The sequence below is a fragment of the Bartonella sp. HY328 genome (assembly GCF_025449335.1).
Classification (GTDB): Bacteria; Pseudomonadota; Alphaproteobacteria; order Rhizobiales; family Rhizobiaceae; genus HY038.
Genome location: NZ_CP104883.1, coordinates 2688672 through 3150044 on the forward strand (window position 1 = coordinate 2688672; position 461373 = coordinate 3150044).

The following is a 461373-nucleotide window of genomic DNA, read 5'->3' on the forward strand; positions in this document are numbered from 1 at the left end:
ATTGGTTTCGTTTAATTGCTTACCAGTTACTGCATCTGTTGAAGTTTCTGATAAGGTTGCATCAGCAAGATTAGTTACTTTCTTACTCGCAGCATTAATACCTGATGTGGTCACACTTGGACCATTAGCAATTGTAAGACCAGTTGCGCTAAGGGCTGTTGAGCCATCACCAACAGTGATTGCAAGGCCATTAGTGTTCAACAAAGAGTTACCAGCCTTAACACTGCTTACACTAATATTTTCTGCAAGTTCAAAGCTGATATTATTGTTATCTGTTCCTTTTGTAACCAACAAATTACCAGAATTTCCAGCACTAAAATCAACTTGGCTTCCAAGGCCAACATTACTTGCCTCACCGCCGCCAACTGATATATTCCATCCTTGAGCAGCATAAGCACGCATTTGTTTAAGCTGTGCGATGTTAACGGCATCAGTATCATTAGTACCTGCTGCAAGACCGGTAATTTGTCTTGTTATGGTTGAACCACTGCCAACACTGACTGAACCTGTGGTACTAACCCAAGTACCACCAGTCGTTGTAGATGCTGCATTGCTGAAAGGATCAAAGCCTGACACGCCAGCGTCAACCGAAGCGATAGAATTAGCTCCAAGAGCAACACCACCGACGATCGTGCTTTGAGTACCATCACCAATTGCTATAGATAAATTTTTTGATGCAGCAGATCCTCTGCCAATGGCTATTGCCGAAGTGGCAGTTGCACTTGATTCACCGGCTATGGCAATAGCATCATCTCCAGTTGCAGATGAGCCTTTCGTTGCATTACCGCCAAGTGCCACAGCACCTGCACCGCTAGCAATTACTCCAGCATCGCTACTACCATTGGCGGTAGAACCCAATGCTGTCGCACCAATTCCTGTAGCTTGTGCGTTGGAACCAATAGCAATCGCGTTTTTTACTGACGCATAAGATAGTGTACCCAAAGCGAGAGCATCAGTATCCAATGCTTGAGCCGACAAACCAAGCGCAATAGTACCGCCCGCATTTGCTATCGAGCTCTGCCCCATCGCAATACTTGCTGTACCATTCGCTTGTACATTCATACCAATAGCAGTTGAAGACACACCTAAAGCTTTGGAGTTACAACCAACTGCAAAAGAGTTAACACCATATGCAGTTGTTTTATTGTTAACTTGCGCACTATTTGCATAACCATGAAAAGTTACGTTGCCAAATGATTGCTCTGCGCTTTGATAACTAATTATACCTGAATTGGCTGCCGCGTTTGAAGGGTCTGCATAATCTCGGCTAACTGATTGAGAACCAAAACCATACATGCCGCCCAGATACGTACTCGCATCAGTACCATAAACGCCAGAATAAACAGTATCGCCTGCAAAAATAGAGCAATCGCCGTCACCCACCATAGCGATGCCTGTGTTACTTGTGCTAGCGCCGCCGCCGCCGCTAGACCCAGGTCGTGTTTGTGGAGGCGAACTCGCAGCTATACCACTATCTGATATTGCAATAGCGGCATGTGCAGTTCCAACCTGAAATGATGTGATACAAACACCGGCTGACAACAACGCAGCGGCAGTTTTCTTTATATCAAGCTGAGGAAAAAAATTATTATTAAACTTGACCGCAGAAGCATTAGATGCCAATTTTTTCAAATTAAGGTTTGTCGAATTTCTCATGATAACATCCATTTCTATGATCAACGCGGCATTAATTGTAACCGCCATAACACTCATCGTATTTTAACAACAAAGTATTAAATCAAAAGAACATGATTTTTTTTAAGTAAATACTTTATAATTTACTTAAAAATATCTTTTTTTAAATATAACATATGATTTATATAATTTAAATAAGAACTTAAAATCAGATAACTTTAGATAGAAAGCTAATTTATTTAAAACTTAAATAGAATTAACTAACTAATGTATCCACGATTATTTTTTTTGATTTAACAACAAATGAACGTCTACAAAGACATTTGGTTCCATTTTTTTTAGAAACTAATAACACTATTTTAACTAGCAATTTAAAGGACTAAATCACCAACAAAAATTGAAATATAAAAATAGAGAAAAATGATTGACCTTGAGGCTATGATAAGGGGGAAAATATTGCCTACATAACAATATTTTATGATTATTAAATAATGAAAGTAAGATTTTTATATTTTGATAGGGCGCTACGGAATAAGGGCAATATCGGTTAATTTTTCATTGGCCTATTTGAAAACCACCCAATGTTAGCAAGCATGTATTGCACTTAGCAAAAATTTCGCTGAACTCTTAAACGAAAAAAGGCTCCTTTTAAAAAAGGAGCCTTTTTGATAAATAGAAATTTTTTTAAAAAAATCTTATGTGCCTACACAAACACTGGATGTAAAACCTTGATTACCAAAAAAAGCAATCATGTTTGTAAAATTCCGGTTTATTTTTTTTCACTCAAATTAAGCGACGTAACGATGACGCAGCTCGTTTCGGATGCTGGCATGAGCATTACGCTAAAATTATTTGGCAATTTGAATACTGCTGTTGCAGTCAAATCCTTAAGACGTTCACTACCCGCTGGCAATTGTTGCGCAATTTCTCCGCATGATTGCATTTGCAAGATTGTCCGTGTCAAAACACCCGCACAGCCATTAGCTGTTGGTGCAGCAAAAACAACACCTGTTCCCCGACCATTGGTAGATGTATAAACCTGACCAATTAATGCGCCAATCGGATTTTCATCAGCACTTTGTTGACTACCCGTATATATTGCATCATAAGTCGAACCACTAATAACTGCATCCCCCAAATTAGAAAATAATGCTGCACATTTTTTTGCACCAACGTCTTGGGCTTGCTTGGCAAATTCATTATTGATCAAAGTAGTTGTATGATTTGCCTGCGGATCTACTGCTGCTGGCTGTGATTGTGTGGCGGAACCACCAAATTTATCAGCAACTAAGAATCCAGCAATAACGATCAGTATAAGCACTAAAAGGATAAGCCAAAATACCGGCTGAGCCAAAAAAGATTTCTTCTTAGGTTTGGTTTGGTAAATAGATGAAGGTGAATTATTATTTTGATCTGATGTCATTTTTTCCTGCTTTCCCCCAACAATATCCACAGCGCGGAATCCAGCCAAGGGCAAAATATGTGCAATTTTTTAAATCTTAAACAAAGTTAAAAAATAGCATCAATACAAATAGAAGAATTATTGCAATAAGCGATCAGCAATCACTCCAATTACCTTTCACTTTTATAAATTTATCTCGCAACAAATGTTATAATCTAGAAACCTTGATTCTAATTTCAATGTCTAACAACCATCGACAAAAGTATTTATCTCAATATGCTTTTACACTTATTTAACAAGTAATCCAATAACTACTTTATCGATTGCACTGCTTCTTTCAAGCCTTTTAATGGCGCATAAAACTGGAAATTACTGCCATCTTGCAATGGATAAGAAATAAACGCCATCGCTCCTGTATCAATTGCTGCGCTAAGTACTGGCCCGACTCGCGTCTGTGCTAGGCAAAGCGATTCATTACAATCAACATAGTCGATATTTACTGGCTCCTTGCGATTTTGAAAGAACATTTGTATTGGCTTAGTCTTATCAGCTGTCGGCAATGCCCGAAGCAAAAAGAACGGCTGTCCATTATCACTAGCAGCTAAAGACCAACTAAAAACCACATTACCTGCACGATCTACAATTGACTGCGTAACATTGCAAACCTGTTTTTTAGCTGGCAAGTCCTCGTCACAGATAAGCGTCCAATTATTAAATTGCATAATCGCACGGCGAATCTGACCGGGTTCACCATCTGGCACTGAAAGTTCAGGCGGATGAGGAAAGTAGTTTTGCTCTGGCTGTTGCGAAAAGCTTTCGCCTCCCCCCATTAGGGAGAAGGCGAGAGCGATTATTGTAAATTTAAGTTTTTTCAAAACCATAATTAATTCAAGGTTATGCTTACACCTGCACCAACACCCCAATCGCCGCCAGCTGTTGTTGCGGTAATATTAGACCGCACTTTACCGGTTTCAGAGGTATAACCCGCACCGAATGCCAATGCACCTTCGCTCTTCCAGAAGCCACCACCGGTAGCTACGCTGAATTTACCTGGTGTATCATCATAACGCAAGCTAGCAGCGGCAAGGCCGATTGCTGCACCACGACGGGCTTCTTTACGTGCATTTGTAATGCTGCTGTTAAGCTGGTTGAACTTCGTATCTGTATAGTAGTTAGACTGTTCTACAGAATTTTGTACGATATTGTCAACCTTTTGATCTGTGTAAGCTTTCGATTCATTAAGTGTAACTTGGGCTTGCTCTTTGGTGTAATCATAGAGCTGACCGCCATTAACTGCCTGTTTCGAACCTTTTTCAATCTTGCCATCAGCAACATTATTAATGGTTACTGGCTTACTTGCATCAGCACCCTTTAGACTAATCGAGTTGGTCTTGTTACCACTTGAATCCTTGTCATACATGACAGAATTGGTCGCAACATCGGTAACACTGGTTTGAATGCTATCGATTCTTTGGTTTGTATCCCAAAGCTGACCACCATTGACCGCATCTTTAGAGTTCTGGGCAACAGTACCATTTGCAACATTAACAATCTTGTTAGGCTGATTGTTCTTTGCACCAGCATTATAGCCACCAGCAGTCTCATCATAACGAAGAGCATTTGCATCGGGCCCAAGATTATTAATCTGATTTTGAACATCAGTAACACGTTGGTTAACATTATTAACACTGCTATTTACACCACCAAAGGCATCATTAACATTGTTATATGTACCATTGGTTTGCGTACCATTTGCACCGATCTGGCTAACAACGAAGGTTGGAGCTGTCCAAGTGCCATTGGTAAAGGCTGCACCACCACCAAAGAAGCTAGCGATTTGACTGTTGGAGGAGTATAATTGTCCACCTGTTACAGCATCGCTTGAACCCTCGGTAAGTGAACCATCAGCAATATTGGTAATCTTGCTCTTGGTTGTTACGCCATCCTTGGTATGGTTTGCACTAAATGCATTAGCTGTTTCATCCCAAACTAAAGCGTTTTTAGAAAGATCCGTTACAGTTGCCTTAACATTTTCAACCTTAGTGTTAACAGTGTTAACATTGGTGTTGAGCTGAGTAAGTGCATCGCCAACATTATCAAAGTTTGATACCAAACCATCAGCGTCGTAAGCAGTCACTCCGTCGACACTACCAGACCGGAAACTGACGCCTGAACTAATCGTTGAGATCTGATAGCTAGGTGCCTTACCGTTTGCCAAGTCTGCACCACCGCCAAGAGCAGCGGATGTAGTATTAGCAATGGTTGTGACACGAGTATTTGTAGTAAATAGCTGCGAGCCATTAATTGCATCCGTCGAAGTTGCACTTACTTCACCTGCAGCAACATTGGTGATCTTGCTTGCAACTTTAGTACCAGTGCCATTGTCATGAGCTGCACTAAATGCACCCAATGTAGCATCCCACATAAGAGCATCGTTATTGATACCAGCAATCTGACCCTTAATATCGGTAAGATTGGAGTTAACGCCGCCAAATGCTGAGCCAACATCACGATAAGCTTGGCCCTGAACATTATAGGTAGGCGCAGTGCCGCCGATAATGTCAGCCCCACCACCAAGATAGGTAGCTACACGTTCTGCATGATCATTAACAGTCGTTCTAACCGCTGCAATATTGGTGTTGGTTGTAAAGAGTTGCGAACCATTTACAGCATCAGTTGAATCTGCAGCTACACGACCTGACTTAACATTAGTGATCTTGCTTGCAACTTTCGTACCTGTACCATCGTCATGGGCAGCGCTAAATGCACTTAAGTCACTATCCCACTTCAAGGCATCGGTATTGATACTTGCAACCTGATCTTTAATATCGGTCAAGTTTGCATTAACACCGCCAAATGCTGCACTAACATTATTGTATTTAGTACCTTGAACATTGAAGCTTGGTGCAACGCCGTTTGCTACATCTGCACCACCACCAAGGTATTTATTGGTATTTTGTGCAACTGTATTAACACGGTCTGTAACACTTTCTACATTCAAATTGGTTGCATTTAGCTGTGAGCCGTTAACTGCATCAGTTGAAGACGCATTAACATTGCCTTCAGCAACACCAGTAATACGGCGCGCAACACTAGCACCAGTTGCATCAGGACGGGCAGCATTGTAAGCGCTTAATGAACTATCCCACATCAAAGCGTCTTTATTGACGTTAGCGATCTGGTTTTGAACATTAGTAAGGCTTGTGTCTACACCGTTAAATGCATCACCAACATTGCGGTAAGTGTCGCCCTGAACCTTATAGGTTGGTGCTTCACCGGTTTGAACATTGGCACCACCACCAAGATAGTTAGAGGTGTTGGTTGCAATATTGGTCAAACGCAAGCTGGTGTCATTAACATCCTGCTGAGTTTTCCAAAGCTGTGAACCTGTTACAGCATCGCTAGAGTCAGCTGACAAAGTACCGTCTTGAAGATGTGTAATCTTACTATTGGTCTTTGTGCCTGTACCCTTATCACGAGCGGCATCATATGCACCCTCGCCAACGCTCCACATCAATGCACTATTGTTAATCGTGCTGATTTGGCTGTTAACATTGTTAAAGGCTGCATCTACACCACCAAGTGCTGAACCAACATTATCGTAGGTACCGCCTTGTACTGAATAGCTAGGTGCTTGACCCGTTTTCACATCAGCACCACCACCAAGATAGCTGCTGGTATTTGCTGCAACTTGGTCAATATTGCTGTTGGTTGCGAAGAGCTGTGAGCCGTTAACTGCGTCTTTTGAAGTAGCTGACAAGGTTGCATCAGCAACATTGGTAACTTTCTTCGATGCCGCGTTAATACCTGAAGCTGTTACACTTGGACCATTGGCAATTGTAAGACCATTGGTATCGATGCTTGTATTACCAGCTTTGATGCTATCTGCAGTTACATTGGTTGCAGCTACATCTGTTGCAGTTACGCTATCAACAGTGATGTCTTTAGCAAGATCAAATGTTACATCACGACCATTAGCCGATTTGCTGACATTGATGTTGCTGCCGGACTTCAAGTCAACGCTGTCACCAGCACCCACTTTCGTGGAGTTTTGACCATCTGTTGTCAAGTTCCAACCAGAATTGCTTATAGCTGTATCCAATTGGCTCTTATTAACGGCGTCAGTTGCTTCTGTACCATTCGCAACATTGGTAATACGCTGTGCTGCACCATTACGGCTTGCACTAAATGCGTTTAGACCATCATTCCACTGCATGGCGTCGCGCTGCAAGGTTGCAATGCTTGTGCCGTGACCAGTTAAGGTTGAATCAACCGCAGTCAATGCACTACCAACATTGTTAAAGGTATTGCTACCGATATTATAGGTTGGCGCTGTATCACTAGCTAAGTCTGCACCGCCGCCAAGATAGAGGCTGGTCTTATCAGCAACATTTGCGATACGTGCCTGATTAGCAGTCACTTCCTTATTGGTTGCGAAAAGCTGTGAACCAGTTACCGCATCGCTAGATGTTGCAGACAAGGTTGCATCGCCAACATTGGTGATTTTACCCTTAGAAGTGTTGCCTGCTGCATCGGTACGCTGTGCGTTAAATGCATTTGTTGTTGCATCCCACTTCAAGGCATCAGTGCTGATGCTTGCAACATCATTCTTAATGCTGTTTAGGCTTGTATCAACACCACCAAATGCAGAGGTCGCATCACTATAAGTAGTACCCTGAACCTTGAAGCTTGGAGCAACACCTGCTGCTACATCTGTTGTGCCACCAAAATACTTATTGGTGTTACTTACAGCTGTACCAAGACGGGTATCAACATCAGCTACACGATTTTGAACATTGGTAACGTTAGTGTTGGTTGCATTGAGCTGAGCTCCATTCACCGCATCAGTTGATGTTGCTGATAAAGTACCAGCAGCTACACCAGTAATCTTCTGCGCAGCACCACCACGTGTTGCATCAAATGCATCTGTACCATTCCATTGCAATGCATTGGTCTGAAGACCTGCAATGTTAGCGGTGTTCGTTGCAATTGCTGCTTTGTTAGCTGTAACGTTAGTGTTTGTTGCATTAAGCTGAGCACCATTAACAGCATCAGTTGATGTTGTTGATAAAGTACCAGCTGCTACACCAGTGATCTTCTGCGATACACCATCACGTGTTGCATTAAATGCATCTGTACCATTCCATTGCAATGCATTGGTCTGAAGACCTGCAATGTTAGTGGTGTTCGTTGCAATTGCTGCTTTGTTAGCTGTAACGTTAGTGTTTGTTGCATTAAGCTGAGCACCATTAACAGCATCAGTTGATGTTGTTGATAAAGTACCAGCTGCTACACCAGTGATCTTCTGCGATACACCATCACGTGTTGCATTAAATGCATCTGTACCATTCCATTGCAATGCATTGGTTTTTAAGCCAGCAATGTCAGTGGTGTTGGTAGCAATTGCAGTTTTGTTAGCAGAAATTGCAGTCGTATTAGCTGCAACATTCGTATTGGTTGTTGTCAACTGACCAAAGTTTACTGCATCACTAGCAGCAGTACCTGCAGCAACATTAGTTACTTTTGTATTGCCAGCATCAATGCCGGTGCTTGTTACACTAGGACCATTCGCGATTGTTAGACCGTTATTGTTAAGTGTTGTCGAACCAGTTTTAACGCTAGTGAGGTTTAAGTCTTGTGCAACATCAAAGGCAACTGCATTGCTGTCGGCTGTTTTGGTTACAGTAAGATTACTGCTGCCTGCACGTAGATCAACTGTACCACCATTGCCGATCTTGCTACTGTTAGCACCGTTTGCTGTCAAGTTCCAACCGGTTGAACCGATCTTGTCATTCAGCTGAGCAACGTTAACTGCATCGGTGTTGTTTGTTCCAGTTGCAACATTGGTGATCTTCTGAGCTGTGCCGGTGCCATGACTTGCGTCATAAGCGCCAAGTGAAGAATTCCACTGTAGTGCATCGGTTTGAAGAGCAGTAATTGACGTTGTGTTATTGTTAATTGCTGTATTATGAGCAGTCAAAGTACTGTCAACTGCACCAAATGCGTCTGCAACAGTGTTCTTAGTTGCACCCTGAACACTAAAGCTTGGAGCAGTACCTGCTGCTACATCTGCACCACCACCAAGATATTTATTGGTATTGGAGACAGCTGTACCAAGGCGAGTATCAACAGCGGTTACACGATTAGCGACATTGGTCACATTCGTATTTGTAGTATTAAGTTGCTTACCATTTACTGCGTCGGTTGATGTAGCAGATACATCACCGTCGGCAAGACCAGTAATTTTCTGCGATACGCCATCACGTGTTGCATTAAATGAATCTGTACCGTTCCATTGTAATGCATTGGTTTGAAGACCAGCAATATTTGTTGTGTTAGCAGCAATTGCTGTCTTGTTAGCCGCCACATTTGTGTTGGTTGCGTTAAGCTGAGCACCATTAACTGCATCAGATGATGTTGTTGATAAAGTACCAGCTGCTACGCCAGTGATCTTCTGCGATACGCCATCACGTGTTGCATTAAATGCATCTGTACCATTCCATTGCAATGCATTGGTTTTTAAGCCAGCAATGTCAGTGGTGTTGGTAGCAATTGCAGCTTTATTAGCTGTAACGTTAGTGTTTGTTGCATTAAGCTGAGCACCATTAACAGCATCAGTTGATGTTGTTGATAAAGTACCAGCTGCTACACCAGTGATCTTCTGCGATACACCATCACGTGTTGCATTAAATGCATCTGCACCATTCCATTGCAATGCATTGGTTTTTAAGCCAGCAATGTCAGTAGTGTTGGTAGCAATTGCAGTTTTGTTAGCAGAAATTGCAGTCGTATTAGCTGCAACATTCGTATTGGTTGTTGTCAACTGACCAAAGTTTACTGCATCACTAGCAGCAGTACCTGCAGCAACATTAGTTACTTTTGTATTGCCAGCATCAATGCCTGTCTTGGTTACGCTTGGACCACCAGTGATTGTAAGACCATTGGTATTGAGTGTAGCGTCACCAGTTTTAACACTTGTAAGATCAAGATCTTTAGCAATATCAAAAGCTACAGTGCTACTATCGGTTGCCTTAGCAATGGTAAGATTGCTGCTGCCTGCACGAAGATCAACAGTACCACCGTTGCCGACTTTGCTTGCATTAGAACCATTAGCAGAAAGGTTCCAACCGGTTGAACTGATAGCTGTCGTTAACTGGCCAACATTTGCTGCATCGGTTGCACTTGTACCAGCCGCAACATTTGAAATGCGCTGCGGTGCATTGCTACCATGACTTGCATCATACGCACCAAGTGAAGAACTCCACTGTAGAGCGTCGGTTTGAAGAGCCGCAATTGATGTAGCCTGACCAGTAATGCTGGTGTTAACTGCACTAAATGCATCAGTCACGTTATTTGCAGTGCCGTTTTGGGTAGCAAAGCTTGGAGCAACGCCGCCAGCAACATCTGTTGTACCACCAAAATATTTATCGGTATTGCTTACAGCTGTCGTTAGACGATTTGCAACATTGGTTAGATTGGTGTTGGTCGTTGTCAACTGACCAAAGTTTACAGCATCACTTGCTGAAGTGCCTGCTGCTACACCAGTAATCTTTTGTGCAGCACCATTACGTGTTGCGTCAAATGAATCTGTACCATTCCATTGCAATGCATTGGTTTTAAGACCAGTGATATCAGTTGTATTGGCTGTAATTGCTGTTTTATTAGCAGCAATCGCAGTCGTATTAGCTGCAACATTATTATTGGTTGTTGTCAATTGGCCAAAGTTAACCGCATCAGTTGCAGCTGTACCTTGTGCAACATTGGTAATTTTTTGATTACCAGCATTAACACCAGTTGTTGTAACGCTTGCACCACCAGTAATAACAAGACCAGTATTATCAAGCTTAACATTACCAGCTTGGATACTATCAAGATCAAGATTACGAGCAATATCAAAAGTTACGTCATTGCTGCCTGTTGCTTTAGCAATAGTCAAATTGCTGCTGCCTGATTTTAGATCAACCGTAGCGTCTTTGCCAATTTTTGTAGAATTAGCATTATTTACGGAAAGATTCCAACCAGTTTGACCAATTTGCTCATTCAATTGACCAAGATTAACGGCATCATTGGTGTTGGTACCATTAGCTACATTGCTAATTTTTTGCGGTGCATTCGAACCATGGCTTGCATCATAAGCACCAAGATTTTGGTTCCATTGAAGAGCATTGGTTTGAAGCGCAGCAATTGATGTACCATGGCCTGTCAAGGCAGTATCAACTGCACCAAATGCAGAAGTTACGTTGTTGGTTGCATTGCCTTGGATGGTAAAGCTTGGTGCTGTACCTGCAGCTAAATCTGTAGAACCACCAAAATACTTATTGGCGTTAGTAACAGCTGTACCAAGACGAGTATCAACATCAGTCACACGGTTACCAACTGCAGTAACATTTGCATTGGTTGCGTTAAGCTGTGCACCATTTACAGCATCGGTTGATGTTGTAGATAAAGTACCCGCCGCAACATTGGTAATTTTTTGTGCTGAGGTTGTACCATGACTTGCATCATAAGCACCAGAAGTCGCATTCCATTGGAGTGCATCAGTCTGAAGACCTGTGATTGCAGTCTTATTTGCATTAATTGCATTTCTGTTGGTTGTAAGAGCAGTATCAACAGAAGTGAATGCATCGCCAACGCTATTTTTAGTTGCGCCTTGGATTGTAAAGCTTGGTGCAGTACCGCCAGAAACTGAAGCCCCACCGCCAAGATAACTATCAACGTTAGAAGCATAAGTTCCAACCTTGGTATCAAGAGCAGTAACGCGGTTACCAACAGCAGTTACATTGGTGTTGGTTGCATTAAGTTGCTTACCGTTAACTGCATCAGTTGATGTAGTTGATAACGCACCATCAGCAACATTGGTGATTTTTTGTGCTGTACCACTACCATGGCTTGCATCATATGCACCTGAAACTGCGTTCCATTGAAGTGCGTCTGTTTGCAGGCTAGTAATTGCAGTCTTATTTGCAGTTACATTATTATTGGTAGCGTTAAGCTGAGCACCATTTACTGCGTCAGTTGAAGTTGCGGACAATGTACCTGCTGCAACGCCAGTGATTTTCTGAGAACCGCCGTTACGAGTTGCATCGAAAGCACCTGTACCATCCCATTGCAATGCGTTGGTTTGAAGAGCGCCAATTGCATTAGTATTAGCTGTAATTGCTGTCTTATTAGCAGTTACATTGGTGTTAGTTGTATTAAGTTGAGCACCGTTTACAGCATCAGTTGATGTTGCTGACAACGTTCCTGCTGCAACGCCAGTGATTTTCTGAGCTGCACCACCGCGAGTTGCATCAAAGCTATCTGTACCATTCCATTGCAAAGCATTGGTTTGAAGATTTGCAATATTAGCATTGCTTGCAGCAATTGCAGTCTTGTTGGCAGTCACATTGGTGTTGGTTGCATTGAGCTGGGCACCATTAACAGCATCAGTTGATGTCGTTGACAATGTACCAGCAGCAACATTGGTGATTTTTTGAGCTGTACCACTACCATGACTTGCATCATAAGCACCAGAAGCAGAATTCCACTGTAGAGCATCTGTTTGCAAGTTAGTAATAGCTGTTTTGTTGGTAGCTATTGCATTTTTATTGGTAGTAAGTGCAGTATCCACGGCTGAGAAAGCATCACCAACGCTCGTTTTAGAAGCGCTTTGGATGGTATAAGTAGGTGCAACACCGGCAGCAACATCAGCGCCACCACCAAGATAAGTGCTTACATTATTAGCCTGTGTAGCTACTTTTGTATCAAGCGCAGTAACGCGATTGCCAACAGCAGTTACATTGGTATTCGTTGTATTGAGCTGCTTGCCATTCACCGCATCTGTAGATGTAGTTGATAAAGTACCATCAGCAACATTAGTGATTTTTTGCGCTGTGCCTGTACCATGACCTGCATCATAAGCACTTAGATTTGCATTCCATTGCAATGCATCACTTTGAAGAGCCGTAATTGAGTTCTTATTCGTGGTGACATTGGCGTTTGTAGCATTAAGCTGAGCACCATTTACAGCATCAGTTGAAGTTGCAGACAAGGTACCTGCAGCAATACCTGTGATCTTTTGTGACGCATTATTGCGTGTAGCGTCAAAAGCACTTGTACCATCCCACTGCAATGCATTGGTTTGAAGACCGCTAATTGCTGTCTTATTTGCTGAAACATTGGTGTTGGTTGCATTGAGCTGAGCACCATTTACAGCATCAGTTGAAGTTGCAGATAATGTACCTGCAGCAACACCTGTAATCTTTTGTGCAGCACTATTGCGTGTTGCATCAAAAGAATCTGTGCCATTCCATTGCAATGAATTGGTTTGGAGATCAGTGATAGCTGTCTTATTCGAAGCCACATTGGTATTGGTAGTATAAAGCTGAGAACCATTAACGGCATCTTTTGAAGCAGCAGATAATGTACCCGCAGCAACATTAGTAACCTTCAATGAAGCTGCATCAATACCAGTTGCTGTAACACTAGGACCATTAGCAATAGTTAAACCATTATTATTGATAGTTGAATTACCAGCTACAAGACTATTTGCTGTCACAGTACCTGTTGCAGTAACACTGGTGAGGCTCAAGTTCTTTGAGATATCAAAAGTAATATCATTGGTTCCAGCGGCACGAGCAATTGTAAGATTGCTACTACCAGCCAACAACTTAACGGTTGCGCCATTGCCAATAGCAGTGCCTGCTTCACTACCAACTGCCAAACTCCAAGCTGAAGAATTAATCGCATTGGTTAACTGGCCATAGTTAACAGCATCTGAACTAGCAGTACCATTTGCTACATTGGTGATTTTTTGAGCTGAACCACTACCATGACTTGCGTCATAAGCTAGTGAAGCACTATTCCATTGCAATGCATCAGTTTGCAATGCAGAAATATTAGTATTTTGCGTCGTCAACGTTGAGTTAACGGCACCAAAGGCAGAATTTACGTTGTTGTAGTTAGCGCCTTGAATAGCAAATGTTGGCGCAGTACCTGCAGCAATATCTGCACCACCACCAAGATAGGTGCTAGCGCGTGTTGCATAAGTACCAACCTTAGTATCAAGCGTGCTAACACGGCCATCAACGGTAGTTACGCGACCATCAACAGCAGTTACATTAGCATTGGTTGTATTAAGCTGCGAACCGTTAACTGCATCCTTAGATGTAGCAGACAGCGTACCATCAGCAACATTGGTAATTTTTTGCGCAGATGTTGTACCATGACTTGCATCATAAGCAGATGATGTTGCATTCCACTGTAGAGCGTCAGTTTTAAGACCTGTCAATGTTGTGTCAACAGCTCCTAAAGCAGCACCTACATTGCCATAAGCTGTACTTTGAATTGTAAAGCTTGGCGCAGTGCCAGCAGCAATATCTGCACCACCACCCAAATAGGTGCTAGCGCGCGTTGCATAAGTACCAACCTTTGTATCAAGCGTGGTAACGCGGCCATCAACGGTTGTTACATTAGCATTGGTTGCAAATAATTGTTTACCTGTAACTGCATCGGTTGACGTTGCAGACAATGTTGCATCAGCAAGATTAGTTGCTTTTTTACCAGCATTATCAATACCAGTTGTTGTTATGCTTGGGCCACCAGAAATGGTCAAGCCAGTTCCAGTTAAACTTGTTGTCCCAGCTGTATCACCAGATCCAACTGCAATCGCCACACCACTGGTTGAAACCTTTGTTTTACCAGCAGTTACGCTATCAATGCTAATATCTTTAGCCAAATCAAATGAAAGATTTGTGCCGCTTTTAGCAACAGTTAAATTTGTGCTTCCAGCGCTGAAATCTACAGTTGCGCCGCCGCCAACAGATGTTTTGCCGGTTGCATCGCCATTAGCGGACACATTCCAAGCAGAACCAGACTGAACGGCCTGCAACTGGCTATAATTAACCGCATCATTGGCACTGGTACCAGCAGCAACATTGGTAATTTTTTGAGCTGATTTTGTGCCACTACCAGCTGAATCATAGCTAGCATCAAATGCTTTTGTGGTTGAATTCCACTGCAAAGCATCTCTTTGCAAGTTAGAAATATTACCGGCATTGGTGGCAATATTAGTTGCGTTGGTCGCAATATTTGTTTTGTTTGTTGTAATTGCAGTATCAACAGCTGTGAAAGCATCACCAACACTGGTCTTAGATGTACCCTGAATTGAATAGCTAGGTGCTTTATTATTTGCAATATCTGCACCACCACCAAGGAACGTATTGGTACGAGTTGCATAAGTACCAACCTTAGTATCAAGAGTAGATACATTCGTATTGGTAGTATTTAACTGCGAACCGTTAACAGCATCTTTTGATGTAGCCGAAAGCTCACCATCAGCAACGTTCGTGATTTTTTGAGCAGTCTTTGTACCGCTACCATCAGAATCATAACTAGCATCAAAAGCTGACAAGCTAGAGTTCCATTGTAGCGCATCTCTTTGCAAGTTAGACACATTTGTATTGGTTGCAAAAAGCTGCTTACCTGTCACTGCATCAGTTGAAGCTGCAGATAAGGTTGCATCAGCAAGATTAGTAGCTTTTTGGCCTGCGTTATTAATACCGGTAGTTGTAATACTTGGACCATTGGCGATTGAAAGACCAGTACCAGTCAAACTTGTTGTGCCAGATCCAACCGTAATAGCAAGACCACTTGTTGTTAACTTAGAATTACCAGTTGTGACACTTGTGATATTGATATCTTTAGCAAGATCAAAAGTTACATTATTATTGTCTGCACCTTTTGATACAAGCAAATTCGTACTACCAGCACTTAAATCAATAGCACCAGCAACACCAACATTGGTTGAATTTTCACCGCCTGCTGTTAAATTCCAGCCCTGTGCTGCATAGTCACGTAATTTGCTAAGCTGTGCAACATTAACCGCATCAGTACTAGCAGTACCAGCAGCAAGGCCAGTAATTTGGCGAGTAACGGTTGAGCCATCACCAACGCTTACCGCACCATTTGTGGCAACCCATGCACCACCAGTTGTAGTTGATGCTTTATTTGTGAAAGGATCAAGACCAATGCCGCCAGCAGCTGTCGAAGCTTTGGAAGATGAGCCGATAGCAACACCACCGCTAGCTGTAACAGAGGCTGAATTACCAAGAACAAAGCCATCAGCAACATTGACGCTACCATTATTACCGATGATACGAGCGCCGGCACCAGCTGTTCCGATATTGCCATTATTACCAAAAATACCGGCATTAGCGCCAGCAATCGTATTATCATTACCTAAAGAATATGAACCATCACCAGTAATCGTGGTTGGATCACCAATTGCACCAGAATTTGCACCACTTACATTATTACCAACACCAATTGCAATTGACTGCGCACCACTAGCGGTCGAGCCATTACCAACAGAAATGGCGGAAGCACCACTTGCAGTAGAACTTAAACCAATAGCAACGGAAGAAGCGCCACTTGCAAGCGATTGCCCTGCAATAGCCACTGAATCTGCACCGGTTGCCTGCGCACCTTTTGTGGCATTACCACCAAGCGCAGTCGCACCAACACCACTTGCTAAAACACCAGCATCCGTCGAACCGTTTGCAGTAGAACCAAGAGCCGTCGCACTAATACCTGTCGCTTGCGCGTTTGAACCAATAGCAACAGTATTTCTGACAGAAGCATTAGAAAGCGAACCTAAAGCAATAGCATCATTAGCCATAGCTTTAGCTGAAATACCAATAGCTATAGTACCACCGGCATTAGCTGTGGAACGCTGCCCCATAGCGACACTACCGGTACCATTAGCTAAATTGTTAGACCCTAATGCTGTAGAATTTAAGCCAAGAGCCTTACTATTACAGCCAACGGCAAAGCTATTTTGACCAAATGCTTGAGTTTGATTTGCAGATTGAGAAGCACTACCGGCATATGTAACATTACCAAAGGTCTGAGCAGCACCCTGCCAAGTAATAACACCAGTATTCGCCCCCTTATTGCTGTTATAACCGTAATTTCTAGCCGCAGTCTCAGCACCAAATCCATACATACCACCAAGATTAGTATCACTATTGGTACCATAAACACCGCCGTAGACATCATCACCCGACCAAATAGAGCAGTCACCATCACCAACAAACGCAACAGCATTATTACTGGCAGAAGCCCCACCCCCACCGGACACACCAGCGGAAGTTGCAATACCATTTTCACTAACACGACCGCCCTGCGTAATATCAGAAATAGTAATAGCACCCTGAGCATTTTGCACAGAGGAAACAGCAATAATAGAACCAACAGATAATACCGCAGCAGCAGCAACACCAGCACTTGCAACGCCAGACAATAAGCTTTCGCGACGACGATGACGATTTTCAACCGCTAAAGAAATAGTCTTATTCTTAATAGTTTTTGTCATTTAACCCACCCAATGTAGATACACATATAAATTATAAACTACGCATTCACGCAGAAACTCATAAATAAAATTAAGTCAGTGCAACCCAAGACACTCTGCCAAGAACACACTTGAACTAGACTCACTTAAGTATGCTGAATCACAAATGCGTGATTCATTACACTTCACCACCCGCAAAACGCCGAAAACCTCGAACATAACCACGAGTACAACTTTACTTCCATAAAGTTACAGCTGTGTATATTTGATTAACATAATTTAATATTTCATGCAATAATGCAAAATAATACAAATATATAATAAATATATAATATTAAAATTTAAAAAAATATAATTTTATAATATAGATGCAAATAAATACCTAAAAATTTAACTAGATAATTAGATTATTAAATTTTAACCAATTGAAATTCAATAAATAGATAAATTAATATTTTGATATAATTTAAATTTATAAAAAATTTAGAAAATTAAATAATAATATTAGAACATTCAAATTATTTAACTTGAAAACTATTTTCTTATTATGAAACAGAGCCAATTTGGCACGAATTTTTCTTAAACGCGCAACTTCAAATTTGGTTCCAAAAAAAATTTTTTTGAAAGATTTCAACAAAAAAAAGCTCTCGTGACATAATGGCAACATAAATATCTTGATTTGCTACAATCAAAGCCAGCCACATATATTGTCTTCGCAATAGCTCGGTATTAATGCGCTGAGGCATCGCCCAAAATTGCTAATTGTAATTTAAGTGAAATTTGCTCAATGCTTCTGGCAAAAAATCTAAGGCGCATCAATCGAGATAGGCTTATTCAACCTACCAACAACCATTTTAAAGAAATGAATAAAAGAGGGAGCTAAAAACTATTTTTACGGCCATATGCAAATTTTCTAGCGTTTCTTTAGCTGTCTTTAAATCTAACAATTTAAATTCCATTATCTTGGCCAGCCACTTAAGTCATTATTACAATCTTGGTGCTTTCCCATCCCACCACTCAAAAGCCTAGCCTTTAAAACAAAAAAGCCCCTTTAAAAAAAGGGGCTTTGAAAAACTCTTTTTTGAATTTAATTTTCAACGTGCTTTATAAGTTCAACCATATCATCAATATCTAGATTTTGGTTTAAAAATTCAGGATCATCGGGCAACTTAATATCTAAACTCAATTTACGCTCAAATTCTAAATTACCATCCGCCATGACAAAATCCATTACATGACCAGCCTTTGTCCCATCATCCGAAATGAAATGAACATGGAACTGCGAAACAGAAATGGTTGAAAAATAACTTGGAGAAAAGAAGCCAATCAGTGTGCCAGAAACATTTTCCAAATCATTCACGACTTGATCTGACACAACTTCCAAAACGGATTTATAAGGTTTTTTTTGCTCTAAAGGGCGGCGAATTTTTATCCTATCAAAACTACCTTTATATTTTACCGCCAAAAATATATTATCAAATTTCGTATAAGACGATAAAACATCATGCAATTGCTCTTTGGCAACATTCTTTATAGATATGTTTTTTTCCGCATTAAAACTGGTTACTTGTGCAAAGGGTAATTTTTCTGCTGAAGACATGGTACGAACGATGCCGTCGCCACGCGCTTCTATCATTTTTCCATCAATAATAATGACTTCGCCTCCAAATGCATGAGAGCAGCCCAGTCCAAAATCGCCGCTTTCTAGGATAGTTTCAGCCGAAAATACACCATCATATAGTCCAGACATTAAAGCATTAACCGTTGAAAACTGAGAAATAGCTTTGGTCATAATTTTTCCAATTCAGAATTTGACTTATTTAATTAAATACGACTAATCACACCACTAATTAATTGTTCATAGAGCAAAGACTAGACATTCAGTTAATTAGAGCTAACACCGTCAATTGCTACAGAAATAAGTATCGCCATTTAAACGGCGTTTACCATTTTAAAAGCCTGTTATTGCTAAGGTAATTTCTTTTTGCAGCAGATTGAGGTATTTTGGTAGTCGTTTCTATTCTCATCATAGCTATATTTTTTCGACCATCAATTTAATAAATTTCAATCTTGATTTAGTGGGATTTAACCTAGAATGAAAAATATACCTCTAAATTTACTCAATATTTTCGCGATATCTGCACGTTTGCAGTCTTTCAAGCTTGCAGGTGAAGCACTGTTATTGACAACAAGTGCTGTTAGCCAATCAACTAAAAAACTAGAAGATTTGCTAGGGGTGCGCTTATTCATCCGCAACCCCAACAGTGTTGAATTAACTGCAAAAGGCCAAACTTTATTATCCTTTGTTAACGCAGGGCTACAAGAGATTGAAAAAGGCATAGATCACATCACCAACAAAGAGCACTTCATCACTCTTTTTTGTCCACCGGGCTTTGCCAATTTTTTAATGCAGCCTATAATTCTTGAACTACTAGAAAAAGGTTACGAAGATATTCGCCTCATCACCAATGAAGAAAGAGACGTCCTAGACATAAAAAATTACGATATAGCTGTTTTTCTTGATGAAAAAGCAGCCCACATTTCTCATGCTTTAGACTTGGGGCCAGATTATTATTATCCGTTCTGCCATCAAAATATCTATGATAAAATCAAAACGATTGAAGACTTTACCCAGTTTATACTTATTCGCAATGAATTTGCCCGAACAACTTGGGAAGAATGGTTAAGTTTTAACCATATACCCGTCAATATAACAAAATCCATGACGGTTAACCGTGCATCGCAATTGGTATCTGCTATTGAAAATGGAATGGGAATTGGGCTTGAATCAATTCGAATTTTATCCCCAAAACTAAAATCTGGTGAATTTAAACTATTAGAATTTGCCGGACTTAAACCTATCATAAAACATATGACATGGTTAGCCATTGCTCCCCATAATGCTCATAATAAACCAATCAACCATATCGCCCAAATGATAGTTAGCCAGTGCTCCACCGACAAAGACGGTATTTTGATAAGCTCTAGGTCGGAACACAATGGTAATTAATCGAAAATAAAAGAAATAAGTGAGTAATGTTAAGCTATGTCTATTTTGAAAAAATCGACACGAAAGCTAATCGGCAATAAAAAACCGCAGCTCTTTTATATTTTTGAAGAGCAACCACCAAGCGCTATCGATTGTATGAGCGCAGTCTATGATATTTTTTCTCACTATCCACCAGCGCGCGGTCGTGCTAATTATTGTCAAACCTGCGCGAGCGACGAATTTGTTGAAATTATCGTTAAAGCATGCAAATCCCCCCGTAAAGCACCGGTAAGCAGCTTTTGCGGGATTTATTGGGAAGGCCCCCATTGTATGGGTGGCATATCCAATTTAAAATTTTGGCTGCCGCGCACCGTTGAAACATATATATTAACGCCAGTCGATAATGGCATTTTTACCAGCATAGTTGAGCACTATCAAAGCATAGGACTGTCTCTCTGGCCTTTTGATGAGCAGGAGGTTTTGCGACTTACTTTTTGCCGCGCATTGATTAATTTTGTTGAAAGCGGCAACCCCGCACCGTTAAACGGCACATTATTGACGAAGAGCCGCGACAGATGCAAAGAATTGCAACAACATGCAGAAATTTTTACCATAATTATTGGCATGCTCATCTATTTGCGCATTGAGCCAAAAGGTATTTTGGCTTACTTAAAAGCCCACCAAAATGAAAATATTGATTTTCTCTTGTGCCGAGAGATAAGTGAGGATTTTTTAAGCATTGATGAAGAAGCCTATTATGATGCTGAAACCATTATTAACAATGACAATTTAAAGCTTGCAACCAAGCTATTAAACAGACGGGCGCGCACAGCCCTTTTTAATGCTATTTCCATTGAAGACTTATTTGGTAAATTGGATAGATATGAAAAAGCAGGTAACACAATTTTATGCCAATCTATCGAAAATGCCTTGCAAGACTATGATAGTCAAAAATCTAATAATGAAGATTTAAACGAAGATGATGATTTATTATTGCACAAACTATTAGATACTGCATTATAATAAGATATTTTGAATTAAAACTATCAAAGGCACAATAATATGCAGCAAGTCTTTTACCCATTAGATTTATCGCCGCCCTCGGCTGAAAGCTGCAAGCACGCCGTTAAGCAAGCCTTTAGCCAATATGTTCCCTATCGTGAACGCCATGATTTTTGTGACTCTTGCATAACTGATGAAGTCTTTTGTGAATTTCAAAATACAATTGATCATCCTGATACTGCAAAACCTTGGGTTTACGAACTCTTTTTTCATGAACATATTGATTGTGTCGGTACCATTAATAACTTAAAATTTTGGCTACAACGCACATTAGAAACATCAATTTTAGATTCCGATAAACACTTTACCTTTGAAGTTTTTGAAAAATACAAAAGCCAAAATATCGGCTTTTGGCCTCCTCACGAGACAAAGGCACTAAGACAAGTTTTTACGCGGTCTTTAATTGGCGTGGTTGAACACATGGATGCCGCACCCTTGGGGCCCCAGGTGCCTGATTTTGCCTCCAATGATTATGACAAAGCTTGGCCGGCCAATTTTGCCTTGCAAGCCATTATCGGCAGTCTCATTGCTTTACGCGTTAATCCGCAAGATATCTTTGCCTATATTTTGAAGCATTGCGATGAGCGGATTGATTATTTTTTAGCGCACATCATCATTGTTGAGATGGAACCGTGGTGGCTTGGTGATTTAGACAAAGGATTACCAGATAATTTAACTGATTATGATAAGGTCAGTATATTTTTAGATCAAAATGCCATGCAAGCTGTTTTAAACCATGTATCCAAGGACTATTTGGCCCAACAATTGGCTAAATACCAAACAGCTAGAAACCAACTTTTGGTACAAAACTTCGAGCTTGCAATTGGATATTATGATGAAAGAAAAAAACGCCCTCAATTAATAAGTCAACAAGACGGGGAAGAGGCTATTTTAAAATTAATTCAACAAGGTCAATTTTCTATACCAGCATAAAGGCAGCAAAACATTGGACAATAATCAAACCCTTTTTTACCCTTTGGATTTATCGCCGCCCTCGGCGGAAAGCTGCATGCACGCCGTTAAGCAAGCCTTTAGCCAATATCAACCTTGTCGCAAACGCGAGGATTATTGCGACACATGCGTTTCAGATGAAATGCTTACACAAATAATAGACAGCATTGATAATGCCGATTGCGCTAATAACTTAGCCTGCCGTCTGTTTGTTTGTGAACCTATTGACTGCGTTGGCGGAATAAATAGCTTTAAATTCTGGCTGCCCCGTATATTAGAAAAATTAATACTTGATGACCGCGCTGGTTCAACTTTTGAGTTTTATGAAAAACTCGCTGATGAAAATGTCAGTTTTTGGCGCCAATGCGAACAAGATGCCTTACGCCAATTATTTTGCCGTTGTTTGATAAATTTCATTGCCCATAATAATCCTGCGCCGCTTGGTCCTGCCATCGGCCAATTTAAAACCAATGATTATACTAAAATGAGTTCAATAGCATTTAGCTTAAAAACAATTATTGCATGCCTTATTCATTTACGTGTTGCCCCTAAGGAAATTTTTAATTATCTATTTGAACAGCGTGACGAAAGAATTGATTATTATTTTGCTGACTTTATCGATGACCCGCTGTCAGCATGGTGGTTATTAAATCCTGATGAAGATGCGATAACCCAGCGTCATGGTCTATTCGATACTCATATTGCGCTTATCTATCTACATCAGCTTGCACATAACAGTTTTTTTGAAATTGTTTCAAAGCCGTATTTAGAACAACAGCTTATAAAATATAAAGCTGATGGAAATTGCCTTTTATATAAAAAATTAGCATATGCGCTAGAAATATTTGGTGAGATAAGTAGTTCTATCCCATTGATAAGTCAAAAAGATGGAGAGGAAGCCATCTTGAAAATCTTGACGAAAAATAAACAGTAAATCTTATATGGAAAAAGGGCAGTGATTTTAAATCATCAAATCCATAAAACTAGCCTAAAACTCCTTTCTATTAAGGCACAATTTTAAGATGAAAAAACACGACCTAACAAGTCAAAATAAAGACATATTTATATGAATAATTTCTTGATATTCTAATAAAAGGGTATAGGATTTATTCGGGAGGCACCTAGTAAGAGGGCCTAATGTTTAAGTCACTTTATAATCTTTATGAGAGGTTTTCTCTCCTCGTTCCATTCCGCGTTATTCCCGGTTTTTTTTGTGTTGTGGTCTATTGGGGGCTTATTTTTACGCCCACACCAACTGGACTCACCGATGATGCTTGGCATTTTTTTGCAATATTTGTATCGGCAATATTGGGCATTATTTTAAAAGTCATGCCTATTGGCGTCATGTCAATGATTACAATAGCTGTTGTGGTTCTTTCAAAAGTTACATCTGCAACATCAAAAGATGCTGTAAGCGACGCATTATCAGCTTTTAGCAATCCGCTTATATGGCTTATCGTGGTTTCAATCATGGTATCACGCGGTTTAATCAAAACGGGGCTTGGCGCCCGCATTGGCTATTATTTCATCCGCCTTATTGGTAAGAAGACCTTAGGCATTGGATATGGACTTGCATTTTGTGAATTACTATTAGCACCCTTTACCCCAAGCAATACGGCACGTGGTGGTGGTATTATACATCCTGTCATGCGATCCATTGCTGAGGCCTTCGATTCAAGCCCTGAAAAAGCTACACAAGGTAAGGTTGGTACATATCTTGCTTTGGTAAATTATCATGCCAATCCAATCAGCTCAGCTATGTTTATTACAGCGACTGCTCCCAATCCGGCTGTGGTCGAATACATTAGCCAAGCAACAGGTGGCAGCCTAACCTTATCATGGAGCAGTTGGGCATTATGTATGCTTTTACCCGGCCTCATCGCAATGATAGCTATGCCATTTGTAATTTACCTCATATCCCCGCCTGAATTAAAGCATACACCAAATGCTGTTACCTTTGCTCATGGCGAACTTAGAAAACTTGGATCAGTCAAAAGCTCTGAAATTGTGATGCTAATAACTTTCGCAATTATGCTTTTATTATGGGCAGGCGTTCCAGCCAAAATATTTGGCGATTCTTACCTCTTTGATCCAACTGCTGTTGCTTTTGTTGGTTTAGTCATTTTATTGCTAAGCGGCACATTATCATGGGATGATGTTTTAAAAGAAAAAAGCGCGTGGGATACATTGATTTGGTTTGGTGCTCTGGTAATGCTTGCCGGTCAACTTAATAAGCTTGGCGTTGTTGGATGGTTTTCAGATGGCTTACGTACTGCGATTGAAACAAGCGGCATGAGTTGGCCAGCCGCAATGGCGATCCTTATTCTTACCTTTATGTTCTCTCACTATTTTTTTGCAAGTACAACAGCTCATATCAGCGCAATGATGCTAGCTTTCTTAACCGTTGGCATGCACCTTATCCCAACAGAATATATCAATTTATTCATGCTATTAATGGCAGCTGCATCGGCAATCATGATGTGTCTTACCCATTATGCGACTGGCACATCACCGATTATCTTTGGTTCAGGTTTTGTCACTTTAAGTCGTTGGTGGATTGTCGGCTTCATCATGGCCGTCGTAAATCTAGCCATTTTCGCAATAATCGGCGGAGTATGGTGGAAATTCTTGGGCTATTGGTAATATCTTCGCCATAAAAACGAGAGCATTTGCACCAAAAGTGTCTCCCCAAATGCTTTAAATCTCTATTTTTTAAAGGCGCTTCACTCTTTTTGTAAGCGCCTTTACCTTGCTTCTAAAAAACCAGAAAAGCTTAATTACGGTCTTCTTGCCTTGCCTTTTTTGAACGGCCATCAAGTTCCCTATAAACTTCCGTCAATTGCGATTGTGGTGCTGCACATTTTTTTGTAGCGGCCATTTGAGTTAAAACACCATTGCGGTTACGCAAAGCTGCGATTTCAACCGCTTCAGGCGATTTTGGATCCATGAAAAACAATGCCGGAAAAAATACAACGCTAGCAGCCCCAAGAGCGATATTTTTGCCACGCCCGACATTGCGCTCATGCAAAGTTGCTTTTACCTGACGTTCATTGGCTTCAAATTCGCGCGAAATGCCCGCACAATCCATAATGCTATCGGTGGGATTGGTTATAGCAATTTCCTTAACAGCACGTCCGCCACAACCAGCTAAAGTTAAGAGCGAAAAACCCACAACAACAGCTGACACTGTAATTTTTTTAAAATTCATCTTGATTCCCAATAAAATATTCAAACAACTTTGAAATTGTTTAAAACAATTTTCAACCTTTTAAAAATCATGCAATAAACACCTAAACTAATTGGCATTTTCAGTTATTGTTTAAAGAATTGAAGTAAAACCTACTTCTCATACAACAAATCAAACGCCAAAAGATCTTTAAGATCAGCATTCACTAACTATGCTTTTTAAAACCTCTCTTTGTTCACTTACTTAAAGATGAATAAAATGTAAATTATTTTATAAAAACACCACTAATAGTACACAATAATCAACCATTACAAAAACCCATAGCCCCTAGCCCTTCCGTTTATTGCTAAAAAATTGTGTCAAAAGATCTGACGCTTCTTTTTCACAAAGGCCAAGATAGATATCTGGGCGGTGATGACAGGTTGGTTGATTAAAGAAAACCGGTCCATATTCGACAGCGCCGCCCTTTGGGTCACTTGCGCCATAATAAAGCCGACGAATACGCGCAAAAGAAATCGCTGCTGCACACATTGCACAAGGCTCAAGCGTTACGTATAAATCGCATTCTGGCAAACGTTCACTTGACAGTGCTTCACAAGCCATTCTTATTGCGCGGATTTCTGCGTGTCCCGTTGGATCAAAAACATGGCGGGTCAAATTATGGGCTTTGGCTATTAATTTGCCTTGATGAAAAATAACCGCGCCAACGGGAACCTCATCCAGTTCAAAAGCAAGCCTTGCTTCTTGCAAGGCTAGCTCCATAGGTGTGCTGTTTTTTTTGCTTATAGCAACCATATTTAAGTCAATTCAGCCCGTTAAATGTCCATTTCAAACAATAGCAATAAAACATATTATAAAAGCTGTGAAGAGGTTGCTAACAAAATAGCGCACCCATAGATTAATATTTAATTAGGCCACATTTTTAACCACGCTTGCAATGCGCTTTATTTTTTCACCAGACGGCATAACAACACCAGTTGCATTATCTAACCAACCAGTAACCAATTCAAGCGCTTGAAAGCGCTGGCGCTCAAAAGGCCCCGGCATAGATAAATTAGCCGCTTTGCTAGCACAAAAACCAAAACGACAATAATAATCAGCATCACCAACAAGAAGAATAGCACCATGCCCCAAGAGCTTGGCGCGTGAAATAGCTTCAACCATTAAGCGCGAACCGATGCCCTGCCCTGCAAATTCTTGGTGAATAGCAAGGGGGCCCAATAAAAGCGCATTAATAAAACCACCATTTTTATGTGCCAAGCAGATATGCCAAAGGCGAATGCTGCCAATAAGCATTCCGCTTTCATCACGCGCAACAAGGTTTAAGCCCTGTGCCGGCAAGCGATTTTTTCGGATTTTTTCTGATGACTTGCGCTTGCGATTTTCTCCCATCACACTATCAAGTAAAGCCTCTCGCTGTGCAACCTCGCAACTGCGTTCATCATCAATAATAATCATTGCACTAGTACTATTTACAAGAAGTGCTGTATCCAAATAATCTGAAATGGCGTTTAGATTCTGTGTCAACATGTTCGATCGCCCTATAAGATGACATGTTAAAAGGATCACAAATAACCATATTGGCCACTTGTAAGACAAAATATGTATAATTTGGGAATTATTAAGCTTTATGCCCCACCCTTAAGTGAGGCGCTTAGGTTTTATGATAATGAGAAATTACTGCTCCATTACAAAGCAAAATCCCATTACAGGCTATAATAGCAATCCTAGCTGAATCTCTAAATCACATATGAGCGGATAGGCTCAAAACCATTAAATGCAATAGATGCATAAGTAGTCGTGTAAGCACCTGTGCCCAAAATCAATAATTCATCACCAATGGTCAAGCTTAAAGGCAATGGATAAGGTGTCTTTTCATACATAACATCGGCAGAGTCACAGGTTGGGCCAGCAAGCACGCAAGGCGCAGTTATATCACCATCATGAGGCGTTACAATTGGATAGCGAATAGCTTCATCCATTGTTTCAGCAAGACCGTTAAATTTACCAACATCAAGATAAACCCAACGTTGCTCATCGCTCGCTGATTTTTTAGAAATCAACACCACTTCAGTGCGGATAACACCAGCATTACCCACCATGCCACGGCCTGGCTCAATAATGGTTTCTGGGATACGATTGCCAAAATGCTTGCTTAAAGCTTCAAAAATAGCATTACCATAGGCTTGTGCGGTTGGTACATCTTTCAAATAGCGGGTTGGAAAACCACCACCCATATTGACCATTTGCAACTTAATACCTTCTTTAGCAAGCGCTTCAAAAACGCCAGCCGCATCAGCCAAAGCACTATCCCATGCATCAAGATTGGTTTGCTGCGAGCCAACATGGAATGATACGCCATAGGCAACTAGCCCAAGTCCATTAGCACGGCGCAATACATCAATTGCCATGGTAGGCACGCAACCAAATTTGCGTGATAGCGGCCACTCAGCCCCTTCACCATCGGTTAATACACGGCAAAACACTTTTGCATCTGGCGCAACACGGGCAATTTTTTCTACTTCTTCAATGCAATCAACAGCATAGAGCGAAATACCCAAAGCATAAGCACGGGCAATATCGCGCTCTTTTTTGATGGTGTTGCCGTAAGAAATCCGCTCTGGAGATGCTCCTGCATCCAAAGCCATTTCAATTTCTTCAACTGAAGCTGTATCAAAATTAGAACCCAAATCAGCTAAAAGACGCAAAATTTGTGGCTCTGGATTAGCCTTTACAGCGTAAAAAATACGAGATTGCGGAAGTGCCTTTTCAAAGCCGTGATAATTTTCGCGCACAACATCAAGATCCACGACAACGCATGGGCCTTCTGGGCGGCGGGTTTTTAGAAAATCAAGAATGCGTTGTGTAGCCATTGGAACTCTCCACTTTTGGTTTCCAAATGTAAAGCATCGCAGCCCATTGCTATCAAGGGGCTGTAAAACTTCAGAACAAAGTGCATGAAATCCTCCCATTTTAAAAATAGGATAGAGTTCAGGCGATGAAGGAACAGCGCGGTGACCGCATTGTTCAGCTTTGTCTGCCTTTTATTGGAATTGGAAAACCATTTCCGCAATGAAGGCAATGAGGGTGTGCCTCTACAGTATTTCCGGCATAGCCGTATCACTAGAAAGGCCCGCACCGTCGTTGCTTCGAGATGTCCTCGCTCTTTTGGTTGGCCAATGAGAGCGACTGGAGCGGTTAGTTCCAGGTACCTTACCGATTACCCTCACCATTCGAGGAACCGGCGGACACCCATAGGCTCGTGCGACTTTGGGCAATTGCCATATAGTGATAAAAAAATGACTTTTCAATGACAATTTTTCAAATTTTTGATTTTTTTTTAAATTTAATTTTCAGTTATTGCTAAGCATCAGAAAAACATAAATAATTTTAATTTTCAACTATATTTTAGTATTGCTAGCCTAAACCAAAGAATAAGGGCTTAATGCTTACCCAAAGGCTTTTATCCATCACTCAAAAACAACATGCTCATTAACGGATGCAACTATAAAGCACCCAAAGTAATTGGGCTTAAACCAAATCAGTTAATGCATTAAATAGCGCGCTATAAAATCAACTGCATCAGCACCAAATCAAGCCATTTACCAAACTTTATACCAACCTGCGGCATATGCCCTGTAATCTTAAAGCCAAATTTTTCATGCAAAGCAATGGAAGCTTTATTTTCGGCTTCAATTCCTGCAATTAAAACATGGACATTGTTGTTTTGTGCTTCCTCAATCAAAGCGCCAAGCAAAGCCTTGCCAATCCCCCTACCACGCGCATTTTTGTCAATATAAATCGATAATTCACTTGAATGAACATAGCCGGGGAATTGACGAAATGAGCCATAACTTGCGTAACCACAAGTTACACCATCAACCTCAGCCACCAGCACTGGAAAACCAGATTTTTGCCTATCTTGTAACCATGATTTGCGGTTAGCAATATCAACCACATGCTCGGTCCAAATAGCATCGCTATTTAAAATTGCCTCATTGAAAATATCGGTGATAACCGGTAAATCCTCGTCAGTGGCAGCACGAATAATAAGCATAAAACCTCTTCCCCTTTTATTTACACATGAAATTATACGCGAATTTAAAATCAAGCAAGAGATTTTTAGCTGATGAGCTTAAGCCCGCCAAAAGCAGCTATCCAAAATTTAAAAATTTCTCACAATAGTGGATTTAGGCCGCTACACTATCCTTTAACGATGCTCCCATTCACCCGCAAATGTAGTCTCTTCACTATCCGCATCAGAGAATTTCATTTTGTAAATCATTGATGATCTCGATGGCTAAATTGGTAAAATCATAAGATCACTTAAGGATTGAATGTTGAAATTTTTAATTTCAAGACAAAGATCACGCAATATTTTATCAACCTTAGCAACAGACTTATTTGAAAATAACGCCTCGCATATAGTTCTTTTAGAAAAATAAATTAGCAAATATTCTCATTTTTTGTCTTTGCATATTCAACTATCATGCACCTATATGTCTATAATAGGGTAAAAACAGATGACCATAAAATAAAAACCCGCCAGCCAAAATGACTGACGGGCATGAAACCGATTGGAGGTCGAAAGTTTCTTGATTTTTATAGCTGCTAATTATGGCAGCTTTATTAAATTAAATATATTTAATACAGACTATTATCGCGGTTTTGAAATGAACTCTTAGTGATGATTAATCGCTTGCGCTACATAATAACCAATGGCAGTTGCAAATAAACACAAAACAACCGATAAAAAAATATTCATAAAAGCTCGCAACGGCGCACCAGTAACAAACAGCTCAAACGTATTTAAACTAAAACTTGAAAAAGTAGTAAAGCCGCCGCAAATCCCCACCATGACAAAAAGCCTTATATGTTCAGGCATCGGAAAACGACTATTCATAAGGGTTAAAACAGCAAAAAAGGCAATAATGAATGAGCCGACAATATTAATTGTAAGAGTTCCCAAGGGAAAATTGCGGCTGATAGGTGCCATTAAAAGCCCAACCCAAAATCGCGCAACACTACCTAATGCACCACCCAGCGCAACCCACAATGTTTGCATCCATAAAATATGTGTCATTGCCTTCCCATTCCTAACAGTTTCATAAACCTTGATCGATAAGGTTTTTGTGCCTAATTAAGGTAATACCAGTTTTTGAACAACTTGCAATAATCGTTGATGGCTTTGAAAAAAGCTTACCCTTAGAGCGCTTTTCGATCTGACTGGATCAGATCGGCGCTCTAATCCTTTGTTTACACCGCGTTTTTTGTCCGAAAACCGCTTCACACTTTTCGGAAAACGCTCTAATAATTTAAGATCGTCAAATTAGCATCTTATCACGCGTAATTTTATTTTGACTTATTAACGCAAACAATACAAATTGACCTTTTCAGATTGCGGATTGCAAAGCGAATTAAATTTCAGGTTAAGTCACTGCAAACATAGATTGAGGGAGAACCACATTGAAGGTAGGACGCAAGGAACTTCAATCTTTTTTGAATGATCTTAGCATCGACGTTATGACCTACGATCATGAGGCGGTTTTTTCAGTTGGTGAGGCAGAACATCTTAAAGACACGATCAAAGGCGCCCATACAAAAAATCTATTTTTAAAAGACAAAAAAAACAACTATTTTTTAATAACAGTTGAAGACAATGCTCTTATTGACCTTAAATCCATTCATCATAAAATTGGTGCTTCAGGGCGTGTTTCTTTCGGCTCACCAGAAAAGCTTGATGAATTTTTAGGTCTATATCCGGGTGCGGTTAGTATTTTTGGCGCCATCAACGATAAAAATGGGCAAGTAAAAATTATTATAGACGAGCCTCTTTTTACTCAACCACTGATTAACGGCCACCCTATGAGCAATGACGCCACTATGACCATTAGTAATCAGGACTTAAAGCGCTTTATTGAAGCGACAGATCATACATTACACGTCATTAAAGTGAGCGAATAAGCTTTAATCTTTTTTAAAGCACCACTATCAAGCCTTGAAAACTATCTTTGAAAATACAATTTTACAATTGAAAATACTTTGATGTCTATCATAGATAGATAAGAGATTAATCGCTTAGAAACGGGAATTGGAAAAAATGAGTACAATCAATGGCATTGCAAACGGGACAGCAGACAGCCAACCAAGCCAATGGGTAAGCGATACGACAACAGCAACATTCCAAAAAGATGTGCTTGAGGTGTCTAAAAAACATGTCGTTCTCGTGGATTTTTGGGCGCCGTGGTGCGGGCCATGCAAGCAACTTGGGCCGACACTTGAAAAAGTCATCAATGAAGCAAAAGGCACTGTTCGTTTGGTTAAGATGAATATTGACGATCATCCATCAATAGCTGGCCAGCTTGGCATTTCTTCCATTCCTGCGGTTGTTGCATTTGTTAATGGGCAGCCAGTTGATGCTTTTATGGGCAATGTGCCAGAAAGCGAAATACGTGAATTTATTAGCCGTCATTCAGCGGCAGATCAAAAACCTGATATGCAAGAAGCAGTTGAAACTGCACAAGAATTTTTAAAAAATGGTGAATTTGTTCAGGCGCTGAATATTTTTTCAGCAATTTTACAGCAAGAACCGGAAAATATTCCTGCAATTGCTGGCCTTGCAACTTGTTTTCTAGAAGCCGGTGAGCTTGACCAAGCCAAAGCTATTCTTGCAACCGCACCAGAAAATAAAAAAAGTGATCCAGCCTTAAGCGCCGTTTTGGCGCGTATTGCCATTGCAGAACAAATTAAGACACTTGGCGACCCAATTGCATTGCAAAAACAAGTCGATGAGGATCCCAAAAACTTTTCGGCGCGTTTTGATCTAGCCCTTATTTTTAACGCTCAAGGTGAGCATGCAAAAGCGGCTGATATGCTGCTTGACCTAATGCGTGAAGACCGCACTTGGGAAGATGAAAAAGCCAAAAAACAGCTGTTACAGTTTTTTGAAGTTTGGGGCGCAACCAATCCTGTTACCTTATCAGCACGGCGTAAATTGTCTTCACTGCTTTTTGCTTAAGACGAGGTAGATTGAGTTTACGAAGGCCAGTAGATATCGCCGTTTACTGGCCTTTATGCTAAAAAATCTAACATGAAATATAAACAGTGGTTAACATCAAACATTGATGGCAACGACGAATTGTCTTACAATTTAATGGATTTCATAGTTTGCCTTACAAGATGATCTGATGCCCGTGTTGTTTCTGGCAACCTATAGCTTGGGGCTAGCTTTAATACCCAATCACAAGCGGTATGCAATGAAATCTTATGCCCAATAGATACAAATAGAGGCTTAACATCAGTTTGCGTCCTTAAACATGCACCAATCACCTCGCCATTATCAATTAATGGCGTTTGACATCCACGTATTCTATCTGGAACATCGTAAAGCCCAATAAGATGATTTTTGGCACAACCTATAGTTGGCTTATCAAATAGAATGCCTAAATGACAAGCTAACCCAAATCTCCGTGGATGTGCCAATCCTTGTGAATCGGTGACAATTAAATCAGCTTTTGTTTTTAAATTTTCTAAAGCTTGGCAAATAGATGGCAATTCGCGAAAAGAAAGATAGCCAGGTATATATTGATAGTCGACTTTTGTCTCAATAATGCTTTCCTCTCGTATTTCCAGTGAATTAGCATCAATAGCGACAGCGGCAGCTACAGCTTTTCCGCTTATCTCATCATAAGCAGCATCAACACCAACAACTATTTCAATTGGGTCAAAACAATCCTTGGTGATGATTTTTTGAGACAAGGATTTTTGGATTTCATCCATAGCTTTTACATCAATATCCCAATCATGATGATGATATTGCTCCATAATTAATCCTTCTAGCCATTACGCCCACTAAATTAGCAAGGCTGTTAAAACATATTTGTTTAAATATTTATACATTTGTGTTTATCGGCACAAATAATATCTACCGCAAATGATGAATTCGACAATTTCCTCCAATATAATTGATAAATTATATTATAAAATAATTTATTAAATAATAATATTAATAATAAAACTATAATTATATTTATAAATAATGATTTATTATAAGTATAAATTTTAAAATCAAAGTACTTTAATTATTTTATTTATTATTTTTAATTGCATAAAGGCATTTTTTATAGTATTAATTGATGTTATATTAATGCGATTGTATTTTTTTGACGTAACAAAAAAATGTATGGCATCATTTAATGCATAAATGAGCGTAAACATTTTATGTGCTTTTGAATATTTAAGCCATGTTTAGTGGCGTAGCAAACTTATCGCAATAAGGGCGAAAAATTGTATTGCAGTAAAATTATACTGCATAAGATATTCTGTATTCTTAATACAGAAAATTTAACAATCTTAAATAAAAACTTAGGAGTTTTTAATGAAGTTCATTATAAAGTACTTGGCTACATCTAGTATTATTGCTTTATCTATTGTTGTGTCCCACGCAGAAACTGCAACAAATAGTTTAGATGTTCAAATCACTATTAAAGATGGTTGCACAGTCCAGTTTCCACAAAATTCAGGCAAAATTGATTTTGGTGAATATGCAGCGATTACAACCACTATTTCAAAATCGCAAGCAGTTGTCGTAAATTGCAAAAATGCAACGACTACCTCAGTACCGGCTGGCACCTATACTTTGGCATTAAATAACGGTACCGGTACAGGTGCAACAACAGAAGCTCGTAAATTAACAAGTGGTAATAATACAATTAATTACACAGTTTACCAAGCCAGCAACCTTTCTTCAACTGCTTGCAGCGGTACGCTCTGGGGCTCTAGTGGTGCACAAATGTTTTCTGGTTCACTCACCTCAACGGCTACTAGCCCAATAACTGGCAATCATACCCATTATTTTACCGTTTGCATCCCTGTTCCAGCCACCCAGCCTACTAACGGCGTATATACTGATACATTAACTGCAACTCTTTCTTACTAAGATTACGCTTACTAAGATTAAAATTGTTTCAAAAATTATTCTTGGGGCAGCATAACTGCGCCAAGATTGTACAAAACTTGATAATCATAGGTGTTACATGCGTTTTTGGACGTATTTTTTTGGATTAAGTATCTTATTTTTTTCCCTTACAACAGCAAATTCACAACAATTGAAAGGTGGGGTTACGCTCACCATTATGCCCCTTGCATTAGATATTAAACCGCCGCAAGTTGGTGATAATGTCATCGTTCTTAACGGTAGCGAAATGCCTATTCGCTTACAAGTACGCATATTTCGTTGGCAGCAGCGCAATGGCAAAGATTATTATGCACCAACCAAGGAAGTTATTGTAAATCCGCCTTTTATTGAAGTGCAACCAAATGGGCGTGCAACAGCGCGGGTAACCCGTATTTCGAAAAAGCCATTAACCGGTGAAGAAAGTTATCGCGTCTTTGTTGATCAAATACCTATTTCATCTTTGCGCACCGCTAAATCTGGCATTGTAACACCTGGCGTTAACATGGTTTTGCGGCAAATTATTCCCGTTTTTTTTCGCCCTGGCATAGGCCCTGCATCTAATAATCAACAGCAGCAAGATTTAATCTTTACAGCAAAAGCTGCGCGTGGCGGCTTTAATATCACAGCTAGCAATCGTGGTGTAAATCGGATTAGAATTTCTGATGTTAGCCTTGTCGCCAATGGGTCAATTATTGGCAGCAAAGGCAATTTAGCTGGTTACGCTTTACCCGGCTCTGCAATTCAATTTTTTGTACCAACACAAGGCGGAGGCATGCCAAATGCTATTCGCTTTATCACAGATCAAGGTGCCATGGAGCTCCCATTGTAGATCAATCAACACCGTTAAATGCGGTGTTGCAATTGGCGCAATCAGGCTTTACAAAGGCATAAAGGATGGCAAACCGACCAAGTCAAAATGGGAAATTTTGTTTTAGTATCCGTCTCTTCGCGCTCATACCACTCGCAGTAGGAGTTGTCATTTCTTCGCTATCAAATATTAAAGCTCAAAATGCTTCCGATGATACACAATGGGTTTTGGTTGACGATATTGCGGAATTAAATAATTCTGCATCAACTGAGACTGTGGCTGATCCTACGCCAGAAGAAGAACCGAACTATCAGGCTACTACTCCCCAAGAAACGATATTTCGCAATTCAGATATTTATGTATATATTTCACTTAATGGCGAAAATCGGCCAGGAATGTTTGCAGTAAGGCAAGGCGATGGTGGCGTATTAATGATGCGCGATAGAGTTTTGCGTAAAATAGGACTTTTACCGCAACGATTAGCCACCAATAAAGAGGGCTGGGTGACGCTTGATAAGCTTAAAGCGGTTACATATGATTATAATACTATAAGCGAAACCCTTGAATTTGTTACCACTGATAAAAATACACTCGCTCCCTTTGTCGTTAGCCTTGATCCAGAAGCAAGCGCGGCAAGAGAGAATGATGAAAATGGAATCAAGCCCCAGTCGGATTTAGCTGCTTTATTTAATTATAGTATCTATGCTGATTCAGGTAATAACAAATTTGACAATCTTTGGAATTTTCAAGGCATTTCAGCAACGGTCGATAGCCGCATTACCGGGAAATTTGGTACATTTTATACATCAGAACTTATTCGTTATTCTTCACAGGGGTTTGACGGCGATAAAACTGAATTTATTCACTTAGATAGTTATTGGACTTTTTCCGATGAAAAACGTATGCTCACTTATCAAATCGGCGATGTGATCACCCGCAGCCTCACTTGGTCTCGCTCCACCCGTCTAGGTGGCATACAATTAAGGCGAAACTTTTCACTTAGAGATAATCTTGTTACCATGGCGCTGCCAGAACTCTCTGGTTCCGCGGCTGTGCCATCTTCAGTCGACCTTTATTTAAATACTGCACAGCGTTCTATTGAAAACGTGCCATCAGGTCCCTTTTCTCTAACTGATATGCCTGTTTTAAGTGGCCCTAATAACGCTCGCCTTGTATTGCGAGATGCATTAGGACGTGAAACCGTCCAAAATTTTTCTTTTTATGCGTCTGCCGATTTACTAGCACGTGGTTTATGGGATTTTTCACTGGAAGCTGGAACACCACGACGTAATTATGGCAGTCAGTCAGCAGACTACACAAAAGATTTCTTTGTATCGGGCACTTTCCGTTATGGTTTAACCAATCGTATAACTCTTGAAGGCCACGGTGAAATAGGATCCAGTTTTTTTAATGGCGGCATAGGCGCTATCTTTACCATAGCCGATTTTGCACAACTATCTCTTGCTGGCTCGGCAAGTAACTATCAGAAGGAAATAGGGCAACAATTAAATGCTAGTGTCCAATTTCAGCGGTGGGGCGTTGTGATAACTGGCTTAATCCAGCGCAACTTTGGCGATTTTAATGACATGGCATTGATTGTTGATAGAAAAGCAAATGAACGTTTATCAGGCAATAGCTTTAATTTGGATAATTTAAACGCTGTCTATAGTTCACAACGCTTTGGGCAATTGCCAAAGGCAATTAATCAGCTGTCTTTGGGTACTAGTTTGCGTTTTGACCCAACAAACATAACCGTCAACTTTACCGAAACCATTTATCATGATCAAAATAGCAACCGGTTCATTAGCCTTTCCGCCAATAGGTCCTTTGGCAACAAATTAAACGGCTATGCAGCTGGTTTTAAAAACCTTAATGACGATAAAAAATATAGCTTTTTTGCAGGCCTTTCTTATCGATTTGATAATGGTATTGGCGTTTCAACCGGTGTCAATAATGATTATAATAGTACAAGAATTGATACGCGTATTTATAAAAATCTTGGTAGTAATGTTGGCGACGTCGGTTGGTCGATTAAGGATTCAGAAGGTAAAGGGGGCAACCGAAGGGCGGAAGGACAATATCGCACTAGCATCGCCTTACTTTCTGCATCAGTTGACCAATATGATGATAAATGGCGCGCAACACTTTCAGCTGATGGCGGCCTCGTATTTGCCGACGGCGCACTCATTCCAGCGCAGCGCGTTAATGATGCATTTGCGGTTATCAATGCAGGCATTGGCGGCGTTGGTGTTAAGGTAGACAATCAAAACTCCGGTAAGACTTGGGGCAATGGTCGCTATGTAGCCCATAATCTTAGCTCCTTTAATACGACGAGTATCGCCCTTGATATGGAAACCATGCCAGAAGACGCCATTGTTGAGGCAACCGAAATTATGGTGCGGCCTGCGCAAATGACCGGCGTTATTGTCAATTTTGGCGGTAGCGGCAGCAATAAGTATCTTTACGTCTCCTTTAAAGAGACCAATGGAAGTTTTGTCGAGGTAGGATCGCTTGCGCAAGTCGTTGGAAGCGATATTGCATTTGACATTGGCTATGATGGCTCTGTCATTATTCCACTTTCCAAAGTGAAGCTTCCCGCAACTCTTCATATTATGAAAATTGATGGCAGTATCTGCGAAGCAGTATTGTTGAATAATATTGCAACCGGCATCAATGCTGGTTTGCAAACTATTTCATGCAAGACGATAAGGGCTGCGCAAACCAACCAATAATTTATAGCAAAATATACAAATGCGCTTTCAATAAATAATAGGCAAATTAACACCACGCAAGAAAAGATAAAACAATGAATTACAAATATTTTAATTATAAGTTTATATTTAATTATTTTTTATCTATGCTTATGCTTATTCCTATTAATAATTTACCATTTATAAATCAATCAGAAGCGTCGATTCTTGGTAATATTGCAAGCTGTGATTTGGTGGCACCATTGGGAGTCATAAATCTTGGTACTATTAATCCACTTTCAAGCTCTCAACCAATGATCAATTCTCAAAATATGAGTATTCGATGTCAAACTCTAGCATTTTGGGGCCCTATTCTTTTCGGGCCCTATACCTATTATGCCGATATGTGTGTAGGGCTTAAATCTGCTTCCATTAGTCAAACGTCACGAAAGCTTTATCTGCAAAGAGCTAATGGTACATTGGACCCAACACAATCTATTGATTTATTGGTGTATGATCGATCAACTCCGACAAGTCCAACAATATTGGGCACTGGATTGCTTGGTGGAGGAGATCCGTACCGAACCCGATTAAAAAAAAGTGGCGTTACCAGCAATAGTTTGTTAAATCCTATTGATCTTGAGGAAAATTTTAACATTGGCATGCAACTTAGCACGTCCCAGCAAGCTCAGCTGCCTGTGGGAACATATTCAAATACTTTTGTCTTTGTCAGCTGGTCTGGCCCCGCATCTAGTCTTATTTCTGCAATAGAACCAATCATCCCGAGCATCATTAATAGCTGTACTGATTTTCTTGGTAATAATTTTACGGAACAATCTTTTACGGTTACTGCTAAGGTTTTAGCAGGATGTAGCGTATCCGTCACCAATATTAACTTTGGTGACTATGTGGGCATTGTTAGTGATTTAGATAAGGATGGCGCAGTAAATCTTAAGTGTAATGTGAATGCTCCCTATGAAATACAAATTAATGGCGGTAAATCTGGCAATATTAACGCACGAAAAATGTATTTTGTGAGCAAGGATGGTATAGAAGATCGCAATAAAGCAATACCCTACCACATTTACCTGCCCAATACCCAAACTGAGTGGGGAACCACCAAGGGCAGTAACTCCCATCAAGGAACGACAACTTCCAACTCGACAACAGTCAAAGTGAAAGCGGTTATACGTGCCTCTGAAGCAAATAATCCAGTATCCGGCACTTACAAGGATAGCCTTGTGGTGACAACAATTTATTAATTTATAATTTAATTCACACAATTATAGGTCTTAATGCCAATAATATTCTTATTCTGTTTTTCTATAATCATTCCTATATAAATTACTATATTTGCGTTTTGATGTTTTTTTATCATTCAAAATAAACATGGATAAAAATCTTAGTTTGTTATAGCGTAAACCGCTTTCCAGTTTTATGAAAATGCTTTAGTTAATCGATAAAAGCTTTGTTAAAACAAAAAGCATGTATATCATAAAGGCCATATGACAAACGATCTGTTTCAACCCCAAAAAATTGTATCTGTGCTCATTCCTGTACCGACTGAGCGCCCATATAGCTATGCCGTGCCAGAGGGCATGAATGTCGAGGTTGGCTCTATTGTGCAAGTGCCGCTTGGCCCAAGGCAGGTGGCAGGTCTTGTTACTGATGATGCAACAGATAATGTGCCGATAAAAAAGTTAAAGGCAATACATCAAGTTTTTGATTGCCCACCAATAAAAGCAGAACTTTTACAATTTATCAAATTTGTTGCAAATTATACGCTGTCGCCACCTGGTATGGTGGCACGCATGGCTTTGCGTGTTCCAACCGCCTTTGAGCCAGAACCGATGATTACAGGTTTTCGTTGGAATGGGAATGAAGTTGAACGGCAAACCCCAGCGCGATTAAGAGTGATAGACCATATTCAAGATGGCTTGCCTTGGACCAAATCCGGCCTTGCTCATGCTGCGGGTGTTTCCACTAGCGTTATTGACGGGCTTATTGCGCAAAACCTCTTTGATGAAGTAAAGCTGCCACCGCCTGCCGTTGTTGCCGATCCTGATCCTGCTTATTCACCACCCAAGCTTGAAAAAGACCAGCAACATGCTGCCGATGCCTTGGAAATTGCAGTTTTTGATAATGCCTTTAGCACAACCTTGCTCGATGGTGTTACTGGGTCTGGCAAAACCGAGGTTTATTTTGAGGCGGTTGCGCGTGCGATTGAGCTTGGCCGGCAAGTTTTAATTCTTTTGCCTGAAATTGCCCTTACCCAGCAATTTCTTGACCGTTTCCATGCGCGTTTTGGTGCGCCACCTGCTGAATGGCATTCAGATATGTCGCCGCGCCAACGCGAACGGGTTTGGCGGCAAGTGGCGGAGGGAAGAGTTAAGGTGGTTGCCGGCGCGCGTTCTGCTTTGTTTTTGCCGTTTAAGCAACTTGGGCTCATTATTGTTGATGAAGAACATGATGCGGCTTTTAAGCAAGAAGACCGCGTTTTTTATAATGCGCGTGATATGGCTGTTGCGCGTGGTGCTATTGCCAAAATTCCAGTCATATTATCATCGGCAACACCATCGGTTGAAAGTCAGGTTAATGCTTTGCAAGGGCGCTACAAGCAAATTAAGCTTACCAGTCGCTTTGCTGCTGCAGCAATGCCTGACCTCCATGCAATTGATTTAAGAAAAAACGCACCAGCAAGTGGCCACTTTTTGTCACCCCGTCTCATTGAATCTATTCATAAGACCATTGAAAAGGGTGAGCAAAGCCTATTATTTCTTAATCGGCGTGGCTATGCTCCGCTAACCCTTTGCCGTGTTTGTGGACACCGTTTTTCCTGCCCCAATTGCTCAAGCTGGCTCGTAGAACACCGCTTTCGTGGTGAATTATTATGCCACCACTGCGGTTATCATGTACCAACGCCAGAAAGTTGCCCCGAATGTGGTACATTTGATCATTTGGTTGCCTGTGGCCCCGGGGTTGAACGGATTGCCGAGGAAACCGAGGCAGAATTTCCCGATGCGCGTATTTTGGTGCTTTCGACCGACCTTATTGGCGGTGTAAAACGATTACGGTTAGAACTTGAAGCAGTGACCAAGGGTGAGGTGGATATTGTCATTGGCACGCAGCTTGTCGCTAAAGGCCATCACTTCCCCAATATGACCCTTGTTGGCGTGGTGGATGCTGATATTGGCCTTGCCAATGGCGATCCACGCGCGGCTGAGCGAACTTTTCAACTTTTATCGCAGGTGACGGGACGCGCTGGGCGTTCAGGTGCGGCGGCAGAAGGACTTATTCAAACCTATCAACCCAGCCATCCGGTGATGCAGGCAATTATATCGGGTAATGCATTAGCTTTTTATGAACGCGAAATTGCAGCACGTGAGCGCGATCACTTGCCACCCTTTGGACGCTTGGCGGCCATTATTATTTCAGCTGAAAGCCGACAAGAATCTGAAAATTATGCAAGGCTTTTGCGCCAAGCCGCACCGAAAACCAATGAAATCAGTGTTCTTGGACCAGCTGAAGCTCCCCTTGCTATTATTCGTGGTCGTCACCGCTTCCGCTTGCTTATCCATGGTTCAAAACGCGCTGATATTCAAAGCTTCGTTAAAGCCATCATTGCAACCGCACCACCACCACGTGGCTCAGTAAAAATCCAAATTGATATTGATCCACAAAGCTTTTTGTAAAGTTTTTTTGATTGTTAGCTGTTTATAAAAATTTTAAGCCAACACATTTTTAAGTGAGCGATTACAAAAACCACAAATAGCCTTACAAATACCTTCCAACCGCTTTGATATAAGGTCATCTTTGTGTTATGCTATTTTTTTATAACTCAAACATACATCGAATATTTTCTCACCAGTTAAGGTATCATTTCAAATTATGCCAAGATGCTCTGCGTTTGCAGCCGTCACTTTTGCTGTAATCACTATAGCTATTAATAAAACGATCATGTTGATTTTACATTTATGATCAAAAAGAAAATCAGTTAATTATGGCAAAATTGTGTATCCGGCCATGGCGCTTTTTGATATTATGGGCTATGACATGCTCAAGCAATAATATGAAATCATTATCAGTTTGATGAAAACTGTTAACAATTACATTGATTTAAATTGCTTGCACCATATTTAGACTTTTTAGATTTTAAATCTAAACATAACAAATCCAATTGTTAACGTGGCTTTTATAGCTTTTTATGCATAAGGGCCTTTTATTATCCAATCTTAGATCATTGGTTTGGATTATAAGAAAGTATTTGCAAGATGTTAGAAAAGCTCTTTGGCTTATCGCGCAATGGCACGACAGTAAAAACCGAAATCTTGGCAGGGTTAACCACTTTTTTGACCATGTCCTATATTTTAGCAGTTAATCCCAATATTTTGGCCGATACAGGCATGGACCGCGGAGCAGTTTTTGTTGCCACCTGTATTGCAGCCATTATCGGTTCCCTTATCATGGGTTTTATTGCCAATTGGCCAATTGGTATGGCACCGGGCATGGGGCTTAATGCTTTTTTTGCCTTTGTTGTTACACAACTTGGCTTTACATGGCAGCAAGCCTTAGGTGCTGTATTTATTTCGGGTGTTATCTTTATCGTTTTAAGCGCTTCAGGCATTCGTCGCTGGTTGATTGATGGCGTTCCCCAGTCCCTCCGCAGCGCTATTGCAGCAGGCATTGGTCTTTTTCTTATTATCGTTGCTCTCAAAACTTCAGGTGTACTCTTACCTAATAAAAGCACAGACCCCAAAAACGATTTATTAATTCTACTGGGCGATTTAAAAAGCGTAAGTGTTTTACTAACTGGCCTTGGATTTTTTCTCATCATAATTCTTGATCATTTTCGCTTTCGCGGTGCTGTTTTAACCAGCATTTTGGTTATCACAATCATTTCCATGCTTATGGGTATTAGCCAGTTTAATGGTGTTGTTTCCTTGCCAAGTTCACTTGCTCCAACATTCTTGCAGCTTGATCTTATGGGCGTTTTCCAAAAAGGCTTTTTCTACATTCTTTTGGTATTTGTTTTAGTAGAAGTATTTGATGCAACCGGTACGCTTATCGGCGTTGGAACACGCGCTGGCCTCATTGTTCCTAACAAGCCAAACAATCTCGACAAAGCATTATTTGCCGATAGTACAGCCATTGTTGCAGGGTCGCTTCTTGGTACAAGTAGCACCACCGCTTATGTTGAAAGCGCTGCCGGTGCAGCAGTTGGTGGTCGTACAGGCCTAACTGCTATAACTGTTGCGTGTTTCTTTGCTGTTGCGCTTTTCTTTTCTCCGCTAGCGACATCTATTCCAGCTCATGCAACAGCTCCAGCACTGTTATTTGTTGGCTGCTTAATGGTACGCGAATTTGCCAAGGTAAATTGGAATGATTTGATTGAAGCCGTTCCCGCCATTTTAACTGCTATTATGATGCCACTTACCTATTCTATCGCTAATGGTTTAGCTTTTGGCTTTATCAGCTATGTCGTGTTAAAAACATCTACTGGTAAATGGCGTGATGTGCATCCTGCAACTTGGGTAATTGGCGCATTGTTTATTTTACGTTTTGTTATTGAATGATAAGTAAATACAATTATTTTATAAAAAAGGCGGCGATTAAAATCGCCGCCTTTTTTAAATTTACAAATTTTATTTTTCACTGGGTAAAATCATAGTATCGGGCACTTTAATTGTTTTTTTGCCCCAAAAATAAAAAAGCACACCAGTAACGATAAGGCTAACAATCCAAGAAATATCAGCTCCGCCCATTAATTTTGCTAATGGTCCTTCATAAATAGCCATATTAAAGAACGGTATTTGAACAATGACACCAATAAGATAGCTAACAAGCGCAGGAATCCCATAAGCGCCATAACGACCATTTGCATCATAAAGTGCAGGCACATCAACTTTTTCTTTAGAAATTAAATAATAGTCAACTAAATTCACCGCACTCCACGGCACAAACATTGCTAATAGTAGCAAAACAAAGTTTTTAAATTTGCTCAAAAAATCAGCGCTGCCCCACAGTGCAATCATCACGGAAATAGCAACAAAAACAATAATCAAACCTGCCCGTAAAAATGGCGATACGTGCTGATTTTTTTTAAATGTACTTACTGTGGTTAGCATCGTCATACAACCGCCATAAGCATTTAAACAAGCAGGCGTCATTTTTCCTGCTACAATGATAAAATAAGCAAAATATGCTGCCAAAGCAGGTCCTGCCAAAATACCAAGAAAAACAACCTGATTTGATCTAAATTCATTTCCTACAAGTGCCGCGAGCAAAACACCAAAAGTCATTGAAATTTGCGAACTTATAACCGTTCCTAAAAAAGTCATCCAAAATGTGCTTTTCCCAGAGGTATTTGATGGTAAATATCGCGAATAATCAGCGACATAAGGCGCGTAAGTCATTTGCCAACCAGCAGATAAAGCCATACCTAGTAGAAAGCTAGCAATAGTAAAAGGTTGTTTACCAAAAGCATCTGCCACATTGTAATCGGCAAATAATCGCCAGCCAAGGTAAATGAACCCCAAAATGCTTATAACTGATGCCACCCGTCCAATAATATGAATAAGCTTATAGCCAATAATTGCGATGAAAGCTGTTAAAATCCCAAAAATCAAAATACCAATGGCTGGATTTTGCACACCAAGGATTAGATTAATTGCCTGACCTGAAAGAATTGTACCACTAGCAGCAAACCCTAGATACATTAATACAACCAAAACAAGCGGCAATACGGCACCTTTAACACCAAACTGCGCACGGCTTGATATCATTTGTGGCAAGCCAAGATGTGGGCCTTGCGCCGAATGCAAAGCCATAACAATTCCCCCCAAAATATTGCCAATAAACAAAGCTATAATTGCTGTTAATGCCTCAGCGCCAAAGGCGACAGCCAGCGCGCCATCAACTATCGCGGTAATCTGCAAATTAGCCGCCATCCATAGCGTAAACTGATTGCTAACTTTGCCATGGCGCTCACTTTCCGGTACAACATCAATTGTACGCCGCTCAACGATTGTATTTTTAGCCATTCTGTCCCTCAATTAAGTATATACTTATTATAGATTAATAATTTTTGTCATTTAATCTCTATTAATCATCATTTAGCATCATCGTAGTAGTAATTTTTCGATTCTATTGAAATAATGCGAATAATTTCGTGGATAATTAAATATATTTAAAAATTTAAAATTCTAAAACAACAAAAAGCTTAGCCATTTCCTCGGCTTTTATCGTCATTTACACTAAATTGACATCAAAGATCGTCATAAAACTGTCATCTAACCGCAACATTACCGCAACATAGCTTCCATATTTTCCGCCCCATGATAAACTTGGAGCTTATCTTATGCGTTCTTTATTAGTTACCCTTATTGCGTCTACATTTATGATGTCGGCAGCTTCAGCTGCGAACGTCTATCCTATTGACCGTGCAACAGTTCTTGCCAACTCGCCTTTTGATTTCAAGGTTGAGTTTGACAATAAAATCAAAGCTGGCGACATTTCTATTTCAATCAATGGCAAGGATTATGATTCTGCCCTTGGTCAAAAAGGCGAATTTGTCGAAGTTGAAAAAGGCAAAGACGACAAGGAACTTGGTTCCGCCCTTATTCTTCGCAATGTAAAAATTAGCGAACCAGGCGAATATGAGGTTGTTGTAAAAGCTGGCAATGAAGAAAAAACCGTTAATTGGCATGTTTATGGTGCATCTGCAACGCCAAAAGCCAAAAACGTCATCTTCTTGCTTGGTGATGGCATGTCCGTTGCTCATCGCACTGGTGCGCGTATCATGTCAAAAGGCATGACCGAGGGCAAAGCCAATGGCCGCCTTAATATGGATGATCTTGACCGTATGGCCTTTATTGGCACATCAGCGGTTAATTCGATTGCAACCGACAGTGCCAATACTATGTCTGCTTATATGACTGGGCACAAATCATCGGTTAATGCAATTGGCGTTTATGCTGACCGCACTGCTGATAGCCTTGATGATCCTCGCATTGAAAACATCGCCGAGGCCTTACGCCGCACCACCAAGAAGTCGCTTGGTATTGTAACAACAGCCGAAGTAGAGGATGCAACACCTGCTGCTGTGGTCAGTCATACACGCAACCGTTATGACAAGCCTGAAATTGTTGGCATGTTGCTTGATGTTAAACCTGACGTCCTGCTAGGTGGTGGTTCTGCTTACTTCTTGCCAAAAACCACCAATGGCTCAAAACGTAAAGACGACATCAATTATATCCAAAAATTTGAAGATGCTGGCTATAAATTGGTAACATCTGAAAAAGAATTGCTTGCCGCGAATGACAGCGATGGCCCATTGCTTGGTCTTTTCCATACCGGCAACCTTGATACGGTTCTTGACCGTAAACAACTAAAAAAAGGTACCGTTGAAAAATTCCCAGAACAACCTGGCCTTGTAGATATGACTAAGGTTGCCCTTGAGCGCTTATCAAAAAATGAAAATGGCTTTTTCTTAATGGTTGAAGGCGCGTCAATTGATAAAATGTCTCATCCTATGGATTGGGATCGCGCTCTTTATGAAACAATCGAATTTGACCAAGCCATTGGCGTTGCCATGGAATTTGCTAAAACTCATCCAGATACCTTAATTGTGGTGACTGGCGATCATACCCATGGTATTTCTGTTGTTGGCACAGTAAATGATGAAATCGCTGGCGATGAAATGCGCGAAAAAGTTGGTGTTTATCAGCATGCTGGTTTCCCTAATTATGTTGATAGCAATGGCGATGGTTTCCCAGACCGCGTTGATGTTAGCCACCGCCTTGCGGTCTTTTCTAGCAACTTCCCTGATTACTATGAAACATTCCGCCCCAAGCTTGATGGCCCATTTGTACCCGCTGTCAAAAATGAAAAAGGCGAATATGTAGCCAATGAAGCCTATAAGGATGTTCCTGGTGCAGTCTTTAGAGCCGGTAATTTGCCACGCTCTAACGACACAGCAATCCATGCGGTTGATGATGTAGTATTGCAAGCAACAGGTCCACAATCAGAAAACTTCCGTGGCTACATGGAGCAAAGTGATGTCTATAAAGTTCTTGCTGATGCATTGGGCTTTGGTGGCAAAAGCAAATAATAGCGCGCAATAGGCAAATGCCTTTTGCTGCCAGAATCTACAATAGGCATTTGATTAATGCGCCGCGTGGCTGGGTTTTATGTCCAGCCACGTCTTTGCAGTGTCGTTTAAAGCATGCTGCACCCAATATAAATGGGTAATATGCAACATTGCTAAGGCTTCAATGACTCATTTTTTTGCATTATTCGCCATTTCATTGGCAAGGAATTACCCAAATGCTGGACCGCACTTTTTTTAGACGGGTCTTTTACCTATTTTTTAGCTGGCTTGGTTTTATTGCTTTTATAAACCCAGCAATGTCGGAAGAATTAAAATTCCGCGAACTTTATAGCAAAATAACCGTGCTTGGGCTGGAGTTTTCCCAAAAAGTTCATGACCTTAACCAAAAGAAAATTGATATGCGCGGCTTTATGGCACCGCCATTAAAAGCTGAAGCCAAGTTTTTTGTGCTGACTGAAATTCCCATGTCCATTTGCCCTTTTTGCAGCTCTGACTCAGACTGGCCTGATAATATTGTGGTTGTTTATTTGGATAAAAAGCAAACCTTTGTTCAACCCTCGCAAAATATTGTCGTCACTGGCCGCCTTGATGTCGGCTCATGGACGGATCCAGAAACTGGCTTTGTGAGCCAATTACGCCTGCTTGATGCGCAATATCGCGTTGAATAGAGCTTAAGTGACAGGTATAAAATGTTATCCCTTGATATAATAGATTTAGAAATTCAATTTTCTGGTCTTGAAGCGCCAGCCCTTGATATTGCCAATTTTACGCTTGAAAGCGGCCAGCATCTAGCCGTAACAGGACCATCTGGCTGCGGCAAAACAACCTTTATTAATGTGCTTGCCGGTTTTACTAAGCCAGATAAAGGTGCGGTTAAATGGGGAAATAGTGATATTTACACGCTATCTCAAGGTAAGCGCGATAAATGGCGCGGCAAAACTATTGGCCTTATCATGCAGGATTTTCATCTTTTTCAAGGTCTAAGTGCGGTTGATAATGTTTTACTGCCTTTGGCGCTTTCTGGCCTTGTGCGCGCGGATGATAAAAAACGTGCTATGGAACTTTTAGAGCGTACCAATTTAAAAAAACCAGAACGCGATATTAAAATGATGTCACGCGGCGAAATGCAGCGGGTTGCCGTTGCACGCGCCCTGCTTCGTAAGCCCGACATTCTGCTCGCTGATGAGCCAACCGCCAGTCTTGACGGCGATAATGGTAAAATCATCGGCGATTTAATCCAGCAATTAGGGCGCGAAGAAAATACCAGTTTGATTATCGTCACCCACGATATTGAGCTTGCAAAACGAATGGATCGGCGACTTGAATTAAATAGCGGCCGCATTGTAAAAGATGAAAGGCTGTAAAAGCGATGATACGTTTTATTAAAGCTGACCTTAGGCGCATGTGGCTTGGCGCCATGGCTATCATCATCTTGATTGGCTTTGCAGTTACCCTTGGCTTAACTGTTACCTTAATGGAGCGCGCTATTCGCCTTGGCAGCGCAAGGGCTGCAGACCAATTTGATATTGTCATTGGTGCACCGGGCAGCCCAACCCAATTGGTGCTTTCAACTGTTTTTTTGCAACCCTCTGCCCTGCCCTTAATGTCGGGAGATGTATTGCAACAATTGAAAAATGATCCAAGAGTGGAATTTGCAAGCCCAGTTGGCATGGGAGACACATTTTTAGATTATCCAATTATCGGCGTTGATGAATCCATCTTAAAAAGCATTTTTCATGATGTTGAAAGTGGTAGTCTTATGCCAAAAGATGGTGAAGCGGTTATTGGTGCTCATGTGGACATTGCCATTGGTAAGCACATTGCTCCCATGCATGGCAGCCTTAGTGAAGGCGGCCATATCCATGCCGATATTCGTTATAAGATTATTGGCAAGCTAAAGCCATCTGGCACGGCTTGGGATAAGGCAATTTTTGTACCAATTGAAACTGTTTGGAATGTCCATGGCCTTGGCAAGCAAGGCGATGATAAAAAACCAAGTGTGGAGAATAGCGCCAATAGCCAAGAAAGCCAGAATATAAAAGACACCAAAGACAATGCTGAAGCCACATATCCAAGCCTTGATTTTAAAAATTACAATAATAATCAACATGACCATCGGCTATCGGCCTCAGGCTTACCGGGTGTGCCCGCAGTTATCGTCAAACCAAAATCGATCGCCGATGCTTATAAAATTCGCCAAGCCTATCGCAATGACCAAGCCTTAGCCGTCTTTCCCGGTGAGATTTTAACCAATCTTTATGGCACACTTGGTGATGTTAGAAAGCTGTTGAGCCTTATTGCTGATGGGGCGCAATTATTGGTTGCTGCAGCGCTTATCTTTGTGGCGATTACCCATATCCATGACCGGCGCCGTCAAATTGGGGCATTGCGTGCCCTTGGCGCTTCGCGTAGTGTGATTTTAACCATGGTATGGCTTGAATTAATGGTGTTGATTATGGTTGGCATTGCTGTTGGCTATAGTGGCGGCTTTTTAGTAAGCCATGTTATTGCTAACAATTTAGGGCAAGCAAGTGGTATTCCATTGCCAATCGAGTTAAGCGATGAAGATCTTGGCAATTTACTGCGCCTTATCTTTACTGCCACCATCATTAGTCTTGTACCTGCCTTCATGGCATGGCAGCAATCCCCTATGACTGCGCTGCGCTCTTAGAGCGCATTTTGATCTGATTGGACCAGATCGGCGCTCTAATCCATTGCTTATAGCGCGTTTTTTGTCCGAAAACCGCTTCACACTTTTCGCAAAAACGCTCTAAACCAACAACGGCAATCATTTTACCACTTGCTTAAAACGACTTGGTAATGATTGCCATAAAAAACCACTTATAGAAGTAATTTTATTGCGTGACCTTTTATAAATTCAATGGTAAAACTTGTCGCCAAGTAAATTAGATCATTTCTTATGATTCATTTTGCGTGAAGCATATTTGAGCTACAATCATTATTAGTTTAAGCTAAAGTGATTGTAGCTCAATATATTTAAATGGAATTCATATTTGATAATCCAATCAATAATTGGGCACCTTTAGGCGATATAATTTTATCCTAAAGGCTTATCATTTTATTTTTAAGGACTGAAATGCAATGCCGATCAAAGCAGATCTTGATGAAACTGATTGGAAGATTTTAAAAGAGCTGCAAGATGATGGGCGTATGAGCAATGTTGAACTTGCAGCAAAAATTGGCATTTCAGCGCCGCCCTGTTTAAGACGAGTGCGCCGGCTTGAACAACTTGGCATTATTAAGGGCTATAGCGCCTTGCTTAATGGCAAAATTTTAGGGCAAGATCTCGTTGCCTTTTGTTCAGTCAGTCTGCACCACCAAGCAGAAAGCGATTTGAAAGCTTTTGCTGAACGCGCCAATGAATGGCCTTTTGTGCGCAAAGCTTGGATGGTATCAGGAGAATCTGACTTTCTGCTATATTGCATTGCCCCCGATCTTAGTAGTTTCCAAACCTTTGTTATCGAGTGCTTGACTGCTGCACCCAATGTTGATGGGGTTAGAACTGCCCTTACCATCAAGGCTGTTAAAGATGATCCACTATTGATCTTATAATCGCAAGCCATTCATTTTACTATTCTTATCGCGGCTTTTAGAGCGCATTTTGATCTCATTGGATCAAATCGACGCTCTAATCCATTGTTTACACCGCATTTTTTGTCCGAAAACCGCTTCATACTTTTCAAAAAAACGCTCTATCGCTGCAATAAGAAATTTTTTGCCATTATAGCTTAGATTTTACACTTGCTGCCATATTTTGAATAATGGTTTGATAAGCAGCTAACTCACCTTTTGGCGCAAGTGCTTGTAAATAAATAGGGTGCTGGTCACTATCAATCGCGCTATATAGGATAATATCTTGCTCAGTTCCATCTGCGCTGACACCAGTACCAACTAACAAGCGGCCATTGCGCTGCAAAAACTGCTCATCGCGCTCAATAGTAGTTTCCTGTAGCTTAAAAACATGCATAATTGAGGCTAGATAAAGATTTTGCGCTAGAATTGTATTATTTTCATCAAGCACTTGGCTATCACGCAAAATAAAGATTGTGACGTCACCAACCTTACCATTGGCATCTTTCATTTCAAAGCTAATGCCATTGCCAAGAATGGTCGCTTTCGGCTCAAAGGGTGCTTCACTCACAAAAGAAAATGGTAAATGAAGTATTTGATCCGCAAGCGTAAAATTGGCGGTAAAATCTATGGATTGAAATGCGGCATCAACCTCTTCTTCACTTAACGGATTATCTTGCGGCGCCTGTATCGTCACCATATAGAGGCCACCATGGGCAATTAGCGTTGCCCATTTATCATATTTTTTATCCTTATCAGTTTGAATGCCTTTATAAACCATAAGCGGCACATCGGAATTAATGCGCTGTAATTCGCTTACGCCTTGCACTTCAAAGCCAAGAGCTGCCATTTTCTTGGTAAACTGTTCTCTATCCGTAAATAAGCTACCAATTTGAGTTGCAACATCATCAGGAAATACCGCAACCACAATGCTAGCATTGGTATCTTGGTTTAAAAATCCCGTAAACTCAACCGATGGTTTAAATCCTTGTGGTGGTTGCATGGTGACAGGAGTCCCCAAAACGGCAAGTCTTGAATTATTTTCTTTATCTTGCGCCTTACTAAACGACACAACCAGCAAAATAATGCACAAGGCAAGCATGGCCGCATAGGCGATAAACATAATAATCTTATTGAGTTTTTTTAGCATTTTAAACTTTATTCCAGAGGACTAGGTCAACAGATTAAAACAATTTAGCTATAAAGTAAAACCACACCTTAGCATTCAACCAAAATGTGAATAGTAATCATAAAAAAAGCCTTGGAGGAAATCTATTCCCTCCAAGGCTTGAATTTTATAATTATCAAAGCGCATCATGCAAATAACTGCTTGATTTTAGCTTTGGTTTAGCGCGGCGCAATAACCATCATCATTTGACGGCCTTCAAGCTTAGGCTCTGCTTCAACCTTTGCAATTTCAGCAGTATCCTCTTTCATGCGCTCAAGCAATCTCATGCCTAATTCTTGGTGGGCCATTTCGCGACCACGGAAGCGCAATGTCACTTTAACCTTATCGCCTTCATCAAGGAAACGTGCAACAGCTTTCATTTTTACCTCATAATCATGGGTATCAATGTTAGGACGCATCTTGATTTCTTTAATCTCAACCGTCTTTTGCTTTTTGCGCGCTTCTGCTGCTTTTTTCTGATTTTGATATTTTAACTTACCCAAATCAATGATTTTACAGACAGGCGGTTCAGCATTAGGCACGATTTCTACAAGATCAAGCCCTGCCTCTTGTGCCATAGCAAGTGCGTCACTTGTTGCAATATTTCCATGATTTTGCCCTTCCGCATCAATCAATTGGATGCGTGGAACACGGATATCTTGATTAGAACGTGGCCCGTCTTTTTGAACGGGGGTTGCTTTAAACGGTCGGCGAATGGTCTTATTCTCCTAAAATTATTAACATTACCAGATCAGTTAGGCTCTAAATCTCTCTAATTTAAAGGGCTTAACCGTCTCTATATATAAATGTAGGAACCCCACATTTCAAGTTTGAGCAAATTGCACATTTTTGACTATAAATGCAAGAACTTTACAATTGAATAGCCAATAAATTGTAGTTTATCAGTTTATTCAAGTGCTGACAATTAACCAAGCTTCACCAAAGACGGCAATTTTCAGTTATTATTGAGGTTTTTAATGACAAATTGACCCGTTTTTTTTCAAATTTGATATAAAGCAAACACTTAAAAGCTAAGCTTTTATCTAAAAAAACTCGAACTGACGAAATGCAATGATTCTATTCTGTTTTAACGCAAAGGCAATAAAGCTAAACTTAGATTTTTAAATTGATATCGAACAGCCCTAATAAGTACAAATTTTATAAATAACATTATCGTCTGCTTTACAAATAATAACACTTATTTTAGCCATTCTTTTCCAATTTACTACAATAAAGGCTACATACAAAAGAAACAAACCGTAAGTCAATTTTCACCTTGTTTATTTTATCTATTTAAATAAACAAGGTATCATCCAAGATAAATAGACTTTTCTTCTATTTGCCGTCCGACTGAGTGGCATTTTCCGGTACTTCTGCAGGAATATGACTTAAATCACCGTTAAAATCAGTCACTTGCTCCTTGCCGGGCTTTGCCGTATCAACATGCACCATAACCGACATACCGGGCGCTAAACGGTCAATACCTTTTTGGTCTGGATCAATTTCGATGCGCACGGGAATCCGCTGTGCAACTTTGGTGAAATTACCCGTTGCATTATCTGGCTTTAAGACAGAAAACTCTGAACCTGCTGCTGGTGAAAAGCGTGTGACAATCCCCTTCATTTCCATATTATTTAACGCATCAACGGTAAAAGTTGCAGGTTGACCAATTTTCATATTAGCAAGTTGCGTTTCCTTATAATTGGCAACCACCCAAACATCATCGGGCACAACAGCCAATAATTGCGTACCAATTGCAACATATTGACCAAGCTTTGCTCCAACCTCACCAACCCGGCCATCTCGTGGCGAATAAATATTGGTGTGGTCAAGGTCAATCTGCGCTAGAGCCACCGCTGCTTCAGCGCCATTAACATCAGCTTCAAGACCTTTTCGAGCAACAATGATAGTTTGCAAATCTTGTTTTGCAACGTCAAGCCCTGCGTCTGCTTGTTCCTTGGCGGCAGTTGCTTGGTCAAGTGCTGCGCGCGCGCTATCGGCATCACTTTGGGTGGAAACACCACGCTGCGTTAATGGCTCAATCCGTTGCCAATTTAATTCGGCCTTATGAAGACCAGCCTTAGCACTTGCAATTTGCGCTTCAGCCGACAAAATTTTAGCATTAGCCGATTTTTCCTGCTGGAAAGAATTGGCAAGTGCTGCCTTTTTGGATGCCAAACTTGCCTCTGCCTGCTCTAATTTTTGTTTATAAATGCGGTCATCAATACGGATAAGTAATTGCCCTTGAGCGACCTTTTCATAATCCTTAACTGCAACTTCTGCAATATTGCCTGTCACTTGCGGACTTAAAACGGTTACGAAACCACGCACATAAGCATTATCCGTGGTTTGTACCGCAGACGCAAAAGGCGGCAATTGCCAAGCATAAAGAATCCCGAGGCCGCCTGCGACACCGGCAACAATTGCAACGATCGATGCTTTTGATCTAAGAAAGGTAATCATATTTCAATCTCTAATTTTGCCTATCGTCTTTCGATATTTGATAAATTAAGCCTTTATTCTGCACAGATTAAAAGCCTTTTGTTAATTTGCAGGAACTTGAAGTTCTCCAGTTTTTTCAATATTTTGGAGTTCTCGTTTTTCAGTCAACCGTCGTGAAACATCATTCCAGACGATCCGGCAAAGTAAAAATGCCAATAGAGCCAGTGCAATGCATGAATAAATACGAAAGACATCATTATAGGCCAAAATATTAGCCTCTAAGGTTGCCTGTTTGGCAAGCGTTGCTAAGCCTTCTGCATTTAACAATGTTGGGTCGGTTAAAACTTGCGCATAAGGCGCAGATAATTGTTGTATTCGCCCAGCCACCATTGGATTACTCATAATAATTTGCTGGTTAATCATATTGGAATGATATTTTTCAAACATGATTTGCAAACTACCAAAGAACGCCGAACTCATTAAACCGCCGGTGCTTTGCGTGAATAAAAATACCGCAATAAAACTTAAAATATATTTGGGGCCACGGGCTAGAGCCGATGCCAAGCCCTTATACATTGATGGCGGCAAGAATAAGCCAGCCCCCATGCCTATCATGGCTTGGCTCCAATACATTTCTTCTGGACGCGTTAGGTTAGTTGCATGGCTATCAAGCCATGAGCCATAGGCCAAAAGAATGAGCGCTGCTATATGAAAAACATCTTCTCGCCCCGGCTTGAGAAAAAATGCGCATAGCAAGCCGCCAGCAATAGTACCAGCGATGACATGCAAATAAAGCGGTACAAGCTCTCTATTTAAAAGTCCAAACAGATTAAAGAAATTGGCTGCTATAGTTGATTGCTCGGAAAGCAAGACACGAAAAATCAATAAAATAATCGCCAGATGCAACATATCGCGAGAAAATAACCAGCGCAGATCAATAAGTGGGTTTTTACGGTTAAGTTCGATAATTGCGCCAATAACGATGAATATGCCTGCAAAAAACAAACACCACCCCATCCATGGTGCTTCACGCCACCAATAAAGCCGACCAACTGGCATAATTGCTGCATTAATACCAAGCCCTAAGGCGAAAAAAGAATAGCTAACAACATCCAGCTTTTCTAAAACTTTGGCGCGTGGCATTGGCGTTAAGGGTAAGTAAAAGATAAGACCAACACCAATAAGTGCAAGGCTTATTTCCAGCATATAAAGCCCATGTAAACCGCCATTATCCATCAAAAATGGCGAAACAATACGCGATAACGGCATATTAAGCGATACATTCAACAAATTAAGGCTTAGACCTATAGTTTGCTTTTTAGCTGGCGCAAAGGCTTCAATCATATACATGAAAGCAATAGACGACATGGGAGCTGCAGCAACCCCGCCAAAAAAGCGAACAATCAAAGCGCTATTAAAGTCTGATACAAATAATTGCATCACCGACACGAGAACTAAGCATATAATTGATAATTCGGCAAAATTGCGCAAACCATATTGGGTGCGGATTTTAATCAATAATATCGCAAAGCTAACATTAGGTGCCATATAGGCGCCCATAAGCCAAGCGGTTTCAATGGGTGTTGTATGAAAATAGCCTTGTAATTGTGGGATATTGGCCTGAATAACATTCATGCCAAAGCCTTGCGCCCATGAAAGAATGGTTGCGGCAAAAATATAAAGCAGCGAGCGCGGCCAAGCAAAAGCAAATATCTTGCCAACCTTATAAGGGGGCATTGGCTGATCTTGGGGAACCGAAGGGACACTCCCAGCTTTTGCTTCAATATTTGCTGTTGCAGCCTCACCACTCATGGCATACACCGCTTTTCACCAATATGGGCTGCCATATGTTTTAAAATTTCAATTCCCTCATCCAATTTGTCGGGCATGATGCCAAACAACAATTCATTGCGTAAAGCTGCACTATGGCTTTCCAACTCCTCAACAATGGCCTTACCACCTACAGTTAAATGAATAGTATTTGCACGCCGATTACCTTGCGCAACCGCTCTTGCGACCAGTCCTTGTTCTTCTAACGCATCGATTAATCGCACCATACTAGCATTTTCAATATCCAGTTTTTCAGCAAGCTCCTTTTGATAAACACCATCGCTACGACTCAACGCAAGCAAAGTGCGGGCACGCGCAAGGGTTAAACCACGAGTACGGGCATAACTATCGAAAAGAACAGGAATCTTGCGGCTGACTTTCAAAAGTAAATCAATAAATTCAGCCTGTTTTTCAGGTGTAGTTGTCATATTACTATATCATGTAGGAAGCTAACTATTATCGTGCTTATATATTTATCCTTTGCTATTTTCAATAATCAAACATGCTTCTCACATAAGAGTGACCTTATCATAATTTAGTGATTACTTAATTTTATATTCCTTAGCGCCTTACGACATCTGCAAATCTGCTTGGCTGCATTTATTGGCCATCTGTAATTTAATTGTATTTTAGTAAACCACCACTCTATGACAATTATGTTATTTGGAAACGGTTTTAATGGACAATAGGTGACAATTTTGCTTAAAACAATTTTGCAATAATGCATGTTTCTCAGGGCGGGGTGTAATTCCCCACCGGCGGTATGGCGCAAGGCCGAGCCCGCGAGCGCTTTCGTTTTCAAAACGAAAGGTCAGCAGATCTGGTGAGATGCCAGAGCCGACGGTATAGTCCGGATGCAAGAGAATCGCAGTGGCCGCAGTAGTGGCTGCTGCTGTTTGCCCTGTTTCAATTGGAGTTATCCTATGAATCAGAGTAATGAAGCACCAAAAGCTTTTAAAATCGCTTTTATAGCGGCTCGTTGGCACGCCAATATCGTTGATGAAGCCTATAAGGGTTTTACAAGCCGCATAGCTGAAAAAGCACCAGAATTAAACCAGATTGAAAAATTTAACGTACCCGGTGCATTTGAAATTCCGCTGCTTGCCCAAAAGCTTGCTCGCACAGGGCAATATCATGCCATTGTGGCATCTGGTTTTGTGGTTGATGGTGGTATTTACCGCCACGATTTTGTAGCAAGTGCGGTTATTGATGGCTTAATGCGTGTCCAGCTTGACGAAAATATTCCCGTTTTTAGTGTTGTTTTAACACCTCATCATTTTCATGAAACTGCTTTTCATGAAAAAATCTTCTTTGACCATTTCACCCAAAAGGGGCAAGAAGCAGCCGATGCTTTGATTATGTTATATGAAATCAATAAGAAGCTTTTTGCGTAAAGGTGAAAAACGGCAGTGATATGGCATAGCGAGATCCAACCGAGCTATGCCATATCATTGTGGGCTAGATTTAAAGTAAAGCCCCTAATCTTTATTTTTAAGAATTTTAAATGGAAGAAAAGTGTAAATTCCAGTGCATTACAATAAGGTCAAATGCTAACAAGTAATTGATCAACTCTAGCATTTCTTTGTTTTATCTGCGTGCTATTATGTCTATCGTGAGCAATCAACTTAACGCATATCTAAGATATTATTACTATAGGTGTATTTGTTGGAAGGAAGTAGCATGCTTAAGGGAAAAACCGCCGTTATTACTGGATCTACAAGTGGAATAGGTCTTGGTTATGCAAAAGCATTTGCCAAACAAGGTGTTAACATTGTCATTAACGGCTTTGGCGACGCCGATAAAATTGAGCAAGAACGAGCAAGCTTGGAAAAAGATTTTGGTATTGAAGCTCAGTATAGCAATGCAGATATGACTAAGCCCAGTGAAATTGAAGCCATGATAAAAAATGCCGAACAGCATTTTGGCGCTATTGACATATTGATCAATAATGCTGGTATCCAGCATGTCGCCCCCATAGAAGATTTTCCCGTCGAGAAATGGGATTTTATGATCGCACTCTTGCTAACATCGGCTTTTCACACGATGCGCTGCGTTATTCCTGGCATGAAAAAGCGTAAATTTGGACGTATTATTAATACCTCATCAGCACATGGTCTTGTTGCCTCGCCTTTTAAGTCAGCTTATGTAACCGCAAAACACGGTATCTTAGGATTAACCAAAACAGCAGCCTTAGAAACTGCACGCGATGGTATTACCGTTAATGCTATTTGCCCAGGCTATGTGCTAACACCATTGGTCGAAAGCCAAATTCCTGACACCATGGCGGTGCGCCATATGACTAAGGAACAGGTGGTGAATGATATTTTACTGGCCAGCCAACCTACGAAGGAATTTGTTACGATTGAACAAGTAGCGGATATGGCAGTCTTCTTGGCACAAGAATCATCGTCTTCCATAACTGGCGCGCATTTTTCCATCGACGGTGGTTGGACTGCCGCTTAAGTTTTTGAAGATTAAAGCCGCAGCCCTGTCAATTAACAAGGCTGCGGCTTTTTGCTTATATATTTAAGACAATACCTATAGTTTCTAACTTATTTGACTAGCGCTTCATCAATCGCCCTTGCACGCTTATAAGCTGGACGCTCGCTAAGGCGTAAACAATAGTCCTTTAATACGTCATTTTGTAAACCGCCTTTAAAAATAGCAAAAGCACAAAAAGCACCAACGAGACAATCTGCAGCGGTAAACTTATCACCTGCAACAAATTCGCGATTTTTAAGGTGGTTAGCAAGCACTGTTATCATATCGTCAACTGAACTATAACCTAGCATTATTTTGTGCTCTGGCGATGTTTCAAGGTTGCGCATTTTATCCATAAATGCAGATTCAAACGGGCCTGCAATAAAAAAGCTCCAGCGAAAATAATCAGCGCGATCACTCAACGCCGGCGCTAAGCCCTTGTCAAAAAAGGCATCAGCAAGATAAAGACAAATTGCCGATGCTTCGGTTACAACTTTACCATTATGGACAATAGCTGGAACTTTCCCCATTGGATTAATATCAAGATAAGATTGTTCTTTCATGGTGGTGCCATAATCAAGAATATGAGCATCATAGGCGACGCCCAGCTCTTCCAGCATCCAACGTACAGTACAACCGCGTGACTGTGGATGGGTATAAAATTGGATATTTGTCATTTTCACTTTCCTCTTTATGAAGTTTGAATGATGCGTTTATATCCGTCACTTGTGTCAATTTTTGTCAGCAGTGTGCGGCTGATATTTAAAATCATGGTTATAAATTACCTATGAACAAAAGAAGGAGGATCATACTCGCATTATCTAAGCGAAGAAAAAACCGAGATTTTTTTGTCTTAACCACTGTAAAAACAAATCAGCTGCTATAGTTAAACTGCTATGGGTGTTTTGTAAGCCATTACACTATTAGAGCGCATTTCGATCTAATTGGACCAAATCGGCGCTATAATCTATTGTTTACACGGCGTTTTTTGTTCGAAAACCACTTCACACTTTTCGCAAATCGCTCTAAACATTGGAAAAGAAAATGCATTTCGAGACGGTACCTGCTGCATCTTCCCCGGCAGGTACCACATTTTTAGTAGTTTTGTTTGAATTATTTGATTATTAAAACTGCAAGCATTAGCTAGATGAAACAAAGTAGCTATTGCAATTGCTCTTTAATAATCGCACTTGCGGCGGAAAAATCCATCTGCCCCATATATTGCTCTTTTAATTGCGCCATCACCTTACCCATATCACGCAAACTTTCAGCGCCTGTTGCAGCAATAGCTGTTTTAATTGCAGCTTGCATCTCCGCACTATCTAGCTGACGGGGTAAAAACTCACGAATAATCGCAATTTCATTACGCTCGATCTCTGCAAGCTCTGGACGGCTACCTTGATCGTAAAGCTTTGCCGATTCGTCACGCTGTTTGATCATTTTAGCAAGCAAGGCCTGTACATCACTCTCTTCAGCAGCAGGTTTTCCATCGCCGCGTCTTGCAATATCAAGATCTTGTATGGCAGCATTTACCAAGCGCAAGGTTGATAGACGCAATTTGTCCTTTTCGATCATTGCTTTTTTAAGTGCAACCGCAATATCATCACGCAACATTAGCCTAATCTCCGCTCTAAATTGAATATAGAGACTTCTATAACAGTTTCGTTGCAAGTTTGAAGCCAAATTATAAACACATATCATATTTGATGCTAAATTTAAGCAATTCAAGGGAAAACCATTGATTATCCGCAACGACCGCATATCATTGCAATCCCAACCAATTAGATCTTTAAAAAGTGGGTAAAGGTTAAAAGAATGGGCAAAAGGCGCAATCTTCACTTTATTTTTTCAAATTAACCGATATAATACCAATCTTAGCCAGACATGATGTTATAGTTTGAGGTGGATGAACGCGTCCGCCCTTTTGACATGCGCAAATGTAAATAGTTTAGCATCTTAAATGGCACTATTTTAGTATCCTTGCCATTCGTATCATTGCCCACGGAATATAGAAAGAGACCGATAATGACCCAAGATATCAGCACTTTAGCAGCCACTCCATGGGAAAAATCAATACCAACAGCCATTTTGGTACTTGCTGATGGCACAGTGATTGAGGGTAAAGGCCTTGGCGCAACTGGCGCAATTGAAGCTGAAATATGCTTTAATACTGCCCTTACGGGTTATGAAGAAATATTAACCGACCCTTCCTATACCGGACAGATCGTTACATTTACCTTCCCCCATATTGGCAATGTTGGTACTAACCAAGAAGATATTGAAGACTTAACTCCTGCCAATCATTTTGGTGCAGTTGGTGCTGTTTTAAAAGCCGATATCACTGATCCATCTAATTATCGTGCTGCCCAAGGTCTAGACCAATGGTTAAAAGCACGCGGCGTGATTGCTCTTTGCGGTATTGATACGCGCGCCCTAACCGCATTGATCCGTGAAAAAGGTGCTCCCAACGGTGTTATTGCCCATAGCATTGATGGTAAATTTGACATTGCCGCCTTAAAACAACGCGCAGCAAGCTGGTCTGGGCTTGAAGGGCTTGATCTTGCAAAAGATGTCACTATCGGCCAATCAATGCCGTGGAGTGAAACGCCTTGGGTTTGGAATGAAGGCTATAGCGAAGAAACCGAACCTAAATATCATATTGTTGCTATTGATTATGGCATTAAAAGAAATATCCTGCGTTTACTTGCAGGACGTGACGCTAAAGTAACAATTGTACCAGCCACAGCAAGCGCAGAAGATGTTGTTGCCATGCAGCCTGATGGTATCTTTCTTTCAAACGGCCCTGGTGATCCTGCTGCAACCGCGGCTTATGCCGTACCGGTTATTCGCGCTTTAGTTGATAGTGGTATTCCAATTTTTGGTATCTGCCTTGGCCACCAAATGCTCGCCCTTGCCATGGGCGGCAAAACAATAAAAATGCATCAAGGCCACCATGGTGCCAACCATCCAGTTAAGGATTTTACCACCGATAAGGTTGAAATTGTTTCAATGAACCACGGCTTTGCCGTAGATTCTAAAAGCCTACCTGAAGGTGTTACAGAAACCCACATTTCCCTTTTTGATGGCACGAATTGTGGCATTAGCGTTGTGGGTAAGCCAGTCTTTTCAGTGCAACACCATCCTGAAGCATCCCCTGGCCCACAAGATAGCCATTATCTATTTGATCGCTTTATTGACCTTGTCAAAAAGCATAAGGGCTAAAATTTAACTTAGAGCGTTTTTGTGAAAAGCGTGAAGCGGTTTTCGGACAAAAAACGCATCAACTTTTGATTAAATTGCTTTATTCTTAAAAAACCATCGCCACTTCATTGTGGCGATGGTTTTTTTATTGCTGAAATGAAAAATGGTATTCTTAAGCTCTGTTAAAAAAAAACATCCATAGCTTCGCTGTTTTATTTTTATTGAAAATTACATAACGCATTTGCCATGCATATTTATTTGCATAAGTAATAAAGCCAATTTACCAAAAGCTATTCTACTTTGATGAAATTTTAATGCTTGGCAACATTGGCGTTTAAACTCGATAATTCGCTCGCGCCAAGTCATGTACATTTGTATAAAAACTTTAGTGTAGAGCCCCTTCCCCATAAACCCGTTATATAGATAAAGCATACCAACAACGCTTTAGGATCAAGCCTAGCATAGGTCTCAAAGTGACATGAAATAACGCAACTGATATTCAGGCAAAAGATAAGCTCAAAGCGTTTTAAGTGAAACGCTCTACATTATAAGCAATACTAGAGGTTGCTAAATTGACCTATAGTCAATGACACTTAATTATCCCAATAATTTCTACCCGCCAAAGCGAGCCAATATTTATAAAGTTTTTATTGAAATTAAAATGGCTCCCCGGGCCGGATTCGAACCAGCGACCAACCGGTTAACAGCCGGTTGCTCTACCACTGAGCTACCGGGGAACAGTGCTCAATTATTTGGTGTTGCATGCCTATACAAAAGAAGAACTGATTTGCCAAGAGCAAAAATGAAAAAAAGCAAAAATAATTCTAAAAAAATTGAAAAATGGACTATTACCATTCGTTTAACTTTGCTCAGTGCTTAGATAAACAATAGCCCACGTGGAATTCTCTCTCTTTAAACGCGCAAAGAAAAAAAGATTCTACGTTGCAGTCTATAGAAAATAACATAACTTATAAGGAAAAGTGGCTCCCCGGGCCGGATTCGAACCAGCGACCAACCGGTTAACAGCCGGTTGCTCTACCACTGAGCTACCGGGGAACAGTGCTCAATTATTAAGTGATGCACGCCGTATAGCAAAAGAAAAAGCAGTTTGCCAAGAGGTAAAACCACATTTTCATCAAAAATTTCAAATAATATGCATTTTATAGAGATTCTTGATGAATTTTTCCTTGAAACGTGGATAAAAATCACCAAATTTTGCTATTTATAAACTGAACGGAAGTGACAGATTTGGAAAATACACCGAAAAGACATGAGATTCGCATCTTTAATAAGAAATTTCCTATTCCCCAATCCCGTCTTATGCGTCAAATAATGGGATATGGTTTAATCGGTGGTGGAATGTTGGGATTTCTGCCAGTATTAGGTTACTGGATGATTCCTGTGGGGCTTTTTGTATTATCCCATGATTCACCAAGGATTAGACGTTGGCGCCGCAAGCAGGAAGTAAGTGTTATGCGGTGGTGGCATTCAACTCGTTTTTCCAAAACACCGGAAAAAGGTAAAAATTACAAAAAATATTCAAAAAAAATGTCAAAGCCGCTTAGAATTACTTGACGGAATGACTTCTATCACTTAATGAGCTGCTACTGCATAAATTCACTTGGCTCTATATCAGTGAATCAGACGTAGTATTTTAAGAATATTCCTTAACGATATTCTTTGTGAGGCCTCGTGGCGGAATGGTTACGCAGAGGACTGCAAATCCTTGTATCCCGGTTCGATTCCGGGCGAGGCCTCCAAAAGCTTCAAATCTTACTTCTCAACAATTTTTGTTATAGTTGCAAATCTTCTATTTGGTTGCAGCCAAAATGAGTATCGCAATATCACATTATCACTTTGAGTTTAAGCTAGATTGTAAAGACGCAAGGTTAAACCTTTATGTTTGAGTAAATAACTCATCATAAACGTCTGCGATGGCATCGGCCTCACGGCTCAAAGGAAAGGCTTCACGCACATGCTCCAAGGCAAGAACTCCAGCCGCCTTTGTATGCGCAATATCTGCAAGCCATGGCGCAATTGCTTTGGTTAAAGCCCTGCCATCACCCGCAGCGACAACACTACCTGTTTGCGGGGTAATCAATTCTGCATAAGCACCTGCATCACTGGCAACCACAGCTGTTTGCGATGCCATTGCCTCCAATGGCGTCAAACCAAACCCTTCATTACGCGATGGCGCCACATAAAGACTGACACGACGATACCAAACCCTAACATCGGGCACTTCTCCTAGAATGAAGATGCGATCTTCTAATCCAGCACCTGCAATTTTTTTGCGCAGCTCTGCTTCAAAATCTGCATGTTCTGACGTAGTACGCCCAGTGATAACAGCAGTCCAACCTGGATTATTAGGCAAAAGTTCTATCATGGCATCTACAAAAAGGTCGGTTCCCTTTTGATGGCGCACACGTCCAAAACAGCCAATTGCATATTTTCCTGGCAATCCACTAGCGCTAAAATCATCCTCATCATCACGTGGAGGATGAAAGCGTTCCAAATCGACACCATGCATAATCACCTTATGCGGCACTTGCAAATAGGAGCCAGAGCGTGCACTGGTTGCAATAACCCGATCCATACGTCGAATGAGAAATTTGGTGAAAGACTTGTGATCGCGTTGGGCAGCAGATGTAAAAATAAGCTTTATCTTCATGCGCAAAATATCGCGCATCAATATGCCAGCAATCATTTCAACATTGCGGCGTGCATGCCATATGCGAAACCTTTTCGATTTAGGCTTTTTCCAAAGCCCAAAAAGCGAAAAATAAGATAAGGATGGCAAATTATTTGGCAAACCTGGCCCAAGAGTTGAAATGCGTACACCACTTTGCCGTTGCAACGGAATAAGCTGGACAATGGTTGACGTTACCCCCGATAAGCGTTTTTTAAAATTCGGGGCGATAACTTCTGTTTCACTTAACGATATACGCATTGCTTTATCAAATAAATTTTACATCAATAATTTCATAGGACCGTGCGCCACCAGGTGCATTTACCTCAATTGTGTCGCCGATAGATTTACTAATGAGAGCGCGCGCAATAGGTGAAGAAATAGAAATACGCCCTTTTTTCACATCAGCTTCTTGATCGCCCACAATCTGATAGGAACGTTCTTCTTCTGTTTCCTCATCGATAAGTGTGACAGTTGCACCAAAAACGATTTTGTCGCCAGAAAGCTTTGCAATGTCAATAACATTAGCACGCGCGATCAAATCTTCAAGCTCGTGAATGCGCCCTTCGTTTAGACTTTGTGCTTCTTTAGCGGCATGATATTCAGCATTTTCAGAAAGGTCGCCATGAGCACGTGCCTCAGCAATTGCCTCAATAATCCTTGGCCTGCCATCTTGTTGGCGTTCACGCAATTCTTCTTTAAGCTGTTGAAAGCCAGCTTTGGTCATTGGGACGTTATCCATGTCCTGTCCTTTCTTACACTTGCAAACACAAAGTATGCAAAAAAGAAACGGCCTCCAGAATCCCTCCTAGAGCCCGTCACATTTATTAATTTAGTTACTATAGCACAATTAATTTGTTTTTAAAACAATATATATGTGATCGTGGTTTTAGTTTAATACTTTAAAGCATTTACAATAAAAATGCTATATTCACACAATCAATACCTAGCAAGCCACCGAAAATCTGCTAAATTTAATTAGCTAAATAATAAAGCCGGCAATTTAAAAGCTTTTCTTAAAGCTAAAAATTACCGGCTCGACATAGTATCAATATTGATTAAAAGTTCATAAAGTACTTTTAATCATTTTTCACTAATTTTCTTCAAATATTCGTTGCTCTTAAAGGCTACGATTGTTAACTCAACCCACATACGTAAAAGGAAAGTATAAATTAACGTTCCAACAAAAGCGCTAATTAGGAATGCGAACGCGTTCGCAATATTTCCCGTAAAAAGAGCTGCCAAGGTACTCAAAAGGCAGCCTACGAAAAATAGAGCTAAAAGGATTAAACCTATTATATAAAATACATAGATGATTTTTGGTGTCATAAAGCTATCAAGAGTTAAAAGCTTTTTAATAAAACCCTTGGCTTCCTGCTGATTTACATTAAAATTGTTTTGCATAAAATTTTCCCATACATTAAATGATCATCAATATAAAATGTAATTAATGTAATAAATTTTATAAATCAACAAAAAAAATGCCAATTTAAGAATAAAGCTTATAGATAAAACTATAAGCTTTATTTATTCTAAATATAATATTAGGTATTACTAATTAAATGATTTTTTATTATTGTGGAGGATTAAGGCCAATCCACTTTTTTTGTACAGCATCGTAATGTTTCATTGGATCATATTTATCAACTGCAAGTCCAAGATAATCGGCGGTCATACGCCCTAAGGCTGACTGTACATTATAACTTGCAATCACCGTATCACGCTCTGATTGCGCTAAAGCAATTTGCGCATTGATGAGCACCGAGCGCGATTCCAAAACATCAAGGGTTGTTGCCTGACCAACCTGATATTCTTCGCTACGACCGTTTAGTGCAATTCGTGCGGCTTTAACGCTATCATTATAGGCCGTCACAGCTGAACGAGCCCCTTCAAGCTGGGACCAAGCAGAGGTTAAAGCACTACGTACTGTGTCGCGTGACACTTCCACCTCAACAGTTGCTTGACTAACTTGCTCTTTTGATTGACGAACTTGTGCCGATAGCCGGCCACCTTGATAGACAGGAACATTTACTGTAACCCCTGCGCTATTTGCGCGCCCTTCACCAATTGGGAGACCTTTATAAATATGATTATAAGAACTACTTGCAGAAAGCCCAGCTTGTGGCAGCAAGGCCCCTTCCTTAGATTTAACATTAAACTGCTGTGCATCAAGCGCGTATTTTGAAGCAACAATAGCCGGATGCTCAGCATCAGCAATTGTATAACCAGCATTCAAATTAGCGGCAATTGCTTTTGCAAGGGCTGGCCGCTCTAAATGACCTGGTTCAACGCCCACAACTTGACGATAATAAGCCTGCGCAGATTTAACTGCTGCTTCAGCTTGCGCCAATTCTGATAAAGCTTGCGAGCGAGCAGCGCGAGATTGTGCTAAATTGGTTTGAGTACCCTCACCAACATCAAGGCGAGATTGATCAACACGTACCTGCTCGTCCAAAGAAGCGAGATTTTGGCGACGCAAACCCAAAATTTGCTGTTTTGCATATAAATCAGCATAAGCCGAAACCGCATTGGTTAACTGGTTTTGCTCTTCATTTCGTAATGCTTCGCGCTGCGCAGCCGCTTGCGCTTGAGCTGCGCGCACATTATTAGCCGTTTGAAAGCCGTCAAATAACGACTGACTAAGCTGTATCGCTAAAGACCCGCTATTGGTATAAAGCCCTGTTTGAGCTGCGCGAGAACGGGCCAAACTTCCCGTTCCTTGAATGATCGGGCGCATACCTGAACGCGCAATAGCAACATCTTCATCGGTAATACGAGCATTAGCTCGCGCCGAATTTAGCGTTGGGTTATTTTTATATGTTTGTGCCCATGCATCTTTTAAACTATCTGCTGATGCCGGTGTCATAGCAAAGGCAACAGATGCACCCAAGGCAAACAAGCAGGAAAGTAAAGTTTTCTTTTGCATCTATTTTCCCTAATTTAATCCAACGTAAATTAACCAATAAATTTGGCTTTCAATCTTTTAATCTGCCATTATCTTTAATATAAATGCACGATAAGGTCAAATCCACATTTGTATAATGTGCCCTACCATTTCAAAGCGCAATCATTACGACAAACAAAAAACTATCTGCTTATCGTGTCCGTGCCATACCATCGCGGGCAGCTTGATATTTAGGATCAAGAAGCGAAGCGCGCTGATAAGACTGGAAGGCTTGAGGCTTATTACCTTGACGTTCTAAAACTGTTGCCTGATTATACCAGCTTTCGGCATTTTGCTTGTCCAGCCTTACCGCCGCCGTAAAATCATCCTGAGCATTTTCTAGATCATTTAGCGCAACATAGGAAACACCACGACCGTTATATGGTGCTGGCTGGCTTGGTTGCCGGGATATTGCGGCACCAAAATCGGCAATCGCTTGACTATGCTGTCCGCGCGCTTGTTCAACCAAACCACGACCATACCAAGCACGCCCATCAGTTGTACCCAAAGCTATCGCCTGCGAAAAATCATTATAGGCAAGATCAAGTTGATTATTTTCGCGATAAAGATTGCCGCGCCCGACTAGGGCAGGCGTATAGCCTGGATCCATCTCCAAGGCGCGCGAATAATCAGCTACCGCTGCCTGATCATTTTTCATATAACGATTAATCAAAGCACGGTTGGAGTAAGCTGCCGCAAATTGTGGATTAAGCCTTAAGGCTGTATTAAAGTCATTTATCGCTTCTTTGTATTTTCCAGCACGGCCATAGGCTGAACCACGTACATTATAAGCGGTAGCATCATTAGGATTATTGCGAATAACCGCGCTAAGCGAAGAAATATTTTCACTGGACCCCTGCGCAAGATCCTCGGCAGTACCAACAAAATTTGTTGTAGTGCAACCTGCAAGCAGCAAAACAGCGCATAGGCTCAAACGAAATTTACCCATATTAAATCCTAAGAATTAAAGAAGCCCAACCACAGCAAAATGCATATCAAAAATTTTTCGATTATGAAAGAATGTGCAAAAGATTGTCGCATTTTTCAAGTAATTAAAGGCTAAAAACAAAGTTACAATTTGTGCCACCCCTTATTTCAATTGCCGTTAATGATTATTATGGCAAGAACAAGGCAGAATCACTACATACAATTATGAATGGCATAATTGATTGCAAATATAGTCATAAATTATTTAAATATGATTTACTGTGTCGCCAAAGCATCAATTATATATGCCTCAGTTACGCTTTACAAATCGCAGATACAATCTATTTTGCGTCAAACCACATGCGATTATAGCTCTGTTGCCATTTAATAAAATGTCGACATTTTTCACGACAACATGGCACCTCAATCAAAACCATATTGAAACCAACATCTATATAAACCGTAAGCAAAAGCCTAATAAAAATTGATTCTACAGATAAGTGTGGCTAAAAATAAATTGGGCAGACGTAAACGCCTGCCCTCAATAATTTTATTTTAGAATCTAGCAGCGCAGACCTTAGCGAGCAGCGCGACCTGAAACCAAACCTTCACGCTGTGCGCGCTTGCGAGCGAGCTTACGAGCGCGACGAACAGCTTCAGCCTTTTCACGGGCGCGCTTTTCAGAAGGCTTTTCATAATGGCCACGCATTTTCATTTCGCGGAAGATACCTTCACGCTGCATTTTTTTCTTAAGCGCGCGCAGCGCTTGGTCAACATTGTTATCGCGAACGAGTACCTGCACTTGTAATCCTGCTTTTCTCCATAAAAGATGCACTGACATGCGATCTTTATATTGGTTAAACTTTCACACGATTGCTATCAATTAAGCAGCGCATAAGCACTACAATAGAACCGGTGATCTTATTAAAATAAAGTCAAAACTTCTACTCTTGATTATCTATCAAGAAGAATGTGAAGAGCCGATAGCACAAAAACCTAGCATTTGTCTATAAGCTTATGACATTTTGTAGCATTTTATCGTGCAAACCATAGGTAAAAGTTAAAATTAACAAGCCATTACCGGTAATAATGGCAGGCAGGCTTTTAAATCATCGCTCAGCAAACAAAACAAGACAATTGGAATCAATAGGCGACAATCCAAAATGTTTGCTAATTGCAATTAAAGCCAAATATTCCACCAACATCTAAAACTTAATCAAGCTACACAATGCGATTGGCGCTATTAATCTTGAGGTTTCAACAAAAATAAAAATTTAATTTCATACCTAATTTATTGCAATTCAATTTTAAAAATCAATTTGGAAAACACTTTGATGACCGAGCATTCTTGATAAACTTCCCCCTTAAATTAAAGTTTAGATAACATTTATTTGTGCCTTTCAATGTTAATTTTGCTATATACTTGTTTTACAGCCTTTAACTTAGGGAGAGTTTTTATGCTACCATCATGCCTAATTCTTGATAACAGCTTGCCAGCAAAAACAATCGCAGGCATAGAAGCCGTTACAACACCAATATTTGCCAAAGATAATCCTAGCGATGATATTCTAAAAAATGTTCAATATGCTGTTGTTTCGCCAATGACTGGATTTGATGAGAGTTGGTTTGATCGGCTAGCCAATTTAAAGCTCATAGCGGTTTTTGGTGTCGGCTTTGACAAAATTAACATTAAAGAGGCGCGTCGCCGAAATATTGATGTCACCACCACCCTTGGCATTTTGACCGAAGATGTCACCGACATGGCCTTAGCGCTTTTATTGGCACTTACCCGTAAAATTGTTAAGGGCGATGAATTCATTCGTGCCGGCACTTGGGCAAAAGGTGAAAAATTTCCGCTAGGCACGTCTATTCGTGGTAAAAAAGTCGGAATTGTTGGGCTTGGTGCCATTGGTTTGGATATTGCTGAGCGAACGCAAGCTTTTGGCATGCTGCCACGCTATTATAATCGCAGCCCAAAGGCAAATATTACTTGGCCACATTATCCCAACGTTGTAGAACTTGCTAAGGACAGCGATGCATTAATTGTTGCAATTTCGGCTAATGGCGAAACGGAAAAAATTATTAATAAGGATGTGTTAGAGGCGCTTGGATCATCAGGAGTGCTCATTAATATTGCTCGCGGCTCGGTCATTGATGAAGATGCGTTAATCACGGCTTTACAAAACAAAATTATTGCGGGCGCAGGTCTTGATGTGTTTTTAAATGAACCTAAAATTAACCCTGCTTTTTTAACCCTTGATAATGTGGTGCTGGCACCCCACCAAGGCAGCGCTACCAATGAAACCCGTGAAGCTATGGGCCAATGCGTCATTGATAATATAAAAGCAATTATTGACGGCAAGCCTGCCCTTACCCTTATTAATTAATCTATCAAATAAAAGGGGCAACAAAGCCCCTTTTTTAAAGTCAGTTTTTTATAAAATGCAGTTTTAATAAAACTGCAAATTCAATAAAAGCCTATCGGAAAATAACGCAAATATAGCTCTTGCAACTTACCACTTTGCTCCAATCGGCTAAGTGAATAATCAAAGGCTTTAGCAAGATTTTCGTCCTGCTCACGCACAGCAATTTGCATACCACCGCCAAGCAATGCTTTATTTAAATAAGGCCCACCGACAAATTGTGCTTTGCCGCCATTATCAGGATGCGAAAGCCAAAGCGAAAAGCGCATACCATCTCCAAAACCCAGCATAACATCACCGGTTAATACTGCACTATAAAGCGTGTCATAATCCTTAAAGCCAACAACTTCAGCTTTTGGAAAATAGCTTCGCGCCATAATTTCATGGCTCGTCTTTGCGACAACACCAATTTTTATACCCTTGAGCTTATCGCTAAGCGGTTCCAACATAATATTGCTGTCAAGACCGATAAAACGTGCAGGAAATGCAATATAGGCGTGAGAAAACCTTAAATATTGGCGGTTATCCATGGTTGGGATTAGGCCGGCAATAATCGCTTCGCCACCCTTGTCCAAAAGCCGTTTTTGCAATTCGTCAAACGGCAAAGCTTCAATCTGACAACGCGCGACAATATCAAGGTCTTCGCAAATAGCCCTAATAAGATCGATATTATAGCCCGACAAAACGCCGTCATTATTAAGATAATCAAAGGGTGGAAAATCAACTATAGTTAAAAACCGTACCCTTTCATATTGGCTCAAATCAGGCTTTGCTGGTTTTATTTTACTATGAAAAAAATGCGGTAAGTCACGCTGCTGAGCGTGACTTGACCATGGTACAAACAAAGCCAAAATCGTAATAAGGCTTAAAAGCAGTCTGAGACTACGGAAGGTATAAATCGGACATAATCTCATATTAAAGCTTTAAATCTCACGCTGGTTAGGATTTATCATCAGAGGTAAAATTCTTTTCAAATCCATCCCCTTCGCGTAGGAACGATGGACCATGACCAATAATATTACCATCTTCCACACCAATGGCATTAATATCGCGATCTGTATAGGGAATTGATAATAAAATTCGCTGAATAACCGCCAAACGAGCCCGCCGTTTATCATTTGAGCGCACAATAGTCCAAGGCGCCATGGCACTATGTGAAACAGTTACCATCCGCTCTGTTGCTTTGGAATAGTCATCCCACTTAGAAATACCAGCCTCATCCATTGTCGAGAATTTCCAATGTTTAAGGTCGCTATGGCGACGTTCATGGAAACGCTTCAACTGCATTTCTTGGCCAATATCAAGCCAGAACTTAAAGAAACGAATACCATCAGAAACAATTAAGCGTTCAAATGAAGGAACTTCTGACAAGAATAGATCAACTTGCGCTGGACTTGCAAACCCCATAACCGATTCAACTCCCGCGCGATTATACCAAGAGCGGTCAAAGGTTACAAATTCTCCACGAGTTGGAAAATGCTGCACATAACGCTGGAAATACCATTGCCCATTCTCAGTTTCATCGGGCTTGGGTAGCGCCACATTTCGGGCAGAACGCGGATTTAAATATTGACGTAATACGTCGATGGTGCCACCCTTTCCAGCTGCATCACGCCCTTCAAACAAGATAACAACCCTGCCACCTTGATCTTGTAGCCAGCCCTGCAATTTTACCAGCTCGATCTGTAAAGCCAAAAGCATTTTTTCATATTCATCACGGTTCATCTTTTGCGTATAAGGATAACCGCCTGATGTCATTGCCTGCTTTTCAATCCAATCAGGCAATTTGGGATCACTAATATTGAACACCCGCTTTTTGCCATTTAGAGTAAGCTCGATCCCGTCAACTTTAGGCTTTTTACCATTTTTTTTTGGCTTTTCACTCACAATTGGCTCCTTTTTGCTATTTTCGATATTGTATCTGTATAAAATCACAATTTAAATAGTTTTTAAGTCAAATAGATTTCAGCTATCACTAATAAGTTCTAAGCAATTACAATGACCAGCCCTAGTCCAATTTAGCGCAATTTTTACGGTTTTTAAACTTAAACTATTCCTAGTCACAATTTATAAAATCTAAAAAAGCTAAGTTGTAAAATTGGCCTTATTTTGTTGTCCATTCTATTTAACTACCCCCGATATAGATATTAAATATTCTAGCAAATTTTAACCTATATTCGAATCAATCTTAAAAAAATGCGTTTCAAATTTCAGGTATTTTTCGGCTACCAAATAGGCCACAATTTTAGATATTTTCCATACAATATTATTAACTGCGGCAATATGCCCTGCCCACTCAACATTAATGCATATGAATGCAATGCTCTTATCTTTAAATAATAAAATCGCGTAATATAAATGGGGATTATCAACCAGTGTAATATATTACTTGTCATACAAAGATATTATTGATTCCATTTTTAATTGGCTTTTTAGGGGCTAAATGACACAAGAGTAGAAAATATTAGCAAATCTGATATTGCTTATAAAATAAATTCAGGAACATGAGATTTTTAATAGGGCATTTTGCAAATAAAGTAATTTGATTTTAAGTAAATTTATAAAGCAAATAAATATATGACTTAAGCGGCTTAACTTACCAAATCAATGCCCTATGTGACTTTTAGTTGGAGTAAAATGAATAATGAAAAGCCTTGGAATAATTGCTACACTTATTGGGCTTAGCCTTTTACCAGCCATCTGGTTTTTGCCAAGCCATTTAGCTTTTATGTGGTGTATCATTGTTTTGAGTTTTGAAATATTTTATTTCCGCCGTTTAATTTTACTAATCAAACGTTTAATTCGTTTATCTGAACGCATAAGCTTTGAAAAACGACCCGCAAATATCATGCAATTTGATGCCGAAAAGCTGGCCAATGCGCTTAATGATCCCTTGGTATTTTTTGACAATTCAGGCAATATCAGTTTTATCAATCATGCCGCCTATCAAACATTTTCGGGACTTAGCCGCGACCAAAGCCTATTTGCTCGTTTTCGTGCGCCCGAATTGTCTAATCTTTTTCGCAATGTTGCTGCAAGCGGCGTTGCACGCAGCATTGAATATGATGAAAAAGGGCCCGAGAAACGCTGGTTTAATCTTGCAATCATTCCAATCACCAAGGATCTATTTGTTTGCCATTTTCGCGACCATTCGGAAATGCATCGCTTGGCTCGTATGCGTACCGATTTTGTTGCAAATGCCAGCCATGAATTGCGCACGCCATTGACATCGCTACGTGGTTTTATTGAAACGCTACGTGGGCCTGCACAAAATGATAGCGAAGCTAGGTCACGTTTTTTGATAATCATGCAAGAACAGGCCGAGCGCATGTCGCGCTTAATTGACGACTTACTATCGCTTTCACGCCTTGAAACTCAAACGGGGCCCGGTATGGTTGAACCGCTTGATACGGTCAAATTATTACGTCACGTCACAGACACATTGACACCGCTTGCTCGCAAAAATGATGTCGACATTGAACTTGATCTTGCAGAAAATATACCAGCCCTTGCTGCCAATCGTGACAGTTTGATTCAGCTATTCCAAAACCTTGTAGAAAATGGCTTAAAATATGCCGCAACCGGCAAGAAAATTGTTGTCTCGGCTAAACCGGTTGGTAGTCACATCCATATTGCCATTCGTGATTACGGCATGGGTATTGAGGCCGAACATTTACCGCGTCTTACTGAACGCTTTTATCGTGTGAGTGTCGATATAAGCCGCGCGCACAAAGGCACAGGTCTTGGCCTAGCCATTGTTAAGCACATCATTACCCAACATCGCGGCAAGCTAGAAATAACCTCAAAACTTGGCGAAGGTTCAACCTTCACGGTTATACTGCCAGCCACCAATAATAAGGAAGCTAATTTGGCTGATATTACGGCCGAAACCCAACAAACAATGTCCCCGTAAACAATATATTGTTTTACCGACAATAGCAGTCAGTAAATCAATATTTAAAAGATGGTATAAGCTTTTTAAGCAAATGATTAGGAAACTATTCACTTCATTGCATTATAACCAAGCAAACTAGTCCATATGCATTTTTCAAAAGCGGAGTTACCATGCCCCTCGCCATTACCTTATCAGCCCAAGATCTTGCTGCGCTGCTTGCAAGCCGCATTTGCCATGATCTCATTTCTCCAATTGGCGCTATCAATAATGCAATGGAATTATATGATGAAGGCGGCGCTGAAGAAGATGCGCTGGAACTCATTCGGATGTCGGCAACCAATGCATCGGCTCGCTTGCAATTTGCTCGTATTGCCTATGGTGCCGCGGGTTCTGCCGGTATGGAAATTGACACGGGCGACGCTGAATCAGTTGCGCAAAAATATATGGCTAATGAAAAAGCGCAATTATCATGGCAAGGCACACGCATGCTTTTGCCAAAAAATGAAGTAAAATTGCTGCTTAATCTTATACTTATTGCCAATGGTTCCATTCCGCGCGGTGGCGAAATCAAAGTCAATCTTAGCCGCGACAATGATAAAACCATGTTCACCATTGCAGTTAGTGGCAAAATGTTGCGTATTCCGCCGCGCTTTGTTGAATTATTTAATGGCGACTTACCGGGTGAACCAGTGGATGGTCATGCCGTGCAGTCCTATTATACCTTATTGCTTGCAGAACTTGCGCATATGAAAATAGACATTCGTGTTTTACCGACTGAAATTATTTTTTCCGCAAGCTAAAATATTCTTAGTACAATTCACCACAAAGCGGTTAAAGCAAAATTGTGCTTTAGCCGCTTTATTTTTTAAAATGTGTTTTAAACTGTTATAAAATGTCATCGTCTCTTATAAATGAAGTGTTTTAATGTTGATTTTGTGGTGAGAAAAATAGATAGTCACGCTAACTTAATCAAGCATTGCACTATAGGCTTGGCAAGCTATAGTGACGCAATGATAAATAAGAGGGAATAGACTATGGCACGTAAAGCCTCGCTAAGCCGTAAAACCAATGAAACTGATATTAGCGTTAAAATTGACCTTGATGGCACAGGGCAGTTTAATATCAATACCGGCATCGGCTTTTTCGATCATATGCTTGAACAATTATCGCGCCATTCATTGATTGATATGGAAATTACTGCCAATGGTGATTTACATATTGATGACCACCATACTGTTGAAGATTGCGGCATTACCCTTGGTCAAGCCATTGATAAGGCTTTGGGTACGCGCAAGGGCATTATTCGTTATGCATCACTTGATCTTTGCATGGATGAAACCGAAACCCGCGCAGCCATTGATGTTTCTGGCCGCCCATTTCTTGTGTGGAATGTTAACTTTAATGCTGCAAAAATCGGCAGCTTTGACACGGAATTGGTGCGAGAGTTCTTTCAAGCCTTAAGTCAACATGCGGGCATTACCCTTCATGTAACCAATCACTATGGTGTCAACAATCACCATATTTCCGAAACCTGTTTTAAAGCCGTTGCCCGTGTCCTTCGTACAGCCATGGAAAGCGATCCGCGCCAACCCGATGCTATCCCCTCAACCAAGGGTTCACTGCAAGGTTGATAAAACTGTTTCTTAGCTCTTTAAAAGCTTGGAATAAGGCACTCATAAAAGGCAACAAGGAAAATTAAATGCGTGTTGCAATTATAGATTATGGTTCTGGTAATTTACGCTCGGTTCAGCAAGCATTTGAGCGCGCTGCCCATGATCACGCAATCAAGGCTGAAATAATATTAACCGATAAGGCCGAAGACTTAGCGCAAGCTGATCGCATTGTTTTGCCTGGCGTTGGCGCTTTTGGCGACTGTAAACAAGGCCTTCAAGATTTATCCGGCATGATTACCGCCCTTAATGAAGAAGTGATTGCTGGCGGCAAACCATTTCTTGGTATTTGCGTTGGTATGCAACTTTTGGCGCGGCGCGGTTTAGAAAAAGGCGAAACCGCTGGTCTTGATTGGATTGGCGGCAATGTTGTGCCTATCAAACCAAAATCAAGCGATTATAAAATTCCGCAAATTGGCTGGAATACTTTGAGCGTTCATAACAATCACCCATTATTATCACAAATTCCAACTGGCAGTGATGGGCTCCATGCCTATTTTGTTCACTCTTATCATTTTGAATGTGAAAAGCCGCAAGAACTAATAGCCACAACCGATTATGGTAGCCCTATCACTGCAATGATTGGTCGCGATAATATTGTTGGTACGCAGTTTCATCCTGAAAAAAGCCAACGCCTCGGTTTACAATTAATTGCCAATTTTCTGGAGTGGATGCCTTGATACTTTATCCTGCAATCGATTTAAAACAAGGTCAATGCGTGCGTCTTGTCAAAGGTGATATGAATGCAGCTACCCTTTATAATGAAGACCCTGCCGCGCAAGCTTTGAGCTTTGAACAACAAGGCTTTGAATGGTTGCACGTCGTGGATCTAGATGGCGCTTTTGCTGGTAAATCCATGAATGGCGATGCAGTTGACGCTATTTTAAAAGCTACTAAAAATCCCGTGCAACTTGGCGGCGGTATCCGCACAATAGAGCATATTGAAAATTGGCTCAGTAAGGGGCTTTCCCGTGTTATCCTTGGCACTGTTGCCGTGCGTGATCCAGCCCTTGTGCGTGAAGCGTGCCGATTATTTCCAGGCCACATAGCTGTTGGTATTGATGCACGCAAGGGCAAGGTTGCGGTTGAAGGCTGGGCGGAAGAATCAGAACTTGACGTGATTGACCTTGCCAAACAATTTGAGGGCGCCGGTGTTGCCGCTATCATTTACACAGATATTGATCGTGATGGCATTTTAAGCGGCATTAATTTTGATGAAACCTTGCGACTTGCCAATGCGGTTACCATTCCCGTCATTGCGTCGGGTGGGCTTGCTTCCATTGATGATGTTAAACGCCTAACTAGAAGCGATGCGGCGATTTTAAACGGTGCTATTTCTGGTCGCGCTTTATATGACGGACGTATCAATCCACATGAAGCATTACAATTGCTTAAAAATAGCAATGCGACAAGCAACACTTGAAAGGGCATAAAATGAGCTTGAAAGCACGGGTTATTCCTTGTCTTGATGTAAAAGATGGCCGCGTTGTCAAAGGTGTCAATTTTGTTGACTTAATTGACGCTGGTGATCCTGTTGAAGCTGCCCGCGCTTATGATGCGGCTGGCGCTGATGAATTATGTTTTCTTGATATTACCGCATCGTCCGATAATCGCGAAACTATATTTGATGTTGTCGCCCGCACCGCAGAACATTGCTTTATGCCTGTAACCGTTGGTGGCGGCGTGAGACGGGTTGAAGATATGCGCAATCTATTATTGGCAGGTGCCGATAAGGTCGCGATTAACACCGCTGCGGTACAAAATCCTGATCTTGTCTCACAAGGTGCGGATAAATTTGGCAATCAATGTATTGTTGTGGCGATTGATGCCAAATGCGTAAATCCGCAAGACGAAAACCCACGCTGGGAAATTTTTACCCATGGTGGACGTACAGCAACTGGCATTGATGCCATTGCTTTTGCACAAGACATGGTAAAGCGCGGTGCTGGCGAAATCTTGCTAACCTCCATGGATCGTGATGGTACCAAATCAGGCTATGATATTGCACTTACCCGGACGATCGCCGATGCGGTATCGGTACCGGTAATTGCATCTGGCGGCGTTGGCACATTAGAGCATATGGTTGAAGGTATTCGTGATGGCCACGCAACAGCGGTACTTGCAGCTTCGATCTTCCATTTTGGCACCTATTCAATTAGTGAAGCCAAGCATTATATGGCAAAGGCAGGGTTGCCTATGCGACTTGACCCCATTGGCGAGCAATAATTGAGACAATGATATGAGTGAATTTACCTTAAAGACTTTAACCAATATTGTTGGTACGCGCGCTAAAGTTACCGATGGCAGCTCCTATACCGCAAGTCTTGTTGAAAATGGCATGACCAAAGCTACTAAAAAGCTTGGTGAAGAAGCGGTTGAAACGGTTATTGCTGCTTTGGCCGAAGATAAGCAACATTTAATTGGTGAAAGCGCCGACCTTCTTTATCATCTTGCTGTTGTTTGGGAAATTGCTGGCATTAATGTTGATGACGTTATGGCCGAATTAGACAAAAGAACGGCGCAAACTGGCTTGCAAGAAAAGGCGGCACGTCAGCCATGAATAATAATGCCCATGCAATCGAAATACCTGATTTAAGCTATGATGTATTAAACGGTCAATATTCTCCTTATAGTCTTTTTTCGGCAGAAGAATGGGCAAAATTTCGCGCTGATACTCCATTAACTCTTACATTTGATGAAGTTAAGCGGTTACGCTCTATAGGCGATCCGATTGACCTTGATGAAGTACAACGTATTTATTTATCACTATCGCGCTTGCTTTATGCCCATGTAGAATCTTCGCAGCAGCTTTTTAGGCAACGCAGCGATTTTTTGCGCATGCAAAATATTCCTAAAACGCCTTTTATTATTGGCATTGCAGGATCGGTTGCGGTTGGCAAATCAACCACTGCACGTATTTTGCAAGAACTGCTTAAGCGCTGGCCCACGAGCCCTAAGGTTGACCTTGTTACCACAGATGGATTTCTATATCCTAATGACGTGCTACGCGCTGAAAACCGCATGGATCGCAAAGGCTTTCCAGATAGCTATGATACCGGTAAAATCTTACGCTTTTTAAATGATATTAAGGCTGGCCGCCACTTGGTACCTGCACCGCTTTATTCGCATTTAAGCTATGACGTTTTGGAAGGCGAATATATCACCATTGACCAACCGGATATTCTTATTTTTGAAGGTATCAATGTTTTGCAAGTGCGGGATTTGCCGAGCGGTGGGCGCGCTATTCCCTTTGTTTCGGATTTTTTTGATTTTTCCATTTATATTGATGCTGATACAGCTATGATAAACAAATGGTATTTGGAGCGCTTTAAGCGCCTACGCGAAACCGCCTTTCAAAACCCACAATCGTTTTTTCATCGCTATGCAAGCCTAAGCGATGATGCGGCAAGTGCCATGGCGCAAGGTCTATGGGATAATATCAACCTTAAGAATTTGGAAGAAAATATTTTGCCTACAAGACCGCGGGCCAGCCTCATTTTGCGCAAAGGCCAAAATCATTTGGTTGAGAAAGTCGCCCTTAGAAAGCTTTAACAGCTTAGCTTTTAAGATATAACTGATTTCAAAACCCCTCTTTTATAAGAAAAATTTTATTATCATTCCTAAAACTGTAATGATTTCCTATAGTAAAACACTTTTTAAAAAATAGTTTATTGCCGAAATTATTTTAAATAAATTGAAAATTTATCTATATTTCTTGATGAAGATAATCAATAAAATTTTATAAAATACGATTTTTTTTCAATCACTGTTTGCTTAATTTTGGTATTTTAAGAAATACTCTAAATAACTAAAAACACTTAAAATAAAAAATATTTTCTATTTTAAAATATTGATGCACTAATATTTATATTTTATCATTTAATCGTAGTATTAATTATGTCCTCATCAGAAATAATATAAATTTATTCAAAACTCAACAATGATATTAAAAGGGAATCCGACATGAATAAAATGAAAAAAATACTTTTATCCACGCTCATTCCACTAATAACTGGTGTTTCGGCCAATGCCGCTGAACTAAATCCCAAAAACCCTGATGATTACAAGCATTTCCGCATGGATTATGCAGAAATGGTGGAAATTGCTAATCCAACACGGTTGCGCCACCGAGTGTTTTATACCAAGCCATCTGAGGGTCCTGATGCCAAATGGTTTGATGCTGTGAAACAAGGCGATATTGAAACCATTAAAACAATGGTAGATAATGGCCAAAATATTGAAGTTAAGGACGAAGCAAGCCTTGGCCAAACGGCACTGGGTTGGGCCGCCTTTATCGGCTATGAAGATATTGTTGACTATCTTGTTTCAAAAAATGCTAACCTCATGGCAACCGACCGCGCCGATGTTACCAATGCGTTAAAATCAGCAGGTCTTGGCAAAAATGTCGCTGTATTTAAAAAGCTACGCGAATTGCTAAAAGATAAGGTTGATTTAGACAATCAAAGCAATGATATTCAAGGCGAGACGATCCTTATTGTTGCATCAAGCAATGACCGTCAAGAAATCGTAAAATATTTGCTTGAGGAAGGCGCGAAGACTGATCTGGTCACAACCGAAAAAGACACCAGCCACCCAGCCTATGACCAAGATGCATTAACCTTTGCCTGCCGCAACGGTAATGCAGGCACGATTAAAATATTGATGGAACATGGTGCAATTAATCACCGTATTAACAAGCCATATTGCGATTACTAAAATATAATTATTTTAAATACTGCAGCCACAAAGGCTTTTGGTCTTTGTGGTTTGTTACTTTTTGCACCGCCAAAAAATTGCATAAAATTTTTGAATAATTTTATCGCTGCAAAAACAAGACGCATTTTTACTAAAATAGTATCTGGGCGAGTACCTTTTATAATGATTCAATAAAATTTTTGTCACTGATGCAATAGTGTCCATCACCATTAATATAATACTCCGCCTTTATGCGTTTAACGAGTGCTAAAACGACGAAGCCAATCATGCCATTATCAGCAACAAAAACAGCTATTGTAGCGGGTAAAATAACCAATACAATTCAATAGGTTTACATTGCGATTACCAGTATAAGGCATTTTTGACATGCCGCAATGAAATGAAAATGGCAGCTGCACCAATATTAAATATTAGTGAAGCTGCCATAAACCGAATTTGAACTACAAAATCATTACTTCCTGTTCATATAGGCTTTCAAATTTTAATGGTCGGATGCTTTGGAGGCACCAAAACCCGTTTCAGAACGAATTTCTTGAGCTCTAAAACCTGCCTTATCAATTTTAGCACGCGCACTCTTATCAATCACTGAGAAGAACCAAACACTAAGGAATGCCACCGGAATAGAAATAATAGCGGGCGAGGCAAAGGGGAACAGCACAGATTCTTTTGAAAAATGCAATGTACTAACCCAAACGGCCGGCGAAACGATTGTTAGACCAACGGAAAGAGCAAGGCCAATGAAGCCGCCAATTACCGCACCGCGCGTTGTACAACCCTTCCACAGGATGGAGAGTAGTAAGACCGGAAAATTTGCCGATGCCGCAATAGCAAAAGCAAGCCCCACCATGAAAGCAACATTTTGCTGCTCAAAAGCAATACCAAGTAGTACTGCAACAATACCGATGCAAATTGTAGCAATACGTGATACGCGCAATTCTTCATCATTTGTTGCCATACCTTTTCTCGAGATCATATTGAAAATGTCATGAGAAATAGCGGTGGCACCAGATAGGGTAAGACCTGCAACCACAGCCAAAATAGTTGCGAAGGCAACGGCAGAAATAAAGCCATAAAACAAATTGCCACCTACAGCCTTACCAACCATTACAGCCGCCATGTTGGATGCACCTGGACCAGAAGTTAACGGTGCTGCAAGTTCAGGATTGGATAGCACAAGAGCAATAGCACCAAAACCAATAATGAAGATAACGATATAGAAATAGCCACTCCAAACAGTTGCCCATAATACTGATTTACGTGCTTCACGTGCATTTGGCACGGTAAAAAAACGCATTAAAACATGCGGCAAACCGGCAGTACCAAACATAAGCGCCATACCAAGCGAAATGGCTGAGATTGCATCATAGCCACCGGGAGCCATAATTTTTAAACCTGCTGCTGCGGCCTCCTCAGCTGTTTTGCCATCGGCAAGTGCCATTTGAGTTTTAACGTCAACTGCGGCTTGGAAGAAACTATTAAAATTGAAATTAAAATGCAGCAAGACCATAAATGCCATAAAGGTAACACCAAACAGCAAAAGGCATGCTTTAATAATTTGCACCCATGTTGTCGCTTTCATACCACCAAACAACACATAAGTAATCATCAATACGCCAACGATAAGCACCGCCCAAATATAATTGATACCAAAAAGCAACTTAATGAGCTGCCCTGCTCCAACCATTTGCGCAATGAGATAAAATGCAACCACAATTAGCGTACCACAGGCCGAAAAAATGCGGATAGGTTTAGTATCAAAGCGAAAACCTGACACATCGGCGAAATTGAAACGTCCAAGGTTACGCATGCGCTCGGCAAGAAGGAACATTACAATCGGCCAGCCGACAAGAAAACCAACGGCATAGATAAGCCCATCATAGCCTTGGTTCATCACCATAGCTGAAATACCAAGAAATGAAGCCGCAGACATGTAGTCGCCAGCAATAGCAAGTCCGTTTTTAAAACCTGAAATACCGCCACCCGCTGTATAAAAATCGGCGCGTGATTTGGTACGCATGGCAGCCCATGCGGTAATGCCTAAGGTGAACAGCACAAAAAGTGCAAACATGCCAATAGCAGTTAGATTTAATGGCTGCTTTTGCATTTCACCACCAATTGCATCGGCAAAAGCATGGGACTGAGAGATAAAAGCCAAACTTGCAGCTAAAAACAGCAATTTTAAATTTTTGATCATCGTCATTTGTCCACCTCTTTTTGAAGCCGACTAATCAGATCATCATAAATCCTGTTTGCACGCACTACATAAAATGCAGTTAACGCAACCATTAACACAATGACACCAATACCTATTGGAATTGCAATTGTGGTGACACCTGCGCCGATTTTTGTGGCCAAAAATTGGGGGTTAAATGCAATAATAAAAATCCAGCCATAATAGACAATTAAAACAACTAAAGTAAGCGACCAGCCAAGAATATTGCGCTTCTTCTTTAATTCGATGTAATCGGGATTTGCCTCAATGCGGGCTACCATCTGTTCATCCATAACGGGTTCCTCCTTCCCTGTGGACTTAAGATTAAATGCAAAATGACGAGAGAACCTTCTCAGATTTCAACTACAGAACAATTAATGCCCACAGGCGTAAAGTCATTGATTATCTGATAAAATATTTGTCATTTTAAAAAAGCTAAGATTCCTCCAAATCCAAGCAATTTTTTGGTTAGCTATTAATTCATACAAATTAGCTCTCCACAGCTATCCATCTGTATTAACTAATAAATTCATTTAAAACCAACAGCTATTGCGCTGCAAGTATCACAAATAGAATTTTTATAAACCTAAAAAATATAATTCCTCCAATATCCATTGGGGGTAAGAATGCTAAAAAATGCCAATCACATTTTTGTGAAAACGTAAACCGCTTATTAAATAACAATATAAATATTTGTATTCATTACAAAAAATTATTTAATTTTCTTAAAATTCTTCTAACATTTATATAATTTATATTTTACTCCTTTTGATACAGCCATGATTATAAAAAACTGTGGTAAAACAAAATAGGGATTTATTAATAATTTTATCCCATTCATTGGAGTACGGGTAGCTAATGGGCTTTTTTTCAGCAGTTTCACATTGTTTACGTCATGGCTATTTTGATTTTGATAGCCGCGCATCTAAATCTGAATTTTTTTGGTTTTTTTTATTTTATATAATGGGGCTAATTCTTAGTTTTCTTGCAGGCCTTATACTTGAATTAGCGCGTTATAAAATTTTTGGTTATGTCTCGTGGGAAGCCGCGATTATTTGGGGGCCATTTATGTTATTCTGCCTTGCAACTATTTTCCCCTGTTTTACAGTTATGGTAAGGCGAGCCCATGATCAAAATTTATCTGGTATTTGGATATTGGCAATTTGGCTTTTAGCCTTTATCCCTTATGTCAACATGTTATCGCCTTTCATAGTTTTAGGTCTCATGCTGTTAGATGGTACGCAAGGTGAAAACAAATTTGGCCCCGCTCCCATGCAAAACAGTGATGAATAAATTGATATTTTAGCAAGACGTCATGATTTTTTTGGCATAAAAGATATTTAATCTTTTTTAAAAATATCCTTATGCCTTTTTATTTTCGCCATTTTGTGTATTTATGACAAACATTAATATCGCCATTATGGTGCGTAAAAGATCTTATAATAAGTTGATAAGAATTTATTGATCATTTTACAATAAGTTGCGCAAAAATTGAAGTTGCGCAAAAATGATCTGGAAGGAAAGCCCAAAGAGATGAACTGGATTACAAATTTTGTTAGACCCAAAATCAATTCAATGTTGGGTCGGCGTGAAATGCCTGAAAACCTATGGATTAAAGATCCAATCAGTGGTGAAATGGTATTTCATAAGGATTTGGTTGAAAACCAATATGTGATTCCCGCATCTGGCCATCATATGCGTATTCCTGTCAAAGATCGTTTAAAGCATTTTATGGATGATGGTCTTTACGAAACCTTGGAAAACCCTAAGGTCGTGACAGATCCGTTAAAATTTCGCGATGAAAAGCGCTATATTGATCGTCTAAAAGATTACCGCTCGCGCACTGGTATGGATGATGCCATCGTTAATGCACGTGGCACTATTGAAGGTTTACCTATCATTGCAACCGTTCAGGACTTCTCCTTTATGGGGGGATCTTTAGGCATGGGAGCTGGCGAAGCAATTGTAAAGGCTTTTGAAACCGCGATGGCTGAACATCGCCCCTTAGTGCTTTTCACCGCTTCTGGCGGTGCTCGTATGCAAGAAGGCATATTGTCCTTAATGCAAATGCCACGCACAACTGTTGCTATTGAACGGATGAAAGAAGCAAAACTGCCCTATATTGTTGTGCTCACCAACCCAACAACCGGCGGCGTTTCTGCATCATATGCTATGCTCGGCGATATTCATATTGCTGAACCAGGGGCAACTATTGGCTTTGCTGGCGCACGCGTTATTCAGCAAACAATCCGCGAAACATTACCAGAAGGCTTCCAAAGCGCCGAATATCTTAAAGATCACGGCATGGTGGATATGGTTGTTTCACGCCTTGAATTGAAAGAAACCATCGCCCGTCTCTTGCGCTTGATGATGAAACTGCCTGCACCACAACAGGTCGAATCAATTATTGATGAACCTGTAGACGAAAGCGCTGCATAATTACCTAATATCCCCCAGTGATAATTGGGGGATAATTTGACCAAAGCACTTCAATCATTTTAAAATGAATTGTGGTGCTTTTTTATTTTTTGATTATTTCTTCAGGATATACGCCCCAAAGTTCCGTTTGCTTTAGCCAACCGCGATAACCTTGGATATCAACTTCACACCATGTACCATTGCAAGATCGCACAGTGCCAGTAACTTTTGATTGTACTTCAGCAACCAATACGCCGTTATCGTCAGGAGTTTTTCTCATCGCAAATAAATAATCATCTTTTACCCAAGGTACAGTGATGATCGTGCGCTTGTTATCAAGCTGATTTTTAAGAACCCAGCCTGTTTCACCATTAACATCACGAATACGTCGCCATTGATCATAATCGTCGGTAACCTCAACAGGTAAACCCTTTTTCTGATAAATCCATGCTATTTTGTATTTATTGGAATCTGGCCCAACACGGACATAAATTTTATCAAATTTTAAACTGACAAAGCGTGGAACTTTCGGTTTATCTTGCTGTGACTCATTGGTTGCCGCCGCTTCAGCATTACCATTCGTTACGGCATTTTCTTGGCTTGCCGCCTCCTGCGCAATTGCTATTTGTATTCCTGCAAAAATGCTGACAATAACCCAAAAAGTCGTTTTCAAAAGAGCGGAAAACTGCACAATTAACCTCATTTTTATTCCATTTAAATTTTTATTGCATTTAAACTGGCAAATGCTAAACATTTGAATAGAATATGCAGCAAGACATATCCCATTATCCGCATAGCTATAAGCCAAGCTGGTTAATGAGCAGTCAATAGAATACAAAATACACAATCTTTGTTAATGTTATTTTTTAACAGGCGCTTCTAAAATATATAAATACGCCCTTTACCTTAATTATGTTATATAATGCCCAATAGGCTATTATAACATTTAAGATATGTAGTGGTTGGCTATGAAATGATTGGGACAGGGAATGATTGATCAAAAAAAACCGCTTGTTGTATTAACCCGTAAATTACCTGACCCAATTGAAACGCGAATGGGGGAACTTTTTGACGTCCGCCTTGCACCCGACTTAGCAATGACCAAAGGCCAATTGCTTGAAGCGGTAAAACTTGCCGAAATATTGGTTCCAACTATTCATGACCGCATCGACGCTGAATTAATTGCGCATGCAGGTCAACAACTCAAGCTGATAGCAAGTTTTGGCAATGGAACCGATCATATTGATGTTGCTGCGGCCACTGCTCATGGTATTATCGTTACCAATACGCCCAATGTTTTAACCGAAGATACTGCCGATATGACTATGGCTCTCATTCTTTCTGTGCCACGTCGTTTGGTTGAAGGTGCAAATGTCTTAAACAGCACTGAGGGAAATTTTTGGCAAGGCTGGTCGCCAAACTGGATGCTTGGCCGACGCATCTGGGGTAAAAAACTTGGCATAATTGGCATGGGGCGTATAGGTACTGCTGTTGCAAGGCGCGCACGAGCCTTTGGGCTTTCCATTCATTATCACAATCGCCGCCGTGCAAGCACTGCTATCGAAGATTCATTGGGCGCAACCTATTGGGACAATCTTGATGAGATGCTTAAAAACATGGATATTGTATCTATTAACTGTCCATCAACCCCCGCCACATTTCATTTACTTTCAGCTGAACGTCTCGCGCAAATGCAAAAAAGTGCCTATATCGTCAATACAGCACGGGGCGAAGTTATTGATGAAGAAGCACTTGCGATAGCCATTGAAAATGCTGCCTTAGCAGGGGCTGGTCTTGATGTTTTTGAAAATGAGCCAGCGATTAATCCACGCCTACTTGATCTTGCCAAGAAAGGCCAAGTTGTTTTACTACCCCATATGGGTTCAGCAACCATAGAAAGCCGAATTGATATGGGCGAAAAAGTTATCATTAATATCCGCGCATTTGTCGATCATCATCGCCCACCAGACCGCATTATTCCAGCCCGATCATAAGCTAATTATATAAGTTGATTTTACGCCTTAGAACCAGAGCGTATTGAGCAAAAATGGGCTGTAATTGCGAGATACAATAGGCAAAAAAAGCATGCCACAACTTACAAAAACTAGGCATGCTATTGTTGAGTAATTCTTATCTTTTTTCCAGTAAAGCGGACCATTCAAAAGAATGGTCCGCTTATTTTTTAAAATTTCGCTGTTAATGATACAAAATAACTTCTACCGTTTTCAGCATAGTTTGATTCAGCTTTTGGCTGGTTATCAAAAATATTATTAATGCCTGCTCTTACCGTGAAGTTTTTGGTTGGATCATATTTTACCGAGAAATTGGTAATATTATAAGCGGAGACATTTTGCGCTGATAAAGTTTCTGCAATAGTATAATCAACCTGCTTGCCATAAAAGTCCATTGAAGCGGTCATAGCAAGGTTTTCTAAGGCTTGCCATGTTAACTCCGTATGGATTGAATATTCTGGATCCGCTGAAAGCGGCTGACCTGTCTCAAGGTTTTTTGACTCGATAAGATAGGTTGCTGTATTATTCCATGTCCAGTTGGGATGGAAATAAAGGGTGAAATTACCTTCAAGACCTTGCGTTCTTGCTCTATCGACATTGACCTGCTGCACATATTTCGTGCCATTAGGCATGATAAGAGTTGCCACGCGAGCTGATGTAATCTTATCATCAATCTCATTATAGAAATAGGTTAGCCCGGCATCAAACATGGAATGCATGTAATAGCCGCCGACTTCAAAACTATTGCTTGTTTCAGGCTTCAAATTTGGGTTACCAACCATTTCGCATGGGCCGCCCACAGCTCCGCAGCCGCGACCGCGTGATGTTTGTACCCAATGGGGATTAAGTTGGCGAAGATTTGGCGCTTTAAACGCCTGCGCCCAACCTGCCTTCAACGTTAAAGCGTCATTAACATTATAGTTGAAATAGACGCGTGGGCTGGTATGGGTACCAAATTTTTCATGGCGATCAACACGTAAGCCAAGAGTCATTTTCAATGCATCAGTTAAATGAACCTGATCTTCAGCAAAAACAGCAGCCGTCCACATTGTTGTTTCTGGTGAGCCTTTTGTACCAAGCCACGTATTTAACTTGCCGGTGTTTTCATCATCGACCATTTTTTCGTGACGATAATCGCCACCAATAGTCAAATCTTGCTTGAAGCCCATCATAGTAAGCGGCATTGAAAGCTTACCGTCAAGAGTTGCGGTAGTCACGGAAATAGCGGTTGAACCAGTGACTGCACCGGCGCGATTTGTGGTATTATGAAGATTTTTGGCTTCTTCAATTTGTCCAGTAACAGTAGATGTACCAAAGCCCCAATCGCCAATGTGACGAATAGAACCATGAACACGGCGAATTTCAGTTTCGCTATTATCGACTTCATTAGGTTCAAGCCAAGGCTTGTATTTCTGCCTTGCTCCGCCACCTTCAAATTCAAAACGATGATCTTTATTTGGTGTCCAAGTGAAACGACCATTAAGATCGTAATCATCAACACCGCGTGGTACTTGTAGGCCATCATGGTCATTAGGATTTGCTGGCTTTTGACGGCCAATGCTACCAAAGCCCATAAAGTCCAACTGGCCGGGAACAATTGCACCACCGATAAAGCCCTTTGCTTTACGGGTTGTACCCGTGCCGCTGCTTGCTGGCGCAATATATTCGGTTGTTAATGAACCAGTCCATTTACCTTCTGGACGTTTGGTGATGATATTGACAACACCGCCCAAGGCATCCGAACCATAAAGGGTTGACATCGGCCCACGTACGACTTCAATGCGATCAATTGCATCAATTGGCACCCAATCAAGATCACCATTATAATGGCGCATTGTGGTAAGACCAGCATTTACGCGCTTTCCATCAATTAAAATAAGCGTATATCCTGATCCCATACCGCGCATACTAATGCCGCGGGTACCGTCACTGCCAAAGCCGACATTAACGCCTGGTACCGTACGCAAAATTTCAGTAATATCAGGTACGGCGCGCTGCTGTAACTGCTCTTGCCCAACAACGGAAACACTGGCAGGCGCATCAATTAAATTGGTTGCAACCGATGTCCCAGTAACAACAACCGTATCTAAAAGCGCATTATTGCCGCTGCGGCTTTGCGCTTCTTCTTCAGTGCTATCTGTTTGGGATGTAGTATTTTGCGCAAAAGATTGCGGTACTAACGATAACAGGCTTACCCCTACAATAAGCGCTCCTATCGTTGCAGATAGTTTCGTTTTCATTCCACTCTCCAAATATGATGATTAATGTCATATTAAAAGACTGATGAAATTAATTTTTTTTAATGTCAACAATAGGAATGCGATAACCTACACTTATTTTAGAAACTTTAGATTTATTATAAAAAGTGAGAAGAAATATGGTTAATTTTTTATAACTATCTTGTTTCAAATAGGTTTTATTAAAGAATTTCAACTTTTCGCCCAGCATGTAAAAATCAAACAAAAATGTAAATTTTTTCGATTCGTTTTCATTTACCGCATTCTCGGCGTAAATTGCATTAGCCCGTTGCTGGTCGTCACGAAATAATTGTTAAGCACATTAGCTTTTTTACAAAAAATCAACCTATTCGCTTAAAATTTGAATATTTAAAAAGCCAATTCAAATAGTCGGCTTAACTAGGAGTTTAAGATGCAATGAATTCATTTAAACTTACAAATAAAAAGAAGCTATACACACGAAAGATCTTTGTCTTTAGCGTGTATAGCTTTTCAAACTAATCAATATCAGCTTAATTTTGGATGTTGATCAATCAAATTTTGTCGCTTTTCTTCTAATTCAGTAATTTTTTCATCAATTGCGCTAATGCTTTCTTCAACCTTGTCAAAGTGCTCTTGCTTTTTATCTTCAAGGCCAGAAATTTTCTCATCTATCGCATTAATGTTTTCTTCCGCCTTTTCAAAATGCTCCTGCTTTTTATCTTCGAGGCCAGAAATTTTATCCTCGATTGCATTAACATTTTCTTCGATACGATCAAAATGCTCTGCCAAAACTTGTTTTGCTTCAAAGCGCGATGAAGCAACAGGTATTGCGTCCATCAAGGGTTGATTAGCTGTTTCATGCACTTTCATGCCAACAATTAATCCAATCAGCGCGACAACCATTAGATAAAATGCTGGCATATAAAGATTGCCTGTTTGAGCAACAAGATAAGCTGCCAAAGGCGGTGTAATACCAGCAACCATAACTGAAATATTAAACGATATAGCTAACGTCCTAAATCGTACTTCGGTTGGAAATAGTGCAGGCAAAACAGATGCCATGACACCAATAAAACAACAAAGAATAAGCGCGAGAATAGTAAAGCCCAAAGCGATAAACAATACATTATGATGCTGGATTAGCCAAAAGCTTGGGACAGCTAGTATGAGCAACGCTAAAGCACCACCAACGAGAAAAGGCTTACGTCCAATTTTATCGCTTAAGAAACCAACTAATGGCTGAATAAACAACATAAAAGCCATTACAATTATAATGATCAACATACTGTGATCGTAATTATAATGCAAACTTACCTCGAGATAATTGGGCATATAGGTAAGCAACATATAATAAGTAGTATTAGTAACAATCACAATGCCACAGCTCAAAACGATGTTAAGCCAATTATCCGTAAAAATCTTTTTGACTGATGTTGCATTATCGCGGTCAGATTCTTCTAAATTTTGGAATGTTGGGCTTTCATCAAGAGATTTACGCAAATAAAGGCCGATAAAACCTAATGGCAAAGATAAAAGAAACGGAATACGCCATCCCCAGCTTTCCAAGTTTTCAGTGCCAAGTACTGCAGACAAGAGCGAAACGGTACCAGCACCAGCCAAGAAGCCAACAATTGAACCAAAATCCAACCAGCTTGCCAAAAACCCGCGCTTTTTATCGGGAGAATATTCAGAAACGAACACCACTGCACCTGAATATTCACCGCCAACCGAAAGCCCTTGAATAATCTTTGCAAGCAGCAATAAAAACGGCGCGAAAAGACCAATTTTTTCATAAGGTGGTATGATACCAATACAAAAAGTACTTGCCGACATCATAATAATGGTAAAAGAAAGAATGGATTTGCGGCCAATCTTATCGCCTAAAATACCAAAAATTGCGCCCCCCAATGGGCGAAACAAGAAAGGCACAGAAAAGAGCATTAAAGTAAAAATTAGCTGCATGGTGGGCGATGCATCGGCAAAGAACACCTTGCCAATAATAACGGTTAAAAACCCATAAACACTAAAATCAAACCACTCAACTGCATTGCCAAGTCCTGTCGCCGAAATAACCTTTTTCAATTCACTATTACTCACAATAGGAATATCATCAACCTTTAACGGTTGTTGCTCTGCTTGAGACATATCTTACTCTCTATTTTAAATTACATTAAAGTGGAGTTAAAGGGAGACGCAAAAATGCAAAGTATAAGAAAATAAATTCTTAAAATGTCTACAAAATAACAAGTATTGTCGAATAGACAAATTCCCTAAGTTTCACAAATAAGCCATCTTTATAACACATTGCTTTCAAAATTTCAAGTTTTTTTTAAAATTTTAATAAAATCATGCGAAAACAAGGCTACAATTCATCTTCAAACTTTAATTTTATTATAATTATTAAAACTTTAGCTACTTTTTAATCCGCTATATATTTACGCTTTTATTAAGGGAAAAACGCCAGATATTGCATTTTCAAAGATATTTATTTTTCCAATTAGCGTGAAATTTTCAATTAGTTTGATAATTTCAGTTAGTTTTATGTTTTCACTTAGTGTGACAAATGCAAAAGTCTAGGGAAACTGCGAATAAAAATAATAATGCCATACTAACATTTTCAATAAATTTAAAAATGCCGAAACAATATCAAATTAAAATATAATAAATTAATATAATTCTAATTTTATTACGTTTACTTTGACTTCAATAATGCGTGCTAATTTTATTATATTAATAAAAATATTTTTTATTTAATCATTCGTAACTGCACTATTAAATGACTTATGCAACTGCGGATATAAATAGTTTTATTTATTCACGTGTAACTTTGATATAAAGTTTAGAAAATATTTCTGACTATTAAGGCTTCAAAATTAAGCATAAAAGCAGCGGCCTCAACCCTAATTAATAATTAAAAAAAACACAAAAGTAATGAAAAATTCCATTTACCTTTGTGTTTTACTTGGATCTTATAAATTAATCTTCGTTGTTTGGTTGTACGCCGTGATTATTGTGCATCATGGTAATCATATCAAAGGCGATTTTCTGTAATTCTGTGTCAGACAAGGAAATTTGCGACCGAAGGTCCAATAGCTGGTCTTTTTCGTCTGATGACGCGGTTAGCAAGCTAGAAAAATAAGCTTTTGTGTAATAGGAGTTTGCTTTTGCTTCATCAATTACCGCATCAAGATTGATAGGGCTTTCTAAATGATCTATCAGTGATTTTTTGTAATAATCACCAAGATCCGAATTATAGATCAAATCTACAATTTCTTCTTTTTGTTCACCGCTTATGTGATGAGAGCTTTTCGCTTCATGAATTTTTGAACGCAACAGAGGAATTATAAAAAAAGCGGAGTCAAAGTTATAAGTGTCTATATCTTTTGCGTAATCGATAAGACCATTATTCGCATCACTCACGCTAACACCGTCTGATGACGCAATGTGTTGCTCCCAAAAATCCTTGCTTTGCTGCGAAGTTATATTTTTGAAAATCGATATACCCATGATGTGTATCCACCCTATTAGCTAAACAGCAATAAATAATTTGCAAAATGCTAAATTAGAACGATCGACACTGATTTGAGTTCCATAAATATTTTTTTTATTTTATTTAATATATCCGTATCAAAAAATAAAAATTCGGTATCGCGATTTACCGGACATCTTTTGTAAAATATGATTGAGCAGCATAAGAACTAAAATGGGCGTCACCGACAGGTAACGCCCATTTTTAAAATTCTCAATGATATAGGTTTTTAAACCCATAAATAAAAAAAATTGAAGATTAGCGGTAAAAATTTAACTCTTCAAAAAATCTGCGGGATCAAAATCATAATGGGTAGAGCAAAACTCGCAGGTAACAGATATTTTACCATCTTCTGTGCTATCGGCGATTTCTTCCGCACTCAAAGTACTCAACACATCATAAATCTTCTGGCGTGAGCATGAGCAATCGTCAATAATAGTTGTTGCTTCAAATACGCGCACCCCTTGTTCATGAAACAAGCGATACAGCAAACGCTCTGAAGGAACATCAGGATCGGTCAATTCATCACTTTCAACCGTATTGACCAAAGCTTCCACTTCTTCCCAATGGGCTTCTTGATGCTTCTTTTGTTCTTCTGCATCTTCCCCCATCTGCAAAGTAGATTGCGGCAAAAACTGCACCAATAAACCACCAGCGCGCAATGACACACGTGCTTTACCATCGCTGTCACGGTCATGCAACTCGGCAACGGCAAGGCGCACTTGCGTTGGAATTTGCTCCGACTGCCTAAAATAATTCACCGCAATTTCTTGTAAATTGGAACCATCAAGCGCAACAATACCTTGATAAAGCTGCATATTTGCACCTTGATCAACGGTTAAAGCCATGGTGCCCTGCCCCAACAACTCTTCAGGCGAAGTTTTATTGGCAGCAATTGCGTCATTTAGCGCATCTTCATCAAAGCGGGCATAAGCTCGCAAATTAGCTGGCGTTGTATAATCGCAGACCAAAAGGTTAACAGGCCCGTTAGAGCTTGTCTGGACAATTAACTTGCCTTGAAACTTTAACGAGCTGCCAAGCAAAATAGTAAGTACCATAACTTCGCCCAATAGTTTTGAAACTACTGATGGATAATTATGACGATCAAGAATGGAATTAAGCGAGGCGCCCAGTTGCACAGCCCGACCGCGTGCATCAAGGCGTTCAACCTCAAAAGGCACAACTGCATCATCGCCGGCAAAAACATAATCGCCTATTCTTACTTCTTCATCTCTAAATTCTGACTTTTGTGTCAACTTATGACTCCATACACCATTTTATAATGGCCTTTTGTGCGTGCAAACGGTTTTCTGCCTCGTCAAAAACAACAGAATGAGGGCCGTCAATCACGCCATCAACAACTTCTTCGCCACGATGGGCTGGCAAACAATGCATAAATAATGCATCAGGTTTGGCAAGAGCCATCAAAGCTTCATTGACTTGATAAGGCATGAAGATTTCATTTTCACGAGCACGAAACTCTTGCCCCATTGAAACCCAAGTATCGGTTACGATGCAATCTGCATCAGTTGCCGCTTTTTTTGCATCCCTTGTCAACTCAATGTCACAGCCGCGCTTTAAGGCCCAATCCACAAATTTTTGCTGTGGTTCACTTCCCTCTGGCGTTGCAATGCGCAGCTTGAATTTAAGAAGTGTTGCTGCTTCAATCAAGGAGTGTAGAACATTATTACCATCGCCCATCCAAGCAAAGGTCTTGCCTTCAACTGGACCACGATGTTCTTCAAAGGTCATGATATCAGCCAAAATTTGGCAAGGATGGGTATCATCAGTCAAACCATTAATTACCGGCACGCCAGCATATTGCGCCATTTCCAACATACGATCATGTGTCGTTGTACGGATCATGATGATATCAACAAAACGTGAAATAACTTGCGCTGTATCTGCAATGGTTTCACTATGGCCTAACTGCATTTCAGAGCCGGTTAGCATCAAAGTCTCACCGCCCAATTGCCGCATACCCACATCAAAAGAAATGCGTGTACGCGTTGATGGCTTCTCAAAAATCATTGCCAAAACTTTTTCTGCTAAAGGTTTTGTACGACGGCCTGCCTTTAATTCGGCCTTCATAAATTTGGCATCATCTAAAATAGCGCGTAAACCTTCCCCAGAAAAAGTGGAAAGATCGGTAAAGCTACGAATATTATCAACCATTTTTATTATTTTCCCTAAATTTTTGCTTATTTTAGATGATTAAGAGCTGCTTCAACCCGCTGTAATGCATCGCGTATTTCTTCAGCCGTAACATTTAGTGGTGGTAAAAAACGTACAATATTTCCACCAGCACCAACAGTTAATAATTTTTCTTGGCGCAATGCAGCAATCAGATCTGTATTAGGGATAACGCAATGCAGACCGGTCAATAGACCTTTACCACGCACATCATCAACAATGTGAGGATAGGTATCAATCATGGCAACAAGCCCCTGCTTTAATTCATTGGCCATAAGATTAACATGATCAAGAAACCCCGGACTCAATACAATATCAAGCACAGCATTACCAGCCGCCATAGCAAGTGGATTACCACCAAAAGTTGAACCATGACTACCAGCCGTCATCCCTTTAGCAGCCTCGCTAGTTGCAAGACAAGCCCCAACCGGAAAACCACCACCAATACCTTTGGCAATTGCCATAATATCTGGTGTCACACCTGTCCACTCATAGGCAAATAATTTGCCCGTTCGACCAATGCCACATTGCACTTCATCAAAAATAAGCATTAAACCATGTTCATCACATAATGCCCGCAGCATCTGCATTGTTTCATTGGGCACGGGACGCACACCGCCCTCACCCTGCACAGGCTCAATTAAAATAGCGGCTGTTTCATGATTGATAGCTGTTTTGAGTGCGTCATTATCGCCAAATGGTACTTGATCAAAACCCTGCGCTTTTGGCCCAAAACCTTCAAGATATTTTTCTTGCCCTCCAGCCGCTAAGGTTGCCAAGGTGCGGCCATGAAAAGCCCCTTCAAAAGTGATGATGCGATAACGCTCTGGATTACCGTTAACATAATGATAGCGCCGCGCAGTTTTAATCGCACATTCAATTGCTTCAGCACCAGAATTTGCAAAAAACACCTTTTCAGCAAAGCTTGCATCGCAAAGCCGCTGTGCCAGCTTTTCTTGCAACGGATTTTCAAACAAATTGGAAAGATGCCAAACCTTTTCAATCTGCTGTTTCATAGCTTCAACCAAATGGGGATGATTATGACCAAGGACATTAACCGCCACACCAGAGGTGAAGTCCAAATATCGATCACCTTCTTGCGTAAAGAGCCATGGCCCTTCTCCTCGCTCAAAGCGCAAATTGATACGAGCAAATGTATCATAGAGCGGTGAGGCATCAGGCGTTTTCATAATTTTTAGTCTCCAAAGGTTTAAAATTAATTATAATAGCAGGCTTGATCTTGACATGTAAAAAAAGTGACACATGTTGATTGATAGACTGGGCAACCAATACACATAAAATCAACGGATAAAAGCACTATTGTGTCCGATAGATAAAATGTCAATCAGCCATTAAAAAAAGGGGGAAAGAAGTTAGAACTTTTTTTATTTTTCCATAAAATATGGTCAGCATCCAAGTTAAAGATCAAAGCTGTTGCTATAAACCTCTGACTAAAAGCTAAATTATGAGGTAAAATATAATGGCTATTTTTCTTGAGTATTGCATTTTTTTGGAACATATCAAAGGCTGGGCAGTTATTGAAAGTTAGCACGGCAATAATATTATCTAATATTGTAATTTAATATATTATTGTTGTTTCTAAGTGATGCCAATTTTCAAAAGCCACTCCTTACAATTTTATTGAGAATTTATGCCGCAAAGCTAATTTAAATCTTGTAAATGCAAATTGGCGATTGCAAAATAAGGAATGAACCCCTATTTAAAGTTCACACAATAAACAAAAAGCACTTCATCAGCTTCAAAAGCGAATAGTAAAGCTTGAGATTTGGAGAGCTATTGATTATTTCAAGATGTTTTTAAACAACAAATTTTGGGTAAATATGCAAATGTATAATCAAATTGTTACGTTTTGCGCTATGGACATGCATCAGCATGTCAATTATCTATGGCAAGATTTATCGATATTGACCAAAAACGGTCAAAAGTTGTGAGATAAGAACAAGACATCTTGCCTTGAAGGCCTACAATATGTAGCTTAAGATTAATATAACCACATATAGTGGTGCATTTGGATTAAATACATACATATGGTTAGCATAGCAAATCAAATTTGGAACAAGGCCAAATTTGGGATGTTATTTTGTTTAACATATAATATGCGAATGAATTTGATTGAAAATGCACAAAAGAGATAATGGAGTCCTGGTATGAACTGGACAGATGAGCGTGTAGAGCTTTTAACCAAGCTTTGGGCCGAAGGTTTAAGCGCAAGCCAAATTGCTGCGCAACTTGGTGGCGTAAGCCGTAATGCTGTTATTGGTAAGGTACATCGCCTGAAATTGTCAGGCAGAGGCAAAACTACCAAAGCGCAACCACGGGCGGCTAAATCTGCAACACAAACCAGTGCACCAGTTGTTGAAGAAACGGCAAAGCAAACAGCATCAAGTGCTGCACCGCGCGCTACTCGCCCTGCGGCTGAAAAGCCAGCGCCACGTGTGGAACCAATTGCGAGTGAAGCTCGTCCACGCAAAACTGAAGCGACCTCAACTATGCGCGCGGCCCCTCAAACTGAGCGTGAGCCTCGTCCACAAACCACATTTTCATCAAGTAGCGTCAAGGTGGACTTTTCAGCAAATGCCGCCGCAGATTTTGATGCATCCTTAGCTGATAGCAATATTGTGCCAATGAAGCGCAATTTGACGCTTTTACAATTAACCGAAAGCACCTGCAAATGGCCTATTGGCGATCCGCTTAATGAAGATTTCCATTTTTGTGGCGCAGATTCTGGTGAATCCAGTCCTTATTGCAGTTTTCATTCTAAAATTGCTTTCCAGCCGATTTCAGACCGTCGCCGCGTTAGAGCCTAGGCTCAGGGCATAGTAATTTATAAGATTAAACAATAGACTAAATTAAAGTGAAGGGTTGCAATATGCCTTTCGCTTTTTACTTTATCATCTATAACCATAATTTATATGTTATTTTATTGCCAATAGGCCAAATTATAAGAGGTTTGATAGTTAAATCCTGCTGGGATTATGATAAGGGTTATTTTCGAGATCATAGTACTAAATAGGATTGCACAATAATGATGGTGAATAAGACATGTCAGAAATAAAGGCTTTCATCATACATTTAGAACGCGCCAAAGATCGTCAAGCGCAGGTTGAAGCATTAAGCGCTTCACTGCCTTTTAGCTGCGAAATTACTGCAGCAATTGACGCCAATATTCTTGACCAAAACGTGATTGATAATCATTACAAGCCAAAAAGCCAAAAACCATTTTACCCTTTCGCTTTATCGCGCACGGAAATTGCTTGCTTTTTATCACATCGCAAGGCTTGGCAGCAAATCATTGATCAAGGTCTTGTCGGCGCTTTCATTTTTGAAGACGATGTGACTTTAACGGCGGATTTTGAATTAAGCCTCGCAACCGCTTTACCTTTTATGAATGAAGATACTTATATCCGCTTTCCTTTTCGTGAACGCGAAAGCGGAAAAATCCTTGCACAAAAGCAAAATCACCGTTTGATTGAACCGTGTCCAGTTGGACTTGGGCAAGTGGCGCAATATATCGGCCGCAATTGCGCGCAAAAACTTTTAGATGCCACAATGCAATTTGATCGGCCGGTTGATACCACTCTACAAATGTTTTGGCTAACAAATGTTAGACCATTATCGGTTTTGCCAGGTGGCGTTAGCGAAATATCCGCCGCGCTTGGTGGCTCAACAGTACAAAAGAAAACTCGGTTTTGGGATAAGTTACGCCGTGAAATTTTGCGTCCTCTTTACCGAAAGCGTATAGCCAGCTTATCGCAACAAAGGAGTTTATGAAATGGCTATTCCTATTTTATTATATCATCACATAGATGAGCCACCGCCATCAGGCACACCATCACGCAGCAATTATGTTAGCCCAAAAAACTTTGCCAAACAAATGGCTTGGCTTAATCGTCTTGGCATCAAGGGGCTATCGCTCAAAGATGCAATGCCCTATATTCTTGAACAAAAGCAAGGACGCATCGCGGTCATAACCTTTGATGATGGTTTTCTTTCAGTGTTTGAAAATGCTATGCCCATCCTCAATCAACATGGCTTTACCGCAACGAATTATTTTGTTGCAAATGAAATAGCTGGCCAGAATAATTGGGACAATCCCAAGGCTAAACGCGCAGCTTGTATGGATATTACCAAAATAAAACAATGGCTAAGCTATGGCCATGAAGTCGGCAGTCACACTTTAAGCCATCCTCATTTAAGCCAATTATCAAGCAATGAAGCCTTTATTGAGATTAATCAATCAAAACAAAAGCTGGAAACAGCCTTGAATATTCATGTATCAAGTTTCGCCTATCCTTATGGTGATGAAAATGACAGTGTTCGCAATATTGTAGAGCAAGCTGGCTATAGCAATGCCGTTACAACACGGCGCGGACGAGTACAAAAAAATGATAAGGCTTTTGAATTACCCCGTCATAGTGTGCGGCGTAATGATAGCGCTTTGCATTTTTTATTGAAGTGCCTTGTCCGGTAAAAATGCGCCAAAAAGTTTTGAGTAATGCTCATATTTTTTCTAGCCGTAGAGCCAAAAATAATATAGCCCTAATGGAAGTTTTATCCGCCCCCAATTTTATACCTCAATGATTTTAAAGAGGCACGTTATGAACCTTGAAAACCCTGTTGATATTTTGCAAAAGCTAATCCAATGCCCATCTGTTACACCTGATGAGGGTGGCGCTTTAACACTTTTGCAGCATATTGGCGAGGATCTTGGTTTTAAAGTAGAGCGCCCAATTTTTACTGCTGACAATACGCCAGACATTGAAAATCTTTATGCCCGCTTTGGATCAGGTGGCAGACATTTAATGTTTGCAGGCCATACAGATGTAGTCCCAACGGGTGATGAAGCCGCGTGGAGCCACCCACCTTTTGCCGCCAATATTACCGATAATATTTTATATGGGCGCGGAGCCGTCGATATGAAAGGTGGTATAGCCTGTTTCATAGCAGCTTTTGCACGTTTTATAAATAAGCAACCAAAAGATAAGCCATTTAAAGAAAGCGTTTCTTTATTAATTACGGGCGATGAAGAAGGGTCAGCAATTAATGGCACGGTAAAACTGTTAGAATGGGCAAAAAACAAGGGTGAAACTTGGGATAGCGCGCTTGTAGGGGAGCCAACAAACCCAAATTTTCTTGGTGAGATGATTAAAAATGGCCGCCGAGGTTCGTTGTCTGCTATTGTCACAATTAGTGGGCAACAGGGACATGTCGCCTATCCCCATCTTGCTAACAATCCTTTGCCTTTTCTTTTGCAGTTGGCACAAAGTCTAATTGCAACACCTTTAGATAAAGGCACGGAGCAATTTCAACCAAGCAATTTAGAATTAACTACTATCGACACCGATAATAATGCAACCAATATCATTGCTGGAAAAGCTAGTTTTCGCTTTAATATTCGCTTTAATGATTGTTGGACTGTGGATAGCCTAAAGGCGGAAATTTTAAGCCGCTTGGAAAAAGCAGCCAACAAATTTGCAAATAATGATGAACAAAAGATATGTAACTATAACATTACGTGGCTTGCTAATCCTGCAGATGTTTTTATCACCCATGATGAAATTTTGATTAATTCTTTAAACAGTGCCATTAAAAAAGTAACCGGCAATGAAGCAAAGCTTTCAACCTCAGGCGGCACATCAGACGCGCGCTTTATCAAAAACTATTGTCCAGTGGTTGAATTTGGGCTCGTTGGGCAAACCATGCATAAAATTGACGAATGTGTAAATCTCATTGATGTTGAACATCTGACGCAAATTTATGAGAAATTTTTGGATGCTTTTTTCGCATAATAGTCCATGACAATGACATAGCTTTGGTGGCAATAGAAATATTTACCGTTTAAAGCATAAGGAAAGCTGATAAAATGCTTGATATTGAAACCATAAAAAGTCGCCTTACGAGCATTTTTAAAGTTGGCATTGGCCAATATGATAAACTCAACGAGCTAGACCTCACATCACGAGGATTTTGGCTTTCCTTTCAAGCAATTATTCTTGCTGCTCCCTTGCTGCTAATTGACATAGCTTTAAGCACCCAGGCCATTGATACCAGCCGCAGCCTCGTTGAAATGATTTTTACCAAAAGCTTCATCTTGATAAGCTCGTGGTTTTTGCCGCTATTATTGATTTTTGTCCTTGCCAATATTTTAAATCTAAAAAGCAAAATCATTATATTTACTATTGCCTATAATTGGCTTCAGGGATTTATTAATCTTTGTTCCCTGCCGGCTTCACTTCTGCTTTCACTTATTCCTCAAAGCGCAGGAATTTTATTATTTCCTATATTTTTCTTAACGATTACATTGATTTATATTAGCTTTCGTGTTTTTGATGCCGTTTTGCAAGAAAGCTTTGGCTTTACCATTGGTTTGTTTTTGCTTTATTTTCTCACATCACTTCTTGCTGAAGTGATGATTCTTCAAATGTTTGGTTGGAATTTTTAAAATTATAGATATCTCATCAATATAATATTGAATGAAAGCAGAACCGGAACACAGCTTTTTTAAACTTTGGCAAGTGTTTTACGTTTTTAAGTATATTTCAACACCGACTTATTGTTAGCAACTGATGATTCTAGGATCTACCTAATACCATTATTATCCAGATAGCCTGAACATTAGCGACAATACTTATTTAAAGAGCTGAATAATGGTCATTACATCAAAATACCCAATGCGTTAAATTGGCAGTAAGACTAAAAACGGCTTAAAGTGATAAAATCAAGGGCCTGCTGAATTTCTTTGCAACCAAGTACCGTAAACAATTGGATTTATTGCTTCTAAATTCATGATGCCTCGACTATTGATAGAAATTGGTATTTTGAAATGAACAAAAAAAGATGGGGCTGTTACTGTGCCATACGGCTCACCATGAAAACAATTTGAAGATCAATTTTTAAAAATTATCCAAAACGGACTATGTTAAATTTCGCAAATATGACGTAAATTTCATTGATTTTTATATGTATTTAGTCTTTACCCTTGACTTTGTTAGAATAACTCCAATAAAATCGGGTATAAGGACATATGCGACAAAAAAACACCTATTTTATTGCTGTCAGTGATGTCAAAGCACTATAACAATAAGCAATTTGCATATGCAATTCATAATACATAATTACAACTCTATCATTGACGACCAAATTGTAGAAGATTTTCTCGCCGATTGCCGGGAGCTTTAAAAGATGGACTATAATAAGTTTTTCCAAGACTCAATTGACCAACTACATCAGGAAAAACGCTACCGTGTGTTTGCCGATATTGAACGGATTGTTGGTGCTTTTCCACGCGCGCTTTGGCGCAATGGCGGGCAAAAGCGTGAAATTACCATTTGGTGTTCCAATGATTATCTTGGTATGGGGCAGCACCCTAAAGTTATTGAAGCCTTATGTGCGACAGCCAGTAATACAGGCGCAGGCGCAGGCGGAACTCGTAATATTTCTGGTAATAATCACCCCTTAGTTGAACTTGAAAATGAACTTGCCGACCTTCACAATAAAGAAGCAGGCCTTGTATTTACTTCGGGTTTTGTATCCAATGAAGCTGCTATTTCGACAATAGGTCGATTGCTCCCCAATTGTCTTATCCTTTCAGACGAGCTTAACCACGCCTCGATGATTGAAGGTGTGCGCAGGTCTGGTGCTGAGAAAAAGATTTTCCGCCATAATGATATTGAGCACTTGGAGAGCCTGTTAAAAGCTGCTGGTAATGAACGCGCAAAACTTATTGCTTTTGAGTCGGTTTACTCAATGGATGGAGATATTGCACCGATTGAGGCAATTGCCGATCTTGCAGATAAATATAATGCTATGACCTATATTGACGAGGTTCATGCTGTTGGAATGTATGGTAAGCGCGGCGGTGGTATTACTGATCGTGATCATCTTTGTGACCGTATTGATATTATTGAAGGCACTTTGGCAAAGGCCTTTGGTGCATTAGGTGGCTATATCACTGGTAATAAAGCTATTATTGATGCGGTACGCTCTTATGCGCCTGGCTTTATTTTCACCACCGCTTTACCGCCTGCAATTGCAGCTGCAGCAACTGCTGCTATTCAGCATTTAAAAACATCACAAGTTGAGCGGGATATGCAGCAACGTCAAGCGCAGCAAGCCAAGGATGTTTTGAGCAAGGCTGGTTTTCCGGTCATGCCATCACAAACCCATATTGTTCCGATTTTGGTTGGCAATCCAGACCTTTGTAAACAGGCAACAGACCGGCTACTTGAAAAGCATAATATCTATATTCAACCAATTAATTATCCAACAGTACCACGCGGTACAGAGCGTTTACGTATTACCCCAACCCCCTATCATAGCGATGAATTAATTGAAGAACTGAAAGACGCTTTAATTGAGACTTGGACTGCACTTGGGATTGCGTTTAAGCCTGCATCTACGTCGCAAAACAGCGATGGAAGTTCTAAAAATGCGCGCATTATTCCACTAACACTATCGCAAGCAGGCGGCTAAAACTTAACTTTTATCTTTAATGTCTAAAGCACGTTTGGTTTATCTTAAATCAAACGTGCTTTATTTTTAACCACATTATTAACGATAGGCCTAAATGAATAATAGCCATTGGTGAATGGTAAAAAACATACAACTAAGTTTAATAGCAGCCATTCATAATTTACACATATCTTTTCAATACTACTGAAGGGATAAGGTGGTTTAATTTTTCTTCTAAGATAATTGAACAAGGTGCAAGCTTTGCAAATGCTAGCAATAAGAGTCACTCATTATTGAACTTCATATCAAAATATTCATTTTATTCGCATCCACTCCAGAATACTGGTAAAACTATTTTTTGGAACGCAATCGATTTTGGCAAGATAAATCACTAATGCACAAATTTTGTGCATTATTTTATGACGCATCGAAAGAATCCACCAATTTGATCGACTTTTGATGGTTATTTAGCCGCGCCTTGCCCTTATTCGTGCAAATTGCCTAAAATATATTAGATATGCAAAAAATGCATAGCAGCTGTGTGATAGTGTTAATTGTCTTTTGATTAAAAAAAGGGCATCATTAATTTGTCTCAAGAATTTGTCTCCTCCCATTGCATTTTCTTGAGTGTTCCCCTCTGAAGGTTTTGCCCTTATGTGGCACCTTCATAACTTGCCGGACATTTGTCCGGCTTTTTTTTTGCGACATTTAATGCAATGCCATTCATGCATGTTGGATCGATAGTGCAGCATAGTTTACCAAAATGCTTATAAAGCATTTACTGCGCAAGATAAAATTACAGGAAGTATCGATATAAATATCTAATCAATGACGTCATAATAAAGCATGATTGGCCATTTTTAAAAATGATATTTGTCTTAACCTTGTCCAAATGAAGTTTTGGCTGCAAACCTTAATTAGAATTCAAAATCAAGCTTAAAAGCAACCAATCACATCAAATTTGTTTCAGGTCCGCAGTTAGGGTCATGACCCTAGAGCATTTCCAAGCGTGTTTTTGACGTTGGTGCAGAAAATACGCGATCAAGCAATGCTAAATCGTCCTCTGTCAACTGAATGCTTAGCGCTTCTAGGTTCTCATCTATATGAATTGGATCAGATGCTTTGGGTATAGCAATAATATTTTGCTTGCGCAAAACAAAGGCAAGCGCTATCGCCGCGGGTGTCGCTCTATATATTTTCGCTAATTGTTGAAGCTGAGGATATTTTAAAATACGCGCTTGCTCAATAGGCGAATAGGCCATGATTGGAATAGCATTGCTCTCGCACCAAGGCATAAGATCATATTCAATACCACGTCGCAAAAGATTATAAAGCACTTGATCGGTGATAATAGAATTTGAAGGCGCGATTTTTTGCAACTCTTCCATATCGGCAATATCAAAGTTACTAACACCCCAATGTTTAATCTTACCTTGAGACTTCAAATCTTCAAAAGTCTCAACTACCTCTTCCAACGTAAAAGCGCCGCGCCAATGCAAAAGATATAAATCTATATAATCTGTATCAAGATTGCGTAAGCTGCGCTCACAGGCCTGTTGCATGCGCTGTCGACAACCATTGGAGGGCAATACCTTATCAACTAAAAATATGTCATCGCGAAAGCCTTGCATGGCTTCGCCAACAACGCGTTCTGCCCCACCGTCACCATACATTTCTGCGGTATCAATAAGTGTCAAACCTCTTTGTATACCGTGGCGCAAAGCGTCCGCTTCTTCACCTGCTGATTGACGCCCTTCTCCCATGCCCCACGTTCCTTGGCCAAGAGCTGGCACACAAATACCATTAGGAAGCGTTGCTGTTTTCATAAAAACCTCGAATTATATTCATTTAGCAAATAGCAAAAGCCAAGACTATTAGCCGTCTTATATTGCCGCCAATCCAGCAATTTCTAGGGGCACTCTGTCTTGTTTTAATATATTTGAAAATATGAATATATTATTTAAAAGCGAAGAGAATATTACACTTCGCTTAATAAAATCGTGTTTTCAGGGAAACAACGCCATTTGAAAGGAACGATAACGCCTATCGACCAATCTTATATCAATCATTAAATTGATAAAAACAGCAGCTTAGATTTTGACTTAGTAAGGTTTTTATAAATATTCACCTTACTATTTGTCATTTTTTTAAAACTTAATGTTACTTAGCCTTTAAAGTCGCGAGCAAGCAAATAAAGCTCCACCGACTCAGCACGTGATGCTGGTGGTTTAACATGGTGGACTGATTTAAAGTTTTTCTTCAACATGGTAAGCAACTCATTTTCAGTGCCTCCTTGGAAGGTCTTGGTCAGAAAGTGGCCGCCTGGCCTAAGCACTGAAATAGCAAAATCAGCTGCAACTTCACATAAATGAGTAGTCCGCAAATGATCGGTGCGGCGATGCCCAGTGGTTGGCGCTGCCATATCCGATATAACCAAGTCAGGCTTGCTGCCAAGCGCATCAAGCAGTTTTTGCGGTGCATCGTCATCAAGAAAATCCATTTCCAGCAAAATAACCCCGCTTAATGGATCAACATGCAAATAATCGATACCAACAACACTCGGCGCTTCTTCTGTAGAGCCAACAAGATCGGCTGCAACTTGACACCAACCACCCGGTGCGGCACCAAGATCAATAACTTTTTGGCCTTTTTTTAGCAATTTATAACGGTCATTAATCTCGATCAGCTTATATGCTGCACGCGAGCGATATCCGTCAATTTTGGATTGATGCACGTAAGGATCATTAAGATGGCGTTCAAGCCAACGGCGTGATGATTCCTTGATCGTACCGGCTTTCTTTTTAACGCGATTAAATAATTGCCGACTACCAGCACCACCTCTACCACCAGTTGTTGTTGGTTTGCTCTTTTTCATTTGTTATGTACCTTATCATAATGGTTTTGTCGGCGCGCAAATCGGCTTTTGCGCCATGCGCCGCTATGCGACATAAGTTCGGTTAAAATACCCTCGCGCAAACCGCGATCGGCAACGCGTAATCGACCACTTGGCCAAATATCACGAATGGCTTCAAGAATGGCGCAGCCTGCCAAAACAAGATCAGCGCGATCTGCGCCAATACAAGGATTGGCAACCCGTTCACTCATATTCCATGATAGAAGCTTTTCAGTCATTCTATCAACCTCATTGCTTTGCATCCACATACCGTCAATACGGCGGCGATCGTAACGCTCAAGTTTAAGATGTATGCCAGCAAGCGTGGTAACAGTGCCAGAGGTACCGAGCAAATGGAACCCTTGACTATTAACCAATGCACCAAGCTTTTCGCGCTCATTGAAATTGGCAAGCAAATCAGTAACATGCTTTTTCATGGCATTAAAATCATCTGGTGTTACCGTTTCACCGCCAAAAAGCTCGGCAAGGGTAACAACACCAACTGGTAGTGATGTCCAAGCAATAATATGATCGGCAAGACGTGGTGAGCGCCGATGTGAGACATCAATCAGCGCAATTTCAGACGAGCCGCCACCAATGTCAAAAAGCACTATGGCTTCTGTTTCAGGTTCCACCAAGGTGCCACAGCCGGAAACTGCAAGCCTCGCTTCAGTTTCACGGTTGACAATTTCAAGCGCAAGTCCTGTCTCGTTTTTAACACGCTGAATAAATTCTTCACCATTTTGTGCCGAGCGACAGGCTTCCGTTGCAATAAGACGTTGATGGCTAATATTGCATTGTGATAATTTACTGGCACAAACTTTTAAAGCCTCAATGGCACGTGTCATTGCCATTTCACTCAAATTATTATGGCGGCTTAAACCTTCACCAAGGCGTACAATGCGCGAAAATGCATCAATAACTCGAAAATAGCCAGGCCGCGTGGGCGAGGCAATCAGCAGACGGCAATTATTAGTTCCAAGATCAAGCGCCGCATAAAGTCCATTATGACGCGTTGGCTTGTCATAATGAGTGTGGCTGTGTAAATCATCTTTTAGATTATCAACACCAGCAAGCCCAACTTGTTTTTCAAAACCACGGCTGTTTTTTGTACTATGGCTCTGCTTGCCACCGTGACGCTTTAAATGAAATTTCCGGTAGCGGCGCTCAGAGGTTGGATCTTTTCCATTATTCTCAACAGTTTTAGCGCTAAGGGGTAAAACCGCACCTTCATTCTTATTCTTGGTCTTGGCGCAAACCTTGTCACTTTGCCCGAACTGACTATCGGCAGGCATGACTGGCGATTGTAGAGACTGATTGGGCCGAGCAATAGTCGAACGTCTACGCCGGCGCTTTTTATTGGGCGTAACGCTAAGCTGACCATCTTGCACCATTTTGGCCGCAAAGGGTTGATTAGCACCATCGGTCACAGAGCTATTGACATCTGTTACTTTACTGCTGACAGCCGTTGCACCATCACCTTGCAGGTTTTGGCCATTTAAGTTGGCATTACGCGACTTCTGTCGCCTTCTTGCCCGCTTTTTTGTCTTAAAAGGGCGTACACCATCATGAGATGACTGCTGCGTAGTTACACGCCCGCTATCATCATTTAAAGTATTGACGATAGCCTTTTTATCAGCTTTCATATCGCCACCAGCCCCCCGTACCGGCTTTTTTGAGCCTTTATGTAGCGGAGTCATCATCTATTCCTTGTGAGCGCTACACAATCTTTTAAGCATTTAAATTCAGCTAAAGTAAAGCCTTGAATAACAATTGCTTAATATGAGGCAAAATTTTAAATAAATAAAATTGAGCCTGAGAGGAGCACTTAATATTTTACGTTGTTACCAATGTAACAGTGCTTTGACGATTTACCAATAGGTAAATGACATAATCTTGATTTTTTTGACGCTAAACTGTGCGTTTTTCAATTTTGGCGCAATAATCGCCGCCCAAACAGCAAATTTCATCAAAATCACCAAAGAAAAATAAGATAATTATTAGATTACCGCTTGATTTAGTTTGATAGCGAAATTGTGAAGGGTGCGTGGCTTTTGTTTACGCGGTTTTATTATTATATATACAATATAAATAGAATTGTGGGAGCAATATTTGTTTTTAGCTAAGAAGAATATTCAATAGCTTATTTGACGAAAAAAGAAATTTTAAAATACTTGTAATGATTATTTATCATTACATTCTAAAGAGAAGGAAAATTCCATGTCTTCATTTAATTCAAGAAATAGCATGCCTCCCCTTCCTAATATTGGTATTAAATGGGGTTGGTTCTTAGCGCTTGGTATTGCGCTTTTAGTAATTGGTTTTATTGCTGGCATTTATACGTTGGCGGCGTCTGTTGTTGCAGCCTTTTATATTGGTGCTTTAATGATATTTGGCGGCGTTGCCCAAATTTTCCAATCATTTAGTGTTAAAGGCTGGGGTCAATTTTTATTATGGATGATCGCTGGTATCATCTATGTTCTAGCCGGATTCGTTTGTTTTTATAATCCACTCGAAGCTGTGGTTATTCTAACCTTTGTACTTGGTTTCTTCCTTATTTTGTCAGGCGCCTTGCGTATTGCAATTGGCTTCCAAAATAATGGCATCACTGGATCTGGTTGGATTATTGCTGCTGGGATACTTTCTGCACTCTTAGGACTTTTGATTCTTATTGGCTGGCCTGCAAATTCATTTTATATTATTGGTATTTTCATTGCCATTGATCTTATTTTCCAAGGTTGGGGCTGTATTGCATTTGCGCTTGGTTTAAAAGCTATTCAGCAATAAAAGCTTTTTTAAAAGATAGGTTTAAAGCAGAGCTTGAAGCAGGATTTTAAATCCATTCAGCTCTGCTTTTTTATTTTAATCATCTTCACATTATAGCCAAACTGCATTACCTTAGAACTACAATAAATATAGGTAAATGCAATAAATATGGGGAAGGCTTTTATGAAAATTACGATTGAACTTGATGATGTGAGTGTAAATGGCTTAAGAACATTTAATGATAAGGAATATAAGGGTTGCTCAATCGAAATGGCAGCAAGCCAACTCCTAACGAAAACTTTAAAAGAACTGGGCTATGTTACTGATATTGCTCAAACAGGAACATTGCCGGAGAATTTGAATTCATCGAATGACGATTGATCATAAAAACCTAAAAAGCACTGAACAGCAAAATTTGGAAAATGCTGGCCAAAGCCATAAAGATATCGGGCAACTGCCAATCAAGCAGGTAAAAAGACGCTTTTTTTTACTGCTTACATTGGCATTGGTTCTTATCGCCGTTTTGGTGTGGTTAACGCTTGCTGTGTTAGAGGCTAATAATATTGAACCATTCGGTGAATTAGCAATATTGCTAAATTCACCATTAGTTGCTTGATACTTAATTTTATTTTTTATTTTGTAGGCGCAACTAAGTTTATTAAAATCTTCTGCCAGCTATCATAATGCTCGACTGGCAATCCTTTAAAAGGTGAACAGCGGTTTAAAGCGGCTTTCGCAGTTGTTGCCATAATTTTTTGTTGTTTTTCATCGCCGCCAATTGGCGTTATTTTCAGTTCGCCGATAATGGCACCATCGCGATCAAGCTCCATTTCTACTTGAACTTTTAAACGCTCAAGACCATCACTGCCAAAGCCTACTGGTAAGCTCCATACATTGGACATGCAGCCTTGAATAACTGATCCAACGGTTTGAGCAAGACTGGCTTTGTTATTGCTACTAATTTGCTCACCAAAGCCTTGTTTCTTCCCATCTGGCGTTGTGTTTGGGGGTTCTGGATAAATTGGACGCTTTGAAATATTGTCTTTTAAAGGCAAAGAGTCTGCAACTAGATATGACGGGGTTGATGCTAATTTTTCAGCATATACAGCAGGTTGAAAAATTATGAGCGTAAAAAGCACATAGGGAAAATGTTTCTTAAAAACCAAAATTTCAACCTCCAATCTTTATCATATTTTCTTCAAACATCACAAAACAAATGGTACTTGAATTTTTTTGTTTTAGAAAGCCATCAAATTTGTCGCTGTGGAAGCCCCAAATTCATTATTATAGATTTCCAATCTTGATAAGATTCAGGAGGCAGACCTTTAAAGGGCGAGCAACGCATTAAAGCTGACGTTGCTGTTGTTTCCATGGTGCGCTTCATTGCAGGATCACCACCCGTTACAACTAATATTGGCGTTCCAATAATATCCCCATTGGGACTTAGTTCAAATCGAGCTTCTACTTTTACCTGCGAACCATAGGCATCAAAACCTGTTGGAAGTGACCACTGTGCTTGAACACAGCCTTGGATGATAGAACCAAGTGTCTGTGCGAGCGCTTTTTGATCACCAATATTTTGCGAGCCACCAAAGCTAGCCTCATCCTCACTGCGTTTAGCACCGCCACCTTGGGTTCGCGTTCTGTCAATCATTGCAGTTTGTGGGTTATTATTGATAATATCTGCAACATCTTCACCAGCGGCGGAGCTCGCTGAAGGCTTTGGTGTCTCCGTTGGCGCACGTTCGGTGGTTTTGGCTGTTGCTTGCGGGCGTGCACCAGGGATCGGTGCATTTGTGGTTGGCAATTGCGGTACCGGTTCGACTTGCGTTGTTTCTTGTGGTTTTACAGCTTCTACTGGCTTTGAAACTGTTGGTTGTGGCTCAACAGGCTTTGGCTCCATAGGTTTTGGTTGAAGATCCTCTTGCGTTGCGGCTTGTGTTGGAATCTCTTGTGGCTCTGGTTTTGGCTGTTCTGGCTTTACAGGCTCTGGTTTTGGTTCAACCGGCTTAGGTTCTATAGGCTTTGGCTCTACTGGCTTTACGGGCTCTGGCTTGACGATATTTGGCTTGTTTTTGTTTTCAACTATTTGTGGTGTTGGTGGCTCAGCCTTTGGCGTTACCTGTGTTGCATCCATTGCACCACTATCTGGTTTAGCTTCAATTGGTTTATCCTGCGGTGATACAATATCAGGTTTAGCATCAGGCTTACCTGCGGTTGGCTGGTTTGCATTGACATCGCGCGGTTTTTCTTTGGGTTTTAACGGTGTAGCAACATCAACCTCGCCATCACCAGTGTTTTTTGCTTCTGGCTTAACTGGAGGCTTTTTTGTTGGTTTAGGGGCTGGGCTGTCTGCTAACGCCGAATTTTTGTCGCCTTCGCGTATTGAAGCTTTATCGCTAATTGGCACCAACGTAATCGGCAATGCTTCCGTCAATGTATTTTCAAGCGGCTTTGGTACCGCATTAAAACTAATAAATGCGATAGCAAGTGCGAGTGCGTGTAACCCAACCGATGATAAAAAACCTGACTTCATATTTTTCTACTTATGACTTTTGGCTACAATTAGTAATTCTTGGTTAAAACCAGCTTGGTCATTATCGACCACTATTTGAAGGTGAGCTAGCAAGGGCAATATTGCTAAAGCCAGCTTTTTGAATAAGATCAATGAGATCAAGTACGGTTTCATAATTGGCATTGCGTTCACCTTGTACAACAATTCGCTGTCCAAGTCCTTCAGAACTAACCCCACCAATAGCTTTAAGACGCTGAGTAATCTGATCACGCGGATAAAATTCTTTTTTTATCGCATAACGCCCATCGGCGGTAACTGACACCGTTATGGGTTCCTTTTGCGCCGAAATAGGTCCAGCTCCCGATTTTGGCAAATCCATAGGTACGCCATTAATTAAAAGCGGTGCAGAAACCATAAAAATAATTAGAAGAACCAGCATGACATCCACCATCGGCGTTACGTTAATCTCACTCATTAAAGCACGTTTACCGCCTCTACGCCGTCCGCGCCGTCCATGGCCGCTTCCTGATCCACCAACCGACATCGCCATGATTAAAACATGCCTCCGTCATTGTTACGTCGATCAAAGGAGCCGCGATCTTGGCTCGCACGATCAAAAGAATCACGGTTAGGCGATAGTGGATCGGCTGCAAGACGCTCACTATTGCTGCGTTCTTCTACGGGATTGGAACGCGGAGCTGCTGCTTGCTGTTGGGTAAATTGATTGCTTTGCTGTGCAGGACGTTGTGGGTTAGACCTTTCGTCAATCTGCCGTGAAAGAATGCCAGAAAACTCATCAGCAAAACCTTCAAGTTGTCCACCAATGCGCGCAGCATCAGCACTTAATTTATTGTAGGCGATAACGGCTGGAATAGCGGCAAGCAAACCAATAGCGGTTGCAAGCAGCGCTTCAGCAATACCGGGCGCCACAATAGCAAGGCTGGTATTTTGTGATTGAGCAATGGCCTGAAACGACGTCATAATACCAATAACAGTACCAAAAAGACCAATAAAGGGCGAAGCAGAACCAATGGTTGCCAAAAGCCCAAGACGAGATTCCAAACGGTCTGTTTCACGTGCAAGAGCCACATCCATTGCTTTATCGATACGCATTTGTAAACCAAAAGGTGATCGAGCGCCTTTTTCAAAAGATTTTTTCCATTCCCGCATGGCAGCCATAAAGACTGTTCCCATGCCGCTCACACGACGCTCATCAAGGTTGCGATAAAGATCTTCCAAAGATTGGCCAGACCAAAACACTTGTTCAAAGCGTTTTATGGCGCGGCGCGCATTGGCAAAAGCAATCATTTTATCAAAAATAACTGCCCAACTCCAAATTGAAGCGATAATTAAGCCGAGCATAACCAGCTTAACAATCCAATTGGCCTGCATGAAAAGGCCTAAAAGTGTAACATCCGCAACAGGAGCTATCGCGTCCATGATTATTTTTCCTTAAAATATACACCCTTATTTATAAGGGCTTCCTTCGTTTTTGCTCATACTTCTGATATGCTATCTTGCTTGTTAATATCGTCAAAACATAAACAAATGTCGTTCAACTTTTGCCGATTATCATCTGCATCACATAAGCTATAGGCGTATCAATTTTGCTAAATCATAGATTGATGTATAAGCTTGAAAGATTTACGCATATTTAATTGCAAGCAATCTTTTTTGATCTTTTGTTTTTCGCTTTAAATTTTGGTGAAACAAAGGCTAAAACCTGCCATCAATTAGGTATTTTAGCGATTTTATTAAGCCAGCTTTGCCATTTGATGAGGGATTTTCTAAATACCAATATTGTATTTACCTAACACCTTTATTGCGCGATAAATATTATAATTCTGAGCGCTTATGTTGCGAGGCAAGTTCACTTTCAACTGCGTGATGAATATTTTGTTGCCTTGTGCTACCTAAAATTTTGCTTAAAAACACGTTCTTTTTAAACATAAATTCTTGATGTTATAGTGATCTGTTCCATATAAATATTTAGTCAAAGTGTAAAACTCAATATAAATATTAGTATTTTGGTGGATAATGCTGCTTTGATTTGTATTTTAATTATTTTTAATTTAATGATCATTGATACATACATAGGGGTGTATATCTTGTAAACTATCCATATGAGTAACGCCCAAAAATAAAGAGCAAAAACTTAAATTTTAAGCAGATAGAAATCGACTAAAAATCGAGGAAAAATACAGATGATAAACCTCAGAAACGCCAAGCGTATCGCAATTATTGGCAGCACAATTGAAGCTTGGTTTGCAGCCCTTACCTTTCGGCGGATATCAAGCACAGAGGTAGAGGTTATTGTTTATGATGACGAACAAAAAATCAGTCAGGGCTTAGGCGCAGGTAGCCTTCCTGTTTTAAGTGCGGCTTTACAAGCAAATCAAATCAATATTGATGAATTTGCTTTTGCCAGTGATTTGACCATTAAACTTGGTTCATCGTTTGAAAATTGGCGCCATAGCGGTGACAATGATGTTTTTTTTCATCTGTTTCATGGATTTAATCAAGGCGTAGAAGAGCTTGATGTTATTGCTAATCGCACCTATCCATTTTTGGCAGGCCGCATTGCAAAAAATATCGATTTAGTGGGGTTTTATCCCGGCTTTTCCATGTTCACTCAAAATATTCCACAAGTCCAAGCCAATCTAATTTTAGGCGCGCGCAAAAGCGGTTTAATACCTTCCTATCATTTTGATGTGCAAAAATGCGTTAACTACTTAAAAAATATTGCTATTGGTCGCGGTGTTAAACATCAGATTATGAAAGTACATAAACTTGTCTTGGATGATGAGGGCAATACAACCGCTCTTAATACTGATCTTGGCGATATCAATGTCGATTTTGTTGTAGATGCAGCAGATACAAAGCGTTTAAGTCTTGGTGAAGCTTATAAAAGCAAATGGCATTCACTTAAAGAGCAGTTCCCTATTAATCGTGTTTTACAATTTAATGTCGAACCAGCCATGGTGAATCCACGACTTTACACTCGCGCCATTGCCATGAAATGTGGTTGGTTACAATTAGTACCATTAAAAAACCATATCAGTGCTAGCTACTTCCTTACTTCAAAATATACTAGTGATGAAGCGGCATTAAAAGAAGCAGCTGATTTACTTGAACAAAAAATTACTTTTGCAAATCCTGTCGATCTTGATCAGGGTTATTTTGAAAGCAATTGGCATAAAAATACCCTCGCCGTGGGACCAGCGGTTGGTTTCATTGAGCCTTTAGTATCAGCAAGCCTTGCGCAGTTTTTCTCGCTTATTTATAAGGTTGAGCAAGCGGTGATTGAAGGGCACGGCATTATAGGCGAAACGACCATTGCTGCCATTAACAAGGATCACGCAAAAACCTTTAACGAAATTGCCGACTTTACACGATTGCATTACGAAACGCAGCGCAAGGATAGTTCTTTCTGGCGTGACGTTAAAAAACTTCCGCGTTCCAAGACCTATCAGGAATTGCGCAAGGTATTTGCTGAGCGCTTTCCACGGGCAGCAGATTTGGAAAATTATAGTGGCTTTGGTTGGCCGCCGTTATTTGTGCCATTAGACTGGATCACTGTTGCAAGTGCTATGGGGATTGTTACACCTCAAACGGCGCTCAGTGAATTAGACGTTATGCCCGCGGAAATCTTTGAACAGGTCAATCGATATCTACAAGGTTAATGCCGTTTTTTCAATACAACGCAATTACATCGCGCATATGCGCACTGACTTAGTGTTAAGGGTCAATCATGATTAATCTTAGAAATGCCAAACGTATTGTTGTTATCGGCGGTGGAATCGCAGGTTGGTTTTCAGCGCTGACTTTTCGCCGCATCGCGGCTCCCGAAGTCGAAATACTATTATTAGAAGATGGTGCAGATGACGGTAAAAATGCTATTAAGGGCGGTTTTTCAAATCTGGTTTTAGGACTTCAGAAAAATAGCATTAATATTGAAGAATTTATAAATGCGACCAAGGCTACCGTAAAATTTGGTTCCTCCTTCGAGGGTTGGCGTAATGGTAGCGCTAATGATATCTATTTTCATTTATTCCATAATCTTAACGGTGGCAGTGAAGAATTAGAAGGAACAACCAATCGGACCTATCCACTGCTTGCTGGTCGTATGGCCGCTGGCCTTGATATGTTTAGCTATTTTGCTGGATTCCAGTTGATTAAGAATAATGCAACCCAAGCTCAAGCTCATATTGCGCTCGCTTCTAATAAAACGGGTTTAGGGCCATCTTTCCATTTTGATGGAAAGAAAGCGGCAGAATTTTTGAAAACCATTGCCAAGACAAGGAATATTACGCACAAACACTTGAAAGTTGAAAAACTTATTCTGGATAAGGATGGGAAAACAACTGCTCTGCAAACACCCGAAGGTAATTTGGATGTTGACTTTGTAATCGATGCTTCAGGTTTGCGCCGTATTGGTATTGGTGAAACCTATAAGCAAAAATGGCGATCCTTCAGCAAAGAGCTAATTTTGGATCGTATCCTGCCTTTTACCATTAAGCAGCCTAATGCTAATCCTACACTTTATACACGCTCCATTGCTATGCAAGCTGGTTGGATGTGGCAAATTCCACTCGCCGATAAAATCGGTTCGGGCTACGCCTTCTCTAGCAAACATAGTGATGAAAATTCCGCACTTAAAGAAGTGGAAGCCTATCTTGGCCATTCGATTGAACCGCAAACAGTGATACAATTTGATCCAGGTCATTTTGAAAATGTTTGGTGCAAAAACGTTTTAGCGGTTGGCTTGTCATCAGGATTTATTGAGCCCTTGGAAGCGACCTCTATCGGCCATATGCTGCGCGTACTTGATAGATTTGAGAATATTGTATTTGATGGCCATGGGATTATTGGTGAAAATACCATTGAAACCTTTAATCAAGACAATAAAATAGGCTGGAGCGAAATGAAAGATTTCCTTCGCTTACATTACGATACTAACCGCGAAGATACGTTATTTTGGCAGGATGCAAAAAATGCACAGCGTTCAACAGAATATCAAGATCTTTGTGAAGTCTTGAAAACACGCTTACCACGATTTGTAGATTTTGAAGGATATGGCGATTTTGCTTGGCAGCCAATGTTTAATACTACCAGCTGGATTATGGTTGGAGCTGCACTTGGGGTAATCCCGCAAAAAGCTGCCTATGATGAACTTGCAACCTTGCCAAAACCCATTTTTGATGAAGTTCAGCAATATCTCATGCGGCAGAAGCAATTGCTCTCACAATAAAACGATAAAACTCTATTTAATGATAAGGCTGTGATGGGGAATTTAACCCATCACAGCCTTAGTTTTTATCAATGCTGTTTTTGAGTTTTTCTTATTGGAAAGCATTATGATAGAAGAAATATTGGCTCGAATAGCTTGATTTTTTTAATTATAAATGCCTAAAATTTAATCCCACTGCATCAAACATTGGATATTAAAGCATTTTAATGGTGCCTCAGGCTTAAGAGCCAATAATTGTAAAAGCAATGTGATCTGATCGGTAATGGTAATCAAACTTTAAATGATATTTGCAGCAAAGGTCTTTAAGGTCTTGTTCTGCCAATGGATCATCACTCAAAATTGTTAGCCTATCACCCGATGCCATATCTTTTAACCGCCGTGCAGTTTTTAAGACAGGCAACGGGCATTTAAGACCACGCAGATCATAGATTATCGGCGTAAGAAACCCAGCCATTGTTTTTTCTTATTTTCTTGCATAGGCACTAAGGCAGCTGTTTGCTGATCTGGAGTGCTGAGCAAAGCACTACTTTGTTGCATTTGTTCAGTTGCTGGCTTTACAGCGGGCATACTTGCATTCGTTGAGGATGTCGTATTTTTTGACGCTGAATTTGTTGATGCTGGTGCAATATCTGGTGCACCACTACGCTCAGCAGATGCAGAACTCAAAGATGGCGGAGTACGACTTACCTTTTCACCCCTTGCGCGCCGTGCGCTCCACTCAGCAACAAGACGTGCTTCCTCAAGACCGGCAATAGAAGGTGAAATTGGCTTTTTTGACTTTTTATTCAATGCCTCTGAAAAAGCCGAATTATATTCAGCTTGATAGGCAGCATAGGCAACCGGCAAACTTTGTGTGGGGGCTGGACATGCACCAGCTGGCGACAAAGGCTGTCCGCTTGTATTTATACGATTAAAGACATAACGCTTTTCACACACATCAACCTGCGGTGGCTTTTTGGTTGCTTCAAAAATGTCATACCCTTCTTTCAACATGCGCCAGAAGGGATAATTAGCATCATTGCGATAACGCGCCATATTCGCGGCGGTCATGCGAAATGGAAATGCCTGAACCTGAAATTCACGCTGACCACCTTTAAACGAATCACGACCAAAAGCATAAATTTCGGCAATGCTTTCATCGGTCATTGAATAGCAACCAGATGAGGAACAAGCGCCATGCACCATCAAATGACGGCCTGTACGACCATTGACTGTGTCATAGGCATTAGGAAAACCAATATTAAAGGCAAGATAATAATTAGAGTTCGGGTTCATTTGCGTTGGGCGAACTGTGTAAAAGCCTTCAGGCGCTTGACGGTCACCTTCAATAAATTTAGGACCCAACTTACCTGACCATTGGCAAATTTCATAAGTTGCGACAAGGCCATATTGACCATTGGTTTTCTGTTTCCAAACTTCCAAAGCGCTTTCTTCTTTAAAAACGCGAATGATAATGGGTGATGTTTTAGGCATGCTCATAGCTGCCATTTTTTTCTGGATTTTGGCTGGCAATTCGCGCTCTGCACGACCTGACATAGCAAGACTACCGCCGCTGCTACCACCACCTTGTTGACAGCCGACAAGTGCCATGCTTGAAACCATAAGCGCCGCAAAAATAGCAGTTTTTATTTTCATGGATAACTCCTGCATCCGTCAAAGCGTATCATATACGCTGCAATTAGGTGAAAGCTTTATAACTCACCTTGGTTAAACAAAATCCAATATTCAATAGCTTTTTAAACTATCATTTTTTAAACGCCATTTTGATAAAGCCTTTGGTATTTTACCAAGAATAGCTATAAGCATATTATTGCGGTTTTGTTTATTTTAGCCAAATTACGCTTTATTTTCTAGCATAATAGTAAGTTAAGATAAATGCTTGGTTAATAATTAACCGCAATAGTTTTTAAAACAACTATAAATTCTTCACTTGTGCACAGACCGTTCTCGCTGCATTTTTATTTTCTGACGATGTTACAACATAATCCTTGCCACAGGTAACAGTCCGCGCTGGAATATACTCGTTTTGAAAAATGTCATAGGCTGGTTTTAATTGTTGCCAAAAGGACATTTCATCATGGCCATCAAATTGCGTTAAATTTTCATCATTCATTTTAAACGGAAAAATATGCATTGGTATGGATTTAGCTCCGCCGTTAAATGCTTCACGTACCAAAGCGTAAATTTCTTCAATCCTATCGTCACCCATTGCTAGGCAGCCAACCGATAAGCAGTTGCCATGCACCATAATAAGGCTACCAGTATATTTATTATTGCGATCGCGCAAATTTGGGTAACCAACATTAAAAGCTAGATGATAATTAGACTGTGGGTGGAGCTGTTCTTTGGTTAAATTATAAAAGCCTTCGGGTACTTGATAATCACCCTCTTGGCGTTTTTGGCCAAGTTTTCCCGATTGTTTACAAATCGTATAAAAAGCAAGAGGCTTATAGGTACCTTCAGCACTTTGCTTCCAAACTTCTAAGGTATTTTCCTGTTTGAAAACCCGAATATAGATTGGACTATCAATTTTCAAGCCAAGGCTCGCCATGCGCGCGGACAAATAGTCAGGTAAAGGCTTACTTTCCTTGGCTATTGGACTTGCATTTACTGCTTGATAAGCAAATACTATATTAAATGGGATTAAAAGAATGGCAACAGCAATTATTGATGCCAAATTATGGCACAAATGAATTGCGGCAAGTTTATAGCGCCAATCAATCATTGCATTTTCCTTTCTTTTAATGGCTTTATGATGATCAAGTTACAAGATGTGTTATATTGCTTTGATTAAAGACCAATTTGAGATGAAACGGCGTTTTTATAATGGCAAGTTACAATTTTTTGGATTGGTGGTAAATAATTGGTTAATTTTTGCCAGGCCAATTGATAGTAAAATTGCAGTTTTTTTGGGGGATCTTATGAGCAAGCAAAATCAAAGCGTGTTGAGACTGGTATTTCCTCAGTGGCAGGGTGGTAATTATTCAGCCTATCAGATGGGAAGTGCTTTGCTAAATTTTTTAGCGCCGCAGCCAAGTTTTGCGGTGGAGCAAGTTAATGTCATTAGTGATAATGAACAATCGCCATTGCTGGTTGAAAATGGAATTATCGGGCGCGAAGTTTTATTAAAACAAGCCGATGAAGCGCGCCAAAAAATAGACAAGCATCAACCGAAAAAAATAGTCATTCTTGGTGGAGATTGTTTGGTTGATCTGGTTCCTTTTGCTTATTTAAACGAAATTTATAATGGTGATCTTGCGGTACTTTGGCTTGATGCCCACCCTGATGTTATGACGCCAGAGGTTTTTCACAATGCCCATGCTATGGTTCTTGGCAATCTTTTGGGTAAGGGTGATGAAGATTTTGTCAAACGTGTCAAGCAACCATTAAAGCCAGAAAATGTCATGTTTGCAGGTCTTGGTAAAACCTTGCCATTTGAAACGGATTTTATCCATCTGCATAATTTAAAAATTGCTAGCGCCAGTGCTTTAAAAGCATCAAGTGACAGCGTGATTGATTGGCTAGGCTCAATTAACGCTAAATATTTGGCCGTGCATTTTAATCTTGATGTTTTGGATGTCAAAAAGTTCCATTCAATTTATTTTGGCAATCCAGATGCTGCGAGCGGTGATTTTGATGACATTACGCAAGGTGAAATGTATTTGCCAGATATAGTACGATTGTTGCGTGATGTTTCTGCACATGTAGATATTGTTGGACTTGGTATTACTGAATATTTGCCATGGGATGCTATCGCCCTTAAAGATGTTTTGGCAAAACTACCAATTTTGCGTGATGGCGGCTAGCGGGGTAATCTTTCAAAAAAAACGATATTAAAAATAATTTTGAACGATGTTCACTTTTTTCTTGCTTAACAAAATAACCCAAGCTATAGTGAGCTAAGTTCATTTTAAGACGGGAGTTTAACATGACGAGCGTAAGCGACAAAGAAGGCTTAGGTGCCGCAGGTGGCGAACAGGGTAGCTCGCAAAAGGGCACGGCTGAAACAACACTACAAGTAGAAAGTGTTGAGGCGGTCATGGTGCAGGGCCAAGCGGAAGGCAATCAAAATGGCGATACCCACAAGGTTGCTCGTCAATCCTTTAGTCAAATAGAAGGTGAATTTTCCGATAATCCACCAATTGCCAATTTGTTAACATCCCGCCGGTTTGGGCCTTTATTTGGGGCGCAATTCTTCTCAGCCTTTAATGATAATTTTTTAAAAGTTAGCCTAGGCTTGTTCATTACTGTAACGCTTGCCAGTGAATCAAGTGAGTCGCTCAACACGTTAGGGACAGCTATCTTCATGCTGCCTTTTTTATTATTTTCAGCAACGGGCGGCGAATTAGCTGATCGCTTTGATAAAGCACGTCTTGCACGGTTTTATAAATTAATCGAAATATTTGTTGCCGCTGGCGCAGCATTGGGACTCATCTTAGGCTCAGTACCCATTTTAATGGTTGCTTTATTTATGTTTGGTGTTGGGTCTGCTTTATTTGGTCCGATTAAATATGCAGTTTTACCAGAGCAAATTGCCCGTACCGATTTACCCAAAGCAAATGGTTGGGTGGAAGCTGCAACCTTTATTGCAATCCTTGCAGGCTCCGTACTTGCCGATTTTAGTTCTTCTGGTGGTCACGGTTCATCCTATCTCACTGCAACTTTGATGATTGTTTTCGCGCTATTAGGTTGGATATGCTGCTGTTTTATGCCTTACCATGGCGCTGCTAAAGCAGATCTAAAAATAGATAAGAACTTTGTGCGCACTACAGGTCGCCTGCTGCGCGAACTTAGCCGTGAACGTAAATTATTCACCGTATCTTTGATGATTTCTTGGTTCTGGTTGATTGGTGCTGTTTTAGTACCCATGACCCTAGTTTTTGGTAAGCAGCTTGGTCAATTTGCCCATAGCAGCTCCTTCTTTCTTGCGGTTTTTGCCATATCCATTGCTATTGGCTCAGCTATGGCTGTTTGGGCGTCAGCTGGTCGTATTGTTCTTTTGCAATCGGTGTTTGGCAGTATTGTCTGTGCCTTTGCTCTTCTTGATGCTAGTTTTACCGTTAACGGCATGGGAACCGATCAAAAAATCCTCACTTATAGTGAATTTTTTATGGTTCCTGGTACAATCCGTTTGGCCTTTGATCTTGCTTTTACCGCTATCGGTGGCGCATTCCTTGTCGTGCCGGGTTTTGCGGCTCTTCAAGCATGGAGCGCACCACAAAGTCGTGCCCGTGTTATTGCGGCTAACAATGTGCTGAACTCTGGCATCATGGTTATTGGTGCGCTGATCATTGCTTTTGTGCAAAGCGGCAAGGTATTTTCAGTGCAATTATTTACCGGTGCATCCGAGCATAGCGTATTGATAGGCTTATCAATTGCCTCATTCATCGCGTCATTTTTTATGTTGCGTTTTTTGCCAACAAATCCATTTCGCGACTTTATCACTATTTTATTCCGTGCTTTTTTCCGTCTTGAAGTTAAAGGACTTGAAAACCTCAAAAATGCTGGTGAGACACCTATTCTTGCCCTTAATCACGTATCATTTTTAGATGGCTTATTGGCGCTTGCTATTACCGATAATACTATGCGTGCGCCAGCTTTCGCTATTAATTCAGTTATCGCACGCCGTTGGTGGATCCGCCCATTCTTAAAATATATGAACGCATTTCCAATGGATCCAACTCGCCCCTTGGCAGCCCGTAGCCTCATTCGTGCAGTTAAAAATGGCTCCCCACTGGTTATTTTCCCTGAAGGCCGGATTACTGTTACTGGTAGTTTGATGAAGGTTTATGATGGCGCGGCAATGGTTGCAGACCGCACCAATGCTAAGGTTGTACCGATTAAAATTGATGGATTGGAACGCACTTTCTTCTCACGCCTTTCTGGCATTGCTGTACGCCGCCAATTTTTCCCTAAAGTGCGCGTAACAATTACAGCACCGGTTGAATTGGAACTTGATCCTAAGCTAAAATCTCGCGCTCGCCGTCATGCTGCCGGCAATGAATTATACCGCATCATGTCCGATCTTGTTTTTGCAACCTCAGGCCATGATGGCACCGTGTTGGATGCTTTGGTAAAAGCTGGTAAAGATTATGGTATGGGCCATGATGCGATTGAAGATCCAATGCGTGGTTTGATGAGTTATGGCCGCATGCTTACCGCTATCCGCGCCCTTGCCAAGCCCCTTGCCAAGCATTTGGCAAAAGACAGCAATGTTGGTTTAATGATGCCAAACTCCAATGCTGCGGCAATTGCTTTCTTTGCCTTGCAATCTGCCGGTAAAGTGCCTGCTATGATGAATTTTTCAGCCGGTCTTTCAACTTTAACCTATGCAACAACAGCCGCTGAAATTAAAACAATCATCACATCGCGGGTATTCCTTCGCCAAGCACGCTTAGAGGAACTTGCTGAAAGCTTAAAAGCCGTCAATATCCGCTTTGTGTTTTTGGAAGATATGGCGAAAGAAATCAATTATTTGGCAAAAATAACCGCTATGGTGATGAAAACACGTCCTTTGGTTAAAAACCGCCAGCATCATGACCCTGCAGCTATCCTTTATACATCGGGTTCAGAGGGTACACCAAAAGGTGTGGTATTATCTCATGGCAATATGTTATCGAATGTTGCACAAGCCGCAGCACGGGTCGATTTTAACAGTGCTGATCGTCTTTTCAATGTTTTGCCAATGTTCCATTCTTTTGGTTTGACTGCGGGTACTGTTTTGCCATTAACATCGGGGGTTCCTGTTTACTTTTACCCATCACCCTTGCATTATCGCATCATTCCAGAAGCGATTTATTCATCAAATGCAACAATTATCTTTGGTACCGATACATTCTTGAATGGTTATGGTCGCAATGCCCATCCTTATGATTTTCGCTCAATCCGTTATTGTTTTGCAGGTGCAGAGCCAGTAAAATCGACAACCCGCGAAATGATGATGAATAAATTTGGCATTCGCGTGCTTGAAGGTTATGGCGTAACTGAAACGTCACCTGTTTTAGCACTTAACACCCCTATGTATAATAAGCCAGGAACGGTTGGTAAATTATTGCCTGCAATCACTCCGCGCCTTGAAGCGGTTGAAGGTGTTGATAATGGCGGCCGCTTATTTGTTTACGGCCCAAATGTCATGGCTGGCTATTTACGGGTTGAAAAGCCCGGCATTATTGAGCCACCTGTTGATGGTTGGCATGATACAGGCGATATCGTCAATATTGATGATGAAGGTTTTGTTACCATTCTTGGCCGCGCGAAACGCTTTGCAAAGGTAGGCGGTGAAATGGTTTCCCTATCGGCGGTTGAAGCAATGGCTTCGCGTGCTTTCCCTGGCGTTATGTTGGGTGTTGTGACCTTAAGCGATCCTAAAAAAGGCGAGCGTATCGTGCTCGTTAGTGAAGAAGAACAAGTCACGCGCCCTGATTTATTAAAGCTTGCACGTGCGGAAGGCATCCCTGAACTCTTTGTGCCATCGCGGATCATCTATGCAAAGTTACCCTTGCTTGGCACTGGTAAAATCGACTATCCAGCCTTGAAAAAAATGGTCGAACAAGCGTAAACTAAACCGTTTTATTCATTAAATTTAAAAATAAAATGGCCGGAACCTTAAAGGTACCGGCCATTTTTAATTACCTTAAATCTATTAGTTTAAAAAACTAATAAAATTTACTTCGCCATGTCGATTATTTCTTTGGCGGTCTTGCCATTTAGCTTTTCTTTCAAAGCTTCAAGAGTTTTTTCTTGATCGCCAGCATTTGCCATAGCAAGATTTATGCTAATTGCAACAACAGCATTTTTCAATTTTGTAGCATCTTCTGGAGAAAGTTTCTTTGACATTTCATCAAGTGACTGTTCCATTTTTTCATTTGTACTCATATCTGCTTTTGGCTCACCGCTACCGCAAGCAGCAAGAGAAACAGTTAAAAGCAACATACATAATAGTTTTTTCATTTTTTACCCTAACAATTTAATGGACCTATATTACCATCAATACATAAAAAACATTTTTAAATTTAAAGCAAGTTTATTGAACAATAATAACAAATTTTATCACTATTTTTTAATTGGATCACAGCCAGCATCACTTTTAAAAGCATAATACTATAATAGATCTAAAATTACTTATAATATTATTAATTACTAATATTAAATAGGAAACCAAACGACCTCATTTTTAAGACAAACAAGTTTGAATGAAATTAAGTAATGCTTCCTGTAGTTTAATCTAAAAAATCATCATGTGCGGCATATTTTATCGCTATCACTAAATAAATTTAGATAATTGCTTTTTGCAAAAGCAATTATGGAATCATCAAGTTATTAAAATACAGAAAATAAACACATGCTTATAAAAAAATCCGTTAGCCTTTTTAAGGTAACGGATTTAATTAAATCAAGAACTACAGAAATTCTTATTACTACTCACAATATAAAAAACATACGAATAGCTAAACATTAAAGTATTTAAATATTTGATAGCTGATTTAGCGGCGTGTCCAAAAAAATGCTCCAGCCAAAAAGCCTATAGCGGCAACAACGACCAAAGTTGTTTTTGGATTTTCTTTCACCTTGTCGCGCATTACTAGGGCTTGATCTGCAACTTCATGAGCTGCTCTACGGCCATGTTGGCGCAAACGCTCGCCAAATTCATGGGCATTATCAAGAAGATGCATGTCTTTGCTTTTTTGGGTAAGCACATTTAGCTCTTCGCGCAAACTGGAAATGTGTTTTTTTAATTTTTCAACTTCGGATTGTTCACGTTCAAAGATACTCATTGCAATCTCCTAAATAAATAATGGTATCTTAACAATGTGGGGTGGAACAAGGCAGTTGGCAAGGGCGAGTAAGTCGTCCTTTAATAACAAATTGTTTACAAACTGGTCGACTCATATAAAGTTACCCAAAGGACATATTTTTCGTAATTTTCTCTCAAAATGAGACATAATTTTAACTGTTTTGCAAAAAACGCCACCAAACTTCACATATTTTTGTTTTTTTTAACATGAAAATGGTGCAAACTCATTGATTGAAACTACGTATCTGTTATGAACAGCCCCCAATATATGCACGCAAACAGTAAATTAAATTTACTTTAACGCTTAAATGATGCGCCTTTAATAAGCGCTGAAAATAGATTTCATCATTTAAGCAATTAGGAAAATGATATTATGGATTATGATCTCTTCTTTCAGGTTTTAATAAACGGCCTTGCCCTCGGTGCCATTTATGGCTTGATTGCTATTGGTTATACCATGGTTTACGGCATTTTAGGCATGATCAATTTTTCCCATGGCGATGTCTTTATGGTAAGTGCCTTTATCGCGCTTATCGCTTTTATGCTTTTTGCATTATTGCCAACCGCAGTTCCCATCTTGCTGGCGCTTATTCTTATTATGATTATCGGGGTTATCTTTACCTCGGCTTGGAGTTGGACGATTGAGCGGGTTGCTTACCGGCCGTTGCGCGGCTCATTTCGCCTTGCGCCACTTATTACTGCAATTGGTATGTCGATTGTTTTAAAGAATTTCGTACCAGTCTTTCAAGGTCAGCGTCCAAAATCACTCCAAGATGTCATTTCAGGCGGAATACTTATCCCCGGTACTAACGTAACTTTGCAGTTTAAACAAATAATGGTATTTGCTACCACCATCATTTTATTGGCTGTTTTTACTTATATCGTCACCAAAACATCGATTGGTCGCGCACAGCGCGCTTGTGCACAAGATGCAAAAATGGCCTCGCTTTTAGGTATTAATGTTGACCGTACCATTTCTATGACCTTTATTATGGGCGGAGCATTGGCGGCAGTAGCTGGCGCTATCTTCTTATCCTATTATAATTATGTTTCCGCTGCTGATGGCTTTATTCCCGGCATTAAAGCCTTTACAGCTGCTGTTCTAGGCGGCATTGGCTCGCTCAATGGTGCGGTTTTAGGCGGCATTCTTATTGCCCTTGTTGAAGTATTTTGGGCCGCCTATGTCAATCCTGCCTATAAGGATGTTGCAGCTTTTAGCGTGCTTATTATTGTTTTAATTTTCATGCCAACTGGTTTACTTGGCCGCGCAGATGTGGAGAAAGTATAGCATGTCCACAACAACGCTTTCCAATAGTAATCAAGGTCTTGTCACATCAAATGATACTCCAAGCCGTTTACCAACTGCTATCAAACAAGGCTTTGTTACAGGTGCAATAACTCTTGCTCTTTTCTTGTTTATTATTGGCTTTAGGGCAGATTATAATCTTTCCAACGAAATGATATTAACACCACAATTGGGCTATTTGTTCAATTATGTTTTAATTGCCGCATTTGGTCGCTTTGCCTTTGTTCTTTTTGGCGGCGGTTTACGTGGCTTTACTGCCGCCATTATTCCAACCGTTGCTCTTTTTGTTGGCTATCGCTCATGGCTTTGGTATATGGAAGCCAGCGAAAAAGGCACCTATGTCTTAAGCGATCAAGCAAGCCATTTACTCACCACTGCCATAGTAACACTTATTATTGTTGCGCTATTAACCCTCTTTGACTATTTTTCAAAATCTCGCAATTTGGCAGTAAGTATTGGTAATGCAATTCCCAAAAGCTTTATTCGTGCCCTACCGATTGTCTTCTTTGCTTTTTTAATTGTCTATCCCGTCATTGTTATTTTGGGCGTTGATAACCTTAAAATGTCACAAAAGTGGCTTGATAATTATGGTTATTATATTTTGATCTATATCATTCTCGCATGGGGCCTTAACATTGTTGTCGGTTTTGCTGGCCTCCTTGATCTCGGCTATGTCGCGTTTTACGCAGTAGGTGCCTATACGGTAGCCCTTCTTGGCAATCATTTTGGTTTTTCTTTTTGGCTTTGTCTACCACTTGCTGGTATTTTGGCGGCTTTATGGGGCATGATGCTTGGTTTTCCAGTCTTGCGGCTAAAAGGCGATTACCTTGCCATCGTCACCCTTGCTTTTGGTGAAATTATCCGCATTGTCCTACAAAATTGGGAGACCGTCACCGGCGGCGCACAAGGCCTTAACGTATCGGCTCAAATAACATTTTTCGGTATATCCTTTAAAAGTGGCAAAGGCAATTTTGCTGATATATTCGGCCTTGCCCATAGCCCAGCTTACTTAAAAATTTTCCTATATTATATTGTGCTTGCAGTTGTTATTGCTATGGCAGTTTTTATAACGCGCTTGCGCAAAATGCCAATAGGACGCGCATGGGAAGCGTTGCGCGAGGATGAAATCGCGTGCCGCTCACTAGGTATCAATCTTGTCACCACAAAATTATCCGCCTTTGCATCCGGTGCGTTTTTTGGTGGACTTGCTGGTGTATTTTTTGCGCAACGCCAAGGCTCTGTAGATTACACAAGTTTCACCTTTGATGAATCAGCTATGATTTTGGCAGTTGTCGTTCTTGGTGGCATGGGGTCACTACGCGGTATCGCCATTGCTGCTATCATCATGATTGGCGGCGCGGAAGCTTTACGCGAAATCCCCTCCTTGCAAATGATTTTTGGCCCCGGTTTTGAGCCTGTTCATTATCGCATGTTGTGGTTTGGCCTTGCCATGGTCTTTATTATGATTTGGCGGCCGCGCGGCTTTGTTAGCGGACGCGAACCAAGTGCCTATTTAAAAGAAAAGAAAAATATTTCTGGCAACTTTACCAGCGAGGGAAATGGTTGATGAAAAATCTAGCAAAATCCCCACAGCAGGCACTGCACAAACAAGATGACATCATCCTTGATGTCAAGCATTTACGCATGGTTTTTGGCGGTATTGTAGCTATTAACGATTTGAGCTTTAGTGCAAAACGCGGCCAAATCACTGCGGTGATTGGACCAAATGGCGCGGGTAAAACCACGGTTTTTAACTGTATTACGGGTTTTTATCGTCCAACTGGCGGCATGGTATCAATGAGCCGCAAAAACGGAAAAACTTTGAAGCTAGAACGCCTTGCAGATTTTGAAATTACCAAAAAGGCAAAAGTTGCCCGAACATTTCAAAATATCCGGCTTTTTTCCGGCCTGACCGTTCTTGAAAACTTGCTTGTTGCCCAACATAATAGTTTGATGCGTGCATCTGGCTTTACAATTGCAGGACTATTAGGCTTTAAATCCTATAAAAAAGCTGCCCAAGAAGCTATTGATAAAGCCGCCATTTGGCTTGAAAAAATCGATCTTCTTGACCGTGCTGATGATCCAGCAGGAGACTTGCCCTATGGCGACCAAAGGCGATTAGAAATTGCTCGCGCCATGTGCACCGAACCTGAGCTTTTATGCCTTGATGAACCCGCAGCTGGCTTAAACCCACGTGAGTCGCTTGAGCTTAATAAGCTGCTGCTTTCCATCAAAGCCGACTATAATACCAGTATTTTGCTTATTGAACATGACATGTCAGTGGTTATGGAAATTTCTGACCATGTTATTGTGCTGGAATATGGCTCAAAAATCTCTGATGGCCTACCAATAGATGTGCAAAATGATCCAAAAGTCATTGCTGCGTATCTTGGTGTTGATGATGAAGAAATTGACGATCTTTTGGTTGATGGTGAAAATGACGACACAGATGCGCTTGTCCACAAATTGATTGAAGAAAGTGATGAGACCACGAAAGATGCAGCAAGATGAGCGATAATCCAGTAACAAGTGATAAAAAAGTGCTGCTCAAAGTTAATAATATCCAAACTTTTTACGGCTCTATCCAAGCCTTAAAAAATGTCGATATTGAAGTACGACAAGGTGAAATTGTTACCCTTATTGGTGCCAATGGTGCTGGTAAATCCACCTTGATGATGACTATTTTTGGTGCGCCACAAGCGCGTAGCGGTAGTATTATTTTTGATGGCCAAGATATTACCAAATTACCATCCCATGAAATAGCCCGCCTACGTATTGCTCAATCACCAGAGGGGCGACGAATTTTTCCACGCATGAGCGTGTTGGAAAACCTACAAATGGGTGCAAGCCTTGATAATATGGCTTATTTTGATGAAGACGTTGAAAAAATGTTTTTACTTTTTCCACGTCTTAAAGAGCGTTTGCACCAACGCGGCGGCACACTTTCAGGTGGCGAGCAGCAAATGCTGGCAATTGCCCGTGCACTGATGGCAAGGCCGCGCTTGCTTCTGCTTGACGAACCTTCGCTTGGTCTTGCCCCGCTCATTGCTAAACAAATTTTTGCGGCAATTAAAGATTTAAACAAAACGACAGGGCTTACAGTATTTTTGGTTGAGCAAAATGCCTTTAGTGCGCTGCGCCTTGCTGATCGAGCTTATGTTATGGTCAATGGTGCCATTACCATGAGCGGCAGCGGACGCGAATTATTGGAAAATCCACAAGTTCGGGCAGCCTATTTAGAAGGCGGCCGTCATTAAGTTTTTCAGTTTTACAATTAAAATAAATATATAATAAGCATTTGCATAAAGGAGAAAACAAATGAGAGGCATTTTATTCGAGCAATCCTCGATAGTTTATTTTCTCATCATCACAGTTATATTGGGTGGCGGTGCGGCTTGGATGACGGGTCGTGCCTGCGCCCAAACTTGGCGTAATTTTAAAATAGCACTTGGCTATATGGTGTTATTGGCAGTTGCCATTCGTTTCTTGCATTATGTTATTCCTTATTATCAAGCAGATACCGGCAATATGGCGTATCATGCAACATTTTTATCGCTGCATTATTATTTGGTTGATCTTGCCGTTTTGCTTATTTTCTGCGCACTTGGCTATCGTAATACACGGGTAAACCAAATGGTGCGTCAATATGGTTGGCTTTATAAAAAGACATCGCCCCTTACTTATAGCGCAAAGCCTGAAATCAATAATTAAACAGTTTTATGAGCAATGGGCTGAGTCTTAATTGATGGGGATTTTTAGCATTAATTAGCGTAAAAGTGTTTTTTTGCCTTACATTAGAAAAAAACTATCGATAATTAAGGTAAATTGTAAAATCTTATTGCAAAATAGCAGATTTTTCGTTTTTTCTTTCTTGGATTTTTGCTATAGCCGCACAATTATGCAGATAAATCCGGCAATGATGTCCGGCCATTACAAAGGAGCATTTCCATGGCATTCTTTACTGCACTTAAACGCCGTACACTTTTAGCAATCATGTTATCTTTTGGTATGGTTGGTACAACCATGTCCGGACTTCATGCTGAGGATAAAACAACCATTAAGCTTGGAGTGATGGATGGCCAAGAAGCTGATGTTTGGAAAGCAGCCGCAGAAGTTGCCAAAAAAGATGGGCTCAATATCGAACTCGTTTTATTTAACGAATATGCTATACCAAATGAAGCGCTTAATGCAGGTGACCTTGATGCGAATGCGTTTCAGCATACACCTTACCTTGAATCACAAATTGCGCAACGTGGTTATAAGCTAAGCATAGCTGGTGACACTGCATTATTCCCAATGGGCGTCTATTCTCGCAAGATTAAGAGCCTTGATGAATTAAAAGAAGGCGATAGTGTTGGCATTCCTGATGATCCATCAAATGAAGGCCGTGCATTGTTGGTTCTTGCCCAATATGGCATCATCACACTTAAAGACCCTAAAAATATTTTGGCAACACCAATTGACATCAAAGACAATCCAAAAAAATTGAAATTCGTTGAAATGAATGCCGGCATGCTTGGGCGCGTAATATCAGATGTCGACATTGCCGTCGTTAATACCAATTGGGCACTTGTCACTGGTCTTGATAGCGAAAAGGATGGTATTGCAAAAGAAAAGCCAGAAAATAATCCCTACACCAATATTATTGTTGTACGTACCGAAGACAAAGATAAGCCTTGGGTTAAAAAGCTTGTTTCTGCCTATCATAGTGAACCAGCCAGAGCAGAGCTTAAACGTATCTTTGGCAATAATTACGCAACGACGTGGTAATGACATTAAAAACAAACCCAGTTTTAGAACTGAAGCACATCCGTCGCCATTTTGCACAAACGGCGGCGGTTGATGATATTTCATTAACCGTTAATAAGGGCGAAATCCTTGGTATAATTGGCCGCAGCGGCGCGGGGAAATCTACCCTTATCCGTTGTTTTAACGGCCTTGAAACCATTGATGAAGGACAGATTTATTTTGAAGGCCAGGATATTTCAAAACTCAAGGACGATCAATGGCGTAAAATACGCCACAAAATTGGTATGATTTTCCAGCATTTCAATCTCTTATCTTCTAAAACAGTCATTGAAAATATTGCACTTCCCCTTAAACTTGTAGGTGTTGAGCGACAAAAAAGGCTTGAGCGCGCGCTTGAATTATTAGATCTTGTTGGACTTGCAGATAAAGCTGATATGTATCCAGTGCAATTATCAGGCGGCCAAAAGCAGCGAGTTGGCATTGCCAGAGCTCTTGCTGGCAATCCAAGCATTTTACTATCAGATGAAGCAACCTCGGCGCTTGACCCTGAAACAACCCAATCAATCCTTGAGCTTTTGCGAGAAATTAATCGCAAAATGCAACTCACCATTATTCTCATTACCCATGAGATGGAAGTTGTCCGCTCGATTGCTGATCGCTTAATCGTTCTTGACCAAGGAAAAATTGTTGAACAAGGCTTGGTTAAAGAGATTTTTGCCCGCCCACAAAATGCCACCACGAAATCGCTTTTACAGGTTATCACACCGCAATTGCCCAGTATGATCGCCGATAAAATGCATGAGTCTTATGGAAAAGATGCAATTATTGAATTGCATATTTCGGGTGAAGAAGCGCGTAAGCCATTTTTTTATAATCTTGCCGATGAAACCGGCATGGTCACTCGTATTTTACAAGGCGGTATTGATACAATACAAGATGAGCCTATCGGCTTATTTTTTATTGCAGCAGATGCAACAGATAAGAAACAACTTGAGCACGCCATTAAATGGTTAAAACAACGGGCAAACCACTGCGAGGTCTTGGGTTATGTTTGATGCCGCTAGTCTTAATGCCATTCAAGAAAAAGTGCCTCAGGCTATTATAGATACATTTGTTATGACCGGTGTTTCCGGACTTTTTGTACTTTTTTTAGGATTTCCGCTTGGCTTACTTCTTTATGTTACCGAAAAAGGTGGCCTTTTTGAAAACGCTTGGCTTAATCGGCCGATCAGTGCCATTGTTGACGCCGTAAGAGCAATTCCATGGATTATCTTAATTATTACCCTTCAAATACCGATGAGAGCTCTTTGGGGGCGTGGAATTGGCAATGAAGCCGTTATTTTTGTTTTGATTGTCTCGGCCGTTCCTTTTTATGCACGAATGTCGGAATTGTCATTTCGCAATGTCGATAAAAATTTGATTGATGCTGTACGATCAATGGGTGCCAGTCGTTGGCAGCTTATTCGCGAAGTTATTATTCCAGAAGCTTTTTCAAGTATCATCCTTGGCTTTACTGTAACAATTATTTCAATTATCGGTGCCAGTGCTATGGCTGGCTTCATTGGTGGCGGCGGCCTTGGTCAAATTGCAATTAGCTACGGTTTTAATCGCGGCATGACTGATGTGATGATTATTGTCGTTGCAATCCTTATTGCACTTAATGTTGCAGTTCAATGGTTTGGTAACTATCTTTCACACTCGTTTGACCATACCAAACGCTAAAAACCCAATAAAAGTGTGGAGGGATTTCACACTTTTATTAAAACTTGATTAGCGTAAGAAACGAATAATCCACTTAATAGCATTCTATAGGTGATCTATTCAGTAAATTGATCATCTCTTACCAAAACAAACCAATCAACATCATCCAGCTTGAAGCGGCCAGCCTCGGTAAAGCCAATTTTTTCGTGCGCCTTGAGCGATATGATATTATCACTATTAATAAAAGCAATGGCTTTACCGCTATTTAACGAGCAAATTTTATCGCATAATTTAGCAAGTAAGCCCTGCCCGCGAAAATCCTCACCAATACAGACGGGGCCATAAAACCAGTCATCACGGGTTAAGTTAGGATAAAGTTCGACAATCTTCTTGGCAACTGGAGGCAGGCCATCAGAATCAACCGAAAAGCTAAAAACAACTCCGGCAATCTGTTCGCCAACTTGCGCAATCACTGTTGTGAGGCTTGTTCTAAACATGCCTTCAACTTTTTTTAGCGGATATTCGCCAAAAAGACCACCATGATTAGATTGAGAATTCTTTTGCAATAACGGCGCTACATGCTGACAATCAGCAAGGATCATTTTACGTGTCGTAACATTCATTATTCTACCCCCATTCATTCTCGTTATGTTAAGAAAAATATATGAGTCGTACAAAACACAATTACATTACTAGATTTATCAATACCAATATTGCCTGCATATTACTGGTAAAGCGACATCCCCAGTTCATCGACCGCCATCAAAATTTTATAAGTTTTCTCATAAATTACCCTATCACACAATAATTAACGATCCAAAGCTCTATAAGTTCAACAGTCAATTTGGCAACAGTAACTGGCGTTATAATAAATAGATCACTCAAAAATGCCGCTTTTGTGTTATAAATAGCAATTATAGACCGTTGTCATTAAGATAGTCTCAAGTTTTTTTTGTTAAAAGCTGACGAAAATTGTTGGTCAAAAAACCAGCTTTTGGCTAAGCATGAGATCATAAAATTCACCGGTTTGATGGTGCTATTGATAATCGAGAATGGAGTTATAAATATAGAATAGAAGATTCAAGCCGATGAATCGCTATTTGAATTATTCTAAATTAATAGTTTCTTATTAAAGAGATTATAGGGATTATATAAGAATATATAAATTTATATGTAAGAGGACCGCGTGAACGATCGCCAGAATAACAGCAACAGTATTTTCGCAGTAGATGCTAAAAAAGACAGTGTTTTTTTGGCGGCGATGAAGCATTCTGGCCGAGTGAAATTTATCAAAATTTTATTGCCGATCATTGCTGTGGTCATTGCTGGAATTTTTGCATGGTTTACATTTTTTTCTGCCCCTTCAACAGCAGATATTGTTGCGCTTAATACTGAGGGCAATGACAAACTTGTCATGACTAGCCCAAAAATAGAGGGTTATTCAAAAAGCCAAAAGCCTTATTCATTTAATGCTAGTCGCGCAGTGCAAGATCCGCTAAGGCCGGGTCTGATTGAGCTTGAAGACATTACCGCTAAAATGCCACTTGGTGAAAGAGCTATGGCCGACGTTAATGCCATAAGCGGAATTTATGACAATATTAACGGACGTATGGTGCTTGAAAAACCATTTAGCGTTACCACCAGCGATGGGGTTAAGGCAAGTTTTCAATCTGCTGATATTAATATTGAAACAAGCCGTTTAACGACAAAAGAACCAGTAGAAATTATTCGAGACAGAGAACATTTGACGGCTGATAGTTTAAGTATTAAAGAAAATGGACAGGTCTTTGTCTTCAAAGGAAAAGTACAACTTATTATTGCGCCGCAAGATGCAGGTAACAAAGCACAATAATGAAAAATATGGGTAGTTCGAGCCCAGTGAAGGAGCGCCAAACAATGCTAAATATTTGCACTCGTCATCACATGGGCCGCTTGGCTTTAATTGTGGGATGCTTATTTACACTTGCGCCTGCTGCGATAGCGCAGCAGGCCAATTTTGGTCTCAATCTTTCTGGCGGTAAAGAGCCTATAAAGATTGATGCTGACAACCTTGAAATGCGCGATAAGGAAGGCGTTGCCGTATTTTCTGGCAATGTTACGGTTATCCAAGGTGACCGTTTGCTTAAAGCTGGTAAAATGATTGTCTATTATGCAAAGCCCGATGGTACAAAACCACAAGCAGCCGCAAGCGGTGGCCTTGGCTCAAGCGGCATTGAAAAAATGGAAGTTTCAAACAATGTCTATATAAAGCAAGGAACCCAGATTGCGACCGGTGAGCAAGGGGCGTTTAATGGCAAAACCAATGTTATGATTTTAACGGGTAGCAATGTTGTTTTAACCGATGGTGACAGTGTTGCGACTGGTTGTAAACTCACCGCCCATATGGATAGTGGCAAAGCTTTTCTTGAAAGTTGCTCAAACCCTCAAAAAAAGGGCCGCGTTTCTGTTATCATGAACAAATCAGAATAAAGATAGAGTAATGCAACAAATTGTTGAAGAAACAATCGAAATTGAGCGCGATAACCAACCAAATGGCCAAGCCGACGAAAATGCCGTTAATCGCTACAAAGGTACTCTTATTGCTCGGAATTTGAGCAAGGCCTATCGCGGACGCGACGTGGTCAGCGATGTTTCTTTTGGGGTGCGTGCTGGTGAAGCTGTTGGCATTTTAGGACCCAATGGTGCTGGTAAAACGACCTGTTTTTATATGGTAACCGGTCTTGTTCCAGCTGATGGTGGTTCAATAGAGATTGATGGCTTTGATGTCACCACCATGCCCATGTATCGTCGCGCTCGCCTAGGTATTGGATATTTGCCACAAGAAGCCTCCATTTTTCGCGGTTTAAGTGTTGAAAACAACATTAAAGCCGTTTTGGAAGTTGTCGAAAAAGACAAAAAAAAGCGGGCGCTGCAATTAGACGAATTACTTGAAGAATTTAAAATTTCGCATTTGCGTAAATCCCAAGCAATTTCTCTATCTGGTGGTGAAAGACGACGTCTTGAGATTGCGCGCGCTTTGGCCTCAAAGCCAAATTTTATGTTACTTGATGAACCGTTTGCTGGTATTGATCCGATTGCTATTGCTGATATCCAACAATTGGTTCGACACTTAACTCGTCGTGGAATTGGCGTTTTGATCACAGACCACAATGTGAGAGAAACATTGGGGCTAGTCGATCGCGCTTATATTATCCATTCAGGTCAGGTATTAACTCATGGCTCACCTGATGAAATTGTTGCCAATGCTGATGTGCGCCGCCTTTATCTTGGCAATACATTTTCTTTATAAAAGCAACGCAAAATTTTGTTCAACCAAAATGGTTTAAGCAACTGGCGCCATCTATGCCAGTTGTTTGATTTTCATAAAAATTAAATTGTTGTAAGTGCGGTATCCAAAAGAATAATGCATAAAATGTCTATTTTTCAATAAAAACCATGAAAAATTCCTAATTTTTAATAAAAAAGTTGACGGATAAAGACCTTGGCTTCATAAGTCACTTTAAAACTTATTCTGGTTTTGCATACCAGAATGACAAATAAATTTATGTAATTGGATCGTCTAAAACTAATTCACCATTATTACAGCCTAAATTGCTGTAAAGCTGTTACTTTTTATAGATTTTTGTTCAGGTACTTCACAGTGCTTGCAAATTGTTTTAAAAGAAGTAGGTAGAGCTATAATTGCCAAATTGCTGATTCACGTTAACGTGATAATTGTTGAGTTAATATTTGGTCATGATAGTACTGGATTTTAAATTAGACAGTTGCAATGGCATTTTACCAAAGCATTTTATGCTAATATATAAAATAAATTTTATAATTCGCTGAAACGGAGATCAATTGTGATAAAATCGGAACTCGTGCAAATCATTGCCAGCCGTAACCCGCATCTTTTCCAGCGCGATGTTGAAAACATTGTCAGTACAGTTTTTAACGAAATTTCCGATGCATTGGCTGAAGGAAACCGCGTTGAACTAAGAGGTTTTGGTGCTTTTTCCGTTAAGAACCGCCCGTCTCGCGTCGGCCGCAATCCACGCACTGGCGATGCCGTAGAAGTTGAAGAGAAATGGGTACCATTTTTTAAAACTGGTAAAGAATTACGTGACCGTTTGAATAGCGAAGACGAATGACTTTAAAACGTATCATAGCAGCAATCATCTTAATTCCATTGGCCATTATTGTTGTGGCCTTTATGGTTGCTAATCGCGCTGCGGCCACATTGGCACTTAATCCATTTGATAGCACCACGTGGCATTTTACTTTGCCGTTTTTTATCTGGCTATTTTTGTTTTTAATTATAGGTATGGTTATTGGTGGGGTTGCAGTGTGGTTTGAGCAACATAAATACCGCAAAGCCTTGCATGATTGCCAAAGTGAATTAGCAGCAGAAAAAGCAAAAAATCGCAACCATGATCTTGATATTGCTGCCAAATCATAAAATATGGCTATAAATAAACAGCATGATAAATTTTTTGCTATTATTAGCATTTAAAATCACTGTTTTTAATATCGTCATAATCTTGCTCTTATCCAAGATAAACTATTATGCGGGCCTATGCCCGCATCATTCATTTTAAACAAGTTTTTTAACCATCTAATTACAGGCAATATTCTGGTGAAATCTAAAAAAGCCCGTCCATCAATGGCAAAGCAAAAAGTGGCAAAAGATAAGCCAAAAGACAAATCTTGGGACAAGCAACGCTCTTCGCAGGCCAATTCATCTGCGAAAGCAAGGTCTTTTCAAGATGGCCAACAAAAGCCGCGCGATAGACGCGATCAAGCCAGTTTTAGCGCAGATAATAAAAACCAATCACATAGCGCCAAGTTGAGACGCACAGAAAATCCAGTAGAGAGTAGCGATAATGGAGCTACTTCTGCGCTGCCTTTTGATAAGGCAACAATATTTAATGCCTTATCGAGCATAGAGATCGCCAAGGTGGAAGGCGAGCGTCCATTGGGAAGTGCACCGCTTATTCTTGAAACCCTTGCCGACAATGATTATGCATTGCTAGATAGTGGCAATGGTTTAAAGCTTGAGCGTTATGGTCCTTATAAGATTATCCGTCCCGAAGGCCAAGCCCTTTGGCAGCCAAGCCTTGATATCAAAGAATGGGAACAAGCTGACGCTATTTTTACTGGCAATACCGATGAAGAAGGTTTGGGGCGGTGGAATTTTCCCAAAACCCCACTTGGTGAAACATGGCCAATGGCTTGGAATGGCATGCCATTTTTAGGCCGCTTCACGTCATTTCGCCATGTTGGTGTTTTTCCTGAACAAGATGCTCATTGGCGCTTTATGGAACAGCAGATTATTGATGCTAAACGTCCAGTAAAAGTGCTTAATCTTTTTGGCTATACGGGTGTCGCCTCATTAATTGCGGCACGCGCCGGTGCCGAGGTCACCCATGTTGATGCGTCGAAAAAAGCCATTGGTTGGGCACGCGAAAATCAAGAAATTGCCGGTCTTAATGACAAGCCAATCCGTTGGATTTGTGAAGATGCGATGAAATTCGTCGAGCGTGAAGCAAGGCGCGGCAAGACCTATGATATTATATTGCTCGATCCACCAGCCTATGGACGTGGCCCGCATGGCGAGGTTTGGCAATTATTCGACCATTTACCGCAAATGGTTGCTGGTTGTCGCGATATTTTATCGGATAAGCCTTTGGCTGTCGTACTTACTGCCTATTCCATCCGCGCTTCGTTTTATGCGATTCATGAATTAATGCGTGACCGCTTTCGCGGCCTAAAAGGCGAAGTTCAATCAGGCGAGCTTATTTTACGCGAAGAACAAGCAAAACGCGCCCTATCAACCTCATTATTTAGCCGTTGGATTGCATGATGAATAATTCAAGACCAAGAACCGGACAAGTAAAAGAAATCACCAGCCTTGCAAATCCAATTATCAAGGATTTAAAAGCACTTTCTTTGAAAAAATTCCGCGACCGCGAAGGTATTTTCATAGCGGAAGGCTTGAAACTGGTTATTGATGCACTTGAACAAGGCTGGCAAATCCGCACATTGGTATTTGCAAAATCGGGCCTTGGTAATGCAGCAATAGAAAAAGTGGCGGCACGTACCGTTGCAAGCGGCGGTCTTGTTATTGAAGCAAATGACAAGGTTATAACATCAATTACGCGACGCGAAAATCCGCAAACGGTTATTGGTGTTTTTGAACAAAAATGGCAGCCATTAGATCAGTTGAAAGCTGGTCGTGATGATCTTTATATCGCTCTTGACCGTGTCCGCGATCCTGGCAATCTTGGTACTATTATTCGTACTGCCGATGCGGTGGGCGCACGCGGTATTGTCTTAATTGGTGATACAACCGATGCTTATTCTTTGGAAACCGTACGTGCAACTATGGGATCAATTTTCTCCGTACCGCTTTATCGCGCCAAAGAAGCAGAATTTCTTAATTGGCGCAAAAGCTTTAATGGCGACATTATCGGCACCCATTTAAAAGGCTCGGTGGATTATCGCACTATTTCCTATAAAAAGGGGCCAATCATGTTAATGATGGGCAATGAACAACAGGGATTGCCCGACAGCCTCGCCCAAAGCTGCGATAAGCTTGCACGTATCCCACAAGCAGGGAGAGCAGATTCGTTAAATCTTGCGGTGGCAACAGCGGTGATGCTTTATGAAATGCGCCGTAATGTTTTGGTATTGGATGAGCGTGTAGCATGAAAAAATCAGCATTATGGGGTGGGATAATTTTTGTCGCCATTTTAGTCGCGCTTGATCAAGTGATAAAACATCTTGTCATCACCCATATGGAGCTTTATCAAGCTATTGATGTTTTGCCGTTTTTAAAGCTTTTTTACACGCAAAATACCGGTATTGCATTTTCAATGCTGGCATCTTTCCATGATTGGGGGCTTATTGCCTTAACGATCGTGGTTATTATTTTCGTTATGATGCTATGGCTCAAGGGCGATAAGAATAAACAGCTTGCCAATATTGGTTATTTAATGGTCCTCGGCGGTGCCTTTGGCAATCTAATCGACCGTGTGCGTTTTCATTATGTGGTAGATTATATTCTTGTTTATGCCTATGGCTGGTCTTTTGCAGTTTTTAACGCTGCAGATGCTTTTATCACCATTGGTGCTGTGCTGATTATTATCAATGAATTATTTGGTTCAAAACTGGCTAAAAAGGCTTAATTTTTTAAAGTAAAGTTTATACAGCTTGTTATTTTGCCCCTAATTGCTATTTTGAAAAGGATTGGCTTTTAGGGGGGTATTTATGCGTAGAATTTCAACTGCGATAATTCTTTCAATTTCCTTTTTTACTTTTAGTTCTATTGCACCCTTTGCAAAAAGCCGTGAATGCAGTGACAAAGAGCGCTTAGCGTTTTATGACGATGTCATGCTGAGCCGTTGGCTTTTAAAAGGGCAGATTATTGCTGAAAATAGTGAATCTACAAATACGGACATCTATCTGGAAGAAAATGAAAAACAGCGCCTAAAATTTAGCTATGCTGGGTGTGCATCACATTATTGCATAAATGTAACAGGCGTGAAGGGTGACAAAACATCTATCATTGTCTTTGTAAACTATTTTATCCCTCTAGGTATTATTGACGAAAAATCAAAGGAATATACTTATGAGGGCAGCAGCACTATTTTTATCACAGACAATGATTTTTGTACCTTTCAAAATACTATTGATGAGGAAAATGGCCAATCAGTTCATTTGATGAACTTGAATAAAATAGTTCAAATGGCAAGAGAAGGTGTTGAAGACGATTATAAAAAATACAAAAGCGGCGATTATAAAAAATTTGAAGATTTTACTGAGTGAAGTTTACGAAGAAAAAGTCAATCATAAATAAAACTGCCATCATAATCGCGGCGCCAATTTTTTGAAAGTGCGAGATAAAAACTTATGCCCCAAAGCCAAAAAAATATAATGAAAGTTAATAATAAATAATGAAAAGAAAGTTTTTCATCAATCACCACTAACATTGCTTCAAACGCCGCAACATTACTCCCTGAAACATCAAGACCATTATTGCTCATAAAATCGACTAATCCTGTTAGTTCGAATTGCATCTGATACGTATCCAACGGTGATGATGCTGAATAACTTTGCTGATAAACACTTAAAAATTGATCAAAAGACAATGGTTTGCCAATTTTATCAGCAATTGGCTGCGCCACCAGTTGATTGTCAATTTTATGATAAGTGGGTAAAAATAAGAAAATATAAAAGCCAATATAAAGAACAATGCATGGCAAACTTACAACAAGCATTATGTCGCGGATGAACTCTCTTGTTATGCGTGGTTTAAGTTTTAAACACCGCGCTTCCAAATAAATCAGCAAGGCAAAGCATGCCATTAAAGCGCAAAAGATTAAAATAAAGAGGCGAGACCACGGCTGATCGGGAAAGGGATTTAAAACATACGGCAGTAATAGGCCAAGTGTCAAAATTGCAAAGACTAACCAGCCGATAATCAATACAAACCGTTTATAAAAAGGCACAGGCAATTGGTTGGTGCGTTTAAAGCCGATGAATAGCCAGAACACTAATATCAGTATTAGATAAGCCAATATTTCCGCCTCCGACCTAGCTGTCCTTTCAAAGATCATACGAAGAAACACTGTTTGTCCACATTATTTGTGGCAAATAAGTGGCAAAACAATAGGTAAAATTTGATTTCAATCAATAAGTTGCTATGCGACTTTTGATCAAATTGCTTTTTTCTTGAATTTGATTGATAAAAATGTCAATTGAGGAAAATTTTGCATTTCAGTTGGATGAGGAGATTTATATGGCAATTGAAATTGAACATCTAGTTTCAACAAAAGGACGCCAAAAATTTTATAAACATCAGTATGTTCAAGTCTTGGTCGCTATAGCAGCTGGCATCGCTCTTGGCCTTATTTGGCCAAAAGTTGGTTTGAAACTCGAACCACTTGGCACAACATTTATCGCTTTGATTAAAATGATTATTGCACCGGTTATATTTTTGACTATCGTGGTTGGCATAGCTGGTATGAGTAATATTTCCAGCGTTGGTCGCGTCGCCGGCAAGGCATTTATCTATTTTTTTACATTTTCAACCCTTGCTTTAATCATTGGCTTGATTGTTGCCAATGTTTTTCAACCAGGCCATGGTTTTCCAACTGTTGTTGATGCTGCAGATAAAATAAAGGCGTTAGAAGCAGCCGCAAAAGTTAAAGATATTTCATTTGTAAAATTTTTAACGGACATGGTTCCCACAACTCTTGTATCCGCCTTTACCCAAGGTAATCTTTTGCAAGTATTATTGGTGGCTATTCTTTTCGGCATTTCTTTGACTGCAATTGGTGAAAAAGGCAAACCGATTTTACACTTTTGCCAAAATCTCATTCCACCAGTATTCAAACTTGTTTCAATTATTATGTATGCGGCACCGATAGGTGCTTTTGGCGCGATTGGATTTGCAGCAGCAAAATATGGTGTTGAAGCAGTCATCCGCTTAGGCGGATTGGTACTCCTATTTTATGGTACATCTTTGATATTCATCATCGTTATTCTAGGTGCTGTTTGCAAATATAATGGTTTTTCAATTTTTAAATTAATCCGATATATTAAAGATGAGCTTCTGCTCATTCTTGGTACGTCTTCATCAGAATCTGCACTTCCATCTTTAATGGATAAGATGGAAAAGGCCGGCGCTAAAAAATCGGTGGTTGGACTAGTTGTTCCTACAGGCTATTCATTTAACCTTGACGGCACCAATATCTATATGACGCTGTCTGCGTTATTCATCATCCAAGCTTACGGTGTACCTGTTGATATTTGGCATCAACTAGCCCTTTTGGGGGTTGCTATGGTGTCATCAAAAGGTGCGGCTGGTGTATCTGGCGCAGGATTTGTAACCCTTGCAGCAACCCTTGCAATGTTTCCCGAGATACCGCTTGAAGGCTTGGGTTTGATATTAGGCGTTGACCGCTTCATGTCAGAATGCCGTGCACTTACCAATTTCACTGGCAATGCCGTTGCTTGTGTTGTTGTTGCCAAATGGGAAAACGCTTTGGATGAAGAACAGCTTCACGCAACTCTTGATGGCAAAACGGTCCCTGATGCAGTTGCATCATAAGCAATTTAATTTTTAAATGAAAATAACTAACAAAAACCGGCAGCCTTAAACCAAGGCTGCCGTTTTTTTAGGTAAAATCAAATATCAACTGCCACGATAACGAATATGGTCGATAAAAAGATTAAAAGCCTGCATATGCTGACGCTTACTAGGATAATAAAGATAATAGCCCTCAAATGGCTCACACCAATCATCTAATACCCGAATAAGCCGCTTTTGCTGAATAAATTCTAATACCAGATCTTCTGGAATATAAACAAGGCCTACACCATCAAGCGCAGCATTTACCCGCAATTGCAATTGACTTAAAGTGAGTTGCCCATCAATATGAACATTTAAAGCACGGCCATTTTTTTCAAATTCCCATTGGAAAAAACCACCCGTAGTTGCTGAGCGCATATTAATGCAATTATGGTGGACAAGCTCGCGTGGGGTAGCGGGCTTGCCATAGGTTTCAAAATATTGCTTTGTTGCAACAATCGCCATGCGTTGTTTTGGGCCAATTTTAACCGCAACCATATCTTGATCAATCGCTTCACCAAAACGCACACCAGCATCAAAGCGATCTCGAACGATATCAATAAAGCTATTGTCGACAACCAACTCCATTTTAACATCAGAATATTTCTTTAAAAATGCTGTTATAGCCGGCTGCAAGATTGTCATTGCTGGATGCTCACCAGCTGAAATTCGAATTGTACCACTTGGCTTATCACGCATTTGCTTTAAATTATTAAGCTCTTGTTCAATATCATCAAAGCGCGGCACTAAAGTTGCCAATAATTTTTGTCCTGCTTCACTTGGCGATACGCTGCGCGTGGTGCGCATAAGCAGCCTAATGCCTAATCGCTCTTCAAGATTGCGGATTGTTTGGCTAAGCGCAGATTGCGATACACCTAACTTTGCAGCGGCCTTAGTGAAGCTATTTTCATTCGCAACAGCAATAAAGGCCACAAGGTCATTTAAGTTTTCCATATTAATAAGTCTGCCTTATAGGCCCTATCCGATTATACCATATTATAAATAAACATATCATTTATTATATCTTAGTCCATAGCGCAGTTTAAAATAAAACTGCATCAGATTGATTGGAGAAAATCATGCAAAAACGCTATTTAGGAAAAAATCGCTTAGAAGTTTCCACCCTTGGCCTTGGTTGCATGGGGTTAAGCTTTGGCTATGGCCCAGCAATTGATAGAACTGAAGCGGTCCAACTCATCCGCGCAGCTTATGACAAAGGCGTCCGCTTTTTTGACACTGCTGAAATTTATGGCCCATTTTTAAATGAAGATGTTGTTGGTGAAGCTTTACAACCCTTTCGTGAAGATGTGGTAATTGCCACAAAATTTGGCTTTGACACTGAAAATGCTAATGCTTTGCAAAATATGGATAGCCGGCCAGAACATATAAAACGCGTGATTGAACAATCATTAAAGCGTTTAAGAACCGATTATATTGATCTTTATTACCAACATCGCGTTGACCCTAATGTGCCAATTGAAGATGTTGCTGGCGCAGTAAAAGACTTGATTAAAGAAGGCAAGGTACGCCACTTTGGTCTTTCCGAAGCGGGATGTGAAACAATACGGCGCGCCCACAAGGTGCAAGAAGTAACCGCATTACAAAGCGAATATTCGATGTGGTGGCGTGAACCTGAAAATGAGATTATTCCACTATTGGAAGAGCTAGAAATTGGCTTTGTACCTTTTAGCCCATTAGGTAAAGGCTTTTTAACCGGCAAGCTCAATTCACCAAATGATCTTAAAGAAAATGATTTCCGCCTATCGGTACCGCGTTTTGCCAAGGAAGCTATGGCAGCCAATCAAGGATTACTCAATGCTATTCAAAAAATTGCACAAGATCATAATGCAACACCCGCGCAAATTGCGCTTGCATGGTTACTAGCCCAAAAGCCTTGGATTGTGCCTATCCCCGGTACAACCAAAATATCGCGGCTTGAAGAAAATATAAAGGCGGTTAATGTTGTACTATCCCCTGAGGCCTTAAGCGATATTAAAACCGCCCTTGATGCGATTGAGGTTGTTGGCGCTCGCTATCCTGCTCATCTACAAGCACGTGTTGGTAAATAAGATTTTTGACGGTTTAATAAACAAAAAAGCCTTTGGGGTTCCCCAAAGGCTCTATCAACAAATAAATCTCATCAATATTCAACCATATCAATGTAATATTTTAATAAAATTATAAATTTTTTCAGCGTGGATTTTTGCTTTGCCTTCAATATCCATTTTGGTATTGCCGGTTAATGTTGCAATATCATATAAAGGAAATGTCCCAACATAATCCATTTGACAATATTGTGCCAATTTTTCAAAAATAGAAGATAATGATTGCGTTGCCGTCTTAACATCATTTTCCCTTTGGCCAATTGTTATACTATCTAAAAGTTTTTTGCCTTTTAATTTATTCCCCTCAGATCCATAAGCGAACTGATAGGTTAGTACTTGATCTATCCATGATTTTAAAATTGCTGGCAGGTTAAACCAATACATGGGATGTTGAAAAATCACTATATCATGCCTAATAAGTGCAGCTTGTTCTTCAATAATATTTATCCGATGGTCAGCATATAATTTTCCAATATCTCTGATTTCCATCTCTAAACCCATTGCGGCCAATGTTTGGATGACTGTATGATTGGCAATTGATATATTTGATGACGGATGCCCTAATATAACTAACACCATATATTTTACCTCTTAAAAATGTTAAACTATAATTTTGATAGTTTAACAATTAAACATCATAGAGCAATAACTATCAAAAATGATAGTAAGGATAATTTATGAAAATTATTAAGAGTGAATGTTCTGTTGTTTTCAATAATAAGAAATATCCATGTCCAATTAGCATGGGAATGGACGTAATTGGAGGCCGCTGGAAAGGTGTTATATTATATTATTTAATGGAAAAAGATAAAAGATATAGCGAACTTAAAAGAGATATGCCATCAATAACCGAAATGACACTGAGCCTACAATTAAAAAAGCTTGAAAAAGATGGCCTAATCACAAGACATGTTGAGGGGGTAAAACCTCCTTTAAATGTTACATATTCCCTCACATCACTTGGAAAATCGCTGGAGACTATTTTCCAATCAATTGCGGACTGGTCTAAAAAAATTGCAGAGAACAACACGCAATAAACGACTAATCTAATCTATATATATACTCCGCTAATTCAACATTTCGCGGAGTATATATAATGGGTTAAATTTTATTCACCCTTGGTGATTAATTTCAAAGGCACAGGGATATGAGTTTCAATGGTTTCACCTTTAATCAGCTTACTTGCTGCTTCTACACCTAATTTACCAATTTCATCTGGTTGTTGAGCAATTGTTGCAAAAAGCACGCCTTTTCTCACTGCGGCGATACCTTCATCAGTACCATCAAAACCAATAATTTTAATGTCGCGGCCAGATGCTTGCACAGCGCGTGCCGCACCTAGTGCCATTTCGTCATTTTGCGCAAAAATAGCATTAGCATTTTTATTGGCCTGCAAAAGATTTTCTGCAACATTAAGCCCTTGGGTCCGGTCAAAATTAGCTGGCTGTTTTGCCACAATTTTAAGGCCTAGTTCTGGAGCAGCATCATCAAAACCCTTTCCACGTTCACGCGCGGCCGATGTACCTGCAACGCCTTCAAGCTCAATCACTTCGCCCTTGCCATCAAGTTCTTTAGCAAGAGTTTCAGCTGCTAACTTACCGCCTGCAACATTGTCAGAAGCAATATGGGAGGCAACATCGCCACCATTTGCAGAGCGATCTAGCGTAATGACCGGAATTTTCGCCTTATTGGCAGCCTTAACAGAGCTTGCAACAGCATCGGAATCGGTTGGATTGATCAATAATACTTTGATATTGCGGCCAAGAATATCTTCACTATTCGCCAATTCACGGGCAGGATTATTCTGGCTATCAAGAACAACCAATTCAAGACCAAGCTCTTTAGCTTTGCTTTCTGCGCCTTCCTTCATGGTGACGAAGAATGGATTATTAAGTGTTGAAACAACAAGCCCAATACGATCTGCTGCATTTGCAGCTAAAACTGAACCGGATAAAAGCAAACTAGCTGCAAAAGCAGTGAATAAGCGACGAGATAATTTCATGGCAAAGACCTCCTTGGTTAACTTTAAACGTGAAGCATATAAAATGCACCGCTTTAAGCAAAATAACAATTTTTAAACTATCGATATATTACGCTTTACTTCTACGATCAGCGAGAACCGCCAGCAAGATAACTCCGCCTTTAGCAATTTGCTGATAGTAAGATGACACTTCAAGAGTATTAAGAGCATTATTCAATACGCCAATGATTAAAGCACCAATTAAGGTACCAAAAAGTGTACCACGACCACCAGAAAGGCTGGTGCCGCCAACAACAACAGCTGCAATGGCATCAAGCTCGTAGCTAGTTCCCGCTGTTGGTTGCGCACTACCAAGGCGCGATGTTTCAATAATAGCGGCAAGTGCAGCGGTAAAACCGCATAGGGCATAAACCGCAATTTTAACCCGATTGACATTTACACCAGCAAGACGGGCTACGGTTTCATTACCACCAATAGCGTAAACATAACGGCCGAAACGAGTGCAGGTTAAAATAATTCCACCGATGATAAAAAAGGCAAGCGTCAATATAACTGGAAAAGGTACAACGCCGATATATCCTGTGCCGATAAAGGAAAAAATATCGGCATTATCACCAAAACCAAGATTAATCGGCTGACCATTGGTATAAACAAGGGTGGCACCACGTAAAATAGACATGGTCACCAAAGTGGCTACAAAGGGCTGCACACGACCATAAGTGATAATAGCCCCGCTTACACTGCCTAAAACAACCCCAACCATTAAGGCTGCCCCCATAGCAAGAAATGCATCATAGCCTAAACCAATTAAGGAAGCTGCAATTGCACCACTTATGGCAAGGACAGAACCTACTGACAAATCAATACCACCGGTTAAAATAACACAGGTCATTCCCAGTGCAATTAAAGCATTGGGGGATGCTTGTCGCAAAAGATTAAGGATATTACGTTGTTCCAAAAATTCAGGCTGCCTAATTGCAACCGCTACAACAAGGATAATCAATCCCCATAAGGCAGGGTTGGTTAATATTTTTAAAAACCCTTCTGAAACTGGCGAAGCCGCTTGACGTGTCATTTTATTCCTTTCCTGCCAAAGCCAATGCCATGACAGCTTCTTGAGTGGCCAAATCTTTTGACAATTCACCGGTAATACGGCCATTTGCCATAACCATTACCCGATCAGACATGCCTAAAAGCTCTGGCATATCCGATGATAAAAGTATGATCGCCATACCTTTTTCTTTAAGGGAATTCATCATCATGTAAATTTCACGCCGCGCACCAACGTCAACGCCGCGGGTTGGCTCATCAAATATGATTAATTGTGGCTCGCTCATTAATGATTTGGCAATGGAAACCTTTTGCTGATTACCACCACTCATGGTTGATACAGATGCGCCTAACGATGCCGCTTTGATTGAAAAAGCTTCGACATAATTTTGTGTTGCCGCACGCTCTTTTGAAAAATTTAAGAATTGACCAAGATGTAAAAAACTATGTAACGCACTTAGCGTCATATTACGACCAATACCTTGGGATTGGATTAGCCCTTCCGCCTTACGGTCTTCTGAAACATAGGAAATACCAGCCTTTACCGCATCTTTTGGGGAATGAATGGTGATCTCTTTATTATCAAGCAATATGGTGCCTTTGACCATTTTGTTTGCACCATATATTGCTTTGGCAAGCTCTGTGCGCCCTGCCCCCATTAAACCGCCAAACCCTAAGATTTCACCAGCAGCAACACCAAACGAAACATCATCTACACCAAGTGCAGATAAATTCTTGACCTCAAATTTAATCGCCGATGGCTTTGCTTTATCATATGGATATTGATCTTTAATTTCACGCCCGACCATATGGGCAATCAGCAAATCTTCATTCAGTTTTTTTACTTCGCCAGTAAACACCATTTCGCCATCGCGCAAGACAGAAACATCGTCACATAATTCAAAAATTTCGCCAAGACGATGGGATATATAGACAATAGCTTTGCCCTTGCTGGCAAGATCGCGAATAACGGCAAAAAGTACTTCGGTTTCTGCTTCGGCAAGCGAATCCGTTGGCTCGTCCATGATAATGACATCGGCATCAAATAAAACAGCTCGGGCAATCTCTACCATTTGCTGTTTGCCAATGCTTAAATTGCCAACTTCGGTTGACGGCGAAAAATCTTGGCGCAAGCGCTTAAGAGCCTGCGCTACAAGCTTACGCTGTTCCCCGCTCTTAATTAGCCCTATTTTATTGACCTTCTCGCGGCCTAAAAATAAATTTTCTGTAACCGTTAAATCTGGTAAAAGATTTAACTCTTGATGGATAATAGCAACACCGGCCTCAATTGCCGATTTCGGTGATTGGGGCTGATAGGGCTTACCATTTAAAAGCATTTCGCTGCCATTATCAGGCTCATAAATGCCACTAATAATCCGCATCAAAGTCGATTTACCAGCACCATTTTCACCAACCAATGCATGGATCCGACCAGGTTTAAGGGTAAGATTAACCGACTTTAATACCGAAACGCCGTTAAAACTTTTTGATATATTTTTTAAGCTTAAAATACTCGTCACAAATTTTACCTATGATCCTCATCAGATCGTTTGACTGTTAAATGATACCAACAAAATTTAAAACGCGACCCCAGCATGCATAACCATATTGGCATAGGGTGAAAACTCACCAGTGCGAATAATCAGCCGCGCTTTTTGGCTCAAAACCTTAAAATCCTCATGCGACAGGCTCGATACTTTAATTTCCTTTGATTGGCTTTTGCTCCAATTTAAGATATCATCGTTCAACTGTGAGAGTAGCTCGCTATTCATACTGGCCATTTCATTGGCAATAGTAATTGCTTCAACTGGCATTTCTGCAGCAATTAAATTAGATACCTCTAAAAAAGACGGCAAATTAGCACGAATAGCAAGGTCAATTTTAGGCACACCCGCCGGTATTGGTAACCCTGCATCAGCAATAACGATCATATCAGTATGACCAAGTGACGCCAGCGCACCAATTAATTCAGCATGTAGTAAACCTGAAAAACGCATTTCAACCTCTTAAATTTTACAAAAACAGCCCAATGCTGCCCTCGTGCACTTTTAATAAAAGATGAAATACCTTTTACATGAAAGGTGCGACAAATAGAAATATAGAGTGATTTACGCACAATTAATCACTCTTAAAGTTTGTGGTCTTTAAGCAAAACAGCAATACATAAGCAAATGCTTTTAGACAAATTTGCAAATTAAATCGATTAAATTTGAACTTGTTAGCTAAATGCTTGATTATTTCATCTATATTAACAGCTCTAAAACAGCAAAATACAATCACGATTCGCTATTACTTTAAAAAGGGTCTTGCCTAGTGGAGTGATAATTAATTATCGTAAAGCTATGATAAGACATGAAAAATAAGTATTATATCCGCAGTAAAATTTCTGAACAGAAAATTCGTGACATTGCTTGCTGTTTTGTGGATGATTTAACTGCGCTTCAAACCTCACAATTAACTGGGCTAAACCGTAATACCTATTTATTAGGGGCTGCGTGAACGCATCTATTTAGCTTGCACAGCTTAAGCGCCCTATGTTTAGTATTGTTGAAGTTGATGAAAGTCTATTCGATCCTCGTTGGTAATGGGCAAAGGTGGGCGCGGTGCATTTGGCAAGACAACAGTTTTCGGTATATTTGAACGAGAGGGGCAAGTTTAGAATGAAATTGTGACAAACTGCTCAAAAGCGACGTTCCATTTACACCTAAAGACAAGTGAATGGTGATTTAAAAACCAGTCTTCCAATAATGTAAAAATCTTGCTAAAATATCTAAGATTAAACCCGCTTAATTAGGCAAAACCCATTTATTATATAGTTTGAGTGGTGGTAGTAAGGATTCTGTTGCATTGCAAATCCATAATTTAGACTTTGTTGGCCGCACCATTGGTGGAAATCCTGCAACCATGCGTCAAGTGCCACCTAACTCGAACCCGCTAAAAGAATGGGCTTTTATGTTTGTTCTAGGGGGCGCGAAATATTCCGTTCATAGCTGTTATGGTTTACAACAAAATGGTTGTTACGAAGATTATGGGCGGCCAATAACCACTAACATCAAGGCAAATAACAAATAAGGGGTAATCATAATACGTAAATATATTATACTTATATGTATTGCATTGGGGCTAATTGGTTGTTCACGAGCCTATTTCCAACCGCCTCCATCAGATGCTGAATATTATAAAAAACCGGGTTACGATGTAGCACAAACGCGTGCTGAATTGGAAAAATGCGGCCAGAATAGGAAGCTATTAGCTCATCCTACACCACTTGCCATAATAGCTAACGAATCGACTAGAGTACGGTTTTGTATGGAAGACAAAGGTTTTGTTGGCGAAGATGGCTTTACTGCAGCCAAGGCTTGTTGGCGTTATTATCAGGAAACATTAAAAATAAAATTGCCCGTTTGTATTGCTCGTGGTGTCTTTAAATAGATTTGAGTGATTAAAGCTGTAAGGATACAATGCCTCTAAACAGTTAGGTAAATATGCTGTTTGGGGGCATTATATGCCAATATTAGAAAATGAATTCTGATAATTGGTTTATTTTAACTTATTTAAATATCCCCACATGCAATCTAAACCAGGTAAGTTCCACTATATACTGAGCATCCAAAATATCGCATGGTTTATACGTCAAAGGGCGTCCAACAGTACAGTTTTTTGAAGAAACGGTTCGATAATTGACCATTCATCATCTAAACTATCGCTTGCATAACGCCTAAAATTGCGTTCACAGTCGTTTGCAATTAATTTTGGTCAACGTCATTTAAGCCGCTGTTTTGTGGTAACAACAGAAAATCAACTACAACTGAAATCACGAAAACTTAATTTTTGGTCAAGTTCTTAAATCTATACATCAAAATGGCACTGTTGATATGGGCTTGCTATTTATAGCCACATATCTCCAGTGCCAATTATTTACAAATAATAAAAGTTAAACTTAACTATTATTCTTAACCAGCATATTGGTTAAGTGCGCGCTGCAGTGAATTTACCTCTTGTTCAAGACGTAAAAGATCTGCAGCTGGTGTTGCGCGATTATTTCGCGCTGCACGAAGACGAGCTTGCGCCTGATTATATTGCTGGCGCAATTGGCTTGCCTTGGCTTGGCGGTTTACAGCAGTTTGCCGTAATTGTGCAGTTTGCTGGCTATAGGTTCCATTTGAAATATTGGAACGGGCACAATAATAGCCGTCAAAACGTGCGTCACCTGTGCAAGAACTTTGGCAGCCGCTAAGAGCCGTTACAGAGCCCAACATGCCAATGACAACCAATTGAAAAAACTTTTTGGTTAAACCAGTCATATCTTAACTAATCCTTTAATAAAAAGCTGCCGATATGGGTGACATTATCACCAAATCAGCAGCGGCTATATCATTAGCTATCAGCGCGGCTAACGGCTGTTTGCATACGTGCCAACTGGCTCTTAAGCTGGTTGCGCTGTGTGGTTAGCTGGGCAACACGTTGCTTAGCAGCTGCGCTGTTGCTGTTAGCGGTAGCGCGCTTCAAATCATTAAGATCCTGATCGGCCTGCTCAACATATTGGCTAACAACCTTAACATTACCACGTGCGCTTTCCACCTGTTTGCGATATGCATCTTTTGACATCGCACCACTTGCAAGGTTCTTCTTACTATTTGCAAGACGTGTGGTTTCTTCGCTGATTAGACGATTGGTCAAACCATTGATTTTACTATAATGGGCAATGCTCTTATCGGCACTTGCGATAATCTGACGTAAACTATCCTGTTCAGCTGCAATACCGCGAGTTTGTTGGTTGACGCGGTTTGCATCTGCGCCACCAATAACACCGCCGCCAACGCCGCCGATAATTGCACCACGTGTGATTGAGCGGCTATCGCCACCAGCAATTGCGCCAATTGCTGCACCTGCAAGCGCACCAATGACAGCACCAGTTGCAACACCTTGTACAATACGGGTACGTTCTGTTTGCTGTTGACGTAAGGCAATTTCCGTTGGGGTCATCGTTGAGGGGTCAATCGCAGTCGTTGTATTGGTGCAACCACTTGCCAAAACTGAAACAGCTAAAAGACCTGCAACAATCCGCTTGGAAATAAAGGACATTATTTTCTCCTGTAATGACGATCTATGTTATAACTTACCTTGCTTCATACCATTGCAGGAGCTGCATATATTGTTGCTAAACTCAAAAATTATAGCTTAAGCCCATGAAAGCTTAGATCATTCCCTCTTGGGAAATAATGATTAAACCATAACACTTAGGCATATTACAAATTACATGAAATAATCTGTTGCCCAAATTTCCAAATTTAGCCTATCCCTCTCACCACATTTGGCTTTTCAATTGCAATTAAAAAACTGCTGTCAAATCCCCTGCCAGCCAATTTATGCAAAATTTGCCACATTTCTAATCAAGGCATCTTATCAACAACAAAATCCCAATAAAAGACAAGCCTTATTTTTACCAATTATTAACTTTACACAGTAAAACATCAAAACCCAATTTAATCATTACGGTAGAAGGCTTTTTCTTAACCATAATGCTAAGCAATTCACTATTAAGATTTCAAAATATATTAAAATAAGAAATTTTAAGGCTTGCTAAGTATAAGAAAATACTAATTTAAAAAGAAATCTTTACATTTTTTAACATACAGCAATGCTAATGTATCCTATATTAGCATATTTAATTTTTGCTTATTATTGCATCGACTTATATTCATTAAAAAAAGGGGCGTAAAAGCTCCTTTTTCAATGATGAATGTTTAAGGTTCTGTCCCAGATCGATTAATTAAACCATGGATGGGCGCCGATAAGCCTATCGACAATGGCACGGGTTTGAGTAACATTGCCAGCATGATAATCGGCTATTTGTTGCATGGCCTCATCGACATAGCGCACCAATGCTTGACGCTTTTGCTCGGTCAATTCACGCTTAACGATATCACCTTGCACTGCAACCTTATTGCCCTGATCTGTTGCAATTTGTACGATAGAATCGGTATATATCGTCACAAACATATCAAAATTTTCACGCTCGCGTTTAAAGCGCGTTCTTGTGCTTTCTTTCAAATCGGCTGGAAAATCAGGATCATTTAAATTCGCATAAAAATTATCAAGGGCGCGTGAAGCCAAATGTAATTCACGTGCCGACATGCCGGCATTAAAAATCGCACGGCGTAAACTGCGATTTTCAACGTCATTTCGGCGTGTAAACTCTGTTTCCAACCGAGTACGCAAGCCAGCAATTTCTGTTTTCAAAGGCCCTTCAATCCGCGCTTCAATTTCTTGCAATTGCATACTAGGTTGATTGGCAGCATCTCCCTCAACTTGCTTACTTAATTCCTTAAACGCCGCTTCCAAACGCTCAACAGAAGCAAGGTCACCAATGGATGGGGTGCTGATGACTAATCTAAAACCAGCAGTACGGCGCCGCATTTCACCTTTTGAATCTTGCGAGAAAAATGGATATTCATCACGACGCGACGAAGTTAAAGTTTCTGGATTATCTAAGAACGAACCACCGCGCACAACAAAACCACCAACTGCGCCATGCAAGCGATCAAGTCTGGTTAAGCGAAACGGATCGAGCATAATTTCTTCGGCATTGCCATAAAGATCATAAAGACCAAGGGGATTAGGATTTTTTTGACCAATTGGTTTTGCTTTGCCGCTTGCTGATTGTGCGCCATTATACCAAGCATAATCATCAATAGAGCCATTGGTGAAAAAGCGGCTGTTGCTGCGTTCGGCTGCGCTAACCGATAGACCACCACGGGTGGCAAATTCCCACTCAACTTCAGTTGGGAGGCGAACATAACCATTTTGCGCGCCAATTGCAGTGAGCTGGGCTAGATCATCCTTGTAAAGCCAAGCATTTAAACGGCGGGTAAATTCCACCGCATCATACCAGCTAATACCCGTTTCAGGTAATGCATCTGGTGGCCCCATACGGGTGGGACATTTTTCGGGACTATCTGCCATCACCGCTTGATATTGCGCATGGCTAATTTCATATTTTCCCATTAAAAAGAAATTGCCGCGCTCATTGGTTAATGCACCACTAATATGCTCTTCACGGCGATATTCCATATAAGCACGCTCACCCTCAGTCGCGCCAAGGCTTACTGGGCTATCGCTTAAGGGTGCGCTTGTTGAATTTTCGTCCATAACCACAGTTTGCACGGCACGAAAAACGATTTTGCCATCACAGGGTAAATCAATAACCACATCACCATCTGCAGGCTTTGGGTTCCAAACCCGCATTGTCCACTCAGCAGAAAGTGCGCTACCACTAAATGTGACCCATGATAAAGCAGCAATACTGATGGCAGAAGCACATTTACGCCACGGTTTAAATGATGATAAAATTGGATTAAATTTATTCAGCACGAAGAGCCCCTCCCGGTGCAACAGTCACAAAACGCCATGCCGATAGCGCGGTGACAATAAGAATAAGGAACATAGTTGCCAAACCTGCAGCGACAAGCTGCATTGGCTCCAAATAGCAATTGGCCGCACCACTGGCAAGACCAAGGGAAAATCGACTATTGATAAAATCTGCAAGGCCTAAATAAAGTCCAATTGCGGTTAAAAGCCCAATGAGGCCCGTCGTTAAACCAAAACCAGCAACAAACCAAAAGATAGTCGCTTTTGATCCGCCCATAAGGCGTAAAAGTGCAATATCACGGCGATGCTTGTCAAACACACCTAAAATACTGGCGCTTGCTGCACCAAAATATGAAATGATCAATAAGCTTGCCACCACTGCAATAATGCCATTTAAAGCCTTTTCAATAGAAACCAGCTTTTCAACATCTGCCGCCCGCGAACTTACCGGATAGCCAAGATCCTCAATCGATTGTGCTAATTTGGGCACAAATTCAATTTGCTTGGCATAAAGACGCAGATTAGCGTGGCGTAAGTGCCGCTCAGATATGGGACGCCCAGCAAGCTCTAAGCGATCAATCGCAAAACCATCAAGAAAAGACTCAACTTCTTCAACCAATGTTGCATTGACAATCGCCTGACTGCCTGATGCCTGAGCTGCATCAATGAGGGCAGTTATTTTTAATGGTTGCGCTAATGTTAGCCTATCGCTTTCACGTTGCGTTCGTAAAATGACTTCATCGCCAATTACCACTTTTAAACTATCGGCAACACGTTTTGAAATAACCGTCTCACCAACATTAGGTGGAGCAATATTTTGCGGTAAAAGGGGATCACCATCGCCGCCCGGCAAAAGCGAAACAGCCTCACGCCCACCATGATTTTTTGGAGATAGCCAAGCGCGCGCTGCTAAACCACGGGTTGTTGGTTGAAAAAATCCAACACCTTCAAGCCCTTTAATCTTAGCAAGTTCAGCAACGCCCAAAGGATGATCGCCGATGAGACGTATTTCAAGATTACGTGGGTCATTACGCAATTCATTAACCAGAGCAGTTAATGTACCGCTTTTCAAACCCCAAAGCACTAAAATGGGGGCAAGCATGGCGGCAAGCACTAAAAGCGATAAAAAAGCTCCGCGTGGGTGTCCAAGAATTGTACGAAGCCCAAGATAAAAGCCAAGCCTCATACCGAAACCTCGCTTATTGTATCATATAAAATAGCCTGCGAAAAACCAGGTTTGATGTTTTCCCGCTCCACCTTTACCAAGCTAAAACCATGACGTGTTGCCAAGCCAACATCATGGGTAATCATAACAATTGCAGTACCTGTATACTCTGCAACACTGGTGATCATCTCCATGCAAATATTTGCAGTTTCATCATCCAATGCACCCGTTGGCTCATCACACATCAAAAAAGCTGGACGATGAGCAAGCGCACGGGCAATAGCGGTTCTTTGTCGCTGCCCAATTGATAGATCTTTTGGATGGGCATCACCATCATTGCCAAGGCCAACTGCCTGCAAAAGTGCCATGATATAATCATCATCGCGTCGCCCTGCCAATTTTTGCTGTACGGCAACATTTTCCTTAACTGTCAAAAATGAAAAAAGCGGGCTTGTTTGTACCACATAGCCAAAAAGATGAGCGCGCAATTGGGCAAGGCGTCCATTTTCGCGACGAATAGCTTTGGCACTAACATCAATTGTGCCAAACTCATCGCCAATAAGCTCGAAATAATCAGATGTTTGTGGGCGACTGGCAAGCGCTAATAAATCCATCGCTGTTGTTTTGCCTGAACCCGTTGCCCCAACAATTGCTTTTTTATCCCCCTCTTGCAACGAAAATGAAGGAATATTTAAGCAAAAGGAACGCTCACGGTCGGTGAGCGTTTTTGTCATGTTTTCAACAAAAATACGAGCCAAAATAATGTCCCTAATTTGTTATCCCTAAAGGCAAAAGATCACGGTAAGCGATCAAGTGAAATAGTCGTTACAAACTCACCTGCCGCTGCATCAGATTGCAGTTGCAACCAAGCATTTGGGTCATTATGCACCCGCTCATAAAAGGCAAGTTTCGATTTTAGATCCAAAATGCGGTCACGTTGCTGCGAGGCTGGCATTTGTACCCAATCCTCGGGTGTTAGGTTAAGAATTTGACTGGTATAGGGTAACCCTTCCAAATATTCGCCAAAAGCATCACCTAGCGGTGCATCTGCAGCTAATTGCCGTGGGTCATTTGAAGCACGCGCTGCCAAATCACGAATATCACGGAAAAACTCCATAGGATCTCCGCTCATTACCTCACTACGATTAACAATGGTGCGCAAAGTTTCCGACAAGGTAGAAAGCTGGTTTTTGGTGAGCATAATACGAATATCAAGAGCGGGCTTAATGGCTGGCTGATCAAAGTCACGATCTATCGTCCATGCTTCATAAAAAGCTGGCGCGGCAGTATTTTCTCGCCGCCCTAAATATTCAAGCTGCATAGCGCGGCTAGCACGGGCAATTTGCGCCGGTGCTGAATTGTCGTCTTCAGCTGGAGCTTCAGTTAAACGACCAGCGGCAATATTATTTAAATCAGTTACAATTTGGGTTGCGGCTGGGCGAATTTGATCAATAAAACCCGAAACATCGGTAGTCGTAATTGGTGTATAAAGTGTTCCGCCAGCAATACGCGACAAGCGGCGATAGGCGTCTTCTGCATATTGATGGTCACGTGCACCTTCAGGGGTACGCACATGCAAGGTGGTGATGCGGATACCCTTTTTACGGGCTAGCTCGTTGATTTCGTCAACAAACAAGGAACCTGCAAAATTGTCGCCATGTTCTGGCTTTCTTGGGCCCGCATCGGTAATCAAAATCATATATTTTAAATCAAACGCATCCCAATCACCGGCCTCAAGACCCGCAAAAACACCACCTAGCGCATCTTCATTTATGCCTTGGGTTGAGCGAGTTGCCGTTTTCATCTTGCTAATTTCAGTTACAAAATCATCGGCGGTGGCAGTTGGCGTCAACCGTTGGAACACTTTGACATGATAGCCAATGCCGCGATTGGTTGTCTCATTTTGACGAAAGCCGATAAGACCAAAATTAATTGGTTTTCCAGAATCTTCAATATCGCCCTTCAATGTTAAAACAGCATCACGCGTTGCATCAATATAGGGCTGCATCGAAATGGTGGTATCAATGACAAACATCACACCAGTTTTGGGTTCATTATGAGCAGCTTGTTGACCATTAGCATCATTAGCCGGTTGGTTAGGCGAATTAGGATTTTGCCCCGCTTGATTTTGTGCTGTGGCTGGTGTTTGTGGATTTTGACCAGCTTGCTCATTTTGCGTGATTGATCCTACCCCTAAAAAGGTACCTTCGGCATCATCATGCAACCAGCCTTTTTCAAAGTCTAAAATTGGCAGGAGATAGAAATTCTCGTCAATTGACGGGATATTTTCTGGCTCTAAAGCAATAACTGGACTGCCTGCTTGTCCTGGGGTTTGACGAAGGGCAGCAATTTTTTCCTTAACGTCACTTGCGCCAATAACATTAACAAGCTTGTTTTTATCAGCAAAGAAAAGTTGGCGTTCGCGGCCGACTTCAACGCGATTGTTAAAAGCTGCAACAATGGAATGTTTCCAATCAACCGCAAATTCTTGCTTTATCCAGCCCTGCGTCGCACCACGGCTATTACCTGCCACTTCCAACACACCATTTTGACGAGCAAACACATAATAAATTTCAAAGGCAGGTAAAGGCTTACCTGCGCTATCGGGTGAATTGCTTTGCGGTAACAAAATTGCGCCGGGTTTAGTGACAATACGCTGATAAAGGGTTTGCCGTCCTTCTTGCTTTAAAGCTTCACGATCTGCATTTTGCGCATGAACTTGCGTTAATGACAGTAATGCAATGAGCAGGCTTACAAGCGCAAGACCTATGACGCGGCCAAAATAGTGAACGTAATTTGGCGCTAAAGAGCGAAAAGTATGGTTCATTGGCAGTAATCCTGAAAGGTTGTGCGTTCATCCGCTGTACCAGAATAGCGTTTTTCACGTAAATTATTGCAAAGGCGGGTTATATTTTCACGCATGGAAGCATCTTGCTCGGCCAATTTGGTCCAGCTTTCAAAAGCACGACGAATATTGGGAGGCGTTATACGATCATTGCCAGTGGCGTTTGATGTTGGATCATTAGCCTTGGCATACCATTCAAGCGCTGCGCGATTGCCTCTTTCACCAGCACGGTAAATTGCTTCAAAACCAATATCGGTATTGCCACCCTCATCATTGCGCAAACTCCGACCAAGATCAAAAAGCCGCTGCGGATCAGTATCGGGTGCTGTTATAAGACCACTCCAACCATCTGGACCAAGAGCAAAATCACGCTGTAGCTGCGTTTGTTCAACAACTGGCTCTGGTGGCGTTGGTTCAACTGGATTAGGTTCAGCTGGTGTAGGTTCAGATGGTGTGGGCTGCTGTGGCTCATTTGATGCTCCCGGCGTTGCCGGTTCACCGCCTGCAACCTGTTCTGTAGGTTGATTAAAAAATGAACTATAAATAAAATAGCCGCCCACAAGAATGGCAACCCAAGCAATGAGCCCAATGATCACAAAAGGCATAACCATAGATTTTTTCTTTGGCACATTGCTACCAAAATTATTTTGTCCAGCAAGCGCTGCATTTACTGCATTTTTTATATTTTCATTATGCGAAAATTCAGCTGTGCGCGGCGGTTCAACAGCTGGCGCTGTATCTTGAACTGCCTTAATCTCAGGAGCAGGTTCTAGCTTTGGCTCTGGCTCCACAGGCTCGGCCGCAAAAACTGGTTCAATCTTTTCTTTTGCTTTTCCGCCATCAATCACACTATTGCGGCTCTTTTTAGGAGCTGGCGTTACAGGTGGCCAAAAAGCAAAAAAAGCAACTTTACCAGCATTCACTGTTACAGCTTCACCATCAAGCACATAATCAACCACATCAGGTCCCAGCAAAACGCGTGCGCCACTTGCCATAGTATCAATTTGTATTGGATCAATGCCAAAGGATTGTGCCTGCCAACCATTGGGCCCTAGATTACCTGCGCTATCAGAGTCACGCGTGATATGAATGACTGCATCATCAGCAATAGGTTCATCAAAAATCAACCAAACATGACCGGGGCCAAATTCCAGAGCGGCAATGATCTCAGCCATTTTTTCCTCTTCCACATCAATCTTAAAGATAACAAATCTTAAAATAAGTTTGCCTATTACAAATACAAGTTAGCCAAACTGTAAAGACCTTTCCATTTGAAAATGAAAAATAGTTTTTTACGCACAGTAATTTAACTTATATCCAGATCATTTCAAAATTTAATTTTGAACAATATCAATATTTTCTAATTATTCATCTTTTGTATTTGTTTTTAAGCAAATCAAATACAAGCACCATATTTAAAACCTAAGCAACACTCGCTAGTCGGCTGGATGTAATGCATCAATAATTCTCCCCAAAGCGGCATTTTGTTCAATATCTATGGTTAAACCCTCTTCGCTTTTTGCATTATCGCTAGCAAGTGCCATAAAGGCAATCGCCCAATCTTCTAGCGTTGTGAGATAGGCTGTTGCTGGCTCAAGGCCGATACCCTTTGCATTAAACGGTGATGGTCCATGATCAAAGACAATGCGTGGCGGCTCGGCATAGTCATTTTTGGGTCGCTCATTCTTTTCCATAAGTGAAACACCAAGATCGGCGATAAAGCGATTAAGGAAACGCTCGCTCACTAACGCTGCTTTAGAAATTTGCTCATCACGGCGATCAACAAAGGCAACTCGCTTAATGGTTTCCGCCATGGCATCAGGCATTTTTAGACGTTTGGCAGCAAAAACAATATCATCAACCATTTCGCGTAAGTGGCTAGGATCCATTTTAGTTTCCGTCAAGAAATGCGGATTATCGACTTGGCGATAAAGGTGACTTATCCAAGTTGCCATGGCAGCACTTACAAATTTTCCCTCGCGACGATTATTGATACTAGACGCGGCTTGCACCGTGTCACCATTATCATCGCTTGTATTTTCCTTTTTTTCCCAAGGACGCAAGCGACGCGGTGCGCTTGGCGTTGCCACTGCATCTTGGCTAATAGGATGGCGATCCATTTCGATCAATGCTTCGTAAAGTTGATCGGTAATACTAGCATTATCAAGCATTAAACCGCTTAGCAATGTACCAAAACGGTGATAGTTTTCCTCTGCAGTGTAAAGAGCGTCCACCACATTGCGTGCGATTTCTTCACGCTCTGCCAAGCGTTTGCCAAGATCTGTTGTGGTATAAAACGGCTTTAATATTGCTAATAAATCTGTATTTAGCTTGTTAAGACGAAAGGCAATTTGTTGATATTTTATTTCAGGACGACAAACTGGGGCAAGGCTTTTAGCAATATAGCTTGCACCGCCATCATTAACCCGCATCATTTCATCAAATGCCGTTTGTGGGTCGTTAAAATGCTCTTGCACATAATCGGTTTCTAAAAAGCCATCACGCAACTCTTTGACCCAATCCTTACGGTCTTCGCGTATATCCACCTCACGCCCACTATCAAAGGTAAACATATCGGCATTCATAACATTGGGGTTGCGCATTAAAAACATATTGCGAAATGGCTGTTGCGGTGTCCACTGTTTGACCCATGAATCAGGGCTTGAACCAAATGGCTTAATCAATGATGCCATCATCCGCCCTTCAAACCGCGTTTTTAACCCCATGGACGAGTCATTAGCCTTTTTTTCAAAATGCATATCAAAACGGGTTAATACAAAGTATAATAGTGGCGGTTTACCAATACGTTCATTTGGTCGCCCACCATGGGTTGTGGCAATCCAATTGGCTGCAACATCGGCAAGCTGATTAACGTCTAAATTGCTTTCTTTAACGCAAAACAGCATGGCAGTAATATCTTGCTCATTGCAGTAACGTTGGAAAAGATATTCAACTTTACCACGCAAAATAAGCGAAGCCATGGTTTCGCGCGGCGCCTCGGTTAAGAAACGTGCTAAACCTTTTGCGCCGCTCTCCTCTTCTTCACCGCTGCCTTGCGGCAAACCACGGGTGCGATAGCCAGGAAAATCGAGCAAATCCGTATGCTCGAAAAAAGGCCAAGGATTATCAGCAAGATTAATCAATAGTTCCGCTGTAAGTGCAGTAATGATCGGCTTATTAAGCGCAACAATTTTGCCATTTGGCGTTGCTACATCAAGCTTAACCGCGTCTTCTTCAATAATATCGCTTAAGGTTTCAACATCAAGGATAGATTGCTGATCCTCGGCTGAAATATCAATAGCACTAAACGGCACAAATACTTCTTCAGCAAAATTTAAGCTTTGCAAGCTTTTGGCAAGATTAAGATAAACATCGCTGATTACCTGATGGCGCCCCCATAAAAGCGATAAAAATTCTGCGAGTTTTGGCAAACTAAGACGCGGTGCAATATCGGCTGCCACTACCCAAAACGAGCCAAGACGTTTGGTTAATTCAAACTCGGCAAGGGTTTTATTAAAATATTCTTCCAAGCCCCAAATATCTTCAATGGTAAGACCATTAGGCTCGCCACTATCGCCACCACTTTGCGCCGCGCCATTGCGAAAAGGCGCAAGAAATGCCTTAATCTCATCTTCTGTTGGCCAAGTCTCATATCGCCCTGGTTGACCATCAAAAAAATAGGCATTGGCAAAAATTTTGATAAGATCGGCATGGCTTAATAGCCGCAAATGAACGGGAAAACCATCAGGGGCAGCTTTTGGGTCACGAATGGTAAAGCGGGTTACAAGGCCGGTTGCTTCTTTACCGCGATCTGGATTAATCGTTGTGATATAATTAACTGGCTTTTCCATGCCTTGGAAACGCGCCATTAAAGCGTCGCCCTTACGGGCTAGCACTGAAATCAAGTGAGACTTTCCTACTTGGCTTGCACCAAATACCGCAACCGCCATTGGTCGGCGCGCAGCTTTTGATAGCTGACCAGCATTAACAATACCAAGGCGCAAGGCGCGCTCAATACGGGCTGCTTGATCGCCAACCAATGCGCGATTATTAGCCTTTTGCAACCAATCAAGCGCCGCACGTGCAGTCTCTTTGGTGGTATCGGCTGCCAAGCCCAAATTTTCATTCGCCTTCATGCTACTTACCTATTGCAAGTGGTTTTAACCAAAGCCGATTAAAACCACGATAAAACAAATATAATCTTTTATGACGAAATATTGCTCTTATTTAAACAGCAATATTTCGATATTTATAGAACCGTTAATGTGCCAGAATCCAGCCAATATTCACTCGATTTATCATCAAGCTGCAAAGTACAAAATGTCAAATTAATGGAACGGCGCACATCAGCACCATTCGCATCCCATGCTTCTCTAATGGTAAGCTCTTCTTTGGATGCCTCTTGTTCTAAAACCGATGCACTATCGCCGCTTTCGTCCTCTTGCACCTCGCGAGCAATGGTGATTTCAATCGGACGGGGAACATTGCCAGCCCCTTCATCAATGGATAATTGATAAAGCGGATTGGTAATCCACCGTTGTAATGGCAATTGTCGAAATCCTAACCGCGCACGTGTGTAAATTTTTAGCTTATGCTCGGCTTCAACCGCACCATTTTGCTGCAATTCTTCAGCCGTAAACAACACCCGTGATTGTTCAAGAACGCCATCACTGCCAAGCTCGCCAATATAGGCAGCAGTGGAACGCATTTGCAATTTATGGGTTTGCAGGCTGAAATTAACTATCGAACCTTCGGCTAAAGCACAAAGCATTGCACCAACAACAGCGGTGGTTTTGGGATCACCAATCGTCACATCACTGCGCGAGCGGAATGGATACCAAATATCAACCCGATAACGATGTAATGGTTGTATCTTATCAGGAGTAACGGCAAGGCTATTTTCCAAATATTCGTGAATAGCAGGCAAGCGCGATGGCCTACCTGAAAGCAATACTTTATCGCAATCAAAATGGCTAATGGCTTCACTTAAACAATCTAGCGCGATTTGCAACGTTTCATTGATCGCTGAGCGTAAACGCTGGAAATCAAGATCAATTGGTGTATCGCCAATATTAAAATCAACCGCGCCGCCGGCACGTGCTGCTTCATGAACATAAGTAAGGTCAAGATAATTATCTTTAAGTAAAGCTGGCACTAATTCATCAAGTCGCTTGGTATGAATTATTTCATAGCGATCCTGCCCGGATTCCTCATAGGCTGACATAAGCCCGAGTGCTGCTGGCATTAGAACTTTAATCACCGTTTCGCGGCGCTGATCCTTGACCTGTTCAGCCATGTTAGAGCGGTCACCACCAAAAAGCTCGTTTAAAATGGCGCGTGGATTACCTGCCCCACATGCGCTTAATTGACGTGAAATTGCCGGTAAAATTAACCGCTCAATCACCGATTTTGTAATATCATCACCAGCAATGCCAATGCCTTCACGGAAGGTTTGCACAGGAACCAAAGCGCGATCATCATTTTGATAATAGGTGGTAATCATCAAATCCGAAGTACCGCCGCCAATATCAATACTAGCAATACGTAATGATGGTTCTAGCGGCGTATCTGGTTTTGGCTCTTGCCCCGCTTCAAAACGCTGGCGCGGCTTACCAAACAGATCAAAATATTCAACAATACGCCCACCAAAACGACGACTTATTTCGCTATAGAGCCAAACAAATTGAACACAGGTTGCTTCATCCCATGATACTTGTACTGTTGGGCGAGCAAGACTTGGGCTGGACGACTGATGCCAATCCATCAACTCCCATAAAAGATTAACTGCCCCTTCAACCCGTGAGCGCATGAGCCGTTGTTCAAGTGTTGGCAAGGCTGACGGCAAGGTCATAATCACGCGGCGCAAGCGGCGCGGTGCGTTGCTTTGCTTACGCTCGGCACGCACTTGCGGATTATTAATCATAGCAATGGCTTGAAAGAGAATTTCAGCAATCATTAATGAATAAAGCGATGAGCGCGAATAGGATAAAGCCGGACTTGGCTGCATTAATTCGCTATCACTTCTTTTGCCATAAAGGCGCTTATATAAAGCGCGATCTTTGCGTATTTGCGAAATCACATCACCATTACGGTTTAAAAACCGCCGCACGATACGGCTAATTGGCGGCGCAGCACCATCAGCTAAATATTGCGAAGCTGGAAAACGCCAAGACTGGTTAACTTCTTGCACATCCCATAAATAGCGTTTGGGGCTAGATATACCACCAACAGCGGCAGTACCGCCCTTGATTGCACGTAGGCGCGAAGCTTCTGGCCCAACCCGCACTACACCTGGCCATAAAAACGCCCTTTGTCGCCCCGATAGACGCGACAATGTATCATCACCAAAGGTGGCTTGTGAAAACTCAATATTACTATCAAAAGGTTCACTATATTGTAATTCTGGACGTTCTAAATCACGCAAAGACAAAATCATCGAGTTATTAAGATCGACATTATCCTCATTTGGATAATTCTCAATCAGCAAGCCGCAAGTACGACTATTACCAATATCAAGAACAAGATCAACATCAACGGGGCGTACATGGGATTGCCCAGAAATCGTGTCCATAAAGCGCACTTTTGGAATCGTGCAGCCAATGCCCAATAATTCAATAAAAGCAAACCAACGCGCCGCATGCTCAAGCGCAAAACGCCGATCACTTTCACGTAGTTTACGGCCTAATTCTGTTTCTCGATGGGCAACAAAAAGATTTTCAATCCAGCTTAAAGCCCAGCTTTGAAAATCCATTTCCTCACCACTAATTGGGTGCTTACGTGGATCGCCCAAAAACCAACCATTGCGGCTAATCATGCTTACAAGCGAAAATTCTTGCGGATTAAGAATATCATTGGCAATGGGCGCCGTATAAGGCCATGGTCGTGATTGCGGATCGCCGCTACCACTGCCATGCTGTTCCACCGCTGTATCAAAGGCAAAAACAGCCATATGCGATGGTGCGTCTGCATCATCGCTATGCGGCGCTTTAATAACCCGTACCCGCGACCAATTGGTTGGGCCAGTGTCATAATTTTCTAAACCATTAGCATCACGTCCTGGCAATGCCCGTAAAAACGGCAATGGTACCCATTGATTTAAAAATGGCTCCAAGGCTTTATTTTTATTGACCGAATATTCCTCATCACCCTCTTCGCTAAAATAAGGCGCATCCGCCTGCGGATCAACCTCATTCCAACCCGGAAAAAGCCGAAAAACCGGTTTTCCGTCACTGCGCACTTCCATGCGCTTTTCAATAAAAGGCCGATCAAAACGGCTAATTTTATCAAAAGCAAAAGGCAGCGTTACAAATTGAATACCGCTGTTTGGAACAAGAACAATATCTTTTGGCTCGATCATTAGGTGTGCTTCATTCTGTTTTAATTGTTAAATCCGAATGGTGATACGGAATAAAATAATATTCTTATACTTTGTTCTTTTCAAAACCTAAAAATCTGCAAAGTATATATCCTTTTTATCATTGTTCGCTTTTTCCACTTGATTTTCAACCTTAACCAAAAGCGCTTTTGATAAAAATTATACTCCGTTCATTTAAACGAAATTCACGGAGTATAAATGTTCAATTATGGATTGGTGATGACATAAATCTGCCTTGGGCTGCGACGACGCGAGCCATTGGCAACACCATCAATGATCTTATCCTCAATTTTAGACTCGCCGGTTTGCGGATCCACAATCGTTTTACGAATACGCAAACGGAACGGCGTATTAGGACGCGGATCACCATGATTGTCATAATAATCTACATAAACCGGAATCTTTGGTGGAATCCTTGATGGATCACTCCAATAGATATTTTCAACCGGTTCACGCGATAGCATATCAGGGCGTTGGTTGGCATCACGATCAAGCGTTGCACCACAGCTTGAACGGCGTTTAAAATAAACGCGCGTGCCATTTGGACAGCGGATCGATAAGTCAAGATCAGATTTGCCTTTCCAGATAAGGGTAATTTGCAACGCACCCGTTCTTACCCCTGCCCGATTAATCACATCGTCAAGTTCACGCTGACGCTCAGTTTGCTGTGGTTGTTCGGGTGACTGCTCAGGCTCTGCGGGCTGTTCAGGTTCAGCAGGTTGTTCTGGCGGCGTTGGCTGAGGAAGTGTTGGTTGTCTAGGTGTTTCTGGTACTGGCACAGGAACGATTTCTACACGCTGCTCCGGCGCATTACCACCATTTTGTGGCATAATAATTGTAATATTGGGTTGCCCATTATTGGGCCCCGAACCATTATTGCCACCATCATTACCGCCATTACCGCGATCCGCACGTTGTTCTGGCTGGTCATTTTCAAATGGATTTCTACCATCATCTGACCTTGGATTGCGATTGCCCCTATTATTTGAAGGTGGCTCATTGGCAGCTTGTTGCTCAATGCAGTCTTGCTGTTTTTTGCGTGCTTGATCTTCAAGGCTGGTGATTTCCTTGTTTAAATCAGCAATTTTTTGCAAGCTAGGATCATTTTCGCCACCAATTTCAACTTTTGGCCCATTAACCACTGTACTCCATCGGTTAAGTGCCGACGAGCTCAATAAAAGCCAGATGAAAATAAGGGCAAGCACAGCACAAAGCAGCCAGAAAATAAAGGCAAGCCAATTAAAAGGGCGTTTTGCAACAACGCTATTATGATGATAGGTGGTTGTATGCACCACATGCTCAACATTGTGGGTGTTGTGCGTTTGGCTGGTTTGTTGTGATTGGGTTGATTGCTGCGCATTTTTTGGCGTTGATTGCCCTATATTTGCCTGTTCACCCGTTGGTTGTTGTGGCGCTGGTTGTTGGATTACGGATTGCGCAGCGCTTGATTGTTCGGCGGTTTGACTATTACGCGCATGAGTGGCAGTACTTGTTGCACCAATAGCTGTTGGCCCCATGCCTCTTTGTTCATTTTGCGCTGAGACATAACCCCAACCAACTAATACGGGCTTGCCATCAACATCATAAAGCCAACCGCTATCAGGGGTAATCATAGCATTACGCAAGGCCTTGGCTATTTCCTTATCACCGCGTGATCCCTGCTCAAGACGGTTCGCCAAGGTAATAACCGACATTTTACGGCTTTCAGCTGCACTTAGCAATGCCGATTTACTTTGTGGGTCAAGCTCTTCCATTGGTTGTGGGCGACTATTGGCATTAATATACCAATCAACTTGCGCACCGTTGCCCGAAGGAATAGGTTCAGCCAAAAAATTAGCGTAATCATTACCAAGTTCGCTCACCAAGCGGTCTGTCAATAAAGCGTGATCGCGTTCACTAACTGGGCCAACAGGGCGCAAATTATTAAGCAGAGTTATTGCAAGACGAATATTGTTCATTGTGCATTCCCCTGTTGGCTAGAAGATTGATTGCCCGAATTTGTTGATGGCCGAGTTGACTGATCGCTTGATGGCTGGCTTGATGGCTGGCTTGAAGATTGGCTACCATTGGCTGCTCCACTGCTTGTAGGCGGCGTTGCAGTGCTGTTACCACTGGTTGATGGCGTAGAAGGCGCGGTTCTCGTTGAAGGAGTTTGCGTCGCACCATTGGCACCACCGCCAGTTGAAGGCGTTGGACTTGCAGGCGAATTAGCCGCACCATTATTGCTCCCACCGGTTACAGGAGAAGCATTACCATTAGTGCTTGGCGCTGTTGAGGGTTGAGATGCTTCTGGTGTTGCATTATTTGGCTGCGTATTAGGAGCCGCTGGGCTGCTTGGCGCTGCCTCGCCATTGGTTGCTGGTGCGCCATTGGTTGCCCCCTCACCATTGGTTGCCCCCTCACCAGTAGTTGCCCCCTCACCAGTAGTTGTAGGTGCGCCTTGCGCTACAGCTGGTTGCTGCGCTTGCGGATTGCACTGGGTATCATCAAATTTAAAAGCCACATTGGAGCGCTTTAAAAAGCTGGTCAAGGTACTGGTGCGCTGTGCAAAACTTAATGGTGAATTTTCTGAACCACCAGAGCGTAAAAATGTATTCACCCCAACAGCACGGCCACAATAATCAATAAGTGGCCCACCACTATTGCCACCGGAAATTGCTGCAGTGTGCAGCATTAATTCCAAACCTTCAATACCTTGCTGAAAAGTGGTTACCATACCTTGCGTTACCGCCATTTCAGGAGCGGCGGTTGCATCACCACGCAACAAGCGATGAAATACTGTGTCGGTTTCCATAATAATACCAGGGAAACCAGCTGCAATAACACTTTCGCCCTTAGCGGTTTTGCCAGCAATAGCAAGTACGGCTGGGGCACGGGCGCCGCTTACTCTTAAAACCGCAAAATCAGGAGCGCCGATTTGCGCCTCCCCACGAGAACGAGCAACAACTTTGGCGTCAAATGTCTTACCAAGCTCTTTATTAATAATTTTAACATTTTGGGCTTCACCGACTACATGGAGATTGGTCAAAATATCGGTTTCATTGATAAAAAAGCCCGACCCCATACTGCCGCCTTCATCGCTATCATCTTCCACCATGATAAGAACGGTTGCTTTTTCCGCATGAGCAATCGGTCCGCTGGTTGGAACAACCAGCGCGCCAGAAATATCAGGTAATGGCAAATTAGGATCAATCGCACTTATTACGCCATCACCACTATTGCCTGATCCACCACCTTGGGTACGTCCTGCCGATTGCGGGCCAGCTTCAGCTATTGGGCAGCTAAAATTGCTCAAACCATTTTTCAATTCATCACGGCGTGTTTCCAGCAAAGCAATAGCTTCATCTTTTTCAGTTGACGAAACCTTAATTCCAAGATTGCCCGCTGGTAGAAAATAAACCAGCATCAATAGCGCAATGAGAAAAAGAAAAACCCCTGAAAAAATAAGCGGCAATAAAAAACCACCTCTTGATGGCGGTACTGTCACATATTGATGCGTCTCATGCACTCTTGTTGCATCTGGATTCTGGTTATGGGCATTTTGGCTTAATTGCGAGCCTTGATGCTGATTGCCATCATTTGCAGCCACAGTCTGGCCTCCTATCAAAGGGGTGGAAAGATCGCTATCAGTATCATAAAAAGGCAAAGCAGCCTTAACACCAATTACATGACCCAATCCATTATTAAAATGATTTATGCGTGTCGTCTCATCTTTGCTGATTACTTTTGGTAAAAGCCCCCAATTAGTCAATATCGGGCGATTTGCTACCAATAATAAATCTTGACTAATATCAGCAATGTTAAACCAGCGCTCTACAATTGGCAAAAGAGAACTTGCAGCAAAGATTGTCAAAATATTTTGCCATTCTTTTTGCAGTTCTTGAGCCACCCTTGCCTTGGTGCCCACGTCAAGATCCTGCCAAGCAATGGCGCTGCCATGCTCGTTGCAATACCAAGAAACAACATCCCCACTATTATCGCGCGTTTCACTGATAAAGGGCTTGGCAAAAATAAAATGGCTATTCACACCGCTATGGCGAGAAAAATAGGCCTCCACCTCATCAAAGGAATGAACAACGGCTTTACCTTCAAAACAAGCATAGTCAAACTCTTGCAAATTATTACTTTTTAAAAAGCAGTTGAAATTATCCATTTCATCCCCTTTTTAATTGCTAACGGCAATAAAAATAATAAATGCTGCAAAAATAATAAATTCTGTTGTTTTGTTTGCAAATGCCCCGCCCCAATCCCACCATTGATAAATACCAATAGGTTTTATAAAATAGTCAAGAAAAAGTGAAAGCAGATTAGCTGAAAAAAATCAAGAAACAAGTTCAACTATCCATAATTGTTTATATTAGAAAAACTATAATATGTTATTCCTTTTACAAAAATATCTTAAAAATTAGAAATTGTTAATATAAAACACAGTTTATTACTTCATTCTATTTTTGTAAAAATCCAGCATATATTCATGCCCATTGCATATGATGATAGCCTTGCCAAATAGCGGGGCGAAACAACAACTATAAAGACTTACATATTTCCTTGCGCATTTTTAAAGCAAGGTCAGGCTGATCGGTTGTGACATATTTAACCGGTTGCTTGAGCCAATGGGCAAGCCTTGCAGGGCCATTAATAGTCCACACACCCAATTGAAAACCTTCGTCAATGGCAGCTTTCGCAAATTCAACCGAAGTTGCACTGCCATTAAAGCTTAAGTCACGATAGCCCTTATTACGACAAGCGGCAAAATAGGCAGAAAAATCTTCTGGCATGCGCTCAACACAAGGGCCTGATGGAATACCTGCCTCAATAAATGGCTTTAAACAATCACCATCAAAACTAATTGCCGATGAGCGATTGGCCATTTTATGGGCTTCAATCAAAGCCAATGATTTTTGCGCTAAAACTAGTTCTTCCGCCTTATTGCCACGGGTCTTTATTTCAATATGCAAACCAAGATTGCTTGGAGCGAAAGCCTCAAGCACATCTTCAAGCAAAGGCGGCGCTTCATGACCGCCGCTTACGCGCAAAGCTTTGCGTTCATCATTGTTGAGCTCGGATATATCACCACTTCTGCCTGCTAGTTGCTCAAGATGAAAATCATGAAAAACCACAACCTCACCGCTTTTTAGCAAATGGACATCACATTCCACTTCATCCGCACCAAGTACGACGGCATTCATAAAAGCCGAAAGGCTGTTTTCTGGCGCAAGTGCCGCGCCGCCACGATGCGCTGTAATTTTAGGCTTATGCATAGCAACCTCTCATTATACAAAAATAGTTAACCGCTTAAAACACTGATAAAAAAATTTGCCCCTAACCCTCTATCCGTAAACCACTTTGCTTATTAAAGGGGTGAAGATCTTTTAGCGGCACTGAAAACTGTAAATTTCCTTCATCATTTTGGTGTAAACGATCCGGCAATTCGATGGTTAATTGTTGCCCTTGCCACTCAACCAAAATTTGGCAACCTGCACCGATTAATTCCACCAACAAAATTTTAGCATTAAAGTTGAGGCAATCCTGACGCGGCTCACCCAACAACACAGCACCAGGTCTAAAGCCAATATAATCAGCCTCTTTACCAAACACCATGCCATCGCCACCAATTGCACTTAACACTGACCGATCTACAAAATTCATCTGCGGCGAGCCGATAAAACTTGCAACGAATAAAGTATTCGGTTTATCATAAATATCAACTGGCAAGCCTATTTGCTCAATTTTACCCTTATTCATCACCACCAATTTATCCGCCAAAGTCATAGCTTCCAACTGGTCATGGGTTACATAAAGGCTGGTGGTTTTTAAACGCCTTTGTAATGTTTTAATTTCTACCCGCATTTGACCGCGCAATTTAGCATCAAGGTTGGATAATGGCTCATCGAAAAGAAATAATTTAGGTTTACGCACGATAGCGCGTCCCATCGCCACTCTTTGGCGCTGCCCGCCCGATAATTGCCGTGGCTTACGATCTAAAAACGGTTCGATTTCAAGCATCTTGGCCGCCTCCATGATGCGTTTATCACGCTCATCTTTTGGAGTTTTGCGATTTTTTAAACCATATTCAAGATTACCGCGCACACTCATGTGAGGATAAAGTGCGTAATTTTGAAAAACCATTGCAATATCACGCTCGGCTGGCTCGATATTATTGACCAGTTTGTCACCAATATATAATTCACCGCCAGATATTTGCTCAAGACCTGCCACCATGCGTAATAAGGTGGATTTACCGCAGCCAGACGGCCCAACCAAAACCACCAACTCGCCATCATTAACCGATAGATTAAGTCCTTCAATCACGGTTATGCCATTATCATATTGTTTTTTAATATTAGAAAGCTTTATCGAAGCCATCTCATTTCTCCGTTTCAATAAGGCCTTTAACAAATAAGCGTTGCATCGACACAATCACAATAACGGGCGGCAACATGGCAAGGACTGCAACTGCCATTAAAATATTCCATTTTGGGTCAGCTTGTAAAGATTCCACAAAAAGCTGGCGCATCACGACCAAAATTGTTTGATATTTAGCATCCGTAGTGACAATAAGTGGCCATAAATATTGTACCCAACCATAGACAAATTGAATAATGAATAAAGCGGCCAAATTAATCTTGCTTAGCGGTAATAAAATATCTTTAAAGAATTTAAATGGCCCTGCCCCATCAATTCGTGCCGCCTCCAACAATTCATCTGGCACAGTTAAAAAGAATTGCCGAAACAAAAATGTAGCCGTTGCAGATGCGATCAGCGGAATAATCATACCAGCATAGGAGTTCAACAAACCTAGATCGACAACCACTTGAAAGGTAGGCATAATGCGTACCTCTACCGGTAGCATCAGCGTCACAAAAATTAATGCAAAAGCAGTTTTACGAAATGGAAAACGCATATAGACGATAGCATAGGCAGAGATAATCGAAATCGCAATTTTACCAATTGAAATTCCCATTGCCATGATAAATGAATTGGTTAATAGCGGCCACATCGCTGGCAATCCGCTTTCTGTCTTACTAATGCCAAGCACCGAGCTATAGTTTTCGATGGCATGACCACCGGGTAGAAGTGGTAAAGAGCCCGTGGAAAATGCATCCGAACCATGAGTTGATGCGATGATGGCAATATAAACGGGAAAACAGGTAAGAACGATACCTAAAACAAGAGTGAAATAAGTAAGGAACACCAAAAAGGGTCTATTTTCTACCATGATCAAGCTCCTTAATACTGTACGCGCCGCTCGACAAAGCGGAACTGGAAAACAGTAAGCGCGATAACTAAAATCATTAAAATGGTTGATTGTGCTGCAGAAATGCCAATCATATGATTTCTAAACCCGTCATCAAAAACCTTATAGACAAGAGTATTGGTTGCCTGTGCAGGTCCACCTTCAGTTGTTCCGGCAATAATCGCAAAAGTATCAAACATCACATAATTTATATTGATAATTAAAAGGAAAAAAGTCGTTGGCGATAATTGCGGAAAGACAATGGTCCAAAAACGCTTTATTGGCCCGGCCCCATCAATTGCTGCAGCTTCAATTTGCGATTTGGGTACGGATTGCAGCCCAGCAAGAAAAAACAAAAAATTATAAGAAATCTGTTTCCAACTTGCAGCAATAGTGATGAGTATCATTGCCTGTGTACCATTAACAAGATGATTCCACTTAATATTCATCAGACTTAGTAAATGCGGTATTGTACCGATAGTGGGATTAAAAAGAAAAAGCCATAAAACACCAGCAATTAAAGGCGCAACCGCATAAGGCCATAGGAGCATTGTCGTATAAAATGATTTTGCCTTGATAACTCGATCAGCGCAGACGGCAAGTAATAGTGAAACGCCCATTGAAAGCACTGTGACCGATACGGCAAAAATGACGGTCACATATATAGAATGAAAATAAGCCGGACTTGAAAAAATACGAATATAATTATCAAAACCAACAAAAACAGTTTTAAAGCCAAACGGATCTTCTCGTTGAAAAGATGAAATAATACCCTGTGCAGCAGGCCATAAAAAAAAGAAAAACGTAACCGCTAATTGCGGTGCTAAAAGCCAATAAGGCAAAATATGGTTTTTAAAATAGACCCGCTTTTCTTGCATAGTGCTCTTTTCCAAATTTCAATTTATGGCCTAACAACCCAAAATACTAAAAAGGAAATGGCCAAAACTAGCCATTTCCTCAATTTATAATGTATTTTCAACTTACTGATTGGCAGTTTCAAACTCTCGCAATATTTGATTGCCCCGTGCAGCAGCTTCATCAAGTGCTGCCTTTGGTTGTTTTGAACCGTTAAGAACAGCTTCCAATTCCTGATCAAGGATAGTACGAATTTGCGGCATATTACCAAAACGCACACCTTTTGAGTTTTCTGTCGGAGGATTTAAATTAATTTGCTTGATAGCTATTTCTGTGCCGGGATTTTTTTCATAAAAACCTTGGCTTTTGCTCAGTTCATAAGCTGCTTTGGTAATTGGCAAATAACCGGTATTTTGGTGCCAACGAGCCTGATTTTCTGGCAAGGACAAGAAGTTCAAAAACTTGGCTGCGCCCTTATATTGCTCGTCCTTATGGCCTTGCAATACCCAAAGCGATGCACCACCAATGATAGAATTTTGCGGCGCGCCTTTTACATCAGCGTAATAAGGCAACATACCAAAGCCCACATCAAACTTAGCTTGCTTTACAATGCCGCCACGCGAACCCGACGACTGCATGAACATGGCACAATTTTGTGAAACAAACATAGGGGTGGCATTAAGTCCACCAGCGGCGCCGCCATAACGGAAAACACCATTATCCGACCATTTCTTTAGGTCTTTCCACAGGCGCTCTTGCAAATCACCATTAAAAGTTAAAGTAGCATCAAGTCCACCAAAGCCGTTTTCCTTGGTACCATAGGGAACATTATGCAAAGCAGAAAAATTCTCAAGGCCAATCCAATGGGCAGCATAGGTCATGGTAAAGCCACAACTTGCAGCCTTAGAATCAAGAATTTTTTTCGAAAAAGATTCAATATCTTCCCAAGTTTTTGGTGCTTTTTCCGGATCAAGACCTGCCTTTTTAAAAACATCCTTATTGTAATAAAGAATAGGTGTTGAAGAATTAAATGGCATGGATAGCATTTTACCATCCGTATCAGTATAATAGCCACTAACCACTGGTAGATAAGCAGATGGATCAAAAGTTTCTTTGGTTTCTTCCATCAATTTATATACGGGATATACGGCGCCCTTTGCTGCCATCATCGTGCCAGTGCCTACTTCATAAACCTGCACAAGGACTGGCTGCTGCTTAGCGCGAAATGCAGCAATCGTTGCAATCATGCTTTCTTCATATTCGCCGCGAAAAGATGGCACAACCTTATATTCTGTTTGGCTTTTATTAAAATCATTGGCAAGACTTTCAACTTCTTGCCCAAGCTGACCACTCATTGAATGCCAAAAAGTAATTTCTGTTTGCGCAAAAGCAGTGCTCATTGAAAGCACGGATACAATTGCGGCAATACCAAATTTAACCGAAAAACCCATAACCTACTCCAAAGTTAGATCCAAATTCCTTATAAAACATATGACCAGTCATATGTTTTGGCTCATTCAATCTCTTGGAGTTACCGTTTGCCTATTGCAAATTTATTACATTTTGTTGAATTTAAAAAATGGTTCCTCCAAGCTGCAAGACTTCCACACACTACAGCTTTTATTCAACGCCTATTTTGTAACAATATTTTTATAGAAGTACAATTCTTCAACAATGAAAATATCAAAAAGGGTTAACGCAGCGGCAACGGCCTTAAAGACCAATAATATCACTGCCAACAACCAAAGATAAAATAGAAACACGACAAAAAGGCTTATTGCACTTTAAATCATATATTTTATAATTATATTAATGTCTGCACTGCTGGTACTTTAGGCGGATATTGGCTTTTATTTTATAATGTGATTGTAAAATCTGAGCTAAGTTGAGATATGGTGAGATTAAAAGCGTTTTTGCTAATGATTAAAAGGCATTATGAATGAAGCTGCGTTTATTTGGATTTGTATTTTTTGCAGCTTTTTTTATTGAAGTTGCAAGCATAATAGTTGTTGGAAGACAGGTAGGCGTTTTATGGACCTTGTTGCTATTATTCTTAGGAATGGTAATTGGTGGATCATTGATCGCAAAATCTGGCCGCGATATGATAACGCAAGTTCAAGTTGAGCTTGCAGCTGGAAGAAATCCCGACCAACAGATGGTTAAAGGCTTAATCACCTTTTTTGCAGGTGTTTTACTTTTCATTCCCGGTTTTGTCACCGATACTTTGGCGATTATTTTACTCATTCCCTTTGTGCAAACGCAATTGTTAAAATTTATGAAAAACTACACGAAACTTAGCACCAAATATTATGCAGATTACCGAACCACTAATCCTAACAATTATTCATCATCAAAGGATGACGAAATTATAATTGATCTTGATAGCGATGAATACCACAGTGAAAATGAGAAAAAGCGTGACATGAAATACATAAGTAACACTAAAAACGATGATAACTTGCGATAATCCTAAAAAAAACGCAAAACTATTTCCAGCTTTTCTTGCCATAATTGTACTTACGTGATAGCGAATAATATATTCCAACGCTGGCGGGCCGTTGTTCGCCTTTAAAAGAAGGTAGTGTTTATGTCTGAGACAGATGCAAACAATAATGGTGCAGCTGCACCTAGTCTTAATATTTTAACGCAATATATCCGCGATTTTTCTTTTGAAAGTCCAAATGCGCCTAATTCATTGCGCTTGCGTGATAATGCTCCGCCAATCAATATCGCTGTAAATGTTAACGCCAATGAAATGGGCGATGACATGTATGACGTTGTTCTTTCATTAAATGCACGTGCAGGCGATGAAAAAGACGTAATGTTCAATATTGAACTCGTTTATGGCGGCGTGTTCCGCGTGCAAAACTTCCCGCAAGAACATGTAATGCCGGTTGTTTTCATTGAATGCCCACGCTTGCTTTTCCCATTTGCTCGCGAAATCATTGCCGGTATTACACGCAGTGGCGGCTTCCCACCATTGATGATTGACCCAATTGACTTTGCAGCAATTTTCCAACAGCGCATGGCTGAAGAAAACGCACGTCAACAAGTGCAATCAAACTAATCTTTAAAAATGCAAAATGCCTCAAATGAAAATTTGAGGCATTTTTTTTAAATACTTTAAATTTGACTAGCGCCCTAGAGCGTTTTCCGAAAAGTGTGAAGCGGTTTTCGGACAAAAAACGCGGTGCAAACAATGGATTAGAGCGCCGATCTGATCCAATCAGATCGAAATGCGCCCTAATGATGTCCAGTTGAGCCAAAACCTTTTTCGCCTCGCTCGGTTTGCGAAATTTCTTGGCGTTCTTCACACTGTAACTGCACAACAGGAGCAATTACTGCTTGCGCAATGCGCATAGCGCGGGTGATTCTAAATTCTTCTTCACCCAAATTAATCAAAAGAACCTGAATTTCACCACGATAATCACTATCAATAGTACCAGGCGTATTAAGGCAGGTTATGCCATGCTTTAAGGCAAGACCCGAACGTGGCCTGATTTGCACCTCATAACCCAATGGAATTTCAAAAATTAAACCGGTTGGCACTAAAATACGCCGACCTGGATTTAAAATAATTTGGCGATCTTTGGGGAGCGCTGCACGCAGATCCATACCAGCCGCACCTGCAGTCTCATAGGCTGGTAGATCCAAACCAATACCATGTTCAAGGCGGATAATACCAAGTTTAGGGAGGTGAGCAGACATCATCAATCCTTCAAGAAAATAATCAATATTTGAGTAAATTTCACAAGCTCATAAATGAAAAATATTGCCCTTTGGTAAATAAAAGGCAATAGCTTCCTTTATACTTAGCCCATAAAAAGCGAGCAATTTCATGCAATAATTTGAGCAACTTTTTTAAAATTAAAAAAAATCAAACACTTAATCAGTCTTCATCACATGGCGTCCTATCCAAACCTTCATCGTTTTTAACAACTGGCGGCGGAAATTCTTGCGCTGATTGGAGTACTTTTTCTGTTATTGGTGCAGCAATTGATATCGCTAATATGCTAGCCAAAAAACCAACGGCAAATATGATTGAAAGTATTTTTTCATCATTATCCCTTTGGTAATTTTAACATCTTGAAAAAGAATAAATGTTAATTATCTCTCATAAAAAAATTTAAGCCCCAAATCAATAGTCTCTATATTTTATGACCGTTTATTTTAATTAAAAATGCAATAAAAGCGAAATCAAAACCTATAAAAAAGGCGACAAGATTAAATTGAATAATCTTATCGCCGTTAAATATTTGCTTTAAGAAGCCTTAAGACTAGTCAGCATCAAGCGATTTAACAATTGCTTCAACCATCTTCTTGGCATCACCAAACAACATCATTGTGTTGTCACGGAAGAAAAGTTCATTTTCAACGCCAGCATAGCCAGAACCCATACCACGTTTCAAGAATAGCACTGTTCCTGCCTTATCAACATCAAGAATAGGCATACCGTAAATTGGTGAGGTTGGATCAGTTTTGGCTGCCGGATTGGTAACATCATTTGCACCAATAACAAAGGCCACATCAGCGGTTGGAAATTCTGAATTAATATCCTCAAGCTCGAAGACTTCATCATATGGCACATTGGCTTCAGCTAAAAGCACATTCATATGGCCGGGCATTCGGCCAGCAACAGGGTGAATGGCATATTTAACTTCAACGCCTTCTGCCTTTAACTTATCCGCCATTTCACGCAAGGCATGCTGTGCTTGCGCAACAGCCATACCATAGCCTGGAACGATAATAACTTTAGCAGCATTCTTCATCACAAAGGCAGCATCATCAGCAGAACCCTGTTTAACCGGGCGTTGTTCAGTAGAACCACCACTAGCAGCAGCGGCTGTTTCACCACCAAAGCCACCCAAAATTACTGAAATAAACGAGCGATTCATGCCTTTACACATGATATAGCTCAAAATTGCGCCAGATGAACCAACCAGCGCACCCGTAATAATAAGCGCCATATTTTGCAAGGTAAAACCAATACCAGCCGCAGCCCAACCGGAATAGGAATTAAGCATTGACACAACCACAGGCATATCAGCCCCACCAATTGGCACAATCATGGTAACACCGATAACCAATGCCAACACAACAATAAGCCAGAAAACAAAATGACTTTCGCTCGCCACCAAAACAATGATGAGAACAAGAATAGCAACGCCAAGGGCAATATTGATAAGATGACGGGCTGGCAATAAAATTGGCTTACCAGACATGCGGCCATCAAGCTTCAAGAATGCAATTATAGAACCAGTAAATGTTACTGCACCAATAGCAACACCAATCGCCATTTCAACCAACGCGCGGCCGTGAATTGAGCCAACATCGCCAATATTAAATGAACTTGGCGAATAAAGTGCGGCAGCAGCCACCATAACCGCTGCAAGACCGACCAAGGAGTGGAAAGCCGCGACCAATTGTGGCATTGAGGTCATGGCAATGCGATCTGCAATTCTAGCACCGATCACGCCGCCAATACCAAGACCTGCAATAATAAGAGTTATGCCTAAAAATCCGGGAGTGGTTAATAATAGGGTTGTTACAATGGCAATGCCCATACCAACCATGCCGTAAATATTACCTTTACGGCTAGTTGTTGGATGCGATAGACCGCGCAAGGCCATGATGAATAGAATGCCTGACACCAAATAAAGGAAGGCAGCAAATTGAACACTCATAATTTAAGCCTCACTTTTCTTTTTTCTTATACATGGCAAGCATGCGCTGTGTTACTAAAAATCCGCCAACAATATTGATGCTGGCAAGGATGAGAGCAATAAAACCAAAGGCAGTCGCCATGCCAGAAGCAGACCAACCCACCGCTAAAAGGGCCCCAACCACAATAACGGACGAAATAGCATTGGTAACCGCCATAAGCGGCGTATGAAGTGCCGGTGTAACCGACCAGACAACATAATAACCAACAAAAATAGCCAAAAAGAAAACAGCCAATTGATAGACAAAATCCATCGAGCCACCCGTTGTTGTTTGGGTGATAGTGATAATGGTTTCGCTCTGATTTGCAGCAATCTGCTCTAAACTGTTTTTAGCTTGATCAAGGCTTTGAATTATATTTTCAATAGCAGTGGTCTCCATCATTCAGCCCCTTTCTTGGCGGCCTTTTTGGCAGCTGGTTTTTCTTCAATTTCTACATGGGCGAAAGCTTGATGAAGTATTGCCCCATCATGGGTAAGCAAAGTTGCCTTTACCAATTCATCATCTAAATTGATCTTCAATTCTTTGGCTTCCTTATTTGTCATGCTTTCAAGGAAAGCAAAAAGATTGCGCGCATAAAGCTGAGACGCTGTTGCAGCAATACGGCCTGGCATATTGGTGTAACCCACCACTTTAACACCTTCAACCTCCACAACTTGATTGGCAACTGCGCCTTCAACATTGCCGCCGCGTTCAACCGCAAGATCAACAACAACCGAGCCAGGACGCATGGTTTTAAGCATGTCTTTGGTAATTAATCGCGGTGCAGGACGCCCTGGAATAAGTGCGGTAGTAATAACGATATCTTGTTTGGCAATGTGATCTTGGGTAAGAGCTGCTTGTTTTGCCTGATATTCGCTCGACATTTCCTTGGCATAGCCACCTGATGTTTCGGCAGCGCGAAACTCATCATCTTCAACAGCGATAAACTTTGCGCCAAGTGATGCCACTTGCTCTTTGGCGGCGGGGCGCACATCATTAGCGGTTACCACTGCACCAAGACGGCGTGCGGTAGCGATAGCTTGCAAGCCGGCAACGCCTGCGCCCATGACAAATAATTTAGCAGCTGGCACAGTACCCGCGGCGGTCATCATCATTGGCATGGCACGATCATAGGTGCTAGCTGCATCAATCACCGCTTGATAGCCGGCAAGATTAGCCTGCGAAGAAAGTACGTCCATCACCTGAGCACGGGTAATGCGCGGCATAAATTCCATTGTAAACGCACTAATACCAGCTTTGGCAAGAGCGGCAACATCACCTTCATGACCATAAGGATCAAGCATGGCAATAAGCACTGCTCCTTTTTTATAGGTTGACAATTCTTTTTCACTAGGCCGGCGAACCTTTAAAATAATATCAGCATTTTTTGCCTGACTTGCGGTTCCAAGGGTTGCACCTGCTGATTCATATTCGCTATCTGGAATGCGTGACAAATCGCCAGCCGATTTTTCGACAATTACGCTGTAACCAAGACCAATATATTTTTTTACTGTTTCAGGAGACGCAGCAACACGCGGCTCCCCCTCTGCCGTTTCTTTGGCAACGAAGATTATCTCGCCCAAGTCATCTCTCCTTTTAACTAGAACCAACCAAAGCATTAAAAATGCTTCACCTAAGTAAGGTGATATAATGTATTTTTTTTACACATTTTTGCTGCCATATAACAGCACCATTATCGACGCGAATGCAATGTTATTTTAAGGTTTTGCGGCAAAAAAAATTAATTACAGAATATAATTATTTTTTATGTTTGGAAATTTCTGTCTAATCTCCAATTTTTTCAATCTTTAAAATTTTTGCAAACTATATTGAAATCTGCACAAAATATTAGAACTAATAAAAATTTAGCCCAAAAGGTCGTAAAATATTTTATAAATCTTGTTGATTTTTTAATTAACTATTTACTCTTTGCAAAATTGCTCTAACTCTTATATTGAAATAGAAGGTCACCTAAGCTCAGCAATTTACACGGCTTGTGTTGTAATATTTTAATGGGCAAAGAACTGATTAATTGGTTTCGACAGAATGTCATAATATAAGATTTCAAAATTTAATTCTATTTGTATTAGAATTTTTATTTAAGAAAATTAGAAATTATGAGAAAACAAGCTTTAGATTTAAATATAAAGCCACAATCTATGACTATGAAACAGGAAGAAATATGATGAAAAAACTGTTGATCGCAGCTGTATTGAGCATCGCTGGACTTGGGGTTGCTTCTGCACAAGATGCAGCTCCTGCCGCAAATTCAGTTAGTTTCTCCGGCGGTGCAAGCACCGTACAAGAAACATTCCAAGATTGGACTGTATCTTGCGGTGTGCAAAATTCTAAAAAAATCTGTAGTGTATCACAACAGCAAATGCAAAATAATGGTCAGCGCGTCATGGCTATTGAGGTTATTCCAAGTGCAACCGACAGCAAAATCAACCTTGTTTTGCCTTTTGGTCTTCGCTTAGCTGAAGGCATGACCTATCGCATTGATAATGGCACACCAGCAACCACAGCTTTCAATACTTGCTATCCAGGTGGTTGCGTTGCAAATCTTCCACTTACCAACCAATTGGTTTCTGGTCTAAAAAGTGGACAAAACCTCATTCTCGTTGGCAAGGCTTTTGATGGTGGCCAAGATGTAACGCTCACCGTTTCACTAAAAGGCTTTAGCGCAGGTCTTGACCGTGCCGTTGCCTTACAGCAATAAGCTTTAAATCTTTTTAAATTTTAAAGCACCTGTGTGAAAACACAGGTGCTTTTTACTATTTATGAAACTTCCATATAAAGATCACCATTTTGCTTATATTTTTGTGCCATTGTCGCCATACCTTCTTTTTTTTGCTTTTCCTTTTCCATTTCGTCTTTAATTTCGTGCGAAATTTTCATAGAGCAAAATTTGGGGCCACACATTGAACAAAAATGTGCAAGCTTATGAGCTTCTTTTGGCAAGGTCTGATCATGAAAAGAACGGGCAGTTTCAGGATCCAATGACAAATTAAACTGGTCCTCCCAGCGAAATTCAAACCGTGCGCGCGACAACGCATCATCACGTAATTGAGCAGCTGGTAATCCTTTGGCAAGATCGGCGGCATGAGCTGCAATTTTATAAGTGATAACTCCGGTTTTAACATCTTGTCGATCTGGCAAGCCAAGATGCTCTTTTGGTGTGACATAACACAGCATAGCAGTGCCATACCAAGCAATTTGCGCCGCACCTATTGCCGATGTTATATGGTCATAGCCAGGAGCAATATCGGTAGTAAGCGGCCCCAAAGTATAAAAAGGTGCTTCACCACAATAGGCTAATTGCTTATCCATATTATCTTTAATCTTATGCATGGGCACATGACCTGGTCCTTCAATCATCACTTGACAATCTTTTGCCCAAGCAATTTTTGTAAGCTCTCCCAAGGTTTCAAGTTCGGCAAATTGCGCCGCATCATTGGCATCAGCAATCGAACCTGGACGCAAACCATCCCCCAATGAAAAGGCAATGTCATAAGCACGGGCTATATCGCATATTTCATCAAAATGCTCGTAAAGGAAACTTTCCCTATGATGATATAAGCACCATTTCGCCATGATGGAGCCACCGCGCGAGACAATGCCGGTAACACGATCAACGGTTAAGGGAATATAGGAAAGACGTACGCCAGCATGAATGGTAAAATAGTCAACCCCCTGCTCAGCTTGCTCAATCAAAGTGTCACGAAAAATCTCCCAGTTTAGATCTTCGGCAATGCCATTAACTTTTTCTAAGGCTTGATAAATTGGCACGGTGCCGATAGGCACAGGAGAATTTCGAATAATCCATTCGCGAATATTATGAATATTACGACCAGTTGAAAGATCCATCACTGTATCCGCTCCCCAGCGAATGGCCCATACCATTTTTTCGACTTCTTCCTCCATTGAAGACGTCACGGCTGAATTACCAATATTTGCGTTAATTTTCACACTGAAATTACGACCAATAATCATTGGTTCACTTTCAGGGTGATTAATATTATTGGGAATAATCGCTCGACCGCGGGCAATTTCATCGCGGACAAATTCGGGCGTTACAAATGGTGGAATAGCTCCACCAAAGCTTTCACCAGTGGTGCGTATTTTATGCTCTAAGTTTTCACGCCCCAAATTTTCTCGTATTGCAACAAATTCCATTTCTGGCGTAATAATACCAGCGCGTGCATAAGCCATTTGCGTGACGGCTGCATTATTTTTGGCGCGAAGTGGTTGGCGGCATTGCAAAAATTCTGGAGTTTTTTTTGCCTTTGATACAAAGCCATTATCTGCAGCCTTAACGGTTCGCCCTTCATAGGTCTCGACATCACAGCGCGCCAATATCCAAGATTCACGAATAGGCGCAAGCCCCTTATCAATCGTAATATCCGTATTTTCATCGCTATAAGCGCCAGACGAATCATAGACTGGCAAATCTGGTTCATTACTAGAGGGGTGCAATTTTATATAGCGAATAGGCACCTTTATTTGCGGATAAATAGTGCCTGATTTATAGTTTTTTTTAGAAGAAGGAAGTGCGCCAGTTGTTACTTTAAAACAATTTTCTGACATGGTGAATTCTCCTTGCTTTATTTAAAGGAAAATCCCTCTCGCCAAAGGTAAAGGAGAAAAATGCCTATTTGCGATAAGTCTAACTATAAAGACATGATGCAGCAGACATAAGACCATCCCTCCACCAGTATGAGCTGGATCAGGTTCAACGGGTCATTGCGCTGCTTAAAAGCCAGCAATATCTCAGCCTCTTGTCGAGACACCCCAGGTACAAGCCGATCATTAGCTAAATATAATGAATTGTCAATGAGGAATAAAATCATTCTAAAATAAGCAAAAGGCCATTAAATGAATAATGACCTTTTTTTCAAAACTTAAATTTCCGAAGTGAAGCATTTATGGATAAAGCCGCACGGTTTGCCAGTCTTCATCATCAACATTATCTCGCTTAAAGACCAAACGGTCATGAAGGCGAAATGGCCTATCGTGCCAAAATTCAATATAAGTTGGACGAATGCGAAAGCCAGACCAATAAGGCGGGCGCGGAATGGAACCAACAGCATAGCGCAAGCCATATTCAGCGACTGCCTTTTCAAGCGCAAAGCGGCTTTCAAGCGGCCGTGATTGTTTAGATGCCCAAGCACCAATACGGCTGCCTCGTGCGCGGCTATTATAATAGGCGTCAGCTTCTTCATCACTAACGATTTCCACAATACCACGAACACGCACTTGTCGACGTAACGATTTCCAATGGAAACATAGTGCCGCTTTCATACTATTTAAGATTTCCACACCTTTTTGACTTTCAAAATTGGTGTAAAAAACAAAACCATCATCGTCAAAACCTTTAAGCAAAACCATACGCACATCGGGTAGGCCTTGGCTATCCACTGTGGCTAAAGCCATAGCATTGGGGTCATTTATTTCGCTAGCGCCTGCGTCATCTAACCATTTTGTAAAAAGATCAAAAGGAGATTCCTCCTTGGTAAAGTCATCTTCTGTTAATGTATCATTTGTCATAATATATCCTAGCGCTTGTGAAATTCTCAGATAGAAGTTAAGCTCAAGTCGTCCGGCTTAATATGAGCCTATTAGTATTGCGTAAAGAGTTCAAGCATTGGTTACATCAAAACCTTTGTTTATAAAGTACCGGAAAGCTTTTGATGATTAAATTTAAAAACGCATTTTCTTGTTATTTTCGCCCATTAGTGCTTTGTTCTAGCCTATTGGTATCAGGGCTGTGCCTACAAGCTTGCGTTGTTGTGCAGCCTAAGACACCGCAAATCATGCCTGATAACAGCATTATTACTGGATCAATCGGTGGGAATAGCGCAAATTTACCCAAGATTGACTTAGGCGGCGATGAAAAAGTCATGCGTGAAAAAATAGCAGCGCAGCCTGATTCCTCAATTGTTAACTGGAAAAATGACGCAACAGGTAGCCGAGGAACCATGTCTATCCTTAACAGTTTTGTTGAAAATGGTAGCCAATGTCGCTCATTTAAAACCACGCGCGAATCCTTTAACGGCATTATGATTTACCAAGGCAAAGCCTGCCAGCAAAATGATACTTCGTGGAATGTATCGCAAATAAAAGCGCTTTAATTCCATTAAAAATAAATTCAGCTCAAAATTTTACATAAGTTTTGAGCGAAAGTCTGCATTGGGGAAATGGCGTATTATCATGTGTAATACTGCGTTGTAAGCGTTGCAATTTTTGATCATTGACGCAATATGCAGTTTATCAAAGTGCCATTGCTTATGGTGACATGATGATAATTACCAATTTTAAAATCACCGCTTAAAAACGACTGGAACACAAGCCTTGCAACCAAGCGCCACTGACAATAAGCCCGTAACGCCTGTAGTTGATCGCCCAACGCCAATGATGGAACAATATATCGAAATCAAGGCGGCCCATAGCGATTATATGTTGTTTTATCGTATGGGTGATTTTTACGAATTGTTTTTTGACGATGCGGTTGATGCTTCGCGTGCGCTTGGCATAACGCTCACAAAACGCGGCAAGCATCTTGGTGAAGACATTCCAATGTGCGGTGTGCCTGTTCACACTGCAGATGATTATTTGCAACGCCTGATTACCGCAGGCTACCGCGTAGCTGTATGCGAGCAGATTGAAAATCCAGCAGAAGCTAAAAAACGCGGCGCAAAATCAGTGGTCAAGCGCGACGTTGTTCGCCTTGTAACACCTGGAACACTCACCGAAGAAAAACTGCTTGATCCATCATCAGCCAATTATCTTATGGCTTTAGGGCGGGTTAAAGGGCAAGGCGAGCATGGCTTTGCTTTGGCATGGATTGATATTTCAACCGGTGTTTTCAAAGTCATTGAAAGCAGTCTTGAGCGACTTTTGGGCGATATTATGCGCATTGACCCTAAGGAAATTTTGGTCAGTGATGAGCTATTCCACGACCAATCCTTACGGCCCGTTTTTGATATTTTAGGGCGCAGTGTTACAACACAACCACAAAGCCTATTTGATAGTGCAACTGCCGAAGCTCGAATTTGCAATTATTTTAAAGTGGCAACCTTAAGTGGTTTTGCCAATTTTACTAAGCCCGAATTAATTGCTATTTGCGGTGCAATTGCTTATATTGAAAAAACCCAAATTAGCGAGCGTCCACCCTTGATGCGGCCGGAGCGTGAGTTTGAAGGCTGCAGCCTTTTTATTGACCCAGCAACGCGTCTAAACCTTGAATTAAACCGTACTTTATCGGGCGATCGCAATGGCAGCTTATTAAAAGCCATTGACCGCACGGTAACCAATGGCGGAGCAAGGTTGTTAGCTGAACGTTTAATGACCCCTCTTACCAATCCCAATGTCATTAATCAAAGATTAGATGCAGTGGCTTTTTTCCTTGGTAATGCGCAAATTTGTGATGGCATAAGAGCAATTTTAAAAGGCATAGCTGATATGCCGCGCGCCGTGTCGCGCCTTGGGGTTGAGCGCGGGGGCCCTCGCGACTTTGCCGCCATTTTAAATGCAATGTCTGCCGCCTTTTCGCTAACGGAAATGCTAGGAAATACTTTATTACCTATTGAATTGGCGCAAGCTTTAGAAGCCTTAAAAACCTTACCCCTTCCACTTTATGCGCATTTAGAACGCGCCTTAGCAGATGAATTGCCCTTGTTAAAACGCGATGGCGGTTTTGTACGCACCAGCTATCATCAAGAGCTTGATGAAATGCGCGCCTTGCGTGATGAGTCGCGCCGAGTTATTGCCGCCTTACAAGCGCGCTATATGGATGAAACAGGCATTAAGACCTTAAAAATCAAGCACAATAATATTTTGGGTTATTTTATCGAGGTAACCGTCAACCAGTCCGGCGCAATGACCGAAGGTGCTGAAGCTAAAGCACGCTTTATCCACCGCCAAACCATGGCCAATGCCATGCGCTTTACCACAACCGAACTTGCAGACCTTGAAAGCCGCATTGCCAATGCGGCCGATAAAGCTTTGACAATAGAACTTAATATTTTTAATCAGCTCGAAAGCGAAGTTATTGCCGTTGCCGACCTTTTACGCAATGGTGCCAATGCCCTAAGCTTATTTGATGTTACCAGCAGCCTTGCTATTTTGGCTGATGAACAAGGTTATTGCCGCCCACAAATTGATGACAGTCTTGCTTTTAATATTATTGCTGGCCGCCATCCCGTTGTTGAGCAAGCTTTGCGTAAACAAGTAGGTGATCCCTTTGTTGCCAATGATTGCAATCTATCTCCAAATAAAAATGCGCAATTTGGTGAAATCTGGTTGCTCACTGGCCCCAATATGGGTGGTAAGTCTACCTTTTTGCGGCAAAATGCTCTTATTGCGATTATGGCGCAAATGGGTTCTTTTGTGCCCGCAGGTTCCGCCCATATTGGCACGGTTGACCGCTTGTTTAGCCGTGTTGGTGCGTCTGATGATCTTGCCCGTGGCCGCTCAACCTTTATGGTGGAAATGGTAGAAACAGCTGCTATTTTAAATCAGGCTGGTGAACGCGCTTTAGTCATCCTTGATGAAATTGGCCGAGGCACTTCAACCTTTGATGGCCTTTCTATTGCTTGGGCAAGTGTTGAATATTTGCATGAAGTTAATCATTGCCGCGCGCTTTTTGCCACCCATTTTCATGAAATGACCGCTTTAACTGAAAAACTGCCACGTTTGCGCAACCACACGATGAAAGTGCGCGAATGGAAAGGCGATGTTATTTTCTTGCATGAAGTAGGCGAAGGTGCGGCCGACCGCTCTTACGGGGTACAAGTTGCCAAGCTTGCTGGCCTACCTAAACAAGTAGTAAACCGCGCGCGTGACGTTTTGAAGCAATTGGAAGACGGTGAAATTTCCGGCAAAGCCAATAAGCTTATTGATGATTTGCCGCTGTTTTCTGTTGCTTTAAAGCATGAAGAAAAATCAAGCATTCCTTCTGCTTTTGACGAAGCGTTAAAAGACCTCAATCCTGATAATTTATCGCCGCGTGAAGCTTTAGAGGAGTTATATCAATTAAAAGCCCTATGGAAACAACAACAAGCAGATCATCATTAAGTCTTAAAGCGGCAAGGATTACCTGTTCTTACCGCTTTTTAAAAACCAATACTTATGCTCACCGTTTTCTTAATCCTTACGTAAGATGAAGCGCCCAGCAAAGCCAGTGAAAATTGCTATAAAGACTGCCAACAAACCATAAAGCCAAGCATGAGCATGAGCCAAATGATAAATAGAATAGGCAAAATGCGCTTTCATAATATCCAAACGGGTTTCAGCATGGCTAACATAGGCGCCATCACGAAATAAATACGCTTTGATCTGATAATTACCAACTGGCAAATTGGCTGGTAATTCAAAACGCGCTTTAAACAAGGAAGATGGATCCAGCATGACTGTTCCCGGATTTTCCGTATAAAGATGTTGTTTTTTCTTTAAAGCAATGAGCTGTTCACGAAATTGATGAACTTTTTCCTGATCCAAACTATCCGACTGCAAGGGCATATAATCAATAGACAAACCAAGATCACGATAGGTTTGCGGCGCGGTAATATCACGCAGCTCACTTGTTGCACCAACATTATAATAAAGCGGTACAGACTTGAAAGTAAGTGAGTCAGCATTCACCCAAACACCTAAACGGCGTTTTTTTTGGCGCATAGTCATTTCCCGTGAAGGACCTTCAAGGGTCACAATAATATTATAACGATTTTGGCGCGCAACCAATGGGTCGGCATGCTGCACAACGCCAGCAATATAAAGATCGGTACCGGTAAAGTTTGTGCCAATAGTGATTGTATCAGTAGTGACAATAATTTGCACCTGCTCAGGTATTTGCGCAGGATCTGGGGTAATGGATGCGGCATCTTGCGCTTGGGCACTGGCAGCCATTGCCATTATTAGCAAAGCCAAATTAGCCATTTTATTTAAAAGATAGGCAAACAGATTTTTCATCACCTACCCCGTCACAATAGTTAAGCTAAAGAGCTCACTTGGGCGAATAAATAGCTGGAATGCCAACCAAAGCGCCATAATCAATACTAATAAAGCTAATAAAAGACGCAACTGCTCGGCTTTTAACTTGCGGCCAGCCTTGGTGCCATATTGCGCACCAACAACACCGCCAAGCATTAGCAAAAAGGCCAAAATTACATCAACCGATTGGTTGGTGATTGACTGTAAAACCGTGGTAAAGGCGGTGACAAAAGTAATTTGAAAAAGTGATGTTCCAACAACGACATTGGTTGGCACCCGTAAAAGATAAATCAAAGCTGGCACCATGATAAAACCACCGCCGACACCCATCACGGATGACAAAATACCAATAACAAAGCCAATACCCAAAACAGGAATAACACTGACATAGATTTTTGACGCTTTAAAACGCATTTTAAAAGGCAAGCGGTGGATCCAGCCTTGATGTCCAGGCCGGCGAGCTGTCGGCGACATGCCACCACGCGCACGGCGCATGGAGCGCACGCTTTCAATGGTCATTAATATGCCGATGCCACCAAGCAAAATCACATAGAGCAATGAGATAATGAGATCAAGTTGCCCAATGCGCCGCAAGAGTGAAAACAGCTCAATACCAATTGCCGATCCAACTAAACCACCAATAACCAAAAATGTACCCATCTTTATATCAAGGGTACGGCGTTTAAAGTGCGATAACGCGCCCGTGACTGATGAAGCAATTACCTGATTGGCTCCTGTCCCAACGGCAATTGCTGGGGGGATATTATAAAAAATTAACAGCGGTGTTATCAAAAAGCCACCACCCACACCAAAAAGGCCTGACAAAAAACCGACAACGGCCCCCATGCCAATTAAAACCAGCATATTTAAAGACATTTCAGCAATGGGCAGGTAAATACTCATCTCTTAAATCCGAAACAGGCTTTTTAACATTTATCGGTCGTCGATTTTAATCCAGCTACAGGGCGATTTAGTTAACCATATTAATGAAGCTAATTTATCTTACACTCATGTCCCACACATATAATATAGGATGTAAAGAACAGCACCATCTATAGGTTTTACAAAATTTAGTCCCATAATAGAACAATGATTTAGGCGCTTTTATGCGGCAATGATAAAAATCGTATAAAACACCCCATTCAATCCATATATTTTGTTAAATTTAAAGATTAAAGCCACAAAATAAATGAAATCATATCATGCAAGTTTTATTTGAAGTTTATAATAAATTAAAAGCACCCATTATCAATACAATCAATAAAATTAGAAATGGTTAATTTTTTAAGTGATTGATTGGAAAATGCCGCATTTAATCCCCAATTAAACAATAATATAGGCCTGAATAGAACCACAACTAGGGTCATTTAAAATTAGTTTTAAATTATAGGACGACAGGATTGGACAAAAAACAACTGGATAACATTTTAGCGGCAGGCAGTGAAAACCAGCAGCAATCTCGTGCAACACGTGTTAAAAAACTGTTTTGGGCTACGTTCAAAAAAGCGGCACAATATATTCCATTTACCCGCGAACTTGTTGCTGCATATTATTGTGCATTTGATCCTGCCACTCCAAAACATGTTAAGGCAACGCTATTTGCAGCTCTTGCTTATTTTGTTATGCCTATTGATATCATCCCCGACTTTTTAGCAATTGTTGGCTTTAGTGATGATATAACGGTACTAGCTGCGGCCCTTGCCACCATTAAACCTTATATCAATGAGCAGCATTTTGACCTAGCTGATGAGGCATTAGAAGCAAAAAACGTGAAAAAAAGTGCATATTAAGCAGAAAAATATACACTTATTCACTTTTTAGTAACCCTATTTAAGCCATTATTGATTTGTTTTATAAAACTTGCCATTAAATTGGTATTTGCTAATTTTGGCTTAAACAATTAAAAGACAAAAATTATTTGAGTAATAGTCGTTTTGGCACTTTATGATATGGCTTTTGATAAGCTAAAACCAAACGACTAAAGATAAACAAAAATGAAACAAAAAGTGAGCTGGTATAATGATGTTTGGAAAAACTTTTGTTGCAGCGTCAATCATGACCATTGGATTGACCCTTGGTTTGGCAACTGCCGCCATGGCACAGAGCCCAACACGGTTAAATCAGTTTGATTACTGGGGCGCTTATTCCTATAAGGCTGGAAATAGCACTGTTTGCTATATTTTGTCGGCACCAACGAAACAAGAGCCATCAAGCGTCAATCATGGTGATAATTTCTTCCTTATTTCCAAGCGTCCTGATGGATCAGCAAGTTTTGAACCGCAATTTATGGCTGGCTACAATTTGCGCAACAATGTAACAGTTACAATTGATGGCAAAGGTAGCTTCTCACTTTTCACTAAAGAAAAGTCAGCTTGGATTGAAACATCACAAAATGAATCAAAGTTGGTAGCAGCAATGCGTGGCGGCACAACAATGGTGGTTAAAGCTGTATCAGCACGCGGTACCAATACAACATACACATATTCGCTTAAGGGCATTACCGCTGCATTAAACTCCATGAAAAATTGCAAATAATTTGCTTTAATCCACAACTGGCAAAATTTGCAAAATATGGACAGGTATGGGCTAGCTGAGTTAAAGTTGTTATTTTAAATGCTTTAAATAAATTCAAAAACTTATTTAACTTAATAAACCCATGTGTTTTCACATGGGTTTTTCATTTTATAGCTTTAGTCATTTTACTAGCTTGATAGTCATCATCTTAGCTATAAGTATCCTATTGGGTGTTAATAAAAGCTCGCTGTTTATCACTATTTTAAAAAAACGTGACCTTTTAGAATTTTCATGATATAAGCCGACTTTAACAAAATATACATTTTCATCTATGGAATAGAGATATTTGCACCTATTTGCATTAACTTGACTGATGAAGCTTAAAATAAGCAATCGCAAGGGTAGCCTATTAGGGATGATAAGGATTAAACATTTCGATTTACAAATTGAAATTTCCTTGCGTCTTCGTGCAATGAATAAGTGCCATAATGAAACCAACCATAAAGCCTTTAGATAATCGAGCCTATTAATGAGCATTTCTTATGATTTAGCCCCTGTTGGTGCATGTCACAAAGCCCCCCCACTTGTTGGCATGAGTGAAGCTCTGCCTGCCCTTATTGGCATGAGCCGCGAAGAAATGGCGCAAGCGCTAGAAAAAATTGGCGTTCCGGCGCGCCAAACACGTATGCGTGTTGGGCAATTATGGCACTGGCTTTATGTACGGGGCGTTTCGTCTTTTGATGATATGTTTAATATTTCTAAAGAATTGCGACAAAAACTTGCACAAAGCTTTACTATAGCCCGCCCAGAAATTGTAACCGAGCAAATTTCAAGCGATGGTACACGCAAGTGGTTATTGCGTTTCCCACCGCGCGGTGCGGGGCGCCCAGTCGAGATTGAAACCGTTTATATACCTGAAGAAGGGCGCGGTACGCTTTGTATTTCAAGTCAAGTTGGCTGCACCCTTACTTGCTCATTTTGCCATACTGGCACACAGCGCATGGTACGCAATTTAACCTCGGAAGAAATTTTGGCGCAATTATTGGTTGCCCGTGACAAACTTGGTGATTTTCCAGATAAGGATACGCCTGATGGCGCGATTGTACCTGAAGAAGGGCGCAAAATTTCCAACATCGTTATGATGGGTATGGGTGAACCGCTTTATAATTTTGAAAGCGTTAAAAAGGCCCTATTAATTGCCTCTGATGGCGAAGGTATTTCACTATCTAAGCGCCGCATAACTCTATCAACCTCGGGTGTTGTACCAGAAATCTACCGCACGGGCGATGAAATAGGCGTTATGCTTGCCATATCGCTCCATGCGGTGCGTGATGATTTGCGCGACTTGCTTGTGCCAATCAATAAAAAATACCCGTTAGAGCAATTAATGGAAGCCTGTCGCAATTATCCCGGCCTTTCCAATGCACGGCGTATTACCTTTGAATATGTGATGCTCAAAGATGTTAATGACGGCGTTGAAGATGCAAAGCGTTTGGTTAAGTTATTACAAGGCATTCCGGCAAAGATTAATCTCATTCCATTTAATCCATGGCCGGGCACCAATTATCAATGTTCAGATTGGGAGCAGATTGAACTTTTCGCCGATATTATCAATCGTGCGGGCTATGCATCGCCCATCCGCACGCCTCGTGGCCGTGATATTCTTGCTGCCTGCGGTCAATTGAAATCTGCCTCAGAACGCATGCGCAAAGCTGACCGCGAAAAGCTTGCTGCAGCTAATGCATAAAGAAAAATTCTAACAACTTATTAAAACGAAAGCCCTGAACATTTTTCGGGGCTTTTTTATTTTCATTCGCTACAAAACACCTTGTTAAAGGCCAAAAAATAGACAACAAATCAAGAAAAGAATAAAAAGTGCTTTATGAAAACGTATTTTTAGGTTTTAAAAGACTAAGATTATTAAAACTCTGATAAATTATTGCAGCAAAGGGAGGGTGTAAATGGCTTTATCAGCAGAATTACATTTGCGGCACTCTCAACAGCTGGTAATGACATCGCAATTGGTGCAGTCAATTAAATTATTGGCTATGACCGGTATTGAGCTTGAGCGCTTCATTAATGAAGAGGTAGAGCGCAACCCATTGCTTGATCTTGCAAGTAAAAATGATAGTGATATTAAAGATACTCGCCCCAGCAATGATGAAACACCAAGCCTCACCATTGAAGAGTTGCAAAAATCAGCCTTTAGTCAAAATGAAAACATCGCCGCCGATAGTGCGATGATTAACGATAATATCTATGATAGCGCTCCAAGAATCGATGATGCTAAACAGCCCGATATAAGGGCGGATTTTCGTCTAAAAGCGACTACAAATAGCGACATTGACGATATTGCACAATTTATCAGTGCACCGATTAGCCTTCGTGCTCATATTGACGAACAAATTCTTTATAGTTTTCATGGATCGGTTGATCGTTTTATAGCTCGTGACCTTGCGGATCAAATTGACGAATCAGGTTATTTTGTCGGCGACACAGAAGAAACTGCTTTGCGGCTTAATCAACCAATTGCAAAAGTAGAAAACATTTTAAAACGCCTGCAAGGATTTGATCCTATAGGTATTTTTGCCAAGGATTTGGCTGGCTGTCTTGCCCTGCAACTTAAAGAAAAAAATCGCTACGATCCAGCGATGGCAAAGCTGCTTACCCATTTAGAAGATCTTGCAAAACGAGATTTTGTTAAATTAAAGCGGATTTGCGGAGTTGATGAAGAAGACTTAATCGACATGCTTGGCGAAATTCGCGCGCTTGATCCAAAACCAGGGCTTGCCTTTAGCTCAAGCCCAACCGATATTATCGCGCCTGATGTCTTTATTACGCATAGCGGCAATGATTTTAGAGTTGAACTTAATCCACATTTATTGCCCAAAATCTTAATTAATGAAAATTACAGCAATATTGTTTGCAAAGACAAAACTGATCAAGAATTTTTAAGCAATGCATTACAAAATGCCAATTGGTTATTAAAAGCATTAGACCAGCGTGCAAATACGCTCTTGCTGGTGGTAAGTGAGATAGTGCGCCAACAACAGGGCTTCTTGCGCCACGGCATTAGTCATTTAAAACCATTAAGCATGACTGCATTAGCTGACAAAATTGGACTTCATGAATCAACCATCAGCCGAGTTACAACCAATAAATATGTCGCAACGCCACGTGGTACGCTTGATCTGCGCTTTTTTTTCACCACCGCCATTGCGGCAGCCGATGGCAGCGAAGCGCATTCATCAGAATCTGTGCGTCATCGTATCAAGCAATTGATCCATGATGAACCAGCCAATGCCATATTATCCGATGATAATTTGGTTGATTTGCTAAAAAAAGAGGGCATGGATATTGCTCGGCGAACCGTTGCCAAATACCGCGAAGCGATGAATATTCCATCCTCTGTTGCACGGCGGCGTGAGAAAAAAGCGCGAATTTTGTCCACAAAAGCCTAATTTCCATGATTGACATTTGCTTAATTTACGAATAGAACCCCGCAAAACTGGTGCTCAAATCAACTTGTTTGTGGAAGATGCGGATAGTATTTGCGCTATTCATCGGTTAGGGCTACATTGGTCTTGTAACAAATAATAAACGAGGTTCACAATGTCGCTACGCATCTCAGGACAGCATATGGATATCGGTGATGCTTTCCGCACCCGAATTGAAGAGCGCATCAATGATGCAATCTCTAAATATTTTGCTGATGGCACTACAGGGCATATAACTGTAACAAAGTCAGGGGCAAAATATTCTGCCGATTGCGTATTACATTTAAGCACTGGTGCGGTATTGCAAACCACCGGTGAAGCAATGGATCCGCAAGGCGCATTTGACGCCGCTGCTGAACGCATTGAAAAACGCCTACGCCGTTATAAGCGCCGCATCAAGTCTCATAAGAACGAGTCTACCAGTCAAGCTTTTGCTGATGTTGCTTATCGGGTTATGGAACCTGTCCCTGATGAAGAGGACGATTTTCCAGAAGATTATGCACCAACAATTGTTGCAGAAACATCCATGGCGCTGCGCCTATTATCGGTTGCAGATGCCGTCATTGAACTTGATTTGATGGATAATCCTGTCCTTGTTTTCCGCAATGCGGGAAGTGAAAAAGTTAATATTGTTTATCGCCGTGCCGATGGCAATATTGGTTGGATTGATCCATCAAATGTAAAACATACTGGAAGTAACTAAGTTTAGCCCTATATGGTGCAAATTAAACTTTACCAGTAACTATGCTGACTGAAGGGAAGCAAATATGATGGGTTTAAGTGATCTGATCGCGCCGGAAGCTATTATTCCGGCGTTAAAAGCGAGTTCGAAAAAACAGCTTTTACAGATTATGGCCGAAAGAGCTGCAGAATTGACCGGATTACCGGAGCGCGATATATTCGACACAATTTTGCAACGTGAAAAACTTGGTTCAACAGCTGTGGGCAATGGCATTGCTATTCCACATGGTAAATTGCCAGACATTGATAAAATTGTTGGTGTTTTTGCACGATTGCAAAATCCTGTCGATTTTGAAGCGCTTGACGATCAACCCGTTGATCTTGTTTTTCTTCTTCTTGCTCCAGAAGGTTCTGGCGCAGATCACTTGAAAGCATTGTCACGAATTGCACGCTTATTACGCGATAGTGATATGGTCAATAAATTACGCAATAGCCACGATTCGCAGGCCCTTTATTCACTGTTAACTGATCACGCTGTGACAGCCGCATAGTGTTTTTTAAAAAAATAGCAAAGCCCGCTTCATGCGGGCTTTTTTATTAAAATTATCTTATTCTTAAATACCGATAATAAATCTCGGGCCAAAACCCAAACTTAATTATAATTGTCAAAATGTAAAATTGCCCATATGGAAGCACAAAACCGGTAATTTTTGTTGAACGCTATTATAATGGATGGGACATTGAAAAAATGTTTTGGCAAATAAAAGCAGACGAGCTTAACCAAATTTACCCAGTAGCAAAGTTGCCAGATTTAGCTTTTGCGCTTGAAAAGCAAATAATCACCAGCGATGAAGCGCAAAATTTTATTATTGCAAGCCTTAATGATCAATCGGAGCCGCATTTTTTTGATCTTGCTATTGAAACTGACCAATTTACATTTATCAATAATATTATCAGCTATTTAGATGAAGAGAATGAAAATTATCAAAAAAAGCTATGGGTTTATATTTTCCTAAGTTGGCTTAAACTTTACGCGGATTATCATCAAAATCGGTTTAAATTGCTTGATCATATTTACATTGTGCTTGAAAGGCCAATTTTTTTAACACCGCTTGAAGAATATTATCAGTTTTTAGATGATGAAATTGTTATTGCCAATTACCGTGATCAACAGCGACAGATCATATTAAAAAAATTAGCGGTGGAGTTAGAATTGCCTTTTAGCAAAAAACCACAGTAAAAGTTAATATTTGCCAATTAAAATTCATCTACAAATACTTTATCATGAACTTTTTAATAATTTAGCAAAGTTAACCTTAGCGGCAAAAGCTATGGAACTATGTTTTTTAACTTGTATCAACACTTATAAATCATTTAATGATGAGCTCTTTTCCCATTAAGCAACACCAATTGATAGGACAGGCCTTGGCCGAAGCTCTTCAAATTAACAAAAGTTTAAAATAGCGATTCAAGTTCCTTGGCCTTGGTATTTACAAACCAGCCATAATAATTTTCTTCAGGATATTTAATTGGTTTATTCTCTGATTTAAGCTGCTTATTCAAGCTTGCCAAGGCTCGCGCACGCTCATCAGCTCCGCCAGTATTATAAAGGGTTGATGTGAGGCCTGGATTTTTAGAAATATCCATGTCTGCAATCTGACGATAGGAGTCTATCGACTGGCGAATTGTGGCGGCGATATAAGGCAAGGTCAAATCAGGATCCATAATAGCGCGATACACTGCATCACCATTATTAGCATCAAGTTTTGGTAGGCCGGATATTTGATGCACGCGATCAGAAACTTTTAAGGCGGTAAGTGGGTTGACCTGCCCTAGGCCAAATGTTTGACCTGCGTAAAAGGGTTGAAAAAACACCGCACTAAAGCGATTATTTGGAAAAGACTTGCCATCAACGGTTTTACCACGGAATTTTTCGTTCCAAACCTTTTCACGACATGACCACAAGCGATAACTATCGGTAAATTGGTTGCATGTTTCAAATTGTGGCCTTGCAATAAAAGCACCAATCTTCTCGCCTTGATAAGAAAAACTTACCCCTTGTTTAGCCCAAGACATGCCCTTAACATAATAGGTTTGGATACGATCATAAACATCAACATTATAGGTATGTTCACCAATAATTGCACCAGCAATATGAACGGGCGAAATGCCATAGGCTTTGGCGGTTGCCTCAATACGTTTACGCAGACGCGCATCATTTTTAATGAAGTTAAAAACCTTATTGAATTTTGCATCATAGGTTGTTGCAAGCTCCTGGGTGCGGCGCGCTGATGCGCCAGGAATAGCAGGCTGCACCTCATTGCGATTGCCCGCAGGCACTAATGTTGCCGCACTCAAATTCTGCATGGTGACCATCATCACAAGGCTAGTCGTAAAAACCATTTTTCCTAAATTTTTGAAAAAGCGGCTTTTTGATTGGATTGCATTAAGCATGGGCAACTCGTCAAACGAAATGGGGCAAAGGCAAGAACATAAATATAAGTTTAATCTTACCACAGGAAGTTATGTAATAATTAACCATAAGTCATAAGTCGAGCGCAATTTTTAATTTAGATGATGATCACAGGATATTGTTGCAAATCTGCACTTAAAGACGCAAGTTTAGCGCAAATGCGAAGATTTGGCTTAAAAGGCAAGAAAAAAACCGCTTTGTAAAACAAAGCGGTTTTTTTAAAAACTAATAATAGTTTTATTTTGGTAAATCCTTGTCAGGATTTGGTGGGAAAGCAGGGTTTTTATCTTCACCGCGCAATAATTTTAATGCTTCGCCAAGCTGTACGTCATCTTTTGGCTCTTTTGGAACATAGGCCGCCGAGCCTGAACCTTTTTCATCCTCATTATTGCCTTTAATGTGGTTTTGAAGTTCAGATTCCGAAATGCTTACATTTTTACCCTTGAGCTCATCAGGCAATGGCTGCTCTACCTTGATATCTGGGGTGATACCTGTGCCCTGAATTGAACGACCAGCTGGTGTATAATAAAGCGCAGTTGTTAAGCGCAATGCACCATTTTCACCTAGCGGAATAATGGTTTGTACAGAACCCTTACCAAAGGATTGCGTGCCAAGAATTGTTGCACGGTGATGATCTTGCAAAGCACCAGCTACAATTTCAGACGCACTTGCCGAGCCGCCATTAATTAAAACAATAATTGGCTTACCCTTAACCAAATCACCGGGGCGTGCATCAAAACGCATCATATTTTGCTCGTTGCGGCCACGGGTTGAAACAATCTCACCCTTATCAAGGAAAGCATCAGAAACGCTTACCGCCTGATCCAATAGACCACCTGGATTAAGACGCAAGTCGAGCACATAGCCTTTAAGCTTATCTGCCGGAATTTTGCTTTCAATATCGTCAATGGCTTTTTTGAGATCAGTGCTGGTTTGCTCGGTAAATTGAATAATGCGGATGTAACCGACATCATTTTCAACACGATAGCGTACAGCCTTAACCTTAATGATGGCGCGTTTAATCGTTATATCAATCGGCTTATCAGCGCCTTGGCGCACAATTGTAAGGACAATATCCGTACCAACTTCACCGCGCATCGTATCAACTGCGTCATTTAAAGATTTGCCGCGCACTTCATTGCCATCGATTTTAACAATCAAGTCGCCAGCAAGAACGCCCGCGCGTGATGCAGGCGTTTCATCAATTGGTGCAATGACCTTAACCGCATCGTTTTCCATGGTGACTTCTATACCAAGGCCACCAAATTCGCCCTTGGTTGAAACGCGCATATCATTAGCAGCTTCAGGATCAAGGTAAGACGAATGCGGATCAAGCGATGAAAGCATGCCATTAATCGCGCTTTCAACCAATTTCTTGTCATCGGGCGGCGTTACATATTGCGTGCGCACCCTTTCAAAAATATCACCAAAGACAGCAAGCTGACGATAAACATCGGTATTTGCTTTATCAGCATTTGGCGCTGCAATAGACTGCACCATAATCATGGAGGTTGCGCCCAAAAGTGCCCCTGCCAGTGCGATAGTTATTTTACGAATCATCCTTGTCCCTTTCCGGCTTGACCTCGTACCCACCAAGATTCGGGGTCAACGGGCTTTCCTTCTCTTCTAATCTCAATGTAAAGCATTGGCGCGCTTTTGCCTATATCCAATTCAGATGCGCTCGCAATAAGTTGTCTAGCCATTGAACCTACAGGTTCTCCTTGTAGAACAACTTGTCCGGGCGCCACATCCAATTTTTCTAGTCCGGCAATTATAATATGATAATTTTGCCCAACATCAATAATTAACATTTGTCCATAAGAGCGAAAACTGCCCGCATAACGCACAATTCCTTCAGCTGGACTTAAAACAACTGCTCCCGCATCACTTTCATAAGTCTCACCTTGCGAGCTTTTGCTAAACGATGAAACCTTTTTTCCTAAAACAGGTAAAGCCAAACGACCTTTCAACTTGGAAAAATCACTTCGTACCTCCAACATCGGCGTTTGCCCATATTGTTCATTGGTTCCTGCACCCAATTGAAACTTGCTTTGACGCTCCAACTCAGCGACCAAATCTTGCACGGATTGAGCCTTTTGTGCAAGCTCTGTCATATGCAAATGTTCACTGGTTAAATCATCTTCTGATTTTCTTTGTAGTTTTGCCTTTTCTGCCAATAAAAGCTCCAAGCGCTTTTTTTCCTGACTTTGGGCATACACCGATTTTTCAAGCTCTAGCGTTTCTTGCTTTACTGAATTTTCAACCACTTCCAGCTGACGCAAGGTAACATTTAAAGCTTTCATACGCTCACGCATATCAGGAACAACAGCGCCAAGAAGTGCCGCGCTACGCACGGCCTTCAATGCATCATCTGGATGAACGAGAATTGCCGGAGGTGGCTTAAGACCGAGGCGTTCTATGGCAGCTAAAACTTCAGAAAATTCTGCGCGTCTCTTAGCAAGATTTTTTTCAACCAACTGTTTTTCATCGAGCAAACCAGCAAGGCGCGTTTCACTTTTTTGAATAGCTTCTGCCAAACTGCGCTCTACAGTTGCACTTTCTACTAAGGCTTGGGTTAAAGTATTTTGATCTTTTTTCAGCCCATCGACCTCTTTGGAGAGTTCTTCTGCACGCTCCTTAGAAAGCGTCATATTACGCTCTATGTCTTCTAAAGCCTTATTGGCTAAGGCACGCCCATCATTTGGATTATCAGCTTGCGCAAAACTAATTGATAATGACAATAAAATAAAAATAAAGCCTATAACCGCGCGCAAGCCTGCCGCCAATAAAGGCAGCCGGTATAAATGCAAATCTATATCAAGGCGCAGTAGAAATTTGATCATGGCACTTTTTATAAGGTGATATTGGCAAAAATCAGATTAACAAATATTTTTATACTTTTCCTATCCAATTATAGTCTATTATTGCAAATAATTAATATAAGACTAAACCAATATGCTATTTTACCACATTACATATTTTAAAATCATTAAACTAATCAAGGATTATCAACCACCTGCTCAGATGAAAAGCCGGTAAATATGCCATTTTATAGAGAAAAAAGAAAAAGGCTGCGCGGGAGGAGATGCGCAGCCTTTCAATCTCGAATATGGCTTGGGAGGAGGAAGATGCCATATTCAGCACGGGCTCTTGGGAGGAGGAGTAGAGCCCAGTAGCTATATGTATAATTAAAACGATTTAATTTAACAACAAACAATAATGCATAGCTGGCATGCATTATTAGCAAATAAGAATTTAAATCGCTTCGCCCTTCAATAAGCGCGGTGAATCATTGCTAAGGCCTGAGGCCTCTTTAATAAAATAATTTTTTAAGGCTGGTAAGCGATCAACCACCCCAAGACCAAAGTCACGCAACACCCGCAATGGTGTAAAATCATTGGAAAACATACGGTTTAACACATCTGTGGTAATGCCCATTCGCACGGTTTCATAACGGCGCCAACGCTCATAACGCTCCAATGCTGACATCGCCCCAATATCAAGTCCAAGACGGGTGGTTTCAACAATAACTTCAGCAAGTGCTGCAACATCACGAAAGCCTAAGTTAAGCCCTTGCCCAGAAATCGGGTGAATGCCATGGGCGGCATCGCCAGCCAATGCAAAACGCGGACGAACAAAATCACGCGCTAAAGTGAGACCAAAAGGAAAGCCGCGCTTTTCGCCTTCAAGGCGAATAGCCCCCAAATGGTGACCAAAACGCATTTCAAGCTCAGATTCAAAAACTATATCATCACTTGCCAGTAATTTCTTAGCATTTTCTTCCGATTCATTCCAAACTAATGACGACCTATTGCCTTTAAGTGGCAAGATAGCAAAAGGCCCTGCTGGCAAGAAGTGCTCCTCAGCGCGGCCATTATGGGGGCGTTCATGTGATACAGTACAAACAATACCAACCTGTCCATAAGGCCAGTAAAGGGTTTTAATGCCAGCCTTATCACGCATTTTAGAGCGCACGCCGTCAGCACCAACCAAAAGTTTCGATTGATAAACCTCGCCATTATCAAGATAGATACGCACATGATTGTCAAAGGTTTCAAAATTTTCAACTTTGACACCTTCATGAACAATCACGCCAAGCTCACTTGCTTTGCTGTGTAAAGATGCATTTAAATGGCGGTTTTCTACCATGTAAGCAAAAGGTTCACCAGGATTAACATCACCTTCAAAGGTTAGAAAAACCGGGCGCACTGGATCCGACAAACGCGAATCTGTTATAACCATGTCAGTGATAGGCTGTGAAAGTGGCAATACTTCTTGCCAGCAATTTAAATGGTCAAGCATACGCACTGCAGCAGCGGCAATTGCTGAAGCACGCGGATCATGTTTCCATGCCCCCGGTTTGCCTGCATCAATAATAACCACATTAAGCTGCGGCGCAGCTGTTTTTACCGCTACAGCAAGAGAAAGGCCAACATAGGCGCCACCTGCAATAACAAGATCGACATTTTTGCCATCAATAGATTGAGCCTTAGTCATGGTGGTTTTACTCCCGATCGGATCGTTTTGTCTGTTTATTTGATTTTTTCAAAAAATCAAATGCCGCACCATATTACTGTTCTTGACCAAGAATACAAGAAGAAGTGTATATCCAATGATTGACTTCAACTTTAATAGCAGCTTAAAAATATTATAAATTCAACTGATATAATTATGGCTGATAAGCAGAATAAATCTAGCCAATTTTCAAAGACAAAAATGGGAGTGTAGTATCATGATCAAACAGGTTGACGCGCTTTTAAATATTCTCGATCTTGAAATGATTGATGTTGATCTTTTTCGCGGTCAAAGCGGTACATCGCTTTGGCAACGAGTTTTTGGCGGCCATGTAATTTCGCAGTCCTTAGTTGCCGCACAAAACACGGTAGAAAGCACACGTTTTATCCATTCCCTACATGCTTATTTTATGCGACCTGGTGACCCCAAACACCCGATTATTTATCATGTAAACCGCTTGCGTGATGGCCGCAGTTTTTCAACGCGCCATGTTATTGCCAGCCAAAATGGCAAACCCATCTTTACCATGACTGCATCTTTCCAAGTGGAAGAACAAGGCCTTGAACATTATATGGCAATGCCCGACAATGTACCAATGCCAGAAGATATCAAGGACGACCCAAGTGCCAATCAAAAACTTCTGGAAAAAATGCCTGAGGATATGCAACGTTATTGGCGTTGGGATCGGCCATTTGCTTTGCGCCCCGTATCACTGGAGCATTATATTAGCGATGAAAAATTGCCGCCACGTCATGGCGTTTGGGTAAAGCTATTTGATAAAATTCCGCAAAACCCACAATTAAACGCTGCGTTGTTGGCTTATGTATCTGATACCACCATTCTTGATACTGCCCTTTTTGCCCACGGTCTTTCAATTACTGATCCTTCGATCCAAGCCGCTAGCCTTGACCATGCGATGTGGTTTCACCGTTCATTTTCTTTTGATGACTGGTTGTTCTATTATCAAGATAGCCCAAGTTCAAGTGGTGCGCGTGGGTTTAGCCGTGGTCTTATTTATAACCGCCAAGGTGTTTTGGTGGCATCTGTGGCACAAGAAGGACTTATTCGCAAAATCTAATTATTATGTGCTCTAAACTTTAGAAAGTGCAATTATGGATAATGTTGTTTTTGCGACATATTACCCATAAAAACCCAAAAAACCCAAAAAACCCGAAAAACCCAAAAAACCCGAAAAACCCGAAAAATAATGCGCGTTAAATTGATTTAAAATTAACATTAAAAGCCATTAATTCAATTTTTCATCGGAAAAACTAAGATTCTTTGAAAAACCCTAAAGTATTTAATGATGTGAATCTTTTTAAATTTACACCGCCATTTTAATTTAAAAATTTCCTGATTGTTTTTTTGCATCACAAAAGACAGATAAAGCCTAAACCACTACTTCTATTTGTTTTAAATCAATGTCTTTTTTAGCGGTCGGTATAGAATTAATATGATACCAACTTCAAAGGATGCATCACTATGGTTAGGCTAAACAATATAAACCGACGCAATCTTTTAACTGGAGCAGCTGCCATTGGAGTCGTTGCGCCAATTATTATCGATAGTGCCTTTGGACAAAATAATGCCAATAAAGCAGATGTCAAAAAAGAAGAAGACATTGCACATTTACCACGAAAAAAAATTGAACTGGTTGCGCCTCCATTTGTCCATGCTCATGAACAAGCGACAAATGACGGCCCTTCTATCATTGAAGTTACCATGACCTGTGAGGAAAAACTGATAACCTTAGATGATCAAGGCACGAAGACTTGGGCAATGACATTTAATGGCTCCGTTCCAGGTCCCTTGCTTGTTGTTCATGAGGGCGATTATGTTGAACTTACCCTTATAAATCCAGCAACCAACCTTTTAACCCATAATATTGATTTTCATGCTTCTACCGGTGCTATGGGCGGCGGGTCACTCACCCAAATTGCACCAGGAGAAAAGACAATTCTTCGTTTTAAGACTGATCGTGCAGGCACATTTGTTTATCATTGTGCAGCACCGGGCATGGCTCCTTGGCATGTCACAAGCGGTATGAATGGTGCGATTATGGTACTACCTCGCCAAGGCTTGAATGACGGCAATGGTAATAAGCTTCACTACGATAAAGTTTATTATATCGGCGAACAAGATTTTTATATCCCCAAAGATAAAAATGGTAAGTATAAAGAATATGATAATATTACCGACAGTTATGAAGACACATTAGAGGTCATGAGGGGACTTATTCCTTCTCATTTGGTTTTTAATGGTTCCGTTGGTGCATTAACCGGCAAAAATGCATTAACAGCAAATGTGGGGGAAACTGTTTTATTTGTACATTCTCAAGCCAATAGAGATACACGTCCACATTTAATTGGTGGACATGGTGACTTTGTTTGGAATACCGGTAAATTTGCCAATACACCCGAACGAAACATGGAGACATGGTTTATTCCAGGTGGTGCCGCCGGGGCAGCTCTCTATACATTTAAACAACCCGGCACCTATGTCTACCTTAACCACAACCTTATTGAGGCGTTTGAACTTGGAGCTTTAGCACAAGTAAAGGTTACAGGTGAATGGAATGATGAGTTAATGAAGCAAGTACTGCCAGCGACCGCCATTTAACCAATTTTAGTATTTTTCATTTTAATGCAATATAATCAGATTGGCGCGATTTGAATTAAAGTCGCGCCAATCTGATTTTTTGTTTTTAAAACTGCATTATAAGTGGCAATTTTTCGTTATTGATATTGGTAAATTTTGCAAACATCTGCTGGATAAAGTGAAATAAAACTCGTAAAATACCAATATTTAATACTATAAGTTTTCTAATATCAGTATGGCTATAATGGTAAAAACTAGCATAATTTTTAATTTTGCCTTTTTAACATCCATTAACCCTTTTAAAGCTTATTTAATTGCAAATTTTAAAAGCCTCTTGCAAATAAAAATACTTTAATTAATGATTGCATAAAAATTTTTAATAAAACATCTATTAATATAATTTTAGAGGAAATGAAGTTTTATGAACTTCCCTGATCGCCCCAAAAAATCATGCTGCCGCCCAACCAAAAAGCGTTTCTGGCGCATTACTGGAAGCGTGGTTTTAGTGGTATTTGTTCTTTATAGCATTGCTTGGTATTTTTTATCAGCTCATGTACAGGAAATAATTGAAGAACGCCTCGACGCTTCTACTGATCGCGGCATGATTATTTATTGTGAAAATCTACATAAAACCGGTTTCCCCCTGCGTATTGGCAGCGCGTGTGACAGTATAAACTATCAATGGCCAACGGCAGGTATTGCTATTTCAACCAGTGGCTTTGTTGCAAGTGCCCCTATTTTTGCGCCGCGTTGGCGCTTATTACAAGCAAGCTCACCTGCCAATTTTGAAATACCCGGCCTAAAGCCGATTGGCGCAAATTGGCAGACCTTGCAAATTGATTCAGAGTTAGAACACGGCCATGTCAGCGAGTTAAACTTACGCATTGATCAACTTGCAATGCATAATTTTGATGACAATCGACAAGAGTTAAGTCTTTTAAAAGCAGATTTTATCCGCCTCTTATCAAAGATGGATAGCGAAGTTATGCATATTGATCTCACTTATGATCAATTAGTCTTGCCACTCTTTATTGATGGCAACATTATAGCTTCGCCAGCTGTCAAAGGTAACGTAATAATAAATCTTAACGAGCCACAACAATTGCTTCAGCCATCAATCGGCCCATGGAGTAATCGCCTACACTCAATGCAAGGCAATATTGAAAATGCGAGCTTAGAATTTGAAGGTGGCGGCGCATTTAGCCTTTCAGGCACTTTCAATTTTTCTCAAGATGGCTATCTTAATGGCAATTTTCAGATTGTTTTTATAAACACAATCGACCTTAGCCAAAAAATGCGTGCTATAATCCCTTCACAATCATCGAATATTAGCAGCTTTTTCTTTGCTCTAAATTCGCTTCCCAAAGATAAAAACGGCAATCCAATTGTTAATTTGCGTGTAAAGAATGGCGAAGTTAGCGCATTGTTTTTAAAATTGGGGCACATTCCACCCGTATAACCGCATATAACATGCTAGGGAAAAAATATAGGGCATTTAACTCTTAAGAGTTAAATGCCCTAAACGCTTGTAAACAACTTTTTATTTAGGCTAGATGATTGAGTGCTCACAAAGATGCTTGCGCGCGTTTTTGTTGTTTTTTGCGACGCCATGGCGCATCAATCAAACAATCTCCTGCCATGATAGAGCCATAAGGAATAACTTCATCCACAATATCGGCAAGGCCGTAATCCTTTATCTGCTGCTTTACCGCAGCCGCATTTTTATAGGCAGATGGCAATTCTGACACATCAGGATGACCTGAGAAAAAGCGTACATCAAGCCCTTTTGTTTCGCGAGCGATAATCTCTTTGAAGTGCTGCTCGCCAAGACTATCTTTATCGACATTAAACTCAGCACAAAGATTACGCACATGACCAGAGCGCGAAAAATTGCGCCCAGCCCCATGAGGTGAAAATCCTAAACCATGATCGGCATTGCTTCCACGCACGATCAAGATTGGTTCTGCCATATTAAGCGGAATAATGGTCAAATCTGTAGCATCATGCGACCACCCCGAAAAAGCAGGTGTTGCGCCTTTGGCGTGATAAAATAAACCATCACTCTTGCGGAAAACAAAATTATGCTCATTCCAAAAACGATCATTGACCTTAACACCGAGTATATCAGCTGCAAGATCGTGAATTGCAAAATGATTTTCTTTGGTCCATTGCCGTATAATCTGCAAGGCAGACCAATATGTATCCCCCTCAACACTATTGGCAGGAATCCACGCATTGACGCTTTGGGTTTGCGGTGAGAGTTCTTTGCGAAAACGATCAGCCACCTTCATACCGGTTTTGTAAAGGCGAGCACCAGGCGCGCGCGAACCATGATGGGTTACTAAAACGGTCTCTCCTGTGGACTTTAACTGACCAACATAGGCAAAATGATTACCATCGCCCTGCGTTGCAAAATGTTCAATCGCAACACTTTGCTGCTTTTCAAGATAAATATTATTAGCAAAATCTTGCATGACCTTATTGCTTGGGCGAATTTGATTGCCCCGCTCACGTCCACCTGGCCCAAAATGGGTTACCTTATGCACTGCATTTAACAAATCTGCTGGTGCAACTCCTTTAAACACCGAAATTGCAAGCGAACAACAAATATCAGCAGAATGCATACCGGGGTGGATCGCTTCAGACGCAACAATGCCACCAACGGGAATTTCACCAGCTGATCCGGTGGGACAAGCATCTGGCATGATAGCTGCTGCTTTCACCACGGGTGTCTCGATCAAGGATTGCATAGAGGCAATAACCTTGTCGATATTTTCTTGTTCAAATTCATTTTCAGCCCGAATATTAATATGAAGCGACACATCACTTACATCTTGCAAGCCAATAGTTGGAGGAGGCGCAAAAGCAAGAGCAGCAGCCAAGGCTTGTTCACGTGTGGCGCCTTGTTGTAAAATGGCGTTTCCTGCTTCAAGAGCTTTTGCAAACCATTTCCCGCTTTGCTGCCCAGCTGCAATTAAATCTTTTCCATCCAAAATATCAGTCATTTTAAAATCCTTCCAATGGCTTCACACGAGAATTATATTTTCGTAAAGATGAGAGACAAAAACATAACTCTATGCCGGTTAATAATTGTATATTTACAAGAACCGTGCCAAGTTGCATAAAACGAATAAAAAATTACAAATATATTTTTTAAATATTTGATTTTTAATAATATTTTTACATAAAGTTGAGAAATAAAAATTATAACGCATTATACAAATTTGCCAATAAAATATCTGAAATTCTAAGAATATAGAAATTTTTATAAATATTAATTAAGACTAAAAGTCTTTACCGATAAAAAATAAGGACTGTATTTATTTAGCGCAAAATGCCGCAAGCAAGTGAATTTTGATTTAAAAACTTGCCATTCAGCTTTGAGCATTTTATGAACTAATATATCAAGATTTTATAAGGTCTCTAAGATATAAGGATCTGCCATGTCCCATTATGAAAAAGACAATGACCCACGTTTTCACAAAGGCAGCCCCGTTGCACCCTTTATTTTTATGGTCCTATTCATCCTATTTATTTATTCACCCTTGCTTATAGGGCTGCTTTTAGTTGCTCGCTGGATTATTGATGCCAACAATCTCACTTTCTTTCTTAATCTTGGCACCTTAGGTGATCTATTAATGCTATTCATCGTTATGGCAAGTTGGATTTTGATTGTTCTTAGCCTTTCGATCATACCTTATTTGGTCTTACGATCAAAAGGGCGGTTTATTTTAGCTGAAAAAGTTGCGGTGGTTATTAGACTATTGCTGTTCCATATCTTTGCATTTCCCTTTATTTGTTGGCGGATGGTGCGCAATAACTCACCAAAATTGCGAAGCCGCTATCGGCAAAAATTAAAAGCCATGGTCAAAGGAAAAAAAATGCAAGAGCGTAAAATAGAACGCCTTGCACGCATGCAAGACAAATTACGCTCGGTCTAACGCCTAGCACCATCTCCACAATTAAATTAAATTTTGAACATGATAAGGATAATCGAGGTAGATTATGGCAAGTTCAGCAGAGCAGATCCGCAAATGGCAGGGCCCGGCGATATTAAGCTATGGTTATCGACCGTTTTTCCTATTTTCAGCTATTTTGGCTCTTTTCGCCCTTATTGCATGGATTTTTATTTATGCTGGCGTGATGCAGCTCCCTATAGCCTTAGATCCTATATCATGGCACGCGCATAGTTTCATATTTGGTTATTTATGGGCAGTGGTTGCTGGTTTTTTATTAACTGCAGTACCCAATTGGACAGGCCGGCTACCAATTGTCGGTTGGCGACTTATGGGACTATTTTCACTCTGGCTTATTGGCCGCATCGCTATTTTCACCTCACTTTATCTTCCCTATTGGGCAACAATCGTCCTTGACCTCGTCTTTCCTCTTGCACTTGCCTATGCAATTGGTCGCGAGATTATTGCTGGCAAAAACTGGCGCAATTTAAAAATACTTATTCTTGTTGGCCTTTTAATTATTGCCAATTTGATTTTTGATTATCAAGCCCTTTATGAAGGCTATGGTGCTGGCGGTATTGGCGCACGTCTTGGTGTTGGCGTTGCTATCATGATGATTGCTGTCATTGGTGGCCGCGTTGTACCAAGTTTCACACGCAATTGGTTAATGAAACAGGGACAAACCAACCTGCCTGCACCTCATGATAAAATTGACACAATTATCATTGTATTAACTGCATTAACTCTTATCACTTGGATCATTGTACCTAGTAGTATCTTCACTGCAATCTTTTGTATCATTGCGGCTGTTGCCAATTTTTATCGGCTGTATCGGTGGCGTGGCTGGCTAACTTTGGGAGAATCTTTGGTTTGGGTGCTACACCTAGCCTTCTTTTTTATTCCTTGCGGTTTTTTGGCCATTGGTCTTGAAATATTTGGTTTTTTGCCTGGCGGCATTGCTCCTGTCCAGCATTTATGGATGGCAGGCGCTATAGGCCTTATGACACTTGCCATCATGTCAAGGGCAAGTCTTGGTCATTCTGGCCGCACACTTCATGCAACTAAATTTGTCACCAGCCTTTATATCGCGCTGTTCATTTCTGTTTTTCTACGGATGCTATCTGGTTTAATGGAAAATAATGTTTCCCTATTACACCTTTCGGCAACTTTATGGATTTTTGCTTTTGGTGGCTTTATCATCGCCTATTGGAACATTTTAACCAAGCCAAGATTGCAATAAATTTAAATTTTTACCGCTTAACACAGGTAACACGACCAACAGAGGCTTTTCTTTTAAGCCTCTTTTTTATTTTTTGAATAAGTGAATCACAGCTAAACGCTGCAAACATTGATAATAGACAATAGGGCAAACAAAAAACACAAGCTAAAAAAAATGCATATTCTGCATGATACTTAAAATGAGCACCCCCCAACACAAGAAGAAAACAACCGACAAGCATGATTAAAAAGCGCGTCACTTCATTTAATTTACCGGTATTCATGGAATAAAATTTCAAGCAAACAGCTAAAAATGCAACCGGTCCACCAATTATATAGCCAACACATAATGCACTAATCATTGTGATAAAAAACAGCGCAATCCCCTCAAGACTGAAACTTAAAAGTGGCACCACTGAAAAAAATACAATAAATGGTAATGTTCCAATCAATGGCCCAATCACTATATAAATAAAAAACACCAAAAGATATTCTTTAAAAACTTTCATGCTTTCCTCAAGAAGAAATGATCTATTAATTTATCATAAGCAATAATCTAGAGCGTTTTCCGAAAAGTGTGAAGCGGTTTTCGGACAAAAAACGCGGTGTAAACAATGGATTAGAGCGCCGATCTGATCCGATCAGATCGAAATACGCTCTAGTTCATAAATATTGATTAGCAAAGCGAATAGTATTCTAACTGCGCGCATTATCCTATATAGTTTTTTTCAACTATTTGAATGATAAACAATCCTAAACTTAAAGGGACAGTTCATGAAGCAATTGAGTGATATTGAAATAGCACGCAGTGCTAATAAAAAAGCAATTGGTGACATTGCTGCTAAAATTGGACTGACCGCACAAGATATATTGCCCTTTGGTCACGATAAGGCAAAACTTACAAAAAAAACGATCGAGAATTTGCCACAGCGTGATAATTCTCATCTTATTTTAGTGACCGCTATCAATCCCACCCCCGCTGGTGAAGGTAAAACCACCACTTCGATCGGCATTGCCGATGGCCTTAATGCCATAGGCAAAAAAACAATGCTAGCCTTGCGTGAACCTTCCCTTGGCCCTTGCTTTGGCACGAAAGGCGGCGCCGCTGGCGGTGGCCATGCGCAACTTATTCCAATGGAAGATATTAATCTCCATTTCACTGGCGATTTTCATGCAATTACATCGGCGCATAATCTTCTTGCCGCATTAATCGATAATCATATCTATTGGGGCAATAATTTACAAATTGACAGCCGCCGCATCATGTGGCGCCGCGTTATGGATATAAATGAGCGGGCTTTACGTGATATTGTTGTTGGCCTTGGCGGTGTAAGCAACGGCTTTAGCCATCAAAGTGGTTTTGATATTACGGTAGCTTCAGAAATCATGGCAATATTTTGCCTTGCTGAAAGCCTCGATGATCTGATGATTAGGCTTGGCAATATTGTGGTAGCTTACAATTTTAAAAAGGAACCTATTTACGCCCGCGATCTTGATGCCCAAGGTGCAATGGGGGTTTTGCTTAAAGATGCATTTTTGCCAAATCTTGTGCAAACGCTCGAAAATAACCCTGCGCTTGTCCATGGTGGGCCTTTTGCCAATATCGCCCATGGCTGCAACTCAGTTATTGCTACTAAAACTGCATTGAAACTTGCCGATTATGTGGTGACAGAAGCTGGTTTTGGCGCGGATCTAGGTGCGGAGAAATTTCTCGATATTAAATGTCGTTTAGCCAAATTGCAGCCATCAGCCATTGTAATTGTAGCAACGATCCGCGCCCTTAAAATGAATGGTGGCATTGCCAAAGCTGATCTTAACCTTAAAAATATTGAAGCTGTCCGCCTTGGCGCAGGAAATCTTATTCGCCATATCAACAATATGCAAAGCTATGGAGTTCCGGTTATTGTTGCCATTAACCATTTTTATCAAGATAGCGATGAAGAAATTGACACTTTGCGCGGCATTGTTGAAAAATTGGGTGTCGAAGCTATACCATGCCGCCATTTTGAACTTGGATCGAAGGGCACTGTTGAAATTGCAGAAAAGCTAGTAGCATTAATTGATACTCAACCTTCAAACTTCCACGTTCTTTATGAAGATAACATACCGCTTATTGATAAGATTAACAAAATTGTCACCGATATTTATGGTGGTGAAAAAGCAATTATCAGCGATAAAATTAAACAACAACTTTTAGAATATGAACAAGCAGGCTATGGTCATTTTCCTGTTTGCATGGCTAAAACCCAATATTCTTTTTCCTCCGATCCCAATTTGCGTGGTGCGCCTAGCGGATTTGATATCCCTGTGCGCGAAATACGCTTAGCAGCTGGGGCGGGCTTTATTGTTGTTATATGCGGTGAGATTATGACTATGCCGGGGCTTCCATCAAAGCCAGCAGCGGAGCATATTTATCTAGATAATCAAGGTGAGATTTGCGGTCTTTCTTAAGCTCCGCATTTTTCCATTTTAAGTTTTAGAAAACAAGTTTTAACAAATAGATTGCTAAGACCTTACAAAATATAGATATGGAGTAACACTATATTATTTGTCTAGAAGGCGTGCCTCTGATGCCAGCATGATTGGCACGCCATCACGAATAATATAAGCAAGGCGAGCTTTTTGGGAAATAAGCTCTTGCCTTGTTTCATCATATTCTAGCGTTGCACCCGTTAATGGGCAAACAAGAAGCTCTAACATTTTCCTGTCGGTATGAGAGGTCATGAAAAGCTCCTTTACTGCAACACGCTATGCCTATTTGTATGATTATTGGAATTATGTCCCAAAATTGAACGTTCAGCAATGGCGATTAATGTTTCCGAACGTGTCTTCAAATCTGGCGCTTCCAACAAAGCTTGCTTTTCCTCCCCACGAAAAGGGGCAAGGGTCGACATGGCATTGATCAATGTTTCATTGCTGGCTTCAAGAATAGTATCCCAATCAGCATCAATCTGGTTAAATTCCAAATAATCTTGAAATACCGATAAAAATGCTTCGCGATTAATGTCACCTTCTTGTTGACCAGCTATAAGATCATCAAAAAATGGTGCTACCTTGCAGCGAAGATAAGGTGAGTCTGTAACAACCCGATTAACAACGCGAAAGCGACAAACACCATGCAATGAAATAAGAATATTACCATCACCAACTTCACTATAGCTTGTGATACGTGCGATACAACCAACATCGCAAAGCCGTGTTCCATTATCAAGAACGGAAATTTGCGATACATTATCCATTGCAGGTTGTACAAGACCAACAAGACGATTTGTCCTCATAGCTTCATCTGCAAGACGAATATTTTGTGCCTCATCAATCTGGACGGCTATAAAACCACCAGGAAGCAAAACAACCGATGCCAATGACAATATTGGCATATTAGTCGGAATATCTTGTGCTGTACGATAGAATGCGTTACCAGCCTGCATAATTTGCCCTTTCATTCCTTTTAATAATTAAGCAAGGCCCCCAAAGAGACCTTAATATTGAAAAAGATCAAATTACAATCACTTTATGTAATAATATGCTTCGTAAATTCAACCATTTAGCTGGTTGATCTTCTTCATTCTAACAACGCATGGAGCTGGATATAAGTTCCAGAAAATATCCTTAATATTTTTGCTGTTATATAACAATATGATATTATTTATTATAATATATGTAATTAATAATATTATTAATGTAATAAAATAATCTAATAACTAATCACACCATAAAAAAAATAATAAAAATATCACCTCATAGTCGTAAAGATTCCCAATTTGAAGCAAATATCATTAAAAAAATCTCGATTTTAAATCGATTAATAAAGCGAATCACATTTTCGAGATCTTGCCTGTTTTCAAAACCATTCATATTATCAATAGCTTATATAGTATTGGTTAATTTAATAAATATTTTTGCCGGGTCTATTCCAATGGTGATACCTTTATCGGCGGCTGGTTACACTTTCAAAAATAAAATGCCATGCTGTGACTTTTTGGCTTGGTCAAGTTTTAAAGTTTAGTCTTCTTTTTAAAATGACTAGCTTGACCGCTTTGCAACTTGAAAATCTAATAAATTGTTATAATCTCCAAAATTAACCCTTTTAGTAAACGCTGCTTGCAAGTTTGCATCAAGCGATGTGAAAGACCAACAACTAAACTCTTTTTGGGTCAAAAATAAAATGACACTATTAGGGTGATGACCGATTAGAGCGTTTTTCGAAAAGTGTGAAGCGGTTTTCGGACAAAAAACGCTGTGTAAACAATGAATTAGAGCGTGGATCTGATCCAATCAGATCGAAATGGGCTCTAATGAGCCAACAAATATTGAGGTGAAAATTGCGCCTATCTCATATAAGTGCGGGCTTCATTGCTGCAATTGTCGGTTTTGGTGGCACTTTGGCCATTTTAATCCATGCTGCAACAATCGTCGGCGCAACACCAAGCCAAATCGTTAGCTGGGTTAGTGCGCTCTGTCTTGCGATTGCTTTGTCATCGTTTTTTTTATCTTGGCGTTACCGCATGCCAATCATCACCGCTTGGTCAACTCCAGGCCTTGCTTTAATTGGCGCAACATCAGGTTATGATATGGCGCAGGCGACTGGTGCCTTTATATGTTGCGCCCTTGCTATAACGCTCACAGCCTTCATAAAACCCTTATCGCTTGCTCTTAATCATATTCCTGCTGGTATTTCTTCAGGCATGCTTGCAGGCGTTTTGCTTAGCTTTATTATAAAAGCCATGGCCTTAATGGGTAGTGATACCGCTTTTGTATTACCGCTTATTATTCTCTTTTTTACGGTTCGACGCTTTCAGCCATCTTTTGCGGTGCTCATTGTTTTAATTGCAGGCCTTATCTATGCCAGCATCAGCGGTAACATTAATACCATACCACCATTGCAACTATCTTCACTTGATTTTAGCATACCGAGCTTCCAATGGAATGCGCTTATCGGCCTTGCGCTCCCGCTTTATCTCGTCACCATGGCATCGCAAAATCTTCCAGGCTTTGCTGTGTTACGTGCTAGTGGATTTGAGCCGCCTATCAAATCTTGTCTTAGTGTAACCGGTATTTTTTCGCTGATTTCGGCATTTTTATGTGCCTCATCCACCAATCTTGCCGCTATTTCAGCAGCAATTTGCACAGGTTGGGATGCAGGAAAAGATCCTAAAACAAGATGGTACTCCGGCATTGCCTATGCTGGCTTTTATTTGATTTTTGCCATTTTTAGTGCATCACTCGTTGCGGTTTTTGCGTCCCTGCCTGCAGCCCTCATTGTCCTTATATCTGGCCTTGCCCTTTTGGGTGCCTTTAGCGGTGCGTTAACCCAAGCACTCATTATTGATCGCCAACGCATTGCTGCTATTATAACCTTTGCAATAACCGCATCCAATATCTCGATATTTAGCATTGGTGCGCCGTTTTGGGCCTTAATGGCTGGTCTTATCATCTATATTATTGGCGAGCCAAAGCATTAATTGCTCACCTATCGCTCACTTAATCAAAAAGCGTAGCAATCTGGCGTTTTGCTTCTTCCTTATAGGGTATGACGCGCTCGAAGATTTTTTTTGCACTCATAAAATCAAGGACATAAATACCAGCAACTGGCGGCACAAGAACAAGATCGGGTTTTACGGCTAAAAACCGCGTATTCATTAACGAGCGCTGTGAAATCATATTAGCCGCAAACAAGGTTTCAAGGGTTGATGGCTTTTTATCCATATGAAGGTTTTCTTCAAAACCTATAATATCAATGGCAATTATCTTATCAACATCATCGCCAATACAATCGACTGGAACAGGATTGCAAACCGCGCCATCAACCAGCAAATAACCATCACGGCGCACCGGTGCAAATATACCCGGCAATGCAGCTGACGCTGAAATAGCGGAGCGTAAATCACCATCATTCATCACCACCATTTCGCCTGATAAAATATCGGCTGCGACAACCGATAAAGGGATTTGTAATTGCGCAAAATCAAAAGGCACACAATCGGGCAAAAAGCCCCGCAATATCTCCTCAAGACTAAATTGGGATAATCTTAAACCACGCCGCCGTAATTCCTGAAAACTCATTGGGCGAATTGACCATAAAGTTGCAGCAACATCGCCAATTTTACAAAAGGTTTTCAAAAAATAATCTTGTAAATCACCGCCGCTCATACCACTAGCAAGCGCTGCCCCAACCAAGCCACCAATAGATGTTCCAGCAATGCGCGAAGGCGTTAAACCAAGTTCTTCCATCGCCATGATGATAGGAATATGACCCATCCCTCTTGCACCACCACCGCCTAGTGCTAGCCCAATTCTTTCACTGCCCGACATATAAACCCCGTTAAATAGTAAATATAAGTAATAAAAAACCCGCTTTTAAAAGCGGGTTCATCATTAATTTTTCATTGGTCCAACAACAAGTAAGGCTGGTTCATCTTTAAAAATCTTTTTTGCAACCTCGTGAACATCATCCAAAGTTACCCCATTGATCAAGTCTGCACGTTTTTCAATGTAGTCAATTGGCAAGTTTTCTTGCTGAAGACCGACCAACACCGATGCAATAGACGATGAAGAAGAGAGATTATTCACCGCATAAGACCCAACCACAAAACTCTTGGCATTTTTTAGTTCATCTGCGGTAATATTATTTTCCACCAGATTTTTAATCTCGTTGCGGATCGTTTTTAACGATTCTTCTGCCTTTTCTGCCCGTGTTGCGGTTGAAATCGTCAGCGCGGCCGCATGATCGTAATTGACAAGATTACTTGATACACCATAGGCAAGGCCGCGCTTATCACGTACCTCGGCAAATAGCCGCGACGTTAAACCAGAGCCACCAAGAATATCATTCATAAGATATGCTGCAAAAAAATCCTTATCTGAACGCTTGATGCCTGGATAAACCAAAGCCAGTGTTGTTTGCGGCAAGTCATAATTAACATTGGTCATACCACCAAGCTGCAATTGTGCATCAGGAATTTCAATCAAAGTAGCCTTTTCTGGTAAATCCCCGAATAATTTATCTACCAATTCACCAGCTTGTTGCTCATTAATCGGGCCAACAAGCCCAATTTTTAGATTATCGCGTGCCAAAATATTTTTATGAGCCGCGATAATATCATCACGATTAATCTTGGCTAAACTATCAATCGTTCCTTCACCTCGGCGGCTATAGGGATGTTTGCCATAGAGCATTGCATTAAATTTATTTTGGCCGATGGTCATTGGATCGCGCTCAGAGCCTTTAATAGACGTAACAATTTGCTCACGAATACGATCAATTGCATCTTGGTCAAAACGTGGTTTATCGAGCGCTAACTTCAAAAAATTAATCGCTTCATCGCGATTTTGCTCCAAAACCCGTAAAGAGCCACTTATTTTATCTCTATTTGCATCAAAAGCGATATCTGCGCCAATATCATCAAGTTTTGCCTGATATTCAAGTGATTTAAGATCTCCTGCTCCCTCTTCAAACAGACCACTCATCAAATTGACCAGTCCTTCTTTGCCCTCAGGATCTTGTGTTGTACCACCAACCCAAGAAAATTGTAAGGCAACAAGCGGCACGCTTTGATCTTCCACCAGCCATAATTTGATACCTTTTGGCGAGGTAACTTCCTTAATTTCAATAGCATGGGCAGCAAACGCTGAAAATACAACCAAGCAACAGCCAATTATGACAGATAGATAATTCAAAAAACTATTTTTTAATTTATTTTTCATCGGAATATCCCTTATTGCCAAAAGCTATTGCTGTTCGCTCTCATCAGTACCCATCGCAGGAGCAGCTGGTGTTGCATCTTCACTCGGTTTTTCACCTTTTGGTGGCAATAAGTAACTGACAACACCCTTATCTTCATCAAGATAGGCTTTGGCTGCTTCTTTAATTGCCTCGGGAGTTACTTTTTTAAGTCGCTCTGGCCATTCATGGATTGTTTCCAATGTTTGCCCTGTTGATAAGGCTGCTCCATAAATTTTCGCTAACCCTGATGGACTATCTTGCGAATAGATAATGGCTCGGATAAACCGCTCACGAGCTTGATTAAGCTCAGCCTCGCTTACGCCGTTCTTGGCAATATCAGCAATGACATCATTAATCTCGCGCTGTAACTCTTCAAGAGTGGTATTGTTGCGCGGCATAGCATAAACATAGAATATGCCATCATCAACACTTACACCACTATAGCCACTACCAACTGATGCTGCCTTGCCTTCTTGCACCACAAATTTAGTATAAAGGCGCGAGCGTTGTGATCCACCCAAAATCTCACCAAGAAGATCCAAGGCTTCAGCCTGTCCAGCTTCGGCATTATTATAGGACGGCACAACCCATAAATGTTGGAAACTTTCATTGCTAACGCGCGGATCGCGCATCGTCACAACACGCTGGGTACGGCTAACTGGTTCTTGTGGGCGAATACGCTTTTGGGGTGGGCTTGAGCGTTTTTCTAACTTGCCAAAAGTTGCAAGGCTCAATTCACGCGCTTTTTCGGGCGTGATATCGCCCGCTAAAATAAGCGTTGCATTATTAGGGGTATAAAATTTATGATAGAAGTTAATCGCATCTTCGCGACTTAAAGTCTCCATTTCCTGCTTCCAGCCAATAACTGGGTTATGATAGGGACTATTTAAAAATAATGTCGCATTGCTTTCTTCTGATAACATAGCAGCAGGACTACTATCGGTACGCATGCGCCGTTCCTCAATGATAACCTGACGCTCCGATTTAATATCATCTTCACTTAGAACAAGGTTCAACATGCGATCAGCTTCACGCTTCATCATTTCTTCAATATATTGCGATGCAACACTTTGAAAATAGGCAGTATAATCATAAGAGGTAAAAGCATTTTGCTGGCCACCAAGACGCGAAACAGTCTGGTTAAACTCATCGCCTGGATAGGTCTTCGTGCCCTTAAACATTAAGTGTTCAAGGAAATGGGCAATGCCTGTCGTACCCGGATTTTCATCGGCTGATCCAGCGCGATACCAAACCATTTGGGTGATGACGGGTGCGCGATGATTAGGTAAAACAATAACCTGCAAACCATTTTCTAGGGTAAAACGATAAGCATCACCGATTTTTTCAATATCTGGTAAAACCTGTTGAGATTGATCAGATTGACTTGGTTTAGTTTGTTGATTGGTTTCAACTGCATTTGGCGCGTTCTCAACCAAAGGTGCGGTGCTAGATGGTGCACCCGTTGCCGGTTCGTTTACCTGACTTATTCTATCACTTTGCTGCCCCAAAATAGGATTATTAACGGCATTTGCAGCAATGGTTAATGGTGCATTAATATTGCTTGCTAGAGCTGTTGAGGCACCAAGAGATAGTGCCATAAACGCAGTTAGAGCAAGTTTGGTAAATTTTCCCGACACGCTTTACCTCTTTTTAAAACTAACTAATTTGCATAAATTCATAAAGTCGAATGACTGTATTGCCATAGCCACGTTCATCAACCAACCTAAAATTGGCTGGCAAACTTACAATTGCTTCCTTTGTTTCTTCAAGCACAATAATGGCATCATTATGAAGCCAGCCACCTTCCATTGCACTAACAAAGGCCTTTTCTCCTAAACCTTTGCCATAAGGTGGATCGGCAAAAACCAGATGAAAAGGCTGCATCGTACCAATTTCGCCAAGCTGTGTTGCATCTCGGCGCAAAATACGTGCTGAACCTGTCAAAGCAAATTCTTCTATATTTTTTTGGATAAGGCCGCGCCCTTCCACCGATTGCTCGACAAAAACACCCGCTTTTGCTCCGCGTGACAGCGCTTCAAAACCCAAAGCGCCTGTGCCTGCAAATAAATCAAGCACGCGCTTTCCTTCAAAAGTGAAGGAAAGCCCATGATTTAAAATATTAAAAAGACTTTCGCGTGTACGATCAGTAGTTGGGCGAATATCATGCCCCTTAGGAGTGGCAAGAGACCTGCCACTCAAACGACCTGCGACGATACGCATTATTTATTATCTCCACCACGCGGCCTTGAACGAGGTCCATCACTTTTATAGGGACGACCACCGCTTGGGCGCGATGATTTATCAAAAGACTTATTACCGCCAAATGGTTTACCACCATTTGATGAACGGCGATCTCCGCCACTATGGTTTTCGCCGCTGCGATTACCACCATCACGGTTATAGCTTGGGCGACGATCTCCGCCACCACGGTTTTCGCCGCTGCGATTACCACCATCACGGTTATAGCTTGGGCGACGATCTCCGCCACCACGGTTTTCGCTGCTGCGATTACCACCATCGCGGTTATAGCTTGGGCGACGATCTCTGCCACTACGGTTTTCGCCGCTGCGATTATCGCCATCGCGGTTATAGCTTGGGCGACGATCTCCGCTACCACGGTTTTCGCCGCTGCGATTACCACCATCACGGTTATAGCTTGGGCGACGATCTCCGCCACTACGGTTTTCGCCGCTGCGATTATCACCATCACGGTTATAGCTTGGACGACGATCTCCGCCACCACGGTTTTCGCTGCTGCGATTATCACCATCTCGATTAAAACGTGGACGACGATCTCCGCCACCACGGTTTTCGCCGCTGCGATTACCACCATCACGGTTATAGCTTGGGCGACGATCTCCGCTACCACGGTTTTCGCCGCTGCGATTATCACCATCACGGTTAAAGCTCGGGCGACGATCTCCGCCACCACGGTTTTCGCCGCTGCGATTATCACCATCACGGTTATAGCTTGGGCGACGATCATCACCACTGCGACCGTCTCTTGCACGATTTTCGCCATCACGCGGATAGGTTTTTTCAATACGTGTCTTTGTAGGGCGGGCACCTGGCGCCATCCAAACATTAACGGAGCGATTTTTACGTTTTTCGTTTACGTCAGGCTTTTCACCTTCTGCACCCTTTGCGCCAAATCCTTTATCTTTAAAATCTTTGCCTTTAAAGCCTTTATCCTTGAAGCCCTTATCACCAAAAGAACGCTTTTCGCGTGGCTCTGAAAATTTGCTATCGCCACGATCACGGGAAAAACCACGATCCCCTCGCTCGCCCCTGTCACCACGGTCATCTTTGCCAAAACGGCCTTTAAAACCACCTCTGCGAGGCGCTGGTGCATCGGATGAAGCAATCCAACCATCATCATCACTATTTGCAGATGAATTACTTGCGCCGGACACAGGCTTGTTAGAAAACGGATTTAAAACAGGGCCATCAAAGTCGGCATTGGCTTCTTCAATCAAACGATCGCCTAATTGATCGCGCAATGTGCGCCCTTTCACTTCAAGAACCATTCCAGTGTCTAATTCACCAAGCTGGAATGGGCCAAAAGAAATGCGGATAAGACGCGTAACACTCAAACCGAGTGAGCCAAGAATATTCTTAACTTCACGGTTTTTACCTTCACGCAGCGACACAGCAAGCCAAAGATTACTTCCCTGCTCGCGCTCAATCGTTGCTTCAACTGCGCCGTAGAATACGCCATCAACGGCCACACCGTTTTTAAGTCCATCAAGCTGTGCTTGGGTTACACTACCGTGAACGCGCACGCGATAGCGGCGCACCCATCCGGTTGCTGGCAATTCAAGAACGCGCGCAAGACCACCATCATTGGTGAGCAAAAGCAAACCTTCAGTATTAATGTCCAAACGGCCAACGGATAATACACGCGGCATTTCTTCAGGTAAATTATCAAATACTGTTGAACGACCCTCTGGATCACGGTTGGTTGTCACCAAACCAGCAGGCTTATGATAAAGCCAAAGGCGAGTGCGTTCTGCCTGTTGCAAAGGACGGCCATCAACCTTGATAACATCGGTTTTTGTAACATTAACTGCCGGACTATCAAGCACCTTGCCGTTAACCGATACGCGACCCGCAGCAATCATGCTTTCAGCTTCACGACGAGAAGCAATGCCAGCGCGCGCTAGTCTTTTAGCTATGCGTGAACCGCCATCATCTTCTTCGGCTACATGCACAGCGCTCTTCTTGTCAAAATCACGCTTGCCAAAACCACCAGCATCGCGGCTCCGCCCTGCACCAAAGCTGCCCGAACGCTCATTATCTTTTCCAAAACGACTTCCACCTGGCTTTTTAAAACCACGGTCCTCAGACTTATTAAAAGAAGGCTTGCCTTCATCACGACCTTTTCCACGTGAAAAAGGTGGCTTACGCCCCTCATGACCATTGTCATTCATATATATAATACCTCAAATACAGCACGTAATCACTACGTCAAGTTAGTTCTATTCTTGTCTTCGAACGGGGATGGAACAAACGAATTTGCAAGTTTTACAAATCCAGTCAGTCAATTGGAATTGTACGCAGCCCAAATTATTACAAATTACCAACTAAACCTATTTTCTGACAAAGATTAGCTTTTTAAGCGTTTTCTTAAAAAAACTATCCTCAATAGCAGATATAGGTAGCTCCAATTAGTTTTTATTAGATCTGCTTTCACTCTAAAGCCAGCATCCTATGGAACAAAATGCCATAACCCTTTGCTCTTACCAGCGAAAGTAACACAATTTAAAAAAATCGCCAATAGCACGAGTTATAATCAATTAAGTTTTCTTGAAAATTTATGTGATTTTATCAATCTATGATAATCCAACTTCAATAATATCTTCCACCAATCACCAAATGCAAATAAAATCGCTTAATCGCCACATTCGAATTGGTCGATTCCAGTCAATCTATTTGCTTAGATCTATTTCAACCTTACTCCATCGCATTATTATCGACCTGCTCTATTTTAGTAATTATAGGCACAGCAATAGAAATATAAAGATCTTTACCTTGAAACCCTAGGCAAACATATCAATGTAAATATAATAATAAAAAAATTATTTTATTATAAATATTCCCTTGAAAAATAAAAATTCATAAAGTAAAAAAATTACGCGGGAAATAATTTTTATTAAACTTACTATCTATACATAAACCAATTAGAATAAACTAATAATATATTTTAAAAATCAAAAATATTTAAAAAAATTTTTCTCCCTCATGAAACCAATACTGCGTGGCTTATCATATGAGGAATGGATAATGAAACATTGGTTAATTGCTTTATGTGCTTTCATTGTGATAGCTTTAGGCTCATCAACAGCCTTTTTTATAATGCACTCCAACCAACCACAAGCCCTAACTTTGTACGGCAATGTTGATATTCGTGAGGTTGCACTTGCTTTGCGCATATCGGGCCAACTTTCAATTGTACATTCCGAGGAGGGAGACCGTGTTGAAAAAGGTGAAGAAATTGCCGTTCTTGATGACACCCCCTACCGCGAAAAGCTTGCATCAGCAACGGCAGAAGTAGATAGCTACACCGCTAGCCTTGAAAAACTGGTCGCCGGCGCAAGACAATCAGAAATTGATCAAGCGATTGCTATTACCAAAGCACGCCAAGCTGATTTACTTAACGCTGACCAAGTCCTTGCACGCACATTAACATTACATGAAGAAAAAACGGCATCTCGTGCAATTCTTGAACAAGCAATTGCCCAACGCGATATGGCAAAGGCCAACCTTGAAGCCGCAGAAGCTGCCCTTCGTATATTGACGGAAGGGTCACGCCCAGAAGACATTAATGCAGCCAAAGCACAACTTGCAGCAGCCAAAGCCAATCAACAATCAGCACTCACTGCGGTTAAGGATGCAAAACTGATTGCACCAGCAAGTGGCATTATTCGCTCGCGCGTCAAAGAACCTGGTGCAATAATTGCAACTGGCGAGCCGATTTATATCCTATCGCTTACTACTCCTTTACGAGTACGTGGCTATATTGGTGAACCAGATCTTGGTAAAATCCAACTTGGTCAAACTGTTTATATTCAAAATGACAGTTTCCCCGACAAACAATATAAGGGTACCATTGGTTTTATTTCTTCAACCGCAGAATTTACGCCTAAAACTGTTGAAACACCACAATTGCGAAGCAACTTAGTTTATCGTTTTTGGGTAACCGTTGCAGCAGATGAAACGGGGCTGCAACAAGGTATGCCCGTTACGATTACATCACCTATTGCAGGGCAAAACCTTGCTGATATGCAATAGGCAGATTATGGCAAAACCTATTATTGTTATTGATGGAATTTCCAAAAAGTTTGTCAATAATCTCGCGCTGGATGGTATAAGTGCTGCGATAAAACCAGGATTTATTACCGGCATTCTTGGGCCTGACGGCTCTGGAAAAACCACCTTATTGCGCCATGTAGCTGGATTAATGAGCCCTAATGCGGGCAAAATTTTTATTTTTGGGCAAAATATTGATAAAAACAGCCACTTATTAGGTGATAAAATTGGTTACATGCCGCAACAATTTGGTCTTTACGAAGACTTATCCGTGCTTGAAAACTTGAAATTATATGCCAATTTAAAAGGCCTTCCTGCAGCGCAGCAACCCGCTATATTTGCACATCTATTACAACTAACCATGCTTAACCAATTTCAAGATCGATTGGTTGGGCATTTATCGGGTGGCATGAAGCAAAAATTAGCACTTGCTTGCGCTTTAATTACACGACCGCCAATTCTATTACTTGACGAACCCGGCGTTGGTGTTGATCCAATTGCACGGCGCGACCTGTGGGCACTTGCCCAACAGCTTGCTCAAGCTGGAACAACTATATTATGGGCAACAGCCTATCTGGATGAAGCAGCCCAATGCGATGAAATACTTATATTAGACAAGGGAAGGTTAATCTATTCAGGCGCTCCTCAAAGCCTTATTCACCGCGTAAAAAATCGTGTTTTCCAGATTTCAGGCACTATGCCAAAACGGCAATTATTGCAAAAATTATCAAGTTTTGATGCCATTGAAGATATAAATATCCAAGGCCATCTCATTCGGATTTTATTAAAAAATGCGAACGCGCTACAAGGTATTATTCATGCTTTTTTTGGCACGATTATAGCTACAGTGACATCCGCTCATTTTGGTGATGCCTATATTGATTTGCTTGGTGGCATTAAAAACCGTATTTCTCCCATTGCAGGTGCTCTTAATGAAGCTGCCGCCTATGATGGCCCTATTATTGAAGCTGAGCAATTATCCAAAAATTTTGGTTCATTTAAAGCTGCACAAAATATTTCTTTTACAATTAAGCGGGGCGAAATTTTTGGACTTCTTGGCCCTAATGGCGCAGGAAAATCTACCACATTCAAAATGCTATGTGGCCTATTAAAACCAAGTGCTGGAAAAGGCTTTGTCGTTGGCTATGATTTGCGCAAACATGGCTCAAAAGCTCGAAATCACATTGGCTATATGGCACAAAAATTTTCCCTGTATAAAGATCTTGATGTTGAACAAAATTTAAATTTTTATGCTGGAATTTATGGGCTTGATAAAAAGGCGGCGCGTAAGCAACGAGAATTAATGCTTGATGTATTTTCTCTTAGCGACTATCGCAAACAAATTGCAGGCAGCTTACCTCCCGGTTTAAGGCAGCGGCTATCACTTGCTGCTTGTCTTATGCATCAACCGCAAGCGCTTTTTCTTGATGAGCCAACCTCTGGTGTTGATCCGCTAACGCGGCGCGAATTTTGGAACCATATAAACGGCATTGCCGAAAAAGGTATTAGCGTACTAGTTACCACCCACTTCATGGAAGAAGCGGAGTATTGCGACCGTATCGCGTTAATTTATGAAGGACGCACCATTGCACTTGGCGCACCTCACGAATTAAAACGCCAAATCGCGACGAAAACCCTACCCAATCCTAGTATGGAAGATACATTTATTGCGCTTATTCTTGCTTCTAGCGATCAAAAAGGTTTGCGCAATGATTAAATTACGACGATTTCTATCATTAATTTACAAGGAAATCTTACAGATCATACGTGATCCAAGTAGCATCATGATTGCATTCATTTTTCCAATTCTATTGCTATTAATCTTTGGCTACGGCTTTTCCCTTGACCCCAATCGTATGAAAATTGGTATTGTTGATGAAAACCCATCTGCATTAACCAAAGGTTTGGTTGCCAGTTTTAACGCATCGCAATTTTTTGACATTGCAACCGGTTTTGACCGGCGCCAATTGGATGATCTCTTAACTATTGGTCATATTAAAGGCATCATCATTATACCAGCGAGCTTTCAAAATGCCTTGGCGCAGGGAAGACTTAGTGACATTCAGATTATTATTGATGGTTCTGATCCCAATACAGCAAATTTTCTTAAAAATTATTCTGAAGGGCTAATTGCCACTTGGAGCGCCCAACAAGGCGGACTTAACCCATCAATCATTATCGAGCCAAGATTTCGTTTCAACCCTGATGTGACCAGTCGATTTTTTCTAATTCCAGGCTCTATTGCAATCATTATGGCGCTTGTTGGTACTTTACTCACCTCGCTTGTAGTATCACGCGAATGGGAACGCGGCACGATGGAGGCAATTATGGCAACCCCTGTTAGCATGGCCGAATTTTTGGCCGGAAAGCTTATTCCTTATTTTTTCCTCGGTCTTTTATCGGTTAGTCTTTGCCTCTTGTTTGCAACTCAGCTTTTCCATGTGCCCTTTCGCGGCTCTTTAACTGCTTTTTATCTTATTTCATCAGCCTTTCTTATTCCTGCCCTTGGTCAAGGCTTACTGATTTCAGCAATTTCAAAAAATCAGTTTGTTGCTTCACAAATTGCCATTTTAACCGGATTTTTACCCGCCATGCTTTTATCAGGTTTTATTTTTGATATTGGCTCTATGCCAGATTGGGTTCAATGGATCACGGCAATTGTACCAGCGCGTTATCTCATTCCATCGCTACAGACCATATTTTTAGCTGGCAATATTTGGCACATTTTTATTATGGATATCTTAAGTCTGCTGCTATTGGGGGCAGTTTTCTTTTTTCTTGCCAATAAGACCACAAGAAAGCAAATAGGATGAGAGCATGGTTAAGAATAAAAGCCCTCATCATTAAAGAGCTTTTAGCAATTTTACATGACCGAAAAAGCCGATTTGTACTTTTAGGGCCACCACTTTTTCAATTATTTATTTTTTCAACTGCTGCAACGTTAGATGTCCGCAACGTTGATCTTGCAGTATTGAATTACGATAGTGGGTATCATTCAGCGGAAGTAATAGAGCGGATACGCGCGGCTAAGCCTACAATTCGCCAAATTCAACCGGTCAATAGTTTTGCGGAAATTGATCGATTAATTGATGAGCAGAAAATAGCTGGTGCAGTTATTTTTAACAATGATTTTTCAAGACGTATAGACCAACGGTTACCTGGACAGGTACAACTTATTCTTGATGGAAGAAAATCCAATACAACTCAGATAGTCTATGGCTATTTAAATGAAATAATCAATGGTATTAACCAAGAAATTGCAATTGAACGGCGAATACTACAAAAACTTCCAGAAACCAAACCACTTTACTGGTTTAATCAAAACCTAGTCTTTCAATGGTTTCTCGTACCCAATCTCGTTGCTAGTATTGCGCTCTTGATTGGTGTTAGTGTCACCGCCTTATCTATTGCCCGCGAGCGCGAAAATGGCACTTTTGACCAATTGCTAGTCTCGCCCCTCAAAGCGCATGAAATACTCATTGGTAAAACCATTCCACCGATGATTATTGGTTTTTTTCAACTTTGCCTATTTGTTGCGGTTGCCTTAATTGTCTTCCACGTGCCCATGCGCGGTTCACTTATAGCCTTACTTATAACTGGTATTATATTTTTGTTAGCCGTTGCGGGGATCGGCTTGTTCATATCAGCCATGGCACGTACCCAACAACAAGCAATTTTAGGGGCTTTTATGTTTTTGGTGCCAGCAATGCTATTATCGGGCTTTGCAACGCCGCTCGAAAATATGCCCGAATGGCTACAAAATATTACCTATATTAATCCGCTACGTTATTATCTTATCATTGTTCGCGGAATATTTTTAAAAGATATACCAATTATCGAAATAATTTGGCAAACTTGGCCGATGCTGGTTATTGCGGCAATTACCCTTAGTTCAGCTTCCATTCTTTTCCGCAGGCGGTTAGAATAACAAACGTAAAAATAGACAATAAAAAAACCCGCTTGATCTCTCAAGCGGGTTTTTTATAAAATAATATAAATTATTCAGCTGTTGCAGCAGCTTCTGCGGCAGCAGCAGCTTTTGCTGCTGCGTCTTCTTCAGCTTGTTTCGCCATTGCAATACGCTCAACAGCTTTTTTACCTGGCTCACCTTTTTTAGGATTGCTACGGGCATCACGCTTTGCAAGACCAGCATCGTTCAAGAAACGAAGAACGCGATCTGTTGGCTGTGCGCCTTGTGAAATCCAATGTTGAATGCGCTCTGTTACCAATTGAACGCGCTCGCCATCCTTAGGAAGCATAGGATTCCATGCACCAACTTTTTCAATGAAACGGCCATCGCGTGGGCTACGAACATCAGCTACTACGATATGGTAGTAAGGACGCTTTTTTGAACCTGCACGGGCCAAACGAATTTTTAAAGACATTATATTCTCCTGTTATAGATCGCCGGTTGGCCGGCAGCTCGTAATATTTTTCGACATAATCGAAAGTGTTGTTTAGCCGCCAATACGGGCAGCGGTATCTTCATGATGACGAATTACTTCACGCACGATGAAATTTAAAAACTTTTCCGCAAAATCAGGATCAAGGTGTGATTCTTCAGCTAATTTACGCAAACGTTCAATCTGTCTTTTTTCGCGGTTCGGGTCAGCGGCAGGTAAATTGCGCTCTGCCTTTAAAACCCCAACTGCTTTAGTGCACCGAAAACGCTCGGCAAGAATATGAATAAGCGCGGCATCAAAATTATCAATTGATGCTCTAAGACTTGCGAGTTCTGCAGGAATTTCATTCTCACTCATGGTCTTTGCCTTTCATTTTCTTGTATTAAAACTTCGCGTTAAAGTGGCTTATTTCTTTTTAGGCAAACCACCGCCAAGCCCTGGAAGACCACCTGGCTTTGGCAAACCGCCAAGGCCGGGCAAACCACCGGCTTTACCACCCAAATTAGGTAAACCGCTATTTTTACCAAGACCTGCAGCTTCTGCCTGCTTTTGCAATGCTTCCAACTGCTTAGGGTCAAGAGAACCAAGATCGGGCATACCACCGCCAAGGCCAAGCTTGCTACCAAGCCCACCCATAAGGCGTTTCATCATGCCACCACCACCTTTGCCGCCCATGGCTTTCATCATATCAGCCATACCACGATGCATTTTTAACAACTTGTTGATATCAGCAGCAGATGTTCCTGAACCCTTGGCGATACGCTGTTTACGGCTATGCTTCAAAATATCAGGATTAGCGCGTTCTTGCTTGGTCATTGAAGAAATGATCGCCAATTGCCGATTAAAAATATTTTCATCAAAACCAGCGGCAGCCATTTGGTCCTTCATTTTGCCCATCCCAGGCATCATACCCATAATGCCGCCCATGCCGCCCATTTTTTTCATTTGGCCAATTTGCTCGGCAAGATCATTAAGATCAAACTTGCCAGCCTGCATTTTTTTGGCCATGGCAGCCGCACGCTCAGCATCAATATGCTCGGCAGCTTTTTCAACCAGCGATACAATATCGCCCATGCCCAAAATGCGGTCAGCAATACGCTTTGGATGAAACTCTTCCAAAGCATCCATTTTTTCGCCAGTGGCAATGGCTTTAATTGGTTTACCAGTCACAGCACGCATCGAAAGCGCCGCACCACCGCGACCATCACCATCCATACGGGTAAGGACGATACCAGTAATACCAACACGCTCATCAAATGAGCGCGCAAGATTAACTGCATCTTGACCAGTTAAACTATCGGCAACCAGCAAAATTTCATGGGGCGCAGACTTGGCCTTGATCTCGGCCATTTCCACCATTAATGGCTCATCAATATGGGTACGACCAGCAGTATCAAGAATCACCACATCATGTCCGCCAAGACGGGCTGCTTGGACTGCACGCGATGCAATATCAACTGGTGATTGACCGTTAATAATAGGCAAGGTCGCAACGCCTGTTTGCTCGCCCAATTGACGCAATTGTTCTTGCGCGGCTGGACGACGTGTATCAAGCGAAGCCATCAACACTTTTTTGCCCTGCTTATCGGTAAGGCGTTTTGCAATTTTTGCTGATGTGGTGGTTTTACCAGAACCTTGCAAACCAACCATCATAATAACAACTGGTGAAGGCGCATTTAAATCAATACCAACGCCTTCAGAACCAAGCATATCCACGAGCTCGTCATGAACAATCTTGACCACCATCTGGCCAGGCTTGATTGATTTTAAAACCTCTGCGCCAACGGCTTTATTGCGAACACGATCGGTAAAGGAGCGCACAACATCAAGGGCAACGTCAGCTTCAATCAAGGCACGGCGCACTTCGCGCAATGCGCTTGTCACATCTTGTTCTGAAAGAGCGCCACGCCCTGTCAGATTATCAAAAATGGAACTTAAACGCTCCTGCAATGATTCAAACATTAAATACCCTTTCTGGTTGGCCGCTTTATGCTTTATCTGCTTAGCATGATAAAAGCTCTTTTTATAAAACTGGCTCCAGCGCTTCTTAACTATCCACAACCAGATGTTATATTTGAGAAACACCCAATCCAAACCCACATGCCAATATTGTTAAACAACATTTCAAAGCAAATGGCACCCGAGGGCGCATCGCGCTGTCGGGTGTGGACCTCTGGCATCAATTTTTATAAATTGCACCAGTCGGTGGCTCCAAGTCATAACTTGTTGCAGATTTTGTTTGTTTGAATACGATATTTAGTCATTTGTCAAGGTTTTGCTGTCATTTTATTAGATTATGAACGGATTGACATGAGATTTTATGGATTTTTAGCAAAAGTAAGCAATATAAGCCAAAAGAATCGGCATTACTTACACAATCCATAAGCTTTGTTTGATAGCTTTTAAAGTAAGGATTTATGAAGGAATGAGAAAATTGTTGCGCAACCGCTTTAGTCTGGCCAGCATTGCTGCCCTTGGTTTAACCCTTATGATCGGCACCACCGCTGCAATGGCGTCACCAAAATGCGGCAATACATCCGCTGGCTTTGCCAATTGGCTAAGTGAAACAACTAAAGACGTCAAAGCCAAAGGTTACGGCAGCAAGGCACTTAATGCTCTTGCCAATGTACGCTATGCACAAGCCACCATTAATGCTGACCGCAACCAACATTCTTTTAAATTAAGCCTTGAGCAATTTATGCAAAAACGCGGATCTAGCACCATTGTTGCCCGCGGAAAAACTTTAAAGAAGCAAAATGCGGCATTGTTTGATCGAATTGAAAAGAAATATGGCGTGCCAGCAGGTCCATTATTAGCAATTTGGGGTATGGAAACGAGTTTTGGCAATTACATGGGCAAACAGCACACGCTTTCTGCGGTTTCAACCCTTGCTTATGATTGCCGCCGCTCGGATTTCTTTACTGATCAGCTTTACGCAGCCTTAACCCTTGTCGATCGTGGTGATTTTGATCCAAAATCCGTCGGCGCTATGCATGGCGAAATTGGCCAAACACAGTTTCTACCAGTTAATGTCTTGAAATATGGCGTGGATGGTGATGGCAATGGCCATATTGATATGATCCGATCACGTGCAGATGCCTTGGCATCAACCGCCAATTTCCTTAAAGGCCATGGTTGGAAAGCTGGCCTTGGCTACCAACAGGGCGAGCCAAATTTTAAGGCCATTGAAGGCTGGAATAAAGCATCGGTTTACCAGCGCGCTATCGCCATTATGGGCAAACAAATTGACGGCCAATAATTAATACAATATTTTACCAAATAGAGGCTTGCATAGTGATGTGCGAGCCTTTTATTTTTGCATTTAAATCCTATCGCATAAAAAAGTATCTTTTTTCTTGAATAATTGGCAATAATCAGTATTAAATAGCTTCATCCGTTGGACCTGTTTTTCAGGTGGCTATTCCGGGCGCCTATCCCCCGGCAACATTTTGTTAGAGCATTTGTAAATTATTTTAAAACAATAAGATGCTCTCATTTTGGGTTTAAAGCATAATTTATCAAAGCGCATTTTGCCGCTTTATGTAGCGCGTTTTATATGTGCAATTAAGCCAATAGAAAGATTCATAACTTGAAAACTCGTGGTTTTGCTACCATTCGTCATGAATGGCTGGGCAATATTCGCGGCGATGTGCTTTCCGGCACGGTTGTCGCTCTTGCCCTTATTCCTGAAGCGATTGGTTTTGCCCTTATTGCTGGCGTTGACCCAAAGGTCGGTCTTTATGCCGCTTTTTCAATTTGTTTTTTAACCTCTATTTTTGGTGGCCGCCCCGGCATGATTTCCGGCGCGACTGCGGCTGTCGCGGTGCTTTTTGTCGTTCTCGTCAAGGATCACGGCGTCCAATATCTTTTTGCCGCAACAATTCTTGCGGGCCTTTTGCAAATGCTATTTGGGCTCCTAAAAATTAGCGCATTAATGCGCTTTATTTCCCAACCAGTGATGAATGGATTTGTCAATGCCTTGGCAATTTTGATTTTCATGGCGCAATTGCCAGAATTACTGGGGCAAAATGCCAAGCCCCTAACTTTCATCATGGTTGGCGTTGGCTTGCTTATTCTCTACCTCTTTCCGCGCCTCACTAAGGCAATCCCTGCCCCATTGGTTTGCATTATCGTGTTGACTGCCGCCGCCTATTATCTCAATCTTGACGTAAGGACGGTTGGGCAAATGGGAGATATTCCTGAAAGCTTGCCCGTTTTTGCCATTCCAAGTGTTCCCTTTACCTTTGAAACACTCATTATTATTTTTCCCTATGCTTTGGCGGCTGCTCTTGTTGGCTTGCTTGAATCCTTGATGACCACCAATATTGTTGATGAATTAACCGATACTTATGGTAATAAAACCCGTGAATGTATTGGCCAAGGCATTGCTAATTCGGTGACTGGTTTTTTTGGCGGCATGGCAGGCTGCGCCATGATTGGTCAATCAATGATCAACGTGAAAAGTGGTGGACGCGGTCGCCTTTCATCATGCTTTGCCGGCCTATTCTTATTATTTCTCATATTAATTTTGAATGATCTGGTGGCGATAATCCCAACAACTGCCCTTGTCGCCGTGATGGTCATGGTATCTATCGGTACATTTTCATGGTCTTCGGTTAAAAACATTCCTCGCAATCCTGTAACGTCTTCATTGGTTATGCTTGTGGTGGTTGCAGCTGTCGTTTACACCCATAACCTTGCCATTGGGGTTATTGCTGGCGTTATTTTGTCAGCACTATTTTTTGCTTGGAAAATTGCCCGCTTGATGACCATTACTTCAAACCTTAGCAATGATGGCCGTAGCCGTACCTATCATATTGACGGGCAATTATTCTTTGTATCCGTATCAGGATTTGCCCGAGCGTTTGATTTTGGAGAAGTATTGGATAAGGTGATCATTGATGTGTCACGCGCTCATATCTGGGATCTTTCCGCTGTCACGGCCATTGACCAAGTTGTGCTAAAATTTAGACGCGAAGGGGCAGAAGTGGAGCTGATTGGTATGAATACGGCAAGCGAACTTATCATCAAAAAACATGCCGTTCATGATAAGGAAAATGGTAAACTACCGGCTGGACACTAGGGAATTCACCCATTAAACTAGCTACATTGAATAAAGCATTTTTACTTCTATATTAAGTATAAATGCTTTATGTTTTGAATTTATTAGCGCGTCGCAATGAAATTTTTAAAAAGGGCACATCATGACCCATATTCTTTCACTCATTGACAGCTCCATCTACGGTCCCAGCGTTTGTGACTTGTCCAGTTGGATAGCTACGCGCCTTGATGCAACCGTCGAGCTTGTTCATGTTATCGATAAAAGCGAAACGCACGAACAATTAACTGATTTAAGTGGCTCCATCGGTCTTGGCGCACGCAGTGCCTTGCTCAACAAACTATCTGACCTTGACGCGGAACGCGCACAGCTTGCTAATAAGCATGGCCGTGTCCTTCTTGATGAAGCAAAAGAGCGACTTGAAAAAAGTGGCGTTCAAAATATAACCACGAATTTGCGTCATGGCACTTTACTTGATGTCATGGAGGATTTAGGCAAAAAAGCCGATTACATTATTCTTGGCAAGCGCGGTGAAGGCGCTGATTTTATCAAGCTGCGGCTTGGCTCTAATGTTGAAGATGTGGTACGTAGTAACCAGAACCCTACTCTGCTGGCGGCGCGACAATTTAAACCAATCAGCAGTTTTTTAGTGTCTTATGATGCAAGTGCTGCGATTGAACGCGCCATTGACTATCTATGTCAAACGCCGCTGCTTAAATCTCTTAGTTGCCACCTTATTATGGCAGGAAGTGAAAACGATAAGGATTTTGACAAGTTAAATGCAGCAGCGGTCAAACTGGTTTCAGCTGGCTTTGATGTTAAAGCCGACATTATTAATGGTGCTGCAGGTCCAGTTATTAAAAACCGCGTTGAAAAAGATAATATTGATCTTCTCATTATGGGCGCTTATAGCCACTCGCGTTTAAAGCAATTTTTTGTTGGCTCAACCACCACGGAACTTATTCGTGGTTGCCTTATCCCGGTTATGCTTTTTAGCTAAAAAAGCCTCCAGAAAAAAATTCCGAAGGCTTTTTAAGTCTATATTAAGCAATGATTGTCTTGAAATGGTTAAGGATTGCATCCCCCATTTCGCTGGTGGAAACTTTACGCATACCATCAGAATAAATATCGCTGGTGCGAAGACCATCATCCAATGTACGTGAAATTGCTTTTTCAAGCTTAGCAGCTTCTGCATTAAGCGAGAAAGAATAACGAAGACACATAGCAAGAGATGCAATCATCGCAATTGGATTGGCAATACCTTTACCAGCAATATCAGGGGCTGAACCATGCACTGGTTCATACATAGCCTTGCGAGCACCAGTATTTTCATCCGGCGCACCAAGCGAAGCTGATGGCAGCATGCCAAGAGAACCGGTGAGCATAGCTGCAACATCAGATAAAAGATCACCAAAAAGATTATCGGTTACAATCACATCAAATTGCTTAGGTGCACGCACAAGCTGCATGCCGCCAGCATCAGCCAACATATGTTCAAGCACCACATCGCTAAAACGATCTTTATGAGTAGCATTGACCACTTGATGCCATAAAACGCCTGACTTCATGACATTGCGTTTTTCCATTGAAGTAACGCGGTTGCCGCGTGTGCGGGCAAGGTCAAATGCTACTGCTGCAATTCGCTCAATTTCATATGTATCATAAACTTGTGTATCAATCGCGCGTTGTTCGCCATTGCCAAGGTCAATAATTTCCTTTGGCTCACCAAAATAAACACCACCAGTTAATTCGCGCACGATTAAAATATCAAGGCCTTCTACCAATTCGGGCTTTAATGAAGATGCATTAGCAAGGGCTGGATAACAAATAGCAGGACGCAAATTGGCAAAAAGGCCAAGATCTTTGCGAAGACGTAGGAGACCAGCTTCAGGGCGTTTGTCGTAAGGAACGTTATCCCATTTTGGGCCACCGACTGCACCAAATAAAACCGCATCAGCATTTAATGCGCGCACCATATCATCATCAGAAATTGCAACACCATGGGCGTCATAGGCTGATCCGCCAACAAGCCCCTCTTCGCAAACGAAATCCAGATCAAGCTCATTGGTCATGTAGGTGATAATTTTACGCACCTCGGCCATAGTTTCAATACCAATACCGTCACCTGGTAAGAGAAATAATTTTCTTGCAGCCATTCTGACACCCTCAATTGCTAATGTTAAACAAAATACTGATCATCTGCTTTATTTTAAGCAAATACATATGGCGCAACAATAGAACTGCATTTCACCAATTACAATATGCCTCTTAAAATTTTGATCACGCACGTATCGATTTAACCCTGCACCAATTATTAAGATATAAAATACAATTAGATCCGTACAAATAATAATTTTATGAAAAAGCTAAATTAGAAATTTAGCTATATACTTTGAAATAATTCTAATTTTTCATTTAAAAAAATTATAAATTATTGCAATTATTAACTAGGATTGCTTAAAATTATCTGATATTCATTTTAGCCTATGTCATTCTAAACGGGTTTTTTAATTTTAAATTTTTATATTAAAATATATAAATTTAATATTTTGAATAATAATATTTTTACATATCAAAATCGATATTGATAATATTTCCAATGAATTAGACTTTAAATTTATTCAAAATACACAGAGAGCTGAAATGGAAATTGATAATATATTATCTAAGCTATATGCAGATCATAATGGAAAAATATCCGACAAATGGTCTATATATATAAAGACTTATCACAACCAACTCAGTTCCTATCAAGACAAAGATATCAATATGCTTGAAGTGGGGATTCAAAATGGTGGTTCCCTAGAAATATGGGCCAAATATTTTAAAAATGCCGGCGTTATTCTTGGCTGTGATATTGATCCCAAATGTGCAAATTTGAAGTTTGATGATACTAGAATCAATGTGCTGGTTGGTGACATAAGTAAACCTTCAACGAAAGAACGTATTTCCGCAACTTGCACAGAATTCGATATTATCATTGATGATGGCTCTCACAAATCGTCTGACATAATTGCTACATTTTGTAGTTATTTTCCCGATCTTAAAGATGGTGGTCTATTTATTATTGAAGATCTGCATTGCAGTTATTGGAAAAATTATGAAGGAGGTCTATTAGATCGCCACTCGGCAATTGAGTTCTTAAAACTATTAATAGATGTGGTAAACTTTGAACATTGGGGCCTTCCATTAAATAGAACTGCTCCCATAGCACATTTTTTAAAAGATTTAAATTTAAGTATCAGCGAAGAAACCTTATCACATATTCATTCTATACAGTTTATTAACTCCCTATGTATTATCAAAAAAGCAATTCCCACGGATAATGAACTTGGAAAACGCGTTGTTGCAGGACTAGAAGCATTGGTGGATTCAGAAGTGTTAGAGCATAATAACACGAAGTTAAAAGCACCTAATGAAGAGGTGGGCGTTTCACGGCTCAAATTTTTCAAAAAAAATAGACCAATATTGCCTTTTTGATAAGTGAAAGACAAAAATTAAAACCAATGATTAAATGAGCTTAAAGAAAGCGCTCTAAAATATATAATTCAATGATTATTCCATATGGAACATTTGAACAAGTGGCTGCTCGACTGGTGAGCCGTCGGCATTTGTTGCCATAATATCAGCCATATAGGCCCACCAACGCTTCATAATCGGATGGTTTGATAGATTATCTACTTTATTTGGATCTTGTCGCTCCATAATTGCAAAAAGGCAATAGGTTTGCGGATCCAAATAAATGGAATAATCGGCAATACCAGCCTCATGAAGCAAATCTACCAAATCTGGCCATATTAGGTCATGACGACGCTTATATTCTTCCATCATACCTTGATGTAATTGCATACGAAAAACATATTTCATAAAGGCTTCCGTTTGCGGATAAGATTAAGAAGTGTTGGCAATCCTATCGTCAGAATAAGTAGAAAGCCGATAAAGATCGACATGACTATACCTGGTACGTTAAGAAGACCCAAACCAAAAGTCACCAGCCCCATGACGAAAGCCGCAATGGTTACTCCAATTATAGTTCCAGAACCGCCCAGAATAGAAACACCGCCCAGAACCACAATAGTAATAACCTCGAGCTCCCATCCTTGGGCAATTGATGGCCGTGTCGATCCAAGCCGTGAAGTTAAACAAATTGCAGCAATAGCACTCATAAGGCCGGTAAGAAGAAACAAAGAAAATTTTATATGCCCGACACGAACACCCGAAAATCTTGCCACCATTTCACTATTACCAATAGTATAAATACGGCGCCCATAGCTCGTCGCATGCAAAATCAAAGCAAAGGCTATAACGCAAATCATAAATAGACAAAATTCAAAAGAAATAACCCAAAAAACATATCCCTGTCCAAAATAAGAAAATGATTGAGGATAGCCGCCAAATGCTTTGTCACCTAAAACAATATAAGAAATTCCACGAAACAAGCTCATAGTACCAATTGTTACAACAATTGAAGGTAACTTTAACCCCGCAACAAGAAAGCCGTTAACAGCACCACACAAAATTCCAGTCGCAAGACCAACTATAATTAGAACAGGTGTATCGGCACCCAATTGCAAGGCAAGACCCATCATTGTTGAAACAAGTGCAATAATGGCGGCAACGGAAAGGTCGATTTCACCGGAGATAATCAATAAGGTCATAGCAAAGGCTATCATGGCCTTTTCGGTAAAATTAAAAGTTGCATCCGATAAATTCCACGCATCAAGAAAGTAAGGAGACGCGAATGAATTGGCAATAAAGATTAAAATCGCCACAATAAATAATAGCATTTCCCAGCTATTAAAAACGCGCCAAAAGCGATTATCAAGCCGGTCTGGAATAGTTTTACGCGCTAAAGCGCTGGGGTTTGACGTTGTTTCCTGCTTCATCCTATTCTCTCCTCATAGGTCTTGGCCGCTTGGTCTCGCAAAATAATGCGTCCACGACGTTTTTCTTGCCGCGCATTAAAAATGACAGCAAGAATAATAACAAAGCCCGATATTGCCATTTGCCAAAAAGGAGAGATATTTATAACTGGTAAGGCGTTTTTGATAATACCCAAAAACAACGCTCCCAACACTGTACCAATGACGGTGCCAACACCACCAAGAATAGACAGGCCACCAATGACACAAGCAGCAACCGTGTCCAATTCAAAGCCAGCAGCAATATCCACATAGGCAACAGCATAACGTGATACCCACAAATAGCCGCATAGCCCGGAAAGAGAACCTGAAAGCATGAAGGCAAAAAATTGCGTTTTACCAATATTGATACCTGCATAAACGGCTGCAACGGGATTGCCACCTGTTGCATAAAGTGCACGCCCAAAAAAAGTTCGGGTCATGACAATGTACATGATCATAATTGCAATGATTGCAAGCCAGCCAAGCAAGGGTAGCCCCCAAAAGACATGGCGTGGTGCGCGAAGAAAGGCTTCTGTCATTTGATGGGCATTAACCCACTCTCCGCGAGAAAGTACAAAAGCCATGCCACGATAAATTGTCAAAGTACCAAGAGTTGCAACAATTGCCGGTATTTTAAAAAGCCACACCAACAAGCCATTTATGGCGCCAAGACATGCCCCCATAAAACACGCAAAAAAGACAAGTAAAAAAAGCGGTAATTCTGGATAATGGGCATTTAGCATGGCTACTGCCATACCCGTAAAAGCAAGATTAGCGGCTACCGACAAATCGATTGACCGGGTTAAAATAACTGCCATCTGCCCCATTGCCATGATGATAAGAATAGAGGTATCATTAAAAATATGAGCAAGGTTAGTCGGTTGCGCAAAGCCCTTAGAGCGCATTGAGAATATTGCTATCAAAGCACTTATAATCAGGAAAAGAATAAATTCACGGCTTTTAAAAAAACGTTTCATTTTTTATCCATTTCCTGTTGCAGCTAAAACCAACGTTTCCGCGCTAAGCTGTTCGCGGTCGAAAATACCAATTTGCAATCCTTCACGCATGACAAGCACGCGATCAGACATACCCATAATTTCCGGCAACTCAGATGAAATCATAATAATGCTTAATCCTTGCAAAGCGAGCTCACTTATAAATTCATGGACTGCTGCTTTTGCACCAATATCAATACCTTTTGTTGGCTCATCAAGGATAAGAACACGGGGCAAAATAGCCAACCATTTAGCAATAACGACCTTTTGCTGATTACCTCCTGAAAGCGTTCCAACGGGAACGGATAGGGCAGCGGCGCGTAAATCAAGGCGTTCATAATATTCACGGGCAAGGGCAAATTCCTTGGCGATGCGTAAAAAGCCATTTTTTGAAGTTTTAGCAAGGGATGGCAAGGAAATATTTTGAAAAATCGGCATTTTTAATGCAACACCCTGACGCCCCCTATCTTCAGGAACATAGCCAATACCGTAGCTAATAGCCTTGGAAATATTATCAATGGCGCATTCCTTACCATTAATCGTCAATCGCCCAGCCGATGGATTTGTAGCCCCAAACAATGCTTGAGCAAATTCTGAACGCCCTGCTCCGACAAGACCATAGATACCCAAAATTTCTCCTTGTCTAAGCTCAAAACTAATCCCCCTAAATTCGGTTGGGTGGCAATAATTATCGACTTTAACAACAACATTATCGCGCACAATATTATTTTTAGGAAAAGTCCGCTCAACAGAGCGGCCCACCATCATCCGGATAATTTCGCCCTGTGATGTCTTTGACAACTCTCCAGAACCAACAGAATGGCCATCGCGAAAAACTGTATAATTTTGCGCAATTTCATAAACCTCATCAAATTTATGGCTAATAAATAAAATAGCCTTGCCGCTTTGACGCAAACGCTCAATTATCGCAAATAGATCATCCACTTCCTTGCGTGATAAAGCAGCTGACGGCTCATCTAGAATAACAATCCGTGAATTGATGGATAAAGCCCGAGCAATAGCAACCAAATGACGCTGAGCAATAGAAAGGGATTTTAAAGGCTGGCGCACATCCACCGTGGTTTCTAGCGAATATAAAAGAGCCGTTGCCCGTGCATAGATGGCTTGCCAATCAACAAAGCCAAAGCGAGTTTTAGGTGTGTGGCCAAGATAAATATTTTCAGCAACGGATAAATCATCAAAAAGGACTGTTTCCTGATGAATAGCGGTAATGCCATAATCTCCGGCAATATGGGGCGTGCCTAGCTCCACCTTTTTGCCATCTATCAATATCTCGCCCTCATCAGGTTGATAGATACCAGTTAAAATTTTCACCAGACTGGATTTACCGGCACCATTTTCTCCAATAAGTGCTGTAACAACGCCTGGATAAAGTACAATATTCACATCATCTAATGCCTTAACACCTGGAAATGACTTGCTAATATGGCGCATTTCAAGGATTGGCAAATCACTGGAGCTAAGGTCTTCTTGCTCGATAAAAATTGATTGATTATTTTTCATGCACTTATCCATTTATTGGCTTTTCATGCTTCTCAAAAAAAATTTGGATTTAAGGCCCTGACCATAGTCAGTGAAGGTGAGTTTTATAGATAAGCTATCCAATTGCTTTTTTACCGTCCCACTTCAGCGATATTTTTAGTGAAATCAAATAAACAAAAGTAATTTGAAAACACATGCAGTGGCATTGCAAACTGCCTTGATTTTAGAGCTCATCTCTTTATTGCTGAAGTGGTAAAGTGCTTTAATTTGTCTTTTGCCCCATGGTAGGCACGCAAAAGCTCATTCAAATTTTGTTAAAAATGCTTTATATTTAAATAGCAAAGCGTTTTTAAACTATAATGAGCTTTTAAAGAGCACGCCCCTTTTTATAAAAATAGCAACGTGCCGCCAATTTTAAGTTTGATATATTATAAATGCAAAACACCATATAAATGCAAAAACCTAGAGAATTTGGCCTCAAATGCTAATGCCAATTAATGGCACCAAATTTAATAAAAACACTCTTAGTTTCAAAAACAGCATTAAAAGACTTTAGAAAACTCATCAATATTTGACTTATCATAAATGAACGGTGGCGCCATAATGACTTCCCCCTCATCACCGACAGTCAGCTCTCCCATGCGCCCCGCATCAATTTTACTTCCCTTATCGCTATTGGCATCGCCATCAACCAAACGCTTGGCAATATAAGTAACTGAATAGCCAAGATCGACTGGATTCCATATGGCAAACTCGTTTGTTACACCAGCCTTAACCGCACCAGCCATCTCAGATGGAAGACCAAAACCGGTGACAAAAACATCGCCGACTTTCTTGGCATCCGTGACCGCCTGCGCCGATGACAAAATACCGACAGTGCTTGGTGACATGATCACTTTAACATTTGGGTAGGATGACAAGATGCCTTGCGCTTCACGATAACTCTTATCGGCAAGGTCATCACCATAAACTACGGTTACAAGATTGAGCTCAGGATATTCAGACATGTGTTTCTTCATTTCTGCTATCCAAATATTCTGATTGGTTGATGTGGTTGTAGCAGAAACAATTGCAAAATCACCTTTACCATCAGGTAAATGATCTTTAATGAGCTTCAAGCCGGTTTCACCAATCAGCTCGGTCGATGATGGGTTAAGATGAATCATCCGCCCCTGCGGTGCAACGCCGGAATCCCACGATATTACCTTTATACCGCGTTGCATTGCCCGTTTCAAAATAGGCACAACCGCATCGGGATCATTTGCCGAAATAGCAATCACATCAACCCCTTGTGCTATCAACGAGTTAATAACCTCGATTTGCCCTTCCGCCGTGGTGGTGGTTGGGCCCGTATAAATGATATTTACATCACCAATTTCTTTTGCGGCTTCTTGTGCGCCACGATTTGCTGCCTCAAAAAAGCCATTGCCTAAAACTTTAGCCACAAGCCCAATTTTTAAAGTCTCGGCCTTAGCCACGCTCACAGGCGCAATGAACGCCAAACATAATGCAAATAGAACCTTGCTAATCCGCATGGTGATTACCTCCCTAAATATTTTATGCCTTCCCACGGCATAAAATCCTCTTCCTTCAACCATTCTATATAAAATATGATCATATTCAATCAAAAAATTAATATATTTGCAAATTAATGATTGATTTTGGTTGACAATGATTGAAATAGATCCTTTCTATTAACTATCCAGATGGATGTCATAGAGTAATATGAATCCATATTTGTCGATATTTGAAAGGGAGATCAAATGAAACGGCAACCGATCCCACAAGAATTTATAGATGCGCATAACGAGAATTATCTTGCTGACCATAAGCGAGATTATGCCATTTTAGGCGAGAAATTGGCACGGCGGCATATTAATATTGAAAACATAACAAGCAAAGTAGGCCAATTTTTTGTTGCGATACCATCATGGGGGACAGCGACTGGCGGCACGCGATTTGGTCGGTTTCCTGGCCCTGGTGAACCGCGCGATATTTTTGATAAATTAGATGATTGCGCCGTTATCGAGGCGCTTTCGCAAGCAACGCCAAATGTATCCCTTCACATTCCTTGGGATCAAGTAGACACAAAGCAGCTAAAAACTTATGCCGAAGCTTTAGGGCTTGGCTTTGATGCGATAAACTCTAATACGTTTTCTGATAGTGCTGGCCAAATCTATTCTTATAAATATGGTTCATTAAGCCACACTGATGCTAAGGTAAGACGCCAAGCGATTGAGCATAATATTGAATGCATAAGGATTGGCAATGAACTTGGTTCAAAGGCATTAACAGTGTGGATTGGGGATGGAAGTAACTTTCCCGGGCAATCGCATTTCATCCGCTCTTTTGAACGCTATTTGGATTCCATGGCAGAAATTTATAAAGCACTGCCCGATGATTGGCGGTTATTTAGCGAGCATAAAATATATGAGCCTGCCTTCTATTCAACTGTTGTGCAAGATTGGGGCACAAATTTCTTAATCGCGCAAACTCTTGGAGAAAAAGCTTATAGTCTTGTTGATCTTGGTCATCATGCCCCCAATGTCAATATCGAAATGATTGTTGCCCGCCTCATGCAATTTGGCAAACTTGGCGGCTTTCATTTTAATGATAGCAAATATGGCGATGATGATCTTGATGCCGGAACTATCGAGCCTTATCGGCTGTTTTTAGTCTTTAATGAATTGGTTGATGCGCAATATAACCAATTACCCAATCTCGAGCCGTCTTATATGATTGATCAATCGCATAATGTCACAGACCCGATTGAAAGTCTTATTTCATCAGCCAATGAAATTCGCCGCGCCTACGCCCAAGCCTTACTTGTTGACCGTCTTTCATTGGCTGGCTACCAAGATGAAAATGATGCGTTAATGGCATCGGAAACCTTAAAAGCCGCTTTTCGCAGCGATGTCAGCCCGATTCTAGCCGAAGCAAGACTTCGCAGTGGCGGGGCAATTGCGCCCTTAGCAGCTTACCGCGCCAGCAATTATCGCAAAAAAGTTGCGAATGAGCGCCCCGCCTTAACAGGCAATAGTGGCGCTTTTAATTAGCGTTTACACCTTTAATAATTGCAATATGCAAAAACATTTGCTGCGGTAAAAACCACCTATCGCAGCAAAGGGCATGCGATACGCATTACTTTAATTAAAATTTTGTGGTTTTAGCCTATTTTATAGTCTTATTGATGAGATCACGATTAAGGTTGACGGCCAATGAGGCAAGTGCTGGCTATCAATCCTTTAAACAGTCAAAAGAACAAACATTCGCAACAGCTTAAGGCTTCAAAAATAGTAAATATATTTAAAATTATGATAGGATCAATTACTTAAAGCTTTAATTTCAGCCCATGGAATTTCGCCACCAAATATTCTTTTAGTAAATTGATCATCTTGATATTTTGGATAGCGTTTTAATATTCTCATCGCAGAAATACGTTTATCATTACTTTCTTTATCGCCGCGCTGAGTATATCCAGAAAGGAATTGAATAGTCTTGATGATATCACTCATTTCCGCATGGTCTAGAAGTCCATAATCAATAAGGTTATTTAATTCTTGGTTACCACTTGATGATAGTGCTAATGATTGAACTAAATTAAGACCGGTTTCTCTTGGTAACCAAATATCTGCGCCAGCTTTTACAAGAATATCAACGCCTTTATAATTTTGTGCAATAGCAACATCTAAAACCAGTGGGGTATTATTACTGTTTATTTGTATATAATTGGGATCGCCACCAGTTTTAAGATAAATTTTTATAAGTTTATTGATGAATATTAAATCCTCAGCCTCATCATTGCCACCACCCGGCATTCCTAAATAATTCATAAAATTCATGGGAAGACGCTTTGATGGTCTATCGACCATAGTCACATCAGCGCCATTACTAATCAACGTATCAATTGCTTGCACGTTGCGTTGCGACAAGGCATGGAAAAGCAAGGTTATTTCTTGGCCATAGCGTTGATTTATCGCTCCCTGCGGAAGTTTTGCAAAATCGTTTTCATTTAAATCTTGATGTCTTTCAATTTTTTGCGCCAAATGATAGGCATTGCGATCAAAATCACTAAATAAAAGATCCGATTGTGGTGTCAGTAACGAGGTTATATCATTATAAGCTTGATATCCCATAATAAGCAATAAAATGATTGCAGCACTTGATAGGATTGTTTTTATTACCGCACGCTTATTTTTCATTTAACAAGACTCAACTTACAAATTTAAAAAAGCAGGCATTATCCATGCCTGCTCATATTATATTTTATCAGTAAGATTTTGATAGGGCAAATTAACCACCGCTTATGCAATAGGCTAAGACGCTCATAGGCCTTATAACCAATGCCAGCTTGCACTATACTACATATCAAAATTTGACGGCAATATTACGATATCGCGGATGGTTACATTGCGCGGACGGGTCAGCATGAACATCACGCTATCGGCAACCTCGACCGGCTCAATCAAACTACCACTTTCTTTCGCTTTACGCAGATTTTCCTCTGGCCAATCGGCTAAAAGAGCACTAATAACTGGCCCCGGTGAAACCGATCCAACACGAATACCATGTTCTTTTAACTGCCGCCTTGTTGTTTGCACAAAACAATGCATTGCCCATTTGGATGCAGAATAAACTGGTTCCCAAGGAACAGGGAATTGACCTGCAATTGAACTAGTAACAATAATATCGCCAGTCTTACGCTCAATCATATGGGGTGCGATGGCACGGACATTTTTAATAACCGCATTAATATTAAGATTGAGCATGCGGTCGATCTGGTCATAATCGGCATCTATAAGATCACCGCCAATGTAACTACCTGCATTGGCGTAAAAAATATCTATATGATCAACAACCGCAAGAATTTTTTCCAGTAATTGTTTGCATTGGGCAGGATCTAATAGATCAAATACGAGAGGAATAGCGCCATCCCCTAATTTATTGCAAATAGCCTCTAAAGCTTTAACATCGCGATCAATTAAAACAACTTTTGCGCCAGCTTCGATCATGGCTTCCACGCCCGCTAAACCAATACCTGATGCTGCACCAGTGATTGCGGCAATTTTACCGCTCAATTTTTTAGTCATGCTTTTACTACTCCCTTTTGCAAAACAAAACTGTATTATGAGATAAGTGACGTTGCGGCGCCCAAAGCTTACAGCGTAACTTAGGGTTAAATATCTTTAAGGGCATGATAAATTGCCCTAAATTTTTCGCGCCTTGGCAAAAAGCTATTATATTTTTCACCATTGCTTTTATGTTGGGCAATAAGTGGCGGCTGCGGACAAAACTGCTCCACGCTACCATTAGGATTTAGTGCAATTTGCGCTAAAATTGCCGCACCCAAGGCAGGCCCAACAGTGCCGCCTTGGTGATAATCCAAATCAATCCCTGAAATATCCGCCAATAATTGCCGCCAGAATGCACTACGCGCACCTCCACCAATAATTGTGGCCGATTGCGGCCTGATACCCGTTTCATGCAAAGCATCCATGGCATCCGCTAGGGCAAAACTTACTCCTTCAATAATTGCCCACGCCATATTCGCGTTTCTATGCCCAGCACTAAGACCATAAAATACACCACAAGCATATGGATCATTAAGTGGTGTGCGCTCGCCAGCAAGATAGGGCAGAAAAATAGGATTATGGACTTCAGTCTCTGCCTGTTGCGCTACATCAATGAAAGTTGCAACATCGGCAAGGCCAAGCATTTTTGCGCCCCAGTCAAGACAACCTGCAGCATTTAAGATCACCGACATAAGATGCCAACGGTCTGGCAATGCGTGGCAAAAACTATGAACTGCTTTTTGAGGGTTGCGCAAAAATCCATCACTTGCGACAAAATAAACCCCTGATGTTCCTAGCGACAACATTGCCTGATCAGGATGGATAATACCGCAACCAATAGCACCGGCAGCATTGTCACCAGCGCCTGCAACCAAAGGCACACATTCCATTCCCCATAATTGCGCCAGTTGCGGTGTTAGCGTTGCTGTTGGTTGACACCCTTCAAATAGATCGGGCATTTGACCTTCATTTAAATGGCAAGCGGCTAACATTTCCTTGCTCCAGCAACGCTTTGCAATATCAAGCCATAATGTACCAGATGCATCAGACATATCAGTTGCAAAAACACCGCTCATACGCCAACGCAAATAGTCTTTTGGCAGCAAAATTTTGTCAATTTTCGCGAAAATCTGCGGTTCATATTTTTCAACCCACAGTAATTTTCCTGCTGTAAAGCCAGGCATTGCCAGATTACCGGTAATCTTAACCGACAAATCATTTATCTGCTTGCACTCTTCAGCGCAACGACCATCATTCCACAAAATGGCTGGCCGCAAAACTTCACCCTTATCATCAAGCAAAACAGCCCCATGCATCTGTCCACTAAAACCAATGCCTTTAATGTTTTTGCCTAAATTATGTTGGACAAGTTCTGCAAAGCCTTTTTCAAGAGCTATCCACCAATCTTGTGGATTTTGCTCAGACCACAAGGGGTGAGGATGGCTAATGGTTAAAGGTTCATCATGGGTGAAGCACATGTTATGGTCATCATCAATCAGAACAAATTTTATGCTTGACGTGCCAAGATCAATACCAAGATACATTTAACCACCCTATAAATTGTTGTAATATTCTCGACAAGCCTATTAAAATCCCAAACATCAAAGGCGATTAAAGGCAAATTACCTACTTAGATTTCATCCATAACGATTTGCAGCTTTACATCTGTTGGATGCCCTTCTGCCGCGCGATCAAAAGCGGCAATACTGTCTTTAAAAGCGAATGTATCACTAATAAGCGGCGCCACATCGACTTTTCCTGAAGCAAGCAATTCAATCGCTCGATCATAAACATTGGCATAACGGAAAATTGTTTCTATTCTTATTTCCTTGGCTTGCGCCGCAACAAGATCAAAACTTATCGGCTCAATTGGCATTCCAACCGCCACCACCTTACCTGCTGGACAAAGAGGTTCAAAAATTGTTTTCCAAACCGCCGATGCACCACTACATTCAAACAAAATATTGGCGCCCCACCCTTGTGTTTCTTGCTTGATAAATTGGTTAAGATTGACCTTGCTAATATCAACCGGCACAATCCCCTTATAATCACCGGCTATTTTTAATTTTTCTGCAACAATATCCGAAACATAGACCTTTGCACAGCCGCCAGCCAAAGCGCAAAGCGCCGTTACAATGCCGATAGGCCCAGCACCAGTGACAATAGCAATATCCCCAGGGGTTATACCTGATTTGACAGCGGCCTGCATGCCCACAGCCAAAGGCTCAACCATTGCACCAGCGGCAAAAGATACCTCATCGGGTAGCTTATAGGTCAAGGATGCAGGATGCACAATTTGAGGCGTTAAACAACCATGGATGGGCGGAGTTGCCCAAAAGGTCAATGATGGATCAAGATTATAAATCCCAAGCAAGGTCGCCCGAGATTTAAAATTAGGTATTCCAGGTTCCATACAGACCCGATCACCAACTTTGAGCTGATCAACATTGGCTCCCGTTTCAATAATGATACCCGAAGCCTCATGCCCCAAGACCATTGGAGCATTAACAATAAAGTCACCTATGCGCCCATGAGTATAATAATGCACATCACTGCCGCAAATGCCAACCGTGTGAATCTTAATGCGAACGTCATCTGGACCGAGCTCTCGATCAAGATCTATATCTCGAAGCGAAAGCCGATGTTTTTCCTCCAAAACCAACGCTTTAACCATGTTACTCCCCCTCTTATATAAAAAGATTTAATCAAGCAGTGAAATGATACCAGCTTAAAAATCGTTAAAAATAAATCAGATTTTAAAAGATACTGGTTTGGCTAAATAAAACAAAAATGAAGCTATTTACTTGAAAGATTTTAAGGCTCATCTTCCCCCGAGCGAACCATCCGTCAGGTTTCCTCCATTAAGCCTGACGAATAGATTTTACATGAAATTAACGCGTAAAGGTAGCTGCATTTCCAGCATCAACATTAATAATATTGCCAGTTGATTTTGATGACACATCCATGCCAAAAAAGGCAATGGCCTCCGCCACATCTTCAGGAAGAACTGAGCGTTTTAACAAAGACCTTTGACGATAATAATCTTCCAATTCGCTATCTTCAAGATGATTTGCTTGGGCGCGTTGCTGGCGCCATTCACCATTCCATATGCGTGAACCACGAATAACCGCATCAGGATTAACTACATTGCATCTTATACCAAAAGGCGCCCCTTCAAGTGCAATGCATCGCGCAAGGTGAATTTCCGTTGCCTTGGCGGCGCAATAGGCTGATGCACCTGCCGATGCTGCCAGGCCATTTTTAGAGCCAACAAAGACAATTGAACCACCAGAATTTTGTTTTTTCAACATAGAAAAACCTTCTCTCGCGACAAGGAAATAGCCGGTTGCAAGAATGGACATATTGCGATTCCAAACAGCAAGACTTGTTTCATCAAATGGTGCTGCTGAAGAAATACCAGCATTGGAGATAACAATATCAACCCCACCAAAGGCAAGCACTGTAGTGATAAAAGATTGCTTCACCGATGCTTCATCAACAACATCAAGCCCCGCGCCAAAAATTCTATCTTCGCCGTAAACTGCTGACAATTCTGCTATCGCTTCATGACGCGCATTTGCGTCAATATCTGCAACAACAATACAAGCACCCTCACGGGCTAAATGATGGGCAGATGCCTTGCCAATACCGCCTGCCCCACCAGTAATATAAGCAATCCTCCCTTCAAGAGCCTTTGGTTTTGGCATGCGTTGTAATTTTGCTTCCTCTAAAAGCCAATACTCAATATTAAAGGCTTCCTGCTCTGGTAACCCACGATAGGTAGATAGGGTTTCAGCGCCGCGCATGACATTAATCGCATTAATATAAAATTCAGCAGCATGACGAGCCATGGTCTTATTAACGGCAAAAGATATAAGACCAACTCCTGGAACAAGATAAATGACGGGATTAGGATCACGCATCGTAGGACTATTTGAATGCTTGCAACGCTCATAATAATGGCGATAATGATCACGATAAGCTTTAAGTGATAACCCAAGATTGCTTACAACCTCGTCAATATTGTTTTTTTGAGGATCAAAATCGATCACAAGTGGGCATATCTTGGTTCTTAAAAAATGATCAGGACAAGAAGTGCCTAATGGTGCAAGCTTTGAAAGGTCTTTTGAATTAACAAATTCTAAAACAATATCGCGATTATCAAAATGACCAACTTTAAACCCGTCTTTATTGATATGCGAGCGAATAGCAAGCATAAGCTCGGCAGCGATATTTTGTGCTTGATCGAAGGGAAGCGATTGTTTGTCAGCACCACCAAAAACAGCATGCGCTTTTGCCTGTTTTTCAATATAAGATGTTGCGGTATTAATGGTTTCTATCGTACGTTCATAACATAATTTTGCATCATCAGCCCAAGTAAATAGGCCATGACTTTCTAAAATAACACCAATTGCCTCTGGATGATTGATGACAAAATCTTCGAGCCAAAGGCCAAGCTCAAAACCAGGACGGCGCCATGGCAGCCAGCCAATTTTATCGCCAAAGATAGCTAAGGTAATTTCTTGCGAATTTTGCGCTGCCGCAATAGCAATCACCGAATCGGGATGGACATGATCAACATGTTTATAGGGAACAAAAGCATGAAGTGGAGTATCAATGGACGCCGGACGTGGATTTAAATTAAATGTCGCATGGGGCAACAAACCTACCATTTCATCTTCATGGTCTGCCCCCTTATAAAGCCCTTTCATCGCCTTTAACTTATCAAGATATAAAGTTGCAAACCCATCAAGCTGGATACTACCAATATCGCCGCCTGAACCCTTGACCCAAAGCACATCCACCTGCTCACCAGTTAAAGGATCATTCATTGCAATCTTTACAGAAGTATTACCGCCGCCATAGTTCGTAACACGCTTGTCAGACCCCAAGAGATTAGAACGATAAAGCAATTTTTGCACTTCATCCATTTGTGATGCCTTGGCATCATCCCACTTATCAACAATTGCCGAAGATGTATTTGTCATAGCGATTCCCGATTATTTGTTTTTAATCTTTAATGCCCAAATGGCTTGATATTTTTATAAGCAAGACTTTAGATCGCAGTTCAAACCTAGTCAATCATTTTTATTCAAAATCGATCAAAATCAATCAAAAGACAAGAAATAACCAATTTTATTTTGAAAATAACTTTATTATGATTGATACTGATTGATATTGACACTAACTTTCATTAAAGTAACATAAAATTAAAATGTCAATTATTACTTTTAAAAATCATTTAATGCGGCAAAATGGTAATTTTGAAAAATAAGAACTAAAATGGCTTTTTTTATTGTAATTTATACTAAATGAAATTGTAGCAAGGCTAAAACCGGAGATAATCAATGCATGAACTTGAGCGGCACCGCCTTATATTAGCCCTCGTACAAGATAAACCAATTGTCACCGTACAAGAGCTTATGGATCTAACCGATGCATCCTCTGCGACAATTAGGCGAGACATTGCAACACTACATTTAAAAAAGCAGTTGCATCGCGTAAGAGGTGGTGCTGAAGCAATTGCCCGCATTAACTCCAATACCCTTGCTGGTCGTCATTATTATCAAGATGAATTTAAAAATATTCCAGCAAAAAAGGCTATTGGCAAAACCGCTGCTGAGTTTTGTCAAGATGGCGATAGTATTATCATTTGCCCTGGAACAACCACCTATCAGTTAGTCCCCCATCTTCTAAAGAAGAAAATGAATATTTTGACCAATTCCTTTCCAGTCGCAATGGAATTGTATAAAAATTCAAAGAATAACATCTCAATTGTCGGCGGCGCCCTTTATCGCGATCAAAACTTGCTAGTTAATCCGCATAGATGCACGTATAGTGAGCATTTTTATGCTAAAAGAATTTTCCTTGGTGCCCAAGGCATTAATAAGCATGGACTTTTAGAATGGGATAATCTGGTACTGCGCGGTGAGCAATTACTTATGCAGCAAGCTGACGAAGTCATTGTATTGGTGGATTCTTCCAAATTTAAAAATCGCCCCACCTATATTATCACGGCATTAAACAATATTAATACCCTCATTACCGATGATAAAATTTCTGATAATGACGCAAAAATGATTGAACAAGAAGGCGTTACACTGATGATTGCCAGCGGCCATCAGGAGTAAATGGGAGACACGATAATGACTGCCCAAATTCCAGCATTACCTACCCATCATTATGCTGCAGTCATTGACATCGGCAAAACAAATTGTAAGCTTGCCATTGTTGACATGCACGAGCTAAATGAAGTTGCCTTTTTAAAAATGGCAAATACTCCGATAGGATCAGGAGATTACCGCCATTTTGATCTTGATGGAATTTGGGATTTTTTGGTAAATAGCTTAGCTGATCTTTACAAGCAATTTCCTTTTGGTGCAATTAGCATTACGACCCATGCTGCTTCCATGGTATTGCTCGGCGACAATGACATTGCAATGCCAATGCTCGACTATGAAGATCATGGGCCAGATATTTTATCCAAACAATATGACTTAATAAGACCGGATTTTTCGGAAACTTTTTCAGCGCGTCTCCCCCAAGGGCTTAACCTTGGTGCCCAGATTTTTTGGCTAAAAAGCCAATTTCCTAAACAATTTGCCAAGACAAAAACAATAGTGACCTATCCGCAATATTGGGTATGGAAATTGACCGGAAAACGCGTCATTGAAATGACATCTCTTGGGTCTCATACAGATTTGTGGAACCCAATGGAAAGGAAATTATCCTCGCTTGTGGATAGCATGGACATAAGGCAGCTATTTCCACCCTTGCACTCTGCTTTCGATATGATTGCGCCGATATCCACTCCATTGGCCAATAAACTTGGCATTGATAAAAACATAAAAGTCTATTGTGGAATTCATGATTCAAATGCGTCCATATTGCCTCATCTCCTGCATCAAGAAAGCCCTTTTACCTTATTATCGACAGGTACTTGGGTGGTGGGCTTTGCCGTAGGTGCCTTGCTGGATAATCTTGACAGCGCACGCGATAGCTATGCTAATATTGATGCTTTTGGTAATCCCTTAGCAACCGCGCGCTATATGGGCGGGCGTGAATTTGATATAATTTGTGGGCCTGTTAATGAAACATTGCCGGACTTTAATATTATTTCAGATAATATCATGGCATGGCCCAGCTTCTCAGGACGCTTTGGCCCTTATCCGGATATGGCCGCCACAACAACATCTCCTTTAGAGCAACTCTCATCACGGCAACGCTATACATTAGCATCTCTTTATAGTGCTTTAATGAGCGCGCAATGCCTAACGATGGTAAAATCAAATGCTCCTATCATCATTGAAGGCCCTTTTGCTCATAATGATATATTTAGCCAAGCTCTTGCGCGTATTACACGCCAACCCGTCTATTGCTCGCAAGCGCAGACAGGTACAGCCATTGGTGCATCGCTCTTAACTGGCTATGATAAAGCAGTATTATCTAAACTTTTAAAGGGCTACAAAATAGTGGCACCTATGCAAGAGTTAAGCCAGAGCTATATTAAAAAATGGCAGTCCAATCTTAAAACTGCCACCTGATAAAATAACAACCATTTCACATAAAATAACATTATATGGGCGAAGCGATTTTGTAGCCAAGCCAATTTTTACAAAATTTCGGCAAGATGCTACACTGTTCAATTTAAGATATTAATAAATTTCGCTGCCTATATCCCATTTAGATTGCGCGCTATTGTTTGCAACTGCTTAAAGGCATCATAACGCTTATCATGAAGCTGCGTTATTTCTGACGAGTAAGGTTGATATTCGCCGCCAACTGATGACATTGCATGCATGGCATCTTCTACCGTTGCAGCAAGCCCACTAGCAACTGCCGCCAATATAGCAGAACCTAATAATACAGGTTCTTCTGCATTTGTCGCAATGACTTTTCGATTACATGCATCGGCTAAAATTTGCCTTACAAGTTCATGCTGTCCAGCGCCGCCACTAATCACGATATTTTCTACATCCACACCGGATTGCGCTTGCGCGTCAATAATTTGGCGCAAACCATAAGCAATTCCACATAGGCCAGCAACATAAAGCGCAATTAAACTATCAAGATCTGCTTCCATACCAAGCCCAGCAATAACCGCACGCGTGTGAGGATTAGCAAATGGCGCACGATTGCCAAGAAACTCTGGAACAATATGGTAGCCTTTAGCCAGTAAGACAGCTTTACTAGCTGATCCTGCCTTTTCAATAGCTTTATTGGCCAAAAATACTGGCAAAGATAAGTTCTGTTGCTTTGCCGTTAAACTTGCCTGTGGTGAGAAAGGATGCCACGATAATAGCTGATCTATTGCAGCGCCAGCCGCACTTTGCCCACCTTCATTCAACCACAAATTGGGAACCATTGCTGAAAAATATGGCCCCCAAACACCAGCGACAAAAACTGGCTCAATGGTGCTTGTCATGGTGCATGAAGAGGTGCCAAAAACATAAGCCATATTATGTGTGGCACCAGCTCCAACGCCAACGCTGCCAATACCACCTGCATGTGCATCTATCATGCCAATTGCGACAGCTGTGCCCTTTATTAGCCCCATATCTTTGGCCGCTAATTCTGTTAACCCATTACCGCTAGCTTGACCGGGATTAGCGACATCAGCTCCAATACGGGTAAAGCCCTCGTCAACCAATTCACCAAGGCCTATTTTATAAAAATAGTCACTATCCCAGCGCTTTTCATGGGCTAGATATGTCCATTTACACGTTAATGTACAGGTAGAGCGTGTCATATCACCCGTAGCTCGCCATGTTAAATAATCAGCAAGATCAAAGAAACTACTCGCTTGATCAAATATGTGACGCCGATTTTCCTTTAACCATAATAGTTTTGGCGTTTCCATTTCTGGTGATATTTGTCCGCCGACATAGCGCAGCACAAAATGATGCCCAGCATTAATACGCTCTGCCTGCTCCATAGCTCGGTGATCCATCCAAACGATAATATTTCGTTCAGGATCATTGGATGGCCCAACTGCAAGCGGTTGTCCATTTTCTCCCAATACAACAAGAGAACACGTTGCATCAAAACCAATGCCGACAATATTCTCGGGCTGAATACCAGATACCTCAACTGCTTCTCTTATGGAAGCGCAAACAGCAGACCAGATGTCATTACTTGACTGCTCAACAATATGCCCCTCTTCATAAAAAATTTGTATTGGTCGTTTTGCTGATGCAAGTAGACTGCCTTGACAATCAAAAATGCCAGCTCGGGCGCTTCCAGTACCAACATCTATGCCAATTACAAATTTTGTGTTTTCATGCATATTATCTGCCCTCTAAATCATTTTTAGTAAAAGCTGACTTTTCTTTTACAATAAAAATGCGACAAAATAAAAAATCGCACAGGATTGACCCAATTTAAACGCCCGCCATTAAAGGCAATTTTCGCTCATCGCATTTTAATAAAAAATATTTTCAATACCGATACAACAGCCACGTGCGGTATTTTTTCCAATTTAAAATTAGCATGGACCAAACGAAATAAAAATTCAACGCGTTAAAAAACCGCCATCAATAAATAAACTTGTGCCATTAATACCGCTTGCTCGATTACCCAACAAAAAGCAAATGGCTTCAGCAACTTCATTTGGCTCAATAAAGCGATTTATTGGTATGCGATTAAGTATCGGCGCCGCCTTTTTAGGATCACTCCAAGCTTTAACAGCCATCGGGGTAAGCGTCACAATGGGATTAACAGTATTTACCCTTATATCATGGCTGCCAAGCTCATTCCCCATGACTTTTGTCATCGCGTCCAATGCTCCTTTTGAGGCACAATAAGCCGTATGTTCGGCAAAACCAATCTTTGAGGATATAGAGGAAACATTAACAATAGCACCCGCTTTACCTTGACTGATGCGATCACGAGCATAGGCTTGCGACATAATAAGTGCCGAGCGCGTATTCACAGCCATGATATGGTCAAACGTATCAGCCGAAAGATCGATAAATTTATCAAGAGCAGTTGTACCGGCACAATTTACAAGATAATCAGCTGGCACAGCTTGTTGTGCTGCCCATTGGGTTTCTTGCAAATTGCCAAGATCAGCCGCAATGATCCGTGCACCGATTTCCTTTTCTAGTGATATTAAATCTTCCTGCGTTCGGCTTACTGCTATGATAGATGCGCCGCGTGAAGCAAGCATCAAAGCAACAGCGCGCCCAATACCTTTACCAGCCCCTGTTACAATGACAGTTTGATTTAAAAAATCGTTATTTTGTTCCATGTCAGCCTCCTTTCCATAAATAATAGCTAAATTAGATGCGCTCTTTACTAATATAAATTGCAAGAAGGATAATAACGCCCTTGATCACGTTTTGGACATAGGGATCAATTCCCATGAGATTAAGACCATTATTAAGAATTCCCAATAATACCGCGCCAATCAGTGTGCCAATAATAGACCCACGGCCACCGGCAATTGCCGTGCCTCCAAGAACAACCGCAGCAATTGCATCAAGTTCAAAACCCACCCCAGTATTGGGTTGCCCACTCATTAAACGACCGGTGAGAATGATTGCCGCTATAGAAGAAGTTAGCCCCGAAATGCCATAAACTGCAAGTTTCACACGGTTAACGCGAACCCCGGAAAGGCGGGTAGCCTGTTCATTACCACCAATGGCATAAACATGGCGGCCAAAGCCGGTACGCTCAAGAATGACCCAAGCAATGAAATATACAACAAACATGATAATGACAGGTACTGGCACTGGCCCAAGCCAAGCCGTACCAAACCATGACATCCAACTTGGCAGTCCGGAAATGGGGTATCCACCAGAATACATCAAGCCCAAGCCACGTGCGATACCCATAGTTGCCAAGGTAACAATAATCGCCGGCATTTTTCCCCAAGCAATAAGAACACCATTGATAAGGCCGAAAGCCAAACCAACCCCGACCCCACCCATTAAAGCTATTGGTGGGGCTATGCCACTTATCATCAAGCCAGCAGTTATAGTTCCAGCCAATGCCATAACCGCACCAACTGAAAGATCAATACCGCCGGTTAAAATAACAAAAGTCATGCCTACTGCCAGAATTGCAACCACCGCTACCTGACGTAAAACACTCATAATATTTGAAAATTGGAAAAAGCTGTCAGACGCAATCCCCATTAATATGCAAACAACAATGAGGCCTATAAGGGGAAAGATAATATTAGACCCACCCATTATACTCCAAAGCCTATAATGGAAAGACAGCTTTTCCTGTTTTTGATCAATGGATGACATGACTTCCCCCCGTTGTTGCATGTTTCATGACTTCTTGTGGTGTAATCGATGCACCTGCGAGCGTTTTTACAATTTGCCCTGATTGGAAAACGCATACGCGATCGCACATGCCAATAATCTCAGGCAGCTCGGAGGAAATCATGATGATTGAACAACCTTGTTCGGTTAGAGTTCTAATAAGGTGATAGATTTCAGCTTTTGCGCCAACGTCAATACCACGCGTCGGCTCATCAAATATCAAAATCTTCGTTTGATGGTTGATCCAGCGTGCAATCACAACCTTTTGTTGATTGCCACCAGAAAGATTGCCGACACGCATAGTTGGACCAGAAGCTTTCACCGATATTTTTTGCATTGCCGCCAAGGTTGCAATGGTTTCTTTGCGTAAATTTAAAAGCCCCATTGCCCCACGATATTTGCCATAATTATTAATTGAAATATTTTCTTTGATGCTGAAATCTAGAATGAGACCTTCTGTCTTGCGACTTTCAGGTAGTAAGCCGATACCATGATCAAGTGCATCAGCTGCACCGCGAAAAACCAAAGGCTTTCCGTGCATTTTAACCTGACAGCTTAGGGTCTTTTTTTCACCAATCATGCCAAGGACACTTTCAGTGCGACCCGACCCAACCAGCCCAGCAAAACCTAGTATTTCCCCCTCGTGCAATTGAAACGATATGGGAGACTTATTGCGATTAAAGCAAATTTCAGCTTCTAAAACGATGGGTGCGTTAAGATTTTTTGTAGGCTTTGGCGGAAAAGCAGTCTCGATTCGACGGCCAACCATCATTTGTACCAATAAATCAACATTAGTATCGCTGACCTTAGTTGTGGCAATGAATTTACCGTCACGTAAAACAGTGATCCGATCACAGATTTCAAATATCTCATCAAGATGATGCGAGATGAACACCATAGCGACGCCCTGCTGTTTTAATTGACGCATAACCACAAAAAGATGCTCAACTTCGGCCGGCGTTAAGGTGGCGGTAGGCTCATCAAGCACTAAAACACGCGCATCAAGAATAAGTGCCTTCGCTATCTCGATGAATTGCTGTTCAGCAACACTAAGCTGATCGATACGAATGTTTAAAGGTATGTCGATGCCTAATCGTTTAAATACCTCATCCGCCCTACGACGCATTTCCTTGCGCTTCATCAAGCCAAAGCGATTTTTTATCTCGCGTCCAAGAAATACATTTTCAACTGCATTTAAATATGGAACGAGACTAAATTCCTGAAAAACAATACCAATTCCAGCATTAACCGCATCGTCATAATCAGAAAAATGTTGCTCTTTACCTTCGAAGACAAGCCTTCCAGTGTCTGGACGATAAATTCCACCAAGAATTTTCATAAGCGTTGATTTTCCAGCGCCATTTTCACCTAAAAGCGCATGGACTTCACCTGGCTTTAACTCCAGCGCAACATCAAAAAGCACTTGTATATTGGCAAAGCTTTTATTGACGCCCTCTAATAATAAAACAGGCTGGATAGAATTTTCAATTGACATATTACCCTTTCAAAGATGAAACAGCTTTTCACCAAAAAATGTATAGAATTGAAAAATAGAAATAGTTTACTGCCTTAGCGCCAAACAAAGCTGCGCAACGGTTTCGCCCCGAAGGCGTATTCACTTAAACTTTGATGAAGTGGATCGCAGTTTTATTTTAAGCATTTTAACTCAAAGCTGCTGCATAATTGCGCAAAAGAGCTCTAGAGCAGTTTTGACTGCAAGTTGCCTTTTAAAATGCCTAGGGTCCTAACCCTAGATTTTTGCGCAGAGTTTGACGTGAAAGAAAATATCGCTCACGCCAAATGCTAGGATAGTATTACCAGCTAAATGTATCGGCGTTTTTGCTATCTACAACCATAACCTCAACAGGTATCTCGGCTGGTATAGCGTTTGAACCCCAATATTTGGCCATTGCAATACCCAAAGCAATGCGTATTTGGTCACGTGGGAATTGTGCGGTTGTTTCAATAAATGGGCCACCTTGCTTAATCGCCTCAATAGCTTCAGGGAAACCATCAACAGATGTTAATTTTATATCTTTACCACTACCTTGAATGGCCGAAAGAGCACCCATGGCCCCGCCATCATTAACCGAAAAAATACCAACAAGATTAGGGTTTGACTGAATCATATTTTCGGTAACACCCAATGCAACGGATCTATCCTGTTGTCCATTTTGTACAGTTGCAAGTTTTATATCAGGTTGCTTGGCAAGCGCTGCTTTACACCCTTCAACCCGTTGTAATATTGGCACAACTGGAATGCCATCAAGAATAGCAACCTCTCCCTTTCCACCAACTGCATTTGCTAAATACTCACATGATTTAAAGCCTGCGTCGTAATTTTTAGAGCCAACAAAAGCATCAATAGGACCAGCTGCTTGCGCATCCACCGCAACAACAATAACGCCAGCATCATGAGCGGCGCGCACAGCACTTTCAACACCAGCGGTATCGGTTGGATTTATAATTAAAATATCTATTTTCTGCTGAATCATATCTTCAATATCAGCAATTTGCTTAGCAACATTATGTGCAGCATCAGTGGTGATTACTTCCGAGCCCATAGTACCAGCTGCATCACGCAGTGCCTTGTTCATGACAACGAAAAACGGATTATTTAGCTCTTGAAATGAAATACCAATTTTAGGTGAAGGCTTAGCATTTTCTTGGGATAGTGCTGGCACTGCCAATATGGAACATGTCGCTAATGCCATTAATCCAATTTTAAAAATATTTTTCATAATACTTCCTCTCCCTTATTATGAACTTTTCGCGATATTTCAATGAATCTCCGCTGCAACTCTTGTTGGTTACAATATGATCACGCAATTACCTCCGCATTGCCCGCTAAATATTGAACCGAAGTTTTATGGATAGGGTAACTCATCATTGCGAAACATATTGCTAAGAATGATCGTTTTTTATTCATTGTCAATCAAAATTAATCAAAAATGATCAAGAATCAAGCATTTTTCTGTCATTTCAACTCAAAACCAAGGCATATCAAAATCGTGAACAAAAGATATCAAGTCACTAAATTGGTCGAAATTGAATAAAAATGATTGTTCATAGGACAGTATAGGCTGATCATGAAGTATCGATCATAGCTTTAAAAACAGGCTAATAGTCAGTTTTAAATAAAAACAAATTGAATTTTGATCAATACGCACCCATATTTTAAGGATAGTAGCCCCTTGGCCATTGATTTTAGGTAACCGATTCGCAATTGCAAAAGTGTAGTTTTGGCCATTGACTGCTCACTTATTGAATCAGCAACTATTATCTATTTGCTGGCATCCCTAGGACTTTGCTTATTTTACGCCGCTTATTACAAGTAGAAGATAAAATTTTTGGTTAGCTATATAAAAATAAAAAAATCCCCGACCATAGTTTACCTATGATCGGGGATAATGAACTTTAACAATATTGACTATATGATATCAATAATGATTAGACTGAAATAACATTAACGCCAGCCTGCACAAAAACATCTTCATTATAAGAATTATGATAGACGTTATAAGCAATACCAGTATCTTGATCGATTACATTAGCTTCTGACAAGCTCCAAAGATGATCAAAAGCAACGGTATCATTTGTGTCACCATTGATATGCAATGTTGTATTGTCATAGCCGTTAGATGCAAGTGAACTATGAATAGCAAGCGTATTGGCATTTTTCCCGGTTAGGCTGATAAAATCAATAGCGCTTTCATTAGCTGATGTGAAGATATCACTTAATCGACCTGCAGCACCCCAAGTATCAAGATTTATACCCATATGGATTTGATCGCTAGAATTATCAGAATTGTAGTCGCTGATAATTTTCGTCAACCAATCAATCTGGTTAAGACCATGAGCGCGATCAATACCAACATTAATCTGTTCAAGACCTGTCAAACCCAAACCGTTGTTTTGTGCAACGCCTGTCATCCAACTCTTATAACGAGCATTAAATTCGCAATAATTATTAGCATGCAAGTTTAAAACGTCATAACCAGCACCAGCATCAATAGTTAATGCATATTTGCCAACGCTTGCATCAATAGAAATAGTGTCATTGCCATCGCCAGTATGAAGATAGCTAGTGTTGCGTGCTCCAGATGATACATTGCCATTAATGAAGATTTGATCAGCACCATCACCAGTTGTAATACGATTATCACCACTTGCAGCTCTTAGCGCCTTATCAATAATGACGGTGTCGTTACCTGCACCGGTATCAATAATATTATCACCAGAAATAGCCTTTAAGCCACCTTTGATCCAAATCTTATCATCGCCTTCACCGGTCAAAATTTCATTGGTGCGGTAACTTACAACGTCATTGTTTACGGTAAGGTTAGTTGTGCCACTGGTTTTGATTGAATTGTAACCAGTGCCAGCAGCATAGATATTACCAATAGTAATATCGTGATTGCCGAAACCAAGATGGATGTTATTTGTGCCATCGCTATACATAGCATTTTTAATGTTAAGTACAGTGTCGCCACTAACTGTTGTAATATCACTTTGACCTAAATAATAAGCACCCAATTGTGTACCGATTGTAATGCTGTGCGAACCAACGCCAAGATTGATTGAGTTTGCACCACCGCCATAAGCGTTAACATCATAACGGAATGTAAGATTCTTTTCGCCATCACCGAGGTCTATCGAGTTGATACCACGGTTATGCGCTCTCATTGCATGCGTAAATGCAAGGCTATCAAGGCCTTCTTGTGTTACGATCTTATTTTGACCGCCATTAGCTGAAGTTACATAACCAAAAGTCAAATTGTGACGATCACCTGATTGACCACCAAGATCGATTAAATTTTCTGCACCGCAATTCGCATCTAAGCCTTCATTCACAGCAATGTTTTTATTGCCATTACCGCCAACAATAGTATTTTTACCATAACCGTTCATACGGCGGCCAATCCAAAGACTATCATTACCGTCATTCAATTGAATTTCAGTAGTTGAAAAACGTGCTGAATTCATATCATATTTTACATTGATATAATCATCATTATTGGTACCAAAAAGATAAGCTGAACCACCGTTACTTTTCAACCAATTGGTAACTAAACTGACACCCCGAGCCATTTAATAATCCTCTCTAATTTGCAAAATTGCATTTTTAAATTTTTATGCAACACTATAGCATTTATAAGTAGTAAATAAAAAAATCAATATTTAATTTTTAAATACAAAAGTATTTTTTATTGTGTTGCATAATTTTATAAGTCTAATTTTTTATATAAGAAATTAATACTTTACAAATATATTCTATTTATCATTAAAATATTATAATATTATATATTACTTATATTTAATATTTATTTTAATTAAAAAATGATAATTTAAAATAATAATACCACTCAAATATTATCTCTTATTGCGAATAATCTATTTTAAAGGCGATATTCGTTGCACCCCTAAAGCACCCGCGCTTTAGGCTTGCAGTTTATTTAAAACGAGTGAAATTTATCTACCGTTCCTAACCATCATCGGAGGTGCGGCCACCACACGAAGCCTAAGGACATAGGTTATAGCAAGGTGATCTCAGGAGCTTTGACAAAAATAGATTGCAAGATATTATAGTATTAAAAGTTTCGTAAAAACATATTGCAAATCGAAAAACAAAAAAAGCGCTGCTTAATTAAGCAACGCTTTTTTTAAATTTTTAATATTACTATTTTCTAGTAATCCTTTTCGTAAAACACACCGACGCTTGAATTAGCATCAGAGCCAACAGCACCTTTGGCTTTCAAGTTTTTAGTAATATCTAGATTAATTGTACCTTTGGTATCGCCGCCAGAACCTGCTTCTACACCAAGATAGATATTATCCTTAATATAACGCCCAGCCCGTACTCCAGTATTGCCCTTAGCATCAGTCACAACATCAAGGTCATCAAGACCGGTAGCAGAGCGTAAACTACCCATCAAAGAGTTGTTTGTAAGACCAGCAAGCTCGGCTGCTGCTGCTGCAAGCTGTGCAATCTGGAAAGGTGATAATTCACTAATAGAGCGATTGAAGATTAGTCGTGCCAAGACTTCATCTTGTGGTAACTCAGGCTGTGAGGTAAAGCTAATGTCAAGATCGCTAGGCGTACCCTTAACCGTAACTGTAACAGTCGTATCATCGCTTTGGGTATTAGCCACAAAGTTGATGTCGGGATTAAAATTACCACTCATCGTTACTTGCCCCTCTTCAAAGGTCAAACGCTGAGTTAGAATTTCCAAGCGGCCACGGATCATATTAAAACCACCAACTGGACGAATATCGCTCACCGGCCCTACAAGGCGCAAAGTACCACCTAGCTCTGTATCAAGACCACGACCGCGCACAAAAATTTGGTTGGGGGCGCGGATCAAAAGATTAAGCTTTGGCCCATTAACGCGAGTACTTGCAGCTTTTTCGGCTTTTGTTTGCGGTTTGGTTTCAATGCCAGCACGCTCTAAAGTGGTTTCAATCGCCTTTGTAGTATGCTTATGTTTGACATCAATTTGGGCAGCGCCACCAAAGCTATCAGGCACACGAATTTCAGCCTTTTCAATCAACACATCGCCGCCAATTTCCACATCACTCATCAATGGACCTTTGGCTGTTACATTACCATTAACCGTCACCACCACCATGTTATTATCATTATAGCGTAAATGGTTAAGATTAATTGTAATATTAGCTGGCATGCCTTGTGCAACATTGATAGAAATTGTACCTCCACCGCTCATACCGCCACCACTTGCTGAGCGAGCCGAAATATTAGATATGGTTACGGTCTCACCACTTAAATTACCAGAAAGTGCAATTTGTGTGAAACGAGCATTTGTTTCAGGATCTAAAAATTGACCATTTGCAACTTCAAAGCCGCCGCCAAGCACTGGCTTGGTAAAACTACCAGCAACGGTTGCATGAACATTTAACGCACCTGAAAGCTGAGCACCACGCTTGGCAAGAAATCTGTTGGCAAGTGCTAAGGGTGCATTACCATTGATTTTTAAATCAAGGCCATTACCCGATACAGGAACAGTGCCGTTTGCGTTAATTTTTAAATTTGAAGGGCCATTAACTTCTAAAGCACCGATGGTTGCAATATTATTGTCAAAACTGCCCTGCAACTTTACTGCAATGGGTGCAAGACCATTATCTTTTAAAACTGTGGTTGATATGCCTGTTGCTTGTGCGTTAAAGCTGGCTTGCGGGCTTTTAAATGTGCCACCAATATGGGCATTGCCCACCACCTGTCCTGCAAGATTTTGTCCTTTGACAATGCTATTTGCAAGGGCGATTGGTAATTGTGTGAGTGTTACATCAACATCAAGCCCCTGTTTAACAATATCAATATTACCTTTTGCACCAACATCCAAACCACCACCAATAATACGTGTTGCTATGCTAAGCACATCACCATTCGTATTGCCATCAGCGGTTAATGTTAAGGCTGGTAAGCCGTATTTAATTGCTGGCTCTGCCGTTAAACCATCACCTTTTAAACTAAAGACGACGTTGGGCTTGGTTTTTGGCCCACTAATTTGCGCTTTGCCATTAATAACACCGCGGGCGGCAAGCTCTGGCATAACCATATTGGCAACTGATAAAGGCAGCGCATTAATATCAACCGCCATATTAATGGTGTCGTGGACTGTGCCGCTAACTGCAATTTTACCACCAGCAACAGCCAATAATAATTGGTCAATTGTAATAGCGCCAGTTCCAGCCAATGAAATAGTGGCAGGTTGCAACAATTTAACGTCCATTGCATTTTGCTTTACTTGCGCTTGGCCAAGGGTCAATTGCCAACCATCATTATCAAGCGGCTTTAATGCGCCGCCCACATCAATATTGGTATTGTTTTCAAGTTTGGCTGTTGTTGAAAAATGCGATGCACCATTTTCAACCGTACTAACAAAATTAACCTCATTAATTTTGACAGAACCTGCAATAATCTTCGTGCCGTTCAAACTACCTTCCGCTTGTGGCACACCAAAAAGATCAATGATATTAACCTTGGCATCAAGATTACCAAGCTTATTGCCTGCAACGTCAATATTTTTTGCATTGGCAATTAACGAAGCATTTTGTTTGCCGTTTTCGCCATTAAGACTAATATCAGCTAAGGCCTGCCCTTTACCGTTCATTAGGCCAAGGGCCACCAATGGACCAATATCAGGGCTATCCAAATGGAACTTTCCATCAATGAGGCCATTAAGATTATGGATCAACGAACCGCTAAGACTTGTTTTACCAAGAGTTACATTTAAACTATCTAGTGCAAAACCTTGCGGCGCTTGTTGAAAAGCTGCGTCTAACGCAAGAGGTTGATTGTCAAAACGGCCATTAGCAAAGGAAAAACCTGAAAAATTGCTCTTTAACTGGCTTGTGCTATCTAAAATACCATTAAAAGCAAGATTGAAATTTTCAAGTTTTCGCCCTTGCAATACAGCATTTTTGATAGAAGTCGTAGCACCAATGGTTAAAAAAGAATTATGACCGCGTAAAGCTGCTCGGACATCAACCCCGCCTTTAATTTGCGGATTGATAAGTTGAAGATTACTCAAACTTACACCAAAATCCATCAATGCAGAAGAGCTTCCCAAATCACCATTTGCGGTAATAATAACATCCTTATTAGCAATTTTTAATTCACGAGCATGAAGACCAAAACTATCACGGCCAATGCCGCCAGATAGGATAACTTCACTTGCCAAAATGCGATCAGCAATTTCAACACCGGTTTTAATGCCGCTTGCTTTACCGTTTAAAATAATATTGGCAGCACCGGTTGCAAGTTCAATATTACCGCTCATGGTAAGATCGCTGGAACCTGCAAGGCTCCTGCCTGCTAAGCCTGAAAAAGGCGCAAGACTTTGTGCTTTTAAGCCAATGTCACCGCGGAAAACCAAACGATCAATTTCACCTTTTAAAAAGAGCAAAAAGCCATTTGCACTCACATCAAACTTATTAACAATAATTGGACTTTGCGCTTTAATATCAATGTTGACATCAAGAGCAATTTCATCACCCAAAGCATTGCTAGCCTCACTTGAAGCAAGATCTATATGATGAAGGCCACCTTGGGCTAAAACCGTAACATGACGGCTTGCTGGCGTATCAAGATTTTGCGCAAGTCCACCTAAATTAATGGTTACATCACCAGCATTAAAACCCGTTGTTGCCAATTTGTTGATAATGAGCTTACCGCTCCAATTATCATTATTTGGGCTACCGTAATCAATATTAAATGCCATATTTTGTATGGTTGTTTCGCCGCCAGAAACTGGTAAAACCAAAGCACCACCATTTTCGGCGGCTAATTGGGCATTAACATTGAGATAACGCAAAAAACCATCGCTTTCCGTTTGCGCCTTAGCTGAAACTTTAATCGCCTTGCCATCAATTGTCATTGAATGGAGAATAAATCCACCTGCATCAAGGGTTGATGCATCAACGGCTAAAGCTGTTTCGCTACCAAAAAATGGACGATATTGTTGCGGCATTAGAATCGCAATCGGGCCATTCAACTTGACACCAATATTACGGCCCTTTTCATCTTTTTTAAGGCTTACATCACCACCAACGACTGATTGCCCTGCTGCATCCATAGAAATTTTAACATCAAGATCATCAATGGTGCCATCACCCTTAATGCTCATAATTAATGCGGGACGGTTTTCAATCTTTAATAAATTAGCTGCGATACCATTTTGCGGCTCGTTTAAATCGAGATCTATTTTTACGCCGCCAGTTTTATTGGAATAATCCGCTATCAGTGTAAAGCCGCCTTGCCCATCAAGACGTTTAATCGCGAATTTAGAGGTTAATTCACCGCCAGCAAGATTAACACTACCGTCAAGAGAAACCGTTGCTTGCAAGCCAAAAAGATCTTCACCTAGCATTAATTCATTAGCAGTTAATGCGCCAACTTCGATTGATACTGGTAGTTCTGGCAGTGAAAAACCTTTGGCTTCGGGATCTGGTATGGCTGGCGTTGTATCGGGTAAGGGCTTGCGATAAACATCAATTTTTTGGGCTTTAAGACTATTAACAGAAATGCGTCCGCGCAAAAGCGCTAAGCGATTCCAGTCGAGTTCGGCTTGTGAAATTTTAAGCCAAACGCCCTGACGGTCAGCAATCGTAATTGAGCCAATCGACGCGGTTGAAGACAAAGCACCACTAATATCTGAAATAACAATTTTGCGGTTTGGAGTGGATAATTGCTGCTCAACAAAGGTCAAAAACCAAGATTTATCTTCTTCTGCCTTTTGACTATCTATTGTATTTTGACCATTTAGCGCGTTTTGGGCAAAGACGTTGCCTAAGCTCGACATGCTAATCACAAAAATACTCATGACAAAAATAGCAATCATTTTAGCTAATTTTAAATATGTATAATTTGCCTGTTTCATCACTTGAGCATATCCATTTATTTTAAAGCTTTACTCTCAAACAGTAAAAATAATGACCACCTTTACGTTTGAAAATGTTTTGCCTCGTTAAAAGCCTTATTAAACGCTTAAATTTGAGTGTCTTTGCAGTTTAAATGCCGCATGAACTTTGTGTTATTAAATTTAATAGCTATATTAACACACTTATATTAAGAAACTTTTATTAAAAAGCTTGTCCAATACCAATATAAAAACCAAGTTTAGGGTCACCGCTTTCGCGTTTTGTCGGCATAGCAACATCAAAACGCAAAGGACCAAGTCCCGTCTTATATCTTACGCCAACACCTGCACCAATTTTGGTATTTTCATCAAAATCTGGATAGGAATTTTCACCAACAACACCAGCATCAACAAAGCCAACAAGCCCAAGACTTTCGGTAATCATGCCGCGTGCTTCAAGCGAACCTTCCACCAATGAGCGACCGCCGACAATATCACCGGTTTCTTTTTTAACACCAATATTGCGATATCCATAACCACGCACCGAGCCGCCACCGCCAGCAAAAAACAACATATTAGAAGGAATTTGCGAAGCGTCAGGACCAATAATCGATCCAACCTTGACGCGCCCAGCCAAAACATAACGATTACGTTTATCAAGCGCATAATAAGTGCGCCCTTCGACCGTGCCTTTGCCTATGAAATTGCCATATTCAGCTTCATAAACTGGCTCTAATACCAGTTCGCTATAAAAACCACTGCTTGGATCGGTTTTGTCATTGCGGTTATCATAAAGCAAACCACCCAATAGACCCATTGTCGTGAAATTACGCGCACCATAATAATCATCTTTTGACCGAATGCGTGCAGCATTTGCGTAAATACGGCCAGATAATTCATCATTAAACATATGGGTGAAGCCCGTTTGTAGGTAAACACCAGTGGCCGTATAATTATCAACCACCTCACGTTCACCTTTAAGGCTGGTTATAAAATCTGTATCTGGGGTAAAGACACCCGGTTTTGTAAAGGTTGTGCCTAACAAATAGCTATAATTTTGTGGATTATAAGAATCGCTTTGGCTACCACCAATACCGCTAATCTTGGCATCAAAACGCAAGCGCTCAGCACGGCCGAACAAGTTACGATGCATCCAATAAGCCTCAAAACCAGCACCATCAAGGGTGGAATAATTGGCACCAACACCATAACGGCGTGGCGGACGCTCATCAAGCACTAGATTTAACGGCAAACTTCCATCGGCTTCAATTTCATCAGCTTCACGCACATTAGCAGCGCGGAAAACTTCTAAGCGTGCTAAACGCTTATTCGCTTTTTTAATATCATCGGGGTCATATTCTTGCCCCTCTTTTAAACCTGTCATCCAAGCCACAAAGGCCGAATCCATGCGCGCGCGTTTGGAAATATTACTAACCGTCAACGGCCCAAAATGCGCAAGTCGCCCTTGGTCAATATCAATGACAGCATCAATGGTATTATTAGCATGATCGGCAACAATTTCCTGATTGGTAACCTTTGCCTTAGCATAACCTTGCTGACGCCAGCCTTCTACCGCTAAAGCTTCCGCTTTAAAAACAGTACCTGATTTTGCAACATCACCAACGCCATAACCTTGATCTTTTGGCAACGGAACCTTGTCTTTTGGATCATTAGTGGGCGGCGCTAACTCGCGCACTGCAGCGCGTGAAAACTTGTATTCTGGCCCACTATCAACAGTAATAACAATTTTAGTATGGTCTGGAAATTCCGCATCGATTGGAAAATCCGATGCTTCTTTACCATCAATGGTAATTGAAATAACGCCGCCATAACGGCCTTCTGCATAAAGTGCTGCAAGAATTTTATTGTAATCACCCTTTGCTCTCGCCAAAAGACCAGCAGAGCCTGAAGCGGCCTTATCTTCTTCGGCAACCAAGGATGAGGCATCTTTGGCAGTTGATTCTCCCTCTTCAGGGGCGCCAGGAGCTGATTTTACTTCAACTTCATAATATTTTGGCGTACCAATCATATCAGGGTCAACTTTGACTTCTTTTTTACCCCATAAATGGATACCAAAAAGATCAAAGGCTTGCGCCTCAACTGGCACTATGCAAGCAAATGAAAGCCCCATCAGCAATGTTAGTGCTGAAGCGGTAATACGCAGTTTATGATGCGTTTTTAGTAATTGCATTGCTTGTTTTTTAACCTAATTTCTTAATAAAACACCAAAATATATATAACCATAGTTCAACTTTTTTCATAGCATGTTGCTGCCCAAGACAAAAGCTGACTTTCTATAATGTCCAACATCTTTGTCAAAGAATGGTTAAACATGGCACATGTGCAACATTTTTATACAAAAAAATTGCTACAACGGGTTAAATCGCGTTACAATTAGGCTGTTTAATGACTAGCGGCGGCAAAACCTTGCCTTAATCCTTGAATTATTCAACGCCATCCACATTTTTCTAAGACTAATTTAAGTAATTATCTTGAAATTAGCTATCAAAACTTATTTGTTCTCTTATTGTTCTTGATTTTTAAGACTTTATATGATTTGCTGGCTAAGGATTAGGTTTGTTGTAACTGTACAAGTTAAATGCCCTCCAAACGTAAACGGGGGGAATAATTCTATGCTGCCAATAACAGTTGCGCAGAATTAACGGTTGGGCCAATATTGGCAATATCATATCGCGTCCTTTGGTTTTTAATTATATGAGGTTTTTAAATGGCTGTTTACCAAATTAAGATTTTGGGTGGTGATTTTGAAAAAGGTAAATACGGTGACTTTTCATCCAATGAACTGCACTTAGCCCCTGCTGGCTCAAAAATAAGAAAAACAATTAAGCTAGAAGATATTGAAAGCATCGCTCCTATGACTGAAAATTCAACGGGGCTTGGAACTGCTGTCATGACTGGTTTTGTTGGTGTCGCCGTAAAAGGATTGACCGTAGGCTTAAAAGATACAACATTTACTTGTGTTATGAAAGACGGGCGCAAACTGGTTGCAACAATGCCAAGCAAAGGTTATTGGGAAATACACGCCGCGCTAATGTAAAACAAAGGGGCTATTGCGCCCCCTTATGCAATTCCGGCATTGCTGTTTCTTTTGCCTCTGCCATTGCTATTTAGACATATTATCGGGGGATAATTATGGTTGCACGGATTACCACCGTTGCCTTTCGCGGCATTGATGCTTTGCCCGTTGATGTACAGGTTATGATAGCCCCTGGTAAAATGGGTATGTCTATTGTTGGGCTTGCTGATAAGGCGGTAGCAGAAAGCCGCGAGCGTATCCAAGCGGCCCTTCATGCTAGCGGCCTTTCCATGCCTGTAAAGCGTGTAACGGTTAATCTTGCTCCTGCAGACTTGCCAAAAGAAGGCTCCCATTATGATTTACCAATCGCCATTGGCTTGATGATAAGCATGGGAGTTTTACCAAAAGATATTAGCGAACGCTATATTGCCCTTGGCGAACTATCCCTTGATGGTAGCATTGCACCTGTTAGTGGTGCTTTACCCGCAGCCATGTTTGCGGTAGCAATGGGCCGTGGGTTAATCTGCCCCCATGATTGCGGCGCAGAAGCGGCTTGGGCATCTGATGAGCTTGATATTTTAAGTCCTAAACATCTTTTACAACTCGCTAATCATTTTAAAGGCGCGCAAATATTGGTGCGCCCACAAATTCAAGCGATAACCCGACAAAATGCAATGCCCGACCTTGCCGATATTAAAGGACAAGAAGTTGCAAAACGCGCTTTGGAGGTTGCGGCAGCAGGACGGCATAATCTTTTATTCATTGGTCCTCCAGGATCGGGAAAATCAATGCTTGCAGCGCGTATGCCTTCAATTTTGCCAGCACTTGATGCAAGGGAATTTTTGGATGTATCGATGATAGCATCAATATCAGGAAGCACGCAAATACAAGGCGATAATACCGCCAATTCTTTATCCATGCAGCGCCCTTTTCGCGCGCCGCACCATTCAGCGTCCATGGCCGCCATGATCGGCGGCGGCCTAAAAGCAAAGCCTGGCGAGGTTTCACTTGCTCATAATGGGGTGCTATTCTTGGATGAATTTCCTGAATTTTCACCACAAGTACTTGATTCATTACGCCAACCTTTGGAGAGCGGTGAAAGTGTTATAGCGCGCGCTAATCATCATATTAGTTATCCAGCAAATTTTCAGTTAATTGCTGCAATGAACCCATGTCGTTGCGGCATGGCAGGAGAACCGGGGCATGTTTGCGCACGTGGCCCCCGTTGCGAAACCGATTATCAAGCCCGCATTTCTGGGCCACTTCTTGATCGCATCGATCTTCGTATTGAAGTTCCCGCACTCTCTGCTCGTGATTTAATGAAACCAGCGACACCTGAACCAAGCGAAAAGGTTGCCGCACGGGTGGCTCACGCTAGATTGCTACAGGTGAGACGTTTTCAAGCATTGGGATTACATGATATTCGTACAAATGGTGATTGTCCCGCGGCAATTATAGAAAAAATTGCTTTACTGGATAGTGGTGGCCAAGCCTTACTGCATGATATGGCGGAAAAAAAACGCCTTTCAGCACGGGCCTATCATCGCGTTTTAAAAGTTGCACGAACCATTGCTGATCTTGACAATAGTGAAAAATTAAGCCGTAAACATTTGGCCGAAGCCTTGTCTTACCGCATTGGTAATGAAAGGTTTTCTAAAGCTGCGTAAAATATGCATATAGTTTTAACGCAATTTTTGAATAAAAAATGACAAATTATTCCAACATTATGCCAGTATAGCTTATTTTTGTGACTGGAAGACATTGTAAGAATTTTTTGCAAAGACTGCACCAATCCCCCTACCCTGTCATTATTGTCAATAAAGTTTTACATAAAATCGCTTGAAAAATTTTAAGGCGACAGTGGTAGATTAAATACACCTGCCGCTTTGATATATATAAAAACTATTCTGCTGCGCTATCTGTTGGTTTTATAGCATTATGGCGACCAAAATCTGGTGCATCGATTTCTTGCCCTGCTTCAATAATACCGCGTCTTACAGCACGTGTACGAGTAAATAAATCAAAAAGAGCATCTCCATCACCCCAACGAATTGCCCGTTGCAATGACGCCAAATCTTCTGAAAAACGCCCCAACATTTCCAATATCGCATCACGATTATGCAAACAAACATCTCGCCACATAGTTGGATCAGAAGATGCAAGGCGTGTGAAATCGCGAAAACCAGAAGCCGAATAAGCTATAACTTCAGAGTTCGTAACTTTTTCCAAATCACTCGCCGTACCAACAATATTGTAAGCAATAATATGCGGCAAATGTGAAACGATGGCAAGAACCAAATCATGATGGGCTGGATCCATGCGGTCCACTTTAGAACCGCAAGCCTGCCAAAAATCACTTAGCTTTTTAATTGCGTCTTCATTGCTATGAGCAAGTGGGGTTAAAATACACCAACGATTAATAAATAGATCCGCAAAACCTGCATCAGGGCCAGAAAACTCAGTCCCAGCAATAGGATGACCAGGAATAAAATCAATATTATCAGGTAATTCTGGTTGCATTTGTGCGATAACAGATGCCTTGGTTGAGCCAACATCTGTGACTATCGCACCGGCTTTTAAATATGGCGCGATATCACGGGCAACGGCGCCCGATGCACCGACTGGCACACTGACAATGATGAGATCCGCATCTTTGACGACATCACTATTTTGCGTTGAATAGCTATCGCCAAGCTGCAATTCTTCAGCCCTTTTAAGCGTGTCGGGGCTACGTGTTGCAATCGCAATATGGTTTGCTAAACTGTTTTGCTTAATCACTCGCGCAAGCGACGAGCCGATCAAGCCGATACCGATCAGGGCAATTTTTTCAAATTTAATTTTAGGCATTGTACTACTTCAAAAATTCTTTAAGAGCGGCGACTACGCCACGATTTGCTTCCTCGGATCCAATGGAAAGGCGCAACGCGTTGGGAAATCCGTACCCCGTGACGCGGCGCAAAATATAACCATTGGCTTTAAGATAGTCATCAGCAAATGCCGCTGATTTTTCTCGGTCAGCAGGAAAATGGATCAAAAGAAAATTTGTGACGGACGGCGTTACTTTTAAACCAAGCGCCGTTAATTCATTGGTAAGCCATTCGCGCCATTGGCTGTTGAATGCAACTGATTTATGAATAAATTTACGGTCACGAATAGCCGCTGCACCTGCCTTTTGCGCAGGTGTATTAACATTAAAAGGTCCACGAACACGATCTATTGCATCAATAATATGAGCTGGCGCATACATCCAACCAATGCGCAGTGCAGCAAGTCCATAAATTTTGGAAAATGTTCTCGTCATGACAACATTATCATTATTAGCAACTAGTTCGATCCCTGCTTCATAATTTTCTTGTGTGACATATTCAGCATAAGCACCATCAAGCACTAAAAGAACATGTTTTGGAAGGCTTGCATGTAGTTCACGAATTTCAATCGCATTTAGATAAGTTCCGGTCGGATTACCAGGATTAGCGATAAACACAATTTTAGTCTTATCACTGACACAATTAATAATTGCATCAACATCAATCTTGCAATCTTTTTCAGCCGCAACAACAACCTTTGCACCTGCGGCGCGCATCTGGATATCATATACGCTAAAACCGTGTTCTGTCATGATACCTTCGTCGCCAGCACCAAGATAGGTTTGTGCTAAAAGCGTCAATAATTCATCAGAACCATTGCCAGTCATAATATTGCTGGGGTTTAAGCCATAAATTTCAGCAATGGCATCCCTTAAAATCAAGGCTTGTCCATCAGGATAAAGCTCAAGATGCCCTGCAGATTGGCGATATGCATCCAACGCACTTGGCGGCGCCCCCAAAGGTGTTTCATTGGAAGATAATTTATAAATTTTATCGGGCGCTTTAGCGCTATTTCCCTTTGAGCTACCAGGAACATAGGCAGCAATGTCCATAATACCTTTTCTAGGTTGTGGACGGTTGGCTATCGCATCAGATGTCATGGCTAAATACCCGCTCAAAGAATGATAAAATATAATCCAGCCTGTCTTTTATAACAGCTGGGAAAAAATAGCAAAGAAAATGGCATTGGAAATTATCAATAAAATTCAATATTGCGTTAGATTTTAATAATGCCAATATTGAACCGCTCAACGATTTATCAATCAATATAGGGATAGGCTAGTTTCAAGCCTTAACAAACAAGCATTAGACCCACCATCATTCTTTTAAACTTAATATATAAGCTTAAAATTGTGGTTTATAACGCAACAAAACTATACTGGTCACAAATGCGTTAGTTCATCATGATACTTGCCGATTTCCATTTATCTAATAGAATTTTTAGAATAAAGCTAATTTTTATATGTGGTTTAATCCATCCTGTTGAAATGAGGCCATAATTGTCAAACTTAGAAAATAAGTCTTTTGCTTTAAAAGCGCTTGATGGAGTAAACTTCTTTCTAGCCGATGTGCGGGACGGGCTAGGCCCTTATCTTTCAGTTTATCTCTTAACCGTAAAAGGCCCCTCGCAAGGATGGAATGAGGCTACAATTGGTCTTCTCATGACAATTGCTGGACTATGCGGGCTCTTAACATTATCACCGATCGGCTATATTATTGATAAAGTAAATGCGAAACGTACTTTACTTATCATAGCGGCTTTAATCGTCACAACTGGATGTTTGTTTCTGCCGTTCGTTTCCTCGTTTTTTATCATAACGCTTACACAATCATTCACAACAATGGCAGCAGGTGCTTTTGCTCCAGCAATTGCGGGTATATCGCTTGGCATTGTTGGGCCAAGATATTTTACCCGAAGAATAGGCCGAAACGAAGCTTTTAATCATGCCGGCAATTTCTTTTCTGCCGCATTGACTGCTATTGGCGCTCCTCTTCTTGGACCTGAGGTTGTTTTTTGGCTTATGGCTATTTTAACAATATTATCCATTATTTCAATTTTATTTCTTCCAGCCTCTTCAATTGACAAAAAGGCTCTACAAGGCATTGATGAAAGTGCGGGACCGCCACTAGAATTTAAAAAAATATTACTTGTACCATCCTTATTAATTTTTGCCTTTTTAATGGCGATATTTCATTTGGCGAATGCTGCAATGCTACCAACTTTGGGGCAATATTTAAGTAAACTTGTTGGCGCAGAACATGCAACCTCTTTGGTTGCATTATGCGCCATGGCCGCACAAATTGTCATGATACCAATCGCTTTGCTTGTCGCTGCCAAAGCAGATCTATGGGGAAGAAAAAAATTTATAATTATGGCTTTTTTCTTTTTAACCCTAAGAGGATTTTTGTATCCATTATGGGAAAATGTCTATTGGCTATTTTTTGTACAACTTTTAGATGGCGTAGGCGCTGGAATTTTGGGGGCGATACTTCCAGTGGTTATCGCCGATATTATGTGGGGTAAAGGCAATTATAATTCAGCTCAAGGTGTTGTTGCTTTTATACAAGGCGTTGGTGCAGCTTTAAGTACAAGTTTGGCTGGCGGTATTATTGTAAAATTTGGCTATGTAGAAGCTTTTTTAACGCTTGGCTCAATTGCCTTGATAGGTCTCATTATCGCATATGTTTTTATGCCAGAAACAAAGAAAAACAATGGAATAGAATGAGATCAACCATTGCTGCCATATTTTAAATGATTGTCACCTAAAAGTCTTGCTAGTAAACTCACTTGCTCATTTCCAACATGCAAGTTAATTCAAAAAATAAAGGCGCTTTACCTTATGATAAAGCGCCTTTAAATATTATGCTATGAAAAGAAGGTTAAAGGTCAAGAACCAAACGTTCTGGATCTTCTAGGCTTTCTTTAATGCGTACGAGGAATGTCACAGCTTCTGCACCATCAACAATACGGTGATCATAAGAAACAGCCAAATACATCATTGGACGAATAACCACTTGGCCATTAACCGCAATTGGACGCTCTTTAATAGCATGCATACCAAGAATTGCTGATTGTGGTGCATTGATGATTGGCGTTGACATGAGTGAGCCGTAAATACCACCATTGGTGATGGTAAATGTGCCACCGCGCATATCAGCAATACCTAGCTTGCTATCGCGTGCCAAACGGCCAAGACGACCAATTTCTTTTTCAATTTGTGCAATTGACATTTGGTCGGCATCGCGTACCACAGGCACAACAAGACCCTTATCAGTACCTACTGCAATACCGACATGGGCATAGTTTTTGTAGATAATATCTGTGCCATCAATTTCGGCATTGATTGCTGGAACTTCCTTAAGGGCGTGACAAACGGCCTTGGTGAAGAAGCCCATAAAGCCAAGCTTAACGCCATGTTTTTTCTCAAATACATCGCGGTAACGCTTACGCAATTCCATAACAGCGCTCATATCCACTTCGTTGAAAGTGGTAAGCATTGCCGCAGTATTTTGTACTTCCTTCAAACGCTTAGCAATTGTTTGGCGCAATTTGGTCATGCGTACACGTTCTTCACGTGATTCATCATCTGGCGCAGATGCTGCGCGTGGTGCGGCAACAACTGGTGCACTAGCAGCAGCGCTAGGCTTTGACAATGCATCTAGAACATCACCCTTAAGCACTTGACCGCGCTTGCCTGAACCATCAACTTGGCTTGCTGACAAGTTATTTTCAGCCATAAGCTTAGCTGCCGATGGTGCGGGTGGAGTAGATGAAGAAGCTGGCGTAACTGTTGGAGCAGCTGGGGCGGCTGGTGCAGGAGCTGCAGCTTCAACCTTAGGAGCAGCAGGTGCGCTACCTTCTGCGCCTTCAATCAAAGTACCAAGCAAAGCACCAACTTCAACAGTGTCGCCTTCTTTTGCCAAAATATCACCAAGCTTGCCGCTTGCAGGAGCTGGTACGTCAACGGTTACCTTATCAGTTTCAAGCTCAACAAGTGGCTCATCAGCGCTAACTGATTCACCAGGTTGCTTATACCATTTGCCGATTGTTGCTTCGGTAACAGATTCACCCAATGTGGGAACACGAATTTCAGTTGCCATAATTACATTCCATTAGACTTAAGTTTCGGGAAGTCTATCTTGGCAAAAGCTAAGATAGACTTGAAATTAATATTTAAACAAGCGCATCCTCAAGGAAGGCTGCAAGTTGTTCAAGGTGTTTCGACATTAAGCCCGTTGCTGGTGAAGCAGAGGCAGAACGGCCGGCATAACGAGCACGCGGATATTTTGCATCAATATGAGCAAGTACCCATTCAATATAAGGCTCAACAAATGACCAAGCCCCCATATTTTTAGGTTCTTCTTGGCACCAAACAATCTCAGCGTTGCGGAAGCGTGATAAGACATTTACCAAGGCTTTTGCAGGGAACGGATAGATCTGTTCGACGCGAAGCAAGTAAACATCGTTAAGGCCGCGCTTTTCGCGTTCTTCATAAAGGTCATAATAAACCTTACCTGAACAAATCACCACGCGGCGGATATTAGCATCCTTTTGCAATTCGATTGGTTGATCTTTCAAATATTGCGCATCATCAAGCAATAAGCGGTGGAAGCTAGTATCTGGACCAAGTTCGCTTAGGCTTGAAACAGCACGCTTATGGCGCAACAATGATTTAGGTGTCATAAGCACTAATGGCTTGCGGAAATCACGCTTCATTTGGCGGCGTAAAATGTGGAAGTAATTGGCAGGTGTTGTACAATTGGCAACCTGCATATTATCTTCAGCACAAAGTTGCAAATAACGCTCAAGACGGGCAGATGAATGCTCAGGGCCTTGGCCTTCATAGCCATGGGGGAGCAAGCAAACAAGACCAGACATTCTTAACCATTTACTCTCACCAGAAGAAATAAATTGGTCGAACACAACCTGCGCGCCATTAGCAAAATCGCCAAATTGACCTTCCCAAAGGGTTAAGCCACGTGGCTCAGCAAGCGAGTAGCCATATTCAAAGCCCAAAACTGCTTCTTCCGATAACATGGAGTTAATCGGCTCATAAATAGCTTGGCCTCTTTGCAAATGATTAAGCGGGATGTAGCGATTTTCAGTATTTTGGTCATATAAAACCGAATGACGCTGGGAGAATGTGCCACGTTCAACATCTTCACCCGAAAGACGGATTGGATTACCTTCGGTTACCAAAGTACCAAATGCCAAAGCTTCAGCAGTTGCCCAATCAATACCTTCGCCTGTTTCAATCATCTTAGTGCGATTATCAAGGAAGCGTTGAATGGTGCGGTGAACTTGAAAACCTTCTGGAATTTCAACAAGCTTGCTGCCGATTTCTTTCAAGGTTTTTACCGCAACGCCGGTTGCACCGCGACGCTGTTCATCAGCATTATCAGCAGCACGTAGTCCTGTCCAAGCACCATCAAGCCAATCGGCTTTATTAGGCTTATAGGTAGAACCTGCTTCAAATTCGATTTCAAGCTTATCACGCCATTTTTGACGTTGGGCTTCAAATTCTTCAGCTGTCAACAAACCTTCGCCGATTAGGCGGTCGGCATAAAGCTGAGTTGTGGTTTTATGGCCGCGAATTGCCTTATACATTAATGGCTGTGTGAATGATGGTTCATCACCTTCATTATGGCCGTAACGGCGATAGCAGAACAAATCTAAGACGACAGGCTTATGGAAAATCTGTCTAAATTCAGTAACCACTTTAGCCGCAAAAACCACAGCTTCTGGATCGTCACCATTAACGTGTAGAATTGGCGCCTCGATCATCTTTGCAACATCTGATGGATATGGCGAAGAACGTGAGTAACGAGGATTAGTGGTAAAGCCAATCTGGTTATTAATGATAACGTGGATTGAACCAGCAACACGATAACCTTTCAAACCTGAAAGGCCGAATGTTTCTTGGATAACACCTTGACCAGCAAAAGCTGCATCACCATGAATGAGAAGAGGCATAACTTTTGCTCTCTCACTCAATGGAATTAGATCGGTACGGGTTGGGCCTACTAATTGATCTTGCTTGGCGCGGGTTTTACCAATAACGACAGGATCAACAATTTCCAAATGAGATGGATTAGGCAAAAGTGACAAATGCACTTTATTGCCATCAAATTCGCGGTCTGATGAGGTACCAAGGTGATATTTCACATCGCCTGAGCCTGCAACATCATCTGGCTTATAAGAACCGCCCTTAAATTCGTGGAAAATAGCGCGATGTGGCTTTGACAAGGTTTGGGTCAAAACATTCAAACGACCACGATGCGCCATACCAAAGGTGATTTCTTGAACGCCCATAGCGCCGCCGCGCTTGATGATTTGTTCAAGAGCTGGGATAAGAGCTTCACCGCCATCAAGGCCGAAGCGCTTAGTCCCTTTATATTTCACATCAAGGAATTGCTCAAAGCCTTCAGCTTCGATGAGCTTGTTTAAGATTGCCTTTTTACCTTCAGGCGTAAAGGCGATTTCCTTGTGAGGGCCTTCAAGGCGTTCTTGAATCCATGCTTTTTGAGCAGGATCAGAAATATGCATGAACTCTACACCAATGGTCGAGCAATAGGTGCGATTCAAAATTTCCAACATTTGTGGAATGGTTGCATATTCAAGACCTAAAACATTATCGATAAAAATCTTGCGATTAAAATCGTCTTTGGTGAAACCATAAGTTTCAGGTGCAAGTTCATTATAATCTTCAACCGGCTCGGCAAGTTGCAATGGATCAAGCTTGGCATGGAGATGGCCACGCATGCGATAAGCACGGATCATCATGATAGCACGCACGCTGTCACGCGCGGCATTGACTAATTGTTCTTGCGTTAAAGCTGCAACGGCTTCGCCTTTTTCATTTTTGGCGCTACCTGCGGCAGATTTACTCTTGAGCTTATCGCTCATATGTTGCTCAACACTGGCCCAATTACCGTCAAGTGCTGAAACAAGCTCGCCTGTCGCTTTAAGCGGCCAGTTCGTCCGCTGCCATGAAGCGCCTGCTGCATTTTTCTCGACATCATTTTTATCATCATGAAGAGTGCTAAAAAATTCTTGCCATTGAGGATCAACTGAACCCGGGTCTTTTTCATATTGTGCATAAAGCTGATCAATGTAATCAGCATTACCACCATCTAGAAAAGAGGTAAGGGCCAAAAGATCATTTGCCTGTTCTTGCCTTGCCATTTATTTTACGGAAAAAAATTCCGTCTCCTTGAAAGGGCTGGCTATAATTGTCATTATAGACCAGAGCTTATAAAACTTAATCAGTTCAATACTATTTTTTGTAAATTTGCCTTGACTTCTTATATAGGCTCTAAAAAAACAAAAAATAGCCGTTAAACTCGTTTTCTCTTTATTATATTTTGGGTAGCATGATACGGCTTTTATAAGTATTGGCTTTTACCATCATACAAATTCAACCTGTATTTCGCCGCCCAATCCATCGCCTATTATGCCCACCTTCTCCAAATAATTTTTCATTTCATTAGGAAATAAAATCGTTAGGAAATCTCCCGAACATAAAATGCGAAATGTGTTTTAGCACATTTAAAATTAGTGAGGCTAAGTTCATTATTTTATGCAGTTATACTGCCAAGCCAAGCTCCAAACCTTGACCATGTCATTTGCATTTATGTTTATATAAATGCTATTTTACATAAAGCTCGGTTTTATGGTGCATTGACAATAATAATTTAGCTTTTATGGAGTGGCGAAACGCCACCCCAAATCGTAAAGTTAAAATGCCCAGAAAAATATCTAGACACTTTAGAAAGTTTAGCCCTTAAGCAAATCTGCCAAGGTTTTACCAATGCGTGCTGGTGAATCTGTAATTTTAATACCTGCAGATTCCATTGCAGCAATCTTGTCTTCAGCGCCGCCTTTACCGCCAGAAATAACCGCACCGGCATGACCCATGGTGCGTCCTGGAGGTGCTGTGCGTCCTGCAATAAAGCCGACCATAGGCTTTTTACGGCCTTTTTTAGCTTCATCCTTAAGGAATTGTGCGGCATCTTCTTCAGCGCTACCACCAATTTCACCAATCATCACGATTGACTTGGTTTCATCATCAGCTAGGAACATTTCAAGCATATCGATGAATTCGGTGCCCTTAACTGGATCACCACCAATACCAACAGCAGTTGTTTGGCCAAGGCCTTCTTGCGAAGTTTGGAAAACAGCTTCATAGGTAAGGGTACCTGAGCGCGAAACAACGCCAACGGAACCTTTTTGGAAGATTGAACCAGGCATAATGCCGATCTTGCACTGATCAGGAGTTAAAACGCCTGGGCAGTTAGGTCCAAGAAGGCGTGATTTTGACTTATCAAGACGGGCTTTAACCCGTACCATGTCAAGAACAGGAATGCCTTCAGTAATACAGACGATCAAGCCAATTTCAGCTTCAATCGCTTCGATAATTGCATCAGCAGCACCTGCTGGTGGCACATAGATTACTGATGCATCAGCACCAGTTTTTTCTTTACCTTCAGCAACACTGGTGAAGATTGGCAATTCTTGACCGCTCGTTGCAGTCCAAACTTCACCACCCTTTTTAGGGTGAATACCGCCAACCATCTGGGTGCCATGATAAGCAAGGGCTTGTTCGGTGTGGAATGTACCAGTTTTACCGGTGAGACCTTGAACGAGAACTTTGGTGTCTCTTGTAACAAGAATGGACATAGCTTAGGCTCCCTTCACCGCAGCAACAATTTTTTGAGCTGCGTCATCAAGATCATCGGCAGAAATAACGTTCAAGCCACTTTCATTGATAATTTTCTTGCCGGCTTCAACATTGGTACCTTCAAGGCGCACAACGAGTGGCACTTGCAAACCAACTTCTTTCACTGCAGCGCAAACGCCTTCTGCAATAATATCACAGCGCATAATCCCGCCGAAAATATTAACCAAAATACCTTTTACATTTGGATCAGTTGTAATGATCTTAAAGGCTGCTGTTACTTTTTCTTTTGAAGCGCCGCCGCCAACATCTAAGAAGTTTGCAGGTTCTGCACCATAAAGCTTGATAATATCCATGGTTGCCATAGCAAGGCCGGCACCATTGACCATGCAGCCAATATTGCCATCAAGAGCAACATAAGCAAGGTCATATTTCGATGCTTCAATTTCCTTTGGATCTTCTTCAGTTGTATCACGCAAGGCTAGAATATCAGCATGACGGAACAAAGCATTATTATCAAAGGAAACCTTGGCATCAAGCACACGTACATGACCATCGGTCATAACGATAAGTGGATTGATTTCCAAAAGACTCATGTCTTTTTCAGTGAAGGCTTTATAAAGAATTGGGAAAAGTTTAATCCCATCTTCACGTGCATCACCTTCAAGCTTCAACGCATCAGCAAGCTTGTTAGCATCATCTGCTGTTACGCCTGTATCTGGATTAATCGCAACAGTGACAATCTTTTCAGGTGTTTCTTCAGCAACGGCTTCAATATCCATGCCACCTTCAGTTGAAACAACAAAGGCCACTTGGCCAACGGTACGATCAACCAAAATAGACAAATAAAGTTCGCGTGAAATGTCAGCGCCGTCTTCGATGTAAAGGCGGTTTACCTGCTTACCAGCAGGACCTGTCTGCTTGGTAACAAGCGTATTGCCAAGCATTTCCTTGACATTGCTAACCACTTCTTCAATGGAATGGGCAAGGCGTACGCCACCCTTGGCATCAGGCCCTAATTCCTTGAATTTACCTTTACCGCGGCCACCAGCATGGATCTGGCTTTTTACAACGTAAAGCGGCCCAGGCAATTTCTTTGCCCATTCTTCAGCCTGCTCAGCAGAATAAACAGCAACACCATTGGCAATAGGCGCACCATATTCATGAAGAAGCCGTTTGGCCTGATATTCATGGATATCCATATCTAATCCTTCTTTGGTTGAAAGCGTGTAGATCCGAGCTAATAAAAGCCCGGATCAATTTCTTATTTTAAGCTAGGTGCAATGGTTGCACAGGCTTCACAAAGCCCCTTAACCGCGTTAACAGACTTGTCAAATGCTTGCTTGTCTTCGCTGTTAAGCTCAATTTCAATGACGCGTTCAACGCCGCCAGCACCTAGAACTACTGGTACGCCAACATAAACATCATCAAGCCCATATTGGCCAGAAAGATGTGCAGCAACTGGAAGAACGCGTTTTTTGTCTTTAAGATATGATTCAGCCATAGCAATTGCTGATGCAGCTGGAGCATAAAAGGCTGAGCCAGTCTTTAAAAGCGCAACGATTTCGGCGCCACCATCACGGGTGCGCTGAATGATCTGATCAAGTTTTTCTTGAGTTGTCCAACCCATTTTAACAAGATCAGGCAAAGGAATACCGGCAACGGTTGAATAGCGCGCAAGCGGCACCATAGAATCACCATGACCGCCAAGAACGAATGCAGTTACATCTTCGACCGACACGTTAAATTCTTCTGCCAAGAAATAACGGAAGCGCGAAGAATCAAGAACACCCGCCATACCAACAACCTTATTAGCTGGAAGGCCAGAGAATTTTTGCAATGCCCAAACCATCGCATCTAGCGGATTTGTAATACAAATAACAAATGCATTTGGTGCATATTGCTTAATGCCGGCACCGACTTGTTCCATAACTTTAAGATTGATACCAAGAAGGTCATCGCGGCTCATACCAGGCTTACGAGGAACGCCAGCGGTTACGATAACAACATCGGCACCCTCAATAGCAGCATAATCATTTGCGCCCTTGAAATGTGCGTCAAAACCATCAACCGGTGAGGATTCTGCGATATCAAGTCCTTTTCCCTGCGGAACACCTTCTGCAATATCAAAAAGAACAACGTCACCAAGTTCCTTTAGGCCGATCATATGGGCAAGTGTGCCACCAATCATACCTGATCCGATTAATGCGATTTTATTGCGTGCCATTTTGGTTTCTTCCTCAAACTTTGTATGAGCTAAATGCTCAATGCTATTAACCAAAGGTTTCCTCAAATCCCGAATACTGTCAAATTGCTAAACTAAAAAGCCTATAGACTCGACGTTTATTCACCTGTCAGCTTCTCACGAATGATGAACCCAGAATTATGGTATCATCATGAAGTTTTCATGATATATCCAAATTCATCTTTAATGCTTAATATGACCAGGGCATAATCGCACCTATTATTTTTAAAAAGTCATAATAAAAGCATCATAATAATCGTGAAAAAGACCGACATAAAATTCTATAGGTTATATTTGGATAAAACACAACTATTTATTAGGATTACAATAAAAACAATATGTTACATGCTTTGCAGTTTACGTAAACGTAATATTTTTACCTTATTTGGAACCATATATTTTTTTTATTGATTCAGGTATTTTTGGTTTATAATCACTTTTAAGTGTTTATTATTTTAAGAGCCAATTATTTTGTCGCAATGAATATTGTTTTTTAATTTTTGCAGCCTTACCATCAAAAACAATTTTACAAAAAGAATAAATTTTGAAAATTGCATAACATAAGTTGCTAAATTTAATTCAATTTCTATATATTTAATTTAAAAATGTTATATCTATATCCGGTCTTTTTAACCATTGGGGCACATCTTACAAGGCTGACTAGTAAAGATAGCTCGGTTGTGATAAAAATGGCTCAAGCACTTGTCCGCAAATTGGGATAATATATCACATTTATTTATGATATGAATTGATAATACTGAAAATACTTAGGAGACTATCATGGCAGAGGCTGCCCGTACAACTATTGACGAAACGGAAGTTGAGCGTTTTTCGCGTATTGCGGCCGAGTGGTGGAACCCTGAAGGCAAGTTTCGCCCTTTACATAAATTCAACCCGACACGTCTTGCCTATATAAAGGAAAAGCTTTGCTTAGCATTTGATCGTGATCCTTTGGCGGCCCTACCATTAGAGGGGTTGCGCATTTTAGATATTGGTTGCGGTGGAGGACTGTTATGCGAGCCTTTAGCACGTCTTGGTGCTTATGTTGTCGGGGCGGATGCTTCTGCAACAAATATTGAGGTCGCTAAAATTCATGCCGAGCAAAGTGGTGTCAAGGTTGATTATAGAGCGACAACAGCAGAGGATTTAGCCGCAGCCGGTGAAAAATTTGACTGTGTTTTGAATATGGAAGTAGTCGAACATGTAGCCGATGTAACTTTGTTCATGGAAGCCTGCTCTACCATGGTAAAGCCGCAGGGGCTGATGTTTGTTGCAACGATAAATCGCACCCTAAAAGCTTGGGCTCTGGTTATTATTGGTGCAGAATATGTATTACGCTGGCTACCAAAAGGCACGCATAGCTATGATAAGTTTTTGCGCCCCGAAGAGCTTAAAAAGCATCTTGGCTGCAACGGACTATCGGTTATTGACGAGCTAGGAATTTCTTATAATCCAATAAAAGATAGCTGGAATCGTTCACGAGATATGGACGCCAATTATATGCTTTTAGCGCGGCGTTTAAAGTAGTAACTTATTCAGGATTTGGCGTTTAAGCCGCAATATGTGTTGTATTTTAGCTATGGCGTTAGATATATAATTAAAATTAAATAGCTTGAGCATATTGGCTAAAGCCTATGCTTAAAAGTCGTGTAAAGGGGTCTTCTTTGCCTAATATCGAGCAAGTTATACGCCATGCGTTAGAAAAAATTGATACACAGAATAGTGAGTTACGCGAACAAGTTTATCGCGCTGTGTGGGAAAGTCATGAAAGAACGATTGTTGAAGATTCTCAGTTAAGCGACGAGGATCGAAACGCATTGCGAAATATGCTTATTTCACTCATCCAGACAATCGAAGAAGAGTATAATCAAGCTTCTGCATCAACTTCTACCAAGCAAGCCATTGATGCAGCCTTTGATGCTGAAGTTTTTGAAGATACAAGACCGCAAGCCGATAATAGGCTTGATGACGCAAATCGCATGGTTGATGATATTGAAAATGGTATTTTACAAGAAGTAGATGAAAAAGCCAATCAAGATAAATTAAGCAGTATAGGCCCTGAAGAATTAGGATTTGCACCATCTGGTGGTCACGCATCACGACCGCAAAAGCACCACAGCTGGTGGCGCTCTAACCTTGTTTTGATGATATTATTAGTATTATTGGTTTTAGTGGCATGGTCGTTTTATAAAAGTCTTACTGCGATTAATCGACCTGACGGTGCTAGCCCCGAAACATCCATTCCACCTGCAACCATTGGCGATCAAAATCAAATGGCCCAGAGCGAGGGTTGGATCACTGTTTTTGATCCAACTCGAATTAGTGATTTCTCAGTTCAAGGAAGCGCTGAAGCACAAATTAAAGGCGAAGGAAATAATCGGGCTTTACGCTTTAAAAGCAATAGCCTTGATGATAAAGTGGTCATTAATATTAGTAGCGGCGTAATTGAGCAATTACGTGGTAAACTTGTTACTTTTAATGTGATTGCACGCAGTGCTAATGATACAACCGCGCAACTTGCAATCACTTGTCAGTTTGGTTCGGATGATGGTTGCGGTAAGCTCATTTTTAATTTACCTCAAACACGAGATGATTTTCTGTTCTCTGCCGAAATCCCGCAAAATTTCAATCAAGATGGTCAACTCTTTTTACAAAGTGCGTTACTAGGCCCTGAATATGAAATTGATATATTTGCTGTTCGAGTTCACATTGAAAAATAAGCAGCTATAATTCCAATACAAAAACCCAAATGTATTTTTAATTACGATAAAGTTTACTCGTATAATGAAAGGAAATAGGAATGACGCAGACCAGTGCAGTTGATGAAGCATTGATTGAAACCGTTGTGCGAAATTTCTACGATCGGGTGCGGGCAGATGAATTATTAGGGCCTATTTTTGAAGAAAAAATCAAAAATTGGGAACCGCATTTACAGCAAATGTTTGCTTTCTGGTCGGCGGTTATGCTGCATAGTGGCCGCTATGAAGGACGGCCAATGCCTAAACATGTAGTTCTTGATATTGATGCCCAGCATTTTGACCATTGGCTTGATATTTTTAGGCAAACGGTCGATGATCTATGCCTACCTAATGATGCTGAAATCTTCAAACAAAAAGCAGGTCACATAGCTAAAAGCCTTGAAATGGGAGTTGCCCATTTCAATGGCGCTTCCACCATGAATGGTGAACGCTATTACCGCAATAAAAACTAATATAATTTTTGTTATGTGGTGTTTGGGCAATAGTTATAAATGTAAGATTGACGACGTTTTTTAAACTAAATCAATCTTTAGTTTATGATATTCGCATCCATGTAATATTTCCATAAATGGCATAAAACCGATTAGCTAACCAAGATATTCAACCTTGTTTTTGTTGATAAAAATGGCAAAAGGCGCAGCATGTCACGCTCGCTCAGAGCGATGCAACCTTGGGTTCCAGAATAATTTGGTTTTGCCAAATGAAAAAATATCGCACTGCCACAATTTTGGCGGCGTGGTCGCAAATTGTAGTCCAGAATGAAACCAACATTATAAAGACAGTCTTGGCGCAGCATGGTTTCACAACTTGCAGGATAGGGCAATTTAACCGGGCGGTTATAATTACGGTCATTAACCGCATCGCACCAGCCATCATTTTTTCGAACTTTTTTAATAGGCACAAGACATATTGGCAATATACGCCTTGTTGGTTTTTGATAGCCTTTAATAATGCGCATTTTTGCAATGGGTGTTTTTCCATCACTCTCGCGCTTTAAGGCTGTCATGCCATTTTTACCGATAGCGCATTGAAAACTAAATCTACCGGCACGTAAAATTGCTCTATTTTTACCCATTGGGCTTGGACGCACGTCAACATTGTGCAAAAAACGGTGTTTTAAATTGCATTTTCGTCGTTTCATCACGTTTTTCATCACTTCAACACTTGCAAGGACCTGTAATTATGTGAAGAATACATCATAAAATAATAAGGTAACAATGGCTATAATTGCCTTGATAAGGATTAGCATATGAGTGGTCGTACAATTTTAGTTATTGATGATGATGATGACCTACGCGGAATTTTGGTTGAACAATTGCAAATGCATGAAGAATTCACCGTTTTTCAAGAAGATAAAGCGCTTCCAGCCATAGAACGCGCTAAAAAAGACGACCTTGATTTAGTCATTATGGATGTTGGCTTGCCTGATCTTGATGGTCGTGAAGCGGTAAAACAAATGCGCCAAAACGGTTTTCGTGCTCCCATCATCATGCTAACTGGCCATGACACTGATTCTGACACGATTCTTGGCCTTGAAGCTGGTGCTAATGATTATGTCACCAAGCCATTCCGTTTTGCAGTATTGCTTGCTCGTATTCGCGCACAATTGCGCCAACATGAGCAGAGCGAAGATGCAACTTTTCAGGTTGGCCCTTATATTTTTAAACCTGGGCAAAAATTGCTTATTGATGAAAAAGGCGTCAAAATCCGCTTAACCGAAAAAGAAGCAGCGATCATTAAATATCTTTATCGCGCTGGCGAAAAAATCATTAGCCGCGATACACTGCTTGAGGAAGTCTGGGGCTATAATTCAGGTGTTACCACCCATACGCTGGAAACCCATGTTTATCGCTTGCGCCAAAAGATTGAGAAAGACCCCTCCAACGCGCAGCTTTTGGTAACTGATAGCGGTGGTTATCGCCTTGTTCCTTAAGTTTATATAAAGCTATTTGCGCGGCCCCTATTGCCGTGCAATAAATGTCGCGCAAATAGCAATAGGCTTAAAACAAATAAGGGGTAGATTTATCCGCTCACTTGGCAAGAAATGCCTTATAGATTAACCTTAAGCAAAAATATCTAACATAAGCTCTGACAAAATGCCGTTTAAGATATAAAATGCAATGACGTTAAAGCTATTATTAGCTATTAGAGATTAAATATTAGCAATTAATGGTTGAATATTATTCTATAGCCAATAGGGTAAAATCTACCATGGATGTGGATGCAGGCTTAATCGCTTTTGCAAATTATGTTGGAGAGGAACTCTTTTGAATTTGGTAAGTGGCCATGTCGGTTGAAGAAGAATTGCTAATTTTAAAGCAACTTGGTTTTTTTCAATGCTTTACGGATGAGCAATTGCGTCTTGTTGCCTTTGGAGCCGAGCGAGTTCAGTTTCGCACGGGCCGCGAATTGTTTCGCGAGAATCAGCCAGCAGACAGCGCATTCATTCTGATATCAGGACAAATTGACCTTTACCAAATGGGAAATGAGGGGCCAATCCTCGTTCATAATGTTATGCCCGGCTCAATGATTGGCGAACTTAGCCTTATTTGTAAAATGAAGCGTTCGGTGAGCGCAGTTGCTGCAGAAGATGGCACCGCCTTACGGGTTAGCCGCGGTATTTTTAGACGTATTCTGGACGAATATCCGCAGGCTGCCAAATTGCTTTTTGAACACTTAAGTAATGATTTCCATCACATGGTTGAAAAACTGAGCAATACGCAAATAACCAAAGATTAGTGGTTTGCTTTGACCATTGCGCAGGTTGTTATAGTTTTAATCTAACACTAATCAGCAATCTATAAGGTTAAAAATTCATGGATTCATTTTGGGTATTTGGCTATGGCTCTCTCATGTGGAATCCGGGATTTACCTTTGAAGAAGCCAAGTTATGCCGCCTTTATGGCTATCATCGCAGCTTTTGTATCTATTCTACTCATTACCGCGGCACCGTTGAGCAACCCGGTCTCGTCCTCGGCCTAAAAAAAGGTGGGTCTTGTCTTGGCCTTGGATTTAAAATTGCCAAAGAACATGCCAAAGAAACCTATGATTATCTCATTGAACGTGAGCAGGTAACGAGTGTTTATAAGGAAAAGCATTTAAATTTACATTTTAACGATCACAGCCTTGGTCATGGCCTTGCATTTATTGCCGATCCTTCACACAAACAATATGCTGAAAACTTAGATTTAAATGCAATGGTTGACGTCATTAGTAAGGCAACAGGTATTGCTGGCAAAAATACCGATTATGCTCTTAATACAGTCGAGCATTTGCAAAAAATCGGTATTCATGACCGCCAACTTTTAAAAATTGCGGCGCAATTGACCCAAACATAACTTGAACCACGTCTATTTCTCGTTAGACGCAACCCATATTTCAACAAAAAACCTCTCCATCAACTGGGATGGAAAGGTTGTAAATAAAATCATAAACACATAATTTATTTAAAAGCCGCAGCAAGCGCGCACATAGGACAGCATGTTATTAATCGGCATGAATAGTCTTATGATTATTCGCGCTCGATTCATTTTGTAAGACTGCTGCAGCCTTTACCGCTTCTTGAACCTTTTCAAAAGCACGCACTTCAATTTGTCGTACACGCTCGCGGCTAATATTAAACTCTGCTGACAATTCTTCCAAAGTCATCGGATCTTCAGCCAAACGGCGCGCACTAAAGATACGCTTTTCACGATCATTAAGACCAGCCATAGCACTTTCAAGCATTGCACGGCGATTCTCAAGCTCGTCTTGTTCTATCAAGGTTTGTTCTTGCGATGTTGAATCATCAACGAGCCAATCCTGCCATTCGCCGCCCTCTCCTTCGCTTGCCCGAATCGGCGCATTTAAAGAAGCGTCACCCGAAAGACGCTGATTCATAGATACAACTTCTTCTTCAGAAACATTAAGCCGCGTAGCAATTTCCTTAACCTGATCTGGCTTCAAATCACCGTCATCAAGCGCTTGGATTTTACTTTTCATTTTGCGTAAATTGAAGAATAACCGCTTTTGATTAGCCGTTGTTCCCATCTTAACAAGGCTCCATGAGCGCAAGACATATTCTTGAATGGAGGCTTTTACCCACCACATAGCATAAGTGGCTAGACGAAAACCGCGCTCCGGTTCAAAGCGCTTTACCGCTTGCATGAGCCCGACATTGCCTTCAGATATGACTTCACCAATGGGCAATCCATAACCGCGATAGCCCATAGCGATTTTGGCCACCAAGCGCAAATGACTGGTTACCAATTGATGCGCAGCCTTTGGATCTCCATGCTCGGCATAGCGCTTGGCCAGCATATATTCTTCCTTAGGCTCAAGCATAGGAAAGCGACGAATTTCTTGCAGATAACGGCTAAGACCACCGTCACCGGCGGTAATAGATGGTAGTGAATGGGTTGACTGGGCCAAAATTGCACCCTCCGCTGTTATGGCTCCCAATATGGCAAGCCTTTGGCATGATCTTTCTATTAACGACCAATGTAGTTTCAGTTAAACGACCAATTTAGGCGAAAAAACGAACAAAGATAAAATTTTTTGGCTAAATGACTTGCCACACATATAAACATGATAGGCACTTTTAAAATTACATCATGTATCTCTTAGCAATCGATATAATCACCAATTAAGAACGGTTTATTACAGAGCATCATTTTCAACATAAAGATACTAACATGGTTTTGATTAAAAGAAGGGGCGATTTCTACTAATCACAAAGATATGAACACAAGGTAGCCCATAGATATAATAGTGATCTCATCATTTTCAATAGAAGCTAATTATTAAAAAATTTTAATAATATATTTTAATATATAGATTTTCAGATTAGCTACCAATTCAAATAATTTTGAAAAACGTCTAACATAAAAATGAATTTGCTTATTACTGGTTTTCCCCTACTATAACAGAAAAAGAGGGAATTATGTTACCACGCGGATCAGCTCTTGCACCATTTAAAACCATTGCATTTCGCAATTTGTGGTCGGCCACACTCGTCTCCAATCTTGGTGGCTTGGTGCAAACTGTTGGTGCTGGTTGGCTTATGGTATCAATTACCAATTCGCATTCTATGGTTGGGCTTGTTCAAAGTGCGACGACCCTACCCATCATGATTTTTTCGCTGATGGCTGGTGCTTTAGCCGATAATTTCAATCGTCGCCAAATCATGATAACTGCGCAGAGCTTAATGATGCTAGTGTCCATTTTACTAGCATTTTTAACCTTTATGGATTGGATTACTCCATGGATGTTGATTGGCTTTACCTTTCTAATTGGTTGTGGCGGTGCACTTTACAATCCGCCATGGCAGGCAACGGTTGGTGATATTGTGCCGCGCAATGATATACCAGCAGCCGTTACGTTAAACAGTGTTGGCTTTAACCTTATGCGCTCGGTTGGGCCTGCAATTGGTGGTTTAATTGTTGCGGCATGGGGTGGTGCTGCAGCGTTTATATTCAACGCATTTAGCTATATTCCGCTCATTGGTGCGCTATTTTTTTGGAAACCGGTTTATCAAAAGCCAGCTCTACCGCGTGAGCGTTTGGTCGGTGCAATGTCTGATGGCTTACGTTATGTTTTAATGTCGCCCCACCTCATTAACATTATGATACGCTCTTTCATGTTTGGCATTGGAGCGATTTCCATTTTAGCACTTTTGCCAATTATAGCCAAAAACATGCTGAACGGTAATGCGCTTTCCTATGGTAGCATGCTTGGCTTCTTTGGTATTGGTGCAATTATCGCTGGCATATTCAATTCGCGCATCAGGGCGCATTTTCGTAGCGAAAGCATTGTAAAAATTGCCTTTATTGGTTTTGCATTTTCCTGCATTTGCTTGAGTTTAAGCACCTCACTCATCATTAGCCACATAGTTCTTTTGCCAGCTGGCATGTGCTGGGTTCTTGCGCTTTCGCTTTTCAATATATCTGTGCAACTTTCAACTCCACGTTGGGTAGTTGCGCGCGCATTAGCGCTTTATCAAACTGCTTCTTTTGGCGGTATGGCGGTTGGTAGCTGGTTATGGGGCAATATTGCCGATCATTATGGCACGATGATTGCTCTCATCATTTGTGGTCTATTTCTTTTGCTTGGTGCAATCGCTGGCGTTAGGTTTGCCATTCATGAAATTGGCGATATTGACCTTGCCCCGTCTAACCTATTTCGCGAGCCTGAATTACGCCTTGATTTAAAAGCCCGTAGCGGGCCGATCATGATTATGATTGATTACAATATCAGCGAAGAAAATGAAGAAGCATTTTTGATTGCAATGGAAGAGCGAAGACGCATTCGCCTGCGCGATGGCGCTCGGCACTGGACATTAATGCGCGATCTAGAAAACCCCGAATTATGGACAGAATCCTATCATATGCCCACATGGGTTGACTATTTGCGCCATAATCAACGCCGCATTAAATCCGATGTTGAAATAATTGAAGTGTTAAGCAAACTTAATAAAAATGGTGAACGACCAAAAGTGCATCGCATGATAGAGCGACAAGCCGTACCACCAGCGCACGAGCTTCACATCAAGCCACCCCATGACTTATAGTGAGCATAGTTAAATTTTTGTCGATATTTTTAAAACCGCGGGTTTGAGAGCTTGCAATTTGAAGATTATACGAGTTCATTTAGTCGACCAAACCAGCTAAAGACCTAACGCGCCAGACATAGCGTCAAAAATATATTTTAGCGTGAAAGACTAAAGCCATTAACAGCACTTAAAAATGCGTCAATGGCTTTATCTTGAAAAACATGTTTAAGCAGCTGCACGCTCGGCAGAAATAGCGTCGATAATCATATCAACCACCTGCTCAACGAGACCAAGATTATCACCTTCCGCCATAACCCTTATAAGCGGCTCTGTCCCTGATGGGCGAATAACGAGGCGACCATTTTTCCCGAGTTTTTCATTACCATCACGGATCGCTGCTTGCACATTTTCGCTTTCAAGCGGCTTGCCACCACTAATGCGAATATTTTTAAGCAATTGCGGTACTGGCTCAAATTTATGGCAAAGCTTGCTCATTGGCTTATTGGAACCTTGTAAGCAGCCAAGCACTTGTAATGCGCTAACAAGACCATCGCCCGTAGTACCATAATCAGATAAAACAATATGGCCTGATTGCTCGCCGCCAACATTAAATCCATGATTGCGCATATGTTCAACCACATAGCGGTCGCCAACCTTGGTACGAGCAAGGGTTAAGCCTTTACCACCCAAAAACCGTTCCAAACCAAGATTAGACATTACAGTTGCGACAACACCGCCACCGCGCAAATCGCCATTATTATACCAGCTTTCGGCAATAACGGCCATAAGCTGATCACCATCAATAACCTGACCGTTTTCATCTACCATCAATACCCGATCACCATCACCATCAAGCGCAATACCAGCGTCGGCGCGCACTTCATGCACTTTTTTGATTAAGGAAATAGGATGGGTTGAGCCGCAGTCTTCATTAATATTAAAACCATCGGGTTCATCATGAATAGTAACAACCTCAGCGCCAAGCTCCCAAAGAGCAAGCGGTGCGGCTTTATAAGCAGCACCATTAGCGCAATCAACAACAATACGTAAACCTTCAAGGCGCACATCACGCGGCATTGTGCGTTTTGCATATTCAATATAGCGATAAATATCACCTTCAACACGTTTAGCGCGGCCAATTTCACGAGAGCCAGCTAAAAATGATGTCATATCACTTTCAATAAGATCCTCAATCTTCTCTTCCCACGCATCGGAAAGTTTAAAACCATCACGCGTAAAAAGCTTAATGCCATTATCGGCATAATGATTATGGGAGGCGGAAATCATCACACCAATATCGGCCCGCATAGAGCGACAAAGCATGGCGACAGCAGGGGTTGGAATTGGTCCTAATAAAAAGACATCGACACCAGCAGCAGTAAAACCAGCCACTAAGGCATTTTCAAGCATATAGCCGGAAAGCCTTGTATCCTTGCCAATAACAACACGATTTTTATAACCAGAACGGCGAAATAAAATACCGACTGCCATACCGATTTTCATCGCAATTTCAGGTGTCATCGGGAAGCTATTGGCCTTGCCACGCATTCCGTCTGTGCCAAAATATTTTCTAGCCATGCTGTCACTTTCATCACAAGGCGTGTAATTAATGCAATTTACACTTTTATTTCGCAATTTGCATACATGATTAGAAACTATCCTGCAAATGCTGAAAGCAATAATATAATAGCCAAGTTAATTTTTTGAAAATAGCATATAAGTTTAATCTTACATCATATAAAGTCTTGCTCGAAGTTAATCGCTCCTTAAGCAAATAACATAGGCTGTTGATAATTCCTCTGTATCAGCATTGAAAAATAGTTCAATATCATGAATAACTCACTTTAATAAAATTGCCATTTTAGCACAATCCTTATAAAAGTTTCGTTGTATGTTCCATTCAGATAATCGCGATGACAATATTATGTTGTTAATCTAAAGAGATTAGGTCTACCTTGCAGCGCTACTACTTATTGTCAAGCGGGTAACCTGCTCTAACTTGGTGTAATGCCCAAACACAAAACTTGATTCAAATTTTGCTAAAAATGCTTTAAATTATGACTCGTCAAGATTGATTTTTTCAACTCTACTCTTAACCAATTCTATAGGTAAATTAATGCTCAATTTTAGCTCTGATTATCTAGAAGGCGCTCATCCGCTTATTTTAGAAAACCTTATGAAAACCAATATGGAAAAAACTAACGGCTATGGCCTTGATCCTTACTGTGAAAAAGCCAAGCAAAAAATAAGGGATATTTGTCAATGCCCCGATGCAGAAGTTCATTTTCTTGTTGGCGGCACGCAAACCAATGCAACAGTGATCAAGGGTATTTTACATTATTATGAAGGGGTTATTGCAGCTGAAACGGGCCATATTGCCACCCACGAAGCCGGCGCCATTGAGGCTGGCGGTCATAAAATTCTAACTTTACCCCATGAAAACGGCAAAATTAGTGCAAAATCTGTCAGTGATTTTATGGATGTCTTCAATAAGGATGGCAATAATGCCCATATGGTAAGGCCAGGAATGGTTTATATTTCCCACCCTACTGAATATGGCGGTCTTTATAGCGCTAAAGAATTGCAAGATCTGCATAATATCTGCCAACAGCATAATATCCCGCTTTTTCTTGATGGCGCTCGTTTGGGCTATGGACTAGCTGCGAGACATACCGATGTCACTTTGGAAGTGATTGCGCAATATTGTGATGTTTTTTATATTGGTGGTACTAAGGTTGGTGCATTATTTGGTGAAGCTATCGTTATTCCGAAAAAGGGCTTGGTTAAGCACTTCTTTACCTTCATTAAGCAGCAAGGCGCTTTACTTGCCAAAGGGCGCGTTCTTGGTATCCAGTTTGATACTTTATTCAGTGATAATCTTTATTTAAACCTTGGCAAACATGCAATCGATATGGCCGAAAAGCTCAAAAAAGGCTTTACTGATAAAAATTATCGCTTTTTTTATCAATCGCCAACCAATCAGCAATTCATCATTCTTGAAAATGATAAAATGGCCGAATTGGCTAAAAAAGTAATCTTCAGCTTTTGGGAAACCTATGACGATAGTCATACAGTGGTACGCTTTGCCACCAGTTGGGCAACCAACGAAGCCGACATTGATCAATTACTCGCTATTATATAGGGTTAGGACTATTAATTTTCCTTAAAAAGCGGAGGCTGCAATCTTATACAGCATCCGCTTTGGGTATATTCATTCAAGCTATTAGTGCTACATCGCCAATTTTTGATATTTAAACTCCAAAGACAGCCTTCAGAAAAATGGCCTTATGCAAAGAGTAATTTTTGGGCAATTACCCTCATAATTTACAAAATCTATCCATTTTATTCCTTTAATCACTATCTCGTTATTTTTTAAAATCTTTAAATGGTAGCTATAAGCAGTTTTAACTTTACTGGTTCAATAAAATTTGACAGCAATTTTAAAGGGTAAACGGCAATAAGATCCTTTTTTCCTTTTCCCAAAAATCGAAATAGCTTAATAAATATTACCTAAAATTAATTTTCATAGAGGGTAATAATATGATTGATTCAGTTGTTTATGCTTTTTCTGCTGATAATAAGCCCGTTCATCATGCGGCGTTGGGAAGCGAACTAATATTTAAAACCAAGGATTGTTTTTCAAATAAAATCAAAACTGAAAATGATTTTATAACTGGCTTTGATTATAATGAGGCAAACCCAGCATCTGGTCCTGTTTTCATCGAAGGTGTCGATGCTGGTGATATACTCGTTGTCGATATTCTCGATATAAAGGTTGGCGACCAAGGCGTCATAACAACCTTGCCCGGTTGTGGACCATTACACGAAACCCAAGAAACGCGGACAAAAGTTGTTCATATCAAAAATGATAAAGCACTTTTTAATGATATCGAAATTCCAATTAGTCCCATGATCGGGGTTATTGGTGTCGCTCCAAAGGATAAACCTGTTGCTTGTGGTTTTCCAGGGCGTCACGGTGGTAATATGGATTGCCGCTTTATCCAAAAAGGTGTTCGACTTTACTTTCCAGTCAATGTTGCAGGAGCCTTATTTGCTCTTGGTGATTTGCATGCCATTATGGGCGATGGAGAACTTTGCGGCACCGGTTTGGAAATTGCTGGCGAAGTAAAAGTACGAGTGAATGTCATCAAAAATACCCCACTTGAATGGCCCGTTCTTGAAACAAAAGACACTTGGTACACAATTGCAAGTGACCATGAATATCCAGTTGCCTTAAAATATGCGTCAACTCAAATTCAGCAACTTATCTCTAAGGCTTATGGCTGGGATTTAACCGACTGCTACCTTTATCTTACCATTCAGGGCAATGTTGAAATCTGTCAAGCTTGCAAACCCTGTGCGATTGAACTTGTCGTTCGTATCGGCGTACCAAAGCGGGCTGGCAAGCCTTTGCTTCCTAGTTTTTAGAGAGTGCAATCAATGAGCGATTCAATTGAGAAATTTGGTTATGAACAAAGTCTGAACCGCGTTCTTACCTATAAAGACTTGGTAATTTATGGCATGCTTTTCATGGTGATTATCGCGCCTATGAGCATATTTGGTTATATTAGTAAAGATAGCCATGGCATGACGCCACTCGTTTATCTTGTTGGCATAATCTGCATGTTTTTTACCGCACTAAGTTACATGAAAATGAGTAGCCGGTTTCCTATCGCAGGCTCGGTATATGCATATGTACAACGCGGTATTAATCCTCATGTTGGCTTTGTGGCTGGTTGGCTCATTCTGCTCGATTATATCTTTGTACCAAGCTTACTATATTTAATGACCGCTACTTGGTGCGTTGAATTAATGCCTGGAACACCAATGTGGATGTGGATTGTTATTTTTATAATTGCAAATACGCTAATTAATATTCGCGGTATTGAATATACAGCAATCATGGACATTCTGATTTTTTTACTAGAAATCGTGGTGCTTGCCATATTTATAGTAATCGGCTTGATGTATGTATTAAATGGCGGCGGCGCAGGTAAATTATCCATCGAGCCCTTTTATCAAGTTGGTAAAATTGATATCCAATTTATAGCGGCGGCGGTCACAATTGCTGCTCTTTCGTTTTTAGGTTTTGATGGTATTAGCACCTTGGCTGAGGAAACCAAAAACCCCGAAAAAACTGTTGGGAGAGCAATCATAACTGCTCTATTTCTCATTGGCTTTGTTTTCATTTTACAAACCTATGTTGCAACGTTAATTCAACCCGATTATACCAAGATGAATTCTGAAACAGCCTTTTTTGATGCTGCCTATATTGCAGGTGGTGGCTGGTTAAAAATTCTTCTTTTGGTCATGAATATTATTGCCGTAGGCATTGCCAACACCATGGCAGCTCAGGCAGCCTCGTCACGGATTATTTTTGGTATGGCTAGGGATCACTTCCTTCCACCCTTATTAGCAAAAGTTCACCCCAAATTTAAAACACCTTACATTAGCACATTATTTATTGCAGGCTTGTCGTTAGTTTGCGCGACAACTCTCAATATAGAGCTTTTGGTAAAGCTGGTTAATTTTGGCGCTTTATCTTCCTTTGTAATGCTCAACTTTGCGGTATTTTGGTTTTTCTATATAAAAGAGAAAAATCGCAAAGGCTTAAAAAACATTATCAATTATGTAATTTTGCCTTTTATAGGTGCTAGCATTTTAGGATATGTCTGGTTAAACTTTGATAAGACCACCCAAATAATCGGTTTTACGTGGCTCTTCATTGGTTTGGTTATCGGCTTTATTATTAGTAAAGGCTATAAAACATTACCAGGCCCGATTGGAAAAATGTAAATTATTGCCAAATCTCAACTATTTTGAACTTTCTACGATAGCAAGAGCACTTTACCCATGTAAAAGCGGTAAAGTGCTCTTACTTTTTTAAATCTATTTTATTTAAAATTTACGTTCATCTAAAACCCAAATTATGCATATTAAAAAACCGCTCGATATTAATTTTGTAAACCAAATCAATAATAAAACCATGCCAATAAGAGCAAAAATTTATCCATCACAAAAAAATATTTGACTCAAGAACAAAAAGGGAACATAAATAATACAAATAATGAATATGGAGAATCGAATGTCAGACCTTATTTATGATATGATTTCATTTGTATCTATTATGCTTTTTGTCGCCACCATTGGCATATGGATGGTTGCTTTGTAAATTAAACATATTTTGCTTTTCAAGTGGGTGGGGAAGGCCATATGCATTTGCATATGGCCTTGTCAGAACGGTGGTTTTAGCAAATAATCAATAGACTAAGTATAATTGGTATTTTGCATCAATGTGATTTATGCGGGGAAAAAAAACATGATTGCATTTTGGGGGTTACTTTTCATGTCTAATTGGCATATAAAACACACTTAGCCTTATATGTTAGAAATTTATCAACCCGACGGTATCAAAGCCGCTCGGGCGTTTGCCACAGGAAAAAGCGCCATGCCAAAACGTTCTGATATCAAATCCATTCTTATTATTGGTGCGGGTCCCATCATTATTGGACAGGCTTGTGAGTTTGACTATTCCGGTACGCAAGCATGTAAGGCTTTGAAGGAAGAAGGTTACCGCGTAATTTTGGTAAATTCCAATCCTGCAACAATCATGACCGATCCAGACCTTGCTGATGCAACTTATATTGAGCCAATCACGCCAGAAGTGGTTGCTAAAATTATTGCTAAAGAGCGGCCAGACGCACTTTTACCAACCATGGGTGGGCAGACTGCATTAAATACCGCACTTTCCCTTAAGCGCATGGGGGTTCTTGATCGCTATAATGTTGAAATGATTGGTGCTAATGCTGAAGCCATTGATAAGGCCGAAGATCGCGCACTGTTTCGTGAAGCGATGAAAAAAATAGGGCTTGAAACACCGCGCTCTATGCTTGCTAATGCAACAGAAATCAAAGAAGAAGACCGCGCAAGCCATGAAGCAGAACGCGCTCGTTTGCGCAATGAATTATCGGGTGATGCACTCAACAAGGCTTTAGACGAACTTGAAACCAAATGGCAACTAGGCTCAGCAGCGCGTAAACAACGCTATATTGCCCATGGTATGGGTAAGGCTGGTCAAGCTTTGGATCATGTGGGTCTGCCAGCAATTATTCGCCCATCATTTACTCTTGGCGGCACAGGCGGTGGTATTGCCTATAACCGTACTCAGTTTTATGAAATTGTTGAAGGTGGGCTTGATGCCTCGCCAACCACGGAAGTTTTGATTGAAGAAAGCGTTCTTGGTTGGAAAGAATATGAAATGGAAGTGGTGCGTGACCGCAAGGATAATTGCATCATCATCTGCTCAATTGAAAATATTGATCCGATGGGCGTTCATACTGGCGACTCAATCACTGTTGCGCCAGCCTTAACGCTTACCGACAAAGAATATCAAATCATGCGTAATGCCTCTATCGCCGTCTTGCGCGAAATTGGTGTTGAAACCGGCGGTTCTAATGTGCAATTTGCTGTTGATCCAGCAACTGGCCGCTTGATTGTTATTGAAATGAATCCGCGCGTATCGCGCTCGTCTGCGCTTGCTTCCAAGGCAACTGGCTTTCCTATTGCGAAAATTGCCGCAAAACTTGCCATTGGCTACACTTTGGACGAGCTTGAAAATGATATTACTGGCGGTGCAACGCCAGCATCATTTGAGCCATCAATTGATTATGTGGTTACGAAAATTCCGCGTTTTGCTTTTGAAAAATTCCATGGTGCTTCTAATATTCTAACCACAGCTATGAAGTCGGTGGGTGAAGTTATGGCGATTGGTCGTACTTTTAATGAATCATTGCAAAAAGCTTTACGCGGTTTAGAAACAGGTCTAACTGGGCTTGATGAAATTTTGGTGCCAGAGCATGAAGAAGGCGACGAAAAAAATGCCATTCGGGCAGCTATTGGTACGCCAACGCCCGATCGTTTGCGTTATGTCGCTCAAGCCATGCGCATGGGTTTAACTCTAGCAGAAATTCATCAAATTAGCCGTATTGATCCATGGTTCTTGGAGCAAATTTACGCCATTATCCAAATGGAAGAGCGTGTTCGCGTTAATGGATTACCAGAAGATCAAGAAAACTTACGTATGCTTAAATCCATGGGCTTTTCGGATGCGCGCCTTGGTACACTAGTTGGCAAAAATGCAGATTTTGTTGCTAATTTGCGTCAGAGCCTCGATGTTAAGCCAGTATTTAAGCGTATTGATACCTGTGCGGCAGAGTTTGCTTCGCCAACGGCCTATATGTATTCAACTTATGAATTGCCATTTGCTGGTAGCACACGTTCAGAAGCGCAAGTATCAAGCCGTAAAAAGGTGGTTATTCTTGGTGGTGGGCCAAACCGTATTGGTCAGGGTATCGAGTTCGATTATTGCTGCTGCCATGCTGCCTTTGCACTGCGTGATGCTGGCTATGAAGCAATTATGATTAATTGTAATCCTGAAACCGTTTCAACCGATTATGACACATCAGACCGCCTATATTTTGAACCATTAACTGCCGAAGATGTGCTATCCATTCTTGAAGCAGAAAAGGAAAAAGGCGAGCTTGTCGGTGTTATCGTTCAGTTTGGTGGTCAAACGCCATTGAAATTGGCTGCAGCACTTGAAAAGGCTGGTATTCCAATCCTTGGCACATCACCCGATGCAATTGACTTAGCCGAAGATCGTGATCGCTTCCAAAAGCTTTTGGTAAAGCTTGATTTAACCCAACCGAAAAATGGTATTGCCTATTCAGTCGAGCAAGCGCGACTGATTGCAACAGAACTTGGTTTCCCATTGGTTGTGCGCCCTTCATACGTCTTGGGCGGCCGCGCTATGCAAATTATTAATGATGAACGTAATTTGCAAAACTATCTTCTTGATACAGTTCCAGAATTGGTACCAGAAGATATTAAAGCGCGCTATCCAAATGATAAGACAGGGCAAATCAATACTTTGCTTGGCAAAAACCCATTGCTTTTCGACACCTATTTGACCAATGCTATTGAGGTTGATGTTGATTGCCTTTGCGATGGCACTAATACGACAGTTGTTGGTATTATGGAGCACATTGAAGAAGCCGGTATCCACTCAGGTGACTCGGCCTGTTCGCTTCCAGTCCATACTTTGTCTGCTGAAATTGTTGCAGAATTAGAACGCCAAACAGCAGCACTTGCTAAGGCATTGCATGTTGGTGGTTTGATGAATGTGCAATATGCGATTAAAGATGGTGTTATCTATGTGCTTGAGGTTAATCCTCGTGCATCACGCACTGTGCCATTCGTTGCAAAAGCCATTGGCCGCCCTGTTGCAAAAATTGCTGCCCGCATTATGGCTGGCGAACAATTGGATGGCGCATATAATCAATATGGTGGCAAGCCAATCGAACCAAAGCGCCAACATATTGCGGTTAAGGAAGCAGTATTTCCGTTTGCTCGTTTCCCTGGAGTTGATACCTTGCTTGGGCCGGAAATGCGCTCAACTGGTGAGGTTATGGGTCTCGATTATGATTTTGCTATGGCATTTGCCAAAGCACAGCTCGGTGCTGGTGTAGATCTTCCTCGCTCTGGTACTTTATTTGTTTCTGTGCGTGACAGTGATAAAGCGCGGGTACTAAAACCAGTCAAGCAATTGGCAGCCCTTGGTTTTTCTATTCTTGCTTCAAGCGGCACGCAAAAATTCTTGAGCGAAAATGGCGTTGAAGCTACCAAAATCAATAAGGTTTTAGAAGGCCATCCACATATTGAAGATGCCATTCGCAACCGTCAGGTGCATATTATCTTTAATACCACCGATAGCCCAAGTGCGGTATCAGATTCAAAATCACTTCGCCTTGCTGCCTTATTACAAAAAGTACCTTATTACACCACCATATCTGGTGCTGAATCAGTAGCAGAAGCAATTGAAGCCTTAAATGCTGGCTCGCTGGAAGTGCGCGCATTGCAAGAATATTTCATTGCATAAATTTACATTGTAATTTTTAGCAGGAAAAAGACTATTAAAACTAAAAAAATCAAGTATTAGCGTGAAAGCGATACTTGATTTTTTATTTATAGATTATTGGCAATCATTCATAGCTCTATCGAGAAACTATCATTTTTCAAAAATTAAGATCTTGCCCTTAGATAACTGAACTTAAAAGCACAGGCTTTAAAGTAGTTTTCACGCAAGAATTTAGCAGCATTTTAACAAGATAGTTAGCCTTTATGACGCGTAACCTTAACACAGATTTTAATAATATCTAAAGAGATACCCAAACGCCGCCAATAATAAGGCCAGCAAAAATCAAAAACCCTAAAAATGAATTGGATAAAAACAATTTTAAGCATTGCTCATGATCATCTATATTAAGAACTTTTATCTGGTAAATCATATGGATAAAAGCAAGCAACAAGCCAACAAAGGCGATTGAAGGTATATGAGCAAGAAGAAACGCGGCAAAAGTAAAAATAAGCATGCCGCTATAAAGCAAGGTTAAAGCAAGTTTGGTCTTATCACCAAAAAGCCGAGCTGTAGAACGCACACCAACCAGCGCATCATCTTCCTTATCTTGGTGGGCATAAATAGTATCATAGCCAATTGTCCACATGACAGAACCGATATAAAGCAAAATTGGTGGCCAATCGAGCGAACCTTTAACAGCCGCCCAGCCCATTAAGGCTCCCCAATTAAATGCAAGCCCAAGAACGAATTGTGGCCAATCGGTTATTCTTTTCATAAATGGATAAATAGCGACAATGATAATCGACCCAAGCCCTAAATAAATAGTGAAGGCATTGAATTGTAAAAGTACCAACAATCCAATGACGCATTGCAACAATAAGAATAATTTGGCTTGAATCCGGCTAACTTGCCGCGATGGTAGCGGGCGTGAACGGGTGCGCTCTACCGCACTATCAATATTATGGTCAACCAAATCATTATAAGTGCAGCCTGCGCCGCGCATGGCAACCGCCCCAATAAAGAACAAAAACAAATGCCAAAGCGATGGCATAACATTCATGAATTGCGCGCCATGATGACTACCAGCAACACTGACCAGCGCCGCTGACCACCAACAAGGCCACATTAAAAGCTTCCAACCAATTGGCCTATCCCAGCGCGCCAATTGTGCATAGGGCCAAAATCCACGTGGCAACAAGCGGTAAACCCAATGACTGGACGGCGCATCTCTTACACGCCCTTGCTGTGTATCCGATTGAATATCCGATGTATTTTGCTTGCCTTGCATGGTGCAAGTTATCCTTTTATAACATTATTTTGACGCCAACATGCCAGAATATAATGGGAATTGCACGTTAAAAATATGTCAGTGATTAGCTGTTTTTGACAAGTTAACACCTTATGTTTAAAACTGCGGAGTGATGCACTTTTAAGGCAATAAAATATAAGCAACCCATTATAATGTAAGGTTTTCAACTTTAAAAAAATAAGTAGGGGTAAAATAAATATGTTTAATAAAATTAGAAATCTTTTTAGCAATAAATTAGACAAAAAAATTAGCGAGCGGCAGTTTCCAACGGGTGAAGATGCTATTTTACCCACCATAAATGATGATTTACCTATAATTGCAAATCCGGGGTTAATTGCAGCCATCAACGCCTTAAAAGATGAAGAAACCGCTGAAAACCGCATAAGATTTCAAAACCTTATGAAAGAATCGCGTTTTATCCTTGTCACAACCCAGCTAAGTGCAATGGAGAAGAGTGATGAGGTGATATATGACCATCCTGAAGATGAACAAAGCAATAACAAAGATTTTGGCATAGCCCTTACGAGAAGAAATGATAAGTTATATTATCTCATATTTACCGATATGGATCACTTCAATGCTTGGCAACATCCAAATGATAATAACGCAAACCTTAGTGAACCAAAATCGCAACCAAATTTAATTGCCTTTGCAAATTTATGCGCCCTAATCATGGAAACACCAAACGAGCCCTATGGTATCCTTATCAACCCAAAAAGTGAGGATTTTTTAGTTAAACACGAATTTTTTAAAATGGCTATTGTTGAAGCTCGCTTACACGACGAAAGCAGTAAAGGAACAAACGCCACACTGCAACCGCTTGAAATCACTGATCTATCGGGCGACCTAGTCAATCAATTGACAGTTTTTTTCAAAAATACCGTAGAAATTCACGCCGTCTGGGCAGCTATTATGGTCATGGAACAGCAGCAATATTTTACATTAATTGCCGATTCATCTGGCCATCCTGGTGATATTATTCCAAAAATCTTAGATATTTGCGCGCCATATATTGGTGAAACTGAAAAGGCGGTCGTCGTACCAGCTGAGCAAGAGCCATTTAAGTCCCTTGTTGAACAATTTGCGCCAATTTTCATACGCGCTAACTAGAATATTTTGCTATTGTGAAGCGTTGATAAAGGACTGTCTTAATGCAAAAACTTATAGAGGAACTTAAAAAAGACAAAAGCCTAGCCAATCAAAAGGCATTTTTGCATGCTCTATCAAAACAGATCATTTATCTTGCTGAGACTCCTCATAACAGGCGAAAATCTGCTAATACTCAAAAATTCCTTATTCAACAAGACGCAAATGGTGCTAAATACCTACTCGGCTTTAATAATCCTCAATATTTTCAAAACTGGCAACAATATCATCCATCGCAAAATGATGATATTACTATAAAGCCGTTTAGCTTTAAAGAATTATCCCAAGTGATGAAGGCTTTTCAGGACGATGAAACGGCACTAATCCTTAACCCTGCCAGCGATAATCTCATACTTGCCAATGAGCTGTTTCATCAAGTTGAAATGGGCACCGACAAAATACGCGATACAGTAAGCGACACACAAACTTATGTCGCGATGACACCACTTGAGCAAGGTGATTTTTCACTTGAGCTTTTACAAGGACTGCTCAACGAATTTAACAAAACAAGCTGGATAAGCAGTGTTTGGGCCGCAACCATAGACATGGAAGGCATAGAAAGCTTTTTACTCATTATTGCTGCTAATGACACGCTAGATAACATGGGCAATAACGCACGCGATCAAAATCTAAATCAGCACTTATTGGCGCTTTGCAAACCATTCCTTGGAAAAGCCAGCTTAAAGATTTTAAGCAGCACAACACACCCATTTAATTTAGCAATATTAAACTATGATCCTATCTTTGCCAGAAAGCCGGGATAAACAGAATAAAAATAGTTACAATTTCAAGTCGGCCAGCCAACATTAAAAACGACAAGATCCATAAACTATTATCTTCAATTGTAGAAAAATTTCCAACTGGGCCAATTTTATCACCAAAACCTGGGCCAACATTTGATAAAGCCGTAAGTGCACCGCTGATTGCAGAAACAAAATCTAAGCCAGTAATGACCAATAGCATAGCGCCAAGAATAAGCGTTGTCATATAAAGACATAAAAACAGCAAAACCGTCTGAGCAATATCGCCCGACACTTCTGAGCCACCATAGCGCACTTTAACCACAACATTTGGCGATAATAAACGTGCTAAATTAGCAGCGGTTAAACGCCATAAAATAATAATACGGTTGATTTTAATACCGCCAGAGGTAGAGCCAGAACAACCGCCAATCAAAGATGCAAGGAAAAATATACCAAGCGCTAATGGCCCCCAATTGGCATAATCTTCAGTTGCATAACCGGTAGTGGTTATGACTGACACAAAATGGAAAAGAGCGGTTAAAAAAGCTTCCCCAAAAGCTTCATCACGGGTGACGCTTAATGATAAAGCTAATACAAAACTGGCAATTGCGACGATGGATAAAAACAGCTTAACCTGCGGATCATAAAAGCGTTGTTTGCTATGACCGATGACCATTTTAACATAAAACACAAACGGCATAGCCGATGCCAGCATAAAAATTGTAGCAATAACAATAATCATCGGTTGATCGGCATAAAACCCTAGTGAATCATCATGGGTTGAAAAACCTGCAGTTGCAACGGTTGTCATCGAATGATTAAGCGCATCAAACATATTCATGCCAGCGGCAAAATAGCAAAGTGTGCATAAAACAGTTAGCGACAAATAGGCAATGATAATCGCATTGGCGATTTGATTAACGCGTGGCAGAATCTTCTCTGATCGATCAGATGATTCCATATGAAAAAGCTGGACGCCGCCAACGCGCAGTGAGGGAAGCAGCAAAAGCGCAAGACCGATAAAACCGATACCACCAATCCAGCATAAGAGTGAGCGCCAAAGCAAAATTCCTGCTGGCTTAACGTCAAGATCAGCAAGTACAGTTGCACCTGTTGTTGTTACCCCTGACACGGATTCAAAAATTGCTTGGGCAAAACTTATCGGCAAATGGGAAAAGAAAATTGGCAATGCCCCCAAAAAGCAGGCGGTCACCCAAAGGCTTGCGGTTAATAAAAAGCCAAGCCGTGTTGAAAACCGTGCAGTTGCCCCATGGGTTGATACTAAAACCAAAGTGGCGACCATAAAGGTTAAAAGGCTGGCATAAATAAAAACCTGCCAATCATCATTGCCTTGCCTAATGTCGGCAAGAGCCGGTAACAGCATTGCAGCAGCCATAATCAGCGAAAAGCGGGCGCAAATATTGGCAATGAATCGAAAAATGATGAAACCTCAATTTTGGTCTGTAAATAATATTGATGGCGTGGGGCGGTATTAAACTAAAAACTATATCTTGGCCAATTATTAATTGAGCTAAATTACCCGATATTTTACATATTTATAGCTCTTTTATCATTAGTCCAATTTTTTTCCAACACCTTCATATAAAAACAACTGGGTTTAAAGCCACCAGCATAAGCATATGTTCTTAGACATAATAGTGAAAATGTATTCGGCTAAAGGGCAAACTGACTATTCTATTAAAGCGTTTTCCGAAAAGTGTGAAGCGGTTTTCGGACAAAAAACGCGGTGTAAACAAAGTATTAGAGCGCCGATCTGATTCAGTCAGATCGAAAAGCGCTCTAGCAAAGAAGAACCGAGACAGCGTGATTAAAAACTGAAGTTATTAATTCAATGATAAGGCGGGTTATAAAGCCATGCCACAATACAATATCTATAAGCCAAAATATCGCTATAGATAGATAGGCGTAATAAGCAAACCCAACAAAATCATTAAAAATAATGCTATGCATCCAGTCCTGCTGAAATAAATAAAAATAGCCAACCAATAAGGCAGAGCCAAGCAAAATAATAATCGGCAAAACAAGATGGATATTGGCCTTAGGTCGCCACCACGTAATGAGGCCAAGAGCTAAAAATACCAATAAATTAGCACTACTAAAAATACGCGCTTCTTTAATTAATCCAGAGGTCACTTCCGCATATTTGACTTCAATGACATTGGTAAGCTTTTCATTGATGTTTTGTAAATTAAAACGCTCGGTAATAAGGCTCTTTGTTTTAAGTCTATTAAAAATAGCGCGGCATGTGCAACTAGGATCGCGCATGCGGGCCGAAATTTCTTGAACCTTAGTGGGCAGTGTCGTTTTTAATAGCTTATCAATGGCTGCAATGCGTGCTTCATTTAAATTGGTTCTACGGGCAACATAATTGTTAACTTTGCTATCAAAAGCACGCTTGACGCTTGTTTCAACACGTGACTGTACTTCAGCAACAATAAGTCCCTTTCCCCAGCTCTCAATCAAAAAGGGCATAGTAAAAGAAGCTAAAAAGACAATGAGAAAAACTAATGAGCCAGATATACTCATAACATAGGATATTTTTCTCATCTAACAGCCCACTATATATTTTTCAATTTCAGTATAAATTAAAAACCTATTTATACTTTATTAATAAATATTATAACTAAAAAAGGCAAGTTTTAAGTTATAATCCAAACTATTTGTATTTTCATCTATTAAAAATTTCGATAAAAATCGGATATGCCTTTTTATGTAAATCACACAATTTTATTGTGGGCATATTGCCACATTTGAGATTTTTATAATCTTTGTAATTGGCAAGCATTAAAAAGCTATTATAAATTACCAATGAATAGACATCGACAGCTAAGCAATGATTGGAACTTGCCTTATGAGCAAAAAGGAAAAAAAGGACCTTACCCTAAATGCTAAGGATCTACCCTACCGCCCTTGTGTTGGCATTGTTGTTTTCAATAGGCTTGGCAAGGTTTGGGCAGGCAGACGCTTACCGATTGAAGGTAGCGAATTAAGTGGAGCCCATAATTTTTGGCAATTTCCGCAAGGCGGCATTGATAAAGGCGAAGATCCTTATGAAGCAGCTTTGCGCGAATTATGGGAAGAAACCGGCATTAAAAAAGTTAGCCTTTTAAAAGAGGCTGATGATTGGCTTAACTATGATTTGCCTGAACATCTTATTGGTATTACTTGGAAGGGTAAATATCGCGGCCAAAAGCAAAAATGGTTTGCCTTTGCTTTTGAAGGGACAGATAGCGATGTTGCAATTAACCCACCGCCAGCTGGCAATACGGCAGAATTTGATAGTTGGCAATGGGTTGATCTTGCAGAAATGCTTGATCTTGTTGTACCGTTTAAAAAATCCGTCTATGAGGGTATTGTGCGACAATTTGCACCCATAGAAGAGCAAATAAAACAGGCAAATAAGTGATAAAAATTGCAAATATACTGTTTAAATTAATATTCATTTTTATTGTATTTTTTGCAAAAAGCCAAATAAGATTATTGTATTTTTAAAAGGCTACAAGGGTTTTTAAAACCTTGTCTAGCCATATAGGAGGCAAAAATGACCGTCCAGACCGATATGGGTTCCAATGTCGACATTTCTCTCTTGCACCTTAAAGATGCGCATGTACTTGCGCCTTTGCTTGCAAGCTATGCGCAAGCTTTAAAGCGAGGCGCACCGCGCCGCCCCGATGATTTTTATGCAGAGCAACTTTTGCAAGACCGTTCAGCTGAAGTGGTGGGCGCATGGATAGGAACAGAGCTTATTGGTTTTACCATTTTTTATGATTTGCCAGAACCGGTATCGGGCTTAAGAGCTGGCCAAGTTGACCATATCCATGTCCATCATGCCCATCAAGGCAAAGGCGTTGCCAAAGCCATGATTGATGTTTTGTGTGAAAAAGCCGATGATCGCAGCTGGGCAAAACTGGTACTCAATGCCCCCCGCCTTCCTGAAGATGGCAAAAAGCTTTATGAACAAATTGCCTCTCGCGGCGACTGGACAAGCTACGTCATTCGCTTTGATTAATTGTGCAACCCAGTATTTATAAATTATGGAGCGTTTTATAAAAGCGCTCCATTTTTTTATAAAAATGGTTTTGTATATAGACAAAGCATTTAATCTCTCCGTAAAAATTATCAGATGATCCAAACAAACGATAACATGTAATTAGGGTCAGTACTTAAAGGCTTTGCTTTTTAAAGTCTTAGAATGTCTGCTATATAGATAAAAAGTGATATCCCCTCCCCTTGCCGTTTACGCTGCAAAGACGCATAAAACAATTGGGAGCTGATTATGACCACTATGTTAATGTTTTTGAGTTTTATTATTCTAGCAACCTATGTACAAACGGTTACTGGTTTTGCCTTTGGCCTTGTTTTAATGGGGTTGATTGGTCTTTCACACCTTCTTCCCCTTGCCGATACGGCTATTATTGTTAGTATTTTAACGCTAACCAATGCGGCGGTTATTTTATTAAAAGCTTGGCGTATGGTGGATATAAAGCATTTATCCTTAACTTTGGCAGGTGCATTTCCTTTTGTTATTATTGGTGTTTTTTTGCTTGATTGGTTAGCATCAACCTCCTTAACTCTTTTGCAGCTTATTCTTGGCCTCGTTATTGCTTTATCAAGCTTTCAACTTTTACAAAGACCTAAAACTGGCAGCCAAATTGCACCCAATTATAGCTTTGTCATTTCTGGCGCATTAGGCGGTTTATTAAGCGGCTTATTTTCAGCGGCGGCACCACCCATTGTTCACCATTTTTACCGCCAGCCGATAGATTACAAAATTATTCGCGATACCCTGCTCGCACTTTTTGCCTGCACCGGCATTTTACGCCTTACCACCGTAGTCATCAGTGGATCATGGCATAGCACTATTATTTGGTGGACATTAATCGCCCTGCCCTTTGTTATTATTACCAGCTATCTAGCACGCCGCTTCCCTCCACCTCTAGGGCCAGAGGCAATAAGGCGACTTGTTTTTTTACTGTTATTTGCATCGGGGGCTATGCTGGCTGTGCCGGCAGGATTAACTTTTTTATAAAGCTTTAACTAACCCCTTTGAGCCGAATTTTGAATAGTTTTAAACAATAGATATTAGGTAAATACAATAAAAAACTTGCTGTTTCTCATTTTCGTTATATAGTATTGCATCATAACGAGGATAGACATGCCGATTCAAGCCGATCTTGCTTTTTCAAGTAAAAATATTTCACCCATTGGACAAACACGTATTGCATTATTAGAGGCGGTTGGCCGTGAGGGCTCTATTTCAGCCGCCGCCCGTGCGGTCAATTTAAGCTATAAAGCTGCTTGGGATGCCCTTGATACCATGCAAAACTTGGTTGAAAAACCACTACTTGAAAAGACTAGTGGTGGCAAGGGTGGCGGTGGCACCAAATTAACGCCAGCTGGTATTGCTTTGATCGAGACCTTTTATCGCCTACAATCGGGCCTTGCAAAAATGCTTGAGGATTCTGCTAAAGACCTTGATGCTATTGGACTAACGTCAAGTAGCTTTATTCAAGGCTTTATGATGCGCACCTCGGCGCGAAATATTTTTGCTGGCATTCTTGAAACTGTTAACTTGCGCTCAGTCTTTGCCAATATTGGAGTGCGTGTTTCACCTGATATTTTTATTACCGCCCAAATAACCCGTAAAAGTGTTGAAACCTTGGGGTTGGTGACCGGCCGTCATGTAGCAGCTTTGGTTAAAGCCCCATTTGTAATAATTAACCCTGCCAAAGATGATGTGGCTCATTTAAATTCAATGCAAGGCGTCATTCGTGAAATGTTAACCGAGGGTGATGCCGTTGAAATTACCATCAATCTTGGCGCTGATAAAACGATTGTCGCTACGAAAAGCACGGCTGAAGTAAGAGCGCTTAATCTTCATGATGATATGAATGTGACGGTCGGTTTTGACCCTTGCCATGTGATTATTGCAACCCATTAAACGAATTCAATCTTTCCTAACTCCTAAAAGGACTTTCTAATATGCGTTTTAAACTAGCTCTCATTGCAGCTCTCCTTCTTGGTTCAACCGCCCTTGCCAATGCTGAAAAGACATCGGTGGCAGTTGCTGCCAATTTCACTGACCCCGCAACTGAAATTTCGGCTTTGTTTAAAGAAAAAACAGGCCATGAAGCAGAGCTTGCTTTTGGTGCTACCGGCAATTTTTATAACCAAATTACCCAAGGCGCGCCTTTTGACGTTTTTCTTGCTGCTGATGACAGCCGCCCAGCGCTTGCTGTCAAAGAAGGCTATGGCGTTGAAAATAGCGTTTTCACCTATGCCATTGGCACATTAGTGCTATGGAGCAGCAAGCCTGACCTTATCAAAGATGACGATAGCTTAAAAGATGCCTCTATCAACCATATTGCTTTTGCCAATGCTAAGGCCGCCCCTTACGGAAAAGCAGCTATTGAAGCCATGGAAAAGCTTGGCGTTTATGACAGCTTAAAGCCAAAATTGGTGGAAGGACAAAATATTTCACAAACTTTCCAATTTGCCAAAACTGGTAATGCGGAAGCTGGCTTTGTTGCTCTTTCACAAGTTATTAATGAAAAGGGCGGCTCGCAATGGATTGTACCACAAGAATATTATAACCCAATTCGCCAAGATGCAGTTTTATTAAAAAATGGCGAAAAAAACGAAGCGGCGAAAGCCTTTATTGAATTTTTAAAAACTCCTGAAGCCCATGAAATCATCAAAAAATATGGCTATCAACTCGACTAGTTACCCCAATTGGTAATCATGGTGCGGACGTTCCTATATTTTAAAAGGAACGTCCGCTCTTTCATATTCATGAAAACAGAAATTAATCTTTTCTAGTAATAAGCAAATAGTTTGCTATGGGCTTAAAACATTGGGTGATGGATGGAGCTTCTCTCCGCACAAACATTAACCGCGATCGGTCTTACCTTACGCCTTGCCATTATAACCACTCTTATATTACTCATATTAGGCATACCCTTGGCATGGTGGTTAGCGCGTTCGAAAAGCCTTTGGACAGAAGTTATTGCCACCATTGTCTCAGTGCCGTTGGTATTACCCCCAACAGTGTTAGGATTTTATCTATTGGTGGCACTTGGTCCCAATGGCCCAATTGGATGGTTTGCGCCGCTTTTTGGTTTACGCACATTTGCTTTTAGTTTTACTGGCCTTGTCATCGGTTCAGTTGTCTATTCACTACCCTTTGTTGTTCAGCCAGTGCGCAATGCTTTTGCTGCCATTGGCGATAGGCCTATGGAAGTTGCCGCAACTTTACGCCGTTCGCCATGGGCTGCATTTTGGGGCGTTGCTCTACCCCTTGCAAGACCGGGAATTTTAACCGGTGCGGTATTAGGTTTTGCCCATACGGTCGGAGAATATGGCGTTGTGTCGATGATTGGCGGCAATACCCAGCAAACACGAGTAATTTCCACCACCATCGTACATTTAAATGAAAACCAACAATTTGATGAAGCTTATATTTTGGCTGGCCTTATGGTTGCCTTTGCCTTTTTGGTTATTTTAACCATTATGCTTATTGAAAAGAAAAAAGCGAGCCAATGAAGACAGAGCAAAAAACCATAGAAGTTTGCGTTCATGGCAAGCTTGGCACATTTGATCTTGATGTCGCCTTTAAGGCCCCGATCACCGGTATAACTGCACTTTTTGGACCATCTGGCTGCGGAAAAACCAGCGTTCTTCGCGCCATTGCCGGGCTTAACCATTTAAACGGCAAAATAAGCATTGGCGATGATATATGGCAAGATGACAAGCAATTTGTACCAATTTATAAGCGAAAAATTGGCTATGTCTTTCAAGAAGCCAGCCTATTTCCTCATTTAAATGTACGCAAAAATCTATGCTACGCCTTTGATAAGTCGCTAACTGGTGCAAAGCAATATTTTGATGAAGTGGTCGATATGCTTAATATTGGGCATTTAATTGACCGTTCACCCAAAAATCTTTCTGGCGGCGAACGTCAACGCGTTGCAATAGGCCGCGCACTCCTATCATCGCCGCAAGTATTACTGATGGATGAACCGCTATCCGCCCTTGATATGGCAACACGCACAGAGATTATGCCGTTTATTGAGCGATTGCGCGACCAATTAAAATTACCAATATTCTATATCACCCATGACATTAATGAAGTGGAGCGCCTTGCTGATACACTTATTTTGATGGAGCAAGGCAAGTTATTAGGTGCAGGCAAATTACAAGATCTACAAGCCGATATGAGCCTTCCCCTTGCCCAGCAACGCAATGCTGCGGTTAATCTCAACGCCCACATTGATCATTGGGACGAAGATAGCGGTTTATGTGCATTTTCGGTGAAGGGCGCGCGCTTTTTTGCCCCACTAGAAAAAACACCGCAAAGCACAGAAATGCGCATCCGTATTGCTGCAAATGACGTTAGTATTAGCCTTCAAAACCCACAAAAAACATCAATTCTTAATGTTATTAATGCGGTTATTTTGTCAAAAACGTCAATTAATAGTCATGAAATTTTGGTTTCGCTTAGTCTTGGTGATGATAATCAAGGCGCGCATATCCTTTGCCGTCTATCACGCTATTCTTGGCAAAATTTGAATTTAAAAATTGGTATGAAAATTTTTGCGCAAGTTAAAGGCATTGCCTTGCTTGGAATGAACTAGCAACTCGCCATATGCACCATAGAAAGACTATGATGTTTTTCGATTATACTAAAATTCTTGTTAAATTCCATATTTGAGCCACTACCAAAGTCAGCGCTTTTAAAAATGAATGCAAAACATTTTTACCCGCATTTAGAGCGCATTTCGATCTGATTGGATCAGATCTGCGCTCAAATGGGCGGTGCAGAAATTAGCTGCAGAGTAGATTAAATGGTGCAATAGGAGATTGTTTAAAATGATAGAGAAAAGAATTAAATATCAACTATCAGAAATTATCGAGTATTTCATAAAACGCGGTGTTTCAGATCAAGATATTGATGATATTGGCCTAACTAAGAATTTATATAGTGCCAATACAGATGACCCACTTAAACCTGATACCATATGTTATATTGATGACAGAACATATTTTGATGAGGAAGCAGATGATGATCTAGAGCATTATCCTGACTTTGTTGTTAAAAATCATTTGGAATTTTGTTATGATGGTCAACAATTTCTTGATGTTTTAACCAGTGTTTTTATGCAATTGCAAAAACCTACAATACAAAATTGCGTTGATGCACTTAATTATTATAATGAACGTGATGATTTTTTAGATTTTGGAGATGAAAATTAATTTTGCTTGCAAATATTATTTCTAGGTTGAGCTATTGTAATTATACGCGTTTTAATGTGTATAACTCATGAAAAAGGTTTTAAACATAGAGCATGGTATTTAAAATTATAGGTTTTAATGATCAAAATATTTTTTATGAATGAAAAGAAGATTACTTGCAATATTTTGCTGCTAAGTGCTATTTATTGTTATTTTTAAAATATTTTATAGAGAATGTATTATGGATGAAATTATAAAAAACGACACTGATGACGAAATTAAACTCGAAGAAGAGATTGATGAAGTACCTCTTGTTGAATTTGATATTTCTGTAATTCCTGCTGACCCCAGTTTAGAATTATTAGTTTCTAAATTGGAACGCGATGATATTATTATTCCATTCTATCAAAGGCGATTTGTTTGGAAAATTGAGCAAGCATCTCGCTTAATAGAATCCTTTCTTATGGGGCTTCCGGTACCGCAAGTATTTTTTTATATAAATGATGAAAATCAATACGAAGTTATAGACGGACAACAAAGACTTTTATCCGTTAAGTATTTTTTTGAAGGATATTTTGGAGAACCTGACAACCAAAATAAACACCAAGTTTTTAAATTAAAAGGATTGTCTGATCTTTCGGCATATAATGGTAAAACATTTTCAGATTTAGCGCCAAAAGATCAGAGAAAACTTAGGAATGCAACCCTTCGTACCATTAGTATAAGGCAATTAAGCCCAAGCTCACAGAATGACAGTGTTTTTCATATTTTTGAGCGATTGAATACTGGTGGTACGCAATTAAGACCGCAAGAAATAAGAAATGCTGTCTATAGAGGAAATATTGTAAACGAATTAAAGACACTAAATTCAGATTCTAATTGGCAAAGTATTTTAGGACTAAATAAGCCAGATAAAAACCAAAAAGATATTGAGCTTTTACTTCGTTTGTTTGCTTTATTTCAAAATTGGCAAAACTACGAAAGCCCAATGGTTAAATTCTTAAATATACAAATGGCAGAGAATAGAGATTTTTCTTCAAAACGAGCCATTTTATTTAAAGAAAGGTTTCCTTTAGTTGCTAAATTAGTTAAACAAAATATAGAAAACCCATTTAGACCAAGGCGTGTATTAAATATAGCTATTTTGGAAACTATAATGGTATCTCTTTTGGAGATTAATGATGTATTAGATGTTAACGTTAATCAATATTATGATAATTTAATTAAAAAAACAGAATTTCTTGATCTTATAAAGAGTGATGGCACCACAAAAACTTTTGGTTTACGTAATCGTATAGAATATGCAAAAAAACAATTAATTAAATAGTTAGTGTATTATGTTTAGGTTAGACTTAAATCAACATTTTATAAAACCTTTTGAATTGGCTCGCCATATTAATGATTTTGTTCCTTATGATTTAAATCCAAAACATTATAGTAGTGTTAAAAAATTTAGGGCGGCATCATTTAAAGCAGAAATACTTAGGTCGGAATTAGCGGGACTTTTACTTATATCAGTTTGTGCGTCATATGAAAATTGTATAAAAATGATAATGCATGATTATGCTGATAAAGTTGGTACAACATTTTCACGATACATAGAGCGAAGGTATGAAAATTTGAGTAGCCGAATTCGACTTCATCAACTCAATGAATTATGTCAAAGTTTTGGAGATGAAATAGTCTATACTTTTAAGGATGAAATCAAGAAAAAGAAACAAAAATATATACTTAAAGGGATTGCCCTCGAAGGTCAGTATCATGAACTTTTAAATTTGCGAAACAACTATGCTCATACGGCTACCCATAAATTTAAGTTAACCATAGAAGATATTATGAAAAAACATAGAATAGGAATTCAAGTTATTGTAGCGTTTAATAAATCTTTTCATTGCCATAAATTAAGATTATAGATCATTGTCGCAAATTCTAAATTAGACGCATTTATGTCTTGAATGATTGAAAGCCAGCACTTTGTACCAATTGCTTTTAATCTTCTTTATAAAATCTATATGTTCCTAAAACGAAACGCTTTTGAGAAAAAATTGCCCAAATTTGCTATTTTTATGTCTTCTTGAAAAATTGGTTTAATGTTCAAACTTGTTTTGCAAATTATCAAGCTGGCGGCGATCGCGCTTGGTTGGGCGCGGCCCTGTTTGGGTTTGCGCTTCCAATGCTTGGCGGGCTAACTTTTCTTCCATAGTTTCAACTGGCGTTAAATCTTGATATAATTTTTGCGCTTCTACAGCCGGACCTCGACGCTCGCCAAGAGCAGTAATTTTAATTGTTTTTATTCTTTGATTATAGCTAATCGTCAAGACATCATCAGCTTTAACCAAATATGATGCCTTGTCGATTTTCTGTTTGTTTACTCGGATTTTACCGCTATTAGCAAGCTCCGCTGCCAGACTACGCGATTTTAATAAACGGCTGAAAAACAGCCATTTATCAATTCTCAACCTACCTGGCAGCTGCTCACTCATTTTTTTAACTGGTCACGCAATGCTGCTAATTTTGCAAAAGGTGAATCTGGATCCATGGCTTTTGCTGGCTCATTATTGCGAGCTTTGTTGAAATCTTTTGGCTTATTATTAGCGCGGCGTTCATTATTGTTGCGACGATCATGATTGCGACCGTCTTTATTAAACTCACGCTTTTCGCCAGATCTATCTTGATTTGATTTATCTTGGCGATTTCTATCATAACGTGGCTTATCAGAACGAGCCTGTTGCTCACCACTTGCTTCACCTGTAGCGGCTTGCGGCTTGCGGTCAAATTTCTTTTTACCATCATTGCGGTTATTGTTATCGCGCGGCTTGTGCGGACGATTTTCCTGACGGCCCTGATAGCGCCAAAGCAACATCATCTTGACATTTTCAACCGGCTTTTCTGCTTCGGTCTCTGCAACTTCAGCAGTTGTTTCAGCAACAACTGGTTGGCTTTCAAGATTTGCCCACATTGGGCCAACTGGTTCAGCATCTAATGCTAGCGCAGCGGCTACTGGCTCTGCACCTTCATTAAGCTTGGCTTCAACTTCTGCCACACTAATGGAGTGAGAACGATAGCCAAGATTTTTAAGTACATCTTCCATATCAGCATGGCTTGCACCCAAAATCGACATCATCGCAGGTGTTACAATGAATTGGCGGCCATCAAATGCGCCTTCTGGTCTTGGACCTGTGTCCTCACGCCAAGCTAAAGCAGGACGAATAAGATCAGCCAAACGCTCAAGGATATCAACGCGCACTGCACGCTTACCAAGAATACGATATCCAGCAAGACGATAAAACTCTGGGTTAAATTCGCCATTAACTTCAATAGAAGTACGACCAGCAGCCATGGTCTGGATAATATCGCCATAACCTGGTTGATCTTTAGCATCATTTTGCAAAGCCCAAAGCATCGTTATTGCTTGTGCTGGTGCTGGCTTTAAAAGCGCAGGAATAAAAATGTGATAGGCACCAAAACGCACACCAAGACGGCGAAGTGCAGCACGCGAATCTTGATCCAAGCTTTTTACATCATTAGCAATGTCGCGCCGTGGCAATACGCCAAGCTGCTCAACCAACTGGAAAGCAATACCGCGAGTGATACCAATTAAGGCATCAGCATTGATAAGATCGAAAAGTGGCTTTAATGCTGTTTCAAAATGGAAAGCAACAAAACGGGAAACGCGGTCATTGACCTTGTCACGCTGTGCACCCTGCAATTGCTCATCAGCCAGCAAAACAATGCGTGGCTTTAAAAATTCATCACCACTCACCAGAGTTGCAATCGGTTGACCAACCCAACGGACGATGCCGTCCGATGCCAGCGTCAAATCACCATTAGCACATGCACTAAGCCTTTCAGCCCGCGCATCATATTCAGGTGCTAATGCTTTTTGCGCTGCCGCTCTCACCGCTTTGGCATCACTGCCTTCGGCAGCTTTGTCCATGGTGAAACGGAAGCCTTCCAAATGTCCAACATGGTGACCTTCTACTAGAACATCACCGGTTTGCGAAATTTCGGCATCTATCATTGTATTCTCTCTCAGCCGTTTCATCAGAACGCTTGTTCTGCGGTCTACAAATCGTTTCGTCAACCTCTCATGCAGCGCATCAGACAATTTATCTTCAATTTCCCGCGTTTTTTCTTGCCAATGTTGCGGATCTGCCAACCATTTAGGTCGATGAGAGACATAAGTCCAGGTCCGAATCTGCGCAATGCGGTGTGATAAAGTATCAATATCGCCATCTGTACGATTAGCAAGTGCTACCTGAGATGCAACATAATTTTCATCAACTACACCAAATTCTACCACATCACGGAACAATGTGGCAATAATGTCGGCATGTTGGGCGGGGGCAATCTTTCGATAGTCGGGAAGCGCGCAGATATCCCATAGCAATTTGACTTCATCACTACCCTTTATACGACGGATAATCGATTCGTCTTGGGCCAAATAGCTAAGCGCACGAGCATCAACGGCTGGCATTGCCTTAACCAGACCGTCAATTGGGGATGGAGTATCAAGGGAGCGAATTAAATTTCCAATTGAGCTAAAATCCATATTGGCAGTACGCCATTGCATGACTTTAACAGGATCAAAATAGCTACCTTCAATTTTTTCAATGAGTTCTGCTTCAAGCGGAGCAACTCGTCCAGTAACGCCAAAAGTGCCATCCCGTAAATGACGACCTGCACGCCCTGCAATTTGCGCAAGTTCGCTTGGATTTAAATCACGATATTGAAAACCGTCAAATTTTCGAGTTTGAGCAAAAGCCACATGATCGACATCAAGATTAAGCCCCATGCCAATCGCATCAGTTGCAACCAAATAATCTACATCGCCAGATTGGTAAAGCTCTACCTGTGCATTGCGCGTGCGCGGCGACAAAGCACCCATAACAACCGCAGCTCCGCCTCTTTGCCGGCGAATAAATTCTGCAATAGCATAGACTTCATCGGCAGTAAAAGCCACGATGGCAGAACGTCTTGGCAGCCGTGCAATTTTTTTTGAGCCACTATAGGTTAGTTGCGACAGCCTTGGCCGCGATGCCACGCTAAGCCCGCGCAAAAGCTTTTCCAAAACACCACGCATGGTTAAGGCGCCAAGAAGCAAAGTTTCTTGGCGTCCACGTAAGTGCAAAATTCTATCGGTAAAAATATGGCCGCGCTCTAAATCATTGGCAAGCTGCACTTCATCAATTGCAACGAACGCAGCATTGGTCTCGCGCGGCATTGCTTCCACCGTGCATACAGAATAGCGGGCTTTAGGTGGTTGGATTTTTTCTTCACCAGTTACCAGTGAAACCTTGTCTGCACCAATTTTCTCGCAAATGCGCGTATAGACCTCACGCGCCAACAATCGTAACGGCAAACCAATAATGCCGCTATCATGCGCCAACATCCGCTCTATCGCAAGATGCGTCTTTCCTGTATTGGTTGGCCCCAACACTGCCATGACATTACGGCCAGAAAAAACAAGGGGGGTATTCCCCATTGGCAACTCCAATTTTTGAAAAGGCCGTTAAGTCAATGACTTGCGGCCTTATCGCGCTTTTTAAAACTATATTTGCATTTTATCAACACAAGGGTTTTTCAGCACTATCCTAATTATAATTATTAGACATTTTAATGTTTCATTTATGTTAAAACATTTAAAATTCAATATCTTTTAAATCAAATACTTAACTGAAACATGAAACAATAAAAAAACCGACTTATCGTCGGTTTTTTTTTAATTCTATCAGTCAACTCAAAATGAACCTGCTTACTTAGCTTAAATCTAAACTGTAAAGAGAATCAATTCTAATGAAAACCCAATAAAGAATTAAGCCTTAGGTGTAAGAACTTGACGACCGCGATACATACCAGTCTTAAGATCGATATGATGTGGACGACGTAATTCACCTGAAGTCTTATCTTCAATATAAGTAGGTGTCTTGAGGGCATCAGCTGAACGGCGCATACCGCGCTTTGAAGGTGATGTTTTTCTTTTAGGTACTGCCATGGATCTATGCTCCGAATTCGTTCAAACACATTGAAGCGTGGCCATGAAAGCCTGACTCGCCCAATATAATTCACAAAGTTTGGGACGCTATACACTGATTAAAGCAATTTGACCAGCCAAAAGGTGTATTTTTTTAAAAAACTCCCAATAAAACACCTATTTTTTTGTAAAATAGCGATTATATTTTAATTTACACAAGCAATATAAGCACCAGAATTGCGCGCACGCGATTCAAAAACCCGTGCCAATTGGCTCATACCCGGACCTGGCTTTGCAGGATTGCGTGTATGGGGATTGGGTAATGCCGCCGCCAGCAAAGCTCCTTGCCTTGGCGTTAAATTGCTAGATGAACGATTAAAATAATGGCGTGATGCAGCCTCTGCGCCATAAATTCCAGGCCCCCATTCAGCAATATTTAAATAAATTTCCATAGTACGCTGTTTTGTCAGTAAAATATTAGCGCCAAGGGCAATGGGGATCTCAATCGCTTTGCGCAAATAGGAACGATCTTGCCAAAGAAAAAGGTTTTTTACCATTTGCATAGTAATGGTGGAAGCACCACGATTTGGCCCACCATCATTATCCAAAACATCGCCCAAAGCATCCCAATCAACGCCGTTATGACTGCAAAATTTTCCATCTTCAGCCATCATTACCGCATTTACCAAATTAGGTGAAATAGCTGAGATTGGAACCCATTGGCGATCATAGCCACGCAATAAAACAACATCACGTAGCATTAAAGTAGAAATTGGCTTGATAAAGGGTAAATTATAAAAGAGAAGCAAGACAAAAGGCAAGAGCAGTAAGAGAATCAGGCCAAGGACAATCTTTTTAAAAAAAGTTTTCTTAGATTTCCCCATGCTCCTTATCTCATCCTTATCAAGCAACAATGAAAAATTCCTTTTATTTGCAATGATCTTGGCAATACTGCTTGATTTTAAGGGGTTTATCTGGCGGCTGCAAGGCCATGACCGCTTTGGCTTACTAGGCCCCATGCTTGTTCAAACACGATAGATTCACCTTTTATCAATTACTCATTCGCTTATGTTCTTTTACCTAAATGACCACCTACTGCAAAGATATTTTTTAATCTTAACAGCTATCAAAAGGAAATGGCGATTTGCAAATTTAACTGCGAACTTATTTATAGTATTTTTTAAATTTTCTAGTATTAATAAATTGGCCTTTATACCACCTTTTCAAATATAATGTGAGACAATGGATAGTAAAAACAATTTTGAAGCTCTCTTGCTCGGTCATGCAAAGCGTGTTGAAACTCTCATAGGCCAGCTTTTAGCACCCTATCCACAAATGGGCGAAATTGATCGCCCACAAAAATTGCTGGATGCAATGCGTCATGGTGTTTTGAATGGCGGCAAGCGTTTGCGTCCGTTCTTGATTCTTGAAACGGCTTCATTATTCAATGTTAAAACCGATGCGCCATTACGTGTTGCAGCAAGCCTTGAAGCAATTCATAGCTACTCGCTTATCCATGATGATTTACCCTCTATGGATAATGACGATCTAAGACGCGGCAAACCAACCGTTCATAAAGCTTTTGATGAAGCAACGGCAATTTTAGCTGGTGATGCTTTATTGACCCTTGCATTTGATATTATTGCGGCTGAAGAAACCGAATTAAAGGCAGAAGCACGCTTGTCGCTCATTCGACATTTATCAAGAGCTGCTGGCTTGGGCGGTATGGTTGGCGGCCAAATTCTTGATATTGAAGCAGAAACCAAAAAACCAGATGAAGCTGGTATTATCATGCTGCAAGCCATGAAAACCGGGGCGCTTATTCGCTATGCTTGTGAAGCTGGAGCAATTATTGGCAATGCAACAAGCGATGATCGCGCCAGACTTGCCGAGTTTGGTTCGGCTATCGGCCTTGCTTTCCAGCTTGCTGATGACTTGCTTGACGTAACAGCTGATACCAAAACACTTGGAAAAACTGCTGGCAAAGATAGCCATGTCGGCAAAGGCACATTGGTGGCATTGCATGGCATTGACTGGGCAAAGCAACAACTTGACGGCTTAATTAGCCAAGCTGAAGAACTGCTTGCACCTTTTGGTAACAAAGCTGATAATTTACGCAATTGCGCTTATTTTATTGCTCATCGCGATCATTAAGCAAGGTCAAAAAGCTATAAAACGTGGTGTAATACCTTTCTCGCGGGGAGAAAATGATGGATATAGCAATTGCTGGCATGGGTATGGGCGGGCTTTGTCTTGCATCTTTTTTACGCCAAGAAGGGCATAATGTCACCCTATTTGATCAGATGCAAAAAGCAGGGCCAGTTGGCTCTGGCTTTGTGCTACAACCAACGGGTCTTATTGTTCTTGATAAATTAGGGCTGCGCCAACGGGCGGAGGCACGCGGCCAACGCATTGACCGCATGCTTGGTAAACTGAGCAAGGATGATAAGGTTGTTTTAGACGTTGGCTATAACAAGGATGATTACGGCGTTGCCATTATTCGCTGGTCGCTTTTTGACCTTCTTTATGAGCATGCGGTTGAACTTGGTGCGCAAGTTGAGGTGCAACATCGGATAATTGGCGTCGATAACGGCCCAAAGCCGCAATTTATTTTTGAAAATGGTACGAAAAGTGCAAATTTTGACTTGCTCATTGATGCAATGGGGGCCCGCTCACCGCTGCGCGCGACAAAGGGTAAAGAGCTTGATTATGGTGCCGTTTGGGTGAACTTGCCTTGGCATGATAATATTGGTTTTGAACCAACCACCTTAGAGCAGCGCTATCACAAAGCCTCAACAATGATTGGCGTCTTGCCGCTTGGCAAGGGTAATCTAAAAGCGCAAGCGATGACGACATTTTTCTGGTCGCTACGCCATCAAGACCATGCAAAGTGGCAAGCGGATGGCATTGACGCATGGGTTGAGAAAATAGCGCGCTTTTGGCCGCAAACCATGCCGTTAATTGAAAATATGGCTGATTACCGCGATCAGATTGTTTATGCCAATTATCGTCACCATACCCATATATCGCCAGCAGAAGGTAACCTTGTTCGCCTAGGAGATGCTTGGCACGCCACCAGCCCACAACTTGGCCAAGGAGCGAATATGGCATTTTTAGATGCGCTTGCTTTTATTGAGGCCGCAAAACAAAACAAGGAACGCGCGGACATCATTGCCGATTATGCTAAAAGACGGCGTATCCATATTTTATTTTATCAATTTTTAAGTTGTTGTTTAACGCCGTTTTATCAATCAGATAATGCTATTTTACCTTTTTTGCGAGATTACCTCATTGCGCCAACGCTGCGCCGTCGAGGGCTCGTTCACGCCATGGTCGCTTCAATGGTCACTGGGCAATTCTTTAATCCTATAAAACGCGCTACAAAATCAAAGTCTATCTTGTCATAAAATGCATTTAGCTAAGTATTTTATTAGAGCATGTCTCGTTCAAATAACATATTTCCATGCTCTAATATTTATTTTAACAATGAGATGCGATGAGACTTATAAACCTCGATCGCGCATCATCGCATCGGGCGTTGGCATACGACCGCGAAATTCTTTATAAAGAGTTTCAGGATCTTTGCTACCGCCTGCCGAATAGATATATTTCTTTAAACGGGCAGCAAGCTCACTGTTAAACGCATCGCCTGTTTCTTCAAAAGCTTCAAAGGCATCAGCATCCAAAACTTCTGACCACATATAGGAATAATAGCCAGCACTATAGCCATCACCTGCAAAAATATGCGCAAAATGAGGTGGACGATGGCGCAGCCCAATAGCTTTTGGTTGCCCCGTGGCAATAAGTTGCTCTTGCTCAAATGCGGATGGGTCATTAACCTCGCCGCCCTTATGGAAAGCCATATCAATCAAGGCTGATGAAGTGTATTCCACGGTTTCAAAACCTGCATTGAAGGTGCGTGAAGCAAGCACTTTTTGCAATAATGCATCGGGGATGATTTCACCACTTTTATAATGGCGCGCAAATTTTTCTAGAACTTGCGGCACCGTCAACCAATGCTCATAAAGTTGTGAGGGCAACTCAACGAAATCACGCGATACTGATGTGCCAGAAACCGATGGCCAAGTAACATCTGACAAAAGCCCATGCAGCGCGTGACCAAATTCATGGAAAAGTGTGCGGGCATCATCTAAAGATAAAAGAGCTGTTTCACCTTCTGGTGGGCGAGCAAAGTTCATCACATTATAGATAATTGGCTTTTCACCACCAGCTAGCTTATGCTGGGATTGTAAGGCGCTCATCCATGCGCCAGAACGCTTGCTGGGGCGCGCAAAATAATCACCAATGAAAAGACCTTTATCCATACCATTTTCATCGCGAACGATAAACAGCCTTGCGTCCTTATGCCAAAGCGGCACGCCTTTCTTTTCTTCAAATTGCAAACCAAAGAGGCGATTAGCTGTATAAAATGCAGCATTGATGATTTCATCAAGTTGCAAATAAGGTTTAAGTTCAGCCTCGTCAAAGGCAAATTTTTGTGCCTTTAACTGTTCAGCATAATAGCGCCAATCAGAAGCTTTGATTTCACCATTATCACCTTGCGATGCGGCTAAATCTTGCAACTCATCATATTCTTCTTCAGCCTTAGCTTTGGCTTTTTGCCAAACGGGCAATAAAAGATCCATGACATGTTGCGGCGTTTTTGCCATGGTATTATCCAGCTTATAATCAGCAAAGGATTGATAGCCTAGTAGTTTTGCCTTTACATCGCGTAGCTTTACCGTTTCGCAAATATTGGTGCGATTATCATGATCACCATTATTTTCACCGCGTTTTATCCAAGCGTCATGGGCTTTTTCGCGTAAATGACTAACTTTTGAAAAGGTTAAAAATGGATCGATAATAGCGCGGGATAAGGTAAGAGCATAGGCATTATCTTTACCGCGTTCTTTGGCAGCCTCGCGCATTGCAGCGCGTAAATCATCTGGTAGTCCAGCAAGATCTTTGTCACTTTCAAGGAAAAGCACCCATTCAGCTTCATCATGCAAAATGTTTTGGCCAAATTGTGCGCCAAGCATAGCAAGACGCTCGTTAATTTTAGCAAGATGTTTTTTGTCTTCACTGCCAAGGCGGGCGCCATTGCGTGTAAAGCCTTTCCAAGACTCTTCAATAACCCGTTTGGTTTCTTCGTCAAGGCCTAGATTTTCACGATTTTGATACAGATGGTCAATTTTTTTAAAAATGCGCTCATCCATTAAAATATGCGATGAAAAGCGCGATAATCTTGGAGCAAAGTCTTGCTCTAATGCACGGGTGACTTCATTAGAATGCGCGCCGGAACGCATCCAAAAAATAGAGGAAACGCGGTCAAGCATATCGCCAGATAGTTGAAAAGGAATGAGAAAATTTTCAACGGTTGCACCTTCGCTATTTTGGGCTAACGCCTCAATTTCCGCTTCAGCCGTTGTTAGGGCAAGGTCAAAAGCAGGTTTAAAATCATCATCACTAAAGCTTGAAAAATCAGGGAGGCCCTGAAAACCCTGCCATTGGCTAAGCGCTTTCACACCATGATCATTTAAATCTTTTGTCATTGTAATCGCTTTTCTATATTAATTATTTTGTGTTGGTTAATTTTATCAAAGATATGATTTTTATATCAAGTCCTATCGAATATAAGAAAAAAAACTATGATTAAAAGCATATATATCGACAAAACCCAAATTGTTGAAATCTTGCCGTCATTTTTTAGTGGGATTTTGATAAATACGGCTGTTTTCACCAAAGCTTTTATTGACTTGTAAAAAAAACACAGACAAACCATCAGATAAGCTATTCGATGAATTTGACGTTAATATATTGAAAAAGCGTGGAAAATATAAAAGACATTTAGTGATAATATTCATGCAGATTAAATGAGAGGTATATTTAAGTGACAGAGCCTACCGATAAAACCGATTCCATTGCCTCTCTCGCGCCTTGGGTTATTGCAACTGAGCTTGTACGGCTGCGTTATGCTGATGCAATTGATGTTATCAATAGTTTGGAAATAGATGAAGCGGTTGAGGTATTTATTCACTTACCGCTTGATTACGCTGTTGACCTTTTTGACATGCATGAATTGCAGCGCGCCAGTGAAATTATGGAAGCTCTGCCAACCAATTTAGCGGTTGATATTTTAGATGGCATGTCTGCTGATGAGGCGACTGACGTTTTCCAAGACATGGATGAAGAAGTCCGCAAACGGCTATTTTCCATGTTGGAGCCGGTCACGCGTCATGAGTTGAAAACGCTGACCCTATATCCAGAAAATACTGCTGGTGCTTTAATGACCACGGAATTTATTTCCGTTCCTGCCACTTGGACAGTAGAACGCAGTCTTAATTTTATCCGTGAAGTTGAACGCACCCGTGAAACAGTTTACACAACTTATGTTATCGATCCTGAAAGTGGTATTTTATTGCGCGATGTATCACTGCGTGATCTTGTTTTGGCACACCCATCAGAGTTAATCCTTGAGGCAGGCCGCCATCAGGAACCAGTTACCATTTCGCCATTAACCGAGCGCGATGATGTGGCAAGGCTTTTCCGCCGCTATGATTTATTGTCAGTACCGGTAGTTGACGATGAAAAACATGTTATTGGCATTGTCACCGTCGACGACGTTCTTGACGTAATGGTTGATGATATGAGCGAAGACGCCCAAAAATTTGGTGGTATGGAGGCAATTGATGAGCCTTACATGCAAACCAGCATTTGGGAAATGTTTAAAAAGCGTGGCGGTTGGTTAGCTATTTTGCTTATTGGTGAAATGTTTACGACGACCGCTTTGCAATTTTTCGACGATGAGTTTAAAAAAGCGTCTGTTCTTGTGTTTTTTATACCTTTGATTATCAGTTCTGGTGGTAATTCAGGTTCACAAGCAACCTCGCTTATTATTCGTGCCTTGGCTTTGCGTGAAGTCACCTTACGCGATTGGTGGAAAATTTTCTTTCGAGAACTGCCAACGGGCCTTATTTTGGGGGCGCTTTTGGGTGTTATTGGCTTGGTAAGAATTATTGTCTGGCAGTTTTCTGGTTTTTATGACTATGGTCCTCATTGGTTCTTGATTGCCGTAACTATCTTCTTTACGCTTATTGCTGTTGTTACTTTTGGTTCGCTTACCGGCTCGTTATTGCCGTTCTTGTTAAAGCGGGTTGGATTTGATCCGGCAAGTGCTTCTGCGCCACTCGTTGCCACCCTCGTCGATGTTTCTGGTATTGTAATTTATTTTTCCATTGCCGCGCTTATTTTAACAGGCACTTTATTGTAACTTTATCTTAAGAGAATAAAAACCGCTTCAATCAAAAGAGATTTCGACAATAGTTGCTTTGAAGCGGTTTATATTTTGCTTTTATTGGCTAATCATCATAATAAATTATACTTGTTTTTTAACAATAACAAGTATATAGACCTTATATTAACTCCGTATTGCTGCGGCTGCTGAACCTGCACAATCCATGGAGTTACATCATGTTATATGATAAACGCCCCTTAGACACGGGCGAACATATTTTTTCATCTATCCCCTACCAAGCAATTATTGCCCAAAATGAACCGCAAGGACATTATATGCGGGCGCTTAATGATTTACAGGGCGTTTTAGATAGCCAGCAATTAACAGACCGCAATAATGCTATTGCCAATATTGTGACGACACCAGATTTTCACGCTGGCAAGCCAGTGCCAGTTGGTGTTGTTATTGATACGCAACATGTCTTAATGCCGCATTTAATTGGCAATGATATTGGCTGCGGCATGCGCATGGTGGTCATTGATAATGTTTCACCCGACGAATTATCGCCGGAACTTGACGTGCATTTAAGACATATATTATTTCAAGGTGGTCGCAATATTGCTCTTAGTGGGCGCAATCGACAGGCTATTTTAAGACACAGTATTTTAGGGCTTTTGGATAGCTTTAAAGCCGGTCGGCAAGGCTTGCTGGCTGACATAAATATTGCTGCTGCTTGGCACGATGCCAATCATCAAGGTGATTATGGTCATTTTTCTGCGAATGCAATTATTGATGACTTTGCAGATTATGGCAAAGGCTTTGACGAGTTTCGCCATGATGCCATCTTAGGTACAATTGGTGGCGGCAATCATTTTGTCGAATTTGGGTTTGTGAGCAATATTGTTGATCGGCAATTTGCTCATGCTGCAGGCTTAAAGTCCAATAGTCTCGTGATTATTATTCATAGCGGCTCATTGGATTTTGGCCAAAGAGTTGGCAGCATCTTGCGCGATAAAATGCATAAAAACACCGTTCATAATAATGGCTTTAATGTTGAAGATAATAGCTCTTTGGTGCAATTTTGTATCAATGGTTATGCCAATGCCATCAATATTGCTTTTGCAAATCGCTTCTTGATTGGCCTATCAGCTATAAAAGCGCTGCAACGCGTTATAAAACGCGAGGTTGAGCATCATTTAGTTTATGATGTGGCCCATAATGGCATTTGGTATGAGGATGGTGTTTATCGCCATAGAAAAGGTGCCTGCCCTGCCCGTGGCGGTGATATTATGGCTGGTAGTGCTTATCATTGGCTGGGTGAACCAGTTATTTTACCCGGCTCAATGGGAGATGGTAGTTGGCTATTAAAAGGGCTAGGCAATAGGCAATGGTCACAATCATCAGCTCATGGTGCAGGCAGGCATTTATCGCGCAGTGAAGCAAGAAAAACTGCACCTTTAAATACAAAACTACGCGTTGTAACGCCGGTCGCTTATGCTACCACACATTTATGTGGGCGTATGGATATACAAAAGGAGCTACAAGACCGCTTGCGTGAAGAAGCACCTGCCGCTTACCGCCCAATTGAAGACGTTGTCGAGCCAATGGTGAAAGCAAAAATGGTAGAAAAAGTTGCCAAGATTAAGCCTATTTTGACTGTAAAGGGATAGGTTGGACTTGCTACAAATAGTGGCCAATTGGGTCCATTTTACCATAAAATGTTAAATGCCATTTGAATATCGAGACAAAAGTCCATATAATTTGATCAAATTATATGGACTTTTTATCAAATTATGCCATTTTACTATTTGTGAAAAGTTAAGTGATTCATTAAAATATAAGTGAGCATCTTGAAAGCATTGCTCAGACACTTTAGCTTTAACAAATGGCATCGGCTAGAAAATTGAAAGCTAATTGGTAAAAAGACTTGAAACAATGGACTTGCGCATTTCTTGTCATAAGTTTTAATGGAAATATTACGCTGTCAAATTTCGCCATCGAGTAACAATGATTATAAATCGGGAGTTGAAAAATTTTGCAATAAATTCTTCACCGATCGGCTTACAAACCAAAATGGGCAGTCGCATAATAGCTTTAAATCGTGCAATTTTTGCGTGTTAGAAAAATGGTAATTTGAGGGTTTCCCCCTTATTCCAATATTAATAGCAACACCTCAATCAACAAATTATGGGAGACAGAAATGATTGAAAAGCGCCAATTTTATATTGATGGCAAATGGGTTAATCCAATTCAAAATAATGACTTAAGCGTTATTGATCCAGCAACCGAAGAAGCCTATGCGGTTATTTCCATTGGCGGCATTGAGGATACCAATAATGCTGTAGCCGCCGCAAAGCGTGCATTTACATCTTGGTCGCAAACCACGCCTGAAGAGCGCCTTGCTTATGTGGAACGTATTTTGGCTGTTTACAATCGCCGCATAAAAGAAATGGCCGAAGCTATTAGCTTTGAAATGGGTGCGCCAAGCGATATGGCTTTATCACAACAAGCAGAAGCAGGAAAAAGTCATATTGAAGATTTCATTGCTGCTTTTAAAAAATTCAAATTTGTGCGCCCGCTTAATGAAGAAGGCGAAGGCGCGCTTGTTTATGATGCCATTGGTGTTGTTGGCTTGATTACGCCGTGGAACTGGCCAATGAACCAAGTCACCTTGAAAGTTATCCCTGCCCTTCTTGCTGGTTGTACCATGGTGCTAAAGCCATCAGAAATTGCACCAATGTCGTCATTGCTAATGGCGGAATTTATTGACGAAGCTGGCGTTCCTGCAGGTGTTTTCAATCTTGTCAATGGTGATGGTGCCGGTGTTGGCACTTGCCTTTCTGGTCACCCTGATGTGGAAATGATTAGCTTTACTGGTTCAACACGCGCAGGCAAGGCAATTTCTGAAAATGCCGCCAAATCTTTAAAGCGGGTTGCACTTGAGCTTGGTGGTAAAGGTGCTAATATCATCTTTGCTGATGCTGATGAAGATGCGGTTAAGCGCGGTATTTTACATTGCTTTAATAATAGCGGTCAAAGCTGCAATGCACCAACCCGTATGATGGTTGAACGCCCACTTTATGCAAAGGCCGTCGAATTTGCTAAAACCTTTGGTGCAAGCGTTAAAGTTGGCAATCCTAAAGAAGCTGGTAATCATATTGGCCCTGTTGTTTCTAAAGCACAATTTGATAAGATTGAAGACCTTATTCAAGTTGGCATAGATGAAGGAGCAACTTTGCTCTGCGGTGGTGTTGGTCGCCCTGATCATTTATCAAAAGGCTATTATGTACGCCCAACTATTTTTGCTGATGTACGTGATGATATGCGCATTTATCGCGAAGAGATTTTTGGTCCTGTTTTATCAATCATGCCTTTTGATAGTGAAGAAGAAGCAATACAACTTGCCAATGATACTGAATATGGTTTGACCAATTATATCCAATCACAAGACGCAGAAAAATGCCGCCGCGTTGCGCGCGTTTTACGCTCTGGCATGGTGGCAGTTAATGGTAAAGGTTTGCCACGCCAATGCTTCTTTGGCGGGGTTAAAAGTTCTGGTCGCGCAAGAGAAGGTGGAATTTGGGGGATTGAAGAATTCCTTGATAGCAAAGCCGTCTCACAGTGGTAATTTTATACATTGGTAGTTTTATAAAGCAAAAAGGCAGCGTCACCGCTGCCTTTTTTATGGGTTGTCGATTAAAAACCTTATTGCGGCAAAAGATTTTCGTCGCCTGCAATATTAGGGTCAAGCCGCTAATGCAAGCAAAGGCGGATCGGCTTTAAAATCGCCATAGGCTCTTATTTTTTAGCACCGAATTTTAAAAATATGTTTCTAGCAGGCTGGCTAAGTTTAAATTTGCCGGTCCAACAATCCATCATTTTTTTAAATCATCCAATTTTTGAGTTATCTTTCCTTTTAATCTATAGGAGACTGCTTTTCAGAAAACGCTTATTGGATCAATATTCGTAAAACTAAAAAGAGAATGGCATTTTTATAATTAACCTGCGATCGAACTATGCGATTTTAATAGAGTATATCCTCTATTTTTTAAATGACGTTACATAAAAATCCATTTAACTATATGAGGTTATACCATTTAGTAATTTTAAAGAGGCAATTTATACATATTTTTAATTGAAATACATGGCATGGAATGATAGTTAGCAATTTATAATTTAATTCTGAGGGATATTTTTATGGCTTTAGGTTTGCAATTTAAACGGTCAGTATCGGTTGTCGCATTAGCAACGGCGCTTGGAGCAACTGGGCTAATTTTACAATTAGTTTTAGCGCCAGCTATGGCAGCAGACATAGACTATGGTGGTGCTAATGATATCAGTTTATTGCAAATTGACCCAATGGGAAATGGGAATACTTACCAAAGCCTTTATCCAAATGCCAATGCAACACAATCTGCCAATAAAATAACAGTTACGGGAAACACATCAAGCGTAAATGCAGTGAATGGCAAAGATGTTTGGAATACAGATGCTACCGAGGGCAAAATTGTTGTAGCACCCTATGTGGTTTATGGCGGCATTAATATCGGTGCTAATGGTACAAGCGGTGATAATGCAAATGGAGCCGTAGGAGCCAATATTGCTGGCAGTGCTGTCATTGTGAAAAATGTTCAATATGACTGGACAGGGCATGTTGCACCCGATGGTATCAAAGGTAATAATAAATTTGGCGGTGGTATGGGGGCCTTTGGTGGCGGTAGCATATTGGGTGGTTTAAGTGTAGGTGGTCTTGGTGGGGAAGGTGGAACTGCTGGTAGTGGTGGAGCAGTTACAGATAACCAAGTTTCATTAACCAATGTATATATAAAAGGCTCCGATGCAGGAAATGGAGCTGGCGGTGGCGCTGGTGGGAACGGTGGCATTGGCGGTGGTTCTGTGTTTGGTGGCATAAGTATTTCTGGAGCTTCAGGTATTTCATTTCCTTTTTATAACCCAAACCCTCCAATAGCCGGCGGTGAGGTTATAGGCAATCAAATAAATTTGTCTAATGTTGTCTTAATTGGCGGTGCCGCTGGTAGCGCTGGAACAGTTGGTATCGGATCTGCGGGTGGCGCATTGGGTGGTATCGGTGGTGGCTCTGTGTTTGGTGGGCTTAGTTTTGCCGGGCTATCTGGAAAGGGGGGAGCGGTACAAGCTAATACTGTAGTGCTTAGTGATACACAAATGACGGGAGCAGTAGGTGGTGTTGGTGGCTATGGATTTGGCGGCGGTGGTCATGGTGGTATTGGCGGGGGGTCTGCTTTTGGTGGTGTAAGTATTGGTGGAGCAGGCACTAATTCCGGATATGGGGCTGGTGCTGGCGGTGACGTTGATGGAAATCTGATACGTCTTACCAGTGTTTCTTTGAATGGGGCTTTAGGTGGAGCTGGAAATTATGCTTCAGGTGGCGGCGGCGGTCATGGCGGCGCTGGTGGTGGCCTTGTTGTTGGTGGTGCAAGCTTTGGAGGCTCGGGTATTGGCGACGATATAGGCGGAGGTAAGGGGGGTGCGGTTACTGCAAACCAAATTGTATTGACTAATGTTACGCTGATTGGAGCCGCTGGTGGTGCTGGCTCTGATGCTACCGGCGGCGGTGGCCATGGTGGCATTGGTGGTGGCTCTGTCATTGGTGGATTAAGTGTTGGTGGTTCAGGTGGTTATAGTCCAGGTTTGGATGAAAATGGTACCGGCATAGGTGGCTTTGGCGGGCTTGTTAGCCAGAACGAGGTTATTGCAAAAGATGTAACCTTGATAGGGGCTAAAGGTGGTCTAGGTGGTGAAGGTGAAGGCGGCGGTCATGGTAGCCAAGGCCTTGAGGGTGGCTCAATCCTTGGTGGATTGAGTATTGGTGGTACCGGTGGGTATGGCAATGGTGGTAATGGCGGCGATGTTACCGGCAATAAGATTAATATTTCTGGCAAATCACTCATTTGGGGGAATGTCTATGGCGGTTATAGCATGGGAGGGGCAGCCGGCCAGATAGAAGACGGCGGTATTGGCGGTGCGACAATCAATAATATTGTTACCCTTGAAGGAACCGACATAAAGATCGGCAATCGTGATGAGAATAATAATCTTACATCTTACGGTGCAATTTATGGTGGTTATAGTCTCAATGGTGATGGCAGCGTTAATAGCGCTTTTGATAAGGTTGCCGCTGGGAATACGTTAAATCTTAATGGTTATCGCGGCACACTATCAGGTATTTATAATTTTGAGAATTATAATTGGTTATTGCCGAGCAATGTCTTTAACGGCGACACAATGGTTACTATTGCAGAAAATGGTACACCAGTTGACCTTACAAATACAAAACATAGTATCGCCATGTATAATGATGGTTCGCGTTTAAATGTTGGTGATCGGGTAAATTTGATTGATAAAACCCAAGGATCATGGACAGCTTCTGGTCTCTATACAATTCAGCAAGGCAGCTTTATCATTTATGAAGCAAGCTTAGCCCAACAAGCTGATGATAATCATGCACTTGTGCTGACCATTAATGATAAAGCAGATTCAGCTTCTGGCAATTCTGGTGGCAGTAGTTCTAACGCTAATAATAACGCTTGGGGAGGAACTACAAGCACAGGTCAGTCAGCTGCACGGCTTAATCCGCAGTCAAAATCCTATGCCGAAGGTCGCGCAGCTGCATTGGCATTTGCTAATCAAGGTAATGATCTAATAGGTTCAAGTATCAATATTATCCGCACACAGGCTTTTGCACAAGGATCAGAAACGAAAAATGCATTCGTACCTTTCATACTTATGAATGGTTCATCGCAGCGCTATGAAACTGGAAGCCATGTTGATATGAAGGGCTTTAATATGGCTCTTGGTTTAGCACTTGGCTTTGATTTTAATTGCGGCCATAAAGGAACAGTTGGTGCTTTCTTCGAATATGGTCGTGGCACCTATGATACTTATAATAACTTTACCAATTATACTTCTGTCTATGGCGATGGTAACACTAATTATAAGGGTGGCGGCATTTTCGGTCGTATTGATTTTGTTGGTACTGGTCTTAACAAAGTCAATAATATTGCGGCAGATCAAGCCGATGGGCTTTATGCTGAGGTATCATTGCGTGCTGGTCGCGCAACGAATAAGTTTGACGTGGGGCAAACCTTTGGCGGTCTTTCTTTCTTAAATGATAATTATAGCGGTTCTTATGAGAGCAACTCAACCTATTACGGCGGACACTTAGCTGGCGGTTATGTGTTTAATTTTGATGAAAAACAATCGCTTGATGTATATGGTCGCTATTTATGGACACATATGGATAGCGATACAGTGACAATTGGCTATGAGCGTTTGCATTTTGATAGCTCAACAAGTTCACGCCTGCAAATCGGTGGTCGCTATGGCTATAACTATAATGACCAGTTAAAACCTTATATTGGTGCAACTTATGAGCATGAATTTGAAGGCGATATATCTGCAAAAGCCTATGAGTTTAACCTTGAGAAACCTTCATTAAAGGGCGACAGCGGTATTTTTGAAGCAGGTTTCAATGTGCAGCCATTATCCACCAATAAATCATTGAGCATTGATGTTAATGGTCAGGGTTATGTCGGTGAGCGCCAAGGCGGCGGCGGCGGCGTAAAAGTAAAATATCAGTTCTAATTCTGTGCATATCTAACTTATCGTAAGAGCAAAATGTAATTTTGCTTCACTATTAAAAAGCCAGTACCAGCTTGTCTGAACTGGCTTTTTAAATGCGTAGAATAACGCCCTATCAAACGAGCCGCATGCACCGCGCCATATGCACCTAGCAATATTATAAAAGATAAACTAACACCCTTTTGCGCCAATACATGGTTGCAGCCGTTATTTTCTGCCTAAAATCATTTGCTCAACCAAAAGAGTTGACCCCGTCAAGTCCCCCCATGCTAATTAACAAATATTGCTTTTACATTTTTTGAAAAAAACAAGTAAAAAGCAATAACGCATACAAACATGAGATGCATTAATGCTTTAAAAAATTGCGGCGACAATGAACCACCATATATATCCAGACGTCCTAATGTCATCAATAAATAGAAAAATAAAAATATTATTTTCAATAGTAATAGGCAATTGAATATGTATGGAAAATAATATTTCTTTTTGAAAAACCCCAAAATGAGAACAGGTAATAAAATAATGACAAAAAGTGTATCTCTTGAAAAAGAATGGGCAATTGCCCTCGCACTTATTTCGTCACTTAAAAAGAAAAAAATTATTATAAAATGAATAATTAATGCAATGGCTTGATAGAATAAATAAGCAGCAATTAAATAAAGCATGGCGCCCATTTTAGGTGATGAAATGGATGGGCTGTTAGTTTTTATTTTATTGTTTTCATTCATAATTTTACCAACAGGTTAGAACAAAAATTTGCAATTTTTAAAAATATCTTACAAGAATACTATATTTAAAATATTAATACATTTATTTCACAAAAACACTTTTAATATTTTTTGAAAAAATAACATATATTAACATCAATACGTTTAAAACTATATATATTGTATTTAGTGGAATATTATTATTAATAAAAAATTCGATAAATGTGTTTGTAATCATTGCATTTAGGGGATTACAAATGTCGTATACTAATATTACTATTAAAAGATAAGGAAAATATCTTTTACGCCTAAAGAAAGCTATTACTGCAATGATCATAATTATTGTTGCAAATAAAAAATGCGTTAAAAACATCTCAACAGTGTCGGATATAGATTGAAAAATTGCGTAGAATTCTTTTAAAGTAATAACATCATCTATGATATAATATGTCATAAAAGCGCCAATTATATAAAGAGATATAGAGTTTTTGTGTGCATCAATAGTCACGTTATCTTCTGTCATACTTTATCGTCTTTCAGTATTCGACATGTATCACTTAGCGGTTTAAAGCAAAACCTAAAAATTCAACAATGTTGCTTGTTAAGTTGCACTGTCTTTTAGAGTAGTAGTCCTGTGCTTTTTGTCTTGTCTACTTGTCATTGATCTATAGGTAAGTTCTTAGGTTCCTATAGATCATTTTATAAAACGATATTTTTTTAATAAAGCAAATAAATATCATGCAGGCACTTCAATAATAACCCGTAAGCCGCCTTTTGTACTTTTATGTAAGGTGACATCACCGCCATGACTACGAGCAATGTCACGGGCAATGGAAAGACCAAGCCCTGTACCACTTGCATCTTGATTGCGTGCTTCATCAAGGCGGAAGAACGGCTTAAATACTTCCTCACGCATATTTTCAGGAATTCCTGGGCCATCATCATCGACACAAAGGGTTAATTTATGGTCGTCATGATGTATTACAACATCGACATTGCGTGCATAGCGAAAGCCGTTTGACACAAGATTAGCAATTAGTCGGGTAAAACCATTGGGGCGAACTTGAACTTCAGGGCTCCCATGAATTTCAAAGGTAAAACCACGTTCGCGTAATAGTGCTTCCTCGTTGAGCTTAGTCATGACATTTTCAAGATTGAGTGTGCCAACTTCTTCGCTGCCTTCGCCGCGTGCAAAAGCAAGATAGCCTTCAAGCATGTTTTGCATGTCATTCACATCATGCTCTAGCGGTTCAGTATCAATACCACCACCTGCTATGGCAAGTTGCAGTTTAAATCTTGTTAAAATGGTACGTAAATCATGGCTGACACCAGATAGCATGGTCGTACGCTGCTCAATTTGCCGCTCTATACGCTCCCTCATGCGCAAAAAGGCAACACCCGCACGCATCACTTCTTCAGCGCCGCGTGGCGAAAATCCTTCTGGCAAGGGGCGCCCCTTACCAAAACTATCTGCAGCTTCAGCCAATTGCTGGATTGGTTTAATTTGGCTGCGTAAGAAATAAATTGCAATAATTAACAAAACAAGCGCTGTCACCACCATCCAACTTAGGAAAATACCGGTATTGGATGCATAGGTTTGGCTGCGGGTTGCAAATACCCGTAATACTTTATCATCAAGACGAATACGAATTTCCACAAGATCTGAATCGCCAACTGTATCAATCCAGAATTGCCGATTAATCTGCTTGGTGATTTCCTCACTCAAAAAATAATCCAAAATTGCAAAAAATGGCTTTGGACCGGGCGACGGCAGTGGATCGGGCGGCAAAATAGAAATATTTAAGCCCATTCTTTTCTGGGCTATGCGGATGATATTATCATAATCAGCATCCTGCGGATAGGTCTCAATGAGATCAATAATGGCAGCAATATCATGAACAACTGCCATGGACAAACGCTCAGTTACCATTTGCCAATGCCGTTCCATAAAGACATAGGCTATCACTGATTGCAACAAAACCATTGGTGCAATAATAATGATAAGGGAACGCGCATAAAGCCGTTTTGGCATGCTTTTAGCAATGAAACGGCTTAATTTAGTCCATGGTGCTTCCATTATATGCGCCTATTATTCAACCGCTAATTTATAGCCAATACCACGCACTGTTTGCAGCCAAACAGGATTTGCAGGATCATTTTCTACCTTACGGCGTAAACGATTGATCTGCACATCAATGGTGCGTTCACCCACTTCGCCTTCGCCGGCAGCCAATTCTTGGCGTGGAATGGTTTCACCAACGCGAGAGGCAAAAATTACCATAATTTCTTGCTCGCGGTCGGTAAGATGGATAATCTCCCCCGCTTTTTTCAACTCACGCCGCGGAATCGAAAATGTATAGGGGCCAAAAACAATTTGCTCTATGGTTGGTTGGCTTGTTGGATTGCCTCGGCGTAAAATAGCATTGATACGCAATAATAATTCACGCGGATCAAAGGGCTTAGGCAAATAATCATCAGCCCCTGCTTCAAGACCATCAATACGTGCATCCGTTTCTGCTAATGCAGTCAACATCAAAATTGGAACATCCTTAGTTTCACGCAAAGAACGCGTAAGCGAAATTCCAGTTTCTCCAGGCATCATCACGTCAACAATTAACAGATCAAAATCCAACCCTGCCAATTTTCGCCGTGCTTCATCTGCCAATGCAGCCATAGAAACACGAAAACCATTTTTCTGTAAAAACTGCGATAATAGACTGCGTATGCGTGTATCATCATCAACAACCAAAATATGGGGAGCATTATCGGCAATGCTGTAATCTTGCTTATCTGTCATCAACACATCCTACTTATGTGAATTTTAAAACATAATTATTATAAAGCCCTTTTGGCGTAATCTGCATAAATATCAGTTAAACCATCTAGCAGACTCGCACCTATTATAGGACAATAAGCTTAAGCAAAGTAAAACACTTCATTCACTTTTCATATCAATTGCAAAATCTTGTTGAAGAAAAATAGGACAAAGAATGTTGCATCTTAAAATCGCTATATGACTAGGCAAAAGTTGCTTTTAACAATTATTCTTTTTCCCGAGCCAGATTTTCAATATAAGTTGGCTCACGCCGATCATTATCAAGCATGCCAGCTAAAAATTTGCGCACAATGCTTGAATCTTCAAGGCCAGCTTGCCTTAACGCACGTTCAATACGCTGCGATTGCGGTTCTGACAGGCGCAATGATAAATCCCGCCCTTTTTGCGTTGGATACAATTCCCTTTGCCGGCGATCTTTAACGCCTGCTTCTTGCAAAATATACTCATCGTCAATTAATTGCTTTAATACGCGCCCTAGCGATTGCTTGGTGATGCCTAATACATCCAATAATTCAGCAACGGTAAGCCCCGGGCGACGACTAACAAAATATAAAACGCGGTGATGCGCACGCCCAAAACCCAACTCTAACAATAAACGGTCAGGATCTGCCGTAAAATCCTGATAGGCATAAAAGAGCAATTCTATAACCGCAATATGATCCGTTTCAGAAGCTTCGATGGCTTTTTTTACCGGCGATAAAGGCATGCAAAATCCATTTTGAATAAAACACAAAAATTTGCCATATCATAATGTATAAGAATATGGAATGATAGAATTATAGCATATAAAATAGACTAAAATAGGAATAAACGTCATGGGCATGCTAAAGGCACATATTATACCAGTTACAATAGCACAGCAAAATTGTACCATATTATTTGATGAAGATAGTAAAAAGGGTATTTTGCTCGATCCAGGCGGTGACCTTCCTTATATTATGCAAGCTATTGAGCAAGAGGGTATCAAAATTGAGGCAATCTGGCTAACTCATGGTCATTTTGATCATGTTGGTGCGGCAATGGATGCAAAAGAAGCGCTTGGCGTTGAAATTATTGGGCCACACAAAGATGATAAATTTTTACTTGGCATGGTTGAAGAAACGGCCAAGGCCTACAACATCACCGATAAAATGCGCAATTGTACCACCGATCGTTGGCTTGAAGAGGGAGATGAGCTTGATTGTGCCGGTCATAAATTTAAAGTGTATCATACACCTGGCCATGCCCCTGGTCATGTCATTTTCTTTAACGAAGAATTGCGCTTTGCTTTGATGGGCGATGTTTTGTTTCATGACTCAATCGGGCGTACTGATTTACCACGCGGGAACCACCAGCAATTACTGGACACAATCAAAAACAAAGTCTTGCCCTTGGGCGATGATGTTGGATTTTTATGTGGTCATGGTCCAGGCAGCACTATTGGCAATGAAAAACGCAGCAACCCATTTGTTGCACCAATTGCATAAAATCGTTCTTACATTAGAAGTTTTTTAATGTTCTACATTGAAAAAACAGGCTTTGAAAACAAAGCCTGTTTTATATATAAATCTAAAAACTTAAATCATAAACTTATTTTGGTTCTTGCACATGGGCTTCAAGGAACCACAAGTTTTTATCTAACGTACGTGAAGCAGCGGTGAAAATATCAGCAGTATCATCTTCACCTGCATCCGCTGCATCTTTAATGGCTTTACGCACAAAATTTGCAGCTTCACCATAGCGTTCAATTAAAGCTTCAAGATGATCTTCAACTTTGTAAATATCGGTAGGATAAGGCTTTAATAATGAATCCTTGTTGACACTTTGAGTTGTACCAAATGCGGTACCACCAAGCTGAGCAACGCGCTCTGCAATAATATCAACATGTTCATCAAGATCATCACGGAATTGATCTAACATTTCATGAACCATAATAAACCGTGGACCTTTAATATTCCAGTGGGCTTGCTTGGTCAACAAGCCAAGATCAATGAGTGCTGCCAAAGATTTATTTAAAAGCTCAATCGCGGTTTGTTTGGTGTTTGAAGGAACATTATTTACAGTTTTATGCATCTTAACCATTTTTTTACCTCATTATAAACACGTCTTTCATCCAGTGGCGGATGAATTAAAATCTAAAAGATTGATCAACTCACATTTCAAATTGTGCAGCGTTCCTGATCTAGATCAAATATAGTAAAGCTTGATGACATTTTAAATAGCTATACATTTTAGTGATCGGAAAAAAGTAAACTAATTGGCTAATGATAGAATAGCTATAAGTTTACAATTAAATCATAGATTTCAATTTCTTTATTTTTTGTCTTTTTTTTGAAATTTTATTTTGCAAATATAATATTTTAAGTAATTTTTGACAAGTTTTTTAAAAGTCATCACGAATTAGTGAGTTCGCTGCCCCAATATGAGAAGAGTTGGCTTCTAAAATATGCCATTTGTGCAAACAGACAGCAACCATTTTGAAGCATTGCGCCATTTGATTTTCAATTTCAAAAAAATTTATAGCAAAACTGCTTAAGGGGCTTTTTTTATGGGCTAAAAAAACATAAAAGCATTCCATGAGACCAGAAAATTATACAATGTTTTGTTCTGAGTCATTATTCTGGAAGTAATTAAGGTTTTTTATTTTTGCAAAAGGATGAATTGCTTTAATAGGCACATAACAATATTCTATAGGAAACAATTTCATATGGAATGCGGCAAGATGCAAAGACCAAGGTATATCGCTCTTAATAAACCGATGGAATGACCTTATTTTTATGATGACTGCATTTTACAAATGAAATTGTTTCGCATATTGTTAAAGTGTTTTAGTAGATAGAATGATAGAATTTTATCTGTTTTGTTAAACAAACTGCATTAATCGCAACAAGCGAGACTAATGGCAGTAAACCATAAGCAGGAGTGCCATGGCTGGCCATTCACAGTTTAAAAATATCATGCATCGCAAAGGTCGTCAGGACGCGATGCGCTCAAAAATGTTCTCAAAATTGGCGCGCGAAATTACCGTTGCTGCCAAGCAAGGCTTGCCTGACCCGGCAATGAATGCACGTTTGCGTCTTGCAATTCAGAACGCTAAAGCGCAGTCAATGCCGAAAGATAATATCGACCGCGCCGTTAAAAAGGCATCAGGTGGCGATTCTGAAAATTATGATGAAGTACGCTATGAAGGTTATGGCCCAGGCGGCGTTGCAGTTATTGTTGAAGCCTTGACCGATAATCGTAATCGTACCGCGTCTAATGTTCGCTCTGCTTTTACAAAGGCAGGTGGCGCATTGGGCGAAACTGGCTCGGTTGGCTTTATGTTTAACCGCGTTGGCGAAATTGTCTATAAGCCAACAGCTGGTAGCGCTGATGCGATTATGGATGCTGCCATTGAAGCTGGCGCCGAAGATGTGACATCTGATGAAGATGGCCATACCATCATTTGCGCCTTTGAAGATATTGGCGAGGTCTCAAAAAACCTTGAAGCTGCCCTTGGTGAAGCTGAGTCTATCAAAACCATCTGGAAGCCACTTACCATGGCACCAGTTGATGAAGATAAGGCGCACTCTATTTTAAGACTTATCGATGTACTTGAAGATGATGATGACGTACAAAACGTCTATGCCAATTTTGAAGTCAGCGATGAAGTGATGGCAAAGCTATCCAATTAATATTTATGCATATATATGCGAGCTAAATTAAAAAACCTGAAGCTTTTTAACGCTTCAGGTTTTTAGTATTCTAAAAGCATAGCTAAATAATTCCATCATTTTAATCACGTTTGAACAATATTCTACTCCTAAAGCTGCGCTCTGCTCGTGCTATAATGTTAAAAAAAATTGTATAGCCTAAAATTTAGGGGCTTTTGCTCATACCTTTAGAGTAAACAGAAATTACCTTTGTTTGTTTGCCTAATCACATTAACAGGCGCAAACAAAAATTTAAGCGCTGGCATAGGTAGCTTAAAAAAAGCGGGGCTGTACAAGACAAGCTGCCCATAAATTGTTTAACCTATTGTTTAAGTTGTTTTAATTGCGCTTGAGGCGATGGGTTGTTAAAACGCCACTCACATTCTTTTAAAAATAGTCCAAAATTCTTTCTTGGTATAACATTGAATTTGCGCATATGCGCTTGGATCAGGTTAAAAATTCACATTGCCATTGATGTGATTACTCTTGTCTGCAAACAGTTTTGAATGATTGATGCAATAATGTTTAAATTCTGATACATCCAAACCATTATATCCACGCCAACAGTTGCTATAGACAATACTTTTCCGCACAACTTTGCGTTTAATGATGGGCAATAAACCGGCACTTGATGCATCTGGAATAATCTTCATATATACACGCTCACCACGATTGAGAAGGCCAAACACTAGAAATTTGTAACTTGCACCACGTCCACGATTACCCTTGCGGTGACCGCCAAAGTAACTCTCATCGACCTCAATCTCACCATCAAAAATCTCACTTGCTACTTGCTCTGTTTGATAAGCAATCAGCTCGCGAAGTATTTTATAATAATAGGCAGGGGTCTTGAAATTAACGCCAACTAAATCAGCGGCACATCGAGCAGTTGTACCGCTCACAAAATGCTCGATTAATCGATCTTGTTTAATTTTTGATAATCTGCGCTTTCTCAGGCTTATATCAGTAAACTTTCTAAGTTATATGGTACAGCCCCTAGAATTATTGCTAAATGCAGATTAAATTTTATTGGTAAAATTTTCTCAAAAACACCCATATAGCGTAAACACGGCCATACTTGAAATTATCTAAACTATCATGATATTATCAAGAATATTATTTAATTTTTATAGCTAAACGCGGTTTCAACTTTAGTTAACAAGGCTAGCTAATGTTTTTGAGCATTTTTGAAATATTTAAGATTGGCATTGGTCCATCATCATCCCATACGATGGGGCCAATGAGTGCAGCCTCACTTTTTTTAAGCACATTAAGAAACTACCGCACAAACAAAAACATATATTCTATCAGCGCAACGCTTTATGGATCGCTTGCATTTACTGGAAAAGGTCACGCCAGTGACCGTGCAATTGCATTGGGTCTTTTAGGATTTTTGCCGGCGACGCTTAATGCTGATGAAGCGGAAGCTAGCCTTTTAGCCCTTGAACAACAAAGGCAGATAAAGCCTTTTGGCTTACCAAAAATAAAATTTGATCCGCAACAGGATATTATCTTTGATTATGGCCCGCCTTTAGCTGGCCATGCAAATGGCATGATATTTCGCTGTTTTGACGAACATAAAACCGAGCTTTTGCAGGAAACCTATTACTCGATTGGTGGGGGGTTTGTTCTAACAGCTGCTCAATTAGAAAACCAGAAGCATAATATTGAACCCAATAGCGATGCAACCGTATTTCCCTACCCCTTCAAAAATGCTGTTGAAATGCTAAGAATGGCTCGCGAAAGTGGCCTATCTATCGCCCAGATGAAGCGCGAAAACGAGCTTTGTCGTCGTTCGTTAAAAGATTTTGATGATGGCATTGAACAATTATGGGCAGTTATGAATAATTGCATTGATAATGGCCTTGAGCATGATGGTGAATTACCAGGTGGCTTACACGTTAAGCGTAGAGCCAAAAAGATCTACCAACAATTAGTTACTGAAAAGCAACGCAATTTAATGCAGCCCCATGCTGCTACCGATTGGTTGATTGTTTATGCTATGGCAGTTAATGAAGAAAATGCCGCTGGCGGCCGCGTAGTGACAGCACCAACTAATGGTGCAGCTGGTGTTGTGCCTGCTGTTTTACGCTATTATCTTGACCATTGCCATGGCGCAACAAAAGAAAAAATCGCCGATTTTTTACTTACTGCAGCAGCAATCGGCGGATTAATTAAGCATAATGCCTCTATCTCTGGGGCAGAGGCTGGCTGTCAAGGTGAAGTAGGATCAGCATCTTCTATGGCTGCGGCTGGCCTTTGCGCGGCATTAGGTGGTACACCAATGCAGATAGAAAACGCTGCTGAAATTGCACTTGAGCATCATTTAGGCATGACTTGCGATCCAGTGGCGGGTCTTGTGCAAGTACCTTGCATTGAGCGCAACGGCCTTGGCGCAACTAAGGCTGTTGCCGCAGCCTCGCTTGCGCTACGCGGTGATGGCACACATTTTATGCCGCTGGATAATTGTATCGAAGCCATGCGGCAAACTGGTGAAGACATGAATTTAAAGTTTAAAGAAACCAGTCAAGGTGGCCTTGCTGTTAATGTACCAGAATGCTAACGCTCTAATAAAAAATCATTTCGTAGATTAAAAAACATTCTAAACCAATCAATTTGTAACGACACTTAGCAACATAATCTATATTATAAACATATGATGAAATATTGTAAAACTTCTCGTCACATTTTATCATTTAACATATCGAATCTTTACTACTATAAAAACTATTTTTATAAAAAACATTTGATGGATAATCATTAATAGTTACAAATTAATCATTATAATATGATGTTTTATTATTAATAATATATTTACTATCATTATAGATTGGATTACTAGGTTTAATGACATCTGCTCGTGTTAATTTTTCTAAAGTATTATCAAAGATAAGTGCATAATGATTTTTAGGTGAGCATGACATTACATAAACATCAAAATTTTCATTATTTTTATTATCAAATATGCAAGTGTACAATATATCGACTGATGAAATTAAAGACTCTTGAATTTAGATAGAGCGTAAAAACAATGTTTATTTTGATGCATTACTAAGAAAGAGGATTACCTTCATCATCGTAGTCCTCTGGAAAAAGCAATCTAAAATAGTCTTTTCGTGGGTCATAGTGAGTAGCTGCCACAACTCCATTACCAACGTATTTTTCTATATCATCCATATTTATAAGTAATGGCGTTTGGTTAAGAGGCGATGTTTCACCAAAATCTTTTGTTTCTGGAAAACAAATAGATTTTAACCCAGTCAAAATATTATCGCAATTTATAATTCCAGTTAAGCTTGCTTGTATTGGAACTTGGGTTAAACCGCCAGCCCTTAATAACATATTGGAATATAAAAAATTTCTTAATTTTGGGGAATCGACAGTGATAAAGTAATCACTCTGTTTTATAATATCATCATTATTATTATAATAATCTAGGTCAAATAGCTTTAATTTATAATCAAAATCTAATAATTGACCAAATATATTTAACTCACAATTAAATTGTTTGTTTTTAAACCATTCTGCGACAGTTATCATTTTATTATAATTCCTGTAAATTCCTGTTATGCTTTAAGATAACCTGCGACTATTCCCATATTTCCACCTATGCGCCTCTAAACCTATAACACCATTTTTCAAAATATAATATTGCATAATGATATTCTATATTGATGGGCTATTCCAATAATCATTATGATGCCTAGACCAATTACTTAAAGAAACAAGCACAAAAAGTAGCAAAAATATGCAATTTTGATATAAGAAGTAAAAGAGCGAAAAGTGGGTGCTATACCTTAGTTAAAATTTTCGACGCTGTAGATTAAAGCAGTTTTGCGTCCTTTCAGGACATACGCAAATTTCACGCCTCAACCTGCTACACAGGAAGCATATCCGAATTGTAGATATACAAGTATAAAAGCTTATTATTGGGCTTAATAAAAACGCTAGCGCTTGAACAATCCCTTTTACGACCTCAATCGTCTAAGGCAATTTTATTCTCAGCTACAAACTGATAACAGGTAATTGCTAATGGTTGGATTTTCTTGCTTAGCCAAAGCAGCAATAATCTCTTTTGCTTTAAATACCAATAAGCCCTAACCATTTTCTGACTAGGGCTTAAATATCACTTATAAGCTATCTATAATTATCGCGATAATATTAGCTTGCCATATCAAGCACAACGCGCCCCGATATTTTGCCCTTAATCATATCATCAAAAATATTATTAATATTGGCAAGCTTATCAATTGTATTATGCGAATGCACTTTACCACGAGCAGCGTAATCAAGCGATTCTTGCAAATCTAAGCGTGTACCAACGATGGAGCCGCGCAGCGTAATACCATTAAGCACCATATTAAATACTGATACCGGAAACTCGCCAGCAGGCAAGCCATTCATTGATAGCGTACCACCACGGCGCACCATGCCAAGCGCTGAGGCAAAAGCACCCTCAGATGGTGCTGTAACAAGCATGCCATTAACACCGCCGCCAGTAAGCTTTTTAAGCTCTCCTTGTGGGTCATTGCTACTCTTGGTGTTAATGACAATATCCGCGCCAAGTTCTTTAGCAAGGCGCAATTTATCATCATCAATATCAATAGCGGCAACATTCATGCCCATGGCTTTAGCATATTGCACAGCCAAGTGGCCAAGACCACCAATACCGGAAATCCCCATCCATTCACCCGGCTTTGCGTCAGTTACTTTTAAGCCTTTATAGACCGTGACACCAGCACATAGAATTGGGGCAATATCAGTAAAGGCTATATTATCTGGCAAATGGCCAACATAATTAGGATCTGCCACCACATAATCAGCAAAGCCACCATTAATCGAATAGCCAGTATTTAATTGCTCTTCACAAAGGGTTTCCCAGCCACCAAGACAATGAACACAATGGCCGCAAGCAGTATAAAGCCATGGAATACCGACACGGTCGCCTTCCTTAACATGCTTAACACCGCGCCCAACTGCAGAAACAAAGCCAACACCCTCATGACCAGGAATGAACGGTGGATTGGGCTTAACTGGCCAATCACCATGAGCTGCATGAAGGTCAGTATGACAAACACCACAAGCTTCGATCTTAACTTGTATCATACCCTCTTTTGGCTCTGGTATCGGCACCTCATCAATGGTTAGGGGTTTACCAAATTCACGCACAACTGCTGCTTGCATTGTATGAGCCATATTAGCCTCCATGACCATATGCATTTCAACAAGCCTGATTAGCAATAAGAGGCCGTTTAGATGCCTTGCTTTAAATGAGAATTTCTCATAAATATTATGGCATATATTGAGATGTTCACCAAGCGGATAATCACAAAGATATGCCATAATTGATTGAAATCAAACCCTATTTTAGATAGGCTCTAAAGCGGCGCAATGAAAACATGAACAGAACAATACCGATGATAAACAAGGCCAAGAAGTTACCCCAAACAACGGAAAAACCTGCACCGCGATAAAGAATGGATTGGCCAAGCATAATGAAATGGGTATTGGGTGCGGCAAGCATAATATCTTGAATGAATTGCGGCATGCTTTCACGCGGTGTCATACCGCCAGATAAAATTTGCAACGGCAATAAAACCAGCATCAATAAGAGGCCAAATTGCGGCATAGAATTTGCCATTGTTGCAAGCGCAATGCCCATGCAAGTTGTAGCAAAAAGATGCAAAATCGCCCCACATAAAAATAGTGGTATCGAGCCTTGAATTGGCACTTGCAACAGACCTTGCACGATAAAAATAAGCGAAAAGGCCGAACAAACAAAAACAATCAAACCCATTGACCAAATTTTGGATACCATAATTTCGGTTGCAGTTACTGGCATTACCAAAAGATGCTCAATCGTGCCATGTTCGCGTTCGCGGATAAGCGCCGTGCCCGTCAAGATAATAGAAAGCATGGTGATATTATTAATAACATTAATGAGTGAGCCAAACCATGACTTATTAAGTTCAGGGTTAAAGCGCGCTCGTAAAGCAAGATCAACTTGTGATGAAGTATTAGCGCGATAACCGCTTTGAAATTCGCTCACCTCTGAATTAATGATTTGCTGGATATAACCAGCGCCCGTTAAGGCTTGGCTCATACGGGTAGCATCGACATTGAGCTGTATTTGTGGAGACCGTCCTGCCTTTAAATCGCGCTGAAAATTTGGTGGTATATCAAGAGCAAAAGTATCTAGCCCTTGGTCAAGACGCGAGTCCATTTCATGGATATCAATCAAGGATGGCCTTGTAAAATAAGGCATCAAAAACGCTGTGGTTATACGCGCTGAAAGCGGGGAATTATCTTCATCAACAATTGATATTGGGGTTAGATTCAAGGTTTCAGGCGCAGCTTTTGATGCAACATAAATGGAACCAGTGAAAGCATAAACAATCAGGATCAACAGCATTGGATCGCGTAAAATACCGCGTATTTCTTTAATACCAAGGGTGAAGATGTGTTTTAAATCCATAATCGTCACCGTGCCTGTTTTTTAGTTAAAAGTGTTGCAATGCCAATTAATATTGGAAAAGCTAAGGCGAGCGGCAAGAACATTGAAGCAAGATCTCCAAAGTCCAACCCCTTGGCAAAAGTGCCACGCGATATAATAATGAAATAGGTGGTAGGATAAATTTTGCCGATAAATGCTCCCATGCCTTCAAGCGATGACACCGGATCCGTTAAACCTGAAAACTGCACGGCCGGCAAAATAGTTAAAATCGATGTACCAAAAATCGCCGCAATCTGGCTATTCATAAAGGTGGAGATTAAAAGCCCAAAGGCAGTGGCAAAACTTACGTAAAATAGCGATGCTAACATAAATGACGGTAAGCTACCGGTAAAATCGACGCGGAAAACCAACACTGCCAATAGCCATAGTAAAACCGCATTGAGCATACCAAGCATAATGTAAGGCAATTGCTTGCCTAGCAAAAACTCAAATGAAGTAACCGGCGTTACATAAAGATTGATAATCGAACCCATTTCCTTTTCGCGTACCACGCTTAAAGCTGCCAACATTGCTGGAATAATCAGCAATAATATTGGAATAACCGCCGGAACCATGGCTGGCAGGCTTTCAAGTGAAGCATTATAACGGAAACGTACTTGAATTTGGAAATCACCATTCGCGGCCTCTTTTCCATATTGAACACGCGCTTGGTTTTGCAACCATAACATATGCATACCTTGCACATAACCGCGAACGGTTTCAGCTCTAGCTGGCATGGCACCATCAATCCACGCGCCCACCTCTACCGGCCGTCCATGTTTAATATTTTCAGCAAAATTTGGCGGTATTTCAATCGCCAAGCTAATTTCACCTGATCGCATACGCTTATCAAGATCATCATAATCTTTAATGTCATCATGCTGGATAAAATAACGCGATCCCGAAATTTGTTGAATATAATCGCGGCTTGTTTCGGTTTGGTTGCGGTCAAGAACGGCAAAACTTAAATTTTCAACATCCATATTAATGCCATAACCAATAACTAGCATCAAAATCACACTACCGACCAAGGCAAGTGTTGCGCGGATTGGATCGCGTTTTAACTCCAGCATTTCACGATTAGCATAGCTTAACAACCGCATAATATCAAAAAAGGCATGAGCGTTTTTATCTTTGCTTTTTGCAGCAGCCAAATTTGAATTGTCGCTTGTCTTAGTCGCTTCGTCTTCTGTCGCAGATGAGGGAACGTCCTGTTTTTCACCAATGGCTTCTTCTAAATAGCTGATAAAGGCTTCTTCAAGATTTTGCGCATGCTTATTCGTGATAATTTTTTCTGGGGTATCAGAAATTAAAACGCGCCCCGCATGCATTAAAGATATGCGATCGCACCGCGCCGCCTCATTCATAAAATGGGTGGTAATAAAAATCGTTACATTTTCGTTGCGTGATAATTGTCCTAATGTTTCCCATAAGTCATCACGGGCAATGGGATCAAGACCCGATGTCGGTTCATCAAGAATAAGAATTTCTGGCTTATGCAGCAGAGCAACGGCCAAAGACATACGCTGGCGCACGCCAAGGGGCAATGCGTCAGGCATGGATGACAAAACATCAGCCAAATCAAAACGTTTGACCATTTCATCTATACGGGCGGCTCTACCATCTTTTGGTAATTCAAAAATCTCGGCATGAAGTTCTAAATTTTCTTGCACAGTTAATTCTGAATAAAGCGAAAAAGCCTGACTCATATAGCCAACATGCTGGCGCGTTGTCATATCATCAGCATCAATTTGCTTGCCAAATAATTTCGCCGTACCTGAGGTTACCGGTAAAAGACCAGTTAGCATTTTCATGGTTGTACTTTTACCGCAACCATTAGAGCCTAAAAATCCGAAAATCTCACCCTTATGAATACTAAAACTAACATGATCTACCGCAGTAAAATCACCAAATTTTTTAGTAAGATCAATTGCTTCAATCGCAACTTCATTATTTTGCTCATTTGCAACACGCGGCGGAATAACCACTTTGGTATAATTGGTTTTTTCCTCCTCTGGCATCAAAGCTATAAAGGCATCATCAAGATTATCTTTACCGGTTTTTGCCAATAATTCCTGCGGAGTGCCAGTTGCAAGAATTTTGCCACCATCCATAGCAATTAGCCAATCAAACCGGGCAGCCTCCTCCATATAGGCGGTGGCAACCACCACGCTCATATCCTTGGCATCTTTACGAATATCGTCAATGAGGTTCCAAAATTGTCGGCGCGACAACGGATCAACACCGGTTGTCGGTTCATCAAGCACCAGCAGTTTAGGATCATGAATGAGCGAACAAACAAGCCCTAGTTTTTGCTTCATACCACCTGATAATTTACCAGCGGAACGATCTTCAAACCCATTAAGACCAGTGCGATAAAGCAGATTTTTAATCCGCGCCGCACGTTCCTTTTTCTCCTGCCCAAAAAGCTTGGCAAAAAAATTAGCGTTTTCCTCAACCGATAATGTGGGATAAAGGTTTTTACCAAGGCCCTGAGGCATATAAGCAATATCTGGACAAACACGCTCGCGATGACGCTTTTCACGCATATCGCCCTCTAACACTTCCACATCACCATCTTGTATAGCGCGCGCGCCGGTAATTAAGGACAAAAGGCTCGATTTACCAACGCCATCAGGACCGATAAAGCCAATCATTTTACCAGCTGGCAATTCTAAGGTAATATTATCAAGGGCAAGGGTCTTGCCATAGCGCAAAGTTACATTTTTTAACGAGACAACATTCTTTCCCATGTTGGAAACAGAATTTGCCTCAACATTGGCTGCTATATTTTGCTTAGGATTACCATCATTGGCCATTACTATCAAAACTCCATCGCCATTTTCGGGAAAGTAGCTCTTTGTTAAAGTGCTACTTTATTGGGCCTTTACAGGGTATGAAACTCGCCTCAAACTCCCTGATTTTGCTTTTATTAAATGGCCTAATCCTTTAAAAAAACCGCCATTAATAAAAGTAGCCTATTGTGGCTTTGCACCCTCTTTTGGCGGTAAATTTTCAATCTTAATTGATGATTGCAGATTATCTGGCCATGGTTTGCTATCATCAAGCTTTACATAAATAACCCCCGGCAAACCAGTTTTAACGTCCTTGATATATTGCTCGAGCAAGGCACTTGGAATACGCGCACGCACGCGGAACATTAATTTTGCACGTTCTTCTGAAGTCTCCACCGTTTTAGGTGTAAACTGCGCAACATCGGACACAAAAGAAATATTAGTTGGTATGACATATTGCGGCAAAGCATCTAAAACCAGATGAGCTTCTTGACCAAGAGATAATTTACCAATTTGATCGGTTGGCAAGAAGAACGTCATATAGACATCGCTTAAATCAACAAGATTAAGCACGCGTCCGCCAGCAGCCACAACTTCTCCTGGTTGAGCAATGCGATATTGGATACGGCCAGAGCGCGGCGCTTTCAATGCGCTATCATCAATGTCGGATTGAATACGCTCAATGGTGGCTTTTGCAGCATCAACAGCTGCCTCGGCGCTCACCACATTAGCTTTAGCGGTTGAAACACCAGCCTTGGCTGAAGCCAATTGTGCATTGGCGGCGGCAAGGGCTGAAAGTGCCCCCTCATAGGTTGCCTGATCATCATCCTTGGTTTGTTCAGAAACAGTGCCGCGCTCTTGCAAAGTATTAGAACGATTAAACCGCCTTTGCGCATTATCACGCTGAACCGTTGCTTGCGATACACGCGCCACATTGGCTTCTTCTTCTGCTGTAGCTTGTTCTACCTGCAATTTTGCAGTTTCAACATTAATTTGGGCTTGCTTCAACTGGGCTTGTGCTTGGCGCAATTGCGCATCAAGCGTTAAAGTATCCATTTGTGCGACAACTTCACCCTCATGAACAAAATCACCTTCACGCTTTTTAATGTCACTAATACGTCCTGATGATTTCGCCGCAATATCAACTTCTGTTGCTTCAATCCGACCATTAGCGACAGCTACATAATCGGGAAGAGTATTGGATGATGGCAATAAATAACGCCAAGCAATAAAACCAACAACAATGACTAAGACAACCACCCAGCCCCATTTGCCCGCTTTTTGTAAAGCCATAATCCATCACTCCAATATTGACAAACACTAAATTTATAGTTGCAAATACCCAAATATTATTATCTAGATTTTCACAACTACACCATACCAAAGATAATTCTAATTAAGTAAATACTTAAATAGTTATTGTTTTAAACAATTGATCATGCAGCAAAATAAAAGAATCATACCAATTAAGCCGCTTCTTTACTATGCGCGTAAAAAAAAATTAATACAAATATTTTGAATTAAAAGATTTTAAAAAATTTAAATAAATCATTTTTAAAAACATCTAGAAGCTAGGCTTTATTAAGTTTAAGGAAATATTATTATATTTTTAAAGAAACAACTTTCTTCTCATTTTAAAACGAACATGCACTAAAAAACATTGATAAATTAATTTTAAAAATTTTTAAATGCGTCCTCAAATGACATTGGGGCGCATTTTTAACCTTTAATAGCAGTCAATTGCGCCCTTATTCTTCGGCGTCTTCAATATCCCAATCACGGACGCGCTGAACCGCTTTTTTCCAACCCTTATAACGTTTTTGCTGTTTTGCCACATCATCCGACGGACTAAATAATTTTTCAACACGCGATACTTGCCGCACTTCATCGAGGCTTTTCCAAAAGCCAACCGCAAGTCCAGCAAGATAGGCAGCACCAAAGGCGGTCACTTCACGAATAACTGGGCGTTCTACTGGTTTTTGCAAAATATCGGCTTGGAATTGCATTAAGAAATTATTAGCCACAGCACCACCATCAACCCTAAGAGCTTTCATGTCAGTACCTGCATCATCAAGCATTGCGTCAAGCACATCCTTGGTTTGATAGGCAATAGCTTCCAATGTTGCACGAGTAATATGATTGCGATTGACACCCCGTGTAATACCCATAATGGCACCACGAGCAAAAGGATCCCAATAGGGTGCGCCTAGACCTGTAAAGGCAGGCACCACATAAACACCATTGGCAGTACCAACTTTTTCAGCAAAATATTCAGAATCTTCCGCATCGGTAAAGAACTTTAATTCATCACGCAGCCATTGGATCGCCGCACCCGCCACAAAAATAGAACCTTCAAGCGCATAAGCAGGGCCGCCATTTTCATCACATGCAATGGTCGTAATCAGTCCCTTATGAGATGTGACGGCTTTTTTACCGGTGTTCATCAGCATGAAGCAACCAGTACCATAAGTATTTTTGGCTTCCCCCTCATTAACACAGATATGGCCAAAAAGTGCAGCCTGTTGGTCGCCCGCCGCACCGGCGATAGGGATACGTGTACCGCCACGACCACCAATATTGGTTTGCCCATAAATTTGCGATGAACGCTTAACTTCCGGCAGCATAGAACGGGGGATATTAAGTGCCTTTAGCATCTCTTCATCCCAATCTAGCGTGTGGATATTAAAGATCATGGTGCGCGATGCATTTGTATATTCAGTTACATGCACGCGACCTTGTGTCATATTCCAAATAAGCCAAGTATCGACAGTTCCAAAAAGCAGCTCACCACGGTCTGCTTTTTCACGTGCGCCTTCAACATTTTCCAAGATCCAAGCAATTTTGGTACCAGAAAAATACGGGTCAATCACAAGGCCGGTATTATTGCGCACATGATCTTCAAGGCCAGCCTTTTTAAGACGTGCACAAATTTCGGTTGTACGGCGACATTGCCAGACAATAGCATTATAAACTGGCTTTCCAGTTGCTTTTTCCCAAACAATCGTTGTTTCACGCTGATTGGTAATACCGATACCAGCAATTTCGTCTGAGGTGATACCAGCTTTTGCCAATGCCTCCGTCAAGGTTGAACTTTGGGTTGCCCAAATTTCACGCGGGTCGTGCTCAACCCAGCCTGGATGAGGATAAATTTGCGTAAATTCACGCTGAGCAACGCTGACAACTTCAGCCTGTTTATTCAAAACCAATGTTCTAGAACTGGTTGTGCCCTGATCCAAAGCAACGATATATTTTTTCTCCGCCATAATATGCTCCCGTTAATTGCTGTTGCCAGCTTTCATTTGTTTCAATGCTTTGCCAATAAAACGTGTGTAAATAAATGAACCCGCAAGCCCGCCTAAAATCGGGGCAGTAAGGGGAATGAGAAAATAAGGGATTGAGCGTCCACCGGTCATAATATCTGGCCCCCAACCAGCGAAAAACGCAAATAATCTTGGACCAAAGTCACGCGCAGCATTCATAGAAAAGCCGGTTAATGGGCCAAAAGAGCCACCAATAATGGCGACAACAATACCAATTAACAACGGCGCCATCGCACCGCGTGGCGCGCCATTATTATCATCTGTTAACGCCCAAATAGCCATTAACAATAGCGCGGTTATAAAAAATTCGGTCATAAAAGCTTGCAAAATAGATATTTTTGCGTTTGGAAAGGTGGTGAATACGCCAGCATTACTCATATCTTTAACGGCAAACAAATTATGATAGAGCAAATACACAACCGCCGCCCCCAAAAAAGCACCTAAAAACTGCGAAATTATAAAAGGGATAATTTTAGATTTGGGAAAATTACCAAAAACGGCCATAGCAATAGTGACTGATGGACTAAGATGAGCGCCCGATACCCCACCCGTTACGTAAACCGCAATCGCAACTCCAAGCCCCCACAATATGCTAATCTCCCACTGTCCATAGCTCGCTCCAGCCAGTATCAGCCCTGCAACAGTCCCTACACCAATGGAAATAAATATGAATGTCCCAATAAGTTCGGCAATGCATTCATTGAATAGTTGCGAATATTTCATGATCTTCTCCTCTATTCCCCGCAAAAAATTTCACAACTTACCGGCTTTTCTTTTAAACCAGTCTTGCTGCAAAATTTTAATATTATCAGAAAAGCTTAGTTAAGAGCGGCAATGCTCCTTTATTCTAGGTTCCTTTGTTCTAGATAAATTTTTAAGGGTTCAATTTCGCTATCCTTAAACCAAAGTCCAAGCTTTGAACGCCGCCATAAAATATCTTGCCAATCAATTGCCCATTCTTCTTTGATTAGCCAATCAACTTCCGCCGCATAAAGCCCATGACCAAAATGCTGCCCCAATGGCTTTTTACCTTGTTCAAAAATCACAAGCGCGTCAGTGCCGTAGCTTCGTGCCAAACGACGAATGGTAAAATCATCTAAATCTGGCAGGGCCTTTTTGATGCCATCTTGAATGAGATCCAAGCGCCCATGAGGAAAATCTCCCCCAGGCAATGGCACTGAACCTGTCCAAGCTGCCTTTCGCTTTCCAAGATATTTTTCGACATATTCCATCACATCTTCAGATAGTTTTCGGTAAGTAGTTATTTTACCGCCATAAGAGGACAAGAGCTGTGCATCGGCGTTTTCATCAGCAAGTTTTAAAACAAAATCACGGGTGGTTTTTTGTGCACTAGCAGCGCCATTATCATAGAGTGAACGCACTCCCGAATAACTCCACACAATCATATCGCGCGTAATTTTTTGCGCAAAATACTCACTCGATGCGTTACATAAATAATCAATTTCCTCATCAGATATTTTCACATCTTTAGGATCATCATGATAATCGCGATCCGTTGTGCCAATTAAAGTGAAATCCTCTTGATAGGGAATTGCAAAAATAATACGCCCATCAGGATTTTGGAAAATATAGGCGCGATCGTGATTGTATAATTTAGGCACAACAATATGCGAGCCCTGCACAAGCCTTATTTGCGGGTGGCCACTTATTTCGGCAACATCTTTCAATATATGGTCAATCCAAGGGCCTGCCATATTGGCTAAAAATGAAGCGGTGACCGTTTTTTCTTCGCCCGTCAAAGTATTTTTTAATTCAATATGCCACTTCTTATCAATAATTTGCGCAGATAAAACCTTTGTACGGACCATAATATCCGCGCCAAGCTCTTTAGCGTGGCGGGCATTTAATAGTACAAGGCGGGCATCATCCACTTGCTCGTCAGAATATTCAAAACCCTGCTTATACCCAGCTTTTAATGGATCTTCTTTTTCTTTTGCAAAATCAACTACAGTCGTTTTTTTGAGTTCTTTGCTACCACCCAGATGGTCATAGATGAAAAGGCCAAAGCGCAGCATCCATTTTGGCCGCAACCCCTTATGATAAGGCAAAATAAAACGTAAGGGCCGCACAATATGCGGCGCAATGTGCCAGATAACCTCACGCTCCATCAAAGCTTCACGTACAAGGCGAAAAGCATATTGCTCAAGATAACGCAGCCCACCATGAATAAGCTTGGTTGATGCCGATGATGTGCCCGATGCAATATCATTCATCTCGGCAAGGCCCACTTTAAAGCCACGACCTGCAGCATCACGGGCAACACCACAGCCATTTACGCCGCCGCCAATGACAAAAACATCATAATGCATAATTCGACACTCCTGATAGGCTTAATTATCTTAAGTTTTATAATACATAATAAAAAATACTTATCATCAAATAAATTAATATTTATCACAAAATTTATTTAAATTAGATTGGTTACAAATAGTAACCGTCTTTTTTACATTTCTAAAATCATTTTATAATCACTTTTACTTGAAAAGTGCTAATTCAATTAAAAAATTACTTTCTATGAGCGTCATCATCTGCCCCGCTTTTAAAATAAATGTCATGAAACCGTCATCAAAGTGTAAGCAACTTGTCAAGAAAATCGGGCATTTTAGACCTTATAAAAGTGAATAAAAATTGAAAGCAAGCAATTTGGATTTGGCTGTGTTTTACCAAAAGACTAGGGGCAATTTGCATAATGGTCAGTTATTTCCGCAAAATTTTCGTTTAAATCATTTTCAATCGTCATGAAATTGGTTGTAAAAGTGCCAACGTGACAAAATAAGGCAGTAACATGAAACTTGCACTGGTTACAGATGCGTGGTTGCCACAAGTAAATGGCGTTGTCCGCACCCTTGAAAATGTCATCTCCGGCCTTGCTAAAAGAGGCATTGCGACAGAGATTATTGCCCCTTCTGACTATTATTCCATGTCATGCCCAACCTATTCGGAAATTCGTTTAGCATTACCCTCACCTATTGGCCTCTCGCGCCGCTTAAAAGCTATGTCAGCCGATGCCATCCATATCGCGACCGAAGGGCCATTGGGTTTGCTTGCTCGTTTCATTTGCCTTTGGAACGGTTGGAAATTTACCACGAGTTTTCATACCCGCTTTCCTGAATATGTCGCTGAAAGATTTCCAGTCCCCTTGTCACTCACTTATGCTATGATGCGGCGCTTCCATAACAAGGCGGCTCTAACACTGGTACCCACCCGTTCCATTTATGATATTTTGGCTGAGCGCGGTTTTAGTAATCTTAAAATATGGTCTCGCGGTGTTGATCGCGCGCTATATCATCCGATGCCGGAAGTTGACCTTGGCTTGCCAAAGCCAATCTTTTTAAATGTTGGCAGAGTTTCGATTGAAAAAAATTTGGAGGCTTTTTTGTCGCTTGATCTGCCTGGCACCAAATTAATCGTTGGTGATGGCCCAGCGCTTGCAAACCTTAAGGCTAAATATCAGGATACGGTCTTTGTTGGCAAGAAACATGGCAAAGATCTTGCTCGTTATTATGCTGGCTCTGATGTTTTTGTTTTTCCATCGCGCACGGATACATTTGGTCTAGTATTGCTGGAAGCCATTGCAAGCGGCTTACCCGTTGCCGCCTTTCCAGTTTCTGGCGCCCTTGACGTGGTAAAAGGCACAAAAGCTGGCGTATTATCTGAAAATTTGCAACAAGCTGCTTTGCAAGCACTTAATATGGGTAAAATGGATCCTGAACGCGCTTTAGGTAACTTCACTTGGGAACATTGCGTTGATATTTTTGCTGAAAGCCTTGTACCTTGCTTTCAAACAAATAATTTTATCCCCCAACAATGAAGTGCTATTTCATTCACATTGAAATACCATCAAAAACTTACACGAATATATATCATTGCTTGTAACAGTAGCATGAAAAAATCTATTCGATAGTACGTGGCTATGTGCGCAATCATTAAACGCTATTTTTTAAGCTTATCAGCCGATAGTACACAAAATTACAAAGCAAACGGTTACAATGCTATTGATTATTTCTCCCCCAAAATTCTATAATTTTGCAGATAGTTTAAAAGGCTTTTTAACCAACGCTTCAATATAATAACCAAAGATTTATTGATGTAAAATTTTTGACATTGTATAAGAATAGCATCAACACAAAACAACATGCATTTTGTTTTTGCATGATACCAAAAACATTCAAGATTATAAGGTAATTTTATGAAAATTGTTATGATAGGCACAGGTTATGTCGGACTTGTTTCTGGTGTTTGTTTTGCCGAGTTTGGTTTTAATGTTACCTGCATTGATAAAAATGAAGCTATTATAGCGCGACTTAAAAAGGGTGAAATTCCAATTTTTGAACCCGGCCTTAAAGAAATCTTGGAACGTAATGTCAGTGCTAGTCGCTTAACCTTCTCAACTGATTTAGCCCATCATGTAAAAGATGCCGATGTTGTTTTTATTGCAGTTGGCACACCGTCACGGCGTGGCGATGGTGAAGCTGATTTGCAATATATTGAAGCAGCATCGGACGAAGTCGCCCAATGCATCAAAAAAGGCGCTGTTATCGTTATCAAGTCAACTGTTGTTGTTGGTACCAATCGCATTATTTATGAACGCATGAAAAAGCAGCGTCCTGACATTGATTTTTCAATGGTATCTAATCCTGAATTTTTACGCGAAGGCTCTGCTATTGAGGATTTTTTACACCCAGACCGAGTTGTGGTTGGTGTTCTTGATGAAAATGGTCGTGAAGCGATGCGCCGTATTTACCGCCCATTATCTTTACGTGAAACACCTGTAGTATTCACATCGCTTGAAAATGCCGAGCTTATAAAATATGCAGCCAATGCGTTTTTAGCGATGAAAGTAACCTTTGCCAACCAACTTGCCGATCTTTGTGAAAAGACAGGTGGCAATATCCAAGATGTGGCTAGCGCCATGGGTATGGATAAACGCATCGGTTCCAAATTCCTACATGCAGGCCCAGGCTTTGGCGGCTCATGTTTTCCTAAAGATACTCGGGCATTTGCCGCAACAGGTAAACGTTATGATGCACCGCAAAAACTTATTGAAACGGTCATTGACATTAATGAACAACGAAAAGCCAAAATGGCTGAGCGTATCATTGACATCGCCCGAAAAAACAACGTAACTAAAATTGCTATTTTGGGTGTGGCCTTTAAACCGAACACTGATGATATACGTGAAGCCCCTGCCCTTGATATTATTCCGCTATTACAAAAGGCCGGACTTATGGTTAAGGCCCACGACCCTGAAGCCATGGATCAGGCTAAAGATAAGCTTGCCAATGTCGAGTGGTGTCACTCGCCCTATGAAGCGGCGAAAGATTGCGGCATTGCCGTTATATTAACTGAATGGAATGAATATCGCGCTTTAGACCTTAAGCAAATATTACAGCTAATGACGGGCAATGTTTTAATTGATATGCGCAATATTTATAAAAGCGAAGATATTCAAGATATCGATATTGAATATGTGTCTATCGGCAGGCCCCTTATTCATTAAATTAAGACCCCTTGCAAGTGGGTAAAATTCACCCACTTGCAAGGGATTTAATATTTATAGACGCGAAAAAGCCGATGCACCAAGATGAGCATGGCGATTAACATCCTTATAAAGCAAATAGCGAAATGGCTGTGGGCCGCCTGCATAGCAAGCTTGCGGGCAAAAAGCACGTAGCCACATATAATCACCAGCTTCCACCTCCACCCAATCTTCATTTAATCTATAAACACCTTTACCCTGCAACACATAAAGCCCGTGTTCCATAATATGGGTTTCTAAGAAGGGTATGACTGCACCAGGCTGTAAGGTTACAATGGTAATATGCATATCGTGGCGTATATCATCCACATCAACAAAACGAGTTGTTGCCCAAGCGCCATTAGTATCTGGCATAGCAGCCGGGGTGATATCTTGCTCATTCATCGTTAAAAATGGTGGTTTTTCCATCCCCTCAACTTCGATATAAAATTTACGTATCCAGTTAAAACGAGCCGCTGTGTCGTTCCCATTTTTTAACTGCCACTTTGTACCCGCCGGAATATAAGCAAAGCTACCTTCACGCATAGGGTAATCCTTTCCCAACACAGTAATGGTAAAAGCTCCCTCAAGACAAAATAGCGCCCCTTCTGCATGACTATCTAGCTCTGGCTGCGCGCTACCACCATTAGGGCCAACTTCCATAATATAATGCGAAAAAGTTTCGGAAAAGCCACTCATTGGCCGCGAAATTATCCAGCTGCGGGTATTCTCCCAAAAGGGCAACGGGCTGGTAACAATATCGCTCATCACGCCTTTTGGTATAAATGCATAGGCGGTTTTAAATACGGCGCGACCGGTTAATAATTGGCTTTGCGGTGCAAGACCGCCATGAGGTGCTGCATAGGTTACTTTTGTCATAATCAATTATCCTCCCAAATTGTATAATTTTAATATTTTAATCGGCAAAAGGGTCTTTGTGATCATAAGAATGAATATAGATTTTATCACTGATAAGATAATTATAAATATCATCAACAATGTCTATACCCTCGCGATCAGTGCGCGCTTGCTCTATATCAGCAATTTCACCAGGATACATAACTTGCTTAAACCCTTCTGCAGGGCGAATAGCATCGAGTTGCTGCATCACCAATTGAATATTTTTAATAAATAACTTTTCATCACCAAAAAACTTAGGATTAATGACAATATGTAATTGACCAAGATCTCGCCCTTTACTTAAATCTGCATACATCGAACTTACATCGCGGCCAAAAGGCAAGCCCATCAATACACCTGACAGCACATCCACCATCATCATCAATCCATAACCCTTGGGACCAGAAATGGGGAGCAACCCTTTAACTTTATGTGGATCAGTGGTAGCCTTACCATCCTTATCCACCGCCCAAGTGTCAGGAATTGGTTGATTTCGTGAGCGCATATCTAAAATTTTACCCCAAGCTTGCACGGATGTAGCCATATCAAAATTCATGGTCTTATCGCCTGCCGGCACCGAAAATGATATGGGATTGGTGCCGTAATAAATGTCAGCGCCACCATAGGGAACAACCATGGGGTCAGATTGGCACACGGCAAGTGCAACTAAACCAGCTTCCGCAGCCATTTTAGTATAATAAGAAATCGCACCGCTATGGCTCATTTTACGCACGCCAACAACTGCAATGCCAGATTCCTTGGCTATTGTAATTGCCTCCTCCATCGCGCGCTTGCATAACACCATACCCGGCCCATTATCACCATGCAAAATAGCACTACAAGGGCCTGTGCGCTCAAAATTTATTTTGGGTTCAATGGTAATGCCGCCCTTGGATATTCTTTCACTATAATATTCCACCCTAACACTACCATGGGAATGGATACCGCGTTGCTCGGCAAACACCAACACATCACCCATAATATCAGCATCTTCGCGCTTTAAGCCCGCGGCATGAAGCTTATTAGAAATTAATGTCTTTAAGTCATGTTTATCAACATTCATAATTATATCCTCCTTATTCTAAATACATTCATAACGCGTTTAAACATTGCTAGAGCGAATTTTTGTCATGACAACCGCAACGGTAAAGCCCACGGCACCCAAAACCAAAATAATACAAGCAAGATAAAAAGCCGAAGCGATAGTGGCCATTTGATCAGCAATACGGCCTGCCAAAAATGGCGCGATAAACGAAGCAGACATGCCGAAACAATTATAAATACTTAATGATGTTGCAAGCTTATACTTATTAGATATTTCTGAAAGGGATGAAATAAGCAAAGGGTCAAGCGCTAGCTTACCAAAAAAACCATATGCAACAAGACAAATGACGATGACTGTAATATTACTAACAAAAACCGCAAGGAACAATGCGAGTGCGGCAATAAGCAATAAAAACACCATAATAATAAAGCGCCGATGATTAAACCTATCGGCAATCGCTGCAAAGAACAAAGCACCGGGCAGTGATGCTATAGCCACCATTGATGAAATAAGGCCTGCTCCACCCCCCACAAAACCGCGTTCATTTTGTAAGAAATTTGGCAGCCAAGAAATCACCATAAAATAAGCATAGGCACTGCAAAACAATGCAAAATAAATTGCAACCTTCATCAAGGTAAAATAATTGCCACTTGCCTTTTGCTCACTCAACTGCGCAGTGGAAACATTGGTTTGCTTGCTAACTTGGTTATGATCGCGAATTTTAATTAGAAAAATAATAGCGGTGATAAAAACAATGACGGCTACTATAGCTAACATATTTTGCCAATTAAAACCATTTACAATAACGACGTAGCTTGCACCATTAAGACCAATAACGATGCCAATTGCAGTGCCACTATTGATAATAGCATTGGCTATATTGCGCTTTTGTTTTGGAATTTCATTATTAGAAAGTGCAAAGGCCGCACCATAATAAAAGGCCCCAGCAATGCCAGCGATTGCACTAGCAAGATAAAAAAGTGATGCACCTTGCGTTCGTGACATGAAAAATATAGCTACGGCAAAAATAAGAAAGCCAAAACCCAAAACATATCTTTTATCTAGTCGATCAGAAATGATACCAGCAGGCACTTGAAATAAGACATAAGTAAAAAAATAAGCGCTATAAATAAGGCTAATTTCTTGATTGCTGTGCAAATCAAGTGTTGCCATGACCTGCGGATATATTGGTGTCAAAATAGAGCGATAAATCCATATCATCACCCATCCTAAACACAAAAGAACCACTAATGTACGCCAGTAATTTGATTTACCAACCTCGCTCATAAATCCTCCATTAGACAAAAATCAACCATTGGCAAAATTTTCATTCTGCCACCTCCAAGGTTCAATTTTATCTTTGTTTTATTGATCTATAAATATTGGTTTATTCTATTGCTTGATTTTATAATTGATATCAAGCTACATGCTATTGTTAATTTAAGTGTATTAAGCTTAATAGTTAATGCTATATGTTGATATAACGTTAGAAACTATATCTGGTTATTTTAATTGACTTGCAATATGCACATATTCTTATATTTTGATCTCAATCGATCTGCATTGTCACCATAATCATGATAATATAATTATCATTTTTCTAGTATTATTGAAGGCTATGATAAAATATCATAAAAACCAAAACACATTTCAGTGAATTATTAATTCATTGTTTTAAATGAATATTTTATAATTTAAGCTAAATAATATATAAATTAAAGGGTCATTTCATTAAAAAACAACCCTTTAAAAAAAACACTATAACAATAGAAATTGTAAAATTAGCAGCCAACTAACTTAGAGGCATTGCGTTAAATATTTAAAAAATCAGGCACGCTATCAGCCGCTAGCAATTCCTCATAAGTAGGACGAGGGCGAATAACCGCAAATTCATTGTCGCTTACCAAAACTTCTGGCACCAAGAGTCTTGTATTATAGGTGCTAGACATCGCGGCACCATAGGCGCCAGCACTGGCAACAGCCAAAAGATCATTAGGGCCTAATTTGGGTACAATACGATCAAGCCCCAAATAATCACCGGTTTCACAAACAGGACCTACAATATCGGCACGAATAAATTCGTCACTTGGCGCTGGTTGATTAACCGGCAAAATCATATGCCATGCATCATAAAGCGTTGGACGAATAAGGTCATTCATTGCGCCATCAACAATAAGAAAATTGCGGCCATCGCCTTTTTTTAAATAAATGACTGAAGTTACCAAAATGCCAGCATTGCCAGCAATATGGCGGCCGGGTTCACAAATAATTTTAACACCAAGTGGATCAATGTGCTTTTTTACAATTGCCGCATAATCATCAGTTGAGGGTGGTGGATCATTATCAAAACGATACGAAATACCAAGACCACCACCAACATCAACATGATGTAAATCATGACCATCATTTTTTAGCTGGCGAACAAGATCAGCCGTAATAGCAAAGGCACTATCAAAAGGTTCAAGATCACAAATCTGGCTACCAATATGCACATCAACACCGCGAATGGCTAAACCTTGCAGGCTTGATGCCAAATTATAAGTTTCACGCGCATTTTTTAGCGGAATGCCAAATTTGTTTTCTGATTTTCCAGTTGAAATTTTCTTATGGGTTTTTGCATCAACATCGGGATTGATACGAATTGAAATAGGCGCCACCTTCCCCATGGCTGTCGCGCGCTGCGATAGCTGTATAAGCTCAGGTTCTGACTCCACATTAAAACAATAAATGCCTTGCGATAGCGCATAGTCCATTTCTTCAATGGTTTTACCAACGCCAGAATAAACAATTTTTTGCGGGATAATACCAGCTGCCAATGCACGGCGTAACTCGCCTTGCGAAACAACATCAGCCCCTGCCCCTTCATTGGCAAGCAATTTTAAAATTGCCTGATTGGAGTTGGCTTTTAAGGCATAGGCTATTAACGCATTACAGCCAGCAAAACTCTTTGCATAATCGCGGTATTTCTTACGCAGACTATTAGCCGAATAGCAATAAAATGGCGTACCAACCTTGGCAGCAATTGTTTCGAGTGGCAAATCTTCAGCATGAAGCTTGCCGTCTTTATATTTGAAATAATCCACGCTTAAAATCCGACTACTTAATCAAACCATCAAGAATAAAAGGCTTATCTTCTCTTGGTTTTTGTACTTTTTCACCATTAGCATTTTCAATTATTGAAGATGGTGGTGGCTCAAGTGGCCCTTTACGACCACAACCTGCTAAAGCCAACCCACAAAAGGCGGTTACGAGTGATAAGGTGAGAAGGCGTTTCGTCATCCCAAAAATTCCAATCAAATAAGCAATTATTGATAAATATTACCAACCAAAGGAATAACTATCTTTATTAAAATAAGACAGTATTTATCCATGAAAAAATTCTTATCCTGCACATTTAGCTTTTAGCGCATTGTTTTGCAAGACGATGCGCAATTTACCAGCGTAATCTTTGCGATAAAATGCAAAAGGTTTTTAAAAACCTTAACCGATATAAACTTGTCTTGATATTCGAGCATTAAATCCAGTCAAGTTTACCATCTTCAAAGCGTAAAATATGGTCTTGCGGCACAGAATCATTAGAGGCTTCTTTTTCACTCAAACCGCCATAAATGTTAAAAAGCGAACGAATACAGCCACCATGGGTTACCACAACGCTTTTATCACGCACATTGGACATAAATTGTTCAATACGATTGCGCAGCATAGCATAGCTTTCTGCGTGTTGACCGGGGGGTAAAAAATTCCATTTATCTTTAGCGCGGGCTGCTAAAAGTTCTGAATGTTCAACCCCAATTTCGCTTTCCGTAAAGCCCTGCCAGTCACCAAAATTAAGTTCCATCAATAAATCATCAAGGCGATAGGCTTGAGGATCAAGCCCCATGGCGCCGCGGATTAGCTCCATAGTTTCACGCGTGCGACCAAGTGGACTTGCAACAAAATCAAATCCTTCACCATCACCAATAAGATTATGGAGTTTTATGCCATTGCCCTTGGCTTGTGCGCGACCTATATCATTGATCGGCTGATCTACTTGTCCCTGAATACGACCAGACACATTCCAATCCGTTTGTCCGTGTCGCGAAAAATAGATAAGCATGGCTAGAAATCTCCTCTTTATAGCTCTGCATGCGACTTTATAGACTAAGACGCATGCAGTATAGAGGAATTTTTATTTTTAGTCCTTGATAACTGAAATATCTGGCGCATCAACGGCTTTCATACCAATGACATGATAGCCAGAATCCGCGTGGTGAACTTCACCGGTTACCGAACGCGACAGATCAGAAATGAAATAGACACCAACATCGCCCACTTCTTCAATAGTAACAGTACGGCGCAATGGTGAATTATATTCGTTCCATTTCAAAATATAACGGAAATCACCAATACCTGATGCCGCAAGAGTTTTGATAGGACCTGCAGAAATCGCATTTACGCGAATATTCTTTGGACCAAGATCAACAGCCAAATATTTTACACTTGCTTCAAGTGCAGCTTTTGCAACGCCCATAACATTATAATTAGGCATAACTTTTTCAGCACCATAATAAGTGAGTGTGATGATTGAACCACCGTCATTCATCAATTTTTCGGCACGCTGGGCAATCGCCGTCAGCGAGTAAACCGAAATATTCATGGTCATGGCAAAATTTGCTTCGCTAGTATCGACATAACGGCCGGTAAGCTCGTCCTTGTCAGAAAAGCCAATAGCATGGATGACAAAATCAATTTTGCCCCATTTTTCAGCAATCACGTCAAAGACAGCATCAATGGTTGCAGCATCGGAAACATCGCAATGACCGCACACTAGGCCACCTAATTCTTGAGCAAGCGGCTCGACCCGTTTTTTCATGGCATCACCTTGATAGGTGAAAGCAAGTTCAGCACCAGCATCGTGGGCTGCTTTGGCAATACCCCAAGCAATCGAGCGATTATTTGCAAGACCAAATACTATACCGCGCTTTCCACTCAACAAGCCTTTAGTCTTATTTTGATTTTCTGTTGTCGTCACGTTCTTGTTTGCCCCAACTCTATCATTTGTCACAAGACCATTGATGGTCATTGACAAGTTCCTGTATTTAAACCCTGTATTTTAAACAATGCAATATTGTCTTGAGCCTATGCCATAGCTTTAACTTTTCTTCAAGCAAATGGCAAAAATTTTATTAGAAAATAACCCATCCATAACAAAATTATGATAACCTTTGTCAATTCCCACAGGTTTAAACTTAAATTTTCAGAGCTTTTAATTGAGATATTTTTTTTGCAACTCTATTAATTCAACAGCAAAACCAAAAAATTTAAGCTGTTGAATATGTTTATTTTTATATCATTTAATTATAATAAATTTAATTACATAGTAACACTTGATTAAGTAATTACACTGGGCTTATCGCGACCAAGCTTGGTATGCAAATCGGTTAACTCATTAGCGATAGAGACGAGCTTAGCCAAGGCAACTTGCGTATCAAGATTATGGTTTTGTGCATCACGCTCATAATGTTCCATATAAAGACGTAAAGTCGCGCCCTGTGTACCCGTACCCGATAAACGAAACACAATACGTGCACCGCCATCAAAGAAAATACGAATACCTTGATGGGCACTCACCGAACCATCAATAGTATCATGATAGGAAAAATCATCAGCCTTGCTGATGGTTAAACCTTGAAACTCTTTGCCAACAAGGGCTGTAAGACTATTACGTAATGTCTCCATAAGGTCTTGAGCAGCTTTTGTATCAACTTCCTCATAGTCATGGCGCGAATAATAATTGCGGCCAAAACGCGCCCAATGCGCACCAATAATCTCCTTGACGCTTTTTTGACTTGCTGCAAGGATATTAAGCCAAAATAGCACAGCCCAAAGACCATCCTTTTCACGCACATGGTTAGAACCTGTACCAAAACTTTCTTCACCGCAAAAAGTAACCTTGTCAGCATCTAACAAATTGCCAAAAAATTTCCATCCTGTTGGCGTTTCAAACATATTGATTTTAAGATCTTCCGCAACACGGTCTGCCGCTTCACTGGTTGGCATCGAGCGTGCAATACCGCTCACCTTATCTTTATAAGCCTTTACAAGGTTGGCATTGGCAGCAATAACGGCCAAAGAATCAGACGGCGTTACAAATATATCGCGGCCAATAATAAGATTGCGGTCGCCATCGCCATCAGATGCTGCGCCAAGATCTGGCGCTTTTGGCGACAACATTAATTCATAAAGATCATGGGCATGCACAAGATTGGGATCTGGATGATGGCCGCCAAAATCAGGCAATGGCACGGCATTAACCACACTGCCTTTGGCAAAGCCTAAGCGGTTTTCAAAAATTTCAAGACCATAGGGACCGGTAACTGCATGCATAGCATCAAAGCGTATGGTAAGCCCTTCGCCAACCTTGGCTTTAATTAAATTAAAGTCAAAGAGCTCTTCCATGAGATCCGCATAATCTTTAACCGGATCAATAATTTCTACCACCATATCACCGATAAGGTAATGTCCAGTAACATCAAGATCGATATCTTCACTATCTTCAATTAAATATTCATCAATAACTTTGGATCGCGCAAATATGGCATTGGTGACTTTTTCAGGTGCCGGACCACCATTGGCAATATTATATTTAATGCCAAAATCGCCATTTGGTCCACCCATATTATGGCTGGCCGACAGAATAATTCCACCAAGTGCTTTAAACTTTCGAATAAGATGAGAAGCTGCTGGCGTAGACAAAATGCCGCCACGACCAATCATTAATTTTTCAAAACCATTGGCAGCGGCCATTTTAATCAGTTTTTGGATAACTTCACGATTATAATAACGCCCATCTCCACCAACAATGAGCAAGGCTCCGGCTTTTTCTCCCACACAGTCAAAAATTGACTGAATAAAATTTTCGGCATAATTCTTGGTCTGGAACACGCTTACTTTTTTACGAAGCCCAGAAGTTCCAGGATTCTGATCAGAAAATGGCTCTGTTTTAATACGCTGTAACATAAAATTATCCAGTTTTTAAATTCAACTTAAATAGCATAATAGCTTAAGCGTAACAAAATACCAATATGATATTAAGCCACAGTTATTGCACCTTTTAGTAATGCACTTTATTAATATTGATTACTGCTGGCTTTTTTGCCGTTATCTTCTTTAAGGTTGGCTTTTTATCGGTGGAGGTTGCCGGATTTTTTGAATAATGATCATAAAAATTACCGAAACAGGCAAATAGAAAATCCTCGATAAGACAACGACTATATTTTTAAATTATAACGACCATAAGCCCAGATTATCGGTCTTCACTCGGCTAAGATTACATTTTTTATTTATTCTAAATATACTAAAATCCTTTGACTATAATCAAAAATTTAGTTAATAATGCAGCTATTAGACTAACCATTTTCCAATAGCCTTATTGCGTTGATGAACCTTTCTGTTTTGCAGGTAAGGCTATTTTTTATTATAATCTTTAGGAGTAATTTATTATGATGATCGGTAGAAAAGTTCCTGATGTTACATTTCGCACTCGTATTCGCGATGAATCAATCGGGGGCTCTAATCCTTACCGTTGGCAAGATGTGACATCAGCTGATTATTTTGCAAATAAGCGTGTTATTCTTTTTTCTCTACCAGGGGCTTTTACCCCAACCTGCTCAACCTTCCAATTGCCTGATTTTGAAAAACTATATCCTGATTTTCAAGCGCTTGGCATTGATGCTATTTATTGCCTTTCAGTCAATGATGCGTTTGTCATGAATGCATGGGGCAAGCAGCAAGGCGTGCAAAACATTAAACTTATTCCAGATGGTTCTGGCGAATTTACCCGCAGAATGGGCATGCTAGTGCGCAAAGATAATGTTGGTTTTGGCTTGCGTTCATGGCGTTATGCTGCGGTTATCAATAATGGTACTATTGAACAATGGTTTGAAGAAGAAGGCTTGAGCGATAATTGCGATAGCGATCCTTATGGTGCATCATCACCACAAAATATTTTGGAAGTTTTAAAAGCAGAAGCTGCAGCAGCTTAATAGGTCACACCGACAGCCTAAAGTCAAACCTTACAATTATTTCTTAAGATAAAAGGCGTCTGCATTGCGACAATGCAGACGCCTTAATTTTATGAAATTTAATCAAATATCTTTTTCCAGTCATCAATTTTTTTAGCTGCATCAGATCCAAATTGACCTGGCAACGCTTTATGCAGCACTTTTAAAATACCAAAAACAATCGCGACTTTAACAAGATCTATGGGTATAAAAGCTAGATTGGCTAAAATTATTTGCCACAAAGTTGTGTTAATTGCCATAATGCGCGACCAAAAGTATAGCCAAACGATACCAAAGAAATAAACCGTGAAAATACCGCCAAGTATAAGTGCAATAATTTCCTTAACAGGTGTAATATTATTGCGAAAGAGATTAAATAAAAAACCTATAACCGCAGCGCCAAAAGCCCAGCCAACGAAATAACCTGCGGTAGCGCCCATAAAAACGCCAAGACCACCACGGCCTCCCGACAAAATCGGCAAACCCACGGCAACCAAAATCCAGATGATTAAAATGGCGCAAACTCCGCGCTTTACTCCCAATAAAGCACCGGCAAGCATAACCCCAAGACTTTGCGTGGTAATTGGCACTGGAATGAAGGGAATAGTAAAAGCCGGTATAAAACCAAGTACAATGATAAAGGCCGCCATTAATGCGATAAGCACTACATCTTTTATAGTCACGCCAATTTCCTTTTTGTTACAGATTTTAGTAATATACCAGCTTTCCAAATTCAATTGAAGCACTTAGTGTTAACTAAGATTATGAAAAGCCTCAACACGATCATTTTGAGAAGTTTAGAAAATCAATCTTTACGAAGATTGCATCTCTTCAATTTCGTGCAGAAGTGTCAAAAGTTGCTGAAATTTTTCCTTCCCAAACCGCTCGACAAATGCACCATAAATTGCCTCTCCAACTGGGGTAATCTTATCTATCATCTCTATTCCCTCCCTCGAAAGTGCAAGCAAGGATCGCCGGCTATCAGATGGGTCTTTTTCGCGAATGATAAAATCGCGCTTTTCAAGGGTCCGCAATATGCGCGTAAGACTTGGTGAAAGAATACAAGATCGATTAGCAAGCTCCGTCGCTTCAAGAGGCGACTCTTCTCGCAAAACGCGTAAAACGCGCCATTGCTGCTCAGTCATATCAAATTCTGCAAGCATGCTTCGCAAATCACGAGTGATAATTTCACGCGCACGTAAAAGACTGACAGCCAAGCAATTTTTAATAAAACTTATTTGCTCCATATTTTTCATTCTATTATTATCCCTCAAATCGGACGAAACCAGAAAACCCAAAAAACGGAAGCACATATTGCAAATGCAAGCCCCTCAGACTTGCATTCGCGGCAGACAAGTTTTAGCAATTCTCAAGTTGCCAATATTGCGCAACTATTGGCGTTCATTCTTCTAATATATGTGAAAGTAGTTTTTATGATGCTACCTGTTCTAACAGGGCTTATTTTTTTGGTGTCAAAAGGCTAAATCCATATTTTAGTTTTAGTCCCCACATCGGGACATAAAGACAAATACATAGCGCTGTCAAAACATTTTTTTTAACTTTAGTTTATAATCACATAATGTTGAACAAATTCACAATCAATTTTGATTTACGAGGCATACATTTTATGACGCCCATTAAAAAGACAGCAATTAACCACAATACACCCTTACCACAACACGCATTGATACATTTCCACTTGATTTCGTTAATTGCCAATTCCACTTCGCAAATATTTGATTTAAAGTAGATCAATAGCCAATCAATCGATCAGGGATTTTTCAAGATGAAATTATTTTATGCAGTCCTTTTATTGAGTATTGGATTTTTTAATATTAATGCACCTGCAAATTCAACACCCCTTACCAGTATTAACACTGCAAACGGCGAAGATTTAAGCACACTTTCCATACGTTGGTGGCAATGGGTTACCAATGCTCCTGATGATTTAGATCCGCTTGCGGATGATACTGGCGCGCATTGCAATTATGCTCAGTCAGGCGATGTCTTTTTTCTTGCTCCTAGCTATAGCTTCGACAAGGTAACACGCAACTGTATTATCCCTAAGGATAAATATATTTTTTTTCCAGTCATCAGCATCATGCGTTGGGATACTGGCGACGGCTTATCTTGCGATGACTTAAAAAAAGAAGTCAATGCTGCCATTAATAGCGCGAGAGAAATGCTCAGCGAAGTTGATGGTCAAAAACTTGATGGAACTCGTGCGGCCACCACAAGCTGTTTTACAATCCCCGGCGATGAAGACCATTACGCGTCCGATGGTTATTGGATATTGCTGAACCCGCTAAGCGAAGGGCAACACCATTTACATTTTAAGGGCCTTATTGGTAATGAGGCAGCCATGGAAGATGAATATATGCAAGACATAGAATATAAAATCAATATAAAATAAAGCTGTAAATGTTAGTGAATTAAACTATTTAATAATCATTCTTGTAACAGCGTTAAAATACGCTATCTTATTAAAAATTAAAATCAAATATTATAAATTATCTTTTACATTATCCTTGGTTTTTACTCTCTTTTTTCAAGAGTTTGAGTATTAAGCAAATATTGAAACGGAACTAAGTTAGGAAAATTTATGAAGATCAAGCCAATTGATGATGGTGTTTATGTATGCGGTCAAATTGAACCAACAGATATGGCTGCTTTAAAGGAATTTGGCATCGCGACGATTATTTGCAATCGCCCTGATGACGAGGAAGCTAATCAACCATCCTTTGCCGACATCAAAAAAGCTGCTGATGCTGCAGGCATAGCCACCTATTATATTCCAGTTGTGCCTATGGGTATTGCTGAGGAAGATCTTGACGCCATGCGTAATGCCATTGCTGAGGCTGAAAAGCCGCTGCTTGCGTTTTGTCGTTCTGGTGGTCGATCAAGCACCATCTATGGCCTTGTTACAGATAACTAATCTTAAAGTTACAAACGCTTAATAAAAAGACCTATCTGATCGATCATGAAATCAGATAGGCCAAGTGGTTAGCTTGATTATAGCTAACGGGGATTGGTGAAATTCTTAACGCAAATGTTGTGGTGCAATTTTAGCCACATTGATGCGATTGTGATTAGCAGCTTTTGCTTCTGATTGTTCAGGCACAATAGTGATTGAAATGTTTAAGCCAGCAGAAGCAGTGCGGCCACCTGTTGCGCCAGCACTACCAGTTGCACCACCAGCACTCATTGAGCGAGCTTGGCTATTTGCTGCAGCCAATTGGCCTGAAAGCTTGTTGGTTTCAACCCAACCTTTTTGGTTGCCAGCAGTTACATAGCACCAAGCTGAATTACAAACACCAACATTAACTTGTGTCCCCTTAGCAATATTGCTTGTTACAGCTGCACTTGATGCAGGTGCATTATGCAATGATAAAGCAGGGGCTGAAATTGTGGTTGCTTGTGCGCAAAGTGCGCCGCTAATAACTGCGATTGCTAGAGTTGAAGCAGCGATGATTGATTTTGCAAAACGGTTCATGATCTTTATCCTTAAATTTTTATGGAAGAACCGCTCAAACCCATGAATTTAAACAAAGCTTCTCTATTCGCGAAAACTCGTTTCGCGCTTAAATGCTTCAAATTTTGACAAGGTTAGATTGTTAACGGGAAAGGCTTTTGGCTTCCTGTTATTAAATTCTTCCAGGGTTGTTTGGTTAATTGTTTAAGCTGCCTTTTAGTAAAGGTTGGCTTTTTTTGCCATTTGTCAGCGTTCTTGCAATCATAACGGCTTAGCCGGCAAAAGGTTCCAGATTTTTTAAATATAAACTTATATAATTTAAATACTAAAAACCTATCTTAAAAGAGATAAACCAAATAGGCTTTGGTTTGTATCAAAGTGAAATTTTGCTTAGATTACCTTTAATGGCACAATACCGTAAAGGTAAGCATTTTATTTTGAAACAGGAATAATTGTAATACTTATCTGCAAACTTGACACAGCAGTTGAATTACGAATAATCGACTGTTTATTTTTACCAATTTTTTGAACATAGCCATCTACCGTTTTTTTGTGATAATTATTGACAGCCACTTCCTTCGATATTTTCTTTTTCTCAACCCACCCCTTAATGGTTTTGGTTGTGATATGGCACCATTTAGCATTGCATGCTTTAATATCAAAATTGGTTCCTTTAGGAATTTTTGATATAATAGGATAAGCTGTTGATGGTCCCGAAAAAATAGATATGGATGGTGAGGATAAATTCAGAGCCGGAGCAAATTGAGGATTACCCATAAACATTATAACAAAGAAAAAAGTTGCAATACCATATTTTACAAAGCATTTCATGATTGTCCCTCGCATATTTATTGATGAGAAAACTAACAGAAATTTCCGCGCTTACTTTTCGCTTGTTACACTCCCTAAACAAAACATTTCTTATATTATACAAATAGAGGTTAGCTCACACTACGTTGCCACATATTAGCTTGAGGAGTTAGCGCTGTAACTTTAACATTTGATAATATATATATCAGCTAATCGTTTATTTTATCGCTAATTAAATTAGCTAAAACATAATTATATCAATATTATATTATAAATTAAAATATTTGTAAATACATATATAATAAATACTTAAAATCAAAAAACATAAAAAAAGCGGCCCAATGAGCCGCTTTTTATCAATCATAAAAGTTTATAGATTATTGCCACTCACGCACATCAACAAAATGGCCAGCAATTGCTGCAGCGGCAGCCATAGCAGGTGACACAAGATGAGTGCGCCCCTTATATCCTTGGCGACCTTCAAAATTACGGTTAGAGGTTGATGCACAACGCTCACCCGGTTTTAAACGGTCATCATTCATGGCAAGACACATAGAGCAACCAGGTTCACGCCACTCGAAACCAGCTTCGATAAAGATTTTATCCAAGCCTTCTTGTTCTGCCTGCTCTTTTACCAAGCCAGATCCAGGCACCACCATTGCTGATACAGTTGGCGCAACATGACGGCCCTTAGCGATAGAAGCGGCAGCGCGCAAATCTTCAATACGACCATTAGTACATGAACCAATAAACACGCGATCAATAGCAACATCAGTCATATGAATACCGGGTTTTAAATCCATATATTCAAGAGCGCGTTTTTTGGAGGCGCGCTTGTTTTCATCTGCAATATCATCAGGATTTGGCACAACACCGTTAATTGGCATGACATCTTCAGGTGATGACCCCCAAGTAACCGTTGGTGTTAAATTCGCTGCATCAATCGTGATTACTGTATCGTAAACTGCACCTTCATCACTTTTTAAAGTTTGCCAATAGGCAATGGCATCTTCAAGCATCTTACCTTCTGGTGAACGTGGGCGGCCTTTAATATATTCAAAAGTAATTTCATCCGGCGCGATAAGACCAGCGCGCGCACCACCCTCAATCGACATATTACAAATGGTCATACGTCCTTCCATCGAAAGCGCTTCGATGGCTTCGCCAGCATATTCAATCACATGGCCGGTACCACCTGCGGTACCAATTTCGCCAATAATGGCAAGGACAAGATCTTTTGCCGATACACCATCAGGCAATTTATTATTGACCTGCACAAGCATATTCTTAGCTTTTTTCTGGATAAGGGTTTGGGTTGCCAAAACATGTTCAACTTCCGATGTACCAATACCATGAGCCAAAGCACCAAAAGCGCCATGGGTTGAAGTATGGCTATCGCCACAAACAATAGTCATGCCTGGCAAGGTAAAGCCCTGCTCTGGTCCTACAATATGCACAACCCCTTGGCGAACATCACGTTCTGAATAATATTCAACGCCAAATTCAGCCGTATTGGCAGCAAGCGCCTCAACCTGAATGCGGCTTTCTTCGTTTTTAATGCCATTGACACGGTCGGGCGAAGTTGGAATATTATGATCAACCACCGCCAAGGTTTTTTCTGGATGGCGCACTTTGCGTTTTGCCATGCGCAACCCTTCAAATGCTTGCGGGCTAGTGACTTCATGCACGAGATGGCGGTCAATGTAAAGAAGGCAGGTGCCATCTTCTTGACGATCGACAATATGGCTATCAAAAATTTTGTCGTAGAGCGTACGCGGTGCACTCATTTTCATGTCCATTCTTTTCGCCTCTAGGGCTCTATTTGGCCATTAAGGCTCATTTTTTAAATAGGAAAATTGAATTTATCAAAAAGCCAAAGGTCAAGATTATAGCCTTTTGTAAAACTTGACTGAACAAGTAAAAAAGCTAGACCATAAGTCGGCTTAATGATGAGCCTGAAAAATACACAACAAAGCGACCTGGTAGCAGTTTATGATCCTGCACGTCCAAGCGCGTAATGGCTAATTGCCTAATAAGTGTATTTTTCAATAAAAACCTATTGTAACTCATAATTCTCTTTTAACATCTTTGATCTTGCTATGCAATCAGCTAGATTAGACCTTTTCCAAAAATATATGTTTTACATTAAATAGTACTATATTATTGCCTTTTAAATGGTCAATCAGATTTATTTATGAAAAATAATAACCCGTAATCCACCCAAAGGGCTGTCCTCTAAACGCATGGCAAAACCATAAGGTGCAAGAACATCACCGGCTATTGCAAGACCAAGACCCGTAGATTGCGCCCTTTCATCAAAGCGCACGCCGCGTTGCAATGCTAACTTGCGCCTTTCTTCATCCATACCTTCGCCATCATCATCGATAATAATTTGCTCAGCATTTGGTTGAAAAATAATAATTTTTTGTTTGGCATGACGAGCGGCATTTTCAAGGATTGTTCCTAACGCCTCGGCAAGATCTGCAACATCGATAGGCATAATTGCATTGTCATCAATATTATTTTGCCATTCTAAAGCTTCACCATAGGAAGTTGCCGACAAAACACGTACCAATTGCCGCGATAATTCGCCAAGATTACTGGATAATTTACCTTTATGAGCAGAAATTTCGGCGCGAGCGCGATGAAGCTCGCGGTCAATTTGGCGTTGCAAACCCCGCGATAAATCACGCAAAAGCACTGCAGCCTCCTTATTATTTTGTTCATCAAGGCGGCTACTTAAATTGCGCAAAGCAGCTAAAGGAGATTTTAAACCATGGGCCAAATCACCCGCCCGCTTTTGCGCCTCATCAATGCTTTGCGCTCTATTGTCTAATAAGCGATTTATCGTTTCAGTCAATGGGCGCAATTCCTTATAATAATTCGGTGTCATACGCTCATTCGTATTGCTGGTTATCTTTTCAACATTTTTACGCAAAACAGCTAAAGGTCTCAAGCCAAAGACAATTTGCACCCCAAACAAAACCGATAAAACTAAACCAAGTATAATAAGATAAATAGAAAGATCTGCAGCAAATTCATTGCGCGCTTTAATAATTTGCTGTTCATCAATTGCTATTTCAATTTGCAAAGGATGCCCTTGAAATACAACTTTACGAACCACCATCAAATAGCCACCAGAACGACCATTTTTTTCAGCTAGTGGTAAATTTAAATCCCATAGTGAACGCGATCTTATAATATCATCATTGCTTTTATCAATCACTTGCCAATAAAGACCACTATAGGGCTTTTCAAAATCTGGGATCACAAAGGGCAGATTAACGGCAATCTTGTTTTCATTGTTTAACGATATACCAGCAGCGATAGTCTCGGTCCAATTATTAAGCTGTACCGAAAACCGCCGCTCGACATGGCGCTCAAAAAGCAAGGAAAAACCAAGAAATGAAATAGCCAATGCGATAATAATAGCAATACAACCGGCTATAAATTGCCGCAATCGCAATGAAGCTTTCATAGCTATTGTCCAGTTAGGCGGTAACCAAGTCCGCGTCTTGTTTCAATAGCACTTGCACCAATTTTACGGCGCAACCTTGTTAATAATGCTTCCAATGCATTGGGATCGCGCGCATCAACATCACCATAAATATGTTCGGCGAGCTCACTTGGCGTCACCACCCGATCCTTGTGTAAACCCAAAAACTGCACAACACGATATTCAAGCGCCGATAAATCAACATTACGCCCATCAACGGTAATCCGCATCAAACGTGTATCAACAGCGATATTGCCAATCTGTAATATTGGATCTGCTTGCCCAACTGAACGACGAATAAGCGCACGCAAACGCGCAACCAATTCTAACATTTCAAAAGGCTTGGCAAGATAATCATCTGCTCCTGCGTCAATGCCTTCCACCCGCTCAATCCAACTGCCACGCGCACTTAAAATAATAACCGGCACCACTACACCAGCACGCCGCCATAACTTTAAAACGGTTAAGCCATCTTTAACAGGTAAGCCAAGATCAAGAACAATACCGTCATAATTTTCAGTTTCACCCTTAAACCAAGCATCATCACCATTATCGGTACTATCAACCGCAAAGCCAGCCTGTTCTAACGCGAGACACACATCATTGCGCAAAATAGCATCATCTTCAACAACAAGAACTTTCAATCGTCTATCTCGACTTTTAATATTTGGCCAGTTTTGGCATCCATTTCTATTTCACGTATTATGCCTGATGAATCAATAATTTTAAATTCATAAATATAGAGATGATCTTCTTCATCAAATTCAAGTTTTATAACGCTTGAATTTGGAAATGCTGCTTCAACAAAACCAAGCATTTGCGTCAACGGCATAATTTCACCGCGCGCCAAGGCTTGCCGCGCCGCCTCTTGATCATTACCTGAATAGGCTGGATAAATCACTCCTATAAGAGCAATAAAAACTGTGATATAAAATAATCTAACCATTTTTGTATCATGCACTTTTTAAACTGACAGAATGCTGACGACAGAAGTTAGGGCAGCGTCAGCACGACTCATTTAAAACATCAATCATCAAACCAAAGGAGATCAAAAATGGCGACTACACATAAAAAACTAACAGCTCTTACTCTTATCGCTGCAATGACCGTTTCTAGCTTAAGCCTGCCAGCTATGGCACAAAATGCTCCTGTTGGCGTACAACAACAAGCTCCTATCGGTATGCAGCAAGCCCCAATGGCAGCGCAAACCATGAACCGTATTTCTTGGTCACAAATGGTCAAGAGCCTTGAAGACCAAGGCTTTATCATTCGTGAAATTGAAACTGAACATGATGGTTGGAAAGCTGAAGTTTTCGACAAGAATGGTGCCCATTACAAACTTTATCTAAACGGCCAAGGCGCAATTGTTCATCAAAAATACGACTAATGAAGAATTGTAACCGATAATCTAATAAAAGCGTTTTATCTATTTGATAAAACGCTTTTTTGTATTTTAAGCTTTCAGACGCAAGCCCTTGCTTTACCTAGCTAACGCTTACCTGTTATTTTACGTTTTAAAATCATAATGCTTAAAATTATCAGCAGCATTGGTAATTTTTCCAAACAAATCAAATCTCTTACCAATTTCGGCGGCTCCATAGCGTATAAAATGGGTCTTATCGATATAAATTGGATATCCATTATAAAGCACAGGCAAAAACAGGCTTACAAAAAAGTTGCTGCCAACAATTAGCAATATGACATTGCGAACAATTTTATAAAAACACAGTAACAAATTAGAAAAAATAAGGTAAAATTGCTCTTCAACCGCTCAGGACCCAATATGCAAAGGTCGCCAAAACTTTGCATCGGCTGGAAAATACCCGTTTTACAAATTATGAAATAAAAATTGGCGTACAATAACATGCTTTATTAACGTTTTCCCACTGGTCTTGAAGTTAAAATAATTGCTTTACGCATTAGAAACCAGTTCAAAAAGGCGCATAGTTTTTGTGGCTCTTAGAAAAAGAGTCTATATAAGTATAAAGCCAACATGTTTCTTAACATCAAAATGAAAGAACGCAGCGTTAAAAGCCATGCCATTTACCCTTGCCCAACCAACCGAAATTGTAGAAGACATTAAAAAAAGTCGATTTTTAACCCGAGCTTTTCCTATTGCTTCGCTGGATGAATTTGATACAATGCTGACACAATTAAAGGCCAGTGAAGAGGCAACCCATCATTGTTGGGCATGGAAATTTGGCAATGCCTATCGCTTTAGCGATGATGGAGAACCAACTGGCACTGCTGGTAAGCCAATTTTAAATGCTATTGAAGGGCGTGATTGCGATAAGGTTGCCATTATTATCACCCGCTGGTATGGCGGCATACAGCTTGGCACTGGCGGCTTGGCGCGTGCTTATGGCGGTGGTGCAGCTCGCTGCTTGCAACAAGGCGAACTTGTGGAAATAATTGCAATGGCAAAATGCCAAATCCAATTGCAATTTTCCGAATGGCCAATTGTTGAAAACCGACTAGCAAATTATAAGGCAATGGTTTTAACTCAAGATTTTGGTGCTAATGGCGTTGACTTAGAGCTTGAAATGCCAGCCAGCAACTACCTAGCATTTATGGATTATCTCAAAGACTTGACACGCGGTAGAATTATGCTCGATTGTGATGAAAAATGAGGAAGGGGCGTTAAACGGCCATTTCCTCATTAAATCTTGGAACAAAATTGTGTCGCGCAACTATTGTGAAATCACTGTATAACGCTGTTTAATATGATTGCCTTGTTCTGATTCATCAATCATTGCAATGGCATAATCGGCATAGCTAATTTCACTTTTACCGTTGCTATCAACGATAAACTCTTCGCCGCCTTCTTGATATTTTCCAGTGCGTACACCATCAGCAACAAAGACAGCTGCTGGGCTTAAAAATGTCCAGTTGACATCATGGCGTTTTTTAAGTGCGTCCAGCGCGGTGGCCATAGAAAGTGCTAAAGGCTTATATTCTTCTGGAAAATCCGGACTATCAACCAAACGCGTCGTATGGCTTTCATCCAAATAAAGGCTCCCTGCCCCACCGACAATCAGCAAACGATTAGGATGGCCAGCTAATATATCAGCAAGATGCGCAAGCGAGGTTTGATATTGGTCTAATGTATCGGGGGTAAAGACTCCAAAAGCATTAATAATAACATCAAAATCGGCTAAATCTTGATAGGTCAAATCAAACAAATCTTTTATATAAGTTTTTGCACGTGGATCAGAGGCGACGCCTTTGCGGATAATCGCGGTGACATCATGACCACGATCCAAAGCTTCTTTTGTTAATAATTGCCCTGCACGGCCATTGGCAGCGATAATTGCTATTTTCATGATGAATACTCCTTTTTGGGTAAACCATAACATGATAGGATCTATTGTAAAGTAGGCACCTTTTTGTTATATAGGTTACTAAAAGATACTATCGATAAAAGCCTTCATATAATTAAGGGTATAAAATGCTTCCGCTACCGCCATGTCCTGTTGAAATTACCTTGCTTATTATCGGCAATCGCTGGAAACCGTTGATTATCCGAGACTTGCTTGATGGCACTAAGCGATTTGGACAGTTACGCAAAAGCATTGGCGATATTTCGCAAAAAGTACTGACTGCCAATTTACGTGAGCTGGAGGAACAAGGCATTGTGTCGCGCCAAATCTTTGCGCAAGTTCCGCCACGGGTCGACTATAGCCTCACAAAACGCGGTAAAACGCTTGAACCCATATTGAACGCAATGGCACATTGGGGCGAAAGTCACCGACAAGCATTAGCAATGACAAGATTACAGGACTAAAATTACCGATAAACTAGGCCTTACGTTTAAAAAGCCAGTTTATTATTGCGTATCAGCGCTTAAGCTTTTCCACTTAGCTAAGATATTAACGGCAAGGTTATGACAATGTCTATCAGGTGCCATTAAAGCGAGATCTAGCCATTTTTCGCCCCGTCTTGGGAATTGATGAAGTTTTTCTAGCACAGCCTTTAATAAATCACACAAAAAAGGTGACCATTGGGGGCTTTCAATCACGTTTTCTTGGTTAAGCCATGGTAGTAAAATCTGATTTTCAGCCAATAAAACCGCCGCATCAAAAAATTGATCATTATCGGTATCAAATAGGATAGACCAATAATTCATTTGCGGTAAGGCGCGTTGGCGTTCAAAATAATACGGCCAAGCATCAATATGCATAAAAGGCGCAGCATCGCTAGCACTTGCAAATTCTGCATCATCACCAAATTGTAATTTACGTAAAATTTGGGCTTTCCATCCCTGCCGTCGTGCCATAAGATTAATAGCAGCAACGGTTTTTTGCCGAAACTCCAAAGACCAACCAAGTCGCTCAAGATTTTGCCATTTTTCTTGATTATTTTCTTCAAGCAATGATTTAATGCAAAGAAGATTTTTAAATAATGAAACATCCTTAATAGCTGCTTCTTCAGCACTATCCACCAATAAAGATAATGCCTTAGTGCCTTGAATGAAAAAGGCAATGAGATAATCGCCATCCTCATCAGGCTGCATAAGAACGGCTAAAATTCCAGCCGCTGCCATCAATAATTTATCATCAGGCTCAAAAGCTTCCAGCGCGTGAACCAAACCACATTTGGTCGCGCATTTTAAGGCACAGATCGGCTGTGAACATGCCGTTTTATAGCCCTCACATAATAACCAATGACGGATTTCATTATTATTAGTGCCAACAAGGCGGTCCATTATAAATAATCGCCCCTTGCCATGGGTTTTCCGTGCTAACTCCCATGCAATATAATCATGCTGCTCATTGGGATGGATTTCCATCAACACAATAAAGGCAAATAGGGTAAAAGCTTCATGGCTGCCAAGCAGCATTAGAAATGCTTTATCTGATGATCTTGGTGACGCAAGGCCAAGTAATAATAGACCCGCACAAACGCCAAGCCGATCAGGACTGGCTTTAATTAACCAAAGGCTCAAACTGCGCAATTCATCTATACCAATTGAATCATCTTCATTGACGAGATCGACCAGTAAAAACAGCATATCGTGACTGTGAACATCAATTGTCAGTCGGTTATAAAATTCGTTAAGACTATTAGCATCAGGATGCTGGGCGGCTCGCCGCATGAAAGGCAAAATGCCCATAGCTTCCCGTTGTAAATAGTCTTCTAAGCTTTGCTTATCAATAATTGCGCCATCCTGATAAGTGCCAGCATCAAAGATAAAGGAATCAGGAAGTTCTACCCCTTCAAAACTTGCCCCTTGCGGTTGGGATTTTAAAAATTCATAAATTGAAGGGCGTTGAAAGCGAGCAATTTCAAGCAGCGCCGTTGCCTCTAATGGTGTTTGCGGCTTTTCATAGTAATCAAAAAAATTAATGACAACGCCCATTTAAGCTCCATGTGGGGCATATCGTTCAAATTAACGCACTATGCTCTCATAAATTTTACCGCATTTTGCGTCAAAACCGCTGGGGAATAATGAAGCCAAGCCTATCAACTTTTACAAAAGCTGTTTTTGGCAAACAAGACGATGCAGCATAAAACTAGACTATTATAGTTAAGTTTTATAATACAAGCTATTTTTTTTAACAAGCCAAAATACCAGCTAAAATCAATTTAATTCACTAATGCACTATTTTGAGATAAAATTACGCCTCGTTAAACTCGATATGCCATCGGAGCTAACCTTAGATCTACGCATTTTGAACGCGAAATTACTATACCCATTTTCCAAAAATGCCCAAACATACAAAAATGGCCCGCATAAGCGAGCCATTTTAAAATCATTCTTTTATTGCTTTAGCACTAACATGTCTTGGCTCATTAATTTAGCAGATTGTCGAGACTGCATGAATTGCGCTTTAAAACTTGGCCTATCAGCCATCACCCTTTAAAAAATCAATCAGCGCTTCATCTTTTTCTTGAGGCAGCATGATGCGTATATGAACATAAAAATCGGCACGCCCACCAATTTTTAGTGGTAAGCCCTTACCTTTTAACCGCAAGACGCGATCAGAACTTGACCAAGCAGGAACCGAAACAGCAACCCGACCATCTAAAGTTTCAACTTCTTCCTTAGCACCAAGAACGGCATTTTTTAAGGCAACCGGTAAATCAAAATGGATCTCACGCCCTTCAAGCCTGAATTTTGGGTGCTTTTTAAAATGAATTGTAATCAAGGCATCACCATCAGTACCACCTGGCATGGTCTCACCTTGGCCTTTTAAGCGAATGACTTGACCGTCCTCAACAAATTCGGGCAATTTAATCTTGAGATTTTTGCCATTTGGAAATATGGCTTCAACCTTATCCGCCCCTACCGCTTGTTCAAGACTGATTGAAATTGATGCAGTTATATCTGCGCCTTTGCGTTTTTGCTGGGCGCGATGTGCACCGCCGCCAAAGGGTGATGAAGCGCCACGACCAAAAATTTCGCTAAAAAACGAATCATCGGTGTCAAAGCCGCTCGTGCTAAAGCCGGATGTACGTCTTCCACCGCCAAAATCTCCAAATGGGCTCCCGCCACCTGTCCCTTGGAAACCTTGATAGGTTGGCTTACCTTCACTATCAATCTCGCCGCGGTCAAACTGGCCCCGTTTTTCTTTATCACCTAAAATTTCATAGGCTTGACTGATTTCGGAAAACCGTGCTTGAGCATTTTTATCATCCTTATTATGGTCAGGATGGTATTTTTTGGCTAATTTACGAAAAGCCGATTTAATCTCTTCCGGTTTTGCCGAACGTGCAACGCCTAAAACCGTATAGGGATCACGCATATTGTCCTCTTTCTCGTGGCGACATCAAGCAGGCCACATCATTAAATTCTAAAACCTGCCAATACTCATAAAAAAACTTTAGAGCAACCAATTGACAATTGCAATTTAACAATCGCAATTTCGAATGTCCCCTTGTCTAACATAGTTTTGTCTAACATAGTTTTGTCTAACATAGCTTTTATAGTCTTTCTAGAGCAAGCAGCTTGCAGGCTAGGCCGTTATTCAAACTAATCTTTTGTTTTTAAGAGCTTTACGCTAAAAATATATTCTATATTTCACTAAAGATACTCCAAAACAATAGAAAAACCAATTTTTCACGCCCCACCTAAATAGTACACACCCATCAAATTTCAGTCCTTAAATCTTTCTTAAATTTGAAAGTAAGGTTTTGCCTTATATATATGAAATCATATTAATCTTTGCGAGTGGCTGATAATATAATTTATCAAAATTTTCGGTTATAACCGCTATAAATAAATGTGATTTTCTATTTTTATTGAAAAATGCTTTAGATAATATTCATGATAGGCTTATTGCTGGAGCCAATGATTTTACAGTTGGGCCTATTAGATAAAAACGATTAGTCATTATTTTATTGGAGGGTGGCATGGAACGGCCAAGAATATTGGTTTTAGGTGCTGGAGGAATTGGTGGCTATTATGGAGGACGCCTTGCCGAAATTGGCGGCGATGTCACTTTTCTCGTTCGGGAAAAACGGCAAGTCAATATTGAACAAAACGGCCTTATCATTGCAAGTCCTGCAGGCAACGCGATTATAAAGGCAAAAACTATACTCGCTAGCGAGTTGCAGCCAAATTATGATTTCATATTTTTAACCTGTAAAGCCTATGATCTTGAGGACGCTATCGCCGCGATTGCTCCAGCTATGAGTGAAGGGGCTTCAGTTATTCCATTTTTAAATGGCATGGCCCATATGGATAGATTGAATGAGATTTTTGGTAAAGCCAATGTTCTTGGCGGTTCGGTAATTATTCAGGCAACGCTTGGACAAGACGGTATTATCCACCACCTTAATAATACAGCTGCATTGGTCTTTGGTGAGCAAGATGGCGGATTGAGTGAGCGAACCGCAATACTGGACAGTGCATTTAATGGTGCTAAAGGATTACAAGTTTCAGCCGTTCCCGATATTTTGCAACGAATGTGGAATAAATGGGTGCAGTTATCGGCGTTTGCTGGCATGACCTGCCTGATGCGTGCAAGCCTTGGCGATATTAACCGTGCCCATGGTGGGCGTGAAGCCATGTCGCGCTATATCATTACCAATGCAGAAATTGCCGCCCATTATGGATTTGCGGTTAATGCAGACGCATTTGATGCTATAAAACATTTATTGTTGGATGATCAATCGGTTGGCACATCTTCAATGTTACGTGATATTGAACATGGCAATCGTGTCGAAGGCGATCATATTTTAGGTGACCTTTTACAACGCGCCGAGGCTGCAAATATTAAGCATCCAATTCTTGAGCTTGCCTATAGCCATGTCAAAGCATATGAAGAGCGTAAAAAACGTGAAACTAGTCCACTTTAATATTTAGTCTTTATAGTTTTGTTTTGCCTGCTAATAAATTTTGGTTTTACCGGCCTATTCAAGGTAAAACCAGAATAAAGTGATGCCTTTAAAACATACGTCCACCAAGTGGTACCGTTTTATCGGGAGTTAGCAACACAACATCGCCTTTTTCATCGGGAAGTCCAAGCGTCAGCACTTCAGACATGAAAGGGCCAATTTGGCGTGGCGGAAAATTGACCACCGCTAAAACCAGCTTTCCAACAAGATCATCAAGCTGATAATGACTGGTGATTTGTGCTGATGATTTTTTAATTCCAATGTCAGCCCCAAAATCAATCAGCAATTTATAAGCAGGCTTGCGGGCTTGCGGAAAAGTCTCAGCCGCAATGATCTTGCCAACACGGATATCAACTTTTTCGAAATCTGCAAAATCGATCACTTTTATCTCCTCTGTCAAAATGATATTGGGCGTAATAGCTCCACTTGCGAGACAAAACCATCAAAGATTACCGCGATTGGTTGCTACCCATGCGCCAAGTTGACGAATAGTTTGTGTTGCAATTGCGTCATATCCGTCTTTGGTGATACTTGCCCAAAAGCCGTCGCGCGCCGGTACCAATACACGATTTAGCACATATTTTCCTTCAATGCGGTGTAGTCGTGATCCATCCTTATCGACAATATCAAAGACATAAAGAACCATATTTTCATCAGGGCTTTCATCAACTATAACCGAGAAGTAGCCCTTTATATAATATTGCGCTTTATCAGGCATGCCGCGGTAAATTTTGATTTTTTGCTCATCACCTTCATCAATAAAAGCATCGCTAAGTTGTTTGGCCGCAGCAACGGTTGCATTATCAAGTGAAATAATACCAAAAGCAGGAGTTGAAGCAGTTTTGCTACCAAAACCTAAATGTTGACAGCCTGTCAAAATTAAAAAAGTAAATATAGAAAAAAAAGTAAAAATTTTGTTTTTCATCAAATTTTCAACATTTCGAGAAATCATGGAATTATTTTAAACGCAATTTACAATAAAAAAAGCGATATTTTTGCTTTATGCATGAATTTTTTGCAATAAATATTAATTACAAAATTATCTGCCTATATGTGAGCTTGGAAATACTCAATATATGCAAATGTGACGCAACCTATTTTATTTTGATATTTTATAAACCAGCTATAATTTTTCCAGCAATACACTAGCAATAATAATCAATGTTTTTATTTACCTTTTAACGCAAAATTGGATTTAACGTATGGCGAGACAATGGCTTTGCGCCTTCTTCATCAATAAGATAAGAAGCACCTAGGGTCATTGCCGTACCACTATCTGAATCAAAAAGCATGGCATGGGCGAAAAGTGTCATATCGGGCACAATTTCAAATGGGCTTTCTGCTTCAAAATGTTCCATTTCCATCCATGTCGGTGCAAAGCGGGCACCAATGGAGTAGCCGCAAGAACTCAAACGATGGCGTGTTAAGTCATGCTTTTCCATAACGGCAGTAAACGTATCAAAAATACCAGAAAATATTGCCCCCGGTTTCATTGCCGTTTGAATAGCTAAAATGGCTTCAAATGCTGCATCGTAAAGCTGGTGATGGCGCGGCGTTGGAGTGCCGATCAATATCGTGCGCAGCATCGGAGCATGATAATGGCGATAGGCTCCGGCCCATTCAAGGGTTAATTGGTCATTGTCATCAAGTTTGCGCCGACCGGTTTTAGAACGACATAAAAGCGCATCCTTACCTGAACCAATAATATAATCATTGGCTGGAAAATCACCGCCACCAATAAAATTAGCGCCAATCATAGCAGCTAAAATTTCACCTTCATCGCTGCCTGCTTGAATTTTGGGTAAAGCCGCATCAAGCACATCATCGGATAATTGCGCAGCTTTTTTAATGTAGGCAATCTCTTCTTGGCTTTTTATTAAACGCAAATGGTCAATCACACCAGAAATATCGACAATTTTGGCAAAGCTAGCCAATTGCTCGTCAACAAGACGACAACTTGCACCATCAAGACCATAAGAGCGATATTCCAAACCAATACGACAACCCAAAAGCTCCATATCGCTTAAAAGATTGCGTAAATCAAAAGCTGGGTTAGCATTTTCACGGTCACGCCAAATAACAATATTTTTGATTGTTGATGTTTCTTGCGCTTGGCGCAAATCTGGCAAACGCGTTAATAATACTTTTTCACCATCTGCTTTAACAATAAGACATTGAAAGAAGCAAAAGCCAAATGTATCAAAGCCCGTTAACCAGTAAAGACTTTCTTGCGAAAAAAGTACCACAGCATCCAGTTTATCAATCGTCATTTTTTCGATTAGGCGGGCTTCACGCTTTTTAAATTCTTCGGTAGAAAAATATAAACCCATTCTTATTCCCCTAGCATAATCGCTGAAATTTGCCGACCATAATCCATCTCATTTTGATGGGTTTTACGACGATATGAAAAAAACCGTGCCTGATCAGCATAGGTGCACAAGTTAAGTGCATAATCCTTCACTTTATTACGGCGCAAACGGACAGTCAAAAATGCCCACAAATTGAAAAAATAGTGGTCCGCGCGGTTCGATGGCCGAAAGTAAACCATATTATTAGCATCAAGGTCAAGAAAGCTATGCAAAAACTCCTCACCAACTTCATAATTATTGGGGCCAATACAGGGGCCAACCGCAACCGCTATGTCTTCACGTTTACTACCAAGGGTCTCCATGGCGGCTATGGTATTATCAATAATACCATATAGAGCACCGCGCCAACCAGCATGGGCTGCACCAATAATTCCACTTTTACTATCAGCAAATAATAAAGGTCCGCAATCGGCAGTTAAGATGCCAAGCGCAAGCCCCGGCACATTGGTTACCATGGCATCAGCCTTTGGACGCTCACTGGAAAAAGGCGCTGTCACGGTTACGACATCGCATGAATGCACCTGATAGCAAGTCAAAAGCTTGTCGCTGGTTATATGAAAACTGGCGGCCACGCGATTGCGATTCTCAAGCACCAAATTGGGCTCGTCATCAGAGCCTTGCCCAAGGTTAAGGCTCTCATAAATGCCACTTGATACGCCGCCTTGACGGGTAAAAAAGCCATGTTGTATCTGCGAGCCGCAATGATCGTTAAAGGCGGTATTTATAATTGGCATAGGCTTATTATTCATGCTATTTTCCGCCTTTTAATTGTTTTAGGATTGCTGATCAAAGGGTATTATATGGGTATTTTTATCACTTACACATAATACTTTAAAGAGCCCGCCCATTTTCCCACCTATTTTCCCACTAATTTTATCATCACCAGCAAGCCGCTCGACATCATTGCGGATTTTTTCTTGAAATAGGCTATCACGGCCTTGCCCAAGTGTTTGCGCTCGCTCAATTAGCCCTAATGACAATAAAAATTCGCCTTGAGTGGTCATATAGGTTTGGCAGTGCATTAGCTGCGCGCGTTGGTTAAGGGCAGCAAAATCCACATGTGATGTTAAATCATCTTTTCCAGGACTTGCAAGAGGATCACTAAATTGATGTTTTGACATGGCTTGCAATGTATCAGCGGGTTTTGGCTCAATAGCACCATAATCAATAATCAAGGCGGCACCGCGATATTGTGCTATATGGCCGGCTATTTCATCCATCAGGCTCTCACGCGCTGGCGACACCTCAATAATATCACCTTCTTTGATAAATGATGGAGCATAGGGTAAACTTGGTGGAAAAATGATAGAGCCCAAACCGAAAACAAGATCCAGTTCGCCACTTAAATCAGGCGAAACACCAACCATTGTTTCTCGCCAATTTTGACCATCAAAAACATATTGATAGATCGGCAAACAGTCAAATAATTCATTGGCAAGCAAAATAACCGGCATCGGTGGAAGTAGGCTAAAATGATCAATCCATGTAATATTGCTATTATGGCTGGCAAGGCGTTGCTTTTGCTTTTCTCGCAATTTCGGGCTAGTTTCAACAAGAAAAATATTAGCCGCTTTAAAGCAATCCAAATCTAGCTTTTTAATGGTGCGCAAAACATCGTCCATCAAGGTACCGCGTCCGGGCCCCATTTCACATAAGCTAAAATCAGCAGGCTTGTCCATTGCACGCCACGATAAAACAACCCAAACACCGAGCATTTCACCAAACATCTGGCTTACTTCAGGTGCAGTGATAAAATCACCATCACGGCCAAAGGGATCAGCAGTAATATAATAGCCATATTGTGGATCAGCCAAACAAAATGTCATAAATTGGCTAATGCTTAAAGGACCATGCTCTTGGATGGTTACAATAAGCTTTTCTTTTAAACTATTAATGCTAGGTGTTGCCATCATCATTATCAAACTTGTTGTGCGGTTGCTTTATTGCTGATCAAAGCATAGATAATCATGCACAAACCAACGCCAACCATTGGTAGTGATAATAGCATGCCCATGGTAAGCCAGTCGCCATTGGCATCGGCATTTAATAAATGAATCGCTGTATCGCGATTAGGCCAACCAAGGGCGAAAAAACTGCCGCTCGGCTCGCGGAAAAACTCAACAAAAATGCGGGCAAGTCCATAGCCCATGACAAATGTACCGCTAACAAGACCGGGCTTTTTCAAGGCTTTGAATGCAAAAATAATGATTGCTAGCACAATGAATAGTAAAAGTCCTTCAGTCAGTGCTTCATAAATTTGGCTTGGATGACGCGGAATGCCGCCTGCTTCTCCAGGAAATAATACAGCCCAAGGAATAGTAAAGGCTTCGCGCCCCCATAATTCATTATTGATGAAGTTACAAACGCGCACAACACCAAGGCCAATCGGCACACCAGCTGCAATGGTATCGAACATTGAAAATGTGTTAATTTTGTTTTTAAGTGCAAAAAATACCATGGCAAGTGCCATACCGATAAAACCACCATGAAATGACATGCCACCATCCCAAACAGCGATAATTTTACCGGGATTAGCGAAATAAAAGTCAGGGCGGTAAAATAATACTTCACCTAAGCGACCACCAACAACGACACCTAATACCGCCCAAATGACAAAATCATCAAGCTTATTTGGTTCCATTGGCGGCTGGTTGTTTTTCCAAAATTGTGGTCGGCGCAACAATAATTTTCCATACCACCAAGCAAAAAGAATGCCAACAACATAGCCAAGGCCATACCAGCGCGGCTCGAAAGGACCAATATGAACAATAACAGGATCAATATTGGGAAATGCCAAAGCGCTAAAAGAAAGAATACTACCCATTTAATTACCCTGTATATGCATGGTGGCTTGACGTCACCAATATGAAAAACATTTGGCTAGAAAATAAACTTTTCATCACCACTGTCAATTTTTTAAATTTAACGACAGATACACGAAATTTCAGTTTTTATGATAAAGTGCTTTTATTTTTTTTCGCCTGTATTAAATTAAACCTATCAACTTAACATTTCACTCTATATGAGAGGGTGAGCTGCACAATTTTAAGGTGTTATCCTTATATTGTTTAAAATATGTCAATGAAAAGAGGAATGAATAATATGAGCAACGGATCTAACCGTATTTTTGATGATTTGGCGAAGCTCGCAACCGATGCGGCTGGTGCTGCGCAAGGTGTGCGCCAAGAAGTAGAAAGCGCATTTCGCGCCCAAGCTGAGCGCGCTGTTAATAAGCTTGATCTTGTCAGCAAGGAAGAGTTTGAAGTAGTAAAGGCGCTAGCTGTTAAAGCACTTGATGCGAATGAAGCATTGCAAAAACGGGTAAAAATTCTGGAAGAAAAACTAGATTTGGCTAACAAAGCTTAAAAAGCCATTAATAAAACGTAAAGTTAAAAAATAATCCCCATTTTTTTAACACCTGTTGAAAAGTCAAAAAGTTATATTATCAGAATCTCTTAGCTTGGCCGGAAATATTTTTTCCGGCCTTTGTTTTTTTTAACCACAGCTTTTTTGAATCGGGGGACTAGCACTTACAACGCCAATCAATACACTGAAAACACTTGTTGATTCGTATAAGGGTCATTCAAGGGTATGAATATATGGCGGTTTGTTTGTCGTTTGCCTAATTTCATAGTCTTTGTGTTTTTGCGTTAAAAAATAATTGCTTTTGTCGTGCGCAGGCTTCGTCTTGGCGCGAAGGGTTATTATTCTGCTTTTTAATAGTTTTGCGCGTGGTTTTGAACGCCAGCATTGCTCTTTTAAAAAGCAAAAGAGTTTAAATATCGATCTTGCATTTAAAATGCTGATTTTTGGAATGATAGGAAAAGAAATGAGACTTGTTCATGACGCCAAAGAGCGTGAAGCACATCCAGTTGATGTGATTGAACAGATTGCATATGGGCATGACTGGTCTTTCGAGCGCACAGCCGAAGATGAAATTGCTGTTTGCATCACTGGCAGCAAAGCCGAATATTATGTTTCATTTTCGTGGATGGAAGACTTTGAAGCCTTGCATCTTGCTTGCTCTTTTACCTTAAATGTTGACGCATCACGTCGCAGCGAAATGATTGATCTTTTATCGATTATCAATGAAAAAATGCTGGTTGGCCATTTTGATTATTGGACCGAAGATCGTGCTGTTATGTTTCGGCAAACGCTATTGCTAAGTGGCGGCTTACATCCAAATGATGCACAGGTGAAGATGTTATTAATGACGGCGCTTGATGCATGTGAAGAACATTTTGTCGCTTGTGAGAGTGTTGCTCGCGATGGGATGGATGCACAAGTTGCGCTGCGCCATGCAATGTTTGAAACAATTGGTAATGCTTAAAGGCCGGACTTAAAGGTTGGGCTTAAAGGAATAGCTTAAAAGCAGGCTCCATCTGCATTATCCAGCCAAAGTTTTAAGATAATATCACGATTTATAGCTACCTCTTTTTGATTGATTTTTAAGGGGTAGCTCCGCTTAAAGTATGAGTGATATGCTGGCAAATAGGCAGCCAGTCAAATATCCACTTTTTAAGCCAGCCTAAACAATCGTTATAAAATATTATTTACGATTTATGAATTTCATTCAATTGTGCCTTGATGGATAAAAAAGCTTTATTTGAGCAGCCCATCAGAATTTATCACCGAAGCAAAATCCACTTTGCTTGCGTCAAAATACCCTGTAACGTCGCTTTTAAGCAGTTTGGCACAATTTCAGTGTAAACTTGCCCTTTCGTTCAAATATATCGAAAACTGTTGTCTTGCCAAAGTCACCATGGCCAAGGTTGCCTATTTCGCAACGCGTATCGAAAGAGACTTTCATCAATCTCAACAATACCCAATACAGAAGCTAAAGCTTTATAAGTTAAATAAATGCATTCGCCCGAGCTCTGATAAATAAGGATAACTTGTCGCTATTAAAATAATTTTTTGTAACACAAATTTTGGCAAGATGTGTTTTTAACTCCCGAACCTTATGACTACAATATTTTGGGAAAATATGAAAGAATTTTGCTTTTAAAACGACACAAAAACAAGTATCCCTTGCACTTATTTAGATATTAAGGCAACTTCACCTATAATATATTTTTCATATCGCACATAATTTTTAAGCACGGCACAAGCATGGTCGTTCTGCATCGGGTAGGATAAAAATGGTTCTCATTCTTCGTCAAAAAAGCAATGATTTTGAAGCAAGTTTCAAAGAATTTCTTGGCTCTAAACGAGAAGTTTCTCAAGATGTTGATGATATTGTGCGTGCGGTTATCCATCAAGTGCGCGACCACGGCGATGAAGCGTTAATTAAGTATTCGCAACAATTTGACAATATTGATCTTCGCGAAACAGGCATCGCCATAAGTCAAGCAGACATTGAAACCGCCGCCGCAGGTATTGATAGTGAAACTATGGCGGCTCTCCAGCTCGCCCATGACCGCATTAAAGCTTATCATCAACACCAATTACCGCAAGATAAAAAATTCAGCGATGATTTGGGCGTAGAACTAGGTTGGCGTTGGACGGCTGTCGAATCGGTTGGGCTTTACGTACCTGGCGGTACAGCAAGCTATCCAAGCTCGGTATTAATGAATGCAGTTCCGGCAAAAGTAGCTGGCGTTGAACGCCTTGTTATGGTGGTACCAACTCCTAATGGTCAAATTAACCCATTGGTGTTAGCGGCAGCAAAGCTTGCTGGTGTTGATGAAGTCTATCGCGTTGGCGGCGCGCAAGCCATTGCTGCCCTTGCTTATGGTACAAAAACCATAGCACCCGTTGCCAAGATTGTAGGCCCGGGCAATGCCTATGTTGCAGCGGCAAAACGTCAGGTATTTGGGCTTGTTGGCATTGATATGATTGCTGGCCCTTCCGAAGTTCTCGTGCTAGCCGACAAAAACAATAATGCCGATTGGATTGCTGCCGACCTTTTGGCACAAGCTGAACATGATGTTGCCGCCCAATCAGTGCTTATCACCGATGATGAAGATTTTGCAAAAGAAGTTGAAAAGGCCGTTGAAGCCCAGCTTAAAACACGCAAGCGCGTGAACATTGCCGCGCAAAGCTGGCGCGACTTTGGTGGGATTATTCTGGTCGATAATTTTCATGATGCAATGCCGCTGGTTAATCGCTTTGCTGCTGAACATCTTGAACTTGCTGTACAAGACCCAGAAGCTTTATTGCCAATGGTACGCAATGCTGGCGCCATTTTTCTTGGCTGTTACACGCCTGAAGTTATTGGCGATTATGTTGGCGGTTCCAACCATGTTTTACCAACGGCGCGTTCTGCTCGGTTTTCGTCCCCCCTTTCGGTGTTTGATTTTATGAAGCGCAGCTCAGTGATGAAATTAAATGCCGAACAATTACGCATTCTTGGCCCTGCCGCAATCCGCATCGCTGAAGAAGAAGGGCTTGATGGCCACGCTTATTCGGTTTCTGTACGTTTAAATCTTTAACATTGTTGCAAGGCATTATCTGCAGTGATGCAAAAGGCGTTAGGGTTATAACTCGATGAGTGAATTTAATGAGAATAGTCGATTAATTGGCATTGAATTTGACGAGACTATCGGACGCTCTACCCCAGAGGTTGAACATGAGCGCGAAGTAGCTGTTTTCGACCTTATTGAGGAAAACCAATTTTTTCCTTCCGGTGACGACATTGGCGGGCCCTATAATCTCAAACTGTCCTTAATAGAAAAACGCCTTGTCTTTGACATTTCACGCAGTGACGGAACATGGGTCACCACCCATATTCTGTCATTGACGCCATTTAGGCGCATCGTAAAAGACTATTTTTTGATTTGTGAATCCTATTATGAAGCCATACGCCTTGCAGCACCTAGCAAGATTGAAGCCATCGATATGGGGCGGCGCGGCTTGCATAATGAGGGGTCACAAACCCTGCTTGACCGTTTAAGCGGCAAAATTGACATGGATTTTAAAACCGCGCGACGGCTTTTTACACTTTTATGCGTTTTACATTGGCGGGGCTGATATGGATCATTTTTTGCCCAAAATATCACAACCAAGCTCCGTACTTTTTGTTTGCGGCATGAATTCAATCCGCTCACCTATCGCTGAAGCATTGATGCATCATCTTTTTCCTAAAATCTATGTCGCATCAGCCGGGGTTAATCGCGGTGAACGCGATCCTTTTGCTTCAGCCATTATAGCCGAAGAAGGTTTATCTCTTGATAGCCATAACCCACGCGGATTAGAAGATTTATCCGATGGTTTCTTTGACCTTATCATTACGCTAACGCCGCAGGCTCACCATGCAGTATTAGAAGAAATGCGCTCTTTTTCAGTCGATGTTGAATATTGGCCAATGCCCGATCCTGCTTTAGCAACGGGTTCACGCGAGCAAATCTTAGATGCCTATCGCAGCGTGCGTGAAGTCTTAAAAAAACGCATTTTAGAACGTTTTAGCTCTATGAGCGAATGAAATAATAAAAAGCATATATTTAAGCCTATCTTACCGACATAATGTAAATCAATATAAAGCATATGTTTATTTTCATAATGAAAATTTGTGAGGAAAAAATGGTTCAGCGTTTAGTATGTTTTGTTTTATTATTTGTAACAACATTAGTTCCTGCAAAGGCGTTAGATCATTTTATCTATGCTGCAGATATCAATGAAAATGTTGTTTTGCTAGAACTTTACCGCTTTTCTGACAATTCTTTCATTGGCCGCATGAAAACGGATGGTGACATTTGGGCATTAGAAGGTAACAACGACAAGGCAAATCAATCAGCAATTTCAGATATAGGCCTTGGCAGTGGTTATGCTACATGGCAATTTAGCGAGCTTCCAGACGGTAATATAGACGCAAAACGCAAATATTTTTATAAAGAGGAAATTACCAATATTGTATTTAGGCTAGTTGCAAAAGAAGCAATAGCGGACATTAATCGCAAAGATTTCATTAAACTGCTAAAGCAAAAAGGATTTAATTATTTCGACGAATTATCAGATAAATACCAGGTGATTTTAGCGAAATTTAATTATGATGAACGGGTTATTTATAAAGGAACTATCGGTTACTCTCCTATTATTATGGAGTTGTCATTTAGACCTGATAAAGTTGTGAAAGGACGCTATTTTTATGAAAAATCAGGCATTGATATTCCATTACAGGGAGACATAAATAGTATTGCCGAACCCTATCCGTTAAAAGACCACCCATATCAACAATATGTTGAGTCTTCTACTAATGGTCCCGTTTTCACATACCCGAACGCGCATTTTTCAGGAATATTTGTTGAAAAAAATTATGATGGTTTATGGGAATTATATGCCAAGAAAATGGCTATGAAATTTTCACTCAAGGAAGTAGATCGCTATTCGGGAGAACATTCTTATTCGCAATCTAATGGCGAATTCTCACCTTATGATACGCTCAAGCTTCAAGGGCACGCTAAAGAAACTGGAAAAATACGCCAACAAAATGGAACAAGTTGGCAATATGTCAAAGATCCGCGAAACAATATTACATTTTTCAAATTGGTAGATTTTCCTAATAAAGCCATTAAAAATACTGTCAATCAACAACTGCAAACCCAATTTTGGCAACTATCACAAAGTGCATTTGAATGTCTTTCAACCCAATATATTACAACTCAAGTGGGAACTGGATGGACTGGCTTTGCAGAGCAAAGTGTCAGCGTCCTATATACATCAAAGAATCTGTTGGTATATGAACAATCAATCGATGCTTATTGCGGCGGTGCACATCCGTCTATTTACACACAACAAACAGCTATTGATATGACGACTGCAAAAGAATTAGATTGGCAAAAAATCTTTAATTTTGCGAAAATCTATGGCGACAAGACAGATAACTCATACAATTTGCCAACTAGGGTCAGGACCTATTAATTTTATGGATTCCCAATTTAGTTGATTTATGATTCATTGGTGTTACGGAGTTAGCCAATGAGTAATTTGTTTTTATTGAGTGAAGATCAGATGGCGAGGATATCACCTTATTTTCCATTGTCCCATGGGGTAGCACGTGTTGATGATCGGCGCGTTATCAGTGGGATTGTTTATGTTATTAAGCATGGCTTGCAATGGAAAGATGTGCCAGTGGGTTACGGCCCACATAAAACACTTTATAACCGCTTTATTCGCTGGAGCCGATTGGGTGTATTTGATCGCGTCTTTGCAGCGCTCGCGGGGGAAGGTTCAAAACCTCAGCGTATCATGATTGATGCAACCCATCTTAAGGCGCACCGCACAGCAGCCAGCCTGCTTAAAAAGGGGATGTTCCCCGCCGTATTGGGCGCACCAAAGGGGGACTGAATTCAAAACTTCACACAGTCTGCGATCAAGATGGAAAGCCTATATGCCTATTATTGTCAGAAAGTGAGATGAGTGATTACAAAGGTGCGGCTCTTTTGTTACCAGTTTTGCCTGATGTTCAAGAACTCATTGCTGATAAAGGGTACGATGCTGACTGGTTCAGACAAGCCTTGGTTGATAGAAACATCAAGCCCTGTATTCCTCCTAGAGCGGGTAGAACGGCAACTATATTCTTTGACAAGACCACCTATAAATTACGTCATAAAATTGAGAATCTGTTTGCAAAACTTAAAGATTGGCGACGTATCGCTACAAGATACGACAGATGCGCCCATACTTTCTTTTCAGCAATATGCATTGCTGCAGCCGTTATCTTTTATCTTAATTAATGAGTCCTGAGCCTAGAGAGAATTTTTTAAAATTTCTTAAAAGCCAACATAATAAAAATCGAAAACAAAAAGATTGGGTGGAATGGGATGAATGCGCAGATTTTATGGCGGATTATCTTACATTTTTTTACGCGGATAACCACTCTATTGCCTTTGGTAACAAGTATATTTCCTATGCAGACCATGCTTGCAACGGGCCAATTATGCGTGTGGAGATCGATGAGCTAACACCTTATCTACAAAAAGGCGCAAAAGAATTTTTAACCAAACACGAATAAAAACCTTAGGGTCAGGACCTATTAATTTGAACGAAATGGTATGAGAAAATTTTTGTGAGACCCCAAACATTAAAGGTGAGAAGATCCGCCGAGAAATATGAATATTTTCAAGGATGTTCGACAAAGTTATCGCGAAAATTTACTTGTATCCTGAAAGGACACAAAAACAGCTGTAATCTACTGCGTCGTAAAGCTCAAATGGGTATACCACCCACTTTTCGCTGTCCTCCCCTTTATATCAAAAATGTATATTTGTGCTGTTTATTGTGCTTGTTTCTTTAAATTAATACGCCTGACCCTAAACACGATATCGGACGTTACTGACTTTGGGATGTCATAACAAACTTTTATTGTTAAATAATTTCACCCAAAGCACCAAATAATTATATAATTTTAAAGACAGCATTGTCACGGTTTCAGTTAAAAATTTAGCTGATAATTGCAAATATTAGGGGCGAGTTTTACGCCACATTTATTTCTTGCAAAAGTGGCAATCGCCGACTTTCGGTCTTTATTTCATGCCTTGTCGACAAGCTAAAATGCGTTAATTTTGTTAGAATTTATTTTAAAACCAGTAAAACAGTTTGAAATAAAACAAAAAAGCCGTGCACCCCATATTGGATTACACGGCTTTGTCTTTTAATCGCTTACTGATTACGCAGCTTCAACTTCTTCACTGTCATCAATCTGATCATCAGCTTTTGCATTACGCTTAGGATTTTTTACCAAATTGGCCTCAATAAGACGCACAGCTTCAGTTTCAGAAACAGCATTAACCGCAGCAACTTCGCGCGCCATCCGGCTTAGAGCACCTTCATAAAGCTGGCGCTCAGAATAAGACTGATCTGGCTGATTATCAGCTCTAAAGAGATCACGCACCACTTCAGCAATCGCGATAAGGTCACCAGAATTGATTTTAGCATCATATTCTTGGGCGCGGCGCGACCACATTGTACGCTTTACGCGTGCACGACCTTGAAGCACTTTCAAAGCGCGATCAACAAAATCATTTTCTGAAAGTTTGCGCATACCAATAGAAAGTGCTTTAGCAACCGGCACCTTGACATGCATTTTGTCTTTTTCAAAATGGATGACAAAAAGCTCTAACTTGTGTCCTGCAACTTCTTGCACTTCAATGGCAACAATCTCACCCACACCATGGGCGGGATAAACAATAGATTCACCGGCGTTAAAACCATGGTGGGCTGAGGTCTTTTTCTGCTGGGATGACATAGGTTAACTTTCTCCCTTTGTGTCCGGCACAAAATTGCCGAAAACACATGTTGAACCCTTAGGGCTGATCGGTATAATTTTTGCTAGTCGATATGCGTGAGGGTGAAGTAAGCCAGAAGTAGAGATCAGATGATATTGCCTAAATGTTGAAAAACCAACATATTCAGAATCTTTCATGCGCTGACAAATTTACAAGCGCAAAAATTGGCCGGTATTATTGGATAAAATCCATAATTCCATTAGCCATAATTAACAACATCAAACATGATAAACACTGGTAAGGTCACGATTTTGCTCTCGACAGAATATGACTACCATATCACTTTTTTTAATAAGAATCAACTTATTATCAAAATTTTAACAAAAGAGAGCAATTTAAGCATATGCCTAGTGCTTTTCCACTTAAGAAACAAGTAAAACCAAAATATGTCGAGTGATTCTCCTATATGGAGAGCACAGGCCGCCTTTCAAGGCGGCCTTAAATATTTTAATCGCCACTACCGGCATTGGGCGAAAAGTATTTTTCCAACTTGCCAGTTACACCATCCATTTCTTCAGCTTCGGGCAATTGGTCTTTTTTTATGGTCAGGTTAGGCCATTTTTCGGCATATTCCGCGTTCAGCACCATCCAGTCATCAAGACCAGGCTCAGTATCCGGCTTAATTGCTTCAGCTGGGCATTCAGGCTCACAAACGCCGCAATCGATACACTCGTCAGGATTGATGACAAGCATATTTTCGCCTTCATAAAAACAATCGACAGGACAAACCTCAACACAATCAGTATATTTGCAGCGAATACAATTGTCGGTCACGACATAAGTCATTATCTTAACTCCGGATCACAAGCGGGTGTCCACCGCTTCTATCATGCATCTTTAACAGCCTTGTAAAATGCGCAATGTGCTATTTTCTTTAAGTTCAAATATGCCAAATCAAACCACAGGCTTAATTGGGACTTTAAATAATATATAAAACGTCATTACCATCAGATGAGACAGGTTTAAGGTTATTACAGCCTTGCTTTCCTTACGGTTGTCAAAACTGTAATGAACAGATCTATGAGCCTACCCATAAACCAAAAGAGCCAATGACCAAATAAGCTTGAAAAGTGCAAACCAAATTGCGCATAATTTTTCATAACCAATAATCATTGAAAACCGAAAAAAGCCTGTCACACTTCAAAGGGCCAACTCTATATATGTAGTAGTTACTCCTTTTAAGGGAGGGTTTCAAGTCTCCAGCTTATAAAGATTATCGCAACTTTGGTAATTTTTGCTATATTTAAAGCTTATCATAAAAATTGCAACCTTGGAATCGTTCTAAATACCTTTTTAACAATTGGCTTTCAAATTGCTGCTTTATGGCTGATGATTGCGCAATCAAAACTATCTCATTTGAAAAGTCATACTCTATAAAGCCACACGGCATAAATATTTCATTTTGCTCTTAAATATGATGTATCCACTATTTTTCTATAGCAAATAGCATAAAAAAAGCAGGCACTTTATGCGCCTGCTTATTTAAAATAAACTGAATTATTTACTTCACCTAAATGCTGATAAGCAACAGGAAATCAAATAATTAGCTTGCTTAACTTAGTCATTGTTACGGCGTGGACGGCGCTTGCGCTCTGGGCGGTCGCCACCATCATTATTGTCACCAGCATCTTCACTTGCATTATCTTGAACGAGTTCTTTACCAGTTTCCTGATCAACAACCTTCATGGAAAGACGTACTTTACCACGTTCATCAAAGCCCATGAGCTTAACCCAAACCTTATCGCCCTCTTTTACCACATCGGTGGTTTTTTGAACGCGTTCAGGTGCAAGCTGTGAAATATGCACAAGACCATCGCGAGGGCCAAAGAAATTAACAAAGGCGCCGAATTCTGCAGTCTTTACAACCGTACCATTATAAATCGCACCGACTTCAGGCTCATCAACGATCGAATGGATCCAACGTTTTGCAGCCTCAATGGTTTTACCATCAGAGGAAGCAATCTTAATTGTACCATCATCTTCAATATTAATTTTCGCGCCAGTTTGCTCAACAATTTCACGAATGACCTTACCGCCTGAACCAATAACATCACGGATTTTATCAACCGGAATATTCATGATTTCGATGCGAGGTGCAAATTCACCAAGCTCAGCACGTGATGAGGTAATGGTTTTTGCCATTTCGCCAAGAATATGTTCACGGCCACCCTTAGCTTGTTCAAGCGCTACTTTCATGATTTCTTCGGTAATGCCGTGGATTTTAATATCCATCTGCAAAGAAGTAATACCCTGATCGGTACCAGCCACTTTGAAATCCATGTCGCCAAGATGATCTTCATCACCAAGAATATCAGAAAGAACCGCAAAGCGATCGCCTTCCTTGATAAGACCCATTGCAATACCAGCAACGGGACGAGCGAGAGGAACACCAGCATCCATCAAAGCAAGCGAGGTGCCGCAAACGGTTGCCATTGATGATGAACCATTTGATTCAGTGATTTCTGAAACAACACGCATAGTATAAGGGAAGTTTGCTTTTTCTGGCAACATTGGGTGAAGCGCACGCCAAGCAAGCTTACCATGACCAATTTCGCGGCGGCCCGGCGATCCAATGCGCCCTGTTTCACCAACCGAGAATGGCGGGAAATTATAATGAAGCATGAAGGATTCTTTGATAAGGCCGGAAAGCGTATCGACATATTGCTCATCTTCGCCAGTGCCAAGAGTTGCAACAACAATTGCTTGGGTTTCGCCGCGTGTAAAGACGGCTGAACCATGGGTGCGAGGTAAAACACCAACTTCAGCAACAATTGGGCGAACGGTAACAAGATCACGGCCATCAATACGTGTGCCGGTATCTAAAATGTTCCAACGCACAATTTTCGCCTGCAAATGCTTAAATACTGCCGCGATTTGTTCTGGTGCATATTCAGCTTCTTCACCTTCTGGCAAGAACTTTTCTAGCACTTTTGCCTTAACAGCATCAACAGCTGCATAACGCTCTTGTTTAACGGTATTTTGATAGGCTTTGCGCAAATCTTTTTCAGCAAATTTGAGCATTTTCTTTTCAATCTCAGAAAAGTCTTCTGGCTCAAACTCGCGTGGTTCTTTAGCGGCAACTTCAGCAAGCTTGATAATTGCATCAATAACTGGTTGGAAGCCTTGTTGACCAAATACTACCGCACCAAGCATAATTTCTTCATTAAGCTCTTGTGCTTCTGATTCGACCATAAGAACAGCATCACTTGTACCGGCAACGACCAAATCAAGCTTTGATTCAGGCATTTCGTCGATATTTGGATTTAAAATATATTTACCATTGATATAACCAACGCGTGCACCACCAATTGGGCCCATAAAAGGCACACCAGAAATGGTAAGCGCTGCCGACGCAGCAACCATTGATAAAATATCAGGATTATTTTCAAGATCGTGCTGAAGAACAGTTACAATGACTTGCGTGTCATTTTTATAACCTTCAGGAAAAAGCGGGCGGATCGGACGGTCAATCAGGCGTGAAACTAGGGTTTCATTTTCTGATGGACGGCCTTCGCGCTTGAAATAACCACCTGGAATACGCCCAGCTGCATAGGCTTTTTCTTGATAATTAACCGTGAGAGGGAAGAAATCCTGTCCGGCCTTTGCTTCCTTAGCGGAAACCACTGTTGCCATAACCATGGTTTCACCATAGGTTGCAATTACTGCGCCATCAGCTTGGCGGGCAATCTTGCCGGTTTCAAGGGTAAGCGGGCGGCCTGCCCATTCGATTTCTACTTTATGTGTATTAAACATACTTCGTCTTTCATTCATTTAACATACAAAACATATTTTATTGTCGATCATCCATTGATCATTTATATTACAAAATATGTTCACTTTTTAGACGGGCCACGGGCAAGACAACAAGCAGCTTTTTATTGTAAGCAGATTAACATAAGTAAATCATCTTAAGCGGCTGGCAATCCTGCCCCATGACAAGTCCCGAATTTACATGCATTTTTTGAAACCTATCATGATGTTGAATGAAAAACATTTTCCACTGCAATTAATAATAGGTATCAAAACGATCATTTAAAATATCAGTGATATCATCAAAATAATCGTATTTTGTTTTTGAACTTAAACTCAACATTCTAAGGGAACAACCGATAAAACATAAGCTTAAACTTCAAAAATTTTACCCTGCCCCACATTATAATGGGACAGGGCAATTTGGCTTAACGACGCAAACCGAGCTTTGAAATCAAAGTCTGGTAACGAGCAAGGTCGATTTTCTTAAGGTAATCCAAAAGGCTACGACGTTGTGAAACCAACTTCAAAAGACCACGGCGGGAATGGTTATCCTTTTTGTGGGTTTTAAAATGCTCGGTAAGGTTAGCAATACGCTCTGACAAAACAGCAACTTGAACTTCAGGTGAACCAGTGTCACCAGCTTTTGTTGCATATTCCTTAATAAGAGCTTGTTTACGTTCAGCAGTGATCGACATCATATATCCTTTCAAAGATTAAAGAAAAAACGCCCTAGCCGGGATGTCGTCCAGACAAGGGTTAAAAAATGTACGGATAGTCAAATCCCAAATACATGGTGCACTTATAGCTTAATTGCGGCAATATTACCACCGCTATTATGGCTTTAGAAAAATTATCTTATAAATACGCGCCTTACATCAAAACATCGCCGTCGATAAGTTGATAATCAGCATAAGAGGCAGATACTTGTCACCAGCAACGAATGCCAATTTGGCTTACAAGGTTATGTGCTTAAACAAGGAGAGGAATCACCTTATCGCTGCATACTTGTTGATGGAGGAAAAACAAAAGCATTATTTGGCAAAACAAGTTTTTTAAATTAGAAGTCCTCAATATCCGATAAAAATAATGGCAAAAACGTGGAAAAATGCAAAGAAGCGCCTAAAAGCCTATATGCTTGGTGTTGCGTGCCTTGAATGTCTATGCTAGATGCTCATCAACTTTCAGTGTTGCCATTTTTGAAAAAATGCCTATTGTGCTGAAATTAATTGAAACCGAAAGGTCGAATCTTTTTTTTAAAGGTTGGCCTATGCTTGGGGAAAGAGACAAGTAATCGTGACAGAAACGTCTTCGCTTATTTCATCAGTTGCCCAGCGGTATGCTGGGTCCCTATTTGACCTTGCATCTGAAACCAACTGTGTTGAAGCTGTGGAAAAAGAACTTTCTTCTTTTGCGCAAGCAATTGCAAAAAGTGAAGACCTACAGCGTTTGATTAAGAGTCCGGTATTTTCAGCAGAGCAACAGCTTGCCGCTATTGATAGTATCGCCAATAAGGCTGGTCTTAATGGTGCTGGTCCAAATGGACTTACTGGAAATTTTCTCCGTGTTATCGCCGAACATCGGCGTTTAAATAAATTGCCTGAAATTATTAAGGGCTTTCATATTCTTGCCGCGCGTGCGCGTGGTGAGGTTTCTGCCGAGGTTACTTCGGCCCTTGCGTTAACAAGCGCACAGGAAAAAGAGTTGAAAGCAGTGCTTGGCCAAGTGGTTGGAAAAGATGTTGCATTAAATGTAACAGTTGATCCAGCTATTCTTGGCGGTCTTGTTGTGCGTGTAGGCTCACGACAGATCGATACATCACTGCGCACAAAATTGTCTTCGCTCAAGCTTGCACTGAAAGAGGTCGGCTGATGGATATTAAACCGTCGGAAATATCGCAAATCCTGAAAGAGCAAATTAAGAATTTCGGCCAAGAGGCTGAAGTTTCTGAAGTTGGTCAGGTATTGTCTGTGGGTGATGGTATTGCCCGTATTTATGGTCTTGATAATGTTCAGGCCGGTGAAATGGTTGAGTTCCCCGGTGGTATCCGTGGTATGGCACTCAATCTTGAAGCTGATAATGTCGGTGCCGTTATTTTTGGTCCTGACCGTAACATCAGTGAAGGTGACACAGTTCGCCGTACCAAGTCGATTGTGGATGTGCCAGTTGGCCCAGAATTGCTTGGTCGCGTAGTTGACGCACTTGGTAATCCAATTGATGGCAAGGGTCCAATCAATGCAAAGGAACGCCGCCGCGTTGACGTGAAGGCACCTGGTATTATTCCACGTAAGTCGGTTCATGAACCAATGTCAACTGGTCTTAAAGCGATTGATGCGCTTATCCCTGTTGGTCGCGGTCAGCGCGAATTGGTTATTGGCGATCGTCAAACCGGTAAAACTGCAATCATTCTTGACACTTTCCTTAATCAAAAGTCAGTGCATGATGCAGGTCCTGAAAAAGACAAGCTTTATTGCATCTATGTTGCTGTTGGTCAAAAACGTTCAACCGTTGCACAATTTGTGAAAGTGTTGGAAGAACGCGGCGCGCTTGAATATTCAATCGTTGTTGCAGCTACCGCTTCCGAGCCTGCTCCAATGCAATATTTGGCTCCATTTGCTGCTTGTGCAATGGGCGAATATTTCCGTGATAATGGCAAACACGCTCTTATCGCTTATGATGATTTATCTAAGCAAGCTGTTGCTTATCGTCAAATGTCCTTGCTACTTCGTCGTCCACCAGGCCGTGAAGCTTATCCTGGTGACGTTTTCTATTTGCATTCACGTCTTCTAGAGCGCGCTGCAAAGCTTAATGATGATAATGGCGCAGGTTCATTGACCGCATTGCCAGTTATTGAAACTCAAGCAAATGACGTTTCTGCTTATATTCCAACCAATGTGATCTCGATTACCGATGGTCAGATTTTCTTGGAAACCAATTTATTCTATCAAGGTATTCGTCCAGCTGTTAACGTTGGTCTTTCCGTGTCACGTGTTGGTTCATCGGCGCAGATCAAGGCAATGAAACAAGTTGCTGGTTCTATTAAGGGTGAACTTGCTCAGTATCGTGAAATGGCTGCCTTTGCGCAGTTTGGTTCTGATCTTGATGCAGCAACGCAGCGTTTGCTTAACCGTGGTGCCCGTTTGACTGAGCTTTTGAAACAACCACAATTCTCACCACTTAAAACCGAAGAGCAAGTTTGTGTGATCTTCGCTGGTGTGAATGGCTATCTTGATAAGCTTGCGGTTAATCAGGTTGGTAAATTTGAACAAGGCCTATTAGCCTTGCTTCGTACCGAGCACAAGGATATCCTTGAAGGTATTCGTGATCAAAAGCAGGTAACTGACGAGCTTAAAGGCAAGCTTGTTGAATTGCTTGGCAATTATGCAAAGAATTTTGCTTAACACTGACGGGACGGTTTAATGGCTTCGCTAAAAGATCTCAGAGACCGTATCGCCTCAGTTAAGGCGACGCAAAAAATTACCAAGGCGATGCAAATGGTCGCCGCGGCAAAATTGCGTCGCGCCCAAGAGGCAGCTGAGGCTGCGCGTCCATATTCTCAGCGTATGGCATCAGTTCTTGCCAATATCGCTGCCAATGTAAGCCCAGAAGATGCACCGCGTTTAATGGCAGGCACAGGCAATGATCAAGTTCATCTTGTCGTTGTTTGTACAGCAGAACGCGGTCTTTGCGGCGGCTTTAATTCGCAAATTGCGCGTCATGCTCGCGAATATATTCGCGCTCTTTTACAAGATGGTAAGCAGGTAAAACTAATTACTGTCGGTAAAAAAGGTGCAGATATTTTAAAGCGTGACTTTAGCAAGCTTATTATTGATCATGTTGATTTACGTGATGCCAAACAAGTTGGTTTTGTTCATGCACAGCGTATTTCAAACAAGATTACCAACTTGTTCAATGATGGCGGATTTGATGTTTGTTCATTGTTTTATTCCGAATTTAAGTCGGTTATAAATCAAGAGCCAACCCGTTTACAACTTATTCCAGCCAGTGCCGGTGAAGTTGTTGCGGATAATGCAGATGTCAATGGCGCGCTTTATGAATATGAACCTGATGCTGCATCTATTTTAGATGAACTCATCCCACGTAATTTAACTGTTCAGGTATTTCGGGCATTGCTTGAAAATGCTGCCGGCGAAATGGGTGCCAAGATGAGCGCTATGGATAATGCAACACGCAATGCTGGCGATATGATCAACAGATTGTCGATCACTTATAACCGCCAACGTCAGGCGCAGATTACAACAGAATTGATTGAAATTATCGCGGGTGCTGAAGCGCTATAATAAGCGTTTTATTTCCTGCTATCATTTACAATAATGAAACAAAAGGGGCAAATCCTTGAAGCATTTTAAATAATGCCGCATAATTGCCCCAATACTATTTAACCCATGCAGCGGCAGAAACTGCAACAGCTGCGTCAATAACAGGTAAAGGATCCTTTAGGATGGATACATCAAAAGGTCATGTCGGTCGCGTCAAGCAGATTATCGGTGCTGTCGTTGACGTTCAGTTCGATGAGCATCTACCGCTCATTCTTAACGCCATTGAAACAACAAATCTCGGTAACCGTCTTGTTCTCGAAGTTGCACAGCATCTTGGTGAAAATACTGTTCGTTGTATTGCTATGGACTCGACTGAAGGTCTTGTTCGCGGTCAAGAAGTAACAGATACTGGTGCCCCGATTTCAGTTCCAGTTGGTGAAGGTACGCTAGGTCGTATCATGAACGTTATCGGTGAGCCTGTTGATGAAGTCGGTCCGATTGTTGCCTCTGCAACACGCGCTATTCACCAGCCAGCTCCAGAATATGTTGAGCAATCAACAGAATCCGAAATTCTTGTCACCGGTATTAAGGTTGTTGATCTTCTCGCACCTTATGCAAAGGGTGGTAAGATTGGTCTTTTTGGTGGTGCGGGCGTTGGTAAAACCGTTCTCATCATGGAACTTATCAACAATATCGCTAAAGCCCATGGTGGTTATTCGGTATTTGCCGGTGTAGGTGAACGTACCCGTGAGGGTAACGATCTTTACTACGAAATGATCGACAGTAAGGTGAATGTTGACCCTAAGGAACATGATGGTTCTGCAGAGGGTTCAAAATGCGCCCTCGTTTACGGTCAGATGAACGAGCCTCCTGGGGCCCGTGCACGTGTTGCCTTGTCTGGTCTAACCGTTGCTGAATATTTCCGTGATGCTGGGCAGGACGTTCTTTTCTTCGTGGATAATATTTTCCGCTTTACGCAAGCAGGTTCTGAAGTGTCAGCGCTTCTTGGCCGTATTCCATCAGCTGTTGGTTATCAGCCAACCCTTGCTAATGAAATGGGTGCTTTGCAAGAGCGTATTACAACCACCAATAAGGGTTCGATTACTTCTGTGCAGGCCATTTACGTTCCTGCCGATGACTTGACCGATCCTGCACCTGCAACATCATTTGCTCACTTGGACGCAACTACCGTTCTTTCACGTAGTATTGCTGAAAAGGGTATTTATCCTGCTGTGGATCCACTGGATTCATCAAGCCGTATGCTTGACCCACTTGTAGTTGGTGAAGAGCATTACGAAATTGCCCGTCAAGTGCAGACTATTTTGCAGCGTTATAAGTCATTGCAAGATATTATCGCAATTCTTGGTATGGATGAGCTTTCAGAAGAAGATAAACTTACCGTTGCTCGTGCACGTAAGATTGAACGCTTCTTGTCACAGCCATTCCACGTAGCTGAAGTATTTACTGGTTCACCTGGTAAGTTGGTTGCTCTTGAAGACACGATTAAAGGCTTTAAGGGTCTTTGCGCCGGCGATTACGATCACCTTCCAGAGCAAGCCTTCTACATGGTTGGTTCTATTGAAGAAGCAATCGAAAAAGCTCAGCGTCTTGCTGCTGAAGCTGCTTAATAAATATTGGCGCTGTTATAAACATTGTTTTTAACAGCGCTTCATTTACATTTTTGGGTAACTATTGAGTGAATAGCTGATATTCTAATATATATTATCCAAGATTTTTTCAGTTCAAGCTGAATGTAAGATTTTATAACTCTTTGTTTTGTTGCATAGTTATTAAGCTCAGTTTTGAAGCTATTCTATGCTCTAATGATTGAAAGCAAATGAACATGGCCGATACCTTTCAATTTGAACTTGTTGCACCCGAAAAGCTTCTTCTTTCAGAACAAGCGCTTGAAGTTCAGCTTCCTGGCAGTGAAGGTTATTTGACAGTAATGGCCAATCATGCGCCAACAATGACCCGTCTTATGCCTGGCGTTGTACGTGTAAAAATTGCTGGCAAGGACGAAAAGGCTTTTGTGGTATTTGGCGGTTTTGCCGATATCACTCCGCAATCTTGCGCAATTTTAGCGGAAGCAGCTCACCCATTGGAAGCCTTTGATCCAGCTGAGCTTGAAGAGCGTATCGCAGCTGCCAAGGCCGAGCTTGATGGTGCTACAAATGATGATCACCGTAACCGTGCCGAAGATTTCCTTAATGAATTAACCACTGTTCGCGGTGTGCTTACCATGGCATAATTGAAATGCTACAACTTGGCTAATTTGAGCCTTGTAGTTTTCAAAGTTTAGATTTAAGAAAAGCAACGAGAGATCATCTTTCGTTGCTTTTTTGTTATCGAGTTATAGCGGTTAGGTTTTTCAAACCTCATATTAGCAGCATTTCTAGCAACATCGCATTCCCTTTTGCCAACCAACAATACCCCATGCGCAAGAAATACCAGCCACGTTTATTTAAACGCCAAAAATCTATGCTTTAATTCGTTATGTCTTGAAGCAAAACTACACTTAAAAGCAATCGCAAAAATTCCTTAAATAGGTTTAGAACCTGTTAATCCAATTGCAAGTGCTACTTACCCAACACGTGGTTAGACACTTTAAATTACTTTTATTTTAAACTTGCCCAAATATGGTTTTATGAGATTACCAACGGACTGGCTATAGTGACAGCAAGATGCTTTTTTTGAACGGCAAACCTTCTTAAGCAATTAACATTTATCAAAAGTGATAAAATAGCTTAACGCGTTGTCGACTGCAGACAATAACGGATAATAACAAATAGCTGAGAAAACATCACACTTCATCAATTGTAAGCTTTTCATATTTCTATTTTGCTTTTATATCTGCTATGCAGCATAATTGGCGCTACTTAATATGAATTAACAATGAGCATTGAAAAGGTTTAATTATTCCATGGTACAAAACAGCAATTTATTACCATTTTTGCCTTTTGAAAATGCTGCTCTCACTTTTAATAAAAATGGGGCCTATGTTAGTTTTGGATTTACCCAAAGCCCACCAATTGAATGGCAAAATCAATTAGATAATATTCAAACGTGGCGGCCTAGTTTTTTAAGGTTACAGCATAGTGGTTTTAATTGCCAGATTGGTTTAACGGATGGAAAGCTTTATGATGGCGGATTTTTAATGCTGTCGAAGCATAAGCTGTATAATCAACAGCTATTTTTGCAATTGCTAAAAGTTGTAAAACCGCAAGGAACGATCATTATTTGTGGTGATAAAAACCTTGGTGTGCAATCGATGCGTAAATGGGTTAGCCAATTTTTTGACATTGATGGTAATTTAGCAAAATATCATGGACAGTGTTTCTGGTTTACCCGTCCAGATACCATATCTTATCAGCAAATCGAACCAACTCAATCCAACGCCTTAACCTTTGATAATCAATTTACCACAGAGCCCGGCATGTTCTCGCATGGTAAGATTGACCCTGGTTCGCAATTATTGATAGATGTAATACCTAGCGACATAAGAGGCCAAGTTGCTGATTTTGGCGCGGGATGGGGATTTATTGCTGCCCGCTTGCTTCAAAAATTTGCCAAAATTTCACAACTGGATTTGTTTGAAGCCGACTATCACGCCTTGGAAGCTGCCAAAAATAATCTTGCTGCAATCGCTGCGTCCCGTAATGTAACCTATAATTGGTATGATCTACTCACAGAAAAACCTGAAAATTCATACGATTGGATTATCAGTAATCCGCCATTTCATGAAGGTCGCTCGAGTGATAGCAGTATTGGGCAAAATTTCATTGCCAAAGCCTTTGATGCTTTAAAACCAAAAGGGCAATTAATGCTGGTTGCAAATCGACAACTACCTTATGAAAGATTACTTAGTGAAAAATTTCACACGGTAGAAAAGCGTGTTGAACAACAAGGTTTTAAAGTAATTTATGCCCGCAAATAATCTATCGCACTTTTAAATATAGAATTAAAAATTAAAAAAATCTTGTAGTGATTTTTGATATTTGGAGCGGGTGAAGGGAATCGAACCCTCGTATTCAGCTTGGGAAGCTGCTGCTCTACCATTGAGCTACACCCGCATATTGCGCAATTATCACGGATATATGGAATTGCAGATCCATGAGATCTGCTCTCTATCATCTTTTTTGCTGCATTTCCAGCAAATATTTAAACAAGACTGATGTTTGCATGCGGTGCTAAAACAAGTAACTAGAAGACGTAGTGCTTCAGCAAAATATAGGCACAATTTCAATCAGTAAAACTTTGCAAGCATATCCATTGCCAATATTTTTCAATCGGTTTCGTTAACCTAAAAAATAATTTATAAATATAAAAATAAGCCGAAAATTATTTCGGCTTATTGTCTCTTTTATCGGATTTATTTTTATAAAACCATAATGCAGCAAGCCCAATAAGCGGTAGCGCAATCATTGCTACCTTCTTATCGCCAGCAATAGCTGCTGGTATAGCCGCTAGTGCAGAACTTAATAATAGAGCACTACGCTCTTCCTCTGCCTGCTTTTCCAATGCTAATTTTTGCTTTTTGGCAATGGCTTGCCCAATAAAAAAAACCAGCAAAGCAATAATAAGAAAAGAAGCAAATAAAATGCCAGCAGCCCATAGCGGCGCTACAAAAAAAGTCAAACCCAAATAGATAAAAACGCAAAGAAAAACCAAAGCTAAAATGGCGAAAACACCAGTTAAACTTAAGATCATCACTTGCGTTTTTGTGCGCTTGACGGCTTGATTAATACCACCAGAGGTAAGACCGCCAAGCAAGGAAGTCAAAAGGCCAAACATTAGCCCTTAGCGCCTTAAAATCTGACCAAGCACAAAACCAATACCAGCTGCAATAGCTAGGCTTGCCATGGGCTTTTCACGCACGCAGGCACACATAGAATCTTGAGTTTGTGATAATTTATCACGCGCTTCATGCAAAGCCTCATCGCCTTGAGCGCGAGCATTTTCATACATGGTTTGAGCGCGATCTTTAGCTTCGTTTAATTTCTTTGAGCCAAGGTCGGACAGCGTTGACGCAATAGCTGCAATATCTTTGCGCAAATCAGCAACCTGCTTTTCAAGATCAGCTTGCTCAGCAGTGTTTTCGTTTTCTTTAGCCATTGGGCTCTCTCCTTGGATATAACTTTAACTTGGACATAACTTTAATTGGTTATCAACACTTAATGATATTAACTGCTTTTGAAAGATGCTAATATTACCAATTTAATTAACCTTACATCAATCCGCCAAAAACAAAAGTCTTTAATAGAATATTATTATAACAGTTTCGTTATCGATAATAATTCTATCAAGTGATAGATTATAATTTTGACAAATCAATAAATATTGTTACTAAAAAAGCAACAACAGAGTTATAAACACATAAAGAGGTAAATTGTCTCAGAGAAAAACAACATACCTTACTTTAATCATTGCCATATCATAATAATAAATACTTTAATTAATATGATATAATCTATTTTATATATATGGTGCTGAAAACGATAAAAGCCAATAGCGAAACTTATTTTTTTAGTGATAGTTGGGATATTTTTAAAATGCCCATCCTTTTTATTGATTTTTGTCTTATTGCATAAATTCTCTGTTTGAGTAATTATAACAAATGCAAGTGCCTTACCAACTATATAGTATTTTATAAGATGAGGTGATACGCATGCCAACAAATATCAAAATCTCAAAAGCCAGTAAAATTGCCGGTGGCCTTATTGGTCTTTTGGTTGGTGATGCCCTAGGCGTTCCCTATGAATTTCACCATAAGGACACGCTACCTAAATTTGACAATATAGATTTTGTTCCGCCTAGAAATTTTAATCGCTCCCATAATAGTGTGGCGCCCGGCACTTGGTCTGACGATGGGGCGCAAGCTCTTTGTCTATTGGCATCGCTTTTACATTGCAATAAGCTAGATATGCAGGATTTTGCCACGCGCATGCTTAATTGGTATGAACAAGGCTATATGGCAGTTGATTATCATGTCTTTGATGTTGGCAATGCCACCGCACGTGGGCTCAATGCCTTTAAGGATGGCACATCGCCACTTTTATCAGGGGGCCTTGATGAAGATAGTCACGGCAATGGCGCATTAATGCGCGTGCTGCCCCTTGCCTTATGGCATAGGGGGAGTGATCTTGCCTTAATTGAAGATGCGGGACGGCAAGCTTGTGTTACCCACGCCCAGCCACGTTCACAATTATGCTGCGCTCTTTATTGCCTCACAGCCCGTGCCTTATTGCATGATAATAGCGACCCATGGGGTTATGCAGTTGAAAAAGTTTATAACTACGCCAAAAATGACGAGCGTCTATTGGCGGAACTTGAATGCTCAATTAGACCAATGGAAAATATTGAACCTGAAGGTTCGGGCTATGTCGTTGATTCATTGCGTGCCGCGCGCAAAGCCTTATCTTTTGATGACTACCAAAGCGCCGTGCGTTATGGGGTAAGTTTAGGAGATGACACCGATACAACAGCAGCAATTATGGGCGGCATTAGCGGCATAAAACTTGGCCTTAGTGACATACCTGTTCATTGGTTTGAAGATTTGCGGGGCAAATCGATTTATCACCCGCTATTAGAGCAACTATTGCTGCACGTCGCTTGATCAAAATTTTTGTTGCTTTAAACTTGTTATTTAGCCACTATCGTTTTAACAATTTTTACATTGAGCAAATCAATATAATCGTTAAATATTGCAATCAAAGCAGGCAGGAAAGCTATGTCCGAGCATAAAAAAACCATCCAAAAACATATTGAATCCTTTCTTGGAGAAATGATTAATATTCGGCATGACCTGCATATGTATCCAGAATTGGGCTTTAATGAACACCGCACATCAAGCAAGGTGGCAGAACTTTTAGAGCAATGGGGCTTTGATGTTACCCGTAATATTGGGCAAACCGGTGTCGTTGCCAGCATGAAAAATGGCACAAGTAACAAGTCTATTGGTATTCGCGCTGATATGGACGCCTTGCCAATTGAAGAGCAAAGCAATGTTGATTATGCCAGCAAAAATAATGGCCTTATGCATGCTTGTGGCCATGATGGCCATACAACCATTTTGCTCACTGCCGCACGCTATTTAAGTGAAACACGCAATTTTGATGGTACAATCCATCTTATTTTCCAACCAGCAGAAGAAGGTTATGCTGGCGCGCAAGCCATGATAGACGATGGCCTTTTTGAAAAATTCCCTTGTGATGCAGTCTTTGGCTTGCATAATTGGCCAGGCTCCCCTGTTGGTCATATGACCTTTTTAAAAGGCCCGATGATGGCTTCCGTAGATACCGCCTATATTACCATTGAAGGGCGTGGAGGCCATGGCGCAATCCCAGAAAAAACCATCGATCCGATCGTAGCGGCTTCCTCCATCGTTATGGCTTTGCAAACAATTGTTTCACGCAATATTTCGCCGCTTAATTCCACCATCATTACGGTTGGTAAATTTGTCGGCGGCCATGTATCTAACGTTATTCCAGACAGTGTCGAGCTTGAATTGACGATACGTGCTTTTTCAGCAGAAGACCGCGCCTTACTCGCCGAGCGGATCTGCGCTTTGGTTGAAGCTCAGGCAAGCTCTTTTGGCGCACGTGCCAACATCAATTATGAATATGGTTACCCTGTTTTGATTAATGATGATCAACAAACCGAATTTGCCACCACTGTTGCTCAAAATCTTTGGGGTGATGATAAGGTAATAGCCAAGGGCAATCCCGTTACCCCTAGTGAAGATTTTGCTTTCATGCTGGAAAAACGCCCTGGAACTTATATTTTCCTTGGTAATGGCGACAGTGCTGGCCTTCATAATCCCCATTATGTCTTTAATGACCGCCTATTAGAAATTGGCGCAACTTATTGGGGCGAATTGGTGGAAACCTATTTGAAAAAAGCCTAGATTTTAGAGCTTAAATCGACAAAAGGCATGGCTTCTCCCCATGCCTTTTATAAATTGTATTAAAAGAATATGCGCTCTTTTTCAATCAGCCTTTTAACATCAGCAATCGTATTAAGCGCTAAGACATCTGGATTTTGCCCTAAATAAGCATCAAGATGTGGATCTTCTTGATAGCGGATTTGCGTATCAACAATTTCAAACTTATCACCGATCTGGTCAATGATCATTAGCAACAATTCATCAACTTTTGAATTAAACTCATCGCATAGGCTTTGCCGCCATGGGCTTGGATCAGGTTGATATTTTTGATTAAGATAGTAATAATTTATCGTATCTAGCTCATCAATCAGCAAAAGTGTTGCTTTTGATAGTGAGATAAAAGGCAATTCACGCATATTGCCATCAAGATCAAATTCAGCGCGTTCAAGTGTCCCACCGTCAAAAAGCTCATAAGATGTTTTATCACCATTCCACAAACAACCGCCTGCGCCAAAATCAAAAAAGAAGTGCAGCACAGCTATTTTATTGGGGTCCTGTTTTACTATTGGAACAATGGCATCAACAATATCAACTTTTGCCTATTCTTGCTAAAACCCATTTTAGCTAAAAATTGCCCAATGCGCTTCATTGCTTAATTTTCCTACTCACTTTCAACGGAAAATCAAGCCACTTTAAAATGCTTGGATAGCTTTAAGCCTTGGGCTTGATAGTTGGATTTTAAATCACTGCCATAAAGGGCTTGTGGACGCTCCAACATATGCTCATAAACAAGGCGACCAATAATTTGGCCATGCTCTAATATAAAAGGCACTTCATGGCTGCGTACTTCAAGCACCGCGCGGCTACCCGTACCGCCTGCAGCACTATGTCCAAAACCGGGATCAAAAAAGCCGGCATAATGCACACGAAATTCACCAACCAGTGGATCAAAAGGTGTCATTTCAGCAGCATATAGCGGTGGCACATGAACAGCTTCGCGCGAAACCAAAATATAAAATTCATTGGGATCAAGCACAAGATCGCGGCTACCACGGTCATAAATAGGCTCCCAAAAATCAAGCACATTATGGGCATTTTTCTTATCAACATCAACAACGCCGGTATGGCGTTTGCCGCGATAGCCAATAAGATGATTGGCGTCACCACTCAAATCAATCGATAATGCAACGCCGCCACCGCTAATATTGGGTATTTTATCTGAGATAAGCACTTCGCTATCATGCAAATCTTGCAATTCTTTTTCGCTTAATAAAGGATGCCCTTTGCGGAAACGAATTTGCGACAAGCGCGAGCCAGTGCGCACCAAAATAGGAAAAGTGCGTGGGCTAATTTCTAAATAAAGAGGGCCTTGATAACCTGCAGGAACTTTGTCAAATTCTTGCGCATTGTCGGTAATAATGCGAGTAAAAATATCAAGACGACCTGTCGAGCTCTTAGGATTGGTTGAAGCTGAAATATCAGCAGATAGCGCAAGGCTTTCAAGCAAAGGCACAATATAAACACAGCCCGTTTCAAGTACGGCACCATCGCTTAAGTCAAACTCATGCAAGGTGAACTTATCAAGCTTGTCTTTGACCTTGGTATTAGGCCCCGGCATAAATGAAGCGCGAACCCGAAAAGCACGTTTGCCAAGACGCAAATCTAAGCTTGCCGGTTGGATCTGATCATCATCAAGAGGCTTGGCTGTTAATAGGCCGCCATTGGCTAAAAGTGCTGCAAGGTCTTTATCAGCAAGAATTCCTGTCGCGCGCTGCATTCTTTTCCTATTTTATCCTCTTAATTAGCTTTCAAGCTTTGTAACTCAAAGCCAATTTTTATTTCCGTTCGTCTTATCCATCTGATTTAAAAATCAGATGCGCTCGCTTTTTTATTCTCGTTCGTCTTATTCATCTGATTTAAAAATCAGATGCGCTCACTATACAACAAAATATCATCTTTGAAACCTTTGCAGCAATTGACGTATCCTTGCAAGCGTTTTAAAGTCTTTTCCATTCCGTGGTGATTTGGCCGGCCGGCTTGCAGCCACGTTTCTTAAATGCTAAAAGGCCGTAGCTTTTAAAGCACTTTTGCGGTTTTTTGGTTGGTATTAATTTACAAAGCCATAAAAGTCTAGTCTTTCATAAGCTGTTGTCTTTATTATTAGGTTTATTGACAGCTTATTATAAACTAGAAAATGCAAAACGAAAATTTTATTCATTCTGTTTTGCAGCAAACTTTCCTCTGGCTTTGTTGACTGAATTGACAGACTGGAAGCATTGATGACACTTGATCCCACACGCAAATATCGCGCTGCAACTGAAATGGTTCATGGTGGCGTAACACGCACTCAATTTGGCGAAGTTTCTGAGGCCATTTTTCTGACCCAAGGTTTCACCTATGAAAGTGCTGAACTTGCCGAAAACCGCTTTAACGGTGAAGATCCAGGTTTTGTCTATTCACGCTATGCCAATCCAACCAATGATATTTTTGAAAAGAAAATGTGCATCATGGAAGGCGCTGAAGAAGCGCGCGCAGTTGCCTCGGGCATGGCCGCCGTTGCTAATGCCATCCTTTGCTATGTAAAAGCTGGCGATCATGTAGTGGCGAGCCGCGCTATGTTTGGTTCATGCCATTATATTATTGATACAGTTTTGCGCCGTTTTGGTGTTGATGTCACCATTATTGATGGTGCAAAAATTGAAAATTGGGAAAAGGCGATTACGCCAAAGACCAGTCTAATCTTTTTTGAAACGCCGGCTAACCCAACCTTGGAAATTGTCGATATTGAGGCTGTTTGTAAAATTGCCCATAATGTTGGCGCAGTTGTGGTGGTTGACAATGTTTTTGCAACGCCGCTTTATCAAAAGCCATTAGCGCTTGGTGCTGATGTTGTTGTTTACTCCACGACCAAGCATATTGACGGCCAAGGGCGTTGCTTAGGCGGCGCTATCCTATCCAGCAAGGAATGGATTGCCGATAATTTACACAATTATTTCCGCCATACAGGCCCAGGAATGAGCCCATTTACTGCATGGGTCATGCTAAAAGGCTTGGAAACCATGCCGCTGCGGGTCAATCAAATGACAAAATCGGCAGGCGCAATTGCTGATCTTATTGCCGAGCATCCAGCCGTATCAAAATGTTTTTATCCAGGACGCAAAGACCACCCACAAGCGGACATTATCGCCCGTCAAATGACTGGCGGCTCAACCATGATTGCTTTTGAATTAAAGGGCGGTAAAAAATCAGCTTTTGAGTTCTGCAATGCACTTACTATTCCGCTTATTTCTAATAATCTTGGCGATGTTAGAAGTATTATTACCCATCCTGCAACAACCACCCACCAAAGCATTGGTGCAGAGGCACGCGCAGAACTTGGTGTGAGCGATGGTCTATTGCGCTTTTCTATTGGCCTTGAAGATAGCGATGACTTATTGGAAGACGTCGCGTCAGCTCTCAATAAAGCAAAATAAAAACTAAAAATTGCTTTAGATGACCTAGCATTCTGCTTATATAGTCATCTAAAGCAATTTTAATATGGAAGGCAGCTTTGCTGCTTTTAAAAATATTTATGGAAATTATCTTTTAACAAAAGCAGGTTTTTATTTTTTAGATTGTTTAAATGTGTAATTTTATTATTTGTTGGTTATTCATTTCAATTGCTTTAACATAATTTAATTTCTTATTTCCTGTGAGTTAAACCCCATGCCTATCCGCCGCCTTAGTGAAACCATGATCAATCAGATTGCCGCTGGCGAAGTTGTCGAGCGTCCAGCAAGTGTGGTCAAGGAACTGGTTGAAAATGCTATTGATGCAGGGGCAACACGCATTGATATAGCAACGGCAGGCGGTGGTAAAAACCTTATTCGCATCACCGATAATGGTTGTGGCATCATGCCTGACCAACTTTTGCTTGCGGTTTCGCGCCATTGCACGTCCAAAATGGGCGATGATATTCATGATATTCGCGCCCTTGGCTTTCGTGGTGAAGCGCTACCTTCAATTGCGTCAGTTTCACGATTACGGCTTTTATCGCGTCATATTGACCTTGATGAGGGCGCTGAAATTATTGTCACCGCCGGAAAGATTGAAGGACCACGTCCTGCGGCAGTGACTAAAGGCACCGTTGTTGAAGTAAAAGACTTGTTTTTTGCAACACCAGCACGGCTTAAATTCTTAAAAACCGAACGCGCCGAAAGCACCGCCATTAGCGATGTGGTAAAACGCATTGCCATTGCTTTTCCTCATATTCGTTTTACCCTATCGGGGCCTGATCGCAGTTTAAGCGAATTTGCCGGATCGACCAAAGATTTAGATGGTTTAAGCGTTAGGCTTGGGCAAATATTGGGCAAAGAATTTTCACAAAATATGATCGAGCTTAACGCCGAGCGTGAGGGAGTAAAGTTAAGCGGTTTTGTTGGCGTTCCATCCTTTAATCGTGGCAATGCGCTTCATCAATTTGTTTATGTTAATGGCCGCCCCATCAAGGATAAGACTCTATCGGGCGCAATTCGCGGTGCTTATAGTGACGCTATTGCCCCTGATCGTCATGGTGTTGTTGCACTTTTCATTACTATTGATCCACAAGATGTCGATGTTAATGTGCACCCAGCCAAAGCGGATGTGCGCTTTCGTGACCCAGGCCTTGTGCGCGGGCTTATTGTTGGTGGCATAAGGTCTGCCTTGCAGCAATCTGGCATACAGCCAGCCACTACGGGTGCAAGTGCAATGCTAAACGCATTTCGCACCGAGCAATCTGCCAGCGCACCAATGGCGAACCATAATAGCGGCTTTTATTCCCATTCTTCCCATCCAAACAGCTATTATCAAGGGCAAAATAAAGACGCAACCTATCGGCCGCAAAGTCAAGCTTGGACACCGCAAAATGGTCAAGCCTTTCATCGACCGCTTGATGATAATCACGTTTCCATGCCAGCTGGAACTGATATTTTACTGCAAGAGCAATTGGGTGCATTTTTGGAGCCAAGTGCGGATTTGCGCCCTAATCTTATTGAGCCAGCACAAGAGCAATTAAACGCGCCGCTTGGTGCGCCGCGTGCACAAATCCATAAAAATTATATTGTTTCACAAACACAAGACAGCCTTATCATCGTTGACCAGCATGCAGCCCATGAGCGCCTCGTATATGAAGCATTAAAAGAAGCGCTTTATAATAAGCCATTACCATCACAAATGCTTTTAATTCCCGAAATTGTTGATCTACCGCAAGATGATATTGACCGCTTAATGAATCATGCCGACACATTGAAAAAATTTGGTCTTGGCATTGAAGCCTTTGGTGAAGGTGCTCTTGCGGTGCAGGAAACTCCCGCCATGCTTGGTGAAATTGATGCACAAGCACTTATCCGCGATTTGGCCGATGAAGTAGCCGAGCATGATACAGCAGATGGCTTAAAATCCATGCTTGATTATGTTGCCGCAACCATGGCATGCCATGGTTCAGTCCGTTCTGGACGTATTTTAAAGGCCGAGGAAATGAACGCTTTACTACGCCAAATGGAGGCGACACCTGGATCAGGTACCTGCAATCATGGGCGGCCCACTTATATTGAACTAAAACTTCATGACATTGAACGCCTATTTGGACGGCGGTAATTATGCTTACTTAAAATTGCAATGTTGAACTTTTATCAAATCGGTTAACAGATCAAAGATTTAGGGGCAGGTTCTAAGTCAATTTGAGAAAAACTTAACAAATGTGATTATCGTCACGCAAAATGCAGCCATTTTAATGGATTCATTCAATAAGTAATCATACGAGATATTGGCATATCATAAAGATAGGATCATAATGAAAGCAATATTAACTGGAGCCGCAGGCTTTATCGGGTTTCATGTCGCAAAGCGGCTCCTTGATGAGGGTTGGCAGGTTATTGGTATTGATAATTTAAACAGCTATTATGATCCAACCCTCAAAGAAACGCGTTTGCAAGGGGTATTAGGCCATAATAATTTTCGCTTTGTGAAGGCCGATATTGCTGTTCCAGAACAATTATCACATGCCATAGGTGATGATGTTGATGCAGACATCATCATTCATCTTGCGGCACAGGCTGGTGTTCGCTACTCGATTGAAAACCCTTTTAGTTACACCCACTCCAATGTCACCGGACAAGTTGCAATTTTTGAGCAAGCACTAAAAATGGCACGCAAAATTCCGGTTGTTTATGCAAGTTCGTCATCGGTCTATGGTGGTAATAAAAATGTACCATTTAAGGAAACTGACCGTGTGGATCAACCGGTTTCTGTTTATGCAAGTACCAAACGCATGGGAGAGCTTCTTGCCCACTCCTATCAACATATCCATGGGTTACGCTGTACTGGCCTGCGTTTTTTTACCGTTTATGGCCCTTGGGGGCGGCCTGACATGGCACCTTGGCTTTTTAGCAATGCAATTTTACATAAAAAACCAATCAAACTATTTAATTATGGTAATATGATGCGGGATTTCACCTATATTGACGACATTGTTGACGGCATTTTAGGAGCCTGCCAACGCATTCTTAATATTGAGCGTCCAATTGAACCTTTTTATAATCTCGGCAATAATCAGCCTGAAAAACTAGAAGACTTTGTTGGTATTATCGAACAATGTACAGGCATTGAAGCAATCAGGCAATTAAAGCGTATGCCTGCCGCAGATGTTCCGATGACTTTTGCAGATATTACACTTGCGCAGCGCGATTTAGGCTTTGCTCCTAAAACAACCTTAGCAACTGGGCTTGCCCAATTCATTTCATGGTTTAAAGAGTATCATAAAATCCAAGACGATAATTGAACACTTTATTCGCGCAACCTACATAAAGGTAACTTCATCTATATAGAAAGATTTTGAATGCCAGAACTTCCAGAGGTTGAAACGGTGCGTAGCGGTCTTGCGCCAGATCTTGAAGGCGCGCATATTGATTATATTAAAACCAGCGATAAAAAATTACGCAATCCTTATACCGAGAATATGGCAGGGCTTATTAACGGGCGAAAAATCCGTTCACTAACACGGCGCTCCAAATATCTTATTATCAATCTTGATGGTGGTTTTTTTATTGTTAGTCATTTGGGCATGTCTGGCTCATGGCGGCTGCATCAAAGCGGTGATGATGCACCAAAAGACAAGATTGTCGCCCATGACCATGTCATTTTAGGGCTAAATAAAGACGGCAAAAATTTTGAAGCAATTTATAATGATCCGCGCCGTTTTGGCTTTTTCACCCTAGAGCGAGACATTAATTATGCTGATTATCCAGCATTTAAAAAATTAGGCATTGAGCCGCTCGGCAATGCATTATCAGGCGATTATTTGCGCCATGCCTTTAAAAATAAAAAAGCCCCCCTTAAAGCCTTATTATTGGATCAAAGCATCATTGCTGGCCTTGGTAATATTTATGTATGTGAATCTCTTTGGCGTGCAGGTCTATCGCCGCAGTTAAGCGGCGAAAAATTGGCAGATGGCAGCGATTTTGCCGTTAAAAAAAGCGAAGCCTTGGCCATTGCCATCAGGGACGTTATTGTTGAAGCAATTAAAGCAGGTGGCTCAACATTACGGGACTATCGCCATGCAGACGGTTCACTTGGCTATTTCCAGCATAATTTTGCTGTTTATGGTCGTGAAAATCAACCATGCACTGCTTGCGGCAGTCTTATTTCACGACTTGTACAATCTGGCCGCTCAACCTTTTATTGTGCATCCTGTCAAGATAATGGTTAGGCATTATTTTATCACAAAAACGATAGGCCTAGCTTATTTTTAAATGCGCACTTGCTTGAAGTGATGTTTTTGGCTTTAATACTGTTTTACTCTTTAGCAATTTTTGGAAAGTGGATTTATGATGCTGGAAAATGTTCTTAATCGCCTTGATGGTAACCTTGATCAAAGCCTTGAGCGGTTATTTGACCTGTTAAGAATTAAATCAATTTCCACAGATCCTGCCTTTAAGGAAGATTGTAAAAAGGCCGCAGACTGGCTGGTAGAAGACTTAAAATCAATTGGCTTTGAAGCATCACGCCGCGATACAACGGGCCATCCAATGGTGGTTGCCCATCATGCTGGCCCCAAGGAAAATTCACCCCATGTGCTTTTTTATGGCCATTATGACGTACAACCAGTTGATCCACTTGCCCTTTGGGAAGATGATCCATTTGATCCAAAAGTAAAAGAGCGCGACGGCCAAAAGATCATTACCGGTCGTGGCTCATCAGATGACAAGGGTCAGCTTATGACCTTTATCGAGGCCTTACGCGCTTTTAAGGCAGAAACGGGGCAATTGCCTGTTGCAGTTACGATTTTATTTGAAGGGGAGGAAGAATCGGGTTCGCCTTCCTTAAAGCCATTTTTAGAAAGCCATCGCAATGAATTGCGCGCTGATTTTGCCCTTGTTTGCGACACATCAATGTGGAATGAGACAACGCCTTCGATCTCTGTTGGTTTGCGCGGTCTCGTTGGTGAAGAAATTATTGTAAAAGCAGCTAATCGTGATCTTCATTCAGGCTATTATGGCGGAGCTGCCGCCAACCCTATCCGTATTTTGAGCAAAATTCTTGCTGATGTGCATGATGAAAATGGCGCCGTGACGATTGCTGGCTTTTATGATGGTGTTGAAGAAACGCCTACCCAAATTTTAGCACAATGGGATAATCTTGGTCTTGGACCAAAAGAATTTTTAAATCCAGTTGGCCTGTCTTTCCCAAGCGGTGAAAATAATCGCAGTCTGCTTGAACTTATTTGGGCGCGTCCTACCGCCGAATTTAATGGGATTAGCGGCGGCTATGAAGGGGAAGGCTTTAAAACGGTTATTCCTGCGCAAGCATCGGCTAAAATCTCTTTCCGCCTCGTGCATAAACAAGACCCGATCCAAATTCGCAACGCTTTCCGCAAATTTGTTAAAGAACGCATCCCTGCTGATTGCTCGGTTGAATTTATCGAGCATGGTGCATCACCTGCTATTCAACTGCCTTATGACTCATCAATTGTTTCCAAGGCTAAAATTGCTCTATCGCAAGAATGGGGCAAGCAAGCAGAATTGGTCGCTATGGGTGGTTCCATTCCAATTGTTGGTGATTTTCAAGATTATTTAAAAATGGAATCCTTGCTTGTAGGTTTTGCGCTTGATAGTGATCGCATCCATTCACCCAATGAGAAATATAATTTGACCTCTTTTCATAAGGGGCAACGCTCTTGGGCACGCATTTTAGCAGCGCTTGCATAATATTTTCAAGCCGTGCAAAATAGCTATTTGCACGGCAAATTTAATAACTATCTTTTAGGAAAAAATTTGATGACTGATATTCGTGTTCATCGGGGTGATTTGCCAAATCTCGACCATTATAAAAATGTTAAGGCAGTTGCTATTGATACCGAAACTTTAGGGTTACAACCTCATCGTGACCGCTTATGTGTTGTACAAATTTCCCCTGGAGATGGTACTGCTGACGTTATCCAAATTGCCAAAGGGCAGAAGACAGCACCTAATTTGGTAAGCCTTTTAAAAGATCAAGAAATTGAAAAAATCTTCCATTTTGGCCGCTTTGATATTGCCGTTTTAAGCCTTGCTTTTGACACGGAAGTAAAGCCGGTATTTTGCACAAAAATTGCGTCAAAACTCACCCGCACCTATACCGACCGTCATGGCTTGCGCGATATTTGCAATGAATTATTAGATGTTACTATTTCTAAGCAGCAGCAATCATCCGATTGGGCAGCCTTTGAATTAACGCCAGCACAAATCGAATATGCAGCATCTGATGTGCTGTATTTGCACCGCTTGCGCGCAATTTTGATTGAACGCCTTGCCCGTGAAGGCCGGACAAATGTTGCAAAAGCCTGTTTTGAGTTTTTGCCATCAAGAGCAGAGCTCGACCTTATGGGCTGGTCTGAAAGCGATATTTTTTCCCATAGCGCGTAAGAATTTATCTATTTGCGCTTAATATATCTTCAATCGTTGTGGCATTTTTTTGTTGCAACGATTTTTTTAAGCTCAACTATAAATAAACTCATCCTGATAGCTGCAGTCCAATAAAAATCCATCAAAATAAAGCCTTTTTTAAAATAGCAATCCAAAGTGGTAATAGCTAAAAAGTAAAACCAAATTTTTCTAGCATTACACTCAATCCTGACATTATTACTTTTGCTTCCTTTAAAATTTCATCATTAATATTTAAGTATTTTAGCAGGCCGATCAGGGTTTTCACAATTTTTAATGATGATATATCCATGTTAAGGATAGAAGTTTGCTGTTAAATGCAATTTTTATTTTAGTAGAATAAATTCTCATATGTTTTTTGTACACAATGTGGTAAAAGGTTCAAGGCGTTGCCAAGCCTCCCCCCTCCAAATGGGAAAGCACCTTTCGTGTCGGCTTCATTATTTTAATAACAACTAATATCGCTCGATGATATAAGGAGGGATTGTCATAAATTTTGCGATTAAAGGTTGTTAATTTTATGAACGACATTCAAAAAACTCCGCTTCATCAACTAAAACGCCAAGCCAAACAATTGGTGCGCTTGGATAAAATAACGCATGTGAAAGCCTTAGACTTTATTGCTAGGGAAAATGGGTATAAAAGCTGGTCCCTACTGCTGCGTGACCGCGAAAATAATAGGTTGAGTGGCTTATTTAACAAGTTTAAAACAGGCGATCTCATTTTATTAGGCGCTCGACCAGGACAAGGCAAAACACTTTTAAGCTTAAAAATAGCTAAAGAGGCGATTACATTTGGCCATAAAGGTGTATTTTTTACCCTTGAGTATAACAAAATCGACGTTCAAAAACGCTTGCAAAAAATTGGCATTGCGCCAAGTCACTCAAAGAATTGGCATTGGCCAAGTCAATGGCAAGAGAAATTTTTAATCGATACATCGGAAGATATTTCAGCCAGTTATATTATAAATATCATGAAAATAATGCCATCGGGATCTTTTGCGATTATTGATTATTTACAATTATTAGATCAAAGGCATGATAAGCCACCTTTAACGAAACAAATAGAATTGTTAAAAACCTTTGCAAAAAACAAAAAAATTATTCTTATCTTCATTACTCAAATTGATCGCAAATTTGAAGTAAGTGGAAGAGATTTTCCTGATGTAAAAGATATACGGTTGCCAAATCCAATTGATCTATCAATATTTAATGCGGCCTGCCTTTTGCACAATAAAAATGTTAAGCTCATTAATTTATCATCATAATAAAAAAGGCCTCCCAATGGTAATCGGGAGGCCTTTTAATTTTTATAAAAGAGTTAAATTTTTATAAAAGAGTTAAACTTTTTTAAAAGTTAAACAACAATTTGACCATTAGCAAGTAGAGTTGCAAGATCGACATTTACGTCATTAATGGTCAATAATGGTGTTGATTCATAAGAGCCACCGCTTCCGTCGCGATCAACGTAAAGCACGGTATTGCCACCTTCTTGCTCTACTTTGAGGTAATCTCCAATCTTATCACCAACATCGATTTTAGCAACGCCATTTGAGTCAAAATGTGCAGGACCGTCAGCATCGCGAACATAACCAATCAAAATATCAGATAGGTCAATTCGGTCTGCATTCGCATTGGTTGCATAATTGCCAAGGGTAAACTGATCTACCGTATCATGACCATTGCCACCCGTTGCATCGTCAGCAATTGCCTCATAAAGCAAGGTTGTTTGACCTGTCCCACTCAAGATAAAGTTGTCATCGCCGCCACGACCATTGAGGATGTTTTCACCATTACCATCGGTAATAGTATCATTACCACTGGTACCATAAATGGCCTCTATATTGGTTAACTTAATGGTATAGCCGGTTGCAACATTTTGGAAAGCATCGGTAATGGCAAGACTTACGTTAATGCCAGCAGAACCAACAGCTGCAAAATCAGCAATATCCAAACCACTATCCGCATCCCAAGTGCGTTCACCATCGCCAACAACCCAGCCGCCGCCGCCATTATAGTAACGGGTACCAGCACCAATGAAGAAAGTATCATTGTAACCAGTACCAACAATACCAACGTCAGCGCTGTAACTATTCGTATTGGCGGTGGCACCATCAGCTTCAGCTGTTAGAACATAACCATTATAGGGTTCTGTTGCTTTAAGGTTAGTCCAGCTTGAATTTACATTTTCAACTGGATTGGTGCTGCTGGCAAAAGCTTGACCACCAAAGTCTTGTGAAACACCATTTTGGTTAAAGCGTAATACTGCAGTATAGGTTTCATTTGGATCAAGACCATAGAAATGGACGATTGCCGAGCTATCATTCCAACCCGTACCATATTGCGGGTTGATAATCTGGCTTGCAACACGCACACCAGCTGAATTATAAATTTCAACCGTATTACCATAAAACGTATTGGAACCATCGGGACGTACAATACGCAAATGCATGGCAGTGCCATAATCTGGCGTATTTGGATTAGTGATAACAATCGATGCTTCAGTGGTATTAGCACGTGATATGATCAAATCTTGATCACCATCCCAATCATAATCCATTGCAGCAGCACTTGCACCATTAACCGCAGCATCAAGTGCTGTTGACGTCATGATGGAACCACCAGCCGTTGCAACACCCATATCCTTGATATTTTTAATATCCCAGACAACTTGGCCACTATCATCAAGCGTACCAGTATTATGGTAATAAAGCGATGTACCGATAGAATATTTGGCTTCAGGAACCTCAACAAGGTCCATTTTACCATCACCATCCCAGTCAATTGCAAGGGTTGATTTACCCATAATACCGTCAGCAATGCGTTGCGGATCTTTAAGATTACCGGCACCATCATTATAGAAAATCATACTATCGGTACCAGTTGTATTAGCAACTGCGCCAACACCTGCATCTTTTGATTGGCCAATGAATAGATCCATATAACCATCGCCATTAAAGTCGCCCCAAGTTAGGGAAATAGTTCGTTCAAAACTATCCGACTGTAAGGCTGTACCAGCAAGACCACTTGTGTTGAACACATTGGTAAAGGACTGACCCAAACTCCAATTTTGCCCTGTTGACGAACCAGTACCATTATTTTTGAGCGTCACCATATTATAGGTGCTTTGCCCAGCATAATTGCCATGGAAAACCAGATCAACAGTACCGTCATTATCAAGATCGATTGCAGATAATTCATGATCTGTTGTGAGGCTTCTAAGATCAGATGGCATGGATGAAGCAGTAACAGCACCATAACCATAGACATCAAAACGGCCAGCAGCAAAATCTGCAGTACCACTATCTCCCTTATTGTGGAAGAAGGTCGAGCTATCATTACCAGAGTCGCCGATAAAGGCATCTAGCCAACCGTCACCATCCATATCGAAAGTAATAGTACTACCAAAATGGGTCGCCGTTCCACTATTTACCAATGTTGCAACATAGCTGCCATCGGCTTGACCAATAAACATCGTCGCATTGCTGCCGCCACCATAAGTTCTATCAGTCAAGAACATATCCATATAACCATCGCGGTTGTAATCGCCATAGGTATATGAACTAAATAATTTTTCCCACGTATATTGATCAGAAACTGCAGCGTTACCGACATTAGCCCAAGTGAGCAATTTAGGCGAACCAAAGTTGCGGAAATCATTACCATCAGCTGAATATTCAGCCATATCGGTCATCATTGTCCAGCCGCCATTATTCCCAAGTCGTAAGGACATGGAATAGGTCGCATAAGCACCACCGGTACCAACATTTGGCGCCATATTACTGTCAGTTGTGTCAATAGCAATTTCAAAACCTGAAGAAAGGCTACCATTTACACCGGACAAACTTTGTACTGCGGCATAATAGGTATAAAAAGTCCCATCTTTAAGTTCAGTTGGTTCGGTGAAGCTCCAGCTTGTACCGCTAACTGTGGCATAGCCGACAAAAACACTACCACGATAAACAGCAACTGTTGCACCTGCTTCAAGTTCTTCACTTAAAGTGCCGTGTAAAGTTGGTGTCGTATCATCGGTATAGCTACCAGATGGCAAGCTGTCATAAAGCTGCGTGCCGTAATCATCACTAAAATGCGTAATGCTTACAGTTGTGCTTGGTACACCATTATTAATGGTCACCTCTTTACTGCTTTCAGTACCTAAATTACCAGCAGCATCAATAACACGTGTTTTAAAGGTATAAGTACCATCGGCAAGCTCTGTATCGCTATTATCCAAACTCCAGCTATCACTGCTAGCAGCATAGGTTGCATCTTGCCAAGTTTGACCATTATCCAATGAAATTTGAACGCGTTCATTAGCTGCAAGAGTTCCGGTAACCTTTGCAGTAATAATTAAGGTTCCATCACGGGTAATAAAGTCATCACCAACATTACCAGTGTCTTCGGTAATTGAAACTATGTCTGAAGTTGCAGTTGGTGCCGCAGTATCGACATTAATATCAAATACACTGGACTTTGTTCCTTCATTACCAGCCGTATCAGTGACAACTGCTTCAAAGCTAAATTTACCATCGCTAAAGGCTTGTGCACTCGTCACCTGATATTCCCATGTACCACCAGAAATAGTAGCAACGCCCAAAACAGTTGTTATACCATTTTCATCGGTAACTTTGATAACAACTCTTTCACCATCGCCAACGCCAGCAATTGTACCTTTAAGAAGGGGTTTAGTATCATCAGTATAGCTGTTGCTGGTCGTTACATCACCGGTATTCAAGCCGATATCATCATAAAAACCAGTAATAGAAACACTTGCACTTGTTGGTGCTGTCGTATCAATAACGACTGTTTGTGATCCGCCATTGGTAACATTACCAGCAGCATCAATAACGCGGGTCGCAATTGAGTGGCTGCCTTCAGATAAAGCATTCCCAGTGTTATCATAGCTCCAGCTATTATCGGCAGAATTATAAACAGCATCTACCCAATCACCACCATCGATCGAGATTTGAACTTTTTCATCTGATGCTAAGGTCTGTGAGACACTACCATGGATGGTCAAGGTCGTATCACTGGTGATAAAATCACTGTCGCTAAAGCCTGTATCGGTTGTGATACCAGTAATACTGGCGGCAGAAGTTGGTGCTGTAAGATCAAGATTGATATCAAAGACGGTGGAAGTTTTACCTTCATTACCAGCTTTATCGGTAACAACGGCTTCAAATCTATATTGTCCATCGGTTGCAAAAGCTTGAGCATCACTAACCTGATAGGTCCAAGTGTTACCGGTAACAGTTGCATAGCCAAGTAAGATTTTCTGTCCATCTGGCCCAGTAACTTTGACCGCAATACGATCTCCATCCTGCATGCCAGTAACCGTCCCTTTAAGAAGCGGTGTTGTGTCATCGCTCGATGTACCAGAAACGGTCATTTCACCTTGGATCAAACCAACATTATCGGTAAATCCGCTAATGGCAATTTCATATCCATCAATTGGCGCGGTTTTATCAATAGTAACATTCTGAGTGCTACCAACTGTCACATTACCGGCAGCATCAATAACACGGCTAGTAATCGTGTGAGTGCCTTCCGATAAAACACTACCAGTATTATCATATGTCCATGTATTGGTATCAGCATCATAGACAGCATCAACCCATGTGCCATTATCGATCTGAATCTGTACTTTCTCACCTGTTGCCAAGGTTTCAGAAACAGTTCCATTTATAATAAGCGTATCATCATTGGTGATGAAGTCAGTTGCGCTTGTACCGGTATCATCACTAATGCTGGTTATAGATGAAGAAGCAGACGGCCCAGTTAAGTTAAGATTGATATCAAAGCTAGCTGATTTCGAGCCTTCATTGCCTGCATTATCAGTAACAACGGCTTCAAAGCTATAATCACCTTCTGCAAGTGCTTGCGCATCTGTCACCTGATACTGCCAAGTACCATCGGTCACGGTTGCATAACCAAGCACAGTCTTTACACCATCAGCGCCAGTTACCTTAATAACAATGCGATCACCATCTTCGAGACCTGTTACAGTACCCTTCAACAATGGTGTTGTATCATCGGTTGATGTACCAGATGTGGTCATATCACCTTGGATCAAACCAACATCATCAGCAAAACCAGTGATAGATATCGTTGCAGATGTTGGGCCTTGTGTATCAATCGTTATATCATGGGAGGTTGAAGTTGATGGATTACCAGCAGCATCACGAACGATAGTTTCAATAATATAACGACCATCGCTTAACGCATGAGAAGCATCATTATGATTAACACTATAAGTGCCATCATCATTGCGTGTTGCTTGTATCCAATCGCCAGCCGAGCCACTTGCAGGTTTAATGCGCAACCAAACGGTGTCACCGGCTTCCAAACTGCCATTGATAGCAATGGTATAGATCAAACTATTGTCGCTGGTGATAAAATCACCTGTGTCAAAACCAGTATCATCGCTAATTGATTGCAAGGTAGCAGTTGTAGTTGGGCCTTGAGTATCAATGGTTACATCAAAACCTGTACCTGTGCTTTCATTGCCTGCCGCATCGGTTGCAGTTACAGTAAGACTATGATCACCTTCAGTCAAAGGATCTGTGGTAACAGACCACTTGCCATCACTGCCAACTGTTGTTGTTCCAACTACATTCCCATCGCTATCTTTGATCGTGATGGTTGCACCAACTTCGCCAGAGCCACTAAAGGTTGGTGTTGTATCATCGGTTGATGAACCAGATGTGATCGCGCCTTGGATAAAGCCAACATCATCGCGCACTTCATCAATCACTGGCGCTGCTGGCGCTGTGCCATCAATTTCAATGCCGAATATGACACTACCCTTGGTGCCTGCTGCATTTTCAGCATTAGCAGTAAAGCTATAAACACCATCAGCAAAATCTGTTGTTGGTGTTAATGTCCACACACCATTGCTATCAGCTGTGGTAACACCAACAACCACCGTTTGCCCATCACTATTTACATAGCTTACGGTTACAGTTGCATTAGCACTTGTGCTACCAACCATTTGCGGACGGCGGTCATCAGAAACACCATTATTGCCAACATTACCTTGGATTGAACCAAAATCATCAACGAAATGGTCAAAACCAACAATGACGTTGCTGCTATCAACTGTAAAGTCAAAGCTAGGACTTGCAGCGCTTGTATTACCTGCAGGATCGGTCACAGTGATGCTGATTGAATGATCACCATCAGCTAAGGCTGAAGGAGAATAACTCCAAGAGCCATCAGCATTAATTGTTGTTGTACCAAGAACCGTATCGCCATCCTTAATGGTAACAATACCGCCAGCTTCACCAACACCCGCATTACCAGAAAGCACAGGTTGCTTGTCATCAGTTGTATCATTTGGTGACAAGGCACCTGTTACATCACCAACATTATCGGTGATGGTTGGCATTGATGGTGTTGATGGCGCAGTAGTATCAAGCACAATTGGATAGCCGCCCGTCATATTGCTGAGCTGACCTGCCGCATCATTTGCCTGCGCTTTAATCGTATAAGTACCATCGCCTTTGGCAAAAGCTGGGCTGATTTCCAAGGTCCAATTACCATTGCAACAATAGTTGTACCACCAATAAAGCTTGTGCCATCTGGAGCGGTAACATGAATGGTGATGGTTGAACCAGCTGTACCGGTACCGCCAACAACAGGCGTTGTATCATCGGTCACGCCATTTTGCTGCAAGCCACCTGTAACTGCACCCTCATTATCGCTAACGCTGGTGATAGCTGGATCAGATGGTGCTGCACCCACAACGGTGAAGTTCCAATCAGTCGTTGCTGGACCAATATTACCTGCCTTATCAACTGGACGAGCTGATAAGATATAATCGCCAGGAATTAATTGTGGGCTTGGGTCAAAGCTCCAAGATCCATCAGCATTAACTGTTGTTGTACCGATAAGCGTTACATTGCCTTCAGCGTCCTTATTATAAATATTGATGGTTGAAGCATCATCTGGATCAACCGAGCCTGCCGCACCATCATAAGTTGGTGTACGATCATCGGTTGGATCACCACGATTGATTGTACCTTGGATCGTACCAAAATCATCAACAAGATCTAACTTACTTTCATCAATCGCATTTGGTGCCGTGGTATCAATATTAAGATCAAAACTAGCCGATTTCGAGCCTTCATTGCCTGCATTATCAGTAACAACGGCTTCAAAGCTATAATTACCTTCTGCAAGTGCTTGCGCATCTGTCACCTGATACTCCCAAGTACCATTAGTTACAGTTGCAACGCCAAGTACTTTAGTAATACCATCGGCACCAGTGACCTTGATAATAACTCTATCACCATCTTCAAGGCCTGATATGGTTCCTTTGAGAAGTGGTTTTGTATCATCGGTTGAAGTTGAGGTTTGAGAAATTTCACCCGTAATTGAACCAACATCATCATAATAGCCACTAATGGTAACAACGGCCGATGTTGGGCCTTGTGTATCAATAGTGATATTTTGTGTTGATGAGGTTGATGGATTACCAGCAGCATCACGAACAATGGTTTCAATAATATAATTGCCATCGCTTAACGCATGAGAAGCATCATTATGATTAACACTATAAGTGCCATCATCATTGCGTGTTGCTTCAATCCATTGACCTACGGTTCCACCTTCTGGTTTAATTCTTATCCAAACCGTATCACCAGCTTGCAAAGTGCCATTGATAGCAATGGTATAAATTAAGCTTGGATCATTTGTAATAAAATCTGAAGCACTTGTGCCGGTATCATCGCTAATTGATTGCAAGGTAGCAGTTGTAGTTGGGCCTTGAGTATCAATTGTTACATCAAAACCAGTACCTGTGCTTTCATTGCCTGCCGCATCGGTTGCAGTTACAGTAAGACTATGATCGCCTTCAGTCAAAGGATCTGTGGTAACAGACCACTTGCCATCACTGCCAACTGTTGTTGTTCCAACTACATTCCCATCGCTATCCTTGATCGTGATGGTTGCACCAACTTCGCCAGAGCCACTAAAGGTTGGTGTTGTATCATCGGTTGATGAACCAGATGTGATCGCGCCTTGGATAAAGCCAACATCATCGCGCACTTCATCAATCACTGGCGCTGCTGGCGCTGTGCCATCAATTTCAATGCCGAATATGACACTACCCTTGGTGCCTGCTGCATTTTCAGCATTAGCAGTAAAGCTATAAACACCATCAGCAAAATCTGTTGTTGGTGTTAATGTCCACACACCATTGCTATCAGCTGTGGTAACACCAACAACCACCGTTTGCCCATCACTATTTACATAGCTTACGGTTACAGTTGCATTAGCACTTGTGCTACCAACCATTTGCGGACGGCGGTCATCAGAAACACCATTATTGCCAACATTACCTTGGATTGAACCAAAATCATCAACGAAATGGTCAAAACCAACAATGACGTTGCTGCTATCAACTGTAAAGTCAAAGCTAGGACTTGCAGCGCTTGTATTACCTGCAGGATCGGTCACAGTGATGCTGATTGAATGATCACCATCAGCTAAGGCTGAAGGAGAATAACTCCAAGAGCCATCAGCATTAATTGTTGTTGTACCAAGAACCGTATCGCCATCCTTAATGGTAACAATACCGCCAGCTTCACCAACACCCGCATTACCAGAAAGCACAGGTTGCTTGTCATCAGTTGTATCATTTGGTGACAAGGCACCTGTTACATCACCAACATTATCGGTGATGGTTGGCATTGATGGTGTTGATGGCGCAGTAGTATCAAGCACAATTGGATAGCCGCCCGTCATATTGCTGAGCTGACCTGCCGCATCATTTGCCTGCGCTTTAATCGTATAAGTACCATCGCCTTTGGCAAAAGCTGGGCTGATTTCCAAGGTCCAATTACCATTGCTATCAACAATAGTTGTACCACCAATAAAGCTTGTGCCATCTGGAGCGGTAACATGAATGGTGATGGTTGAACCAGCTGTACCGGTACCGCCAACAACAGGCGTTGTATCATCGGTCACGCCATTTTGCTGCAAGCCACCTGTAACTGCACCCTCATTATCGCTAACGCTGGTGATAGCTGGATCAGATGGTGCTGCACCCACAACGGTGAAGTTCCAATCAGTCGTTGCTGGACCAATATTACCTGCCTTATCAACTGGACGAGCTGATAAGATATAATCGCCAGGAATTAATTGTGGGCTTGGGTCAAAGCTCCAAGATCCATCAGCATTAACTGTTGTTGTACCGATAAGCGTTACATTGCCTTCAGCGTCCTTATTATAAATATTGATGGTTGAAGCATCATCTGGATCAACCGAGCCTGCCGCACCATCATAAGTTGGTGTACGATCATCGGTTGGATCACCACGATTGATTGTACCTTGGATCGTACCAAAATCATCAACAAGATCTAACTTACTTTCATCAATCGCGTTTGGTGCCGTGGTATCAATATTGAAATCCAACGAGGCACTTGAATCACTTGCATTACCCGCAGCATCTGTTGCTGTCACAGTAATCGAGTGATCGCCTTCGCTAAGTGGGGTATTTGGCGTTAACGACCAGTTACCATCACTATCAACAGTTGTTTCACCAATAATTGTGTCGCCATCTTTGATCGTAATAATCGAGCCCACTTCGCCCGTGCCAGAAAATTCGGGCTGGGTCTCGTTGGTGCTGCTACCAGCGGTTATTACACCGGTATTAGGCTCAGTATTATCAGTTGCGGTGGGGACAGCAGGAGTTGCAGGCGCAGTCGTATCAACGGTAAAGTCAAGCGCCGCACTTTCTTCACTGGCATTGCCAGCCTTATCGGTTTCAGTAACAGTGATAGAATGATTACCCTCGCTTAACGCGGTTGAAGGGGTTAATGACCAATTACCATCACTATCAACTGTTGTTGTACCAATAACGGTATCGCCATCCTTAATTGTAATTGTTGAACCTACTTCACCTGTGCCAGTAAATACAGGTTTTGTTTCATTTGTACTACTTCCAGCAGTAATGACACCTGTCTTAGGCTCGGTATTATCATTAGCCGTTGGAACAGCTGGTGTTGCAGGTGCCGTAGTATCAACATTAAAATCAAGCGATGGGCTTGGATTACTCGCATTACCAGCGGTGTCTGTTTCTGTTACCGTTATCGAATGACTGCCCTCACTTAGCGGTGTATCAGGCATGAACGACCAATTTCCCTCACTATCAACGGTTGTTGTGCCAAGAACTGTATCGCCATCTTTAATGGTTATAGTTGAGCCGACCTCACCTGTGCCTGAAAATTGTGGACGTTTATCATTGGTATCGCTACCAGATGTAATCACACCAATATTTGGCTCAGCATTATCAGTTGCTACTGGTAAAGCTGGTGTTTGTGGTGCTGTTGCGTCAACCTCAAGCGTAAAGGTGGTTGTAATAGTATTACCAGCTGCATTTTTAGCTTCAGCAGTAAAACTATAAGACCCATCTGCAAGATTTTCAGTCGGTGTTAGTGTCCACGTGCCATCACTATTAGCGGTTGTTGTGCCAACAATCACTGTTTGCCCATCACTATTTACATAGCTTACGGTTACGGTTGCATTAGGCGTTGCATTACCATTAAATACTGGCTTTTGATCATCGGTTATACCACCTGTTGCGACGTTACCGGTGATTGAGCCAACGCTATCAACAAAATGATCAAAGCTTACAACAACTTCGGTCGTGTCAACAATGAGATCAAAACTTTCACTTGCATTACTGGTATTACCAGCACTATCGGTAATTGTTACAGATATAGAATGGCTGCCTTCGCTCAGCGCAGGTGGTGTATAACTCCAAGAACCATCGGCATTTATTGTGGTTGTACCAAGAACCGTATCGCCATCCTTAATGGTAACAACACCGCCTGCTTCGCCAACACCCGCATTACCTGAAATAACCGGCCGCTTATCATCAGTTGTATCATTTGGTGCAAGCACACCTGTTGTTTCACCAACATTATCGGTAATGGTTGGTATTGATGGCGTTGATGGTGCAGTAGTGTCAAGCTCAATAGGATAACCAGTTGTCATTCCACTTAATTGGCCTGCTGCATCACTTGCTTGTGCAGCAATAGTATAAGTACCATCACCTTTGGCAAATGCTGGATTAATTTCTAATGTCCAACTGCCATCTGCTGCAACAACCGTTGTTCCACCAATAAAGGTTGAACCATCGGGTGCAGTTACATGGATAGTAATGGTTGAACCAACGCTACCAGTACCATGAAGAGTTGGTGTTGTATCATCGGTAACTTCATTACGTTGTAAATCACCGGTGACATCACCAACATTATCAACTATGCGCGAAATCACAGGAATGGAAGGCGCTGCGCCAACAACTGTAAAGTTCCAATCTGGTGTGGCATCACCTTCATTACCCGCTTTATCAACTGGGCGAGCAACAAAAATATAGTCTCCAGCGGTAAGAGCAGTCTGAGGATCAAAACTCCACGAACCATCAGCATTGACTGTTGTTGAGCCAATGAGGGTTAACGTACCATCAGAGCCCTTGTTATAAATATTAATTTTTGATGCATCAGCTGGATCAACGGAACCCGCAGCACCCTTATAGGTTGGGGTGTGGTCATCAGTTGAATCGCCGCGATTAATTGTACCCTGAACTGGTCCAAAATCATCGACAAGATCCAGTTTTGTTGTATCAATAGCTGATGGTGCCACTGTATCAATATTGAGTTTAAAACTATTTGATTTTGAACCTTCATTGCCAGCATTATCTGTGACAACCGCTTCAAATGTATAATCACCATCCAAAAATGCTTGCGCGTCACTTACCTGATATTGCCATGTTCCGGCGCTGACTGTCGCTTCGCCCAATATTTTGGTAATACCATCCGATCCTGTCACTTTAATAATGACACGATCTCCCGTTTCAAGACCAGCAATGGTGCCCTTGAGTAACGGAGTTTTATCATCTGACGAGCTGCCAGATTGTGTAATATTACCGGTAATTGCGCCAACATTGTCAAAATAGCCACTAATTGTTACAGTTGCATCATTAGGTGCAGTTGTATCAATAATAATAATTTGGCTTGAAATTGCAGAACTATTACCTGCTGCATCACGTACAATGGTTTCAATAACATAATTGCCATCAGCTAAAGAATGTGCTGCATCATTATGGTCTATGCTATAGGTACCATCACCATTATCAACGGCCTTTATCCATTCGCCAACACTACCATCTTCAGACCTAATCCGCATCCAAACAGTATCGCCTGTTTCCAAAGTGCCATTAATGCTTATGGTATAGATAAGCGTAGGATCATTGGTTACAAAATCGGCGTTATTAAAACCAGAATCATCGCTGATTGATTGCAAAATTGCTGTCGATGTTGGTGCAGTTGTATCAATTGTTACATCAAAGCCAACACCACTACTTTCATTGCCTGCTTGATCAGTGGCAGTAACTGTAAGGCTATGATTACCTTCTGCAAGTGGGTTGGTTGTGATAGACCATGTCCCATCACCGGCAACAGTTGTTTGACCAACGACATTGCCATCTTCATCCTTGATTGTAATGGTTGCGCCAACTTCACCGCTACCTGTAAAGGTTGGTGTTGTATCATCGGTCGATGAGCCAGATGTAATAGCACCTTGAATGAAGCCAACGTCGTCAAGCACATCGTTAATAACCGGAGCTGCAGGCGCCGTTCCATCAATATTAATGGTGAAATAAGCGTTGCCTTTAGTACCAGCAGCATTTACCGCTTCAGCCATAAACCCATAATTTCCATCAATAAGATCTGTTGATGGTGTAAGGCTCCATGCACCAGTGCTGTCAGCGCTTGTTGTGCCAACAATAATTTTTGTACCATTACTATCAACATAGCTTACCGTCACAACGGCATTAGCAGTTGCTTTACCCACCATTTGTGGTGTGCGGTCATTACTGATACCACCATTGTCAATATTACCTGTAATTGGATCAACATTGTCAACAAAATGATCAAAACTTACAACAACATTACTGGTATCGACATGAATATCAAAACCATCACTAGGGTTACTTTCATTACCGGCTTGGTCGGTCACTGTAATTGTGATGGTATGATCGCCTTCGCTAAGCGCAGGCGGTGTGAAGCTCCATGAACCATCTGGGTTAATTGTCGTTGTGCCAAGCACAGTATCACCATCTTTAATAGTGATTGTACCACCAGCTTCGCTAGCATCTTCTTGACCCGAAATAACCGGACGGCTATCGTCTGTTGTGCCATCAGGAGCAAGCGCACCTATTACATCTCCAACATTATCTGTAATTGTTGGCAAAGACGGCGTTGCTGGAGCTGATGTATCAAGAACAATCGGATATCCGCCGGTTATATTGCTAAGCTGACCAGCTATATCACTTGCTTGCGCTTGAATGACATATTGTCCATCCCCCTTATCGAAAGCTGGGTTGATTTCCAATGTCCAAACGCCATTACTTCCAACAATAGTTGTACCACCAGTAAAGCTTTCGCCATTAGGGCCAGTAACATAAATAGTGATAGTCGAACCAGCAGTACCCGTACCGCGCACAACCGGTGTTGTATCATCAGTCACGCCATTTTGCTGCAAATTACCGGTGACGGGTGCTTGATTATCGCCAACACTGGTAATAGCCGGATCAGCAGGGGCCGCACCAACAACAGTAAAATTCCACTCCGTTGTTGCCGGGCCTTCATTACCCGCTTTATCAACTGGACGCGCGGTAAAAATATAATCACCTGGTGTTAAAGGTGGATTTGGGTCAAAAGTCCATGAGCCGTCCGCATTTACTGTTGTTAAGCCAATAAGATGAATATCACCAAAGGCATCCTCATTGTAGATATTGATTGTTGCAACATCATCAGCGTCCACAGACCCCGCAGCTCCACTATAGGTGGGTGTGCGATCATCAGTTGAATCACCAGATTGAATTGAACCTTGAAGCGGCCCAAAATCATCAATGAGATCAAGACTATCATTGTTGATAGCACTTGGTGGCGTAACATCAATTGTTATAGCAAAACTATTAGATGTTGACCCCTCATTACCAGCATTATCAGTCACAACTGCTTCAAAATGATAATCACCTTCTGCAAATGCTTGGCTATCAGTTACCTGATATTCCCAAACACCATTATTAACGGTTGCTTCACCAAGAATTGTGGTTACACCAGCAGCGTCAGTAACCTTGATGATGATACGGTCGCCATCTTGCAAACCAGAAATAGTACCTTTTAACAAGGGCGTTGTATCGTCGCTTGATGTACCTGATTGGCTAATTGTGCCTGTGATAGCGCCAACATCATCAAAATAGCCGCTAATGGCAACAATTGCTCCAGTTGGACCTTGCGTGTCAATTGTAATCGCCTGCGAAGAAATTTCCGATGGATTACCAGCCGCATCACGAATAATAGTCTCAATTGTGTAGCGGCCATCAGCTAGAGAATGTGCAGCATCATTATGATTAACACTGTAAGTGCCATCATCATTGCGTGTCGCTTGTATCCACTCACCACTTGCACCACCATCGGGCTTAATACGCATCCAAACAGTATCACCTGCCTCGATGTCGCCATTTATGCGAATCGTATAAATGAGCGTTGTATCATTTGTAACAAAATCGGTTGAATCAAAACCGCTATCGTCACTAATCGAGCCGAGCTCAGCTGTTGCCGTTGGCCCTTGTGTATCAATTGTTACATCAAAACCAGTGCCGGTGCTTTCATTACCAGCAGTATCGGTTGCTGTGATGCTAAGATTATGGGAACCTTCAGCTAAAGGATCAGTAGTTAGCGACCAATTGCCTTCATCATCAACAGTTGTTTGACCAACAATAGTACCATCACTATCCTTGATTGTAATTGTCGTGCCAGCTTCTGCGGTACCGCTAAAGCTTGGCGTTGTATCATCGGTTGAAGAACCAGAACTAATCGGACCTTGAATGAAGCCTACATCGTCTAGAACTTCATTAATAATTGGGGCGGTTGGTGCTGTAGCATCAATTTCAATATTAAAATATGCATCATCTTTAGTACCAGCAGCATTAACAGCTTCTGCTGTAAAGCCATAAGTGCCATCAGAAAATTCGGTTGTTGGTGTCAAAGTCCAAGCGCCATTGCTATCAGCAGTGGTCACGCCAACAATAATTTTTTCACCATCACCATTTATATAGCTTATCGTAATCGTTGTATTGGCTGTAGCATTGCCTACCATGACGGGAGTGCGATCATCGCTCACCCCATTAATATCAACATTACCCTGAATAGAGCCAACATTATCCACAAAATGGCTAAAACTTACTTCAACATTACTGGTGTCAACCGTAAGGTCAAAACTTGGGCTTGGTTTACTTTCGTTACCTGCGAGGTCAGTGACAGTGACAGTGATTGAATGGTTACCTTCAGACAAAGCTGGAGGGGTAAAACTCCAAGATCCATCCGGCTCAACCGTGGTTGTGCCAATAACAGTATCACCATCCTTGATGGTAATTGTGCCGCCTGCTTCTTCACTGCCTACATTACCTGAAAGCACTGGCTGCTTGTCATCGGTTGTATCATTTGGCGACAAAGCTCCCGTTACATCGCCGACATTATCGGTTAAAATCGGTTGCTGCGGTGCGTTTGGTGCAAGCGTATCAAGAATAACCGGATAACCGCCGGTCATGGCACTAAGCTGTCCAGCCGCATCATGGGCTTGCGCCGAAATAGTATAAGTGCCATCGCCCTGTGCAAAAGCTGGACTAATTTCAAGACTCCAAACACCATCGGCATTTACAACAGTTGTGCCGCCAATAAAGCTTGTACCATCAGGATTTTGCACATAAATTGTAATAACTGAACCAGTTTCGCCTGTTCCAGTTACGACTGGCGTGGTATCATCCGTCACGCCATCTTTTTGTAACTCACCAACGACAGCACCTTCATTATCGGTTACGTTTGTAATGGCTGGGTTTTGCGGTGCATCACCAAAAACTGTAAAGTTCCAACCACTTGTTTCGGGGCCAATATTGCCAACCTTATCCACAGGACGAGCGGTAAAAATATAATCACCCGCACCCAAAGATGGGTTAGGGTCAAAGCTCCAAGAACCATCAGCATTAACTGTCGTGGTACCAATAAGCGTTACATTACCATCAACGTCTTTATTATAAATATTAATTGAAGATGCATCATTAGGATCAATTGAACCTACCCCACCGCTATAGGTGGGAATATGATCGTCTGTTGGTCCGCCATGGGCAATAGTGCCTTGATAGAGGCCAAAATCATCAACAAGATCCATCAATGTTTCATCAATGGCAGCAGGCGGCGTTGTATCAACTTCAAACTCAATCGGTGTGCTTGAATCGCTTTGATTGCCAGCCTTATCTGTTTCGGTCACAGTAATCGAATGACTACCATCACCAAGCGGTGTTTCTGGCTTAAATGTCCAATTACCATCGCTATCAACGGTTGTTTCACCAATGATAGTATCACCATCCTTAATAGTAACCGTTGCGCCAGCTTCACCCTTCCCTGAAAATTCAGGTTGATTATCATTGGTGCTACCGCCACTTTCAATTGTACCAATAAATGGTTGGGCATTGTCGGCCGCATTTGGAGTTGATGGAGTTGATGGCTTAATTGTATCAACTTCAAACTCAATCGGCGCACTTGAATCGCTTTGATTACCAGCCTTGTCAGTCTCGGTCACAGTAATCGAGTGGCTACCCTCACCAAGCGGTGTTTGTGGCTTAAATGTCCAGTTACCATCGCTATCAACGGTTGTTTCACCAATGATCGTATCGCCATCTTTGACAGTAATCGTTGAACCTGGTTCACCTTTTCCAGAAAATTCTGGCTGATTATCATTGGTGCTACCACCACTTTCAATTGTGCCAATAAAAGGTTCTGCATTATCAGTTGCATTTGGAGCTGATGGCGCATTTGGCGCTTGGGTATCTACGGTAAATTCAAATGGATTGCTATGAGCGCTTTCATTGCCAGCACTGTCTGAAGCAGTATAGGTAATAGAATGAGCACCATCAACCAAATCTGTATCAGGCTGCCAGCTCCAATTTCCATTACTATCAGCAACGGTAGAGCCAATAAACTGGCCATTATCATAAAACTTTATTGTCGAACCTGCAGCAGCGGTACCGGAAAATGTTGGACGTGCATCATTGGTGCTATCGCCATTTGCAATATCACCTATAATGGCTTCAACGCTATCATAAACACTACTAAGGCTAGGAACAGCAGGTGGAGTATTATCAACAACTGGTGGCGGCGATTGATCAGAATCGGAGCCTGAGGAGCCTGAAACCCCAGCAGCAAGCGCACCAGCGCCAAGCAATCCAAGCAATACTGCCGTTGCATCAATACCATCATTTAATTCGTGATAGATGACATCAGGATCTTCAATACCATCTTGACCTGATAATGCCTTGGTAAAGTCCACCAACAACAATACTTCACCACCACTTAGCAATAAGTTATTGAATTCTAATCCATAGGTAAAGAAATTCTTAATAACAAGCTTTTCACCATCTTTAAACTCAATGACCAGATCGCCACCTTCGCGGGCGTAATTTGCAATATCCCCCTTGGCTGCATCAATGTAAAAATTGCCAGCTTCGTTAGACGCATTAACAACGCCCGACTTACTGGTGATTTTTGTATCAACATGGTTATTCAAAACGGATTTACTAGTCATTATCTTTACCCCACTTAACGCTCTGCGCGCATAAATGATTTACTCATGCCGATAGCCTCTCAAATTAAAAATAATTTGAGATAACACCAACAAATCAAATAATATTATTATATAGTCAAATATAATAACGAAGCTCAAACCTATAAAATAGTATAAATTAACATTGAAAACAAAATCTACAATATAACATGCAGAATACTAGTTAAGTCAAAAATATAATCAAAAATATAACTATAATTAATTGACTTATATTATAAGTATTAAAAAATAAAAGCTTATAACTATGATTTTAATAATTTGTATTTCAAAAAGATTTCTCATCCAAGCTACTCCTATTCAAACGAATAAAAGGTATATTGGTTCCACTGGACTCAAAATATTGATTTTTTGGTCAAAAATTGTAGTAGAGCAGATTTAAAAAATCAGGACTGCTTCTTAAGGTTTATTTTAGCTTTTGATAAACTACTGAAATTACAATGTCAAAGGATATTAGCCATATTACTAATATTTAATATACTTGTTAACAATGAGGCTGCTTGTAAATATGACTCTTGCCATGTTATAACATTGAAAATGCAAGTAAACTGCTGCTCATCACAATGAAGCACAGCCAAAGACAACGATATCAAATTTTGATTGAGAGCCTTATGACTGAACTAATTCTCCATTATTGGCCCCATATTCTTGCAATTTTATCAGTTGTCATGGGTTTAACAGCTGCAATTCACGCAACAATGACCAAGCAAGAAGTGCGCACCGCTATCGGCTGGGTTGGCGTTATCATCCTCTCGCCCATCTTGGGAGCGGTTATTTATGCGATTATTGGCGTTAATCGTATTAGACGCAAAAGCGTTGACATCCAGCGCCGTAAAGTCAATGAAATTGAGCATTTTCACTTCAACGATTATGCAGTTGATAAGTCACTTATCGAACAAGATTATCAATATTTCGGCGCAGCCATGAGCCGTCTTGGCGATAAGGTCAGCCGCTGCAATCAAACAAGCGGCAATTATATTGAAGCATTAAACGATGGCGATCTTGCTTATGAAGCTATGCTTGATGCTATAGCTAATGCCAAACGCAGCATATTGTTAGAAAGCTATATTTTTGACCGCGATCCTATTGGAATAAAATTTGTAAAAGCATTGGCTGATGCGGTAAAACGCGGCATTGCGGTACGGGTATTAATTGATGCAGTGGGCGCGCGTTATTCCTTTCCAAGTGTCGTGCATTTGTTAAAACAACATAATGTTCCGGTTAATGTTTTTAACGGCAATATTATTATCGGCCTACGTCTGCCTTACGCCAATTTACGCACCCACCGCAAGATAATGATTGTTGACGGTGCAATTGCTTTTACTGGCGGCATGAATATCCGAGTGGGTTTTTCCCATTTATTATCGGGTGACCAAGCCTATAATGACACCCATTTTCGAGTTGAAGGGCCAGCTGTTGCAGATCTTTTGCATGTTGCAACCGAAGATTGGATTTTTACCACCAGTGAAAAGCTTAATGGGGCTGAATGGGCTATTCCTCGCCCTGCTCTTTCCCCAGGACAAGGAAAAATTATCCGTATAGTTCCATCTGGCCCTGATCGCTGCATTGAAACCAATCATAAAATGCTCATTGGTGCCTTTTCGTTAGCACAAACTCATATCCGGATTAAAACACCATATCTTTTGCCAGATCGGGAATTAATAAGTGCTCTTGTAACAGCGGCACGACGCGGCGTTAGGGTTGATATAGTTATACCAGGTGAAAACAACCTAAAGCAGGTTGACCGTGCCATGCGCGCGCAATTTGATCAATTATTGCAAGACAACTGCAATATTTGGCGTGCTGGTGGTACATTTAACCATTCTAAGCTTATGGTGATTGATGACAAATGGGCTTATGTCGGCACATCCAATATGGATGCGCGTTCATTGCGATTGAATTTTGAAGTTGATATGGAAGTTATGGATTATCAATTTGCGCAAGAAATTGCCAAAAAAATTGATAGCTCTATGCAAGGTGCCCAACAAGTTTTGTTGCAAAACCTTTTAGATCGCCCATTTACTGCCCGCCTCCTCGATCGAGTTATCTGGCTTTTTTCCCCTTATTTGTAATCTTAGAGCAAGACACAAGTTTTTGGCAATATTAGTTTCTGGCAATATTAATTGACCTTCGCGCTAACCGTCATCGTGCTTAACGCACCAACAAGGTCTATATGGGCTTTAATCGGTAAGTGGTCAGAGGCAACTTTCGCCAAAGCACTTTTATGCACTTCTACAGAACTTACCAAGTTTTTAGGATATGCAAAAACTCGATCTAACGCCAAAATAGGAAAGCGAGCAGGGAAGCTAGGAAGCGTACCCATAGCAAGATCAAACAGTGGTGAAAGACTAATTAGTGACGAACCTTTACCAATACGCCACTCATTAAGATCACCTATCAATAAGGTTGGCATATCGGGGCGTGTTTCAAGATAAGCCAAGATGGTTTTTGCCTGCTGGATACGCGAGCGATGCAACAAGCCAAAATGTGCGCCAATAACCCTTAAAGGCCCATAGGCCAAATCAAACTCAACAATCACAGCACCACGTGGCTCTAAACCGGGCAAGCTTATCTGATGGACATCCTTGATGTCGCCATTGCGAAAAAACAGCCCATTTCCATGCCAGCCATGCCCCATTGACGACATGGCTTGTATAGGAACTGGCTTTAATCCTGTCCGCTCTTTCAAATAATCTAGATCTAAAAGACCAATGCGCTCACCAAACCGCTTGTCAATTTCCTGTAAACCAACAATATCTGCATTAAGTTCTGAAATCACATTAACGATACGTTCAGGATTAAATATTTTATCAAGGCCCACACATTTATGAACATTATAGGATGCAATGACCGTATCACCACCTTCTCTATCTGCTGATATCGGGCGATGACCGCGACGATTTCTAATCGCTGAATCGACATTTTTGCGCAACGTCGTACTATTAAGCCGAGGAATAGAAAACCGTTTTTTCTTTTTTTCCATTTTTATTTCCTCGCAGGCAATTCGCCCCATAAGTCTATTACCAGCTTGTTAAGGTCAAGACCTAAGCCCTTGAATAAAGATAAACAAGCATAAAGATAAACAAGAATAAACAAAATCACAAAGAATAATTGCTCAATTATAATTGATAATATTTTAAGTTTCGTTATTCGCCCTATTTAACCTCTCAATAGCAACCAAATTGCCATAACGAGATTACGAATATATGAAAATAGGGACGCAGAAATAATAATTTCTTATCAGCATTCACAACGAGACCACCATCTAAAAATTGTTCTGACTGAGTCTAAAAGATTGCTGCTAAAATTTTTGGCACAAACTGCAAAAATATTTCTTAAACCACACTTTAATTCATATATTTAAAACTTTATTCCAATTTATATTAAATATACAAAATATTTTACTATTAACGCAACTATTTTAGGTGAGGCACGTTCTTGATTTAAAAGCTGTATTTCAATAGCGTTAGGTAAACTATTCTAATTATGGTTGCATGTCTGCTTAACCGGTCTGCTTTACTGGCAGCAAGCCCCACCAAAATGGAGAGTCTCATGACACATAAAAATCGTCGGCATTTTATTTTTGCGACATTATTGGGTTTAGCAAGTTTGTTAGCCTCGACCTTCGCGCATGCTGATATTGCAAGCGGCGTACCTGAAAGCATTGCTAAAAAGGGTGAATTAGCAATTGGAGTGGAGGGTACTTATCCGCCGTTCAATTATCAGGACGAGAATGGTGATCTTGTTGGTTTTGAAATTGATTTCACCACTGAAGTTGCAAAACGTTTGGGCCTTAAGGCTAAATTTTATCCAACCAAATGGGATGGCATTTTGGCATCTCTTGGCTCTGGCCGAATTGACGTTATAGCCAATCAAGTAACAATCACACCTGAGCGAGAAAAAGCCTTCGATTTTTCAATACCCTACACCATTTCCGGCATCCAAATCATCACGCGACCCGAGTTAAAAGATGAATTAACATCACCAGAAAAGCTGGCTGGTCATGCGGTAGGGGTTGGGCTTGGCACCCATTATGAACAATGGCTGAATGAACATGTACCTGGCGTTGACGTTCGTACCTATGATGATGAGGCAACAAAATATAATGACCTTAAAGCAAAACGCACCGATGCTGTACTCAATGATCGTCTGGTTGCTGCTGACTATGTGAAAAAAACAGGTAATATTTTTGTTCCAGCTGGCGAACCTTTTGCCAAACAAGAACAAGGCCTAGCTTTTCGCAAAGACCCCGCCTTTCAAGCTGCAATCAACAAGGCAATCACCGAGATGAAAGCTGATGGCACTTTAAAATCTATCTCTGAAAAATGGTTCGGTGTCGACGTTTCCGAATAAAGACGCATTTGAAAGAAATCCTAATGCAAGAAAGTCTTAGTCTCATCATCCAATCCGTCCCGTTTTTACTACGGGGCGCTTTGTATACCATTGGCCTCAGTGTCGTTTCTATGCCACTTGGATTAATTCTTGGTTTTTTTCTAGCTCTTGCAAGATTATCGCGTTCGCGCTGGCTGAACTGGCCAGCAAGAACTTATATATCTTTTATTCGCGGCACCCCCCTTATTGTGCAGCTTTTTCTTATCTTTTATGGCCTACCGCAAGTTGGTATTACTTTCTCTCCCATTACGGCAGCATTAATTGGCCTCACCTTAAGCGTTGCTGCTTACAATGCTGAAATTATACGCAGTGCTATTTCGTCGATAGACCGCGGACAGTGGGAAGCTGCCGCGACCATTGGAATGACGCGTTTTCAAACAATGCGGCGGGTAATTTTACCGCAAGCAGGCCGTATTGCGTTACCTGGCATTTCCAACAGTTTTATTTCACTTGTAAAAGATACTTCACTTGCAGCAACCATTCAAGTTCCTGAGCTATTTCGTGAAGCGCAATTAATTACTGCCCGCACTTTTCAAATATTTGCAATGTATTTGAGTGCAGCAATGATTTATTGGCTATTGTCAACTATGCTTGCATCCTTGCAAAAATCGCTTGAAACGCGCTTTAATCGCCATATAGAACAAAGATCGGATGTTTAAAATGCCGCAAAAACCAATGATCGAAGTTCGTGGCCTTAAAAAGAAATTTGGTAAAACCGAGGTTCTAAAAGGCATAGATCTTAATGTTGCGACTGGCGAAGTGGTTGCAATTATTGGCCGCTCAGGTTCCGGCAAAACTACAATGCTACGTTGTCTTGATGGACTTGAAGAAGGAAATGCTGGCACAATCCGCATCGGTGAGCAAACGCTAAATTGTGCAATCCCACTTGCTAAACAAAAAAAGCGCTTACATCAATTACGTCTTCATACGGGTTTTGTTTTTCAAAACTTTAATCTTTTTCCTCATCGCACGGCATTGGAAAATGTTATTGAGGGATTGATTATCGTAAAAAAAATGCCAAAAGTTGAAGCTGAAACACGCGGCATGGCACTCCTTGAACGGGTCGGCTTAGCGCAAAGAGCACACGCCTACCCTGCTCAACTCTCTGGTGGCCAACAGCAGCGCGCCGCTATTGCCCGCGCTTTGGCCATGGAACCTGATGTTATTCTGTTCGATGAACCAACATCCGCCCTTGACCCTGAATTGGTCGGTGAAGTACTTGACGTGATCCGATCATTAGCTGAAGAACACCGTACAATGATCATTGTAACCCATGAAATGAATTTTGCGCGCGATGTAGCCGATAGAACCATATTCATGGATGACGGCATCGTTGTTGAGCAAGGCCCATCAAAAGCTTTATTTAATGAGCCAACACAAAGTGCAACCCGCCATTTTTTAAGAAGATTACATGATTAATATTTTTTATTTAGAAAATTAATGGCTTTGCTTTTTTTTAAATGCTTGAGCACTTTAGAGCGTTTTTCCAAAAAGTGTGAAGCGGTTTTCGCAAAAAAACGCGGTGTAAGCAATGGATTAGAGCGCCGATCTGATCCAATCAGATCAAAATGCGCTCTAGCCATAATGCCTTAGGGCCCAGACCTCTTATCCCATAAATATTCTTCAAATCTTTATTAAAAATAAAATGCCTTATAAAATAATATAAATTATGGAATATTGTGTTTTATATTTAAGACATAAGTCAATCTTATTTTGATAAACTCTTGCATCACCGACAAGAATAGCATTTAAATATTTCCATTATTTAAAAGTTATTATCGATCTTGATGCTGACGAGCGTTGTCGCAACATTGCCGTATGTGATAAAGAACAATAGTCTTATTGTGCAAGGAAAATTTATGAAGCCAATGCATATTATTTTTAAAATTTTAGCACTGGCTATCAGCCTTTTTTCCTTTGCAACGATAGCAACCGCCAATGATAGTGGCGCAAAATTGGTTGGTGGTGGTCTTGTGCTGCAAAAGCTTGAAAATATCGCCATGGTATCAGAAAATCTTTATATTTCTGAAGACAAAATCATCGTCGATTATGTTTTTGAAAATACATCAAACCACGACATTACTACGATTGTTGCCTTTCCCTTGCCGCCCCATCCTGTCGAACCCTATAGCGATACTGGTGCAGGTGTAACGGCAGCACCAGATGCAATTGCTGATAATTTTGTCAATTTTAAAACTTTTGTCGACGGCAAGCGAGTTAAAACTCAATATAAAAAAGAACAAAAAATTGGCTTTGCTGAAGTTGAAGATCAAGAAATTTTCCAAATAACCTATTATTGGCAGCAGAATTTTCCTAAGGGTAAAAAAATCAAAATCCGCCACGAATACAGACCAATGACAGGTAGTGGTATACCGCGAACACCCAATGAATTTGAAGAAATGGTAACAAATGAATATTGCCCTGATAATGGTTTTCGCGCGGCTATTGCAAAAATGAGAAAACAAAATGAGTGGGCTGGCTGGCGCGACATCGGTTATATTTTAAAAACTGGCGGCAATTGGGCTGGCGGTACCATTGGCGATTTTCGCCTCGTGGTAGACAAAGGTGCACCAGATGCACTGGTCACATTTTGCGGTAAAAATGTCAAAAAAATCAGCCCTACCCAATTTGAAATGAAAGCTAAAAACTATAAGCCTAAAAATGACCTTTATATTTTCATCATAAAAGATAGAGAAAAAAGCCCGTTTTAACTTAACAAATTTGGGGTGGTTGAACGGCATAAATTTGCAGTTTTCCAACAGAATTAAGCAACATAAACAATAGCTCCTCCTTTTCTCACATCATATATTGGAAGTTCTAAAGGCTCAAACATCATTTAAAGGATTTAAAATCAATGACCGAAACACGCTCCAATGATTTTAAAATTGCTATGTTAAATAGTTTAGCCAGCATTTTTTTGTTTTGCTTTTTAGCATCAATTTTAGAGGGGCAATTTTGGCAGCTTTTCCGGTATACTTGGAGCGTAAATTCCTCTATGCCATTACTTTTCTATTATACAACTGATATATTGCCTATTTATCCCGTATTGGGAGGCTTAATTTTTGGCTTTTTGGCAGATCGGTTCAATCAAAAATTGATACTAGCTTTTACTGCTCTCTTTTTGATGATAGCAAGCCTTTGTTCACTTACTGAAGCTCTCGCGTTTTTCAATGAAAATATAATGATTTTTGTCATATTTTACGCCTTTATCGGCACAATTATTATGATGGGCGCCGAAATTGCAGTTTCTACTGCCTTAATTTTTAATTATTCTCCCGCTACTAAACGAGGTTTTTATACGAGCTTGGTACCACTCATAATAGTGGCTGTTGTCTTGGCTATAATGATTATGAACATTTCAATGATATTCATTACGTCTCAGTATTGGGATACGTGGATCTTCGTCTTTTTTATTTCTATTTTGTCTTTTATTATATTTATTCGTCGCTCATTGTTATTACGGTTAAATTTTGACATAAGCAATAAATGTAGCAAAGGCAATAAGCGCGGATTGACCAAATTTATACATGTTATTTTATTCAGTCAAATCACTGTCATTTTTATTTTACATTGGCAATATCTAAACAAAATAACGCGCTTTTTAAGTGGGCGGGATCTGACGAATGGCGCTTTATATTTGTTTGCGTTAAAAGTAGTTGGAATATTAATCTTTGTAATCATGCTAGCAATATGGGGGAAAATAATCGATAAAACAAGCACTTATAAAGTCTTCACCATAGGTCTACTCGGCTCATTACTGCTTATTGGGCCAAGCTATTGGTGCCTTTCAAATATCGATCATAGTGCAAAACTTATCATCCCCATTTTATGGTTTGGAATTTTCGCTTCCGCACTCATTGCGCCGCTTGCAAATTTAATTCTTGAATTGGTATCTTCTAAAACGCGGTCAATGGCAACCTCACTCCTTACCATTGGCGTTTTGTTTTTACCCTATTTTCAATATAGCTCTGGTCTGGCCATGTTAAGTCGTTTTATCTACTTCACAAGTGATTTTACTATCATCGCTATTTCGATGATGAGTTTAGTCTTAGCTTTTATCGCAATGTTGCTATCAAAAAAGTTAGATGCATCTAAGCACAAGGCTATTAATCATGAAATTTTTGAATAAATAGCCTTTAATTAAAGCATCTTAAAACAAAACTGGGTTAACAACAGCAATTGACTGGGTAAAATCATAATCCAAACCAATAACCGATTTTGACCCAAAATCAGGAAAAATAAAACTCGATTTTTTAAATGTCCTCTAAACATTATGCGCGGCGATTGAGTCGTTTTTAATAAAAAACTAAAAAACCTTCAAATTTTAATCAAGTTTTTCAAACGATTAAAACAATATTTTTGCACAATTTTTTGCGTTTTCTCAATCTTTTGATCGAAAAAATGCTTTCTTGCTTTGACGTGGATCAAAATCCGCATTAGAAGCAAAGCAAGCTGAGCGGCGTTTTGCGCCGTTGCCAAGCCGTACGCCCGTGAACGTGACCTTTAATCCGATTCATTAGGCAGTCGGTCGAATGTGTGAGGAGTTCTCCTTGCACGGCAGAAAAAGCTGTTTTGGTTCTTTAAGAATGAAAACGGATTCATTATTTTGCCGATATTGTTTTTTGCAATATCACGATCACATGTCAGGTCAGGAACGCTCATGACAGATACGACACCTTCTGGACGGCCACTTTCACCCCACGTTCAGATTTACCGTTGGCCGATTACGATGGCAATGTCTATTGCCCATCGCGCGACAGGTGGCGCGCTTTATTTCGGTACATTTTTATTTGCTGCTTGGATTATTTCTGCAGCATCGGGTGAAGATGCTTTTGAAAAAGTTAACTGGCTTTTTGGCTCGTTTTTAGGGCGCACCATATTATTCCTTTATACTTTAGCGCTTGTTCACCATCTCGTTGGTGGTGTTCGCCATTTATTCTGGGATACCAATCCTGCGCTTTTAGAAAAAAAATTGGCGACTAAAACTGCTTGGTCTACCATTGTGATTTCTGTTGTTTTGACACTCCTTATCTGGATTGTCGGCTATATTGTGCGCTAGGAGGGTGTAATGAAAGATTTTAGAACACCGCTTAATAAAAGCATAGGTCTTGGCTCAGCGAAACATGGAACTGACCATTTTTGGCGCCAACGCTTGACTGCCTTAGCCAATGTGCCACTTTTTATTTTCTTTATCATTCTTCTCATCATGCTGGTTGGTAAAGATTATGCAACGGTTGTAAGTTATTTAGCCAATCCAATCATTTCAGTCGTTATGGCAGTTATGGTTGTTGCAAGCATATATCATATGAAATTAGGTATGCAGGTCATTATTGAGGATTATTTCCCAAATCATGGTTTGCGTACCATTTTGCTTGCGCTTAATATTTTCTTTTGTTTCATCATGGGTGCTGCTTGTCTTTTAGCACTCGTAAAAATCGCTTTGGGAGGTTAAATTCCATGGCAAGCAATAATTCAAATGCTTCGGCAGCGCAGGATAAAAAATCCTATCAATATGTCGACCACGAGTTCGATGTCATTGTAGTTGGCGCTGGTGGCTCTGGTTTGCGTGCAACCTTGGGCATGGCCGAGCAAGGTTTCAAAACCGCTTGTATTACCAAGGTTTTCCCAACCCGCTCGCATACAGTAGCGGCGCAGGGTGGCATTGCCGCATCCCTATCTAATATGGGGCCTGACAGCTGGCAGTGGCACATGTATGACACCATCAAGGGTTCTGACTGGCTTGGTGACATGGATGCGATGGAATATCTAACCCGTCAAGCACCTGCTGCGGTTTATGAGCTTGAGCATTATGGTGTGCCATTCTCGCGTACCGAAGAAGGCAAGATTTATCAACGCCCCTTTGGTGGCCACACCACTGAATTTGGTGAAGGCCCACCCGTGCAGCGCACATGCGCGGCCGCTGACCGTACAGGCCACGCTATTTTGCATACGCTTTATGGCCAAAGCCTAAAACATAATGCGCAATTCTTTATTGAATATTTCGCACTTGATCTCATCATGACTGACGGTGTTTGCACCGGTGTTGTTGCTTGGAACCTTGATGACGGTACAATTCACCGTTTTTCTGCCAAGATGGTAGTGTTGGCAACTGGTGGTTATGGTCGCGCTTACTTCTCAGCAACGTCTGCCCACACCTGCACTGGTGATGGCGGCGGCATGATTGCGCGTGCAGGTCTTCCTTTGCAGGATATGGAATTTGTGCAATTCCACCCAACTGGTATTTACGGCTCTGGCTGTTTGATTACTGAAGGCGCACGCGGTGAAGGTGGCTACCTCATCAACTCTGAGGGCGAGCGCTTTATGGAGCGTTATGCGCCATCTTTCAAAGATCTAGCATCGCGTGACGTTGTTTCACGCTGCATGACCATTGAAATTCGTGAAGGACGCGGCGTTGGTCCAAAGAAAGACCATATTTTCCTTGTTCTTAGCCATATTGATCCAGCTATTCTTCATGAACGCCTACCCGGTATTTCGGAATCAGCCCGTATTTTTGCCGGCGTAGATCTTACCAAAGACCCAATTCCGGTATTGCCAACCGTTCACTATAATATGGGCGGCATCCCAACCAATTATTGGGGCGAAGTGCTAAATCCAACTGAGGAAGATAATGATCGCGTTCAGCCAGGCTTAATGGCTGTGGGTGAAGCAAGTTGCGCTTCCGTTCACGGTGCTAATCGTCTTGGCTCCAACTCACTTATCGATTTGGTGGTGTTTGGCCGTGCGGCCGCTTTACGTGCAGCAAAGGTAATTGACCGTGACGCTCCAATTCCTGAGCTTAATATTGAAGCATGTGACAAAATCATGGAACGCTTCGACCGTATTCGTTTTGCGAATGGCTCAAAGCCAACAGCGGAGCTGCGTGATAAGATGCAACGCGCCATGCAGGAAGATGCGGCTGTTTTCCGTCAGGAAGATTCGTTAGTAAGTGGTTGCGAACGTATTTCAGCTATTTGGGATGAATTGCCAGATGTGAAAGTAACCGACCGCTCAATGATCTGGAATTCAGATTTAATGGAAACATTGGAACTTGATAATCTGATGGCAAATGCAATTTGTACCGT

The 461373-nt window shown here is 41.0% G+C and carries 359 protein-coding genes, 4 tRNA genes, 5 pseudogenes, 3 riboswitches and 1 other annotated feature (2 of these 372 running past the window's edge); of the genes and pseudogenes, 179 read left to right on the forward strand and 189 right to left on the reverse strand.

Features of this window, described 5'->3' with window-relative positions; all coding sequences use genetic code 11:
• From N5852_RS11520 to budA, 5 genes are all read right to left on the reverse strand, one after another.
• On the reverse strand, positions 1-1656 hold the 5' end (the start) of the coding sequence (locus N5852_RS11520; protein WP_262097927.1) for a YadA-like family protein. Its footprint begins 5088 nt before the window's first position; the window shows 1656 of its 6744 coding nt (coding positions 1-1656); it begins with the start codon at positions 1654-1656; its stop codon lies off the left edge, out of view.
• A gap of 748 nt (positions 1657-2404) precedes the next feature.
• Positions 2405-3058: a hypothetical protein gene (locus N5852_RS11525; RefSeq protein ID WP_262097928.1), complete on the reverse strand. Its 654-nt coding sequence runs from the start codon at positions 3056-3058 to the stop codon at positions 2405-2407.
• Positions 3059-3348: 290 nt separating this feature from the next.
• A complete protein-coding gene (locus N5852_RS11530) occupies positions 3349-3918 on the reverse strand; it encodes an invasion associated locus B family protein (RefSeq protein ID WP_262097929.1) in 570 nt (189 codons plus the stop codon).
• 2 nt (positions 3919-3920) lie between these two features.
• Positions 3921-17390 (reverse strand): YadA-like family protein, encoded by a 13470-nt coding sequence (locus tag N5852_RS11535; protein WP_262097930.1) that lies wholly within the window; start codon positions 17388-17390, stop codon positions 3921-3923.
• A gap of 1066 nt (positions 17391-18456) precedes the next feature.
• Entirely contained in the window at positions 18457-19161 is a 705-nt protein-coding gene (gene budA, locus N5852_RS11540; protein ID WP_262097931.1) for an acetolactate decarboxylase, read from the reverse strand.
• Between the two features lie 303 nt (positions 19162-19464).
• On the opposite strand from budA, the gene N5852_RS11545 reads away from it, so the two are divergent.
• The 5 genes from N5852_RS11545 (at position 19465) to N5852_RS11565 (ending at position 25014) form a co-directional block, all read left to right on the forward strand.
• Positions 19465-20379: a LysR family transcriptional regulator gene (locus N5852_RS11545; protein WP_262097932.1), complete on the forward strand. Its 915-nt coding sequence runs from the start codon at positions 19465-19467 to the stop codon at positions 20377-20379.
• Between the two features lie 36 nt (positions 20380-20415).
• On the forward strand, positions 20416-21381 hold the full coding sequence (locus tag N5852_RS11550) for a hypothetical protein (RefSeq protein WP_262097933.1): 966 nt from the start codon (positions 20416-20418) through the stop codon (positions 21379-21381).
• 39 nt (positions 21382-21420) lie between these two features.
• Positions 21421-22353 carry a hypothetical protein gene (locus tag N5852_RS11555; protein ID WP_262097934.1) on the forward strand — a complete coding sequence of 311 codons (933 nt, stop codon included), beginning with the start codon at positions 21421-21423 and terminating at the stop codon, positions 22351-22353.
• A gap of 76 nt (positions 22354-22429) precedes the next feature.
• Positions 22430-23305, forward strand: a complete 876-nt coding sequence (locus tag N5852_RS11560) for a hypothetical protein (RefSeq protein ID WP_262097935.1) — start codon at positions 22430-22432, stop codon at positions 23303-23305.
• A 203-nt stretch (positions 23306-23508) separates the two neighbouring features.
• Positions 23509-25014 (forward strand): DASS family sodium-coupled anion symporter, encoded by a 1506-nt coding sequence (locus N5852_RS11565; protein WP_262097936.1) that lies wholly within the window; start codon positions 23509-23511, stop codon positions 25012-25014.
• A gap of 130 nt (positions 25015-25144) precedes the next feature.
• Here N5852_RS11565 and N5852_RS11570 read toward each other — a convergent pair whose 3' ends face one another.
• From N5852_RS11570 to crcB, 6 genes are all read right to left on the reverse strand, one after another.
• A complete protein-coding gene (locus N5852_RS11570; RefSeq protein ID WP_262097937.1) occupies positions 25145-25579 on the reverse strand; it encodes a hypothetical protein in 435 nt (144 codons plus the stop codon).
• Between the two features lie 306 nt (positions 25580-25885).
• Positions 25886-26353 (reverse strand): nucleoside deaminase, encoded by a 468-nt coding sequence (locus N5852_RS11575; RefSeq protein ID WP_262097938.1) that lies wholly within the window; start codon positions 26351-26353, stop codon positions 25886-25888.
• 114 nt (positions 26354-26467) lie between these two features.
• The gene (locus N5852_RS11580; protein WP_262099754.1) at positions 26468-27016 is read right to left on the reverse strand and encodes a GNAT family N-acetyltransferase; all 549 of its coding nucleotides are present in this window, start codon (positions 27014-27016) and stop codon (positions 26468-26470) included.
• Between the two features lie 281 nt (positions 27017-27297).
• A complete protein-coding gene (locus tag N5852_RS11585) occupies positions 27298-28431 on the reverse strand; it encodes a type III PLP-dependent enzyme (protein ID WP_262097939.1) in 1134 nt (377 codons plus the stop codon).
• 692 nt (positions 28432-29123) lie between these two features.
• Complete coding sequence (locus N5852_RS11590) at positions 29124-29615, reverse strand: GNAT family N-acetyltransferase (RefSeq protein WP_262097940.1); 492 nt, start codon at positions 29613-29615, stop codon at positions 29124-29126.
• Positions 29616-30239: 624 nt separating this feature from the next.
• Positions 30240-30632 carry a fluoride efflux transporter CrcB gene (crcB, locus tag N5852_RS11595; RefSeq protein ID WP_410004265.1) on the reverse strand — a complete coding sequence of 131 codons (393 nt, stop codon included), beginning with the start codon at positions 30630-30632 and terminating at the stop codon, positions 30240-30242.
• A gap of 449 nt (positions 30633-31081) precedes the next feature.
• Between crcB and N5852_RS11600 the strand changes: the two genes are divergently transcribed.
• Complete coding sequence (locus N5852_RS11600; RefSeq protein WP_262099755.1) at positions 31082-31522, forward strand: prolyl-tRNA synthetase associated domain-containing protein; 441 nt, start codon at positions 31082-31084, stop codon at positions 31520-31522.
• Between the two features lie 136 nt (positions 31523-31658).
• A complete protein-coding gene (gene trxA / locus N5852_RS11605) occupies positions 31659-32576 on the forward strand; it encodes a thioredoxin (protein WP_262097942.1) in 918 nt (305 codons plus the stop codon).
• Positions 32577-32701: 125 nt separating this feature from the next.
• On the opposite strand, the gene nfi is transcribed toward trxA, so the two are convergent.
• The gene (gene nfi / locus N5852_RS11610; RefSeq protein WP_262097943.1) at positions 32702-33382 is read right to left on the reverse strand and encodes a deoxyribonuclease V; all 681 of its coding nucleotides are present in this window, start codon (positions 33380-33382) and stop codon (positions 32702-32704) included.
• A gap of 553 nt (positions 33383-33935) precedes the next feature.
• Here nfi and N5852_RS11615 point away from each other — a divergent pair.
• The 6 genes from N5852_RS11615 (at position 33936) to N5852_RS11640 (ending at position 43585) form a co-directional block, all read left to right on the forward strand.
• On the forward strand, positions 33936-34496 hold the full coding sequence (locus N5852_RS11615) for a spore coat protein U domain-containing protein (protein WP_262097944.1): 561 nt from the start codon (positions 33936-33938) through the stop codon (positions 34494-34496).
• Positions 34497-34593: 97 nt separating this feature from the next.
• Complete coding sequence (locus N5852_RS11620) at positions 34594-35343, forward strand: fimbrial biogenesis chaperone (protein WP_262097945.1); 750 nt, start codon at positions 34594-34596, stop codon at positions 35341-35343.
• Positions 35344-35408: 65 nt separating this feature from the next.
• Complete coding sequence (locus N5852_RS11625; protein ID WP_262097946.1) at positions 35409-38054, forward strand: fimbria/pilus outer membrane usher protein; 2646 nt, start codon at positions 35409-35411, stop codon at positions 38052-38054.
• A 221-nt stretch (positions 38055-38275) separates the two neighbouring features.
• On the forward strand, positions 38276-39274 hold the full coding sequence (locus N5852_RS11630) for a Csu type fimbrial protein (protein ID WP_262097947.1): 999 nt from the start codon (positions 38276-38278) through the stop codon (positions 39272-39274).
• 243 nt (positions 39275-39517) lie between these two features.
• Positions 39518-41704 carry a primosomal protein N' gene (locus N5852_RS11635; RefSeq protein ID WP_262097948.1) on the forward strand — a complete coding sequence of 729 codons (2187 nt, stop codon included), beginning with the start codon at positions 39518-39520 and terminating at the stop codon, positions 41702-41704.
• A 579-nt stretch (positions 41705-42283) separates the two neighbouring features.
• Positions 42284-43585 (forward strand): NCS2 family permease, encoded by a 1302-nt coding sequence (locus N5852_RS11640; RefSeq protein WP_262097949.1) that lies wholly within the window; start codon positions 42284-42286, stop codon positions 43583-43585.
• 69 nt (positions 43586-43654) lie between these two features.
• Here the strand turns inward: N5852_RS11640 and N5852_RS11645 are convergent, their stop codons facing one another.
• A complete protein-coding gene (locus tag N5852_RS11645) occupies positions 43655-45052 on the reverse strand; it encodes a purine-cytosine permease family protein (protein ID WP_262097950.1) in 1398 nt (465 codons plus the stop codon).
• A gap of 317 nt (positions 45053-45369) precedes the next feature.
• On the opposite strand from N5852_RS11645, the gene N5852_RS11650 reads away from it, so the two are divergent.
• The 5 genes from N5852_RS11650 to N5852_RS11670 all read left to right on the forward strand — a co-directional run bounded on the left by N5852_RS11650 (position 45370) and on the right by N5852_RS11670 (position 50694).
• On the forward strand, positions 45370-47121 hold the full coding sequence (locus N5852_RS11650) for an alkaline phosphatase (protein ID WP_262097951.1): 1752 nt from the start codon (positions 45370-45372) through the stop codon (positions 47119-47121).
• 296 nt (positions 47122-47417) lie between these two features.
• Positions 47418-47789 (forward strand): hypothetical protein, encoded by a 372-nt coding sequence (locus N5852_RS11655; RefSeq protein WP_262080547.1) that lies wholly within the window; start codon positions 47418-47420, stop codon positions 47787-47789.
• A gap of 21 nt (positions 47790-47810) precedes the next feature.
• Positions 47811-48485, forward strand: a complete 675-nt coding sequence (locus N5852_RS11660) for an ABC transporter ATP-binding protein (protein ID WP_262097952.1) — start codon at positions 47811-47813, stop codon at positions 48483-48485.
• A 5-nt stretch (positions 48486-48490) separates the two neighbouring features.
• Positions 48491-49792 carry an ABC transporter permease gene (locus N5852_RS11665; protein WP_262097953.1) on the forward strand — a complete coding sequence of 434 codons (1302 nt, stop codon included), beginning with the start codon at positions 48491-48493 and terminating at the stop codon, positions 49790-49792.
• A 431-nt stretch (positions 49793-50223) separates the two neighbouring features.
• Positions 50224-50694: an Lrp/AsnC family transcriptional regulator gene (locus N5852_RS11670; RefSeq protein ID WP_262097954.1), complete on the forward strand. Its 471-nt coding sequence runs from the start codon at positions 50224-50226 to the stop codon at positions 50692-50694.
• A gap of 169 nt (positions 50695-50863) precedes the next feature.
• Here N5852_RS11670 and N5852_RS11675 read toward each other — a convergent pair whose 3' ends face one another.
• The 5 genes from N5852_RS11675 to N5852_RS11695 all read right to left on the reverse strand — a co-directional run bounded on the left by N5852_RS11675 (position 50864) and on the right by N5852_RS11695 (position 56580).
• On the reverse strand, positions 50864-51862 hold the full coding sequence (locus N5852_RS11675; RefSeq protein WP_262097955.1) for a hypothetical protein: 999 nt from the start codon (positions 51860-51862) through the stop codon (positions 50864-50866).
• A 197-nt stretch (positions 51863-52059) separates the two neighbouring features.
• Entirely contained in the window at positions 52060-52596 is a 537-nt protein-coding gene (gene infC, locus N5852_RS11680) for a translation initiation factor IF-3 (RefSeq protein ID WP_182419605.1), read from the reverse strand.
• A 619-nt stretch (positions 52597-53215) separates the two neighbouring features.
• Positions 53216-54343 carry an HlyD family secretion protein gene (locus N5852_RS11685; RefSeq protein ID WP_262097956.1) on the reverse strand — a complete coding sequence of 376 codons (1128 nt, stop codon included), beginning with the start codon at positions 54341-54343 and terminating at the stop codon, positions 53216-53218.
• 81 nt (positions 54344-54424) lie between these two features.
• Positions 54425-56134 carry an MFS transporter gene (locus N5852_RS11690; protein WP_262097957.1) on the reverse strand — a complete coding sequence of 570 codons (1710 nt, stop codon included), beginning with the start codon at positions 56132-56134 and terminating at the stop codon, positions 54425-54427.
• The gene (locus tag N5852_RS11695; RefSeq protein WP_262078388.1) at positions 56131-56580 is read right to left on the reverse strand and encodes a MarR family winged helix-turn-helix transcriptional regulator; all 450 of its coding nucleotides are present in this window, start codon (positions 56578-56580) and stop codon (positions 56131-56133) included. The genes N5852_RS11690 and N5852_RS11695 overlap by 4 nt, the downstream gene beginning before the upstream one ends.
• 296 nt (positions 56581-56876) lie before the next feature.
• Positions 56877-57022, forward strand: a riboswitch (FMN riboswitch).
• Between the two features lie 53 nt (positions 57023-57075).
• On the opposite strand from N5852_RS11695, the gene N5852_RS11700 reads away from it, so the two are divergent.
• Both N5852_RS11700 and N5852_RS11705 read left to right on the forward strand, forming a co-directional pair.
• On the forward strand, positions 57076-57546 hold the full coding sequence (locus N5852_RS11700) for a 6,7-dimethyl-8-ribityllumazine synthase (protein ID WP_262097958.1): 471 nt from the start codon (positions 57076-57078) through the stop codon (positions 57544-57546).
• A gap of 286 nt (positions 57547-57832) precedes the next feature.
• Positions 57833-58615 (forward strand): 3-hydroxybutyrate dehydrogenase, encoded by a 783-nt coding sequence (locus N5852_RS11705; RefSeq protein ID WP_262097959.1) that lies wholly within the window; start codon positions 57833-57835, stop codon positions 58613-58615.
• A gap of 89 nt (positions 58616-58704) precedes the next feature.
• On the opposite strand, the gene N5852_RS11710 is transcribed toward N5852_RS11705, so the two are convergent.
• Both N5852_RS11710 and N5852_RS11715 read right to left on the reverse strand, forming a co-directional pair.
• Positions 58705-59310, reverse strand: a complete 606-nt coding sequence (locus N5852_RS11710) for a glutathione S-transferase family protein (protein WP_262097960.1) — start codon at positions 59308-59310, stop codon at positions 58705-58707.
• Positions 59311-59794: 484 nt separating this feature from the next.
• Positions 59795-60247, reverse strand: a complete 453-nt coding sequence (locus N5852_RS11715; protein WP_262097961.1) for a GatB/YqeY domain-containing protein — start codon at positions 60245-60247, stop codon at positions 59795-59797.
• 411 nt (positions 60248-60658) lie between these two features.
• Between N5852_RS11715 and carA the strand changes: the two genes are divergently transcribed.
• The gene (carA, locus tag N5852_RS11720) at positions 60659-61855 is read left to right on the forward strand and encodes a glutamine-hydrolyzing carbamoyl-phosphate synthase small subunit (protein ID WP_262097962.1); all 1197 of its coding nucleotides are present in this window, start codon (positions 60659-60661) and stop codon (positions 61853-61855) included.
• Between the two features lie 641 nt (positions 61856-62496).
• On the opposite strand, the gene N5852_RS11725 is transcribed toward carA, so the two are convergent.
• A tRNA-Asn gene (locus N5852_RS11725) sits at positions 62497-62571 on the reverse strand.
• A gap of 244 nt (positions 62572-62815) precedes the next feature.
• A tRNA-Asn gene (locus N5852_RS11730) sits at positions 62816-62890 on the reverse strand.
• 264 nt (positions 62891-63154) lie between these two features.
• Here N5852_RS11730 and N5852_RS11735 point away from each other — a divergent pair.
• Positions 63155-63409, forward strand: a complete 255-nt coding sequence (locus N5852_RS11735; RefSeq protein ID WP_315973247.1) for a hypothetical protein — start codon at positions 63155-63157, stop codon at positions 63407-63409.
• A gap of 111 nt (positions 63410-63520) precedes the next feature.
• Positions 63521-63594: transfer RNA gene (locus tag N5852_RS11740), tRNA-Cys, on the forward strand.
• Positions 63595-63731: 137 nt separating this feature from the next.
• Here N5852_RS11740 and N5852_RS11745 read toward each other — a convergent pair.
• The 6 genes from N5852_RS11745 to rpsU form a co-directional block, all read right to left on the reverse strand.
• The gene (locus tag N5852_RS11745) at positions 63732-64784 is read right to left on the reverse strand and encodes a glycosyltransferase family 4 protein (RefSeq protein WP_262097964.1); all 1053 of its coding nucleotides are present in this window, start codon (positions 64782-64784) and stop codon (positions 63732-63734) included.
• A 7-nt stretch (positions 64785-64791) separates the two neighbouring features.
• Positions 64792-65265, reverse strand: coding sequence for a transcription elongation factor GreA (gene greA, locus N5852_RS11750; RefSeq protein WP_262097965.1), 474 nt, complete (start codon positions 65263-65265; stop codon positions 64792-64794).
• A 341-nt stretch (positions 65266-65606) separates the two neighbouring features.
• Positions 65607-65927, reverse strand: a complete 321-nt coding sequence (locus N5852_RS11755) for a DUF4282 domain-containing protein (RefSeq protein WP_262097966.1) — start codon at positions 65925-65927, stop codon at positions 65607-65609.
• A 169-nt stretch (positions 65928-66096) separates the two neighbouring features.
• Positions 66097-67449: a TolC family outer membrane protein gene (locus N5852_RS11760; protein WP_262097967.1), complete on the reverse strand. Its 1353-nt coding sequence runs from the start codon at positions 67447-67449 to the stop codon at positions 66097-66099.
• Between the two features lie 169 nt (positions 67450-67618).
• Positions 67619-68416 (reverse strand): tetratricopeptide repeat protein, encoded by a 798-nt coding sequence (locus N5852_RS11765; RefSeq protein WP_262097968.1) that lies wholly within the window; start codon positions 68414-68416, stop codon positions 67619-67621.
• A 555-nt stretch (positions 68417-68971) separates the two neighbouring features.
• On the reverse strand, positions 68972-69196 hold the full coding sequence (gene rpsU / locus N5852_RS11770; RefSeq protein ID WP_182418867.1) for a 30S ribosomal protein S21: 225 nt from the start codon (positions 69194-69196) through the stop codon (positions 68972-68974).
• Between the two features lie 655 nt (positions 69197-69851).
• Here rpsU and N5852_RS11775 point away from each other — a divergent pair.
• Positions 69852-70781, forward strand: a complete 930-nt coding sequence (locus N5852_RS11775; RefSeq protein WP_262097969.1) for a 2-hydroxyacid dehydrogenase — start codon at positions 69852-69854, stop codon at positions 70779-70781.
• Positions 70782-70861: 80 nt separating this feature from the next.
• Here the strand turns inward: N5852_RS11775 and N5852_RS11780 are convergent, their stop codons facing one another.
• Together N5852_RS11780 and ppk2 are read right to left on the reverse strand one after the other, a co-directional pair.
• Positions 70862-71731: a transporter substrate-binding domain-containing protein gene (locus N5852_RS11780; RefSeq protein ID WP_262097970.1), complete on the reverse strand. Its 870-nt coding sequence runs from the start codon at positions 71729-71731 to the stop codon at positions 70862-70864.
• A gap of 25 nt (positions 71732-71756) precedes the next feature.
• Positions 71757-72704, reverse strand: a complete 948-nt coding sequence (ppk2, locus tag N5852_RS11785) for a polyphosphate kinase 2 (RefSeq protein WP_246708124.1) — start codon at positions 72702-72704, stop codon at positions 71757-71759.
• Positions 72705-73461: 757 nt separating this feature from the next.
• On the opposite strand from ppk2, the gene N5852_RS11790 reads away from it, so the two are divergent.
• From N5852_RS11790 to N5852_RS11830, 9 genes are all read left to right on the forward strand, one after another.
• Entirely contained in the window at positions 73462-74730 is a 1269-nt protein-coding gene (locus tag N5852_RS11790; protein ID WP_262097971.1) for an ATP-binding protein, read from the forward strand.
• 152 nt (positions 74731-74882) lie between these two features.
• On the forward strand, positions 74883-75512 hold the full coding sequence (gene chpT, locus N5852_RS11795) for a histidine phosphotransferase ChpT (protein WP_262097972.1): 630 nt from the start codon (positions 74883-74885) through the stop codon (positions 75510-75512).
• 234 nt (positions 75513-75746) lie between these two features.
• A complete protein-coding gene (gene hisB, locus N5852_RS11800) occupies positions 75747-76343 on the forward strand; it encodes an imidazoleglycerol-phosphate dehydratase HisB (RefSeq protein ID WP_262097973.1) in 597 nt (198 codons plus the stop codon).
• Positions 76344-76411: 68 nt separating this feature from the next.
• Positions 76412-77062 carry an imidazole glycerol phosphate synthase subunit HisH gene (gene hisH, locus N5852_RS11805; RefSeq protein WP_262097974.1) on the forward strand — a complete coding sequence of 217 codons (651 nt, stop codon included), beginning with the start codon at positions 76412-76414 and terminating at the stop codon, positions 77060-77062.
• On the forward strand, positions 77059-77805 hold the full coding sequence (gene hisA / locus N5852_RS11810; RefSeq protein WP_262097975.1) for a 1-(5-phosphoribosyl)-5-[(5-phosphoribosylamino)methylideneamino]imidazole-4-carboxamide isomerase: 747 nt from the start codon (positions 77059-77061) through the stop codon (positions 77803-77805). Before hisH ends, hisA begins: the two co-directional genes overlap by 4 nt.
• 11 nt (positions 77806-77816) lie before the next feature.
• On the forward strand, positions 77817-78608 hold the full coding sequence (hisF, locus tag N5852_RS11815; protein ID WP_262097976.1) for an imidazole glycerol phosphate synthase subunit HisF: 792 nt from the start codon (positions 77817-77819) through the stop codon (positions 78606-78608).
• A 13-nt stretch (positions 78609-78621) separates the two neighbouring features.
• Positions 78622-78942 (forward strand): phosphoribosyl-ATP diphosphatase, encoded by a 321-nt coding sequence (locus N5852_RS11820; protein WP_262097977.1) that lies wholly within the window; start codon positions 78622-78624, stop codon positions 78940-78942.
• Positions 78939-79934 carry a type I pantothenate kinase gene (coaA, locus tag N5852_RS11825; protein ID WP_262097978.1) on the forward strand — a complete coding sequence of 332 codons (996 nt, stop codon included), beginning with the start codon at positions 78939-78941 and terminating at the stop codon, positions 79932-79934. The genes N5852_RS11820 and coaA overlap by 4 nt, the downstream gene beginning before the upstream one ends.
• A 411-nt stretch (positions 79935-80345) precedes the next feature.
• Positions 80346-81098: an ankyrin repeat domain-containing protein gene (locus N5852_RS11830; RefSeq protein WP_262097979.1), complete on the forward strand. Its 753-nt coding sequence runs from the start codon at positions 80346-80348 to the stop codon at positions 81096-81098.
• Positions 81099-81579: 481 nt separating this feature from the next.
• Here N5852_RS11830 and N5852_RS11835 read toward each other — a convergent pair whose 3' ends face one another.
• Together N5852_RS11835 and N5852_RS11840 are read right to left on the reverse strand one after the other, a co-directional pair.
• Positions 81580-83292 (reverse strand): cation acetate symporter, encoded by a 1713-nt coding sequence (locus N5852_RS11835; RefSeq protein WP_262099756.1) that lies wholly within the window; start codon positions 83290-83292, stop codon positions 81580-81582.
• Positions 83293-83294: 2 nt separating this feature from the next.
• Positions 83295-83603 carry a DUF485 domain-containing protein gene (locus N5852_RS11840; RefSeq protein WP_262097980.1) on the reverse strand — a complete coding sequence of 103 codons (309 nt, stop codon included), beginning with the start codon at positions 83601-83603 and terminating at the stop codon, positions 83295-83297.
• A gap of 565 nt (positions 83604-84168) precedes the next feature.
• Here N5852_RS11840 and N5852_RS11845 point away from each other — a divergent pair.
• Together N5852_RS11845 and accD are read left to right on the forward strand one after the other, a co-directional pair.
• The gene (locus tag N5852_RS11845; RefSeq protein WP_262097981.1) at positions 84169-84603 is read left to right on the forward strand and encodes a DUF805 domain-containing protein; all 435 of its coding nucleotides are present in this window, start codon (positions 84169-84171) and stop codon (positions 84601-84603) included.
• A 240-nt stretch (positions 84604-84843) separates the two neighbouring features.
• Positions 84844-85749, forward strand: coding sequence for an acetyl-CoA carboxylase, carboxyltransferase subunit beta (gene accD, locus N5852_RS11850; RefSeq protein WP_262097982.1), 906 nt, complete (start codon positions 84844-84846; stop codon positions 85747-85749).
• A gap of 82 nt (positions 85750-85831) precedes the next feature.
• Here the strand turns inward: accD and N5852_RS11855 are convergent, their stop codons facing one another.
• Positions 85832-86431 (reverse strand): SH3 domain-containing protein, encoded by a 600-nt coding sequence (locus tag N5852_RS11855; protein ID WP_262097983.1) that lies wholly within the window; start codon positions 86429-86431, stop codon positions 85832-85834.
• A gap of 286 nt (positions 86432-86717) precedes the next feature.
• Between N5852_RS11855 and N5852_RS11860 the strand changes: the two genes are divergently transcribed.
• On the forward strand, positions 86718-87722 hold the full coding sequence (locus N5852_RS11860; protein ID WP_262097984.1) for a 2-hydroxyacid dehydrogenase: 1005 nt from the start codon (positions 86718-86720) through the stop codon (positions 87720-87722).
• Between the two features lie 188 nt (positions 87723-87910).
• On the opposite strand, the gene N5852_RS11865 is transcribed toward N5852_RS11860, so the two are convergent.
• The 6 genes from N5852_RS11865 to N5852_RS11890 form a co-directional block, all read right to left on the reverse strand.
• Positions 87911-89980, reverse strand: coding sequence for a TonB-dependent receptor domain-containing protein (locus N5852_RS11865; RefSeq protein WP_262097985.1), 2070 nt, complete (start codon positions 89978-89980; stop codon positions 87911-87913).
• Between the two features lie 504 nt (positions 89981-90484).
• Positions 90485-92104 (reverse strand): glycine betaine/L-proline transporter ProP, encoded by a 1620-nt coding sequence (gene proP, locus N5852_RS11870; protein ID WP_262097986.1) that lies wholly within the window; start codon positions 92102-92104, stop codon positions 90485-90487.
• An 831-nt stretch (positions 92105-92935) separates the two neighbouring features.
• Positions 92936-93466 (reverse strand): tellurite resistance TerB family protein, encoded by a 531-nt coding sequence (locus N5852_RS11875; RefSeq protein ID WP_262097987.1) that lies wholly within the window; start codon positions 93464-93466, stop codon positions 92936-92938.
• Positions 93467-93760: 294 nt separating this feature from the next.
• Positions 93761-94744 (reverse strand): Hsp33 family molecular chaperone, encoded by a 984-nt coding sequence (locus tag N5852_RS11880; RefSeq protein WP_262097988.1) that lies wholly within the window; start codon positions 94742-94744, stop codon positions 93761-93763.
• Position 94745: 1 nt separating this feature from the next.
• Positions 94746-95663 (reverse strand): ornithine carbamoyltransferase, encoded by a 918-nt coding sequence (gene argF, locus N5852_RS11885; RefSeq protein WP_262097989.1) that lies wholly within the window; start codon positions 95661-95663, stop codon positions 94746-94748.
• Between the two features lie 26 nt (positions 95664-95689).
• Complete coding sequence (locus N5852_RS11890; protein WP_262097990.1) at positions 95690-96871, reverse strand: aspartate aminotransferase family protein; 1182 nt, start codon at positions 96869-96871, stop codon at positions 95690-95692.
• A 978-nt stretch (positions 96872-97849) separates the two neighbouring features.
• Between N5852_RS11890 and N5852_RS11895 the strand changes: the two genes are divergently transcribed.
• The 6 genes from N5852_RS11895 to hemA all read left to right on the forward strand — a co-directional run bounded on the left by N5852_RS11895 (position 97850) and on the right by hemA (position 104174).
• Positions 97850-98509 carry a GcrA family cell cycle regulator gene (locus tag N5852_RS11895; protein ID WP_262097991.1) on the forward strand — a complete coding sequence of 220 codons (660 nt, stop codon included), beginning with the start codon at positions 97850-97852 and terminating at the stop codon, positions 98507-98509.
• A 235-nt stretch (positions 98510-98744) separates the two neighbouring features.
• A complete protein-coding gene (locus N5852_RS11900; RefSeq protein WP_262097992.1) occupies positions 98745-99473 on the forward strand; it encodes a glycosyltransferase family 25 protein in 729 nt (242 codons plus the stop codon).
• Position 99474: 1 nt separating this feature from the next.
• Positions 99475-100173, forward strand: coding sequence for a polysaccharide deacetylase family protein (locus tag N5852_RS11905; protein ID WP_262097993.1), 699 nt, complete (start codon positions 99475-99477; stop codon positions 100171-100173).
• 127 nt (positions 100174-100300) lie between these two features.
• Positions 100301-101491, forward strand: coding sequence for a succinyl-diaminopimelate desuccinylase (gene dapE / locus N5852_RS11910; RefSeq protein WP_262097994.1), 1191 nt, complete (start codon positions 100301-100303; stop codon positions 101489-101491).
• A gap of 74 nt (positions 101492-101565) precedes the next feature.
• Positions 101566-102144: a hypothetical protein gene (locus N5852_RS11915; RefSeq protein ID WP_262097995.1), complete on the forward strand. Its 579-nt coding sequence runs from the start codon at positions 101566-101568 to the stop codon at positions 102142-102144.
• Between the two features lie 740 nt (positions 102145-102884).
• Entirely contained in the window at positions 102885-104174 is a 1290-nt protein-coding gene (gene hemA / locus N5852_RS11920) for a 5-aminolevulinate synthase (protein WP_262097996.1), read from the forward strand.
• 971 nt (positions 104175-105145) lie between these two features.
• Here hemA and N5852_RS11925 read toward each other — a convergent pair.
• From N5852_RS11925 to N5852_RS11935, 3 genes are all read right to left on the reverse strand, one after another.
• Entirely contained in the window at positions 105146-105979 is an 834-nt protein-coding gene (locus tag N5852_RS11925; protein WP_262097997.1) for an aldo/keto reductase, read from the reverse strand.
• A 338-nt stretch (positions 105980-106317) separates the two neighbouring features.
• The gene (locus N5852_RS11930; protein ID WP_182418583.1) at positions 106318-107028 is read right to left on the reverse strand and encodes an RlmE family RNA methyltransferase; all 711 of its coding nucleotides are present in this window, start codon (positions 107026-107028) and stop codon (positions 106318-106320) included.
• The gene (locus N5852_RS11935) at positions 107025-108746 is read right to left on the reverse strand and encodes a Ppx/GppA phosphatase family protein (RefSeq protein WP_262097998.1); all 1722 of its coding nucleotides are present in this window, start codon (positions 108744-108746) and stop codon (positions 107025-107027) included. The genes N5852_RS11930 and N5852_RS11935 overlap by 4 nt, the downstream gene beginning before the upstream one ends.
• A 520-nt stretch (positions 108747-109266) precedes the next feature.
• On the opposite strand from N5852_RS11935, the gene N5852_RS11940 reads away from it, so the two are divergent.
• The 3 genes from N5852_RS11940 to N5852_RS11950 all read left to right on the forward strand — a co-directional run bounded on the left by N5852_RS11940 (position 109267) and on the right by N5852_RS11950 (position 110428).
• Positions 109267-109833 (forward strand): HdeD family acid-resistance protein, encoded by a 567-nt coding sequence (locus N5852_RS11940; RefSeq protein ID WP_262097999.1) that lies wholly within the window; start codon positions 109267-109269, stop codon positions 109831-109833.
• Positions 109834-109995: 162 nt separating this feature from the next.
• Positions 109996-110193: a hypothetical protein gene (locus N5852_RS11945; protein WP_262098000.1), complete on the forward strand. Its 198-nt coding sequence runs from the start codon at positions 109996-109998 to the stop codon at positions 110191-110193.
• Positions 110183-110428, forward strand: a complete 246-nt coding sequence (locus N5852_RS11950) for a hypothetical protein (protein ID WP_262098001.1) — start codon at positions 110183-110185, stop codon at positions 110426-110428. Before N5852_RS11945 ends, N5852_RS11950 begins: the two co-directional genes overlap by 11 nt.
• A 16-nt stretch (positions 110429-110444) precedes the next feature.
• On the opposite strand, the gene N5852_RS11955 is transcribed toward N5852_RS11950, so the two are convergent.
• The 4 genes and pseudogenes from N5852_RS11955 to tolQ form a co-directional block, all read right to left on the reverse strand.
• Positions 110445-110978, reverse strand: coding sequence for a cell envelope integrity protein TolA (locus tag N5852_RS11955; RefSeq protein ID WP_262098002.1), 534 nt, complete (start codon positions 110976-110978; stop codon positions 110445-110447).
• A gap of 83 nt (positions 110979-111061) precedes the next feature.
• Entirely contained in the window at positions 111062-112348 is a 1287-nt protein-coding gene (locus tag N5852_RS11960) for a cell envelope integrity protein TolA (RefSeq protein WP_262098003.1), read from the reverse strand.
• A gap of 61 nt (positions 112349-112409) precedes the next feature.
• Positions 112410-112877: an ExbD/TolR family protein gene (locus N5852_RS11965; protein ID WP_262098004.1), complete on the reverse strand. Its 468-nt coding sequence runs from the start codon at positions 112875-112877 to the stop codon at positions 112410-112412.
• A gap of 194 nt (positions 112878-113071) precedes the next feature.
• A pseudogene (gene tolQ, locus N5852_RS11970) lies at positions 113072-113767 on the reverse strand (protein TolQ); the annotation flags it as partial.
• 764 nt (positions 113768-114531) lie between these two features.
• On the opposite strand from tolQ, the gene N5852_RS11975 reads away from it, so the two are divergent.
• Together N5852_RS11975 and N5852_RS11980 are read left to right on the forward strand one after the other, a co-directional pair.
• Positions 114532-116010, forward strand: coding sequence for a tryptophan 7-halogenase (locus N5852_RS11975; RefSeq protein WP_262098005.1), 1479 nt, complete (start codon positions 114532-114534; stop codon positions 116008-116010).
• 68 nt (positions 116011-116078) lie between these two features.
• The gene (locus N5852_RS11980) at positions 116079-117578 is read left to right on the forward strand and encodes a tryptophan 7-halogenase (RefSeq protein ID WP_262098006.1); all 1500 of its coding nucleotides are present in this window, start codon (positions 116079-116081) and stop codon (positions 117576-117578) included.
• Between the two features lie 220 nt (positions 117579-117798).
• On the opposite strand, the gene N5852_RS11985 is transcribed toward N5852_RS11980, so the two are convergent.
• The 3 genes from N5852_RS11985 to N5852_RS11995 all read right to left on the reverse strand — a co-directional run bounded on the left by N5852_RS11985 (position 117799) and on the right by N5852_RS11995 (position 120303).
• Positions 117799-118032: a sulfurtransferase TusA family protein gene (locus tag N5852_RS11985; protein WP_262098007.1), complete on the reverse strand. Its 234-nt coding sequence runs from the start codon at positions 118030-118032 to the stop codon at positions 117799-117801.
• Positions 118008-119213 (reverse strand): L,D-transpeptidase family protein, encoded by a 1206-nt coding sequence (locus N5852_RS11990; RefSeq protein ID WP_262098008.1) that lies wholly within the window; start codon positions 119211-119213, stop codon positions 118008-118010. The genes N5852_RS11985 and N5852_RS11990 overlap by 25 nt, the downstream gene beginning before the upstream one ends.
• Before the next feature lie 280 nt (positions 119214-119493).
• Positions 119494-120303, reverse strand: a complete 810-nt coding sequence (locus N5852_RS11995) for a L,D-transpeptidase family protein (protein WP_262098009.1) — start codon at positions 120301-120303, stop codon at positions 119494-119496.
• A 196-nt stretch (positions 120304-120499) separates the two neighbouring features.
• Here N5852_RS11995 and N5852_RS12000 point away from each other — a divergent pair, with 196 nt between their 5' ends.
• Positions 120500-121384 (forward strand): arginase family protein, encoded by an 885-nt coding sequence (locus tag N5852_RS12000; RefSeq protein ID WP_262098010.1) that lies wholly within the window; start codon positions 120500-120502, stop codon positions 121382-121384.
• 122 nt (positions 121385-121506) lie between these two features.
• Complete coding sequence (locus tag N5852_RS12005; RefSeq protein ID WP_262098011.1) at positions 121507-125136, forward strand: acyl-[ACP]--phospholipid O-acyltransferase; 3630 nt, start codon at positions 121507-121509, stop codon at positions 125134-125136.
• Positions 125137-125243: 107 nt separating this feature from the next.
• Here the strand turns inward: N5852_RS12005 and N5852_RS12010 are convergent, their stop codons facing one another.
• Both N5852_RS12010 and N5852_RS12015 read right to left on the reverse strand, forming a co-directional pair.
• Positions 125244-125528, reverse strand: coding sequence for a DUF6694 family lipoprotein (locus N5852_RS12010; protein WP_262098012.1), 285 nt, complete (start codon positions 125526-125528; stop codon positions 125244-125246).
• Between the two features lie 533 nt (positions 125529-126061).
• On the reverse strand, positions 126062-126352 hold the full coding sequence (locus tag N5852_RS12015) for a hypothetical protein (RefSeq protein WP_262098013.1): 291 nt from the start codon (positions 126350-126352) through the stop codon (positions 126062-126064).
• Between the two features lie 393 nt (positions 126353-126745).
• Here N5852_RS12015 and N5852_RS12020 point away from each other — a divergent pair, with 393 nt between their 5' ends.
• The 8 genes and pseudogenes from N5852_RS12020 (at position 126746) to N5852_RS12055 (ending at position 134149) form a co-directional block, all read left to right on the forward strand.
• Entirely contained in the window at positions 126746-127660 is a 915-nt protein-coding gene (locus tag N5852_RS12020; protein WP_262098014.1) for a branched-chain amino acid ABC transporter permease, read from the forward strand.
• Between the two features lies 1 nt (position 127661).
• Positions 127662-129245 carry a high-affinity branched-chain amino acid ABC transporter permease LivM gene (gene livM / locus N5852_RS12025; RefSeq protein ID WP_262098015.1) on the forward strand — a complete coding sequence of 528 codons (1584 nt, stop codon included), beginning with the start codon at positions 127662-127664 and terminating at the stop codon, positions 129243-129245.
• Positions 129245-130159: pseudogene (locus N5852_RS12030) on the forward strand (ABC transporter ATP-binding protein); the annotation flags it as partial. The gene livM and the pseudogene N5852_RS12030, both read left to right, overlap by 1 nt.
• Before the next feature lie 26 nt (positions 130160-130185).
• Positions 130186-130935, forward strand: coding sequence for an ABC transporter ATP-binding protein (locus N5852_RS12035; protein WP_262098016.1), 750 nt, complete (start codon positions 130186-130188; stop codon positions 130933-130935).
• A gap of 61 nt (positions 130936-130996) precedes the next feature.
• Positions 130997-131389, forward strand: a complete 393-nt coding sequence (locus N5852_RS12040; protein WP_262098017.1) for a DUF6867 family protein — start codon at positions 130997-130999, stop codon at positions 131387-131389.
• 237 nt (positions 131390-131626) lie between these two features.
• Positions 131627-132448 carry a MetQ/NlpA family ABC transporter substrate-binding protein gene (locus tag N5852_RS12045; RefSeq protein WP_410004212.1) on the forward strand — a complete coding sequence of 274 codons (822 nt, stop codon included), beginning with the start codon at positions 131627-131629 and terminating at the stop codon, positions 132446-132448.
• A complete protein-coding gene (locus N5852_RS12050) occupies positions 132448-133482 on the forward strand; it encodes a methionine ABC transporter ATP-binding protein (protein WP_262098018.1) in 1035 nt (344 codons plus the stop codon). Before N5852_RS12045 ends, N5852_RS12050 begins: the two co-directional genes overlap by 1 nt.
• A complete protein-coding gene (locus N5852_RS12055) occupies positions 133475-134149 on the forward strand; it encodes a methionine ABC transporter permease (protein WP_262098019.1) in 675 nt (224 codons plus the stop codon). Before N5852_RS12050 ends, N5852_RS12055 begins: the two co-directional genes overlap by 8 nt.
• A 95-nt stretch (positions 134150-134244) precedes the next feature.
• Here N5852_RS12055 and N5852_RS12060 read toward each other — a convergent pair whose 3' ends face one another.
• The gene (locus N5852_RS12060; RefSeq protein ID WP_262098020.1) at positions 134245-134751 is read right to left on the reverse strand and encodes a GNAT family N-acetyltransferase; all 507 of its coding nucleotides are present in this window, start codon (positions 134749-134751) and stop codon (positions 134245-134247) included.
• A 563-nt stretch (positions 134752-135314) separates the two neighbouring features.
• Here N5852_RS12060 and lptC point away from each other — a divergent pair.
• From lptC to N5852_RS12105, 9 genes are all read left to right on the forward strand, one after another.
• Entirely contained in the window at positions 135315-135980 is a 666-nt protein-coding gene (lptC, locus tag N5852_RS12065; protein WP_262098021.1) for an LPS export ABC transporter periplasmic protein LptC, read from the forward strand.
• 44 nt (positions 135981-136024) lie between these two features.
• Positions 136025-136597 (forward strand): LptA/OstA family protein, encoded by a 573-nt coding sequence (locus tag N5852_RS12070; protein ID WP_262098022.1) that lies wholly within the window; start codon positions 136025-136027, stop codon positions 136595-136597.
• A 10-nt stretch (positions 136598-136607) separates the two neighbouring features.
• Positions 136608-137417, forward strand: a complete 810-nt coding sequence (lptB, locus tag N5852_RS12075) for an LPS export ABC transporter ATP-binding protein (RefSeq protein ID WP_262098023.1) — start codon at positions 136608-136610, stop codon at positions 137415-137417.
• Between the two features lie 535 nt (positions 137418-137952).
• The gene (locus N5852_RS12080) at positions 137953-138258 is read left to right on the forward strand and encodes an integration host factor subunit beta (protein ID WP_315973249.1); all 306 of its coding nucleotides are present in this window, start codon (positions 137953-137955) and stop codon (positions 138256-138258) included.
• Positions 138255-138566, forward strand: a complete 312-nt coding sequence (locus N5852_RS12085; RefSeq protein ID WP_262098024.1) for a LapA family protein — start codon at positions 138255-138257, stop codon at positions 138564-138566. Before N5852_RS12080 ends, N5852_RS12085 begins: the two co-directional genes overlap by 4 nt.
• 204 nt (positions 138567-138770) lie before the next feature.
• Positions 138771-139970, forward strand: a complete 1200-nt coding sequence (locus tag N5852_RS12090) for an RsmD family RNA methyltransferase (protein ID WP_410004266.1) — start codon at positions 138771-138773, stop codon at positions 139968-139970.
• Positions 139967-140818, forward strand: coding sequence for a TrmH family RNA methyltransferase (locus N5852_RS12095; protein ID WP_262098025.1), 852 nt, complete (start codon positions 139967-139969; stop codon positions 140816-140818). Before N5852_RS12090 ends, N5852_RS12095 begins: the two co-directional genes overlap by 4 nt.
• Positions 140815-141294: a signal peptidase II gene (gene lspA / locus N5852_RS12100; protein ID WP_262098026.1), complete on the forward strand. Its 480-nt coding sequence runs from the start codon at positions 140815-140817 to the stop codon at positions 141292-141294. The genes N5852_RS12095 and lspA overlap by 4 nt, the downstream gene beginning before the upstream one ends.
• Positions 141295-141376: 82 nt before the next feature.
• Complete coding sequence (locus tag N5852_RS12105) at positions 141377-141934, forward strand: hypothetical protein (RefSeq protein ID WP_262098027.1); 558 nt, start codon at positions 141377-141379, stop codon at positions 141932-141934.
• Positions 141935-141951: 17 nt separating this feature from the next.
• Here N5852_RS12105 and N5852_RS12110 read toward each other — a convergent pair whose 3' ends face one another.
• The gene (locus tag N5852_RS12110) at positions 141952-142686 is read right to left on the reverse strand and encodes a hypothetical protein (RefSeq protein ID WP_262098028.1); all 735 of its coding nucleotides are present in this window, start codon (positions 142684-142686) and stop codon (positions 141952-141954) included.
• A gap of 221 nt (positions 142687-142907) precedes the next feature.
• On the opposite strand from N5852_RS12110, the gene dctA reads away from it, so the two are divergent.
• Positions 142908-144221 carry a C4-dicarboxylate transporter DctA gene (gene dctA / locus N5852_RS12115; RefSeq protein WP_262098029.1) on the forward strand — a complete coding sequence of 438 codons (1314 nt, stop codon included), beginning with the start codon at positions 142908-142910 and terminating at the stop codon, positions 144219-144221.
• A gap of 84 nt (positions 144222-144305) precedes the next feature.
• Here dctA and N5852_RS12120 read toward each other — a convergent pair whose 3' ends face one another.
• Positions 144306-145202 (reverse strand): LysR family transcriptional regulator, encoded by an 897-nt coding sequence (locus tag N5852_RS12120; RefSeq protein ID WP_262099760.1) that lies wholly within the window; start codon positions 145200-145202, stop codon positions 144306-144308.
• Between the two features lie 119 nt (positions 145203-145321).
• Here N5852_RS12120 and N5852_RS12125 point away from each other — a divergent pair, with 119 nt between their 5' ends.
• On the forward strand, positions 145322-146311 hold the full coding sequence (locus N5852_RS12125) for an aldo/keto reductase (RefSeq protein WP_262098030.1): 990 nt from the start codon (positions 145322-145324) through the stop codon (positions 146309-146311).
• 87 nt (positions 146312-146398) lie between these two features.
• Here N5852_RS12125 and N5852_RS12130 read toward each other — a convergent pair whose 3' ends face one another.
• Positions 146399-146926 (reverse strand): NAD(P)H-dependent oxidoreductase, encoded by a 528-nt coding sequence (locus N5852_RS12130; RefSeq protein ID WP_262098031.1) that lies wholly within the window; start codon positions 146924-146926, stop codon positions 146399-146401.
• Positions 146927-147024: 98 nt separating this feature from the next.
• Between N5852_RS12130 and N5852_RS12135 the strand changes: the two genes are divergently transcribed.
• Positions 147025-147384 carry a winged helix-turn-helix transcriptional regulator gene (locus tag N5852_RS12135; protein WP_262098032.1) on the forward strand — a complete coding sequence of 120 codons (360 nt, stop codon included), beginning with the start codon at positions 147025-147027 and terminating at the stop codon, positions 147382-147384.
• Positions 147385-147455: 71 nt separating this feature from the next.
• Here the strand turns inward: N5852_RS12135 and rbsB are convergent, their stop codons facing one another.
• The 4 genes from rbsB to rbsD all read right to left on the reverse strand — a co-directional run bounded on the left by rbsB (position 147456) and on the right by rbsD (position 151375).
• Positions 147456-148349 carry a ribose ABC transporter substrate-binding protein RbsB gene (rbsB, locus tag N5852_RS12140; RefSeq protein WP_262098033.1) on the reverse strand — a complete coding sequence of 298 codons (894 nt, stop codon included), beginning with the start codon at positions 148347-148349 and terminating at the stop codon, positions 147456-147458.
• A gap of 88 nt (positions 148350-148437) precedes the next feature.
• A complete protein-coding gene (gene rbsC, locus N5852_RS12145; protein ID WP_262098034.1) occupies positions 148438-149403 on the reverse strand; it encodes a ribose ABC transporter permease in 966 nt (321 codons plus the stop codon).
• 1 nt (position 149404) lies between these two features.
• Positions 149405-150898 (reverse strand): sugar ABC transporter ATP-binding protein, encoded by a 1494-nt coding sequence (locus N5852_RS12150; RefSeq protein ID WP_262098035.1) that lies wholly within the window; start codon positions 150896-150898, stop codon positions 149405-149407.
• A gap of 57 nt (positions 150899-150955) precedes the next feature.
• A complete protein-coding gene (rbsD, locus tag N5852_RS12155) occupies positions 150956-151375 on the reverse strand; it encodes a D-ribose pyranase (RefSeq protein WP_262098036.1) in 420 nt (139 codons plus the stop codon).
• Between the two features lie 355 nt (positions 151376-151730).
• Here rbsD and N5852_RS14755 point away from each other — a divergent pair, with 355 nt between their 5' ends.
• The 3 genes from N5852_RS14755 (at position 151731) to N5852_RS12170 (ending at position 152810) form a co-directional block, all read left to right on the forward strand.
• Complete coding sequence (locus N5852_RS14755; protein WP_410004213.1) at positions 151731-151877, forward strand: hypothetical protein; 147 nt, start codon at positions 151731-151733, stop codon at positions 151875-151877.
• A 348-nt stretch (positions 151878-152225) separates the two neighbouring features.
• Positions 152226-152450, forward strand: a complete 225-nt coding sequence (locus N5852_RS12165; RefSeq protein ID WP_262098037.1) for a hypothetical protein — start codon at positions 152226-152228, stop codon at positions 152448-152450.
• 237 nt (positions 152451-152687) lie between these two features.
• Positions 152688-152810 (forward strand): hypothetical protein, encoded by a 123-nt coding sequence (locus N5852_RS12170; RefSeq protein WP_262098038.1) that lies wholly within the window; start codon positions 152688-152690, stop codon positions 152808-152810.
• Positions 152811-153331: 521 nt separating this feature from the next.
• On the opposite strand, the gene N5852_RS12175 is transcribed toward N5852_RS12170, so the two are convergent.
• The 16 genes from N5852_RS12175 to ugpB all read right to left on the reverse strand — a co-directional run bounded on the left by N5852_RS12175 (position 153332) and on the right by ugpB (position 177677).
• Complete coding sequence (locus tag N5852_RS12175; RefSeq protein ID WP_262098039.1) at positions 153332-153682, reverse strand: hypothetical protein; 351 nt, start codon at positions 153680-153682, stop codon at positions 153332-153334.
• A gap of 73 nt (positions 153683-153755) precedes the next feature.
• On the reverse strand, positions 153756-154463 hold the full coding sequence (locus N5852_RS12180; RefSeq protein WP_262098040.1) for a YMGG-like glycine zipper-containing protein: 708 nt from the start codon (positions 154461-154463) through the stop codon (positions 153756-153758).
• A gap of 684 nt (positions 154464-155147) precedes the next feature.
• Positions 155148-156752 carry a formylglycine-generating enzyme family protein gene (locus N5852_RS12185; RefSeq protein ID WP_262098041.1) on the reverse strand — a complete coding sequence of 535 codons (1605 nt, stop codon included), beginning with the start codon at positions 156750-156752 and terminating at the stop codon, positions 155148-155150.
• A complete protein-coding gene (locus N5852_RS12190) occupies positions 156742-157935 on the reverse strand; it encodes an ABC transporter permease (RefSeq protein WP_262098042.1) in 1194 nt (397 codons plus the stop codon). Before N5852_RS12190 ends, N5852_RS12185 begins: the two co-directional genes overlap by 11 nt.
• Complete coding sequence (locus tag N5852_RS12195) at positions 157932-158672, reverse strand: ABC transporter ATP-binding protein (protein ID WP_262098043.1); 741 nt, start codon at positions 158670-158672, stop codon at positions 157932-157934. The genes N5852_RS12190 and N5852_RS12195 overlap by 4 nt, the downstream gene beginning before the upstream one ends.
• Before the next feature lie 38 nt (positions 158673-158710).
• Positions 158711-160741 (reverse strand): vWA domain-containing protein, encoded by a 2031-nt coding sequence (locus N5852_RS12200; protein WP_262098044.1) that lies wholly within the window; start codon positions 160739-160741, stop codon positions 158711-158713.
• Entirely contained in the window at positions 160738-161934 is a 1197-nt protein-coding gene (locus N5852_RS12205) for a hypothetical protein (RefSeq protein WP_262098045.1), read from the reverse strand. The genes N5852_RS12200 and N5852_RS12205 overlap by 4 nt, the downstream gene beginning before the upstream one ends.
• Before the next feature lie 261 nt (positions 161935-162195).
• Positions 162196-164895 (reverse strand): virulence factor SrfC family protein, encoded by a 2700-nt coding sequence (locus N5852_RS12210; protein ID WP_262098046.1) that lies wholly within the window; start codon positions 164893-164895, stop codon positions 162196-162198.
• Between the two features lie 113 nt (positions 164896-165008).
• Positions 165009-168116: a virulence factor SrfB gene (locus N5852_RS12215; RefSeq protein ID WP_262098047.1), complete on the reverse strand. Its 3108-nt coding sequence runs from the start codon at positions 168114-168116 to the stop codon at positions 165009-165011.
• Positions 168117-168340: 224 nt separating this feature from the next.
• The gene (locus tag N5852_RS12220; RefSeq protein ID WP_262098048.1) at positions 168341-170092 is read right to left on the reverse strand and encodes a hypothetical protein; all 1752 of its coding nucleotides are present in this window, start codon (positions 170090-170092) and stop codon (positions 168341-168343) included.
• Positions 170089-172287, reverse strand: coding sequence for a trypsin-like peptidase domain-containing protein (locus N5852_RS12225; RefSeq protein WP_262098049.1), 2199 nt, complete (start codon positions 172285-172287; stop codon positions 170089-170091). Before N5852_RS12225 ends, N5852_RS12220 begins: the two co-directional genes overlap by 4 nt.
• 373 nt (positions 172288-172660) lie before the next feature.
• Positions 172661-173395, reverse strand: coding sequence for a glycerophosphodiester phosphodiesterase (locus N5852_RS12230; protein ID WP_262098050.1), 735 nt, complete (start codon positions 173393-173395; stop codon positions 172661-172663).
• 61 nt (positions 173396-173456) lie between these two features.
• Positions 173457-174500: a sn-glycerol-3-phosphate ABC transporter ATP-binding protein UgpC gene (ugpC, locus tag N5852_RS12235; protein WP_262098051.1), complete on the reverse strand. Its 1044-nt coding sequence runs from the start codon at positions 174498-174500 to the stop codon at positions 173457-173459.
• Position 174501: 1 nt separating this feature from the next.
• The gene (gene ugpE / locus N5852_RS12240) at positions 174502-175353 is read right to left on the reverse strand and encodes a sn-glycerol-3-phosphate ABC transporter permease UgpE (RefSeq protein ID WP_262098052.1); all 852 of its coding nucleotides are present in this window, start codon (positions 175351-175353) and stop codon (positions 174502-174504) included.
• Between the two features lie 11 nt (positions 175354-175364).
• Entirely contained in the window at positions 175365-176249 is an 885-nt protein-coding gene (gene ugpA / locus N5852_RS12245; protein ID WP_262098053.1) for a sn-glycerol-3-phosphate ABC transporter permease UgpA, read from the reverse strand.
• Positions 176250-176351: 102 nt separating this feature from the next.
• Complete coding sequence (gene ugpB, locus N5852_RS12250; protein ID WP_262098054.1) at positions 176352-177677, reverse strand: sn-glycerol-3-phosphate ABC transporter substrate-binding protein UgpB; 1326 nt, start codon at positions 177675-177677, stop codon at positions 176352-176354.
• A gap of 488 nt (positions 177678-178165) precedes the next feature.
• On the opposite strand from ugpB, the gene N5852_RS12255 reads away from it, so the two are divergent.
• Together N5852_RS12255 and secB are read left to right on the forward strand one after the other, a co-directional pair.
• Positions 178166-178693: an FxsA family protein gene (locus N5852_RS12255; protein ID WP_262098055.1), complete on the forward strand. Its 528-nt coding sequence runs from the start codon at positions 178166-178168 to the stop codon at positions 178691-178693.
• Positions 178694-178813: 120 nt separating this feature from the next.
• Complete coding sequence (gene secB, locus N5852_RS12260) at positions 178814-179293, forward strand: protein-export chaperone SecB (protein WP_262098056.1); 480 nt, start codon at positions 178814-178816, stop codon at positions 179291-179293.
• A gap of 176 nt (positions 179294-179469) precedes the next feature.
• Here secB and dut read toward each other — a convergent pair whose 3' ends face one another.
• Complete coding sequence (gene dut / locus N5852_RS12265; protein WP_410004214.1) at positions 179470-179937, reverse strand: dUTP diphosphatase; 468 nt, start codon at positions 179935-179937, stop codon at positions 179470-179472.
• Between the two features lie 137 nt (positions 179938-180074).
• On the opposite strand from dut, the gene N5852_RS12270 reads away from it, so the two are divergent.
• Positions 180075-180302 carry a hypothetical protein gene (locus N5852_RS12270; RefSeq protein WP_262098057.1) on the forward strand — a complete coding sequence of 76 codons (228 nt, stop codon included), beginning with the start codon at positions 180075-180077 and terminating at the stop codon, positions 180300-180302.
• A gap of 201 nt (positions 180303-180503) precedes the next feature.
• Here the strand turns inward: N5852_RS12270 and N5852_RS12275 are convergent, their stop codons facing one another.
• The 3 genes and pseudogenes from N5852_RS12275 to N5852_RS12285 form a co-directional block, all read right to left on the reverse strand.
• Positions 180504-181910, reverse strand: a complete 1407-nt coding sequence (locus N5852_RS12275; RefSeq protein ID WP_262098058.1) for an NAD(P)(+) transhydrogenase (Re/Si-specific) subunit beta — start codon at positions 181908-181910, stop codon at positions 180504-180506.
• Between the two features lie 10 nt (positions 181911-181920).
• Positions 181921-182217: pseudogene (locus N5852_RS12280) on the reverse strand (proton-translocating transhydrogenase family protein); the annotation flags it as partial.
• 110 nt (positions 182218-182327) lie between these two features.
• On the reverse strand, positions 182328-183512 hold the full coding sequence (locus N5852_RS12285; RefSeq protein WP_262098059.1) for a Re/Si-specific NAD(P)(+) transhydrogenase subunit alpha: 1185 nt from the start codon (positions 183510-183512) through the stop codon (positions 182328-182330).
• Between the two features lie 599 nt (positions 183513-184111).
• Between N5852_RS12285 and N5852_RS12290 the strand changes: the two genes are divergently transcribed.
• Positions 184112-184648 (forward strand): invasion associated locus B family protein, encoded by a 537-nt coding sequence (locus N5852_RS12290; RefSeq protein ID WP_262098060.1) that lies wholly within the window; start codon positions 184112-184114, stop codon positions 184646-184648.
• Between the two features lie 59 nt (positions 184649-184707).
• Here the strand turns inward: N5852_RS12290 and thiC are convergent, their stop codons facing one another.
• Together thiC and pdxH are read right to left on the reverse strand one after the other, a co-directional pair.
• Positions 184708-186516, reverse strand: a complete 1809-nt coding sequence (gene thiC, locus N5852_RS12295; RefSeq protein ID WP_262098061.1) for a phosphomethylpyrimidine synthase ThiC — start codon at positions 186514-186516, stop codon at positions 184708-184710.
• A 99-nt stretch (positions 186517-186615) separates the two neighbouring features.
• Positions 186616-186733: riboswitch (TPP riboswitch) on the reverse strand.
• 119 nt (positions 186734-186852) lie between these two features.
• Complete coding sequence (gene pdxH / locus N5852_RS12300; RefSeq protein WP_262098062.1) at positions 186853-187476, reverse strand: pyridoxamine 5'-phosphate oxidase; 624 nt, start codon at positions 187474-187476, stop codon at positions 186853-186855.
• Positions 187477-187619: 143 nt separating this feature from the next.
• Here pdxH and N5852_RS12305 point away from each other — a divergent pair, with 143 nt between their 5' ends.
• Together N5852_RS12305 and mutS are read left to right on the forward strand one after the other, a co-directional pair.
• Complete coding sequence (locus tag N5852_RS12305) at positions 187620-188060, forward strand: RT0821/Lpp0805 family surface protein (RefSeq protein ID WP_262098063.1); 441 nt, start codon at positions 187620-187622, stop codon at positions 188058-188060.
• Between the two features lie 325 nt (positions 188061-188385).
• Positions 188386-191004, forward strand: a complete 2619-nt coding sequence (gene mutS / locus N5852_RS12310) for a DNA mismatch repair protein MutS (RefSeq protein WP_410004267.1) — start codon at positions 188386-188388, stop codon at positions 191002-191004.
• 69 nt (positions 191005-191073) lie between these two features.
• On the opposite strand, the gene N5852_RS12315 is transcribed toward mutS, so the two are convergent.
• On the reverse strand, positions 191074-191898 hold the full coding sequence (locus tag N5852_RS12315) for a TIGR02186 family protein (RefSeq protein ID WP_262098064.1): 825 nt from the start codon (positions 191896-191898) through the stop codon (positions 191074-191076).
• 3 nt (positions 191899-191901) lie between these two features.
• Complete coding sequence (locus N5852_RS12320; RefSeq protein ID WP_410004215.1) at positions 191902-192822, reverse strand: sulfite exporter TauE/SafE family protein; 921 nt, start codon at positions 192820-192822, stop codon at positions 191902-191904.
• 497 nt (positions 192823-193319) lie between these two features.
• On the opposite strand from N5852_RS12320, the gene N5852_RS12325 reads away from it, so the two are divergent.
• The 7 genes from N5852_RS12325 to N5852_RS12355 all read left to right on the forward strand — a co-directional run bounded on the left by N5852_RS12325 (position 193320) and on the right by N5852_RS12355 (position 199851).
• Positions 193320-193709, forward strand: coding sequence for a YkvA family protein (locus N5852_RS12325; protein ID WP_262098065.1), 390 nt, complete (start codon positions 193320-193322; stop codon positions 193707-193709).
• A gap of 232 nt (positions 193710-193941) precedes the next feature.
• On the forward strand, positions 193942-194454 hold the full coding sequence (locus N5852_RS12330; RefSeq protein WP_262099766.1) for an invasion associated locus B family protein: 513 nt from the start codon (positions 193942-193944) through the stop codon (positions 194452-194454).
• A 508-nt stretch (positions 194455-194962) separates the two neighbouring features.
• On the forward strand, positions 194963-196180 hold the full coding sequence (rlmN, locus tag N5852_RS12335) for a dual-specificity RNA methyltransferase RlmN (RefSeq protein WP_410004216.1): 1218 nt from the start codon (positions 194963-194965) through the stop codon (positions 196178-196180).
• Positions 196181-196394: 214 nt separating this feature from the next.
• The gene (gene rpoN / locus N5852_RS12340; RefSeq protein ID WP_262098066.1) at positions 196395-197894 is read left to right on the forward strand and encodes an RNA polymerase factor sigma-54; all 1500 of its coding nucleotides are present in this window, start codon (positions 196395-196397) and stop codon (positions 197892-197894) included.
• 151 nt (positions 197895-198045) lie between these two features.
• Complete coding sequence (hpf, locus tag N5852_RS12345) at positions 198046-198633, forward strand: ribosome hibernation-promoting factor, HPF/YfiA family (RefSeq protein ID WP_262098067.1); 588 nt, start codon at positions 198046-198048, stop codon at positions 198631-198633.
• Positions 198634-198700: 67 nt separating this feature from the next.
• Positions 198701-199162, forward strand: coding sequence for a PTS IIA-like nitrogen regulatory protein PtsN (gene ptsN / locus N5852_RS12350; RefSeq protein ID WP_262099768.1), 462 nt, complete (start codon positions 198701-198703; stop codon positions 199160-199162).
• A gap of 197 nt (positions 199163-199359) precedes the next feature.
• Entirely contained in the window at positions 199360-199851 is a 492-nt protein-coding gene (locus N5852_RS12355) for a DUF2247 family protein (RefSeq protein ID WP_262098068.1), read from the forward strand.
• 215 nt (positions 199852-200066) lie between these two features.
• Here the strand turns inward: N5852_RS12355 and N5852_RS12360 are convergent, their stop codons facing one another.
• From N5852_RS12360 to N5852_RS12375, 4 genes are all read right to left on the reverse strand, one after another.
• On the reverse strand, positions 200067-201014 hold the full coding sequence (locus tag N5852_RS12360) for a DUF1402 family protein (RefSeq protein ID WP_262098069.1): 948 nt from the start codon (positions 201012-201014) through the stop codon (positions 200067-200069).
• 307 nt (positions 201015-201321) lie between these two features.
• Positions 201322-202644 carry a S41 family peptidase gene (locus N5852_RS12365; RefSeq protein ID WP_262098070.1) on the reverse strand — a complete coding sequence of 441 codons (1323 nt, stop codon included), beginning with the start codon at positions 202642-202644 and terminating at the stop codon, positions 201322-201324.
• Positions 202641-203927, reverse strand: coding sequence for a murein hydrolase activator EnvC family protein (locus tag N5852_RS12370; protein ID WP_262098071.1), 1287 nt, complete (start codon positions 203925-203927; stop codon positions 202641-202643). Before N5852_RS12370 ends, N5852_RS12365 begins: the two co-directional genes overlap by 4 nt.
• 412 nt (positions 203928-204339) lie before the next feature.
• The gene (locus tag N5852_RS12375; protein ID WP_262098072.1) at positions 204340-205581 is read right to left on the reverse strand and encodes a ubiquinone biosynthesis hydroxylase; all 1242 of its coding nucleotides are present in this window, start codon (positions 205579-205581) and stop codon (positions 204340-204342) included.
• 235 nt (positions 205582-205816) lie between these two features.
• Here N5852_RS12375 and tesB point away from each other — a divergent pair, with 235 nt between their 5' ends.
• The 3 genes from tesB (at position 205817) to N5852_RS12390 (ending at position 209656) form a co-directional block, all read left to right on the forward strand.
• A complete protein-coding gene (tesB, locus tag N5852_RS12380; RefSeq protein WP_262098073.1) occupies positions 205817-206677 on the forward strand; it encodes an acyl-CoA thioesterase II in 861 nt (286 codons plus the stop codon).
• Positions 206678-207081: 404 nt separating this feature from the next.
• On the forward strand, positions 207082-208218 hold the full coding sequence (nirK, locus tag N5852_RS12385) for a copper-containing nitrite reductase (RefSeq protein WP_262098074.1): 1137 nt from the start codon (positions 207082-207084) through the stop codon (positions 208216-208218).
• Positions 208219-208618: 400 nt separating this feature from the next.
• Positions 208619-209656 (forward strand): DUF2125 domain-containing protein, encoded by a 1038-nt coding sequence (locus tag N5852_RS12390; RefSeq protein WP_262098075.1) that lies wholly within the window; start codon positions 208619-208621, stop codon positions 209654-209656.
• A gap of 106 nt (positions 209657-209762) precedes the next feature.
• Here the strand turns inward: N5852_RS12390 and N5852_RS12395 are convergent, their stop codons facing one another.
• On the reverse strand, positions 209763-211202 hold the full coding sequence (locus N5852_RS12395; protein ID WP_262098076.1) for an RtcB family protein: 1440 nt from the start codon (positions 211200-211202) through the stop codon (positions 209763-209765).
• A 438-nt stretch (positions 211203-211640) separates the two neighbouring features.
• On the opposite strand from N5852_RS12395, the gene N5852_RS12400 reads away from it, so the two are divergent.
• Both N5852_RS12400 and N5852_RS12405 read left to right on the forward strand, forming a co-directional pair.
• Positions 211641-212138, forward strand: a complete 498-nt coding sequence (locus N5852_RS12400) for a hypothetical protein (protein WP_262098077.1) — start codon at positions 211641-211643, stop codon at positions 212136-212138.
• 64 nt (positions 212139-212202) lie between these two features.
• Positions 212203-213393, forward strand: a complete 1191-nt coding sequence (locus N5852_RS12405; RefSeq protein ID WP_262098078.1) for an NnrS family protein — start codon at positions 212203-212205, stop codon at positions 213391-213393.
• Positions 213394-213403: 10 nt separating this feature from the next.
• Here the strand turns inward: N5852_RS12405 and N5852_RS12410 are convergent, their stop codons facing one another.
• Entirely contained in the window at positions 213404-213880 is a 477-nt protein-coding gene (locus tag N5852_RS12410) for a hypothetical protein (RefSeq protein WP_262098079.1), read from the reverse strand.
• 265 nt (positions 213881-214145) lie between these two features.
• On the opposite strand from N5852_RS12410, the gene N5852_RS12415 reads away from it, so the two are divergent.
• The gene (locus tag N5852_RS12415; protein WP_262098080.1) at positions 214146-215822 is read left to right on the forward strand and encodes a formate--tetrahydrofolate ligase; all 1677 of its coding nucleotides are present in this window, start codon (positions 214146-214148) and stop codon (positions 215820-215822) included.
• Between the two features lie 93 nt (positions 215823-215915).
• On the opposite strand, the gene N5852_RS12420 is transcribed toward N5852_RS12415, so the two are convergent.
• Together N5852_RS12420 and N5852_RS12425 are read right to left on the reverse strand one after the other, a co-directional pair.
• Positions 215916-216095: a Trm112 family protein gene (locus N5852_RS12420; protein WP_182417899.1), complete on the reverse strand. Its 180-nt coding sequence runs from the start codon at positions 216093-216095 to the stop codon at positions 215916-215918.
• 11 nt (positions 216096-216106) lie between these two features.
• On the reverse strand, positions 216107-216799 hold the full coding sequence (locus N5852_RS12425; RefSeq protein WP_262098081.1) for an LON peptidase substrate-binding domain-containing protein: 693 nt from the start codon (positions 216797-216799) through the stop codon (positions 216107-216109).
• A gap of 894 nt (positions 216800-217693) precedes the next feature.
• Here N5852_RS12425 and N5852_RS12430 point away from each other — a divergent pair.
• On the forward strand, positions 217694-218833 hold the full coding sequence (locus N5852_RS12430; protein ID WP_262098082.1) for a benzoate/H(+) symporter BenE family transporter: 1140 nt from the start codon (positions 217694-217696) through the stop codon (positions 218831-218833).
• A gap of 19 nt (positions 218834-218852) precedes the next feature.
• Here N5852_RS12430 and N5852_RS12435 read toward each other — a convergent pair whose 3' ends face one another.
• The 5 genes from N5852_RS12435 to N5852_RS12455 all read right to left on the reverse strand — a co-directional run bounded on the left by N5852_RS12435 (position 218853) and on the right by N5852_RS12455 (position 225524).
• The gene (locus N5852_RS12435) at positions 218853-219683 is read right to left on the reverse strand and encodes a patatin-like phospholipase family protein (RefSeq protein WP_262098083.1); all 831 of its coding nucleotides are present in this window, start codon (positions 219681-219683) and stop codon (positions 218853-218855) included.
• A gap of 63 nt (positions 219684-219746) precedes the next feature.
• Positions 219747-221075 carry a M16 family metallopeptidase gene (locus N5852_RS12440; RefSeq protein WP_262098084.1) on the reverse strand — a complete coding sequence of 443 codons (1329 nt, stop codon included), beginning with the start codon at positions 221073-221075 and terminating at the stop codon, positions 219747-219749.
• A 24-nt stretch (positions 221076-221099) separates the two neighbouring features.
• The gene (locus N5852_RS12445) at positions 221100-222731 is read right to left on the reverse strand and encodes a M16 family metallopeptidase (protein ID WP_262098085.1); all 1632 of its coding nucleotides are present in this window, start codon (positions 222729-222731) and stop codon (positions 221100-221102) included.
• 19 nt (positions 222732-222750) lie between these two features.
• On the reverse strand, positions 222751-223314 hold the full coding sequence (gene rsmD / locus N5852_RS12450; protein ID WP_262098086.1) for a 16S rRNA (guanine(966)-N(2))-methyltransferase RsmD: 564 nt from the start codon (positions 223312-223314) through the stop codon (positions 222751-222753).
• Positions 223314-225524, reverse strand: coding sequence for a pseudouridine synthase (locus N5852_RS12455; protein ID WP_262098087.1), 2211 nt, complete (start codon positions 225522-225524; stop codon positions 223314-223316). Before N5852_RS12455 ends, rsmD begins: the two co-directional genes overlap by 1 nt.
• A gap of 853 nt (positions 225525-226377) precedes the next feature.
• Here N5852_RS12455 and N5852_RS12460 point away from each other — a divergent pair.
• From N5852_RS12460 to N5852_RS12475, 4 genes are read left to right on the forward strand one after another with little or no spacing between them, the layout of a single operon-like run.
• On the forward strand, positions 226378-227385 hold the full coding sequence (locus tag N5852_RS12460; RefSeq protein ID WP_262098088.1) for an HlyD family secretion protein: 1008 nt from the start codon (positions 226378-226380) through the stop codon (positions 227383-227385).
• Positions 227386-227392: 7 nt separating this feature from the next.
• On the forward strand, positions 227393-229120 hold the full coding sequence (locus N5852_RS12465) for an ATP-binding cassette domain-containing protein (RefSeq protein WP_262098089.1): 1728 nt from the start codon (positions 227393-227395) through the stop codon (positions 229118-229120).
• Positions 229113-230216 carry an ABC transporter permease gene (locus N5852_RS12470; RefSeq protein WP_262098090.1) on the forward strand — a complete coding sequence of 368 codons (1104 nt, stop codon included), beginning with the start codon at positions 229113-229115 and terminating at the stop codon, positions 230214-230216. The genes N5852_RS12465 and N5852_RS12470 overlap by 8 nt, the downstream gene beginning before the upstream one ends.
• Entirely contained in the window at positions 230213-231331 is a 1119-nt protein-coding gene (locus N5852_RS12475) for an ABC transporter permease (RefSeq protein WP_262098091.1), read from the forward strand. The genes N5852_RS12470 and N5852_RS12475 overlap by 4 nt, the downstream gene beginning before the upstream one ends.
• 70 nt (positions 231332-231401) lie before the next feature.
• Here N5852_RS12475 and rpsP read toward each other — a convergent pair whose 3' ends face one another.
• The 3 genes from rpsP to ffh all read right to left on the reverse strand — a co-directional run bounded on the left by rpsP (position 231402) and on the right by ffh (position 233768).
• Positions 231402-231788: a 30S ribosomal protein S16 gene (rpsP, locus tag N5852_RS12480; protein WP_262098092.1), complete on the reverse strand. Its 387-nt coding sequence runs from the start codon at positions 231786-231788 to the stop codon at positions 231402-231404.
• 72 nt (positions 231789-231860) lie between these two features.
• Entirely contained in the window at positions 231861-232163 is a 303-nt protein-coding gene (locus tag N5852_RS12485; RefSeq protein WP_262098093.1) for a chorismate mutase, read from the reverse strand.
• 48 nt (positions 232164-232211) lie between these two features.
• Positions 232212-233768 (reverse strand): signal recognition particle protein, encoded by a 1557-nt coding sequence (gene ffh / locus N5852_RS12490; protein WP_182417907.1) that lies wholly within the window; start codon positions 233766-233768, stop codon positions 232212-232214.
• A 463-nt stretch (positions 233769-234231) separates the two neighbouring features.
• Here ffh and N5852_RS12495 point away from each other — a divergent pair, with 463 nt between their 5' ends.
• The 3 genes from N5852_RS12495 to N5852_RS12505 all read left to right on the forward strand — a co-directional run bounded on the left by N5852_RS12495 (position 234232) and on the right by N5852_RS12505 (position 237865).
• Positions 234232-235065: a lytic murein transglycosylase gene (locus tag N5852_RS12495; protein WP_262098094.1), complete on the forward strand. Its 834-nt coding sequence runs from the start codon at positions 234232-234234 to the stop codon at positions 235063-235065.
• A gap of 137 nt (positions 235066-235202) precedes the next feature.
• Positions 235203-235254: a sequence feature (sul1 is cis-regulatory element that is thought to sense ions involved in sulfur or methionine metabolism; They are found in Alphaproteobacteria), on the forward strand.
• Between the two features lie 141 nt (positions 235255-235395).
• Positions 235396-236889, forward strand: a complete 1494-nt coding sequence (locus N5852_RS12500; RefSeq protein ID WP_262098095.1) for a SulP family inorganic anion transporter — start codon at positions 235396-235398, stop codon at positions 236887-236889.
• Positions 236890-237010: 121 nt separating this feature from the next.
• Positions 237011-237865, forward strand: a complete 855-nt coding sequence (locus N5852_RS12505) for a universal stress protein (protein WP_262098096.1) — start codon at positions 237011-237013, stop codon at positions 237863-237865.
• A gap of 43 nt (positions 237866-237908) precedes the next feature.
• On the opposite strand, the gene leuB is transcribed toward N5852_RS12505, so the two are convergent.
• A complete protein-coding gene (leuB, locus tag N5852_RS12510) occupies positions 237909-239021 on the reverse strand; it encodes a 3-isopropylmalate dehydrogenase (RefSeq protein WP_262098097.1) in 1113 nt (370 codons plus the stop codon).
• Positions 239022-239508: 487 nt separating this feature from the next.
• Between leuB and N5852_RS12515 the strand changes: the two genes are divergently transcribed.
• The gene (locus N5852_RS12515; protein ID WP_262098098.1) at positions 239509-240345 is read left to right on the forward strand and encodes a class I SAM-dependent methyltransferase; all 837 of its coding nucleotides are present in this window, start codon (positions 239509-239511) and stop codon (positions 240343-240345) included.
• A gap of 75 nt (positions 240346-240420) precedes the next feature.
• On the opposite strand, the gene rhaM is transcribed toward N5852_RS12515, so the two are convergent.
• The 5 genes from rhaM to rhaS form a co-directional block, all read right to left on the reverse strand.
• Positions 240421-240732: an L-rhamnose mutarotase gene (gene rhaM / locus N5852_RS12520; RefSeq protein ID WP_262098099.1), complete on the reverse strand. Its 312-nt coding sequence runs from the start codon at positions 240730-240732 to the stop codon at positions 240421-240423.
• The gene (locus N5852_RS12525; RefSeq protein ID WP_262098100.1) at positions 240729-241751 is read right to left on the reverse strand and encodes an ABC transporter permease; all 1023 of its coding nucleotides are present in this window, start codon (positions 241749-241751) and stop codon (positions 240729-240731) included. The genes rhaM and N5852_RS12525 overlap by 4 nt, the downstream gene beginning before the upstream one ends.
• Positions 241748-242746 carry an ABC transporter permease gene (locus N5852_RS12530; RefSeq protein ID WP_262098101.1) on the reverse strand — a complete coding sequence of 333 codons (999 nt, stop codon included), beginning with the start codon at positions 242744-242746 and terminating at the stop codon, positions 241748-241750. The genes N5852_RS12525 and N5852_RS12530 overlap by 4 nt, the downstream gene beginning before the upstream one ends.
• Before the next feature lie 3 nt (positions 242747-242749).
• Complete coding sequence (locus N5852_RS12535) at positions 242750-244288, reverse strand: sugar ABC transporter ATP-binding protein (protein WP_262098102.1); 1539 nt, start codon at positions 244286-244288, stop codon at positions 242750-242752.
• 521 nt (positions 244289-244809) lie between these two features.
• Complete coding sequence (gene rhaS / locus N5852_RS12540) at positions 244810-245802, reverse strand: rhamnose ABC transporter substrate-binding protein (protein ID WP_262098103.1); 993 nt, start codon at positions 245800-245802, stop codon at positions 244810-244812.
• A 228-nt stretch (positions 245803-246030) separates the two neighbouring features.
• On the opposite strand from rhaS, the gene rhaI reads away from it, so the two are divergent.
• The gene (gene rhaI, locus N5852_RS12545) at positions 246031-247323 is read left to right on the forward strand and encodes an L-rhamnose catabolism isomerase (RefSeq protein ID WP_262098104.1); all 1293 of its coding nucleotides are present in this window, start codon (positions 246031-246033) and stop codon (positions 247321-247323) included.
• A gap of 267 nt (positions 247324-247590) precedes the next feature.
• On the opposite strand, the gene N5852_RS12550 is transcribed toward rhaI, so the two are convergent.
• The 5 genes from N5852_RS12550 to N5852_RS12570 all read right to left on the reverse strand — a co-directional run bounded on the left by N5852_RS12550 (position 247591) and on the right by N5852_RS12570 (position 254327).
• Positions 247591-248469: an ankyrin repeat domain-containing protein gene (locus N5852_RS12550; protein WP_262098105.1), complete on the reverse strand. Its 879-nt coding sequence runs from the start codon at positions 248467-248469 to the stop codon at positions 247591-247593.
• A 159-nt stretch (positions 248470-248628) separates the two neighbouring features.
• Positions 248629-249357 carry an SDR family oxidoreductase gene (locus tag N5852_RS12555; protein ID WP_262098106.1) on the reverse strand — a complete coding sequence of 243 codons (729 nt, stop codon included), beginning with the start codon at positions 249355-249357 and terminating at the stop codon, positions 248629-248631.
• A gap of 86 nt (positions 249358-249443) precedes the next feature.
• A complete protein-coding gene (gene xylB, locus N5852_RS12560; RefSeq protein ID WP_262098107.1) occupies positions 249444-250883 on the reverse strand; it encodes a xylulokinase in 1440 nt (479 codons plus the stop codon).
• A gap of 86 nt (positions 250884-250969) precedes the next feature.
• Positions 250970-252013 carry an NAD(P)-dependent alcohol dehydrogenase gene (locus N5852_RS12565; protein WP_262098108.1) on the reverse strand — a complete coding sequence of 348 codons (1044 nt, stop codon included), beginning with the start codon at positions 252011-252013 and terminating at the stop codon, positions 250970-250972.
• Positions 252014-252230: 217 nt separating this feature from the next.
• Entirely contained in the window at positions 252231-254327 is a 2097-nt protein-coding gene (locus tag N5852_RS12570) for a bifunctional rhamnulose-1-phosphate aldolase/short-chain dehydrogenase (RefSeq protein ID WP_262098109.1), read from the reverse strand.
• A gap of 360 nt (positions 254328-254687) precedes the next feature.
• On the opposite strand from N5852_RS12570, the gene N5852_RS12575 reads away from it, so the two are divergent.
• Positions 254688-255470, forward strand: a complete 783-nt coding sequence (locus N5852_RS12575) for a DeoR/GlpR family DNA-binding transcription regulator (RefSeq protein ID WP_262098110.1) — start codon at positions 254688-254690, stop codon at positions 255468-255470.
• Between the two features lie 15 nt (positions 255471-255485).
• Positions 255486-256883 carry an FGGY-family carbohydrate kinase gene (locus N5852_RS12580; RefSeq protein WP_262098111.1) on the forward strand — a complete coding sequence of 466 codons (1398 nt, stop codon included), beginning with the start codon at positions 255486-255488 and terminating at the stop codon, positions 256881-256883.
• A gap of 128 nt (positions 256884-257011) precedes the next feature.
• Here N5852_RS12580 and N5852_RS12585 read toward each other — a convergent pair whose 3' ends face one another.
• The 8 genes from N5852_RS12585 to N5852_RS12620 form a co-directional block, all read right to left on the reverse strand.
• Positions 257012-258625: an FGGY-family carbohydrate kinase gene (locus N5852_RS12585; protein WP_262098112.1), complete on the reverse strand. Its 1614-nt coding sequence runs from the start codon at positions 258623-258625 to the stop codon at positions 257012-257014.
• Positions 258626-258850: 225 nt separating this feature from the next.
• Positions 258851-259588, reverse strand: a complete 738-nt coding sequence (locus N5852_RS12590; protein WP_262098113.1) for an SDR family oxidoreductase — start codon at positions 259586-259588, stop codon at positions 258851-258853.
• A gap of 31 nt (positions 259589-259619) precedes the next feature.
• On the reverse strand, positions 259620-260534 hold the full coding sequence (locus N5852_RS12595; protein WP_315973250.1) for an ABC transporter permease: 915 nt from the start codon (positions 260532-260534) through the stop codon (positions 259620-259622).
• A gap of 46 nt (positions 260535-260580) precedes the next feature.
• Positions 260581-262107 carry a sugar ABC transporter ATP-binding protein gene (locus tag N5852_RS12600; protein WP_262098115.1) on the reverse strand — a complete coding sequence of 509 codons (1527 nt, stop codon included), beginning with the start codon at positions 262105-262107 and terminating at the stop codon, positions 260581-260583.
• A 319-nt stretch (positions 262108-262426) separates the two neighbouring features.
• Positions 262427-263353 (reverse strand): ABC transporter substrate-binding protein, encoded by a 927-nt coding sequence (locus N5852_RS12605; protein ID WP_262098116.1) that lies wholly within the window; start codon positions 263351-263353, stop codon positions 262427-262429.
• A gap of 709 nt (positions 263354-264062) precedes the next feature.
• Positions 264063-265703 (reverse strand): autotransporter outer membrane beta-barrel domain-containing protein, encoded by a 1641-nt coding sequence (locus N5852_RS12610; RefSeq protein ID WP_262098117.1) that lies wholly within the window; start codon positions 265701-265703, stop codon positions 264063-264065.
• 596 nt (positions 265704-266299) lie between these two features.
• A complete protein-coding gene (locus N5852_RS12615) occupies positions 266300-271012 on the reverse strand; it encodes a translocation/assembly module TamB domain-containing protein (RefSeq protein WP_262098118.1) in 4713 nt (1570 codons plus the stop codon).
• 202 nt (positions 271013-271214) lie between these two features.
• Positions 271215-273182 (reverse strand): autotransporter assembly complex protein TamA, encoded by a 1968-nt coding sequence (locus tag N5852_RS12620; protein WP_410004217.1) that lies wholly within the window; start codon positions 273180-273182, stop codon positions 271215-271217.
• 537 nt (positions 273183-273719) lie between these two features.
• Here N5852_RS12620 and N5852_RS12625 point away from each other — a divergent pair.
• Both N5852_RS12625 and N5852_RS12630 read left to right on the forward strand, forming a co-directional pair.
• The gene (locus tag N5852_RS12625; protein ID WP_262098119.1) at positions 273720-274049 is read left to right on the forward strand and encodes a hypothetical protein; all 330 of its coding nucleotides are present in this window, start codon (positions 273720-273722) and stop codon (positions 274047-274049) included.
• 95 nt (positions 274050-274144) lie between these two features.
• Positions 274145-275695, forward strand: coding sequence for a YifB family Mg chelatase-like AAA ATPase (locus tag N5852_RS12630; RefSeq protein ID WP_262098120.1), 1551 nt, complete (start codon positions 274145-274147; stop codon positions 275693-275695).
• Positions 275696-275930: 235 nt separating this feature from the next.
• Here the strand turns inward: N5852_RS12630 and N5852_RS12635 are convergent, their stop codons facing one another.
• On the reverse strand, positions 275931-276875 hold the full coding sequence (locus N5852_RS12635) for a prephenate/arogenate dehydrogenase family protein (RefSeq protein ID WP_262098121.1): 945 nt from the start codon (positions 276873-276875) through the stop codon (positions 275931-275933).
• A 4-nt stretch (positions 276876-276879) separates the two neighbouring features.
• Positions 276880-277995 carry a histidinol-phosphate transaminase gene (gene hisC, locus N5852_RS12640; RefSeq protein ID WP_262098122.1) on the reverse strand — a complete coding sequence of 372 codons (1116 nt, stop codon included), beginning with the start codon at positions 277993-277995 and terminating at the stop codon, positions 276880-276882.
• Between the two features lie 399 nt (positions 277996-278394).
• Between hisC and N5852_RS12645 the strand changes: the two genes are divergently transcribed.
• Positions 278395-279621: an MFS transporter gene (locus tag N5852_RS12645; RefSeq protein ID WP_262098123.1), complete on the forward strand. Its 1227-nt coding sequence runs from the start codon at positions 278395-278397 to the stop codon at positions 279619-279621.
• A 154-nt stretch (positions 279622-279775) separates the two neighbouring features.
• Here the strand turns inward: N5852_RS12645 and odhB are convergent, their stop codons facing one another.
• From odhB to mdh, 5 genes are all read right to left on the reverse strand, one after another.
• Positions 279776-280996: a 2-oxoglutarate dehydrogenase complex dihydrolipoyllysine-residue succinyltransferase gene (gene odhB, locus N5852_RS12650; protein WP_262098124.1), complete on the reverse strand. Its 1221-nt coding sequence runs from the start codon at positions 280994-280996 to the stop codon at positions 279776-279778.
• Between the two features lie 73 nt (positions 280997-281069).
• Positions 281070-284081, reverse strand: coding sequence for a 2-oxoglutarate dehydrogenase E1 component (locus N5852_RS12655; protein WP_262098125.1), 3012 nt, complete (start codon positions 284079-284081; stop codon positions 281070-281072).
• Positions 284082-284672: 591 nt separating this feature from the next.
• Positions 284673-285575, reverse strand: coding sequence for a succinate--CoA ligase subunit alpha (gene sucD / locus N5852_RS12660; protein WP_182417744.1), 903 nt, complete (start codon positions 285573-285575; stop codon positions 284673-284675).
• 3 nt (positions 285576-285578) lie between these two features.
• On the reverse strand, positions 285579-286775 hold the full coding sequence (gene sucC, locus N5852_RS12665; RefSeq protein ID WP_262098126.1) for an ADP-forming succinate--CoA ligase subunit beta: 1197 nt from the start codon (positions 286773-286775) through the stop codon (positions 285579-285581).
• A gap of 62 nt (positions 286776-286837) precedes the next feature.
• Entirely contained in the window at positions 286838-287800 is a 963-nt protein-coding gene (mdh, locus tag N5852_RS12670) for a malate dehydrogenase (protein WP_182417742.1), read from the reverse strand.
• A gap of 798 nt (positions 287801-288598) precedes the next feature.
• Between mdh and ubiG the strand changes: the two genes are divergently transcribed.
• From ubiG to N5852_RS12685, 3 genes are all read left to right on the forward strand, one after another.
• Positions 288599-289345, forward strand: a complete 747-nt coding sequence (ubiG, locus tag N5852_RS12675; protein ID WP_262098127.1) for a bifunctional 2-polyprenyl-6-hydroxyphenol methylase/3-demethylubiquinol 3-O-methyltransferase UbiG — start codon at positions 288599-288601, stop codon at positions 289343-289345.
• A gap of 107 nt (positions 289346-289452) precedes the next feature.
• Positions 289453-290538: a hypothetical protein gene (locus tag N5852_RS12680; RefSeq protein ID WP_262098128.1), complete on the forward strand. Its 1086-nt coding sequence runs from the start codon at positions 289453-289455 to the stop codon at positions 290536-290538.
• A gap of 80 nt (positions 290539-290618) precedes the next feature.
• Positions 290619-291029 carry a group III truncated hemoglobin gene (locus N5852_RS12685; protein ID WP_262098129.1) on the forward strand — a complete coding sequence of 137 codons (411 nt, stop codon included), beginning with the start codon at positions 290619-290621 and terminating at the stop codon, positions 291027-291029.
• A 131-nt stretch (positions 291030-291160) separates the two neighbouring features.
• Here the strand turns inward: N5852_RS12685 and N5852_RS12690 are convergent, their stop codons facing one another.
• Positions 291161-291718, reverse strand: a complete 558-nt coding sequence (locus N5852_RS12690; RefSeq protein ID WP_262098130.1) for a L,D-transpeptidase family protein — start codon at positions 291716-291718, stop codon at positions 291161-291163.
• A gap of 108 nt (positions 291719-291826) precedes the next feature.
• Here N5852_RS12690 and N5852_RS12695 point away from each other — a divergent pair, with 108 nt between their 5' ends.
• From N5852_RS12695 to N5852_RS12705, 3 genes are all read left to right on the forward strand, one after another.
• A complete protein-coding gene (locus tag N5852_RS12695; RefSeq protein ID WP_262098131.1) occupies positions 291827-292510 on the forward strand; it encodes a response regulator transcription factor in 684 nt (227 codons plus the stop codon).
• Positions 292511-292863: 353 nt separating this feature from the next.
• Complete coding sequence (locus N5852_RS12700) at positions 292864-293316, forward strand: cyclic nucleotide-binding domain-containing protein (protein ID WP_262098132.1); 453 nt, start codon at positions 292864-292866, stop codon at positions 293314-293316.
• Between the two features lie 77 nt (positions 293317-293393).
• On the forward strand, positions 293394-293915 hold the full coding sequence (locus tag N5852_RS12705) for a gamma-glutamylcyclotransferase (protein WP_262098133.1): 522 nt from the start codon (positions 293394-293396) through the stop codon (positions 293913-293915).
• A gap of 148 nt (positions 293916-294063) precedes the next feature.
• Here the strand turns inward: N5852_RS12705 and rpoH are convergent, their stop codons facing one another.
• Positions 294064-294987 (reverse strand): RNA polymerase sigma factor RpoH, encoded by a 924-nt coding sequence (rpoH, locus tag N5852_RS12710; protein WP_262098134.1) that lies wholly within the window; start codon positions 294985-294987, stop codon positions 294064-294066.
• 511 nt (positions 294988-295498) lie between these two features.
• Here rpoH and N5852_RS12715 point away from each other — a divergent pair.
• Positions 295499-297124 (forward strand): MFS transporter, encoded by a 1626-nt coding sequence (locus N5852_RS12715; protein WP_262098135.1) that lies wholly within the window; start codon positions 295499-295501, stop codon positions 297122-297124.
• A 207-nt stretch (positions 297125-297331) separates the two neighbouring features.
• Here N5852_RS12715 and glmM read toward each other — a convergent pair whose 3' ends face one another.
• On the reverse strand, positions 297332-298684 hold the full coding sequence (glmM, locus tag N5852_RS12720) for a phosphoglucosamine mutase (protein ID WP_262098136.1): 1353 nt from the start codon (positions 298682-298684) through the stop codon (positions 297332-297334).
• 538 nt (positions 298685-299222) lie between these two features.
• Between glmM and N5852_RS12725 the strand changes: the two genes are divergently transcribed.
• From N5852_RS12725 to carB, 4 genes are all read left to right on the forward strand, one after another.
• Positions 299223-300248: a threonine aldolase family protein gene (locus tag N5852_RS12725; protein ID WP_262098137.1), complete on the forward strand. Its 1026-nt coding sequence runs from the start codon at positions 299223-299225 to the stop codon at positions 300246-300248.
• 398 nt (positions 300249-300646) lie between these two features.
• On the forward strand, positions 300647-301534 hold the full coding sequence (locus tag N5852_RS12730) for an acetamidase/formamidase family protein (protein WP_262098138.1): 888 nt from the start codon (positions 300647-300649) through the stop codon (positions 301532-301534).
• A gap of 12 nt (positions 301535-301546) precedes the next feature.
• Positions 301547-302902, forward strand: coding sequence for an APC family permease (locus N5852_RS12735; protein ID WP_262098139.1), 1356 nt, complete (start codon positions 301547-301549; stop codon positions 302900-302902).
• A gap of 652 nt (positions 302903-303554) precedes the next feature.
• Complete coding sequence (carB, locus tag N5852_RS12740) at positions 303555-307043, forward strand: carbamoyl-phosphate synthase large subunit (protein ID WP_262098140.1); 3489 nt, start codon at positions 303555-303557, stop codon at positions 307041-307043.
• A 277-nt stretch (positions 307044-307320) separates the two neighbouring features.
• On the opposite strand, the gene ubiA is transcribed toward carB, so the two are convergent.
• Positions 307321-308310, reverse strand: a complete 990-nt coding sequence (gene ubiA, locus N5852_RS12745) for a 4-hydroxybenzoate octaprenyltransferase (RefSeq protein ID WP_262098141.1) — start codon at positions 308308-308310, stop codon at positions 307321-307323.
• 219 nt (positions 308311-308529) lie between these two features.
• Here ubiA and N5852_RS12750 point away from each other — a divergent pair, with 219 nt between their 5' ends.
• Together N5852_RS12750 and N5852_RS12755 are read left to right on the forward strand one after the other, a co-directional pair.
• A complete protein-coding gene (locus N5852_RS12750; protein ID WP_262098142.1) occupies positions 308530-309441 on the forward strand; it encodes an enhanced serine sensitivity protein SseB in 912 nt (303 codons plus the stop codon).
• Positions 309442-309482: 41 nt separating this feature from the next.
• A complete protein-coding gene (locus N5852_RS12755; RefSeq protein WP_262098143.1) occupies positions 309483-310241 on the forward strand; it encodes an SseB family protein in 759 nt (252 codons plus the stop codon).
• Here the strand turns inward: N5852_RS12755 and N5852_RS12760 are convergent.
• Positions 310216-311616, reverse strand: coding sequence for a TrkH family potassium uptake protein (locus tag N5852_RS12760; RefSeq protein ID WP_262098144.1), 1401 nt, complete (start codon positions 311614-311616; stop codon positions 310216-310218). The genes N5852_RS12755 and N5852_RS12760 overlap by 26 nt on opposite strands.
• A gap of 404 nt (positions 311617-312020) precedes the next feature.
• Positions 312021-312788, reverse strand: coding sequence for a hypothetical protein (locus tag N5852_RS12765; protein ID WP_262098145.1), 768 nt, complete (start codon positions 312786-312788; stop codon positions 312021-312023).
• Positions 312789-313092: 304 nt separating this feature from the next.
• Here N5852_RS12765 and N5852_RS12770 point away from each other — a divergent pair, with 304 nt between their 5' ends.
• The 10 genes from N5852_RS12770 to N5852_RS12815 all read left to right on the forward strand — a co-directional run bounded on the left by N5852_RS12770 (position 313093) and on the right by N5852_RS12815 (position 321385).
• Positions 313093-313647, forward strand: coding sequence for an RNA pyrophosphohydrolase (locus N5852_RS12770; RefSeq protein ID WP_262098146.1), 555 nt, complete (start codon positions 313093-313095; stop codon positions 313645-313647).
• A 153-nt stretch (positions 313648-313800) separates the two neighbouring features.
• Positions 313801-314250: a GNAT family N-acetyltransferase gene (locus N5852_RS12775; protein WP_262099771.1), complete on the forward strand. Its 450-nt coding sequence runs from the start codon at positions 313801-313803 to the stop codon at positions 314248-314250.
• A gap of 267 nt (positions 314251-314517) precedes the next feature.
• Positions 314518-315270, forward strand: coding sequence for a TSUP family transporter (locus N5852_RS12780; RefSeq protein WP_262098147.1), 753 nt, complete (start codon positions 314518-314520; stop codon positions 315268-315270).
• A gap of 126 nt (positions 315271-315396) precedes the next feature.
• Positions 315397-316182, forward strand: coding sequence for a molybdenum-dependent transcriptional regulator ModE (locus N5852_RS12785; protein WP_262098148.1), 786 nt, complete (start codon positions 315397-315399; stop codon positions 316180-316182).
• A 41-nt stretch (positions 316183-316223) separates the two neighbouring features.
• The gene (gene modA, locus N5852_RS12790; protein WP_262098149.1) at positions 316224-316964 is read left to right on the forward strand and encodes a molybdate ABC transporter substrate-binding protein; all 741 of its coding nucleotides are present in this window, start codon (positions 316224-316226) and stop codon (positions 316962-316964) included.
• A 141-nt stretch (positions 316965-317105) separates the two neighbouring features.
• Entirely contained in the window at positions 317106-317783 is a 678-nt protein-coding gene (modB, locus tag N5852_RS12795; RefSeq protein ID WP_182417808.1) for a molybdate ABC transporter permease subunit, read from the forward strand.
• A complete protein-coding gene (modC, locus tag N5852_RS12800) occupies positions 317780-318874 on the forward strand; it encodes a molybdenum ABC transporter ATP-binding protein (protein ID WP_262098150.1) in 1095 nt (364 codons plus the stop codon). The genes modB and modC overlap by 4 nt, the downstream gene beginning before the upstream one ends.
• A 235-nt stretch (positions 318875-319109) precedes the next feature.
• Positions 319110-319493, forward strand: coding sequence for a DUF7716 domain-containing protein (locus tag N5852_RS12805; protein ID WP_262098151.1), 384 nt, complete (start codon positions 319110-319112; stop codon positions 319491-319493).
• 220 nt (positions 319494-319713) lie between these two features.
• Positions 319714-320799 (forward strand): GmrSD restriction endonuclease domain-containing protein, encoded by a 1086-nt coding sequence (locus N5852_RS12810; protein WP_262098152.1) that lies wholly within the window; start codon positions 319714-319716, stop codon positions 320797-320799.
• A 10-nt stretch (positions 320800-320809) separates the two neighbouring features.
• Positions 320810-321385, forward strand: coding sequence for a HEPN domain-containing protein (locus N5852_RS12815; protein WP_262098153.1), 576 nt, complete (start codon positions 320810-320812; stop codon positions 321383-321385).
• A 174-nt stretch (positions 321386-321559) separates the two neighbouring features.
• On the opposite strand, the gene N5852_RS12820 is transcribed toward N5852_RS12815, so the two are convergent.
• From N5852_RS12820 to mtgA, 4 genes are all read right to left on the reverse strand, one after another.
• A complete protein-coding gene (locus tag N5852_RS12820) occupies positions 321560-321955 on the reverse strand; it encodes an Hsp15 family ribosome-associated heat shock protein (RefSeq protein WP_262098154.1) in 396 nt (131 codons plus the stop codon).
• On the reverse strand, positions 321952-324957 hold the full coding sequence (locus N5852_RS12825; RefSeq protein ID WP_262098155.1) for a helicase-related protein: 3006 nt from the start codon (positions 324955-324957) through the stop codon (positions 321952-321954). The genes N5852_RS12820 and N5852_RS12825 overlap by 4 nt, the downstream gene beginning before the upstream one ends.
• Positions 324958-325287: 330 nt before the next feature.
• Positions 325288-325467, reverse strand: a complete 180-nt coding sequence (gene rpmF / locus N5852_RS12830) for a 50S ribosomal protein L32 (RefSeq protein WP_182417812.1) — start codon at positions 325465-325467, stop codon at positions 325288-325290.
• A gap of 185 nt (positions 325468-325652) precedes the next feature.
• Positions 325653-326330: a monofunctional biosynthetic peptidoglycan transglycosylase gene (gene mtgA, locus N5852_RS12835; protein ID WP_262098156.1), complete on the reverse strand. Its 678-nt coding sequence runs from the start codon at positions 326328-326330 to the stop codon at positions 325653-325655.
• A 358-nt stretch (positions 326331-326688) separates the two neighbouring features.
• Between mtgA and N5852_RS12840 the strand changes: the two genes are divergently transcribed.
• A complete protein-coding gene (locus tag N5852_RS12840; protein WP_410004218.1) occupies positions 326689-327600 on the forward strand; it encodes a polyprenyl synthetase family protein in 912 nt (303 codons plus the stop codon).
• A gap of 53 nt (positions 327601-327653) precedes the next feature.
• On the forward strand, positions 327654-328853 hold the full coding sequence (locus N5852_RS12845) for an FAD-dependent oxidoreductase (protein WP_262098157.1): 1200 nt from the start codon (positions 327654-327656) through the stop codon (positions 328851-328853).
• Between the two features lie 96 nt (positions 328854-328949).
• On the opposite strand, the gene N5852_RS12850 is transcribed toward N5852_RS12845, so the two are convergent.
• The gene (locus N5852_RS12850) at positions 328950-330998 is read right to left on the reverse strand and encodes a M3 family metallopeptidase (protein WP_262098158.1); all 2049 of its coding nucleotides are present in this window, start codon (positions 330996-330998) and stop codon (positions 328950-328952) included.
• Positions 330999-331336: 338 nt separating this feature from the next.
• Here N5852_RS12850 and mgtE point away from each other — a divergent pair, with 338 nt between their 5' ends.
• From mgtE to N5852_RS12870, 4 genes are all read left to right on the forward strand, one after another.
• On the forward strand, positions 331337-332716 hold the full coding sequence (gene mgtE, locus N5852_RS12855; protein WP_262098159.1) for a magnesium transporter: 1380 nt from the start codon (positions 331337-331339) through the stop codon (positions 332714-332716).
• Positions 332717-332916: 200 nt separating this feature from the next.
• Complete coding sequence (locus N5852_RS12860; RefSeq protein WP_262098160.1) at positions 332917-334350, forward strand: RtcB family protein; 1434 nt, start codon at positions 332917-332919, stop codon at positions 334348-334350.
• Positions 334351-334880: 530 nt separating this feature from the next.
• The gene (locus N5852_RS12865; RefSeq protein WP_262098161.1) at positions 334881-336308 is read left to right on the forward strand and encodes an aldehyde dehydrogenase family protein; all 1428 of its coding nucleotides are present in this window, start codon (positions 334881-334883) and stop codon (positions 336306-336308) included.
• 569 nt (positions 336309-336877) lie between these two features.
• Complete coding sequence (locus N5852_RS12870) at positions 336878-340303, forward strand: autotransporter outer membrane beta-barrel domain-containing protein (RefSeq protein WP_262098162.1); 3426 nt, start codon at positions 336878-336880, stop codon at positions 340301-340303.
• Positions 340304-340569: 266 nt separating this feature from the next.
• Here the strand turns inward: N5852_RS12870 and N5852_RS12875 are convergent, their stop codons facing one another.
• The 5 genes from N5852_RS12875 to N5852_RS12895 form a co-directional block, all read right to left on the reverse strand.
• Entirely contained in the window at positions 340570-341028 is a 459-nt protein-coding gene (locus N5852_RS12875; RefSeq protein ID WP_262098163.1) for a hypothetical protein, read from the reverse strand.
• 82 nt (positions 341029-341110) lie between these two features.
• Positions 341111-341530: a hypothetical protein gene (locus tag N5852_RS12880; protein ID WP_262098164.1), complete on the reverse strand. Its 420-nt coding sequence runs from the start codon at positions 341528-341530 to the stop codon at positions 341111-341113.
• 213 nt (positions 341531-341743) lie between these two features.
• A complete protein-coding gene (locus tag N5852_RS12885; RefSeq protein WP_262098165.1) occupies positions 341744-343084 on the reverse strand; it encodes an ATP-binding protein in 1341 nt (446 codons plus the stop codon).
• A gap of 12 nt (positions 343085-343096) precedes the next feature.
• Positions 343097-343804, reverse strand: a complete 708-nt coding sequence (locus tag N5852_RS12890) for a response regulator (RefSeq protein WP_262098166.1) — start codon at positions 343802-343804, stop codon at positions 343097-343099.
• 244 nt (positions 343805-344048) lie between these two features.
• Positions 344049-344549 carry a MarR family winged helix-turn-helix transcriptional regulator gene (locus N5852_RS12895; RefSeq protein ID WP_262098167.1) on the reverse strand — a complete coding sequence of 167 codons (501 nt, stop codon included), beginning with the start codon at positions 344547-344549 and terminating at the stop codon, positions 344049-344051.
• 109 nt (positions 344550-344658) lie between these two features.
• On the opposite strand from N5852_RS12895, the gene N5852_RS12900 reads away from it, so the two are divergent.
• Positions 344659-345309 carry an MBL fold metallo-hydrolase gene (locus tag N5852_RS12900; protein WP_262098168.1) on the forward strand — a complete coding sequence of 217 codons (651 nt, stop codon included), beginning with the start codon at positions 344659-344661 and terminating at the stop codon, positions 345307-345309.
• Between the two features lie 103 nt (positions 345310-345412).
• Here the strand turns inward: N5852_RS12900 and dps are convergent, their stop codons facing one another.
• Entirely contained in the window at positions 345413-345904 is a 492-nt protein-coding gene (gene dps, locus N5852_RS12905) for a DNA starvation/stationary phase protection protein Dps (protein WP_262098169.1), read from the reverse strand.
• Between the two features lie 845 nt (positions 345905-346749).
• Between dps and N5852_RS12910 the strand changes: the two genes are divergently transcribed.
• Complete coding sequence (locus N5852_RS12910) at positions 346750-347496, forward strand: YebC/PmpR family DNA-binding transcriptional regulator (RefSeq protein WP_262098170.1); 747 nt, start codon at positions 346750-346752, stop codon at positions 347494-347496.
• A 340-nt stretch (positions 347497-347836) separates the two neighbouring features.
• On the opposite strand, the pseudogene N5852_RS12915 reads toward N5852_RS12910, so the two are convergent.
• Positions 347837-348470, reverse strand: a pseudogene (locus N5852_RS12915) (IS1595 family transposase).
• Between the two features lie 215 nt (positions 348471-348685).
• On the opposite strand from N5852_RS12915, the gene N5852_RS12920 reads away from it, so the two are divergent.
• Positions 348686-350077 (forward strand): L-serine ammonia-lyase, encoded by a 1392-nt coding sequence (locus tag N5852_RS12920; RefSeq protein WP_262098171.1) that lies wholly within the window; start codon positions 348686-348688, stop codon positions 350075-350077.
• Positions 350078-350565: 488 nt separating this feature from the next.
• On the opposite strand, the gene N5852_RS12925 is transcribed toward N5852_RS12920, so the two are convergent.
• The 8 genes from N5852_RS12925 to glpD all read right to left on the reverse strand — a co-directional run bounded on the left by N5852_RS12925 (position 350566) and on the right by glpD (position 362452).
• Positions 350566-351054, reverse strand: coding sequence for a hypothetical protein (locus tag N5852_RS12925; RefSeq protein ID WP_262098172.1), 489 nt, complete (start codon positions 351052-351054; stop codon positions 350566-350568).
• A gap of 621 nt (positions 351055-351675) precedes the next feature.
• On the reverse strand, positions 351676-352710 hold the full coding sequence (gene adhP, locus N5852_RS12930) for an alcohol dehydrogenase AdhP (protein WP_262098173.1): 1035 nt from the start codon (positions 352708-352710) through the stop codon (positions 351676-351678).
• 166 nt (positions 352711-352876) lie between these two features.
• The gene (locus N5852_RS12935) at positions 352877-353989 is read right to left on the reverse strand and encodes an ABC transporter permease (protein WP_262098174.1); all 1113 of its coding nucleotides are present in this window, start codon (positions 353987-353989) and stop codon (positions 352877-352879) included.
• A 5-nt stretch (positions 353990-353994) separates the two neighbouring features.
• Positions 353995-356760, reverse strand: coding sequence for a ribosome-associated ATPase/putative transporter RbbA (gene rbbA, locus N5852_RS12940; RefSeq protein ID WP_262099773.1), 2766 nt, complete (start codon positions 356758-356760; stop codon positions 353995-353997).
• A gap of 225 nt (positions 356761-356985) precedes the next feature.
• Positions 356986-358095, reverse strand: coding sequence for an HlyD family secretion protein (locus N5852_RS12945; RefSeq protein ID WP_262098175.1), 1110 nt, complete (start codon positions 358093-358095; stop codon positions 356986-356988).
• A gap of 455 nt (positions 358096-358550) precedes the next feature.
• Positions 358551-360065 (reverse strand): glycerol kinase GlpK, encoded by a 1515-nt coding sequence (gene glpK / locus N5852_RS12950; protein WP_262098176.1) that lies wholly within the window; start codon positions 360063-360065, stop codon positions 358551-358553.
• A 12-nt stretch (positions 360066-360077) separates the two neighbouring features.
• Positions 360078-360845, reverse strand: coding sequence for an MIP/aquaporin family protein (locus N5852_RS12955; RefSeq protein WP_262098177.1), 768 nt, complete (start codon positions 360843-360845; stop codon positions 360078-360080).
• Positions 360846-360964: 119 nt separating this feature from the next.
• The gene (glpD, locus tag N5852_RS12960; RefSeq protein WP_262098178.1) at positions 360965-362452 is read right to left on the reverse strand and encodes a glycerol-3-phosphate dehydrogenase; all 1488 of its coding nucleotides are present in this window, start codon (positions 362450-362452) and stop codon (positions 360965-360967) included.
• A 476-nt stretch (positions 362453-362928) separates the two neighbouring features.
• On the opposite strand from glpD, the gene N5852_RS12965 reads away from it, so the two are divergent.
• A complete protein-coding gene (locus N5852_RS12965) occupies positions 362929-363954 on the forward strand; it encodes a glycosyltransferase family 4 protein (protein ID WP_262098179.1) in 1026 nt (341 codons plus the stop codon).
• Between the two features lie 378 nt (positions 363955-364332).
• Positions 364333-365643 (forward strand): UDP-glucose dehydrogenase family protein, encoded by a 1311-nt coding sequence (locus tag N5852_RS12970; protein ID WP_262098180.1) that lies wholly within the window; start codon positions 364333-364335, stop codon positions 365641-365643.
• Positions 365644-365697: 54 nt separating this feature from the next.
• On the opposite strand, the gene N5852_RS12975 is transcribed toward N5852_RS12970, so the two are convergent.
• The 8 genes from N5852_RS12975 to N5852_RS13010 form a co-directional block, all read right to left on the reverse strand.
• Positions 365698-366540: a bifunctional allantoicase/(S)-ureidoglycine aminohydrolase gene (locus N5852_RS12975; protein ID WP_262098181.1), complete on the reverse strand. Its 843-nt coding sequence runs from the start codon at positions 366538-366540 to the stop codon at positions 365698-365700.
• 37 nt (positions 366541-366577) lie between these two features.
• Positions 366578-367624, reverse strand: coding sequence for an ureidoglycolate dehydrogenase (gene allD / locus N5852_RS12980; protein WP_262098182.1), 1047 nt, complete (start codon positions 367622-367624; stop codon positions 366578-366580).
• 39 nt (positions 367625-367663) lie between these two features.
• The gene (locus tag N5852_RS12985; RefSeq protein ID WP_262098183.1) at positions 367664-368893 is read right to left on the reverse strand and encodes an MFS transporter; all 1230 of its coding nucleotides are present in this window, start codon (positions 368891-368893) and stop codon (positions 367664-367666) included.
• Between the two features lie 524 nt (positions 368894-369417).
• Positions 369418-370689 carry a diaminopimelate decarboxylase gene (gene lysA / locus N5852_RS12990; RefSeq protein ID WP_262098184.1) on the reverse strand — a complete coding sequence of 424 codons (1272 nt, stop codon included), beginning with the start codon at positions 370687-370689 and terminating at the stop codon, positions 369418-369420.
• 13 nt (positions 370690-370702) lie between these two features.
• Positions 370703-370885: an LPS translocon maturation chaperone LptM gene (gene lptM, locus N5852_RS12995; protein ID WP_262098185.1), complete on the reverse strand. Its 183-nt coding sequence runs from the start codon at positions 370883-370885 to the stop codon at positions 370703-370705.
• 235 nt (positions 370886-371120) lie between these two features.
• Positions 371121-371702 (reverse strand): histidine phosphatase family protein, encoded by a 582-nt coding sequence (locus tag N5852_RS13000; protein ID WP_262098186.1) that lies wholly within the window; start codon positions 371700-371702, stop codon positions 371121-371123.
• Between the two features lie 78 nt (positions 371703-371780).
• On the reverse strand, positions 371781-372668 hold the full coding sequence (gene fabI / locus N5852_RS13005) for an enoyl-ACP reductase FabI (protein ID WP_262098188.1): 888 nt from the start codon (positions 372666-372668) through the stop codon (positions 371781-371783).
• Positions 372669-372976: 308 nt separating this feature from the next.
• Positions 372977-374605, reverse strand: a complete 1629-nt coding sequence (locus N5852_RS13010) for an alpha-D-glucose phosphate-specific phosphoglucomutase (protein WP_262098189.1) — start codon at positions 374603-374605, stop codon at positions 372977-372979.
• Between the two features lie 485 nt (positions 374606-375090).
• Between N5852_RS13010 and N5852_RS13015 the strand changes: the two genes are divergently transcribed.
• Positions 375091-375630, forward strand: a complete 540-nt coding sequence (locus N5852_RS13015) for a peroxiredoxin (RefSeq protein ID WP_262099774.1) — start codon at positions 375091-375093, stop codon at positions 375628-375630.
• 98 nt (positions 375631-375728) lie between these two features.
• Here the strand turns inward: N5852_RS13015 and N5852_RS13020 are convergent, their stop codons facing one another.
• Positions 375729-376331 carry a biotin transporter BioY gene (locus N5852_RS13020; RefSeq protein ID WP_262098190.1) on the reverse strand — a complete coding sequence of 201 codons (603 nt, stop codon included), beginning with the start codon at positions 376329-376331 and terminating at the stop codon, positions 375729-375731.
• Between the two features lie 129 nt (positions 376332-376460).
• Entirely contained in the window at positions 376461-376904 is a 444-nt protein-coding gene (gene hpaR, locus N5852_RS13025; RefSeq protein WP_262098191.1) for a homoprotocatechuate degradation operon regulator HpaR, read from the reverse strand.
• A 530-nt stretch (positions 376905-377434) separates the two neighbouring features.
• Between hpaR and N5852_RS13030 the strand changes: the two genes are divergently transcribed.
• Positions 377435-378061: a hypothetical protein gene (locus N5852_RS13030; protein WP_262098192.1), complete on the forward strand. Its 627-nt coding sequence runs from the start codon at positions 377435-377437 to the stop codon at positions 378059-378061.
• Between the two features lie 189 nt (positions 378062-378250).
• Positions 378251-378583, forward strand: coding sequence for a protein tyrosine phosphatase family protein (locus tag N5852_RS13035; protein WP_262098193.1), 333 nt, complete (start codon positions 378251-378253; stop codon positions 378581-378583).
• A 105-nt stretch (positions 378584-378688) separates the two neighbouring features.
• Here the strand turns inward: N5852_RS13035 and N5852_RS13040 are convergent, their stop codons facing one another.
• The 6 genes from N5852_RS13040 to N5852_RS13065 form a co-directional block, all read right to left on the reverse strand.
• Positions 378689-379141, reverse strand: coding sequence for an SH3 domain-containing protein (locus tag N5852_RS13040; RefSeq protein ID WP_262098194.1), 453 nt, complete (start codon positions 379139-379141; stop codon positions 378689-378691).
• A gap of 411 nt (positions 379142-379552) precedes the next feature.
• Positions 379553-379951, reverse strand: coding sequence for an SH3 domain-containing protein (locus N5852_RS13045; RefSeq protein WP_262098195.1), 399 nt, complete (start codon positions 379949-379951; stop codon positions 379553-379555).
• A 356-nt stretch (positions 379952-380307) separates the two neighbouring features.
• Entirely contained in the window at positions 380308-381717 is a 1410-nt protein-coding gene (gene leuC / locus N5852_RS13050; protein ID WP_262098196.1) for a 3-isopropylmalate dehydratase large subunit, read from the reverse strand.
• Positions 381718-382118: 401 nt separating this feature from the next.
• Entirely contained in the window at positions 382119-383408 is a 1290-nt protein-coding gene (locus N5852_RS13055; protein ID WP_262098197.1) for an ATP-binding protein, read from the reverse strand.
• Positions 383409-383410: 2 nt separating this feature from the next.
• On the reverse strand, positions 383411-384070 hold the full coding sequence (locus tag N5852_RS13060; protein ID WP_182417834.1) for a response regulator transcription factor: 660 nt from the start codon (positions 384068-384070) through the stop codon (positions 383411-383413).
• The gene (locus tag N5852_RS13065) at positions 384067-384372 is read right to left on the reverse strand and encodes a PepSY domain-containing protein (protein ID WP_182417835.1); all 306 of its coding nucleotides are present in this window, start codon (positions 384370-384372) and stop codon (positions 384067-384069) included. Before N5852_RS13065 ends, N5852_RS13060 begins: the two co-directional genes overlap by 4 nt.
• 108 nt (positions 384373-384480) lie before the next feature.
• Between N5852_RS13065 and N5852_RS13070 the strand changes: the two genes are divergently transcribed.
• Both N5852_RS13070 and N5852_RS13075 read left to right on the forward strand, forming a co-directional pair.
• A complete protein-coding gene (locus N5852_RS13070) occupies positions 384481-384813 on the forward strand; it encodes a PepSY domain-containing protein (protein ID WP_262098198.1) in 333 nt (110 codons plus the stop codon).
• 649 nt (positions 384814-385462) lie between these two features.
• Positions 385463-386056, forward strand: a complete 594-nt coding sequence (locus N5852_RS13075) for an IMPACT family protein (protein ID WP_262098199.1) — start codon at positions 385463-385465, stop codon at positions 386054-386056.
• A 60-nt stretch (positions 386057-386116) separates the two neighbouring features.
• Here the strand turns inward: N5852_RS13075 and N5852_RS13080 are convergent, their stop codons facing one another.
• A complete protein-coding gene (locus N5852_RS13080) occupies positions 386117-386749 on the reverse strand; it encodes an NAD(P)-dependent oxidoreductase (RefSeq protein WP_262098201.1) in 633 nt (210 codons plus the stop codon).
• 125 nt (positions 386750-386874) lie between these two features.
• Here N5852_RS13080 and N5852_RS13085 point away from each other — a divergent pair, with 125 nt between their 5' ends.
• The gene (locus N5852_RS13085; protein WP_262098202.1) at positions 386875-387210 is read left to right on the forward strand and encodes a winged helix-turn-helix transcriptional regulator; all 336 of its coding nucleotides are present in this window, start codon (positions 386875-386877) and stop codon (positions 387208-387210) included.
• A gap of 42 nt (positions 387211-387252) precedes the next feature.
• Here N5852_RS13085 and N5852_RS13090 read toward each other — a convergent pair whose 3' ends face one another.
• A complete protein-coding gene (locus N5852_RS13090; protein WP_262098203.1) occupies positions 387253-388785 on the reverse strand; it encodes a hypothetical protein in 1533 nt (510 codons plus the stop codon).
• Between the two features lie 487 nt (positions 388786-389272).
• On the reverse strand, positions 389273-390172 hold the full coding sequence (locus N5852_RS13095) for a DnaJ C-terminal domain-containing protein (RefSeq protein ID WP_262098205.1): 900 nt from the start codon (positions 390170-390172) through the stop codon (positions 389273-389275).
• Between the two features lie 607 nt (positions 390173-390779).
• Here N5852_RS13095 and N5852_RS13100 point away from each other — a divergent pair.
• Positions 390780-391727 (forward strand): ketopantoate reductase family protein, encoded by a 948-nt coding sequence (locus tag N5852_RS13100; protein WP_262098206.1) that lies wholly within the window; start codon positions 390780-390782, stop codon positions 391725-391727.
• 88 nt (positions 391728-391815) lie between these two features.
• Here N5852_RS13100 and N5852_RS13105 read toward each other — a convergent pair whose 3' ends face one another.
• The 6 genes from N5852_RS13105 to lgt form a co-directional block, all read right to left on the reverse strand.
• Entirely contained in the window at positions 391816-392154 is a 339-nt protein-coding gene (locus tag N5852_RS13105) for a tRNA-binding protein (protein ID WP_262099775.1), read from the reverse strand.
• 54 nt (positions 392155-392208) lie between these two features.
• Entirely contained in the window at positions 392209-392691 is a 483-nt protein-coding gene (locus tag N5852_RS13110; protein ID WP_262098208.1) for a hypothetical protein, read from the reverse strand.
• Positions 392692-392944: 253 nt separating this feature from the next.
• Complete coding sequence (locus N5852_RS13115; RefSeq protein ID WP_262098209.1) at positions 392945-394096, reverse strand: M24 family metallopeptidase; 1152 nt, start codon at positions 394094-394096, stop codon at positions 392945-392947.
• Between the two features lie 2 nt (positions 394097-394098).
• Positions 394099-394884, reverse strand: coding sequence for a peptidoglycan editing factor PgeF (pgeF, locus tag N5852_RS13120; protein ID WP_262098210.1), 786 nt, complete (start codon positions 394882-394884; stop codon positions 394099-394101).
• Positions 394885-394908: 24 nt separating this feature from the next.
• On the reverse strand, positions 394909-396051 hold the full coding sequence (locus N5852_RS13125; RefSeq protein ID WP_262098211.1) for a class I SAM-dependent methyltransferase: 1143 nt from the start codon (positions 396049-396051) through the stop codon (positions 394909-394911).
• Between the two features lie 2 nt (positions 396052-396053).
• On the reverse strand, positions 396054-396959 hold the full coding sequence (gene lgt, locus N5852_RS13130) for a prolipoprotein diacylglyceryl transferase (protein ID WP_262098212.1): 906 nt from the start codon (positions 396957-396959) through the stop codon (positions 396054-396056).
• Between the two features lie 278 nt (positions 396960-397237).
• On the opposite strand from lgt, the gene N5852_RS13135 reads away from it, so the two are divergent.
• Both N5852_RS13135 and N5852_RS13140 read left to right on the forward strand, forming a co-directional pair.
• Positions 397238-397501, forward strand: coding sequence for an accessory factor UbiK family protein (locus N5852_RS13135; protein ID WP_262098213.1), 264 nt, complete (start codon positions 397238-397240; stop codon positions 397499-397501).
• A gap of 463 nt (positions 397502-397964) precedes the next feature.
• Positions 397965-398465 carry a type III secretion system chaperone family protein gene (locus N5852_RS13140; RefSeq protein ID WP_182417855.1) on the forward strand — a complete coding sequence of 167 codons (501 nt, stop codon included), beginning with the start codon at positions 397965-397967 and terminating at the stop codon, positions 398463-398465.
• 284 nt (positions 398466-398749) lie between these two features.
• Here N5852_RS13140 and N5852_RS13145 read toward each other — a convergent pair.
• A pseudogene (locus N5852_RS13145) lies at positions 398750-398961 on the reverse strand (IS1595 family transposase); the annotation flags it as partial.
• Positions 398962-399276: 315 nt separating this feature from the next.
• Here N5852_RS13145 and hisD point away from each other — a divergent pair.
• The 6 genes from hisD to N5852_RS13175 all read left to right on the forward strand — a co-directional run bounded on the left by hisD (position 399277) and on the right by N5852_RS13175 (position 404087).
• Complete coding sequence (hisD, locus tag N5852_RS13150; protein ID WP_262098214.1) at positions 399277-400569, forward strand: histidinol dehydrogenase; 1293 nt, start codon at positions 399277-399279, stop codon at positions 400567-400569.
• 55 nt (positions 400570-400624) lie between these two features.
• Positions 400625-401107, forward strand: a complete 483-nt coding sequence (locus N5852_RS13155) for a UPF0262 family protein (RefSeq protein WP_262098215.1) — start codon at positions 400625-400627, stop codon at positions 401105-401107.
• Position 401108: 1 nt separating this feature from the next.
• Positions 401109-401558: an arsenate-mycothiol transferase ArsC gene (locus N5852_RS13160; RefSeq protein WP_262098216.1), complete on the forward strand. Its 450-nt coding sequence runs from the start codon at positions 401109-401111 to the stop codon at positions 401556-401558.
• A 98-nt stretch (positions 401559-401656) separates the two neighbouring features.
• The gene (locus N5852_RS13165) at positions 401657-402994 is read left to right on the forward strand and encodes a hypothetical protein (protein WP_262098217.1); all 1338 of its coding nucleotides are present in this window, start codon (positions 401657-401659) and stop codon (positions 402992-402994) included.
• Positions 402995-403051: 57 nt separating this feature from the next.
• Positions 403052-403809, forward strand: a protein-coding gene (locus tag N5852_RS13170) for an IS5 family transposase (protein ID WP_262098218.1) whose coding sequence is annotated in 2 segments (ribosomal slippage) — positions 403052-403385 and positions 403385-403809 — 759 coding nt in all. Because the reading frame shifts where the segments join, the coding sequence is not laid out codon by codon here.
• A gap of 104 nt (positions 403810-403913) precedes the next feature.
• The gene (locus N5852_RS13175; RefSeq protein ID WP_262098220.1) at positions 403914-404087 is read left to right on the forward strand and encodes a hypothetical protein; all 174 of its coding nucleotides are present in this window, start codon (positions 403914-403916) and stop codon (positions 404085-404087) included.
• Positions 404088-404741: 654 nt separating this feature from the next.
• On the opposite strand, the gene N5852_RS13180 is transcribed toward N5852_RS13175, so the two are convergent.
• The 4 genes from N5852_RS13180 to rpsO all read right to left on the reverse strand — a co-directional run bounded on the left by N5852_RS13180 (position 404742) and on the right by rpsO (position 409808).
• A complete protein-coding gene (locus N5852_RS13180; RefSeq protein ID WP_182417875.1) occupies positions 404742-405320 on the reverse strand; it encodes a CarD family transcriptional regulator in 579 nt (192 codons plus the stop codon).
• A 487-nt stretch (positions 405321-405807) separates the two neighbouring features.
• Complete coding sequence (gene fdxA / locus N5852_RS13185) at positions 405808-406146, reverse strand: ferredoxin FdxA (RefSeq protein WP_262098221.1); 339 nt, start codon at positions 406144-406146, stop codon at positions 405808-405810.
• A 771-nt stretch (positions 406147-406917) separates the two neighbouring features.
• Positions 406918-409113, reverse strand: coding sequence for a polyribonucleotide nucleotidyltransferase (gene pnp, locus N5852_RS13190; protein WP_262098222.1), 2196 nt, complete (start codon positions 409111-409113; stop codon positions 406918-406920).
• Positions 409114-409538: 425 nt separating this feature from the next.
• Complete coding sequence (rpsO, locus tag N5852_RS13195; protein WP_262099776.1) at positions 409539-409808, reverse strand: 30S ribosomal protein S15; 270 nt, start codon at positions 409806-409808, stop codon at positions 409539-409541.
• Positions 409809-410406: 598 nt separating this feature from the next.
• Between rpsO and N5852_RS13200 the strand changes: the two genes are divergently transcribed.
• From N5852_RS13200 to N5852_RS13225, 6 genes are all read left to right on the forward strand, one after another.
• A complete protein-coding gene (locus N5852_RS13200; RefSeq protein WP_262098223.1) occupies positions 410407-410982 on the forward strand; it encodes a F0F1 ATP synthase subunit delta in 576 nt (191 codons plus the stop codon).
• A complete protein-coding gene (gene atpA / locus N5852_RS13205; protein WP_182417871.1) occupies positions 410982-412511 on the forward strand; it encodes a F0F1 ATP synthase subunit alpha in 1530 nt (509 codons plus the stop codon). The genes N5852_RS13200 and atpA overlap by 1 nt, the downstream gene beginning before the upstream one ends.
• 18 nt (positions 412512-412529) lie before the next feature.
• Positions 412530-413411, forward strand: coding sequence for a F0F1 ATP synthase subunit gamma (locus tag N5852_RS13210; RefSeq protein WP_262098224.1), 882 nt, complete (start codon positions 412530-412532; stop codon positions 413409-413411).
• 161 nt (positions 413412-413572) lie between these two features.
• Entirely contained in the window at positions 413573-415018 is a 1446-nt protein-coding gene (gene atpD / locus N5852_RS13215) for a F0F1 ATP synthase subunit beta (RefSeq protein ID WP_182417869.1), read from the forward strand.
• Between the two features lie 215 nt (positions 415019-415233).
• Complete coding sequence (locus tag N5852_RS13220) at positions 415234-415641, forward strand: F0F1 ATP synthase subunit epsilon (protein ID WP_262098225.1); 408 nt, start codon at positions 415234-415236, stop codon at positions 415639-415641.
• A 672-nt stretch (positions 415642-416313) separates the two neighbouring features.
• Entirely contained in the window at positions 416314-417327 is a 1014-nt protein-coding gene (locus N5852_RS13225; RefSeq protein ID WP_262098226.1) for a class I SAM-dependent methyltransferase, read from the forward strand.
• 62 nt (positions 417328-417389) lie between these two features.
• On the opposite strand, the gene N5852_RS13230 is transcribed toward N5852_RS13225, so the two are convergent.
• From N5852_RS13230 to N5852_RS13240, 3 genes are all read right to left on the reverse strand, one after another.
• Positions 417390-417463 (reverse strand) — tRNA-Gly (locus N5852_RS13230).
• Between the two features lie 268 nt (positions 417464-417731).
• Positions 417732-418184 (reverse strand): phage holin family protein, encoded by a 453-nt coding sequence (locus N5852_RS13235; RefSeq protein ID WP_262098227.1) that lies wholly within the window; start codon positions 418182-418184, stop codon positions 417732-417734.
• 6 nt (positions 418185-418190) lie between these two features.
• Positions 418191-418505 carry an ElaB/YgaM/YqjD family protein gene (locus N5852_RS13240; protein ID WP_182417910.1) on the reverse strand — a complete coding sequence of 105 codons (315 nt, stop codon included), beginning with the start codon at positions 418503-418505 and terminating at the stop codon, positions 418191-418193.
• Between the two features lie 553 nt (positions 418506-419058).
• On the opposite strand from N5852_RS13240, the gene N5852_RS13245 reads away from it, so the two are divergent.
• Positions 419059-420006 (forward strand): ADP-ribosylglycohydrolase family protein, encoded by a 948-nt coding sequence (locus N5852_RS13245; protein WP_262098228.1) that lies wholly within the window; start codon positions 419059-419061, stop codon positions 420004-420006.
• Positions 420007-420120: 114 nt separating this feature from the next.
• Complete coding sequence (locus N5852_RS13250; RefSeq protein WP_262098229.1) at positions 420121-421296, forward strand: M20 aminoacylase family protein; 1176 nt, start codon at positions 420121-420123, stop codon at positions 421294-421296.
• A gap of 59 nt (positions 421297-421355) precedes the next feature.
• On the opposite strand, the gene N5852_RS13255 is transcribed toward N5852_RS13250, so the two are convergent.
• Both N5852_RS13255 and N5852_RS13260 read right to left on the reverse strand, forming a co-directional pair.
• On the reverse strand, positions 421356-421811 hold the full coding sequence (locus N5852_RS13255) for a hypothetical protein (protein ID WP_262098230.1): 456 nt from the start codon (positions 421809-421811) through the stop codon (positions 421356-421358).
• Between the two features lie 146 nt (positions 421812-421957).
• On the reverse strand, positions 421958-423052 hold the full coding sequence (locus tag N5852_RS13260; protein WP_262098232.1) for a 2'-deoxycytidine 5'-triphosphate deaminase: 1095 nt from the start codon (positions 423050-423052) through the stop codon (positions 421958-421960).
• A 229-nt stretch (positions 423053-423281) separates the two neighbouring features.
• Positions 423282-423358: riboswitch (SAM riboswitch) on the forward strand.
• Between the two features lie 196 nt (positions 423359-423554).
• Here N5852_RS13260 and N5852_RS13265 point away from each other — a divergent pair.
• From N5852_RS13265 to N5852_RS13295, 7 genes are all read left to right on the forward strand, one after another.
• The gene (locus N5852_RS13265; RefSeq protein WP_262098233.1) at positions 423555-424748 is read left to right on the forward strand and encodes an O-succinylhomoserine sulfhydrylase; all 1194 of its coding nucleotides are present in this window, start codon (positions 423555-423557) and stop codon (positions 424746-424748) included.
• A 232-nt stretch (positions 424749-424980) separates the two neighbouring features.
• Complete coding sequence (mutL, locus tag N5852_RS13270; RefSeq protein WP_262098234.1) at positions 424981-426891, forward strand: DNA mismatch repair endonuclease MutL; 1911 nt, start codon at positions 424981-424983, stop codon at positions 426889-426891.
• Positions 426892-427087: 196 nt separating this feature from the next.
• Positions 427088-428074, forward strand: coding sequence for an NAD-dependent epimerase/dehydratase family protein (locus tag N5852_RS13275; protein WP_262098236.1), 987 nt, complete (start codon positions 427088-427090; stop codon positions 428072-428074).
• Between the two features lie 57 nt (positions 428075-428131).
• Positions 428132-429001 (forward strand): bifunctional DNA-formamidopyrimidine glycosylase/DNA-(apurinic or apyrimidinic site) lyase, encoded by an 870-nt coding sequence (gene mutM / locus N5852_RS13280; protein ID WP_262098237.1) that lies wholly within the window; start codon positions 428132-428134, stop codon positions 428999-429001.
• A 118-nt stretch (positions 429002-429119) separates the two neighbouring features.
• Positions 429120-430499 (forward strand): dipeptidase, encoded by a 1380-nt coding sequence (locus tag N5852_RS13285; RefSeq protein WP_410004219.1) that lies wholly within the window; start codon positions 429120-429122, stop codon positions 430497-430499.
• A gap of 69 nt (positions 430500-430568) precedes the next feature.
• Positions 430569-431195: a ribonuclease D gene (locus N5852_RS13290; RefSeq protein ID WP_262098238.1), complete on the forward strand. Its 627-nt coding sequence runs from the start codon at positions 430569-430571 to the stop codon at positions 431193-431195.
• 538 nt (positions 431196-431733) lie between these two features.
• Positions 431734-432480: a DNA helicase gene (locus N5852_RS13295; protein WP_262098239.1), complete on the forward strand. Its 747-nt coding sequence runs from the start codon at positions 431734-431736 to the stop codon at positions 432478-432480.
• Between the two features lie 89 nt (positions 432481-432569).
• Here N5852_RS13295 and N5852_RS13300 read toward each other — a convergent pair whose 3' ends face one another.
• Positions 432570-438740: an Ig-like domain-containing protein gene (locus tag N5852_RS13300; RefSeq protein WP_262098240.1), complete on the reverse strand. Its 6171-nt coding sequence runs from the start codon at positions 438738-438740 to the stop codon at positions 432570-432572.
• Positions 438650-449863, reverse strand: a complete 11214-nt coding sequence (locus N5852_RS13305) for an Ig-like domain-containing protein (RefSeq protein ID WP_262098241.1) — start codon at positions 449861-449863, stop codon at positions 438650-438652. The genes N5852_RS13300 and N5852_RS13305 overlap by 91 nt, the downstream gene beginning before the upstream one ends.
• 647 nt (positions 449864-450510) lie before the next feature.
• Here N5852_RS13305 and N5852_RS13310 point away from each other — a divergent pair.
• Positions 450511-451971 carry a phospholipase D-like domain-containing protein gene (locus N5852_RS13310; RefSeq protein ID WP_262098243.1) on the forward strand — a complete coding sequence of 487 codons (1461 nt, stop codon included), beginning with the start codon at positions 450511-450513 and terminating at the stop codon, positions 451969-451971.
• A 47-nt stretch (positions 451972-452018) separates the two neighbouring features.
• Here N5852_RS13310 and N5852_RS13315 read toward each other — a convergent pair whose 3' ends face one another.
• Positions 452019-452882: an endonuclease/exonuclease/phosphatase family protein gene (locus N5852_RS13315; RefSeq protein WP_262098244.1), complete on the reverse strand. Its 864-nt coding sequence runs from the start codon at positions 452880-452882 to the stop codon at positions 452019-452021.
• A gap of 569 nt (positions 452883-453451) precedes the next feature.
• Here N5852_RS13315 and tcyJ point away from each other — a divergent pair.
• From tcyJ to sdhA, 8 genes are all read left to right on the forward strand, one after another.
• The gene (gene tcyJ / locus N5852_RS13320) at positions 453452-454252 is read left to right on the forward strand and encodes a cystine ABC transporter substrate-binding protein (protein ID WP_262098245.1); all 801 of its coding nucleotides are present in this window, start codon (positions 453452-453454) and stop codon (positions 454250-454252) included.
• Positions 454253-454275: 23 nt separating this feature from the next.
• Positions 454276-454950: a cystine ABC transporter permease gene (gene tcyL / locus N5852_RS13325; protein ID WP_262098246.1), complete on the forward strand. Its 675-nt coding sequence runs from the start codon at positions 454276-454278 to the stop codon at positions 454948-454950.
• Between the two features lie 16 nt (positions 454951-454966).
• Positions 454967-455710: an amino acid ABC transporter ATP-binding protein gene (locus N5852_RS13330; protein ID WP_262099778.1), complete on the forward strand. Its 744-nt coding sequence runs from the start codon at positions 454967-454969 to the stop codon at positions 455708-455710.
• 440 nt (positions 455711-456150) lie between these two features.
• Positions 456151-457002: a DUF4424 family protein gene (locus tag N5852_RS13335; protein ID WP_262098247.1), complete on the forward strand. Its 852-nt coding sequence runs from the start codon at positions 456151-456153 to the stop codon at positions 457000-457002.
• A gap of 143 nt (positions 457003-457145) precedes the next feature.
• Positions 457146-458420, forward strand: coding sequence for an MFS transporter (locus tag N5852_RS13340; RefSeq protein WP_262098248.1), 1275 nt, complete (start codon positions 457146-457148; stop codon positions 458418-458420).
• Between the two features lie 531 nt (positions 458421-458951).
• Complete coding sequence (sdhC, locus tag N5852_RS13345) at positions 458952-459350, forward strand: succinate dehydrogenase, cytochrome b556 subunit (protein WP_262098249.1); 399 nt, start codon at positions 458952-458954, stop codon at positions 459348-459350.
• Positions 459351-459359: 9 nt separating this feature from the next.
• Entirely contained in the window at positions 459360-459743 is a 384-nt protein-coding gene (gene sdhD / locus N5852_RS13350; protein WP_262098250.1) for a succinate dehydrogenase, hydrophobic membrane anchor protein, read from the forward strand.
• Between the two features lie 5 nt (positions 459744-459748).
• Positions 459749-461373 carry the 5' portion of a succinate dehydrogenase flavoprotein subunit gene (gene sdhA, locus N5852_RS13355; protein ID WP_262098251.1) on the forward strand. Its footprint extends 220 nt past the window's final position, so the window shows 1625 of its 1845 coding nt (coding positions 1-1625); it begins with the start codon at positions 459749-459751; its stop codon lies off the right edge, out of view.

Coding starts and splice junctions, on each gene's coding strand:
- N5852_RS11525 (WP_262097928.1), bottom strand. CDS start 3,058: ATGACATCAGATCAAAATAATAATTCACCTTCATCTATTTACCAAACC.
- N5852_RS11530 (WP_262097929.1), bottom strand. CDS start 3,918: ATGGTTTTGAAAAAACTTAAATTTACAATAATCGCTCTCGCCTTCTCC.
- N5852_RS11535 (WP_262097930.1), bottom strand. CDS start 17,390: ATGACAAAAACTATTAAGAATAAGACTATTTCTTTAGCGGTTGAAAAT.
- budA (WP_262097931.1), bottom strand. CDS start 19,161: ATGACCAAAGCTATTTCTCAGTTTTCAACGGTTAATGCTTTAATGTCT.
- N5852_RS11545 (WP_262097932.1), top strand. CDS start 19,465: ATGAAAAATATACCTCTAAATTTACTCAATATTTTCGCGATATCTGCA.
- N5852_RS11550 (WP_262097933.1), top strand. CDS start 20,416: ATGTCTATTTTGAAAAAATCGACACGAAAGCTAATCGGCAATAAAAAA.
- N5852_RS11555 (WP_262097934.1), top strand. CDS start 21,421: ATGCAGCAAGTCTTTTACCCATTAGATTTATCGCCGCCCTCGGCTGAA.
- N5852_RS11560 (WP_262097935.1), top strand. CDS start 22,430: ATGCACGCCGTTAAGCAAGCCTTTAGCCAATATCAACCTTGTCGCAAA.
- N5852_RS11565 (WP_262097936.1), top strand. CDS start 23,509: ATGTTTAAGTCACTTTATAATCTTTATGAGAGGTTTTCTCTCCTCGTT.
- N5852_RS11570 (WP_262097937.1), bottom strand. CDS start 25,579: ATGAATTTTAAAAAAATTACAGTGTCAGCTGTTGTTGTGGGTTTTTCG.
- N5852_RS11575 (WP_262097938.1), bottom strand. CDS start 26,353: ATGGTTGCTATAAGCAAAAAAAACAGCACACCTATGGAGCTAGCCTTG.
- N5852_RS11580 (WP_262099754.1), bottom strand. CDS start 27,016: ATGATTATTATTGATGATGAACGCAGTTGCGAGGTTGCACAGCGAGAG.
- N5852_RS11585 (WP_262097939.1), bottom strand. CDS start 28,431: ATGGCTACACAACGCATTCTTGATTTTCTAAAAACCCGCCGCCCAGAA.
- N5852_RS11590 (WP_262097940.1), bottom strand. CDS start 29,615: ATGCTTATTATTCGTGCTGCCACTGACGAGGATTTACCGGTTATCACC.
- N5852_RS11600 (WP_262099755.1), top strand. CDS start 31,082: ATGACCTACGATCATGAGGCGGTTTTTTCAGTTGGTGAGGCAGAACAT.
- trxA (WP_262097942.1), top strand. CDS start 31,659: ATGAGTACAATCAATGGCATTGCAAACGGGACAGCAGACAGCCAACCA.
- nfi (WP_262097943.1), bottom strand. CDS start 33,382: ATGGAGCAATATCATCATCATGATTGGGATATTGATGTAAAAGCTATG.
- N5852_RS11615 (WP_262097944.1), top strand. CDS start 33,936: ATGAAGTTCATTATAAAGTACTTGGCTACATCTAGTATTATTGCTTTA.
- N5852_RS11620 (WP_262097945.1), top strand. CDS start 34,594: ATGCGTTTTTGGACGTATTTTTTTGGATTAAGTATCTTATTTTTTTCC.
- N5852_RS11625 (WP_262097946.1), top strand. CDS start 35,409: ATGGCAAACCGACCAAGTCAAAATGGGAAATTTTGTTTTAGTATCCGT.
- N5852_RS11635 (WP_262097948.1), top strand. CDS start 39,518: ATGACAAACGATCTGTTTCAACCCCAAAAAATTGTATCTGTGCTCATT.
- N5852_RS11640 (WP_262097949.1), top strand. CDS start 42,284: ATGTTAGAAAAGCTCTTTGGCTTATCGCGCAATGGCACGACAGTAAAA.
- N5852_RS11645 (WP_262097950.1), bottom strand. CDS start 45,052: ATGGCTAAAAATACAATCGTTGAGCGGCGTACAATTGATGTTGTACCG.
- N5852_RS11650 (WP_262097951.1), top strand. CDS start 45,370: ATGCGTTCTTTATTAGTTACCCTTATTGCGTCTACATTTATGATGTCG.
- N5852_RS11655 (WP_262080547.1), top strand. CDS start 47,418: ATGTCGGAAGAATTAAAATTCCGCGAACTTTATAGCAAAATAACCGTG.
- N5852_RS11660 (WP_262097952.1), top strand. CDS start 47,811: ATGTTATCCCTTGATATAATAGATTTAGAAATTCAATTTTCTGGTCTT.
- N5852_RS11665 (WP_262097953.1), top strand. CDS start 48,491: ATGATACGTTTTATTAAAGCTGACCTTAGGCGCATGTGGCTTGGCGCC.
- N5852_RS11670 (WP_262097954.1), top strand. CDS start 50,224: ATGCCGATCAAAGCAGATCTTGATGAAACTGATTGGAAGATTTTAAAA.
- N5852_RS11675 (WP_262097955.1), bottom strand. CDS start 51,862: ATGCTAAAAAAACTCAATAAGATTATTATGTTTATCGCCTATGCGGCC.
- N5852_RS11685 (WP_262097956.1), bottom strand. CDS start 54,343: ATGATTACCTTTCTTAGATCAAAAGCATCGATCGTTGCAATTGTTGCC.
- N5852_RS11690 (WP_262097957.1), bottom strand. CDS start 56,134: ATGAGTGGTGAGGCTGCAACAGCAAATATTGAAGCAAAAGCTGGGAGT.
- N5852_RS11695 (WP_262078388.1), bottom strand. CDS start 56,580: ATGACAACTACACCTGAAAAACAGGCTGAATTTATTGATTTACTTTTG.
- N5852_RS11700 (WP_262097958.1), top strand. CDS start 57,076: ATGAATCAGAGTAATGAAGCACCAAAAGCTTTTAAAATCGCTTTTATA.
- N5852_RS11705 (WP_262097959.1), top strand. CDS start 57,833: ATGCTTAAGGGAAAAACCGCCGTTATTACTGGATCTACAAGTGGAATA.
- N5852_RS11710 (WP_262097960.1), bottom strand. CDS start 59,310: ATGACAAATATCCAATTTTATACCCATCCACAGTCACGCGGTTGTACT.
- N5852_RS11715 (WP_262097961.1), bottom strand. CDS start 60,247: ATGTTGCGTGATGATATTGCGGTTGCACTTAAAAAAGCAATGATCGAA.
- carA (WP_262097962.1), top strand. CDS start 60,659: ATGACCCAAGATATCAGCACTTTAGCAGCCACTCCATGGGAAAAATCA.
- N5852_RS11735 (WP_315973247.1), top strand. CDS start 63,155: ATGCGTCAAATAATGGGATATGGTTTAATCGGTGGTGGAATGTTGGGA.
- N5852_RS11745 (WP_262097964.1), bottom strand. CDS start 64,784: ATGCGTATATCGTTAAGTGAAACAGAAGTTATCGCCCCGAATTTTAAA.
- greA (WP_262097965.1), bottom strand. CDS start 65,265: ATGGATAACGTCCCAATGACCAAAGCTGGCTTTCAACAGCTTAAAGAA.
- N5852_RS11755 (WP_262097966.1), bottom strand. CDS start 65,927: ATGCAAAACAATTTTAATGTAAATCAGCAGGAAGCCAAGGGTTTTATT.
- N5852_RS11760 (WP_262097967.1), bottom strand. CDS start 67,449: ATGCAAAAGAAAACTTTACTTTCCTGCTTGTTTGCCTTGGGTGCATCT.
- N5852_RS11765 (WP_262097968.1), bottom strand. CDS start 68,416: ATGGGTAAATTTCGTTTGAGCCTATGCGCTGTTTTGCTGCTTGCAGGT.
- N5852_RS11775 (WP_262097969.1), top strand. CDS start 69,852: ATGCTACCATCATGCCTAATTCTTGATAACAGCTTGCCAGCAAAAACA.
- N5852_RS11780 (WP_262097970.1), bottom strand. CDS start 71,731: ATGAGATTATGTCCGATTTATACCTTCCGTAGTCTCAGACTGCTTTTA.
- N5852_RS11790 (WP_262097971.1), top strand. CDS start 73,462: ATGAAAAGCCTTGGAATAATTGCTACACTTATTGGGCTTAGCCTTTTA.
- chpT (WP_262097972.1), top strand. CDS start 74,883: ATGCCCCTCGCCATTACCTTATCAGCCCAAGATCTTGCTGCGCTGCTT.
- hisB (WP_262097973.1), top strand. CDS start 75,747: ATGGCACGTAAAGCCTCGCTAAGCCGTAAAACCAATGAAACTGATATT.
- hisH (WP_262097974.1), top strand. CDS start 76,412: ATGCGTGTTGCAATTATAGATTATGGTTCTGGTAATTTACGCTCGGTT.
- hisF (WP_262097976.1), top strand. CDS start 77,817: ATGAGCTTGAAAGCACGGGTTATTCCTTGTCTTGATGTAAAAGATGGC.
- N5852_RS11820 (WP_262097977.1), top strand. CDS start 78,622: ATGAGTGAATTTACCTTAAAGACTTTAACCAATATTGTTGGTACGCGC.
- coaA (WP_262097978.1), top strand. CDS start 78,939: ATGAATAATAATGCCCATGCAATCGAAATACCTGATTTAAGCTATGAT.
- N5852_RS11830 (WP_262097979.1), top strand. CDS start 80,346: ATGAATAAAATGAAAAAAATACTTTTATCCACGCTCATTCCACTAATA.
- N5852_RS11835 (WP_262099756.1), bottom strand. CDS start 83,292: ATGATCAAAAATTTAAAATTGCTGTTTTTAGCTGCAAGTTTGGCTTTT.
- N5852_RS11840 (WP_262097980.1), bottom strand. CDS start 83,603: ATGGATGAACAGATGGTAGCCCGCATTGAGGCAAATCCCGATTACATC.
- N5852_RS11845 (WP_262097981.1), top strand. CDS start 84,169: ATGGGCTTTTTTTCAGCAGTTTCACATTGTTTACGTCATGGCTATTTT.
- accD (WP_262097982.1), top strand. CDS start 84,844: ATGAACTGGATTACAAATTTTGTTAGACCCAAAATCAATTCAATGTTG.
- N5852_RS11855 (WP_262097983.1), bottom strand. CDS start 86,431: ATGAGGTTAATTGTGCAGTTTTCCGCTCTTTTGAAAACGACTTTTTGG.
- N5852_RS11860 (WP_262097984.1), top strand. CDS start 86,718: ATGATTGATCAAAAAAAACCGCTTGTTGTATTAACCCGTAAATTACCT.
- N5852_RS11865 (WP_262097985.1), bottom strand. CDS start 89,980: ATGAAAACGAAACTATCTGCAACGATAGGAGCGCTTATTGTAGGGGTA.
- proP (WP_262097986.1), bottom strand. CDS start 92,104: ATGTCTCAAGCAGAGCAACAACCGTTAAAGGTTGATGATATTCCTATT.
- N5852_RS11875 (WP_262097987.1), bottom strand. CDS start 93,466: ATGGGTATATCGATTTTCAAAAATATAACTTCGCAGCAAAGCAAGGAT.
- argF (WP_262097989.1), bottom strand. CDS start 95,663: ATGGTTGATAATATTCGTAGCTTTACCGATCTTTCCACTTTTTCTGGG.
- N5852_RS11890 (WP_262097990.1), bottom strand. CDS start 96,871: ATGAAAACGCCTGATGCCTCACCGCTCTATGATACATTTGCTCGTATC.
- N5852_RS11895 (WP_262097991.1), top strand. CDS start 97,850: ATGAACTGGACAGATGAGCGTGTAGAGCTTTTAACCAAGCTTTGGGCC.
- N5852_RS11900 (WP_262097992.1), top strand. CDS start 98,745: ATGTCAGAAATAAAGGCTTTCATCATACATTTAGAACGCGCCAAAGAT.
- N5852_RS11905 (WP_262097993.1), top strand. CDS start 99,475: ATGGCTATTCCTATTTTATTATATCATCACATAGATGAGCCACCGCCA.
- dapE (WP_262097994.1), top strand. CDS start 100,301: ATGAACCTTGAAAACCCTGTTGATATTTTGCAAAAGCTAATCCAATGC.
- N5852_RS11915 (WP_262097995.1), top strand. CDS start 101,566: ATGCTTGATATTGAAACCATAAAAAGTCGCCTTACGAGCATTTTTAAA.
- hemA (WP_262097996.1), top strand. CDS start 102,885: ATGGACTATAATAAGTTTTTCCAAGACTCAATTGACCAACTACATCAG.
- N5852_RS11925 (WP_262097997.1), bottom strand. CDS start 105,979: ATGAAAACAGCAACGCTTCCTAATGGTATTTGTGTGCCAGCTCTTGGC.
- N5852_RS11930 (WP_182418583.1), bottom strand. CDS start 107,028: ATGAAAAAGAGCAAACCAACAACAACTGGTGGTAGAGGTGGTGCTGGT.
- N5852_RS11935 (WP_262097998.1), bottom strand. CDS start 108,746: ATGACTCCGCTACATAAAGGCTCAAAAAAGCCGGTACGGGGGGCTGGT.
- N5852_RS11940 (WP_262097999.1), top strand. CDS start 109,267: ATGTCTTCATTTAATTCAAGAAATAGCATGCCTCCCCTTCCTAATATT.
- N5852_RS11945 (WP_262098000.1), top strand. CDS start 109,996: ATGAAAATTACGATTGAACTTGATGATGTGAGTGTAAATGGCTTAAGA.
- N5852_RS11950 (WP_262098001.1), top strand. CDS start 110,183: ATGACGATTGATCATAAAAACCTAAAAAGCACTGAACAGCAAAATTTG.
- N5852_RS11960 (WP_262098003.1), bottom strand. CDS start 112,348: ATGAAGTCAGGTTTTTTATCATCGGTTGGGTTACACGCACTCGCACTT.
- N5852_RS11965 (WP_262098004.1), bottom strand. CDS start 112,877: ATGGCGATGTCGGTTGGTGGATCAGGAAGCGGCCATGGACGGCGCGGA.
- N5852_RS11975 (WP_262098005.1), top strand. CDS start 114,532: ATGATAAACCTCAGAAACGCCAAGCGTATCGCAATTATTGGCAGCACA.
- N5852_RS11980 (WP_262098006.1), top strand. CDS start 116,079: ATGATTAATCTTAGAAATGCCAAACGTATTGTTGTTATCGGCGGTGGA.
- N5852_RS11985 (WP_262098007.1), bottom strand. CDS start 118,032: ATGGCTGGGTTTCTTACGCCGATAATCTATGATCTGCGTGGTCTTAAA.
- N5852_RS11990 (WP_262098008.1), bottom strand. CDS start 119,213: ATGAAAATAAAAACTGCTATTTTTGCGGCGCTTATGGTTTCAAGCATG.
- N5852_RS11995 (WP_262098009.1), bottom strand. CDS start 120,303: ATGATTGATTGGCGCTATAAACTTGCCGCAATTCATTTGTGCCATAAT.
- N5852_RS12000 (WP_262098010.1), top strand. CDS start 120,500: ATGAGCAAGCAAAATCAAAGCGTGTTGAGACTGGTATTTCCTCAGTGG.
- N5852_RS12005 (WP_262098011.1), top strand. CDS start 121,507: ATGACGAGCGTAAGCGACAAAGAAGGCTTAGGTGCCGCAGGTGGCGAA.
- N5852_RS12010 (WP_262098012.1), bottom strand. CDS start 125,528: ATGAAAAAACTATTATGTATGTTGCTTTTAACTGTTTCTCTTGCTGCT.
- N5852_RS12015 (WP_262098013.1), bottom strand. CDS start 126,352: ATGAGTATCTTTGAACGTGAACAATCCGAAGTTGAAAAATTAAAAAAA.
- N5852_RS12020 (WP_262098014.1), top strand. CDS start 126,746: ATGGATTATGATCTCTTCTTTCAGGTTTTAATAAACGGCCTTGCCCTC.
- livM (WP_262098015.1), top strand. CDS start 127,662: ATGTCCACAACAACGCTTTCCAATAGTAATCAAGGTCTTGTCACATCA.
- N5852_RS12035 (WP_262098016.1), top strand. CDS start 130,186: ATGAGCGATAATCCAGTAACAAGTGATAAAAAAGTGCTGCTCAAAGTT.
- N5852_RS12040 (WP_262098017.1), top strand. CDS start 130,997: ATGAGAGGCATTTTATTCGAGCAATCCTCGATAGTTTATTTTCTCATC.
- N5852_RS12045 (WP_410004212.1), top strand. CDS start 131,627: ATGGCATTCTTTACTGCACTTAAACGCCGTACACTTTTAGCAATCATG.
- N5852_RS12050 (WP_262098018.1), top strand. CDS start 132,448: ATGACATTAAAAACAAACCCAGTTTTAGAACTGAAGCACATCCGTCGC.
- N5852_RS12055 (WP_262098019.1), top strand. CDS start 133,475: ATGTTTGATGCCGCTAGTCTTAATGCCATTCAAGAAAAAGTGCCTCAG.
- N5852_RS12060 (WP_262098020.1), bottom strand. CDS start 134,751: ATGAATGTTACGACACGTAAAATGATCCTTGCTGATTGTCAGCATGTA.
- N5852_RS12070 (WP_262098022.1), top strand. CDS start 136,025: ATGCTAAATATTTGCACTCGTCATCACATGGGCCGCTTGGCTTTAATT.
- lptB (WP_262098023.1), top strand. CDS start 136,608: ATGCAACAAATTGTTGAAGAAACAATCGAAATTGAGCGCGATAACCAA.
- N5852_RS12085 (WP_262098024.1), top strand. CDS start 138,255: ATGACTTTAAAACGTATCATAGCAGCAATCATCTTAATTCCATTGGCC.
- N5852_RS12090 (WP_410004266.1), top strand. CDS start 138,771: ATGGCAAAGCAAAAAGTGGCAAAAGATAAGCCAAAAGACAAATCTTGG.
- N5852_RS12095 (WP_262098025.1), top strand. CDS start 139,967: ATGATGAATAATTCAAGACCAAGAACCGGACAAGTAAAAGAAATCACC.
- lspA (WP_262098026.1), top strand. CDS start 140,815: ATGAAAAAATCAGCATTATGGGGTGGGATAATTTTTGTCGCCATTTTA.
- N5852_RS12105 (WP_262098027.1), top strand. CDS start 141,377: ATGCGTAGAATTTCAACTGCGATAATTCTTTCAATTTCCTTTTTTACT.
- dctA (WP_262098029.1), top strand. CDS start 142,908: ATGGCAATTGAAATTGAACATCTAGTTTCAACAAAAGGACGCCAAAAA.
- N5852_RS12125 (WP_262098030.1), top strand. CDS start 145,322: ATGCAAAAACGCTATTTAGGAAAAAATCGCTTAGAAGTTTCCACCCTT.
- N5852_RS12130 (WP_262098031.1), bottom strand. CDS start 146,926: ATGGTGTTAGTTATATTAGGGCATCCGTCATCAAATATATCAATTGCC.
- N5852_RS12135 (WP_262098032.1), top strand. CDS start 147,025: ATGAAAATTATTAAGAGTGAATGTTCTGTTGTTTTCAATAATAAGAAA.
- rbsB (WP_262098033.1), bottom strand. CDS start 148,349: ATGAAATTATCTCGTCGCTTATTCACTGCTTTTGCAGCTAGTTTGCTT.
- rbsC (WP_262098034.1), bottom strand. CDS start 149,403: ATGACACGTCAAGCGGCTTCGCCAGTTTCAGAAGGGTTTTTAAAAATA.
- rbsD (WP_262098036.1), bottom strand. CDS start 151,375: ATGCGTTTTTCAGGTTTACTACATGCTGAATTAATTGGTGCGCTGGCG.
- N5852_RS14755 (WP_410004213.1), top strand. CDS start 151,731: ATGAAAAATAAGTATTATATCCGCAGTAAAATTTCTGAACAGAAAATT.
- N5852_RS12170 (WP_262098038.1), top strand. CDS start 152,688: ATGGAAGACAAAGGTTTTGTTGGCGAAGATGGCTTTACTGCAGCCAAG.
- N5852_RS12175 (WP_262098039.1), bottom strand. CDS start 153,682: ATGACTGGTTTAACCAAAAAGTTTTTTCAATTGGTTGTCATTGGCATG.
- N5852_RS12180 (WP_262098040.1), bottom strand. CDS start 154,463: ATGTCCTTTATTTCCAAGCGGATTGTTGCAGGTCTTTTAGCTGTTTCA.
- N5852_RS12190 (WP_262098042.1), bottom strand. CDS start 157,935: ATGAGGCTTGGCTTTTATCTTGGGCTTCGTACAATTCTTGGACACCCA.
- N5852_RS12200 (WP_262098044.1), bottom strand. CDS start 160,741: ATGAACCATACTTTTCGCTCTTTAGCGCCAAATTACGTTCACTATTTT.
- N5852_RS12205 (WP_262098045.1), bottom strand. CDS start 161,934: ATGGCTGAGATCATTGCCGCTCTGGAATTTGGCCCCGGTCATGTTTGG.
- N5852_RS12210 (WP_262098046.1), bottom strand. CDS start 164,895: ATGAAGGCGAATGAAAATTTGGGCTTGGCAGCCGATACCACCAAAGAG.
- N5852_RS12215 (WP_262098047.1), bottom strand. CDS start 168,116: ATGATCGAGCCAAAAGATATTGTTCTTGTTCCAAACAGCGGTATTCAA.
- N5852_RS12220 (WP_262098048.1), bottom strand. CDS start 170,092: ATGAACAATATTCGTCTTGCAATAACTCTGCTTAATAATTTGCGCCCT.
- N5852_RS12225 (WP_262098049.1), bottom strand. CDS start 172,287: ATGGATAATTTCAACTGCTTTTTAAAAAGTAATAATTTGCAAGAGTTT.
- N5852_RS12230 (WP_262098050.1), bottom strand. CDS start 173,395: ATGCATAAGCCTAAAATTACAGCGCATCGTGGCGGCGCGGCACTTGCG.
- ugpC (WP_262098051.1), bottom strand. CDS start 174,500: ATGGCTTCGATAAAGCTTTCTAATATTAAAAAACAATATGATAATGGC.
- ugpE (WP_262098052.1), bottom strand. CDS start 175,353: ATGGTAGAAAATAGACCCTTTTTGGTGTTCCTTACTTATTTCACTCTT.
- ugpA (WP_262098053.1), bottom strand. CDS start 176,249: ATGCAAGAAAAGCGGGTCTATTTTAAAAACCATATTTTGCCTTATTGG.
- ugpB (WP_262098054.1), bottom strand. CDS start 177,677: ATGGGTTTTTCGGTTAAATTTGGTATTGCCGCAATTGTATCCGTGCTT.
- N5852_RS12255 (WP_262098055.1), top strand. CDS start 178,166: ATGAAGCTGCGTTTATTTGGATTTGTATTTTTTGCAGCTTTTTTTATT.
- secB (WP_262098056.1), top strand. CDS start 178,814: ATGTCTGAGACAGATGCAAACAATAATGGTGCAGCTGCACCTAGTCTT.
- dut (WP_410004214.1), bottom strand. CDS start 179,937: ATGATGTCTGCTCACCTCCCTAAACTTGGTATTATCCGCCTTGAACAT.
- N5852_RS12275 (WP_262098058.1), bottom strand. CDS start 181,910: ATGAGTGTTCAATTTGCTGCCTTCCTTTATTTGGTGTCAGGCATTCTA.
- N5852_RS12290 (WP_262098060.1), top strand. CDS start 184,112: ATGATGAAAAAACTGTTGATCGCAGCTGTATTGAGCATCGCTGGACTT.
- thiC (WP_262098061.1), bottom strand. CDS start 186,516: ATGTCAGAAAATTGTTTTAAAGTAACAACTGGCGCACTTCCTTCTTCT.
- pdxH (WP_262098062.1), bottom strand. CDS start 187,476: ATGACAAATGATACATTAACAGAAGATGACTTTACCAAGGAGGAATCT.
- N5852_RS12305 (WP_262098063.1), top strand. CDS start 187,620: ATGATTAAATTTAAAAACGCATTTTCTTGTTATTTTCGCCCATTAGTG.
- mutS (WP_410004267.1), top strand. CDS start 188,386: ATGTTGTTTTATCGTATGGGTGATTTTTACGAATTGTTTTTTGACGAT.
- N5852_RS12315 (WP_262098064.1), bottom strand. CDS start 191,898: ATGAAAAATCTGTTTGCCTATCTTTTAAATAAAATGGCTAATTTGGCT.
- N5852_RS12320 (WP_410004215.1), bottom strand. CDS start 192,822: ATGAGTATTTACCTGCCCATTGCTGAAATGTCTTTAAATATGCTGGTT.
- N5852_RS12330 (WP_262099766.1), top strand. CDS start 193,942: ATGTTTGGAAAAACTTTTGTTGCAGCGTCAATCATGACCATTGGATTG.
- rlmN (WP_410004216.1), top strand. CDS start 194,963: ATGAGCATTTCTTATGATTTAGCCCCTGTTGGTGCATGTCACAAAGCC.
- rpoN (WP_262098066.1), top strand. CDS start 196,395: ATGGCTTTATCAGCAGAATTACATTTGCGGCACTCTCAACAGCTGGTA.
- hpf (WP_262098067.1), top strand. CDS start 198,046: ATGTCGCTACGCATCTCAGGACAGCATATGGATATCGGTGATGCTTTC.
- ptsN (WP_262099768.1), top strand. CDS start 198,701: ATGGGTTTAAGTGATCTGATCGCGCCGGAAGCTATTATTCCGGCGTTA.
- N5852_RS12355 (WP_262098068.1), top strand. CDS start 199,360: ATGTTTTGGCAAATAAAAGCAGACGAGCTTAACCAAATTTACCCAGTA.
- N5852_RS12360 (WP_262098069.1), bottom strand. CDS start 201,014: ATGGTTTTTACGACTAGCCTTGTGATGATGGTCACCATGCAGAATTTG.
- N5852_RS12365 (WP_262098070.1), bottom strand. CDS start 202,644: ATGATTCGTAAAATAACTATCGCACTGGCAGGGGCACTTTTGGGCGCA.
- N5852_RS12370 (WP_262098071.1), bottom strand. CDS start 203,927: ATGATCAAATTTCTACTGCGCCTTGATATAGATTTGCATTTATACCGG.
- N5852_RS12375 (WP_262098072.1), bottom strand. CDS start 205,581: ATGACTAAGGCTCAATCTATTGATGGCAAAAATGTCGATCTTGTTATT.
- tesB (WP_262098073.1), top strand. CDS start 205,817: ATGATCAAACAGGTTGACGCGCTTTTAAATATTCTCGATCTTGAAATG.
- nirK (WP_262098074.1), top strand. CDS start 207,082: ATGGTTAGGCTAAACAATATAAACCGACGCAATCTTTTAACTGGAGCA.
- N5852_RS12390 (WP_262098075.1), top strand. CDS start 208,619: ATGAACTTCCCTGATCGCCCCAAAAAATCATGCTGCCGCCCAACCAAA.
- N5852_RS12395 (WP_262098076.1), bottom strand. CDS start 211,202: ATGACTGATATTTTGGATGGAAAAGATTTAATTGCAGCTGGGCAGCAA.
- N5852_RS12400 (WP_262098077.1), top strand. CDS start 211,641: ATGTCCCATTATGAAAAAGACAATGACCCACGTTTTCACAAAGGCAGC.
- N5852_RS12405 (WP_262098078.1), top strand. CDS start 212,203: ATGGCAAGTTCAGCAGAGCAGATCCGCAAATGGCAGGGCCCGGCGATA.
- N5852_RS12410 (WP_262098079.1), bottom strand. CDS start 213,880: ATGAAAGTTTTTAAAGAATATCTTTTGGTGTTTTTTATTTATATAGTG.
- N5852_RS12415 (WP_262098080.1), top strand. CDS start 214,146: ATGAAGCAATTGAGTGATATTGAAATAGCACGCAGTGCTAATAAAAAA.
- N5852_RS12420 (WP_182417899.1), bottom strand. CDS start 216,095: ATGACCTCTCATACCGACAGGAAAATGTTAGAGCTTCTTGTTTGCCCA.
- N5852_RS12425 (WP_262098081.1), bottom strand. CDS start 216,799: ATGCAGGCTGGTAACGCATTCTATCGTACAGCACAAGATATTCCGACT.
- N5852_RS12435 (WP_262098083.1), bottom strand. CDS start 219,683: ATGTCGGGCAGTGAAAGAATTGGGCTAGCACTAGGCGGTGGTGGTGCA.
- N5852_RS12440 (WP_262098084.1), bottom strand. CDS start 221,075: ATGAAAAATAAATTAAAAAATAGTTTTTTGAATTATCTATCTGTCATA.
- rsmD (WP_262098086.1), bottom strand. CDS start 223,314: ATGCGTATCGTCGCAGGTCGTTTGAGTGGCAGGTCTCTTGCCACTCCT.
- N5852_RS12455 (WP_262098087.1), bottom strand. CDS start 225,524: ATGAATGACAATGGTCATGAGGGGCGTAAGCCACCTTTTTCACGTGGA.
- N5852_RS12460 (WP_262098088.1), top strand. CDS start 226,378: ATGAAACATTGGTTAATTGCTTTATGTGCTTTCATTGTGATAGCTTTA.
- N5852_RS12465 (WP_262098089.1), top strand. CDS start 227,393: ATGGCAAAACCTATTATTGTTATTGATGGAATTTCCAAAAAGTTTGTC.
- N5852_RS12470 (WP_262098090.1), top strand. CDS start 229,113: ATGATTAAATTACGACGATTTCTATCATTAATTTACAAGGAAATCTTA.
- N5852_RS12475 (WP_262098091.1), top strand. CDS start 230,213: ATGAGAGCATGGTTAAGAATAAAAGCCCTCATCATTAAAGAGCTTTTA.
- rpsP (WP_262098092.1), bottom strand. CDS start 231,788: ATGTCTTTAAAAATTCGTTTGGCCCGTGCAGGTTCAAAAAAGCGTCCT.
- N5852_RS12485 (WP_262098093.1), bottom strand. CDS start 232,163: ATGAGTGAGAATGAAATTCCTGCAGAACTCGCAAGTCTTAGAGCATCA.
- ffh (WP_182417907.1), bottom strand. CDS start 233,768: ATGTTTGAATCATTGCAGGAGCGTTTAAGTTCCATTTTTGATAATCTG.
- N5852_RS12495 (WP_262098094.1), top strand. CDS start 234,232: ATGAGAAAATTGTTGCGCAACCGCTTTAGTCTGGCCAGCATTGCTGCC.
- N5852_RS12505 (WP_262098096.1), top strand. CDS start 237,011: ATGACCCATATTCTTTCACTCATTGACAGCTCCATCTACGGTCCCAGC.
- leuB (WP_262098097.1), bottom strand. CDS start 239,021: ATGGCTGCAAGAAAATTATTTCTCTTACCAGGTGACGGTATTGGTATT.
- N5852_RS12515 (WP_262098098.1), top strand. CDS start 239,509: ATGGAAATTGATAATATATTATCTAAGCTATATGCAGATCATAATGGA.
- rhaM (WP_262098099.1), bottom strand. CDS start 240,732: ATGAAATATGTTTTTCGTATGCAATTACATCAAGGTATGATGGAAGAA.
- N5852_RS12525 (WP_262098100.1), bottom strand. CDS start 241,751: ATGAAGCAGGAAACAACGTCAAACCCCAGCGCTTTAGCGCGTAAAACT.
- N5852_RS12530 (WP_262098101.1), bottom strand. CDS start 242,746: ATGAAACGTTTTTTTAAAAGCCGTGAATTTATTCTTTTCCTGATTATA.
- N5852_RS12535 (WP_262098102.1), bottom strand. CDS start 244,288: ATGAAAAATAATCAATCAATTTTTATCGAGCAAGAAGACCTTAGCTCC.
- rhaS (WP_262098103.1), bottom strand. CDS start 245,802: ATGCGGATTAGCAAGGTTCTATTTGCATTATGTTTGGCGTTCATTGCG.
- rhaI (WP_262098104.1), top strand. CDS start 246,031: ATGAAACGGCAACCGATCCCACAAGAATTTATAGATGCGCATAACGAG.
- N5852_RS12550 (WP_262098105.1), bottom strand. CDS start 248,469: ATGAAAAATAAGCGTGCGGTAATAAAAACAATCCTATCAAGTGCTGCA.
- N5852_RS12555 (WP_262098106.1), bottom strand. CDS start 249,357: ATGACTAAAAAATTGAGCGGTAAAATTGCCGCAATCACTGGTGCAGCA.
- xylB (WP_262098107.1), bottom strand. CDS start 250,883: ATGTATCTTGGTATTGATCTTGGCACGTCAAGCATAAAATTTGTTCTG.
- N5852_RS12565 (WP_262098108.1), bottom strand. CDS start 252,013: ATGGTTAAAGCGTTGGTTTTGGAGGAAAAACATCGGCTTTCGCTTCGA.
- N5852_RS12570 (WP_262098109.1), bottom strand. CDS start 254,327: ATGACAAATACATCTTCGGCAATTGTTGATAAGTGGGATGATGCCAAG.
- N5852_RS12575 (WP_262098110.1), top strand. CDS start 254,688: ATGCATGAACTTGAGCGGCACCGCCTTATATTAGCCCTCGTACAAGAT.
- N5852_RS12580 (WP_262098111.1), top strand. CDS start 255,486: ATGACTGCCCAAATTCCAGCATTACCTACCCATCATTATGCTGCAGTC.
- N5852_RS12585 (WP_262098112.1), bottom strand. CDS start 258,625: ATGCATGAAAACACAAAATTTGTAATTGGCATAGATGTTGGTACTGGA.
- N5852_RS12590 (WP_262098113.1), bottom strand. CDS start 259,588: ATGGAACAAAATAACGATTTTTTAAATCAAACTGTCATTGTAACAGGG.
- N5852_RS12595 (WP_315973250.1), bottom strand. CDS start 260,534: ATGGGTGGGTCTAATATTATCTTTCCCCTTATAGGCCTCATTGTTGTT.
- N5852_RS12600 (WP_262098115.1), bottom strand. CDS start 262,107: ATGTCAATTGAAAATTCTATCCAGCCTGTTTTATTATTAGAGGGCGTC.
- N5852_RS12605 (WP_262098116.1), bottom strand. CDS start 263,353: ATGAAAAATATTTTTAAAATTGGATTAATGGCATTAGCGACATGTTCC.
- N5852_RS12610 (WP_262098117.1), bottom strand. CDS start 265,703: ATGGCTCGGGGTGTCAGTTTAGTTACCAATTGGTTGAAAAGTAACGGT.
- N5852_RS12615 (WP_262098118.1), bottom strand. CDS start 271,012: ATGAAACAGGCAAATTATACATATTTAAAATTAGCTAAAATGATTGCT.
- N5852_RS12620 (WP_410004217.1), bottom strand. CDS start 273,182: ATGCAATTACTAAAAACGCATCATAAACTGCGTATTACCGCTTCAGCA.
- N5852_RS12625 (WP_262098119.1), top strand. CDS start 273,720: ATGGCTGTTTACCAAATTAAGATTTTGGGTGGTGATTTTGAAAAAGGT.
- N5852_RS12630 (WP_262098120.1), top strand. CDS start 274,145: ATGGTTGCACGGATTACCACCGTTGCCTTTCGCGGCATTGATGCTTTG.
- N5852_RS12635 (WP_262098121.1), bottom strand. CDS start 276,875: ATGCCTAAAATTAAATTTGAAAAAATTGCCCTGATCGGTATCGGCTTG.
- hisC (WP_262098122.1), bottom strand. CDS start 277,995: ATGACATCTGATGCGATAGCCAACCGTCCACAACCTAGAAAAGGTATT.
- odhB (WP_262098124.1), bottom strand. CDS start 280,996: ATGGCAACTGAAATTCGTGTTCCCACATTGGGTGAATCTGTTACCGAA.
- N5852_RS12655 (WP_262098125.1), bottom strand. CDS start 284,081: ATGGCAAGGCAAGAACAGGCAAATGATCTTTTGGCCCTTACCTCTTTT.
- sucD (WP_182417744.1), bottom strand. CDS start 285,575: ATGTCCATTCTTGTTACAAGAGACACCAAAGTTCTCGTTCAAGGTCTC.
- sucC (WP_262098126.1), bottom strand. CDS start 286,775: ATGGATATCCATGAATATCAGGCCAAACGGCTTCTTCATGAATATGGT.
- mdh (WP_182417742.1), bottom strand. CDS start 287,800: ATGGCACGCAATAAAATCGCATTAATCGGATCAGGTATGATTGGTGGC.
- ubiG (WP_262098127.1), top strand. CDS start 288,599: ATGGCAGAGGCTGCCCGTACAACTATTGACGAAACGGAAGTTGAGCGT.
- N5852_RS12680 (WP_262098128.1), top strand. CDS start 289,453: ATGCTTAAAAGTCGTGTAAAGGGGTCTTCTTTGCCTAATATCGAGCAA.
- N5852_RS12685 (WP_262098129.1), top strand. CDS start 290,619: ATGACGCAGACCAGTGCAGTTGATGAAGCATTGATTGAAACCGTTGTG.
- N5852_RS12690 (WP_262098130.1), bottom strand. CDS start 291,718: ATGAAACGACGAAAATGCAATTTAAAACACCGTTTTTTGCACAATGTT.
- N5852_RS12695 (WP_262098131.1), top strand. CDS start 291,827: ATGAGTGGTCGTACAATTTTAGTTATTGATGATGATGATGACCTACGC.
- N5852_RS12700 (WP_262098132.1), top strand. CDS start 292,864: ATGTCGGTTGAAGAAGAATTGCTAATTTTAAAGCAACTTGGTTTTTTT.
- N5852_RS12705 (WP_262098133.1), top strand. CDS start 293,394: ATGGATTCATTTTGGGTATTTGGCTATGGCTCTCTCATGTGGAATCCG.
- N5852_RS12715 (WP_262098135.1), top strand. CDS start 295,499: ATGTTACCACGCGGATCAGCTCTTGCACCATTTAAAACCATTGCATTT.
- glmM (WP_262098136.1), bottom strand. CDS start 298,684: ATGGCTAGAAAATATTTTGGCACAGACGGAATGCGTGGCAAGGCCAAT.
- N5852_RS12725 (WP_262098137.1), top strand. CDS start 299,223: ATGCTCAATTTTAGCTCTGATTATCTAGAAGGCGCTCATCCGCTTATT.
- N5852_RS12730 (WP_262098138.1), top strand. CDS start 300,647: ATGATTGATTCAGTTGTTTATGCTTTTTCTGCTGATAATAAGCCCGTT.
- N5852_RS12735 (WP_262098139.1), top strand. CDS start 301,547: ATGAGCGATTCAATTGAGAAATTTGGTTATGAACAAAGTCTGAACCGC.
- carB (WP_262098140.1), top strand. CDS start 303,555: ATGCCAAAACGTTCTGATATCAAATCCATTCTTATTATTGGTGCGGGT.
- ubiA (WP_262098141.1), bottom strand. CDS start 308,310: ATGCAAGGCAAGCAAAATACATCGGATATTCAATCGGATACACAGCAA.
- N5852_RS12750 (WP_262098142.1), top strand. CDS start 308,530: ATGTTTAATAAAATTAGAAATCTTTTTAGCAATAAATTAGACAAAAAA.
- N5852_RS12755 (WP_262098143.1), top strand. CDS start 309,483: ATGCAAAAACTTATAGAGGAACTTAAAAAAGACAAAAGCCTAGCCAAT.
- N5852_RS12760 (WP_262098144.1), bottom strand. CDS start 311,616: ATGGCTGCTGCAATGCTGTTACCGGCTCTTGCCGACATTAGGCAAGGC.
- N5852_RS12765 (WP_262098145.1), bottom strand. CDS start 312,788: ATGAGAAAAATATCCTATGTTATGAGTATATCTGGCTCATTAGTTTTT.
- N5852_RS12770 (WP_262098146.1), top strand. CDS start 313,093: ATGAGCAAAAAGGAAAAAAAGGACCTTACCCTAAATGCTAAGGATCTA.
- N5852_RS12775 (WP_262099771.1), top strand. CDS start 313,801: ATGGGTTCCAATGTCGACATTTCTCTCTTGCACCTTAAAGATGCGCAT.
- N5852_RS12780 (WP_262098147.1), top strand. CDS start 314,518: ATGACCACTATGTTAATGTTTTTGAGTTTTATTATTCTAGCAACCTAT.
- N5852_RS12785 (WP_262098148.1), top strand. CDS start 315,397: ATGCCGATTCAAGCCGATCTTGCTTTTTCAAGTAAAAATATTTCACCC.
- modA (WP_262098149.1), top strand. CDS start 316,224: ATGCGTTTTAAACTAGCTCTCATTGCAGCTCTCCTTCTTGGTTCAACC.
- modB (WP_182417808.1), top strand. CDS start 317,106: ATGGAGCTTCTCTCCGCACAAACATTAACCGCGATCGGTCTTACCTTA.
- modC (WP_262098150.1), top strand. CDS start 317,780: ATGAAGACAGAGCAAAAAACCATAGAAGTTTGCGTTCATGGCAAGCTT.
- N5852_RS12805 (WP_262098151.1), top strand. CDS start 319,110: ATGATAGAGAAAAGAATTAAATATCAACTATCAGAAATTATCGAGTAT.
- N5852_RS12810 (WP_262098152.1), top strand. CDS start 319,714: ATGGATGAAATTATAAAAAACGACACTGATGACGAAATTAAACTCGAA.
- N5852_RS12815 (WP_262098153.1), top strand. CDS start 320,810: ATGTTTAGGTTAGACTTAAATCAACATTTTATAAAACCTTTTGAATTG.
- N5852_RS12820 (WP_262098154.1), bottom strand. CDS start 321,955: ATGAGTGAGCAGCTGCCAGGTAGGTTGAGAATTGATAAATGGCTGTTT.
- N5852_RS12825 (WP_262098155.1), bottom strand. CDS start 324,957: ATGGGGAATACCCCCCTTGTTTTTTCTGGCCGTAATGTCATGGCAGTG.
- rpmF (WP_182417812.1), bottom strand. CDS start 325,467: ATGGCAGTACCTAAAAGAAAAACATCACCTTCAAAGCGCGGTATGCGC.
- mtgA (WP_262098156.1), bottom strand. CDS start 326,330: ATGGGGAAATCTAAGAAAACTTTTTTTAAAAAGATTGTCCTTGGCCTG.
- N5852_RS12840 (WP_410004218.1), top strand. CDS start 326,689: ATGGATAGTAAAAACAATTTTGAAGCTCTCTTGCTCGGTCATGCAAAG.
- N5852_RS12845 (WP_262098157.1), top strand. CDS start 327,654: ATGATGGATATAGCAATTGCTGGCATGGGTATGGGCGGGCTTTGTCTT.
- N5852_RS12850 (WP_262098158.1), bottom strand. CDS start 330,998: ATGACAAAAGATTTAAATGATCATGGTGTGAAAGCGCTTAGCCAATGG.
- N5852_RS12860 (WP_262098160.1), top strand. CDS start 332,917: ATGTTATATGATAAACGCCCCTTAGACACGGGCGAACATATTTTTTCA.
- N5852_RS12865 (WP_262098161.1), top strand. CDS start 334,881: ATGATTGAAAAGCGCCAATTTTATATTGATGGCAAATGGGTTAATCCA.
- N5852_RS12870 (WP_262098162.1), top strand. CDS start 336,878: ATGGCTTTAGGTTTGCAATTTAAACGGTCAGTATCGGTTGTCGCATTA.
- N5852_RS12875 (WP_262098163.1), bottom strand. CDS start 341,028: ATGAATGAAAACAATAAAATAAAAACTAACAGCCCATCCATTTCATCA.
- N5852_RS12880 (WP_262098164.1), bottom strand. CDS start 341,530: ATGACAGAAGATAACGTGACTATTGATGCACACAAAAACTCTATATCT.
- N5852_RS12885 (WP_262098165.1), bottom strand. CDS start 343,084: ATGGAAGCACCATGGACTAAATTAAGCCGTTTCATTGCTAAAAGCATG.
- N5852_RS12890 (WP_262098166.1), bottom strand. CDS start 343,804: ATGACAGATAAGCAAGATTACAGCATTGCCGATAATGCTCCCCATATT.
- N5852_RS12895 (WP_262098167.1), bottom strand. CDS start 344,549: ATGCCTTTATCGCCGGTAAAAAAAGCCATCGAAGCTTCTGAAACGGAT.
- N5852_RS12900 (WP_262098168.1), top strand. CDS start 344,659: ATGGGCATGCTAAAGGCACATATTATACCAGTTACAATAGCACAGCAA.
- dps (WP_262098169.1), bottom strand. CDS start 345,904: ATGGTTAAGATGCATAAAACTGTAAATAATGTTCCTTCAAACACCAAA.
- N5852_RS12910 (WP_262098170.1), top strand. CDS start 346,750: ATGGCTGGCCATTCACAGTTTAAAAATATCATGCATCGCAAAGGTCGT.
- N5852_RS12920 (WP_262098171.1), top strand. CDS start 348,686: ATGTTTTTGAGCATTTTTGAAATATTTAAGATTGGCATTGGTCCATCA.
- N5852_RS12925 (WP_262098172.1), bottom strand. CDS start 351,054: ATGATAACTGTCGCAGAATGGTTTAAAAACAAACAATTTAATTGTGAG.
- adhP (WP_262098173.1), bottom strand. CDS start 352,710: ATGGCTCATACAATGCAAGCAGCAGTTGTGCGTGAATTTGGTAAACCC.
- N5852_RS12935 (WP_262098174.1), bottom strand. CDS start 353,989: ATGGATTTAAAACACATCTTCACCCTTGGTATTAAAGAAATACGCGGT.
- rbbA (WP_262099773.1), bottom strand. CDS start 356,760: ATGGGAAAGAATGTTGTCTCGTTAAAAAATGTAACTTTGCGCTATGGC.
- N5852_RS12945 (WP_262098175.1), bottom strand. CDS start 358,095: ATGGCTTTACAAAAAGCGGGCAAATGGGGCTGGGTGGTTGTCTTAGTC.
- glpK (WP_262098176.1), bottom strand. CDS start 360,065: ATGGCGGAGAAAAAATATATCGTTGCTTTGGATCAGGGCACAACCAGT.
- N5852_RS12955 (WP_262098177.1), bottom strand. CDS start 360,845: ATGAAATATTCGCAACTATTCAATGAATGCATTGCCGAACTTATTGGG.
- glpD (WP_262098178.1), bottom strand. CDS start 362,452: ATGCATTATGATGTTTTTGTCATTGGCGGCGGCGTAAATGGCTGTGGT.
- N5852_RS12965 (WP_262098179.1), top strand. CDS start 362,929: ATGAAACTTGCACTGGTTACAGATGCGTGGTTGCCACAAGTAAATGGC.
- N5852_RS12970 (WP_262098180.1), top strand. CDS start 364,333: ATGAAAATTGTTATGATAGGCACAGGTTATGTCGGACTTGTTTCTGGT.
- N5852_RS12975 (WP_262098181.1), bottom strand. CDS start 366,540: ATGACAAAAGTAACCTATGCAGCACCTCATGGCGGTCTTGCACCGCAA.
- allD (WP_262098182.1), bottom strand. CDS start 367,624: ATGAATGTTGATAAACATGACTTAAAGACATTAATTTCTAATAAGCTT.
- N5852_RS12985 (WP_262098183.1), bottom strand. CDS start 368,893: ATGAGCGAGGTTGGTAAATCAAATTACTGGCGTACATTAGTGGTTCTT.
- lptM (WP_262098185.1), bottom strand. CDS start 370,885: ATGACGAAACGCCTTCTCACCTTATCACTCGTAACCGCCTTTTGTGGG.
- N5852_RS13000 (WP_262098186.1), bottom strand. CDS start 371,702: ATGCTTATCTATTTTTCGCGACACGGACAAACGGATTGGAATGTGTCT.
- fabI (WP_262098188.1), bottom strand. CDS start 372,668: ATGACCATCAATGGTCTTGTGACAAATGATAGAGTTGGGGCAAACAAG.
- N5852_RS13010 (WP_262098189.1), bottom strand. CDS start 374,605: ATGTTACAGCGTATTAAAACAGAGCCATTTTCTGATCAGAATCCTGGA.
- N5852_RS13015 (WP_262099774.1), top strand. CDS start 375,091: ATGATCGGTAGAAAAGTTCCTGATGTTACATTTCGCACTCGTATTCGC.
- hpaR (WP_262098191.1), bottom strand. CDS start 376,904: ATGAAAAATATGGAGCAAATAAGTTTTATTAAAAATTGCTTGGCTGTC.
- N5852_RS13030 (WP_262098192.1), top strand. CDS start 377,435: ATGAAATTATTTTATGCAGTCCTTTTATTGAGTATTGGATTTTTTAAT.
- N5852_RS13035 (WP_262098193.1), top strand. CDS start 378,251: ATGAAGATCAAGCCAATTGATGATGGTGTTTATGTATGCGGTCAAATT.
- N5852_RS13040 (WP_262098194.1), bottom strand. CDS start 379,141: ATGAACCGTTTTGCAAAATCAATCATCGCTGCTTCAACTCTAGCAATC.
- N5852_RS13045 (WP_262098195.1), bottom strand. CDS start 379,951: ATGAAATGCTTTGTAAAATATGGTATTGCAACTTTTTTCTTTGTTATA.
- leuC (WP_262098196.1), bottom strand. CDS start 381,717: ATGAGTGCACCGCGTACGCTCTACGACAAAATTTTTGATAGCCATATT.
- N5852_RS13055 (WP_262098197.1), bottom strand. CDS start 383,408: ATGAAAGCTTCATTGCGATTGCGGCAATTTATAGCCGGTTGTATTGCT.
- N5852_RS13065 (WP_182417835.1), bottom strand. CDS start 384,372: ATGGTTAGATTATTTTATATCACAGTTTTTATTGCTCTTATAGGAGTG.
- N5852_RS13070 (WP_262098198.1), top strand. CDS start 384,481: ATGGCGACTACACATAAAAAACTAACAGCTCTTACTCTTATCGCTGCA.
- N5852_RS13075 (WP_262098199.1), top strand. CDS start 385,463: ATGCCATTTACCCTTGCCCAACCAACCGAAATTGTAGAAGACATTAAA.
- N5852_RS13080 (WP_262098201.1), bottom strand. CDS start 386,749: ATGAAAATAGCAATTATCGCTGCCAATGGCCGTGCAGGGCAATTATTA.
- N5852_RS13085 (WP_262098202.1), top strand. CDS start 386,875: ATGCTTCCGCTACCGCCATGTCCTGTTGAAATTACCTTGCTTATTATC.
- N5852_RS13090 (WP_262098203.1), bottom strand. CDS start 388,785: ATGGGCGTTGTCATTAATTTTTTTGATTACTATGAAAAGCCGCAAACA.
- N5852_RS13095 (WP_262098205.1), bottom strand. CDS start 390,172: ATGCGTGATCCCTATACGGTTTTAGGCGTTGCACGTTCGGCAAAACCG.
- N5852_RS13100 (WP_262098206.1), top strand. CDS start 390,780: ATGGAACGGCCAAGAATATTGGTTTTAGGTGCTGGAGGAATTGGTGGC.
- N5852_RS13110 (WP_262098208.1), bottom strand. CDS start 392,691: ATGAAAAACAAAATTTTTACTTTTTTTTCTATATTTACTTTTTTAATT.
- N5852_RS13115 (WP_262098209.1), bottom strand. CDS start 394,096: ATGGGTTTATATTTTTCTACCGAAGAATTTAAAAAGCGTGAAGCCCGC.
- pgeF (WP_262098210.1), bottom strand. CDS start 394,884: ATGAATAATAAGCCTATGCCAATTATAAATACCGCCTTTAACGATCAT.
- N5852_RS13125 (WP_262098211.1), bottom strand. CDS start 396,051: ATGATGATGGCAACACCTAGCATTAATAGTTTAAAAGAAAAGCTTATT.
- lgt (WP_262098212.1), bottom strand. CDS start 396,959: ATGGGTAGTATTCTTTCTTTTAGCGCTTTGGCATTTCCCAATATTGAT.
- N5852_RS13135 (WP_262098213.1), top strand. CDS start 397,238: ATGAGCAACGGATCTAACCGTATTTTTGATGATTTGGCGAAGCTCGCA.
- N5852_RS13140 (WP_182417855.1), top strand. CDS start 397,965: ATGAGACTTGTTCATGACGCCAAAGAGCGTGAAGCACATCCAGTTGAT.
- hisD (WP_262098214.1), top strand. CDS start 399,277: ATGGTTCTCATTCTTCGTCAAAAAAGCAATGATTTTGAAGCAAGTTTC.
- N5852_RS13155 (WP_262098215.1), top strand. CDS start 400,625: ATGAGTGAATTTAATGAGAATAGTCGATTAATTGGCATTGAATTTGAC.
- N5852_RS13160 (WP_262098216.1), top strand. CDS start 401,109: ATGGATCATTTTTTGCCCAAAATATCACAACCAAGCTCCGTACTTTTT.
- N5852_RS13165 (WP_262098217.1), top strand. CDS start 401,657: ATGGTTCAGCGTTTAGTATGTTTTGTTTTATTATTTGTAACAACATTA.
- N5852_RS13175 (WP_262098220.1), top strand. CDS start 403,914: ATGGCGGATTATCTTACATTTTTTTACGCGGATAACCACTCTATTGCC.
- N5852_RS13180 (WP_182417875.1), bottom strand. CDS start 405,320: ATGTCATCCCAGCAGAAAAAGACCTCAGCCCACCATGGTTTTAACGCC.
- fdxA (WP_262098221.1), bottom strand. CDS start 406,146: ATGACTTATGTCGTGACCGACAATTGTATTCGCTGCAAATATACTGAT.
- pnp (WP_262098222.1), bottom strand. CDS start 409,113: ATGTTTAATACACATAAAGTAGAAATCGAATGGGCAGGCCGCCCGCTT.
- rpsO (WP_262099776.1), bottom strand. CDS start 409,808: ATGTCGATCACTGCTGAACGTAAACAAGCTCTTATTAAGGAATATGCA.
- atpA (WP_182417871.1), top strand. CDS start 410,982: ATGGATATTAAACCGTCGGAAATATCGCAAATCCTGAAAGAGCAAATT.
- N5852_RS13210 (WP_262098224.1), top strand. CDS start 412,530: ATGGCTTCGCTAAAAGATCTCAGAGACCGTATCGCCTCAGTTAAGGCG.
- atpD (WP_182417869.1), top strand. CDS start 413,573: ATGGATACATCAAAAGGTCATGTCGGTCGCGTCAAGCAGATTATCGGT.
- N5852_RS13220 (WP_262098225.1), top strand. CDS start 415,234: ATGGCCGATACCTTTCAATTTGAACTTGTTGCACCCGAAAAGCTTCTT.
- N5852_RS13225 (WP_262098226.1), top strand. CDS start 416,314: ATGGTACAAAACAGCAATTTATTACCATTTTTGCCTTTTGAAAATGCT.
- N5852_RS13235 (WP_262098227.1), bottom strand. CDS start 418,184: ATGTTTGGCCTTTTGACTTCCTTGCTTGGCGGTCTTACCTCTGGTGGT.
- N5852_RS13240 (WP_182417910.1), bottom strand. CDS start 418,505: ATGGCTAAAGAAAACGAAAACACTGCTGAGCAAGCTGATCTTGAAAAG.
- N5852_RS13245 (WP_262098228.1), top strand. CDS start 419,059: ATGCCAACAAATATCAAAATCTCAAAAGCCAGTAAAATTGCCGGTGGC.
- N5852_RS13250 (WP_262098229.1), top strand. CDS start 420,121: ATGTCCGAGCATAAAAAAACCATCCAAAAACATATTGAATCCTTTCTT.
- N5852_RS13260 (WP_262098232.1), bottom strand. CDS start 423,052: ATGCAGCGCGCGACAGGAATTCTTGCTGATAAAGACCTTGCAGCACTT.
- N5852_RS13265 (WP_262098233.1), top strand. CDS start 423,555: ATGACACTTGATCCCACACGCAAATATCGCGCTGCAACTGAAATGGTT.
- mutL (WP_262098234.1), top strand. CDS start 424,981: ATGCCTATCCGCCGCCTTAGTGAAACCATGATCAATCAGATTGCCGCT.
- N5852_RS13275 (WP_262098236.1), top strand. CDS start 427,088: ATGAAAGCAATATTAACTGGAGCCGCAGGCTTTATCGGGTTTCATGTC.
- mutM (WP_262098237.1), top strand. CDS start 428,132: ATGCCAGAACTTCCAGAGGTTGAAACGGTGCGTAGCGGTCTTGCGCCA.
- N5852_RS13285 (WP_410004219.1), top strand. CDS start 429,120: ATGATGCTGGAAAATGTTCTTAATCGCCTTGATGGTAACCTTGATCAA.
- N5852_RS13290 (WP_262098238.1), top strand. CDS start 430,569: ATGACTGATATTCGTGTTCATCGGGGTGATTTGCCAAATCTCGACCAT.
- N5852_RS13295 (WP_262098239.1), top strand. CDS start 431,734: ATGAACGACATTCAAAAAACTCCGCTTCATCAACTAAAACGCCAAGCC.
- N5852_RS13305 (WP_262098241.1), bottom strand. CDS start 449,863: ATGACTAGTAAATCCGTTTTGAATAACCATGTTGATACAAAAATCACC.
- N5852_RS13310 (WP_262098243.1), top strand. CDS start 450,511: ATGACTGAACTAATTCTCCATTATTGGCCCCATATTCTTGCAATTTTA.
- N5852_RS13315 (WP_262098244.1), bottom strand. CDS start 452,882: ATGGAAAAAAAGAAAAAACGGTTTTCTATTCCTCGGCTTAATAGTACG.
- tcyJ (WP_262098245.1), top strand. CDS start 453,452: ATGACACATAAAAATCGTCGGCATTTTATTTTTGCGACATTATTGGGT.
- tcyL (WP_262098246.1), top strand. CDS start 454,276: ATGCAAGAAAGTCTTAGTCTCATCATCCAATCCGTCCCGTTTTTACTA.
- N5852_RS13330 (WP_262099778.1), top strand. CDS start 454,967: ATGATCGAAGTTCGTGGCCTTAAAAAGAAATTTGGTAAAACCGAGGTT.
- N5852_RS13335 (WP_262098247.1), top strand. CDS start 456,151: ATGAAGCCAATGCATATTATTTTTAAAATTTTAGCACTGGCTATCAGC.
- N5852_RS13340 (WP_262098248.1), top strand. CDS start 457,146: ATGACCGAAACACGCTCCAATGATTTTAAAATTGCTATGTTAAATAGT.
- sdhC (WP_262098249.1), top strand. CDS start 458,952: ATGACAGATACGACACCTTCTGGACGGCCACTTTCACCCCACGTTCAG.
- sdhD (WP_262098250.1), top strand. CDS start 459,360: ATGAAAGATTTTAGAACACCGCTTAATAAAAGCATAGGTCTTGGCTCA.